This is a genomic window from Pseudomonas sp. H1_A03 (assembly GCF_054685145.1).
Genome location: NZ_CP162829.1, coordinates 115,344 through 574,704, shown reverse-complemented (window position 1 = coordinate 574,704; position 459,361 = coordinate 115,344). Strand labels below are relative to the sequence as shown.

General features: G+C 59.6%; 416 protein-coding genes, 5 tRNA genes, 3 rRNA genes, 1 other RNA gene and 6 pseudogenes (2 of these 431 only partly in view). 249 read left to right on the top strand and 182 right to left on the bottom strand.

Annotation, left to right across the window (positions count from 1 at the left end):
* A protein-coding gene (locus AB4O35_RS02675; RefSeq protein WP_460149515.1) for a mechanosensitive ion channel family protein crosses the window boundary here: on the top strand, nt 1-576 show its end. It extends 1,530 nt beyond the left edge of the window; only the last 576 of its 2,106 coding nucleotides appear in the window; its start codon lies beyond the left edge, outside the window; the stop codon is at nt 574-576.
* 125 nt (nt 577-701) lie between these two features.
* Here AB4O35_RS02675 and AB4O35_RS02670 read toward each other — a convergent pair whose 3' ends face one another.
* Complete coding sequence (locus AB4O35_RS02670; RefSeq protein WP_460149513.1) at nt 702-4,952, bottom strand: DEAD/DEAH box helicase; 4,251 nt, start codon at nt 4,950-4,952, stop codon at nt 702-704.
* Nucleotides 4,953-5,094: 142 nt separating this feature from the next.
* Between AB4O35_RS02670 and AB4O35_RS02665 the strand changes: the two genes are divergently transcribed.
* Nucleotides 5,095-5,979 (top strand): sugar nucleotide-binding protein, encoded by an 885-nt coding sequence (locus AB4O35_RS02665; RefSeq protein WP_083207053.1) that lies wholly within the window; start codon nt 5,095-5,097, stop codon nt 5,977-5,979.
* Between the two features lie 168 nt (nt 5,980-6,147).
* On the opposite strand, the gene AB4O35_RS02660 is transcribed toward AB4O35_RS02665, so the two are convergent.
* The 5 genes from AB4O35_RS02660 to AB4O35_RS02640 form a co-directional block, all read right to left on the bottom strand.
* On the bottom strand, nt 6,148-6,846 hold the full coding sequence (locus AB4O35_RS02660; protein WP_065873731.1) for an OmpW/AlkL family protein: 699 nt from the start codon (nt 6,844-6,846) through the stop codon (nt 6,148-6,150).
* Nucleotides 6,847-6,940: 94 nt separating this feature from the next.
* Complete coding sequence (locus tag AB4O35_RS02655; RefSeq protein ID WP_065873730.1) at nt 6,941-7,453, bottom strand: DUF3299 domain-containing protein; 513 nt, start codon at nt 7,451-7,453, stop codon at nt 6,941-6,943.
* A gap of 11 nt (nt 7,454-7,464) precedes the next feature.
* A complete protein-coding gene (locus AB4O35_RS02650; protein ID WP_027605183.1) occupies nt 7,465-8,730 on the bottom strand; it encodes an ABC transporter permease in 1,266 nt (421 codons plus the stop codon).
* Between the two features lies 1 nt (nt 8,731).
* Nucleotides 8,732-9,442, bottom strand: coding sequence for an ABC transporter ATP-binding protein (locus AB4O35_RS02645; protein WP_460149511.1), 711 nt, complete (start codon nt 9,440-9,442; stop codon nt 8,732-8,734).
* A gap of 149 nt (nt 9,443-9,591) precedes the next feature.
* A complete protein-coding gene (locus AB4O35_RS02640; protein ID WP_065873728.1) occupies nt 9,592-10,179 on the bottom strand; it encodes a DUF2796 domain-containing protein in 588 nt (195 codons plus the stop codon).
* A gap of 136 nt (nt 10,180-10,315) precedes the next feature.
* On the opposite strand from AB4O35_RS02640, the gene AB4O35_RS02635 reads away from it, so the two are divergent.
* On the top strand, nt 10,316-10,657 hold the full coding sequence (locus AB4O35_RS02635) for a hypothetical protein (RefSeq protein WP_065873727.1): 342 nt from the start codon (nt 10,316-10,318) through the stop codon (nt 10,655-10,657).
* Here the strand turns inward: AB4O35_RS02635 and trxA are convergent.
* Genes trxA through AB4O35_RS02620 form a run of 3 tightly spaced genes read right to left on the bottom strand, consistent with a single transcriptional unit; the run spans nt 10,654 to nt 12,691 of the window.
* On the bottom strand, nt 10,654-11,526 hold the full coding sequence (gene trxA, locus AB4O35_RS02630; protein WP_065873726.1) for a thioredoxin: 873 nt from the start codon (nt 11,524-11,526) through the stop codon (nt 10,654-10,656). The two genes, AB4O35_RS02635 and trxA, sit on opposite strands and share 4 nt — an antisense overlap.
* A gap of 32 nt (nt 11,527-11,558) precedes the next feature.
* A complete protein-coding gene (locus AB4O35_RS02625; RefSeq protein WP_065881119.1) occupies nt 11,559-12,239 on the bottom strand; it encodes a class I SAM-dependent methyltransferase in 681 nt (226 codons plus the stop codon).
* Nucleotides 12,236-12,691 carry a YbaY family lipoprotein gene (locus tag AB4O35_RS02620; RefSeq protein WP_065873724.1) on the bottom strand — a complete coding sequence of 152 codons (456 nt, stop codon included), beginning with the start codon at nt 12,689-12,691 and terminating at the stop codon, nt 12,236-12,238. Before AB4O35_RS02620 ends, AB4O35_RS02625 begins: the two co-directional genes overlap by 4 nt.
* A gap of 140 nt (nt 12,692-12,831) precedes the next feature.
* On the opposite strand from AB4O35_RS02620, the gene nrdR reads away from it, so the two are divergent.
* From nrdR to AB4O35_RS02570, 10 genes are all read left to right on the top strand, one after another.
* A complete protein-coding gene (gene nrdR, locus AB4O35_RS02615) occupies nt 12,832-13,302 on the top strand; it encodes a transcriptional regulator NrdR (RefSeq protein WP_049713467.1) in 471 nt (156 codons plus the stop codon).
* Complete coding sequence (gene ribD, locus AB4O35_RS02610) at nt 13,299-14,435, top strand: bifunctional diaminohydroxyphosphoribosylaminopyrimidine deaminase/5-amino-6-(5-phosphoribosylamino)uracil reductase RibD (protein WP_065881121.1); 1,137 nt, start codon at nt 13,299-13,301, stop codon at nt 14,433-14,435. The genes nrdR and ribD overlap by 4 nt, the downstream gene beginning before the upstream one ends.
* A gap of 48 nt (nt 14,436-14,483) precedes the next feature.
* Nucleotides 14,484-15,146 (top strand): riboflavin synthase, encoded by a 663-nt coding sequence (locus tag AB4O35_RS02605; protein ID WP_065873722.1) that lies wholly within the window; start codon nt 14,484-14,486, stop codon nt 15,144-15,146.
* 15 nt (nt 15,147-15,161) lie between these two features.
* Nucleotides 15,162-16,253: a bifunctional 3,4-dihydroxy-2-butanone-4-phosphate synthase/GTP cyclohydrolase II gene (gene ribBA, locus AB4O35_RS02600; RefSeq protein ID WP_065873721.1), complete on the top strand. Its 1,092-nt coding sequence runs from the start codon at nt 15,162-15,164 to the stop codon at nt 16,251-16,253.
* A 90-nt stretch (nt 16,254-16,343) separates the two neighbouring features.
* On the top strand, nt 16,344-16,820 hold the full coding sequence (ribH, locus tag AB4O35_RS02595) for a 6,7-dimethyl-8-ribityllumazine synthase (RefSeq protein ID WP_003194576.1): 477 nt from the start codon (nt 16,344-16,346) through the stop codon (nt 16,818-16,820).
* The gene (gene nusB, locus AB4O35_RS02590; protein ID WP_065873720.1) at nt 16,817-17,317 is read left to right on the top strand and encodes a transcription antitermination factor NusB; all 501 of its coding nucleotides are present in this window, start codon (nt 16,817-16,819) and stop codon (nt 17,315-17,317) included. The genes ribH and nusB overlap by 4 nt, the downstream gene beginning before the upstream one ends.
* Nucleotides 17,318-17,333: 16 nt before the next feature.
* Nucleotides 17,334-18,302 (top strand): thiamine-phosphate kinase, encoded by a 969-nt coding sequence (gene thiL / locus AB4O35_RS02585; protein WP_065873719.1) that lies wholly within the window; start codon nt 17,334-17,336, stop codon nt 18,300-18,302.
* Nucleotides 18,303-18,435: 133 nt separating this feature from the next.
* Nucleotides 18,436-19,053, top strand: a complete 618-nt coding sequence (ribA, locus tag AB4O35_RS02580) for a GTP cyclohydrolase II (RefSeq protein ID WP_065873737.1) — start codon at nt 18,436-18,438, stop codon at nt 19,051-19,053.
* The gene (locus AB4O35_RS02575) at nt 19,050-19,469 is read left to right on the top strand and encodes an MFS transporter (protein WP_065891191.1); all 420 of its coding nucleotides are present in this window, start codon (nt 19,050-19,052) and stop codon (nt 19,467-19,469) included. Before ribA ends, AB4O35_RS02575 begins: the two co-directional genes overlap by 4 nt.
* Nucleotides 19,466-20,254, top strand: a complete 789-nt coding sequence (locus AB4O35_RS02570; protein WP_065873717.1) for a cobalamin-binding protein — start codon at nt 19,466-19,468, stop codon at nt 20,252-20,254. Before AB4O35_RS02575 ends, AB4O35_RS02570 begins: the two co-directional genes overlap by 4 nt.
* Nucleotides 20,255-20,344: 90 nt before the next feature.
* Here the strand turns inward: AB4O35_RS02570 and AB4O35_RS02565 are convergent, their stop codons facing one another.
* The 7 genes from AB4O35_RS02565 to AB4O35_RS02535 form a co-directional block, all read right to left on the bottom strand.
* Complete coding sequence (locus AB4O35_RS02565) at nt 20,345-22,240, bottom strand: TonB-dependent receptor domain-containing protein (protein ID WP_065945949.1); 1,896 nt, start codon at nt 22,238-22,240, stop codon at nt 20,345-20,347.
* 135 nt (nt 22,241-22,375) lie between these two features.
* Nucleotides 22,376-24,274, bottom strand: coding sequence for a 1-deoxy-D-xylulose-5-phosphate synthase (gene dxs / locus AB4O35_RS02560; protein WP_065945950.1), 1,899 nt, complete (start codon nt 24,272-24,274; stop codon nt 22,376-22,378).
* 110 nt (nt 24,275-24,384) lie between these two features.
* Nucleotides 24,385-25,272 (bottom strand): (2E,6E)-farnesyl diphosphate synthase, encoded by an 888-nt coding sequence (gene ispA, locus AB4O35_RS02555; protein ID WP_065881125.1) that lies wholly within the window; start codon nt 25,270-25,272, stop codon nt 24,385-24,387.
* A complete protein-coding gene (locus AB4O35_RS02550; protein WP_003176346.1) occupies nt 25,269-25,511 on the bottom strand; it encodes an exodeoxyribonuclease VII small subunit in 243 nt (80 codons plus the stop codon). Before AB4O35_RS02550 ends, ispA begins: the two co-directional genes overlap by 4 nt.
* Before the next feature lie 75 nt (nt 25,512-25,586).
* On the bottom strand, nt 25,587-26,723 hold the full coding sequence (locus AB4O35_RS02545) for a Fic family protein (protein WP_065945951.1): 1,137 nt from the start codon (nt 26,721-26,723) through the stop codon (nt 25,587-25,589).
* A gap of 90 nt (nt 26,724-26,813) precedes the next feature.
* Nucleotides 26,814-27,194 (bottom strand): MerR family transcriptional regulator, encoded by a 381-nt coding sequence (locus AB4O35_RS02540; protein WP_065908986.1) that lies wholly within the window; start codon nt 27,192-27,194, stop codon nt 26,814-26,816.
* Nucleotides 27,133-27,777: an NAD(P)H-dependent oxidoreductase gene (locus AB4O35_RS02535; RefSeq protein WP_065908983.1), complete on the bottom strand. Its 645-nt coding sequence runs from the start codon at nt 27,775-27,777 to the stop codon at nt 27,133-27,135. Before AB4O35_RS02535 ends, AB4O35_RS02540 begins: the two co-directional genes overlap by 62 nt.
* 201 nt (nt 27,778-27,978) lie before the next feature.
* On the opposite strand from AB4O35_RS02535, the gene AB4O35_RS02530 reads away from it, so the two are divergent.
* Nucleotides 27,979-29,010 (top strand): PDDEXK nuclease domain-containing protein, encoded by a 1,032-nt coding sequence (locus tag AB4O35_RS02530; RefSeq protein ID WP_065945952.1) that lies wholly within the window; start codon nt 27,979-27,981, stop codon nt 29,008-29,010.
* Between the two features lie 21 nt (nt 29,011-29,031).
* Here the strand turns inward: AB4O35_RS02530 and AB4O35_RS02525 are convergent, their stop codons facing one another.
* The 9 genes from AB4O35_RS02525 to AB4O35_RS02485 all read right to left on the bottom strand — a co-directional run bounded on the left by AB4O35_RS02525 (nt 29,032) and on the right by AB4O35_RS02485 (nt 38,024).
* On the bottom strand, nt 29,032-29,466 hold the full coding sequence (locus AB4O35_RS02525) for a hypothetical protein (RefSeq protein ID WP_065873710.1): 435 nt from the start codon (nt 29,464-29,466) through the stop codon (nt 29,032-29,034).
* A 29-nt stretch (nt 29,467-29,495) separates the two neighbouring features.
* Nucleotides 29,496-30,062 (bottom strand): hypothetical protein, encoded by a 567-nt coding sequence (locus tag AB4O35_RS02520; protein WP_065873709.1) that lies wholly within the window; start codon nt 30,060-30,062, stop codon nt 29,496-29,498.
* Nucleotides 30,063-30,213: 151 nt separating this feature from the next.
* On the bottom strand, nt 30,214-30,846 hold the full coding sequence (gene ycaC / locus AB4O35_RS02515) for an isochorismate family cysteine hydrolase YcaC (RefSeq protein WP_049711340.1): 633 nt from the start codon (nt 30,844-30,846) through the stop codon (nt 30,214-30,216).
* A 104-nt stretch (nt 30,847-30,950) separates the two neighbouring features.
* Nucleotides 30,951-31,337, bottom strand: a complete 387-nt coding sequence (locus tag AB4O35_RS02510; protein ID WP_065908978.1) for a Zn-ribbon domain-containing OB-fold protein — start codon at nt 31,335-31,337, stop codon at nt 30,951-30,953.
* A 1-nt stretch (nt 31,338) separates the two neighbouring features.
* Complete coding sequence (locus AB4O35_RS02505) at nt 31,339-32,517, bottom strand: thiolase domain-containing protein (RefSeq protein WP_065873707.1); 1,179 nt, start codon at nt 32,515-32,517, stop codon at nt 31,339-31,341.
* Between the two features lie 2 nt (nt 32,518-32,519).
* On the bottom strand, nt 32,520-34,511 hold the full coding sequence (locus tag AB4O35_RS02500) for an acetoacetate--CoA ligase (protein ID WP_065945953.1): 1,992 nt from the start codon (nt 34,509-34,511) through the stop codon (nt 32,520-32,522).
* 119 nt (nt 34,512-34,630) lie between these two features.
* On the bottom strand, nt 34,631-35,362 hold the full coding sequence (locus tag AB4O35_RS02495; RefSeq protein ID WP_065873705.1) for a TetR/AcrR family transcriptional regulator C-terminal domain-containing protein: 732 nt from the start codon (nt 35,360-35,362) through the stop codon (nt 34,631-34,633).
* A gap of 75 nt (nt 35,363-35,437) precedes the next feature.
* Entirely contained in the window at nt 35,438-36,709 is a 1,272-nt protein-coding gene (locus tag AB4O35_RS02490; RefSeq protein WP_065945954.1) for an aspartate aminotransferase family protein, read from the bottom strand.
* Entirely contained in the window at nt 36,693-38,024 is a 1,332-nt protein-coding gene (locus tag AB4O35_RS02485; RefSeq protein ID WP_256530456.1) for an amino acid permease, read from the bottom strand. The genes AB4O35_RS02490 and AB4O35_RS02485 overlap by 17 nt, the downstream gene beginning before the upstream one ends.
* 507 nt (nt 38,025-38,531) lie before the next feature.
* Between AB4O35_RS02485 and AB4O35_RS02480 the strand changes: the two genes are divergently transcribed.
* From AB4O35_RS02480 to AB4O35_RS02440, 9 genes are all read left to right on the top strand, one after another.
* Nucleotides 38,532-39,221, top strand: coding sequence for a YjfI family protein (locus AB4O35_RS02480; RefSeq protein WP_082224410.1), 690 nt, complete (start codon nt 38,532-38,534; stop codon nt 39,219-39,221).
* 17 nt (nt 39,222-39,238) lie between these two features.
* On the top strand, nt 39,239-39,937 hold the full coding sequence (locus tag AB4O35_RS02475) for a PspA/IM30 family protein (RefSeq protein ID WP_065881133.1): 699 nt from the start codon (nt 39,239-39,241) through the stop codon (nt 39,935-39,937).
* 150 nt (nt 39,938-40,087) lie between these two features.
* On the top strand, nt 40,088-40,648 hold the full coding sequence (locus AB4O35_RS02470; RefSeq protein ID WP_065881134.1) for a rhomboid family intramembrane serine protease: 561 nt from the start codon (nt 40,088-40,090) through the stop codon (nt 40,646-40,648).
* 72 nt (nt 40,649-40,720) lie between these two features.
* A complete protein-coding gene (locus AB4O35_RS02465) occupies nt 40,721-41,755 on the top strand; it encodes an ion channel (RefSeq protein WP_065881135.1) in 1,035 nt (344 codons plus the stop codon).
* Nucleotides 41,742-42,416 (top strand): DUF2491 family protein, encoded by a 675-nt coding sequence (locus tag AB4O35_RS02460; RefSeq protein WP_065908969.1) that lies wholly within the window; start codon nt 41,742-41,744, stop codon nt 42,414-42,416. The genes AB4O35_RS02465 and AB4O35_RS02460 overlap by 14 nt, the downstream gene beginning before the upstream one ends.
* Before the next feature lie 15 nt (nt 42,417-42,431).
* The gene (locus AB4O35_RS02455) at nt 42,432-42,860 is read left to right on the top strand and encodes a DUF350 domain-containing protein (protein ID WP_065873700.1); all 429 of its coding nucleotides are present in this window, start codon (nt 42,432-42,434) and stop codon (nt 42,858-42,860) included.
* A gap of 18 nt (nt 42,861-42,878) precedes the next feature.
* Entirely contained in the window at nt 42,879-43,586 is a 708-nt protein-coding gene (locus AB4O35_RS02450; protein ID WP_049711347.1) for a DUF1190 domain-containing protein, read from the top strand.
* Nucleotides 43,587-43,598: 12 nt separating this feature from the next.
* Entirely contained in the window at nt 43,599-44,756 is a 1,158-nt protein-coding gene (locus AB4O35_RS02445) for a glutathionylspermidine synthase family protein (protein WP_065945955.1), read from the top strand.
* Between the two features lie 182 nt (nt 44,757-44,938).
* Nucleotides 44,939-45,175, top strand: a complete 237-nt coding sequence (locus AB4O35_RS02440) for a DUF6124 family protein (RefSeq protein ID WP_065873698.1) — start codon at nt 44,939-44,941, stop codon at nt 45,173-45,175.
* A gap of 299 nt (nt 45,176-45,474) precedes the next feature.
* Here AB4O35_RS02440 and AB4O35_RS02435 read toward each other — a convergent pair whose 3' ends face one another.
* The 9 genes from AB4O35_RS02435 to exaC form a co-directional block, all read right to left on the bottom strand.
* Nucleotides 45,475-46,251: a LexA family transcriptional regulator gene (locus tag AB4O35_RS02435; RefSeq protein ID WP_065873697.1), complete on the bottom strand. Its 777-nt coding sequence runs from the start codon at nt 46,249-46,251 to the stop codon at nt 45,475-45,477.
* 214 nt (nt 46,252-46,465) lie between these two features.
* A complete protein-coding gene (gene ppa / locus AB4O35_RS02430) occupies nt 46,466-46,993 on the bottom strand; it encodes an inorganic diphosphatase (RefSeq protein WP_049711351.1) in 528 nt (175 codons plus the stop codon).
* Between the two features lie 109 nt (nt 46,994-47,102).
* Entirely contained in the window at nt 47,103-47,918 is an 816-nt protein-coding gene (locus AB4O35_RS02425; RefSeq protein ID WP_065880421.1) for a M90 family metallopeptidase, read from the bottom strand.
* A 6-nt stretch (nt 47,919-47,924) separates the two neighbouring features.
* On the bottom strand, nt 47,925-48,581 hold the full coding sequence (locus AB4O35_RS02420) for a DedA family protein (RefSeq protein ID WP_049711353.1): 657 nt from the start codon (nt 48,579-48,581) through the stop codon (nt 47,925-47,927).
* A gap of 311 nt (nt 48,582-48,892) precedes the next feature.
* Nucleotides 48,893-49,351: a GNAT family N-acetyltransferase gene (locus tag AB4O35_RS02415; RefSeq protein WP_049711354.1), complete on the bottom strand. Its 459-nt coding sequence runs from the start codon at nt 49,349-49,351 to the stop codon at nt 48,893-48,895.
* Between the two features lie 92 nt (nt 49,352-49,443).
* A complete protein-coding gene (gene eutC, locus AB4O35_RS02410) occupies nt 49,444-50,277 on the bottom strand; it encodes an ethanolamine ammonia-lyase subunit EutC (protein ID WP_065945956.1) in 834 nt (277 codons plus the stop codon).
* Complete coding sequence (locus AB4O35_RS02405; RefSeq protein ID WP_065891178.1) at nt 50,274-51,668, bottom strand: ethanolamine ammonia-lyase subunit EutB; 1,395 nt, start codon at nt 51,666-51,668, stop codon at nt 50,274-50,276. Before AB4O35_RS02405 ends, eutC begins: the two co-directional genes overlap by 4 nt.
* A 63-nt stretch (nt 51,669-51,731) precedes the next feature.
* Nucleotides 51,732-53,165 (bottom strand): ethanolamine permease, encoded by a 1,434-nt coding sequence (gene eat, locus AB4O35_RS02400; RefSeq protein ID WP_049711357.1) that lies wholly within the window; start codon nt 53,163-53,165, stop codon nt 51,732-51,734.
* 209 nt (nt 53,166-53,374) lie between these two features.
* A complete protein-coding gene (gene exaC / locus AB4O35_RS02395; protein ID WP_065873693.1) occupies nt 53,375-54,895 on the bottom strand; it encodes an acetaldehyde dehydrogenase ExaC in 1,521 nt (506 codons plus the stop codon).
* Nucleotides 54,896-55,168: 273 nt separating this feature from the next.
* On the opposite strand from exaC, the gene AB4O35_RS02390 reads away from it, so the two are divergent.
* From AB4O35_RS02390 to AB4O35_RS02375, 4 genes are read left to right on the top strand one after another with little or no spacing between them, the layout of a single operon-like run.
* The gene (locus tag AB4O35_RS02390) at nt 55,169-57,076 is read left to right on the top strand and encodes a sigma-54-dependent Fis family transcriptional regulator (RefSeq protein WP_065880419.1); all 1,908 of its coding nucleotides are present in this window, start codon (nt 55,169-55,171) and stop codon (nt 57,074-57,076) included.
* A 57-nt stretch (nt 57,077-57,133) separates the two neighbouring features.
* Nucleotides 57,134-58,483: a UDP-N-acetylmuramate:L-alanyl-gamma-D-glutamyl-meso-diaminopimelate ligase gene (gene mpl, locus AB4O35_RS02385; protein WP_065873691.1), complete on the top strand. Its 1,350-nt coding sequence runs from the start codon at nt 57,134-57,136 to the stop codon at nt 58,481-58,483.
* Nucleotides 58,480-59,109 carry a flavin prenyltransferase UbiX gene (gene ubiX, locus AB4O35_RS02380; RefSeq protein WP_017735613.1) on the top strand — a complete coding sequence of 210 codons (630 nt, stop codon included), beginning with the start codon at nt 58,480-58,482 and terminating at the stop codon, nt 59,107-59,109. Before mpl ends, ubiX begins: the two co-directional genes overlap by 4 nt.
* On the top strand, nt 59,102-59,386 hold the full coding sequence (locus AB4O35_RS02375; RefSeq protein WP_065873690.1) for a YceK/YidQ family lipoprotein: 285 nt from the start codon (nt 59,102-59,104) through the stop codon (nt 59,384-59,386). Before ubiX ends, AB4O35_RS02375 begins: the two co-directional genes overlap by 8 nt.
* 290 nt (nt 59,387-59,676) lie before the next feature.
* On the opposite strand, the gene AB4O35_RS02370 is transcribed toward AB4O35_RS02375, so the two are convergent.
* From AB4O35_RS02370 to AB4O35_RS02360, 3 genes are all read right to left on the bottom strand, one after another.
* A complete protein-coding gene (locus tag AB4O35_RS02370; RefSeq protein ID WP_065945957.1) occupies nt 59,677-60,318 on the bottom strand; it encodes an oxidoreductase in 642 nt (213 codons plus the stop codon).
* Between the two features lie 29 nt (nt 60,319-60,347).
* Entirely contained in the window at nt 60,348-62,066 is a 1,719-nt protein-coding gene (locus AB4O35_RS02365; RefSeq protein WP_065880417.1) for a C13 family peptidase, read from the bottom strand.
* Between the two features lie 104 nt (nt 62,067-62,170).
* The gene (locus AB4O35_RS02360; RefSeq protein WP_049711364.1) at nt 62,171-62,626 is read right to left on the bottom strand and encodes a MaoC family dehydratase; all 456 of its coding nucleotides are present in this window, start codon (nt 62,624-62,626) and stop codon (nt 62,171-62,173) included.
* A 160-nt stretch (nt 62,627-62,786) separates the two neighbouring features.
* Between AB4O35_RS02360 and AB4O35_RS02355 the strand changes: the two genes are divergently transcribed.
* Genes AB4O35_RS02355 through AB4O35_RS02345 form a run of 3 tightly spaced genes read left to right on the top strand, consistent with a single transcriptional unit; the run spans nt 62,787 to nt 64,466 of the window.
* Nucleotides 62,787-63,140, top strand: coding sequence for a CidA/LrgA family protein (locus AB4O35_RS02355; protein ID WP_065873688.1), 354 nt, complete (start codon nt 62,787-62,789; stop codon nt 63,138-63,140).
* Complete coding sequence (locus tag AB4O35_RS02350) at nt 63,137-63,853, top strand: LrgB family protein (protein WP_065873687.1); 717 nt, start codon at nt 63,137-63,139, stop codon at nt 63,851-63,853. The genes AB4O35_RS02355 and AB4O35_RS02350 overlap by 4 nt, the downstream gene beginning before the upstream one ends.
* A gap of 22 nt (nt 63,854-63,875) precedes the next feature.
* Nucleotides 63,876-64,466 carry an LON peptidase substrate-binding domain-containing protein gene (locus AB4O35_RS02345; protein WP_065880416.1) on the top strand — a complete coding sequence of 197 codons (591 nt, stop codon included), beginning with the start codon at nt 63,876-63,878 and terminating at the stop codon, nt 64,464-64,466.
* Here AB4O35_RS02345 and AB4O35_RS02340 read toward each other — a convergent pair.
* Nucleotides 64,463-65,779, bottom strand: a complete 1,317-nt coding sequence (locus tag AB4O35_RS02340; protein WP_460149503.1) for a bifunctional DedA family/phosphatase PAP2 family protein — start codon at nt 65,777-65,779, stop codon at nt 64,463-64,465. The genes AB4O35_RS02345 and AB4O35_RS02340 overlap by 4 nt on opposite strands.
* A 171-nt stretch (nt 65,780-65,950) precedes the next feature.
* Nucleotides 65,951-66,637, bottom strand: coding sequence for a DNA-3-methyladenine glycosylase (locus AB4O35_RS02335; RefSeq protein ID WP_065873735.1), 687 nt, complete (start codon nt 66,635-66,637; stop codon nt 65,951-65,953).
* 174 nt (nt 66,638-66,811) lie between these two features.
* Between AB4O35_RS02335 and AB4O35_RS02330 the strand changes: the two genes are divergently transcribed.
* The 13 genes from AB4O35_RS02330 to AB4O35_RS02270 all read left to right on the top strand — a co-directional run bounded on the left by AB4O35_RS02330 (nt 66,812) and on the right by AB4O35_RS02270 (nt 79,284).
* Nucleotides 66,812-68,077: a glutamate-5-semialdehyde dehydrogenase gene (locus AB4O35_RS02330; RefSeq protein ID WP_065880415.1), complete on the top strand. Its 1,266-nt coding sequence runs from the start codon at nt 66,812-66,814 to the stop codon at nt 68,075-68,077.
* Complete coding sequence (gene nadD / locus AB4O35_RS02325) at nt 68,077-68,721, top strand: nicotinate-nucleotide adenylyltransferase (RefSeq protein WP_049711370.1); 645 nt, start codon at nt 68,077-68,079, stop codon at nt 68,719-68,721. The genes AB4O35_RS02330 and nadD overlap by 1 nt, the downstream gene beginning before the upstream one ends.
* Before the next feature lie 69 nt (nt 68,722-68,790).
* The gene (gene rsfS / locus AB4O35_RS02320; protein WP_003237041.1) at nt 68,791-69,285 is read left to right on the top strand and encodes a ribosome silencing factor; all 495 of its coding nucleotides are present in this window, start codon (nt 68,791-68,793) and stop codon (nt 69,283-69,285) included.
* Between the two features lie 9 nt (nt 69,286-69,294).
* Entirely contained in the window at nt 69,295-69,762 is a 468-nt protein-coding gene (gene rlmH / locus AB4O35_RS02315) for a 23S rRNA (pseudouridine(1915)-N(3))-methyltransferase RlmH (protein ID WP_003176297.1), read from the top strand.
* 15 nt (nt 69,763-69,777) lie between these two features.
* Nucleotides 69,778-71,676 (top strand): penicillin-binding protein 2, encoded by a 1,899-nt coding sequence (gene mrdA / locus AB4O35_RS02310; protein ID WP_065873683.1) that lies wholly within the window; start codon nt 69,778-69,780, stop codon nt 71,674-71,676.
* A 31-nt stretch (nt 71,677-71,707) separates the two neighbouring features.
* Nucleotides 71,708-72,811, top strand: coding sequence for a rod shape-determining protein RodA (gene rodA, locus AB4O35_RS02305; protein WP_049713470.1), 1,104 nt, complete (start codon nt 71,708-71,710; stop codon nt 72,809-72,811).
* 17 nt (nt 72,812-72,828) lie between these two features.
* Nucleotides 72,829-73,839, top strand: a complete 1,011-nt coding sequence (gene mltB / locus AB4O35_RS02300; RefSeq protein WP_065880414.1) for a lytic murein transglycosylase B — start codon at nt 72,829-72,831, stop codon at nt 73,837-73,839.
* Nucleotides 73,839-74,843, top strand: coding sequence for a septal ring lytic transglycosylase RlpA family protein (locus AB4O35_RS02295; RefSeq protein ID WP_065873681.1), 1,005 nt, complete (start codon nt 73,839-73,841; stop codon nt 74,841-74,843). The genes mltB and AB4O35_RS02295 overlap by 1 nt, the downstream gene beginning before the upstream one ends.
* Nucleotides 74,844-75,023: 180 nt before the next feature.
* A complete protein-coding gene (locus tag AB4O35_RS02290) occupies nt 75,024-76,181 on the top strand; it encodes a D-alanyl-D-alanine carboxypeptidase family protein (RefSeq protein ID WP_065873680.1) in 1,158 nt (385 codons plus the stop codon).
* A gap of 83 nt (nt 76,182-76,264) precedes the next feature.
* Nucleotides 76,265-76,540 carry a DUF493 domain-containing protein gene (locus tag AB4O35_RS02285; RefSeq protein WP_065880412.1) on the top strand — a complete coding sequence of 92 codons (276 nt, stop codon included), beginning with the start codon at nt 76,265-76,267 and terminating at the stop codon, nt 76,538-76,540.
* Nucleotides 76,540-77,187 (top strand): lipoyl(octanoyl) transferase LipB, encoded by a 648-nt coding sequence (gene lipB, locus AB4O35_RS02280; protein ID WP_065945959.1) that lies wholly within the window; start codon nt 76,540-76,542, stop codon nt 77,185-77,187. The genes AB4O35_RS02285 and lipB overlap by 1 nt, the downstream gene beginning before the upstream one ends.
* Nucleotides 77,188-77,213: 26 nt before the next feature.
* The gene (gene lipA, locus AB4O35_RS02275; RefSeq protein ID WP_162490596.1) at nt 77,214-78,215 is read left to right on the top strand and encodes a lipoyl synthase; all 1,002 of its coding nucleotides are present in this window, start codon (nt 77,214-77,216) and stop codon (nt 78,213-78,215) included.
* Nucleotides 78,216-78,366: 151 nt separating this feature from the next.
* Nucleotides 78,367-79,284, top strand: coding sequence for a S66 peptidase family protein (locus AB4O35_RS02270; RefSeq protein ID WP_065873677.1), 918 nt, complete (start codon nt 78,367-78,369; stop codon nt 79,282-79,284).
* A 125-nt stretch (nt 79,285-79,409) separates the two neighbouring features.
* On the opposite strand, the gene AB4O35_RS02265 is transcribed toward AB4O35_RS02270, so the two are convergent.
* The 5 genes from AB4O35_RS02265 to leuS form a co-directional block, all read right to left on the bottom strand.
* Nucleotides 79,410-80,735, bottom strand: a complete 1,326-nt coding sequence (locus AB4O35_RS02265) for a lytic murein transglycosylase (RefSeq protein ID WP_065945960.1) — start codon at nt 80,733-80,735, stop codon at nt 79,410-79,412.
* A gap of 61 nt (nt 80,736-80,796) precedes the next feature.
* Nucleotides 80,797-80,961 carry an alternative ribosome rescue factor ArfA gene (arfA, locus tag AB4O35_RS02260; protein ID WP_003176285.1) on the bottom strand — a complete coding sequence of 55 codons (165 nt, stop codon included), beginning with the start codon at nt 80,959-80,961 and terminating at the stop codon, nt 80,797-80,799.
* 249 nt (nt 80,962-81,210) lie between these two features.
* Nucleotides 81,211-82,248, bottom strand: coding sequence for a DNA polymerase III subunit delta (holA, locus tag AB4O35_RS02255; protein WP_065945961.1), 1,038 nt, complete (start codon nt 82,246-82,248; stop codon nt 81,211-81,213).
* A gap of 39 nt (nt 82,249-82,287) precedes the next feature.
* Complete coding sequence (locus tag AB4O35_RS02250) at nt 82,288-82,893, bottom strand: LPS-assembly lipoprotein LptE (protein ID WP_065873675.1); 606 nt, start codon at nt 82,891-82,893, stop codon at nt 82,288-82,290.
* Nucleotides 82,894-82,981: 88 nt separating this feature from the next.
* On the bottom strand, nt 82,982-85,588 hold the full coding sequence (gene leuS / locus AB4O35_RS02245; RefSeq protein ID WP_065945962.1) for a leucine--tRNA ligase: 2,607 nt from the start codon (nt 85,586-85,588) through the stop codon (nt 82,982-82,984).
* A 262-nt stretch (nt 85,589-85,850) separates the two neighbouring features.
* Here leuS and AB4O35_RS02240 point away from each other — a divergent pair, with 262 nt between their 5' ends.
* Together AB4O35_RS02240 and AB4O35_RS02235 are read left to right on the top strand one after the other, a co-directional pair.
* Nucleotides 85,851-86,168, top strand: coding sequence for a hypothetical protein (locus tag AB4O35_RS02240; protein WP_065873673.1), 318 nt, complete (start codon nt 85,851-85,853; stop codon nt 86,166-86,168).
* A 95-nt stretch (nt 86,169-86,263) separates the two neighbouring features.
* Nucleotides 86,264-87,025 (top strand): YdcF family protein, encoded by a 762-nt coding sequence (locus AB4O35_RS02235; RefSeq protein WP_065891168.1) that lies wholly within the window; start codon nt 86,264-86,266, stop codon nt 87,023-87,025.
* 67 nt (nt 87,026-87,092) lie between these two features.
* Here the strand turns inward: AB4O35_RS02235 and lnt are convergent, their stop codons facing one another.
* The 5 genes from lnt to miaB form a co-directional block, all read right to left on the bottom strand.
* The gene (gene lnt, locus AB4O35_RS02230) at nt 87,093-88,616 is read right to left on the bottom strand and encodes an apolipoprotein N-acyltransferase (protein WP_065873671.1); all 1,524 of its coding nucleotides are present in this window, start codon (nt 88,614-88,616) and stop codon (nt 87,093-87,095) included.
* An 8-nt stretch (nt 88,617-88,624) separates the two neighbouring features.
* Nucleotides 88,625-89,464 carry an HlyC/CorC family transporter gene (locus tag AB4O35_RS02225; RefSeq protein ID WP_065873670.1) on the bottom strand — a complete coding sequence of 280 codons (840 nt, stop codon included), beginning with the start codon at nt 89,462-89,464 and terminating at the stop codon, nt 88,625-88,627.
* A gap of 41 nt (nt 89,465-89,505) precedes the next feature.
* A complete protein-coding gene (gene ybeY / locus AB4O35_RS02220; protein WP_065873669.1) occupies nt 89,506-89,964 on the bottom strand; it encodes an rRNA maturation RNase YbeY in 459 nt (152 codons plus the stop codon).
* The gene (locus tag AB4O35_RS02215; RefSeq protein ID WP_065873668.1) at nt 89,957-90,961 is read right to left on the bottom strand and encodes a PhoH family protein; all 1,005 of its coding nucleotides are present in this window, start codon (nt 90,959-90,961) and stop codon (nt 89,957-89,959) included. The genes ybeY and AB4O35_RS02215 overlap by 8 nt, the downstream gene beginning before the upstream one ends.
* 231 nt (nt 90,962-91,192) lie before the next feature.
* Nucleotides 91,193-92,521: a tRNA (N6-isopentenyl adenosine(37)-C2)-methylthiotransferase MiaB gene (gene miaB / locus AB4O35_RS02210; protein WP_065873667.1), complete on the bottom strand. Its 1,329-nt coding sequence runs from the start codon at nt 92,519-92,521 to the stop codon at nt 91,193-91,195.
* 131 nt (nt 92,522-92,652) lie between these two features.
* Here miaB and AB4O35_RS02205 point away from each other — a divergent pair, with 131 nt between their 5' ends.
* Entirely contained in the window at nt 92,653-92,979 is a 327-nt protein-coding gene (locus tag AB4O35_RS02205) for a DUF1820 family protein (RefSeq protein ID WP_003236992.1), read from the top strand.
* Nucleotides 92,980-93,045: 66 nt separating this feature from the next.
* On the opposite strand, the gene AB4O35_RS02200 is transcribed toward AB4O35_RS02205, so the two are convergent.
* The 4 genes from AB4O35_RS02200 to AB4O35_RS02185 form a co-directional block, all read right to left on the bottom strand.
* Nucleotides 93,046-93,600, bottom strand: coding sequence for a tetratricopeptide repeat protein (locus AB4O35_RS02200; protein WP_049711389.1), 555 nt, complete (start codon nt 93,598-93,600; stop codon nt 93,046-93,048).
* Nucleotides 93,601-93,825: 225 nt separating this feature from the next.
* Nucleotides 93,826-95,109 carry a glutamate-1-semialdehyde 2,1-aminomutase gene (gene hemL, locus AB4O35_RS02195; protein ID WP_049711390.1) on the bottom strand — a complete coding sequence of 428 codons (1,284 nt, stop codon included), beginning with the start codon at nt 95,107-95,109 and terminating at the stop codon, nt 93,826-93,828.
* 17 nt (nt 95,110-95,126) lie between these two features.
* Nucleotides 95,127-95,750, bottom strand: a complete 624-nt coding sequence (gene thiE / locus AB4O35_RS02190) for a thiamine phosphate synthase (RefSeq protein ID WP_065873666.1) — start codon at nt 95,748-95,750, stop codon at nt 95,127-95,129.
* A gap of 18 nt (nt 95,751-95,768) precedes the next feature.
* A complete protein-coding gene (locus AB4O35_RS02185; RefSeq protein WP_065873665.1) occupies nt 95,769-96,566 on the bottom strand; it encodes a hydroxymethylpyrimidine/phosphomethylpyrimidine kinase in 798 nt (265 codons plus the stop codon).
* 287 nt (nt 96,567-96,853) lie between these two features.
* On the opposite strand from AB4O35_RS02185, the gene AB4O35_RS02180 reads away from it, so the two are divergent.
* The 4 genes from AB4O35_RS02180 to AB4O35_RS02165 all read left to right on the top strand — a co-directional run bounded on the left by AB4O35_RS02180 (nt 96,854) and on the right by AB4O35_RS02165 (nt 103,328).
* Complete coding sequence (locus AB4O35_RS02180) at nt 96,854-99,244, top strand: hybrid sensor histidine kinase/response regulator (RefSeq protein ID WP_065873664.1); 2,391 nt, start codon at nt 96,854-96,856, stop codon at nt 99,242-99,244.
* A 67-nt stretch (nt 99,245-99,311) separates the two neighbouring features.
* A complete protein-coding gene (locus AB4O35_RS02175) occupies nt 99,312-100,967 on the top strand; it encodes an acyl-CoA dehydrogenase family protein (RefSeq protein ID WP_065945963.1) in 1,656 nt (551 codons plus the stop codon).
* A 181-nt stretch (nt 100,968-101,148) separates the two neighbouring features.
* A complete protein-coding gene (amn, locus tag AB4O35_RS02170) occupies nt 101,149-102,621 on the top strand; it encodes an AMP nucleosidase (protein ID WP_175403026.1) in 1,473 nt (490 codons plus the stop codon).
* 71 nt (nt 102,622-102,692) lie between these two features.
* Complete coding sequence (locus AB4O35_RS02165) at nt 102,693-103,328, top strand: pseudouridine synthase (protein ID WP_460149500.1); 636 nt, start codon at nt 102,693-102,695, stop codon at nt 103,326-103,328.
* On the opposite strand, the gene AB4O35_RS02160 is transcribed toward AB4O35_RS02165, so the two are convergent.
* Entirely contained in the window at nt 103,323-103,532 is a 210-nt protein-coding gene (locus AB4O35_RS02160) for a DUF2788 domain-containing protein (RefSeq protein ID WP_065891203.1), read from the bottom strand. The two genes, AB4O35_RS02165 and AB4O35_RS02160, sit on opposite strands and share 6 nt — an antisense overlap.
* 108 nt (nt 103,533-103,640) lie before the next feature.
* A complete protein-coding gene (locus AB4O35_RS02155; protein WP_017735654.1) occupies nt 103,641-104,120 on the bottom strand; it encodes an Lrp/AsnC family transcriptional regulator in 480 nt (159 codons plus the stop codon).
* 397 nt (nt 104,121-104,517) lie between these two features.
* Between AB4O35_RS02155 and AB4O35_RS02150 the strand changes: the two genes are divergently transcribed.
* Complete coding sequence (locus tag AB4O35_RS02150) at nt 104,518-105,558, top strand: DUF6515 family protein (protein WP_065873661.1); 1,041 nt, start codon at nt 104,518-104,520, stop codon at nt 105,556-105,558.
* Here the strand turns inward: AB4O35_RS02150 and AB4O35_RS02145 are convergent.
* Nucleotides 105,555-106,448 (bottom strand): cation diffusion facilitator family transporter, encoded by an 894-nt coding sequence (locus AB4O35_RS02145; protein WP_065873660.1) that lies wholly within the window; start codon nt 106,446-106,448, stop codon nt 105,555-105,557. The genes AB4O35_RS02150 and AB4O35_RS02145 overlap by 4 nt on opposite strands.
* A gap of 15 nt (nt 106,449-106,463) precedes the next feature.
* On the bottom strand, nt 106,464-106,883 hold the full coding sequence (locus tag AB4O35_RS02140; RefSeq protein WP_065908926.1) for a polyribonucleotide nucleotidyltransferase: 420 nt from the start codon (nt 106,881-106,883) through the stop codon (nt 106,464-106,466).
* A 254-nt stretch (nt 106,884-107,137) separates the two neighbouring features.
* Here AB4O35_RS02140 and hrpB point away from each other — a divergent pair, with 254 nt between their 5' ends.
* Nucleotides 107,138-109,645: an ATP-dependent helicase HrpB gene (gene hrpB, locus AB4O35_RS02135; protein WP_065880400.1), complete on the top strand. Its 2,508-nt coding sequence runs from the start codon at nt 107,138-107,140 to the stop codon at nt 109,643-109,645.
* 27 nt (nt 109,646-109,672) lie between these two features.
* On the opposite strand, the gene AB4O35_RS02130 is transcribed toward hrpB, so the two are convergent.
* Both AB4O35_RS02130 and AB4O35_RS02125 read right to left on the bottom strand, forming a co-directional pair.
* Nucleotides 109,673-110,761: an endonuclease/exonuclease/phosphatase family protein gene (locus tag AB4O35_RS02130; protein WP_065873657.1), complete on the bottom strand. Its 1,089-nt coding sequence runs from the start codon at nt 110,759-110,761 to the stop codon at nt 109,673-109,675.
* Nucleotides 110,762-110,801: 40 nt separating this feature from the next.
* Entirely contained in the window at nt 110,802-111,461 is a 660-nt protein-coding gene (locus tag AB4O35_RS02125; RefSeq protein WP_065873734.1) for a YciC family protein, read from the bottom strand.
* 178 nt (nt 111,462-111,639) lie between these two features.
* On the opposite strand from AB4O35_RS02125, the gene AB4O35_RS02120 reads away from it, so the two are divergent.
* The 3 genes from AB4O35_RS02120 (at nt 111,640) to AB4O35_RS02110 (ending at nt 113,654) form a co-directional block, all read left to right on the top strand.
* A complete protein-coding gene (locus tag AB4O35_RS02120; protein WP_065945964.1) occupies nt 111,640-112,407 on the top strand; it encodes a DUF2076 domain-containing protein in 768 nt (255 codons plus the stop codon).
* Between the two features lie 117 nt (nt 112,408-112,524).
* Nucleotides 112,525-113,001 (top strand): LabA-like NYN domain-containing protein, encoded by a 477-nt coding sequence (locus AB4O35_RS02115; RefSeq protein ID WP_065873655.1) that lies wholly within the window; start codon nt 112,525-112,527, stop codon nt 112,999-113,001.
* Nucleotides 113,002-113,042: 41 nt separating this feature from the next.
* Nucleotides 113,043-113,654: a 3'-5' exonuclease gene (locus tag AB4O35_RS02110; protein ID WP_065873654.1), complete on the top strand. Its 612-nt coding sequence runs from the start codon at nt 113,043-113,045 to the stop codon at nt 113,652-113,654.
* A gap of 219 nt (nt 113,655-113,873) precedes the next feature.
* On the opposite strand, the gene AB4O35_RS02105 is transcribed toward AB4O35_RS02110, so the two are convergent.
* Nucleotides 113,874-114,335 (bottom strand): Lrp/AsnC family transcriptional regulator, encoded by a 462-nt coding sequence (locus AB4O35_RS02105; protein ID WP_065873653.1) that lies wholly within the window; start codon nt 114,333-114,335, stop codon nt 113,874-113,876.
* A gap of 160 nt (nt 114,336-114,495) precedes the next feature.
* Between AB4O35_RS02105 and yedA the strand changes: the two genes are divergently transcribed.
* Nucleotides 114,496-115,392, top strand: a complete 897-nt coding sequence (yedA, locus tag AB4O35_RS02100) for a drug/metabolite exporter YedA (RefSeq protein WP_065945965.1) — start codon at nt 114,496-114,498, stop codon at nt 115,390-115,392.
* 48 nt (nt 115,393-115,440) lie between these two features.
* Nucleotides 115,441-116,775 (top strand): DEAD/DEAH box helicase, encoded by a 1,335-nt coding sequence (locus tag AB4O35_RS02095; RefSeq protein ID WP_065873651.1) that lies wholly within the window; start codon nt 115,441-115,443, stop codon nt 116,773-116,775.
* A gap of 121 nt (nt 116,776-116,896) precedes the next feature.
* On the opposite strand, the gene AB4O35_RS02090 is transcribed toward AB4O35_RS02095, so the two are convergent.
* Nucleotides 116,897-118,123 (bottom strand): TIGR03862 family flavoprotein, encoded by a 1,227-nt coding sequence (locus AB4O35_RS02090; RefSeq protein WP_460149496.1) that lies wholly within the window; start codon nt 118,121-118,123, stop codon nt 116,897-116,899.
* Nucleotides 118,124-118,293: 170 nt separating this feature from the next.
* Complete coding sequence (locus tag AB4O35_RS02085; RefSeq protein WP_049711412.1) at nt 118,294-119,214, bottom strand: histone deacetylase family protein; 921 nt, start codon at nt 119,212-119,214, stop codon at nt 118,294-118,296.
* Nucleotides 119,215-119,289: 75 nt separating this feature from the next.
* Here AB4O35_RS02085 and AB4O35_RS02080 point away from each other — a divergent pair, with 75 nt between their 5' ends.
* The 3 genes from AB4O35_RS02080 to AB4O35_RS02070 are packed head-to-tail and all read left to right on the top strand — an operon-like array spanning nt 119,290 to nt 121,366.
* On the top strand, nt 119,290-119,859 hold the full coding sequence (locus AB4O35_RS02080; protein ID WP_065873649.1) for a GNAT family N-acetyltransferase: 570 nt from the start codon (nt 119,290-119,292) through the stop codon (nt 119,857-119,859).
* 41 nt (nt 119,860-119,900) lie between these two features.
* On the top strand, nt 119,901-120,770 hold the full coding sequence (tesB, locus tag AB4O35_RS02075; protein WP_065873648.1) for an acyl-CoA thioesterase II: 870 nt from the start codon (nt 119,901-119,903) through the stop codon (nt 120,768-120,770).
* Complete coding sequence (locus AB4O35_RS02070; RefSeq protein ID WP_065873647.1) at nt 120,767-121,366, top strand: HAD family hydrolase; 600 nt, start codon at nt 120,767-120,769, stop codon at nt 121,364-121,366. Before tesB ends, AB4O35_RS02070 begins: the two co-directional genes overlap by 4 nt.
* 29 nt (nt 121,367-121,395) lie before the next feature.
* Here the strand turns inward: AB4O35_RS02070 and AB4O35_RS02065 are convergent, their stop codons facing one another.
* From AB4O35_RS02065 to AB4O35_RS02055, 3 genes are read right to left on the bottom strand one after another with little or no spacing between them, the layout of a single operon-like run.
* Nucleotides 121,396-122,370 (bottom strand): hypothetical protein, encoded by a 975-nt coding sequence (locus tag AB4O35_RS02065; RefSeq protein WP_065873646.1) that lies wholly within the window; start codon nt 122,368-122,370, stop codon nt 121,396-121,398.
* Nucleotides 122,371-123,258: a KPN_02809 family neutral zinc metallopeptidase gene (gene ypfJ / locus AB4O35_RS02060; protein ID WP_460149495.1), complete on the bottom strand. Its 888-nt coding sequence runs from the start codon at nt 123,256-123,258 to the stop codon at nt 122,371-122,373.
* Between the two features lie 45 nt (nt 123,259-123,303).
* A complete protein-coding gene (locus AB4O35_RS02055; RefSeq protein ID WP_049711418.1) occupies nt 123,304-123,717 on the bottom strand; it encodes a membrane lipoprotein lipid attachment site-containing protein in 414 nt (137 codons plus the stop codon).
* 199 nt (nt 123,718-123,916) lie between these two features.
* Between AB4O35_RS02055 and AB4O35_RS02050 the strand changes: the two genes are divergently transcribed.
* Nucleotides 123,917-124,795, top strand: a complete 879-nt coding sequence (locus AB4O35_RS02050) for a DMT family transporter (protein WP_065880391.1) — start codon at nt 123,917-123,919, stop codon at nt 124,793-124,795.
* A gap of 1 nt (nt 124,796) precedes the next feature.
* On the opposite strand, the gene AB4O35_RS02045 is transcribed toward AB4O35_RS02050, so the two are convergent.
* The gene (locus tag AB4O35_RS02045) at nt 124,797-126,131 is read right to left on the bottom strand and encodes an MFS transporter (protein WP_065873643.1); all 1,335 of its coding nucleotides are present in this window, start codon (nt 126,129-126,131) and stop codon (nt 124,797-124,799) included.
* 210 nt (nt 126,132-126,341) lie between these two features.
* Here AB4O35_RS02045 and quiC point away from each other — a divergent pair, with 210 nt between their 5' ends.
* A complete protein-coding gene (gene quiC, locus AB4O35_RS02040; RefSeq protein WP_460149494.1) occupies nt 126,342-128,243 on the top strand; it encodes a 3-dehydroshikimate dehydratase QuiC in 1,902 nt (633 codons plus the stop codon).
* A 77-nt stretch (nt 128,244-128,320) separates the two neighbouring features.
* Nucleotides 128,321-128,962, top strand: a complete 642-nt coding sequence (locus AB4O35_RS02035; RefSeq protein ID WP_049711422.1) for a TetR/AcrR family transcriptional regulator — start codon at nt 128,321-128,323, stop codon at nt 128,960-128,962.
* A gap of 138 nt (nt 128,963-129,100) precedes the next feature.
* Here AB4O35_RS02035 and AB4O35_RS02030 read toward each other — a convergent pair whose 3' ends face one another.
* Together AB4O35_RS02030 and aroQ are read right to left on the bottom strand one after the other, a co-directional pair.
* Nucleotides 129,101-129,955: a shikimate dehydrogenase gene (locus AB4O35_RS02030; protein WP_460149492.1), complete on the bottom strand. Its 855-nt coding sequence runs from the start codon at nt 129,953-129,955 to the stop codon at nt 129,101-129,103.
* Nucleotides 129,952-130,401 (bottom strand): type II 3-dehydroquinate dehydratase, encoded by a 450-nt coding sequence (aroQ, locus tag AB4O35_RS02025; protein ID WP_065873640.1) that lies wholly within the window; start codon nt 130,399-130,401, stop codon nt 129,952-129,954. Before aroQ ends, AB4O35_RS02030 begins: the two co-directional genes overlap by 4 nt.
* Nucleotides 130,402-130,607: 206 nt before the next feature.
* Between aroQ and AB4O35_RS02020 the strand changes: the two genes are divergently transcribed.
* The 9 genes from AB4O35_RS02020 to AB4O35_RS01980 all read left to right on the top strand — a co-directional run bounded on the left by AB4O35_RS02020 (nt 130,608) and on the right by AB4O35_RS01980 (nt 141,403).
* Nucleotides 130,608-131,129 carry an RNA polymerase sigma factor gene (locus tag AB4O35_RS02020; RefSeq protein WP_049711425.1) on the top strand — a complete coding sequence of 174 codons (522 nt, stop codon included), beginning with the start codon at nt 130,608-130,610 and terminating at the stop codon, nt 131,127-131,129.
* 63 nt (nt 131,130-131,192) lie between these two features.
* The gene (locus tag AB4O35_RS02015) at nt 131,193-132,191 is read left to right on the top strand and encodes a FecR family protein (protein ID WP_460149491.1); all 999 of its coding nucleotides are present in this window, start codon (nt 131,193-131,195) and stop codon (nt 132,189-132,191) included.
* 147 nt (nt 132,192-132,338) lie between these two features.
* Entirely contained in the window at nt 132,339-135,098 is a 2,760-nt protein-coding gene (locus tag AB4O35_RS02010) for a TonB-dependent receptor (RefSeq protein WP_065945494.1), read from the top strand.
* Between the two features lie 104 nt (nt 135,099-135,202).
* The gene (locus tag AB4O35_RS02005; RefSeq protein ID WP_049711428.1) at nt 135,203-135,826 is read left to right on the top strand and encodes a heme acquisition protein HasA; all 624 of its coding nucleotides are present in this window, start codon (nt 135,203-135,205) and stop codon (nt 135,824-135,826) included.
* Between the two features lie 174 nt (nt 135,827-136,000).
* Nucleotides 136,001-137,737, top strand: coding sequence for a type I secretion system permease/ATPase (locus tag AB4O35_RS02000; protein WP_065875360.1), 1,737 nt, complete (start codon nt 136,001-136,003; stop codon nt 137,735-137,737).
* Complete coding sequence (locus tag AB4O35_RS01995) at nt 137,734-139,059, top strand: HlyD family type I secretion periplasmic adaptor subunit (RefSeq protein ID WP_065945493.1); 1,326 nt, start codon at nt 137,734-137,736, stop codon at nt 139,057-139,059. Before AB4O35_RS02000 ends, AB4O35_RS01995 begins: the two co-directional genes overlap by 4 nt.
* Nucleotides 139,056-140,372, top strand: a complete 1,317-nt coding sequence (locus tag AB4O35_RS01990) for a TolC family outer membrane protein (RefSeq protein ID WP_065945492.1) — start codon at nt 139,056-139,058, stop codon at nt 140,370-140,372. Before AB4O35_RS01995 ends, AB4O35_RS01990 begins: the two co-directional genes overlap by 4 nt.
* A 135-nt stretch (nt 140,373-140,507) precedes the next feature.
* A complete protein-coding gene (locus tag AB4O35_RS01985; RefSeq protein WP_065945491.1) occupies nt 140,508-140,936 on the top strand; it encodes a DUF4160 domain-containing protein in 429 nt (142 codons plus the stop codon).
* Complete coding sequence (locus AB4O35_RS01980) at nt 140,933-141,403, top strand: DUF2442 domain-containing protein (protein ID WP_065875356.1); 471 nt, start codon at nt 140,933-140,935, stop codon at nt 141,401-141,403. Before AB4O35_RS01985 ends, AB4O35_RS01980 begins: the two co-directional genes overlap by 4 nt.
* On the opposite strand, the gene trmA is transcribed toward AB4O35_RS01980, so the two are convergent.
* On the bottom strand, nt 141,386-142,465 hold the full coding sequence (gene trmA, locus AB4O35_RS01975; RefSeq protein ID WP_065875355.1) for a tRNA (uridine(54)-C5)-methyltransferase TrmA: 1,080 nt from the start codon (nt 142,463-142,465) through the stop codon (nt 141,386-141,388). The genes AB4O35_RS01980 and trmA overlap by 18 nt on opposite strands.
* Nucleotides 142,462-143,757, bottom strand: coding sequence for an NCS2 family permease (locus tag AB4O35_RS01970; protein ID WP_034117796.1), 1,296 nt, complete (start codon nt 143,755-143,757; stop codon nt 142,462-142,464). Before AB4O35_RS01970 ends, trmA begins: the two co-directional genes overlap by 4 nt.
* 173 nt (nt 143,758-143,930) lie before the next feature.
* Here AB4O35_RS01970 and AB4O35_RS01965 point away from each other — a divergent pair, with 173 nt between their 5' ends.
* The 4 genes from AB4O35_RS01965 (at nt 143,931) to AB4O35_RS01950 (ending at nt 148,145) form a co-directional block, all read left to right on the top strand.
* Entirely contained in the window at nt 143,931-144,377 is a 447-nt protein-coding gene (locus AB4O35_RS01965; RefSeq protein ID WP_065875354.1) for a DUF4879 domain-containing protein, read from the top strand.
* A gap of 95 nt (nt 144,378-144,472) precedes the next feature.
* Nucleotides 144,473-144,979: a (2Fe-2S)-binding protein gene (locus AB4O35_RS01960; protein WP_065875353.1), complete on the top strand. Its 507-nt coding sequence runs from the start codon at nt 144,473-144,475 to the stop codon at nt 144,977-144,979.
* Nucleotides 144,976-145,965, top strand: a complete 990-nt coding sequence (locus AB4O35_RS01955; RefSeq protein WP_065880431.1) for an FAD binding domain-containing protein — start codon at nt 144,976-144,978, stop codon at nt 145,963-145,965. The genes AB4O35_RS01960 and AB4O35_RS01955 overlap by 4 nt, the downstream gene beginning before the upstream one ends.
* On the top strand, nt 145,962-148,145 hold the full coding sequence (locus tag AB4O35_RS01950) for a xanthine dehydrogenase family protein molybdopterin-binding subunit (RefSeq protein ID WP_065945490.1): 2,184 nt from the start codon (nt 145,962-145,964) through the stop codon (nt 148,143-148,145). Before AB4O35_RS01955 ends, AB4O35_RS01950 begins: the two co-directional genes overlap by 4 nt.
* 74 nt (nt 148,146-148,219) lie before the next feature.
* Here the strand turns inward: AB4O35_RS01950 and AB4O35_RS01945 are convergent, their stop codons facing one another.
* Nucleotides 148,220-149,458 carry an MFS transporter gene (locus AB4O35_RS01945; RefSeq protein ID WP_049711440.1) on the bottom strand — a complete coding sequence of 413 codons (1,239 nt, stop codon included), beginning with the start codon at nt 149,456-149,458 and terminating at the stop codon, nt 148,220-148,222.
* A gap of 321 nt (nt 149,459-149,779) precedes the next feature.
* Between AB4O35_RS01945 and AB4O35_RS01940 the strand changes: the two genes are divergently transcribed.
* The 3 genes from AB4O35_RS01940 to AB4O35_RS01930 are packed head-to-tail and all read left to right on the top strand — an operon-like array spanning nt 149,780 to nt 152,408.
* Nucleotides 149,780-151,219 carry a cytochrome ubiquinol oxidase subunit I gene (locus AB4O35_RS01940; RefSeq protein WP_065880430.1) on the top strand — a complete coding sequence of 480 codons (1,440 nt, stop codon included), beginning with the start codon at nt 149,780-149,782 and terminating at the stop codon, nt 151,217-151,219.
* Nucleotide 151,220: 1 nt separating this feature from the next.
* Nucleotides 151,221-152,228 carry a cytochrome d ubiquinol oxidase subunit II gene (gene cydB, locus AB4O35_RS01935; RefSeq protein WP_065891144.1) on the top strand — a complete coding sequence of 336 codons (1,008 nt, stop codon included), beginning with the start codon at nt 151,221-151,223 and terminating at the stop codon, nt 152,226-152,228.
* Between the two features lie 12 nt (nt 152,229-152,240).
* Nucleotides 152,241-152,408 (top strand): DUF2474 domain-containing protein, encoded by a 168-nt coding sequence (locus AB4O35_RS01930; RefSeq protein ID WP_010562540.1) that lies wholly within the window; start codon nt 152,241-152,243, stop codon nt 152,406-152,408.
* Between the two features lie 67 nt (nt 152,409-152,475).
* Here AB4O35_RS01930 and AB4O35_RS01925 read toward each other — a convergent pair whose 3' ends face one another.
* Entirely contained in the window at nt 152,476-153,600 is a 1,125-nt protein-coding gene (locus AB4O35_RS01925; protein WP_065945489.1) for a methyltransferase, read from the bottom strand.
* 161 nt (nt 153,601-153,761) lie between these two features.
* A complete protein-coding gene (locus AB4O35_RS01920; protein ID WP_065909825.1) occupies nt 153,762-154,472 on the bottom strand; it encodes a helix-turn-helix transcriptional regulator in 711 nt (236 codons plus the stop codon).
* A gap of 383 nt (nt 154,473-154,855) precedes the next feature.
* Between AB4O35_RS01920 and AB4O35_RS01915 the strand changes: the two genes are divergently transcribed.
* Nucleotides 154,856-155,632, top strand: coding sequence for a ferredoxin--NADP reductase (locus AB4O35_RS01915; RefSeq protein ID WP_065875345.1), 777 nt, complete (start codon nt 154,856-154,858; stop codon nt 155,630-155,632).
* A 44-nt stretch (nt 155,633-155,676) separates the two neighbouring features.
* Here the strand turns inward: AB4O35_RS01915 and mscL are convergent, their stop codons facing one another.
* Nucleotides 155,677-156,096: a large-conductance mechanosensitive channel protein MscL gene (gene mscL, locus AB4O35_RS01910; RefSeq protein WP_065880427.1), complete on the bottom strand. Its 420-nt coding sequence runs from the start codon at nt 156,094-156,096 to the stop codon at nt 155,677-155,679.
* 287 nt (nt 156,097-156,383) lie between these two features.
* On the opposite strand from mscL, the gene katB reads away from it, so the two are divergent.
* From katB to AB4O35_RS01890, 4 genes are read left to right on the top strand one after another with little or no spacing between them, the layout of a single operon-like run.
* Entirely contained in the window at nt 156,384-157,925 is a 1,542-nt protein-coding gene (gene katB / locus AB4O35_RS01905; protein WP_065875343.1) for a catalase KatB, read from the top strand.
* Nucleotides 157,926-157,983: 58 nt separating this feature from the next.
* A complete protein-coding gene (locus AB4O35_RS01900) occupies nt 157,984-158,523 on the top strand; it encodes an ankyrin repeat domain-containing protein (protein ID WP_460149487.1) in 540 nt (179 codons plus the stop codon).
* A gap of 35 nt (nt 158,524-158,558) precedes the next feature.
* Nucleotides 158,559-159,926: a DNA repair protein RadA gene (gene radA, locus AB4O35_RS01895; RefSeq protein WP_049711449.1), complete on the top strand. Its 1,368-nt coding sequence runs from the start codon at nt 158,559-158,561 to the stop codon at nt 159,924-159,926.
* A gap of 16 nt (nt 159,927-159,942) precedes the next feature.
* Complete coding sequence (locus AB4O35_RS01890) at nt 159,943-160,677, top strand: hypothetical protein (protein ID WP_065891140.1); 735 nt, start codon at nt 159,943-159,945, stop codon at nt 160,675-160,677.
* A 27-nt stretch (nt 160,678-160,704) separates the two neighbouring features.
* Here AB4O35_RS01890 and AB4O35_RS01885 read toward each other — a convergent pair whose 3' ends face one another.
* Nucleotides 160,705-161,451, bottom strand: coding sequence for a sulfite exporter TauE/SafE family protein (locus AB4O35_RS01885; protein ID WP_065945488.1), 747 nt, complete (start codon nt 161,449-161,451; stop codon nt 160,705-160,707).
* A 9-nt stretch (nt 161,452-161,460) separates the two neighbouring features.
* Entirely contained in the window at nt 161,461-161,829 is a 369-nt protein-coding gene (locus AB4O35_RS01880; RefSeq protein ID WP_065875339.1) for a PilZ domain-containing protein, read from the bottom strand.
* A gap of 175 nt (nt 161,830-162,004) precedes the next feature.
* On the opposite strand from AB4O35_RS01880, the gene AB4O35_RS01875 reads away from it, so the two are divergent.
* The 3 genes from AB4O35_RS01875 to yjiA all read left to right on the top strand — a co-directional run bounded on the left by AB4O35_RS01875 (nt 162,005) and on the right by yjiA (nt 165,424).
* Nucleotides 162,005-164,071 (top strand): carbon starvation CstA family protein, encoded by a 2,067-nt coding sequence (locus tag AB4O35_RS01875; RefSeq protein WP_057024512.1) that lies wholly within the window; start codon nt 162,005-162,007, stop codon nt 164,069-164,071.
* Nucleotides 164,072-164,086: 15 nt separating this feature from the next.
* On the top strand, nt 164,087-164,284 hold the full coding sequence (locus AB4O35_RS01870) for a YbdD/YjiX family protein (protein WP_003176208.1): 198 nt from the start codon (nt 164,087-164,089) through the stop codon (nt 164,282-164,284).
* A gap of 180 nt (nt 164,285-164,464) precedes the next feature.
* Nucleotides 164,465-165,424, top strand: coding sequence for a GTPase (gene yjiA, locus AB4O35_RS01865; protein WP_065945487.1), 960 nt, complete (start codon nt 164,465-164,467; stop codon nt 165,422-165,424).
* Nucleotides 165,425-165,547: 123 nt separating this feature from the next.
* Here the strand turns inward: yjiA and glyA are convergent.
* The 3 genes and pseudogenes from glyA to AB4O35_RS01850 all read right to left on the bottom strand — a co-directional run bounded on the left by glyA (nt 165,548) and on the right by AB4O35_RS01850 (nt 171,612).
* Nucleotides 165,548-166,802 (bottom strand): annotated as a pseudogene (gene glyA / locus AB4O35_RS01860) (serine hydroxymethyltransferase).
* 231 nt (nt 166,803-167,033) lie between these two features.
* The gene (locus tag AB4O35_RS01855) at nt 167,034-170,885 is read right to left on the bottom strand and encodes a bifunctional diguanylate cyclase/phosphodiesterase (protein ID WP_065909815.1); all 3,852 of its coding nucleotides are present in this window, start codon (nt 170,883-170,885) and stop codon (nt 167,034-167,036) included.
* A gap of 121 nt (nt 170,886-171,006) precedes the next feature.
* Complete coding sequence (locus tag AB4O35_RS01850) at nt 171,007-171,612, bottom strand: LysE family translocator (protein ID WP_065875336.1); 606 nt, start codon at nt 171,610-171,612, stop codon at nt 171,007-171,009.
* 160 nt (nt 171,613-171,772) lie between these two features.
* On the opposite strand from AB4O35_RS01850, the gene ettA reads away from it, so the two are divergent.
* A complete protein-coding gene (gene ettA / locus AB4O35_RS01845) occupies nt 171,773-173,437 on the top strand; it encodes an energy-dependent translational throttle protein EttA (protein WP_049711458.1) in 1,665 nt (554 codons plus the stop codon).
* A gap of 346 nt (nt 173,438-173,783) precedes the next feature.
* A complete protein-coding gene (gene gdhA, locus AB4O35_RS01840; protein WP_065945484.1) occupies nt 173,784-175,121 on the top strand; it encodes an NADP-specific glutamate dehydrogenase in 1,338 nt (445 codons plus the stop codon).
* Here gdhA and AB4O35_RS01835 read toward each other — a convergent pair.
* From AB4O35_RS01835 to AB4O35_RS01810, 6 genes are all read right to left on the bottom strand, one after another.
* Entirely contained in the window at nt 175,118-175,615 is a 498-nt protein-coding gene (locus tag AB4O35_RS01835; protein WP_065875334.1) for a GreA/GreB family elongation factor, read from the bottom strand. The genes gdhA and AB4O35_RS01835 overlap by 4 nt on opposite strands.
* Nucleotides 175,616-175,685: 70 nt before the next feature.
* Complete coding sequence (locus tag AB4O35_RS01830) at nt 175,686-176,042, bottom strand: hypothetical protein (protein WP_065875333.1); 357 nt, start codon at nt 176,040-176,042, stop codon at nt 175,686-175,688.
* 188 nt (nt 176,043-176,230) lie between these two features.
* Entirely contained in the window at nt 176,231-177,316 is a 1,086-nt protein-coding gene (locus tag AB4O35_RS01825) for a type I restriction endonuclease (protein WP_065875332.1), read from the bottom strand.
* Between the two features lie 215 nt (nt 177,317-177,531).
* Nucleotides 177,532-177,831, bottom strand: coding sequence for a chorismate mutase (locus AB4O35_RS01820; protein WP_065875331.1), 300 nt, complete (start codon nt 177,829-177,831; stop codon nt 177,532-177,534).
* Nucleotides 177,832-177,996: 165 nt separating this feature from the next.
* Nucleotides 177,997-179,850, bottom strand: coding sequence for an Lnb N-terminal periplasmic domain-containing protein (locus AB4O35_RS01815; protein ID WP_065945483.1), 1,854 nt, complete (start codon nt 179,848-179,850; stop codon nt 177,997-177,999).
* Nucleotides 179,851-179,943: 93 nt separating this feature from the next.
* Nucleotides 179,944-180,432, bottom strand: a complete 489-nt coding sequence (locus AB4O35_RS01810) for a DUF3015 domain-containing protein (RefSeq protein ID WP_010206666.1) — start codon at nt 180,430-180,432, stop codon at nt 179,944-179,946.
* A 267-nt stretch (nt 180,433-180,699) separates the two neighbouring features.
* On the opposite strand from AB4O35_RS01810, the gene AB4O35_RS01805 reads away from it, so the two are divergent.
* Both AB4O35_RS01805 and AB4O35_RS01800 read left to right on the top strand, forming a co-directional pair.
* Entirely contained in the window at nt 180,700-183,138 is a 2,439-nt protein-coding gene (locus AB4O35_RS01805) for a Lon protease family protein (protein WP_065875329.1), read from the top strand.
* A 413-nt stretch (nt 183,139-183,551) separates the two neighbouring features.
* Nucleotides 183,552-183,860 (top strand): PA4575 family protein, encoded by a 309-nt coding sequence (locus tag AB4O35_RS01800; protein WP_049711465.1) that lies wholly within the window; start codon nt 183,552-183,554, stop codon nt 183,858-183,860.
* A gap of 3 nt (nt 183,861-183,863) precedes the next feature.
* Here AB4O35_RS01800 and AB4O35_RS01795 read toward each other — a convergent pair whose 3' ends face one another.
* Entirely contained in the window at nt 183,864-185,687 is a 1,824-nt protein-coding gene (locus AB4O35_RS01795) for a hypothetical protein (protein WP_083207074.1), read from the bottom strand.
* A 165-nt stretch (nt 185,688-185,852) separates the two neighbouring features.
* On the opposite strand from AB4O35_RS01795, the gene AB4O35_RS01790 reads away from it, so the two are divergent.
* Nucleotides 185,853-186,341: a TIGR00645 family protein gene (locus tag AB4O35_RS01790; RefSeq protein WP_049711466.1), complete on the top strand. Its 489-nt coding sequence runs from the start codon at nt 185,853-185,855 to the stop codon at nt 186,339-186,341.
* Nucleotides 186,342-186,355: 14 nt separating this feature from the next.
* On the opposite strand, the gene AB4O35_RS01785 is transcribed toward AB4O35_RS01790, so the two are convergent.
* The 8 genes from AB4O35_RS01785 to AB4O35_RS01750 form a co-directional block, all read right to left on the bottom strand.
* A complete protein-coding gene (locus AB4O35_RS01785) occupies nt 186,356-187,789 on the bottom strand; it encodes an ArnT family glycosyltransferase (RefSeq protein ID WP_065945482.1) in 1,434 nt (477 codons plus the stop codon).
* A 135-nt stretch (nt 187,790-187,924) separates the two neighbouring features.
* Complete coding sequence (locus tag AB4O35_RS01780) at nt 187,925-188,434, bottom strand: hypothetical protein (protein WP_065875327.1); 510 nt, start codon at nt 188,432-188,434, stop codon at nt 187,925-187,927.
* A gap of 347 nt (nt 188,435-188,781) precedes the next feature.
* Nucleotides 188,782-189,042, bottom strand: a complete 261-nt coding sequence (locus tag AB4O35_RS01775; protein ID WP_065909811.1) for a DUF6124 family protein — start codon at nt 189,040-189,042, stop codon at nt 188,782-188,784.
* Between the two features lie 461 nt (nt 189,043-189,503).
* Nucleotides 189,504-190,010, bottom strand: a complete 507-nt coding sequence (locus AB4O35_RS01770; protein ID WP_048377395.1) for a hypothetical protein — start codon at nt 190,008-190,010, stop codon at nt 189,504-189,506.
* Between the two features lie 8 nt (nt 190,011-190,018).
* Nucleotides 190,019-191,125, bottom strand: a complete 1,107-nt coding sequence (locus AB4O35_RS01765) for a helix-turn-helix domain-containing protein (protein ID WP_048377394.1) — start codon at nt 191,123-191,125, stop codon at nt 190,019-190,021.
* 90 nt (nt 191,126-191,215) lie between these two features.
* Nucleotides 191,216-192,367, bottom strand: a complete 1,152-nt coding sequence (locus AB4O35_RS01760) for a tyrosine-type recombinase/integrase (RefSeq protein ID WP_090513137.1) — start codon at nt 192,365-192,367, stop codon at nt 191,216-191,218.
* A 161-nt stretch (nt 192,368-192,528) separates the two neighbouring features.
* The gene (locus tag AB4O35_RS01755; protein ID WP_170860600.1) at nt 192,529-192,672 is read right to left on the bottom strand and encodes a hypothetical protein; all 144 of its coding nucleotides are present in this window, start codon (nt 192,670-192,672) and stop codon (nt 192,529-192,531) included.
* Between the two features lie 181 nt (nt 192,673-192,853).
* Nucleotides 192,854-193,219 (bottom strand): hypothetical protein, encoded by a 366-nt coding sequence (locus AB4O35_RS01750; RefSeq protein WP_090513134.1) that lies wholly within the window; start codon nt 193,217-193,219, stop codon nt 192,854-192,856.
* 141 nt (nt 193,220-193,360) lie between these two features.
* Between AB4O35_RS01750 and AB4O35_RS01745 the strand changes: the two genes are divergently transcribed.
* The 3 genes from AB4O35_RS01745 (at nt 193,361) to AB4O35_RS01735 (ending at nt 195,896) form a co-directional block, all read left to right on the top strand.
* Nucleotides 193,361-194,197: a hypothetical protein gene (locus AB4O35_RS01745; RefSeq protein ID WP_090513132.1), complete on the top strand. Its 837-nt coding sequence runs from the start codon at nt 193,361-193,363 to the stop codon at nt 194,195-194,197.
* Between the two features lie 168 nt (nt 194,198-194,365).
* Nucleotides 194,366-194,983: a recombinase family protein gene (locus AB4O35_RS01740; RefSeq protein ID WP_460149485.1), complete on the top strand. Its 618-nt coding sequence runs from the start codon at nt 194,366-194,368 to the stop codon at nt 194,981-194,983.
* A 34-nt stretch (nt 194,984-195,017) separates the two neighbouring features.
* Nucleotides 195,018-195,896 (top strand): hypothetical protein, encoded by an 879-nt coding sequence (locus tag AB4O35_RS01735; protein WP_460149483.1) that lies wholly within the window; start codon nt 195,018-195,020, stop codon nt 195,894-195,896.
* A gap of 398 nt (nt 195,897-196,294) precedes the next feature.
* Here the strand turns inward: AB4O35_RS01735 and AB4O35_RS01730 are convergent, their stop codons facing one another.
* Both AB4O35_RS01730 and AB4O35_RS01725 read right to left on the bottom strand, forming a co-directional pair.
* Entirely contained in the window at nt 196,295-196,639 is a 345-nt protein-coding gene (locus AB4O35_RS01730; RefSeq protein WP_460149482.1) for a hypothetical protein, read from the bottom strand.
* A 97-nt stretch (nt 196,640-196,736) separates the two neighbouring features.
* Nucleotides 196,737-196,997 (bottom strand): hypothetical protein, encoded by a 261-nt coding sequence (locus tag AB4O35_RS01725; RefSeq protein ID WP_460149480.1) that lies wholly within the window; start codon nt 196,995-196,997, stop codon nt 196,737-196,739.
* 952 nt (nt 196,998-197,949) lie between these two features.
* On the opposite strand from AB4O35_RS01725, the gene AB4O35_RS01720 reads away from it, so the two are divergent.
* Genes AB4O35_RS01720 through AB4O35_RS01705 form a run of 4 tightly spaced genes read left to right on the top strand, consistent with a single transcriptional unit; the run spans nt 197,950 to nt 205,411 of the window.
* Complete coding sequence (locus AB4O35_RS01720) at nt 197,950-199,926, top strand: type I restriction-modification system subunit M (RefSeq protein WP_460149479.1); 1,977 nt, start codon at nt 197,950-197,952, stop codon at nt 199,924-199,926.
* The gene (locus AB4O35_RS01715) at nt 199,923-201,281 is read left to right on the top strand and encodes a restriction endonuclease subunit S (RefSeq protein WP_460149478.1); all 1,359 of its coding nucleotides are present in this window, start codon (nt 199,923-199,925) and stop codon (nt 201,279-201,281) included. Before AB4O35_RS01720 ends, AB4O35_RS01715 begins: the two co-directional genes overlap by 4 nt.
* Nucleotides 201,281-204,490, top strand: coding sequence for a type I restriction endonuclease subunit R (locus tag AB4O35_RS01710; protein ID WP_460149477.1), 3,210 nt, complete (start codon nt 201,281-201,283; stop codon nt 204,488-204,490). The genes AB4O35_RS01715 and AB4O35_RS01710 overlap by 1 nt, the downstream gene beginning before the upstream one ends.
* Nucleotides 204,491-204,499: 9 nt before the next feature.
* Nucleotides 204,500-205,411, top strand: coding sequence for a restriction endonuclease (locus AB4O35_RS01705; protein ID WP_048377091.1), 912 nt, complete (start codon nt 204,500-204,502; stop codon nt 205,409-205,411).
* Between the two features lie 173 nt (nt 205,412-205,584).
* Here AB4O35_RS01705 and AB4O35_RS01700 read toward each other — a convergent pair whose 3' ends face one another.
* From AB4O35_RS01700 to AB4O35_RS01665, 8 genes and pseudogenes are all read right to left on the bottom strand, one after another.
* Nucleotides 205,585-207,090, bottom strand: a complete 1,506-nt coding sequence (locus AB4O35_RS01700; RefSeq protein WP_460149476.1) for a YfjI family protein — start codon at nt 207,088-207,090, stop codon at nt 205,585-205,587.
* Nucleotides 207,087-207,335, bottom strand: a complete 249-nt coding sequence (locus AB4O35_RS01695) for a helix-turn-helix transcriptional regulator (protein ID WP_460149475.1) — start codon at nt 207,333-207,335, stop codon at nt 207,087-207,089. Before AB4O35_RS01695 ends, AB4O35_RS01700 begins: the two co-directional genes overlap by 4 nt.
* 48 nt (nt 207,336-207,383) lie before the next feature.
* Nucleotides 207,384-207,640, bottom strand: a pseudogene (locus AB4O35_RS01690) (hypothetical protein).
* Nucleotides 207,641-207,684: 44 nt separating this feature from the next.
* On the bottom strand, nt 207,685-208,242 hold the full coding sequence (locus tag AB4O35_RS01685) for a pyocin activator PrtN family protein (protein ID WP_460149473.1): 558 nt from the start codon (nt 208,240-208,242) through the stop codon (nt 207,685-207,687).
* Nucleotides 208,243-208,582: 340 nt separating this feature from the next.
* Nucleotides 208,583-208,979, bottom strand: a transfer-messenger RNA (tmRNA) gene (gene ssrA, locus AB4O35_RS01680).
* A 104-nt stretch (nt 208,980-209,083) separates the two neighbouring features.
* Nucleotides 209,084-209,362: a hypothetical protein gene (locus AB4O35_RS01675; RefSeq protein ID WP_033898249.1), complete on the bottom strand. Its 279-nt coding sequence runs from the start codon at nt 209,360-209,362 to the stop codon at nt 209,084-209,086.
* A 150-nt stretch (nt 209,363-209,512) separates the two neighbouring features.
* Nucleotides 209,513-212,323 carry an FAD-binding and (Fe-S)-binding domain-containing protein gene (locus tag AB4O35_RS01670; RefSeq protein ID WP_065945468.1) on the bottom strand — a complete coding sequence of 937 codons (2,811 nt, stop codon included), beginning with the start codon at nt 212,321-212,323 and terminating at the stop codon, nt 209,513-209,515.
* A 70-nt stretch (nt 212,324-212,393) separates the two neighbouring features.
* Entirely contained in the window at nt 212,394-214,088 is a 1,695-nt protein-coding gene (locus AB4O35_RS01665; RefSeq protein ID WP_065945467.1) for a lactate permease LctP family transporter, read from the bottom strand.
* 251 nt (nt 214,089-214,339) lie between these two features.
* Here AB4O35_RS01665 and AB4O35_RS01660 point away from each other — a divergent pair, with 251 nt between their 5' ends.
* Nucleotides 214,340-215,107, top strand: coding sequence for an FCD domain-containing protein (locus AB4O35_RS01660; protein ID WP_049711475.1), 768 nt, complete (start codon nt 214,340-214,342; stop codon nt 215,105-215,107).
* Between the two features lie 36 nt (nt 215,108-215,143).
* Here the strand turns inward: AB4O35_RS01660 and smpB are convergent, their stop codons facing one another.
* Nucleotides 215,144-215,626 carry an SsrA-binding protein SmpB gene (gene smpB / locus AB4O35_RS01655; RefSeq protein WP_049711476.1) on the bottom strand — a complete coding sequence of 161 codons (483 nt, stop codon included), beginning with the start codon at nt 215,624-215,626 and terminating at the stop codon, nt 215,144-215,146.
* Nucleotides 215,627-215,794: 168 nt separating this feature from the next.
* Here smpB and AB4O35_RS01650 point away from each other — a divergent pair, with 168 nt between their 5' ends.
* Together AB4O35_RS01650 and AB4O35_RS01645 are read left to right on the top strand one after the other, a co-directional pair.
* Nucleotides 215,795-216,229 carry a type II toxin-antitoxin system RatA family toxin gene (locus tag AB4O35_RS01650; RefSeq protein ID WP_049711477.1) on the top strand — a complete coding sequence of 145 codons (435 nt, stop codon included), beginning with the start codon at nt 215,795-215,797 and terminating at the stop codon, nt 216,227-216,229.
* Nucleotides 216,222-216,524 carry an RnfH family protein gene (locus AB4O35_RS01645; protein WP_065875299.1) on the top strand — a complete coding sequence of 101 codons (303 nt, stop codon included), beginning with the start codon at nt 216,222-216,224 and terminating at the stop codon, nt 216,522-216,524. Before AB4O35_RS01650 ends, AB4O35_RS01645 begins: the two co-directional genes overlap by 8 nt.
* Nucleotides 216,525-216,584: 60 nt before the next feature.
* On the opposite strand, the gene AB4O35_RS01640 is transcribed toward AB4O35_RS01645, so the two are convergent.
* The gene (locus AB4O35_RS01640) at nt 216,585-217,112 is read right to left on the bottom strand and encodes an outer membrane protein assembly factor BamE (protein WP_016976810.1); all 528 of its coding nucleotides are present in this window, start codon (nt 217,110-217,112) and stop codon (nt 216,585-216,587) included.
* Nucleotides 217,113-217,210: 98 nt separating this feature from the next.
* Between AB4O35_RS01640 and fur the strand changes: the two genes are divergently transcribed.
* Entirely contained in the window at nt 217,211-217,615 is a 405-nt protein-coding gene (gene fur / locus AB4O35_RS01635) for a ferric iron uptake transcriptional regulator (protein WP_003194220.1), read from the top strand.
* Between the two features lie 86 nt (nt 217,616-217,701).
* Here fur and recN read toward each other — a convergent pair whose 3' ends face one another.
* Nucleotides 217,702-219,375 carry a DNA repair protein RecN gene (gene recN, locus AB4O35_RS01630; protein WP_065945466.1) on the bottom strand — a complete coding sequence of 558 codons (1,674 nt, stop codon included), beginning with the start codon at nt 219,373-219,375 and terminating at the stop codon, nt 217,702-217,704.
* A 254-nt stretch (nt 219,376-219,629) separates the two neighbouring features.
* On the opposite strand from recN, the gene grpE reads away from it, so the two are divergent.
* The 8 genes from grpE to AB4O35_RS01590 all read left to right on the top strand — a co-directional run bounded on the left by grpE (nt 219,630) and on the right by AB4O35_RS01590 (nt 230,095).
* Nucleotides 219,630-220,190 carry a nucleotide exchange factor GrpE gene (gene grpE, locus AB4O35_RS01625; protein ID WP_049711480.1) on the top strand — a complete coding sequence of 187 codons (561 nt, stop codon included), beginning with the start codon at nt 219,630-219,632 and terminating at the stop codon, nt 220,188-220,190.
* Nucleotides 220,191-220,292: 102 nt separating this feature from the next.
* Nucleotides 220,293-222,209, top strand: coding sequence for a molecular chaperone DnaK (dnaK, locus tag AB4O35_RS01620; RefSeq protein WP_065881650.1), 1,917 nt, complete (start codon nt 220,293-220,295; stop codon nt 222,207-222,209).
* A gap of 317 nt (nt 222,210-222,526) precedes the next feature.
* Complete coding sequence (dnaJ, locus tag AB4O35_RS01615; protein ID WP_049711482.1) at nt 222,527-223,651, top strand: molecular chaperone DnaJ; 1,125 nt, start codon at nt 222,527-222,529, stop codon at nt 223,649-223,651.
* A gap of 10 nt (nt 223,652-223,661) precedes the next feature.
* A complete protein-coding gene (gene dapB, locus AB4O35_RS01610) occupies nt 223,662-224,468 on the top strand; it encodes a 4-hydroxy-tetrahydrodipicolinate reductase (protein WP_065875295.1) in 807 nt (268 codons plus the stop codon).
* A 257-nt stretch (nt 224,469-224,725) separates the two neighbouring features.
* Nucleotides 224,726-225,862: a glutamine-hydrolyzing carbamoyl-phosphate synthase small subunit gene (gene carA, locus AB4O35_RS01605; RefSeq protein ID WP_065881648.1), complete on the top strand. Its 1,137-nt coding sequence runs from the start codon at nt 224,726-224,728 to the stop codon at nt 225,860-225,862.
* 105 nt (nt 225,863-225,967) lie between these two features.
* Nucleotides 225,968-229,189: a carbamoyl-phosphate synthase large subunit gene (gene carB / locus AB4O35_RS01600; protein ID WP_045060049.1), complete on the top strand. Its 3,222-nt coding sequence runs from the start codon at nt 225,968-225,970 to the stop codon at nt 229,187-229,189.
* Complete coding sequence (gene greA / locus AB4O35_RS01595) at nt 229,186-229,662, top strand: transcription elongation factor GreA (RefSeq protein WP_049711485.1); 477 nt, start codon at nt 229,186-229,188, stop codon at nt 229,660-229,662. The genes carB and greA overlap by 4 nt, the downstream gene beginning before the upstream one ends.
* A gap of 28 nt (nt 229,663-229,690) precedes the next feature.
* Complete coding sequence (locus AB4O35_RS01590) at nt 229,691-230,095, top strand: MFS transporter (RefSeq protein ID WP_065875293.1); 405 nt, start codon at nt 229,691-229,693, stop codon at nt 230,093-230,095.
* A gap of 10 nt (nt 230,096-230,105) precedes the next feature.
* On the opposite strand, the gene AB4O35_RS01585 is transcribed toward AB4O35_RS01590, so the two are convergent.
* A complete protein-coding gene (locus AB4O35_RS01585) occupies nt 230,106-230,414 on the bottom strand; it encodes a YhbY family RNA-binding protein (RefSeq protein ID WP_049711487.1) in 309 nt (102 codons plus the stop codon).
* A gap of 105 nt (nt 230,415-230,519) precedes the next feature.
* Here AB4O35_RS01585 and rlmE point away from each other — a divergent pair, with 105 nt between their 5' ends.
* From rlmE to AB4O35_RS01505, 16 genes are all read left to right on the top strand, one after another.
* Nucleotides 230,520-231,170: a 23S rRNA (uridine(2552)-2'-O)-methyltransferase RlmE gene (rlmE, locus tag AB4O35_RS01580; RefSeq protein WP_032862906.1), complete on the top strand. Its 651-nt coding sequence runs from the start codon at nt 230,520-230,522 to the stop codon at nt 231,168-231,170.
* 200 nt (nt 231,171-231,370) lie between these two features.
* The gene (ftsH, locus tag AB4O35_RS01575; RefSeq protein ID WP_065875292.1) at nt 231,371-233,281 is read left to right on the top strand and encodes an ATP-dependent zinc metalloprotease FtsH; all 1,911 of its coding nucleotides are present in this window, start codon (nt 231,371-231,373) and stop codon (nt 233,279-233,281) included.
* A gap of 8 nt (nt 233,282-233,289) precedes the next feature.
* Entirely contained in the window at nt 233,290-234,141 is an 852-nt protein-coding gene (gene folP / locus AB4O35_RS01570; RefSeq protein WP_065875291.1) for a dihydropteroate synthase, read from the top strand.
* A gap of 16 nt (nt 234,142-234,157) precedes the next feature.
* Nucleotides 234,158-235,495, top strand: coding sequence for a phosphoglucosamine mutase (gene glmM, locus AB4O35_RS01565; protein WP_065945464.1), 1,338 nt, complete (start codon nt 234,158-234,160; stop codon nt 235,493-235,495).
* A gap of 66 nt (nt 235,496-235,561) precedes the next feature.
* Nucleotides 235,562-236,317 carry a triose-phosphate isomerase gene (gene tpiA / locus AB4O35_RS01560; protein WP_003194193.1) on the top strand — a complete coding sequence of 252 codons (756 nt, stop codon included), beginning with the start codon at nt 235,562-235,564 and terminating at the stop codon, nt 236,315-236,317.
* 4 nt (nt 236,318-236,321) lie between these two features.
* Entirely contained in the window at nt 236,322-236,705 is a 384-nt protein-coding gene (gene secG / locus AB4O35_RS01555; protein ID WP_083207073.1) for a preprotein translocase subunit SecG, read from the top strand.
* 21 nt (nt 236,706-236,726) lie between these two features.
* Nucleotides 236,727-236,812, top strand: a tRNA-Leu gene (locus AB4O35_RS01550).
* Between the two features lie 96 nt (nt 236,813-236,908).
* Nucleotides 236,909-236,985 (top strand) — tRNA-Met (locus AB4O35_RS01545).
* Between the two features lie 140 nt (nt 236,986-237,125).
* Nucleotides 237,126-237,584 (top strand): ribosome maturation factor RimP, encoded by a 459-nt coding sequence (gene rimP / locus AB4O35_RS01540; protein ID WP_049713475.1) that lies wholly within the window; start codon nt 237,126-237,128, stop codon nt 237,582-237,584.
* 47 nt (nt 237,585-237,631) lie between these two features.
* Nucleotides 237,632-239,113 (top strand): transcription termination factor NusA, encoded by a 1,482-nt coding sequence (nusA, locus tag AB4O35_RS01535; RefSeq protein ID WP_049711491.1) that lies wholly within the window; start codon nt 237,632-237,634, stop codon nt 239,111-239,113.
* A gap of 27 nt (nt 239,114-239,140) precedes the next feature.
* Nucleotides 239,141-241,651 (top strand): translation initiation factor IF-2, encoded by a 2,511-nt coding sequence (gene infB, locus AB4O35_RS01530; protein ID WP_065881646.1) that lies wholly within the window; start codon nt 239,141-239,143, stop codon nt 241,649-241,651.
* Between the two features lie 159 nt (nt 241,652-241,810).
* Nucleotides 241,811-242,206: a 30S ribosome-binding factor RbfA gene (gene rbfA / locus AB4O35_RS01525; RefSeq protein WP_065875288.1), complete on the top strand. Its 396-nt coding sequence runs from the start codon at nt 241,811-241,813 to the stop codon at nt 242,204-242,206.
* Between the two features lie 3 nt (nt 242,207-242,209).
* On the top strand, nt 242,210-243,127 hold the full coding sequence (gene truB / locus AB4O35_RS01520) for a tRNA pseudouridine(55) synthase TruB (protein ID WP_016976825.1): 918 nt from the start codon (nt 242,210-242,212) through the stop codon (nt 243,125-243,127).
* Nucleotides 243,128-243,242: 115 nt separating this feature from the next.
* Nucleotides 243,243-243,512 carry a 30S ribosomal protein S15 gene (gene rpsO, locus AB4O35_RS01515; RefSeq protein WP_003176135.1) on the top strand — a complete coding sequence of 90 codons (270 nt, stop codon included), beginning with the start codon at nt 243,243-243,245 and terminating at the stop codon, nt 243,510-243,512.
* Nucleotides 243,513-243,706: 194 nt separating this feature from the next.
* Entirely contained in the window at nt 243,707-245,812 is a 2,106-nt protein-coding gene (gene pnp / locus AB4O35_RS01510) for a polyribonucleotide nucleotidyltransferase (protein ID WP_057725022.1), read from the top strand.
* Between the two features lie 295 nt (nt 245,813-246,107).
* Nucleotides 246,108-246,731 (top strand): BON domain-containing protein, encoded by a 624-nt coding sequence (locus AB4O35_RS01505; protein WP_049711496.1) that lies wholly within the window; start codon nt 246,108-246,110, stop codon nt 246,729-246,731.
* 294 nt (nt 246,732-247,025) lie between these two features.
* Here the strand turns inward: AB4O35_RS01505 and AB4O35_RS01500 are convergent, their stop codons facing one another.
* From AB4O35_RS01500 to dksA, 14 genes are all read right to left on the bottom strand, one after another.
* The gene (locus AB4O35_RS01500; protein WP_065875674.1) at nt 247,026-249,956 is read right to left on the bottom strand and encodes a DUF748 domain-containing protein; all 2,931 of its coding nucleotides are present in this window, start codon (nt 249,954-249,956) and stop codon (nt 247,026-247,028) included.
* 87 nt (nt 249,957-250,043) lie between these two features.
* The gene (locus AB4O35_RS01495) at nt 250,044-251,060 is read right to left on the bottom strand and encodes a class I SAM-dependent rRNA methyltransferase (protein ID WP_065875675.1); all 1,017 of its coding nucleotides are present in this window, start codon (nt 251,058-251,060) and stop codon (nt 250,044-250,046) included.
* A 57-nt stretch (nt 251,061-251,117) separates the two neighbouring features.
* The gene (locus AB4O35_RS01490) at nt 251,118-251,987 is read right to left on the bottom strand and encodes an oxygenase MpaB family protein (RefSeq protein WP_065875676.1); all 870 of its coding nucleotides are present in this window, start codon (nt 251,985-251,987) and stop codon (nt 251,118-251,120) included.
* 16 nt (nt 251,988-252,003) lie between these two features.
* The gene (gene acs, locus AB4O35_RS01485) at nt 252,004-253,941 is read right to left on the bottom strand and encodes an acetate--CoA ligase (protein WP_065945463.1); all 1,938 of its coding nucleotides are present in this window, start codon (nt 253,939-253,941) and stop codon (nt 252,004-252,006) included.
* Between the two features lie 105 nt (nt 253,942-254,046).
* Complete coding sequence (gene pgi / locus AB4O35_RS01480) at nt 254,047-255,711, bottom strand: glucose-6-phosphate isomerase (RefSeq protein WP_065945462.1); 1,665 nt, start codon at nt 255,709-255,711, stop codon at nt 254,047-254,049.
* 225 nt (nt 255,712-255,936) lie between these two features.
* Nucleotides 255,937-256,788, bottom strand: coding sequence for a pantoate--beta-alanine ligase (gene panC, locus AB4O35_RS01475; protein ID WP_065875679.1), 852 nt, complete (start codon nt 256,786-256,788; stop codon nt 255,937-255,939).
* Nucleotides 256,785-257,585 (bottom strand): 3-methyl-2-oxobutanoate hydroxymethyltransferase, encoded by an 801-nt coding sequence (gene panB / locus AB4O35_RS01470; RefSeq protein ID WP_049711503.1) that lies wholly within the window; start codon nt 257,583-257,585, stop codon nt 256,785-256,787. Before panB ends, panC begins: the two co-directional genes overlap by 4 nt.
* A 365-nt stretch (nt 257,586-257,950) precedes the next feature.
* The gene (folK, locus tag AB4O35_RS01465) at nt 257,951-258,436 is read right to left on the bottom strand and encodes a 2-amino-4-hydroxy-6-hydroxymethyldihydropteridine diphosphokinase (protein WP_065945460.1); all 486 of its coding nucleotides are present in this window, start codon (nt 258,434-258,436) and stop codon (nt 257,951-257,953) included.
* 2 nt (nt 258,437-258,438) lie between these two features.
* Nucleotides 258,439-259,842 (bottom strand): polynucleotide adenylyltransferase PcnB, encoded by a 1,404-nt coding sequence (locus AB4O35_RS01460; RefSeq protein ID WP_065875682.1) that lies wholly within the window; start codon nt 259,840-259,842, stop codon nt 258,439-258,441.
* 708 nt (nt 259,843-260,550) lie between these two features.
* Entirely contained in the window at nt 260,551-261,981 is a 1,431-nt protein-coding gene (locus AB4O35_RS01455) for a sigma-54-dependent transcriptional regulator (RefSeq protein ID WP_065875683.1), read from the bottom strand.
* Nucleotides 261,982-262,003: 22 nt separating this feature from the next.
* Nucleotides 262,004-264,958: a sensor histidine kinase gene (locus AB4O35_RS01450; RefSeq protein ID WP_175402993.1), complete on the bottom strand. Its 2,955-nt coding sequence runs from the start codon at nt 264,956-264,958 to the stop codon at nt 262,004-262,006.
* Entirely contained in the window at nt 264,942-265,118 is a 177-nt protein-coding gene (locus tag AB4O35_RS01445) for a hypothetical protein (RefSeq protein ID WP_003176118.1), read from the bottom strand. Before AB4O35_RS01445 ends, AB4O35_RS01450 begins: the two co-directional genes overlap by 17 nt.
* A gap of 62 nt (nt 265,119-265,180) precedes the next feature.
* The gene (gene gluQRS / locus AB4O35_RS01440) at nt 265,181-266,068 is read right to left on the bottom strand and encodes a tRNA glutamyl-Q(34) synthetase GluQRS (protein ID WP_065945459.1); all 888 of its coding nucleotides are present in this window, start codon (nt 266,066-266,068) and stop codon (nt 265,181-265,183) included.
* Between the two features lie 83 nt (nt 266,069-266,151).
* Nucleotides 266,152-266,595, bottom strand: a complete 444-nt coding sequence (gene dksA / locus AB4O35_RS01435; RefSeq protein ID WP_025857127.1) for an RNA polymerase-binding protein DksA — start codon at nt 266,593-266,595, stop codon at nt 266,152-266,154.
* A gap of 319 nt (nt 266,596-266,914) precedes the next feature.
* Here dksA and AB4O35_RS01430 point away from each other — a divergent pair, with 319 nt between their 5' ends.
* Nucleotides 266,915-268,087 carry a pyridoxal phosphate-dependent aminotransferase gene (locus AB4O35_RS01430; protein WP_065945458.1) on the top strand — a complete coding sequence of 391 codons (1,173 nt, stop codon included), beginning with the start codon at nt 266,915-266,917 and terminating at the stop codon, nt 268,085-268,087.
* Nucleotides 268,087-268,797, top strand: coding sequence for a DNA/RNA nuclease SfsA (gene sfsA / locus AB4O35_RS01425; protein WP_065891111.1), 711 nt, complete (start codon nt 268,087-268,089; stop codon nt 268,795-268,797). Before AB4O35_RS01430 ends, sfsA begins: the two co-directional genes overlap by 1 nt.
* Here the strand turns inward: sfsA and AB4O35_RS01420 are convergent.
* The gene (locus tag AB4O35_RS01420; RefSeq protein WP_065875688.1) at nt 268,794-269,111 is read right to left on the bottom strand and encodes a Rieske (2Fe-2S) protein; all 318 of its coding nucleotides are present in this window, start codon (nt 269,109-269,111) and stop codon (nt 268,794-268,796) included. The two genes, sfsA and AB4O35_RS01420, sit on opposite strands and share 4 nt — an antisense overlap.
* Nucleotides 269,112-269,267: 156 nt before the next feature.
* On the opposite strand from AB4O35_RS01420, the gene AB4O35_RS01415 reads away from it, so the two are divergent.
* Genes AB4O35_RS01415 through AB4O35_RS01405 form a run of 3 tightly spaced genes read left to right on the top strand, consistent with a single transcriptional unit; the run spans nt 269,268 to nt 271,947 of the window.
* The gene (locus AB4O35_RS01415; protein WP_065945457.1) at nt 269,268-270,146 is read left to right on the top strand and encodes a heme/hemin ABC transporter substrate-binding protein; all 879 of its coding nucleotides are present in this window, start codon (nt 269,268-269,270) and stop codon (nt 270,144-270,146) included.
* Nucleotides 270,143-271,180 (top strand): FecCD family ABC transporter permease, encoded by a 1,038-nt coding sequence (locus AB4O35_RS01410; RefSeq protein WP_065875690.1) that lies wholly within the window; start codon nt 270,143-270,145, stop codon nt 271,178-271,180. The genes AB4O35_RS01415 and AB4O35_RS01410 overlap by 4 nt, the downstream gene beginning before the upstream one ends.
* A complete protein-coding gene (locus AB4O35_RS01405) occupies nt 271,180-271,947 on the top strand; it encodes a heme ABC transporter ATP-binding protein (RefSeq protein ID WP_065945456.1) in 768 nt (255 codons plus the stop codon). The genes AB4O35_RS01410 and AB4O35_RS01405 overlap by 1 nt, the downstream gene beginning before the upstream one ends.
* Before the next feature lie 237 nt (nt 271,948-272,184).
* Here the strand turns inward: AB4O35_RS01405 and AB4O35_RS01400 are convergent, their stop codons facing one another.
* The 3 genes from AB4O35_RS01400 to AB4O35_RS01390 all read right to left on the bottom strand — a co-directional run bounded on the left by AB4O35_RS01400 (nt 272,185) and on the right by AB4O35_RS01390 (nt 274,645).
* Nucleotides 272,185-272,457 carry a TfoX/Sxy family protein gene (locus tag AB4O35_RS01400; protein ID WP_010206563.1) on the bottom strand — a complete coding sequence of 91 codons (273 nt, stop codon included), beginning with the start codon at nt 272,455-272,457 and terminating at the stop codon, nt 272,185-272,187.
* Nucleotides 272,458-272,650: 193 nt separating this feature from the next.
* Complete coding sequence (locus tag AB4O35_RS01395) at nt 272,651-272,995, bottom strand: pentapeptide repeat-containing protein (protein WP_065945455.1); 345 nt, start codon at nt 272,993-272,995, stop codon at nt 272,651-272,653.
* A gap of 93 nt (nt 272,996-273,088) precedes the next feature.
* Entirely contained in the window at nt 273,089-274,645 is a 1,557-nt protein-coding gene (locus tag AB4O35_RS01390; RefSeq protein WP_065881625.1) for a bifunctional aminoglycoside phosphotransferase/ATP-binding protein, read from the bottom strand.
* A gap of 118 nt (nt 274,646-274,763) precedes the next feature.
* Here AB4O35_RS01390 and mrcB point away from each other — a divergent pair, with 118 nt between their 5' ends.
* From mrcB to AB4O35_RS01275, 23 genes and pseudogenes are all read left to right on the top strand, one after another.
* Complete coding sequence (mrcB, locus tag AB4O35_RS01385; protein WP_065881622.1) at nt 274,764-277,088, top strand: penicillin-binding protein 1B; 2,325 nt, start codon at nt 274,764-274,766, stop codon at nt 277,086-277,088.
* Between the two features lie 16 nt (nt 277,089-277,104).
* Nucleotides 277,105-277,838 (top strand): annotated as a pseudogene (locus AB4O35_RS01380) (tetratricopeptide repeat protein).
* A complete protein-coding gene (locus AB4O35_RS01375; protein ID WP_049711520.1) occupies nt 277,838-278,167 on the top strand; it encodes a YqcC family protein in 330 nt (109 codons plus the stop codon). Before AB4O35_RS01380 ends, AB4O35_RS01375 begins: the two are co-directional and overlap by 1 nt.
* A gap of 431 nt (nt 278,168-278,598) precedes the next feature.
* Nucleotides 278,599-280,323 (top strand): acetolactate synthase 3 large subunit, encoded by a 1,725-nt coding sequence (locus AB4O35_RS01370; RefSeq protein ID WP_065945495.1) that lies wholly within the window; start codon nt 278,599-278,601, stop codon nt 280,321-280,323.
* 2 nt (nt 280,324-280,325) lie between these two features.
* A complete protein-coding gene (gene ilvN / locus AB4O35_RS01365) occupies nt 280,326-280,817 on the top strand; it encodes an acetolactate synthase small subunit (protein ID WP_003176102.1) in 492 nt (163 codons plus the stop codon).
* 47 nt (nt 280,818-280,864) lie between these two features.
* The gene (ilvC, locus tag AB4O35_RS01360; protein ID WP_007948647.1) at nt 280,865-281,881 is read left to right on the top strand and encodes a ketol-acid reductoisomerase; all 1,017 of its coding nucleotides are present in this window, start codon (nt 280,865-280,867) and stop codon (nt 281,879-281,881) included.
* 143 nt (nt 281,882-282,024) lie between these two features.
* Nucleotides 282,025-282,882 (top strand): CDP-diacylglycerol--serine O-phosphatidyltransferase, encoded by an 858-nt coding sequence (gene pssA / locus AB4O35_RS01355; RefSeq protein ID WP_049711521.1) that lies wholly within the window; start codon nt 282,025-282,027, stop codon nt 282,880-282,882.
* A gap of 63 nt (nt 282,883-282,945) precedes the next feature.
* Nucleotides 282,946-283,959: a protein-methionine-sulfoxide reductase catalytic subunit MsrP gene (msrP, locus tag AB4O35_RS01350; RefSeq protein ID WP_065875698.1), complete on the top strand. Its 1,014-nt coding sequence runs from the start codon at nt 282,946-282,948 to the stop codon at nt 283,957-283,959.
* Entirely contained in the window at nt 283,959-284,579 is a 621-nt protein-coding gene (gene msrQ / locus AB4O35_RS01345) for a protein-methionine-sulfoxide reductase heme-binding subunit MsrQ (protein ID WP_065881619.1), read from the top strand. The genes msrP and msrQ overlap by 1 nt, the downstream gene beginning before the upstream one ends.
* A gap of 545 nt (nt 284,580-285,124) precedes the next feature.
* Nucleotides 285,125-286,661, top strand: a 16S ribosomal RNA gene (locus AB4O35_RS01340).
* Nucleotides 286,662-286,743: 82 nt separating this feature from the next.
* A tRNA-Ile gene (locus AB4O35_RS01335) sits at nt 286,744-286,820 on the top strand.
* A 30-nt stretch (nt 286,821-286,850) separates the two neighbouring features.
* A tRNA-Ala gene (locus AB4O35_RS01330) sits at nt 286,851-286,926 on the top strand.
* A gap of 249 nt (nt 286,927-287,175) precedes the next feature.
* Nucleotides 287,176-290,067, top strand: a 23S ribosomal RNA gene (locus AB4O35_RS01325).
* Nucleotides 290,068-290,223: 156 nt separating this feature from the next.
* Nucleotides 290,224-290,339, top strand: a 5S ribosomal RNA gene (gene rrf / locus AB4O35_RS01320).
* Together the 16S, 23S and 5S rRNA genes with 2 tRNA genes alongside form the textbook arrangement of a ribosomal RNA operon.
* A 145-nt stretch (nt 290,340-290,484) precedes the next feature.
* Nucleotides 290,485-293,937 carry an exodeoxyribonuclease V subunit gamma gene (gene recC, locus AB4O35_RS01315; protein WP_065874649.1) on the top strand — a complete coding sequence of 1,151 codons (3,453 nt, stop codon included), beginning with the start codon at nt 290,485-290,487 and terminating at the stop codon, nt 293,935-293,937.
* Nucleotides 293,934-297,608, top strand: coding sequence for an exodeoxyribonuclease V subunit beta (gene recB, locus AB4O35_RS01310; RefSeq protein WP_065945766.1), 3,675 nt, complete (start codon nt 293,934-293,936; stop codon nt 297,606-297,608). The genes recC and recB overlap by 4 nt, the downstream gene beginning before the upstream one ends.
* Nucleotides 297,605-299,677, top strand: a complete 2,073-nt coding sequence (gene recD, locus AB4O35_RS01305) for an exodeoxyribonuclease V subunit alpha (protein WP_460149463.1) — start codon at nt 297,605-297,607, stop codon at nt 299,675-299,677. The genes recB and recD overlap by 4 nt, the downstream gene beginning before the upstream one ends.
* A 141-nt stretch (nt 299,678-299,818) precedes the next feature.
* Nucleotides 299,819-300,394: a YfiR family protein gene (locus AB4O35_RS01300; RefSeq protein WP_065874652.1), complete on the top strand. Its 576-nt coding sequence runs from the start codon at nt 299,819-299,821 to the stop codon at nt 300,392-300,394.
* The gene (locus tag AB4O35_RS01295; protein ID WP_065945768.1) at nt 300,391-301,653 is read left to right on the top strand and encodes a diguanylate cyclase domain-containing protein; all 1,263 of its coding nucleotides are present in this window, start codon (nt 300,391-300,393) and stop codon (nt 301,651-301,653) included. Before AB4O35_RS01300 ends, AB4O35_RS01295 begins: the two co-directional genes overlap by 4 nt.
* Nucleotides 301,654-301,657: 4 nt before the next feature.
* Entirely contained in the window at nt 301,658-302,149 is a 492-nt protein-coding gene (locus tag AB4O35_RS01290) for an OmpA family protein (protein WP_065874654.1), read from the top strand.
* 340 nt (nt 302,150-302,489) lie between these two features.
* Entirely contained in the window at nt 302,490-303,443 is a 954-nt protein-coding gene (locus tag AB4O35_RS01285; RefSeq protein WP_065945769.1) for a TauD/TfdA family dioxygenase, read from the top strand.
* 55 nt (nt 303,444-303,498) lie between these two features.
* Entirely contained in the window at nt 303,499-304,347 is an 849-nt protein-coding gene (locus tag AB4O35_RS01280; protein WP_065945770.1) for an EamA family transporter, read from the top strand.
* Nucleotides 304,347-305,294: a LysR substrate-binding domain-containing protein gene (locus tag AB4O35_RS01275; RefSeq protein ID WP_065945771.1), complete on the top strand. Its 948-nt coding sequence runs from the start codon at nt 304,347-304,349 to the stop codon at nt 305,292-305,294. Before AB4O35_RS01280 ends, AB4O35_RS01275 begins: the two co-directional genes overlap by 1 nt.
* A 275-nt stretch (nt 305,295-305,569) precedes the next feature.
* On the opposite strand, the gene AB4O35_RS01270 is transcribed toward AB4O35_RS01275, so the two are convergent.
* The gene (locus tag AB4O35_RS01270) at nt 305,570-306,517 is read right to left on the bottom strand and encodes a LysR family transcriptional regulator (protein ID WP_065874658.1); all 948 of its coding nucleotides are present in this window, start codon (nt 306,515-306,517) and stop codon (nt 305,570-305,572) included.
* A gap of 132 nt (nt 306,518-306,649) precedes the next feature.
* On the opposite strand from AB4O35_RS01270, the gene AB4O35_RS01265 reads away from it, so the two are divergent.
* Both AB4O35_RS01265 and mmsB read left to right on the top strand, forming a co-directional pair.
* Nucleotides 306,650-308,167 carry a CoA-acylating methylmalonate-semialdehyde dehydrogenase gene (locus AB4O35_RS01265; protein ID WP_065874659.1) on the top strand — a complete coding sequence of 506 codons (1,518 nt, stop codon included), beginning with the start codon at nt 306,650-306,652 and terminating at the stop codon, nt 308,165-308,167.
* A 14-nt stretch (nt 308,168-308,181) separates the two neighbouring features.
* Entirely contained in the window at nt 308,182-309,069 is an 888-nt protein-coding gene (gene mmsB / locus AB4O35_RS01260) for a 3-hydroxyisobutyrate dehydrogenase (protein WP_065880781.1), read from the top strand.
* 48 nt (nt 309,070-309,117) lie between these two features.
* Here mmsB and AB4O35_RS01255 read toward each other — a convergent pair whose 3' ends face one another.
* Complete coding sequence (locus tag AB4O35_RS01255; RefSeq protein WP_049711538.1) at nt 309,118-309,462, bottom strand: cupin domain-containing protein; 345 nt, start codon at nt 309,460-309,462, stop codon at nt 309,118-309,120.
* Between the two features lie 285 nt (nt 309,463-309,747).
* Here AB4O35_RS01255 and kynB point away from each other — a divergent pair, with 285 nt between their 5' ends.
* Nucleotides 309,748-310,398, top strand: coding sequence for an arylformamidase (gene kynB, locus AB4O35_RS01250; protein ID WP_065874661.1), 651 nt, complete (start codon nt 309,748-309,750; stop codon nt 310,396-310,398).
* Nucleotides 310,395-311,252: a tryptophan 2,3-dioxygenase gene (gene kynA, locus AB4O35_RS01245; protein WP_065874662.1), complete on the top strand. Its 858-nt coding sequence runs from the start codon at nt 310,395-310,397 to the stop codon at nt 311,250-311,252. The genes kynB and kynA overlap by 4 nt, the downstream gene beginning before the upstream one ends.
* A 145-nt stretch (nt 311,253-311,397) precedes the next feature.
* Here the strand turns inward: kynA and AB4O35_RS01240 are convergent, their stop codons facing one another.
* From AB4O35_RS01240 to antA, 4 genes are all read right to left on the bottom strand, one after another.
* Entirely contained in the window at nt 311,398-312,801 is a 1,404-nt protein-coding gene (locus tag AB4O35_RS01240; protein ID WP_065890048.1) for an amino acid permease, read from the bottom strand.
* 72 nt (nt 312,802-312,873) lie between these two features.
* A complete protein-coding gene (gene antC, locus AB4O35_RS01235) occupies nt 312,874-313,881 on the bottom strand; it encodes an anthranilate 1,2-dioxygenase electron transfer component AntC (RefSeq protein WP_065945772.1) in 1,008 nt (335 codons plus the stop codon).
* 74 nt (nt 313,882-313,955) lie between these two features.
* On the bottom strand, nt 313,956-314,447 hold the full coding sequence (antB, locus tag AB4O35_RS01230; RefSeq protein WP_065874665.1) for an anthranilate 1,2-dioxygenase small subunit: 492 nt from the start codon (nt 314,445-314,447) through the stop codon (nt 313,956-313,958).
* Nucleotides 314,447-315,838 carry an anthranilate 1,2-dioxygenase large subunit gene (gene antA / locus AB4O35_RS01225; RefSeq protein ID WP_065910238.1) on the bottom strand — a complete coding sequence of 464 codons (1,392 nt, stop codon included), beginning with the start codon at nt 315,836-315,838 and terminating at the stop codon, nt 314,447-314,449. The genes antB and antA overlap by 1 nt, the downstream gene beginning before the upstream one ends.
* A 312-nt stretch (nt 315,839-316,150) precedes the next feature.
* Between antA and AB4O35_RS01220 the strand changes: the two genes are divergently transcribed.
* Nucleotides 316,151-317,131, top strand: a complete 981-nt coding sequence (locus AB4O35_RS01220) for an AraC family transcriptional regulator (protein WP_065874667.1) — start codon at nt 316,151-316,153, stop codon at nt 317,129-317,131.
* Between the two features lie 133 nt (nt 317,132-317,264).
* On the opposite strand, the gene AB4O35_RS01215 is transcribed toward AB4O35_RS01220, so the two are convergent.
* Complete coding sequence (locus AB4O35_RS01215; RefSeq protein ID WP_065880717.1) at nt 317,265-318,140, bottom strand: LysR family transcriptional regulator; 876 nt, start codon at nt 318,138-318,140, stop codon at nt 317,265-317,267.
* 114 nt (nt 318,141-318,254) lie between these two features.
* On the opposite strand from AB4O35_RS01215, the gene AB4O35_RS01210 reads away from it, so the two are divergent.
* Genes AB4O35_RS01210 through catA form a run of 3 tightly spaced genes read left to right on the top strand, consistent with a single transcriptional unit; the run spans nt 318,255 to nt 320,656 of the window.
* Complete coding sequence (locus tag AB4O35_RS01210; RefSeq protein WP_065880718.1) at nt 318,255-319,382, top strand: muconate cycloisomerase family protein; 1,128 nt, start codon at nt 318,255-318,257, stop codon at nt 319,380-319,382.
* Nucleotides 319,383-319,394: 12 nt separating this feature from the next.
* Nucleotides 319,395-319,685: a muconolactone Delta-isomerase gene (gene catC / locus AB4O35_RS01205; RefSeq protein WP_065874670.1), complete on the top strand. Its 291-nt coding sequence runs from the start codon at nt 319,395-319,397 to the stop codon at nt 319,683-319,685.
* 41 nt (nt 319,686-319,726) lie between these two features.
* On the top strand, nt 319,727-320,656 hold the full coding sequence (catA, locus tag AB4O35_RS01200; protein WP_065880719.1) for a catechol 1,2-dioxygenase: 930 nt from the start codon (nt 319,727-319,729) through the stop codon (nt 320,654-320,656).
* Between the two features lie 102 nt (nt 320,657-320,758).
* On the opposite strand, the gene AB4O35_RS01195 is transcribed toward catA, so the two are convergent.
* A complete protein-coding gene (locus AB4O35_RS01195; RefSeq protein ID WP_016974903.1) occupies nt 320,759-321,232 on the bottom strand; it encodes an Lrp/AsnC family transcriptional regulator in 474 nt (157 codons plus the stop codon).
* A 144-nt stretch (nt 321,233-321,376) separates the two neighbouring features.
* Between AB4O35_RS01195 and kynU the strand changes: the two genes are divergently transcribed.
* Complete coding sequence (kynU, locus tag AB4O35_RS01190; protein WP_065945773.1) at nt 321,377-322,627, top strand: kynureninase; 1,251 nt, start codon at nt 321,377-321,379, stop codon at nt 322,625-322,627.
* A gap of 137 nt (nt 322,628-322,764) precedes the next feature.
* Nucleotides 322,765-324,171, top strand: coding sequence for an amino acid permease (locus AB4O35_RS01185; RefSeq protein ID WP_065880721.1), 1,407 nt, complete (start codon nt 322,765-322,767; stop codon nt 324,169-324,171).
* Here the strand turns inward: AB4O35_RS01185 and AB4O35_RS01180 are convergent.
* Nucleotides 324,117-325,013 carry a LysR substrate-binding domain-containing protein gene (locus AB4O35_RS01180; RefSeq protein ID WP_065880722.1) on the bottom strand — a complete coding sequence of 299 codons (897 nt, stop codon included), beginning with the start codon at nt 325,011-325,013 and terminating at the stop codon, nt 324,117-324,119. The two genes, AB4O35_RS01185 and AB4O35_RS01180, sit on opposite strands and share 55 nt — an antisense overlap.
* A gap of 187 nt (nt 325,014-325,200) precedes the next feature.
* Here AB4O35_RS01180 and AB4O35_RS01175 point away from each other — a divergent pair, with 187 nt between their 5' ends.
* From AB4O35_RS01175 to AB4O35_RS01160, 4 genes are all read left to right on the top strand, one after another.
* Complete coding sequence (locus tag AB4O35_RS01175; protein WP_065945774.1) at nt 325,201-325,965, top strand: sulfite exporter TauE/SafE family protein; 765 nt, start codon at nt 325,201-325,203, stop codon at nt 325,963-325,965.
* Between the two features lie 60 nt (nt 325,966-326,025).
* Nucleotides 326,026-326,922, top strand: coding sequence for a LysR family transcriptional regulator (locus tag AB4O35_RS01170; protein WP_065880724.1), 897 nt, complete (start codon nt 326,026-326,028; stop codon nt 326,920-326,922).
* Nucleotides 326,923-327,158: 236 nt separating this feature from the next.
* Nucleotides 327,159-328,052 carry an NAD-dependent epimerase/dehydratase family protein gene (locus AB4O35_RS01165; protein WP_065890041.1) on the top strand — a complete coding sequence of 298 codons (894 nt, stop codon included), beginning with the start codon at nt 327,159-327,161 and terminating at the stop codon, nt 328,050-328,052.
* 195 nt (nt 328,053-328,247) lie between these two features.
* Nucleotides 328,248-329,693 carry a SulP family inorganic anion transporter gene (locus tag AB4O35_RS01160; RefSeq protein WP_065880725.1) on the top strand — a complete coding sequence of 482 codons (1,446 nt, stop codon included), beginning with the start codon at nt 328,248-328,250 and terminating at the stop codon, nt 329,691-329,693.
* 4 nt (nt 329,694-329,697) lie between these two features.
* Here the strand turns inward: AB4O35_RS01160 and AB4O35_RS01155 are convergent, their stop codons facing one another.
* Nucleotides 329,698-330,078: a lysozyme inhibitor LprI family protein gene (locus tag AB4O35_RS01155; protein WP_065945775.1), complete on the bottom strand. Its 381-nt coding sequence runs from the start codon at nt 330,076-330,078 to the stop codon at nt 329,698-329,700.
* Nucleotides 330,079-330,326: 248 nt separating this feature from the next.
* Between AB4O35_RS01155 and AB4O35_RS01150 the strand changes: the two genes are divergently transcribed.
* The 4 genes from AB4O35_RS01150 (at nt 330,327) to AB4O35_RS01135 (ending at nt 334,548) form a co-directional block, all read left to right on the top strand.
* Nucleotides 330,327-331,676, top strand: coding sequence for a GntT/GntP/DsdX family permease (locus AB4O35_RS01150; protein WP_065874688.1), 1,350 nt, complete (start codon nt 330,327-330,329; stop codon nt 331,674-331,676).
* Nucleotides 331,677-331,688: 12 nt separating this feature from the next.
* Nucleotides 331,689-332,549 carry a MurR/RpiR family transcriptional regulator gene (locus AB4O35_RS01145; protein ID WP_065874680.1) on the top strand — a complete coding sequence of 287 codons (861 nt, stop codon included), beginning with the start codon at nt 331,689-331,691 and terminating at the stop codon, nt 332,547-332,549.
* A 1-nt stretch (nt 332,550) separates the two neighbouring features.
* On the top strand, nt 332,551-334,017 hold the full coding sequence (locus AB4O35_RS01140; RefSeq protein ID WP_065945776.1) for an N-acyl-D-amino-acid deacylase family protein: 1,467 nt from the start codon (nt 332,551-332,553) through the stop codon (nt 334,015-334,017).
* A gap of 162 nt (nt 334,018-334,179) precedes the next feature.
* On the top strand, nt 334,180-334,548 hold the full coding sequence (locus AB4O35_RS01135) for a glyoxalase superfamily protein (protein ID WP_065874682.1): 369 nt from the start codon (nt 334,180-334,182) through the stop codon (nt 334,546-334,548).
* A gap of 620 nt (nt 334,549-335,168) precedes the next feature.
* Here the strand turns inward: AB4O35_RS01135 and AB4O35_RS01130 are convergent.
* From AB4O35_RS01130 to AB4O35_RS01120, 3 genes and pseudogenes are all read right to left on the bottom strand, one after another.
* Nucleotides 335,169-336,032 carry a methyl-accepting chemotaxis protein gene (locus AB4O35_RS01130; RefSeq protein WP_371905354.1) on the bottom strand — a complete coding sequence of 288 codons (864 nt, stop codon included), beginning with the start codon at nt 336,030-336,032 and terminating at the stop codon, nt 335,169-335,171.
* A pseudogene (locus tag AB4O35_RS01125) lies at nt 336,024-336,953 on the bottom strand (methyl-accepting chemotaxis protein); the annotation flags it as partial. The pseudogene AB4O35_RS01125 and the gene AB4O35_RS01130, both read right to left, overlap by 9 nt.
* A gap of 312 nt (nt 336,954-337,265) precedes the next feature.
* Nucleotides 337,266-342,935 carry a membrane-targeted effector domain-containing toxin gene (locus tag AB4O35_RS01120; protein ID WP_083207106.1) on the bottom strand — a complete coding sequence of 1,890 codons (5,670 nt, stop codon included), beginning with the start codon at nt 342,933-342,935 and terminating at the stop codon, nt 337,266-337,268.
* 204 nt (nt 342,936-343,139) lie between these two features.
* Between AB4O35_RS01120 and AB4O35_RS01115 the strand changes: the two genes are divergently transcribed.
* The gene (locus AB4O35_RS01115) at nt 343,140-343,757 is read left to right on the top strand and encodes an FKBP-type peptidyl-prolyl cis-trans isomerase (RefSeq protein WP_003176055.1); all 618 of its coding nucleotides are present in this window, start codon (nt 343,140-343,142) and stop codon (nt 343,755-343,757) included.
* Between the two features lie 154 nt (nt 343,758-343,911).
* On the opposite strand, the gene AB4O35_RS01110 is transcribed toward AB4O35_RS01115, so the two are convergent.
* The 3 genes from AB4O35_RS01110 to AB4O35_RS01100 all read right to left on the bottom strand — a co-directional run bounded on the left by AB4O35_RS01110 (nt 343,912) and on the right by AB4O35_RS01100 (nt 345,844).
* The gene (locus AB4O35_RS01110; protein WP_024077374.1) at nt 343,912-344,169 is read right to left on the bottom strand and encodes a PA4570 family protein; all 258 of its coding nucleotides are present in this window, start codon (nt 344,167-344,169) and stop codon (nt 343,912-343,914) included.
* A 161-nt stretch (nt 344,170-344,330) separates the two neighbouring features.
* Nucleotides 344,331-344,672 (bottom strand): zinc ribbon domain-containing protein YjdM, encoded by a 342-nt coding sequence (locus AB4O35_RS01105; RefSeq protein ID WP_065874684.1) that lies wholly within the window; start codon nt 344,670-344,672, stop codon nt 344,331-344,333.
* 203 nt (nt 344,673-344,875) lie between these two features.
* Nucleotides 344,876-345,844: a polyprenyl synthetase family protein gene (locus AB4O35_RS01100; protein ID WP_065874685.1), complete on the bottom strand. Its 969-nt coding sequence runs from the start codon at nt 345,842-345,844 to the stop codon at nt 344,876-344,878.
* 239 nt (nt 345,845-346,083) lie between these two features.
* Between AB4O35_RS01100 and rplU the strand changes: the two genes are divergently transcribed.
* The 7 genes from rplU to AB4O35_RS01065 all read left to right on the top strand — a co-directional run bounded on the left by rplU (nt 346,084) and on the right by AB4O35_RS01065 (nt 351,669).
* Complete coding sequence (gene rplU / locus AB4O35_RS01095; RefSeq protein ID WP_003176051.1) at nt 346,084-346,398, top strand: 50S ribosomal protein L21; 315 nt, start codon at nt 346,084-346,086, stop codon at nt 346,396-346,398.
* 34 nt (nt 346,399-346,432) lie between these two features.
* A complete protein-coding gene (rpmA, locus tag AB4O35_RS01090) occupies nt 346,433-346,690 on the top strand; it encodes a 50S ribosomal protein L27 (RefSeq protein WP_003176049.1) in 258 nt (85 codons plus the stop codon).
* Nucleotides 346,691-346,883: 193 nt separating this feature from the next.
* Entirely contained in the window at nt 346,884-348,107 is a 1,224-nt protein-coding gene (gene cgtA / locus AB4O35_RS01085) for an Obg family GTPase CgtA (protein WP_065874686.1), read from the top strand.
* A gap of 111 nt (nt 348,108-348,218) precedes the next feature.
* Entirely contained in the window at nt 348,219-349,337 is a 1,119-nt protein-coding gene (proB, locus tag AB4O35_RS01080; protein ID WP_005791305.1) for a glutamate 5-kinase, read from the top strand.
* Between the two features lie 15 nt (nt 349,338-349,352).
* Nucleotides 349,353-349,817 carry a CreA family protein gene (locus tag AB4O35_RS01075; RefSeq protein ID WP_065874460.1) on the top strand — a complete coding sequence of 155 codons (465 nt, stop codon included), beginning with the start codon at nt 349,353-349,355 and terminating at the stop codon, nt 349,815-349,817.
* A 101-nt stretch (nt 349,818-349,918) separates the two neighbouring features.
* The gene (locus tag AB4O35_RS01070) at nt 349,919-350,401 is read left to right on the top strand and encodes a glutathione peroxidase (protein WP_049711568.1); all 483 of its coding nucleotides are present in this window, start codon (nt 349,919-349,921) and stop codon (nt 350,399-350,401) included.
* Nucleotides 350,402-350,565: 164 nt separating this feature from the next.
* A complete protein-coding gene (locus AB4O35_RS01065; RefSeq protein ID WP_065880726.1) occupies nt 350,566-351,669 on the top strand; it encodes an NADH:flavin oxidoreductase in 1,104 nt (367 codons plus the stop codon).
* Nucleotides 351,670-351,717: 48 nt separating this feature from the next.
* On the opposite strand, the gene AB4O35_RS01060 is transcribed toward AB4O35_RS01065, so the two are convergent.
* The 3 genes from AB4O35_RS01060 to cysZ form a co-directional block, all read right to left on the bottom strand.
* Nucleotides 351,718-351,897 (bottom strand): hypothetical protein, encoded by a 180-nt coding sequence (locus AB4O35_RS01060; protein WP_065874462.1) that lies wholly within the window; start codon nt 351,895-351,897, stop codon nt 351,718-351,720.
* 107 nt (nt 351,898-352,004) lie between these two features.
* Nucleotides 352,005-353,183 (bottom strand): glycosyltransferase family 4 protein, encoded by a 1,179-nt coding sequence (locus AB4O35_RS01055; RefSeq protein ID WP_065874463.1) that lies wholly within the window; start codon nt 353,181-353,183, stop codon nt 352,005-352,007.
* 54 nt (nt 353,184-353,237) lie between these two features.
* The gene (gene cysZ / locus AB4O35_RS01050; RefSeq protein WP_065880727.1) at nt 353,238-354,005 is read right to left on the bottom strand and encodes a sulfate transporter CysZ; all 768 of its coding nucleotides are present in this window, start codon (nt 354,003-354,005) and stop codon (nt 353,238-353,240) included.
* Nucleotides 354,006-354,288: 283 nt separating this feature from the next.
* Between cysZ and trxB the strand changes: the two genes are divergently transcribed.
* Complete coding sequence (gene trxB, locus AB4O35_RS01045) at nt 354,289-355,251, top strand: thioredoxin-disulfide reductase (protein WP_003176041.1); 963 nt, start codon at nt 354,289-354,291, stop codon at nt 355,249-355,251.
* Nucleotides 355,252-355,431: 180 nt separating this feature from the next.
* Here the strand turns inward: trxB and AB4O35_RS01040 are convergent, their stop codons facing one another.
* Nucleotides 355,432-355,773 (bottom strand): HopJ type III effector protein, encoded by a 342-nt coding sequence (locus tag AB4O35_RS01040; protein ID WP_065874465.1) that lies wholly within the window; start codon nt 355,771-355,773, stop codon nt 355,432-355,434.
* A 261-nt stretch (nt 355,774-356,034) separates the two neighbouring features.
* Here AB4O35_RS01040 and AB4O35_RS01035 point away from each other — a divergent pair, with 261 nt between their 5' ends.
* Nucleotides 356,035-356,523 carry a hypothetical protein gene (locus AB4O35_RS01035; protein ID WP_202895309.1) on the top strand — a complete coding sequence of 163 codons (489 nt, stop codon included), beginning with the start codon at nt 356,035-356,037 and terminating at the stop codon, nt 356,521-356,523.
* Nucleotides 356,524-356,566: 43 nt separating this feature from the next.
* Here AB4O35_RS01035 and AB4O35_RS01030 read toward each other — a convergent pair whose 3' ends face one another.
* From AB4O35_RS01030 to AB4O35_RS01005, 6 genes are read right to left on the bottom strand one after another with little or no spacing between them, the layout of a single operon-like run.
* Nucleotides 356,567-357,136: a hypothetical protein gene (locus tag AB4O35_RS01030; RefSeq protein ID WP_065874466.1), complete on the bottom strand. Its 570-nt coding sequence runs from the start codon at nt 357,134-357,136 to the stop codon at nt 356,567-356,569.
* A 31-nt stretch (nt 357,137-357,167) separates the two neighbouring features.
* Entirely contained in the window at nt 357,168-357,467 is a 300-nt protein-coding gene (locus AB4O35_RS01025; protein ID WP_065874467.1) for a DUF1244 domain-containing protein, read from the bottom strand.
* 23 nt (nt 357,468-357,490) lie between these two features.
* Nucleotides 357,491-357,862, bottom strand: coding sequence for a dihydroneopterin triphosphate 2'-epimerase (gene folX, locus AB4O35_RS01020; protein ID WP_065874468.1), 372 nt, complete (start codon nt 357,860-357,862; stop codon nt 357,491-357,493).
* Between the two features lie 2 nt (nt 357,863-357,864).
* Complete coding sequence (gene folE, locus AB4O35_RS01015) at nt 357,865-358,425, bottom strand: GTP cyclohydrolase I FolE (protein WP_049711572.1); 561 nt, start codon at nt 358,423-358,425, stop codon at nt 357,865-357,867.
* Nucleotides 358,426-358,445: 20 nt separating this feature from the next.
* Nucleotides 358,446-359,156 (bottom strand): dihydromonapterin reductase, encoded by a 711-nt coding sequence (gene folM, locus AB4O35_RS01010; RefSeq protein WP_065874469.1) that lies wholly within the window; start codon nt 359,154-359,156, stop codon nt 358,446-358,448.
* Nucleotides 359,157-359,213: 57 nt separating this feature from the next.
* Complete coding sequence (locus tag AB4O35_RS01005) at nt 359,214-359,771, bottom strand: antibiotic biosynthesis monooxygenase (protein WP_065874470.1); 558 nt, start codon at nt 359,769-359,771, stop codon at nt 359,214-359,216.
* A gap of 215 nt (nt 359,772-359,986) precedes the next feature.
* On the opposite strand from AB4O35_RS01005, the gene AB4O35_RS01000 reads away from it, so the two are divergent.
* The gene (locus AB4O35_RS01000) at nt 359,987-360,937 is read left to right on the top strand and encodes a MerR family transcriptional regulator (RefSeq protein WP_065874471.1); all 951 of its coding nucleotides are present in this window, start codon (nt 359,987-359,989) and stop codon (nt 360,935-360,937) included.
* 2 nt (nt 360,938-360,939) lie between these two features.
* Here AB4O35_RS01000 and AB4O35_RS00995 read toward each other — a convergent pair whose 3' ends face one another.
* Nucleotides 360,940-361,545 carry a hypothetical protein gene (locus AB4O35_RS00995; protein ID WP_065945777.1) on the bottom strand — a complete coding sequence of 202 codons (606 nt, stop codon included), beginning with the start codon at nt 361,543-361,545 and terminating at the stop codon, nt 360,940-360,942.
* A gap of 58 nt (nt 361,546-361,603) precedes the next feature.
* A complete protein-coding gene (locus tag AB4O35_RS00990; RefSeq protein WP_065874473.1) occupies nt 361,604-362,071 on the bottom strand; it encodes a PAS domain-containing protein in 468 nt (155 codons plus the stop codon).
* 136 nt (nt 362,072-362,207) lie between these two features.
* Between AB4O35_RS00990 and AB4O35_RS00985 the strand changes: the two genes are divergently transcribed.
* The 7 genes from AB4O35_RS00985 to AB4O35_RS00955 all read left to right on the top strand — a co-directional run bounded on the left by AB4O35_RS00985 (nt 362,208) and on the right by AB4O35_RS00955 (nt 372,165).
* Nucleotides 362,208-362,663, top strand: a complete 456-nt coding sequence (locus AB4O35_RS00985) for a flavodoxin (protein WP_065874474.1) — start codon at nt 362,208-362,210, stop codon at nt 362,661-362,663.
* A 206-nt stretch (nt 362,664-362,869) separates the two neighbouring features.
* A complete protein-coding gene (locus tag AB4O35_RS00980) occupies nt 362,870-363,652 on the top strand; it encodes a class II aldolase/adducin family protein (RefSeq protein WP_065874475.1) in 783 nt (260 codons plus the stop codon).
* Entirely contained in the window at nt 363,652-364,557 is a 906-nt protein-coding gene (locus tag AB4O35_RS00975; RefSeq protein WP_065945778.1) for an alpha/beta fold hydrolase, read from the top strand. Before AB4O35_RS00980 ends, AB4O35_RS00975 begins: the two co-directional genes overlap by 1 nt.
* A 295-nt stretch (nt 364,558-364,852) precedes the next feature.
* Nucleotides 364,853-365,764: an SDR family oxidoreductase gene (locus tag AB4O35_RS00970; protein WP_049711581.1), complete on the top strand. Its 912-nt coding sequence runs from the start codon at nt 364,853-364,855 to the stop codon at nt 365,762-365,764.
* Between the two features lie 483 nt (nt 365,765-366,247).
* On the top strand, nt 366,248-368,038 hold the full coding sequence (locus tag AB4O35_RS00965) for a DUF1302 domain-containing protein (protein WP_083207107.1): 1,791 nt from the start codon (nt 366,248-366,250) through the stop codon (nt 368,036-368,038).
* Nucleotides 368,039-368,064: 26 nt separating this feature from the next.
* Nucleotides 368,065-369,423: a DUF1329 domain-containing protein gene (locus AB4O35_RS00960; protein ID WP_065874478.1), complete on the top strand. Its 1,359-nt coding sequence runs from the start codon at nt 368,065-368,067 to the stop codon at nt 369,421-369,423.
* A 240-nt stretch (nt 369,424-369,663) separates the two neighbouring features.
* Nucleotides 369,664-372,165: a LuxR C-terminal-related transcriptional regulator gene (locus tag AB4O35_RS00955; protein WP_065874479.1), complete on the top strand. Its 2,502-nt coding sequence runs from the start codon at nt 369,664-369,666 to the stop codon at nt 372,163-372,165.
* Here the strand turns inward: AB4O35_RS00955 and AB4O35_RS00950 are convergent.
* Nucleotides 372,162-373,037, bottom strand: a complete 876-nt coding sequence (locus tag AB4O35_RS00950) for a helix-turn-helix domain-containing protein (RefSeq protein ID WP_065874480.1) — start codon at nt 373,035-373,037, stop codon at nt 372,162-372,164. The genes AB4O35_RS00955 and AB4O35_RS00950 overlap by 4 nt on opposite strands.
* A gap of 138 nt (nt 373,038-373,175) precedes the next feature.
* Here AB4O35_RS00950 and AB4O35_RS00945 point away from each other — a divergent pair, with 138 nt between their 5' ends.
* Nucleotides 373,176-374,078, top strand: coding sequence for a DMT family transporter (locus AB4O35_RS00945; protein WP_065874481.1), 903 nt, complete (start codon nt 373,176-373,178; stop codon nt 374,076-374,078).
* A 22-nt stretch (nt 374,079-374,100) separates the two neighbouring features.
* Here the strand turns inward: AB4O35_RS00945 and norR are convergent, their stop codons facing one another.
* On the bottom strand, nt 374,101-375,645 hold the full coding sequence (gene norR, locus AB4O35_RS00940; RefSeq protein ID WP_065874482.1) for a nitric oxide reductase transcriptional regulator NorR: 1,545 nt from the start codon (nt 375,643-375,645) through the stop codon (nt 374,101-374,103).
* A 147-nt stretch (nt 375,646-375,792) separates the two neighbouring features.
* Here norR and hmpA point away from each other — a divergent pair, with 147 nt between their 5' ends.
* From hmpA to ptaA, 8 genes are all read left to right on the top strand, one after another.
* Nucleotides 375,793-376,974 carry an NO-inducible flavohemoprotein gene (gene hmpA, locus AB4O35_RS00935; RefSeq protein ID WP_065880730.1) on the top strand — a complete coding sequence of 394 codons (1,182 nt, stop codon included), beginning with the start codon at nt 375,793-375,795 and terminating at the stop codon, nt 376,972-376,974.
* 226 nt (nt 376,975-377,200) lie between these two features.
* Nucleotides 377,201-377,707, top strand: coding sequence for a disulfide bond formation protein B (locus AB4O35_RS00930; RefSeq protein WP_065874484.1), 507 nt, complete (start codon nt 377,201-377,203; stop codon nt 377,705-377,707).
* Nucleotides 377,708-378,500: 793 nt separating this feature from the next.
* A complete protein-coding gene (gene cyoA, locus AB4O35_RS00925; protein WP_049711590.1) occupies nt 378,501-379,442 on the top strand; it encodes a ubiquinol oxidase subunit II in 942 nt (313 codons plus the stop codon).
* Between the two features lie 3 nt (nt 379,443-379,445).
* Nucleotides 379,446-381,464: a cytochrome o ubiquinol oxidase subunit I gene (gene cyoB, locus AB4O35_RS00920; RefSeq protein ID WP_049711591.1), complete on the top strand. Its 2,019-nt coding sequence runs from the start codon at nt 379,446-379,448 to the stop codon at nt 381,462-381,464.
* Nucleotides 381,465-381,467: 3 nt separating this feature from the next.
* On the top strand, nt 381,468-382,094 hold the full coding sequence (locus AB4O35_RS00915; RefSeq protein WP_017734786.1) for a cytochrome o ubiquinol oxidase subunit III: 627 nt from the start codon (nt 381,468-381,470) through the stop codon (nt 382,092-382,094).
* Nucleotides 382,094-382,435: a cytochrome o ubiquinol oxidase subunit IV gene (gene cyoD, locus AB4O35_RS00910; protein ID WP_010206434.1), complete on the top strand. Its 342-nt coding sequence runs from the start codon at nt 382,094-382,096 to the stop codon at nt 382,433-382,435. Before AB4O35_RS00915 ends, cyoD begins: the two co-directional genes overlap by 1 nt.
* Nucleotides 382,436-382,446: 11 nt before the next feature.
* Complete coding sequence (gene cyoE, locus AB4O35_RS00905) at nt 382,447-383,334, top strand: heme o synthase (protein ID WP_049711593.1); 888 nt, start codon at nt 382,447-382,449, stop codon at nt 383,332-383,334.
* Nucleotides 383,335-383,483: 149 nt separating this feature from the next.
* Entirely contained in the window at nt 383,484-384,578 is a 1,095-nt protein-coding gene (gene ptaA, locus AB4O35_RS00900; RefSeq protein ID WP_065880731.1) for a pyoverdine biosynthesis transaminase PtaA, read from the top strand.
* Between the two features lie 132 nt (nt 384,579-384,710).
* On the opposite strand, the gene AB4O35_RS00895 is transcribed toward ptaA, so the two are convergent.
* The 3 genes from AB4O35_RS00895 to AB4O35_RS00885 form a co-directional block, all read right to left on the bottom strand.
* Nucleotides 384,711-385,430, bottom strand: a complete 720-nt coding sequence (locus tag AB4O35_RS00895; protein ID WP_065880732.1) for a hypothetical protein — start codon at nt 385,428-385,430, stop codon at nt 384,711-384,713.
* Nucleotides 385,431-385,601: 171 nt separating this feature from the next.
* A complete protein-coding gene (locus AB4O35_RS00890) occupies nt 385,602-386,855 on the bottom strand; it encodes a 2-aminoadipate transaminase (RefSeq protein WP_065874487.1) in 1,254 nt (417 codons plus the stop codon).
* An 88-nt stretch (nt 386,856-386,943) separates the two neighbouring features.
* Nucleotides 386,944-387,837, bottom strand: a complete 894-nt coding sequence (locus tag AB4O35_RS00885) for a LysR substrate-binding domain-containing protein (protein ID WP_065945779.1) — start codon at nt 387,835-387,837, stop codon at nt 386,944-386,946.
* A 144-nt stretch (nt 387,838-387,981) separates the two neighbouring features.
* On the opposite strand from AB4O35_RS00885, the gene AB4O35_RS00880 reads away from it, so the two are divergent.
* On the top strand, nt 387,982-389,010 hold the full coding sequence (locus AB4O35_RS00880) for an amino acid ABC transporter substrate-binding protein (protein WP_065880735.1): 1,029 nt from the start codon (nt 387,982-387,984) through the stop codon (nt 389,008-389,010).
* 51 nt (nt 389,011-389,061) lie between these two features.
* On the opposite strand, the gene AB4O35_RS00875 is transcribed toward AB4O35_RS00880, so the two are convergent.
* The 3 genes from AB4O35_RS00875 to AB4O35_RS00865 form a co-directional block, all read right to left on the bottom strand.
* Nucleotides 389,062-390,075: a diguanylate cyclase domain-containing protein gene (locus AB4O35_RS00875; protein WP_065874490.1), complete on the bottom strand. Its 1,014-nt coding sequence runs from the start codon at nt 390,073-390,075 to the stop codon at nt 389,062-389,064.
* Between the two features lie 137 nt (nt 390,076-390,212).
* Nucleotides 390,213-392,105, bottom strand: a complete 1,893-nt coding sequence (locus AB4O35_RS00870) for an alkaline phosphatase D family protein (protein WP_065874491.1) — start codon at nt 392,103-392,105, stop codon at nt 390,213-390,215.
* Between the two features lie 450 nt (nt 392,106-392,555).
* On the bottom strand, nt 392,556-393,344 hold the full coding sequence (locus AB4O35_RS00865) for an MlaA family lipoprotein (protein ID WP_065890017.1): 789 nt from the start codon (nt 393,342-393,344) through the stop codon (nt 392,556-392,558).
* A gap of 164 nt (nt 393,345-393,508) precedes the next feature.
* On the opposite strand from AB4O35_RS00865, the gene AB4O35_RS00860 reads away from it, so the two are divergent.
* A complete protein-coding gene (locus tag AB4O35_RS00860) occupies nt 393,509-394,219 on the top strand; it encodes a response regulator (RefSeq protein WP_065945780.1) in 711 nt (236 codons plus the stop codon).
* Nucleotides 394,216-395,535, top strand: coding sequence for a sensor histidine kinase (locus tag AB4O35_RS00855; RefSeq protein ID WP_065945781.1), 1,320 nt, complete (start codon nt 394,216-394,218; stop codon nt 395,533-395,535). The genes AB4O35_RS00860 and AB4O35_RS00855 overlap by 4 nt, the downstream gene beginning before the upstream one ends.
* A 61-nt stretch (nt 395,536-395,596) precedes the next feature.
* On the opposite strand, the gene AB4O35_RS00850 is transcribed toward AB4O35_RS00855, so the two are convergent.
* The 3 genes from AB4O35_RS00850 to AB4O35_RS00840 all read right to left on the bottom strand — a co-directional run bounded on the left by AB4O35_RS00850 (nt 395,597) and on the right by AB4O35_RS00840 (nt 399,027).
* A complete protein-coding gene (locus AB4O35_RS00850; protein ID WP_065945782.1) occupies nt 395,597-397,840 on the bottom strand; it encodes an ATP-binding protein in 2,244 nt (747 codons plus the stop codon).
* Nucleotides 397,837-398,451 carry a biliverdin-producing heme oxygenase gene (locus tag AB4O35_RS00845; RefSeq protein WP_065945783.1) on the bottom strand — a complete coding sequence of 205 codons (615 nt, stop codon included), beginning with the start codon at nt 398,449-398,451 and terminating at the stop codon, nt 397,837-397,839. Before AB4O35_RS00845 ends, AB4O35_RS00850 begins: the two co-directional genes overlap by 4 nt.
* A gap of 195 nt (nt 398,452-398,646) precedes the next feature.
* Complete coding sequence (locus AB4O35_RS00840; protein ID WP_065874498.1) at nt 398,647-399,027, bottom strand: response regulator; 381 nt, start codon at nt 399,025-399,027, stop codon at nt 398,647-398,649.
* A 178-nt stretch (nt 399,028-399,205) separates the two neighbouring features.
* On the opposite strand from AB4O35_RS00840, the gene AB4O35_RS00835 reads away from it, so the two are divergent.
* Together AB4O35_RS00835 and AB4O35_RS00830 are read left to right on the top strand one after the other, a co-directional pair.
* Complete coding sequence (locus AB4O35_RS00835; protein WP_065874499.1) at nt 399,206-399,589, top strand: c-type cytochrome; 384 nt, start codon at nt 399,206-399,208, stop codon at nt 399,587-399,589.
* Nucleotides 399,590-399,668: 79 nt separating this feature from the next.
* Entirely contained in the window at nt 399,669-400,244 is a 576-nt protein-coding gene (locus tag AB4O35_RS00830) for a hypothetical protein (RefSeq protein ID WP_065945784.1), read from the top strand.
* Here AB4O35_RS00830 and AB4O35_RS00825 read toward each other — a convergent pair.
* From AB4O35_RS00825 to AB4O35_RS00805, 5 genes are all read right to left on the bottom strand, one after another.
* A complete protein-coding gene (locus AB4O35_RS00825) occupies nt 400,183-400,755 on the bottom strand; it encodes a hypothetical protein (protein ID WP_309304229.1) in 573 nt (190 codons plus the stop codon). The genes AB4O35_RS00830 and AB4O35_RS00825 overlap by 62 nt on opposite strands.
* Before the next feature lie 4 nt (nt 400,756-400,759).
* Entirely contained in the window at nt 400,760-401,047 is a 288-nt protein-coding gene (locus tag AB4O35_RS00820) for a colicin E3-like toxin immunity protein (protein ID WP_065880740.1), read from the bottom strand.
* Nucleotides 401,048-401,297: 250 nt separating this feature from the next.
* Nucleotides 401,298-401,921 (bottom strand): DUF3916 domain-containing protein, encoded by a 624-nt coding sequence (locus tag AB4O35_RS00815; protein ID WP_065945785.1) that lies wholly within the window; start codon nt 401,919-401,921, stop codon nt 401,298-401,300.
* 24 nt (nt 401,922-401,945) lie between these two features.
* The gene (locus tag AB4O35_RS00810; RefSeq protein WP_065874503.1) at nt 401,946-402,203 is read right to left on the bottom strand and encodes a colicin E3-like toxin immunity protein; all 258 of its coding nucleotides are present in this window, start codon (nt 402,201-402,203) and stop codon (nt 401,946-401,948) included.
* Between the two features lie 7 nt (nt 402,204-402,210).
* A complete protein-coding gene (locus AB4O35_RS00805) occupies nt 402,211-403,365 on the bottom strand; it encodes an S-type pyocin domain-containing protein (RefSeq protein ID WP_065945786.1) in 1,155 nt (384 codons plus the stop codon).
* Between the two features lie 194 nt (nt 403,366-403,559).
* Here AB4O35_RS00805 and AB4O35_RS00800 point away from each other — a divergent pair, with 194 nt between their 5' ends.
* A complete protein-coding gene (locus AB4O35_RS00800; RefSeq protein WP_065945787.1) occupies nt 403,560-404,030 on the top strand; it encodes a helix-turn-helix domain-containing protein in 471 nt (156 codons plus the stop codon).
* Nucleotides 404,027-404,602, top strand: a complete 576-nt coding sequence (locus tag AB4O35_RS00795; protein ID WP_065945788.1) for a PIN domain-containing protein — start codon at nt 404,027-404,029, stop codon at nt 404,600-404,602. Before AB4O35_RS00800 ends, AB4O35_RS00795 begins: the two co-directional genes overlap by 4 nt.
* Nucleotides 404,603-404,723: 121 nt before the next feature.
* Here the strand turns inward: AB4O35_RS00795 and AB4O35_RS00790 are convergent, their stop codons facing one another.
* Nucleotides 404,724-405,095 carry a PH domain-containing protein gene (locus AB4O35_RS00790; RefSeq protein ID WP_065874507.1) on the bottom strand — a complete coding sequence of 124 codons (372 nt, stop codon included), beginning with the start codon at nt 405,093-405,095 and terminating at the stop codon, nt 404,724-404,726.
* Between the two features lie 143 nt (nt 405,096-405,238).
* On the opposite strand from AB4O35_RS00790, the gene AB4O35_RS00785 reads away from it, so the two are divergent.
* Nucleotides 405,239-405,874: a LysE family translocator gene (locus tag AB4O35_RS00785; RefSeq protein ID WP_065874508.1), complete on the top strand. Its 636-nt coding sequence runs from the start codon at nt 405,239-405,241 to the stop codon at nt 405,872-405,874.
* A 6-nt stretch (nt 405,875-405,880) separates the two neighbouring features.
* Here the strand turns inward: AB4O35_RS00785 and AB4O35_RS00780 are convergent, their stop codons facing one another.
* Complete coding sequence (locus AB4O35_RS00780; RefSeq protein ID WP_065874509.1) at nt 405,881-406,210, bottom strand: hypothetical protein; 330 nt, start codon at nt 406,208-406,210, stop codon at nt 405,881-405,883.
* Nucleotides 406,211-406,378: 168 nt separating this feature from the next.
* On the opposite strand from AB4O35_RS00780, the gene AB4O35_RS00775 reads away from it, so the two are divergent.
* The 4 genes from AB4O35_RS00775 (at nt 406,379) to AB4O35_RS00760 (ending at nt 411,429) form a co-directional block, all read left to right on the top strand.
* Nucleotides 406,379-406,915, top strand: coding sequence for a sigma-70 family RNA polymerase sigma factor (locus AB4O35_RS00775; protein WP_065874510.1), 537 nt, complete (start codon nt 406,379-406,381; stop codon nt 406,913-406,915).
* A complete protein-coding gene (locus tag AB4O35_RS00770; RefSeq protein ID WP_083207108.1) occupies nt 406,912-407,877 on the top strand; it encodes a FecR domain-containing protein in 966 nt (321 codons plus the stop codon). Before AB4O35_RS00775 ends, AB4O35_RS00770 begins: the two co-directional genes overlap by 4 nt.
* Before the next feature lie 92 nt (nt 407,878-407,969).
* On the top strand, nt 407,970-410,378 hold the full coding sequence (locus AB4O35_RS00765) for a TonB-dependent siderophore receptor (RefSeq protein ID WP_065880746.1): 2,409 nt from the start codon (nt 407,970-407,972) through the stop codon (nt 410,376-410,378).
* Nucleotides 410,379-410,532: 154 nt separating this feature from the next.
* A complete protein-coding gene (locus AB4O35_RS00760; RefSeq protein ID WP_065880747.1) occupies nt 410,533-411,429 on the top strand; it encodes a hypothetical protein in 897 nt (298 codons plus the stop codon).
* A 292-nt stretch (nt 411,430-411,721) separates the two neighbouring features.
* On the opposite strand, the gene AB4O35_RS00755 is transcribed toward AB4O35_RS00760, so the two are convergent.
* The 3 genes and pseudogenes from AB4O35_RS00755 to AB4O35_RS00745 all read right to left on the bottom strand — a co-directional run bounded on the left by AB4O35_RS00755 (nt 411,722) and on the right by AB4O35_RS00745 (nt 413,341).
* Nucleotides 411,722-412,102: a cupin domain-containing protein gene (locus tag AB4O35_RS00755; RefSeq protein WP_065874513.1), complete on the bottom strand. Its 381-nt coding sequence runs from the start codon at nt 412,100-412,102 to the stop codon at nt 411,722-411,724.
* 140 nt (nt 412,103-412,242) lie between these two features.
* Nucleotides 412,243-412,635: pseudogene (locus AB4O35_RS00750) on the bottom strand (alpha/beta fold hydrolase); the annotation flags it as partial.
* 190 nt (nt 412,636-412,825) lie between these two features.
* A complete protein-coding gene (locus AB4O35_RS00745; RefSeq protein WP_065945789.1) occupies nt 412,826-413,341 on the bottom strand; it encodes a hypothetical protein in 516 nt (171 codons plus the stop codon).
* A gap of 551 nt (nt 413,342-413,892) precedes the next feature.
* Here AB4O35_RS00745 and AB4O35_RS00740 point away from each other — a divergent pair.
* On the top strand, nt 413,893-414,165 hold the full coding sequence (locus tag AB4O35_RS00740) for a DUF3077 domain-containing protein (protein ID WP_065945790.1): 273 nt from the start codon (nt 413,893-413,895) through the stop codon (nt 414,163-414,165).
* Nucleotides 414,166-414,329: 164 nt separating this feature from the next.
* On the opposite strand, the gene AB4O35_RS00735 is transcribed toward AB4O35_RS00740, so the two are convergent.
* Nucleotides 414,330-414,414: transfer RNA gene (locus AB4O35_RS00735), tRNA-Leu, on the bottom strand.
* Nucleotides 414,415-414,522: 108 nt separating this feature from the next.
* Here AB4O35_RS00735 and queA point away from each other — a divergent pair.
* From queA to AB4O35_RS00705, 6 genes are all read left to right on the top strand, one after another.
* The gene (gene queA / locus AB4O35_RS00730) at nt 414,523-415,572 is read left to right on the top strand and encodes a tRNA preQ1(34) S-adenosylmethionine ribosyltransferase-isomerase QueA (RefSeq protein ID WP_065945791.1); all 1,050 of its coding nucleotides are present in this window, start codon (nt 414,523-414,525) and stop codon (nt 415,570-415,572) included.
* A 5-nt stretch (nt 415,573-415,577) separates the two neighbouring features.
* Complete coding sequence (gene tgt / locus AB4O35_RS00725) at nt 415,578-416,693, top strand: tRNA guanosine(34) transglycosylase Tgt (RefSeq protein ID WP_175403018.1); 1,116 nt, start codon at nt 415,578-415,580, stop codon at nt 416,691-416,693.
* A 43-nt stretch (nt 416,694-416,736) separates the two neighbouring features.
* On the top strand, nt 416,737-417,075 hold the full coding sequence (yajC, locus tag AB4O35_RS00720) for a preprotein translocase subunit YajC (protein WP_003175975.1): 339 nt from the start codon (nt 416,737-416,739) through the stop codon (nt 417,073-417,075).
* Nucleotides 417,076-417,137: 62 nt separating this feature from the next.
* Nucleotides 417,138-419,006, top strand: coding sequence for a protein translocase subunit SecD (gene secD, locus AB4O35_RS00715; protein WP_065880750.1), 1,869 nt, complete (start codon nt 417,138-417,140; stop codon nt 419,004-419,006).
* A gap of 9 nt (nt 419,007-419,015) precedes the next feature.
* Nucleotides 419,016-419,930: a protein translocase subunit SecF gene (secF, locus tag AB4O35_RS00710; RefSeq protein ID WP_065874519.1), complete on the top strand. Its 915-nt coding sequence runs from the start codon at nt 419,016-419,018 to the stop codon at nt 419,928-419,930.
* A gap of 123 nt (nt 419,931-420,053) precedes the next feature.
* Nucleotides 420,054-420,596: a glycine zipper 2TM domain-containing protein gene (locus AB4O35_RS00705; protein ID WP_015885750.1), complete on the top strand. Its 543-nt coding sequence runs from the start codon at nt 420,054-420,056 to the stop codon at nt 420,594-420,596.
* 225 nt (nt 420,597-420,821) lie between these two features.
* On the opposite strand, the gene suhB is transcribed toward AB4O35_RS00705, so the two are convergent.
* Nucleotides 420,822-421,637 (bottom strand): type III secretion system regulator SuhB, encoded by an 816-nt coding sequence (gene suhB / locus AB4O35_RS00700; protein ID WP_003175971.1) that lies wholly within the window; start codon nt 421,635-421,637, stop codon nt 420,822-420,824.
* A gap of 145 nt (nt 421,638-421,782) precedes the next feature.
* Here suhB and trmJ point away from each other — a divergent pair, with 145 nt between their 5' ends.
* The 21 genes from trmJ to AB4O35_RS00595 all read left to right on the top strand — a co-directional run bounded on the left by trmJ (nt 421,783) and on the right by AB4O35_RS00595 (nt 440,602).
* Nucleotides 421,783-422,553, top strand: a complete 771-nt coding sequence (gene trmJ, locus AB4O35_RS00695) for a tRNA (cytosine(32)/uridine(32)-2'-O)-methyltransferase TrmJ (protein ID WP_065874520.1) — start codon at nt 421,783-421,785, stop codon at nt 422,551-422,553.
* Nucleotides 422,554-422,555: 2 nt separating this feature from the next.
* Nucleotides 422,556-423,341, top strand: coding sequence for a serine O-acetyltransferase (gene cysE / locus AB4O35_RS00690; protein WP_065874521.1), 786 nt, complete (start codon nt 422,556-422,558; stop codon nt 423,339-423,341).
* A 302-nt stretch (nt 423,342-423,643) separates the two neighbouring features.
* Nucleotides 423,644-424,135 (top strand): Fe-S cluster assembly transcriptional regulator IscR, encoded by a 492-nt coding sequence (gene iscR, locus AB4O35_RS00685; RefSeq protein ID WP_065874522.1) that lies wholly within the window; start codon nt 423,644-423,646, stop codon nt 424,133-424,135.
* Between the two features lie 49 nt (nt 424,136-424,184).
* Nucleotides 424,185-425,399: an IscS subfamily cysteine desulfurase gene (locus tag AB4O35_RS00680; protein ID WP_065874523.1), complete on the top strand. Its 1,215-nt coding sequence runs from the start codon at nt 424,185-424,187 to the stop codon at nt 425,397-425,399.
* Between the two features lie 99 nt (nt 425,400-425,498).
* Nucleotides 425,499-425,885 carry a Fe-S cluster assembly scaffold IscU gene (gene iscU, locus AB4O35_RS00675; protein WP_003175965.1) on the top strand — a complete coding sequence of 129 codons (387 nt, stop codon included), beginning with the start codon at nt 425,499-425,501 and terminating at the stop codon, nt 425,883-425,885.
* 28 nt (nt 425,886-425,913) lie between these two features.
* The gene (gene iscA / locus AB4O35_RS00670) at nt 425,914-426,237 is read left to right on the top strand and encodes an iron-sulfur cluster assembly protein IscA (RefSeq protein ID WP_003175963.1); all 324 of its coding nucleotides are present in this window, start codon (nt 425,914-425,916) and stop codon (nt 426,235-426,237) included.
* Nucleotides 426,238-426,245: 8 nt separating this feature from the next.
* Nucleotides 426,246-426,767, top strand: coding sequence for a co-chaperone HscB (hscB, locus tag AB4O35_RS00665; RefSeq protein WP_065889996.1), 522 nt, complete (start codon nt 426,246-426,248; stop codon nt 426,765-426,767).
* A 51-nt stretch (nt 426,768-426,818) separates the two neighbouring features.
* Nucleotides 426,819-428,681: a Fe-S protein assembly chaperone HscA gene (hscA, locus tag AB4O35_RS00660; RefSeq protein WP_065889994.1), complete on the top strand. Its 1,863-nt coding sequence runs from the start codon at nt 426,819-426,821 to the stop codon at nt 428,679-428,681.
* Between the two features lie 3 nt (nt 428,682-428,684).
* Entirely contained in the window at nt 428,685-429,026 is a 342-nt protein-coding gene (gene fdx / locus AB4O35_RS00655; protein ID WP_015885743.1) for an ISC system 2Fe-2S type ferredoxin, read from the top strand.
* A 14-nt stretch (nt 429,027-429,040) separates the two neighbouring features.
* On the top strand, nt 429,041-429,241 hold the full coding sequence (gene iscX, locus AB4O35_RS00650) for a Fe-S cluster assembly protein IscX (protein ID WP_032879605.1): 201 nt from the start codon (nt 429,041-429,043) through the stop codon (nt 429,239-429,241).
* Nucleotides 429,242-429,333: 92 nt separating this feature from the next.
* Nucleotides 429,334-429,759 carry a nucleoside-diphosphate kinase gene (gene ndk, locus AB4O35_RS00645; RefSeq protein ID WP_003175956.1) on the top strand — a complete coding sequence of 142 codons (426 nt, stop codon included), beginning with the start codon at nt 429,334-429,336 and terminating at the stop codon, nt 429,757-429,759.
* Nucleotides 429,760-429,788: 29 nt separating this feature from the next.
* A complete protein-coding gene (rlmN, locus tag AB4O35_RS00640; protein WP_049711635.1) occupies nt 429,789-430,937 on the top strand; it encodes a dual-specificity RNA methyltransferase RlmN in 1,149 nt (382 codons plus the stop codon).
* A 12-nt stretch (nt 430,938-430,949) separates the two neighbouring features.
* Nucleotides 430,950-431,708, top strand: coding sequence for a type IV pilus biogenesis/stability protein PilW (gene pilW, locus AB4O35_RS00635; protein ID WP_065874527.1), 759 nt, complete (start codon nt 430,950-430,952; stop codon nt 431,706-431,708).
* A complete protein-coding gene (locus AB4O35_RS00630; RefSeq protein ID WP_065889992.1) occupies nt 431,708-432,703 on the top strand; it encodes a RodZ domain-containing protein in 996 nt (331 codons plus the stop codon). Before pilW ends, AB4O35_RS00630 begins: the two co-directional genes overlap by 1 nt.
* Before the next feature lie 2 nt (nt 432,704-432,705).
* Nucleotides 432,706-433,815 carry a flavodoxin-dependent (E)-4-hydroxy-3-methylbut-2-enyl-diphosphate synthase gene (gene ispG, locus AB4O35_RS00625; RefSeq protein ID WP_017736818.1) on the top strand — a complete coding sequence of 370 codons (1,110 nt, stop codon included), beginning with the start codon at nt 432,706-432,708 and terminating at the stop codon, nt 433,813-433,815.
* A gap of 23 nt (nt 433,816-433,838) precedes the next feature.
* Nucleotides 433,839-435,128, top strand: a complete 1,290-nt coding sequence (gene hisS / locus AB4O35_RS00620; protein ID WP_065889990.1) for a histidine--tRNA ligase — start codon at nt 433,839-433,841, stop codon at nt 435,126-435,128.
* Nucleotides 435,129-435,169: 41 nt separating this feature from the next.
* Nucleotides 435,170-435,811 carry a YfgM family protein gene (locus AB4O35_RS00615; protein ID WP_065874529.1) on the top strand — a complete coding sequence of 214 codons (642 nt, stop codon included), beginning with the start codon at nt 435,170-435,172 and terminating at the stop codon, nt 435,809-435,811.
* A complete protein-coding gene (gene bamB / locus AB4O35_RS00610; RefSeq protein WP_049711640.1) occupies nt 435,804-436,955 on the top strand; it encodes an outer membrane protein assembly factor BamB in 1,152 nt (383 codons plus the stop codon). The genes AB4O35_RS00615 and bamB overlap by 8 nt, the downstream gene beginning before the upstream one ends.
* Nucleotides 436,956-437,089: 134 nt before the next feature.
* Nucleotides 437,090-438,559: a ribosome biogenesis GTPase Der gene (gene der / locus AB4O35_RS00605; protein WP_049711641.1), complete on the top strand. Its 1,470-nt coding sequence runs from the start codon at nt 437,090-437,092 to the stop codon at nt 438,557-438,559.
* A 115-nt stretch (nt 438,560-438,674) separates the two neighbouring features.
* Nucleotides 438,675-439,823: a pyridoxal phosphate-dependent aminotransferase gene (locus AB4O35_RS00600; RefSeq protein WP_065874530.1), complete on the top strand. Its 1,149-nt coding sequence runs from the start codon at nt 438,675-438,677 to the stop codon at nt 439,821-439,823.
* A complete protein-coding gene (locus AB4O35_RS00595) occupies nt 439,811-440,602 on the top strand; it encodes an amidohydrolase (protein WP_065880754.1) in 792 nt (263 codons plus the stop codon). The genes AB4O35_RS00600 and AB4O35_RS00595 overlap by 13 nt, the downstream gene beginning before the upstream one ends.
* A gap of 168 nt (nt 440,603-440,770) precedes the next feature.
* On the opposite strand, the gene leuA is transcribed toward AB4O35_RS00595, so the two are convergent.
* From leuA to AB4O35_RS00575, 4 genes are all read right to left on the bottom strand, one after another.
* Nucleotides 440,771-442,450 carry a 2-isopropylmalate synthase gene (gene leuA / locus AB4O35_RS00590; protein ID WP_065874532.1) on the bottom strand — a complete coding sequence of 560 codons (1,680 nt, stop codon included), beginning with the start codon at nt 442,448-442,450 and terminating at the stop codon, nt 440,771-440,773.
* Nucleotides 442,451-442,774: 324 nt separating this feature from the next.
* Nucleotides 442,775-443,596 (bottom strand): M23 family metallopeptidase, encoded by an 822-nt coding sequence (locus AB4O35_RS00585; RefSeq protein WP_065880755.1) that lies wholly within the window; start codon nt 443,594-443,596, stop codon nt 442,775-442,777.
* A gap of 3 nt (nt 443,597-443,599) precedes the next feature.
* The gene (gene xseA / locus AB4O35_RS00580; RefSeq protein WP_065874534.1) at nt 443,600-444,979 is read right to left on the bottom strand and encodes an exodeoxyribonuclease VII large subunit; all 1,380 of its coding nucleotides are present in this window, start codon (nt 444,977-444,979) and stop codon (nt 443,600-443,602) included.
* Nucleotides 444,980-444,989: 10 nt separating this feature from the next.
* Nucleotides 444,990-445,880, bottom strand: coding sequence for a LysR family transcriptional regulator (locus AB4O35_RS00575; RefSeq protein ID WP_065889987.1), 891 nt, complete (start codon nt 445,878-445,880; stop codon nt 444,990-444,992).
* 99 nt (nt 445,881-445,979) lie between these two features.
* Between AB4O35_RS00575 and AB4O35_RS00570 the strand changes: the two genes are divergently transcribed.
* From AB4O35_RS00570 to AB4O35_RS00550, 5 genes and pseudogenes are all read left to right on the top strand, one after another.
* Nucleotides 445,980-446,747: a sulfite exporter TauE/SafE family protein gene (locus tag AB4O35_RS00570; RefSeq protein WP_065889983.1), complete on the top strand. Its 768-nt coding sequence runs from the start codon at nt 445,980-445,982 to the stop codon at nt 446,745-446,747.
* Nucleotides 446,748-446,884: 137 nt separating this feature from the next.
* Nucleotides 446,885-447,433: a sugar ABC transporter ATPase gene (locus AB4O35_RS00565; RefSeq protein ID WP_065889981.1), complete on the top strand. Its 549-nt coding sequence runs from the start codon at nt 446,885-446,887 to the stop codon at nt 447,431-447,433.
* 104 nt (nt 447,434-447,537) lie between these two features.
* Nucleotides 447,538-449,007, top strand: a complete 1,470-nt coding sequence (guaB, locus tag AB4O35_RS00560) for an IMP dehydrogenase (RefSeq protein WP_065874538.1) — start codon at nt 447,538-447,540, stop codon at nt 449,005-449,007.
* Nucleotides 449,008-449,088: 81 nt separating this feature from the next.
* Entirely contained in the window at nt 449,089-450,666 is a 1,578-nt protein-coding gene (guaA, locus tag AB4O35_RS00555; RefSeq protein WP_064053754.1) for a glutamine-hydrolyzing GMP synthase, read from the top strand.
* A gap of 185 nt (nt 450,667-450,851) precedes the next feature.
* Nucleotides 450,852-451,094, top strand: a pseudogene (locus tag AB4O35_RS00550) (helix-turn-helix domain-containing protein); the annotation flags it as partial.
* Nucleotides 451,095-451,227: 133 nt separating this feature from the next.
* Here the strand turns inward: AB4O35_RS00550 and treR are convergent.
* The gene (treR, locus tag AB4O35_RS00545; RefSeq protein ID WP_460149454.1) at nt 451,228-451,932 is read right to left on the bottom strand and encodes a trehalose operon repressor; all 705 of its coding nucleotides are present in this window, start codon (nt 451,930-451,932) and stop codon (nt 451,228-451,230) included.
* A gap of 239 nt (nt 451,933-452,171) precedes the next feature.
* On the opposite strand from treR, the gene treP reads away from it, so the two are divergent.
* The 4 genes from treP to ptsP form a co-directional block, all read left to right on the top strand.
* Nucleotides 452,172-453,614, top strand: a complete 1,443-nt coding sequence (gene treP / locus AB4O35_RS00540) for a PTS system trehalose-specific EIIBC component (RefSeq protein ID WP_065874540.1) — start codon at nt 452,172-452,174, stop codon at nt 453,612-453,614.
* 120 nt (nt 453,615-453,734) lie between these two features.
* Nucleotides 453,735-455,381: an alpha,alpha-phosphotrehalase gene (gene treC / locus AB4O35_RS00535; RefSeq protein ID WP_065889979.1), complete on the top strand. Its 1,647-nt coding sequence runs from the start codon at nt 453,735-453,737 to the stop codon at nt 455,379-455,381.
* A 70-nt stretch (nt 455,382-455,451) separates the two neighbouring features.
* Nucleotides 455,452-456,672 (top strand): maltoporin, encoded by a 1,221-nt coding sequence (locus tag AB4O35_RS00530; RefSeq protein ID WP_065880760.1) that lies wholly within the window; start codon nt 455,452-455,454, stop codon nt 456,670-456,672.
* Nucleotides 456,673-456,854: 182 nt separating this feature from the next.
* Nucleotides 456,855-459,361 carry the 5' portion of a phosphoenolpyruvate--protein phosphotransferase gene (gene ptsP, locus AB4O35_RS00525; protein ID WP_065945792.1) on the top strand. 10 nt of this gene lie beyond the right edge of the window, so the window shows 2,507 of its 2,517 coding nt (coding positions 1-2,507); it begins with the start codon at nt 456,855-456,857; the stop codon falls past the right edge of the window.

The window sequence follows — 459,361 nt, the reverse complement described above, 5'->3', positions numbered from 1 at the left end:
ACCGGGCTGTTCATCATCATTGAAGACACCCTGTCCATCGGCGACTGGGTGGTGCTCGACTCTGGCCACGCCGGCACGGTCGAAGGCCTGACTATCCGTACCCTGCGCCTGCGCGACGGCAAGGGGTTTGTGCATTCGGTGCCGTTCGGGCAGATCAAGGCGGTTACCAACCAGTCGCGGCAGTTTGCCTATGCATTCTTCTCAGTGCAGTTCACCTACGACACGGACGTGGACAAGGCGGTGGAATTGATCCGAGAGGCCGGGCAATCGATTCGCGACGATGTGTTCCTCAAGTACAACCTGCAAGGCCCGCTGGAGGTGTTTGGCGTCGACAAGATGGACCTCAACGGCGTGGTGCTGACGGCGCAGTTCCGTACGGTCTCGGGCGGGCAATACGCGGTAAGTCGCGCGTTTAACCAGCGGCTGAAAAAGCTAGTGGATAATTGTGACGAGGTGCACTTCGCGCAGACTTATCCACAGCAGGTGTTGTTGCCCAAGCGTGCGCCGCAGGGGGATGAACCGGATGCAGAGGTGCCGGCTTCGGTGGTGCTGACGGAGCAGCCTCGGACTCAGTAACCTTCACAACCCGTAGCAGCTGTCGAGCGCCAGCGAGGCTGCGTCGGACGCGACTCGATAATATGCCTGACACGAATTTGGCGGTGCTGCCGACGCAGCCTCGCTGGCGCTCGACAGCTGCTACGTTACGGACGGTTAATCAGTTTATTCCGCACCGCCAACTGATCCACCTCCATCAACACCTGCTGCTTGCCCGCCACCATCACCGCCGCCGGCAACCCGTCCCGATATACGATCCGATTGCCACTCACCGCGGGCACCTTGGTACCCGGCAACAACGTACCCACCAAGTTCAACGGATCAGCCCCACACACAACAATCAAACTGCCGTCATGGGCCCGACGTCGCACTTCACGCAGCAACGGGATCGCCTCCGGCAACGCAAACTGTTCTCCCGCCAACCCACTGACAAACCGCCCCCCGCGAATCTCCCCGCGTGCTTCCAGCCGATGAAAAGTGCGCAGCAACTCGCGCCAGCTTGGTAGCCAATCCGCCTCACGCTCGAGCAACCGCCAGAACACCACGCCATAGCGGCGCAGCAAGGTCATTGCCACATGCTCCAGCGTCTCGGCCGAATGCGCGCCAGCGGCGGTGGGTGAACGCCGCACCAAGGCCCAGCGCCCGGCGTCGTCCATGCCGCCGATAAACGCGCCGCGCCCACGCCGACTGCTGCGCGCCTGGCGTTTGCTGGCGGGTGTGGTCAGGGCGCGCAGGCCGGCGAAGCTGTCGGCGTTTACCAGCCCGGCGCCGACCAGTTCCTGCAAGGCGCTTTCCAGTTCGCTGCGCAGCAAGTGGGCCTCGTGCACCAACTCATCAAAAAACAGCGCGCCGTGGTCGCGCAGGGCTTGATGCACCTTCTGCGCCTTGGGCGACAGTGTGGTGGCGTCGGTGAGGTCGGTCAGTCCGCTCCACAGTCCCACCTGGCTGCGCGGCAGTAACACCACTGGCGTACTGCGTAATGCCATGGCGCCGGCCTTGTTGCTCAAACGCGTCCACACCAGTTTGCCGCTGCGGCACAGGTCGTCGAGCCAGGTGGAGGCGTAATCCTTGAGCCGTGCGCTGAGCAGGTCGCTGTCCCAGGCGAACGTGGCGGCGGCATACCCTTCAAACTGCGCGACGATCTGCGGCAACATCGCGCTGCCCTGACCGCGTGTGCCGTCGGACAAGTGCTGCCAATCGAACAGAAACCGCATGAAGTCCTGCAGCGCCACCGGCTCGATTTCCCGGCGCAGGCGCTTGACCGTATAGCGATGAATACGCGCCAGCAGGTGGCGTTCGCACCATTGCTCCTCAGTGGCAGCAGGGCTGAAATGGCCGCGTAACACATAGCCTTCCTGCTCCAGGCGGGCCAGCGCCTGGAGCACGTCAGTTTCTGGCAAGGCCAATGGCGCGGCGATCTCGCTCAGGCTCAGCGGGCCTAACCCACCGAGGCGTGCGCGCAGCACTTCCACCACGGCCTCATCAAAGGTCCAGGGCTCATCGAAACCAGGTAACAGCGGCAAGTCGTTGGGGTAGATCGCCTGCAAGCAACTCAAGCGTTCAACGGCAACCCATATGCCATTGTGCAATTGAAAGGCACGACCGCTCTTGGCCAAGGCGTGCAGCCATTGCGCCCATGGCGGGGAGACTTCGGCAGCGGCGATACACGCCAGGCTCATCAACGCCTCATGCATTTCATCCGGCCCGTTGGGTGCCGGCCAGGCTTCTTCGCGCACGCCGGCAATAGCGTCAGCATCCAGCGCGCCGAGTTCGTCGGTGCTTTGCGGGTCGCTCCAGCGTCGGTTGAGCACGGCCTGGGTGCGGCGCTCTTCCAGCGGCGCATCGTCAAGAAAAGTATAGGGGCGCGCACTGAGTATTTCGGCGGCCATCGGCGAGGGCGCCGGCAGGTCGCGGCTGATCAGGCGCACGTCGCCGCGCTCCATGCGCCGCAGCAGGGCCAGCCAGGCCTCGCTGTCCATGGCGTCGTGCAGGCAGTCGTCGAGGGTTTGCTCGACCAGCGGGTGTTCAGGCACTTCGCGCTCGCCGGCGAGGTTTTCCAGGCAGGCGATCTGGTCGGGAAACACACTGGCGATCAGGTCTTCGCTTTTCATGCGCTGGATCTGCGGCGCCACCTTGCGCCCGCCGGTAAAGCGCGGCAATGCCAGGGCCACACCGGCATTCCAGCGCCAGCGCACGCCGAACAGCGGCGCCTCCAGCACGGCCTGGATCAGGATATGTTCGGCGCTGTGGCTGTTGAGGTAACGCCACACCTCGTCCAGCTCGAAACTGTGGCTGGTGGACAGCGACAGCACGATCGCATTTTCGCTGGCGGCGGCCTGCAATTCGAAATTGAAGGTGCGGCAAAAACGCTTGCGCAAGGCCAGGCCCCAGGCGCGGTTGACGCGGCTGCCGAACGGCGTGTGGATGATCAGTTGGGTGCCGCCGGACGCGTCGAAGAAACGCTCCATGATCAACGTGTCCTGGGACGGCAGGGCGCTCAGGGCCAAGCGTGTGCGCGCCAGGTAATCGAGGATTTGTTCGGCGCTGGCGCGGTTCAGGCCGAGGGTTTCGATGAGCCAGTCCTGCGCGGCTTGCAGGTTGCCGGGCGTGGCGCTGAGCAGCGCGTCCAATTGGCCCTGCAAGCGCGCCACCGCCGCCGATAATTCGTTGCTGCGCCCCGGCGCTTCGCCGAGCCAGAACGGAATGGTCGGCGGCTGGCCATGGGCATCCTCGACGCGCACCTTGCCGGCGTCGACCCGCAGGATTCGGTAGGACGTATTGCCGAGCTGGAAGATATCCCCAGCGATGCTTTCCACTGCAAAGTCTTCGTTGACGCTGCCGATGTTCAGGCTCTGGGGTTCGAGCAACACGCTGTAGTCGGCATTATCGGGAATGGTGCCGCCGCTGGTCACGGCAGTGAGTTTGGCGCCGCGCCGACCGCGCAGGGTGCGGGTCAGGGCGTCGCGGTGCAGGTAGGCGCTGCGGATGCCCTGGCGGCCGTTGTAGCCGTCGCTGAGCATCTGCAGCAGCGCTTGGTAATGGCGTTCATCCAGCTCGGCGTAGGGCGCGGCGCGGCGGATCAGGTCGAGCAAGGCCTGCTCCGACCATTCTTGGGCGCTGACCTCGGCGATGATCTGTTGGGCCAGCACGTCCAACGGCGCGACCGGTATGTGCAAGGTGTCCAGCTCACCCCGACGTACGCAATCGAGCAGCGCGGCGCATTCGATCAAGTCGTCGCGCGTGGTGGCGAACAAGCGCCCTTTGGGCGTGCCGCCGACCTGGTGGCCGGAGCGTCCCACTCTTTGCAGAAAACCGTTGATGGAGCCGGGCGAGCCGATCTGACAGACCAAATCCACGTCGCCGATATCAATCCCCAGCTCCAGGGACGCGGTGGCGATCAGCACTTGCAGCTCACCGGCCTTGAGCCGTTGTTCGGCGTCCAGGCGCATTTCCTTGGCCAGGCTGCCGTGGTGAGCGGCCACGGCGGTTTTGCCCAGGCGTTCGCTCAAATGCCGGGCCAGGCGTTCGGCCAGGCGGCGGGTGTTGACGAACACCAGCGTGGTGCGGTGCTCGCGGGCCAATTCGGCGAGACGGTCGTAGACCAACTCCCACACATCGTTGGCCATTACTGCCGAGAGCGGGACCGGCGGCACCTCGATATTCAGGTCGCGCGGGCGCGCGTGGCCAATGTCCACAATCGCGCAGGGGCGACCCGTACCCACCAGAAAACGTGACACCGCATCGATGGGCTTTTGCGTGGCCGACAAGCCAATGCGCGTCAGCGGCTCGGCACACAGCGCTTGTAGGCGCTCCAGGCTCAACGCCAAATGGCTGCCACGTTTGCCGGCCGCGATGGCGTGGATTTCATCGACGATCACCGTGCGCGTGCTGGCGAGCATTTGCCGACCGGAGTCCGAGCCCAGCAGCACGTAGAGCGATTCCGGGGTGGTCACCAGAATGTGCGGCGGGCGCTTGCGCATTTGCACGCGGTCTTTTTGCGGGGTGTCGCCCGTGCGCACGGCGGTGCGGATCACCAGCGGCGGCAGGCCATGGTTCTGTAAGTGTTGAGTGATCCCGGCAAGCGGATTCTGCAGGTTGATCTGGATGTCGTTGGACAGCGCCTTCAGCGGCGACACGTAGACCACCAGGGTTTCATCCGGCAGTTGCCCGCCGTTCGCCAATCCTTGCTGGACCAAGTCATCCAGCACCGCCAAAAAGGCTGTGAGTGTCTTGCCGGAGCCGGTGGGCGCGGCGATCAGCGTCGATTGGCGTTGGCGGATCAGCGGCCATGCCTGGGCCTGGGCGCTTGTCACCGAAGGGAAGGTGCTGCGGAACCAGGCACTGACGGCGGGGTGGAAGCCGTTCAATGCGCTGTCGGTGGATTCAGGAAGGTTCATGGAGTGATTGATACCGCCCGCTCCAACAAGTTGCAATCGCGCAGTTTGTCCGTGACGGTTGCGCTACAAACCCGCAAAATGCAACGATTCTGACAAATACCTGAATAACCATCGTTCTAAACAGACCGGGCCTGCACACTCTATGCGAATGCGCCTTATGTTACTGGGCGGCGGGAATGCCCTCGGGCAGGCGCTGATTCGCCTCGGTGCAGAGGAAGACATTGGTTTCCTCGCACCCAAACCGCCCCAAGACGGCTGGGATGCCGCGAGCCTCACCCAATTGCTCGACGACACCCGTCCCGATGCGTTGATCAACCTCGCCTACTATTTCGACTGGTTCCAGGCCGAAGCGGTCAGCGAAACGCGCCTGGCCTCCCAGGAGTTCGCCATTGAGCGTCTGGCCGAGCTGTGCCAGCACCACAACATCACCTTGCTGCAACCGTCCAGCTACCGCGTGTTCGATGGCTCTCGCGCCACCGCCTACAGCGAAAAAGACGAGCCGGTGCCCCTGGGCCTGCGCGGCCAGGCGTTGTGGCGTATCGAACAAAGTGTGCGCGCCACTTGCCCGCAACATGTGTTGCTGCGGTTTGGCTGGCTGCTGGATGACAGCGTCGACGGCACCCTCGGGCGCTTCCTGGCCCGGGCCGAAAAACCCGATGAATTACTGATGGCTGACGACCGGCGCGGCAACCCGACGCCAGTGGACGATGCGGCGCGGGTGATCATTTCGGTGCTCAAGCAACTCGATTGCGCGGCGCCGTTGTGGGGCACTTACCACTACGCGGGCCATGAGGCGACCACGCCGTTGGCGCTGGGCCAGGCGATCCTCACAGAAGCGCGCAACTTTCATCCGTTGGCGATCGAATCCCCCACCGCCCAGGCCCATGCGGCCCGGCCGGATGCAAGTGAAGAACCGCAACACGCGGTGCTCGCCTGCAAGAAAATCCTCCATACCTTTGGCATCAAGCCACGGGCATGGCGGGCGGGGCTGCCGGCGTTGCTGGATCGGTTCTACCGGCACAGCTGACTACACGCAAAACCAAAATGTGGGAGGGGGCTTGTGTGGGAGCCGGGCTTGCCTGCGATAGCATCACCTCGGTATCACTGATACACCGAGGTGTCTGCATCGCGGGCAAGCCCGGCTCCCACACAACCCCCTCCCACATTAGGTTATGCAGTGTTGCTTAGGTCGGGATTAGAACTTGTAACCAATACCCACCATGTAAACCATCGGGTCCACATCTACGTTCACCTTGGCGCGAGTGCCAGGTGCCACGGCGTTGTTTTCCACGGTGGCCTTGGTGCTGATGTCGATGTAGCGCGCCTGGGCGTTGATCATCCACTTGTCGTTGATCATGTAGTCCGCGCCGATCTGTGCAGCCCAGCCCCAGGAGTTTTCAGCCTTGAAGTTGCTGAAACCTGCGCCTTGGGCACGGCTGCCGACGTGCTCGTCGTAGATCCAGGTGTAGTTGATACCGGCGCCTACGTAAGGTTGGAAGGCCGATTTGTTATCCAACGGGTAGTACACGACGCTCAGTGTTGGCGGCAGGTGTTTCAGGGTGCCGAGCTTGCCGTTGGCGGCGCCTAGGGCGGTGCCTTTGATCTTCACGTCGTGCTCGAACGGTGTGGCGGCCAGCAGTTCGATACCAACGTGGTTGGTCAGCATGTAGGCAAAGTTCAAGCCCAGTTGGGTATCGCTGCTCATGGTCGCCTTGCCGCCCAGGTTGGCGCCGGCCAATGGGCCTTGGTCAACTTTGACGGTGCTGCTGTCAGCTTTCGGATTCACGGTGATTGCACCGGCGCGAACCAGAATGTCGCCCGCTTCGTGAGCGTGTGCGACAGGGGCAGCGAGGGCGAGCGCGAAGAGGGACGCGCCGAGCAGAGACTTGTTCATGGGAGCTCCAAAAGGACGTTAAAAGTTGTACGTCCAATGGTAAAGATCGTTCCGCTCGATCTTTTGACTCAGCTCAATGAAAGGGCGATCAGCGCTATTCCGGCAGCTCGTAGATGTAAATCTTCTCGGCATCCATCTGGTAACCGGCGTCGGCCAGTTCGCTGGTGGACGGTTTGACCCGCATCGCGCCTTCGATCCAGTACGGTTGATACAGCTCATCGAGCTTCACGCCGACTTCACTTTTAACGTGCACGATCTGGTTCGATGGCGGTGGCGGAACGTGGATGCACGCGCCGAAATACGGCACCAGCAAGAATTCAGTGGTGCGGCCGTTTTCGCCGACTTCCAGCGGCACGATATAACCGGGCAGGCGGATGCGCTTGCCATCAAGGCTTTGCACCACAGGCGCGTGGGGCATTTCCTGCTTGGCCGCCGGTGCCGACTCCAGTGCATCCGCCATGCCGGACAGGTTGTGCAGCGGCTGCATATTGGGCACTTCGGGCATGGCATCCGGCGGGATCAGCTCCGACCAGGTCAGTTCCTTGGGCTCGGCGGCCCAGGCGGGCAGGGCCACCAGCAAAAACAGTGCAGCGAGGGCGCGACGCATCAAGGCCTTCCTCATAAACGTATGGACAGGCCGTCGGCCAGGGATTGTCGATAGGCGCGCCACGCGGGCACGCTGCCCATCAACAGCGCGGCGGCCAGGATACCGGCGAGCAGCGTCCATTCATATTCGCTGGGCCACGACATGGGCAGGTCCAGGCCGTAATTGGCCTGTAGGTAACCGCGCGAGGCGGCGATGCACACGTACAGCAGGCCCACGCCCGCGATCACGCCGGACAGCGCCAGGGCAAAGGCTTCAAAGATCAGCAAGGTCGCAATATGCCATGGCCGTGCGCCCACCGAGCGCAGGATCGCCATTTCGCGACGGCGCTCGTTGAGGCTGGTGAGGATCGCAGTGAGCATGCCGATCAGGCCCGTGAGCACCACGAACAGTGAGATCACAAACAGCGCTTTTTCAGCGGTGCCCATCATGCTCCACAGTTCTTGCAGCGCCACGCCCGGCAGGATCGCCAGCATCGGCTCACCACGGAATTCGTTGATCTCCCGTTGCAGGGCGAAGGTGGAAATCTTGTTGTTCAGCCCAAGCATGAACGCGGTAATGGCCTGCGGCGTGAGGTCCATGTTGCGCGCTTGATCGGCGCTGATGCGGCCTTTGCCTTGAGCCGGCACGCCGTTGTGCCAGTCGATATGGATCGCCTCCATGCCGCCGAGGCTGATGTGCAAGGTACGGTCCACCGGCGTGCCGGTGCGCTTGAGGATGCCGACCACGGTGAAGGGTTTGTCATCGTGCTTGACCAGGCTGACCACCGCCACGCCATGGGCCAGCACCAGTTTGTCGCCGAGTTTGTAGTGCAGTGCGTCAGCCACTTCGGCGCCGAGCACCACTTCGAACGGGTCGGTGGCGAAGGCGCGGCCGCTGGCCAGTTCAAGGTTTTGCTTGCGACCGTATTGGTAGTGCTCGAAGTAGGACTCGTTGGTGCCCATCACGCGGTAGCCGCGGTGGGAATCACCCAAGGAAATCGGGATCGCCCATTTCACCTGGGGGCTGGCGGCGAAGTGCTCGTAGCTGTCCCAGCGGATATTGTTGGTGGCATTGCCGATGCGAAACACCGAATACAGCAGCAGGTTCACCGAGCCGGAGCGGGCGCCGACGATCAGGTCGGTGCCGCTGATGGTGCTGGCGAAACTGTTGCGCGCCTCGACACGCACGCGTTCCACGGCCAGCAGCAGGCACACAGACAGGGCGATGGCGAATGCGGTGAGGATCGCGGTAAAGCGGCGGTTAGCCAGGCTGGCCATGGCTAGTCGGAACAGATACATCTCAAACCTCTGCGGGCGTGGCGGCGCGATTGAGTTCGGCCAGCGACAGGTGGCGGTCGAACAGCGCGGCCAGGCTTTGGTCATGGCTGACAAACAACAGGCTGGCGCCGGCTTCGCGGCATTCAGCGAACAACAGCTGAAGGAACGCTTCGCGGGCGTCGTAGTCCAGGGCCGAGGTGGGCTCGTCGGCGATCACCAACTCGGGTTGACCGATCAGCGCGCGAGCGGCGGCCACCCGTTGTTGCTGGCCGATGGACAGCGAGTCGGCGCGGCGTTCCAGCAGGTCTTTGTCTTTCAAACCCAGGTGCGCCAGCAAGGTCGCGGCGGCGCGGTCGACACTGCCGTGACGTTGTTTCGCCCGCTGCGCGCGCAGCGTGGAAAAGTGGCAGGGCAACTCGACGTTCTCGCGCACCGACAGGAACGGCAGCAGGTTGAACTGCTGGAAGATGTAGCCGGTGTGGTCGACACGGAAGCGGTCGCGGGCGCCGGTCGACAGTTCGGTCAGCTCCTGGCCGAGCAATCGGATGCTGCCCTGGCTGGGTTTCTGTACGCCGCCGAGTAGGCCCAGTAGCGTGGTTTTGCCACTGCCGCTCGGGCCCTTCAGAAACAGGGTTTCACCTGCTTCCAGGCGGAAAGCGGGGATGTCCAGCAACTGTGGGTGCCCGGGCCAGTTAAAGCCCAGGTCAGACAGTTCAATCAATGCTTGGGTCATGTTAAATCAGTAGTGCCTGGTTGTAGAAAATGGCGCCGATCCGTTGTGGGAGCTGGCTTGCCTGCGATGCGGGCGACTCGGTTTTTCCAGACATACCGAGGCGATCCGTTCGCAGGCAAGCCAGCTCCCACAGTGACCGCATTTTCAAATCAGAATTTAACGGTGGCTGCTGTGGCCGTCGCTTCAACACCTTGCTGACCGCTCGGGCCGATCAGTTGTACCTGAATTTTCTGGGTGGCGGGGAAGGTCTTGAACACTTGGCTCAGGTCGAGATTGCTCAAGGCTGTCGGCGTGGCGCAGGTGAACTGGTAATGGGCGTGGATCTCGCTGTGGTCGTGATGGTGCTCGTGGGCGCCGTCTTTGGCGTCATCGTCATCGTCATGGTCGGCTTCGGGCTTGTCGCCGAACAACGGGCTGTTGAGTTCCTGGGTGCTGACGACGCAGCCGGCGGCCTTGGGCAAATTGAACAGGGCGACAGGGCTTTCCAGCTGTTTACGTGCAGCGGCGACTTTGGCTTTGTCCGCCGCGCTGGTGGCCACGTGTTCGAAACCCACCAGGTTCATCGCCGGGCTGTCCAACTCTAGTTCAAGGGCTTGGCCGTCGAGCACCGCATTGAGGCGACCAACGCCGTGTTCATGGGCGCCGAGGCTGCCGTGTTCATGGTCGTGATCGTCGTGAGCATGGGCGACCGCCAGTGGCAGCAGGGCAAACGGCAAAGCAAGCAACAGACGGCGCATGGTGAAACTCCCGAGCGAAGATGAAAGTTTTGTTATGTGATCTTATAACAATAGTGCCGGGAGTTTGACCGTCTGCTTGGCGTTGCGCAAGCCGCATGGGAGCATGCCTGTCGGAAAATGTGCAGGAGTAACGACGATGTTGCGAATTCGTGGAACGGTCGGCGACCTGCCGGTGGACTTGACCCTGGAGCTGGACGACGCTGATTGGGCACGCCTGGGCGCGCAATTGCAGGCCGTCCCAGCACCGAGTACGCCGACAGTTGCGCCGATAAAGCAGAATGATGACCTGTGGCAGAACGCTCAGGATCTGTTGCGCGAGGCCGGGCAACTCAGTGGCCTCGAACTGCTCGACCAGTTGGAAGGCTTGGCGGGGGACGCCTCGGCGGGCAAGCGCCTGTTGGTGCGCCTGCGCCATAGCGCCAAGGTGAAAGTGGCCAGCGGCGGTGATACGCCGCTGTACAGTTGGGTCGGCGATTAATACAGCGCGGCAAACAGCTTGCGGCGGTACACGGTCACCAGCGGGTGATCATTGCCCAGCAGTTCGAACACCTGCAGCAAGGTCTTGTGCGGCAGGCCTTCGCTGTAGCTGCGGTTGCGGATAAACAGTTTGAGTAAACCTTCCAGCGCCGCGTCGTACTGCTGGCGCGCCAGTTGCTGGATCGCCAGCTGGTAAGCCGCTTCATCGTCCTGCGGGTTTTGCGCCAGGCGGCTTTTCAAGTCGGCAGCGTCCGGCAGGTCGGCAGCCTGGCGCAGGAAAGTGATCTGCGCCTTGGCCCCAGCGAGCGCGGCTTTATGGTCATCGCTTTTCACAGCGTCCAGCACGGCCTGGGCTTCGCCCAACTCACCGCGCTCTGCCAGGCAGCGCGCGTACAGGATCAGCGCTGCAGCGTTGGTGTTGTCCTCGCCCAACAGCGCGACCAGCACCGCTTCGGCATCGCTGATGCGACCTTCGGCAAACAACGCCTGAGCCTGCTCCAACGGATCCGCCGCAGCCGGTGGTGGCATCTGCACATGCGGCTCCAACAGCGCCCGCACAGCCGATTCCGGCTGTGCCCCGGCAAACCCGTCCACCGGCTGGCCGTCCTTGAACAGCACCACCGTCGGCAGGCTTTGAATGCCAAAACGCGCGACGATGTCCTGCTCGGCCTCGCAATCAACCTTGGCCAGCAGCAGCTCGCCCTGATAACTCTCGGCAACTTTCGCGAGCATCGGCATCAACGCCTTGCACGGCGCGCACCACTCGGCCCAGAAATCCACCAGCACGGGTTTTTCGAAGGAGTTCTGGATCACCGCCTGGTCGAAGGTGGCAGTAGTAACGTCGAAGATGTACGGCGTGGGCTCACTCATGGGGCGTCTCGAATAAAGCGGGAATGGGGCAACTATAAGGGCTGGCGAGCCTGGCTGAAAGTGCGCCGCGAATGGTACAGGCTCACCTTGCGAAACTCCCAAGGCTCCGCCAAGTCCGGCAACGTCAGCGCATCCAGAGTCTCCAGCCGTTGATAATCCGGGTGCTGAAAGTCCCGCACCCGCGAATCCGCCACCAACGCTTCGCGGCCACGGGTCAGGAACTGGTCCAGCAGCGGCAGGTTCGCCCGGTCGTAGAGCACGTCAGCCACCAGGATCAGGTCGAAGCGGTCCGCTTCCGCGAAAAAGTCCGCTGAATAACCCAGTTCCACGCCATTAAGCTCGGCATTCGCCCGGCAGGATGCCAAGGCCAGCGGGTCCAGGTCGCAGGCGACTACTTCCAGCGCGCCCGCTTTAGTCGCCGCAATCCCGGCCACACCGGAACCCGCGCCAAAATCCAGCACGCGCTTGCCGGCGACCCACTCAGGATTCGCCGCCAGATACCGCGCCAGCGCCAAACCACTGGCCCAGCAAAAACTCCAGTAAGGCGGTTCATGCAGGATGCGCCGGGTTTCCTCGGGGCTGAAGGCGCGATCCATGTTGTCTGCATCCAGCAGCCACAAAGACAGCTCGGTACCCGGCAGTGGGCAGGGCACCAGTTGCGCGTCGCCGATCAGTTCGCTCAGCGCCGCTTGCAAGTCCAGCGGTGGCGTCATGGTGCCTTGACGAGTTGCAGGGGGCCGGTGGTCTGGGTGATTGCCTGGGTGATCAGTACGGCAGGCAGGTGCAGGATCAACTGGCCGGACTGGCTGGCGCGGCCACGCAGTTCAACCCGCGCACCGGCTGGGAAGGCTTCGGGGTTGTAGCGCAGGCGGAAGGCCAAGGGCTTGCCGTTGCCGCTCAATACACTGCTGGCGAGCAGTTGTTGCGGGCGCGAACGGTCGTCGATGACCAACAAGGCCATCTCGACTTCGGCACCCGCCGGCACGTTGGTCAGGCTGCCGCTGATTTCCCGCTGATAGGCAGGCAGGGGGCCCATGTCTTCAATCCCTGGGACTTTTTTCTCTTGCGCTGGTGTCGGTTGAGGTGCGGCCGGCTTGGGGGCTTCGCTGCTGCAGGCGACCAGAAAACTGAAAAGGGTGAGCAAAACAAGTGGTCGTAACTGCATGTACGGCTCCAGAAAGGACAAAATCCGTGGCTTAAAAGATATGAAACATAATAGTCAGCCTATATACCGTAAAGGCTATGGCTTGTCTTGCCACGGGGATGCGCTACCATGGCCCTCCCTTTATTTGTTGCCTGCCAACCATGCACTGTCCCTTCTGCGGTGCCAACGACACCAAGGTCATTGACTCGCGTCTGGTCGCCGAGGGCGATCAAGTGCGTCGCCGGCGCGAATGCCTGGCCTCTGGCTGCGGTGAACGTTTCACCACCTTCGAAACCGCCGAACTGGTATTGCCACGTCTGATCAAGTCCGACGGCAGCCGCCAGCCTTTCGACGAAGATAAATTACGCGCCGGTATGCAGCGCGCCCTGGAAAAACGCCCGGTGAGTGTCGAGCGGCTGGAAGCGGCGCTGGTGCACATCAAGCACAAGCTGCGGGCGACCGGCGAACGCGAGGTCAAGAGCCTGGTAGTTGGAGAGCTGGTAATGGGCGAGCTGCAAAAGCTCGACGAAGTTGCCTATATCCGTTTCGCCTCGGTGTATCGACGCTTCCAGGACCTCAATGAGTTCCGTGAAGAGATCGACCGCCTGGCCCGTGAGCCTGCCAAAGAATGAACCCACCTTCTGCTGAACAGGCAGTGCTCGACGCCCATTACATGGCCCGCGCCCTGGAACTTGCACGCAATGGCTTGTACACCACCCATCCCAACCCACGGGTAGGTTGCGTGATTGTGCGTGATGGGCAGATTGTCGGCGAAGGCTGGCATGTGCGTACCGGCGAGCCCCATGCCGAAGTGCATGCCCTGCGCGCAGCGGGTAACAAGGCTCGCGGTGCCACGGCCTACGTAACCCTTGAACCTTGCAGCCACTATGGTCACACCCCGCCGTGCGCCGATGCGTTGGTGAGCGCCGGGTTGGCGCGGGTGGTTGCGGCGATGCAGGACCCTAACCCGGAAGTCGCCGGGCGCGGCATGCAGCGCCTGGCCCAGGCTGGGATCGAGGTGCGCAGCGGTGTGTTGGAAGGTGAAGCCAGGGCCCTCAACAAGGGTTTCCTCAAGCGCATGGAACACGGCCTGCCTTTCGTGCGGGTCAAATTGGCGATGAGCCTGGACGGTCGCACCGCGATGGCCAGCGGCGAAAGCCAATGGATCACCGGCCCCGCCGCCCGCGCCGCGGTACAGCGCCTGCGCGCCGAGGTCAGCGTGGTGCTGACGGGCGCCGACACAGTGTTGGCGGACGGTGCGCGCTTGACCGTACGCGCCGCCGAGCTCGGCCTGGACGAAGCCACGACTGCCCTGGCGATGTCGCGCCCGCCGTTGCGCGTGCTGATCGATGGCCGCTTGCGCGTGCCGCTCAATGCGCCGTTCTTCAAGGCCGGCCCGGCGTTGGTCATCACGTGCGTGACCGCGGAAAACCAGTTCCCCCGTGGCCCCGAGTGCCTGGTGGTGCCGGGCGTCGAGGGCCAGGTCGACCTGCGCTCAGCACTGGTTGCGCTGGCTGCCCGCGGCGTCAATGACGTGCTGGTAGAAGCCGGCCCAAGCCTGGCGGGCGCGTTCGCCCAGCAAGGCCTGGTGGATGAATACGTGATATTCGTCGCCGGCAAGTTCCTTGGCTCCGCCGCCCGGCCTTTGCTGGACTGGCCGCTTGAGAAACTCGCCGACGCCCCCCAACTCAAGATCACTGAAATGCGCGCTGTTGGCGACGACTGGCGAGTCACTGCCATCCCGCTCCCCGCAGCGAGCGTATAATTCCCGGCCTGCGCTTGAGCGTCAGCCCCCCGTTTTCAGGAGAACGAAATGTTCACCGGCATTATCGAATCCATCGGCAGCATCCGTGCAATGACCCCCAAAGGCGGCGATGTACGCCTGCTGGTTGAAACCGGCAAGCTCGACCTGGGCGACGTCAAGCTGGGCGACAGTATCGCCGTCAGTGGCGTGTGCCTGACCGTCATCGAGCTGCCGGGCAATGGCTTCGCCGCCGACGTCAGCCGGGAAACCCTGGACTGCACCGCGATGAATGACCTTAAGGCCGGCAGCCCGGTCAACCTGGAAAAAGCCCTGACGCCGACCACCCGCCTTGGCGGCCACCTGGTCAGCGGCCACGTCGACGGCGTCGGCGAAGTCGTGGCGCGCAGCGAAAACGCGCGGGCCGTGGAATTCCGCATCCGCGCGCCCAAAGAGTTGGCCAAATACATTGCCCACAAAGGCTCGATCACCGTCGACGGTACCAGCCTGACCGTGAACGCCGTGAACGGCGCCGAATTTGAACTGACCATTATTCCCCACACCCTGAGCGAAACCATCATGGCGTCGTACCAGCCGGGTCGCCGGGTTAACCTTGAAGTCGACTTGCTTGCCCGTTATCTGGAGCGCCTATTGCTGGGCGACAAGGCCGCAGAGCCTGCTGCCAGTAACATCACCGAAAGTTTTCTGGCCGCTAATGGCTACCTGAAATCCTGACCAAGGGGGTGCCACGTGGCGCTCAATAGCATCGAAGAACTGGTTGAAGACATCCGCCAAGGCAAGATGGTCATCCTGATGGATGACGAAGACCGCGAGAACGAAGGCGACATCATCATGGCCGCCGAGGCCTGCCAGGCTGAGCACATCAACTTCATGGCCAAGCACGCCCGTGGGCTGATCTGCATGCCTATGAGCCGTGAGCGCTGCGAATTGCTCAAGCTGCCATTGATGGCGCCGCGCAATGGCTCGGGTTTTGGCACCAAGTTCACCGTATCGATTGAAGCCACCACCGGCGTCACCACCGGTATCTCTGCTGCTGACCGTGCGCGCACCGTGCAAGCCGCCGCCGCCAAAGACGCCAAGGCCGAAGACATCGTCAGCCCAGGCCACATCTTCCCGCTGATGGCCCAGCCGGGCGGCACCCTGGCTCGCGCCGGCCATACTGAAGCCGCCTGCGACCTGGCGCGCATGGCCGGTTTCGAACCGAGCGGGGTGATCTGCGAAGTGATGAACGACGACGGCACCATGGCTCGCCGTGCTGAACTGGAAGCCTTTGCCGCCGAACACAACATCAAGGTCGGCACCATTGCCGACCTGATTCACTACCGGATGATCCACGAACGTACCGTTCAGCGGATTGCCGAGCAGCCACTGGACAGCGAACTGGGCCAATTCAATTTGGTGACCTACCGTGATTCAGTGGAAGGCGACGTGCACATGGCCCTGACCCTGGGCACCATCTGTGCAGACGAACCAACCTTGGTGCGCGTGCACAACATGGACCCGCTGCGTGACCTGCTGATGGTCAAGCAACCGGGCCGTTGGAGCCTGCGCGCCGCCATGGCTGCGGTCTCCGAGGCGGGTAGCGGTGTGGTGTTGTTGCTGGGTAATCCGGTCGACGGCGATGTATTGCTGGCGCATATCCGCGAAACGGCTGACCACGTGGCGGTGAAAAAACCGACCACCTATAGCATCGTCGGTGCCGGTTCGCAGATCCTGCGTGACCTGGGCGTGCGCAAAATGCGCTTGATGAGTGCACCCATGAAATTTAATGCGATATCCGGTTTCGACCTGGAAGTAGTAGAATACGTGCCCTCCGAATAAAGGCCGGCGATTGTCGCCCCTTGTTTGCGGTTCAAATATCACTAAGGGGCGCGTCATACACGCGTCCCGGCTCTTTAAGAGATTTGTCGAATGACCCTGAAGACCATCGAAGGTACCTTCATCGCCCCCAAAGGCCGCTACGCCCTGGTAGTTGGCCGCTTCAACAGCTTCGTGGTTGAAAGCCTGGTGAGCGGTGCCGTGGACGCCCTGGTTCGCCACGGTGTGAGCGAAAGCGATATCACCCTTATCCGTGCCCCTGGCGCCTTCGAAATTCCACTGGTTGCGCAAAAAGTTGCTCAACAGGGTGAATACGCGGCCATCATCGCCCTGGGCGCGGTCATTCGTGGCGGTACTCCGCACTTCGAATACGTGGCTGGCGAATGCACCAAGGGCCTGGCCCAGGTGTCCATGGAGTTCGGCGTGCCGGTCGCCTTCGGCGTACTGACCGTTGATTCCATCGAGCAAGCCATCGAGCGTTCCGGCACCAAGGCCGGTAACAAAGGCGCTGAAGCTGCCCTGTCCGCCCTGGAAATGGTCAGCCTGCTGTCGCAGTTGGAGGCCAAGTGATTTCCGACGAGAGCGATCGTTTCAACCCACGCGACGAGCGTCCAGCCGACGCCGGTAAGCCGTCCAAGAACGAGAAGCGTCGCGCTGCTCGTCAACTGGCCACCCAGGCGCTGTATCAGCGTCAGATGGCGGGCGCCTCGCTGAACGAAATCGAAGCGCAGTTTCGCGTCGACAACGATTTCACCTTCGCCGACCTGCCGTACTTCCACGACATCCTGCACGGTGTGTATGCGCACCTGAGCGAGATCGACACGGCCCTGGCACCTTGCCTGGACCTGACCATCGAAGAACTGGACCCGGTTGAACTGTGCGTGATGCGCCTGTCCACCTGGGAACTGCTGTATCGCGTCGATGTGCCGTACCGCGTAGTGATCAACGAAGGCATCGAACTGGCGAAAGTCTACGGTTCGACCGACGGCCACAAGTTCGTCAACGGCGTGCTCGACAAGCTGGCCCCGCGCCTGCGTGAAGCCGAAGTGAAGGCGTACAAGCGCTAACCGGCGCTTGAGTCCTGTGGGCGAGTTTGAGCTGATCCGCAACTACTTCGCCGCCGCGCCTTGTGCGCAAGGCGGCGAAGGCATTGCCTTGGGGATCGGCGACGACTGCGCTTTGCTGGCGCTCCCTGCCGGGGAGCAACTGGCAATTTCTACCGATACATTGGTGGCCGGGGTGCACTTTTCGGACCCCTGCGACCCCTTCCTGCTCGGCCAACGCTCGTTGGCGGTGGCGGTGAGCGACCTGGCTGCCATGGGCGCCAACCCCCTCGCGTTTACCCTTGCCCTTACCACGCCGACGGTTGATGCCGATTGGCTGCAACGCTATGCCCTGGGTTTGAACCTCATGGCGCAACGCTGCGGCGTGGGCCTGGTGGGCGGCGATACCACACGCGGGCCCCTCAGCCTGACCCTGACCGTGTTTGGTCGTGTGCCGGCCGGGCAAGCCTTGACCCGCAGCGGTGCGCGGCCGGGTGACCTGCTGTGTGTCGGCGGCGAGCTGGGTAATGCCGCCGGGGCCTTGCCGCTGGTGTTGGGGCAGCGCAGCGCTGACGCGGCCATCGCCGAGCCGTTGCTGGCGCATTACTGGTCGCCACAACCGCAGTTGGCCTTGGGCCTGGCACTGCGCGGCAAGGCGACGTCCGCGATGGATATTTCCGACGGGCTTCTGGCCGATTGCGGGCATATCGCCAAGGCTTCGTCTGTCAGCCTGCTGATCGAGCGTCAACAGTTGCCCTTGTCCGGGGCGCTGCTGGCGTTTGTCGGCGATGACCAGGCACGCGTGGCGGCGTTGAGCGGGGGCGACGACTACGTGCTGGCGTTTACCCTGCCATCCGCCGAATTGGCGCCGCTGCAGGCCGCCGGCTGGCCGATCCATGTGATCGGCCGAGTCGAGGCGGGACAGGGCGTGACGCTGCTCGACGCTAACGGACAGGACATCACCCCCGCCATCCGTGGCTATCAACACTTTCGCGAGACGCGTGAATAGCAGCGCTGCATAGAAGCTGAACAAAGGCCAATCAAACCGATTGATCTTTATCAGCGATAATTCAGCTTAAGCGTCTGTAGGAACGTGCTGTTACAATGGCCGCCTCTGTAAAAACTGAAATCAGGAGCACATGGTGCCCATCGTTTTCGTCGCCGCTTCCAAGCTGCCTACCCCTTTTGCCACGTTCACCATGAGCGGCTTTCTTGAAGAAGCCACCGGGCGCGAGCACGTTGTGCTTAGCCTGGGCGATATCGCGGATGGCGCGCCGGTGCTTGGGCGTGTGCACTCCGAATGCCTGACCGGCGATGCACTGTTCAGCCAGCGTTGCGACTGCGGTTCGCAACTTGAAGCGGCTATGCGAGCTATCGCGCGCGAAGGCCGTGGCGTGCTGCTGTACTTGCGTCAGGAAGGCCGCGGCATTGGCCTGATGAACAAGATCCGCGCCTACGAGCTGCAAGATGGCGGTGCCGATACCGTGGAGGCCAACGAGCGCCTGGGCTTCGCCGCCGATCAGCGTGACTACGCGATCTGCCTGCCGATGTTGGAGTATCTGGGCGTCAAATCCCTGCGCCTGATGACCAATAACCCGCGCAAGGTCAAAGCCTTGACCGAAATGGGCATCACCGTTGCCGAGCGCGTGCCGTTGCACACCGGGCACAACCCGCATAACAAGCTCTACCTGGCCACCAAGGCCAGCAAGCTCGACCACATGATGGGCAACGAGCACCAGGGCGAGGTCGACCGCGCGTGACTCGTGGCCAGGTGAAACGGCGACTGTCCTTCAATTGGTGGCAGTACCTGGCGCTGGCGCTGCTCCCTTTGTTCGTGATCAACCTGGTATTTGGCAAGGCCCAGTCCTTGCTGCCGGTGCTCGCCATGCCGTTCTTTATTGCCGGCGTGGCCTCGATGTTCCTCAGCCTGCGCTACTTCAACGGCTATAAACATGCGTTGATCGCGACCTCCAAAGCCCTCGATACCCCCGAAGAACCGGCTGCCTGGATTACCTTGGCGGCGCGTCGGCGCGCGGCGTTGCTGGTTGCCGCCGTGCCAGCCTGGATCGGTGCGTTGGCGGTGTTTGTCGGCCTTGAAGCCGTGCCGCTGTTCCTGCTGGTGCTATCGACACTCGTGCTGTTTTACCTCTACCGCATCCCCCGTCAATTGGGATGAGGTGTCACTGGCTGGCGTTCCTGCTGCTGGCATTGAGTGCCCAGGCGTTGGCTGCCGAACGCGTGATCAGCCTGGCGCCATCGCTGTCTGAAATCGTCGCTGAACTGGGCGCTGCCGACCTGCTGGTGGGCGTGCTCGACGGCGGCGATCGCCCGGCAGCCTTGGCGCAAGTACCGTCGGTGGGGCGTTACGGCCAACTGGACATGGAGCGCCTGCTCAGTCTCAAGCCCGACCTGATCCTGCTGTGGCCCGGCAGTGTCGGCCCGGCCCAGCGTGAGCAGTTGCAGCGCCTGAACATTCCGGTGTACGTCGCCGAACCCCACAGCCTTGAACAACTCACCACCCAAGTGCAGGCCATCGCCGAACAATTAGGTCGGCCTGAAGCCGGTCGGCAGTTGGCTGCACAGTTGCGCCAGCGCCTGGCCGAACTGCGTCAGCGTTATCAGCGGGCCGAACCGTTGCGGGTGTTCTACCAAGTGTGGAACCAGCCGCTGTACACCGTGGGCGGCGGGCAGATCATCAGTGATGCCTTGAGTGTGTGCGGCACGCGCAATGTGTTTGACGACCTCACGCTGCCCGCGCCGCAGGTGAATATCGAGTCGGTGTTGCAGCGTGATCCCGAGTTGATTCTGGTGGGGGATCAGGCGCAGAAGGAGGCCTGGAAGGTCTGGCCGTCGATGGCGACGCGGGTGCGGGTGGTTCCGGACAAAGGCCTGGAGCGGCCCAGTGGGCAGATGTTGGAGGCGGTGGCGAGGTTGTGTCAGGTGATTGCACCTGACCTGTGACACCGCTATCGCAGGCAAGCCAGCTCCCACAGGGAAACGCATTCCAAATGTGGGAGCTGGCTTGCCTGCGATGAGGCCTGTACGGCCCACTCAGATCTCAGGTGTCCAGGTAACCCCAACCATCCACACCCGGCCTTCTTCACGGTAATCCTGATTGTTCAAGAACCCCGGGTCGTTATAGCTGTAACGCGCCCGTGCATACGACTTGTCCAACAGATTATCGACCTTCAGCGACAACGCCACTTCCCGATTCAACGCCCAACTGCTGCGCAATCCCAGCAAGGCATACCCGCCAAGGCGGTGTGTGTTGTCTTCATCGTCATAGCTGCTGCTGATGGCCTGCCAACTGGCACCTACCCCCAGTTTGTCGAACTGCCGATCCAGATCCAGGCTCAACGTACGCCGCGCCCGTCGGGCCAGGGTGTGGCCGCTGTCACGGTCGCGCGGGTCGATGACCGCAAGCCCCATGTTGCCCTGCCACCCAAACAGCTCTTGCTTCAGCGCGGCCTCAACGCCATCGATGCGCGCCGACGCCACGTTTTGGGGCTTGCTGTTACTGTCGAGAATGATCGCGTCGCTCAAGTCGGTGCGGTACAGCGAGGCCTCCAGGCGCGTGCTGTCGCTCAACTGGCTGCGCCATTGCAGCTCGTAGCTTTTCGAGGTTTCGGGCTGCAGGTTGGGGTTGCTGTACTTCGTATCCGGGTAATACAGGTCGTTGAAGGTCGGCGCACGAAAGCCTTCGCTGTAGCTCAGCAGCACGTCGTTGTCGGGGTTGACCGGCACGGTGACGGTGCCGCTCCAGCTGTTCTGCCCGCCAAATTGCTGGTTCTGGTCGCGCCGTATCCCCAACTCGGTGGAAAACCATTGGCCGTGGAACCGATGTTGCACAAAAGCTGCACGGTTCCAGCGGCTGTTTTCGGTAAAGGTGGTGGAGCCGTGGAAGCGGTCTTCGTACCAGTCGCCGCCGAGAATCAGGCTGTTCTGGTCATTCAGCGTCAGGTCGTTCTGCCAGTTGACCGAGTCGCGGTACGTGTTGAACACGCTGAAGTCATCGCTGAGGGTGTCGCGCTTGGTGTCGCGGTTCTCGCTATGGCCCAGCTCCAGGCGCGATTGCCAGCGCTCGTTGAGCCTGGCATCGACATAGCCGCTGGCGCTGCTCACCGCGTAGTCGGTGTAGGGCTTTTGCCCAAGCGTTTGCCCGGTGGCGACGTCGTAGCGGCCGAAGCTGTTGTCGTACTCCGATTTGCCACGGTTATCCAACAGGTTGAAACCGGCCTCTAGCTCATCGCTGAAGGAATGGCTCAGGTTCAGGCTGAGTGACTGGTTGCGGTAGGCGTCGTGGTCGCCATCGCTTGGGAATGACGTGTGCGTCGAGTTGATGCCCGCGGTTTCATCCAGGCTCGCGCCGAGGTTGAAACGCGTGTGCTCATCACCGCCGGACAGGCCAAGGCTACGCTCCCAGGTCTGGTTGCTGCCGAAACCGAGCTTGAGGCGTGGTTGCAGGCCTTGCTCGGTATTACGCCGGGTAAACACCTGGATCACCCCGCCAATGGCATCGCTGCCGTAGATCACTGAGCGTGAACCGCGCAGCACTTCCACCCGTTCAATCTGGTCGACGTTCAGGTACTGCAAGCCGCTGTCACCGGAGGTGGTATTGGCGATGCGCTGACCGTCCACCAGCACCAGGCTCTGGGCGGATTTGGTGCCACGCATATAGATGCCGGGCAGGCTGCCGCGGCCGCCAGTCGGTGCTATTTGCACGCCAGGAACGCGGCTGAGCAGGTCGGTGAGGCTGGTGGGTTGCAGGCGATCGATGTCATCGCGGGTAAACACGCTGTTGGCGGCGCTGCTGTCGTTGCGCGCCTGCACCTGGCGGTTGGCGCTGATGACGACGTTGGGGAGTTTCAGGGCGTCGTCGCGGCTGTCTGCGAGCAGGTCGGTGGCAGGCAGAAGGAAAAGGGGCAAGGCATAGCGAAGGCGTTTCATTGGCTGTCCATGGCATTTAAAAACAATGCAAACCAATGTGGGAGCTGGCTTGCCTGCGATGCAGGCACCTCGGTCTGTCAGCGTAACCGAGGTGATGCTATCGCAGGCAAGCCAGCTCCCACATTTGAATGTTGTTTACAGGTTCAAGAGTGCCATGCGCTTGCGCACCGAAGCCTCAATCCCGGCCTCATCCAACCCGCACTCCGCCAGCATCTGCGCCGGCTTGGCGTGTTCGACGTACACATCCGGCAAGCCCAGGTGGAGCACTGACTTGAGGATATTCTCCCGTGCCAGGAACTCGCTGACCGCCGCACCAGCGCCACCCATGATGGCGTTTTCTTCGACGGTCACCAGCAGCTCGTGGCTACCGGCGATCTCGCGCACCAAGGCTTCATCCAGTGGTTTGACGAAACGCATGTCGACCACGGTCGCGTCGATCTTCTCGGCGACTTTCAGGGCTTCGGCCAGTTGCACGCCGAACACCAGGAATGCGGTCTTGCTGCCCTGGCGACGCACGATGCCTTTGCCGATCTCGATCGGCTCCAGGTCTTTTTCGATCACGGCATTCGGGCCATTGCCGCGAGGGTAGCGCACGGCCGCCGGGCCGTTGTACAGATGGCCGGTGCTGAGCATCTTGCGCAATTCGTTTTCGTCGCTCGGCGTCATCACCAGCATGCCGGGGATGCAGCGCAAGTAGGACAAGTCGAAGCTGCCCGCGTGGGTCGGGCCGTCTTCGCCGACCAAACCGGCGCGGTCGATGGCAAACAGCACGTCTAGGTTTTGCACCGCTACGTCATGCACCAACTGGTCGTAACCGCGTTGCAGGAACGTCGAGTAGATCGCTACTACCGGCTTGGCGCCTTCACAGGCCATGCCGGCGGCGAATGTAACTGCGTGCTGCTCGGCAATCGCCACGTCAAAGTAGCGCAGCGGGAAACGTTCGCTGAACGCCACCAGGTCGGAGCCTTCCTTCATCGCCGGAGTAATGCCCACCAGGCGCGGGTCGGCGGCGGCCATGTCGCACAGCCATTCGCCAAACACACCGGAATACTTAGGCCCGCTGGCTTTTTTCGGCGCAGCGGCGGGGGCGTCCAGCGGTTCCAGCTTGGTAATTGCGTGATAGCCGATCGGGTCGACTTCTGCCGGGGCAAAGCCTTTGCCTTTCTTGGTGACGATGTGCAGGAACTGCGGGCCCTTGAGGTCACGCATGTTGCGCAGGGTGGCAATCAGGGTCGGCAGGTCGTGGCCGTCGATAGGGCCGATGTAGTTCCAGCCCAGCTCTTCAAACAGGGTGCCAGGCACCAGCATGCCCTTGGCGTATTCTTCGGTGCGCCGGGCAATTTCCCACGCGCCGGGCAGGCGCGAGAGCACCTTCTTGCTGCCTTCGCGCATGCTGGCGTAAGTGCGGCTGGAGAGGATTTTTGCCAGGTAGTTGGACAGGCCACCGACATTGCGCGAGATCGACATGTCGTTGTCGTTGAGGATCACCAGCATGTTGGCGTCCACTTCCGGCGCATGGTTCAGCGCTTCGAAGGCCATGCCGGCAGTCAGCGCGCCATCACCAATCACGGCAATCGCCTTGCGATCGCTGCCTTGCAGACGGGCGGCAATCGCCATGCCCAGCGCTGCACTGATGGAGGTGCTGGAATGGCCGACGCCAAAGGTGTCGTACTCGCTCTCGGAGCGACGCGGGAAGGCAGCAACGCCGTCCTTCTGGCGCAGGGTGCCCATTTGCTCGCGGCGACCCGTAAGGATTTTATGCGGATACGCCTGATGGCCCACGTCCCACACCAGCCGGTCGTCCGGGGTGTCGAACACGTAGTGCAGGGCGATGGTCAGCTCGATGACGCCCAGGCCAGCACCAAAATGCCCACCGGTCTGGCCGACCGTGTAGAGCAATTCCAGGCGCAACTCATCGGCCAGGGTTTCCAGCTCGGCTTCACCCAACCGACGCAGGCCGTCCGGCGTGGCAGCACGGTCGAGCAGGGGCGTGGACGGGCGCTTGCGGGGAATCTCTTGAAACGTCGTGGGCATCAGGCGAATCGTTATAGGTATAGAAGAGGCGGCAGTTTACCTCAAGCATCGCAAACTGCCCACGCAGAGCGCCGAACTTGGCCGATATGCGGCTGAAATGGCCGCTGTAATCAGTGCCGGCGTTCGACGATATACCGCGCCAAGTCACGCAGTGGCTCGGCCGCCGCGTCGAAAGGTCGCAGGGCGTCCAGGGCCTGGTCGCGCAGTTCCAGGGCATAAGCCTTGGCCGATTCCAGCCCAAGCAGCGCAGGATAAGTCGGTTTGTCCCGTGCGATATCGGCGCCTTGGCGCTTGCCCAGGGTGGCGGTGTCACTTTCTACGTCGAGAATGTCGTCCTGCACCTGGAACGCCAGGCCAACGGCCAGCGCGTAGGTCTTCAGCGCCGCCAATTGAGGGGCTTCGGCCCGCCCACTGGCAAGGGCGCCCAAGTGCACGGCGGCTTCGATCAAGGCGCCGGTCTTGTGCCGGTGCATGTATTCCAGGGCGTGTTGATCAAGCTTCTGGCCCACCGAACCGAGGTCGATGGCTTGGCCACCGACCATACCGGCGGGCCCTGCAGCCACGGCCAGGGCGGTAACCATACGCAGACGGATGTCGGCGTTGACGCTGCTCAGCGCCGGGTCCAGCAGTGCGCTGAACGCCAGGCTTTGCAGGCCGTCACCGGCGAGGATCGCGCACGCTTCATCAAACGCTTTGTGGGTGGTCGGCTGGCCGCGACGCAAATCATCGTCGTCCATCGCCGGCAAATCGTCATGCACCAACGAATAGGCGTGAATCAACTCCACCGCACACGCCGCGCCATTCGCCTGTTCGGCCGGCGCGCCCAAGGCTTCACAGGCCGCATAGGCCAGCAACGGGCGCACGCGCTTGCCGCCATTCATCACGCTGTAGCGCATGGCTTCGTAGAGACGCTTGAGTTCGGGGCTTGGCGCGACAAACAAGGGTTCCAACGCCGCATTGACCCGGGCTTGGCTACTGGCCTGATACGCGTCGATCATTCGGGCTGTTCCGCATCGAAAGGTTCTTCGGCCAACTCCCCGTCGCGCTCCAGCAACACCTGGACCTTCTGTTCCGCCTGCGCCAAGGCGCTCTGGCAGTCACGGGTCAGGCCGATGCCTTGCTCAAACGCTGTCAACGAGTCTTCCAGCGACAACTCGCCGTTCTCCAGACGCTCGACCAGGGTTTGCAGGTCGGCGAGGGATTGTTCGAAATCGAGTGCAACTTTTTTGCGGGCCATGGCGGCTATTCCGGTAGACGGTAAACCGGCGCGACACTAGCAGACATGGGGATTCTGGGCAAATGAGCGGGGGTGTCATTCTCCCTCTGTACTGACCTGATACCGCGTGCTGCGGCCGCCTCCGGGGAGTCGGACCAGGCAGTTCTTTTCCAGCAGGTCAGCCAGATGCCTCGTGGCCGTGGCCTTGGATACCTTAGCCACCGCCTGGTACTGCGCGGCGCTGATGCCGTGCTCAAAACCTTTCTCGCCACCGTCGAGCAGACGGTTGAGCACCTTGATCTGTTGGGCAGACAAGGCGAGGTCACGGCGCTGCTGCCAAAACCGGCTCTTGTCCAATACCCGGTCAATCCGCGCCATGGCTTGTTGCACGCTGCGGAGCAATGTCTTGAGGAACCACGCCAACCAGTCGGTGATATCCAGCGTAGCTTTCTGACTGGACGCTAGCGCGTTGTAGTAACCGGCGCGGTCTTCGAGGATGCTGGCCGACATTGCATAAAAACGGATGGCCTGATGCTCGCCTTGGGCCAGCGCCAGGTCAGTGATTGCGCGGGTCAGGCGACCATTGCCGTCATCGAACGGGTGCAGCGTGACAAACCAGAAGTGCGCCACGCCGGCGCGTACCAAAGGGTCCAGCTCTGGTTGATGGCGGCTGGTTTCGAACCACGCCAGGAAGTCATCCAGCGCTTGCTCCAGGCCCAGGCGCGGCGGTGCTTCGAAATGAACCGTTGGTCGATCAAGTCGACCCGGCATCACTTGCATCGGCTCATCCCCCCTCAACGTCCCGACATTCAGCGCACGCGCGGCAAGGCCAGTTTCCGCATCCGGGAACAATAAATGGTGCCAATTCAGTAAGCGGGCAAGGGTGAAGGGTTGGTCGAATGGCTGTGTGGCATCCATCATCAGCTCGGCAAGGCCTTCGCTGCGGCGGCTTACCTGGCCGTTCAAGGGTTCCAAACCCAAACGGCGCGCCAGTGACGAGCGCACTGAGCCAACGTTCAGTTGTTCCCCCTCGATTGCCGAAGAGGTCAGGACATTTTGCAGCAACGCATCCAGCTCATTCTGCGCACTGACTGGCTGGCTGACGGCACCGAGCTTGCCCAGCAGCTTGCCTTGGGCTTGCCCGCACTCGCGCAACAACACCGCAAGGCGCCCAGGTTGCCAATGAAAGTGCGGCCAGTCGATGTGTTGCCAGATCCAGAACGGGCGATCCATGGAGGAGTACCTGAGAAGGTGAGCCGAATAGAAAAGCTATTCGGCTCATTTAGTGAGCCGATTATGTGTCCTATTCGGCTCACCTTCCATTCAGGTGGGCGCTGTTGTCGGTAAAAAGCATCGCCCCTGCGCGTCCTTTAATTGGGCTTCGAACTCAAGTAACCCTGTTTGCATCGTCTGCAGCGCAGCGATCTGTGTGGCTAATTGGTGTTTCTTTCCAGCGATAGCCTGGTCCGCCCGGTCCCAAGGCAGCGCGTCGCCTTGATGGCCTCGGAGAATGTCCTGCAACTCCTTGAGCTTGAAGCCCAGTTGCTGCGCGCACTTGATAAACATCAGCAACTCAACGCTTTGCTCCGAATAGACCCGGTACTGGCCCTGACGCTGCGGCGCAGGTAATAGCCCGATCGCCTCATAGTGACGAATTGCCTTGATGGTCGTGCCCGACAACTGCGCGGCTTTGCCGATGTACATGAAAATTCCCTTTTCCCAATAAAGCGCCGGTTTGTTTCAGCCACCTGGCCCGCTGCGCCGCAGTAGAGCCCAGTACCGGCCCGAACAGCAACGTCTTGATCGGCTTGATGCCACACAACCCCAGCGTGGTCTTGCGCATCTGATGGATGCCTGGCATGCGATAGAACCAGCGGTAGTACCACGGAGGGGTGTCCAGGGTCACCAACAGGTGCGCGGTCCGGCCTTTCAACAGTTTGTCAGGGAATGCCTTGCCAGCACGGTATTTGAAGGCAAAGCCGGGTAGGAACGTTCGATCGATGAAACCTTTCATCAAGGCAGGGATGCCGCCCCACCAGATCGGGAAAATGAACGTCAGATGGGTGGCCCATAAGATGTCGGATTGTGCGCGGAGCAGGTCGGGTTCCAGGGCTTGGACCTCGGAGTAGCCGGTGTGCAAGACGGGGTCGAAAGCCAGATCACCCAAGCGTAGGACGCGCACCTCATGGCCGGCGTCTTTTGCGGCGTGGACGTACGTTTCGGCCAGGGCTGAACAAAAGCTGGTAGCGGAGGGGTGGCCGAGGATAACTAGGGTGCGTGGGGTCATGGGAAAGATCCTGAACAGGGCGTTTCAGGGTAAGGGTTGCCGTATAGGGGAGAGTCAAGCGTGGGGCTGCAATACGCCAATCTGCAATTGCCAGCAGGACGTTTCTGTAACCGTTGAAAGGCCTTTCCTGAACCGCTTCTGGCCCCTTGTGACAGCACATGCCCCTGACTAGCCTCCCTTCAAACACAAGAGTGCAACGGCATGAGCGAAACCGTTATCGGTTTGACCCAACCGCCCGAGGGCTACAGCGACTGGCTGACTGACCTGAAAGGCCGCATCCATTCGGCGCAACAGCGCGCAACGCTGGCGGTAAACCGAGAGCTGGTGCTGCTTTACTGGCAGATCGGCCACGACATTTTGACCCGCCAGGCTGAGCAGGGCTGGGGCAGTAAAGTCATTGATCGTCTTGCCCAGGATTTGCGGGCGGCCTTTCCCAAAATGAAGGGTTTTTCACCACGTAATCTTAAGTACATGCGTGCTTTTGCGCAGGCATGGCCAGACTCGGAATTTGTGCAACAGGCTGCTGCACAATTGCCCTGGGGACACAATGTGGTGTTGCTGGACAAACTCCCTGGCCCCGAAACCCGCCGCTGGTACATCGCCCAGGCGATAGAACACAACTGGTCGCGCAATACGTTAGTCATGCAAATCGAAAATCGATTGCTGGAGCGCAGTGGCAAGGCCGTCAGCTATTTCGACAGCCATCTGCCCAAACCTCAATCCGATTTAGCGCGTGAATCGCTGAAAGACCCTTACCGTTTTGATTTCCTCAGCCTGGGCTTGGACGCGCAGGAGCGCGACATAGAAAACGCCTTGATCAAACACGTGACTGACTTTCTGTTGGAGCTGGGCGCGGGTTTTGCCTTCGTCGGCCAGCAAGTGCTGATCGACGTTGGGGGTGATGAATTCTTTGTCGACCTGTTGTTCTATCACCTGAAGCTGCGCTGCTACGTGGTGATCGAACTGAAGGCGGGCAAGTTCAAGCCCGAGCACCTGGGGCAGTTGAGTTTTTATCTCGCGGCCGTCGATGCCCAGCTCAAACACCCGCAAGATGGGCCAACGATTGGCCTGCTGCTGTGCAAGAGCAAAAACGAAGTCGTCGCCGAATATGCATTGCGCGACAACAACCGACCGATGGGTGTGGCTGAATATCAACTGGTTGAGTCGCTGCCCGCTGAGCTGCAAACGGTTTTGCCTAGCATTGAGCAGATCGAGCGGGAGCTGGCGGATTAGAGTGCGAGAGGGCTGCGAGCCCTAGAACCCTGGCGGAATATACCCCGGCACATACGGTATGTTGATGCACTTGCCATGGAGGATGCGGCCATCCTCAATCCTGAACAGCACGATCTTCTTGGCCTTGTTTACGGTGGCCTCAAGCTTGCAATCCGAACTGTGTCCAACGCTCTGGTAATACTCCGTATAAACCATGCCGTTTCCGGTGTGGTTCATTGAAGTTCCCGCGGCTTCGGTGGTGTTCCAGGAAGACGACTTGTACCAAGTCATCACCACCTGCGTTTCGCCACTGGGCCCGTTCTGCTTTTTCATCGAGTCGGGTTTGCCGAATAAATTCAGCGCTTCCTGAGCATCCCTGCCTTCCCAGCGCGATTGTGCAATCAGGTGGCAGCCGTTAATAAAAAGCGTGGCAGGTAACAAGAGTCCTGCCAGCAACAGCCTTGTCCATGTAGGCATAGTGAATCCTTCGTGTAGGTGCGTGCTGTTCAGGGCTTGTTGCCCAACATATCGTCGAGGTCATCGATCATCTGACTCTTCTCCTGAGTCGGCCCCAACTGCTGGAACATGGCCTTGGTGGTCTGGATCATCTGCAGGTGGGTCATCTTGCCCATGGCGATCGTGTCTTTGCTCTTGCCCGGTTCACAGACAAACGCGAGCGTGCGATCGAGCCAGAACTCCTTGGGCGTTTGCCAGGTTTTGGAGACCTTCAAGTGCTTGAGCGTGTAGGAAAATTGCGCGACCGACTGCCCGTTGAGGAAGCGCACTTTGCGCGTGGGGCACTGCACCTCGATGTTGTACACATCGATCATCGGCTTGCCCGGGTCCTCATACACCAGAGTGACGGCCACCAACTGGGCGCCCTTGGTATGGTTCGAACGCACCACGGAAGTACGGTCGGCCACATACATCACGTTTTGATGCGCCCGGCCGTTGCCGTAGATGATCCACCAGTCGCCGACAGGTTCTTGCTCGTCGGCGAGCGCCCACGTGGCACTGGCCAGTAAGGCTGTCAGGAGTGCCAGGTAGTGTCCGGCCTTGGTTAGCGTATTCAACTGAGTTCTTCCTTGAGGCTTCAAACACCTGAAGGACTTTAGTGTTGCGCCTGCACAGTAACAATTAGGGCAAGTGTGCTAATGGCGTACTGCTAGCTCCACGAAAAAAGCCTGCTTTTTCAGGGCAGGCTGATTGAATGAAACGGTTGGCTTAGTCCTTACGTGCCGTCAGCGCCGAGTAACCATTCATCAAGTTGCGGTAGTTCGGAATACGCTGGGACAACAGATTGCCCAGGCCTTCGATATCGTTGCGCCAGTCGCGATGCAGCTCACAGGCCACCGAGAACCAGTTCATCATTTGCGCACCGGCTTGGGTCATCCGGCTCCACGCCGCCTGCTGCACGGTGGTGTTGAACGTGCCCGAGGCATCGGTTACCACAAACACATCAAAGCCTTCCGCCAGTGCCGACAAGGTAGGGAACGCGACGCACACATCCGTGACCACACCGGCAATGATGATCTGCTTGCGGCCGGTAGCCTTGATCGCCTTGACGAAGTCTTCGTTGTCCCACGCATTGATCTGGCCAGGGCGAGCGATGTACGGCGCGTCCGGGAACATTTCTTTCAGCTCCGGCACCAGCGGGCCGTTGGGACCTTGTTCGAAGCTGGTGGTGAGGATGGTCGGCAGGTTGAAGAACTTGGCCAGGTCCGCCAGGGCGAGCACGTTGTTCTTGAACTCGTTAGGGGAGAAGTCTTGCACCAGGGAGATCAGGCCGGTCTGGTGGTCGACCAGTAGAACTACGGCGTCGTCTTTGTTCAAGCGATTGTAGGTTGGCGTGCTCATGGTTGAATCCTTTTTTGTTTAAGTGGGTTTGGCGTTGCGTTCAGCATGGGCACAGATTAATGGGTGGTTGGCGGGTGATAAATCGGCTGTGGCGTGTCTTACCGTCAACCTGTAAGAGACAATCGAAAGGCAGGTATTTTTTGCCCATTGGGCGTCGGCGCGAAGGTCACCTCAAGCCGTTGCCCGATCTGCAGCTGTTGCCTGTCCTCGCACTCGATGACGGACAACATTGTCGGTCCCTCGTCGAGCGTTACGTAAGCGATGCAATACGCTTCATCGTCTCGCCCGCTGTAGCTGAAGCTGTACAAGGTGGCGTTGCCGCTGGCGACGATCCAGTCGGTGGCTGCACTGCCGGTAAAAGGGCTGTGGTCGCGGGGGTAGAAAAAGGCCTTGCCAGTGTCGAGGCAGCGGCGCAGCAGCAGTTGCTCCCGGTTGGCCGCTTCCCAGAACGGCGCGCTTTCGGGGGTGATGTGCGGTGAGGTCAGGTGCATATCAGAGTCGCTCCAGAATGAGAGTAGCGCTGCCATGCCGTGAGCCCAGCAATCCACCGGTGCCGTGGGCCAGGGCCAGCGCGCAGTCAGGCCTTTGCACCGCTGGGTGTGCCTCGCCACGTAACTGACGCACAGCCTCTATCAGCCTGGCCATGCCGCCGCGATTGCCGGGGTGGTTGTTGCACAGCCCGCCACCGTCGGTATTGATCGCCAACGGGCCCACGCCGCTGATCAATTTACCGTCGGCAACGAAAGCACCGCCCTCGCCGGGGGGGCAGAAGCCTAGGTTTTCCAGCTGGATCAATACGGTGATGGTGAAGCTGTCGTACAGCGAGGCGTAGCGGATGTCGCTGGGTTTGAGCCGTGCCTCGGCGAAGGCATCGGCGCCAGACTTCACCGCGCCCGAAGCCAGCAGGTCGAAGTAGCCGCCGTTCAGATGACTGAGTGAATAACCTGCACCGATGGGTGTAATCAGCGGCCGCTTGAGTGCCTGCGCAATGGACGGATGAACCACCACCAACGCGCCACCGCCGTCGCTGATCACACAACAATCCAAGCGTCGCAACGGGGCGGCGATCAGCGGTGAGTTCAGCACATCGTCCACCGTCACTATGTTGCGCAACATCGCCAGGGGGTTGTGCTGTGCATGGTGCGACGCTGCGACTTTGATCCAGGCCAGTTGCTCGGCGGTGGTGCCGTGCTCGTACTGATGGCGCATCGCGCACATCGCGTACAGGTTGGTCACGGCGGCGCCGTAGGGCATTTCAAAGGGGCCTTCGCAGGTGGTTTGGGGCTGATCGAGGTGGCTGGCGTCCGGCCGTTGGCGCCTGGCACGCGGGCGTCCGGCTTGGGTGATCAGGGCGACGGTGCAGCGCCCGTCGGCAATCGCGCGTGTAGCTTGGGCGACGTGATGCAGGTAGGACGAACCCCAGCTTTCTGTGGTCTCCAAGTGCCGAGGATGAATGCCCAGGTACTCGACCATGGAAAAAGGCCCTACACCCGGAGCATCCCAACCGGGTACGTCGCCGGCGCAAAAGTAGCCGTCCACGTCGCTGAGGCTCAGCCCCGCATCCGCCAGGGCGCCGCGGGCCACGTCCGCGTGCAATTGCGCGAGGGAGCGGTCCACCGCATGCCGTGTGGGATGTTCGTAGGCGCCGACGATAAATGCGTTGCCCTTCATGGTTAACGACTCCGGCGGGCGTATTCGATGAAAAACGCCAGCGCCTGCGGATCGCGCATGGCGCTGAGGTTGGCGACGTTTTGCGGCTCGTGCCCCATCAGGATTCGGCGCACCGGCACTTCCATTTTTTTACCGGTCAGCGTCAGGGGAATCAGCGGCACCGCGAGGATCTGGTCCGGTACATGCCGGGGCGTACACGCCTGGCGCAGGCATTCACGCACGCGCTGCTGCAAGGCATCGTCCAGCACCGCGCCGTGACGCAGTTGGACAAACAGCGGCATGAAAAAACCGCCTTCGGGCAGGTCCAGATTCACGATCAGCGCATCGTCGATTTCTGCGATGGGCTCCAATGCCCGGTAGATTTCTGCTGTACCGATCCGCACCCCAAAGCGGTTCAGCGTGGCGTCCGAACGCCCCAGCACCTGGCAACCGCCACGGGCATTGAGCAAGAAAAAATCCCCATGGCGCCACACCCCTGGCCAGGGTTGGAAATAGCTTTCGCGGTAGCGCTCGCCCCCAGTGTCATCCCAAAAGTACACCGGCATCGACGGCATGGGCGACGTCACCACCAACTCGCCAACCTGTTCAACCACCGGCCGACCATTTTCATCAAACGCATGAACCGCCACACCCAGGGCGCGCGCCTGGATTTCACCGGCATACACCGGCAGCGTCGGCACGCCGCTTACCAGGCCCGTGCAAATGTCCGTGCCCCCGCTGCCCGTGGTCACCCAGATATCCGTTTTGAGGTTGCGGTAAAACCAGGCATTGCACTGCGGCGAAACCGGCGAGCCAACCGGCATCACGGTGCGCAGCGCGCCCAGGTCAAAGCGCTCACGGGGCACTACGTCGTAGCGTTTCATCAACTCGATATAAGTGGGGCTGGTGCCGAAAAAGCTGGCGCGGCTGTCCTGCACGATCTGCCACAGCGTATCGATGTTCGGCCAGGTCGGATGGCCGTCATAGAGCACTGGCCGTACTCCGCAGAGCAGGGCGCTGAACAAGGTGTTCCACATCATCCAGCCGGTGGTGGTGAAGATGAATGCTGTATCACCGGGGCGAAAATCCAGGTGTAGATGCAGTGCCTTCAGTTGCTCCAGAAGTATCCCGCCATGGCTGTGTACGATGGCTTTGGGCAAGCCAGTCGTGCCGGAAGAAAACAGCACCCATAACGGATGATCGAAGGGCAATTGTTCGCAGTGGAAATCGGCAGCGGGCACCGTAGGCCGCCGGAGCAAGGCGCGCCAATCGATGGCGTTGGCAACCGTCAGCGGTTCATCGGGAAACAGCGCTGGCAGCACGATGACGTGTTCGATACTGCCCAGCTCGCGGGCAATGTGCCGGACCTGTTCGCGTCGATCAAACGCCTTGCCGCCATAGCGATAACCGTCCACCGCCAACAGCACCTTCGGCGACAATTGCCGCACCCGGTCCAGCACGCCCTCCGCACCGAAATCCGGCGAGCAACTGGCCCAGACCGCACCGATGGCCGCACAGGCACACAGCGCGATCATCGCCTCGGGAACATTTGGCAAATAAGCCACCACTCGATCACCCGGCATCACGCCCACTTCCCGTAGGTAGGTCGCCAGGGTGCGAACCTGACGGGCGAAGTCACTCCACGGCAGGCCTTGCAAGGCAACCGTTTCACTCTGGTAGAGCAGTGCGTCGCCTTCGCGTTCATTGCGCAGAATGTGTTCGGCAAAATTCAGTCGCGCACCGGGAAACCACTGCGCACCGGGCATCGCACGGTCACCCAGCACCGCTTGGTGAGGGCTACTGGCCTGAATGTGAAAATGATCCCAGATCGATTGCCAGAACGCTTCCGGCTCATCGACGGACCACTGCCATAGCGGGTGGTAATCGGCGAATCTGAGCTTGCGTTCGTGCCTCAGCCAACTCAGGTAGTGAGTGAGGCAAGCGTGTTGAAGAAGCTCAGGGGAGGGCTGCCAGAGCAGTTGCCCCTGGGCCACGTCGTTGAATGCAGTCGCCACGATAAAAGACCTCTGACGTTGTTGTTATTCGGGTCATGGGGTGCTCTTGCGTGGCGGACTGTAGCGACAAATTGTACGACGTACAATTGGTGGTGTGTCTGGTTTTGCTGTGCGAATTTTCAGCGGCGGGCAGCCAGGGTTTCCAGGCCGCAGAGGAGGGTGTCGACGTAGAACGTGAAGCTCTCATCCAGCGCCGCGTGCACGCCATTTTGCCAGCGCAGGCTGAAACCGCGATTGCTCAGTTGGTCCATATTCTGCGCGAGCGTGGGGTGCTGTTCTGCATCGATGGCCCGCAGCTTCTCCTGCACTTGGCATTGCCATGCCTCGGTATTATCCGGCAATGGCGCGTACTCCAGCGTCGTGAAACCGGTAAGAGCAGCGATAAACGTATTGTAGGCGGCGGCCAGGGAAGGGCCGCTGAAACCCGCTTGTTGCAGTGCTGCCAACACACCCTCGACCAACGTGAAGTCGGTGCTGGCGTTGGACACCAATTGCGAACCCAACAACGGCGCGATGTTCGGATGCTGGTGCACGGCATCATGGCAGTTGACCATCGCCGCACGCAGGTAGTCCTGCCAGCGCCGCTCCTGAGGCTCTGGCGCAACGTGTTCCAGGACTTTGGCCAGCACTTCACTCAACAACAACTCGCGTGATGAGACGTACCAATAGATGGCCGTCGGGTACACACCCAGGCTGCTGGCCAGGTTGCGCAGGCTGCATTTGTCCAGGCCTTCGCGATCGATCAACGCCAGGGCGGCGGTGATGATGGCGTCTTTGTTCAGTGGGCTCTTTGCATCTTCGCCAGCGGTTTTTTTACGCCTGCCTCGTGGGTTTGCGGTTTTGCTGGTCATTATTGTGGGTTCCGGTTGAGCGACGGCGAAAGGATAGCGGTTCACCGATTCGCTGTCGCTCTTGCGCAATAGCCGTCAACCCCCTCCGTAGCGCTCGACGAACGCTTGCGTGGCCGTGACCAGTCGGCTCAGCTCGCGGTCAGTCAGCGGCAAACTCAGCGCAAACAACCCGCGCCGCGCGCTGTAGATCCCACATTCGAGCAGGTGAAAGAAGAACAGGTCGCGCAGGTCGTTTCGGTCCGTTGGGATATCTGACGGACGACGAATCGGTAAGCCCGTGGGATGCAGATTCATCACCGATCCTTGCCCGGTAAATTGCATCGACATGGGCGCCAGCACCTCATTGAGCTGGCCGCGCAACCTGTCGCCACGGGCATTGAGTTCCAACGCTGCTTCGCGGGTGTACACCTGCTCCAGTCCGGCGATGCCCGCCGCCATGGTCAGCACATTGTTATTGAACGTGCCCGCATGGGACAGGCATCCATGGCGCGGGTCAAACTGCGCCAGGATGTCCCGCCGCCCACCGAGCACGCCGCACGGCATGCCACCGCCGAGGTATTTGCCCAGGGTGATCAGGTCCGGGGTGATGCCGAGCTTTTCCTGCAGGCCGCCGGGGGCTAGGCGCGAGGTCATTACTTCATCGAAGATCAGCAGCGTGCCATGGGCGTGGCTCCTTTCGCGCAACCCTTCGAGAAAACCCGGCTCGGCACAGATACACCCGCCCGCACCCAGCATCGGCTCCACCAGGATGGCCGCAATGTCGACATGCTCATGCAATAAACGCTCGACGTTCTCAAGGTCGTTGTAGTCGGCCAGGTACACCCGATGCGGCACATTCATCGCCGTGCTTGCCCCGGCAAAACTCAACACACCGCCGTGATAGCCGCCGTTGAACGCGATGACTCCGCTGCGCCCGGTGTAGGCCTTTGCCGCCGCCAACGCGAGCAGATTCGCCTCGGTGCCGGAGTTAGTAAACCGCACCTGCTCGATACAACCGAAGCGCTCCACGATCAGCGTCGCCAGCCGCGCTTCCCATTCTGTGTGGGCGCTCAGGTTCAGCCCGTTCGCCATTGCCTTTGTCAGCGCATCGGTGATTACCGGATGGGAGTGTCCATACAGCGCTGCTGTGTATTCCGCGAGAAAATCGACGTAGCGGTGCCCATCCAGGTCATCGAGAAAACACCCGCTGCCGCCTGTCATCACCAACGGAAACGGCTCATAGAACAGCACCGAGCGCGTGTTGCCGCCGGGCATCACCTGCGCAGCCCAATCCAGCTGGCGCGCACTGTTGGGATTGGCCCGGATGTACCGTTGAATGCAACGCTCCAACTCAAGCATGCCAGGCATCGCTCACCCCCTTCGACGCGGCACGTTTCGGATACACCAGCATCAACAAGCCAAACCACGCCGCCGCCACATAAAACGCCGCGCGCGTTTCCGGGTCGCGAATCACCAGCACTGTCAGCACGCCCAGGTAACCCAGAACCAGCACACTGCTGACCTTGGGCCAAGGCAGGCGGTAATCCACTTCTGCCAATTCGCTGCGCTGCACCTTGCGGCGATAGGCCATATGCGCCGTGATGATCACCACCCACACCCAGATCAACAGGCCCAGGATCCCCGTGATCAACAGGCTGAAAATGCTCTCCGGAATCAAATAATTCAGCAGCACCCCCATCAGCAAAATGGCGGTCGACACCATCAAGCAACGGGCCGGCACCTGTTGCGGGCTCAACACCTGCAACTGACGCGGCGCCTGCCTGATATGCGACAGCGCAAACAACATGCGGCTGGTGGCAAACAGCCCGGTATTGCACGAAGACGCCAGCGCGCTGATCACCACAAAATTGATAAACCCGGCCGCCACACTCATCCCGATGCTGTCGAACACCATCACAAACGGGCTTTGCGACGTATCGATCTGATTCCACGGGTACAGCGCCATGATCACTGCCGTCGACCCCAGGTAAAAAATCGCCATGCGCCACAGGATGCTATTGATCGCTCGTGGCAAGGTGCGCTGCGGCTCGGCCGTTTCCGCCGCCACCAAACCAATCACCTCGACACCCGCAAAGGTAAACGCGGCGACAGGCACCGCGAACCAAAAGCCACTCCAGCCATTCGGAAAAAAACCGCCGTGCTGCCAGAGATTCGCCGCCGAGGGTGTCGTTTGCTCCGATGTCTCCAGCCCAAACACCAAAATCACCAACCCCGCCCCGATCAGGCCGACAATCGTCAACACCTTGATCAACGCCAGCCAGAACTCCACCTCACCAAACGTCTTCACCGCAAACAGATTGATCACCATCAACACGCCGACAGTGACCAACGCCGGAATCCACTGCGGCAACTCCGGGTACCAATACTTCATCAGCAAACCAATCCCGGTCACCTCCAGCACCCCGACCAGGATCCAGATCATCCAATACGACCACCCCGTGATAAACGCCACCCGCGGTCCCAAAAACTCCTCCGCATACGTCGCAAACGAACCACTGCTGGGCCGATACAACGACAACTCCCCCAGCGCCCGCGCAATCAGATAAACCATCCCCCCACACAACGCATACGCCAGCAACAACGCCGGCCCCGCCGTGGCAATCGCCTTGCCCGATCCTAAAAACAACCCGGCCCCGATAATGCCGCCGATAGCGATCAACATGACGTGGCGCTCCTTGAGCGACCGCGCCAAGCCATGGTTGGAAGAGTGAAGCGGTGTTGTAGACATCAGCATTCCCCAGGCTGCATTACGCAGCAGTGGTTGAGGGTGAGCCCGGCTTGAACCGGTTTTATTGTACGGTGTGCAATAAGCAGGTTTTGGGCCAGCGGAGAGGGGAGTCGGGGAATTGGCGCTTAAACGGTTTGTTTAGATATGTGTGTAGGACGTTTCATTTGATGTTTATGCGATGGGGGTAAGGTCGGGGGGTGTCACCTGGGAACACAGGTGGGTGGGGGGAACACGGGAGTGAGTGGGGTGTGATTTTCAAAGGCCAGCAGGACTGATCCTTTTTGCTTGCAGGGCGTTTCCCAGGGAGCGCCTATCGCTTGCCCAGCTATTTTTGATGGCCGAAAAACGCACCGAAAAAATCTCACGCGTGAGCTATTGAGCACGATCGAAATTGCCTGTAGTGTTTCTCACGCGTGAGTTTTTCACAACGAGGTCAGTACCATGAAAAGCAGCTCTCCATCGAGCCCGCCAGCAGGGCCCGATACAGATTCAGCAAGCCGCAAGGGAGAGCGCTTGAAATCGCCCGCAAAGAAGCCATCGAGCTTTTATATGAAGCAGATGCGCGCGGGTCTGGCGGCCGCCGGTTATGTGAAACACGAGACTTGGGTGCTTCCCGAAAACCGAAGCCTGCTCAAGCAGATGGAGAAACAGCTTCGCCAGCCGATTCTGGCTGGCTCATTCATGTCGGAGAATTACATGAGCGCAGGTACCAACTGGAACATCGATCGCCTCTTCAGTGCGCTTCAGGCCCTGGACGACGTGGTCTCCAACGACATTACGCTTTCTCTGGTTCAAGGCTCCGAGTCCAGCATCAAGCTGGAAATGAACGACTTCGGTGGCCTGCCGATTTACATCGCGGTGGTCGGCGAGCAGATCATCGTCGACACCGTTCTGGTCGACGTCGAGTCCATCAACGATGTACCTGCCTTCAATGACGCCGTGTTGCGCAGCCGGGAAATGTTCCCGCTGTCTTCGATCGGCATCGAGTCCATGCCGAACGGGCAAGTTGTTTACAACATGTTCGGCGCGTTGAGCTCCGACTCCAGCCTGACGAACATCGTGACCGAGGTAAAAACCCTCGTCGATAACGTGCAGCGCGCCAGCGAAGCCTTTGAACGCTTCTTCAACTAATCAGTAGGGAATATCCAATGACTCAGTCCATCTGGAGCAAATTGTTCACCGCGCTGCGTGGCGGTGCCAACGAAGTCGGCGAATCCATCGTCGACCAACAAGCCCTGCGCATCCTCGACCAGGAAATTCGCGATGCCGACAGCGCGCTGGCCAACGCCAAGCGTGAGCTGGTCAGCATCATGGCCAAGCACAAACTGGCGAATGATCGCGTCGGCGAGTACAACGCCAAGATCAAGGACCTGGAGTCCAAGGCGATGGCCGCTATCCAGGCCAACCGTGAAGACCTGGCGCTGGAAGTGGCAGAGGCCATTTCGACCCTGACCAACGAACTGGATGTCGAGCAAAAGCAGGCCGCCGAGTTCGGTGGGTACGCTGAAAGCATGCGCAAGGACATCACCAAGGCTGAAAGCCGGATTAAAAGCCTGCGTCAGCAAGTGGACATGGCCAAGGCGCGCGACAGCGTACAGAAGGCCCAGGTCAGCGCGTCCATCGCCAGTGGCGGTGCCAACGGCAAGCTGGAAACCGCCGTCGGTACGCTGAATCGCTTGCAAGCCAAACAGCAGCAACGCGCCGCTGAGCTGCAAGCCCAGGACGAACTGGCTGACGCCTCGACGGGTACCGACCTGGAGCGCAAATTGCGCGACGCCGGCATCACGCCGAACGAAGGCAGCGCCAATGCGATTCTGGAACGTCTGAAGCAAAAGTCGGCCGAGTAAGCGAAGGGCGAACACTGTACCTGTGGCGAGGGAGCTTGCTCCCGTTGGGCTGCGCAGCAGTCCCATTTTCAGGGCCGCTACGCAGCCCAGCGGGAGCAAGCTCCCTCGCCACGGTTCATTAGCGGGCCGGCATTTAACGTCGAGGTCAGGATGGATGCCCTGAAGGGGTTCAAGACAATCGCAGGCCTCGCCCTCTTGATGGTCGCGCTGCAATTGCTCAATGCAGTCACCGGTTACAGCCTGATTGCATTCGGCCTTGTGCCAAGAACGCTGTACGGGCTGCCGGGCATTCTCACCTCACCCTTTTTGCACGCGTCCTTTGCTCACCTGAGTGCGAACCTGATCGCCTTTTTGATACTGGGCACCCTGGTCATCATCGAAGGGTTCAATCGGTTCATCAGCGTCAGCGCAATCATTATCCTGCTGGGCGGCTTGTTGGTCTGGCTGTTCGGTTTTGCAGGCGTGCACGTGGGGGCCAGCGGCTGGGTATTCGGGCTGTGGGCCTACCTGTTGTCTCGTGCCTGGTTTCATCGGAGCTGGAGCAACCTGATAACCGCCGGTGTTGTCGCTCTGCTCTATGGCGGGCTGATTTTTGGCTTCCTGCCGCGTCAGGGGGTGTCCTTCGAAGGTCACCTGTTTGGTGCGTTCGCTGGATTTATTGCTGCCAAGGTACTTCTCTCTGCGCCGCGCAGCAGGTTTAATGCGCGGTGAACGCACTTGAGCCTCCAGACGCCGAGGCGCTGACCTCATCCGGAATCAAGTACCCAGGGAATCAGGGACGACATGTCGATATTTCTATTGTTGCGCCTGTACGCGTCCTCCCTCTTTCACCGCTTCGGCTGGGCAGGTCTGGTCATTGCCCTGGGTGTCCACCTGAGCACGGCCTATCTGGGCCTGGTGTTTCTGGGCGAACAGCACCTTACTGCTCCCGCCACGTTTATCTACTTCTACCTCACCACCACACTCACCGTCGGCTATGGCGACCTCGCGCCACAGACCTCGGCGGGGCGAATTTTCGTGGCCACCTGGGTCATGCTCGGGGGCATTGCGCTGTTGACGGCAGCCATCGGCAAAACCACCAGCAGTGTCATCGATGCATGGAGAAAAGGCATGAAGGGCAAAGGCGATTTCACCGGAAAAGTCGGCCATACGGTGCTCATTGGCTGGGAAGGTACGTCCAGCGAGCGGGTCATTGAGTTGTTGCTGCAAGACGAAACCTCAAACGACAACCTGATCGTCATCTGCGATTGCACCCTCGAAGAAAACCCGATGCCCGGCAAAGCGGCATTCATCCGCGGCGAAAGCCTGTCCTCCACCGCGTTACTGTTGCGTGCAGGTGTTCCCGGTGCCGAGCGTGTGCTGGTGCGAACCCCGTCTGACGACTTGACGCTGGCCACCGTGCTGGCGGTGAATCAACTGAAACCTGTTGGGCATGTGGTCGCGCACTTCAACGAAAGTGAAATTGCCGCACTCGCCAGCTCCTACGCCCCCAGCCTGGAGTGCACCTCCAGCATGGCGATCGAGATGTTGGTGCGCGCCTCCCAGGACCCGGGCTCGTCAGTGGTCATTAATGAGCTGTTGTGCGTGGGCCAAGGCGCCACCCAATACCTGATGAAATTGCCCGAGGCCTTTGAAGCAACGTTCGGTGATCTGTACACGCAGATGAAGGAACGCCACAACGCCACGCTCATCGGCTACCGCGCCAAGGGTGCTCAGCAACCGTCGATCAACCCGCCAAGCGCCACGCGCGTTGAAGGCGGTGAACTCTTTTACATCGCCTCTACACGCCTCAAGGAAATCTCCAATGGGATGGCTTAAACAGTTGATGGGGCTTGAGGCCCCGAACGCGAATACCGATTCGAACCGCACAGCCAGCGTAGCCCTGCCGACCACTGGCCCGTTGGGCCTGGCGCCGGGCAAAGGCGTGATCTTCGACGCAAGCCTGCGATTGTTGCTTGATGATAAAACCAGCGTGGTTATCCCCGGCTCCCAGGAAATCTGGAGCAACGGCACCGTGGACCTCGGGCAGTCGACCTGGCTGTCGCGCTATTACATGAACGACGAAGATTACTGGCTGCAGGTGCACACCACGGGTGACATCGCCGGGCAGGTCGAGTCGGTGATCCTGTTCAACTACCTGAGTTACGTCACCCTCAGCAGTGAGGCGGAACTGCGTCGTCTCGCCGGTCCACAGAGCCTGATCGGGCTGCCGACCTACACGCACAACGGCGTTGAATACAGCCGCGTGTGGGGCAGTGAGGAGGGCCAGACAGAATTAGTGGCAATGAGCGAACAGGTGATCAATCCGGAGAGTGCCTACACCGTCGAGCACCGTTCGATGCTGTACGCCCGTGACACCGGCCTGACCGACCGCCGGGAGTTCCTGCTGTTTTCCGTCGAGGAAGACGCTGAAGGCACCGTCAGCCTGAGCACCTCGCTGGGCATTTCGCTGTACACAACCGACCTGAATACGCTCTGAAAAAGGAAGAAGTCCATGCTAGAAGCTCTCTCCATCTCGCTGAATAAACCCGCCGTGTTCGGGTTTGTCACCTATATCCTGGGCGCTGCCGTGCTGTTCGCGCTGTTCCAGTTCATCTACACCCGCGTCACACCGCACAAGGAATTCGAATTGATCCGTGCGGGCAACGTGTCGGCTGCGGTGGCGCTGGGCGGCGCCATCATTGGTTTCGCGATTCCGGCCAGCAATGTGATTGCTTTCTCGATCAGCCTCCTCGACTTCGTCGTCTGGGCCGTGATCGCCGCCCTCGTCCAACTGTTGGCGTTTCTGGTGACCAGCCTGGTGCTCAAAGGCACTTCCGAACGCATCAAGAAAGGCGAACTCGCGGCCGGTATCTACGTGGCAGCCGTGGCCATCAGCGTCGGCATGTTGAACGCCGCCTGCATGACGCCTTCCCAGAACTGATTGCGCACGGAGCTCCCGATGAAACGAAGCAAGTACGTCCAGCTTTCGCTGGCAGCGTCGGTCGCCATGGCGATATCCGGCTGCGGGCCGACGGAAAAAACCTACGAGTTGCAGAAGAAGTACAACTTCCAGTCTGTTCAGCAGTGCGCCGATGAAAAGCTTCCGGTGGACGTCTGCTCGGACGCCTACATGACGGCCATGGCCGAGCATCGCCGCATCGCCCCGGTATACGCCAGCCAGGCCGATTGCGATGCCGACTTTGTCGCCGGCTGGTGCCAGTTGGACTCCAATGGCCAGTTCATCCCCAAGCTGGGCGGTTTCGAACTGACCGCCGAAGGCCAGGTCACGCAATCCCAGGTCGACGCGGCCAAGGCGCAAACGGGCGAATCGCAAGCAAGCGGCTCAGGCTTCTCCACCAGCAGCCTGCTGACGGGGCTGTTGATCGGCAACATGCTGAGCAACAACCGCAACAGCTACCGCTCCGAGCCGGTGTATCGCTACCGCGACGATCGCGGCAGCTATGGCTCCTCGACGCTGAGTCAGCGGGCCTCCAGCGGGGCGACATTCGACCGCTCGAACCAGGCGCGGTACGGCAGCAGCAATTACTCGAACACGCTGCGCTCCTCCAGCGCGTCCAGCGCCGTATCGTCGGCCACCTCCCGTGGCGGCTTCGGCAGCAAGGCCAGCGCACGCAGCGGCTGGGGCGGCGGCGGGTCGAGCAGTTAAGGAAACCGGGCCATGAAGAAGATCCATTGCGCAGAGCGTCATGACTGGAAACAGACTGCCGACAGCCTCGGCTTCCTGTTCCACACCATCGACGACGAACACTACTGGGACGAGAGCGCGTACTACCAGTTCACGCTCAAGCAAATCGAGCAAGATCTCGAAGACCCGACCACCGAGATCCATGACATGTGCATGGACCTCGTGGCCCGCGTGGTCCACAGCGAGGAACTGCTGGACCGCCTGAGCATCCCCGCGCCGTTCTACGACATGATTCGAACCTCATGGCTCGAAGGTCACCCGCACCTGTACGGGCGCATGGACTTTTCCTACAACGGCACCGGGCCCGCCAAGCTGCTCGAACTCAACTACGACACCCCCACCAGCCTGTACGAAGCGGCCGCGTTCCAGTGGGGCTGGCTGGAACAATGCATCGAACGCGGCCTGCTGCCCAAGCACGCCGACCAGTTCAACAGCATCGACACCAAACTGCACCAGGCCTTCGCCCAATTGCAGATCAACCAACCGTTCTACTTCGCCTCGATGAAAGAATCGATCGAAGACAAAGGCACCACCGACTACCTGCGCCTCGTCGCGGAAAAAGTCGGTATCGAATCACGCCACATCGACATCGAAGACATCGGCCTGACCGCCGAAGGCCGCTTCGTCGACCTCGAGGACCGCTGGATCCCCCACCTGTTCAAACTGCACGCCTGGGAGTTCATCTTCCACGAGCCCTTCGGCTCGGCGATTGCCCAAAGTGATACGCAGTTTTTCGAGCCTGCGTGGAAATCCATAATCTCCAATAAAGGCATCCTGCCGCTGTTGTGGGAATTCAACAAAGGCCACCCGAATTTGCTCGCGTCCCACCTGGATACCGACCCGGGGAAAGCCGTGCCAAAGGGCTGGGTGCGCAAGCCGTTCTTCTCGCGGGAGGGGGCCAATATCGAGCTGCAAACGGCTGATGGGGTGATTGTGAAAGAGGACGGGCCCTATACGGATGCGCCGTTTATTCTTCAGGAATTTGCGCCGCTGCCGAAGTTTGGGGACAGCTATACGTTGATTGGGTCTTGGGTGATTGGTGATCAGGCAGCGGGAATTGGAGTGCGGGAGGACAATAGTTTGATTACCAAGGATTCGAGCCGGTTTTTGCCGCATTTGATATTGGATTGAGGCCCGAGCTTAAAGGGCCAGCAGGGTTGATCTCTTTCATTTGCAGGACGTTTCCGAGAGAGTTCCAGCGGTTTGCGCCAGCGAAATTCCGTGACTAGGCTGCAACCCGTCACTGCACATTCAGTGATCGGGTTTAGTCGCCTGTGTTCGATTGGTACACACTTTTTGATTGGAGTTGTGCCATGGAAAACGTTGTTTCAGATATGCCTTCTTCGTGTGGGCCTAATCCGTTTACCGTTAATGAAGAACTTAGCTTTGAGGACGCCTGGGTGCGTGTGGCTGAGTTACTGCAGTGCGCGGTGGCCACGTCGCAAGCGCTCGGTGAACCGTTGGGTGCGCCGCATAGAGCGGTGATGCATCTGGTGGAGATGGCGAAGATGGTGGCGGATCGGGCGGTGGAGTGTATGCAGCCCAAATGATGCGGCTTGATAGTCGGTCTGGGCGCCAGGCGGCCCGCCTTCGCTTATCCAATTGTCCAACAGCTGTTGGATAATTGGTTTGTAATTTTACAGGCATTAAAAAGCCGGCTTGTGGCCGGCTTCTCGGGGACTGCCTCAGCTTGTTTTTGACAAGCCTCACCAGCCTTCAAATCGCTCAGCCCACATTGCGTCAGGCTGAATAGTAGGGCATCCGCGGGAACTCCTCCGCATCGCCGAGCAGGTGGATAGCGCAAAGCTACCCCCTGCGAAATGTGCGGCGCATGATACCCACATTCATTTCAAATGCCCACCTCCGGCTCCGATTTAGAGCCTTCCCAGCCTAAAAGATGTTCATCCAGCGGCACCGGGGGCCGGCGGTTGTTCAGGGTGGACCACCAGAACACCCATCCCAGAATCTGGAAGTTCTGTTCAAAGCGTTGTTCGTGTGTGAGGTATTCGTCGGGATGCTCGCCGGCATTGTGGCTACGCATGCGCAAACCACCCCCAGGTCGGTTGTAGAGGTATTTGATGCGCAGCATGCCGTCGTGTTCTACGGCGTAGATTTCGCCGTCGATGATTTGCGTGCGGCCTCGGTCGATGGCGAGGGTGGCGCCTTGTTGGATGATGTCGATCATGCTGTTGTCGACCATGTAGGCGCCCAGGGCGCGGTCGGGGTTTACGGTGAGGGTTTGGAGGGTGTGCAGGGAGACGCGGATGCGTTCGGTGGAGGCGAATGAGGGGTGGAGGTCGATCTCCACGTCGATTTTTTCTGGAGGACAGGCGGGGCCTGTGAGGTATTTGCCGCTTCCTTCGCGGGTAGAGGGCAGTCCTTTTCGGGTGTCCGGGCCTTCCAGCAGGAAGTTGGCCGGTGGGTGTTTGGGGCCTTCGCCGGTACGCAGCCAGCGGCTAGAGATGCACAACAGTTCTGCGATCTCGTTGAGTCGGCCCATGGGTACACCGCGCTTGAACCAGTTGTTCACGTGTTGAGGCGTGACGCCACGGTTCTTGGCGAAGTCGGAGGCGGAAAGATGAACTTCCCGCAGTAGCGCTTTTAAACGATCACCTGATGTATTCATAAACGCAGAGTTTACTGGCGGGATTTACAGATCAAATAAACCATGCGTTGAGTTGCGCTTGTAGGCTTTTGCTTAGTTGTAGCTTAATACTTCGGATTCGGTCGCTAGTTAAACATTGCTTATAAAGAATTGAACTTGTCGTTTAGTTTTTCCCACAAAAAAAGCCCCGAATGATCGGGGCTTTTTCAATTGCCTAGGCAATGAGTAGCAGGTATCAGCCTTTGTAGGCCGCGACCGACTTCATGATTTCGGCGCGAGCGGCTTCTGCATCGCCCCAACCGTCGATCTTCACCCATTTGCCTTTTTCGAGGTCTTTGTAGTTCTCGAAGAAGTGTTTGATCTGCTCCAGCAACAGGGGCGGCAGGTCGGTGTATTCCTTCACGTCCACGTACAGCTGGGACAGCTTGTCGTGTGGCACTGCGATGACTTTGGCGTCGCCGCCGCCGTCGTCGGTCATGTTCAGGATGCCGACTGGGCGTGCGCGGATAACCGAGCCTGGGGTAACCGGGTAAGGGGTTACAACCAGCACGTCGAGGGGGTCACCGTCGTCAGCCAGGGTGTTCGGGATGAAACCGTAGTTGGCCGGGTAGAACATCGGGGTGGCCATGAAACGGTCAACGAACAGGCAGTCGCTGTCTTTGTCGATTTCGTATTTGATCGGCGCGTGGTTGGCCGGAATCTCGATGGCGACGTAGATGTCGTTCGGCAGGTCTTTGCCAGCCGGAATCTTGCTGTAGCTCATTGGGCGTTGCCCCCGTTAATTGGCCAAGAAACTTGGCCGGATTGGCCTAAAAGTGGCGGCGATTATAGGCACATTCTGACGCCGATGCCATGCGCCAGACGTCGTACGGTCATTCGCCTTGTGGCTGATAACGTGGGTCGCTGGCCTGCAGTTCGGTGAGGCGGGCCAAGGGATCCTGGCGATAAAAGCGGCTGAGTTGCGCGTACACCTGTGGATAACTGCTCACCAGCAAATCCGGGGCGCTGAAAAAATATTCGCTGGTGACGGCAAAGAATTCCGCCGGGTTTTCGGCGGCGTAGGGGTCAATCTCGGTATCGGCGTCCGGGTTGGCGTCCAGTTGGCGATTGAGGTCGTCGTAGGCGCTTTGCATCACGCTGGCCCATTCCTGCACGCGCATGTCGTTGTGCAGCGGTGGCAGGCCGTTGGCGTCGCCGTTGAGCATGTCGAGCTTGTGCGCCAGTTCGTGGATGACCAGGTTGTAGCCTTCCCAGTTACCGCTGGCGAGTACGCCGGGCCAGGCGAGGATCACTGGGCCTTGTTGCCAGGCTTCGCCGCTGTGTTCGCCGTCCCATTCGTGTTCGATGCCGCTGCTGTCGCGATGGCGCTGGGGGCTGACGAAGTCGTCGGGGTACAGCACGATTTCGTGGAAGCCTTGGTACCAATCCAGGTCGCCGAGGTTCATCAGCGGCAGTTGCGCCTGGGCGGCGAGCAGCAGGCGTTGTTCCTGATGCAGTTCGACGCCGGGCAGGGCGGTGAGGTGTTTTTCGGCAAGGAACACCACGCAGGCTTCACGCAGCCACTGGTCCTGATCGGCAGTGATGCCGTCGAGGAAGCTCAGGTGCTGGCGTACCCGCTGCCAGGTGTCATCGGCAATCGGGTGCCTGGCCAGCAAGCGCTGGCGACGCCAGGCGCTGAGGGACCACATCGGCGCTTACTGCGACTTGGCTTCGGAGGAGGAGCGGCCAAAACGGCTGCGGAATACACCAATGATCATCGGCACCAGCGACAGCAGGATGATAAACACCACCAGCAGCGACAGGTTTTTCTTGATGAACGGCACGTTGCCAAAGAAGTAGCCCAAGGTGACCAAGCCGCCCACCCAGAGGATAGTGCCCAGCACGCTGAAACCAAAGAAGCGTGCGTAGGGCATTTTCGCGATGCCGGCGACGAACGGCGCGAAGGTGCGCAGGATTGGCAGGAAGCGCGCCAGGGTCACGGTTTTGCCGCCGTGCTTGTCGTAGAAGTCGTGGGTTTTTTGCAGGTAATCGCGACGGAAGATTTTCGAGTTGGGGTTGTTGAACAAGCGTTCGCCCACCGTTCGCCCGATTACGTAGTTGGTGCTGTCGCCAAGGATCGCCGCCAGCATCAACAGGCCGCCCAACAAGACCGGGTCCATACCACCACCTGCGGCCACGGCGCCGGCGATAAACAGCAACGAATCACCCGGCAGGAACGGCATGACCACCAAGCCGGTTTCGCAAAAAATGACCAGAAACAGAATGGCGTAGATCCACGGACCGTAATTGGTTACCAGCAGGTCGAGGTAAACATCGAGATGCAGGATAAGGTCGAGCGGGTTGAAATCCATGGATGGCACCTGTGTGAATGGCCCGGCTCTGCAGGCCTGTGCGGAAGCTCGGGTAATAAGGCTACAAGTGTATGCCGCATTTCTTACAACCCTGAAAGGTCCGCATTATACGGATAGAGCGGTGAAAAGCGTGTTGGTTTTGTAGCGGGGGATGTCGTGGCACGCGGTCCGCAGATCACCACAAATCCAAATGTGGGAGCGGGCTTGCTCGCGAAAGCGGCGGGTCAGTTATAAATAGTCTGACTGAACCAACGCTTTCGCGAGCAAGCCCGCTCCCACAGGGGAATTGTAGTGTTTGAAGTATTCAGGTTTCAGTCTTCGCTGATCGGCAACGTGTAGTTCTTGAATTCAGTGTCCTCACGGAATCCGATCGACTCATAGGTCTTCTGCGCCACTTCATTGTCACTGCTGGTCGAGACTCGCAGCCGCACCGCATGTGTCTCCTTGGCCATCTTCTTCGCCGTACGCATCAGGTTGTCCGCCACTAATTGTCGGCGCGCGTCTTCCGCCACGTAGATGTCATTAAGAATCCACACCCGCTTCAGCGACAGCGACGAATAGCTGGGGTACAGCTGGCAAAATCCAAGCAGCTTCTTGTCGTCATCGTCCGCCAGGGCCAGGTAAATCACCGACTCCTTGCGGCGCAGGCGTTTTTCCAGAAAGGCCCGCGAGGAGTCCGGGAAGGGCAAGGCGCCATAAAACTCGCGGTATTTGACGAACAACGGGGTCAACAGGTCCAGGTGTTCCAGGGTCGCTTGAGTAATCCGCATGCCAGGCCTCAACTTCCAGATTGGGTATGACCACACAAGCGGCCGTGACTCGATGCTGCCTAATGGCGTGAAAAAGCGCAATCGCCCATCAATCAGTCATCCGGTGAACTGAGCAGGAAGTTACCTTTCATCAGGTCCGGATCGTCGGATTCGATTGTCTGAACCTGCGCTTCGTCCTTGAGATTGACCCCCGACAACTGCCGACGACACGCCTCTCGCATCAGATACAGCAGGCGATGGGCCGCCATGCCGTAACTCAGCCCTTCCAGGCGTACGTTGGAGATGCAATTGCGATAGGCGTCGGTAAGGCCCACTTTGGGGTTGTAGGTGAAATACAGCCCCAGGCTGTCCGGCGAGCTGAGGCCTGGCCGTTCGCCGATCAGGATCACCACCATCCTGGCACCGAGCAATTGCCCGATTTCGTCCGCCACCGCGACGCGGCCTTGTTCCACCAATATCACGGGCGACAAAGACCAGCCTTCAGCTTGGGTTTGTTCTTCCATGCGTGTCAGAAACGGCAGGGTATGTTTATGCACCGCCAGCGCCGATAAACCATCGGCCACTACCACCGCCAGATCCACACCGCCGGGATTGGCTGCGGCATGATCGCGCAGGGCCTGGGCCGAATCATCACTGAGGCGCCGCCCCAAATCCGGGCGTTGCAGGTAGCTGTGCCGGTCGGCAGCGGCGCTGTGAAGCAGCAGGCTGTCACGGCCGCGCTCGGCCAATTGGCTGCTCAGGCCCGCATGGTCAAAGGGCAAATGCACCGCGTCCCGTGCTTGGGCGTGGGCAAATTGGAAATCAAGCTGCGCGTTGGTCGGGATGCTGGTACCGGTTCGGCCCAGGGCAATGCGCGCTGGCGTCAGGCGGCGCAGTTCCAACCATGGGTTGTCAGGCAGGTCTAGTTGCACGGGCGGCTCCTTCATCCCAGTTGCGCCAAGGCTTGGCGAAACGCCGGTGGCAGGCTGTTGCCGAAGCGTACCTTGCCGTCGGCTTGCGTGAAGATGCCCATCTTCGCCAGCCACTGTTCAAACTCCGGCGCCGGTTTTAAACCCAGGGTCTGGCGGGCGTACAAGGCGTCGTGGAACGAGGTGGTCTGGTAGTTGAGCATGATGTCGTCGGAACCGGGTATGCCCATGATGAAGTTGATCCCGGCCACACCCAGCAGGGTCAGCAGGGTGTCCATGTCATCCTGGTCGGCTTCGGCGTGGTTGGTGTAGCAGATGTCGCAACCCATCGGCACGCCCAGCAGCTTGCCGCAGAAGTGGTCTTCCAGACCGGCGCGAATGATTTGCTTGCCGTTGTACAGGTACTCGGGGCCGATAAAACCGACCACAGTATTCACAAGGAATGGCTTGAAGTGCCGCGCCACCGCGTAGGCACGGGTTTCGCAGGTTTGCTGGTCGACGCCAAAGTGCGCGTTAGCCGACAAGGCACTGCCCTGGCCGGTTTCGAAATACATCAGGTTCTGGCCCAGCGTGCCGCGATTGAGGCTCAAGCCCGCGTCGTAACCTTCCTGCAGCACACTCAAGCTGATGCCGAAACTGGCGTTGGCCGCCTCGGTGCCGGCAATCGACTGGAACACCAGGTCCAACGGCACGCCGCGGTTGATCGCTTCGATGGAGGTGGTGACGTGGGTCAGCACGCAGGCCTGGGTCGGGATCTCATAGCGCTGGATAATCGCGTCGAGCATTTCCAGCATGGCGCAGATCGAGGCGATGCTGTCGGTGGCCGGGTTGATGCCGATCATGGCGTCGCCGTTGCCGTAGAGCAGGCCATCAAGGATGCTCGCCGCGATACCTGCTGGTTCGTCCGTCGGATGGTTGGGTTGCAGCCGTGTGGATAACCGCCCGCGCAGGCCCATGGTGCCGCGAAACTGCGTGACCACGCGGATCTTCTGTGCCACCAGCACCAGGTCCTGCACGCGCATGATCTTGGACACAGCGGCCGCCATTTCCGGTGTCAGCCCTGGCGCCAATGCGCGTAGGGATTGTTCATCGGCGGCGTCGCTGAGCAGCCAGTCGCGCAGGCCGCCGACGGTCAGGTGGCTGACCGCCGCAAACGCCTGTTTATCGTGGGTGTCGATGATCAGTCGGGTGACTTCGTCGCTTTCATACGGAATCAGCACTTCTTCCAGGAAGTGTTTCAGCGGGATATTCGCCAACGCCATCTGCGCGGCCACCCGTTCGCCGTCGTTCTGTGCGGCGACGCCGGCGAGAAAGTCCCCGGAGCGTGCGGGGCTGGCCTTGGCCATCACGTCCTTGAGGCTGTCGAAGCGGTAGGTTTGTGCACCTACCGCGTGGGAAAAGCTTGCCATACAGTGTCTCCTTGATGACGCGGGCCCCTGTGAACAAGGTCCCCGCGTCGAGGTTTACGGCATTTAGTGCAAGGCGGCCTCTGCGGCCTGGATCGCCGCGAATTCCTCTTCGGGCGTGCCTGCTACCAAGTGATGCCGGCTGTAGAAAGCAAAGTAAGCAATTAATACTCCATAGATGATCGCGGCGCCAATCACCACCCGTGGATCCACCAGAAAGCCCGCCACCACGGCCACGCAGGCCAGTACCAGCGCAACGCCTGACGTGAAGATGCCACCCGGCGTGCGGTACGGACGGTCCATTTTGGGGCGACGGATGCGCAGGGTGATGTGCGCGGCCATCATCAGCACGTAGGAAATCGTCGCGCCAAACACCGCCACCAGGATCAGCAAATCCCCCTGGCCGGTCAGCGACAGGCCAAAACCGATAATGCCGGGGATGACCAGCGCCAGCACCGGCGCCTTGCTTTTATTGGTCTGGGACAGTTTGCGTGGCAGGTAACCGGCGCGAGACAACGCGAAGATCTGCCGCGAATAGGCGTAGATGATCGAGAAAAAGCTCGCAATCAGGCCGGCCAGGCCAACCAGGTTGACGAAGCTGCCCATCCAGGTGGAACCGCCGTAGGCCAAGGCCAGCGCTTCAACCAGCGGGTTGCCGGATTTGATCAGCGCGTAAGTGCCGGCGCCGCCCGGTGCGATCACCAGGATCAGCAGGGCAAAGCTGGTCAGCACCACGATGGCGCCGATCAGGCCGCGCGGCAGGTCGCGTTTCGGGTTTTTGGTTTCTTCGGCGGCCAGCGGCACGCCCTCGACCGCGAGGAAAAACCAGATGGCATAGGGGATTGCCGCCCACACACCCACATAGCCGAATGGCAGGAAGGTGCTGGCGCCTTTGGCTTCGGTGACCGGGATATCCAACAGGTTGGCGACGTTGAAGTGCGGCACCATCGCCACCAGGAACACGCCCAGGGCAATCGCGGCGACGGCAGTAATCACAAACATCAGCTTCAGGGCTTCACCGACACCAAAGATGTGGATGCCGATAAAGATGATGTAGAACGCCAGGTAAATCATCCAGCCGCCGATGCCGAACAGTGACTCGCAATACGCGCCGATAAACACCGCAATGGCGGCGGGGGCGATGGCGTATTCGATCAGGATCGCGGTGCCTGTGAGGAACCCGCCCCAAGGGCCAAAGGCACTGCGGGCAAAGCCGTAGCCACCGCCGGCGGTAGGGATCATCGAAGACAGCTCGGCCAGGGAGAAACACATGCACAGGTACATGGTGGCCATCAGCAAGGTGGCGAGGAACATCCCGCCCCAGCCACCCTGGGCCAGGCCGAAGTTCCAGCCGGCGTAGTCGCCGGAGATGACGTAGGCAACGCCGAGGCCGACCAGCAGCACCCAGCCGGCGGCGCCTTTTTTAAGTTCGCGTTGTTGGAAGTAGTCGGTGCCGACTTTTTCGAAGTCGACGGAGGATCCAGTGGGTTCGCTAGGCATAAGAAGTACCTTTCGTTGTTATTGTTTTTAACCCGGCCTCTTTGTGCCGAATGCAGTTCGCAAGTACTTGTGAAGTTCTAAAACTGTGGGAGCTGGCTTGCCTCCGATAGCGGAGTGTCAGCCAATGCATGGCCAACTGGCTCACCGTTATCGCAGGCAAGCCAGCTCCCACACTTGATTGCATTTCAAATGTGGGAGTGGGTTGTCAGTTAGAAGAAGCCAAGTGGATTAATGTCGTAACTCACCAGCAAGTTTTTAGTCTGCTGGTAATGATCCAACATCATCTTGTGCGTCTCACGCCCCACGCCGGACTTCTTGTAACCGCCGAAAGCCGCATGCGCCGGATACAGGTGGTAGCAGTTGGTCCACACGCGGCCCGCCTTGATCGCGCGGCCCATGCGGTAGGCGCGGTTGATGTCGCGGGTCCACACGCCGGCACCCAGGCCGAACTCGGTGTCGTTGGCAATCGCCAGGGCTTCGGCTTCGTCCTTGAAGGTGGTGATGCTCACCACTGGGCCGAAGATTTCTTCCTGGAACACGCGCATTTCGTTGGTGCCCTTGAGCAGGGTCGGCTGGATGTAATAACCGCCAGCCATATCGCCTTCGAGCTTCTCGACTTTACCGCCAGTCAGCAGTTGTGCGCCTTCGCCCTTGGCGATTTCCAGGTAGGACAGGATCTTGTCGAATTGCTGCTCGGACGCCTGGGCGCCGACCATGGTGTCGGTGTCGAGCGGGTCGCCGCGTTTGATCTGCTCGACTTTCTTCATGACCACTTTCATGAAGTCGTCGTAGATCGACTCTTCCACCAGCGCGCGCGATGGGCAGGTACACACTTCGCCCTGGTTGAAGAACGCCAGCACCAGACCTTCAGCGGCCTTCTCAATAAAGGATGGCTCGGCTTTCATGATGTCGGCAAAGAAGATGTTCGGCGACTTGCCGCCCAGCTCAACAGTCGACGGAATGATGTTTTCCGCAGCACATTTCATGATGTGCGAGCCCACTGGCGTAGAGCCAGTGAAGGCAATCTTGGCAATGCGCTTGCTGGTGGCCAGGGCTTCGCCGGCTTCTTTACCGAAGCCGTGCACCACGTTCAGCACGCCCGGTGGCAGCAGGTCGCCGATCAATTCCATCAGCACGTTGATGCCCAGCGGCGTTTGCTCGGCAGGCTTGAGCACCACGCAGTTGCCGGCGGCCAAGGCCGGGGCGAGTTTCCACGCGGCCATCAGCAGCGGGAAGTTCCACGGGATGATCTGACCGACCACGCCCAGCGGCTCATGGAAGTGATAGGACGCGGTGTGTTCGTTGATCTCGGCGCTGCTGCCTTCCTGGGCGCGGATGCAGCCGGCGAAGTAGCGGAAGTGGTCGGCGGCCAGCGGGATGTCGGCGTTGAGGGTTTCACGCACGGCCTTGCCGTTGTCCCAGGTTTCGGTGATGGCCAGCAGTTCGAGGTTCTGTTCGATGCGGTCGGCGATTTTCAGCAGGACCAGCGAGCGGTCCTGGGCCGAGGTCTTGCCCCAGGCGTCGGCGGCGGCATGGGCAGCGTCCAGCGCCTTGTCGATGTCTTTGGCAGTGGAGCGCGGGAATTCGGCGATAGGCTTGCCGTTGACCGGCGAGGTGTTGGTGAAATAGTTGCCGTCGACCGGCGCAACAAATTCGCCACCGATGTAGTTGCCGTACTTGGCCTTGAACGAAACGACGGCGCCTTCAGTACCGGGGTGTGCATAACGCATGGTGGGTATCTCCTGGCTTTTATGTTTATTCGGAGTGCAGCGCAGCAAGCGCGTAATAAAGCGTAGAGCAAAGGTCGGGCCACCGCTTTGCACGCCAGGTAAATCAAAGGGTTGGGCATTGTTGCAAGGCGTTGCTGTAGCAGGGTTGATACAGGTGATGTGACAGTTTGTGCCACAAACGGTACAGCCTGTGACCGGTGGGTCGGCCCGGGATTGCAATGCCTGGATGGCTGGGGGATGCTGGGCGTTCTCACGCAGGGAGAATAATAAGAAATGCACAACGATCAATTCAGTCGCCATGCCCAACAAGTTTTGACCGTGGCGCATGGCCGCGACCCGTCCAGCGATCCTTCCATCGCTCGCTCCTGGCTGCGTTGCCTGGAGGACTACCACCTTGACCCTGCGCAAACCATTGCCCCCACTGTGCTCGAACACGGCCGCTTGCTGGAAAGCCGCGAACGCCTGCAGCAGGTGCTGCACATCGCCGGCAGCGAGATGAACAGCCTGCACCAGCAACTCTCCGGTGCCGGGCATGCGGTGTTACTGACTGACGCGCGCGGGGTGATCCTCAACTGCGTCACTGCGCCGTCGGAGCGCAAGATTTTCGAGCGCGCCGGGCTGTGGCTGGGCGCCGATTGGAGCGAAGCCTGCGAAGGCACCAATGGCATCGGCACCTGCCTGGTGGAGCGCCAGTCCCTGACCATTCACCGCGATGAGCATTTTCGTGGGCGCCACACGGGCCTGACCTGTTCGGCCAGCCCGGTGTTCGACCCACATGGCGATCTGCTAGCCGTGTTGGACGTGTCCTCGGCGCGGGAAGCGGTGTCGCGCCAGAGCCAGTTCCACACCATGGCGCTGGTAAACCTGTCGGCGAAGATGATCGAGAGTTGCTACTTCCTGCGTCACTTTGAACACCACTGGCTGCTGCGCTTCCACTTGCAGGCGGAGTCGGTCGGGTTGTTCAGCGAAGGCCTGCTGGCGTTCGATGGCGAGGGGCGGATTTGTGCGGTCAACCAGAGTGCGCTGAACCTGTTGGGGCAACTGCGTGGCCATTTGCTCGGGCAGCCGGTGGAGGCGTTTTTCGAGTGCTCCCTGGATCAGTTGCTCGGTCGCGCCAGCGCGAATGCCACCGCCAGTTGGCCGTTGCGTACCCGTGATGGTCGGCATTTGTTCGCGGCGTTGCGCGGCCAGGCGCGCAGCGCGCCGTCGCCCGTTGCCAAACCTGTTGTGGTGGCGCGGCCGCAACTGCCTGGTATCTGCCTGGGCGACCCGGCGCTGCAACAGGATTTCAGCAAGGCGCTGCGCGTGTTTGAGCGCGATGTGCCGTTGCTGATCAATGGCGAAACCGGCTCCGGCAAAGAGGCCTTCGCCAAGGCTGTGCACCTGGCCAGCCAGCGTGCCGACAAAGCGTTTGTTGCGCTCAACTGTGCGGCGATTCCGGAAAGCCTGATTGAAAGCGAGCTGTTCGGCTATCGCGGTGGCAGCTTTACCGGCGCGCGCAAAGAGGGCATGCAAGGCAAGCTGCAGCAAGCCGACGGCGGCACGTTGTTCCTGGATGAAATCGGCGATATGCCCCTGGCGTTGCAAACCCGGCTATTAAGGGTGCTGGAGGATCGGCTGGTGGTGCCGCTCGGCGGTGAGCCCTTGGCGGTGAACGTCAGAATCATCAGCGCGACCCACCGCAATCTCCTGGAACGTGTGCAGGAAGGTAGTTTCCGCGAGGACTTGTACTACCGGCTCAATGGTCTGGAAGTTGGGTTGCCGCCTTTGCGCGAGCGCAGTGACACATCCCAGTTGCTCGATTTTCTGCTGGCGCAGGAAGCCAACGGTGAGGCCGTATCGCTCGACCCGGCGGCGCGTGGGGCGCTGCTGGCATTCGCCTGGCCAGGAAACGTGCGCCAACTGCGCACGGTATTGCGCACGTTGGTGGCGTTGTGCGACGAGGGGCGTGTCGGCCTTGAGGACTTGCCCGCGCAGATTCGCCAGGGCCGTCCCGTGGCAGCCGCGCAGGCCAAGCTTGTGGAATCGCCACTGGAAGACGCCGAACGCCTCGCACTGCTTACGGCGTTGCAGCAACAGCGCTGGCACATGACGCACACAGCGGAGCAGTTGGGTGTGAGCCGCAACACGCTGTATAGAAAGCTGCGCCGGCACGGCATCGCGCGCCACGCCCTCAGCTAAAAGGTGCGATTTTCGCCCCCCTGCGCTAACCTGCCTCGATGTTTTACGAGGTCGACTATGCACATTCATATTCTCGGTATTTGCGGCACGTTCATGGGCTCGATGGCAGTACTGGCCAAAGAGCTGGGCCATCACGTGACAGGCTCCGATGCCAACGTTTACCCGCCCATGAGCACGCAACTCGAGGCCCAGGGCATCGAGCTGACCCAAGGCTACGACCCGTCGCAATTCGACCCGGTCCCGGACCTGGTGGTGATCGGTAACGCCATGTCCCGTGGCAACCCGGCGGTCGAATACGTACTCAATAAAGGTTTGCCCTATGTGTCTGGCCCGCAATGGCTGGCGGACCATGTGCTGCAAGGCCGTTGGGTGCTCGCGGTTGCCGGCACCCACGGCAAAACCACCACCAGCAGCATGCTGGCCTGGGTGCTGGAGCATGCGGGCATGAGCCCGGGGTTCCTGATCGGCGGCGTGCCGCAGAACTTCTCGGTGTCGGCGCGCCTGGGCGATACGCCGTTCTTCGTGATCGAGGCGGATGAATACGACAGCGCCTTCTTCGACAAGCGCTCCAAGTTCGTTCACTACCGCCCGCGCACGGCGATCCTGAACAACCTGGAGTTCGATCACGCCGACATCTTCCCCGATCTGCTAGCCATCGAGCGTCAGTTCCACCATTTGGTGCGCACCATTCCGAGCGAAGGCCTGGTGATCCACCCGACCACGGAACCTGCGTTGCAGCGCGTGATCGACATGGGCTGCTGGACCCCGGTGCAAACCACTGGCGTGGGCGGGCAATGGCAGGTCAAGCTGCTCAGCGAAGACGGTTCCCGATTTGAAGTGCTGTTCGACGGCGAAGCCCAGGGCATTGTCGATTGGGACATGACCGGCCAGCACAACGTCGCCAACGCCTTGGTTACCCTGGCTGCCGCGCGGCATGTGGGCGTGGTGCCTTCCATGGGCATTGCCGCGTTGAGTGCTTTCAAAAGCGTGAAGCGCCGTATGGAAAAAGTCGCCGACGTGAATGGCATTACCATCTACGACGACTTTGCCCACCACCCAACGGCCATTGCTACTACGTTGGACGGCCTGCGCAAGCGTGTCGGTGATGCGCCGATCATTGCGATTATCGAACCGCGTTCCAATTCCATGAAGCTCGGCGCGCACCGCGATGGCCTGCCGGAAAGCGTCAACGATGCCGACGAGGCCGTCTGGTACGCGCCGGCCAATCTCGGCTGGGACCTGCCGGCGATTGCCGCGCTGTGCACGGTGCCCTCCACCGTGTGTGATTCCATCGAAGGCATCATTGAGCACGTCAAGCAACAGGCCAAACCCGGCACGCATGTGGTGGTCATGAGCAACGGCGGCTTCGGTGGCCTGCACGGTAAGCTGGCCGAGGCGCTGAAATGAGCGGGCCGGAACGCGTCACCCTGGCGATGACCGGTGCGTCCGGCGCGCCCTATGGTTTGCGCCTGCTGGATTGCCTGGTGCGCGAAGACCGTGAGGTGCACTTCCTGATCTCCAAGGCCGCGCAGTTGGTGATGGCCACCGAGACCGACGTGGCGCTGCCACCCAAGGTGCAGATGATGCAGGCCTTCCTCACCGAGTACACCGGTGCGGCGGCGGGGCAGATCAAGGTTTACGGTAAAGAGGACTGGATGTCGCCCGTGGCCTCCGGCTCCGGTGCGCCGGCGGCCATGGTGGTGGTGCCGTGTTCTACGGGCACCTTGTCTGCGATTGCCACGGGTGCCTGCAACAACTTGATTGAACGCGCGGCAGACGTGACGTTGAAGGAGCGCAGGCAGTTGATCCTAGTGCCCCGTGAAGCGCCGTATTCGAGCATTCACCTGGAGCACATGCTCAAGTTGTCGAACATGGGCGTGACGATTTTGCCGGCCTCGCCCGGTTTTTATCACCAGCCGCAGACCATCGATGACTTGGTGGATTTTGTGGTGGCGCGCATTCTCAACCTGCTGAATATCCCTCAGGACATGCTGCCGCGTTGGGGTGAGCATCATTTGAGCAGTGATGAATAAGGCGCTGCTGATCGTACTGGCGTTGCATCTGACGGGCTGCGCCACTGCCCGCACGCTGGATGCGGCAAAGCCAGGCGCGCCGGTGGTGTATGCCGGTACGCGTCTGGATTTGTATGCGATGAATGGGGGTTGCTGCGCCAAGGATAGGTTTGGTGCCGAGGCGCCGAGCTACCCCGGTGTGGATCTGCCGGCGAGTGCGTTGCTCGATACGCTGTTGTTGCCGCTGTCGGTGTTGACGGTGTTGGGCGTTGGCTTCAATGCCACAGGCGGCCTATAGAGGTGTATTGCTTGTGCTGGCCTCATCGCAGGCAAGCCAGCTCCCACATTTAGAACTGTGTGAACCCGATCAAATGTGGGAGCGGGCTTGCCCGCGATGAGCATAAGTATCTACACATCTTCAAAGTGAAATTGCGTAGCAGCTGTCGAGCCCTGGCGAGGCTGCGTCAGCGGTGTGTCAGACAGCCCGCAAACGCAGCCTCGCCGGGGCTCGACAGCTGCTACGCAGAGGGCTCCCTCAAGATGTGTAGATACCTATGCCGCGATGAGGCCCTTGTGTTCACCACAGAACTACTTGCCCAGCTTGCGCAACTCATCCGACTCCACCACTCGCACCCCATCCTGCTCTTCCAGCGCCAGGCGCCACATGGCGCGGGCCAGTTCGCACACTTCAATGCCGCGGTATTTGCCCGGAATCAATCGCGACAACGGTCCGGCCAGTTGTTCGGCCAAGCGCGGCTCCAGCCTTTCCCCGAGTAACAGCGAAGGGCGCACGATGGTCAGTTGTGGCCAATCCTGGGCCTTCAGCACCTCTTCCATTTCACCTTTGACGCGGTTGTAGAAGATCGAGGACGTCGGGTCGGCGCCAATCGCGCTGATCACGATCAGGTGCCGCGCGCCCAGTTCCCGCGCGCGTTTGGCGAAAGCCACGACCATGTCCAGGTCGACCGCGCGGAAGGCGGCTTCGGAGCCCGCTTGTTTGATGGTGGTGCCCAGGCAGCAGAAGGCGATATCCACCTGGCCGCTCAGTTGCGGCAGGAACACCGCCGGGTCGCCCACCGGGTTTTCCAGGTGCGGGTGTTCGGCCAGTGGCTTGCGGGTGGGTGCCAGCACGCGGGTCACGGTGGGTTCGTTGAGCAGGCGGTCGAGCAGGTGTTCGCCGGTGAGGCCAGAGGCGCCAGCGAGCAAGATATGCTGCGGAGTCAGGTACATGGTGTTTCCCCCTTGTTACACGTTACAGCTTAGTTGCCTTTGGCTTCCTTGCTATTCATTGAGACGCTTTCGAGCGCCTTTCGTGCCTGCTGCTTACGTAATAATTGCCAATGGGCGATGACGCCCTTGGGAGCCCAGATCTGCGGTTCGGAGGCTTCGAAGCTGTCCGCCTGCTCGCGCTCGGCCACATGCAGTTGCGCCAGCTTGAAGGCTTGCTGCAGGTCGTCGGTCTGGTTGAAGGCTTGGGCGAAGAGGGCGTCGCCGAAGTAGGTGAAGTCGGCTTCCTCGGAACAACCGAAGGACACACGGTCGGCCCGCGAGGCGGTCATGATCAGCGTGCGCTCATCTTTCAGTGCCGGGATGAAGCCGCCGGAGTAGCAGGCGGAAATCACCACGATCTTGTCGCGGTTCTTCAACGGCGCCATCACGGCGGCCAGTTCATCGGCAGGCAGGTCCGCCAGCTCCATGCGCGGTTGGTCCAGCACCAGTTCGTGTTCGTGGGTGCCGTGGCTGGTCATGTAGATAAACACCAAGTCTTCCGGCCCGGTGCGTTCGGCCAGGGTTTGCACGGCGCGACGCAGGCTTTCGCGGGTGGCCAGTGGGCGGTCGGCGATGTGGTCGCGGTGATTGACCAGGCGAATCTGCCCACGCGCGCCGAAACGCGTTGCGAGCAGGTTGCTGACGTAATCGGCCTCGCGCAGGAACACGCTCTGTTTGCCGTCACCGGCCACAGCCAGGGTGTACAGCTCCACGGCGGGCGTGGAGGCGGGCACTTCGGCGAGGGCGGTATCCAGCAGGCGGCCCTGGGCCAGCACACCGATTTCCAGTGGGTCGGGCAATAATTTGCCGTCGGCATCACGCACGCGCATGCCATTGACCCACGTGCCGGCCTGTACGGTGCCATCGGTGAGGACGAGGGTGCCTTTGCCTTGATAGCTGTCGCTGTCGAAGCCGCCGATATAGAAGCTGCCGTCGGTGAGGTTCAGGCGCCCTTCACCGGTAAAGCGCCAGTCGCTGAACTGACCCACATAGTGGCTGCCATCGACGCCAATCAATTCGCCCTTGCCGCTGAGCGCACCTTCCTTGAACTGGCCGATCCACACGTCGCCGTCGGCGTTCTCATAGCGGCCCTTGCCGTTGAGCTGGTTCTGTTTGAACTGGCCGACATAGATGTCGCCGTCGGCGCTGTTGAACGTGCCGTTGCCTTCCAGTTGGCCATCGACGAAATGGCCGCTGAACTGGTTGCCACTGTCATCGTTGCGCTGGCCTTCGCCATTCGGCTTGCCGTGGGCAAACTGGCCCTGGTACTGGCTGCCGTCGGCCAGTTCCAGGCGACCGAGGCCGGAATACTGGTCGTCCTTGAATTCACCGCGATAGGTCATCTGCCCCTCTTTGAGGGTGCCTTCGCCGTTGCGTCGCCCGTTTTTGAAACCGCCCACATAGTGGCTGCCCGCCGTGGTCAGGCTGCCCTGGCCGTCGAACAGACCCTGTTTGAACTGACCTTTATAGACTTCGCCATTGCTGCCATGCCATTCGCCCTGGCCGTGCCATTGACCTTTGTCGAACTGGCCGGCGTACCAGCTGCCATTGGGGTAGTCCACACGGCCCTGGCCTTGCAGCAAACCATTGACCACATCGCCCCGATAGCGGCCGCCGTCGGGCAGGCGCGCATCGGGCGGCAACAGCGATTCGCCGTCTCCGCAAGCGGTGAGCAACAGGGCAAGGGCAAGGGGAGCGAGTGGGCGCATAGCGGGATCCGGGTAATTGAACGCCGAGTATGCCGCAGCCGCGAGTTTCATACATAAATTTACATACACTGTGGTGAGGTTTTACCCCCCACCACAGGCAAGGCTTACACGAAGCAGAGTGACAGCGACTCGGCAATGTAGGCGGGTTTTTCCTGGCCTTCGATTTCCAGGGTGGCCGTGGCCTTGAACAGCCATTGGCCAGGCTTTTTCTCGGTGACGTCGGTCAGGGTCACGTTCAGGCGCACCTTGGAATTAACCTTCACCGGCTGGATAAAGCGCACGCTGTCCAGGCCATAGTTGACTGCCATCTTCAGGCCTTCAGGCATGATCAGGATGTCTTCCATCAGCTTGGGCATCAGCGACAACGACAGGAAACCGTGGGCGATGGTGCTGCCGAACGGTGTTTGCGCGGCCTTGACCGGGTCGACGTGGATGAACTGATGATCGCCAGTGGCCTCTGCGAACAGGTTGATGCGCGCCTGGTCGATGGTGAGCCATTCGGAACGTCCCAGTTCCTTGCCGACATAATCGTTGAGCTGCGCTACGGGTACATAGGGCATTGCGTCTCTCCTTGGTTCATCGGTTTTTATCAGTAGGCGAACTTCAATGTAGATCATCATGGGCAACAGGTCGGGTCAACCCACCATGCTTTTGGCGAATGCCTGAGCATACGGCGGGCATGCTTATAATGCCGATACGTTTTGAGGGGGGAGAAAACGGATGCTGTTACGCGGTCTGACATGGCTGGTGCTGTTTCAATTGATCGGCACGGCACTCAATCATTTGCTGCTGCCGGTACTGCCGGGGCCGATCATCGGCCTGTTGCTGATGCTGGGTTACCTGGTGTGGCGCGGCGAAGTCGGCGAGCCCCTGAGCCTGGCGGCCAGCAGCCTGTTGCGTTACCTGCCGTTACTGCTGGTGCCGCCGGCGGTGGGGGTAATGGTGTATGCCAAGGACATTGCCGCTGATTTCTGGGCGATTGTCGGCGCGCTGGTATTGTCGCTGGTGACCGCCATGGCGTTTGTCGGCGTGCTGATGCAGCAGATGGTCAAGCGCAAGGAGAAGGACCAATGACCTTCGACTGGCAGGGCGCGTGGACGGCGGTGATTCATCACCCCTTGTTCGGCATTGGCATCACCCTCGGTGCCTATCAACTGGTGTTGGCAGGGTTCGAGAAAACCCGCTGGGTCTTCCTGCAACCGGTGCTGGTCTCCATGCTGTTGGTGATCGGCGTGTTGCTCTCCTGTGGCCTGAGCTACGCCGAATACCGCAAGAGCACCGAGATCATGGGCATCCTGCTCGGCCCGGCGACGGTGGCGCTGGCCGTGCCGCTGTATTTGAACCTGCGACGGATTCGCCAATTGTTCTGGCCGATTTTTACTACGCTGGTGGTAGGCGGGGTGTTGGCCACCGGCCTGTGTGTGCTGCTGGGCTGGTGGTTTGGCGCCGAGCACATGATGTTGATGACCATGGCGCCCAAGTCGGTGACCTCGCCGATTGCCATGCTGGTGGCCGAGCAGATCGGCGGCGTGGCGGCGTTGGCGGCGGTGTTTGTGCTGATCACCGGGGTGGTGGGGGCGATGGTCGGCCCGTCACTGCTTTCACGCTTGGGCGTGTACAGCCCCGAAGCGCGTGGCATGGCCCTGGGCATGACTGCCCACGCCGTCGGCACTTCGGTGGCCCTGCAGGAAAGCGAAGAGTGCGGCGCCTTTGCGGCGCTGGCCATGAGTCTGATGGGCGTAGCCACGGCGGTGTTCCTGCCGCTGGCTGTGTCGGTGATCGTTTAAATCGGGTTTAAGGAAACCTTTTATGAGTCTGGCGCTGTTCCCGCTCAATACCGTGCTGTTCCCTGGCTGCACCCTCGACCTGCAACTGTTCGAGGCGCGCTACTTGGACATGATCAGCCGCTGCATGAAAAAGGGCGAAAGCTTCGGCGTGGTGTGCATCCTCGACGGCAGGGAAGTGGGCATGGCGCCGGACGGCTACGCGCTGATCGGCTGTGAAGCGCTGATTCGCGACTTCAAGCAGCAGGACAACGGCCTGCTGGGGATTCGAGTTGAAGGCGGCCGCAGGTTCCGCGTACGGGATGCGGGCGTGCAGAGGGACCAATTGCTGGTGGCCGACGTGCAATGGCTCGAAGAACTGCCAGACCAACCGCTGGAAGAAGAGGACGCCGACCTGCTGGCGCTGCTGCAGGCGTTGGCCGAGCACCCCTTGGTTGCTTCGCTGGACATGGATGCGCACGCCGAGGGGCAGCAAGCCTTGGGCAATCAGTTGGCGTATCTGCTGCCCTTCACCGACGCCGACAAGATCGACCTGCTGCAACTCGACGACCCGCAGCAGCGCCTGGATGCGATCCAGATGCTGCTCGATGAGTTGCAGGGTGAGCTGTTCACTTAATAGGCGTAGCGCAGCAGAGCATGCGGCGTGCCGGTGAGTGCGATGAAACTCAGCACCGCAATCAGCGCCGGCAACAGCAGCCACCAGGTTTTTTGTGACATGGCGGGCAGCGGGCTTCGGTACTCGCTGATGCCCAGGCTGAACGCACACACCGTCATCGCCAGCAGTGTGCCGGCCAGGATGTCCGTGGGCCAATGGGCGCCGAGGTAGACCCGCGACAGCGCGATAAATGCAGCCGGAATACAGCCCAGCAGCATCCAGGTCAGGCGCAGCCGTGTGGGTTGCCCGCGACCGGCCAGGATCGCCAGGGCCAGGAAAAACGCGAACGCGCCGGACGCATGGCCGCTGGGCATGCTGAAGCTGGTCAAAGGGTCTGTCAGGATTTCTGGCCGTCCGCGAGCGAAAAACAGCTTGGTCCCGGTGTTGATCACCGCCGCTCCGGCCAGCGTTACGCCGACAAACACCGCATGGCGCCATTGGCGTGCCAATAGCAGCAGGCCGGTGAACACGGCGCTGGCGAAAAACATCTTCTTGAATTCACCCAGTTGGGTGATGCGCACCATCACTTCATCCAGCCAAGGGCTGCGATGCTCCTGCACCAGGGCGGTCAGGCCATGGTCGAAGTTGTCCAGAGAGTGGTAGCCGATAAACAGCGCGATCAACAGCACCAGGCTGGCGCAACCAATCCACAAGGTAGCGCGACGATGGCCGCGCAAGCTGCTGTTCAAGCTCAGCCCGATCAGTACGGCCAGGCATCCTGCGACCACTGCGGCCTCAGGCCAGAACCCCTCGGGCAGAGGCAAGCGGAAGGCGGCGCCGGTCGCCCATCCCGGCAGCAGATAGGCCACCGACCAGCCCGCTGCCGCCACGATGCTCACCACCGCAAAGCGCGGAAATGGCATGTCGCACATGCCCGCCACCATCGGCAGCATAGGGCGCAATGGGCCGATGAAGCGTCCGACCAGCAGGCTGGCAATGCCGTACTTGTGGAAGTAGGTTTCAGCGCCGTTCATCCATTCAGGGTGGTGACGCAAGCCGGGCAAGCGCCGGATGTTCTGGTGGAAATGTCGACCCAGAAAGTAGGAAACCCCGTCACCGAGCAGACCGCCCAGGAAACCCAGCAGCAAGGTTTCACTCAGGGACAGCGCGCCGCTGCCGGCGAGTGCGGCAATAGCAAACAACAATACCGTGCCAGGCACGATCAGCCCGGCGATGGCCAGACACTCCACGCAGGCGACGATAAACACCGCCACCGCCAGCCATTCGGGGTTGAGGGTCAACCAGCCGGTAATGCTATCGAGCCATTGGCCCATACAATCCACTCCATCTATGTAATCCATAACCCCAAACACTAGAGATCAAACTGTGGGAGCAGGCTTGCCTGCGATGACGGTGTTTAGGCAAACATTTCAGTTGCCTGATCCGCCGCGATCGCAGGCAAGCCAGCTCCCACATGGGATCTGCTGTGCTGCCGGTTTTTGTGTTCAATCAATCAAAAAATAATCGCGACCTTCGACCTGGCCCCGGCGCAGCGGGTTCCGTGTGCAATAAGGCGCATAGCCGGCATCCACAAAGCGGTACATCAAGTGTTCATCACGGCCGCTGGGAATGCCCAGGCGGGTGGTTTGGATGATCTGAGTCGGCGCCTGGCCCACATCCTCGACGTAGAGCAACTCCTGATCGAAGCGCTTGGCATCCCACATCGGCACTTTCAGCCCCAAGGCTTTACACAGTAAGGTCTGGCCAGCGCACAGCTTTTGAGCGGCGCGCGGGCTGCCGTCGGCATTCGGGTTGTTCAACAGCATCTGCGCCAGGCTTTCAGGGCCGGACAACGCGTCGACCCACGGATACGCCGATTTGATCAACACGGCATTGCCCGGTCCATGAGCGCTGAAGTTCAGGGAATCGCCACCACGGGCGTAGTACATGTAGATATGACCACCATCCAGAAACAATGCCTTACGCTTTTCTGTGTAGCCCAATGAAGCGTGACTGCCTTTTTCGGCCACGTAATAGGCTTCGGTTTCAATAATTCGTGCCGAAAGCCAGGTTTCGCCGACACGATGGCGGATGACTTTTCCGAGCAATGCTTGCGCAAGAATTTGCGCATCGCGGTCGAAGAAGCTGTCGGGCAGGGGGCTGGCGGGGAGTAGGGGTGATGAGCTGGGCATGGCAGTCAGGGTAAATACGGCTAAATGTGACGGAATCATAACAACTCCCACCTTAATTACCGCTGAACCCCAGATTTTTACAGTTCATTTCGACCATCCGCCCCTCACCGCTGTCAGTCGGGCGGCGTCACAGCTATAATCTGCCGCTTTCCTCCCTGCCAAGACTCCCTGACCATGACTGAGTCCGTTCTTGACTACATGACCCGCCTGGGTCGCGCTGCCCGTCAGGCCTCGCGGTTGATCGCCCGTGCGAGCACTGCGCAGAAGAACCGTGCCCTGTTGGCTGCCGCCGACGCTCTGGATGCTTCGCGCTCCGAGCTCGCCACTGCCAACGAACTGGACCTGGCCAACGGCCGCGCCAATGGCCTGGAGCCAGCCCTGCTGGACCGCCTGGCGCTGACCCCGGCACGTATCGACGACATGATCGAAGGTTTGCGTCAGGTGGCCAAGCTGCCTGACCCCATCGGCGAAATCCGCGACATGCGTTACCTGCCGTCCGGCATCCAGGTCGGCAAGATGCGCGTGCCGCTGGGCGTGATCGGCATCATTTATGAGTCGCGTCCGAACGTGACCATCGACGCCGCGAGCCTGTGCCTCAAGTCCGGCAACGCCACCATCCTGCGTGGCGGTTCCGAGGCGATCAATTCCAACCGTGCCATTGCAGCGTGCATTCAGCAGGGCTTGGCCGTGGCCGAGTTGCCTGCCGAAGTGGTGCAAGTGGTGGAAACCACCGACCGTGCCGCCGTGGGCGCGCTGATCACCATGCCGGAATTTGTCGACGTGATCGTGCCACGTGGTGGCAAAAGCCTGATCGAGCGCGTCAGCCGCGATGCCAAGGTGCCAGTCATCAAGCACCTGGACGGCGTGTGCCACGTGTACATCGACATCGCCGCCGACATCGACAAGGCGATCCGCATCGCCGACAACGCCAAGACTCACCGCTACGCCCCGTGCAACACCATGGAAACCCTGCTGGTGCACGTCGGCATTGCCGAGCGCGTGCTGCCGCCGCTGGCTGCCATCTACCGCGACAAGGGCGTGGAACTGCGTGGTTGTGTGCGTACCCGTGCGCTGTTGGGCGCGGACGTGATCGAAGCGACCGAGCTGGATTGGTACACCGAATACACGGCGCCGATCCTGTCGATCAAGATCGTTGATGACCTGGATGAGGCCATCGAGCACATCAACACCTACGGCTCCAAGCACACCGACGCCATTGTTTCCGAGCATTTCAGCGATGCCCGGCGTTTCCTCAACGAAGTGGATTCCGCCTCGGTAATGATCAACGCCTCGACGCGTTTTGCCGACGGCTTCGAGTATGGCCTGGGGGCGGAGATCGGTATTTCCACTGATAAGCTGCATGCCCGTGGCCCGGTTGGGCTGGAAGGCCTGACCAGCGAGAAGTACGTGGTGTTCGGCGACGGTCATGTGCGCACTTGATGGCTAAACGCATCGGGCTGCTCGGCGGTACCTTCGACCCCGTGCACATCGGCCATTTGCGCAGCGCCCTGGAAGTCGCGGATGCCCTCGCGCTGGACGAGCTGCGGGTGATGCCCAACGCCCGGCCGCCGCATCGCGATACGCCGCAGGTGTCACCCCAGCAGCGCCTGGAAATGGTGCGCCTGGCCGTGGAAGGTATCTCGCCGCTGGTGGTGGACGACCATGAGCTGAAGCGCGATAAACCGTCCTACACTGTTGACACCCTGGAGCTGATGCGCGCCGAGTTGGCCGCAGATGACCAGTTGTTTCTGCTTTTGGGCTGGGACGCTTTTTGCGGCCTGCCCTCTTGGCATCGCTGGGAGGAACTCCTCCAGCATTGCCACATCCTGGTTTTGCAACGCCCGGATGCCGACAGCGAACCGCCGGATGCCTTGCGCAACCTGCTGGCCGCGCGGTCGGTAAGTGACCCCTTGGCCCTGACCGGGCCGAACGGGAATATTGCATTCGTCTGGCAGACCCCGCTTGCGGTGTCCGCCACCCAGATCCGTCAACTGCTGGCCAGCGGGAAGTCGGTACGTTTCCTGGTGCCTGACGCGGTCCTGGCCTACATCGATGCGCACGGGCTTTACCGTGCGTCGAACTGAAAAGGCGCGCTTGAACGTACGCACAGTCGTACAGCGAGCGCCCGTACATACGAGCAAAACGAGTTTTATATGACGAACAAAGACGTAAGCAAAGTTAAGCGCAAAGGCACCTTCAAAAGCGCCCCGCTGCCAGTAGAAGCCCACGTTGGCCCTGAGCTGGCTGGCGAAGAGCTGGTAAAAGTCGCCGTAGCGGCCCTGGAAGACGTTAAGGCCCAGGACATCCAAGTGCTGGACGTGCGCGACAAGCAGAGCATCACCGACTACATGATCATCGCCACCGGTACCTCCAACCGCCAGATCGGCGCGATGCTGGACAAGGTTCGCGAAGCCGTCAAAGCCCAAGGCGTCAAGCCGCTGGGTGAAGAAGGCAAGGGCGACAGCGACTGGGTGCTGTTGGACATGGACGACGTGATCGTACACATGATGACCTCCAACGCTCGCCAGTTCTACGACCTGGAACGTCTGTGGAAAGGCGCCGAGCAGAGCCGTGCCGCCGATGGCAAGCACCACAGCCCGGAAGTGGGCCACGCGCACTTCGACAAGCTGAACAAAGACCAGGAATAAGGAACGGCTGTGCGCCTGCGTCTGATCGCTGTCGGTTCACGCATGCCCAAGTGGGTGGAAGAAGGCTGGCACGAGTATGCCAAGCGTCTGCCCGCTGAGCTGTCGCTTGAACTGGTGGAAATACCGCTGAATACCCGGGGCAAGAATGCCGACGTGGCGCGCTTTATCCGTCAGGAAGGCGAAGCCATGTTGGCCAAGGTCGGCCCCAACGAGCGCATCGTCACCCTCGAAGTGCACGGCAAACCCTGGAGCACCGAGCAATTGGCGGTGGAACTGGATCGCTGGCGCCTGGATTCGCGTACGGTCAACTTCATGGTGGGCGGCCCCGAAGGGCTGGCGCCGGAAGTCTGTGCGCGTGCGGACCAGCGTTGGTCGTTGTCAGCGCTGACGCTGCCGCACCCGTTGGTAAGAATCCTGATCGGTGAACAGCTGTATCGCGCCTGGACAGTTCTGTCCGGGCACCCTTATCACAAATAATCTGCGCCTCTTTCGATGACCCAGCCGATCCGCATCAAGGACCACGAGAAAGACGCACGTCTCGTACGCGCTCGGGTCGTGTTCGGCGCTTTTATGGTGGTGGGGCTGATCGGGGTGCTGATTGCGCGCCTGTATTTCCTGCAGGTGATCCAGTACGACTATCACTCCACGCTGTCGGAAAACAACCGGGTGCATGTGCAGCCGATTCCGCCGACCCGTGGGCTGATTTTCGACCGCAATGGCGTGGTGGTCGCGGATAACCGGCCCAGCTTCAGCCTGAGCATGACCCGCGAACGTTCCGGTGATTGGCAGCAGATCCTCGATGTGATCGTCGAGGTGCTGCAGTTGACCCCGGAAGACCGCGTGATCTTCGAAAAGCGCATGAAGCAGGGGCGCCGGCCATTCGAGCCGGTGCCGATCCTGTTTGAGCTGACCGAAGAGCAGATCGCCCGGATCGCGGTGAACCAGTTCCGTCTGCCGGGTGTGGAAGTGGTGGCGCAGTTAGTGCGGCACTACCCGCAGGGGCCGCATTTTGCGCACTCTGTCGGCTACATGGGGCGAATCAACGAGAAAGAGCTGAAAAGCCTCGACCCGGTCAATTACAGCGGCACCCACCATATCGGCAAGACAGGCATCGAGCGTTTCTACGAGCCAGAACTGCACGGCCAGGTGGGTTACGAAGAAGTCGAGACCAACGCTCGCGGCCGTGTGCTGCGGGTACTCAAGCGCACCGACCCGGTGCCGGGCAAGGACATCGTCCTGAGCCTGGACATCAAGTTGCAGGAAGCCGCCGAGATGGCCCTGGGCGGTCGCCGTGGCGCGGTAGTCGCGCTGGACCCGAAAACCGGTGAAGTGCTGGCGATGGTCAGCCAGCCAAGCTTCGACCCCAACTTGTTTGTGACGGGCATCAGCTTCAAGGCTTACGCCGAGTTGCGCGATTCCATTGACCGGCCGCTGTTCAACCGCGTATTGCGCGGCCTGTACCCGCCGGGTTCGACAATCAAGCCGGCGGTGGCGATTGCGGGTCTGGACGCGGGCGTGGTCACGGCCTCCAGCCGAGTCTATGACCCTGGCTACTACATGCTGCCCAACTACGATCACAAATACCGTAACTGGAACCGCACCGGTGACGGCTATGTCGACTTGGACACCGCGATCATGCGCTCCAACGACACCTATTTTTACGACCTGGCCCACAAGCTGGGGATTGATCGCCTATCCACCTATATGGGCAAGTTCGGCCTCGGTCAGAAAGTCTCCCTGGACATGTTCGAAGAGTCCCCGGGCTTGATGCCGTCGCGCGAGTGGAAGCGCGCAACCCGCCGCCAGGCGTGGTTCCCGGGCGAGACGTTGATCCTCGGCATCGGCCAGGGCTACATGCAGGCCACGCCGCTGCAGCTGGCGCAGGCCACGGCGCTGGTGGCCAACAAAGGCATCTGGAACCGTCCGCACCTAGCCCGGACCATCGAAGGCGAAAAGCCGGTGGATGACAACCCGATCCCCGACATTGTGCTGCGTGACCCGTCGGACTGGACCAAGGTCAATCACGGCATGCAGCAAGTGATGCACGGCGCCCGCGGTACTGCGCGCAAAGCGGCCATTGGCGCGCAATACCGCATTGCCGGCAAGAGCGGTACCGCGCAGGTGGTGGCGATCAAGCAAGGCGAGAAATATGACCGCTCCAAGGTTCAGGAGCGCCACCGTGACCACGCCTTGTTTGTCGGCTTCGCGCCGGCGGACGATCCGAAAATCGTGGTGGCGGTGATGGTCGAAAACGGCGAATCCGGCTCCGGCGTCGCGGCCCCGGTGGTGCGCCAGATCATGGACGCCTGGCTGTTGGCCGACGACGGCAGGCTCAAGCCCGAATATGGCGGCCCCCCTTCAAGCACCGAGGTTACGGCCCGTGAAGAGTAATTTTGACCGCATCCTCTCCAGCGAGGACGTGATGCGTCGCCGTGCGACGTTGCTGCAACGCATGCACATTGATGGCCCGTTGTTGATCCTCCTCTTGACCCTGGCTGCCGGCAGCCTGTTCGTCCTGTACTCGGCCAGCGGCAAGAACTGGGACCTGCTGATCAAGCAAGCATCGTCGTTCGGCCTGGGCCTGTTGTCGATGGTCGTGATCGCCCAGCTTGAGCCACGGTTCATGGCGCGGTGGGTGCCGCTGGGCTACGTCGCCGGGGTGCTGCTGCTGGTGGTAGTGGACGTGATGGGGCACAACGCCATGGGCGCGACGCGCTGGATCAACATTCCGGGGGTGATTCGCTTCCAGCCGTCGGAATTCATGAAGATTCTGATGCCCGCGACCATCGCCTGGTACTTGTCCAAGCGCACCTTGCCGCCGCAGCTCAAACACGTGGGGATCAGCCTGATCCTGATTGGCGTGCCGTTTGTGCTGATCGTGCGCCAGCCCGACCTCGGCACCTCGCTGCTGATCCTGGCGGGCGGTGCCTTCGTGCTGTTCATGGGCGGCTTGCGCTGGCGCTGGATCCTCAGCGTGCTGGCTGCCGCCGTGCCCGTGGCCGTGGCCATGTGGTTCTTCTTTATGCATGACTACCAGAAGCAGCGAATCCTGACCTTCCTCGACCCTGAAAGCGACCCGCTCGGCACCGGTTGGAACATCATCCAGTCGAAGGCCGCCATCGGTTCCGGCGGCGTATTTGGTAAGGGGTGGTTGCTGGGCACCCAATCGCACTTGGACTTTTTGCCCGAGAGCCACACCGACTTCATCATTGCGGTAATGGGCGAAGAGTTCGGCCTGGTGGGCATTTGCGCGCTGCTGCTGATCTATTTGCTGTTGATTGGTCGCGGCCTGGTGATCACCGCGCAGGCGCAGACGTTGTTCGGCAAATTGCTGGCCGGCGCCCTGACCATGACTTTTTTTGTTTACGTTTTCGTCAACATCGGTATGGTCAGTGGCCTGTTGCCGGTGGTTGGGGTGCCGTTGCCGTTCATTAGCTACGGCGGAACTTCGCTGGTGACATTGATGTCAGCGTTTGGGGTTTTGATGTCGATTCATACGCATCGCAAATGGATCGCACAAGTTTGAATAAGGTGAAGATGTCAATGCAAGTAATGCGCGGCTGGGCGACTCGGCATGCGTCCTGGATGGGCCTGATTGGGCTGCTGGGCGCAACGCAAGAGGCGCAGGCCGGTGACTACGATGGTTCACCCCAGGTCGCCGAGTTTGTCGGTGAAATGACCCGCGACTATGGTTTCGCCGGTGAGCAACTGATGGGCGTGTTCCGCGAGGCCCAGAAAAAACAGGCGATCCTCGACGCCATTTCTCGCCCTGCCGAACGCGTGAAGCAGTGGAAGGAATATCGCCCGATGTTCCTCACCGACGCCCGCGTGGCGCGGGGTGTGGACTTCTGGCGTCAGCATGAGGCAGTGCTGGCCCGCGCCGAGCAGGAATACGGTGTGCCGGCCCAGGTCATTGTCGCGATCATTGGCATCGAAACCTTTTACGGGCGCAATACCGGCAGTTACCGGGTGATCGACGCCTTGTCGACCCTGGGCTTCGATTACCCGCCGCGCGCCGACTTCTTCCGCAAGGAGCTGCGCGAATTCCTGCTGCTGGCCCGCGAAGAGCAGGTCGACCCGCTGAGCCTCAAAGGTTCCTACGCGGGGGCGATGGGCTTGCCGCAGTTCATGCCGAGCAGCTTCCGCGCCTATGCCGTGGACTTTGACGGCGATGGGCATATCAATATCTGGAGCAATCCGGACGATGCCATCGGCAGTGTGGCCAGCTACTTCAAGCGTCATGGCTGGGTGGGCGGCGAACCGGTGGTGATCCGCGCCGATGTCACGGGGGACCGCGCCGACGAAGGCCTGACCCAAGGCATTGAGCCGGCCAAGACGGTCGGGGAGTTGCAGGCGCTGGGCTGGTCGAGTCAGAATGCGCTGCCTGCTGATATGCCGGTCACGGCGTTCCGCCTTGAAGGCGAAAACGGTCCGGAATACTGGATGGGCCTGAAGAATTTCTACGCAATCACGCGTTATAACCGCAGTGTGATGTACGCCATGGCCGTGCATCAGCTGTCAGACATGCTGGTCCAAGCACGGGGCAACAAGTAATGCGGGCATCGCCGTTCAATCAACCGCTCAAGCTGGTGGCGTTCGCCGCGTTGTCCCTGCTGGTCGTCAGTTGTTCCACCACCAACAGCCGCGCGCCGGCGCAAAAGTCCGGCGGCGCAGTCGTCCGTGCCCAGCCGGGCCTGGACATCAACCGCGCACACAAAGACGGCGCGCCGTGGTGGGACGTCGATGTATCGAAGATCCCGGACGCCACGCCGACCCTGCACACCGGGCCTTACAAGGCCAACCCGTATACCGTGCTGGGCAAGAATTACTTCCCGCTGCAGGAATCCAAGACGTACGTCCAATCGGGTACAGCGTCCTGGTATGGCACCAAATTCCATGGCCAGAACACCGCCAACGGCGAAGTGTATGACCTGTACGGCATGAGCGCGGCCCACAAGACCCTGCCGCTGCCCAGCTATGTACGCGTGACCAACCTGGACAACAACCGCACGGTGATCCTGCGGGTCAACGACCGCGGCCCGTTCTATTCGGACCGCATCATCGACTTGTCCTACGCCGCCGCGAAGAAACTCGGCTACGCCGAAACCGGTACCGCGCGTGTGAAAGTCGAAGGTATCGACCCTGCGCAGTATTGGGCCCAGCGTGGCAAGCCAGCGCCGTTGATGCTCAATGAACCGCAAACCCAGCAACCGCAAGTGACTGCCTCAACGGGCAAGATCGAGCAGTGGACGCCGCCGCCGCAGCAGCATGCTCCGGACACCGTCGTCGTACCCAGGGCTGCGCCAGGCGCTGCCGCAGCGGGCGGGCAATACCTGCAGGTCGGCGCTTTCGCCAACCCGGATGCGGCAGAACTGTTAAGGTCCAAGCTGAGCGGCATGGTCAACGCGCCGGTGTTCATCAGCTCCATCGTGCGTAACCAGCAGACCCTGCATCGCGTACGGATGGGGCCGATAGGCTCGCCGAGCGAAGTCGCGCAAGTGCAGAACAGCGTGCGCATGGCCAACCTGGGGCAACCCAGCGTGGTTACCGCCGAATAATAGAGAATTGATGGTTCTGGCTCGTGCGCGGGTCAGGGCTGTGGTTGTTGGCTCGTTTGACAATAAAAACCCAGGGGCAAGGGGTGAGCGGGCAACCGAATACGCGACAGTCTGGCAACGGGCTGTCTGAATAAGTTTTGCCCGCGAGGGCAAGTTTCCATAAGCAATTTCGAGAGACGGATGAACATCACCACCTTAGCCAAACGCACGTGCCTGCTTCTTTCGCTGATCATCACCCCGGCCGCCTGGGCCGTTGAAATGGTGCCGGCTTCCCCGCAACTGGCCGCCAAGTCCTGGGTTCTCATGGATGCCGCCAGTGGCAACGTGCTGGTCGAGAGCAACGGTGACCAGCGCCTGCCACCGGCCAGCCTGACCAAACTGATGACCGCCTACATCGCGACCCTGGAAATCCGTCGCGGCCAGATCGGCGAGAACGATCCGGTGACCGTCAGCGAAAACGCCTGGCGTACCGGCGGCTCGCGGATGTTCATCAAGGTCGGTTCGCAGGTGACTGTGAGCGACCTGCTGCACGGCATCATCATCCAGTCCGGTAACGACGCCAGCGTCGCCCTGGCCGAGCACATCGCCGGCAGCGAAGACGCGTTCGCCGACATGATGAACAAGACGGTGACTGACCTGGGCATGACCAACAGCCACTTCATGAACCCGACCGGCCTGCCGAACCCAGAGCACTACTCGTCGGCCCACGACATGGCGATCCTGGCGCGCGCGATCATTCGTGTCGACCCGGTGCACTACGCGATCTACTCCCAGAAAGAGTTCTACTGGAACAACATCAAGCAACCTAACCGCAACCTGCTGCTGTGGCGCGACAAGACCGTTGACGGTCTGAAAACCGGCCACACTGACGAAGCCGGCTACTGCATGGTGTCGTCTGCTGTACGTGACGGCCAACGCCTGATCGCCGTGGTCTTCGGCACCAACAGCGAGCAGGCCCGTGCGGCCGAGACGCAAAAACTGCTGACCTACGGTTTCCGCTTCTTCGAAACCCAGACCTTCTACCAGAAGGGTGCTGAGCTGGCGACCGCGCCGGTTTGGAAGGGCGCTACCTCCCAAGTCAAGGCCGGCCTGGCTGAAGACCTGACCCTGACCATGCCTAAAGGCCAGCTGAAAAAGCTCGCTGCCAGCATGACTATGAACCCGCAATTGGTTGCGCCAATCGCCAAGGGCGATGTGATCGGTAAAGTCGAAGTGAAGCTGGACGATAAGGTGGTGCACAGCGCCGACCTGATCGCCCTGGACGCCGTCGACGAAGGTGGTATCTTCCGCCGCGTGTGGGATAGCATCCGTCTATTCTTCTACGGCTTGTTCAACTGATAGTGTGCATCCGCAAAGCCCCGCGTTGATCCGACGCGGGGCTTTGTTGTCGCCAAGGCTTACGCTTACGAGGCCGTTACGCCATGACCGATACCGAAGTAAAGGCGCCAAAGATCGAATTCCCGGTGGTGGACTATCCCATCAAGATCATCAGCGACACCGGCGTAGGCCGCAAAGACTTGATCCTCGAGATTGTGCGCAAGCACGCGACGATCAATGACCAGCGTGTGGACGAGCGTTCCAGCTCCACAGGCAAATACACCACGATCCAGTTGCACATCGTTGCGACCGGTCAAGACCAGCTCTACGACATCAACAGTGAACTGCGGGCCACTGGCTTCGTGCACATGGTGTTGTGATGTCACATGTCCTGGGCTTTCGCGAGCTCGGCCGGATGGACTACGAGCCCGTCTGGCACGCCATGCAGCGCTTCACCAATGAGCGCGGCAGCTCGGCCCCGGATGAAATCTGGCTGGTGGAGCACCCGCCGGTGTTCACCCAGGGCCAAGCCGGCAAGGGCGAGCACTTGCTGCTGCCGGGGGATATTCCGGTGGTGCAGGTCGACCGAGGTGGCCAAGTGACTTACCATGGTCCCGGTCAGCTGGTGGCTTATCTGCTGCTGGACGTACGCAAGCTTGGCTTTGGCGTACGCGACCTGGTGAGCCGCATGGAGGCTTGCCTGATCGAGCTGTTGGCCAGTTACGGCGTGACCGCTGCGGCCAAGCCCGATGCACCCGGTGTGTATGTGGATGGCGCGAAAATCGCGTCCCTCGGTTTGCGAATTCGCCACGGTTGCTCCTTTCATGGCCTGGCCCTGAATGTGGACATGGACCTGGCGCCGTTTCGACGGATCAACCCGTGCGGCTACGCCGGGCTGGCGATGACCCAATTGAGCGACCACGCCACACCGATTAAATTTGCCGAGGTAAGTGCCCGGCTGCGTGAGCAGCTCGTCAAACACCTCGACTATGCTGAGCAGACGACCCTTACGGGCGGAATCGACTGATTATGACTACTGATGCAGTGCAAACCATGATCCCGACGGTGGACGTTACCGACCGTGCGGCCCCGGCCCCGCGTGCCAAGGTGGAAGCCGGCGTCAAGCTGCGCGGCGCCGAGAAGGTTGCACGCATCCCGGTGAAGATCATTCCGACCACCGAACTGCCGAAGAAGCCTGACTGGATCCGCGTGCGCATCCCGGTTTCGCCGGAAGTCGACCGTATCAAGGCCCTGCTGCGCAAACACAAGCTGCACAGCGTGTGCGAAGAAGCCTCCTGCCCGAACCTGGGCGAGTGCTTCTCTGGCGGCACCGCCACCTTCATGATCATGGGTGACATCTGCACCCGTCGTTGCCCGTTCTGCGACGTGGGCCACGGCCGTCCGAAGCCACTGGACGTCAACGAGCCGGAAAGCCTGGCCATTGCCATTGCCGACCTTAAGCTCAAGTACGTGGTGATCACCTCGGTTGACCGCGACGACCTGCGTGACGGCGGTGCCCAGCACTTTGCCGACTGCATCCGCGAAATCCGCAAGTTGTCGCCAAACGTCATGCTCGAAACCCTGGTGCCGGACTACCGTGGCCGTATGGACGTGGCGCTGGAAATCACCGCTGCCGAGCCGCCGGATGTGTTCAACCACAACCTGGAAACCGTGCCGCGCCTGTACAAGGCCGCGCGCCCGGGTTCGGACTACCAGTGGTCGCTGACCCTGCTGCAGAAATTCAAGCAAATGATGCCGCACATCCCGACCAAATCCGGCCTGATGCTGGGCCTGGGCGAGACTGACGAAGAAGTGATCGAAGTCATGCAGCGCATGCGCGAACACGACATCGACATGCTGACCCTGGGCCAGTACCTGCAACCGTCCCGCAGCCACTTGCCGGTGCAGCGTTTCGTGCACCCGGACACCTTCGCCTGGTTCGCCGAGGAAGGTTACAAGATGGGCTTCAAGAACGTCGCGTCGGGGCCGCTGGTGCGTTCGTCGTACCATGCGGACGAGCAAGCCAAGCTGGTCAAGGCTAGCCTGGTTTCGTAATACAGATTTGGGCAACACCGCTGATCCAATGTGGGAGCGGGCTTGCTCGCGAAGGCGGTGTTTCAGTCACCTGATTTATTGACTGACACTGCGCTTTCGCGAGCAAGCCCGCTCCCACATTTCGTTTCGCGTCAGCCAAGGAGAATTGTGGATGAGCATTGCCGTACCTGCCTTGCGCCCAGAGGGCACCATCGCCCTGATCGCCCCCGCCGGCCCCGCCACGCTGGACGTCGAAAAGGCCGGCCAATGGATGCGCGCCCGCGGCTACGACCTGCGAATCCTTCCTGGCGTCTATGAGCGCGACGGCTACCTGGCCGGCAGCGATACAGTCCGCCTCAACGATCTCCATAAAGCCTTCGCCGACCCTGAAATCGACGCCATCTTCTGCCTGCGCGGCGGCTACGGCACGCCGCGTCTGCTTGATAGCCTGGATTTCGACCTGCTACGCGCCAATCCCAAGCCGTTCGTAGGTTATAGCGACATCACCGCTCTACACCTGGCGATCAGCCGCTACGCCGGCTTCGTGACCTTCCACGGGCCGATGCTCAATGCCGATCTGCTGGGCGATAAGCAACAGCCCACCGAATCCTCGCTGTTCAGCCTGCTGCGCGGCCAACTGAGTACTGGTAGCGAGTTGATGCACCCGGTGGCTTACCCGCTGACGACGATTGAACCGGGCATCGCCTGTGGGCGTTTGCTCGGCGGCAACCTGTCGATGATCGCGGCTGTCATGGGCACGCCCTACGAGATGGATGCCGAGGGCATCATCTTGTTTATCGAAGACGTCAACGAGCCGATCTACCGCATCGACCGTCTGCTCACGCACCTGCGCCTGGCGGGCAAGCTGGCCCAGGTTGCGGGTGTGCTGGTGGGGGATGTGGCGGGTGTGGACAAGGATGCGTTGGAGCGGCTGCTCAAGCAGACCTTTGAACCGCTGTGCATTCCGGTATTGTCCGGCTGGCGCAGTGGGCATTGTGATCCGAACCTGACGTTGCCGATGGGCGCGTTGGTCAGGCTGGATGCGGGGGAGAAGAGGGTGGTGTTGGAGCAGGATGTAGTCGTTAGATAGTTGTTGCCTGTGAAGCCGTCTTCGCAGGCAAGCCAGCTCCCACATTCGACCGTATTCCAAAGGGTGTACGCGGTTAAATGTGGGAGCGGGCTTGCTCGCGAAAGCGGTAGTAGCCATAAGCAGATCTACCGGTTCTGCAACGATTCCAGCAGCTTCACCGTCGGATACCCATCCGCCGGCCAGCCCAGCGCTTGCTGCGCCGCACGAATCGCCTTGCGCGTATTGGCGCCAATGATCCCGTCCGGGTTGCCCGCGTCATAACCGTTGGCACTCAGCGCTGTCTGCAAATCGATACGCTGGGAGCGGCTCAACGGCAGCTCATCCTTCGGCCAGTCACCACGAATCACACCACCGCCACCGAACCTTTCCGACAACAGGCCAACCGCCAGCGCGTAGGACGACGAGTTGTTGTACTTGAGGATTGCGCGGAAGTTATCCAGCACCAGGAACGCCGGGCCACGGTAGCCCGCCGGCAGCAGCAGGGCGGCGGACAGTTGGTCGACGTTGGGCGGCATGCTGGCGCCCGGCGGCAGTTGGATACCGAGTTTCAGCCATTCGGCGACCGTCTTGCGAATGCCGCCATCGGCCAGGGCGTAATCGAAGTTCGCCGGCAGTTGTTTCACCTCAAAGCCCCACGGCTGGCCTTTCTGCCAGCCGGAGCTTTGCAGGTAGTGTGCGGTGGAGGCGAGGGCGTCCGATGGGCTGTTCCAGATGTCGCGGCGACCGTCGCCATCGAAGTCGACGGCGTGGGTGTTGTAGGTGGTCGGGATAAATTGGGTCTGGCCCATGGCGCCGGCCCAGGAGCCTTTCATCTGGTCGGCCTGGATGTCGCCGTGCTGGATGATCTGCAGCGCCGCCAGCAGTTGCGCCTGGGCGAATGCTGGGCGACGGCCTTCATAGGCCAGCGTCGCCAGGGAGCGAATCACCGAGTTATTGCCCTGGAACTGGCCGAAATTGCTTTCCATGCCCCACACCGACACCAACGCCTGGCGGTCGACACCATAACGTTGCTCGATGCTTTGCAGGATATCGGCGTACTTGATCAACAATGCCTGGCCATTACGCACGCGTACCGGCGAAAGGGCGCCGTCGAGGTATTCCCACACGGGGCGGGAAAATTCCGGCTGGCTGCGGTCGGCGCGGATTACCGCCATATCAGGGGTGACGTTGGCGAATGCGTTGTCAAACACGGCTTCGGTGATGCCGGTCTGCAGGGCTTGCACGCGAAAGCCAGCCTGCCATTCGGCAAAGGTCTGGGTCGGTTGGATATCAAGATTGTCCACAGCCAGCGGGGCCACGACAGCGGGCGCTACCACGGGGGCGGTCTGTAACTTTGGCAGTGGTTGAGCGTCGGCGGCGGTCGGTTTCTCCGCGCAGGCGACTAGCAGAATGAGGCTGGAGGCAGCGATCAGTTGGCGAAGGTGCCAACGACGGGGAAGACTAGAGGGCATGCACAGGTCCAGAGATTACAAATCAGGTGCAGACCTTATCATGCCAGAGGGGCGCTTGCCTTCAGGCAGCCAGAAAGTAAGAAGCCTCCCAGCTATTAGACTGGAAGGCTTCGCGGCGGTAGCTGCCTTTGCCCTTGCCGGCGCGTTCCTGACGGCTGCGGAACAGTGGCTGGGCGATGATGGATTTGGCCTTGTTGGGGCCATGCTTGGATGGCTTTTTGCTCATGGTTTGTACTCTTGATAGGTGGGATGAAGCGGTGCAGATCATCTGCCGAAGTTGTGCTGCTGTAAAGCCCGGCGATGTGTAGGAAACCTCGAAATCTGAAGGTGTGCACAGTCAAACTGTGGGAGCGGGCTTGCTCGCGAATGCGGTGTACCAGTCAATAAATCAGGTGACTGATACACCGCATTCGCGAGCAAGTCGAACCGTCGAACCGCCGCTCCCACATTGGTTTTGCGTTGTTCTTAAAAATGGTTACTCAGCAGGCAGTGTCAGGCGCTGGCCGGCCATCAACAACGACAACCGGCTCAAGCTCATCCACGGCGAGCCGGCCGCCTGGCCCTTGATCTGCGCATCAATGCGCTGCGCTTCCAGCAAAAGCTGCGCCCAGCGTTGTGCCGAGTGTCGTTGCAGGGCCTTGCTCATCAAGGGTTTGCGCTTGTCCCAGACCGGTGGCCGGGCTTGGCTGAACGCTTTGTCCAACGGCGTGCCCTGGCTGTATTGCAGGGCGATGTTGGCCAGCACCCGCAGTTCCCGGGCCAGGGCCCAGAGAATCACCGGCGGCTCCACACCTTCGCCGCGCAAGCCTTCAAGCATGCGCAGGGCATGGGCGGGTTCGCCATTGAGGATGGCATCCACCATCCCGAACACATCAAAGCGTGCACTGTCGGCCACGGCGCCCTGGACGGTCTCAACGGTGATTTGCCCGTCTTCGGCCATCAGCTTGAGCTTTTCGATCTCTTGGGCGGCGGCAAGCAAGTTGCCTTCGACCCGGGCGGCGATCAGTTCCACCGCATCCTGGGTCGCCGACAGCCCCGATTGGGACAGGCGTTGGCGAATCCATTGCGGCAACTGGTTGCTGTCCACTGGCCAGATCTGGATGAACTGGGTCTGAGCCCCTTCAACCAGAGCCTTGCCCCACTTGGTTTTCTGCGCGCTGCCGTCAAGCTTGGGCAGGCTGATCAACAAGACCGTGTCTTCGGCAGGTCGTGAACAGTACTCAATGAAGGCGGCGGCACCCTTATCCCCTGGCTTGCCCGAAGGCAGGCGCAGTTCCAGCAGGCGCTTTTCGGCAAACAGCGACATGCTCGCGCCGGCTTGCAGCAACGTGCCCCAGTCGAAACTGGCGTCGGCGCTGAAGACCTGGCGTTCATCGAAACCTTGCTGGCGTGCAGCGGTGCGGATGGCGTCGGCGGCTTCCTGGCACAGCAGCGGGTCATCACCGCTGACGATGTAGACAGGCGCAAGGCCACCTTGCAGGTGTTTGGCGAGTTGAGCGGGGGCGAGTTTCATAGGCAGGGTAAACGGGGCGCCTGGGGCGCCCCGTCTGGCTTACTCGACAGGTACTTCAACAGGCGATTGTTTCGGCGTGTTGTCTTCGTACTCTTTGGCGGCTTTCAGCGCGTCGGCGTCGGCCTTGGCCTTGTTGTCAGCTTGTTGCTGCAAGGTCTCAAGTTGTTCCGGGGTGATCATCGACAGGCGCAGCACCATGCGCTGGACCAACTCGCGACGCATCTCCTTGCGCACCTGGTTGATTTCGGAGTCCGAACCCACCAGGTTGTTGCCGTCGTGGCTGACGATTTTCTGGATCTGGATGTCGTCACCCATCAATGGCAGGTGGTCGCGGCCCTGGACCTCAAAGCTGAGCACGGTGCTCAGTTCGATATCGGAGGCACGCCCGGCGCTGGCATAGCTGAGGTTGCGCTGGGTTTGTTTTTCATTGGCCAGGAACAGCTTGTAGGTCGCGCCGGTGTAGACGTGAACGCCACTGTTTTCCAGGACCTGACGCAGCTGGGTCACTGTTTCGCTGTAGGCGTCGCGGGCACTGACGTCCAGTTCCTTGATCGCCATTTCGTGGGTGCCGGTACCGCGCAGCTGGAAGCCGCAAGCGCTCAGCAGCACGGCAAGGCCCATAACCAGCAAATTGCGTTTGATCATTTTGTTGCTCCCCTTGAAACCATGTGGGCCTTATCGAGGCCCTGAAGGCTTTGTTCGGCGCAGGGCTCAAGCCCTGCGCCCGATCCGATTAGCTAGCGACGATATTGACCAGTTTGCCAGGCACTACGATCACTTTGCGGATCGTCAGGCCTTCGGTAAAACGCAGCACGTTCTCGTTGATGCGGGCAGCCGCTTCGACGTCTTCGCGGCTGGCACTGGCCGGCATGTCGATCTGGCCACGCAGTTTACCGTTGACCTGGATCACCAGTTGCAGCGTGTCCTGTACCAGGGCGCTTTCATCCTGTACCGGCCAGCGCGCGTCGATGACGGCACCGTTGTGGCCCAGGCGGCTCCACAAGTCGTGGCTGATGTGCGGCGTGATCGGGGCCAGCAGCAGTGTGACCGTTTCCAGGCCTTCCTGTACCAGCGCGCGATCCTGTTCAGTGGCTTGCGGCGCTTTTTCCAGCACGTTCATCAGCGTCATCACCTGGGCGATGGCGGTGTTGAATTTGTGGTGCTGGCCCACGTCCTGGCTGGCTTGCTTGATGGCCAGGTGGGTGCTGCGGCGAATGAGTTTCTGCTCGTCGCTCAACGCCGCTACGTCCAGTTTGCCCGGCAAGCCCTGGCTGATGTGGGCATGCGCCAGGCGCCAGACGCGCTTGAGGAAACGGTGCGAGCCTTCGACGCCAGAGTCGGACCATTCGGCGCTCATGTCAGGCGGCGAGGCGAACATCATGAACAGGCGGCAGGTGTCGGCGCCGAACTGGTCGATCATTGACTGTGGGTCAACGCCGTTGTTTTTCGACTTGGCCATCTTCTCGGTGCCACCGATTTCCACCGGCAGGCCGTCGGCGATCAGCTTGGCGCTGATGACCTTGGCTTTGCTGTCGCGCTCAAGCTCGACGTCGGCCGGGTTGAACCAGGTGTAGGCGCCGTTGGCTTCACGGCGGTAGTAAGTCTCGGCGACCACCATGCCTTGGGTCAGCAGGTTCTTGAACGGCTCATCCGAACTCACCAGGCCTTCGTCGCGCATCAGCTTGTGGAAGAACCGCGCGTACAGCAGGTGAAGGATGGCGTGTTCGATACCGCCGATGTACTGGTCCACCGGCAGCCAATGGTCGGCCGCGGATTTTTCGACCAGGCCGCCTTCATAGTGCGGCGAGGCGTAGCGGGCGTAGTACCACGAGGACTCGACGAAGGTGTCCATGGTGTCGGTTTCACGCTTGGCAGGCTGGCCGCATTTCGGGCAGCTGCACTCGTAGAACTCGGGCATGCGCGCCAATGGCGAGCCGGCGCCATCCGGCACCACGTCTTCCGGCAACACGACCGGCAGTTGGTCTTCCGGTACTGGCACGTCGCCACAGCTTTCACAGTGGATGATCGGGATCGGGCAGCCCCAGTAGCGCTGGCGGCTGATGCCCCAGTCGCGCAGGCGGAACTGGGTGCGCGAGGCGCCGAGGTTCTTCTTGATCAGCGCGACTTCGATCGCGTCGAACGCGCCCTGGAAGTCCAGGCCATCAAATTCGCCGGAGTTGATCAGTTCACCGTGCTCGCCGTAGGCGTCTTGCCACGGGGCCGGGTTGGTGTCGCCCGAGCTGGTGCGCACCACGGATTTGATCGGCAGGCTGTACTTGGTGGCGAATTCGAAATCGCGCTCGTCGTGAGCCGGCACAGCCATTACGGCGCCATCGCCATAGTGCATCAGCACGTAGTTGGCGACCCAGACCGGCAGCTTTTCACCGGTGAGTGGGTGCTCGACGAACAGGCCGGTTGGCAGGCCTTTTTTCTCCTGGGTGGCGACGTCGGCTTCGGCCACGCTGCCGCCTTTGCATTCGGCGATGAACGCCTGCAGCTCAGGGTTGTTCTGGGCTGCCTGGGTGGCCAGCGGGTGTTCGGCGGCCACGGCGACGTAAGTCGCGCCCATCAGGGTATCCGGACGGGTAGTAAACACTTTGAGCGCGCCCGCTACGCCGATCGAATCGACGTTGTACGGGAACTGCACTTCCATGCCCTTGGACTTGCCGATCCAGTTGCGTTGCATGGTCTTGACCTGTTCAGGCCAGCCCGGCAGGTCGTCGAGGCTCGACAAGAGTTCATCCGCGTAGGCGGTGATCTTGAAGTAGTACATCGGGATTTCGCGCTTTTCGATCAGCGCGCCGGAGCGCCAGCCGCGACCGTCGATCACCTGTTCGTTGGCCAACACGGTCTGGTCGATCGGGTCCCAGTTCACGGTGCCGCTCTTTTTGTAGATCACGCCTTTTTCGAACAGGCGAGTGAACAGCCATTGTTCCCAGCGGTAGTAGTCCGGCTTGCAGGTGGTCACTTCGCGGGACCAATCCACCGCCAAGCCCAGGCTGCGCAGCTGGTTCTTCATGTAGGCGATGTTTTCGTAGGTCCACTTGGCAGGGGCCACGTTGTTTTTCATCGCGGCGTTTTCCGCCGGCATGCCGAAGGCGTCCCAACCCATGGGTTGCAGGACGTTCTTGCCTTGCATGCGCTGGTAGCGGGAAATCACGTCACCGATGGTGTAGTTGCGCACGTGCCCCATGTGTAGCTTGCCGCTGGGGTAAGGGAACATCGATAGGCAATAGAAAGTCTCCTTGCCTGGCTGTTCACTGACTTCAAAGGACTTTTGCTCGTCCCAGAAGGTTTGGGCGGCGTTTTCTATTTCACGGGGCTGATATTGTTCGTGCATGGCTACTTTTGAACTGAATAGGGGTGGCCTAATCCTCTTCGGTGCAACGTTCAGGTTGATCGACACCAAAAAGCGGCGCGTCCGTGCCCAAACCCTGCGGGAAGTGGAGTTACAGGAAGCGCCGTAGCATACATGACCCCACTCTATCGAGGGAAACCCTGATTGCGCACGCAGGGCCGTCTGTCGCGGCGGCAGGCAGGGGCAGCCATGGGGGCTACGCTGTTTATTGGGGAGTGAGTCATATCTTCAATGAGGTGAGGGGATGGTTGAATCGCAGCGAATCGTATCGAAACCGGATATCTACGAAGGACTGATCGACCGATTGGGTCGTGCATTGGATGCGGCGAGAACAGCAGGCCGATTGCGTGATGAGCGGCCTGTTGAGTTGGAACTGCGTGGTTTGAGCCGCGCAGAGCTGGAACTGATCGAGGCCTATTTGGAACGCAATGGGCGCAGTGCGCCTCCCTGGGTGGCAAACCCGCCAGCAGGGGAGCCTACGCACCCAGCCAAGGTGGTGTGGCTCAAGGACTTGTCGGCCGGTCGTGGCCCGGAAAAGCTCCGGTCCGCCCGCTACAAGTAGTTCATTCCCCCCTGAACGCATCATCGCGCTGCACTGTAAGGATTGTCGCTAAACCCCGTTACACCTTAGGCTTCGGGCATCTATGGAGATGCCCGATGCCTATTCGTTATTTCATTAAACAATTGCTCCTGCCGCCCGGCATTCTCTTGCTGCTGCTGGCGCTTGCCTGGTGGTTTCGTCGCAGCCGGCCACGCTTGGCGGGTTGCTGCTTTGCCCTGGGTTTTGGCGGCATGTGGCTGATCAGCCTGCCGGTGATGGTGGAGTGGGGCGCACGGGCCCTGGAAACCGAGCCGCCGCTGGCGCGGGAAGACTGGTCGACACTGGCTCAGCGCGCCGACGCTATTGTGGTGTTGGGTTCAGGGCGCGAGCGCGGCGACCCGGCCTGGGGCGCCGACCAGCCAACCGGTATCGGCCTGGAGCGTCAGCGGTATGCCGCACGATTGGCCAAGGCCTCCGGGTTGCCGGTGTTGACCGCTGGCGGCCTGCATTATGGCACCCCGCCCAGCGAGGCAGAGTTGATGTCGGTGTCGATGAGGGATGACTTCGGTGTGACGGTGCACTGGAAGGAAGAGCACAGCCGCACTACGTGGGAAAATGCGCAGATGAGTGCTGAGATTCTGCTACCCGAGGGCGTCAAGCGCGTAGTGGTTGTAACTCAGGCCTGGCACATGCCGCGTGCGGTGTGGAGTTTTGAGAAGGCTGGCTTCACGGTAGTGCCTGCGCCAGTGGGGTTCCTGGGCGTAGACAATGCCAGGCCGCTGGGTGGTTGGATGCCGGAGTTCAAGTCGGTGTGGCAGAGCGGGCAGTTGATCAATGAAGCGGTGGGGCAGGTAGGTTACCGGTTGTTTTATCGGTAACTCGCCACACCGCAGGTCAATCATGGGAGCTGGCAAGCCAGCTCCCACACTGCTTTACGTTTGTCTGTTAGACGGTTTTGGACATGCGACCGGCCAGCAGCGCCCAGCCAAACAGCCCAAGGCACACAATAATCAACGGCCACGAGCGCCATTGCAGGTACGGCGTGAGGTTGTGCATCGGCACTACTTCACCGTAGAGAATGCCGCGCTCGAATTGCGGGATCTGCACGGTGATCTGCCCATACGGGTTGATCAGGCCGGTCACGCCATTGTTGGTGGCACGGATCATCCAGCGGCCGGCTTCAAGCGCACGCATCTGCGCCATTTGCAGGTGTTGTAAAGGGCCGATGGAGCGACCGAACCAGGTGTCGTTGCTGATGGTCAGCAGCAGATCACTCTGAGCCGAGAGGCCGGCGGCGAACTCCGGGTACACCACTTCGTAGCAAATGAAGGGCGCAATCTGATAGCCCTTGGCCTGTAGCATCGCCTGATCGGCAGGACCACGGGCGAAGTCCGACATCGGCAGGTCAAAGAAGGCGATCAGGCCGCGCAGCATGTCCTGCAGCGGGACGTATTCGCCAAACGGCACGAGCTTCTGCTTGAGGTAGGTGCCGTCACCTTCGCCCACCACGGTGATGCCGTTGAAGTAGCGCTTCTGGTGGTGCACTTCCTGGCGGATCGGTACACCGGTAATCAGCGCAGTGTGCCGGTCAGCGGCGAACTTGCCCATCATGCCCAGGTAGCCTTCGACAGACTCCTTGAGCACCGGCACCGCCGTCTCCGGCCATACCAGCAGGTCCACACGCTTTGAGCTCAAACTCATGTCGCGGTACAGCGCAAGCTGCGCATTGAGCTGTTCCGGGTCCCACTTCATGCTTTGTTCGACATTGCCCTGAATGGCTGCGACGCTCAGTGGCGCCCCAGACGGGCTGGTCCAGGCGTGATGCTTGAGGGCCAGGCCGATCACCCACGGCGCTACCAGCAGCACCAAGCCAGCGCCGATAAAGGCATTGCGCTTGCCGGCCAGCAGGCGCGGCAGGTTGCACAGCAGGGCTGCCGTCAGTGCCAGGGCAAAGGAAATCAGCCACATGCCGCCCACGGGTGCCAAGCCAGTCAGGGGGCCGTCGAGTTGGCTGTAACCGGAGTACAACCACGGGAAACCGGTGAGGAACCAGCCGCGAAATGCTTCCTGGCCGACCCACAACGCCGCGAACGTGAGCGCATCCGCCAACGGCGCTTCATTGCGGCGCAACCAGCGCGCCCACAGCCAGGCGGGCAGGGCGAAGAACCAGGCGATGGCCGCGGTAAACAGCAGCATCAAGAAGCCAGCCAGCAACACCGAAGCGCCGCCGAAATGGTGGATGCTGTAGTAAATCCAACTGGTGCCAGCGCCAAACAGGCCAAAGCCGAAGCACCAGCCACGGCCAAGCGCCTGGCGGGGGCTCAGATCCCGCAGCCCTACATAGAACAACCCGACCGCTACCAGTGCAAATGGCCACAGATCGAACGGCGCCAGCGCCAGGGTGGTGATGGCGCCGGCCACCACGGCCAGCAAATTACCGGGCCAGCCGGGTGCGATCAAACGGCGCATGTCAGTCCTTAGCGGGCAATAGGTGTCAGGCGGATCAGGTGGATACGACGGCTGTCCGCATTCAGGATACGGAAGCGATAAGCGCCGATCTCGGTGGTTTCGTTACGTTTTGGCAGATGCCCGAACGCACTCATCACCAGGCCACCCACGGTGTCGAACTCATCGTCGGAGAATTCGCTGTCGAAGAACTCGTTGAAATTCTCGATCGGCGTCAGCGCCTTGATCAGGAAATCACCGCTGGGCAGCGGCTTGATGTAGCTGTCTTCTTCAACGTCGTGTTCGTCTTCGATGTCGCCGACGATCTGTTCCAGCACGTCTTCAATGGTGACCAGGCCAGCGACGCCGCCGTATTCGTCGATCACAATGGCCATGTGATTGTGGTTGGCGCGGAATTCCCGCAGCAGCACGTTCAGGCGCTTGGATTCAGGCACAAAGGTGGCCGGACGCAGCAGGTCCTTGATGTTGAAGCTGTCACCGTTCTCCTTGAGGATCAACGGCAGCAGGTCCTTGGCCAGCAGGACACCCATGACGTCGTCATGGCTTTCACCGATCACCGGGTAGCGCGAGTGCGCCGAGTCGATCACGGCCGGGAGGAATTCCCGTGGGGTCTGGGTTGCCTTGATGCTGATCATCTGCGAGCGCGGGACCATGATGTCGCGTACTTGCAGGTCAGCCACCTGAATGGCGCCCTCGACGATAGCCAGCGCTTCGCTGTCCAGCAACTTGTTCTGATGGGCCTCGCGCAGCAGCTCAAGCAGCTCCTGGCGGTTTTTCGGCTCGTGGGCAAAAGCCTGGGTAATTTTACCCAGCCATGACTTCTGCCCGTTGCTCGATCGGTCTTCGCTCATAGCGATTACTCTGAATCCTTTAGTGTGACAATTGAGTGTTTTTAAACTTCGTCGTCTGCATACGGGTCTGGATGACCCAGTTCTGCAAGCAACGTTTGTTCCAGTGTTTCCATCTCGCAGGCTTCGTCATCGTCTATATGGTCGTAACCCAAGAGATGCAAGCAGCCGTGGATGACTAGATGGGCCCAATGGGCTTCAAGTTCCTTGCCTTGTTCCTTGGCCTCGCGCTCCACCACCTCGACACAGATGACCAGGTCGCCCAGTAACGGGATATCCAGCAGTTCATCAGGTACGTCGGCGGGGAAGGACAGTACGTTGGTCGCGTAATCCTTCTGGCGCCAGGTGTGGTTCAGTTCGCGGCCTTCGGGCTCGTCGACCAGGCGAATGGTCAGTTCCGAATCAGCGGTGCGCTGGCGCAGGGCCAGCGCACACCATTGGCGGAACTGTTCTTCGCTGGGCGCGGGCGCTTCGGTAGCCAGCTGCAGGTCTAGCTCAAGCATCGCGGCGAGTGTCCTTGGACAAACCATCGTCACGGTGTTCGAAGCGCTCGTAGGCTTCGACAATGCGCTGCACCAGCGGGTGGCGCACTACGTCCTTGGGCGAGAAATGCGTGAAACTGATGCCCGGCACGTCTTTGAGCACTTCAATCACATGGCTCAGGCCCGACTTGGTGCCCTTGGGCAGGTCAACCTGGGTAATGTCGCCGGTGATAATGGCCGTGGAACCGAACCCGATGCGGGTCAGGAACATCTTCATTTGCTCGACCGTGGTGTTCTGGCTTTCGTCGAGGATGATGAAGCTGTTGCTCAAGGTGCGGCCGCGCATGTAGGCCAGCGGGGCGATCTCAATCACTTGGCGTTCGATCAGCTTGGCCACGTATTCAAAGCCGAGCATCTCGTAAAGCGCGTCGTAGAGCGGGCGCAGGTACGGGTCGATCTTCTGCGCCAGGTCGCCGGGCAGGAAACCGAGCTTCTCGCCAGCCTCGACCGCCGGGCGCACCAGCAGGATGCGGCGCACTTGCTCGCGCTCCAGTGCGTCGACCGCGCAGGCCACGGCCAGGTAGGTCTTGCCGGTACCCGCAGGGCCGATGCCGAAGTTGATGTCGTTACCGAGGATTGCCTTGACGTACTTCTGCTGATTCAGGCCCTTTGGGCGAATCATGCCTTTTTTGGTACGCAGGGCCACGCTGGCTTCGGCCACGGGGTTGTTGGCCAAATCTTCCACAGCCGATTCCTGCAAATACAGGTGCACGGTTTCCGGCGACAGCTCGCTACCCTTGGTTTCGCGGTAGAGCCGACGCAGCAGGTTTTCTGCAGACTTGGTGTAGTGGGCCTCGCCAATGAGCTCGAACTGATTGCCGCGGTTGCGGATCTCGATGCCCAGGCGTTGTTCGATCAGGCGCAGGTGCTCGTCGAACTGTCCGCACAGGTTGGCGAAACGGCGAGCCTCAAAGGGCTCGAGGAGAAAACGATGGGGTTCTGCTATGGGTGCGTTCAAGGTCGCTTTTAGCCGCCCTTTGGCTGTTGAGGTGAAATAGAGAATAACGCCAGCCGCCTGTGTGCGAAAGCACTTAAATGGACTGGCCTCACTCTCAAGAACTACAAATAACTACTGTGGGAGCTGGCTTGCCTGCGATGGGGCCTGCACATTCAAAAGAGATGTCGCCTGTTACATCGCTATCGCAGGCAAGCCAGCTCCCACATTTGATCTTCATTTATCCTGGGATTGTCAGTTGATCAAAGAACCACGCAACGAATGGGGCTGCGCCGCATCAATGTGCACCTCGGCAAACTGGCCGATCAAGGTCGGATTGTCGCAACGGAAATTTACGATTCGGTTGTTCTCAGTACGCCCTTGCAGCTCACCCGGGTCTTTTTTCGAGTAGTCGGTGACCAGGATCCGCTGGGTCGAACCGACCATTTGTCGGCTGATCTCGAAACCCTGTTGGTTCAAGCGGTGTTGCAGCGCGTTCAAGCGCTCTTTTTTCAGCGCTTCCGGGGTTTCGTCCAGCAAGTCGGCCGCCGGGGTGCCGGGGCGCTGGCTATAGACGAACGAGTAGGAGAAGTCGAAACCGACATCCTCGATCAGCTTCATGGTCTGCTCGAAGTCTTTCTCGGTTTCACCGGGGAAGCCAACGATAAAGTCCGAACTGATGCAGATACCCGGCACCGCCGCGCGCAATTTGCGCAGTTTGGATTTGTATTCCAGCGCCGTATGGTTGCGCTTCATCGCCGACAGGATGCGGTCCGAGCCCGATTGCACCGGCAGGTGCAGGTGTTTGACCAGCTCCGGCACCTCGGCGTGAGCCTGGATCAGGCTGTCGGAAAACTCCAGCGGGTGCGAGGTGGTGTAGCGAATACGCTCGATTCCGTCCACGGCGGCGACCACGCGGATCAACTCTGCCAGGTCGGCCAGGCGGCCGTCGTGGGTCAGGCCGCGATAGCCGTTGACGTTCTGGCCCAGCAGCGTCACTTCGCGCACGCCGTTTTCGGCCAGGTGGATGATTTCCGACATGACATCGTCAAACGGCCGGCTGACTTCTTCACCTCGGGTGTAGGGCACTACGCAGAACGTACAGTACTTGCTGCAGCCTTCCATCACCGACACGTAGGCGCTTGGCCCATCGATACGGGGCTCGGGCAAATGGTCGAATTTTTCGATCTCCGGGAAGGATACGTCGACCTGCGGCAGCTTGGTGATGCGCGCCGCGTCGATCATTTCCGGCAGGCGGTGCAGGGTCTGTGGGCCGAAGACCACGTCGACATAGGGCGCGCGGTCGCGGATCGCGGCGCCTTCCTGGCTGGCCACGCAACCGCCGACGGCGATCACCATGTCCGGGTTGGCCAGTTTCAATTCACGCCAGCGGCCCAGTTGTGAGTACACACGGTCCTGGGCCCGTTCGCGGATCGAGCAGGTATTAAGCAGGATCACGTCGGCATCTTCGGCGCGGGCGGTGACTTCCAGGGCCTGGTGTTCGCCCAGCAGGTCGACCATGCGCGAGCTGTCGTACTCGTTCATCTGGCAACCGTGGGTTTCGATATAAAGCTTCTTGGCCATGGTAATCGTCAACTGGTGGTAAAGAACCGCGCATTATAGGGGGCATGCCCATTGGTTCCTAGCGTTGTGCATCGGGTGCCATGCTATAGTTCGCGCCCTCTTTTATATCCCCGATGTGTTGTTCGCCCACCATGACCAAACGTGAAGCTCCAATCTATAAGGTGATTTTCCTCAACCAGGGCCAGGTGTTCGAAATGTACGCCAAGCAGATCTATCAGAGCGATCTGTGGGGTTTCCTGGAGGTGGAAGAGTTCGTCTTTGGCGAGCGCACCCAGTTGGTCGTCGACCCGGGCGAAGAAAAGCTCAAGGCTCAGTTCGAAGGCGTGGTGCGCAGTTTTGTGCCGATGCATTCGATTGTGCGCATCGATGAAGTCGAGCGCCTGGGCACGCCGAAAATCAGCGAAGCGCGGGGCGTGAGCAATGTCATGCCGTTTCCGATGCCGATGCCTGAGAAATAAGTCTTCAGACCGCGTCGCGCCCATCGCTGGCTTGCCTGCGATAGCGATAGAAGGGTTTAGATGAATTCAGGGCAGGGGTGAAAAGGGCGAACGCCCATCCGCGCTCTGCAATTCCTGCAGGTAATTGCGGAAAATCTGCCCCAGCACCTGGGTCGCCACTTCCAATTCATCACGCTGCATGTGCTCGGCGACTTCGTCGGCCGTATCCAGCGCATCTTCCGCACCGTTGACCGCCGCCATTTTCAGCACGATATACGCCTGGACGTTATTGGCCGGCACACCTTCGCCTTTGAAGAACATGTTGCCCAGTTGGAACTGCGCCTGGGCGTGGCCCTGCAACGAGGCTTTCTCGAAGTAGCTCAAGGCCTTGTTGAGGTCGCGGGCTGGGTTTTTGCTGTCGTGGAAGTACTCACCCAACTCGTATTGCGCCTGCGCATCCCCGTCCTCGGCCTGTTTCTGGCACGCGCTCAGCGCTTCGGCCTGGCTGTCTGGCTGGGTATTGAGGGTGCAACGACCCATCGCTGGGATTAACAACGAGTTGCCGCCTGCTTGTGCATGTGCCAGCAGCGGCTGAAGGAGCAACAGGCAGCCCAGAACCAGGGTGCGGCCGGTGCGTTTCATGGGAATCGACTTACCTCTGACGGGGCACGCGGACCCTCGGGGGATCCAATAAGCGCGCATTATGAAATAAGCAGGCCTCTGCTTACAAAGTCTTTACTCGTTTTTCTGCTGGTTGGGCAAGTTATCTGCCGGATTGCAGGTGATTTCTCGAAAAAACTCGGAAATCTCTGTAAGCAAAGTAGCAAATCAGACACCGTTTGTGCGGTGCCTGATTTTTACGGCCAATTATTTCAGTGCGGCGAAGGCGCGTTCAGCGGCGTCGAGGGTCAGCTTCAGTTCGGCTTCGCCATGGGCGATCGAGGTGAAGCCGGCTTCGAACGCGCTCGGCGCCAGGTACACGCCGCCTTCCAGCATCAGGTGGAAGAAGCGCTTGAACAGATCTGCGTCGCTGCCCATCACGTCATCAAACGTGACGATATCGTCGGCGCCGCTGAAGTACAGGCCGAACATGCCGCCCGCTTGCGTTGTTACAAACGGGATACCGGCGGCGTCGGCGCGTTGTTGCAGGCCGTCGAGCAGGCGGGTGGTGTAGTCGGTCAGCTCGGCGTGGAAACCCGGGCGGCTGATCAGGCGCAAGGTGGTCAGGCCGGCGGCCATGGCCAGTGGGTTACCTGACAAGGTGCCTGCCTGGTACACCGGGCCCAGCGGCGCGATGTGCTGCATGATTTCGCGCTTGCCGCCAAAGCAGCCCACTGGCATGCCGCCACCGATGATCTTGCCGAAGGTGCTCAGGTCTGGCGTTACGCCGTAGTGCGCCTGCGCGCCACCAAGGGCCACACGGAAACCGGTCATCACTTCGTCGAAAATCAGCACCACGCCGTGCTTGTCGCACTGCTCGCGCAGGCCTTCAAGGAAGCCTGGCGCAGGCGGTACGCAGTTCATGTTGCCGGCCACCGGTTCGACGATGATGCAGGCCACGTCCTGGCCCACTTCATTGAGCATCTGCTCGACGGCGGCGATGTCGTTGAACGGCAGGGTCAGGGTGTGTTTGGCAAAGGCTGCCGGTACGCCGGCCGAGCTTGGCACGCCTTGGGTCAGCAGGCCGGAACCGGCTTTCACCAGCAGGCTGTCGGAGTGGCCGTGGTAGCAGCCTTCGAACTTGATGATGCTGTCGCGGCCGGTGAAACCACGGGCCAGGCGGATCGCGCTCATGGTGGCTTCGGTGCCGGAGCTGACCATGCGCACCATTTCCATCGACGGCACGATGGCGCACACCAGATCGGCCATCTCGGTTTCCATGGCGGTCGGTGCGCCGTAGGACAGGCCGTGTTCCAGTTGCTTGCGCACCGCGTCCAGTACGTCCGGGTGGCTGTGGCCGAGGATCATCGGGCCCCAGGAGCCGACGTAGTCAACGTAGCGCTTGTCATCTTCGTCGGTGACGTAGGCGCCTTCGGCATGCTTGAAGAACAACGGCGTGCCGCCCACGCTTTTGAACGCACGCACGGGGGAGTTCACACCGCCGGGGATATGTTTCTGGGCATTGGCAAACAGCGTTTCGGAACGGGACATGGTTGGGCTCTCTGAAATCAAATCTTAAGAAGGGCGTTGAACGCGCGGGCGCGACGCGTGACTTCCTGGGTGCTGTCGGCGCCAAACAGGCCGTGCACCACCGCCAGCAGGTCGGCCCCGTGGGCCACCAGCGGTTCGGCGTTCTCCAGGGTGATACCGCCGATCACGCAGATTGGCACGTGCAAGCGTGCGCGCGCCTGGGCCAGCATCTCGACGGTGGCCGCCGGCGCGCCGGGCTTGGTGTTGGAGTTGAAGAAGCGGCCGAAGGCGACGTAGCTGGCGCCTTCCTTGGCGGCCTGCTCGGCCAGTTCGATCTGGCTGTGACAGGTCGAGCCGATGATGGCCTTGGAACCGAGCAGCGCACGGGCCGGGGTCAGTGGGCCGTCGGTCTGGCCCAGGTGCACGCCGACGCCGAGGCGCGCGGCCAATTCAGCGTCATCGTTGATGATCAGTTGGGTCTTGTAGCGCGAGCACAGCTCCCGCAGCTTTTCCGCTTCACGCAGGCGCCGGGCTTCGTCGCTGCTTTTGTCGCGGTACTGCAGCAGGGTCACGCCACCGTCCAACGCCGCTTCGACGTAGGCGAGGAATTTGCCGGCCAACAGTTGGCTGTCGGTAATGGCGTAAAGGCCACGTAGTTTCATCGGGCATGCCCCTTGGTGTTAAGAGCAGAAATCCAGCGGCAACCGGCGCGGTACAAACTGGCCCTGGCCGAGTTGTTCGGCGTCACGCAGTGTGCGCCAAGTGTAGCTGAGGGCCGATTGCACGGCGCTGACCAAGCCTTCGCCCTGGGCGATCCGGCCGGCCAATGCACTGGCCAGCGTGCAGCCCGAACCATGGTAACTGCCGGGCAGGCGCTGGCAGGTAAAGGTCTGGCGCGTGCCTTCACGGCTATAGAGACGGTTGTGCACTTCGTGCTCATCGCCATGGCCGCCAGTGATCAGCAGGTGCTTGATGTACGGCAGCAGCTTCTCGGCGCATTCGTCCGCCGTGCCTTCAGGCAATTCTGCAAGGATGCGCGCTTCGGGCAAGTTTGGCGTGGCGATCAGCGACAACGGCAGCAGCCGCTCGCGCATCGCGTAACCGACCTCGTCCTTGCCCAGGCTGCCACCGCCACCGGCGCGCAGCACCGGGTCGCACACTACCGGCAGGTGCGGGTGCGCCTGCAGCAGTTCGACCACGGTGTCGACCATCGCAGTGGAACCGAGCATGCCCAGCTTGACCGCTGCCACCTCGGAATCGCCGAGCACGGCATTGGCCTGGGCCAGCACCCACTCGCGGTCGAGCACGCGGAAATCGCTGACGTTGACGGTGTTCTGCACGGTCAGGGCGGTGACGGCCGGGGCCGCATGGCAGCCCTGGGCGAGCAGGGCTTCAATATCTGCCTGCAAGCCGGCGCCACCACTGGGATCATGGCCGGAGAGACAGAGGACAACGGGGCGAGAGCTGTAGATATTCATGGTGCGCGAGCTTACCACCAAACGCTTTTGCCGGGGCCGTCTGGCGATGGCTGAATTTTGTACGCAATCATCAGCGTTTATGGCTGTTTGCTAGTATCCGCTACTTACGGTGAAACGCGCTAAAACCCTTGTTCTAGAGCCTTTCAAAATTTTATTTCAATGGTGTCCAATGGCCTTTAGCGGCTATGCTAGAGTGGATCCAAACGACTAACTGTATTGCCGGTGTACGTCTTCTCAAAAGGATGGGGGGCTTTTTGACATAACCGGACAGGCCACGCTGGGGCACTATGCGCTATTTGCTGATTTTACTGTTGTGCGGGCTGCCGCTGCTCGCCAACGCCGTCGAGTTCAACCAAGACACGCGAAGCCTGCCGCTGGGCCGGGCCATGCAAGTGCTCGAAGACCCGACCGATGCCCTGACCATTGCTGATGTGAGCGCGCCTTCCGCCGCCACGCTATTCAAGCCCCACGATAAAGACACACTCAACGCCGGCTACTCACGCTCGGTATTCTGGCTCAAGGTCAATCTGCATTACCTGCCCACCCATCCCGAAGCGCAACGCACCTGGTTGCTGGAGCTGGCGTACCCGCCGCTCGACCATCTTGAGCTGTATTTGCCCGACAGCACCGGCACCTATCGCCTGGCCGGGCGCACGGGGGACGCGCTGCCCTATTCTTCCCGTGAAATTCGCCAGAACAATTACCTGTTCAACGTCGACTTCACCCCTGGGCAGGCGAAAACTGTCTACCTGCGCCTGCAAAGCGAGGGCTCGATCCAGGCGCCATTGACGCTCTGGTCCAGCACCGCCTACCTGGAACAACAGCCGCTGCGCTTGTATGTGTTAGGCCTGATCTATGGCGTGTTGTTGGGGATGCTGGTCTACAACCTGTTCATCTACCTCAGCGTGCGCGACACCAGCTACCTCTATTACATCTTCTATATTGCTTCGTTCGGCATGTACCAACTGTCGGTCAACGGCGCGGCGGTGGAGTATTTCTGGCCAAACAACCCTTGGTGGGCGAATGCGGCGACGCCGTTCCTGATTGGCTCGGCGGCGCTCTTCGGCAGCCTGTTTGCGCGCAGCTTCTTGCACACCGCCCAGCACAGTCGCTGGATCAACCGCCTGCTGCTGGCGCTGGTGGCCTGCGGCGCAGTGGTGATGCTGCTGTCGTTGATGACCAGCTACGCCCTGGCGCTGCGCCTGGCCACTGGTCTGGCGCTGGTATTTACCGTGACCATCTTTGTTGCCGCCATCAAGGCCTGGTATTGCGGCCAGCGAGTGGCGCGCTATTTCATCATTGCCTGGTCGGCGTTCCTGCTGGGCGGGGTGGTGAATACGCTGATGGTGCTGGGCTACCTGCCCAATGTGTTCCTGACCATGTACGCCAGCCAGATCGGCTCGGCGATTGAAGTGGCGTTGTTGTCCCTGGCCCTGGCCGACCGTATCAACTCCATGCGTGAGCAACAGGCGCAGATCCTGTTCGATGCCAGCCAGAAGCTCGAAGTGCTCAACCAGCAATTGGCCCGCAGTAACCGACTCAAGGATGAGTTCCTCGCTACCCTCACTCACGAACTGCGCACGCCCATGAACGGCGTGATCGGCTCCCTTGAACTGATGCAAACCGTGCCGTTGGACGCTGACCTGGCGCAGTACCAGCAAACGGCCGCCGGTTCGGCGCGGGACATGATGCGCATGGTCAACGGCATCCTCACCCTGACTGAATTGCAGGCCGGGCGCCTGAGTGCCCAGCCGCAGGTGTTCAGCCTGCGCGGGACGCTCGAGACCTTGCGCCAGCAGTTCAACGCCAGCGCCCAGAGCAAAGGCCTGGCGTTTTCCATCGACGTGGCGGATGAGCTGCCGGACCGCGTGGTGGGCGACGCCGACAAACTGCTGCAGTGCCTGGATTGCCTGCTGGACAACGCCTTCAAATTCACCCACGAAGGCTCGGTCCGCCTGCGTGTGGTCGGCGTGCCGCACAGTGAGGGCGCTTTGCGCCTGAGCTTTATCGTCACCGACACCGGCATCGGCTTTGCCTTCCTAGATGAGGCCACGCTGTACCAGCGGTTCTTCCAGCTCGATGGCTCCACCACCCGCGAATATGGCGGCATGGGTATCGGCTTGGCGATCTGTCGGCAACTGATCGAGCTGCTGGGCGGGCGCCTCACTCATCATTCCGAACCGAGCAAAGGCAGCCGCTTCCAGCTGGAGGTGGAGGTCAGCCCAGTGCCGCCTGAGTTCAAACCAATGCCAGGCCGGCAACGCGCGCCTCAGGAGTGCGCGGTGCTGCTGGTGGATGACAACAGCGTCGGCCAATTAGTGGTGCGCGGCATGCTGCTTAAGCTCGGCTACCGGGTGAAAAACGTGGACAGCGGCCCGAACGCGTTGGCGGCTTTGCAGGCCGGGGATTTCGACGCGGTACTGTTGGACCTTCCCGAAGGTGGTTTCTCTTTGTGCTGTCAGATTCGTGCACTGCCTGGCTGCGGTGAATTGCCGGTGATCGCCTTGAGTGCGTCGCTGAATGTGTCTGAGCGCGAGCATTGCCATGGCATCGGTATCTCCGATCGGCTGGTCAAGCCGGTGCGTTTCGAGGCATTGCAAGCGGTGTTGGAGCGTCGGTTGTTGTGTCCGGTCGAGGGCGAAAGCGCCGGGCTTTCGGCGGGTATGCCCCTTTTTTAAGGCGGATGACGGTGCTTAACTGAAATTCAGGCCCCAACTGGACGTGGCCTTTTTCAGGAGGCCCGTCATGAACCTGCATCAGTTTGCCGAGACCCACGACGTCACCAACCAACCGCCGTCCCTGGACGGCACTAACCTGTATCGCATCGACTTGCCACTGCAAGAATGGTCACGCCGCTGTGGCGCTGGCTGGGCGCAGGCGCGCATCGATGCCTACGGCGCGCTAGCCGGTGGGCCGCTGATGGAAGCCGGGTTCCTGGCCAATCAGAACAAACCGGTATTCAACAGCCATGACCGCTATGGTCATCGCATCGACCTGGTGGAATTTCACCCGGCTTATCACGAACTGATGCGCACCGCCGTCGAGCACGGCCTGCCGTCGCTGCCTTGGGCGCACCCGCAGTCCGGTGCCCATGTGGCCCGCGCTGCCATGACCTACCTGCACAGCCAGGCCGAAGCCGGTACCGGCTGCCCGCTGACCATGACCTTCGCCTGTGTGCCGGCGCTGCGTATGCAGCCAGAATTGGCTGACCTTTGGCTGCCGAAAATTCTCAGCACTCAATACGACCCACGCAATGTCGGCATCGCCCACAAGGCCGGGGCCACCATTGGCATGGCCATGACCGAGAAACAGGGCGGCACCGACGTGCGCGCCAATACCACCCGCGCTTACCCGGTCGGCGCGGGCGGCCCGGGGCAAGCCTATGAACTGGTGGGCCACAAATGGTTCTGTTCGGCGCCGATGTGTGATGCCTTCCTTACGCTGGCGCAAACCGACAAGGGCCTGTCCTGCTTCCTACTGCCTCGACATCGCCCGGATGACACGCGCAACGAGTTCTACATCCAACGCCTGAAAAACAAACTCGGCAACTGCTCCAACGCCTCCAGCGAAGTGGAGTTCCGTGGCGCCCTGGCCTGGATGATCGGCGAGGAGGGACGCGGCGTGCCGACCATCATCGAGATGGTCGCCATGACCCGCTTCGATTGCATGGTCGGCTCCAGCGCCCTGATGCGCCAGGCGCTGACCCAGGCCAGCCATCACTGTGCCCATCGCTCGGTGGGCGGCCGTGTACTCAGCGAGCAACCGCTGATGCAAAACGTGCTGGCTGACCTGGCACTGGAAAGTGAATCCGCGTTGGCCCTGAGCATGCGCATGGGCAAGGCCCTGGATAACCTGGGTGATGAGCAGGAAGCCAAGTTCGCCCGGCTGGTGACGGCGGTGGGCAAGTATTGGATCTGCAAGCGCGCCCCGGCCATGATCAACGAAGCCGCCGAGTGCATGGGCGGCGCCGGGTATGTGGAGGACAGCATCCTGCCGCGCCTGTACCGTGAGGCCCCGGTGAATTCGACGTGGGAAGGTTCCGGCAATGTGCAGTGCCTGGACGTGCTGCGCGCGTTGTCAAAAGAACCGGGTGTGCTGGAGGCGTTGTTTGTCGAACTCGGGGACGGGCACGGGGATAAGCCATTGGCGCGACATATTGAACAGCTGAAGTCAGCGTTTATGGACACTCAGGATATCCAGTACCGTGCGCGGCAGTTGACCGAGGATATCGCCGTGGCGTTGCAGGCCAAATTGTTGCAGGAGGCGGGGAATGCGGCGGTGAGTGATGGGTTTATTGCCAGCCGGTTGGGTGCGTCGTCCGGTCGGGTCTACGGGACTTTGCCGCGTGGTGTGGACGTGGAAGCGATTGTTGCCCGCTCGACACCTAACCCCTCTGACTAGACACGGTCAAAATGTGGGAGCGGGCTTGCTCGCGAATGCGGTGTATCAGTCACCTATTCAGTAGCTGACCCGCCGCATTCGCGAGCAAGCCCGCTCCCACATTATTGATCCCATTCCAATTCCGGTGTTTCAGTGAGCCTGGGATACAGGCAAGATAAAGGCCTGCAAGTCAGAACACAGGATGCTTACCGTGACCGAAGCTTTTGTTGTCGTTCAAACCGCTGAAGAAGCCGTGGATCGTCTGGCGGCCCTGCATGAGCGCGCTACCGGCGCGCTCAATCAAGCCCTCAAGCAGTACCTCAAAGACCGCGTCGAACCCGATGCCGAACAACGTGCGCTGTTTCGTTACCCGGAACTGCGCCTGACCTACCACTGCCACGGCGAAGTCCCACAGACCACTCGGGCGTACGCCAAGGTCCAGTTGCCGGGGACCTACAGTGTTACCGTCACCCATCCTGCGGCCTTCCGTAAGTACCTCCTGGAGCAACTGGTGCCGCTGATGCACGACTTCACCGTGACGGTGGAAGTGGGCGTCAGCCAGCAGAACATCCCGTACCCGTACGTGGTGGAGCAGGGCGACGAACTGGCCGGCTCCGGCGTGACCGCCGCGACCCTGGCCCGCGTGTTCCCCAGCACTGACCTGTCGGCTGCCACCGATGGCATCGCCGATGGCCTGTACGACTGGGAAAATACCGACCCGCTGCCGCTGGCGCTGTTCGATGCGGCCCGCGTTGACTTTTCCCTGCGCCGCCTGGTGCATTACACCGGTAGCGACTGGCGCCATGTGCAACCGTGGATCCTGCTGACCAACTACCACCGTTATGTCGACCAGTTCATCGTGCATGGCCTGGAGCAACTGCGCAGCGACCCACGGTTTATCCGGATGGTGCTGCCGGGCAACGTGGTTATCGACAAGAGCATGGACCACGGTGAAGCGTCGGCGATTGCCGCAGGCGTTGTGTGGCATCGTTATCAAATGCCGGCCTATCACTTGCAGGCCAGCGACGGCCACGGCGTGACCTTGGTGAACATCGGCGTCGGCCCGTCCAACGCCAAGAACATCACCGACCATTTGGCCGTGCTGCGCCCGCATTGCTGGCTGATGATCGGCCACTGCGGCGGCCTGCGCCAATCCCAGACCATCGGCGATTACGTACTGGCCCACGCCTATATGCGCCGCGACGGGATTCTCGACCGCGTAGTGCCGCCGAATATTCCGATCCCGGCCCTGGCCGAAGTGCAGATGGCCTTGCAGCAAGCGGCGGCCAACGTCACCGGCGAAAAAGGCGAAGAGCTGAAAAAACGCCTGCGCACCGGCACCGTGTTGACCTATGACGACCGTAACTGGGAGCTGCGCTGGGCCCAGGAACGCCCATTGATCAACCTGTCTCGCGCGGTGGCCGTGGACATGGAAAGCGGTACCATCGCGGCGCAAGGCTACCGCTTGCGTGTGCCTTACGGCACCTTGCTGTGCGTGTCCGATAAGCCGCTGCACAGCGAGATCAAACTGCCGGGTTCGGCCAACGCGTTCTATGAGCGCGCGGTCAGCCAGCACTTGAAGATCGGCATCGAAGCCGTGGACCTGCTGCGCACCGAGCTCAACTCGCTGCACTCGCGCAAACTGCGCAGCTTCGACGAACCGCCGTTTCGCTAAGCGGTTGGGATGGTCATTTAACGGTCAGGCCACTAGCATTGTCGGTCCTGACCGTTAGATGTTCCTTTGCCATGTCCCGTCCCACCCGTCCCGATTCGCGCCGCTCCGGCGTGAAGCCTCCGCATTCCGCAGCCCGTCGTGTCGCCAAGGCACCGCCGGCCGAGCCGAAGTTGATCCTGTTCAATAAACCGTTCGACGTGCTGACCCAGTTCAGCGACGAAGGCGGGCGCGCGACCCTCAAGGACTTTATCGACATTCCCGGCATCTACCCGGCCGGTCGCCTGGACCGTGACAGTGAAGGCCTGTTGCTGCTGACCAACGATGGCCAACTCCAGGCGCGGATTGCCGACCCCAGGCACAAACTGGCGAAAACCTACTGGGTACAAGTGGAAGGCGAGCCAACCGAAGAACAACTGCAACGGCTGCGTGACGGCGTCGAGCTGAACGACGGCAAGACCTTGCCCGCCGAAGCACGGCAGTTGGACGAGCCCGAGTTATGGCCGCGCAACCCGCCGGTGCGCTTTCGTAAAAGCGTGCCGACCCATTGGTTGGAGTTGGTGATTCGAGAAGGGCGCAACCGTCAGGTGCGGCGCATGACCGCCGCCGTGGGGTTGCCCACCTTGCGGCTGGTACGTGTGCGAATTGGCGATTGGACAATTGAAGGCCTGGATCAAGGCCAGTGGAAGGAAGTGCCGGCGCGCTTATAAGGCGCCGGACTCGATCAGGCCGATGACCACGCTCTTGATGATGAACGCGGCCACGCCCAGGCCCAGTACGAAGAACAGGATGAACGAGCCAAAGCGCCCGGCCTTGGATTTCTTCGCCAGGTCCCAGACGATAAAGCCCATGAAAATGATCAGGAGGGTGACCAGGCCGGTCATCATCCATTCTTCAAACAGGACGGGGTCGATGTTGTTCATTAGGGCTTTTCCAGCAGGGCAGGCGGGAAGTATACGGCAGCGTTACAGACGCAACATTGACCTGAGTCGGTCGCGGTCAATGTGGGAGCTTCATTGGTCTCAGGTACGCAGGTGGGTCAGCGGCAGTTCGGTGCTGTTGAGCACCTGGTTCAGCACAAAGCTCGACCGCACGCTGGTCACCCCATCAATGCGCGTCAGATGCCCCAGCAGCAACTTCTGGTAGTGATCCATATCCGGTACCACCACCTTCAACTGATAGTCAGCATCCATCCCCGTCACCAAACTGCATTCCAATACTTGGGGCAATGTGCGAATGGCCGCTTCGAAATTCTCGAAACGCTCGGGGGTGTGGCGGTCCATGCCGATCAGCACATAGGCCGTCAGGCTCAGGCCGAGCATCTTGCGGTCGAGCAAAGCGACCTGGCGGGCGATGTAGCCGTCGTCTTCCAACTGCTTGACCCGGCGCGAGCACGGCGAAGGCGACAAGCCGATACGTTCGGCCAACTCCTGGTTGGAGATCCTCGCATCGCGCTGCAATTCCGCCAAAATACTCAGGTCGTATCGGTCAAGCTTGCTCATTGGGTTGGCCTTTGTCGTAACTATTGCGGTGAATTATCTATGAAGGGTTAAAAATTGCGCAAGCACTGTTTATTGACGCAATCTTCGCAATCATCTGTCGGGCGCTCGCCTGTATCTTTATCAACAGAATCACCGCCTGGACAACAGTCCACAGCAGCGCGCCCAATCAGGCCCGTTGCGGCCGCCACCCCAGCAGGGTTGAGCCGGCCTCCAGGCTGCACACTGTCCACAAGACGGCGTGAGGTGAGCCAACGCCAAAAGCGTTGAGCCAGGACGAAGTTCTCAAGGGGTGGCCGACGGGTCACCCCTTTTCTTTTGCCTGCTGATAACCTGTCCAAGAACCGGGCCTCGCTTTTCCAGTCTCATGGACAGGCCCTAATCCGCAGTGAGGAATAGCATGAAGCGCATCTGGCGTTTGGCAGGTGTTGGTTTGCTGATGGTCACCGTTGGCGCCCAGGCAGTGGCCGACGAGCGTGATAACGCGCCGCGCGGTGAAGGCGGTGGTCAGCATGAAAGAGGGCCGGAGGGCGGACGGCCTGGGGGTAATGAACAGCCGCGGCCGCAGAATAACCCACCGCGTCCGCAGAACAATCAGCCTCGGCCGGAAAACAATCAGCCACGCCCGCAGAATCAGCATTTTGATCGCGGTGGTCAGAACGGTAGCGGCCAATGGCAGGGGCGTCCCCAGGGTAACGAGCAGGGGCGGCCGGTGCCGCAGCCCTCGAATAACCTGCCGATCCAGAGTCGCCCGGACACCGTGCGCCAGACCCAGGAGCCGCGCCAGGGCTACTACCGCGACATCCCTCGACGCAATGACGGTAACCAGCACTGGGAGGCCGGCGGCCCAGGCTCACGTCCGGGCGATAACCGCTGGCCCGGTCGCCCCGACGGCCATGGCAACGGCTGGGGCCCAGGGCCGCAGCATCGCCCTGGCTACGTGATCGACCGCTTCCCCGACCGCAACTACCGCGTGCCTTACCGTGGTCAGGATTACTTCTATTCCGGTGGCTACTGGTACCGCCCGCAAGGCCCGCGCTATGTGGTGGTGACGCCGCCGTACGGTATCCGGGTGCATTACCTGCCCGACTATGCACGTGAAGTGTGGATAGGCAGTGCGCTGTTCTTTCTTGCGGCGGGCTCTTATTACACCTACGAAAGCAGCTCCCAGCAGTATGTGGTGGTGCAACCGCCGACTGCCGTGCCGGCGCCGCAGCCCACGCCGCAAGGCAATGGCTATGACGTGGTGGCGTATCCCACCAACGGCCAGTCACCGGCCCAGGTGCAGCAGGACGGTTATGACTGTTATCGCTGGGCCGTGCAGCAAAGCGGTTTCGATCCGCAGCAAGTGACCTACGCCCCCGACCCGGCGGTGGTGCAAACCTACCGCCAGGCCCAGGGCAACTGCCTGAGCAGTCGCGGCTATCAGGTGCAGTACTAGGTTTTATTGCCCGTGACTACTTCCCGCGGGTCGGCGTGCACCAGCACTTCGGCGCGCGGGTAAGCCTTGTGAATGGCATCGGCGGCCTGATCGCTGATCCCGTGGGCGACTGACAGCGTCAACTCCCCCGGCAGCTCCAGGTGCAACTGCACAAACCAGTGGCTGCCGGAAATCCGCGTGCGCAGATCATGTGCACCCAACACCCCCGGTACGCCACGGGCCAGTTCCAACATGTGCTGGCTGACGTCCGGCGGCAGCTCTTCATCCATCAACACCGCAAAACTTTCCCGAGCGATCTGGATTGCGCTCCACAAGATGTAGGCAGCGATGCCCAGGCCGAACCAGGCGTCCACTTGATGGTAGCCAAAACCCGCCAGCACCAGCGCCACCAGGATGCTCCCATTGAGCATCAGGTCTGAGCGGTAGTGCAGCGAATCCGCGCGCACGGCGTTGGAGCCGGTTTCGCGGATCACCCGGTGTTGCAGCATTAATAAGGCGACGGTCAACGCCAGGGAAAACACGATCACACCAATGCTCAACCATGGCGCGCCCACCGGTTCCGGGTGCTGCAGCCGCTCGTAGGCCTGGAACGCGATCAGCACCGCACTGCCGCCGATAAACAGCGCTTGCGCCATGCCCGCCAGCGATTCTGCCTTGCCATGCCCATAACGGTGATCGTCATCGGCCGGGCGCAGCGCGTAATGCACCGCGAGCAAATTCAACAGCGAGGTCACGCCGTCCAGCAGCGAGTCGGTCAACCCGGCGAGCATGCTCACCGAGCCGCTGAACCACCAGGCGATGGCCTTGGTGATAATCAACGCACAGGCCACACCCACCGAAGCGCGGGTGGCCAGGCGCAAGAGCCTGGCGTGTTCGGGACTGCTGGTCATAGACGGCTCGACTCCTTACGCAGCGGATTGCAGGCCCAGGCTGGCGAGCTGTTGCACGCTGCCTTTGAACTGGATCATGCGCGGGTCGTCCAGCGGCAGGGTGCGGCCGGTTTCTTTCTGAATGATGCTTTGCAGCTTGGCATTGTCGACCTTGCCGTCGGCGCCGATGGCTTCGTGGAGTTTTTCCGGGGCGACTTGGGCGGTCTTGCCCGGTTCGAAGTAGATGGCGCCGGTGGCGAAGTCCACACCAAAGGCGATCAGGCCTGGGATTACGTAGAACAGCAGGCCCACGGCATCGAGCACGGCAATCGTCGGGTCGATCTTGCCGTCGATCTGGCCGCGGCGGTCCGGGTAGAAGATCGATCCGCAAGCCGTCAGTTGGCTCAGCAGGGTGACGGCGAGGACACCGCCAATGACACGGGAAGCGATACGCATAAAAAATCTCCTGAACACGATTGAAAGGTGACTATAAGCCAGATCTACCAGGCGACGATGTTCAAATGTGGGAGCGGGCTTGCTCGCGAATGCGGTCTTTCAGTTAATACATCTGCTGACTGATCCACCGCATTCGCGAGCAAGCCCGCTCCCACATTCAACCGTGTTCCCATTAGGATCGGGTTGTGTCTTTGAGACCAGCGTCGGCATCCGGCAGTTCGCCGTTATACTCGCCGCTCTGCTTTGGAGCCAGTATGAATTCGTTGCCGATTGATGATGTTTTACCCGCCCTGCGTGACGCCTTGGCGAATCGCCATGAAGCCGTGCTGGAAGCGCCGCCCGGCGCCGGTAAAACCACCCGCGTGCCCTTGGCCTTGTTGAATGAGCCATGGCTGGCCGGGCAAACCATCCTGATGCTCGAACCGCGTCGCCTGGCCGCCCGCGCCGCTGCCGAGCGCTTGGCCAGCGAGCTGGGTGAAAAAGTCGGTGAAACCGTCGGTTATCGCATTCGGCTGGACAGCAAAGTCGGCCCCAACACGCGCATCGAAGTGGTCACCGAAGGCATTCTCACTCGCCGCCTGCAGGACGACCCGGCGTTGGACGGCGTGGGCCTGCTGATTTTCGACGAGTTCCACGAGCGCAGTCTCGACGCCGACCTGGCGTTGGCCCTGAGCCTGAACGGCCGCGACCTGTTTCGCGATGAGCAGCCGCTGAAAATCCTGCTGATGTCCGCCACCCTCGAAGGCGAACGCCTCGCCAGCCTACTGGACAACGCGCCGATCCTGCGCAGTGAAGGGCGCATGTTCCCGGTGCAGATGCGTTGGGGGCGGCCGTATCAGGCGGGTGAATTTATCGAGCCGCGCCTGGTGCAGACCATCCTTGAAGCCCTGCATGACGAAACCGGCAGCGTGCTGGTGTTCTTGCCGGGGCAGGCGGAGATTCGGCGGGTCAATCAACAACTGGCCGACGCCCTGGGTGATCGTACCGATGTGCTGCTGTGCCCACTGCATGGCGAACTGGATTTGAACGCCCAGCGCGCTGCTATCGATCCCGCGCCCGCTGGCAAACGCAAGGTCGTGCTGGCGACCAACATCGCCGAGACCAGCCTGACCATCAATGGCGTGCGCGTGGTGATCGACGCCGGCTTGGCCCGCGTGCCGCGCTTCGACCCGGGCAGCGGCATGACCCGCCTCGACACCCAGCGCATCTCCCGCGCCAGCGCCACGCAACGGGCTGGCCGGGCAGGGCGCCTGGAACCTGGTGTGTGTTATCGCTTGTGGTCCGAGGACCAGCATGAAGGCCTGGCTGCTTACGGCAGCGCGGAGATCCTCGCCGCCGACCTGGCGGGTTTGGCCTTGCAGTTGGCGCGTTGGGGTGTGACGCCTACACAACTGGTGTGGCTGGATGTACCGCCGACCGCTGCGTATGCCCAGGCGCAGGACTTGCTGATGCGCCTCGGCGCCATGAATGAAGGCACACTCACCGCGCACGGCCAGAAGATGGCCGAGTTGCCTGCTCATCCACGTATTGCCCATTTACTCTTGCGCGGGCAGGACTTGGGGCTCGCGGCGACGGCGTGTGATGTTGCCGCCCTGCTGGGTGAGCGCGACATCTTGCGCGGTGGCGGCGCGGATTTGCACAGCCGCCTGGCGCTGTTGTCCGGCGAAGAACGTGCGCGTGGCACGCAAGGCGGCGTACAGCGCGCCAAGCAACTGGCCCGGCAATATCGCGGCTACCTGAGAGGCAAGGCCACGCAACCGGTGGTCGATCCCGATCACCCGCGCTGGCTCGGCGCCTTGCTCGCCCTGGCCTACCCGGACCGCGTCGCCCAGCAACGCCGTCCCGGTGGCGCCGAATACCGTCTGGCCAATGGCCGTGCCGCGTTGTTCGCCGAGGCCGACAGCCTGATGAAGCAACCCTGGCTGGTGATCGCCGACCTGGGCAGCCGCCAGGGCCAGCGTGAAGAACGCATCTACCTGGCAGCGGATTTTGATCCGGCGCTGTTCGACACGGTGCTGGCCGAGCAAGTGCGCAATGTCGACCAATTGGATTGGGACGAGCGCGAAGGCGTCCTGCGCGCCGAACGCCAACGCAAAGTCGGCGAACTGGTGCTCAGCCGCGAACCACTGACCGGCCTCGACGAATCCGCGCGCAGCCAGGCGCTGGTCAACCTGGTGCGCCGCAAAGGCCTTGAACTGCTGCCGTGGACGCCTGAGCTACGGCAATGGCAGGCTCGCGTCATGCTGCTGCGCCAACTCGACGCCGGCAAAACCAGCGAATGGCCCGACATCAGTGACAGCGCCTTGCTCGCCAGCCTTGAACACTGGCTGATGCCGTACTTGGGCAAAGTCTCGCGCCTGAGTCATTTCGCCAACCTGGATATCGCCAGCTACCTGCACAACCTGCTGCCGTGGCCGCTGCCACAGCGCCTCGATGAACTGGCTCCGCAGCATGTGAAAGTGCCGTCGGGTTCGTCAGTGCGCTTGGACTACAGCGAACACCCGCCGATTCTGGCAGTGCGTTTGCAGGAATTGTTCGGGCTGGCGGACACCCCGCGCATTGCCGGCGGGCGTCAGGTGGTGAAGTTGCACCTGCTGTCCCCGGCGCGGCGGCCGGTACAGGTGACCCAGGACCTGGCGAACTTCTGGCGCAGTACCTACGCCGACGTGAAGAAGGATTTGAAGGGGCGGTATCCGAAACATTACTGGCCGGATGATCCGTTGGTGGCCGAGGCGACGGCACGGATCAAACCGCGAAAGTAGGCGCAACAGCTATCTATGTGGTGTGGGTTATTGCGCGGCGGGCAGCAGGAAGCGTGCGATCACCGGCAAATGATTGGAGATGCGCAGCGTGTCTTCCTGGCGCACCTTGGCTTCCACCCGCTTGATCCGTGGGCTGTAGAACAGGTAATCCAACGTGCGATCTGGGCCGTCCACGCTCGGGTCATTCGGGAAGTGCGTCAGCCATTTCTCACGGTCGATGCCGCTGGATTGGCTGTTGCTGGGGATCATCGGGTATTTGTCCCACAGCATATGCAGCTCGCTGTCCGGCGAATATTGCCCGCGCTTACCGGCGTCCAAACGCAGGAATTGACCCAGGGGCAGCAGGTTGAAATCCCCGCCGATCAGCCAGGGTGTGCCACGGCCTTCGAGTCTGTCCAGCAGTTTGACCGTGGTGTTTACTTGCTCCTGCACCGCGCTGCGTCCGGGGGCATCGCCGTCCAGGCGCGTGTTGATCACTGCCAGTTGGCCGCCGTCGCTGAGCGGCAGGTAGGTCAGCAGCAAGGCCGGCTTGGGTTGGAACTGGCGGCTGAGGATATTGGCCTCGGATGCCGGCAATTGCAGGCGTTCGGCGTGTTCGATCTGGTAGCGGCTGAGGGTCGCCAATTTGCGGCCGACACTGCCGAAGATATGCAGGTTTGGCACAAAGTCGGCTTTCCAGTCGAACGTCTGGGCACTGCACGGGTAGAGGTCGACCAGGCGTTCCTGCAAAAGGGCGAGCTGGTCTTGGTAGTGGGAAGGCTTGGCGTTTTCGTCGAGTTCCTGCAGCAGCAGGATGTCGGGTTGTTCGTCGCGAATCACCCGCGCCACTTCGTCGAGGCTGGCGGCCATGTCTTCAACCGTGGGGCGATCATCGGGGCCGCTGCCGTCGGCGGTGTCGTACCAGAACACGTAGTTCTTGCCGGCCAGGTATTGCACGTTCCAGGTCATGACCTTGAGCGCCTGCCCCGGCAGCAAGGTCGGCGCACGCGGGGCGACGCAGCTCACCGGCAGGGTTTCCTTGGCCTCGGGGCGCCAGGTCAAGCTGTAGATCAAGGCCGTCAGCAGGCCCGCGACGATCAGCAGGCCCAGCAGGGTGATGCGCAATAAACGGGTCATCGGCTCGGCTTATAGCGTTTCAAGAGTGGTGCGGAGCATATCACCGCGCGTCGGCATCGCCACCGATCAACATGAATAAACGGAACAGCACCACGCTGGTAAACAGTTGAAGGAAGCTGTGGGCGCTGTCCATCAATAGGCCCAGCAGCGGCGCCGGTTCTGGATAGGCTGCCACGCTGGCGCCTTTGAGCAGCCACAACGGTGTCATCACGCACAGCAGGCACACCAGGATTCGCCAGAAATGCCCACGGGTCAGGCGGAAGCTTTCCTTCATGGCCTCCAGCGCCGGCATGCCGCGCAGCACCAGCAAGTATTCGGCGAACGCCAGCACCACCATCAGCCACAGGCCCGGCAGGAAATACAGCGACAGCCCCAGCAGAATCAGCAGCGTGCTCATGGCCGTCAGCAGGGCGAAGCGCGGCCACAGGGTCAGGGCCATGGCCCATACGTCCTGGGTGCGCGGCGACTCGCCACGGGTGCGGGCATCCAGGAACAGAATCAACGCGCCGGTGTACAGCGGGTAGACCAGCAACCCCACCACCACGCTGTAACCGGGGAACGCGTCCGGGCCGACCATGTGGTTGAGCACCTGTTGCAGCAGGGCTTCGAGAATCACCAGCGGCAAACATAGCTGGACGATGGCGCCCAAGTTGTGTCGGGTGAAACGCAAGGAGTCGCGCAATACGTCTAACGGATTCATCAAGTTCATCGCAGGCCTGAAAGCAAGGGCAACACTTTAACCGATCAAGGCTGGCGGTACGCAAACGTAAACCTTGAGTAAAGACCATTGAAACAACTCGTAACACCCCCATAACTGAGACAGCGCCTGATTAAAGGCGAGACCACGATTTTTCTACCGGCAATCTAACGAGGTCGCCATGAACAGCGAAGAGCAAACCCTGATCGATGGACTGTTTTCACGGTTGCAGCAAGCCGAAACGGACTCAGCCCCCCGCGACGCCCAGGCCGAAGCGCGGATCAAGGAGCACATGACTCGCCAACCGGCGGCCGGGTATTACATGACCCAGTCGATCCTGGTGCAGGAACACGCGCTCAAGACACTCGACGCGCAGAACAAACAACAGGCGCAGCAAATCCAGCAATTGCAGGAGGAGTTGCAACGGGCCAAATCCGCGCAACCCACCGCTTCGGGTGGCGGTGGTTTCTTGTCGAGCATCTTTGGCGGAGGCGGTTCACGTGATTCGCAACCGGCACAGAGCGCGCCGGCCTCTTCCGGCGGCGGCTGGCGTGAACCGGCGCGGCCTTTCTTTGGCCAGCCTGCGCCGCAGCAAAACTACGGCGCCCCGCAGCAGAATTATCAACAGCCACAGCAAGCGCCAGCCGCTCCAATGGGCAGTGGTTTCCTCGGTGGCGCGTTGAAAACTGCTGCCGGTGTGGCCGGTGGTGTGATGTTGGCAGAGGGCATCAGCAGCCTGTTCAACCACAACTCGCAACAGCCGCAAGTCGTCGAGGAAATCATCCGCGAAGAGCCCGCGCCTGCCAGTGACAGCGGCAACTGGGGCAACGATGACCAGAAGTTTGCCGGCAATGACAACTGGGGCAACGACAACGCCTCGGACAGCTTTGCCGACAGCGATTACTCCGACGATTCTTCTTCCTTCGGCGACGACGATTCCTTCGTCTGACGCACCTTGACCGGGGTGCTTCGTCGCCCCGGTCTGATTTTTCCCGGAAACGTTCTCGCGGCTGGCATACTGGCAGCCTTTCCGGGCGCTGGCGCCTGGCTGTCATGAGGAAGTGCGGTGAAGAAAATTGCAGTGTTCGCCGATGTGCAAAACCTCTACTACACCGTCCGCCAGGCCTATGGTTGCCACTTCAACTACGCCGCCCTGTGGGCTGACATCAGCTCGCGGGGGCAGATTGTCGAGGCCTATGCGTACGCCATCGACCGCGGCGACAGCAAGCAGCAGCAATTCCAGCAGATCCTGCGCAACCTGGGCTTTACGGTAAAACTCAAACCCTACATCCAGCGCAGCGACGGCTCGGCCAAGGGCGACTGGGACGTGGGCATCACCCTCGACATCATGGACGCCGCCGACCACGTCGACGAAATCGTGCTGGCCTCCGGCGACGGTGATTTCGACATGCTGCTCGACCGCATCATCCACAAGCACGGCGTTGAAGCCGTGGCTTACGGCGTGCCGGGGCTGACGGCCAACTCACTGATCCGCGCTGCCAGTCGCTACGTACCCATCGAAGGCGCGTTGCTGCTCAAATAAGCGCTGCGGCTTAATACATTGTTAGACGGAGTTGGAACAGGTTGGAACGTATAGCGGTCATCGACTTTGAAACCACCGGCATCACCCCGAGCAGCCACTGCCGCGCTACGGAAATCGCCGTGGTTATCCTGGAACGCGGCCAGATCGTGGACCGCTACCAGAGCCTGATGAACGCCGGGGTACGCGTCCCCGGTTTTATCGAACAACTCACCGGCATCAGCAACGCCATGCTGCGCAGCGCACCGCCGGCTGAGCGGGTTATGAATGAAGTCAATGAATTCGTCGGCACCACGCCCTTGATGGCGCACAATGCCGCGTTCGACCAGAAGTTCTGGGACTACGAACTGGGCTTGATCCGCCGCACCCGCCTGCAGAAATTTGCTTGTTCGCTACTGCTGGCTCGCCGGTTGATGCCCACCGCGCCCAACCACAAACTCGGCACGCTCAACGCCTTCGCCCAACTGCCCCACACCGGCAAGGCTCACCGGGCGATGGCGGATGCGGAGATGGCCGCCAACCTGACCGCGCACCTGGCCCAGCAACTGCGCGGCACCCACGGCCTGCGCGAACTGTCCCATGAGTTGCTGTGCACCTTGCAAAAAGTGCCGGCGGCGAAGATCAATGAGCACCTGAAGAAACATCGCGGGTTCTGATCCGCCTTTGTAGTGAGCGGGCTTGCCCCGCGCTGGGCCCCAAAACCTGGCACCGAGTGCTAACTGAAAAATCGCGGCGGCCTTATTGGGGCTGCTTCGCAGCCCAGCGCGGGGCAAGCCCGCTCACTACAACGCCCGATCCACACCCATAGTTGACCGCGTGCAGTCCAGGTAACTCGGTTCATTGTGGGAGCCGGGCTTGCCCGCGATGGCGGTGGGTCAGCCGCCACTCTTCCCGATCCCCTCCAACTGCCCCAACGGCACCCGCCGCTCTATCGCGCTCGACAAAATGATCGAGGTCTTGCTGAACCCGAACTTCGCCACCCGATTAATCAGGTTTTCCAGCTCCGGCATGGTGCCCACTGCCGCTTGCATGATCACGCACGGATCACCCGTTACCCGATGGCACTCGGTCAGCTCAGGGATCTGCGCCAAGGCGTCGTAGGTCTTTTGGCTGCCGTGGTTAGTCAGCCGCAACTCCATCACGCATTGAATTGGCAAGCCGACTTTGGACAGGTCCACCTTGGCCTGATAACCGGTGATCACGCCACTGGCCTCAAGCTTCGCCACTCGCTCAGCGACGGCGGGGGCGGAGAGGTTTACCTTGCGGGCGAGTTGCGCGTAGGAGGCGCGGCCGTCTTCGAGCAGGGCGCTGAGGAGCAGGCGGTCGTATTTGTCCATGATAAGGCTCCGGTAACGCGTGGCTTTCGAAAGCATGGCTTATAGCGCTGATTACCATGCTTTGAAAAGTGTATGGGCGGTTTAAACAGGTTTTGTAACTTATGTTTATCGACCTGCTTTTTTAGAATAAGCCTCCCTACATCTGCCATAGAGCTGCCCAATGCCTGGCCCACGTCGCTTTCCCTTACCGTTGATCGCCGCCTTTTTTGCGTTGTATGTGATCTGGGGGTCTACCTACCTAGTGATCCGGATTGGTGTGGAGTACTGGCCGCCGTTGATGTTGGGTGGGATTCGCTTTTTGCTGGCGGGCGCGGCGATGTATGGCTATTTACGCTGGAGCGGGGCGCCGGCGCCGACTTGGGAGCAGTGGAAGGCCGCCGCCAAAATCGGCATTTTGCTGCTGACTTTCGGCAACGGCGCGGTGACGTTGGCCGAACACTCGGGTGTGTCGTCCGGCGTTGCCGCACTGGCCGTGGCAACGGTGCCGTTGTTCACCTTGCTCTGTGGCTATTTCTGGGGCGCGCGTAATACCCGACTGGAATGGGCCGGGGTGGTCCTGGGGATTATCGGCATCGCCATGCTCAACATGGGCAGCACGTTGCAATCGAGCCCAACGGGCGCTGCCTTGTTGTTATTTGCTGCCGCTTCGTGGGCATTTGGTTCGGTGTGGAGCCGGCGCTTGCCGCTGCCTCAAGGGGCCATGGCCAGTGCCGCAGAAATGTTGGTGGCCGGCGTCACGTTGTTGATCGGCAGCGCGTTGACCGGTGAACGCCTGCAGGCTATGCCACCGCTGGAAGGTTGGCTGGCCCTGGCTTATCTGGCTGTATTCGGTTCGATCATCGCCTTTAACGCTTATATGTACCTGCTCAAGCATGTACGCCCGGCGGCGGCTACCAGCTATGCCTACGTCAACCCGGCGGTGGCGGTGTTGTTGGGGATCGTATTCGTGGGCGAGACCATCGGCATGGAAGAAGCCCTGGCCATGTTGGTGATTATCAGCGCGGTGCTATTGATCAGCCTGCCCCAGTGGCGCAAGCCGAGGCCGGAAATAAGGTAAACTGCGGCGCATTACGCCCTTGCGCTGAATTTTTCCTACGGTAAATACATGACTTTCGCCACCCTTGGCCTGATCGAACCCTTGCTGCGCGCCCTTGAGACGCTTGGCTACCAGACCCCGACGCCGGTGCAGGCGCAAGCCATTCCGGCGGTGCTGGCCGGTCGCGACCTGATGGCCGCGGCCCAGACCGGCACCGGCAAGACCGCCGGTTTCGCCGTGCCGCTGCTGCAACTGTTGACGATGGAAGGGCCGAAAGTCGCTGCCAACTCGGCGCGTGCGCTGATCCTGTGCCCAACCCGCGAGCTCGCCGAACAGGTTCACGCCAGCGTTGCCGAGTACGCGCAAAACCTGCCGCTGACCACTTACGCCGTGTACGGCGGCGTGAGCATCAACCCGCAGATGATGAAGCTGCGCAAAGGCGTCGACATCCTGGTCGCTACGCCTGGCCGCCTGATTGACCTGTTCCGCCAGAACGCGCTGAAACTCAACCAGCTGCAAACCCTGGTGCTGGATGAAGCCGACCGCATGCTCGACCTGGGCTTCTCCGAAGAGCTTGCCAACATTTATCGCATGCTGCCGAAAAAGCGCCAGACCCTGCTGTTCTCCGCCACCTTTTCCGACGAGATCCGCACGCTGGCCGGTCAGATGCTCAACGACCCGCTGACCATCGAAGTCAGCCCGCGCAACGTCGCCGCCAACACCGTGAAGCAATGGGTGGTGCCGGTGGACAAGAAGCGTAAGGCTGAGCTGTTTGTGCACCTGATGCGCAAAGGCCGTTGGAAGCAGGTGCTGGTGTTCGCCAAGACCCGTAACGGCGTGGATGCGCTGGTGGATAAGTTGCAAGGCCTGGGCATCAATGCCGACGGCATCCATGGCGACAAGCCGCAAGCCACCCGTCAACGTGCGCTGGACCGTTTTAAATCGAGTGATGTGCAGATCCTGGTGGCTACCGATGTGGCGGCCCGTGGCCTGGACATCGAAGACCTGCCGCTGGTGGTCAACTTTGACCTGCCGATTGTGGCCGAGGATTACATCCACCGCATCGGCCGCACCGGGCGTGCGGGCAATACCGGTGAAGCGATTTCCCTGGTGTGCGCCGATGAGGTGAACATGCTATCGGCCATTGAGATGCTGACGCGTCAGACGCTGAGCCGGCATATGGAGCAGGATTTCGAACCGGAGCATCGCGTGCCGGACACCGATGCCAGCGGGCAAGTGGTGAAGAAGCCGAAAAAACCGAAGAAGCCTAAAACGTCGGGTGGTGGCGGTAAGCGCAACCTGGGTAAGTGGGTGGACAGTGGGGATGCGGCACCGGTGGAGCCTTCGATCAAACCGGTGCGCAAGGTGCCTGTGTTTAATACTGGGCCGCGTAAGAAGAAGTGATTGTGCGGCGTTGCTGATGGCCTCATCGCAGGCAAGCCAGCTCCCACATTTGACGGTGTTCACACATCAAAATGTGGGCGCTGGCTTGCCTGCGATGGCGGCTCTAGATTCACCACACATCTCAGCGGTTAAGCCATTCCAGCATGCCACGCCCAGCCGCCCGTCCGCTGGCAAAGCATCCCGTCAGTAGGTAGCCCCCCGTCGGCGCTTCCCAATCCAGCATCTCCCCCGCACAAAACACCCCCGGCAATTGCTTGAGCATCAAGCGCTCATCCAACGCCTCAAACGGCACGCCGCCTGCCGTGCTGATCGCCTCATCCATCGGTCGCGTCTTCACCAGCGTCAACGGCAGCGCCTTGATAGCCACCGCCAGTTGCGCCGGATCGTTGAAGTGCTCTGCCGGTGCCAACTCACGCAACAGCGCCGCTTTCACCCCATCCAACCCCAACTGACTGTGCAAATGCTTGCTCATCGAGCGCGAGCCACGTGGCTTGGCCAAGGCAGCCTGGACCTTATCCAGCGGTTTGCTCGGCAACAGGTCGATGTGCACCGTGGCCGAACCGTCGCGGTTGATCGCTTCGCGAATCGGCGCCGACAGTGCGTAGATCAAACTGCCCTCAATGCCGGTGGCAGTGACCACACATTCCCCTAACCGAGGCTTGTCATCCCCCAAGCCGATGGCGACGTTTTTCAACGGCGCACCGGCGAATTTACTGACCATCAATTCGCTCCAGGCCGACACCTCGAAGCCACAATTACTGGGTTGCAATGGGATGTAAGGCACGCCTTTGTCTTCCAGCAACTTGAGCCAGGCACCGTCAGACCCCAGCCGCGACCAACTGCCGCCGCCAAGGGCCAGCAACGCTGCATCGCTGTGGACAGTTTTCTCGCCATCCGGGCTGTGGATAAGTAAGTCGCCCTCGGTATTCCAGCCCACCCAGCGATGGCGAGTGTGGATAACCACGCCTTGATCGCGCAGGCGCTTGAGCCACGCACGCAGTAGGGGAGCGGCTTTCATGTCCGTAGGAAATACGCGGCCGGAGGTGCCGACAAAGGTTTCGATGCCCAAGCCATGAATCCATTCGCACAACGCTTCGGCACCAAACCCACGCAACAAGGGCGCCATATGCGGCGCGCGCTCGGCGTAACGTGACAGGAACGCCGGGTACGCCTCGGAATGGGTGATGTTCATGCCGCCCACGCCGGCCAGCAGGAACTTGCGCCCCACCGAGGGCATGCCGTCGTACAGGTCCACGCGCACGCCCGCCTGGCTCAAGACTTCAGCAGCCATCAGTCCGGCAGGGCCGCCGCCGATAATGGCAACGTGAGGAGGAGGGGTCTGAGGCATGGGCAAGGCTACGGTCGCTGAATAGGCCGAGCATTCTACCCGAGGACGGCACAACTGCCTGATCAAAAAATGTACAACTTCCTACAGGCCATACTGCTTCTGGCTTTCAGGCGCTTACGCTCAACTTATCCACAGGTGGTTCCACAGGCATTGTGGGTAACGCCCACGGTTCAATGACAACCTGATGACGTCCACACCCGTTGCGCACTGTGGTGGAGGATGCCGTGGCGGCGGGCGAGGGCCGGGCGGTCCTTGCTGTAGCCGCCGCCGATCACGCCCATCACCGGGATGTCGCGGCCCAGGCAGTGGCGCATGACGCTTTCGTCGCGGGCGGCGACGCCTTGGTCTGTCAGCTTGAGGTAACCGAGGGCGTCGTCTTTATGTACATCGACGCCCGCGTCGTACAACACCAAGTCCGGTTGATAGAGCGGCAACAGGTAGTTAAGGGCGTCGTCCACCACCTTGAGGTAATCGGCATCGCCCATGCCCATCGGCAGCGGAATGTCCCAGTCGCTCTGGGCTTTGCGCGCCGGGAAGTTCTTTTCACAGTGCAGCGACACGGTGATGGCGTCCGGCGTGTCGTGGAGGATGCGCGCGGTGCCGTCACCCTGGTGCACGTCGCAGTCGAAGATCAGCACGCGGTTGACCCGGCCGCTGGCCAGCAGGTAATGGCTGATCACGGCCAGGTCATTGAAGATGCAAAAACCGGCCGGGTAATCGTAATGCGCGTGATGGGTGCCACCGGCCAGGTGGCAGGCCAGGCCGTGTTCCAACGCCTGTTCCGCCGCCAGGATAGAGCCGCCGACTGCACGCACGGTGCGCCGGGCCAAGGCTTCGCTCCAAGGCAGGCCGAGGCGCCGTTGGTCTTCGCGGGACAACTCGCCGCTCATATAGCGCTCGATATACCCAGCGTCATGGGCCAGGGCCAGAATCTGCGGTGGGCACAGTGGCGGGCGCAGCAGTTGGCTGTCCTCGGTCAGGCCGCTGTCTACCAGGTGGTCGCGCAACAGGCGGAATTTGTCCATGGGGAAGCGATGGTCCGCCGGGAACTCGGGGCTGTAGTCATCGTGGTAGATCAATGGCAAAGGCATGGGATTTTCTGACGGGAACCTGCGACGGATCTTACCAGCGCTGTACACTCAAGCACATGGCAAGGGAGGGGACCCATGGAGCCGATACTCGAATTGGAAAGCGCACGGCTGGTGCTGCGCCAATGGCGCGACAGCGACCTGCTGGAGTTTGCGCGCATGTGCGCCGACTCGCAGGTGATGCGCTATTTCCCGGCTAAATTGAGCCACCTGGAAAGCGCCGCGCTGATTGGCCGTATTCGCGGTCACTTTGCCGAATATGGCTTCGGTTTCTGGGCCTTGGAGCGCAAAGACACCGGCGAATTCATCGGCTTGACCGGGCTGCAGCATGTCAGCTTTGAGGCAGGGTTCACCCCGGCTGTGGAGATCGGCTGGCGCCTGGCCCGCGAACACTGGGGCCTGGGTTACGCCAGCGAGGCGGCGTGGACAGCACTGCGCTGCGGTTTCGACCGCTTGCAGCTGGACGAAATCATTGCCTTCACCACGGAATCCAATCTGCCATCACAAAAAGTCATGCAGGCCATCGGTATGCATTACGATCCCCAGGCAGATTTTGAACACCCCAAGGTCGCAGCCGATGACCCGCTGCGCCATCATGTTTTGTATCGCATCACCCGCGCCCAATGGTTGGACACGCTGCACGGATAAGCAGCCCGGAATGCCCTATCGATTGTTGTAGGAGTTGCTCTATGAGCCAAGTATTGGAAGATCTGGTGGACTTGCTGACCCTGGAGCCGATCGAGGAAAACCTCTTTCGCGGCCGCAGCCAGGACCTGGGTTTTCGCCAACTGTTCGGCGGCCAGGTGCTCGGCCAATCGCTGTCGGCCGCGAGCCAGACCGTAGAAGAAGCGCGGCACGTGCATTCCCTGCATGGTTACTTCCTGCGTCCTGGTGATGCGGCGTTGCCGGTGGTGTATTCGGTGGACCGCGTGCGCGACGGCGGCAGTTTCAGCACACGCCGGGTGACGGCGATTCAGAAGGGCCACCCGATCTTCACCTGTACCACCTCGTTCCAGTACGACGAACAAGGCTTCGACCATCAGACCACCATGCCCGTAGTGGTCGGCCCGGAAAACTTGCCGTCCGAGCTTGAGCTGACCAAACAGCGTGCGCACTTGATCCCCGAGCATATGCGCGACAAGTTGCTGTGCCCCAAGCCGATCGAAGTGCGCCCGGTCACCGAAAAAGACCCGTTCAACCCGCAGCCATCCGACCCGGTCAAGTACGTGTGGTTTCGTGCCGACGGCGCGTTGGCCGACGCGCCGGCGCTGCATAAGTACCTGCTGGCCTACGCCTCTGACTTCGGCCTGTTGACCACCTCGTTGCTGCCCCATGGCAAGACCGTGTGGCAGAAAGACATGCAGGTCGCCAGCCTCGACCATGCGCTGTGGTTTCACGCTGACCTGCGCGCCGATGACTGGTTGCTGTACGCCATGGACAGCCCGTGGGCCGGCAATTCCCGTGGGTTCTCCCGGGGCAGCGTGTACAACCGCGCCGGGCAACTGGTGGCCTCGGTGACCCAGGAAGGCTTGATTCGCCATCGCAAGGACTGGGCATGAGCCTGGCGGACGTTAAGCACTGGGTGTTCGACATGGATGGCACGCTGACGGTGGCCGTGCATGATTTTGCGGCCATTCGGGTGGCCCTGGAGATCCCGCCCGAGGACGATATTCTCACGCATCTGGCGGCGTTGCCCGCGGATGAGGCGGCGGCCAAGCATGCCTGGCTGCTGGAGCATGAGCGCGAGTTGGCGCTGGGTTCGGTCGCCGCAGATGGCGCGGTTGAGTTGGTGCGCGAACTGGCCGGGCGGGGCTATCGGCTGGGCATCCTGACCCGCAATGCGCAGGAGTTGGCCCACGTTACGTTGGAGGCGATCGGCCTGGCGGACTGTTTTGCCATCGAGGATGTGCTGGGGCGTGATGATGCGCCGCCGAAGCCGGACCCGGGTGGTTTGCTGAAACTGGCGGTAGCCTGGGATGTCGCGCCGAGCGAGATGGTGATGGTCGGCGATTACCGCTTCGACCTGGATTGTGGCCGAGCGGCAGGTGCGCGGACGGTGTTGGTTAACGTGCCGGAAAACCCGTGGCCGGAGTTGGCGGATTGGCATGCCGAGGATTGTGCGGCGCTGCGCCGGATGATCCAGCCCAGACAATAGAGATCAAATGTGGGCTTCTTCAGGGGGGGTTATTGGAACAGTACCTTCTGGCCCTCCGGCGACGTAAACATCCCATCCCCGTTATGCCCCACTCCAGGCACTTCCACCAACCTGTGGCCCAACTGCGGATGCCGCTGCTGGAGGTAGTCAAAATAGTTGTGCCCGCGAATCAGGCGATACGCGCCTTGGGTCTCGGCTTCACAGCTTTTATCCAGTGCCGGGTGGTTTGGGTCGGTGTCCTGCTGGCCCAGTAGATAGGTAACGTTGCGTGACACATAAACCCGCTCAAGCTGTTCGGCACTCTGGCCCTTGGCGTAGGCCGGCAAGTGTTGCATGCCATATTTCCAGTCGTCGAAGCCTGGGCAGTTGGCCGCGTCGAACTTCAGCGGGCGCTGTGGGCTGAAGTAGGCGTAGGAAGACGGATTGGCCACCACATAGCGCAAGCGGATGCCTTCGGTCAGGAGGGTAGGGTGTTCGTGCCCGGTGAGGGCGAAACGCTGCACCACTTGGCCGCCGCCGGAGTGGCCAGCCACCACAATTTCTTTCAGCGCCGGGAACAGCGTGCGATTGCCCAGGTGCTTGATGATCTGGTCGAGGGCGCCGTACGAGCTGACCTGGCCAGGGCCGGTCGAGGACTCGCCGGCCATCCAATCATTGCCCTTCCAGCGCAGTACCTGGTTGTCCAAGTGGTTGCGCTTCACGTCGAACTCATTCAGAAACTGCGGCGCTATCACCAGCGTATGGGCAGCTTGGCCTGCGTGTTCGGCGGCGTCTTCACCGCTTTGCAGGTAAGTCTGCGCGTTACGCAGGCGACCATGCACGATGATCAACGCACGGGTGACCTGGGGCAGCGGCTGGCGCCAGTCCTGGCTCACGCCGACGCTGAGGTCACCGGCATCCAGGTGAAAACGATCGGGACTCACGACGTTGACGCCATGTTCCGCGGCCAAGGTGGTAGAGCAGGCCAGCATCAAACCCAACAGCAATCCCAATCGTTTAGTCATCTAGAGACTCTTGGCCGTAAACGTATCGCATTGATTGATCTGGCCCTGGGCGAAGCCAGTCTTGAACCAGCGTACCCGCTGTGCCGAGGTGCCGTGGGTAAACGAGTCCGGTACTACACGGCCCTGACCCTGTTGCTGCAAGCGGTCGTCGCCAATCGCGTTGGCCGCATTCAGCGCTTCTTCAATGTCGCCGGGCTCCAGCCAGTTCAAGCGCTTTTGCGCACGGTTGGCCCACACCCCGGCGAAGCAGTCGGCTTGCAGTTCCTGACGGACCAGCAGGCCTCCGTCGCCTTCCATTTGCCGGCCCAGTTGGCGCGCGGCCTGGATTTTCGACGAGATGCCGAGCAACGTCTGCACGTGGTGCCCGACTTCGTGGGCGATCACATACGCCTGGGCAAAGTCGCCGGCGGCCTGGAAACGTTGCGACATTTCCCGGAAAAACTCCAGGTCCAGGTACACCTGCTGGTCAGCCGGGCAATAAAACGGACCGCTGGCCGAGGTGGCGCCACCGCAGGCCGAATTCACCCGGCCACGGAACAGGATCAGTTTCGGATTCTTGTAGGCCAACCCGTTTTCCTGGAACACCTGGCCCCAGGTGTCTTCGGTATCGCCCAGGACGGCCCGCACAAAATCGGCTTGCTCATCGTTGGCCGGCGGCGCCTGGCGCGATTGGGTGCTCACTGACGGTGCCTGTTCCATCTGGCCGGTCAACTGACCGAGGATCTGCATCGGGTCCTGGCCGGTCAGCCAGCCGATGCCGACGATCAGCACAATCGCCGTCAGGCTCAGGCCTTTGCCGCCACCAAAGCGCATGCCGCCCCCACCGCCGCCGCCGTCACTGCGGGCATCCACCACGTTGTCGCTGCGTCGGCCTTTTTTCCATAGCATGTGGGCAATCCTCTGGGTGATGACAGTGTTTGATTATGGTCGTTATTAGCGGCAATAGCCTTCGCCGGTATCGACAATCAGGCAGTCCTTTTTATCCGCGAGCCATTTCAGCCCGGTGGCGGCACCGTCGCCAGCCCGCAATAGCTGTGGACCGTCGGGGCGGGTGAAGGCGATGCCGTCTTCGGCGGCTTCACCCTTGAAGGTGCCCGAGTCATCGGCGTCCAGGCCGTATTGCATGGTGAGGATGTAATGACCACGGCCAATGCTGTCGTCCTTGGCGATGGTCAGGTTGAGGCCTTCGACGCCGATCCACTTGCCGACCCATTTGTCGGTGGGCGGGGTCTCTGGCACCAGGGTGGCCTGCACCGAAGCCGGGGCAGGTTTGGGTGCTTCCTTCGCTTCCTGATTGCAAGCGGTGAGCAGGGCAAGGGCAGACAGAACAAAGAGGGTTTTTTTCATAGCGGCAGGGCCTTGGTTAAAAAGTGTGCAACACGGCAATCAACGTGCAGCGTTGGACTCGAATCCCGTGATTTAGTGCGCTGTTCGCACGGTGTTTGGTTATGCTCTTGGGGCAGACTCCGGCCCGGCTGCTAGATTACCGGGTTGAGCGCTATTTCATTCAGTGCTCCGTGTTCAGCCCGTCACGCAAGAGAATTCAATGACCGTCAGTACTCCTCTATCCGGCGTCAACCATCCTTTCAAGGGCATCCTGCTGATTGTGCTGGCGACGTTCCTGTTCTCCAGCCACGACGCCTTGTCCAAATACTTGGCGGGGTTCTACCCCGTCGTGATGGTGGTGTGGGCGCGTTACCTGGTGCATACCTTGTTGATGGCCGGCATCTTCCTGCCGCAATCAGGCCTGCGTGTATTGCGCAGTAAACGACCGGGGATGCAGGTGGTGCGGGCGCTGTGCCTGCTGGGCACCAGCCTGTTTTTCACTGCGGCGCTGCATTACATCCCGCTGGCGGAAGCCACGGCGGTGAACTTCCTCGCGCCGATCCTGGTGACGGCGCTCTCGGTGCCTCTGCTCGGCGAGCACGTGACGCGCGGCCAGTGGCTGGCGGTCATCTGCGGGTTTGTCGGCGTGCTGATCATTATCCACCCCGGCGGCGAGCTGTTTACCCCGGCCGTATTGCTGCCGCTGTGTTCGGCGCTGTTCTTCTGCTTCTACCAACTGCTCACGCGCATCCTGAGTAAATTCGACACCCCCACCACCAGCAACTTTTTCGCCGGCCTGTGCAATACCTTGGTGATGAGTGCGATGGTGCCGTTCTTCTGGCAGGTCCCGACGCTGTGGCATGGCGTGTTGATGCTGGCCCTGGGTACCTGCGGGATGACTGCGCACTTGATGCTGACCCAGGCGTTCCGCTTCGCGGCGCCGGCCTTGTTGGCGCCGTTCGGCTATTGCCAGATCGTATTCGCGGGGTTGTTGGGCTGGCTGGTGTTCAACCATACCCCCGACTTGACCACGGTGGTCGGCATCGGGGTGATCTGCATGAGCGGGCTGGCCGCTGCCTGGCAGCAGCGGCGCAGGTAGATCAGACGTCTACGGTAGGAATCTTGCGCGGCGCCATGAAGTACATCCAGGTCAGCGCAATGAAGTACATCGCCGGGATCAGCGTGAACAACACGGTGTAGTTATTGTTGGTCACGGTAAGGATGTGGCCGACGATCTGAGTCATGAACATGCCGCCGATGGCCGCGCACATGCCGCCGAAACCAAACACCGTGCTCATCATGTGCTTGGGCGTGTAGTCCATCACCAGGCTCCAGATGTTGGCAGTCCAGGCCTGATGCGCGCCAATCGCCAGGGAGATGGCAAACACGGCGACCCACAGCTGGCTGGAGCCGGCAGCCATGATCACGCCGACGATGCAGCAGGCAAACAGCAGCATCGACAGCAGCCGCGCCTTGATCGAGTTCATGCCACGGCCGATCAGGAACGACGACAGAATCCCGCCTCCCACGCTGCCGAAGTCGGCAGTCAGGTAAATGATGATCAGCGGGATGCCCATCTGGGTGACGTTGATGCCCAGGTTGTATTGCTGGTTCAGGAACGGCGGCAGCCAGTACAGGTAGAACCAGAACACTGGCGCGGTCAGCGCATAGGCGATGGCGAAGGCCCAGGTGCCGCGCATGCGCAGGATACGGCTGAAGGGTACGCCGGGTTGTTCCGGTTCGACTTCCCGTTGCACGTAGTCCAATTCGGATTGTTTAACCGTCGGATGGTCTTCCGGGTTGTAGTACTTCAAGCCCCAGAACACCAGCCAGATCGCGCCCAGTGACGCCATGCACAGGAACGCTGCCTGCCAGCCCCACACGTGCAGGATCAACGGCAACAGCATCGGTGTCATCATCGCGCCCACGTTGGTGCCGGCGTTGAAGATACCGGTCGCCACCGCACGCTCACCGGCCGGGAACCACAGGCGCGTGGTTTTGACGCACGCGGGGTAGTTGGCGGCTTCGGTCAGCCCGAGGATAAAGCGGCACACCATAAAGCCGACCGCCGAAGTGGCCAGGCCGTGGGCGCCCGTCGCCAGGCTCCACAGCAATACCGCGCAGAAGAACACGCGTTTCACGCCCACGCGGTCGATCAGTCGGCCCTGCAGCACAAAGCCGATGGCGTAGCCGACCTGGAACCAGAAGTTGATGTTGGCGTAGTCCATCGCCGTCCAGCTCATCTCTTTGGCGAGGATCGGCTGCATGACGCCCAGCGCGGCGCGGTCGATGTAGTTCAGGGTGGTGGCGAAAAACACCAGGGCCAGCATGCCCCAGCGCGTTTTGCCCACGGCCAGGGCGCCGCGGATCTTGTCGCCGATGCCGGCGTGCGGGGTGCCTGGGCGCGCGGCCAGGGCGGAATTTTGCAGAGGCATGAGGTCGTACCCGTTTTTTGAAATTTTTATGGTGTGTTCTGGGTCTGTTGCGTCATCGATGGTGCGCAGTGGCTAAAAAATCGTCAATTCGCCAAACCGGCATAGTGTTCGATAATCGCACCAAAAACTAACCGGTTCGTACATTTTAATTGCTGCGTGTAGGCTGGGGGCGAATAATTTGCTGCAAACAACAATTGCCGGGAGTCGCCCATGCAACGTTCCATCGCCACTGTTTCCTTGAGCGGCACCCTGCCGGAAAAGCTCGAAGCCATTGCCGCCGCCGGGTTTGATGGGGTCGAAATCTTCGAGAACGACTTGTTGTACTACGACGGCAGCCCCCGTGAAGTCAGGCAGATGTGCGCCGACCTCGGCATTGCCATCACCTTGTTCCAGCCGTTTCGCGACTTTGAAGGCTGCCGCCGTGACCGGCTGGCGCGCAACCTGGAACGGGCCGAACGTAAGTTCGACTTGATGCAGGAGCTGGGCACCGACCTGGTGCTAGTGTGCAGCAATGCGTCGGCTGATTGCGTGGGGGATGAGCGCATTTTGCTCGATGACCTGAGCCTGTTGGCCGAACACGCCGGCCGCCGTGGCCTGCGCATCGGCTATGAAGCACTGGCCTGGGGCAAGCATGTGAACACGTGGCAACAGGTGTGGAACCTGGTGCGCCAGGTTGATCACCCAAACTTGGGCGTGCTGCTCGACAGCTTCCACACCTTGTCCCTGAAAGGCGACCCGAGTGGCATCGCCGAGATCCCCGGCGACAAGATCTTCTTTGTGCAGATGGCCGACGCGCCGATCCTGGCCATGGACGTATTGGAATGGAGCCGACATTTCCGCTGCTTCCCCGGCCAGGGCGAGTTCGACCTGGCGGGGTTCCTCGCGCCGATCATCAAGAGTGGCTACACCGGGCCACTCTCCCTGGAAATCTTCAACGATGGCTTCCGCGCTGCGCCCACCCGTGCTAATGCGGCGGATGGCCTGCGCTCCTTGCTGTACCTGGAGGAGAAAACCCGCGAACGCCTGAAGCAGGAAGCACCGGCGCAACCGGTCGAGATTTTGTTTGATACCCCGGCCGCCAGCGAATACGACGGTATCGAATTCCTTGAATTCGCTGTCGATGAAAGCCTCGGCGCCAAGCTGACGCACTGGCTGGAACGCCTGGGCTTCGTCAAGGCCGGGCAGCATCGCTCCAAGAGCGTGAGCCTGCTGCGCCAGGGTGATATCAACCTGATCCTCAACTGCGAACCCTATTCTTTTGCCCACAACTTTTTCGAGGCCCACGGGCCGTCGTTGTGTGCCACCGCGATCCGGGTCAAGGACAGCGCCAAGGCGCTGGAGCGCGCGGTGGCCTACAAGGGCCAGCCGTATCGCGGCCTGGTCGGGCCTAACGAGTTGGAATTGGCCGCGGTGCGCGCACCGGATGGCAGCCTGATTTACCTGGTGGACCCAAGTGAAGGCACGCTGTACGACACCGACTTCAACCTGCAAACCGCTTCGACCACCAGCGGCGGCCTGTTGCGCATTGACCATATGGCGATGGCCCTGCCGGCCGACAGCCTCGACAGTTGGGTGCTGTTCTACAAGAGCCTGCTGGATTTCGAGGCCGATGATGAAGTGGTGCTGCCCGATCCTTACGGCCTGGTGAAAAGCCGCGCATTGCGCAGCCGGTGCAGCTCGATTCGCCTGCCGCTGAACATCTCCGAGAACCGCAATACCGCCATTTCCCATGCCCTGTCGAGCTATCGCGGCTCGGGAGTGCACCACATTGCCTTCGATTGCGCAGATATTTTCGCCGAAGTGAGCCGCGCCAAGGAGGCGGGGGTGCCGCTGCTGGATATCCCGCTCAACTATTACGATGACCTGGCGGCACGTTTCGACTTTGACGAGGAGTTCCTCAGCGAGCTGGCGTATTACAACGTGCTGTACGACCGCGACGCTCAGGGCGGTGAGTTGTTTCACGTGTACACCGAACCCTTTGAAGGGCGGTTTTTCTTCGAGATCATCCAACGCAAGAACGGCTATGCCGGCTACGGTGCGGCCAATGTGGCGGTGCGCTTGGCGGCAATGGCCAAATCGCGCAGCGGTGCGGTTCGCCAGGCGCGTTTATAACGGCAGGCCGGCGCTTTCTTTCAGGCAGCATCGCGGCCCATAATCACGGCCTGCACAACACTGGCCGTGAGCGCACCATGACCTCCGAGGCACCCCGCAAGAGTCGTAAGAACAACCCGGAAAAGACCCGCGAGAACATACTCCAGGAAGCCATTGTGGAGTTTGTCCAGCAGGGCCTTTCCGGCGCTCGCGTGGATGCAATCGCCGAGCGCATCCACACCTCCAAGCGCATGATCTATTACTACTTCGGCAGCAAGGAGCAGTTGTACGTCGAGGTGCTGGAAAAGCTCTACGGCGACATTCGCACCACCGAAACCCAGATGAACCTCACCGCGCTGGAACCGCGCGAAGCGATCCGTCGGCTGGTGGAATTTACCTTTGATCACCACGACCAGAACGTGGATTTCGTGCGCATTGTCAGCATCGAAAATATCCACAATGCCGAATACGTGAAGCGCTCGGATGCGATCAAGGCGATGAACAGCAACATTCTCGAAGCGCTGGGCGCGACGTTGCGTCGCGGGGCTGAGATGGGGGTGTTTCGCGAAGGGCTGGAGCCGCTGGATGTGCATTTGCTGATCAACTCGTTCAGCTTTTACCGTGTGTCCAACCGCCATACGTTCAGCGAGATCTTTCAGATTGAGTTGTCGGATGAAGCGATTAAACAGCGGCATCGGGACATGATTTGTGACTCGGTGATGCGCTATTTGCAGGCTTGAGAGCGCGCGACTCTCAAGGCTGAAATGCAATCCCTGTGGGAGCGGGCTTGCTCGCGAATGCGGTGGATCAGTTAACACATTGAGTGACTGACACACCGCCTTCGCGAGCAAGCCCGCTCCCACATTTGGATTCGGTTACTACAGTGAAATGTTCATGCTCTGGAAGTGCGCCAACATCCGGTCTGCATCCGGCACCTCCCCACTGAACAACTCAAACGCCTTCACCGCCTGAAACACCGCCATGTTGCCGCCATCCAGCGTGCGGCAGCCCAAGGCGCGGGCGTCGCGCAGCAGCTCGGTCTCGAGTGGGAAATACACGATTTCCGCGACCCATAACTCAGTGCGCAACAGAGCGACCGGCACCGGTGTGCCGGGCAGCTTGGCCATGCCCATCGGCGTGGTATTGACCACGCCGTCGGCCTCGGCCATCGCGTTCTCCAAGTGGTTGCCGACCTGGGCCCGGCCAGCACCGAAACGTTGCGTGAGGTTATCCACAAGGTCGCGGGCGCGATTGGCGTCCACGTCGAAAATGCTCAACTGTTCCACACCTTCCGCCAACAGCGCGTGGGCCACCGCCGCACCCGCACCGCCAGCGCCCATCTGCACCACACGTTGGCGCGCGACATCATTCAAGTTGCGCCGAAACCCTTCGGCGAACCCCAGGCAATCAGTGTTGTGGCCGATGCGTTTGCCGTTCTTGAACACCACCGTGTTGACCGCTCCGATGCCGCGAGCCTCGTCGGACAGTTCATCGAGCAGCGGCAGGATCGCCTGCTTGCAGGGGTAAGTAATGTTCAGCCCGGTGAAGTGCATCAGCTCGGCGGCGTGCAGCAGGTCGGGCAGGGCGTTGATGTCCAAGTGCAAGGGCTCAAGGTCGATCAAGCGATACAGGTAGCGCAGGCCTTGGGCATCACCTTCCTGTTCGTGCAGGGCCGGTGTGCGGGAAGCCTGGATGCCGGCGCCGATCAGGCCAGCGAGGATGCGCGGTTTCATCGGGCCGACCCTTTGAGCAGATGGCTGAAATGTTCCAGGGCCAGGTGGTAGCCATGGCTGCCGAACCCCGCCAGCACCGCCTTGGCGATGGGCGACACAAAGGAGTGATGGCGGAACGCTTCACGGGCATGCACGTTGGACAAGTGCACCTCGATCACCGGCACTTCACTGGCTACCAGCGCGTCGCGAATGGCTACGGAGGTGTGGGTCCAGGCCGCCGGGTTGATCACGATACCGGCGCAACGGGCGCGGGCGCCGTGGATCCACTCGAGCAGTTCGCCTTCGTGGTTGGTCTGGCGAAATTCGATTTTCAGCCCGAGCTGTTCGGCGCTGCGGCCACACAGCGCGGCGACGTCGGCGAGGGTTTCATGGCCGTAAGTGGCGGGCTCGCGGGTGCCGAGCAAGTTGAGGTTGGGGCCGTTGAGCACCAGCACGATGGGCGGCATTGAGGGTTTCTCCACAGTTCTTGTTAGTTGTGTGGATAAAATGTACTGGTTAGTTAATTTGGTCAATTGATGGCGGCGGATGTGTTCGATAATCGAACCGTTAATCAGACCTTTCGTACAGTTGAATCAGATTAGATATCAATTGAAAATCATTCTCGACAACGCTTAAGATGCCGCCTGTTTCCTTAACATTCCAGGGAGTCGGTTTGTCGGACGTGGATCTCAAAGGCCTGTTTCTCAAGCACGCCGATACCCTGCGCGGGTATCTGGCACGCAAGGTACGGGACCCGCAGTTGGCCGCAGACCTGGTGCAGGAGAGCTTCCTGCGCCTGGCGGAAAAACCGGCCGGCGAGCGCATCGACAATTCCCAGGGCTATCTCTATCGGACGGCGAGCAATCTGCTGATCGACCATATTCGCCAGGAAGCGCGGCGCAAGACAGACTCCGTGCCCCATGAGGCGTTGGCCGAGATTGAAGATGAAGTGGCCGGGTTGGAGGCTCAGGCAATGGCGCAGCAACAGCGACAGGCATTGAAGCAGGCACTGGCGGAGTTGCCGGAGCGCACCCAGCAGATTTTCCGTCTCAACCGCATCGAAGGCATGACCCACGCCCAGGTCGCGCGGCACCTGGACATCTCTGACAGCTCCGTGCAAAAGCACCTGGCCAAGGCCTTGGCCTACGTGATGCAGCGTTTGCAGGACGGCGAGGGGGTGCCATCCGACGAATGAGTTACTGAAATACGCTAGGTCAGACGTCACAGCGTTATATAACGAAAAATTCGAGATTCACACGTGAATAGCCAGGGTCCGCAACAGCACAGCATTACCGAGGCGGCCGCCGAGTGGGCGGTGCGCTTGCACGCCGGTGCCCTGACCGACCAGGAGCAAGCCGAGCTGCGGCATTGGATCGCCTGCGACAGTCGCCACGAAGCGGCACTGCGTTTTGCCGAACAGACGTGGGCGGCATTGGGCGAGGTGCATAAGGAAGAACCGGTGCATCGCCAGCGGCCCTCCGCAGCCACGCTGCCGGTGCGCCGCTCCACGCGGCGCAGGCCATGGCACCGCGCGGCGGCCGTCGCGCTGGTTGTGGTGGCGGCGGGCGTCGGCTGGGTGCGCGGCCCGGACATGTTGCTGCGCATGCAAGCCGATTACATCACCCAGAAAGGCGAAATGCGCACCGTGCACCTGGCCGATGGCAGCAAGGTCGAGTTGGATTCCGCCAGTGCCATCCGCCTGGACTATGACGGCGTACAACGGCGCATCAGCCTGATCCAGGGCGCGGCGATTTTTGACGTGGCGCCGATGGTGGGCGGGGAAAACCGGCCCTTCGTGGTGCAGAGCGCCGGGGGGCAAACCCGGGCCCTGGGCACGCGGTTTGTGGTGGGGCGCGAGGGCGATAGCCAGGCCTGGGTCGGCATGCTGCAGCACAGTGTCGAGGTTTCCCTGCAAGCCACGCCGAAAAAGGGTGCGGCCGACAGGGTGCTCAAGGAAGGCCAGGCCGCACGCTACAGCCCTCAGGAAGGCATCGTGCCCCTGGATCAATTCGATGTAGAGCGCGCCACCAGTTGGCGACGCGGCGTATTGATTTTTGATCGCCAGCCCCTGGCCAACGTCATCGAGCAACTTAATCGCTACCGCCCTGGGCGCATCGTGCTGACAGACGCGCAACTGGGCGAACGCGAAGTCAGCGGCGTGTTTCGCCTCGACATGCTCGACACCGCCCTCGCCACCCTCACCCAGGAACTGCACGTGCAACGCTTGGACCTGGCAGGCCTCAGCCTGATCTATTGAATACCCGGTGGGAGGCCTTCTCCCACCCGCCGAACACCCCTTCTTAAAAACTTTCGAAAAAACTTACTGACTTCCTGCGCGCCGCACGTCTTGCTAGGTGAGAAGCATTCTCACAAACAAAAACGCTTAGCGCAGGGAACAACAGAAATGTCAGCACTCAACAAGGGGCGCGCAACCGGTAGCCGGTTAGCCCTGGCCATCCACTTGGGACTGTTCGCGATAACGGCACCCGTGTATGCCGCGCAGCCTCAGGCAGGTAACGCCGCCCAGCCCGCCGTGTTGATGTTCGATGTTCCTGCGCAACCTCTGGGCGTCGCCGTACTGGCCTTTGCCGACCAAGCCGGCCTGCAAGTGCTGTTTGACAGCCAGCGCCTGCGCGGCTTGAGCAGCACCGCACTCAAGGGCCGCTTCAGCGTGCAGGAAGGGCTGGGCCGTTTGCTGGGCGCTGCGCCAGTGGAGTATCGCTTTACCAGCGACCGCCAGGTCACCCTTAGCCGCGTCAGCGACGACCATGACGGCGCCATGACGGTGGGCACCACCACCATTACTGGCAACACCCACGGCCAGGCCAGCGACTGGGTGTACCAGAGCCCAAAGTCCGTGGCCGTGATCAGCCGTGACATGATCGATAAACGCCCGCCCCGTCACGCCGCCGACATGCTTGAAGAAACCGCCGGGGTCTACACCGCCGTCAACCAGCGCGACCCTGGGTTGTCGGTGAATATTCGCGGCGTGCAGGACTACGGCCGCGTCAACATGAACATCGACGGCATGCGCCAGAACTTCAACGTCAACGGCCACCAGCAACGCAACGGCACAATGCTGATCGATCCGGAGTTCGTCTCCAGCATCCAGATCGACAAGGGCAGCCAGTCGGGGCAGGGCGGTGCGGCGGTGTTGGGCGGTATTGCGTCGTTCAAGACGTTGCACGCCAGCGAGTTTCTCAAGGACGGCAAAGAATACGGCGGGCGAGTTCGCGCTGGCAGCGGCATCGGTGAACTGGGCAACGGCACCGACTTCAACGGCAGTGGCGTGTTTGCCTTCGGTGATGAGCGCGGCGATGTCATGCTGGGGTACAGCGAGCGCCACTTCGGTAACTACCGTGGCGGCAAGCGCAACGCGGATAACCTGGGCACTAACATGCGGGCCAGAAAGTACGCCCCGGTAGCCTTTGACGACTGGTTGAACAGCGAGGTCGGCGACACCGGCAGCGTGACCCGCTCGCAGATCGTCAAGCTTGGCCTGAACCTGCCCAACGATCAGCGCGTGCAGTTGAGCTACCTGGAAAGCGACGCCGACAGTAACGATGCCTGGGGCTACATCGCCGATGACCTTCAGAGCACCTACTACCTGCGTACCAGCAAAAACAACCTCAACGCGAAAAATGTCGCGCTGGACTACAGCTACAGCCCGGATAACCCGCTGATAGATTTCAAGGCCAAGCTGTATTTCGTCACCACCCAACTGGATCGCGCCAACGCACCCAATACGGCGTCCGTGAGTTCCGGCAACTACACCCCGGGCTACACCGACCATTTCCAGACCGACACCTGGGGCCTGCAAGGCGAAAACACGTCGCGCTTTGACCTGGGCCGCGTGGGGCACGTGAGTTGGAGCTATGGCCTGGAGATGTATCAAGACAGGTTCAAGCCCAGCACCAACAAGGTTGAATCGAGCAATACGGTCGCCAGCGGTTCATTGCCCTACACCCCCAGTGCAGACCCGGAAGGCAAGCGCACCATCGCCAGCCTGTTCAACACCCTCCAATACGACTATGACGATTGGCTGACCGTGGATGCCGGCCTGCGTTACGACCGCTATCGGCTGGAAGGCGTTACGGGGATGACGCTCTGGAAGCGCGACCGTTTTTACTCAAGCTCGGTAGGCGCCAAGCGCGTCGAGGACATTTTCGATATTGATCGTGAGCAGGGGCAGTTCTCTCCGACCTTTGGTATCGGCATCAAGCCCGGGCTCGACTGGCTGCAACTGTATGCCCGCTGGGGCAAAGGCTGGCGCCCGCCGGCCGTGACGGAAACCTTCATGAGCGGCCGCCCGCACGGTGGCGGTTCGGGTGAGCGCGTGTTTCCCAACCCCTACCTCAAGCCCGAAGAGTCCCGCGATTGGGAAGTGGGGATGAACGTGTTCAAGGAGTCGTTGTTTTTCAATGACGACCGACTGGGCATCAAGGTGGCGTACTTCGACACCAAGATTAAGAACTTCACCTTCCTCAATACCAGCGTGAGTTTGCCGGAAACCTCCGTGGGCGGTTTCAACGGGATCATGGCGTACACCAATAACCTCAATGACACCCGGTTCAGAGGCCTTGAGTACCAATTCAACTACGACATGGGCCGGGCTTACACCAACCTCAGCTACACCCACATGATCGGCACGAATGAGTTCTGCTCGAAGAACTATTACATGGGCGGTGCGAAGAAGAACGGGCCGTCAACCACCGTGATCGAGACGTACGTGCGCCCCAACGGCACGATTGGGCGAAGGCCTGTCACTAGATATGAAGTGCTGGATGACGACGTCGCCAACAGCAAGGAAAGCTGCGGCCGAATCATGGGCAACGCCACGTATACGCCGGCGGATCGGGGTTCAGTGACGGTGGGGGCACGCTTCCTGGAGAAGCGCCTGGATACCGGCGTTCGTGTTCGCTACAGCTCCGGTAATGGGGAAAACCTGAATAACCAGGGTTACCAGTTCATCGACCAGGCCATGTGGCCCAAGTACACCGTGTATGACCTCTACGCCAGTTACTGGATGACCGATCAATTAAATATCGCGCTGGCGTTGGAGAACGCCACGGACGAGGCGTATTTCGTCGCCATGGGCGATGCCAACAACCTGAGCCTGGCGCGCGGGCGCACGCTGAGCGGAATGCTCGAATACACATTCTGATCCGGTGCGCAGGCACTGGATCCACCCACGGTTTTGCCCAGGGTTGGGCAAAAAGTGCGCACCTGCGTACTGATCAATAGCGCTGTTTATAACGAGGTTTAGTGATGACTATTTCTGTTAGTTACGAGTCGTACCTGGGCACTACGTCGCTGTCCGACTACCTGACGGACTGGGCCATAGGTTTCGCCACCGCAGGTCATGGCACCGGTAACACCGGCGGTTTCAGCAACGGCACCTTCAGTGGCGATCAGTATTCGACGCATGGCGCCAACAACTCCGACTACGCGTTTATCGCCGACAGCAACACCAGCAACGGCCTGCACTATGTGTTCAACCCGGCCTTGCCGGCCAGCAGCAACCTGAACCACTACCTGTGGGGCAACCTGGATAACGTCGAACTGGGCACGGGCCTGACCGGCGGCGCAGGCAGCGATTTTGACCTGAGTGCCTACAAGGTGGCGTTCAACGGTCTCGACCTGTTTGCCGCCGAAGGTGCAGGCCGCACCGGCAACGAAGTGCAGAGCGTGATCTACGGCTTGATGCAAGGCAACACGTCGGCATTGGAAACCGTGCTCAACGACCTGCTGGACGATTTCGGTCTGTCCACCGCCAGCACCTTTGACGAAGTCAGCGCTGGGCTGGCTGCACACGCGGCCACCGCTGCCACCACCGACGTCGCGCTGGTGGGCGTGCAAGACGTTGCGCAGGACTGGGCCCTCGCGGCCTGAACCTCTGCTGCATGAAAAAAGCGAATGGAAGATCGCTCTCCCATTCGTCGCATTACACCGCTGTCGCCTAAGCCTTCTAATTCTTCGGGCGGCGGCGGTGCCGGAATTCTGCGCAGCGTCGTATCGCCTGTCAACGCGGCGACGCTGCGCGCCCAACCCCATGAGAATCCCCAGATGCGCCACGCCGGCAACGAAACCCTGGCCGCCCTCGCGGCCTATAAAAGTGGCTTCTTCAACATCGGCCTGTTCTCGGCGGTGATCAACCTGCTGATGCTCGCCCCGGCGCTTTACATGCTGCAGGTGTACGACCGGGTGTTGGCCTCGGGCAATCAGATGACCCTGTTGATGCTGACGCTGATGATCCTCGGCCTGTTCGGCCTGATGGGCGCGTTGGAATGGGTGCGCAGCCAGGTGGTGATCCGCCTCGGCACGCAGATGGACATGCGCTTGAACCAGCGGGTGTACGACGCTGCGTTCGAAGCGCAACTCAAGGGCGGCACCCAGGCGGCGGGGCAGGCGCTGCATGACCTGACCACCCTGCGCCAGTTCGCTACCGGCCAGGCGTTGTTCGCGTTTTTTGATGCGCCGTGGTTTCCGGTGTACCTGTTGGTGATCTTCCTGTTTCACCCCTGGCTCGGCCTGCTGGCGCTGGTAGGGGCGGTGGTGTTGATTGTGCTGGCGTGGGTCAACCATCACGTCAGCCAGGCGCCGATGGCCCTGGCCAGCCAACTGTCCATCAGTGCCAGCCAGCAGGCCACGGCCAACCTGCGCAATGCCGACACCATCGAAGCCATGGGCATGCTCGCTACGTTGCGCGGGCGTTGGTTCGGCCAGCATCAGGCGTTCCTGGCGCAGCAGAACCTGGCCAGCGAAAAGACCGCGACCGTCACCGCCTGGTCCAAGGGCGTGCGCCTGGCATTGCAGTCTTTGGTGCTGGGCCTGGGCGCCTTGCTGGCGGTGCAGGGCGATATCACGCCGGGGATGATGATTGCCGGCTCGATTCTGATGGGCCGCGTGCTCAGCCCGATCGACCAGTTGATTGGCGTGTGGAAACAGTGGGGCTCGGCGCGCCTGGCGTTTGATCGGCTGTCACAGATGCTGGAGGCGAATCCCGCACGGCCGGAACGCATGAGCCTGCCGGTGCCCAAAGGCCAACTGAGCGTGGAGCAAATCAGCGCCTGCGCGCCCGGCAGCCGTCGGCCGGCGCTGGCCAACCTGGGTTTTAACTTGGCGGCGGGCGACGTGCTGGGGGTGATCGGGCCGTCGGGCTGCGGTAAATCCACCTTGGCCCGAATACTGGTGGGCGCCTGGGCACCCTTGGCCGGCAAGGTGCGGCTGGACGGCGCCGACCTGGCTTTGTGGGACAAACAGCAGTTGGGGCCGCACATCGGTTACCTGCCGCAAGACATCCAATTGTTTGCCGGCAGCCTCGCGGAAAACATCGCGCGGTTTGCCGAGGTTGACGCGGAGAAGGTTCTGGCTGCCGCGCAAATGGCCGGCGTGCATGAGCTGATCCTGCAACTGCCCCAAGGCTACGAGACGCAACTGGGCGAGGGCGGCGCGGGCTTGTCCGGTGGCCAGAAGCAACGCGTCGCGCTGGCCCGTGCGCTGTACGGTCTGCCCGCGCTGATCGTGCTGGACGAACCCAACGCGAACCTCGACGAAGTGGGCGAGCAGGCCTTGCTCCAGGCCATCGCCCAGCTCAAGCAACAGCGCCGCACTGTGGTCCTGATCACCCACAAGCCCAATGTGCTGAGCCTGACTGATCAATTGCTGATCCTCAAGGAAGGCCAATTGCAGGCCTACGGGCCGACGGCGCGGGTGTTGGAGGCACGGCAGAAACCGGCAGCGAACAAGCCGGTGTCGACCATGAGCATGAGCTACCGCCTCGGTGAAGGAAAACAGGCATGAGCCAGAGCAAACCTGTGTTGATCGGCGACGCCCCAAACAACGTGCTGGCGCTGGATGACAAAAAATACTCACGCCTGGGCTGGCTGTTGGTACTCGGCGGTTTTGCCGGGTTCCTCGGTTGGGCGGCATTGGCGCCACTCGATAAAGGCGTGGCGGTCCCGGGCAAGGTCATGGTCTCAGGCCATCGCAAGACCGTGCAGCACCCGGCCGGTGGCATCGTTGAACGTATCGAGGTGCGCGACGGTGATGTGGTCAACGCGGGCCAAGTGCTGCTGCGCTTGAAGGAAACCCCGTTGCGCGGACAGATGCAGTCCCTGCGCAGCCAGTATTTGGCGTCCCTGGCCAGCGAAGCGCGCTTGAGTGCCGAAAGCGAAGGGTTGTCGGCGATCACCTTCGGCCTTGAACTGCTCAACGATCCTGAGGCGGCGAGCACCCTGAACCTGCAACGGCAGCTGTTCAATAGCCGCGCCCAGGCCTTGGCAACCGAGCAACAAGGCCTGCGCGAAACCATCGCCGGGGCCGAGGCGCAGTTGCGCGGTACGCGGGATTCGCAAGCGAGCAAGGTCCAGCAGCGCGCGGCGTTGAATGAGCAACTGCAAGGCCTGCGCGAGTTGGCACGTGACGGCTACATTCCGCGCAACCGCCTGCTCGACAGCGAACGCCTGTACTCACAAATCGATGGCGCCATCGCCGAGGACTACGGCCGTATCGGCCAATTGCAACGCCAGGTCCTCGAGCTGCGCTTGCGCATTCGCCAGCTCGGCGAAGACTTCCAGAAAGACCTGCGCGGCCAGTTGGCCGAGACCCGCACCCGCAGCGACGACCTGCGCAATCGCCTGGCCTCGGCCGAGTTCGAACTGGCCAACAGCCTGGTACGCGCCCCCGCCTCTGGTGTGGTGGTGGGGTTGGACGTGTACACCGAAGGCGGCGTGATCAAGCCCGGCCAGGCACTGATGGACATCGTGCCGCAAGGCGAACCGTTGCTGGTCGAAGCGCGGGTGCCAGTGCAGATGGTCGACAAGGTGCATCCGGGCTTGCCGGTGGAGTTGCTGTTCTCGGCATTCAACCAGTCCACCACGCCACGGGTGGCCGGCGAGGTGACGCTGGTTTCTGCCGACCGCCAGGTCGATGAGCGCACCGACGAACCGTATTACACACTGCGCGCCCAGGTCAGCGCGGCCGGCATGCAGCAGCTCGACGGTGCACGGATACGCCCTGGCATGCCGGTGGAAACCTTCGTCAAGACCGGTGAGCGCTCGATGCTCAACTACCTGTTCAAACCCCTGCTGGACCGGACCCATATGGCCCTGGTGGAAGAATGAAGGCGCTGCTGTTTACCTTGTGTTTCGGTTGTACCTCGGCGGCACATGCCTTGGGTTTACTGGATGCCTACGACTTGGCCCTGCGCAATGATCCGACTTTTCAGGCGGCCATACAGGAACGTGAAGCCGGTGAAGAGAATCGCGTGATCGGCCGTGCGGCGTTGTTGCCCAACTTGTCGTGGAGCTATAACAACTCGCGCAATGAGTCTGAAGTGACGGCGGGTGATGTCACCAGCGACCGTGACTACCGCAGCTATGCATCGACCCTGACCTTGCAGCAGCCATTACTGGATTACGAGGCCTATGCGCGTTTTCGCCAGGGCACCGCCCAGGCGTTGATGGCTGACGAGCGCTTTCGCGGAAAGAGCCAGGAACTGGCCGTGCGCGTGCTCAGCGCTTACAGCCAGGCGTTGCTGGCGCAGGAGCGCATTGAGTTGAGCCGGGCGCAGAAACGCGCGTTTGCCGAGCGCTTGCAACTCAATGATCGCCTGCTCAAGGGCGGCGAAGGCACACGCACGGATGTGCTGGAAACCCAGGCGCGCCTGAGCCTGGCGCAGGCTGAAGAAATCGAAGCCCAGGACGCTCAGGACAGCGCCTTGCGCGAGCTGGAAGCCATCGTCGGCCAACCTTTACAGATCGAACAGCTGGCGCCGCTGACCCGCCAATTCGATATCCCGCCCCTGGAGCCGAACCGTTTCGAAACCTGGCGCGAAATGGCCATGGCTAATAACCCTGAGCTTAAATCCCAGCACCACGCCCTGGACGTGGCGTCCTATGAAGTGGAGCGCAAACGTGCAGGCCACCTGCCCAAGGTCAGCCTGTACGCCACCAGTCGCCAGACCAGCTCTGACTCGGAAAGCAGCTACAACCAAAAGTACGACACCAACAGTGTCGGCATTCAGGTCAGCCTGCCACTGTTTGCCGGCGGCGGGGTGTCGGCTTCCACCCGCCAGGCGGCGAACCAGCTGTCCCAGGCCCAGTATGAGCTGGACGCGCAAACCTCGGCGACACTGGTGGAGTTGCGTAAGCAGTTCAACCTCAATACCAGCGGCGCGGCCAAAGTGCGTGCCTATGAAATGGCCGTCAGCTCCGCCACCGCCCTGGTTACCGCGACTAAAAAGAGCGTCACCGGCGGTGAGCGGGTCAACCTTGATGTACTCGACGCCGAGCAACAACTCTTCACCGCCCGTCGCGATTTGGCGAATGCGCGGCATGCGTATCTGCTGGCGAGGATTCAGCTGAAGTATTACGCGGGGTTGCTGAGTGAGCAGGATTTGCGCGCGCTGGCGGGGTATTTCCAGCCGTCGGCATGAGTGGTTACAACCCGGTATTCGCCGGGTTTTTTGTGGTTACTAATCTGTGAAACAGCTTCGGGAATATGAAGCCGGTTGTCGGGTGGCACGGGAAAATTGTTACCTGGCGGAAAATAACCTAACGGATGGGTTACGATGAAAGTAGGCGCTTACAAGGGATATGTGATTTCGGTGTTTATCAGGGATGAGCATTGCCCGCCCCATGTGCATGTGAGGGGGAACGGATGGGATGCGCGTTTTAGTTTCAGTTTTCTGGATGGGGATGTTGAGTTGTGGGATGTCGAGCCTGAGCGGCGGCAGCCACCCCTGGCGGTTTTGAAAGAAATACGCGAGGCGATCATGCAGCGGCATTACCTGGCGCGGGCACGCAGGATCTGGTGGGAATACCTGCAAACGGTCTGCCTGGAGAATCACTCCTGGGATTGGGAGGCCCGCGAGGTGTTGCCTGGGCTGATCATTCAGCCGGGTGTTTATGTGATCGCGCGTGCCCGGCACGATGTCGTTGGGCAGAAAACAATTTTGAATCTGGTCAGGGCACCGGGTTTTGTGGAGATTGAACTATGAAGCAAATCGTAAAAGCCAAAGTTGTCCCCTATAAACCGCTCACTGAGGCCGATGTCGAAAAGGCGATAGCCCGAGGGCGTAAGACACGGCACCTTTATGCCCGCGCCAGCTCTGTGCGTTATGAGGACAACTGCATTTCCATCGGCTTCAGCGACGGCAGTCGCGTTGTACTGCCGGTGGCTGGCCTGCCCGAGTTCGCGGGGTTTTCCTTGGAGGACTTTGAGCAACTTGAAGTCGGCTTTGGCGGAAAGGCGCTGTGCTGTGAGGCCCAGGACTTGGATGTTTCGGTCACGGGCCTGATCGCCACCAGCAAACCGCTGATGGACCTAGCCACCAGTTTGGTTGCCTCGCGCAACGGTCGCAAAAGCAGCGCCGCCAAATCTGCCGCCGCCCGAGCCAATGGCAAGAAGGGCGGGCGGCCACGCAAGAAGGAACCTGAGGACGTTGAACTACCGCCGAGTCAGTAACACCCCGGATTCCATATGGTGCGTCCACGGGAACTGGTCAAACAGCGCGCATTGGGTAATGCGGTGCGTGTCATGCAGTTGCGCGATGTTCGCCGCCAACGTCTCCGGGTTGCAGGAGATGTACAGGATATTGTCGAAGCGTCGGGTCAGTTCGCAGGTGTCCGGGTCCATGCCGGCGCGCGGTGGGTCGACGAACACGCTGCCGAACTCATAGCTCTTCAGGTCGATGCCGTGCAGGCGGCGGAACGGGCGCACTTCGTTAAGGGCTTCGGTGAGTTCCTCAGCGGAGAGTCGCACCAGGGTGACGTTATCCACTGCGTTTTCATCGAGGTTGCTCAGGGCTGCATTCACTGAGGTCTTGCTGATCTCGGTGGCCAGCACTTTGCGCACGCGGGTTGCCAAGGGCAGGGTGAAGTTGCCGTTGCCGCAGTACAGCTCAAGCAAATCATCCGGGCGGTCACCCAAGGCTTCGTATGCCCAGTTGAGCATCTTCTGGTTCACCGTGCCGTTGGGTTGGGTGAAGGCACCTTCGGGTTGGCGGTAGCTGAAGGTGCGCCCGCCAACGTCGAGTTTTTCCACCACGTAATCATGGCCGATCACATCGCGCTTGCCCTTCGAGCGGCCGATGATGCTGACGTTCAAGTCGGCAGCCAGCTGGTTCGCGGCAGCGTGCCAATGCTCGTCCAGCGGGCGGTGATAGCACAGAGTAATCATCGCGTCGCCGGCCAGGGTGGTGAGGAACTCCACCTGGAACAGCTTGTGGCTCAGGGCGGCGCTGGCTTGCCAGGCGGCCTTGAGTTGCGGCATCAACTGGTTGATACGCAGGCTTGCGATAGGGAATTCTTCGATCAGGATCGGCGTGCGCTTGTCGTCCTGGGAAAACATCGCGTAGTGGCGCTCACCGCCTTCGCGCCACAGGCGGAACTCCGCGCGCAGGCGGAAGTTCTGCAGGGGCGAGTCGAAGACCTGTGGCTGCGGTGCATCGAACGGTGCCAGCAGGTCACGCAAGCGCGTGACCTTGTCTTGTAGTTGAGCGGTGTAGCGTGCGGCGTCAAAAGTCATGCGTTGAACCAGCCCAGCTTGATCACAAACAGAATCGACAGAATCACCAGCGCCGGGTTCAGCTCACGGTAGCGGCCCGAAAGCAGCTTGATGGCGGTCCAGGCGATGAAACCGAAGGCGATGCCGTTGGCAATGGAGTAAGTGAAGGGCATCGCCAGGGCGGTGATCACCACCGGCGCTGCAACGGTAATGTCGTCCCAGTCGATTTCGGCCAGGCCGGAGGTCATCAGCACGGCCACGAACAGCAACGCGGGTGCGGTGGCAAAGGCGGGAACGCTGGCGGCCAGTGGCGAGAAGAACAGCGCCAGCAGGAACAGGATCGCTACTACGATGGCGGTCAAACCGGTGCGGCCACCCGCGCTCACGCCGGCAGCCGATTCGATGTAGCTGGTAGTCGTCGACGTACCCAGCAGCGAACCGGCCATGGCGGCGGTGCTGTCGGCGATCAGTGCGCGACCCATTTTCGGCATGTGGCCGTCCTTGCCCATCAGGCCCGCGCGCTTGGCGACGCCGATCAGGGTGCCGGAGTTATCGAACAGGTCGACGAACAGGAACGCGAAGATCACGCTCACCAGGCCGATATCCAGCGCGCCTTTAATATCCAACTGAAGGAAAGTCGGGGCCAGGGACGGCGGCATTGAGGTCACGCCGCCGAACGGGGTGACGCCCAGCAGGATCGACACGATGGTCACTGCCAGGATGCCAATCAGCACGGCTCCGCGTACCGCCAGGGCCTCCAGCGCAACGATCAGCACGAAACCCAGGGTGGCGAGGATTGGAGCCGGTTGCTTCAAGTCACCCAGGCCAACCAGCGTGGCCGGGTTGGCAACCACAATCCCGGCGTTGTGCAGCGCAATCAGCGCCAGGAACAGGCCGATACCCGCGGCAATCGCCGAGCGCAGGGGCAGGGGAATACTGTTGATGATCCACTCACGGATACGAAAGATCGACAGCAGGAAGAACAGCACCGCCGAGATAAACACCGCACCCAGCGCAACCTGCCAGGTATGGCCCATGTGCAGGACCACGGTGTAGGTAAAGAAGGCGTTGAGGCCCATGCCCGGCGCGAGTGCGATCGGGTAGTTGGCGATCAGGCCCATCACGGTCGAACCGATGGCCGCCGCCAGGCAGGTCGCAACGAACACCGCGCCCTTGTCCATGCCGGTCTCGCCGAGGATGCTCGGGTTCACGAACAGGATGTAGGCCATGGCCAGGAATGTCGTGATGCCCGCGAGGATCTCGGTGCGCACGTTGGTGTTGTGTGCCTTGAGTTGAAACAGCTTTTCCAGCATGCCTGCTCCCTGTGACGCTCTGTGGCGTCGTGATTTGTTGACCTCTAAGTCAAAGCACAAACTGCGCCAAGCGCCTTTGGTTTCAGAGAGGATCGGAAAAAGCGGCGCATCATACCAGCAGCCGAGGCCTTGAGGCATACTGCGCCGACGTTTAAACGAAGGTCACCCGCAGCATGAAAAACGCTAACCCGTGGAGTCTAGCCCTGATCCCCTGTATCAGCCTGTTGCTCGGCGCAGCACCGGCGTGGGGCGCGACTGCACCGCCCTTGAGCGAAGTGCGTGTGTTCAAGGTCGAGTCGGCAAAGTGCAGCGAGACCATTCCGGAACGTGTAAGCACTACCCAAATGTGTGAACACCGCGGGCCCACCAGGGTTTCTGTGATGGAAGTCGGCCTGGGCAATAACCCGGTTGGCCTCTTTAATGGCGCGGTGTTGAACGGCCAGCGCACGCCGGTATGCCAGGTCGGCAACATCAGCGAGGCCTGCAGCGGGGCTGGCACTTTGATGGGCTACATCTATGTGTTTGACCTGAATGTCCAAGCCCAAGGCTGGTTCGAATACAGCAACGCCTCGATCAACCCCCCGCGAAATACCCTGAAAACCCTGCTCAATATCCGCTGATCAATCTTCTTGAACGCTCAAAACCACGAGAAGTCGTACCCCTGAGACGGCGACTTTTCTAACGCCGCGGATGTACACCAACCCGTGAGGTGTTTATGAGCGCGACCCCCAATGGCGCGGCGGCCCAGCCGTTCGTCAGCCACCCGATACGCCTGCGCCTCAACGGCCAGGACCGCCAGCTGGACGTGTTGCCTTGGACCACGCTGTTGGACCTGCTGCGCGAGCAACTGGACCTGGTCGGCAGCAAAAAAGGCTGCGACCACGGCCAATGCGGCGCCTGCACCGTCTTGCGCGATGGCAAACGGATCAATGCCTGCCTGACGCTGGCGGTGATGTGCGACGGTGCCGAACTCACCACCATCGAAGGCCTGGCCAACGGCGACCAACTGCACCCGATGCAGCAGGCGTTTATCAAACACGATGCCTTCCAATGCGGTTACTGCACCCCTGGCCAGATCTGCTCGGCCGTCGGCCTGGCCAATGAAGGCCGCGCCCACGACACGGCGCAAATCCAAGAGCTGATGAGCGGTAACCTGTGCCGCTGTGGGGCCTACAGCAATATTCGCGATGCCATTGAAGACGTAGTGGGAGGTGAACAATGAATCCCTTCCACTACAGCAAGCCTGCGGATGTGAAAGAAGCGGTTCATCTGAGCAGCGCCGCGTCGCGCTTTATTGCCGGTGGCACCAACCTGCTGGACCTGATGAAAGAAAACATCAGCCGCCCCGAGCATCTCATCGATATCACCGGATTGCCCCTGAATGACATTCAGGAGACTGCCGGTGGCGGTCTGCTGATCGGCGCGTTGGTGAGCAACGCCGACCTGGCCTGGCACCCGCTGATCGAACAGCGTTACCCGCTGCTGTCCCAGGCCATCCTGGCCGGCGCCTCTCCGCAACTGCGCAACATGGCCAGTACCGGCGGCAACCTGTTGCAGCGCACCCGTTGCTACTACTTCTATGACGCGACCGTGCCGTGCAATAAGCGTGAGCCCGGCAGTGGCTGCCCGGCACGCACCGGTTTGAACCGTATTCACGCGATCCTCGGCGCCAGTGAACAGTGCGTCGCGACCCATCCCTCCGACATGTGCGTCGCTTTGGCAGCGCTGGAGGCGAGGGTGCATGTAGAGGGGCGCGGCGGTTCGCGGGTCATTGAGTTCGCCGACTTTCATCGCCTGCCGGGTGATGCGCCGCAACGGGACAACCAATTGGCCGACGATGAGCTGATCACCGCCATCGAACTGCCCGCCGATCATCTGGCAAACCATAGCAATTACCTGAAAATCCGCGACCGTGCCTCCTATGCGTTCGCCCTGGTGTCTGTGGCTGCCGCGCTTGAGCTGGACGGCGACACCATCATCGACGCGCGCCTGGCCCTGGGTGGCGTGGCCCACAAACCCTGGCGTGACCGCGCGGTGGAAGCCGCACTGATCGGCCAGGTTGTTAGCCGCGAAACCTTCAGTCACGCCGCCGATGCCCTGTTGCAAGACGCCGAGCCGCTGCAACACAACGGCTTCAAGATCAAGCTGGCACGCCGGGGGATTATTCGCGCCCTGAGCGACGCCGCTGTCGCAGGAGAACGCCCATGAGTGCTATCGGCAAACCCTTGGACCGCGTTGACGGTCTGCTCAAGGTCACAGGCAAGGCGCGGTATGCCGGTGAGTTTCCCGAAGAAGGCCTGCTGCATGGCAGCGTAGTGTCGAGCACCGTGGCCAAGGGCCGGGTGCTGCGTATCGACGCGACCAAGGCGCTGGCGCTGCCGGGTGTGGTGGAGGTTCTCCATCACCTCAATCGGCCAAAAATCGCCAGCTACGATGATGCTTTCCAGGACGATGATGCCGCCGACGGCTCGCCGTTTCGCCCGCTGTACAACGATCGGGTACTGTACAGCGGCCAGCCACTGGCGCTGGTGATCGCCGATAACCTCGAGCTGGCGCGACATGCCGGCTCCCTGGTGGAGATCGAGTACGAAACCGAAGCCTTTGAAACCGACTTGCTGGCCTTGCAGGAACAGGCGTACGCGTCGCCGCAGACGCCGCCCAAGCCGCGCGGCAACTTCCAGGCCGAATGGACCGGCGCTGCCGTCAGCCTGGATCTGCACTACAGCACCCCTATCGAACACCACAACCCGATGGAGCCCCACGCCAGCACCGTGCTGTTTCAGCCGGACGGCACGCTGCACATCCACGACAAGACCCAAGGCCCGCAGAACTGCCAGGCCTATGTGCAAAAAGTCTTCGGCCTGGATAAAAGCCAGGTGCGTATCTTCGCGGCATTTGTCGGCGGCGCCTTTGGCTCCGGCCTGCGCCCGCAGTACCAATTGCCGCTGGCGGTGATGGCGTCCCTGGCACTCAAGCGCTCGGTGCGGGTCACGCTGACGCGTCAGCAGATGTTCACCTTCGGCTACCGCCCACGCACCTTGCAGCGTTTGCAGCTGGGCGCCGCCGCCAACGGCCGCCTGCTGGCACTGGGGCACACCGCGATTGGCCAGACGTCGCGCTTCGAGGATTTCAGTGAGCACGTGGTGGAATGGAGCGGCATGCTCTACCACTGCGATAACGTGCAGCTGACTTATAAGTTGGTGCCACTGGATGTATTCACGCCGCTGGACATGCGTGCACCTGGGGCGGCCCTCGGGGTGATCGGCCTGGAGTGCGCCATGGACGAATTGGCCAGCGCATTGGGGATGGACCCGGTGCAACTGCGGCTGATCAACTATGCCGAACGCAATCAGAACGAAGACAAGCCCTGGTCGAGCAAAGCCCTGCGCGAGTGTTACGGCGAAGGTGCCGAGCGTTTCGGCTGGCACCAACGCAACCCGGAACCGCGCAGCATGCGCGACGGCCGCCAGTTGATCGGCTGGGGCATGGCCGGCGGCGTGTGGGAGGCGATGCAGATGAAGGCCAGCGCCAAGGCGCGTATTGATGCCAAGGGCAAACTGACCGTCAGCAGCGCCACCACCGATATCGGCACGGGCACCTACACGGTGATGACCCAGATCGCGGCCCAGGCCAGTGGCGTGGCGGTTGAGGACGTGGACTTTCTGTTGGGGGATTCATCGTTGCCCACTGCGCCGCTGCAGGGCGGGTCGTTTACGGTGTCCTCCGTCGGCACGGCTGTGCAGCAGGCCTGCGAAGCGTTGAACGCCAAGCTGTTGGCCGTTGCCCGGCAGACGTATCCGGTATTCAAGGAGGCCGAGGCCGTACGCTTTGAAGACGGCCAACTGCATACGGGTGACGTCAGTGTGTCGTTGGCGCAGTTGGTCAAGGACAGTGGCGAAGACGTGTTGGAGGTGCAGGTCGACAGCGAGCCCGACAAGCAGCGCGAGGGGTTTGCTACTGCCACCCATTCGGCAGTATTTGTCGAGGTGCGCGTGGACGAAGACCTGGGCACGATCAACGTCAGCCGGGTGGTCAGCGCGATTGCCGCCGGGCGCGTGGTCAACCCGAAGATGGCGCGCAGCCAGATCCTCGGCGGGGTGGTATGGGGTATTGGCATGGCCCTGCACGAAGAAACCCAGATCGACCATCAATTGGGGCGTTACATGAACCATAGCCTGGCGGAGTACCACATCCCGGTCAACGCTGATATCGGCGAGATTGACGTGGTGTTTGTCGAAGAACACGACGAGATCGTCAATGCCCTCGGGTCCAAGGGGGTTGGTGAGATCGGTATTGTGGGTGTGGCGGCGGCGGTGGCGAATGCGATTTATCACGCTACGGGGAAGCGAGTGCGGGAGTTTCCGATCACCTTGGACAAAGTGCTTTGACGCCAATCTCCAAGCCACTGAAGATCAAGTGTGGGAGCTGGCGGGCCAGCTCCCACAGTGTTTTGCGGTGTGGCTTAAACCTTGGGCTCTTCCACCGGCACATGCATCCGATCCCGATTCGCCAGGGTCGGGAACAGCTTGATCCACACCCCCGTCACCACCAGCGTACCGATCCCGCCCATGACCACGGCAGGCACGGTGCCGAACCAGTGGGCGGTGATGCCCGATTCAAACTCGCCCAACTGATTCGACGCGCCGATAAACAACCCGTTGACCGCACTGACCCGCCCGCGCATTTCATCCGGTGTCTCCAGTTGCACGAACGAGGCGCGGATCACCATGCTGATCATGTCCGCCGCACCCAGCACCACCAGCACCGCCAGGGAAAACCAGAACGAGGTAGACAGGCCGAACGCGATGGTCGCCACGCCGAATACGCCGACGGCGGTGAACATCACTCGCCCCACATGCCGGTCCACCGCGAACCGCGCCAACCATAACGACATCAATAACGCGCCCACCGCCGGTGCCGAACGCAACAGGCCCAGGCCCCAGGCGCCGGTCAGCAAGATGTCCTTGGCGAACACTGGCAGCAGCGCGGTGGCACCGCCCAGCAGCACGGCGAACAAGTCGAGGGAGATGGCACCGAGAATATCCGGGCGGCTGCGGATAAAGCGGATGCCGGCAAGCAGAGAGTCCATGGTCGCCTTGGCTTTGTTTAGCGGCGTTTGGCGCGCGGGCAAATTCAGGGTCAGCACGCACGCGATCAGGTACAGCACCACCGTGGGGCCATACACCCACACGCTGCCGAAGGCGTAGAGCAAACCGCCAAGGGCCGGGGCGACAATGGTCGCCAACTGCTGGGCCGACTGCGATGAGGCCACGGCCCGTGGGAACAGTGCGGCGGGCACAAGGCTCGGGAGCATCGCCTGGGTGGTGGGCATTTCAAATGAGCGCGCGGCGCCGAGCAGGAAGGCGAGGATAAAGATCATCTCGCGGGTTACGTTGCCGGTCAGGCCACCGATGGCCAGGGACAGCGCAATCAGCGCCTGCACGGTCTGGCAGATGGCGGCGACCTTGCGTCGCTCATAGCGGTCGGCCACATGCCCGGTGTGCAGCATGAACAGCACGCGCGGCACGAATTCCACCAAGCCGACCAAACCCAGGTCCAGCACATTGCCCGTCAGTTGGTAGAGGTTCCAGCCGATGGCCACGGTGAGCATCTGGAAGCCGCTGGCGGTGAAGATCCGTGCCAGCCAGAACGCGATGAAAGGGCGGTGGTGACGTAACAGCAACGCAGGTTCGCTAGGCATCGGGAATTCGGGTCAAGGCCGGAGGAAGCGCCGAGATTATCATTAAGTTGTAACAGATAGTTGCAAGAACTGAGCTGAGGCAGTCTGTCACGCGGCAAAAGACCACACAGGCCAACCGCAAAAATGGGACTACTCTTTTAGCAATGCTTGATCCAGGTCAATGCCTTCGCAGCGTCAGTGCAAGGCGGCAGGCCAGGCAAGCATCCCAGCGTGATTGGACAAAAAAAGAAACGAATTGAAATTCGGCGTACTCCATATCGATGGGGGCAGTGATTGCAGGCCGCCGGCCGGCATTCGGTATTACCTGAAAGAGGAAAACTTATGTTCGGTTTGGAGGCGCTAGATCTCGCCCGAATCCAGTTCGCGTTCACCATCTCATTCCATATCCTGTTCCCGGCGATCACCATCGGCCTGGCCAGTTACCTTGCGGTGCTGGAAGGCTTGTGGCTCAAGACCCACAACGACACTTACCGTGACCTCTACCACTTCTGGTCGAAGATCTTTGCCGTCAACTTCGGCATGGGCGTGGTGTCCGGCTTGGTGATGGCCTACCAGTTCGGCACCAACTGGAGCCGCTTCTCGGACTTTGCCGGCGCCGTTACCGGGCCGCTTCTGACCTACGAAGTGCTCACGGCCTTCTTCCTCGAGGCCGGTTTCCTCGGCGTGATGTTATTCGGTTGGAACAAGGTCGGGCGCAACCTGCACTTTTTCTCCACCGTGATGGTGGCCGTGGGTACGTTGATTTCGACCTTCTGGATCCTGTCGTCCAACAGCTGGATGCAGACGCCCCAGGGCTTTGAAATCATTGACGGCCGCGTGATCCCAACTGATTGGTTCGCCGTGGTCTTCAACCCGTCGTTCCCTTATCGCCTGGCGCACATGGCCACGGCGGCCTTCGTGGCCACCGCGTTTTTTGTCGGCTCCTCGGCGGCCTGGCACTTGTTGCGCGGCAAGGACAATCCGGCGATCCGCAAAATGCTCTCGATGGCGATGTGGATGGCCCTGATCGTTGCGCCGATCCAGGCGGTGATCGGCGACTTCCATGGCCTCAATACCTTGAAGCACCAGCCGGCGAAAATCGCCGCGATTGAAGGCCACTGGGAAAACAAAGGCAACGAACCGACACCGCTGATCCTGTTTGGCTGGCCCGACATGAAGGCCGAAAAAACCAAATACGCGGTGGAAATTCCGTACCTGGGCAGCCTGATCCTGACCCACTCTCTGGATAAACAGGTGCCTGCACTCAAGGACTTCCCTCCGGAAGATCGTCCTAATTCGACCATCGTGTTCTGGTCGTTCCGGGTCATGGTCGGCCTGGGCTTCCTGATGATCTTCACCGGCCTGTTCAGCCTATGGCTGCGCCGGGGCGACAAGATGTACACGTCCAAACCGTTCCTGTACCTGGCGTTGTGGATGGGCCCATCCGGCCTGATTGCGATCCTTGCGGGTTGGTTCACCACCGAGATCGGCCGCCAGCCGTGGGTGGTCTACGGCTTGATGCGCACAGCGGATGCTTCGTCCGGGCATAGCCTGGCGCAGATGACCATTACCCTGGTGTTGTTCGTGGTGGTGTACTTCGCGCTGTTTGGTGCGGGCCTTGGCTACATGATGCGTTTGGTGCGCAAAGGCCCTGTGGCCCATGACGTGACCGAGCCAACCCACGGCGGCCCTGGCCAGAAACGTACGCCGGCACGTCCTTTGTCTGCTGCCGATGACGGCACCGACAATGAGCACGACGACATCCAGCACAAGGGGAATTGAGATGGGTATTGATCTTCCGCTGATCTGGGCCGTGATCATCATCTTCGGCATCATGATGTACGTGGTCATGGACGGCTTCGACCTGGGTATCGGCATCCTGTTTCCGTTTATCCCAGGCAAGACCGACCGTGATGTGATGATGAACACCGTGGCGCCGGTCTGGGACGGTAACGAAACCTGGTTGGTATTGGGCGGCGCGGCACTGTTCGGCGCGTTCCCGTTGGCCTATTCGGTGGTGTTGTCGGCGCTGTACCTGCCGCTGATCCTGATGCTGATCGGGCTGATCTTTCGCGGGGTCGCGTTCGAGTTCCGCTTCAAGGCCAAAGACCAAAAGCGTCACCTGTGGGACAAGGCGTTTATCGGCGGCTCGTTGGCTGCAACGTTCTTCCAAGGCGTGGCGCTGGGGGCGTTTATCGATGGCATCCCGGTGGTGAATCGCCAGTTCGCCGGCGGTTCGCTGGACTGGGCCACGCCGTTCACGATGTTCTGCGGTGTGGCGTTGATCGTGGCCTATGCGTTGCTCGGTTGCACCTGGCTGATCATGAAGACCGAAGGCCCGTTGCAGGAGAAGATGCACAACCTGGCGCGGCCCCTGGCGTTCGTGGTGCTGGCCGTGATCGGCATCGTGAGTATCTGGACGCCGCTGACGCACCCGGAAATTGCCTCGCGCTGGTTCACCCTGCCAAACCTGTTCTGGTTCCTGCCAGTGCCGATCCTGGTGCTGGTGACCATGTACGGTCTGTTCCGCGCCGTGGCACGCAACGCGCACTACACGCCGTTCCTGCTGACACTGGTGCTGATCTTCCTGGGATACAGCGGCCTGGGTATCAGCCTGTGGCCGAACATCATTCCGCCATCGGTGTCGATCTGGGACGCTGCCGCGCCGCCGCAAAGCCAGGGCTTCATGCTGGTGGGCACGTTATTCATCATCCCGTTCATCCTGGGCTACACCTTCTGGAGCTACTACGTGTTCCGCGGCAAGGTCACCCACGAAGACGGTTATCACTAGGAGGGTCGTCTCATGTCTGGCAAGCCTACGTTGCACGAGATTGAACAGGCCGAGAAACAGCCGTTGTGGCGGCGCCTGGGGTGGCTGGCGATGATCTGGACTGGCAGCGTGCTGGCCTTGTTCGTCGTGGCGAGCCTTATGCGCATGTTCATGAACGCGGCTGGCTTGACCACCCACTGACATCCCATCCCGTTGCCTTGCGGCACGGTTTTTGGCCCCGCCTCTGCTCGCAGTGGCGGGGCCTTTTTTATTTGCGCGCTTTGAGGATCACGAATTTCGGCGTGGTGGCGATTTGCTCGACGCCCCGGAACAAGCGTGCCAGCTTGGTGTGATAACCCAGGTGGCGGTTGCCGACTATATAGAGGGCGCCGCCGACTACCAGTGCTTCACGCGCCTGCTGGAACATACGCCAGGCGAGGAAGTCACCGACCACCTGTTGCTGGTGGAACGGCGGGTTGCACAGCACCACGTCCAGCGAATCGGGCGCCTGGCCGGCCAAGCCATCGGCGGCGCGTACGATGACGTCGCGCTCACCGAGCGCTGCTTGCCAGTTATCGGCCGCCGACTGCACGGCCATATAGGACTCGTCCACCAGGGTGTATTGCGCCTCGGGGTTTTGCAGCGCGCTGGCAATCGCCAGTACGCCGTTGCCACACCCCAGGTCTGCCACCCGCGCGCTGCCCAGGTTTTTCGGCAGGTGCGGCAGGAACGCACGGGTGCCGATGTCTAGGCTTTCGCGGCAGAACACGTTGGCGTGGTTCAGCAACTCGATGGCTGGCGCGTCCAGGGTGTAGCGGGTCGGATACGGCGAGACAGCCGCGGGACGATCTTCAACAGTGGCGATCAGCAATCGCGCTTTCTTGACCGCCAGCGATGCGTGCATCGGCCCGATGTAGCGCTCCAGCAACTCGCCCGCCGCCCGTGGCAAGTGCTTGATCATCGCCCCGGCAATCACTTCGGCGCCTGGCGCAAGTTGGCCTTGCAGGCGGATCAGTTGCTCTTCGAGCAGGGCCAGGGTTTTCGGCACGCGGATCAGTACGCGGTCAAAAGGCCCGGCCGGGGCCTGGCTGGCCGGGATGAACGGCACAGCGTCAAACGCCTTGCTGTTGCGCACCAGGTTTTTCTCCAGGCCCTGGGCTGCCAGGAATGAGTCGCCGCTGGAGGTTACCTGCACGTGGCCTTGTAGGCTGGCGGCCAGGGCGCCGAAGCTGTCATTGAGCACCAATACGCGTGTATCAGTCGTCGGCTGCTGTTCGGCCAGATGATTGAGCAGGTGCTCGTCTGCCGCATCGAAGGCTTGCAGCGGATCATTATGTTGCTCTGGCTGGCGGATCAGATCGAGCTGGGCGAAGGGGCTTTCGAGCAGGGGCATGGCGGGGGAGGCTCTGGGTAAACGATAAGTGTTCGGCAGTGGCCAGCCGAGACGTCTGAGTGAACCACGGGCGGCCTCCCGGGGGGGCTGCTCAACACTCAGAATTGGCCGCAAATGTTACTTTTTTTTCAGCGGGATTACATGCGGTGATTGTTGGCGGGTTAAATAATCCCGTCTTGCGCGGCGCGGAGCACGGCGGCGATCTTGTTGTTGACCCCCAGTTTTTTCAGGCAACTGCAGACATGAAAGCCTACAGTGCGTTCTGATAAACAAAGGATGGCGGCGATGTCCGCTGCGGTCTTGCCCTTGCCGGACCACATGAGCACTTCCGTTTCACGCGGGGTCAATAGGCTGGCGGGGTGGGTGCTGGGTTTGTCGGCGTATTTATGCGCCAGAACTGTATGCATCGCGTGACATAACCACAGCATCAGCCCGGATTTTTCGTAGAGCTCTTCCGGCGTGATTGCGCCTTTACCACGGCTCAGGGTCAACATGCTGAACATGCCCCGGAAATCATGGACGGTTATGGTCAGCGCCATGTGCACGCCTAACGTCTGCGCCAATGACCAAAGGCTGGGTACGTCTTTAAAGGTTTCTTCCTTCCAGACAATGGGCAGCGGGTTCTCCCTGCAATGCTTCACCACCGGGTCTACGCCAAAGAAGCTCGCCTGGTCATAGACTGTTTTCCATTCATTTGGGTAGTTGGTGAATTCAATCGGATTGACTTGGTTTTTTGGCAGGTTAGCGCTCATCTTGAAGGAACAGTGTTGGAAGCCGAGCTCTAGCGTTCTGATGCCCACCATTTCAAACACGCTGGTGACCTCATCTTCGCCTTCCAGTTTGGGAAGCCGTGTGTTGCGCCAGTTAATCATTGGTATTACTCCATGGAATTCTCCGTGCCTTGAGGTACGTCCTGGACCCCCAACGCTGCACGAAAATGAGTGTAGGACAACGGCTACATATCGAGAGGAAAATTTCGTTTTGGCGCGCAGGTCTTTAAGAATTTTTCTGCAAAGGAACCTGCTGGCGTTGGCCGCGGGCCGTCTGAATGTCACGGTTTATTAGGCGTTTAAAGGCGGTGTAACGATCAGCTAACAACGTGTTTATAGACAGGGTTGAAAGGCTAATAGCAAATTGATTGGCGGTGCAATTGGATAGCCACTACTGCACGCATCGCGCGATACCACTACCAACCATAGGTGTTTCCATGCGCCACTTTGAGGGACACTAGGGCACCTGTTGAACGGAGGCCCCCATGACGGCCAGCGCTGAGAAATTCACCCGCCAGACCTTGCTCGATGTGCAATCGCTGACCCCCAGCCTGTTTACCCTGCGCACCACCCGCGATCCCGGTTTCCGGTTCACTGCCGGCCAATTCGTACGCGTGGGGGTGACCAAGGCGGATGGCAGCACCGTCTGGCGCGCCTATTCCTTAGTGTCCTCGCCGTTTGATGAGCACTTGGATTTTTTCTCGATCGTTGTCCCGGGCGGTGAGTTCACCAGTGAGCTGAGTCGCCTGCGGGTGGGCGACACCTTGATGGTGGAACGCCAGGCCACCGGATTCCTGACGTTGAACCGTTTCGTCGATGGCCGCGATTTGTGGATGCTGGGCACTGGCACCGGGGTGGCGCCGTTTTTGTCGATCCTGCAGGACTTCGAGGTGTGGGAGAAATTCGAGCGCATCCTCCTCGTGTACAGCGCCCGCGAAGCGAAGGAGCTGGCCTATCAGGCGCTGATCAAGGAACTGGGCGAGCGCGAGTACCTGGCCGAATACGCGCACAAGCTCACCTACATTCCTATCGTGACCCGTGAACAACACCCAGGCGCGCTGAATGGGCGCATCACGACGCTGATTGAAAATGGCGAACTGGAACGCGCGGCCGGCGTCGAGCTGGCCCCGGAGCACTCCCGTGTGCTGATCTGCGGCAACCCGCAGATGGTTGATGACACGCGGCAGTTGCTCAAGCAGCGCGATATGAATCTGAGCCTGAGCCGTCGCCCTGGTCAGGTGGCGGTAGAAAACTACTGGTAATAAAAAAGGCGCCTCAAGCAGGCGCCTTTTTTTCAAACCGGTATTTACTGAAGCGGCTTGTCGTTCTGTGCCTTGAGCAGATCACGGATCTCACCCAGCAACACTTCTTCCTTGGTCGGCGTCGGTGGCAGGCTTGGCGCCACGGCTTCTTCACGTTTCAGGCGGTTGATCGCCTTCACACCCATGAAGATCGCAAACGCGACGATGACAAAGTCGATCACGCTCTGGATGAACTTGCCATACGCCAGGACGACCGCAGGCACATCGCCCTGTGCGGCCTTGAGCGTTATTGCCAGGTCACCAAAGTCCACGCCACCAATCAACAGACCAATGGGTGGCATCACCACGTCGCCTACAAAGGAGGAAACAATTTTGCCGAAGGCGGCGCCGATGATGATACCGACGGCCATGTCGACCACATTACCTTTGACCGCGAAGGCCTTGAACTCACTGATCACGCCCATAGGTTATTCCTTGTTACAGATGAGAAGGGTGGGGCTCAGTGTAAGTCAGTCATAGCGGGCTTGCCTGACACAACCGTTAACACTGTTAGTTTTTATCGACACATTAAATCGCAAATAGTTTGCAAAGTGCCATCAATTGCGCGCGAAATACGCGCCAAATCAGGTGCTTACCAGATTATTTTATCAATCGGGTTGGTACGTCTTTTCTATTTATCTTCTGACGCTCGGGTCACTAGCCTCTGGCAAGCACAACTGAATGTGCATTAAAAAAACCAGAGGAAACCTTGATGAAAACCCCAATGAGCCGCGGGCCTGTTACAGCGCGAACCGCGCTGGTACTGGTGACCGCCAGCCTGCTGTCCCTCTCTGTGCAAGCCGCCAACTTGACCCGCGATAACGGTGCGGCGGTGGGTGACAACCAGAACTCGCAGACCGCCGGCGCCAACGGCCCGGTACTGCTGCAAGACGTGCAACTGATCCAGAAGCTGCAACGCTTCGACCGCGAACGCATCCCGGAGCGCGTGGTACACGCCCGTGGCACCGGCGCCCACGGTACCTTCACGGTCACCGATAACCTCAGCGACTTGACCAAGGCCAAGGTATTCGCGGCGGGCGAAACCACACCGGTATTCGTGCGCTTCTCCGCCGTGGTACACGGCAACCATTCCCCGGAAACCCTGCGCGACCCGCGCGGTTTCGCCACCAAGTTCTACACCGCCGACGGCAACTGGGACCTGGTGGGCAACAACTTCCCGACGTTCTTTATCCGCGATGCCATCAAGTTCCCGGACATGGTCCACGCGTTCAAACCTGACCCGCGCACCAACCTCGATGACGACTCCCGTCGCTTTGACTTCTTCTCCCACGTGCCCGAGTCCACGCGCACGCTGACCGAGCTGTACTCCGACTCCGGCACCCCGGCCAGCTATCGGGAAATGGATGGCAACGGCGTGCACGCCTACAAGCTGATCAACGCCAAGGGCGAAGTGCACTACGTCAAATTCCACTGGAAGAGCCTGCAAGGCATCAAGAACCTTGATCCCAAGCAAGTCACCGAAGTGCAGGGCCGTGACTACAGCCACATGACCAACGACCTGGTCACGCATATCAACAAGGGCGACTTCCCCAAGTGGGACCTGTACGTGCAGGTGCTCAAGCCTGAAGACCTGGCCAAGTTCGACTTCGACCCACTGGACGCCACCAAGATCTGGCCGAATGTGCCCGAGCGCAAAGTCGGGCAGATGGTACTCAACCGCAACCCGGCCAACGTCTTCCAGGAAACCGAGCAGGTGGCTATGGCCCCGGCCAACCTGGTTCCGGGCATCGAACCGTCGGAAGACCGCCTGCTGCAAGGCCGGGTGTTTTCCTATGCTGACACCCAGATGTACCGCCTGGGCGCCAATGCCCTGCAACTGCCGATCAACGCGCCACGCGTGACCGTCAACAATGGCAATCAGGACGGCGCACTGAATTTCGGCAAAACCACCAGCGGCGTGAACTACCAGCCAAGCCGCCTGGAGCCTCGGGAAGAGCCGCAAACCGCGCGCTACAGCCAATCGGCCCTGTCGGGCAGCACCCAGCAGACGAAGATCCAGCGTGAGCAGAACTTCAAGCAGGCCGGTGATCTGTACCGCTCCTTCAATAAAAAAGAGCGTCAGGACCTGATCGAGAACTTCGGCGGCTCGCTGGCAACCACCGATGATGAAAGCAAGCACATCATCCTGTCGTTCCTTTACAAAGCCGACCCGGAGTACGGCACTGGCGTAGCCAAGGTTGCCAAGGGGGACCTGGCGCGCGTGAAGGCGCTGGCGGAAAAACTGACTGACTGATCCGTTGGTTATGGTCGGCGCCCAGAGACGGGCGTCGACCCTTGGCAGGAGAACACCCATGCGAATTTCTATCGGTCTGCTGATGGCCATGCTGGCCTTTGTCGCCCACGCCGAGTCGCCCGACCCGGTCGCGCTCAAGGCCCAGTTGCAGGATTACTACTTCGACGCCTCGCGTCGTGGCGACCTCGACATGCTCAATACCTTTATCGACTCCGGCTATAGCCTCAACACCCAGGATGACAAGGGCTACACCGCGTTGATCCTCGCCGCGTACCACGGTCAGGGCCCGTTCGTGGAGCGCTTGCTCAACGCCGGTGCCGACGCCTGCGTGCAGGACAAACGCGGCAACACAGCGCTGATGGGCGCGATCTTCAAGGGCGAACTGAAAATTGCCCAACGCCTGCTGGCCACCGACTGCAACCCCGACCAGCGCAATGGCGCCGGGCAGACGGCGGCCATGTATGCCGGGCTGTTCAAGCGCGTCGAGCTGTTGGATGAGCTGAAAGCCAAAGGCGCCGACCTCAATGCCGAAGACCCGATCGGCAACAGTGCTTCACGATTGGCCAGCGGTGAAATCCGGACCCCGGCGCCGCGCTGAGCTATCATCGCGGTTTTTCGGTTGGAGGTTCTCAAATGGCAAAGGCCAAGCGCATGTACGGCTGCACGGAGTGCGGCGCGACCTTTCCCAAGTGGGCCGGCCAGTGCAGCGAATGCGGTGCGTGGAACACCCTGACTGAAACCATGATCGAAAGCGGCGGCGCGGCGGCCCCCACCGGCCGTGCCGGCTGGACCGGGCAACAGGCGCAGATCAAGACGTTGGCCGAAGTCAGCGTTGAAGAAATTCCGCGTTTCTCCACCGCTTCCGGCGAGCTCGACCGGGTATTGGGTGGTGGTCTTGTGGACGGCTCGGTGGTGCTGATCGGCGGCGATCCGGGTATCGGTAAATCGACGATCCTGCTGCAAACCCTGTGCAGCATCGCCAGTCGCATGCCGGCGCTGTACGTCACTGGCGAAGAATCCCAGCAGCAAGTGGCCATGCGCGCCCGTCGCCTGGGTTTGCCCCAGGATCAACTGCGGGTCATGACCGAAACCTGCATCGAAAGCATCATTGCCACGGCGCGTATCGAAAAGCCCAAGGTCATGGTGATCGACTCGATCCAGACGATTTTCACCGAGCAACTGCAATCAGCGCCGGGCGGTGTGTCCCAGGTGCGCGAGAGCGCGGCGCTGCTGGTGCGTTATGCCAAGCAAAGCGGCACGGCGATCTTCCTCGTGGGCCATGTGACCAAAGAAGGCGCGCTGGCCGGGCCACGGGTGTTGGAGCATATGGTCGACACTGTGCTGTATTTCGAAGGCGAATCCGACGGCCGCCTGCGTTTGCTGCGGGCGGTGAAGAACCGTTTTGGTGCGGTAAACGAGTTGGGCGTGTTCGCCATGACAGACCGGGGGCTGAAAGAAGTCTCCAACCCGTCGGCGATTTTTCTGACTCGCGCTCAGGAAGAAGTCCCAGGCAGTGTGGTAATGGCAACGTGGGAAGGCACTCGCCCGATGCTGGTGGAAGTGCAAGCGCTGGTGGATGACAGTCATCTGGCCAACCCGCGCCGTGTGACCTTGGGTCTGGATCAAAACCGCCTGGCCATGCTGCTCGCGGTGTTGCACCGACACGGCGGCATTCCGACCCATGACCAGGATGTATTCCTGAACGTCGTGGGTGGGGTCAAGGTGCTGGAGACCGCGTCTGACCTGGCGTTGATGGCGGCGGTGATGTCCAGCCTGCGTAATCGGCCGTTGCCGCATGACTTGCTGGTGTTTGGTGAAGTCGGCCTATCGGGCGAAGTACGCCCGGTGCCCAGCGGCCAGGAGCGCCTCAAGGAAGCAGCCAAGCACGGCTTCAAGCGCGCCATCGTGCCCAAGGGTAATGCGCCGAAGGAGTCGCCGCCGGGGATACAGATTATTGGGGTGACGCGCTTGGAGCAGGCGTTGGATGCACTTTTCGAATAGATCAAGGATGGATGCAATGCAACGATCGAGTAGGTGGGGTGTTATCGCCTTGTTTATCGCCTTGGCCGGGTTGCCTGCGATGGCGTGGGCCGACACGGCCAAGCTGCCGGCCGGTTACCGCCTGGCCCAAAAACTGGTGACACAAGACGGCAGCGTCTTGCAGGTACTCGAAGATCAACGCATCAGCGCCCAGATGCACAAGGACAGTTGGGGCAGTGGCCTGGATGAGGATTCGTTCGACGAACCCGGTGACCTGGTAGAAAACCCGCTGCTCGGAGCCCAGGTGCGATTGCTGTCGGCGTCGGGGGATTTAGTCGCGCACGACGACCTCGGTTATCCCTTGGCCGAGGTCAAGAAAGCCCCGCTCAAAGGCCTACCGGACGCGGTGTATTTTCTGATCATTGATCAGACCGCGCCAATGGGGAGTTACAGTGGCCCGGCAACTCAAGTGCTGCTGCCGGCCAAGCAAAAACTTGAGCCTATGAGTTACAAGGACGCTGACGGCAAGTTCAAGACGCTGACCTTGGCCCAGACCGGCAAGGCCGCGTGGCGGGTTGCATCGCCGGTCAAAGGTGGCGCGGATGAGCTGCTGCAAGTTTCTTCATTTATGGACGGTGATGGCGAGGATGATTTTGCCACCCGCTACCAAACCTATCGTTTTGTGGATGGGCAGTGGCAGGTCGCGGTGAGCCAGAAAGCGGGTTACTGGGACACGGAAAGCGACTTCCCCACGCGTACGGCATTTCCCTGAACTGTCGTTTTTCCCGTGAGAGAACCGCTACCAGAAGAGCATTTTCAACGCCAAGGCAACGACGACGACATTGAAAGCGCTCTCCATCCACTTATCGCCTTTCTGTAGAGCAAACTTGGCGCCCGCATTGGCGCCCACCAGCGTGCCTATGATCAGGCAACATCCGTACTGCCAATTAATGATGCCGCTGATACCGAATATTATTAACGAGCCAACTGAGAGGATGAGACCTCCGACTTTCCGAGTACCAATTGATTCACTGATCGTTTTTTTAAAAAAAATAATATACAAATAAGTTGATAACTTGGCTTGTCCGCCAAATAAACCGCCAATCATGCCCACGGGAACAAACAGTACATAGCCGCAAAAGCGTCTGAGCGATGAGGGGGTGGCCTTCGGTGAATGAGGCTTCCTGATGAGTGAAAGTGCCACCAATAGTAGCGTCAGGCCGCCAATGATTTTATGCAGCAGCGCGGGGTCTATTTGCACGAGCAGGCTTGCACCGATCAAGGCGCCGGCCAACCCAAGTGCCGCCGCGGGGGCCGCTAGCCTGAAATCCACTTTTCCACTGTTATGAAAGTGCCTCAAGCCGGCGAACATAGTGCCTACCGAAGCCAGGCGAGCGGTTGCTATCGAAGACTGAGGGGGTATCCCAAGCCAGATCATCACTGGAACGGTTAGAAATACGCTGCCTCCCGTATTGGTTCCGATAAAACCCGTTATAACACCCAGCAGCACCAATCCAGCGCCTGTCAGCCATTCATGCTCAACCATAATGGCGGTTCATACCTCCAGCAAAGCACCCAGCTCTCGCTCCAACTCTTCCTGGTCGCCCAGATTCAACTCGATCAGCCGCCGCAAGTGGCTGATCGACTCCAGATCGATGTCTTTGCACACAAAGCCCAGTTGCCCATGATCCTCATGGGTCAGTCGCACTTGCATTTTTATATGCGCCTTGGGATCCAGGCGTATGTCGACATCGAACGGCAGCGCCTTATTGCCCTTCCAGTCTTCGGGCCGTTGCACCAACAGGCCCTTTAGCGACAAATCTACTAATTGCACTGGCCATTCGCGCCCGTTTTGCCGAAGTTCGGTCTTGGCATCAAAGGCGATCCGGCGAAAACGACGGCGGTCAGACGGCTGCTCGGTCATGGTGAGAACCCTCTGTGGTTAGAAGGATTGTAGCCCTGCGCCATCATCGGGCCGTTATTTCTGCTTTTTTTACCCTTAGAAGGCTCTAGACCAACGTAGGGGGGTGGCCTTTAAGGCCAGTAGCGCTAAACTCCGGATGGCTGTCCTTTCTGTCCACCCTGGCTGGAATATAAAAATGAAAAATAATAATAGCCTGCTACGCCATCTACCCTGGCTGGTGCTGGCAATTGTAGGAGCGTGCGCCCTGGGCGTAGTGGCCTTGCGCCGCGGCGAGGCGATCAACGCCTTGTGGATTGTGGTCGCTGCGGTGGCCATCTATCTGGTTGCGTACCGTTACTACAGCCTGTTCATCGCTAATAACGTGATGCAACTCGATCCACGGCGGGCCACCCCCGCAGTGGTCAATAATGATGGTCTGGACTATGTGCCGACCAACAAACACATCCTTTTCGGTCACCACTTTGCGGCGATTGCCGGTGCAGGCCCATTGGTCGGCCCGGTACTGGCGGCGCAAATGGGCTACCTGCCTGGCACGCTCTGGCTGATTGCCGGCGTGGTGCTGGCCGGTGCCGTGCAGGACTTCATGATCCTGTTCCTGTCCACTCGTCGCAACGGCCGCTCCCTGGGGGACATGGTCCGCGAAGAGATGGGCCGCATCCCTGGGACCATCGCGCTGTTCGGCTGCTTCCTGATCATGATCATCATCCTTGCGGTGCTGGCGCTGATCGTGGTCAAGGCCCTGGCCGAGAGCCCGTGGGGCATCTTCACGGTGATGGCGACCATCCCGATCGCGATGTTCATGGGCATCTACATGCGCTACATCCGCCCGGGCCGCATTGGTGAAATTTCGATCATCGGCGTGCTGTTGCTGCTGGGCTCGATCTGGCTGGGCGGGCAGATTGCCGCTGACCCGGTCTGGGCCAAGGCCTTCACCTTCACCGGTATACAGATCACCTGGATGCTGATCGGCTACGGCTTCGTCGCGGCGGTACTGCCGGTGTGGCTGATCCTCGCGCCACGCGACTACCTGTCGACCTTCTTGAAAATCGGCACCATCATTGCCTTGGCAATTGGCATCCTGGTGACCATGCCCGACCTGAAAATGCCGGCGTTGACCCAGTTCATCGATGGCACCGGTCCGGTATGGAAGGGCGGTCTGTTCCCATTCCTGTTCATTACCATTGCCTGCGGCGCGGTATCGGGTTTCCACGCACTGATCTCGTCGGGCACTACGCCCAAACTGTTGGCCAGTGAAAGCCATGCCCGCTACATCGGTTACGGCGGCATGCTGATGGAGTCGTTCGTGGCCATCATGGCCATGGTTGCCGCGTCGGTGATCGAACCTGGCGTGTACTTCGCCATGAACAGCCCGGCCGCGATTGTCGGCACGGACGTGGTCACCGTGGCGCAGACCGTCAGCAGCTGGGGCTTTGCGATCACGCCTGAGGCGCTGTCTGCCGTCGCCCATGACATCGGTGAAACCACCATCCTGGCGCGTGCCGGTGGTGCACCGACGCTAGCGGTGGGGATCGCGCAGATCCTGCACAGTGTGCTGCCGGGTGAAAACACCATGGCGTTCTGGTACCACTTTGCGATCCTGTTCGAAGCGCTGTTCATCCTGACGGCGGTGGACGCCGGTACCCGTGCCGGTCGCTTCATGCTGCAAGACCTGTTGGGTTCCTTCGTGCCGGCGCTGAAACGCACCGAGTCCTGGACGGCCAACCTGATCGCGACCGCTGGTTGCGTGGCCATGTGGGGTTACCTGCTGTACCAAGGCGTGATCGATCCATTGGGCGGCATCAACACCTTGTGGCCGCTGTTCGGTATCTCCAACCAGATGCTGGCGGGTATCGCGCTGATGCTGGCAACCGTTGTGCTGATCAAAATGAAACGCCAACGCTACATCTGGGTGACCATGCTGCCAGCCGTCTGGCTGCTGATCTGCACCACCACGGCGGGCTTCATCAAGCTGTTCGACGCGAACCCTGCGATCGGCTTCCTGTCGCTGGCCAAGAAGTACAGCGATGCGTTGGCCAACGGCCAGATCCTGGCTCCGGCCAAGAACATCGACCAGATGCAGCACGTGATCTGGAACGCCTACACCAACGCAACGCTGACGGCGCTGTTCCTGTTCGTGGTGTTCAGCATCCTGTTCTATGCGCTCAAAGTCGGCGTCGCCGCCTGGGGCAACAAAGAACGTACGGATAAAGAAGCCCCGTTCCAGGCTGTACCGGACGCGTAATAGAGGATTGCAGCCATGTTCAATGACATCAGTCGCCTCGGTAAATACCTCGGTCAGGCCGCGCGCCTGATGGTCGGCATGCCCGACTACGACACGTACGTCGAGCATATGCAAACCAAGCACCCGGACAAACCGATGATGGACTACAAGGCGTTCTTTCGGGAGCGCCAGGAAGCCCGTTACGGTGGCAAGGGTGGGCCTAAGTGCTGCTGACCTGATAATTCGGGCTGGCGGTGATCCCCTGTGGGAGCCGGTTTGTGTGGGAGCTGGCTTGCCTGCGATAGCATCACTGCGGTGTAACTGATACACCGAGGTGTTTGCATCGCAGGCAAGCCAGCTCCCACATAAGCCCGCTCCCACATTTGTTTTTGTGTTCCTTCAGGAGAATTTTCTTTGTCCTCTCCCATCCCCGTCACCATCCTCAGCGGCTTCCTCGGCGCAGGCAAGACCACCCTGCTGCGCCACCTGCTCAAGGCCGAGCACGGGTTGAAAATCGCCGTGATTGAAAACGAATTCAGCGATGCCGGTATCGACACCCTGCTCTTGGGCGCAGAACCGGTGCAAGTCATGACCCTGTCCAATGGCTGCGTGTGCTGCACCATCCACACCGACCTGACCAAAGCCCTCTACTTGCTGCTCGAACGTCTGGACAGCGGCGAGATCGCGTTTGATCGCCTGGTGATCGAGACGACCGGCCTGGCCGATCCGGCGCCGGTGGCCCAGACGTTTTTCATCGACGAGGAACTGCGCGAGCGCTACATCCTCGACGGCATCATCACCCTGGTGGACGCCGCCCACGCCGAGCACCACCTGACCCAGACCATCGCCCAGGCCCAGATCGGTTTTGCCGACCGCCTGCTGGTCAGCAAGCGCGACCTGGTGGATGACGCCACCTTCGACGCGCTCAGCGAACGCCTCACCCGCATCAACCGCCGTGCGCCGATCCGCGTGGTGGACCATGGCAATATCGACTTGGCTGAACTGCTCGACGTGCGTGGCTTCAACCTCAATGCTGGCATGAGCCTGCGCCCGGTGAGCGCCGCGCCGTCCATCGACCGCATTTCCAGCCTGGTGCTGCGCACTGACCAGCCGCTGGATATCGACCGCCTCAGTGAGTTCATGAACGAACTGTTGGAAGACCACGGCAAGCAATTGCTGCGCTACAAGGGCGTGCTGAACATTGCCGGGGAAGATCGACGTATGGTGTTCCAGGGCGTGTTGAAGCTCTACGGTTTCGACTGGGATACCGAGTGGGCCGAAGGCGAGGCACGGGAGAGTGTGATTGTGTTTATTGCCGATGAGTTGCCGGAACAGAAGATTCGCGACGGTTTTGCCAAGGTCTACCAACCCTGACTTGAAACGCAGCCCAACTGTGGGAGCAGGCAAGCCAGCTCCCACAATTGACCGTATTTCACATTTGAATTGGCATAAAAAAGCCCGGCTCTTCAGCCGGGCTTCTTATTCAAGCAACTGCTATCAAGCGCCGTACACCGGCAGCTTTTTGCAGATGGCCTTGACCTTCTCACGTACCGCGTCGATCACGGCTTCGTTGTTCAGGTCAGCCAGGATGTCGCAGATCCAGCCAGCCAGTTCCTTGCACTCTGCTTCCTTGGAAGCCGCGAGTGGTCACCGCCGGAGTGCCGAAGCGCAGGCCGGAGGTGACGAACGGCGAACGTGGGTCGTTCGGTACGGAGTTCTTGTTCACGGTGATGAAGGCTTTGCCGAGGGCAGCGTCAGCATCTTTACCGGAAATGTCCTGCTTGATCAGCGACAGCAGGAACAGGTGGTTTTCAGTACCGCCGGACACCACGTCAAAGCCGCGCGTGATAAACACTTCAGCCATGGCCTTGGCGTTCTTCACGACTTGTTGTTGATAGGTCTTGAACTCAGGCTGCAGCGCTTCCTTGAAGCAGATTGCCTTGGCGGCGATCACGTGCTCCAGCGGGCCACCTTGGGCGCCAGGGAATACGGCAGAGTTCAGCTTCTTTTCGATCTCGGCGTTAGCGCGCGCCAGGATCAGGCCGCCACGTGGACCGCGCAGGGTCTTGTGGGTGGTGGTGGTGACCACGTCAGCGTAAGGCACTGGGTTCGGGTAGACGCCCGCGGCGACCAGACCGGCTACGTGAGCCATGTCAACGAACAGGTACGCGCCCACTTTGTCAGCGATTTCGCGGAAGCGCGGGAAATCCAGGATCTGCGAGTAGGCAGAGAAACCGGCCACGATCATTTTTGGCTTGTGCTCGACCGCCAGGCGCTCGACTTCGTCGTAGTCGATCAGGCCGTTGGCATCGATACCGTATTGAACGGCGTTGTACAGCTTGCCGGAGGACGAAACGCTGGCGCCGTGGGTCAGGTGACCGCCGTGGGCCAGGCTCATGCCCAGGATGGTGTCGCCACCTTGCAGCAGGGCCAGGTACACGGCGCTGTTGGCTTGGGAACCGGCGTGCGGCTGGACGTTGGCGTAATCGGCGCCGAACAGTTCTTTTGCACGGTCGATGGCCAACTGCTCAACCACGTCAACGTACTCGCAACCACCGTAGTAGCGCTTGCCTGGGTAGCCTTCGGCGTACTTGTTGGTCAGAACCGAACCTTGAGCCTCCATCACCGCAGGGCTGGTGTAGTTTTCCGAAGCGATCAGCTCAATGTGCTCTTCCTGGCGCACGGCTTCTTGCTCCATGGCGGCAAAGAGATCGGCGTCGTACTTGGCAATAGTCAAATCACGGCTGAACATGGCGGTCCTCAAGGATCGGGGGCAGAAAAGGAGGGCATTCTAACCCAATGGGTTTTAGATGGCATATGAAAGGACATCATGTCGCGGACAAGCGGGATTCACTTAGGGATAAGCGGTGCCAGTGCCGGCCCTATCGCGGGCAAGCCCGACTCCCACATTTTGATGTGTGAACCCATTCAAAGGTGGGAGCTGGCTTGCCTGCGATGAGGCCATCAGCCCCACCACACAAACTCAGTCGAACATGAAGAGGGCGTCGTTACTGAACTGCGCCTCAAACCGATGCGCCGGCATCGGCCTCCCAAACAGGTAGCCCTGCACTTCATCGCAGCCATGCTCACGCAGGAAGTCCAGTTGCTCATGGGTTTCCACGCCTTCAGCGATCACCGCCAGGTTCAGGCTGTGGGCCATGGCGATAATGGCCCGGGCGATCTGTGCATCCTGCTCGCCTGACGGCAGGCCGTCGACAAAGGTGCGGTCGATCTTCAGCACGTCGATAGGGAATTGCTTGAGGTAGTTGAGTGACGAATAACCCGTTCCGAAGTCGTCCACCGCAATGCTCAGGCCCAGGTTTTTCAGGCTGTCGAGAATATGCATGGCCTCGTTGACTTCGCGCATCAGGATACTTTCGGTCAGCTCCAGCTCCAGGCACGCCGGCGGCAAGCCAGTGTCCTTGAGGATTGTGGCAATGCGCGTGCCCAACTGGCCGTCGGAGAACTGCCGCGCGGAGATATTCACCGAGACTTTCGGCACGCGCACCTTGTTCTGGTGCCAGGTCTTGAGTTGGCGACAGGCTTCGCTGATCACCCAGTCGCCGACGTCCACCACCAGGCCCAACTCTTCCAGCACCGGGATGAAGTCCCCCGGCGGCACCAGCCCGCGACGCGGGTGGCGCCAGCGCAGCAGGGCCTCGGCGCCCGTCAGGCGCTTGCCGTCGCCGCTGAACTGCGGCTGGTAATAGAGCACGAATTCGTCCTGTTCCAGGGCGTGGCGCAAATCGCTTTCCAGCTCCAGGCGCTCCAGGGCGCTGGCGTTCATGTCCGACTGGTAGAACTGGAAATTGTTCTTGCCGCGCTCCTTGGCGTGATACATCGCGGTGTCGGCGTTTTTCATCAACTGGCTCAGCTCGTTACCGTCCTGCGGGCTGAGGGCGATGCCGATACTGGCGGTCACAAAGAATTCTCGGCCTTCCAATACAAAGGGTTTTACCAGGCTGGCGAGGATCTGCTCGGCCACATGGATCGCGCGGTTCAGCGCCATTTCACGGTTGACCCGTGGCTGCAGGAGCAGCGTGAACTCGTCGCCACCCATGCGCGCCACGGTGTCGTCTTCGGCCACGCAACCCAGCAGGCGCGTAGCCATTTCCTTAAGCATGCGGTCGCCGGCGGCGTGACCCAGGGAGTCGTTGATCGGTTTGAAGCGGTCGAGGTCGAGGAACATCAGCACCACCCACGACTTCTGCCGTTCGGCCGACTGCAACGCGGTGTGCAGGCGATCCTGGAACAGCGTGCGGTTGGGCAGGTGGGTCAGGGCGTCATAGTAGGCCAGGCGGTGGATGCGCTGTTCGCTGGCCTTGCGCTCGCTGATATCACTGAAAAAGCACACGTAGCTGGCTAGGTCGCCCTCATCGTCAAACACGGCAGTGATGCCGACCCACGCCGGGTAATGCTCGCCATTGCGGCGCTTGAGCCACACTTCGCCTTCCCAGGTGCTGTGCTGATGCAGTTGCTTGAGCACGTAGCGCAAGTGGGCTTCCTGCTGTTCGTCGACGGTGAGCATGTTGGGCAATTGATCGAGCACATCGCTGACCGCATAGCCGCTGACCCGGCTGAACGCCTCGTTGGCCTGCACGATATACCCCGCCGGGTCGGTGATCAGGATCGCCGACGTGGAGTGCTCGAATACCGTGGCCGCCATGCGCAGGTCTTTCTCGGCGCGGCGCTGCTGGCTGATGTCGCGACCCACGCCAAGGATGCCTTCAAAGGCGCCGTGTTCGTCCCACACCAGCACCAGGCGCAACTCAATCGGCACTTTGCGACCGTCGGCGCGCAGGCAGTCGAACAGGAACAACTGGGTTTGAATGTCATCACGCAGCTTGTTCAACGCCTCGGGATCGCCCAGCGCGCGGCTGACCTGCTCCATCAGGCTATAAATGCCGGTCAGTTGCTGCGGGTTGGCAATGATCGACTGCCAGCCGTTCTTGAACACCCAATCCACGTCATAGCCCAGCACGGCATTGACCGATGGGCTGACATAGTTGAGGGCCAATTGGCTGTCGGTGGAGCAGATCACGTCGCTGATGCTTTCGGCCAGCATGCGGTAGCGCTGTTCGCTGTCGCGCAGGGATTCACTGGCTTCGATCTGGTCGGTGATGTCCTTGGCCACGCCGATGATCCGGCTGATCTGCGCGGTCTCTTCGCGGGCTAGGGCTTGTTCACGGATATCAAAACGGCGCCACTGGTTATCGCGATGACGGAAGCGCAGTTGGCAGTGCAACTGCGTGGTGTAGCCGACATTGCGCTGCTGCTGGCGCAAATCATGGTAATGCTCGGCGTCCTCGGGGTGCAGCAGGATTTCCCAGAAGTACTCGCCCATTTGCTGCAGTTCGGCCTTGTTGTAGCCGAGAGTGTGGCCCAAATGGTGGTTGCTGAAAATCATGCGCTGGCTGATCACATCCTGCACATACAGGTGGTCGGGCACGGTGCGGACCACGTCTGACCAGAAGCTTTCCCGTTCGACCAGCGACAGCTCGATCAGCTTGCGGCTGGTGATATCGCTGATACTGAGGATCACTGCCTTGAAGTCGTCTTGTTGCTCGGGCAGGCGCATCACCAGCCACAGGTATTGCTCGTTGCCGGCCACGTCTTTGAGCTGGATTTCCAGCTCCAACTGGCTCTGTTGGGTCAGGACAGCATCAAGTATCTGGCAACCGATGGACGTGGCATTGCGCGGGCAGTCATCGATCAGGCGTCCCCAGGCCTCCTCGCAGGAGCCCACGTTCAACAGGCGCACCGCCACCTGGTTGACCTCGGTGATGCGCAACTCCTTGAGCAGTCGCTGGCGCTCGTCGGGGTTGGCCTGCAGCCAGTCGTGCAATTGCTCACGGGTCTGCAATCGGGTCTTGTCGAAGAAACCGTTCAGGCCCGATAAGTCAAGCACGCACAGGGCCACGCCGGTGCCTTCGAAAATGTCCTGGTAGCGCCGCCGACCTTCATGCACTTGGCGCTGGCGGCGACGCATGTTCAACAGCACGATCACCGGGATCAGGGAGAACGCCAGGCCCAACAGGCATTTGCCGATAAACGCCGGCAACAGTTGCTCCAACACGGCGGTGCGGTCGAACAGCCCACGCAATTGCCAGTCGCTCTTGCTCAGGGGCGTGACCAGTACGCTTTTATTCAGTTCGTCCGGTGTGAGGGCGCTGGCCCACTGGGCCGGCATGCCGCTGTCACGGCTGATGACGCGGTGGTTGACGCGATTCTCGATGACCCACATCGGGCGTTGGCCCTGGCCGTCCTGGGGGGTGAGGTTGGCCAGGTAGTTGGGCGCCAGGCGCAATGCCCAGTACATCCTTGAACCGCCGCTGGGCTGGTGCAATAGCAGATAGATGAGGGTGCCGTCGTTGCTGTTGCTCAGGTAATAGGACTGGGAGTGGCTGCGCTGCACCAGCTCTTCAAGCCAGGCGCCGTCCTGGCTGTCGGTGGCGCTGTCACTGATCATCGCGCCGCTGGGGGCGAGCAGGGCGACGCTGCGCAGCTCCGGCAGCGAGCGCTGCAAGGTGCGCATCAAGGCCTGTTGCTGTTCGCTGTCGCGCGGTGGCTCGACCATCGGGAGTAGGTTAAGAGCGATTTTTGCGCTCAGGGCCATGTTCAGGCTGATCTGTTCGGCCAGGTCGGCACTGTAGTCGATGGTGTATTGCTGCTGGTTCTTCTGGTTTTGCTGCAACTGGTCAAGCAGTTGCCAGAACAATAAGGCGAGCAGCATGAGGACGAGCGTCGCCAATGCGCCTTTGAGGGTGCCGTGCAGGGGCGCTCCCGGCGCTATATGAGCGGCGCGCAGGGGAGTAGGCGGCGTGACTTTGGACAAGCTGTGATCCTGCGGTTTGGCTGGACTGGCGCGCGACGTGCACTATAAGCCGGACGCCCGGAGGGCGGCTAGCATGCCCTGACTTGTGGCAAAGTGCCAGCCCCGCCTGGCAGGACTCAAGTCAGGCACCTGTGTGGATCAGGCTGTCGGCCAGGCGGGTCAGGATGGCGAGCGTGAAGACGCCGATAACCACAGAGGCCGTGCGGTTGATGGCGTGCGGCGTCAGCCAGGCGTATCCGCCATGTCTGATGCGGGCGCCGAACAGTACCCATGCGCACCCCACCGGTACCACCACGGCTGTGAACTGTGCGACGAACTGCACATATAACGTCAGGTCGATAAACGTCTGCACGGGGACGATGAACGAAACGATCAGCAAACCCTTGGGGTTGATCAGCGTCAGCAGAAAGAAATGCAGTCTGGATACGCGTGCTTCAGGTGCAGACTTGAGTGTTTCGTCGGGGTGGCACCACAGCAGGTAGGAAGTCCTGATCAGGTAACAGACCGAAGCGAACTGCACGAGCTTCAGCCCCCAAGGCACGCTGTCGCCTATATGGCTGAGCAGGTAGCCCCAGAAGGATATCTGCGTCAGGTACGCCAGGCACTCCAGCAGGCTCAGCGGCCAGGCGCGCCTGAACCCCGTGAGTATTCCCGAGCGCAATAGCAGTGTGTTGGTGGGGCCCGGCATTAATAGCAGCAAGCCGAGTGCAGAAATGACGCCAAGCATGAAGGGGGTCTCCTGGAACCTCTGAGGGGTTGGGCGGCTAATCTAACAGATAGATTTCGATACGCTCGGCCACTTAGGTTAACCTTGAGGATTCGCAATGCTATGTACAGCGCCATGACGCTACGTAGGCCTGTTCTCACTTTTTCATGAGGTCCACATTTTGGCTCAATACGTCTTCACCATGCATCGGCTGGGGAAAGTTGTCCCTCCGAAGCGGGAAATCCTGAAAAATATTTCGCTGTCCTTTTTCCCTGGCGCCAAGATCGGCGTGCTCGGCCTCAACGGTTCGGGTAAGTCCACGCTGTTGAAAATCATGGCCGGCGTCGACACCGAGTTCGAAGGCGAAGCCCGCCCGATGCCCGATCTGAACATCGGCTACCTGCCGCAAGAGCCGATCCTGGACCCGACCAAGACCGTTCGCGAAGTGGTTGAAGAAGCCGTCAGCGTGATCAAAAACGCCCAGGCGCGCCTCGACGAGGTTTACGCCGCGTACGCTGAAGAAGACGCCGACTTCGACAAACTGGCGGCCGAACAAGCCAAGCTCGAAGCCATCCTGCAGGCCAGCGACGGTCACAACCTGGAGCGTCAGCTGGAAGTTGCCGCCGACGCGTTGCGTCTGCCGGCATGGGACGCCAAGGTCGAATTCCTGTCCGGTGGTGAAAAGCGCCGTGTGGCCCTGTGCCGCCTGCTGCTGTCGGCCCCTGACATGCTGCTGCTCGACGAACCGACCAACCACTTGGACGCCGATTCCGTCGCCTGGCTGGAGCATTTCCTTCATGATTTCCCGGGCACCGTGGTTGCGATCACGCACGACCGGTACTTCCTGGACAACGTGGCCGGCTGGATCCTCGAGCTCGACCGTGGCGCCGGTATCCCTTACGAGGGCAACTACTCCGGTTGGCTGGAAGCCAAGTCCGACCGTCTGGCTGCCGAATCCAAGCAGCAATCGGCCCATGAAAAAGCCATGAAGGAAGAACTGGAGTGGGTGCGTAAAGGCGCCAAGGCGCGTCAGTCCAAATCCAAGGCGCGTCTGCAACGCTTCGAAGAAATGCAATCGCAGGAATTCCAGAAGCGCAGCGAAACCAACGAGATCTACATCCCGGCCGGCCCGCGCCTGGGTGACAAGGTCATCGAGTTCAAGAACGTATCCAAAGGCTATGGCGACCGTGTGCTGATCGACAACCTGTCGTTCTCCATGCCAAAAGGCGCGATCGTCGGTGTTATTGGTGGTAACGGTGCGGGTAAGTCCACGCTGTTCCGCATGCTGATGGGCAAGGAAACGCCGGATTCTGGCACTATCGAAGTCGGTGAAACCGTGCAGTTGGCCTGCGTGGACCAGAGCCGCGAAGACCTCGACGGCAGCAAGACGGTGTTCCAGCAGATTTCCGACGGTTCCGACCAGATCCGTATCGGCAACTATGAAATCCCGTCGCGTACCTACGTGGGCCGTTTCAACTTTAAGGGCGGCGATCAGCAGAAGTTCGTCAAGGACCTGTCCGGCGGTGAGCGCGGTCGCTTGCACTTGGCCCTGACCCTGAAAGAGGGCGGCAACGTGCTGTTGCTCGACGAACCGTCCAACGACCTCGACGTTGAAACCTTGCGTTCCCTGGAAGAAGCGCTGTTGGACTTCCCTGGCGCCGCCATTGTGATCTCTCACGATCGGTGGTTCCTTGACCGCGTCGCGACTCACATCCTGGCGTACGAAGATGACTCCCAGGCGGTGTTCTTCGAAGGTAACTACACCGAGTACGAAGCGGACCGTAAGAAGCGTTTGGGCGATGCTGCTGCCCAGCCGCACCGTGTGCGCCACAAGAAACTGGCCTGATTCGGGTTGGTATGAAAAAAGCGGAGCCTTAGGGCTCCGTTTTTTTTGCGTGCTTTTCAGGGTGACCGAGGTGATCTCATCGCAGGCAAGCCTGCTCCCACACTTGACCGCGCTGATGCGGATGTACTCGATCAATGTGGGAGCTGGCTTACCTGCGATGCCCGACTACCTATTGGTGCATGGTTTGAGCTGAAATCCCCATTTGGGGGCGAAATAATGTAGTTATTTATATCAAATGCACCATTTAAATTCATAAAGGCGACATTTTGCCCTGTCGCAGTGCGAAACGAATTGATAAAGTCCGGCTCAATCTCTGTTAACAACTAAAAATCTGCCGAGACTTTTCATGATCGAATCCGTCGAATCCTTCCTCGCTCGCCTCAAGAAACGCGACCCAGACCAGCCCGAATTCCACCAGGCAGTAGAAGAAGTCCTACGCAGCCTGTGGCCGTTTCTTGAAGCCGACCCTCACTACCTGGCATCGGGCATCCTGGAGCGCATCTGCGAGCCGGAACGCGCGATTACCTTCCGGGTGTCGTGGGTGGATGATCATGGCAAGGTCCAGGTCAATCGCGGTTTCCGTATCCAGATGAACAGCGCCATTGGCCCCTATAAAGGTGGCCTGCGCTTCCACCCGTCGGTGAACCTGGGTGTGCTGAAATTCCTCGCCTTCGAGCAGACCTTCAAGAACTCGCTGACCTCGCTGCCTATGGGCGGCGGCAAGGGCGGCTCGGACTTTGATCCCAAGGGCAAGAGCGATGCTGAGGTCATGCGCTTCTGCCAATCCTTCATGAGCGAGCTGTACCGCCATATCGGCGCAGACGTGGACGTGCCGGCCGGCGATATCGGCGTGGGCGCCCGTGAAATCGGCTTCCTGTTTGGTCAGTACAAGCGCCTGAGCAACCAATTCACTTCGGTGCTGACCGGCAAGGGCATGACCTACGGCGGCAGCCTGATTCGCCCGGAAGCCACCGGCTTCGGTTGCGTGTACTTCGCCGAAGAAATGCTCAAGCGCAATAACCAGCGTGTCGAGGGCAAGCGTGTGGCGGTGTCCGGTTCCGGCAACGTGGCGCAATACGCGGCGCGCAAGGTGATGGACCTGGGCGGCAAGGTGATTTCCCTGTCCGATTCCGAAGGCACCCTGTACGCCGAAAGCGGTTTGACCGAGGAGCAATGGTCGGCCTTGCTTGAGCTGAAAAACGTGCAACGCGGCCGCATCAGCGAACTGGCCGAGCGTTTTGGCCTGGAGTTTCGCAAGGGTCAAACCCCGTGGGAATTGGCCTGCGACATCGCGCTGCCGTGCGCCACTCAGAACGAACTCAATGCCGATGCTGCGCGCACCCTGCTGCGCAACGGCTGCCTCTGCGTGGCCGAAGGCGCCAATATGCCGACCACGCTGGAGGCTGTGGATATCTTTATCGAGGCGGGCATTCTGTTCGCACCGGGCAAAGCCTCCAACGCCGGCGGTGTCGCGGTCAGTGGCCTGGAAATGTCGCAGAACGCCATCCGCCTGCTATGGACGGCGGGCGAAGTGGACAGCAAGCTGCACGCCATCATGCAGTCGATCCACCATGCCTGCGTGCATTACGGCGAAGAAAACGGTCGGGTCAACTACGTGAAAGGCGCGAATATCGCGGGTTTCGTCAAAGTCGCCGACGCGATGCTGGCTCAAGGCATCGTCTAAGCCTCGGGCTCAATCAGCAGCACTTCGATCAACTGATCGCCGACGGGGCGCAGCCACAGCACCTCGTCACCCACCTGGGCGCCCAGCAATGCGCGGCCCAGAGGCGAACCCCAGTTGATCAAGCCCGCGTTGGCGTCCGCCTGATCTTCACCGACCAACTGAATGCGCTGCTGCTCGTCCTGCTCATTGGCGAACGTCACCCAACTGCCGATCTGCACCTTATCGCTGGAAGTGGCTGGTGCGACCACTTGGGCGCTCTGCACCCGTTGATTGAAGTAACGCAAATCCCGTTCAAGGTCGGCCTGGCGTTGTTTGTCAGCGCGCTCGCCCTTGGCGGATTCAGCGCTGTGTTCCTGCTGCAACTGCGCAACCTTGGCCTGCAATTGCGCCAAACCCTGCGCAGTCAGACGGTTGGGCTGCTCACTAACCTGACGCTCCACCGGCTGATCAGCCTGGGCGGCAGCGTTATCCTCGTTTACAAAAGCTCGGCTCATGGTGTTCTCCCTCTATGGAGTTTGGGCCATGTTCGCCGCGCAATAGTTTCGATGGATGTCTGAAAGCGACCTATTGCGAGCGATAGGCCCTGGCGGCGTCGCGGTCTTTCTCATGCTGCCAAGCCCGCTCGCGGTCATCCCAGTGGTTGTCCCTGTAGTCGCGCAACTCTTCGTTTTCACGCATGGCCTTGCACTGTCGAAAGCCATCCTCCCAGCCTTCGGCGTATTGCCGATCCTTCAGGTAACGCGGCACATTTTTGCGAAACTCCCCGGTGATCACCCCGGCAGCCTGGCGACCACTGCTGCAGCCATCGTCAAAACCGTCGGCAAAGGCCGGTGGATAACCCTTGGCCAGTAAATCCTGATGGGTCGTTTGGCAACCCGCCAGCCACACCACCGCACACAGCAATAACGCAGACCGCCACATGGCGTACTCCCTGGCCGTTTCACGGCTGATAGGGAGAGTCTAGAAGGGGATTTGTCAGGGAGGTGTGAAAGGGAAGTGAGAAAGGTGTTGGGCGGTGAGCGCGGCACTTGTAGTGAGCGGGGCAAGCCCGCTCACTACACGGTTATCGACGATTCCGCGAGAGTATTCTAACTAACGCTCTGCGGCCTTTAGTCGTAATAACCCACCGTCTTTTTCAACTGATCGGCGTACTCGTAAATTTCATCAATGGATGAAATCGCGTGCCGTGTTTCATTTTTTTCCTCGTCGAATATTCCGAGGTATTTCTGACTGCGATTGAAGTGAAGACGGCAAATCGGCTTGCGATTATTGTCGTCCAGTAATATCCCAAAATAGCTTTGTGTATCTCTTTGAACAATCCGCTTGGCATCGACCACCGATCGAACAACGGCTCGGACGATGTGATAACCCTCTAGCTCTTCAAGCGTCGTCAGAATTTTATCTTCTGACTCGTCTCTTTCCTGCGCATCTGAATTGGCACTGTTCGCGACGGGCATTGATGCCATTGTTGGTTGGATGGCTCCGCTCATCGCTGACTTGAGTCGATCATTGATCTGATCGTTCAAAAACTGAGCTAACGCTTTTCGTGTCAGTTCGAAAAACTGCTCGCGCACTTTCTGTGTGATTACACCTTCGTAAACTCGGGATGCGAAAAATTTAACGAAGTCATCTTCCGGTTTGCTGACCTGTAAGCCAATGAGCTTTTTGAGTTGACTGACGTATTTCAGCTCTCCAGCGGCATTGATTATTGAGTCAACGTCGAATGCCGACTTGGTGAGTTTGATCAACTCTGGTACGGAGTACTCATCAATGTCTAATAAATCCAACTCTAGAAATGGCTTTTCATCCATTTTATTTGGAGCGTCCAAGTCGGTAAAAAATCTGTAGACCTGGCCGTTTGTGAGGATTGAGATTCTTGCGCTCGTGACATGAAAGTATCGAAAAAGCTGCGATGCATGATTGATGCTCAATGACTCACCGATTTTTTTGCATTCGATCAGTATTTGGACCTCACCATCTTTCATGATCGCATAGTCGATTTTTTCGCCTTTCTTCGTCCCTACATCACAGACAAATTCAGGCATCACTTCTTGTGGATCAAACACGTCGTAACCCAACACCGTATTGATAAAAGGCATTACGAAAGCATTTTTTGTCGCTTCTTCTGTTTGAATGGCGGGGCCCTGCAGCCGAACCTTTGCTGCCAAGCTGGTGAGCTTTTCAAAAAAATCCATAGTTAGCCTCTACCTATTCAGATCCGTGGATAGACGTGGTGGCGATTTGATTGCTACCCGAGACTAGACACAAATCCTCATAAAGCGAGGCTTCGTCGAAGCAAATTTGTGAATGCTAAAAAAAGCTAAAAAATCTTCTGATTATTCTTGCTTGCAAATCAACAGGTTGAATATGGGCGAGGAATTTCTGTAGAGATAAATATATTTGGTAATTCTTAACTGTCTTGTATGAGAACAGCGTGCTCAGCCAACTCCTGCTGGATAAACGCCGCAATCATTGCCCGATACACCTGCTCAGTGACCTCTGGATTGGCGCCTACTGTCTGCGACAAGTCCCGTACTTTGGAGATCACCTGTTCAACCCGTTGAGGGGCCTTTACGCCATCGGCATCTTTTTTGAAGCGCGCTGCCTGGGAGACGTAGCGACCGCGCTCTGCCAGCAGGGTGACAATTTGCTGGTCGAGGCGGTCGATGTTGGTTCGGATTTCTTCCAGCGTTGTGCAGGTAACGGCCATGTCGTTTGAACTCCTTGAGATGTATCTGAATAAACTCGGGCCAAATGTGGGAGGGGGCTTGCTCCCGAAGGCGGTGTGTCAGTCACTGGAGATGTCGACTGATCCACCGTCTTCGGGAGCAAGCCCCCTCCCACATTTGATCTGTGTTGAGCTTTAGGGGCAGGTTCAGTAGTGATACCACTTCACTTCAAGCATCACTTCGTTGACCGGCGTGGAAAGGTGGCTGTACTCGCGCTGTGCACTCAACCGCAGCCCCAGGTTGCGTGACAGCTCCCACTGCTGGTTCAAGCTGATGCTGCGCCGCACTTCGCCATTGGTGAAGAAATCACCCTTGGCTTCCAAACTCAAATTACCCAGCGGATTCCTCCACAACATCCCGGTATTGAAACCGGCTGCGGGGGAGATGGCTTCGTTGAAGTCGTTGTTGTGTTCCACGCGTACGGTGCCAAGGGCGAAGCCGAGCATGTCGTCGCGCAGTTGCCAGGTGCCGCCGGCGCCGCCGTTGACGTGGGCGACCAGGGTTTCGTCGTCGTGTTTGCCAGGCACGCGCTCCAGACCGCCGGTGACTTGCCATGACCAGGGTTGCAACAGCGCGTTGCGCGGGGTCAGGGAGCGGATGGTGGCCAGGTCCAGTTGCTGCAGTTGCCAGTGGTTGCCCTCGTACTGGCGCAGTTTCATTTGCAGGATTTCGATCTGCGCGCCGAGGGGGAAGCCTTCAGCGTTGTCGTTGAGGTCGTGGTAGGCCATGCGCAGGCCGTATTCGCCAAAGGCTTTGTCGCCACGGGTGCCGATGCCGGCTTGCCAGGTGCGCGATTCATGGCCGTTTTCCGGCAGGCCGGGCGGTACGATTTTAAGGTCGGGCGCAGGGTTCTGATTGATCGCGCGCAGCAGTTCGAAGCTGCGCTGGGAGCGGGCGGTGTCGCGCTCCAGGCCATTGGCGCGGTAGCGGCCCAGGCGGTAAGCGGCGTCGATGATCAGGGCCTGGCGCTCGCGGGGCAGGGCTTTGAAGGCAGGCTCCTGCAATTGTTTCTGGTCGTCGCTGACCTTCAATACCCATTGCTGCTCGTCGCTGTCGAGTGGCTTGGCGCGCTCCAGCAGTTCGCGTTCGCGGGAAGGGCGGTAGTCGATCTTTTCTACCAGACCGGCCTCTTTCACGGCCTTGACCGTGTCGGTCGGGATGGCGGTCAGCGGAAATTGCTCGGTCAGGCGTAGGCCAGGGCGCGCCACTTGCAGCAGTTCCAGCAGGCGATAGGAGCAGTTTTCGTCAAAGAAGAAGTAGTCGAACTGGATCTGCTTGAGCTCCCACACGTGCTCGACCATGCGTTCGGTCTCGACCTGGGTGAGGTTGAGGCGGTATTCCCACAGGTCGCGGTTCTCGAGACTACGGTACTCGGAGAGTTTTTCCTGGTAGGGCACCAGGGCGAACAGGCCGGGGTAACCCCCCATCAAGCCTTTCCAGGCGTAGAGAATGCTGTTGTCGGAGCCCTCGATATAGGCGCCGAAGTTGATCGCGTAGCTGAGCAGGGCAGTGTTGTTGCTTTGCACGTCGGCCTGGTCGATGCGCAGCAGGGTGTGGCCGAACATCGACGAGGGGCTGTTGAGGTAGGCCGCCGGGAAGATCATCACCGCACTATGGGGGGCGACGTCCTTGAACCACTGCTTGAATTCTTTGCAGTCCACGGCAGGCAGGTCAGTAAGTTGCAACTGATCCTTGAGCCAGCGGGTTCGTGCGGGGTACACGCACTGGGCATGTTTTTCACCCAGGCTGGCCGGCGCGTAAAGGGCGTCGACGGTGGCCTTGAGTTCCGCATCCGGGTGATGGGCGCCGTCAGGTGCGAGGAAAAACTTTTTCTCGCTGACATAACTGCGCCAGCCGCTGATCTTGCCGGCTTCGTAGTGGCCCAGGGATAACCAGAAGGGGTCATTGGCCAATTGCTGCAAACGTTGATCATCGAGGTGCGGTGCCGCGTGCAGCGGGGCGCAGGCGAAGAGAGCCAGGCAAGCGAGGCGTTTGAGCATGGGGGCTACTTAAGTCGAAATAAAAAAAAGACCCAAGGGGGGACAGGTCGAAAAAATAAAACCCGCGCCTCGAAAGGCGCGGGCAGGTCGAGCTTAAGCCTGGGTAGCGTATTTCGCCAGACGGGCATCACTTTTCAGTACAGCAATGGTGTTGTTGTGCACGTCATCAGCAGTCACGTCAGCCTTGCTGAAGATTTGCTGGAAGTGCTCGTGAGTCACGGCAGCAAAGTGCTCGCGATCTTCCGGTGCAACACCCAGTACCACAGCGTAGGTAGTCAGCGCTTCGCCGTTACCCTTGGCCATGTCTTCGGACAGCTCGTTCATCATGCCATTCATGGCAATCCAGGACTTGCCGCCATAGCTCAGGGCGCTGTTGGTGCTGCAACCGTTGGTGCCCGAGGTCATGCCGAAGGTGGCGTTACCCGAAGTACCGTTGGTGGTGGAGGCCAGGAAGTGAGCTGGAGTACCGCGCTGGCCTTCAAACAACATGTTGCCCCAACCGCAGTTCGGGCCACCTGGTGCTTCTGCCATTGCATTGAGGGAGACGACGGTGAAGAGAGTACCGAGAAGGATCCGTTTCATAGCTTTGTTCTCTTTGTGTGCAAACCAATGGACAAGGGTTCAGGCACGTCAACGCGCCCTAGGGGTCGGTTATTAGTCCAACCCGCGCAGTTTGGAGTTTAGGCACGTTCTAAGGGTTCCGTGTATTTTTATAAAACAATTCGCGATGTCGCACTATTTTTGCGGGACGCATCCCGCGTCTATGCTTTCCCTCAAGCGCGCCTTGCCAGAGCGCGTAACCGGGAGCCAGAATGCCGTTATCTGCCCCGCCTGATGTAAGGAAGCCCGATGCCTGATCCTGTTGCTGCCAGCTTGCGTCTAGCGCCCGAAGCGCTGACTCGCCCTTTCTCCGCTGAACAGTTCAGCTTCTCGACCACCAATGATCTGGAGCCCTTTCGCGGTGTGCTTGGCCAGGAACGTGCGGTTGAAGCACTGCAGTTCGGTGTGGCCATGCCACGCCCCGGTTACAACGTGTTTGTCATGGGCGAGCCCGGCACCGGCCGCTTTTCGTTCGTCAAACGTTACCTGAAAGCCGAAGGCAAACGCCTGCAGACCCCGGCAGATTGGGTCTATGTGAATAATTTCGATGAGCCTCGCGAACCCCGCGCCCTGGAACTACCAGGCGGCGGGGCGGCGGCGTTTATTGCCGATATCAACGGCTTGGTCGACAACCTGGTCGCCACCTTCCCGGCGGTTTTCGAGCATCCGACGTATCAACAGCGCAAGAGTGCCATCGACCGCGCCTTCAACCAGCGCTACGACAAGGCCCTGGACGTAATCGAACGCCTGGCCCTGGAAAAAGACGTCGCGCTATACCGCGACAGCTCCAATATCGCCTTTACCCCGATGCTCGACGGCAAGGCGCTGGACGAGGCCGAGTTCTCGCAGCTACCGGAAGCCGATCGCGAGCGTTTCCACACGGATATTTCCGAGCTGGAAGAACGTCTCAATGAGGAACTGGCCAGCCTGCCGCAGTGGAAACGTGAGTCCAATAACCAACTGCGCCAGTTCAACGAAGAAACCATCACGCTGGCCCTGCAGCCTTTGCTCGCACCGCTGTCGGAAAAGTACGCGGAAAACGCCGCTGTCTGCGGTTATCTGCAAGCCATGCAGGTGTACCTGCTCAAGACCGTAGTCGAGCAACTGGTGGACGACGCCAAGACCGACGCCCAGGCGCGCAAGCTGCTTGAAGAGCAGTACTGCCCAAGCCTGGTGGTGGGCCATCCGGTCAACGGTGGCGCACCGGTGGTATTTGAACCGCACCCGACTTACGACAACCTGTTCGGCCGTATCGAATACAGCACCGACCAGGGCGCGCTCTACACCACCTATCGGCAATTACGTCCGGGCGCCTTGCACCGCGCCAATGGCGGTTTCCTGATTCTTGAAGCCGAAAAAATGCTCAGCGAACCGTTTGTCTGGGACGCCCTCAAGCGCTCCCTGCAGTCGCGCAAGCTGAAGATGGAATCGCCGTTGGGCGAGTTGGGCCGCCTGGCTACGGTGACCCTCAACCCGCAGATGATCCCACTGCAGGTCAAGGTCATCATCATTGGTTCCCGCCAGCTGTACTACGCGTTGCAGGACGCCGATCCGGATTTCCAGGAGATGTTCCGGGTGCTGGTGGATTTCGACGAAGACATCCCGATGGTCGATGAGAGCCTGGAGCAGTTCGCCCAATTGCTCAAAACCCGCACATCGGAAGAAGGCATGGCGCCGCTGACCTCGGATGCGGTGGCACGGCTGGCCACTTACAGCGCACGCTTGGCGGAACACCAGGGGCGCTTGTCGGCGCGCATTGGTGATTTGTTCCAACTGGTCAGCGAAGCGGATTTCATTCGCCACCTGGCGGGCGACGAAATGACCGACGCCGGTCATATCGAGCGCGCACTCAAGGCCAAGGCCACGCGCACCGGGCGCGTGTCGGCACGGATTCTCGACGACATGCTGGCCGGGGTCATCCTGATCGACACCGCAGGCGCGGCCGTCGGCAAGTGCAACGGGCTGACGGTGCTGGAGGTCGGTGACTCGGCGTTCGGCGTGCCGGCGCGGATTTCCGCCACGGTGTACCCGGGCGGCAGCGGCATTGTAGACATCGAGCGTGAGGTTAACCTCGGCCAGCCGATTCACTCCAAGGGGGTGATGATCCTCACCGGTTACCTGGGTAGCCGTTATGCCCAGGAATTCCCGCTGGCGATCTCGGCCAGCATCGCGCTGGAGCAATCCTACGGCTACGTGGACGGCGACAGTGCGTCCCTGGGCGAGGCGTGCACCTTGATCTCGGCCTTGTCGAAGACGCCGCTCAAACAGTGCTTTGCCATCACCGGTTCGATCAATCAGTTTGGTGAAGTGCAGGCGGTGGGCGGGGTCAACGAGAAGATCGAAGGTTTCTTCCGCCTCTGTGAAGCACGCGGGCTGACCGGCGAGCAAGGGGCGATCATTCCGCAAGCCAACGTCGCCACGCTGATGCTTGATGAGAAGGTGCTGCAGGCGGTGCGCGCCGGGCAGTTCCACATCTATGCCGTGCGCCAGGCGGATGAGGCCTTGAGCCTACTGGTGGGTGAGGATGCCGGTGAGCCGGATGCGGAAGGGCAGTTCCCTGAAGGCACGGTCAATGCGCGTGTGGTAGAGCGCTTGCGCGCGATTGCCGAGATGATCAGCGAGGAAGACTTGAAGGAGGCGGAGAAGGAGTTGGCACAGCAGGCGTTGGCGGAAGCCAAACCCACCTGATTTTTTTGTCGTGATGCGGTCAAGTGTGGGAGCTGGCTTGTCGGGTCGCCGCACCGCTGCGATAGCCATAGGTATCTACACATCTTGAGGGTGCCCTCTGCTACGCAATTTCACTTTGAAGATGTGTAGATACTTATGCTGCGATAGCGGTCTTCCCGTTAACGGAGATGTTGCCTGGACGTCAGTCATCGCAGGCAAGCCAGCTCCCAGATTGACGGTGGTGTATTCGGAGAAATCACGAAACCGCCATAAATTTGACTTAGGTTGAGGGGCCAGCGCCGTTGGTCCCTACAGCCTTGGTTTGTCGCGGTTTTCTTCTATTCTGTGTTCAAGGGATATCCACAGGAGTCGCTGGATAGAGACAGCCTCGCCCCAGGCGCAGGTTGAACACCGATCTAACGAGGGTCGCCGCCATGCCGCGCAACCTTTGCCTCACCCGCCAGTGCTTTGGCCTAGTCACCCGTATCGAATGTTCCATTCGCCCTCTCGCGGGCGATAACGGCATGTGGACGTTGTTGTTTGCCGCCGGAATGACCGGCGAACAACCCTCCACTATCAAGTCCCAGGGCCCGTTTCACGGCCCCTTCGTGGCGGAGAACATTCTGGAATCCATCGTTGATAGCCTGACCCTGCATGGCTATGAGCAGGCGGGCGATCCGCAGATCTGGAGCCTGCACATGCAGGCCCATCTGCGACAGCTCAATGGTGATACCCAGCACTGAGTGCTATTTGCTCTCGGGCTTGTCCAGCTTGACTTCAAAGCCGTACTGCACGGTGCTGAGGTCGGTGCGTTGGTAGCTTTCCAGGGACGTAGGCTGGCCGTAGAAATAATGCACGTCAAACAGCGCCGTGCCGTATTCCTCGGCGCGGTGGCTCACACCCAGGATTTCCTTGAGGTAGTTGCCGCTGGCGTCCTTGGCGTAGAAGCGCCAGCTGTCGGCAGGGAATTCCTTCTGGTCCACGACCAGCGCGTTGTCCTTGAGCGACAGCCCTTTGGGGAGCTTGCCTACCTCAATGTCGGCTTTTTCGATGGTCGCCAGGAACAGTGGAATCGAGCCCACCACAAACGCCGGGTTTTCCGGAAACAGGTTGAGGTCATAGGTGAGGGTGCCGCGCGCCGGGTTCAGTTCGAAGGCCTCAGTCGGCAATTCGATCGGCTCCCCGCGTTCGCCCTTTTCGTCGGCGGTAAAGAAGGTCACCGGCGATTCGCTGCTGTTGCGCTCACTGCCCACCAGGTCGTCATTGAAGGTGAACGGGTGGTCAAACACGATGTGTGCGGCACTGGCGTCCTCGACCGACTGGCTGATGGTGACGCTGTTTTTCAGCTGCTCTTCGGTCATGCTCGCGTCTTTGAGCCAACTGGCGGCGCCGTCGTCGTACACGGTGACCGGCATTGGCAAGGCCTGTACGGTTTGCTGCAGGCTGTTCTTGTCAAAGCGCAACACGGGCAGGTCGAGGTCTTTGCGGGTAAGCGTAGCGGTGGAGAAATCCAGTACGTTGACCTGCAGGTTGTCGATCACGCCATTGAAATACACCTTGGCGTAATGGCTGCTCTGCTTGTGTTCGAAGGCTTTTTGTTCATCGGTGAGCTGTTTTTCGAATGCCTCCGACCAGACTTTCTGCTTTCGCATTTCGGCCAGTTGCTTCTCGTAGAACGCCACCTGCGCGCTGCTTTCGTTGATCGAGCCCGAGCGTGTAAGGAATTGCCCAGTGCTGTCCCGTGCCTGTACCAGCAGTGGGTTGGGCGACTCGTCACCCACTTCCGGTGCCAGTGGTTGGCTGTTGATCAGCTCGATCTCGGCGTAGTTTTTCTCCAGGAGCAGCAGGTTGAGGGTGATATTGCCTTCGGTACGCTTGTGGCCGACGTCCTTTTTCGACAAATCAAACGTCAACACCTTGCCCGGCGCAACCACTTCAATGGTGCCCTTTAGGTTGACGGGTTGCGGCTGGCTCTTGTTTTCGGTTTCGATGCCGTCGATAAACGGGTAGGTCACCGTCAAGTCGTCGGGGTTGGTCAGGTTGGAACTGCTGGGGCTCAGTTGGATGCCCGGATCGGTTTCCGACCATTCCGGCTGAAAGGGGATGACCTTGTTGTTGCTCAAGGTCACGGACTTCCATTCCAGGCCATGGGGAAAGGGGAATGGGTCCGGGACACTGAAATTAAACGGGAAGACCGGCTGCAAGTCCGTCAAATAGTCGGAGTGTGAGGTTTTACGCAGCACGAACAGGCTATTGATGTAGGTGTCCACCAGCGCCTGGGGCGTGGGGTAGTGCCTGAGCAGGGCCAGGCTGTCTTCGCCGTATTCGGCTTCGATGGGCTTGGTGGCAAGCTTGGCCCGTGCCCGTTCCAGTAACAGCAGTGAACCGCCAAGTTCGGCAACGGCGTCGCGCAGCTTGGGGTCTTGGATGCTGTCGAGGGAGTGTTCGAATTGTGCGGTTTTCTCTTCGAGGGTGGCCTGCTTCTGCTCGTCGCTGGGGGAGCAGCCGCCGGCCAGCAGCAATGCCGCGCACAGGCCGAGATTGGCCAAAGGGGATCGCACATCCATCATCTGAGTTTTTCCTGTCCGACATCATCGAGCCGATTTTTATTGGGCTCGACACTAGCAGAAAAATTCTCTTACAGATGCCGCCCAGGTCAGTTTTCTCGTGGTTACAGGTGTTTTGTAACCGCTGGTATACTCGCCACCATTTTTAGCCACGCTGTGTGAGATCCCATGGAACGCTTTATCGAAAATACTATGTACGCCTCACGCTGGCTGTTGGCGCCCATCTACCTGGGGTTGTCCCTGGGCTTGCTGATCCTGGCGCTGAAGTTCTTCCAGGAAATCATCCACGTCATTCCCACGGTTTTTACCATGCTGGAATCTGAGGTGATCCTGCTGCTGTTGTCGTTGATCGACATGGCGCTGGTCGGTGGCTTGCTGGTGATGGTGATGATTTCCGGCTACGAGAACTTCGTCTCGCAGCTGGATATCGATGAAAACAAAGAAAAGCTCAACTGGCTCGGCACCATGGACTCTTCGTCGCTGAAGATGAAAGTCGCGGCCTCCATCGTGGCGATCTCGTCCATCCACCTGCTGCGCATCTTCATGGACGCCAAGAACGTCGATCCGGAGCATTTGATGTGGTACGTGATCATCCACATGACCTTTGTCGTGTCGGCGTTCGCCATGGGCTACCTGGACAAACTCACCAAGCACTGATGTGTGCGCCGGCCTTACTGTTCCACGAAATAGTAAGGCTGGCGATTGATCGACATCTCCTTGGCGACCCTCACCGGCGTGCTCAAACCGTTGGTATGGTCCAGCAACGCAATGTTGCCGGGCTTGGCGGCGAGGTAATCGTGCAACTCGGCCTCGGTTTGCAGGATGGGCAGGTAGCCCCGCAGATAGAACACGCTGGCCCCGGCGATGCGTTCATTGGGCTGAAACAGCACAACTTCTTTGCCTTCGTCTTTGAGCGCCTGGATCTGGCTGATCACCGGCACGAACGATTGGCGCACGTCGGCCTTGGGCGCGAACCAGAAGGCGGCTGCCAGGTAGCAGGCCACGGCCAGGGTGAAAACGCTGCTGACTAGTGGTCTATGGTGTTTGTACAGCGCGGGCTTGTGGTCTTTCAGCCAGCCCAGCAGCACCCGCGCATATTCTGCCGCCAACACGGCGGCGGCCGGCGTCAGTGCCATCAGGTACACCGTGCGCTTGCTGGACGCCAGCGTCAGCAGGGTGAACTGCGCCACCAGCCAGACACTGAAAAACAGCCGGTAGCGGTTGCGCACCAGGCTTTTGCGGAAATGCCACAGGCCCAGGTACACCAGGATGTTCCAGGGCAAGAACGCTTGAGGTAGTTTTGCGATGTAGTAATACATCGGCTCATAGTGCCCCGCCTCGACGAACGAACCGCTGAAGCGCCCGACACTGTTGGTCCACAGCACTTCGCCCACCGCTTGCATACCGCCGCGTTGGAACAGAAAGCCCAGCCAGATCAGCAGCGGCACAAGCGCCAACAAGGTAAACAGCGCCGGCTTGAGCCAGTCGCCGATGCGTAGGCGCTTGTCCATCAGGCTGGTGCTGGCCAGGTACACAAAAATCACAATGCCCGGCATCGCCAGGCCCAGCACGCCTTTACTCAGGGTGGCGATCACCATCCCGGCCGTGAAGAGCGCCCATGCGCCCGCGCTTGAACCTTGGCGATCGGGCCGCACGGCTTGGTAAAACGCCAGCAGCGCTGTGGTCACGCCCAGGCTGAGCAACGAATCCTCACCCACGCCGCGCACATTGCTCCAGTAACTGGCCATGGTTGCCAGGATCAACGCCGCGCTGAACGCCAGCGTCTGCGGCCGTCCGAACCGGCGCAGCATTGCGTAGAGCAGCATCACGCTGAACAACCCGGCAAATGCCGAGGCCAGGCGCACGGCCCAGGTGGTGCCGCCAAACAGGCGAATGGCCCCGGCATCGATCCACAGGCTCAGGGGCGGTTTTTCCAGGAAGGGCTCACGAAACAACTGGGGCACCACCCAGTTATTGTCCAGGTGCATGGCCATGGCGATGCCGGCGACGCGCGCTTCGGTGGAGCCTTGCAGCTCATGGTTACCCAGGGCGAAGAAGAACAACAGACCAGCAAGCAGGAGTAATAGGGGAGCGGGACGCGTCATGGGTTGTGGCTACCAAGGCAGGAGGACCGTCCGGGGGAACGGTCATTGCAGTTGGCTAGTATCCGTCTGTGTTTCTGAACGTTTCGTGAACAGATGGGAGAATAGTGAGGGGCGCCTATTGGGCGGTATAGGAAGTCACAGGCGCGTGGTGTCTATTACAACAATTCCCAACGGTCCACTACGTTTTTCCACCCTTACCCAACCCTGTTCACCGTAGTAGCTGGTACGGCAAATTTTAATCTGTTTGTTCACTTCCGTATCGAATACCCGGATGCCTGCGCAATTATGCCTGCCTCCCGCTGCATATTCGTACGAAGTCACATAGCTGCTGAATACCGTGCTCGTAAGCAGAATAACCACCGATAGCAGCGCATCCATCACCAAGCCACTGGCGATGAGCAAGCCGAAAAAGACTTTTAATCGATCCAGCGGTTTTTTGCGCAGGAACCTGGAGTTCCCGGTATGCCACCCCCACACCATCAAGATGATTGCCAGCGCTGGCGATGAGATCAGGGCGATCTTTTCAGCTATCGGGTTGAAATGTGCAGACGGCCAGATAATGAATGTCCAGACCAGAATCAGCGCGATGAGGAGTAGCAGGCCAATGGTGGTTGGTATCAGGTAGGCATAGGAGTTTTTGTTCAATGCGACGTTCGTCCTTGTAGTCGGAGCCTGCCGCTGGTGTCTCTCGGAGACAGGGCAGTAGTGCAGCATTGAATTGTAAAGGATGTGCCCCTTGGGTGGTGCGCTGAGAGCGTGAGCCGGGGAAATTAGACGATGGCAAATCGCAGACAAAGAAAAGCCCGCGATGGGGAGAAGCGGGCTTGAAAGGGATATTCACAAGGAGCTGGTATAACCATAGACGCTCAAGTGTGAAAGGGGCGTGAAAGCCTGAGCTCAGTGTGAAGTGGTGATTGCCAGGGTGAGTTGTTGGACCGTTTTCAGCGGCGTCAGCCTGCACGTGACTCGGCTTTTTTGATTTGCTACTGAGGTTACGTCGGGAACGGTTGCGCGTCAGCGGTGGAGGCCAGCGTGACGAGCACACGCTCGATGAGTAATCCGCCCAGCACCACCAGTTGCTGGCTACCCAAGAGTTTTTGACGGGTTAATCCGTCGAGTTCGAAGGCCAGGTCTGTGATGATTGCGTCCAGCGATGCAAGGGTTTCGCTGGCTTGGATCAGCAGTGTTTCGGGATCGATGTTCTCATTGACCGTGAAGAGAGTCGCTGGAGGATTGGGCGTGATTTTTTTCATGATGAAGCTCCTACACTGTTAAAGGAGCTGCCGCCCCCTGCTGTCAAACAGGATTGGGTGGCAGCTGTACGCGGGTTGACAGACCGGAAGTGTAGGAACCCGGCGCACCCGAAGATGCCCCACGCACAGCCGCCATGAACGAGACGGAATGCGCGAAGCATGCCGCTAAGTCACGGGGTGTGAAAGGTTACACTTTTCGGCCTGTCAAAGCCGGACGCTGATGAGCAGCGACTGAGGGAAATTAGCGTTGTGCCCGAGCTTGCGCCAGTTCATGAATGGCGCGACATCTTGAAGGAAAAATCCGAAGCGCCGTTTTGCGGTGATTTCCGAACCCCAGAAACAACAAAACCCGCACTAGGCGGGTTTTGTCGATGCTTTGAATTGGGGCCGGGGGGATTTGAACCCGCAGCCAAGCAAGCAATTACGTGCCCTCCAGCGAAGAGGCTGGCATAAGGCTGTCATTACATCCCGAGCAGCAGTTTGGTCTTGCGTACGCTCAGCCAATTTTCCGAGAAGTTATCTCGAAGGTTACTGGTTGTATGGGCGCTAATGTGCTTGTTCATGGCCTCCAGAGACACTAGTCGATCCAGCCATTTGCTGTGATGGCAGTAGCGGACTGCGGCCATATCCGGGCTATTCAGGAACCACGTCGTCTTAGGATCAAGCGACCGGGCGTAAATTATCAAGTCGCGCTCACCTGGATCGAGCAACACGTTAGGGTTGTCCAGTGCGAACTGAGCCCTTGCCTCATTCGTGATATTTTCGATGTGATGGAATGAGCCACGAAGAGGTGCCAATTGAATCGTCTGAGCTGGGCTTCTGTTCTGAAAGCCCGTTTGAGTTTCTTCCACGACAGTCTCAACCGTCGCAAGCCTGAAATAGCTCGCTAACGTGTTCCAGCAAGTGACCCTGTGAGCCTCTAGGATCACATTGGTATCGACAAGTACGATTTGATCCTTCTCGAACATCGTTATCCTCAAAGGTCGTACGGAGTCGGGAGATTATGATTCTCGAAGAGCTTCGCAAGCTCATCTACGGTCACGCCCAGAAGCGAGGCTCCTCTGCGCACCGAGACATAACCCTCGTCAATGCCCCAGCCCAGGGCCGCCATAAATCGCTTACCGTACTTGGCTGGTGGCTTGGTGCGCTGAGCCTCACCAAGGTTTCGAATAAATTCTTCGCTAACAATGGCACTCTTATTGAGCTTGCCCATGTTAACCAACCGCCATTGAAGAGCAACCGCACTAACTCCAAGAATCTGCGCATTTGAGGTAAGCCAGGTTGCGAGTTCTGAACCTTTTTTTAGCTCAGACTTCTCAATTAGCCTCTCAATTAGACTGCCCGGCATGAGCAAGCCTGCCGCAAAATTGTCAGCGAGCTGCTCTACTCGTTTCGATTTCTTATCAGTTGGAGTTTCAATATCCAGCCTAGGAGGCGGCATTGTGTCCCAAGTTATTAGGTGAAAAAGCTCGTGGGCCATATCGTAATTGCGCCGAGCCAGAGTTTCATTCCGGTTGATCACAATTGCGTTCAGCTGGTTCAGCCGGCATGCTGCCCCGGAGATGCCTTGCTCGGTGTCAACTTCAAGTACAAGAGTGTCAAGCTTTTCCTCGAGCGCATCAGCTAGCCTCTGAGATGGAATATTACCAAGCTCAAGAGCCTTTCCCATAGCCTCGCCTTCGGCGACAGCCTCTTCGAAGGTAGATTGGTGATTCAGCGCCACTCGCCGAGTTGACGAGTTAATCACCTCTCCTTTCAACTTCGATAGGTGGCGATAGGCCGCTATCCACCGGCCTGCTCGCAGCTCGAAATCATCCAGCAGTTCGGGCTTAGTGCCGTTTTGCCGCCAAGAGAAATGGCCTTCCCCTGCTAGTTCAAAAGGATCGGTAAAGTAGTCTAGGGAAACGCCAAACACTTCCGCTGCTCGAACCATTTCCTCGGAGCTGAGTTTGCGCTCTCCGGTCTCGATCTGAGACAGAGTCTGGCGATCCTTGAAGCCAAGTGCTTCGGCGAGAGCCTCTTGCGTCAGGCCGTGCTTGCGACGCAGATGCTGTAGGCGGAAGGTAATATTTGGGGTGGTCATGGCTCCTCCATTCGGTTGCGGAGCATAGTCATCAGTATTGGTCCATGCAAGGAAATCTTGCAATATATGCTTTTGCAAGATTTTATGGGTTTACACTTCGGGTGGTTCCCACATTGCTTCTGCCCTGTTCCCAGCGTCTAGATCGGCCGTCGGCATCCAACGGCCGTACACTCTGGCAATCATCGTCCAGTCGCTATGCCCCATCTGCTTGGCCACCCACATTGGATGCTCCCCAGAAGACAGCATCATTGAGGCGTAGGTGTGGCGCGTTTGGTAGGGGCGTCTGTACCGAACCCTGGCCTTCTTCATCGCATGCACCCACATGGTTTTTCGAATCGGCTGATCACCGGCCCATCGCTCGCCAGTCCGAGGGTTCTGGAACACCTCATTACCTGCGTGGAAAGTGTGAGCCTTTTGCGCGGTCAGCGCGGCAAGGGCGGGCATCAACAGTTTGATGCTGCGTTTCCCCGCCACGGTCTTGGTCACTTCAGCCTTTCCTCCTGCCGCTTGGGTCATTGCCCGGGACACATAAGCCTCTCCCTTCAGCCAGTCGATATCCCCCCAGTCCAGCGCCACGAGTTCGCTTGTGCGCATTCCGGTCCAGAGTGCGAACTGCACTAGGTTGCGAGCCTGCCCATCAATAGAAGCCAGGATTGCTCGCTGCTCCTCTGGTGAGAACGGATCCACGTCATCCTCCTTTACCTGATCCTTCCGGGTATACGTCCAGCCGGCCAGAGGGTTCACCTCCACCAGCTCTTCATCGACAGCATCGTTCAGGGCTGAGCGCAGGCAGCTCTGGATGTTTCTCAAGGTTTTGTTACTGACCTGTAAGGTTGCAAGCCAGTCACGCACTGCCTTGCGCTTCAGGTCGACCACCATGGCATGGCCGAGGGCTGGTACCAGACGAAGCTCTACGATCTTTCGGTAACCCTCATAAGTGCTGTTGGAGACATGCTTCTGTTTTCCAGCCAGCCAGCGGGTCAGAAAACCGGCAACCGTCTCCCTACTAGACTCGGGCGCGAACTGCACCGCCCTAGGCGAGCGGGGGAAGGTGATGGCGTAATCGAAGGTGCCTGCAGCAATGGCGTGCTCAATAGCTGCTTTGTGCCGCTCGGCAAGCTTTAGGTTAGTGGCGGTGGGCTTGAGTGAGAGGCGCTCACGGCACCGAACCCCGCGGTACATGAACGTGATTTCGATACTCGAGTCCGAGACCGCCCGAACTCCCCGCCCATCTCTACCCATGATTCATATCCCTCTACATCGATTAAAACCCGGCCATCTGGGGCCTTGATCCATATTTCTCCGAGCCGCCAAATTCCGTCGCGAAGCTTCGAGCGGATAGCGTCTTCGGAGTAGCCAGACGCGCTGGCAAACTTTCTGATGGTTACGTAGCGCATACGTCGTTATTCCTGACTGATCAGGATTTGTGATTGCGCGCAAGGTGGCGTATCTGCCCGTTGACTCCGGCTTGCTGGAAAAGTGTTGGCTTCCGGATTTTTCGCGAGTTCCTGCTTGTGCAGGCAGCGGTTAACTTTGGTTTTGGTCATTTCCGAGTCCCCTTCAACTACACGGCTAGCCTACGGGTGGCTGCCCCGCGTGTGTTTCGCTTTCAAGCAACAAAAGCGACGGAAATTAAAAGTCTGGTAATTCCCTGCCAGGTGGATGGACGAGGCCACGTGGGCTGACGCAGTCAGATTGCTGCTTGCTCTCTGAAACCCAAGGACAACCTCAGGTTTGATGTAGCCTTTTCTGCTCGTAGGCGATGCGGTTCATTACGCAGATTGGAATTGCGAACCCTTGAATATTTGTTTTGAAGGTTTCGCAACCGTCTTCGACGATTCCACAGGGCACACCCCGGCGGAAACGCATTCCCCTGCCGATGTAGTTGCGCAGGATGATTTCCCAGGACTCATCGTCGTAGTAGAAACCTGTGATGTCAGCCCAGTTGGCCTTGACTCCGCTTCCAATGACTCCTTCAGGTGTCAGGCAGAAAATTTCTACCTGGTTTTCCTGGGTGACTGGTACGGCGTAAATCCGGCCATTCGGTGCTACTGGTGGGAAAGTTCGCCCGTTCCCAAGGTCACGAAATTCCATGGTAGTGCTCCGTGTGCATGACGTTGCATGACACGCTATGCCAGGTCTTGGAAATCCCAAGCCGGCCCTGTCGAAGGGTTATGCCGTTGGGTTTTCTGCAAGCCGCCGTAAGCTGTGTTGATCACAACAGGGATTAGCGCCATGGGTAGTACATCAACAGCGATTCGAGCTAGCTTGCTGGCTGCGGCAGTAGCTTTTCTGGTTGGGTGTTCTGCCACTCAATCGCCGAAGACAGTTCAGCTTCCTGAGCCAAAGGATGTCCCGAAGGAAAAATGGTCGGATGCAATGCACGTTCTGACTGCCATGGGAATTTCCGGGCAGCGTGACGTTCCAATCGAGATGGTAGGGGGAGTTGATAGAGTGAGCCCCGCCAACAGCTCAGGGGCAGGGCTAGGGGACGCTGGATTAAGTGCGATTGGATATGTGTCACCGCCTTCAGGCATGAGCGGTGGCGCAGCCGCAGGTGTTGGCTTGGGTTTGATGCTACTGGGTGGATCAAGTGATCCGGCTCGTGCAACTCAGGTTGTTGCCTGGGTGCCTTCCGATCAGGCCGGCTCACCACAGGAGGCATCGGCTCTGGCCCTGCAGAAGGTGGAGGAGGCCCGCAGAAAGAGTTTTTCAGGTGGTATGTCAAAGCTGGGTATGCAGACCGGCCGATACCCTGATGGTCATTCGCGCTCGTACGCAACGCCAGCAGATATTTTTGCGGAGCGTCCTATCCCATTCGCGGATACACCCGCAGCCTCACCAAGCTTCTTGGCGTCGCCTCGCAGCTACGGGCCAATCTTTATCCGGCACAACCAGTTCACGCTTGATGCCTACAAGAATGACATGACGACCTCGGAAGCCATGCTGCTCGCATCGAAGCGCTTACCCGACTGGATCTACATTTACCATCCAGGCCAACGGTTGAGAAAGAATTCGATCCCTGCGGCAATCTTCAATCAGGGCCGCGCTCTCTATTTCGTCGGTAAGTAATTCTGCTGGGCTTTATCGCCGCGGGTTTCTCAAAGCTCTCGGCGATATTTTTGGGTGTGCCTATCCAGATACAGGCTTATTTTGCCTTTTACGTGCTTTTCGCTTGATAAGTAACACCCATAGTGCAACGTTATTAGTGGAACGCCCTAACTGATACAGGCACCCGTCATGTTCATCCGCGCATACCTCCGAGCCTCCACCGAAGAGCAAGACGCCGGCCGTGCCCGGGCGTCGCTCGAGCAGTTCGCCAGCGATAATAACAAGGTCATTGCAAGCGTGTACCTGGAGAACGCCAGCGGCGCCACAGCCGACCGGCCTGAGCTAATGCGCCTGCTCAAGGATGCCCGCAAGGGTGACGTATTGCTGGTGGAGTCGATAGACCGTCTCTCCCGCCTCCCGGTGGAGGACTGGCAAAAGCTCAAGGCTGCGATCGATTCCAAGGGCCTGCGCATCGTTGCACTCGACCTGCCGACCAGCTATCAGGGAATGCAGGACACCAAAGGCGACGAGTTCACCGGGCGGATGCTGGGAGCGATCAACTCGATGCTGGTGGAGATGATGGCCGCGATCGCACGCAAGGACTATGAGCAGCGCCGCGAGCGCCAGGCCCAGGGCATTGAAAAGGCCAAAGCCTCTGGTAAGTATCAAGGCCGCCCGGTTGACGCTGACCTGCACAAGCGCGTGACCGAGCTGCTTGGCGCGGGTCTGGGCATCCGCGCCACAGCAAGGCACGCGAACTGCTCCACCACCACCGTACTTCGCATTCGCGACATCGCCAGCTCGTAGCCGCAAAAACATCATGAAAAAGGACGGTTTGTCGATGGACGCAGAGCTGAACGCTGCAGAAAAGATTGAACTCAATAAGCAGTACAACGATTCCCTGAAGAAGTTTGACCTCGCGACGTGTGAAGCCGTTGCTGTCAGCCAGTCGATTGGCGTGCAAATGGCAGAACCACATTTAGGCCACTCAACCTATGTCTTCGCCAGGCTGTGTAACCATGCGATCGCAATAATTTCGGCCGTGCCCCGCTCAAGATGGGTGCGAGCAGATTTTGAGCAATGGGATTTTGGGGTTGCGGCTGGTCATAGCCGAGCAATTATTGAAGGGTATCTCCTATTTCTATACATCGTAGAGGAACCAGAGAGCCGGGAGGAATGGTCGGTACGAATTAACGTCATGTATCTCAACGACTGCATGAGAAGAGTAAAAATGCTGAGCAATATCGGAGCCGATGAAGGAGTCGGAGGCTTGCAACAGCAAGCAGAGGAGTTGAGAGAAAGATTAAACAGTAATCCGTGGTTCCAAACCCTGCCCCAACAGGTTAAGAAACGGTGCTTGTCAGGTGACAACCTAATGATTCCAACCAGAGACGAAATGCTCGTACGTGCTGGCTGGGAAAAGAAGACGTTTTACGCATATTGGGATCTCTTATCTCAATACGCACACGTACTACCAATTTCTTTCTTCCGAATGGAACCGAATGGACGAGGTACGGGATTAGAAAACGACACGGATAAAGGATATTTGTCGACGATGCTAGACCTGTGCGCAGATACCCTAGAGAAAGCCACGGACCTAATGACGGCAGCGTTCCCCGATACTGCAGCGGCAAGACAAGGCCTTAAATCAAAATTTGATCCTGGCCCAAGGAGTAACCGCCCAGCCCCGCCGAAACCGAAACGAAAAAAGCGTCGATAAACGCCCAAGCCCCTAGCACTTACACCCGCCCTGCACCCATGAGTGCTAAGCGAGAGAAACAGAAATTGCTGGAGGCCTTGATTTATATGGTGTCACAGGGCCGGTTCGAACGGCCAACCTTCCCCTTAGGTGGGGCAAAGTTTACGGTGTTTAAACGGTCCGCCTGAAACGGGGTTACATCAGCGCATTGGTGAACTGCTTGGTGCTGGCCAGGGCATTCGGGGCAACCGTTCTCCATGCAGGGTTCAGTACCACCACAGCGCTTAAACCCGATGAAGTGACCAAGTAACGACGCAGTTTTGCGCACTGTCGAGCAGCAGTGACATCCTTTACGAATTCTAACCAGGCGGTATTCGCCGCCAGGTAGCATTCCGGTCGCCTGGAATGTGCTGGCTCGTCTAACGGCCCAGATGCCATAGCAATACCCTGATAATTCTGGCGCGCAGGAGAAAGCTTGCGACTGACACCGCAAGAGTCATACCGCCCGCCAGTTCGCCGAAACGGGCGAACGCAACGATGTTCACCATGGCGAGAACCATGATGCCGTAGAACTCGGCATTGGCCCTACCGGCAGCCAGAGCCTGATGTTCGGTGAGCATCCACTTCTGCGACAGGCAGAAGGGGCATACGGACGACTCCGGGTCACGGCCGCCCACGGGTATTCCATTGATGTAGAACGGCACGCTAATGACCACCTTTGGAACCATCATCTTCTTGCAGCACTGGCACTTAACTTTGCTCATGACGTGAACCTGCTGGACTTGGCACATTCCTGAACGTTACCCGAGCACTGGCGAATCCCAAGCCACCACCATGCGCATCTGCCGATGTGCTGCAAAATCAGTCAGTGTGATGCTTCTTATCGAGATGATCTGCGACCTTGTAGCCAATCACCGCAGCCACTCCCAGCGTGCCGACCACGCCGATGACCGCATAAACCAGTAGCTCAATCGAGTCCATGTCTTGCTCCTTCTGGGCTGAAAATTTGCACTGAATACAGCTTCTCATCTGCCATGCCAATCCCAAGGACTTTATCCTCCTGAAATGCGTTCCGTCGGTTCTTGGGTGACTAAATTCCAAAGCGACCAGCGCACCGCTCATATCGCGCTCCGCGACACGTTTCAAAAAAACATGCTCACTTCCCATCTATTACTTATGGGAGTCTGACGGTTCACCTCCCATAGAGTGATCTGCCGATCTGAGCGAAGGGGTGTCGTGAAGGGGTGTTGTCTCTGTAACCCGCATGAATACTGGGTTTCAGGTCTTTCACGAGCTTTGTACAAGATAATTGGCGTTGTGAAGGGGTGTCGTGAAGGGGTGTTGTCTCTGTAACCCGCATGAATACTGGTTTCAGGTCTTTCACGAGCTTTGTACAAGATAATTGGCGTTGTGAAGGGGTGTCGTGAAGGGGTGTTGTCTCTGTAACCCGCATGAATACTGGATTTCAGGTCTCTCACGAGCTTTGTACAAGATAGTTGACGTTGTGAAGGGGTGTCGTCTCTGTAAGCCTTATGAATGCTGGGCATCGGGTACTTAATGGGCCTTGTACAAGTCGATTGGCGTTTTAAAGGGGGGGGGCGTGAGTAGGTGTCGTCGCTGCCGCTCTATGGATATAGGGTCTCCACAGTTCGCAATGTGCCATGGCGGCAGCGGGAGAACGACAGGAGATGACAACTGAGCATCAAAAGGTATATCCGCCAGGAGCGCACTGTGACAACACATGGTGGGCAAATGACGACTCTCCGGGCCAGCGAAAGGGCGCGAGCAATGGATGTGCAACAAATGACGACGATGAGTTGCTTTAGAAATCCCGCTACTCAAATGGTTAGGCTGGCTGATCGGTTTTTTGCCGGGAAACCACTGCATAGGCTGCTAAAACCCCCTTTCGAGAACACATTGCAGCAGACATATCGTTGCTGGCTATACGTTCGAGTGCGGCCTTAGCACCTTTGAGTATTCGGAGCAGAGTGAAAATAGGCCGTCGGTTCTGTGACAGGGTGCCAGCTCTAAGGGGTAAACTTGCGTTTTTGCCCGTACTCCAAGGAGTTATTGCGTGAACACGGAAAATCATTCCCAGACGGCCGCGTTTCTATGGTCCATTGCCGATCTGCTGCGCGGTGACTTCAAACAATCGCAATACGGTCGCATCATCCTGCCATTCACCCTGTTACGGCGCATGGAGTGCGTGCTCGCACCGACCAAAGGTGAGGTGATCAAACAAACCTTCGCTCAGGAAGGCCGTCCAGACCAAGTGCGTGAGATGATTCTGCTGCGCGCTGCCGGCCAGCAGTTCTTCAACGGCTCGCCACTGACCCTTGGCACGCTGTCAGACACCCAAACCGCCGCCGACCTGATGAGCTACGTGCAGGCGTTCAGCAAGGATGCCCGCGAGATCTTCGAGCACTTTCACTTTGAAGATTTCGTTCAGCAGCTGGAAACCGCCAACCTGCTGTATCAGGTGGTGCAGCGTTTCGCGGCAACCGATCTGAGCCCCGAGTTCATCAGCAACTTCGGCATGGGCATCATCTTCGAAGAGCTGATCCGCAAGTTCGCGGAAAGCTCCAACGAAACCGCCGGGGAGCACTTCACCCCGCGCGATATCGTGCACCTCACCACCTCGCTGGTGATCACCGATCAGGATCACAAGCTCGCGCCCAACAGCATCGTCACCATCTATGACCCAACCGCCGGCACGGGCGGTTTTCTGTCCGAGGGTGATGAGTACATCCAGTCCATCAGCGAGAAGGTCAGCGTGTCGCTGCACGGCCAGGAGCTCAACCCCGAGTCCTACGCCATCTGCAAGGCGGACATGCTGATCAAGGGCCAGGACGTGGCCAGCATCAAGCTCGGCAACACCCTGTCCAACGATCAGCTGGCCGACAAGCGCTTCGACTTTATGCTCAGCAACCCGCCGTTCGGCGTGGAATGGAAGAAGGTACAGAAGCAGATCACCGACGAGCACAGCCACAAGGGTTTCGACGGCCGCTTCGGGCCCGGCCTGCCGCGTGTGTCCGATGGCTCGCTGTTGTTCCTGCTGCACCTGGTCAGCAAGATGCGCGACCCTCGCGACGGTGGCTCGCGCATCGGCATCATCCTCAACGGTTCGCCGCTGTTCACCGGCGGCGCGGGTTCGGGTGAGTCGGAGATTCGCCGCTACCTGCTGCAAAACGACCTAGTCGAAGCCATCGTCGCGCTGCCGACCGACATGTTCTACAACACCGGCATCGCCACCTATGTGTGGATTCTCTCCAACCACAAGGCCGCTGCGCGCCAGGGCAAGGTGCAGTTGATCGACGGCAGCCAGCACTACGCCAAAATGCGTAAGTCGCTGGGCAGCAAGCGCCAGTACATCACCGAAGAGCAAATCAGCGAGCTGGTGCGCCTGTATGGTAGCTTCGAGCACAGCGCGCAGAGCAAAATCTTCCCCATCGACGCCTTCGGCTACCGGCGTATTACCGTCGAGCGCCCGCTGCGCCTGAACTTCCAAACTAGTGCCGAGCGCATCGCTAAGGTGCTGGAAGAAAAAGCCCTGCAGAAACTCGACAGCGCCGCTCAGCAACAGCTGCTGGCCGCTCTGCAAGCGATGGACGTCAGCCAACTGCACCGTAACCGCGAGCAGTTCAGCAAGCTGCTGAAAAAAGCCCTCGCCGCGCACAGCGTCAGCCTCAGCACGCCGGAACTCAAAGCCCTGATGAGCGCCCTGAGCGAGCGCGACCCTGAGGCGGATATCTGCATGACCAAGGGCCAGCCTGAAGCCGACGCCGGCCTGCGCGACAACGAGAACGTGCCGTTGGGCGAGTCGGTGTACGACTACTTTCAGCGCGAAGTCATCCCCCATGTGCCAGATGCCTGGATCGACGAAAGCAAGACCGATGCACTGGACGGCGAGGTCGGCATTGTCGGTTTCGAGATTCCCTTTAACCGGCACTTCTATGTATTCCAGCCGCCGCGCCCGCTGGCCGAAATCGATAGCGACCTGAAAGCTTGTACTGACCGGATCAAGCAGATGATTGAGGGGCTGTCGGCATGAGTTTCCGAGCCTATCCGGAATACAAACCATCTGGTTTTGATTGGTTGCCAGAAGTCCCCGCACATTGGGTGGATAGGAAGATCGCGAGGGATATCCCATTTGTGGTTGGTTGGACGCCGCCATCAGGCAAGGATGAATACTACGACGGTGATTTGCCTTGGGTCACGATTGCTGACATGACGCAGATGTCCGTCGAGGATACGAAGTCAAAAATCAGCCACCTCGCGGTTCAAGACAAAGGTGCGAAGGTAGTTCCTGCGGGCAGCATGCTCTTTTCGTTCAAGCTGTCTGTTGGAAAGATCGCCTTTCTAACAATTGATTCGTATACAAACGAAGCGATAGCAGGGTTTCTCCCTTGCGGGCCGCTTGATCTTGAATACTGGAAATACGCCGCACCAGAATTTATTCCTAGGTATGGCCGAGAGAATATCTACGGCGCGACTCTGCTGAATCAGGAACTCATTAGCTCTGTGCGATTTTCTGCCCCAGCGCGGGCTGAACAAACCCAAATCGCCCGCTTCCTCGACCACGAAACCGCCCGCATCGACGCGCTGATCGAAGAGCAGCAGCGCCTGATCGAACTGCTCAAGGAAAAGCGCCAGGCCGTGATCTCCCACGCCGTCACCAAAGGCCTCGACCCCACGGTGCCGATGAAAGATTCTGGCGTGGAATGGCTAGGCGAAGTGCCAGCGCATTGGGAAGTAAAACAACTTAAACATGTAGTAGATCCTAATACGTCGATCACCTACGGAATCGTTCAAGCTGGCCCAGAGTTTGAAGGTGGCATCCCATATATCCGGACCAGCGATATGAGCGGAGAAGAGCTTCCTGTCTCAGGTTATCCGCTCACCTCTCCTGATATTGATGAGTCTTATGCAAGATCGCGTGTGCGACCGGGGGACATTGTCATGTCTATACGCGCATCTGTTGGAAAGTGCTTGCCCGTCCCTGACGAATTGAAAGTGGCCAATCTCACGCAAGGTACTGCAAAGATCTCGGCTGGCCAGGACATTACTCGAAACTTTCTTCTAGCGTTCCTCAACGCAGGAGCCACTCAAAACTACTTCGATTTAATGGCCAAAGGTGCAACATTCAAAGAAATCACTCTAGATGCATTGAGGCGAACGCCTGTGCTCTTACCTCCTGTAAATGAGCAGATCTATATCGACCAGTTAGTGGCTAAGCACACCGGTTTATTGGATGAAATTTGTAAGCAAGCGATCCAGAGTGTTTCGCTGCTCAAACAACGCCGCTCCGCCCTTATCTCCGCCGCCGTCACCGGCAAAATCGACGTACGCGGATGGCAGCCACCGGCCAGCGCGCGAACTCCCGAACTAGTAGAAGAGGCCGTGTGATGGCGGACAGCAAGGAAGCTCAGTTTCAGCAGGACATTATCGACGCCCTGGCTGCCCAAGGCTGGCTAGTCGGCACAGCCAGCGGCTATGACCGGCGCACGGCGCTGTATACCGAGGATGTGCTGGGTTACTTCAAGGACGCCTGGCCAGAGCGCTGGGACAAGTTCGCCAAGGCCAACCCGAATGACCCGGACGATGTGCTGGTGCAAAAGCTGGTGCGCGAGCTGGAGCAGAGCGGCACCCTGGATGTGCTGCGCCACGGCTTTAAGCTGCCGGCGGTAAAGGTCGAGCTGTGCAGCTTCCAGCCCGACCACGGGATGAACCCGGACACCCTTAAGCGCTACCATTGCAACCGCCTGCGCGTGGTGCCAGAGGTATCTTACTCGCCGCATGCGCGTGAGGCTGGCAGCAGTGGGCAGAGCTACAACCCACGGCTGGATCTGGTGCTGTTCGTCAACGGCATCCCCACCGCCACGCTGGAGCTGAAAAGCGAGTTCAAGCAGTCGGTGGAAAACGCCAAGCGCCAGTACCGCTACGATCGCCCGGTCAAAGACCCGCTGACGCGCAAGCCCGAGCCGCTTTTGAGCTTCAAGCGCGGCGCACTGGTGCACTTTGCCGTGGGCCAGAACGAAGTGGCGATGACCACCAAGCTGGCCGGCAAGGACACCTTCTTCCTGCCGTTCAACCTCGGCAGCGAGGAAGGCGGCGCCGGCAACCCGCTGCCGGCGGACGATAGCCAGTACGCCACCAGTTACCTGTGGCAGCGGTTGTTCCAGCCCGATGCCTGGCTCAAGGTGCTGGGGCGTTTTCTGCACCTGGACAAAAAAATCAGCGAAGGCTTCCACGGCACGCCGGTAACCAAGGAAACGATGATCTTCCCGCGTTACCACCAGTGGGAAGTGGTCAACCAGCTGATCAACACCACCCGCGCCGAAGGGCCGGGCAAGCGCTATTTGATCCAGCACAGCGCTGGCTCGGGCAAGTCCAACTCCATTGGCTGGACGGCCCATCAACTGGCCTCGCTGTACGACGATGCCGGCCAGCGCCTGTTCAACTCGGTGATCGTGATTACCGACCGCACCGTGTTGGATAAGCAGCTGCAGGACACCATCTACCAGTTCGAGCATGCCCAGGGCGTGGTCAAACAAATCAACCGTGAAACTAGCAGCCAGAGCAAATCCGAGCAGTTGGCTGAGGCACTGGCTGAGCAGACGCGCATCATCATCGTCACCATCCAGACCTTCCCGGCGCTGTTCGATGCCCTGGACAAGTACCCCAAGCTGGCCAGCGGGCGCTATGCGGTGATCGCCGACGAAGCGCACTCCTCGCAGACCGGCTCATCGGCCGGCAAGCTGAAACAGATTCTCTGCAGCGATGCCCTGGAAGGGGAAGAAATCAGCGCCGAAGAGCTGCTCGACGCCGCCGTGCAGGCGCGCCAACCGAATGAGCGCATCAGCTACTACGCCTTTACCGCCACGCCTAAGGCCAAGACCCTGGAGCTGTTCGGTCGCCCGGCCGACCCGACGCTGCCGGCCAGCTCCAGCAACAAGCCCGAGGCGTTTCACCTGTATTCCATGCGCCAGGCCATCGAGGAGGGTTTTATCCTCGACGTGCTGCGCAACTACACCACCTACAGCACCGCCTGGAAGATCGCCCACCCGGATGGCGAAGACGACGAGGTGGACAGCAAGAAGGCGCGCATCAAGTTGGCCCGCTGGGTGCGTTTGCACCCTTACAACATTAGCCAGAAGGTCGAGGTGATCGTCGAGCACTTCCGCGCCAATATCCGTGGCCTGCTGAATGGCCAGGCCAAGGCCATGGTGGTGACCAGCAGTCGTCAGGAGGCGGTGCGTTACCAGTTGGCAGTGAAGGCCTATGTGCAGCAGATGGGTTACAGCGATGTGCACCCGCTGGTGGCGTTCTCCGGCAGCGTGTTGCCGGATGAGGTGATCCCCGAAGAGGTGACGGAAAGCAGCAGCCTGCTCAACACCGGCCTGAATGGCCGCGACCTGGCGCAAGCGTTCGACACCCAAGACTTCAATGTGATGATCGCGGCCAACAAGTACCAGACCGGCTTCGATCAGCCCAAGCTGTGCGCCATGTACGTGGACAAAAAGCTGCAAGGCGTGGACTGTGTGCAAACCCTGTCGCGGCTGAACCGCACCTTTGGTGACAGCAAGCAAACCTTCATCCTCGACTTCTTCAACGAGCCGCAGGACATTCTCGACGCCTTCTTGCCGTACTACACCAAGGCCGAACTGACCGACGTGACCGACCCGCAGATCATCTATGACCTGCAGAAGAAGCTGGATGCCGAGGGCATCTATCACTGGCAGGAGGTCGAGGCGTTCGCCATGGCCTTCTTCGACCCCAAGGCGGCGGCCAGCAAGCTCAGTTACTACTGCACGCCGGCCAAGGAGCGCTTTGCCAAGCGGTATGCCTTCTCCGTGGAGTCGCGCCAGCAGGCGCTGGACTTCAAGCGCACCGCCGAAGCCAACGGCGACAGCGCCGGCCTGAAAAAAGCCGAGCACGCGCTGAAAGAGGCTGGCGAGCAGGTGGACCAGCTCGACCTGTTCCGCAAGAACCTGCAGAGCTTTGTGCGCCTGTACGAGTTCCTCTCGCAGATCGTGCCCTATGAGGATCGCGAACTGGAGCAGCTGTGCGTGTACGCCAAGCACCTACACCCGCTGCTGCGCGTGGATCGCCTGCAGCAAGACGACGTGGACGTGGGCGAACTGCAACTGAGCCACTACCGCCTGAGCAAGCGCGCCGAGCACCAACTGCGCTTGAGCGAAGAAGACGGCGACTACACCCTCAAACCTGGCAGCGACGTGGGCAGCGGCAAGCCGCATGACCCGGAGAAAAAGCGCCTGTCAGAAATCATCGAAGCGCTGAACGATATCTTCGGTGCCGAGGTGAGCGACGACGACCAACTGCAGTTCCTCACCGGTATCGCCCAGCGCATCAGCCGCCAAGAGGATGTGATGGCCCAGGTGAACAACCACTCGGTTGACCAAGTGATGCACGGCCTGTTCCCCAAGCGCGTGCTGGACACCGTGCTCGATGCCATGACCGACCACGAAAAGCTGTCACTGCAAGTGCTGGATAACGAAACTAAGAGCCGGGCGTTTGCGCTGGTGATTTTGAAGATGCTGAAGACGGCAGCCGGGCTCGATGAGAGTGGCTTGCGCGGCGGCCAACAAGGTTAAGGAGTACTGATGGCAATTCCGGATTTTCAAAGCGTGATGCGGCCGGTGCTGGTCACTGTGCAGAACGGTGTGCCGTTACCGCTCAATGAGTTGCGCGAGCGGGTGGCCGATCAGTTCCAGCTAAGCGAGGATGAGCGCAAGGAACGCCTGCCATCCGGCCATCAGACGGTGATCAACAACCGTGTGGGCTGGGCTCGCACCTACCTGAATAAGGCCGGGCTGCTTTGCATTCCCGCCAAGGGCATGGTGCAGATCACGCCGCGCGGGCTCGATGCCCTGGCCAATGGGCCGGAGCGCATCACGGTGAGCTGGTTAAAGCAGTTCCCCGAGTTCGCTAACTTCCATGCCGCCAAGCCTCAAGTAGCTGATTTACCTGCTGCACTGGACATTGAGATTTCCGAGACCACGCCGGATGAGCAGTTGGCCGAAGCGCATCAGGCATTAGTGCAGTCACTGGCAGACGAGCTGCTGGCGCAAGTGCGGGCAGCGACACCTAGCTTCTTTGAACAGCTGGTGGTCGATCTGATGATCGCCATGGGCTACGGCGGTTCGCGCAACGAAGCCGGCAAGGCGACTCAAGCGACCAATGATGGCGGTATCGATGGCATCATCAAAGAAGACAAGCTCGGTCTTGACGTGATCTACCTGCAGGCCAAGCGCTGGACCAACACGGTGCATCGCCCGGAGATCGACAAGTTCATCGGAGCCTTAACCCGCCAGCGAGCACGAAAGGGCGTGTTTATCACCACTTCGGACTTTTCCGATGGTGCCCGTACTGCAGCGCTGGGGCTGGATATCAAGGTGGTGCTGATCGACGGTGTTGAGCTGGCGCGTCTGATGGTGGAGAACAACCTGGGGGTGAGCGTTAAGCAGGTGTACGAGGTGAAGCAGCTCGACAGCGACTACTTCACAGAGGAGTAAGTCACAACCCAGGTAGCCGGCTCACCCAAGTAAGTATGAACTCGGAGATCACTGTTGTTGTGGCAGTTTTATCCCTGCCAGGGGTAAGAGCTACCTACGAAACCTACAGAACTAGGTTTCGTAGGTTTCGTAGGTCGCCCTACCGGTCTTTTTAGTGAACAGGTTGGGGTGAGCTACGTTTTTCGCCAGACATAGCGAATCGATGGGCGGCCACCTTTTTCTCCGGCCACCTCGTAGCCAACGATGAAGTCATGTTCAGCTAGAACGGCGAGCGCATTATTTACCGCGTCCTGCGTGCCTAATCCTGTCCAATCCTTCTGGCGCACCTCTCGGGCAGTAAATGGCTCGGGCAATTTCCGCTGGCGCTCCAGAATCAGCCGCGCAGCGATTAGTGCTGCGTTAATTGCCGCCCCGTACATCCGCTGGGCGTGGCTCATCAGGTAGTTTGCCCAGTTGATGGCGCGGTCAGTGGACTTAGCGCCCACGGCTTCCCGTCCGCCTTCAATCAGCTCAAATAGGAGGGCCAAGCCTGCAATGGTTTTCGGCATTTTCAGGTAATGGGATTGCAATGCGGGGTGAAGATGATCGCTCCGGCTTGCTTGCATGTGGGAGGTATACCAGGCGATAAACTTCTCCTGGGCTTCTGGAGTAAATCTGAGGGCAGAGTGAGGCTCATCAGGTATCTGATCGAGCTGTTCGATAACCTCCGAGACGCGCTCAGCGGCGATTTTGTTCGGCCAACGGTCGATATAACGCCACTCTCGAACATCGTCGGGATATACCGCCAGCTGCATGCGCTGAATCAGGCCGTCATCCAGTTCGCCGCTGATGGCAGCGTTTACAAGGGACGCAATTCGTGAGGGTTGAATCCCACCGATCAACGATAAACAACATGATTTGATATAAATGGTTCCTCGGCCTATACGGTCATAGGTGAATGAGCCGTTGCCGTCGAAACATTCCAAATAAAATGCTCGCGCAACCGAACCGTCTTCGCTCTGCATCGTTGCCAGCCAGCCCCCCAGCTCGTCACGCTCAACTACTAGGCCGTTTGGATTCTCGTTGAGCAGCTCGCCGAGTTTTTCGACCGTTGCGTCGTTGACGATGTAGCGCCGCTGAATTGGGGGCGGGTTCTCGCTTGAGTGACGTTTCAGTTCTTCCTGAGCTGCATTCTCGTCACCCCCACTGTAAAGCTTTCTGGCTTTTACCCTGGCTGCATTGCGCTTCATGTCGTAAAGCTCGCTAGCGGCCTTGTGCTCGGCTTGAGCTTGGCTATAGCGTTCTCGCGCTTTGGCATCCAAGGCGCGCAATGGAAGCAGGGCCTGTTTGAGTGCCGGCGTTTTCATCGCAGACGGGCGCCCGATGATGAGGCCCCACTGGTTTGGAACGACCATCCAGTCATCGTTCTGTTTCGGGTAGACGCTGAATTTGCGCCCGACTACTGTGCTGACTGCCACGATAAGCGCGACCCCAACAAAATCAGGTGGGCACTGGGTACGCTCAGCAACATCTCGCACGTACTCCTGAAGAGCAGTAGGCAATAGTTCATCAAACCAGGGCATGACCCTGGCCAACCCGCTCGGTAGTGGCTTTGGCGCAATGTTAGGATTCATGTATGCGGCAAATGCCGGCGCGGGCATCTCTGCTAAGAACGACGGTATCTGCTCGTGTGTAGTCATTGCTCTTCTCGCCCGGCGAGATCCAGAGTGATACCATCACGCTCGCTGATCTTGCTCTCCAGCCAGGCTTCCACCTCTGAGACAACGAAGTACACCCCAGCCTGTTTGCTCGGGCCAAATTTGATGGGGCGTGGGAAGCTGGCATCGGTTTCGCGCAGCTTTTCTAGTCCGGAGCGGCTCTTGTCGAAGCAGTGCTGAAGAGAGGTGTGACTGATCAGGTATTTCTTGGGGGCATGTGTCGACATGTATGGGGCTCTGTGTGTAAGTCGACTCCTATTAAATATCCTGTCCGGTCAGTGGGGGGGCGATTTCAAACCAAAAAAGCGCCGGAAAACGTCCTGTCGATTGTTGAAGTAAAGGCGACAGCCGCGGATGGGCTTTGCGGTTAGACAGTCCAGGGCGCCGCGCACATTGTCGGAGACTTCTGACGATCCTTGCTGCTCCGCCCATTTGGACAATCCATAATGGCTGCCTCGAGCGCGAGCTGATTTTCGTTGATCTTGTAAAGCAAAGTGGGGAGCAGGGCTGAGTTGGGCGTGGGAGGTCCGATTTTTGAGATGAGAAATGCGATTTATTGGCTGTTCTGCTACATCCCTAGTTCTGACTCTTTAGCATTCTAGACTTTTTGATTCGTAGATCGCACCACTCGATTACCTCTACCCTAACCCAGGCCACAGCTCGACCACCTAGTTTAATTTGTCGTGGAAATGTGCTCTGACTTACCATTTTGTAGATCGTACTAGTCGACATACCAGTAATTCGCTTTACTTCAGCCAGCCTAATGAAAAGGATCGGTTGCCGACTAAGATCATTTGACTCTCCAGGTCGAGAAAATGTATCAGCCTCAGGTTTTTCGACTTCGCGCGGCTCTTGGCTCAAGGTTTTGGTAGCCTGCTTTCTCGTCCGATCAAGCTCAAGCTTGGCTCTATCTCGCTGTCGATCAATGTAATCAGCAAGATCCGACAGATGAACGCCTCGTGCAGTTTTTTCGTTCAGCTCCATGGAGACAATCAGTAGGTCAATCTCGCCTGAGGAGACCTTTGTTCGTAGATTTGCTGGTGTCAGATGAGTGAAATAGTCGGCGCATACCCGACTCAAGGACACAATCGTCTGGCCATGATATTGAGCCATTAAGAGAAAAAGAGTGTTCATCGCTCGACTCCTTCGCATAACGGCGACATTAATCTACCGGTGCGGTTTGTTCCATCCTTCGGGTCCAAGCATTTTGCCAGTCTCTCTGCTCAAGTCGACTCACGAAAAATCGTCACGAAAGCCTCGTCTTCCTTCCCGCGCGAATGATAGCTGTCAGGTCCTTCTGCGTTTTCATTCATCTTTGCACCGCTCCTGGTTATCGCCTGAGCTTAGCGGGAATGCAGCAGATAATCATCGCAGATGCTGTCATTAAGCTGGCATAACCGAGCCAAAACCACCCATTCAGGCACAAAAAAGGCACTTGCGATAAACGCTAAGTGCCTGATTTTTATAGCTAATTTGGTGGAGCCGGGGGGATTTGAACCCCCGTCCGCCAGTACTCCGCTGTCGGTACTACATGCGTAGCCGTTTCTATTAAGTTAACCCTCAGCGACCCGAAGGGCAGGGTGCTTTGGGCGAGTTGTGTAAGTTTTAGCCGCTTCGTCCACAACGTACTGCACGGCGATTCTGTTCTATATGACAATCACTTTGGGTTTACAGACATCCCCTGGTGATTGCTGGACCCGAAGGTACCAGAAGCTCAGGGCTAAGGCTGCTTACGCAGCGAGAGCGAATTCCTGGCCGTAGTTTTCGTCATTGGCAACTATAAGAAGTTGCAACAGTGGATTTACGAGTTCTGTTACCAACTCGGCATGCACCTAAAGTTTCGCGACCGGCGTCGAATCCTAAACGGCCCCGTGCTTGTAACTCGTTGTTTCTTAGTGAGTGACAAGCCTGTGCAGTGTACGCCAAACCGTCACGGAAGGCCAACCCGAAGGTTGGTCGTCCCTGACGGTGCTGCCTATTGGCCGCCTTTTTCGCTGTTCTGCAGGTCTTGCAGGGCCTTGGAGGTGATTTCGATGCACTTCTTGTCATCACCTGCGGCGTGGGCGGCTTTGGCCGAGGACACGGCAGTGTCTATTTCGCCGCTTTTGCCACTGGTGTCGGTGGCGAGCAGCGCTTTACCGTTGTTGATTTTGTCCAGGTTGATCTGGCACAGGTCTTTATCACCTGCCGCGAAAGCAGGGGACGCCAGCATCGCAGCGGTAATGAACAAGCCAGCAAGAGCGGAACGCTTCATAGGGTATCTCCTTGCGCAAAAGGGCTCGACGCTGCTGGCGTTGAACGGCTGCCAGCGACATCAGTGATGAGCCTCGTTTGTCGAGGCCTATGCAGATGACTACGCTGGCGCGCCAGGGTTCTGTTTTTTTGCAGGCTCATTTTTGCAGGATCAGTGGGCGCGGGCCTGTGTAACACGGTCCACCAGGTAGACCAGCCCGTGATAATCAATGCCGCCATGCTGGCTTAGGCCGATCTCGCAGGTGCGGCTGGTGGAAATGCCTTCGCTGCAATATTGCACCGCGTCCTTGAGGGTGCGCAGTGAGTGGGCGTTGAGTTCCGGCGTGGTGAAACCCTTATCGCCAGCAAACCCGCAGCAATGAATGCCTTCCGGGATGACCACGGTGTTGGAGCAACGCCGGGCTAGGTCGATCAGCGCCTGGCTCTCGCCCAGATGCTGGGTGCTGCAGGTGACGTGCACGGCGATGGGGGCTGCCTGTGGTGTGAAATCGAGGCGATCCATCAAGTGAGTGCGGATAAAACGCACAGGATCGTAAAGATCCAGCCGTGTTTCAGCCAGATCCTGCACCAGGCGCAAGGTGCACGGACTGGTGTCGCAGTAAATCGGGTCGAGCCCGCCGCGGCTGGCGTGGAGCAGGGCGCCGATCAATTCCTGGCGCTTGTGTTCGGCCTGTTCAACGTAGCCTTTGGAGGCAAAGGGCTGGCCGCAGCACAGGTTGTCCTGATTGTCGGGGAAGACGACTTGGTAACCGGCCTTTTCCAAGAGGCTGCGGGTTTTGTCGTACAACGACATCTGTTCTTTATCTCCCGCCGCCGGGCCCATGGCGCGTGAGACGCAGGCGGCCAAGTAGACCACCCGTGGCCGCTCGTCAGTGACCGCCGGGCTGAAGCGGATGGCTTTCTCCGGCTGCGGCATGGCGTTTGTCCACTGCGGAATCTGTCCCTTGGACAGCTTGGTCACGCTGGCCGACAGCTTCGCCAGGCGAGGTGCGCCCAGCAGCATGCGCGCGCCATTGGCCACATGCAGGGTAAAGCGCACGCCCTGCAGCGCAGTGGCGAAATGAGTGGCGAGCCATTCGGCCGTTTTCGTACGGTCGGCGTCACGGCTGCGCAGTTTTTTCACCAAGTCGCCGGTATTGATTCCCACGGGGCAGCGTTGAGCGCAAAGGCCGGTGGCGGCGCACGTGTCGATGCCTTGATAGTGGTAGGCGGCTTCCAGCTCGGTGGTGTCAACGCCAGCTCGTTTCTTCGCCTGGATATCGCGCCAGATCACGATGCGTTGGCGTGGACTCAAGGTCAGGCCTCTCGACGGGCACACCGGCTCGCAGAAGCCGCACTCGATGCACTTATCCACAAGCTCGTCGGCGGCGGGTAGCGGCTTGAGGTGTTTGAGGTGGATTTGCGGGTCTTCGCTGAGCACCACGTCCGGGTTGAGGATGCCGTTGGGGTCGAGTAGCCGCTTGAGTTGCCACATCAATTGATAGGCGTCGCTGCCCCACTCCAACTCAACGAACGGCGCCATGTTGCGGCCGGTACCGTGTTCAGCTTTCAACGAACCACCAAACTCCACCGCCACCAGTTGCGCCACGTCGTCCATGAACGCTTGGTAGCGTGTGATTTCTTCCGCGCTGTTGAAGCCTTGAGTGAACACGAAGTGCAGATTGCCTTCCAGTGCGTGTCCGAAAAGTATCGCTTCGTCGTAGTGATGTTTGTCGAACAGTTCGATCAAGCGGTTGACGCCGATTGCCAGTTGCTCGACCGGAAAGGTGACGTCTTCGATGATCACCGTGGTGCCGGTTTTGCGTACGGCGCCGACAGCGGGAAAGGTGTCTTTGCGAATGGCCCACAGGCGCGCATTTTCTACCGGGTCTTCGGTGAAATCGACCTGTTTCTCCACAGGGAAATCGGCCAGTGAGGCCATGATCAGCGCCAATTGCTCATGCAACAAAGACGGCGACGCTGCGCGAGATTCGATCAACAGTGCGCAGGCATTTTCCGATAGGTATTGTACGAAGGCGGGCATGCCCGGCTTGTCTTGTACCGAGCGCATGCTGCGTCGATCCAATAGCTCGACGGCCGAGACCGGTTGGGTCTTGAGGGCGGTCACCGCGTTGCAGCAGGTCTCGACATCCGGAAACACAATCAATGCCGAGGCTTTGTTCGGATGATCAACCACCGTGTCATAGGTGACCGCACTGATAAATCCAAGCGTACCCTCGGAGCCCACGAGCAGATGGCTGAGGATATCCAACGGCTCATCGAAATCCACCAGGGCATTAAGTGACAGCCCGGTGGTATTTTTCAGACGGTATTTGTGGCGGATTTTTGCCGCCAATTCAGCGTTTGCCCGCGTCTCGCGCCCCAATGCAGCCAGGCGTTCCAGCAGCCTGCCGTGTTGTTCGCGAAACGCCGCCACGCTGGCCGCGTCTTCGGTGTCCAGTCGGCTGCCGTCAGCCAGTACCAAGCGGATGCCTGCCAGGGTGTGATAGGTGTTCTGCGCCGTGCCGCAGCACATACCGCTGGCGTTGTTGGCGACGATGCCGCCGATCTTGCAGGCATTGATCGACGCCGGATCCGGCCCGATCTTGCGTCCAAAAGGCGCCAGCCACGCATTGGCCTGGGCGCCGATCACGCCAGGTTGCAGGCGAATTTGCGTGCCCTGCCCACGAACTTCGCGGCCGTTCCAATTGTCCCCCAGCACGATCAGCACTGAGTCGCTGATGGCTTGGCCCGAAAGGCTGGTGCCGGCTGCGCGGAAGGTGACGGCCACACGGTCGCGTTGGGCGAATTGCAACAGCGCCACCACCTCGTCTTCCGACTCCACGCGGATCACCAGCTGTGGGATCAGTCGGTAAAAACTCGCGTCGGTGCCGAAAGCAAGGGTGGAAAGTGGATCGTCGAAACGCCGATCTTTCGGGATCAGTTGTGCGACGTCGCTCAGAAAAGCAGCAGGCAGGCTCATCGGTCCTCCAGAAATAGCAGACGCCGGAATGGGTGTCCGGCGTCGATTCTTACCCTATTACGTACCGGCCTTAATGCACCAGCATACCGGTGAGCCAGTAGGCCTGCGCCAGGGTGATCAGCCCGACGATCGTCGCAAAAAACAGGCTGTGCTTGAGGGTAAAGCGGAACAAGTCGGACTCCTTACCCACCAAACCTGTGGCGGCGCAGGCCACGGCAATCGATTGTGGCGAGATCATTTTGCCGGTCACACCGCCACTGGTATTCGCGGCGACCAACAGTGTGTCGTTGACCCCGATCTGATGCGCGGTGGTGGCTTGCAGCGAGCTGAACAAAGCATTGGACGACGTGTCGGAGCCTGTCAGGAAAACGCCCAGCCACCCGAGGAATGGCGAGAAGAATGGGAAGGCTGCACCTGTGCCCGCCAATACCAGCGCCATGGTTGAAGACATGCCGGAGTAGTTGGTGACAAAAGCGAAGGCCAGCACCATGCCAATGGACAGGATTGGCCAGCGCAGTTCGTAGAAGGTCTCTTTTAAAGTGGTAAGACCAGTTTTTAGATTGATCTTCAGCACCAGCATCGAGATCAGCGCAGAGAAGAAAATCGCTGTGCCGGTCGCCGAGATGGGGTCCAGCTTGAACACCGCCGGAATTGCAGTGGGGTTGGTCACAATCGGCGCAACTTTGATCACCAGTTGGTCCAGGTGCGGGATCGCGAAGTTGAACACCCAGCTATACATCGAGCCGCCAGCGGCGAACATGGCTTTGAACGGCTTGAGGGTCCAGATAGTGACCAGCACGGTCAGAATAAGGAACGGTGACCAGGCCTTGAAAATTTGCCCCAGGCTGTAGGGCGAGACAACCGTGTTGCGTGGCAGGCCAAAACCGCCGGCGCTGGCGGTGACCGCTGCGCTTGAAGTCGCACCGGCAATCTGTGCACCTGCTGTGCGCTTGGGTTGCCAGACTTTCAGGAACAGGGTCAGGGAGATCAGGCTGGCGAGCGCGGAGGTGATGTCCGGCAGTTCCGGGCCGATGAAGTTGGAAGTGAAGTACTGGGTGATGGCAAAGCTCAAGCCCGCTACCAGTGCGGCCGGCCAGGTTTCACGCACGCCGCGCAAGCCGTCCATCATGAACACCAGCCAGAACGGCACGAACAGCGACAGCAGGGGCAACTGACGGCCAGTCATGGCGCCGATTTTGAACGCATCGATGCCAGTCACTTGACCTGCAACGATGATCGGGATGCCGAGTGCACCGAAGGCCACGGGGGCGGTGTTGGCAATCAGGCACAGGCCAGCGGCGTACAGTGGATTGAAGCCCAGGCCGACGAGCAGTGCCGCAGTGATTGCCACGGGAGCGCCGAAACCGGCGGCACCTTCCAGAAATGCGCCGAAGCAAAAGCCGATCAGCAGCACTTGCAGGCGTTGGTCGTCGGTGATCGATAGGACTGAGCTGCGAATGACTTCGAACTGGCCGCTCTTGACGGTCAGTTTGTACAGGAACACGGCCGCGACAATGATCCACGCGATAGGCCAAAGGCCATAGGCAAAACCGTAACCGGCGGCGGCCAGTGCCATATCCACCGGCATCTGGAAGGCAAAGATTGCCACCAGGATCGACAGCGCCAAGGTAATGCTGCCGGCTACGTGACCTTTGAGGCGGAACACGGCCAGGGCCAGAAAGAAGAATACGATCGGAATAACCGCCGCCAGTGCGGACAGGCCGAGGCTGCCGAGTGGGCTGTAGAGCTGTTGCCAGGTTTGCATATGGGGTGGCCCCTGATTGTTGTTGTTTGGTCAGCTTGGATAATTGGTAATACCAATTTACAATCGCTGTTGGCTAGAGTAAAAGCCTTGGCAGGGGTGTGTCAATTTGCCGCTCGCGAAACTTTGGTCGTAGGTCCGCGGGCAGGTCGTTCTGATCGGTTGAAACGAGGGCGTTCTGATAGGTGCTGCAAGCGCTTCGATAGGCCAGAATAGAGGCCCCGGCGAGTGGTCGGGATGGTGGAGAATGAGTTATGGGGTTTGATCAGGTGCGTCAGCGCCGTTTGTCTGACGATATCGTCGAGCAGCTTGAGGGCATGATCCTCGAGGGCACGCTAAAGTCCGGCGAGCGCTTGCCGGCCGAACGGGCGTTGGCTGAGCAATTTGGCGTCTCGCGCCCTTCCTTGCGGGAGGCGATCCAGAAATTGTCTGCCAAAGGTTTGCTCGTCAGCCGTCAGGGCGGGGGTAACTACGTGGCCGAGTCATTGGGCTCGACTTTCAGTGATCCGCTGCTGCACCTGCTGGAAAACAATCCCGAAGCTCAGCGTGATCTGTTGGAGTTTCGCCAGACCCTTGAAGCCTCTTGTGCCTATTACGCAGCGCTGCGCGCCACCGAAGTCGACCGCGAACGTCTTACCGCAGCTTTCGAAGCGCTGCAGGATTGCTACACCCGCTCTGATGAAGCGAGTCGAGTGGAGGAGGGCGCGGCGGATGCGCGGTTTCACCTGGCTATCGCTGAGGCCAGCCACAACGCCGTGCTACTGCACACCATTCGCGGGCTGTTCGACTTGCTCAAGCGTAACGTGGTGACCAACATTGGTGGCATGTACCAGCAGCGTACGGAAACCCGTGACATGTTGATCAGTCAGCATCGGGATCTGTACCTGGCAATCATCGAGGGGCGGGCCGAGCAGGCGCGAGAAGTTTCCACACGTCACCTGCTGTATGTGCAGGAAGTGTTGGAGGAGGTGCGTCAGGAGGTTCAGCGTGTGGCGCGTGCGGAGCGGCGCAAGGGAATGTAGCCGAGGGAAGTTCCCAGGGCTACACCGCAGCAAGGATCAGTCTTCCTTGCCCTTGTTACGCACAGCACGATGCAATTCGCGATTGGAATCGCGCTCGCGCTCGGTATCACGCTTGTCGTATTCCTTCTTGCCTTTGCCCAAGGCGATCTCGCACTTGACCAGGTGCTTGCTCCAGTACCAGGACAGGCAGATGCAGGCGTAGCCCTTCTGCTGTACGGCGGAGGCGAGCTTTTCCAGTTCGCGAGCGTTGAGCAACAATTTGCGCGTGCGTACCGGGTCGGCAATCACGTGGGTGCTCGCGGTGGTCAGCGGGGTGATATGACTGCCGAGCAGCCACGCCTCGCCATCCTTGAGCAGCACATAACTGTCGACCAGTTGCAGCTTGCTGGCACGCAGACTCTTTACTTCCCAGCCGGCCAGGACCAGACCAGCCTCGAACCGATGTTCGATGAAGTAATCGTGTCGCGCCTTTTTATTTTGCGCGATGGTCCCTGTGGGGTGTTTCTTTTGTTTAGCCATAGGGGCGGCATTATAGGGAGTTGCGAGCGTGTCGGCTACGGTCAACCTGCGTGCTTGAGCGTGTTGGACGAATCCCGGACAATGCGGGCAGTTCTCTGGTTTTTTTCTTTCGCGGATCGGGCTGTTCCTTCGCGATGTTTGCCGCTCAGCTGTGGAAATAACGCACACATGACGACGCATATTCAACGTTCGGCGCTGCTGCCTTATCCGGCTCAAGCGCTTTATGACCTGGTCAACGACGTGGCGCGTTACCCGGAATTCTTGCCCTGGTGCTCGACGGCCGAAGTGCTGGAGGGCAGCGATGAGCACATGGTCGCCAGCGTTGGGGTCGCGAAGGGCGGCCTCAGCCAGCACTTTGTAACGCGCAATGTGCTGGTGCCCGGGAAATCCATCGAAATGAATTTGCAGGAAGGGCCTTTCACCCAGTTGCATGGCGTCTGGGTATTCAAGGCGCTGACCGATAAGGCCTGCAAAATCAGCCTGGATCTTTCCTTTGATTACGCCGGGCCTATCGTGCGGGCGACGTTGGGGCCTCTATTCAACCAAGCGGCCAATACCTTGGTGGATGCATTCTGTCAGCGAGCCAAGCAACTGCATGGTTGAGATTGAAGTGGTGTATGCCGCCGTGGATCGCCAGGTTTTGCTGTTGGTGACAGTGCCGGAGGGCACCAGCGTGCGCTCGGCGGTGCAGGCGTCAGGTATTGCCGTGCACTTTCCAGAGCTGGATCTGGCTGATTGCCCTTTGGGGATATTCGGCAAGGTGGTCGCGGACGCGCAAGTGCGTGCCGTGCAGGCGGGTGATCGTATTGAGATTTACCGGTCGCTGCTGGCGGACCCGAAAGAGGTGCGCCGGCTGCGCGCAGCCAAGGCTGCTTTGGCCAAGCAGCAGAACTCGTAAGCCCTCCAAATGGCAGGCAGCAAAAAGCCCGGCATGCCGGGCTTTTTGTTGGGCGCAAACTTACTGCGGGCTGGTGTCCAGAGGCTGCGGCGTCGGGACGGGAACAGTTTCCACGCCGTCGACGTCTTTCTGGATCTTGTCGAGCAAAGATCCAGGCTTAGCCGGTACTTCAGACTTCGGCTTCTCGCCTTCCTGTGCAGGTGCGGTCACGTTAGTGCCGTTATCCTTGCCGAGCAGGGCTTCATCACGGCTTACGCCGGGCATGAAGTCACCGGACAGGCTGACAAGCTGGTCATTGCCATTGAAGATGACACTGACACGCTCCTGCTGGCGTTCACCGCCACCTGGTTGCAGGCTGTAGAGATAATCCCAGCGATCGGCGTGGAAAGTGTCGGTCAGCAGGGGGTTACCCATGATAAACCGTACTTGCCGTCGGGTCATTCCGGGGCGTAACTGGTCTATCATGTCCTGCGTGACGACATTGCCCTGCTGGATGTCGATTTTGTAAACCCCGGGGAATGAACAACCGGCGAGTGCGAGCAGTCCCACAAAGGTGAAACTGGTTAGCAAGAGCTTGGTGTTTTGCATCGGTGGGCGACTTCCACTATCTTGGCTGGGACAACGTAAACGCCGATCATACCCGTATTAAGAGAAGCTGCGAAGCAGCATCCGCGAGAAAGCTAACCATGGTTGAAAATAGCGAACTACGCAAAGCCGGTCTTAAAGTGACTCTGCCACGAGTCAAGATTCTACAAATGCTCGATTCTGCTGAGCAGCGCCACATGAGTGCCGAGGATGTCTACAAGGCGCTGATGGAGTCTAACGAGGACGTTGGCCTGGCCACGGTTTACCGTGTGCTGACCCAGTTTGAAGCCGCAGGGCTGGTGGTTCGTCATAATTTCGACGGCGGTCATGCAGTGTTCGAATTGGCTGACGGTGGTCATCACGACCACATGGTTGACCTGGATACCAATGAGGTTATCGAGTTCACCAGCCCGGAGATCGAAGCCCTGCAGCATAAGATTGCTGAGGAGCATGGCTTCGATTTGGTTGACCATAATCTGGTCCTGTACATCCGTAAGAAAAAGTAACAAGCGCTGCAGATTGACGCTGCAAAACGATCGAAGGCGACCTCAGGGTCGCCTTCGTGCTTTCTATAATAGAGAAAATTGTCCGATTAGGCCTTCGCCGCCACGACCATCTTCTTCGCGTGCGCCAAAGACTCCTTGGTCAAATCGATACCACCGAGCATGCGCGCGACTTCTTCCACGCGCTCCGACTTATTCAGCTTGGACACTGCTGTGTGTGTTGCATCACTGCCGCGTACCTTATGCACAAACAAATGCTGGTGCCCTTGGGCCGCGACTTGCGGCAAGTGAGTGACCGTTAGCACTTGGCCTCGATCCCCCAGGCGCCGCAACAACTGGCCAACAATTTCCGCCGTCGGCCCGCCAATGCCCACATCGACTTCATCGAATACCAGGGTTGGCACCCGAGAGGTTTGCGCGGTAATTACCTGAATCGCCAGGCTGATCCGCGACAGCTCGCCACCAGATGCCACTTTTGCCAGTGCTTTGAGCGGCTGTCCAGGGTTGGCGCTGACCAGTAGTTCCACCTGTTCCAGGCCGTGGGGCTGCAGTTCGTTGCTGGCGTTGGTGCGCAATTCAATAGTGAAGCGTCCGCCGGGCATACCCAGGCGCTGGATTTCCAACTCCACTGCGCTGGCCAGGCCAGTGGCTGCTTGTTGGCGCAGGTCGCTCAGTTCGCGCGCTTTCTCTTGGTAATGACGGGCGAAAGAAGCGAGCTCGTCACCCAGGCGCTCGATAGATTCATCGTTGGCGTTCAGGGTCTCGATTTCATCCAGTAGCTTCTGCTGCATCGTCGCTACTTCGGTGGGCTGGATTCGATGTTTGCGCGCCAGGGTATAAATGGTGTCCAGGCGTTCTTCTATTTCCTGCAGGCGTGCCGGGTCGGCATCGAAATGATCCAGGAAACGGTTCAGTTCGCCTACCGCTTCTTCTACTTGAATCTGTGCACTGGTGAGCAGGGTAGTGGCCTCACTCAGCGACCCGGACGCGTTGTTCACGCTCGACAAGCGATTGAGGCTGGCAGTCAGTGCATTGAGCACATTGCCGGAATCGCTCTCGCTACATTGTTCCACCACCTGCCGGCAGATACCCAGCAGGGTTTCTGCGTTGGTGAGGTTCTTATGTTCTTGCTCAAGCTGCTCTAGTTCGTTCTCGCCCAGGCCCAGGCTTTCCAGCTCTTCGAGTTGGTAACTGAGCAACTGATGACGAGCGCGTTGTTCATCGCCGGAATTGGAGAGCCGCTCCAGCTCTTGGCGAGTCTGGCGCCAGCGTTGAGCGGCAAGTTGCACCTGGCGGGCAAGGTCTGTCGCGCCAGCGTATTCGTCGAGCAGGCGGCGATGGGTGTCGGTTTTCAGCAGGGACTGGTGTTCGTGTTGGCTGTGGATATCTATCAGCAACTCGCCCAGGGCTTTCAAGTCGCCCAACGGGCAAGGTGTGCCGTTGATATAGCCACGTGAACGGCCTTCCGCCGTGATGACCCGGCGCAGGATGCACGGACCTTCATTATTAAGGTCGCGCTCGGCCAGCCAGGCTTCCGCCTCGGGTATGTCTGCCAGGTCGAAGGTGGCAAGGATGTCGGCCTTGTCCGCACCGGGGCGAACCACGCCGCTGTCGGCGCGATCACCCAGGGTAAGGCCCAGGGCGTCTAGCATGATCGACTTGCCGGCGCCGGTTTCGCCTGTGATTACGCTCATCCCGCGATCCAATTCGAGATCCAGGTGTTCAACGATGGCGTAGTTATGTACGGACAGGTGCACGAGCATGTTGGCCGCTCCCAGGCTTTAGGTCTGGTTATTTATACAGTGTTTTGTTTGGCGCTGACAATCCTGACGCTTAGCTCGATTTGCTTGAGTCAGCGTCTTTTTAAGCGCTGCCAGGAATTAGTGAGCAGGAATTGATGAAGGTCAGTCGAAAGACTTTTGGTAACGCCTTCGCCCTTGAACCTGGAAATTGTGACCCCATATACCGGAACAGAAGCGCGAGTTGAGTTCGCGCATGATTTTGAAAGGAGAAAACTATGGCTGACGAACAGACGCAGGATACGCAAACTCCAGACGCCAATTCGGCTGTCGGCGATGAGCTGGCAACTCGCGTGCAAGTGCTCGAAGAGCAATTGGCTGCTGCGCAGGACCAGTCTTTGCGTGTTGCCGCCGATCTGCAGAACGTCCGCCGCCGTGCCGAGCAGGATGTAGAAAAGGCTCACAAATTCGCACTGGAGAAGTTCGCCAGTGATTTGCTGCCGATCATTGACAGCCTGGAGCGTGGCCTTGAGTTGTCCAACCCGGACGACGAAAACATCCGCCCGATGCGCGAAGGGATCGAGCTGACCCTGAAAATGTTCCAGGACACCCTGAAGCGTTATCAGTTGGAAGCCATCGATCCAATGGGCGGTGAACCGTTCAACGCTGAACATCACCAAGCCATGGCCATGCAGGAAAGCCATGACCTGGAGCCTAATAGCGTGTTGAAAGTGTTCCAGAAGGGCTATCAGCTCAACGGTCGCCTGCTGCGCCCGGCGATGGTTGTGGTGAGCAAGGCGCCTGCACCGGTTTCGCCTTCTATTGATGAGCAGGCTTGAAATACGCCGTAAGGCCCCCATCTATAAGTCAAGCGTTTAAGTGCTACCGCAGTTAGCCACCACTGCTGCGGCAACCAAATTCAAGTTTCGGGAGAGTAAATCATGGGCAAAATTATCGGTATCGACCTGGGGACCACCAACTCCTGTGTCTCCGTCATGGAAAACGGCAAAGCTAAAGTTATCGAAAACGCCGAAGGCGCGCGTACTACGCCGTCGATCATTGCTTATGCAAATGATGGCGAGATCCTGGTTGGTCAGTCGGCCAAGCGCCAGGCTGTGACCAACCCGCACAACACGCTGTACGCGGTGAAGCGTCTGATCGGTCGTAAGTTCGACGAAGAAGTCGTACAGAAAGACATCAAGATGGTGCCTTACAAAATCGCCAAGGCTGACAACGGTGACGCCTGGGTTGAAGTAAATGGCAACAAGATGTCTGCACCGCAGATCTCGGCTGAAGTCTTGAAAAAGATGAAAAAGACTGCCGAAGATTACCTCGGTGAAGCAGTGACTGAGGCGGTGATCACCGTTCCGGCCTACTTCAACGACAGCCAGCGTCAGGCGACCAAAGACGCCGGCCGCATCGCGGGCCTGGACGTAAAACGCATCATCAACGAACCTACCGCAGCGGCTCTCGCTTACGGTATGGACAAGGCCAAAGGCGATCACACCGTGATCGTTTATGACCTGGGTGGCGGTACTTTTGACGTTTCGGTCATCGAGATCGCTGAAGTTGACGGCGAGCACCAGTTTGAAGTGTTGGCCACCAATGGTGACACTTTCCTGGGCGGTGAAGACTTCGATATTCGTCTGATCGACTACCTCGTTGACGAATTCAAGAAAGAAAGCGGCATGAACCTCAAGGGTGACCCGCTGGCCATGCAGCGCCTGAAAGAAGCTGCTGAGAAGGCCAAGATCGAGCTGTCCTCGAGCATGTCGACTGACGTGAACCTGCCGTACATCACTGCAGATGCCACCGGTCCTAAGCACTTGAACGTGAAGATCTCTCGCGCCAAGTTGGAAGCACTGGTTGAAGACCTGGTTCAGCGCACCATCGAACCTTGCCGCATCGCCTTGAAAGATGCTGGTATCGACGTTGGCTCCATCAACGACGTGATCCTGGTCGGTGGCCAGACCCGTATGCCGTTGGTGCAGCAGAAAGTTACTGAGTTCTTCGGTAAAGAAGCACGTAAAGACGTGAACCCGGACGAAGCAGTTGCCATGGGTGCTGCTATCCAAGGCGCGGTATTGGCCGGTGACGTGAAAGACGTGCTGCTGCTGGACGTCAGCCCGCTGACCCTGGGTATCGAAACCATGGGCGGCGTGATGACCGCGCTGATCGAGAAAAACACCACGATTCCTACCAAGAAATCCCAAGTGTTCTCGACTGCCGACGACAATCAAGGTGCTGTGACCATTCACGTGCTGCAAGGTGAGCGTAAGCAAGCGGCTCAGAACAAGTCCCTGGGCAAGTTCGACCTGGCTGAGATTCCACCAGCACCCCGTGGCGTGCCACAGATCGAAGTGACCTTCGACATCGATGCCAACGGTATCCTGCACGTTGGCGCGAAAGACAAGGCGACCGGCAAAGAGCAGAAGATCACCATCAAGGCCAACTCCGGTCTGTCTGATGAAGAAATTCAACAGATGATTCGTGATGCTGAAGCCAACGCTGATGCGGATGCCAAGTTTGCTGAACTGGCTGGTGCACGCAACCAAGGTGATGCACTGGTTCACTCGACACGCAAAATGGTCGCTGATGCTGGCGATAAAGTGACGGCTGAAGAGAAGGCCGCAATCGAAGCTGCCGTAGTTGCCCTGGAAGCCGCCGTTAAAGGCGACGACAAGGCTGCTATCGAAGCCAAGATCGAAGAGCTGTCCAAAGTCTCCGCGCCAGTGGCTCAGAAAATGTATGCCGAACAAGGTCAGCCAGCTGACGGTGCAGCGCAACAGGCAGAGCCTGAAGCCAAGCACGACGATGTTGTCGATGCCGAGTTTGAAGAAGTTAAAGACCAGAAGTAACTTGGTCGCCCGGTTGACCGCTTTTAAGCGGTGACTGGTAGGATGTCGCCGCGCGGGAGCTTGCTCCCGCGTTGGCGTGTCTGGGGTAGGCGAATTTTTACAGCATGCGACAGCGTTCGGATGCTGGCGGTGTGATCGGGAATGCTCCTGCTTTCCGAGCAATAACTACCGCATTTTTGGCCGGGTCCCTGGCTAAAAGTAGTAATGACCAGGATCGTTGAATTGACGTGAGTTGGGTCCGGGCCTGTATTGGGGCTCAACGAGTTTGGCGGGGCTCAGGAGGGTCTGGCCGAACGTCCTTAAGAGTGCAAAGACTTATGGCAAAGCGTGACTATTACGAAGTGTTGGGTGTGGAGCGCGGCTCCAGCGAGGCGGACCTGAAGAAGGCCTACCGTCGCCTGGCGATGAAGCATCACCCGGACCGTAATCCGGATAGCAAAGAATCCGAAGAGATGTTCAAAGAGGCCAATGAGGCCTACGAATGCCTGTCTGACCCCAACAAGCGTGCGGCCTACGATCAGTATGGCCATGCCGGTGTCGACCCGAGCATGGGTGGCGGCGGTGCTGGTTTTGGCGGTCAGAACTTCTCCGACATTTTCGGCGATGTATTCAGCGACTTCTTCGGCGGTGGTCGGGGTGGTCAGCGTGGCGGCGCCCAGCGTGGCAGCGATTTGCGCTACACGCTGGAATTGAACCTGGAAGAAGCCGTGCGCGGCACCAGCGTCAATATTCGCGTGCCGACGCTGGTCAACTGCAAGCCGTGCGATGGTTCGGGTGCCAAGAAGGGCTCCTCGCCGATCACCTGCCCGACGTGTGGTGGTATCGGCCAGGTTCGTATGCAGCAGGGCTTCTTTTCGGTGCAGCAGACCTGCCCGCGCTGCCATGGCCAGGGCAAGATCATTTCTGATCCGTGCGATTCCTGCCACGGCGAAGGGCGTGTCGAAGAGTACAAGACACTGTCGGTAAAGGTGCCGGCTGGCGTGGATACCGGTGACCGCATTCGCCTGTCGGGCGAAGGCGAGGCGGGTGCTCAAGGCGGACCTACGGGCGACCTGTACGTGGTAATCAACGTGCGCGAGCACTCGATTTTCCAGCGCGACGGCAAGCACCTGTTCTGTGAAGTGCCGATCAGCTTTGTCGACGCAGCCTTGGGTGGCGAGCTGGAAATCCCGACGCTGGACGGTCGGGTCAAGCTCAAGATTCCTGAGGGCACGCAGACCGGCAAGCAGTTCCGTATTCGTGGCAAAGGCGTTGCGCCGGTGCGCGGTGGTGGAGCGGGCGACCTGATGTGTCGTGTGGCGGTTGAAACGCCGGTCAATCTGGGGCGTCGTCAGCGCGAATTGCTTGAAGAGTTCCGCAGCTCGCTGGAAGGCGATGACTCACACTCGCCGAAAACCACGGGCTTTTTCGATGGCGTGAAGCGCTTCTTCGGCGACCTGTAAGGAATTGAATATGCGACGTATAGCCGTAATGGGCGCTGCCGGGCGCATGGGCAAGACGCTGGTTGAAGCGGTGCAACAGCGCTCGCCGGCCTCCGGGCTGACCGCGGCGATTGTGCGCCCGGGCAGCACGTTGATCGGTGCGGATGCCGGTGAGTTGGCTTCTCTGGGGCGTATCGGTGTTTCGCTGTCCGGCCATTTGGAGCAGGTGGCTGATGAGTTCGACGTACTGATCGACTTTACGCTGCCGGACGTGATGCTGAAAAACCTGGCGTTCTGCCGCAAGGCGGGCAAGGCCATGGTGATTGGCACCACCGGTTTGACGGCTGAGCAGAAGCAGTTACTGGTGGAGGCGGGGAAGGATATTCCGGTCGTCTTCGCGGCGAACTTCAGTGTCGGTGTGAATCTGTCGCTCAAGTTGCTGGACCTGGCGGCGCGCGTGCTGGGTGATGAAGCGGATATCGAGATCATCGAGACCCATCACCGCCACAAGATCGACGCGCCTTCGGGTACTGCATTGCGCATGGGTGAAGCGATCGCCGATGCGCTGGGCCGAGACTTGTCGAAAGTGGCGGTGTACGGGCGTGAAGGCCACACCGGTGCGCGTGCGCGTGACACCATCGGCTTTGCGACTGTGCGCGGGGGCGACGTGGTCGGTGATCACACTGTGTTGTTCGCCACTGAAGGCGAGCGCCTGGAAATCACGCACAAGGCATCCAGTCGGATGACCTTTGCCAAGGGCGCGGTACGTGCTGCGCTGTGGTTGGAAGGGCGCGAGCCAGGTCTCTACGACATGCGCGATGTGCTGGATCTGCACTAATAGTCGCTAAAATAGGGCCTCAAGCTTATGCTTGGGCCCCGTTTTTACCCGCTAGGCGACGTGCTGTCGCATTCCCCTGCCTTTAAGGCTCATTAGCGGTGGACCAAAAAAGCCTTTTTCTGTAAGCTACAGCTTTAGTGTGTTCACTAAAAGCGCGCAGAATAATTCAGTGAATGAGCGGGGTGACGTGTCCATACGTCACTCCGCTTTTTTACACCTGCGATCGCCCTTTCAGGCTTTATTTACGGGAGGTCTTCTTGACTAAGCCAGCCATACTCGCCCTTGCTGATGGCAGCATTTTTCGCGGCGAAGCCATTGGAGCCGACGGTCAGACCGTTGGAGAGGTGGTGTTTAACACTGCCATGACCGGCTATCAGGAAATCCTTACCGATCCTTCCTACGCCCAACAGATCGTTACCCTGACCTATCCGCACGTCGGCAACACCGGTACTACACCGGAAGATGTCGAGTCTGATCGTGTCTGGTCGGCCGGTCTGGTGATTCGTGACCTGCCACTGGTTGCGAGCAACTGGCGTAACACGATGTCGCTGTCCGACTACCTGAAAGCCAACAACGTTGTGGCGATCGCTGGTATCGATACGCGCCGCCTGACACGCATCCTGCGTGAAAAAGGCTCGCAGAACGGCTGCATCATGGTCGGTGACAATATCTCCGAAGAGGCGGCGATTGCCGCAGCGCAAGGTTTCCCTGGCCTGAAAGGCATGGACCTGGCGAAAGTCGTCAGCGTTAAAGAGAAGTACGAGTGGCGCTCTACTGTCTGGGACTTGAAGACCGACAGTCACGCGACTATCGATGCCGCTGAGCTGCCATATCACGTTGTCGCCTATGATTACGGCGTCAAGTACAACATCCTGCGCATGTTGGTCGAGCGTGGTTGCCGCGTGACAGTGGTGCCGGCGCAAACTCCGGCCAGCGACGTATTGGCTCTGCAGCCAGACGGCGTGTTCTTGTCCAACGGCCCGGGTGACCCTGAGCCATGCGACTACGCCATCCAGGCCATCAAGGAAGTGCTGGAGACCGAAATTCCGGTGTTCGGCATCTGCCTCGGCCACCAGCTGCTGGCACTGGCCTCCGGCGCCAAGACCCTGAAAATGGGCCACGGCCACCACGGTGCCAACCACCCCGTTCAAGACCTGGACACTGGGGTCGTGATGATCACCAGCCAGAACCACGGCTTTGCGGTGGATGAAGCGACCTTGCCGGCTAATGTCCGCGCCATTCACAAGTCGCTGTTCGACGGTTCCCTGCAAGGCATCGAGCGCACCGACAAGAGCGCGTTCAGCTTCCAGGGCCACCCTGAAGCCAGCCCGGGCCCGAACGACGTAGCGCCGCTGTTCGACCGTTTCATCAATGAGATGGCCAAGCGACGCTGACTGAGCGGTCTGCGGGCGGCCCCTAACTCCGGCGGCCCCCGCAGCCTCTCTAAAGATTGTTCAAGACGGCTTGCCGACTGACCTGCGGATTTGAGTGACAAACCCATGCCAAAACGTACAGACATAAAAAGCATCCTGATTCTCGGCGCTGGCCCGATCGTGATCGGCCAGGCCTGCGAATTCGACTACTCCGGCGCCCAGGCCTGTAAAGCCCTGCGCGAGGAGGGCTACCGCGTCATCCTGGTGAACTCCAACCCGGCCACCATCATGACCGACCCGGACATGGCCGACGCCACCTACATCGAGCCGATCAAGTGGCAGACCGTTGCCAAGATCATCGAGAAGGAGCGTCCGGACGCGCTGCTGCCGACCATGGGCGGCCAGACTGCTCTGAACTGCGCACTGGACCTGGAGCGCGAAGGCGTCCTGGAAAAGTTCGGCGTAGAGATGATCGGCGCGAATGCCGACACCATCGACAAAGCAGAAGACCGTTCGCGCTTTGACAAGGCAATGAAATCCATCGGCTTGGACTGCCCGCGCTCGGGCATCGCCCACAGCATGGAAGAAGCTAACGCAGTGCTCGAGAAGCTGGGCTTTCCGTGCATCATCCGTCCGTCCTTCACCATGGGCGGCACTGGTGGCGGTATCGCTTACAACCGCGAAGAATTCGAAGAAATCTGCGCCCGTGGCCTGGACCTGTCGCCGACCAAAGAGCTGCTGATCGACGAATCCCTGATCGGTTGGAAAGAGTACGAGATGGAGGTTGTCCGCGATAAGAAGGACAACTGCATCATCGTCTGCTCCATTGAAAACTTTGACCCGATGGGCGTGCACACCGGTGACTCGATCACTGTTGCGCCGGCACAGACCCTGACGGACAAGGAATACCAGATCATGCGTAACGCCTCCTTGGCGGTATTGCGCGAGATCGGCGTGGAAACCGGTGGCTCCAACGTCCAGTTCGGCATCTGCCCGGACACGGGTCGCATGGTCGTCATCGAGATGAACCCGCGGGTATCCCGTTCCTCGGCGCTGGCCTCGAAAGCCACCGGTTTCCCGATCGCGCGTATCGCCGCCAAGCTGGCGATCGGCTACACCCTGGACGAGCTGCAGAACGAAATCACCGGTGGCGCTACCCCGGCTTCCTTCGAGCCGTCGATCGACTACGTCGTGACCAAGCTGCCACGCTTCGCCTTCGAGAAGTTCCCGAAAGCCGACGCGCGCCTGACCACTCAAATGAAGTCGGTGGGTGAAGTCATGGCCATCGGCCGGACTTTCCAGGAATCCCTGCAGAAAGCTCTGCGCGGCCTGGAAGTGGGCGTTTGCGGCCTGGACGAGAAGCTCGACCTGAGCAATCCGGAAAGCATGAGCATCCTCAAGCGCGAACTGACCGTGCCGGGCGCCGAGCGCATCTGGTATGTGGCTGACGCCTTCCGCGCCGGTCTGTCGGTCGAAGACATCTTCGGCATGAACATGATCGACCCGTGGTTCCTGGTGCAGATCGAAGATCTGATCAAGGAGGAAGAGAAGGTCAAGACCCTGGGTCTGGCCAGCATCGACCGCGACTTGATGTTCAAGCTCAAGCGCAAAGGCTTCTCCGACATGCGTCTGGCCAAGCTGCTGGGCGTAACCGAGAAAGCGCTGCGTCGTCACCGTCACAAGTTGGAGATCTTCCCGGTCTATAAGCGCGTTGATACCTGCGCAGCCGAGTTCGCCACCGACACCGCCTACATGTACTCGACTTACGAGGAAGAGTGCGAAGCCGCGCCTTCGGGCCGCGACAAGATCATGATCCTGGGCGGCGGTCCAAACCGTATCGGTCAGGGCATCGAGTTCGACTACTGCTGCGTACACGCGGCACTGGCCCTGCGCGAAGACGGTTACGAGACCATCATGGTCAACTGCAACCCGGAAACTGTTTCCACCGACTACGACACTTCCGATCGCTTGTACTTCGAACCAGTGACCTTGGAAGACGTGCTGGAAATCTGCCGGGTTGAGAAGCCTAAGGGTGTAATCGTCCAGTACGGCGGCCAGACCCCGCTGAAACTGGCGCGTGCCCTGGAAGAAGCCGGCGTGCCAATCATCGGCACCAGCCCGGACGCCATCGACCGTGCCGAAGACCGCGAGCGCTTCCAGCAAATGGTTGAGCGCCTGAACCTGCGTCAGCCGCCAAACGCCACCGTGCGCAGCGAAGACGAAGCCATTCGCGCAGCCAGCAAGATCGGCTACCCGCTGGTGGTGCGTCCGTCCTACGTGTTGGGCGGTCGTGCGATGGAAATTGTCTACGAAGAAGAAGAGCTCAAGCGCTACCTGCGTGATGCGGTGAAAGTGTCCAATGACAGCCCGGTGCTGCTCGACCACTTCCTCAACTGCGCCATCGAAATGGACGTGGACGCAGTCTGCGACGGCACTGACGTAGTGATCGGCGCGATCATGCAGCACATCGAACAGGCTGGCGTTCACTCCGGTGACTCCGCTTGCTCGCTGCCTCCGTACTCGCTGCCTGCGCACATCCAGGACGAGATGCGCGAACAGGTCAAGAAAATGGCCCTGGAACTGGGCGTGGTCGGCCTGATGAACGTACAGTTGGCGCTGCAAGGCGAAGACATCTACGTGATCGAAGTCAACCCGCGCGCTTCGCGTACCGTACCGTTTGTTTCCAAGTGCATCGGTGTGTCCCTGGCTATGATCGCTGCCCGCGTGATGGCCGGTAAGACCCTGAAGGAAATCGGCTTCACCAAGGAAATCATTCCGAACTTCTACAGCGTGAAAGAGGCGGTGTTCCCATTCGCCAAATTCCCTGGTGTGGACCCGATCCTGGGCCCAGAGATGAAGTCCACCGGTGAAGTGATGGGCGTGGGCGATACCTTCGGCGAGGCGTTTGCTAAAGCCCAAATGGGTGCCAGCGAAGTGCTGCCGACCGGCGGTACTGCGTTCATCAGCGTGCGCGATGACGATAAGCCGCTGGTTGCGGGCGTGGCCCGTGATTTGATCAACTTGGGCTTCGAAGTCGTGGCCACCGCCGGGACCGCCAAGCTGATCGAAGCTGCCGGCCTGAAAGTGCGTCGCGTGAACAAGGTGACGGAAGGCCGTCCGCACGTGGTCGACATGATCAAGAATGACGAAGTCACCCTGATCATCAACACCACCGAAGGTCGCCAGTCGATCGCGGACTCCTATTCCATTCGTCGTAACGCTTTGCAGCACAAGATCTACTGCACCACCACCATTGCTGCTGGCGAAGCCATCTGTGAAGCGCTCAAGTTCGGTCCGGAAAAGACCGTGCGTCGCTTGCAAGATCTACACGCAGGATTGAAGGCATGACCAAATACCCAATGACCGTCCAGGGCGCCAAGGCCCTGGAAGAGGAACACGCCCATCTGACCAAAGTCGTCCGCCCGAAGCTGAGCCAGGATATCGGCACCGCTCGCGAGCTGGGTGACTTGAAGGAAAATGCCGAATACCACGCTGCTCGCGAGCAGCAAGGTATGGTCGAGGCACGGATCCGTGACATCGAAGGCCGTATGCAGAATGCGGTAATCATCGACGTGACGACCATTCCACATACCGGCAAGGTGATTTTCGGCACCACCGTGGAAATCGCCAATGTCGAGACGGATGAGCGCGTTGTCTACCACATCGTGGGTGAAGACGAAGCTGACTTCAAACTCGGCAAGATCTCCGTTGGTTCTCCGCTCGCCCGCGCCTTGATTGCCAAGGAAGAGGGTGATGTGGTGGCTGTGAAAACGCCAAGCGGCGTGATCGAGTACGAGATTGTTGAAGTTCGTCACATCTGAAAGACGGCGCCCGCTCTATGCGGGCGCCATGCTTTGGCAGCTCTCCCAGATGCTTTGGGTAGGCGGCCTGTGGTTGTTGCACATCGGTGTGTTACCGGCGCTGGGCCTGATTGGCCTGGCACCGTTGCTGATCGATGAAATCGATGGATTGCTCAGTGCGTTGCTGGTGGGTTTCGCGGCGGCGTGCGTGACGCTCCAGGCGTTGGTGCTGGTCAAGGCCGAAGGCTTGGGGAGTTTGTGGCGGGATATTCGCGGGCAACTGCTGTTGATGGCGCTGTATGCGTGTGCAATGTATTGCATTGTGCATGTCTGGCTGCCGGAAGCGTTGCGCTGGCAGCTGTTCAGCTATCTCGTGCTAGGGTTCTCCGGCCTGGTGCTGGTTATACAGCCTGCACCAGGATGGAGTGGCGGGGCGCGCGAAGCACGCCCGTGACCCTTGTTGTTTACTTGAAGCGATGAACGTTCGACAGTTGCTTGTTGGCGCTGAAGTTCTTGCGATACAGCAGCGCCATCTTGCCGATGACCTGGACCAGGTCCGCTTTGCCCACCTTGCACAGTTCTGCAATGGCGGCCAGGCGCGCTTCGCGATCAAGGATGTTGACCTTGATCTTGATCAGTTCGTGATCGTTCAGTGCGCGTTCGAATTCGGCTAACACACCCTCAGTCAAACCGTTATCTGCCACAATCAAAACTGGTTTCAGATGGTGGCCAATGGATTTGTACTGTTTCTTCTGCTCTTGAGTGAGCGGCATAATCTGACCCCTGCGTCTGATCTTGTAAAAAGCGGCGGCCAGTTTACCCGAGCGAGTCCGGGACCGCCCAGTTAATCACGACCCGTTTTATTTTCGAGGTGGCCCGTGGCCCGTTCCAAAACCAGTCTTAAGTGGCTACAAGAACATTTCAACGATCCTTACGTCAAAAAGGCGCAAAAGGACGGCTACCGTTCCCGGGCCAGCTACAAGCTGTTGGAGATCCAGGACAAGGATAAGTTGATACGTCCCGGCATGAGCGTTATTGATCTGGGTGCAGCCCCTGGCGGGTGGTCCCAGGTGACCAGTCGTCTGATTGGTGGGCAGGGTCGCTTGATCGCTTCCGATATCCTGGAAATGGACAGTATCCCGGACGTGACCTTTGTTCATGGGGACTTCACCCAGGACGCCGTGCTCGCACAGATCCTTGAGGCTGTGGGAAATTCGCAGGTAGACCTTGTGATTTCCGACATGGCCCCCAATATGAGTGGATTACCGGCCGTTGATATGCCGCGCGCGATGTTCCTTTGTGAGCTCGCGCTGGATTTGGCGGGTCGGGTTCTGCGGCCTGGTGGTGATTTTCTGGTGAAGGTCTTCCAGGGCGAAGGTTTTGACGAGTACCACAAGAACATCCGCAAGTTGTTCGACAAGGTGCAAACGCGTAAGCCTGACTCTTCCCGCGACAGGTCGAGGGAGCAGTATTTGCTGTGCCGCGGCTTCCGCGGTGTTGAAGGTGCTGCGAGTGAAGAGCGTTTTTGAGAAATTCGAGGAGGGCGATAGGTTTTTTTATATCGCTTTCGTCACGAAGCTTTACGAATATTGTGTAGTCAAAGTTTCACAAAGGGTTACAGACGGCGCCTGCAAGAGTTGTAGGTAATGTAGTAAGTTAGGCCGGTGAATATCATGCGAAGCGCGCGCCAGTAGCGGAGCTTGCTTCAGAGGGTAGTTAATTGAACGATATGGCAAAGAATCTGATCCTGTGGTTGATCATCGCGGCTGTCCTTGTGACGGTGATGAACAACTTCTCCAGCCCTAACGAGCCGCAGACCCTCAACTATTCCGACTTCATCCAGCAAGTTAAGGATGGCAAGGTCGAGCGCGTAGCGGTTGATGGCTACGTGATTACCGGTAAGCGCGTCGATGGCGACAGCTTCAAGACCATTCGTCCGGCCATTCAGGACAACGGTCTGATCGGCGATCTGGTGGATAACAAGGTCGTTGTTGAGGGCAAGCAGCCTGAGCAGCAAAGCATCTGGACCCAACTTCTGGTGGCGAGCTTCCCGATTCTGGTGATCATCGCTGTGTTCATGTTCTTCATGCGCCAGATGCAAGGCGGTGCGGGAGGCAAGGGCGGGCCGATGAGCTTCGGCAAGAGCAAGGCGCGCCTGCTCTCCGAAGACCAGGTGAAAACCACCCTGGCTGACGTTGCCGGTTGCGACGAGGCCAAGGAGGAAGTGGGTGAGCTGGTCGAGTTCCTGCGCGATCCAGGCAAGTTCCAGCGCCTGGGTGGTCGTATTCCGCGCGGCGTGCTGATGGTCGGTCCTCCGGGTACTGGTAAAACCTTGCTGGCCAAGGCGATTGCCGGCGAAGCCAAGGTGCCGTTCTTCACTATTTCCGGTTCTGACTTCGTAGAGATGTTTGTTGGTGTCGGTGCAAGCCGTGTTCGCGACATGTTCGAACAAGCCAAGAAGCACGCGCCTTGCATCATCTTCATCGATGAAATCGACGCCGTTGGTCGCCATCGTGGTGCCGGCATGGGCGGTGGTCATGATGAGCGTGAGCAGACCCTCAACCAGTTGCTGGTTGAGATGGACGGCTTTGAAATGAATGACGGCATCATCGTCATCGCTGCAACCAACCGGCCTGACGTGCTGGACCCTGCGCTGCTGCGTCCTGGTCGTTTCGACCGTCAAGTCGTGGTCGGCTTGCCGGATATCCGTGGCCGCGAACAGATCCTGAAAGTACACATGCGCAAAGTGCCAATGGGTGATGATGTGGCTCCGGCCGTGATTGCCCGTGGTACTCCAGGTTTCTCCGGTGCTGACTTGGCTAACCTGGTCAACGAGGCTTCGCTGTTCGCTGCCCGTACCGGCAAGCGCATCGTTGAAATGAAAGAGTTCGAACTGGCGAAAGACAAGATCATGATGGGTGCCGAGCGCAAATCCATGGTCATGTCGGAAAAAGAGAAGCAGAACACTGCTTATCACGAAGCCGGTCACGCCATTGTCGGTCGCGTTGTGCCTGAGCACGACCCGGTCTACAAAGTGTCGATCATTCCTCGTGGTCGGGCGCTGGGTGTCACCATGTTCCTGCCGGAAGAGGATCGTTACAGCCTTTCCAAGCGCGCACTGATCAGCCAGATCTGCTCGCTGTACGGTGGCCGAATTGCTGAAGAGATGACGCTGGGCTTCGACGGTGTGACCACTGGCGCATCCAACGACATCATGCGTGCCAGCCAGATTGCACGGAACATGGTCACCAAGTGGGGCCTCTCTGAAAAACTCGGTCCTTTGATGTATGCCGAGGAAGAGGGCGAGGTATTCCTGGGGCGTGGCGGTGGTGGTCAAAGCGCCAGCTTCTCCGGTGAGACGGCTAAGCTGATCGACTCCGAGGTGCGCAGTATCATTGACCAATGCTACGGCACGGCCAAGCAGATCCTGACCGACAATCGCGACAAGCTGGATGCAATGGCTGATGCGCTGATGAAGTACGAGACCATTGATGCCGACCAGATTGACGACATCATGGCGGGTCGCGCACCGCGCGAGCCTCGCGATTGGGAAGGTGGTTCGGGTACTTCAGGCACTCCGCCTGTGGTTCAGAATGAGCGCCCTGAAACACCAATCGGCGGCCCGGCAGCTGACGTCTAAGGTTTGAAATGACTTCTGTTGTGTCCTCCACCCGGTTGCCTTGCGGCAGCCGGGTTCTTGATTTGGCCCATACACACGTTATGGGCATTCTTAATGTAACCCCCGACTCTTTTTCCGATGGTGGCCGCTTCAGCCAGCTTGATGCCGCGCTGCGTCACGCAGAGGCAATGGTGGCGGCAGGGGCAACCCTTATTGATGTCGGCGGTGAGTCTACTCGCCCCGGTGCTCGCGTAGTTTCTCCCCTGGAGGAGCTGGAGAGGGTGGCGCCCATCGTTGAGCGCATTTCCCGAGAGTTGGATGTGATCATCTCGGTTGATACGTCGACCCCTGCCGTGATGCGCGAGACTGCGCGCCTGGGCGCCGGGCTGATCAACGATGTACGCTCTCTTCAGCGAGATGGCGCATTGGATGCTGCCGCGGCTAGCGGTTTGCCGGTGTGTCTGATGCATATGCTGGGTGAGCCCGGCAATATGCAGGACAGTCCTCACTATGATGATCTTGTTGGTGAAGTGAGTGGTTTTCTCGCTGAGCGGATTGCTCAATGCGCTGCCGTAGGGATTGCGGCTGAAAAGATCATCCTCGATCCCGGCTTTGGCTTCGCTAAGACCCTGCAACACAATTTAAGCCTGTTCAAGCATATGGAATCCCTGCACGCACTTGGTCGGCCGCTGTTGGTCGGTGTTTCGCGCAAGAGCATGATCGGGCTGGCGCTGAATCGTCCGGTGGGCGAGCGGTTGTACGGTGGTCTTGCACTGGCAGCGCTCGCGATAACCAAGGGTGCACGCATCTTGCGCGTGCATGATGTCGCCCAGACCGTGGATGTGGTGCGTATGATTGCTGCGGTAGAATCAGCCGAATAAGAATGATGGAGCACTTATGACTAAAAAATACTTTGGCACCGACGGTATCCGTGGTCGGGTCGGCGAATTTCCAATTACCCCTGACTTCATGCTCAAGCTGGGTTGGGCGGCGGGTATGGCGTTCCGCAGTATGGGCGCGTGCCGCATCCTGGTCGGCAAGGACACCCGTATTTCGGGTTACATGTTTGAGTCCGCATTGGAAGCAGGTCTGTCCGCCGCGGGTGCCGATGTAATGCTGCTGGGGCCTATGCCGACGCCAGCGATCGCCTACCTGACGCGTACCTTTCACGCTGAAGCCGGTATCGTGATCAGTGCCTCGCACAACCCCCATGATGATAACGGCATCAAGTTCTTCTCGGGCCAGGGCACCAAGCTGCCGGACGAGATCGAGTTGATGATTGAAGAGCTGCTGGACGCGCCGATGACGGTGGTTGATTCCAGCAAGCTGGGCAAGGTGTCGCGAATCAACGACGCCTCTGGCCGCTATATCGAATTCTGCAAGAGCAGTGTGCCGAGCAGTACCAATTTCGCCGGCCTCAAAATTGTGGTCGACTGCGCTCATGGTGCTACCTACAAAGTAGCGCCCAGCGTATTCAAGGAATTGGGTGCGGACGTGACGGTTCTGTCGGCCCAGCCGAACGGCTTGAACATCAACGATAACTGCGGCTCTACTCATATGGGGCAGTTGCAGGCGGCCGTCCTTGCCGAGCATGCCGACTTGGGTATTGCCTTCGATGGTGATGGCGACCGCGTTCTGATGGTGGATCACACGGGTGCCATTGTTGACGGTGATGATCTGTTGTTCATCATTGCACGCGACCTGCATGAGCGTAACAAGCTGCAAGGCGGCGTTGTCGGCACACTGATGAGTAATTTGGGGCTTGAGCTGGCCTTGGCAGACCTGGGGATTCCATTCGTGCGCGCCAATGTCGGTGACCGCTATGTGATCGCCGAACTGCTTGAGCGTAATTGGCTGGTGGGTGGCGAGAATTCCGGGCACGTTGTCTGCTTCCAGCACACCACCACAGGCGATGCGATTATTGCTGCGCTGCAGGTACTGCTGTCATTGCGTCGTCGCGAAGAGAGCCTCGCCCAAGCGCGTCAGGCGCTGCGTAAATGTCCGCAAGTGCTGCTCAATGTGCGTTTTGCCGGTGGCGAAAATCCGATCGATCACCCTGCTGTCAAGGAGGCGTGCGAGCGCGTGACTCTGGCGATGGCGGGGCGTGGCCGTGTGTTGTTGCGCAAGTCCGGCACAGAGCCTCTGGTGCGCGTCATGGTCGAAGGTGACGACGAAACACAGGTTCGCGACCATGCCGAAGACCTGGCAAAACTGGTAACTGAAGTTTGCGCCTGAATTCGGCTTGCCAGTGATGATGTGGTTGGGTAACATCTGCGCCCACTTTGACCGACGAGGTACAGCATGCGTCGCACTATGGTAGCTGGTAACTGGAAGATGCACGGTACCCGCGCCAGTGTCGCTGAGCTGATCAACGGCCTTCGTCACCTGGCCTTGCCTAGCGGTGTTGATGTTGCGGTTTTTCCACCTTGCCTGCATATCAACCAAGTGGTTGATGGCTTGAAAGGTAAGTCGATTCAGGTCGGCGCGCAGAACTCTGCGGTGGAACCGATGCAAGGTGCGTTGACCGGTGAGATTTCGCCGAGTCAGTTGGTCGATGCGGGTTGTTCCTATGTGCTTGTTGGGCACTCCGAACGCCGTCAGATGATGGGCGAGCGTGATGGGACACTCAACCGCAAGTTCGCCGCAGCACAGGCTTGTGGCTTGATTCCAGTGTTGTGCATAGGGGAAACCCTGGAGCAGCGCGAATCGGGCAAGACTCTTGAAGTTGTCTCGCGTCAGCTGGGCAGCATCATCGAGGAGCTGGGTGTTGGTGCGTTTGCAAAAGCGGTAATTGCTTACGAGCCGGTCTGGGCCATTGGTACCGGGCTGACTGCTACACCGCAACAGGCGCAGGATGTGCACGCAGCCATCCGCGCGCAGTTGGCGGCAGAGAATTCTGAAGTCGCACAAGGTGTGCGTCTTCTATACGGCGGCAGCGTGAAGGCGGCCAATGCGGTCGAACTGTTCGGCATGCCGGATATCGATGGGGGGCTCATTGGTGGGGCTTCCCTGAATGCAGATGAGTTCGGTGCGATTTGTCGCGCCGCGGGAAACTGAAAAAATGCTGGAAACAGTCGTAGTCGTTTTTCATCTGTTGGCTGCCTTGGGCGTAGTTGCCCTGGTTTTGCTGCAACAGGGTAAAGGTGCAGATGCTGGTGCGTCTTTCGGTGCAGGTGCTTCAAATACTGTATTCGGAAGCCAAGGTACCTCTACCTTTCTTAGTAAGTTTACTGCTATACTTGCCGCCGGTTTCTTCATAACCAGCTTAGGGTTAGGTTACTTTGCTAAAGAGAAAGCTCATGTGCTGACTCAAGTAGGTTTGCCAAACCCAGCAGTGTTGGAAGTACCAAAAGCAAAACCGGCTTCTGATGATGTCCCGGTGCTTCAAGAGCAAAAGTCGGCTACTCCAGCGACTGACGTGCCTCCAGCTCAAGAGCAGAAGTAAGAAGGTTGTAAACGCTGTATTGCCGAGGTGGTGGAATTGGTAGACACGCAACCTTGAGGTGGTTGTGCCCATAGGGTGTAGGGGTTCGAGTCCCCTTCTCGGTACCAATTATCAGGAAAGCCCGCTGTTGCGGGCTTTCTTGTAGGTGGAAGGTTACATTGACCCTATTGGGGATCAGTCGTATACTTCCGCCCCAGCTTTGTCGCGGGGTGGAGCAGTCTGGTAGCTCGTCGGGCTCATAACCCGAAGGTCGTCGGTTCAAATCCGGCCCCCGCAACCAGTTTTAGCGGAGCCCCTTTTAAGGGGCTTTTTGTTAGCTGGACACTTTCAACGCCGCTGTTCGACGGCGTTTCAAGGATGGGCGTTTCGCCCATTTTTTTATTTTGCACAGCATGCACATACATGCACGAGGGGGTTCAGGTGTCGAGCAAGCTAGAAGAGTTGCAGGCCTTGCTGGCCCCGGTGGTCGTGGCCCTAGGCTATGAATGCTGGGGTATTGAGTTTTCGGCTCAAGGTCGCCACTCAATGTTGCGCGTTTATATCGATAAAGAGGGCGGCGTGCTGGTGGACGATTGTGCCATTGTCAGCCGTCAGATCAGCGGTGTGCTGGATGTTGAAGATCCAATTGCCGTTGAATACACCCTCGAAGTTTCCTCGCCAGGCATGGAACGCCCACTGTTCACTATTGATCAGTTTGCAAAATTTGCCGGTGAACAAGTGAAGATCAAGCTGCGATCCCCATTCGAAGGGCGACGCAATTTTCAGGGCCTTCTGCGCGGTGTAGAAGAGCAGGACGTTGTGGTGCAAGTGGAAGACCATGAGTTCCTGTTGCCGATCGATATGATCGACAAGGCCAACATTATTCCCAGTTTTGGCTGAGACGCGGATCCCGCGGATCCAATGGCTTGCGAAAGGCGAGGCGTACGATGAGCAAAGAAGTACTGCTGGTTGTTGAGTCGGTATCCAATGAAAAGGGCGTACCGGCAAACGTGATTTTTGAAGCGCTGGAGCTGGCCCTGGCCACTGCTACCAAAAAGCGTTTTGAAGACGAAGTAGATCTGCGTGTGGAAATCAACCGCCACACCGGTGCCTATGAGACTTTCCGTCGCTGGACGGTCGTCGAAGAAGCCGATCTTGATGATCCGGCCATCGAAACCTGGCCGAGCAAGGTTGCCGAAACGCACCCTGGCGCCAATGTCGGTGATGTCGTAGAAGAAAAGATCGAATCGATCGAGTTCGGCCGTATTGCTGCACAGACCGCCAAGCAGGTCATCGTGCAGAAGGTTCGCGAAGCCGAGCGCGCTCAAGTTGTTGACGCTTATCGCGAGCGCCTGGGTGAAATCATCTCCGGTACCGTGAAGAAAGTCACCCGCGACAACGTGATCGTTGACCTGGGCAACAACGCTGAAGCGTTGCTGGCCCGTGAAGACATCATCTCTCGCGAAACCTTCCGTGTCGGCGTGCGTCTGCGTGCGCTGCTCAAGGAAATCCGCACCGAGAACCGCGGCCCTCAGTTGATCCTGTCGCGTACCGCGCCGGAAATGCTGATCGAGCTGTTCCGTATCGAGGTGCCGGAAATTGCCGAAGGCCTGATCGAAGTCATGGCTGCGTCCCGCGACCCGGGTTCGCGCGCCAAGATCGCGGTCCGTTCCAAGGACAAGCGTATTGATCCGCAAGGTGCTTGCATTGGTATGCGCGGTTCGCGCGTCCAGGCAGTGTCTGGCGAATTGGGCGGTGAGCGTGTGGATATCGTGCTGTGGGACGATAACCCGGCTCAGTTCGTGATCAACGCAATGTCGCCGGCTGAAGTGGCGGCAATTATCGTTGACGAGGATGCCCATGCAATGGACATCGCCGTCGGCGCAGACAACCTGGCTCAGGCCATTGGTCGTGGTGGTCAGAACGTGCGTCTGGCCAGCCAACTGACCGGTTGGACCCTGAATGTGATGACCGAATCGGACATCCAGGCTAAGCAGCAAGCAGAAACCGGTGACATCCTGCGCAACTTTATCGAAGAGCTCGAAGTCGATGAAGACCTGGCACAGGTGCTGGTAGATGAAGGCTTCACCAGCCTGGAAGAGATTGCCTACGTACCGTTGGAAGAAATGCTCAACATCGACGGCTTTGACGAAGACACCGTCAACGAGCTTCGCGCTCGGGCCAAGGATCGTTTGTTGACTAAAGCCATCGCTACTGAGGAAAAGCTGGCAGACGCCCATCCGGCCGAAGACCTGCTCTCGCTTGAGGGTATGGACAAGGATTTGGCGATGGAACTGGCGGTGCGCGGCGTAATTACCCGCGAAGACCTGGCCGAGCAGTCTATTGACGATCTGCTCGACATCGACGGCATTGACGAAGATCGTGCCGGCAAGTTGATCATGGCCGCCCGAGCCCATTGGTTCGAGTAACTAGGCGCGGCCTGAGGAGAGAAGTGCATGACGCAAGTCACGGTGAAACAACTGGCCGATGAGGTCAAAACACCGGTAGAGCGCCTGTTGCAGCAGATGCGTGAGGCAGGTCTGCCGCACACCGCCGCCGATGAAGGTGTGAGCGATAGTGAGAAGCAGTCTTTGCTGACTCACTTGAAGAGCAGCCACAAGGCGAAAGTGGAAGAACCGCGCAAGATTACATTGCAGCGCAAAACCACCAGCACACTGCGTGTTGCGGGTAGCAAGAGCATCAGCGTTGAAGTACGCAAGAAGAAAGTCTTCGTACAACGCAGCCCGGAAGAAATCGAAGCCGAGCGCAAACGCGATCTGGAAGAACGTCGCGCAGTAGAAAATGCTGCTCGTCAGAAGGCTGAAGAAGAAGCCAAGCGTCGCACCGAAGAAGAAGCGCGTCGCCAGCCTGCGACTACTGAAGCGGTCTCCGCGCCTAGCGCGCCAGTAGAAGCTGTGCGTGAAGCCGCTCCGGTTGCCGCGGCACCAGCACCTGCTGCTGATGCCCGCAAGCGCGAAGAGCCTCGCCGTCCGGACAAGCCACGTGCTGACGATAACAATCGTCGCGGCGGCGGCGGTGATGGCGAGCGCAAAAATGCTCCGCATCGTGCCTCGGTCAAAGAGAAAGCGCCTGCGCCACGCGTTGCCCCACGTACTACCGACGAGGAAAGCGATAGCTTCCGTCGTGGTGGTCGCGGCAAGGCCAAGCTGAAAAAACGCAACGCTCACGGTTTCCAGAGCCCAACCGGCCCTGTCGTGCGTGATGTGCAGATCGGCGAGACCATCTCTGTTGGCGATCTCGCCAATCAGATGTCGGTCAAGGCTGCTGAAATCATCAAGTTCATGTTCAAACTGGGCACCCCAGCGACCATCAACCAGGTGCTTGATCAGGAAACTGCTCAACTGGTAGCCGAAGAACTGGGCCACAAAGTGACCCTGGTCAGCGACACCGCCCTGGAAGATTCCCTGGCCGAGTCCCTGAAGTTTGAAGGTGAGACGTTCTCCCGTGCGCCAGTTGTGACCGTAATGGGCCACGTTGACCATGGTAAAACTTCCCTGCTCGACTATATCCGTCGTGCCAAGGTAGCTGCTGGCGAAGCCGGTGGTATCACCCAGCACATCGGTGCGTACCACGTTGAAACCGAACGCGGCATGGTCACTTTCCTCGACACCCCTGGTCACGCCGCGTTTACCGCAATGCGTGCCCGTGGTGCCAAGGCGACTGACATCGTGATCCTGGTAGTTGCAGCGGACGACGGCGTGATGCCGCAGACCATTGAAGCTGTCCAGCACGCCAAGGCTGCGGGTGTTCCACTGGTTGTTGCCGTGAACAAAATCGACAAGCCGGGCGCCGATCTCGATCGCATCCGTAGCGAACTGTCGGTTCACGGTGTGACTTCCGAAGAGTGGGGCGGTGATACGCCGTTCGTTTCAGTCTCGGCGAAAGTCGGTACCGGTGTAGACGAGCTGCTCGAAGCTGTTCTGCTGCAAGCTGAAGTACTCGAACTGAAAGCAACCCCATCGGCCCCAGGTCGCGGTGTTGTGGTTGAATCGCGTCTCGACAAAGGTCGTGGCCCGGTTGCAACTGTTCTGGTTCAAGACGGTACCCTGCGCCAAGGCGACATGGTGCTGGTCGGTTCGAACTATGGCCGTGTACGTGCCATGCTCGATGAGAACGGCAAGCCAATCAAAGAGGCCGGTCCTTCCATCCCTGTCGAGATCCTCGGCCTGGACGGTACTCCGGACGCTGGCGACGAGATGAGCGTGCTGTCGGACGAGAAGAAAGCCCGTGAAGTGGCTCTGTTCCGTCAAGGCAAGTTCCGCGAAGTCAAACTGGCTCGTGCTCACGCCGGCAAGCTGGAAAACATCTTCGAAAACATGGGCCAGGCAGAGAAGAAGACGCTCAACATCGTCCTCAAATCTGACGTCCGTGGCTCTCTCGAAGCGTTGAACGGCGCCTTGAACGGCCTGGGTAACGACGAAGTGCAAGTGCGCGTTGTCGGTGGCGGTGTTGGTGGTATCACCGAATCCGACGCCAACCTGGCACTGGCTTCCAACGCTGTACTGTTCGGTTTCAACGTGCGTGCCGATGCTGGCGCTCGCAAGATCGTCGAACAGGAAGGCCTGGACATGCGTTACTACAACGTCATCTACGACATCATCGAAGACGTCAAGAAGGCCCTCACCGGCATGCTTGGCAGCGATGTCCGGGAGAACATCCTGGGTGTGGCCGAGGTGCGTGATGTGTTCCGCTCGCCGAAATTCGGCGCGATCGCCGGTTGCATGGTTATCGAAGGTGTTGTGCACCGTAACCGTCCAATCCGTGTACTGCGTGAAGACATCGTTATCTTTGAAGGCGAGCTGGAATCCCTGCGCCGCTTCAAGGATGACGCTTCCGAAGTGCGTGCTGGCATGGAATGCGGTATCGGCGTCAAGAGCTACAACGACGTTAAGCCTGGCGACAAGATCGAAGTTTACGAGAAGGTCCAGGTTGCTCGCAGCCTCTAACTCGCGCACTTCAGGAGCCACGCGGCGTGTGGGCATGCAAATGTCCCGCGCTGTGTCCGGACTCTAAACGCAACGCCCGGTCTGGCTTTTGTCAGGCCGGGCGTTTGCCGCTTTCAGACCCCACGGGTTTCACCGTGTGGCAGTAACAGGTAACAAGACATGGCAAAAGAATACAGCCGTACCCAGCGTATCGGCGATCAGATGCAGCGCGAGCTGGCCCAGCTGATCCGTCGCGAAGTCAAAGACCCTCGCGTTGGTCTGGTCACCATCACCGCCGTTGAAGTGAGCCGTGACGTGGGTCACGCCAAGATCTTCATCACTGTGATGGGGCAGGACAACAGCGAAGAAATCGCACAAAGCATCAAGGTGCTCAACTCGGCAGCGGGTTTCCTGCGCATGCAGTTGGCCCGTGAGATGAAGCTGCGCAGCGTTCCTCAGTTGCACTTCCACTACGACGAAAGTGTCGTGCGTGGTGCGCACCTGTCGGCTCTGATCGAGCGCGCCGTGGCTGAAGACAGCCAGCGCCCCTCCACACCTGAAGACGCCAAGGAGTAAGCGGTGGCTCAGGTCAAACGTATACGTCGCAATGTCAGCGGCATCATTCTGCTCGACAAACCCATTGGCTTTACCTCCAATGCCGCGTTGCAGAAGGTCCGCTGGCTGCTCAATGCCGAGAAGGCCGGGCACACCGGCAGCCTAGATCCCTTGGCCACCGGCGTGTTGCCGCTGTGCTTTGGCGAGGCGACGAAGTTCTCGCAATACCTGCTCGATTCCGACAAGGGTTATGAAACCCTGATGCAACTGGGCAAGACCACCACCACGGCCGACGCCGAAGGTGATGTTTTGCAGGTTCGCGACGTGACCGTTGGTCGTGCTGATATTGAAGCTGCTCTACCCGGTTTTCGTGGGCAAATCAGTCAGATACCGCCGATGTACTCGGCGCTCAAGCGCGATGGGCAGCCTCTTTACAAGCTGGCACGTGCCGGCGAAGTAGTGGAGCGAGAACCGCGTTCTGTTACTATTGCGCGCTTGGAATTGCTCGCCTGTGAAGGCGACACCGCCCGCTTGGCCGTGGACTGCAGCAAAGGCACCTATATCCGTACCCTGGTGGAAGATATTGGTGAAAAGCTCGGTTGCGGCGCGTACGTTGCAGAATTGCGACGCACCCAGGCCGGTCCTTTCAGCCTGGCCCAGACGGTCACGCTGGAAGAGTTGGAAGCGGTGCATGCTGAAGGTGGCAACGAAGCGGTTGATCGCTTCCTGATGCCTTCAGACAGCGGCCTGCTGGATTGGCCATTGCTGCACTTCTCGGAGCACAGCGCGTTTTACTGGCTCAACGGCCAACCGGTACGTGCCCCGGATGCCCCGAAGTTCGGTATGGTGCGGGTGCAGGATCATAACGGTCGCTTTATCGGTATCGGTGAAGTGAGCGAAGACGGGCGCATCGCGCCGCGTCGACTGATTCGGTCAGAATGACCGAACGAGTGTGGCTGTTAACAGGCATGGTCAACACTCATTTTTAGATACAGGGATTTGTCCCTGGCCTGTTGAAACTGCCCTTTGGGTGGTTTCCTGAAAAAAGGATTGCCTCATGGCTCTCGACGTTCAAGAAAAAGCACAAATCGTAGCTGACTATCAGCAAGCTGTTGGTGACACTGGTTCGCCAGAAGTGCAAGTTGCACTGCTGACCCACAACATCAACAAGCTGCAAGGTCACTTCAAGGCCAACGGTAAAGACCACCACTCCCGTCGTGGTCTGATCCGCATGGTAAACCAGCGCCGTAAGCTGCTGGACTACCTGAAAGGCAAGGATCTGGGTCGCTATCAGGCTCTGATCGGTCGCCTGGGTCTGCGTCGCTAATAAGCGATTGCGCTAGAGGTTGGTTGTCTGCCGTGTGTCAGTGGGATTCCCGCTGGCCCATGGCAGGCTCCCAGCCTCAAGTTTTATCTGGATACACGTTTTACCCTGGACGAGGGTCGGGCCGATTCCCGACATTGCCCAAGAATTTCGCAAGAAGACAAGTTCCCCAAGAGCCACAAAGAAGGTAGGACACCGTGAACCCGGTTATCAAAAAATTCCAGTTCGGTCAGTCGACCGTTACCCTCGAGACAGGCCGTATCGCCCGTCAAGCCTCCGGCGCAGTGCTGGTTACCGTTGACGACGACGTTACCGTTCTGGTGACCGTTGTTGGCGCCAAGACCGCTGACCCGAGCAAAGGCTTCTTCCCTCTTTCCGTTCACTACCAGGAAAAGACTTACGCTGCCGGTAAGATCCCTGGCGGTTTCTTCAAGCGTGAAGGCCGTCCTTCCGAGAAAGAAACCCTGACTTCCCGACTGATCGACCGTCCGATCCGTCCGCTGTTCCCAGAAGGCTTCATGAACGAAGTGCAGGTTGTCTGCACCGTCGTTTCCACCAGCAAGAAGACCGATCCGGACATCGCTGCGATGATCGGTACCTCGGCTGCCCTGGCTATTTCGGGTATTCCTTTCGATGGCCCGATCGGCGCTGCCCGCGTTGCCTTCCACGAAAGCACCGGTTACCTGCTGAACCCGACTTACGAGCAACAGAAAGCTTCGAGCCTGGACATGGTCGTAGCCGGTACCTCGGAAGCCGTGTTGATGGTTGAATCGGAAGCCAAAGAGCTGACCGAAGACCAGATGCTGGGCGCCGTGCTGTTTGCTCACGACGAGTTCCAGGTTGTGATCAACGCTGTTAAAGAATTGGCTGCCGAAGCTGCCAAACCAACCTGGGCTTGGGCTCCACAGCCTGAAGCTACCGCATTGTTGGGCGCTATCCGTGCCGAGTTCGGCGACGCGATCTCCCAGGCATACGCCATCACCGTCAAGGCCGACCGTTACGCTCGCCTGGGTGAGTTGAAGGATCAGGTTGTTGCCAAGCTGTCCGGTGAAGAAGGCCAGCCTTCTTCCAGCGAAGTCAAAGCTGCCTTCGGTGAAATCGAATACCGCACCGTTCGCGAAAACATCGTTAACGGCAAGCCACGTATCGACGGTCGCGACACCCGCACTGTACGTCCGCTGAACATCGAAGTCGGCGTTCTGCCTAAGACTCACGGTTCGGCCCTGTTCACCCGTGGTGAAACTCAGGCTCTGGTCGTTGCGACCCTGGGTACTGCCCGTGACGCGCAGCTGCTGGACACCCTGGAAGGCGAGAAAAAAGACCCGTTCATGCTGCACTACAACTTCCCTCCGTTTTCGGTGGGCGAGTGTGGTCGCATGGGTGGCGCTGGTCGTCGCGAAATCGGTCACGGCCGTCTGGCTCGTCGTTCGATCGCCGCCATGCTGCCTGCTGCTGACGTGTTCCCGTATACCATCCGCGTTGTGTCGGAAATTACTGAGTCCAACGGTTCCAGCTCCATGGCTTCGGTCTGCGGTGCTTCCCTGGCGCTGATGGACGCTGGTGTGCCGATGAAGGCACCGGTTGCCGGTATCGCCATGGGCCTGGTTAAAGAAGGCGAGAAGTTCGCCATCCTGACCGACATCCTGGGTGACGAAGACCACCTGGGCGACATGGACTTCAAAGTGGCCGGTACCGCCAAAGGTGTTACCGCGCTGCAGATGGACATCAAGATCAAAGGCATCACCGAAGAGATCATGGAAATCGCTCTGGGCCAAGCCCTGGAAGCGCGCCTGAACATCCTCGGCCAGATGAACCAGATCATTGGTCAGTCCCGTACCGAACTGTCGGAAAATGCTCCGACCATGATCGCGATGAAAATCGACACCGACAAAATCCGTGATGTTATCGGTAAAGGTGGCGCGACCATTCGTGCGATCTGCGAAGAGACCAAGGCTTCGATCGACATCGAAGACGACGGCTCGATCAAGATCTTCGGCGAAACCAAGGAAGCTGCAGAAGCGGCGCGTCAGCGCGTTCTGGGCATCACTGCGGAAGCCGAGATCGGCAAGATCTACGTCGGTAAGGTTGAGCGCATCGTCGACTTCGGCGCATTCGTTAACATCCTGCCGGGCAAAGACGGTCTGGTTCACATCTCCATGCTGAGCGACGCCCGCGTTGAGAAAGTGACCGACATTCTGAAAGAAGGCCAGGAAGTGGAAGTACTGGTACTGGACGTGGACAACCGCGGCCGTATCAAGCTCTCCATCAAGGACGTAGCAGCAGCCAAGGCTTCGGGCGTTTAATTACCCCAAAGCTGTACGCTGAAAAAGGGACTCCTCGGAGTCCTTTTTTTATGCCTATAAGAAAATGTCTAAAAATCAGTCGCTTAGTTATATCTAAAACCCGCAACTTGCATGCAGGCAAGCTCATGTTCATGCAAGTTGCACGATTCCGAAAATTAGTAATTTTATTAAGCTATTGATTTATAAGGGTTTAATTTGATGCGGAGAGTTGGCACAGTGCCTGCAATAACCCTGTTAGCGCTGCAGCATCAAGGTTCACACACTGCAGTCTTTTAATAAAACAGGAGTTACTCGTATGAAGAAGTTCGCTCTCGCTACCGCAACTGCTACCGCTCTGACCCTGGCCATGGCTAACGCTGCCTTCGCCCAACCTTCCCAGGCCCCTATGACTCTGGCGGCCGGTGAAGTGACCCAGGCCAAGGAAGCTACTTCGGACACTTGGATCACCACCAAAGTGAAAGCCGACCTGCTGACAGAAAAAGGTATTCCTGGTTCGGACATCAAAGTTGAAACCAACAACGGCGTGGTTACCCTGTCCTCCGACGTGAAGATCTCTGCCTCGCAAAAAGCGACCGCAGTCGCCATCACCAAGAAAATCAAAGGTGTGAAAGCTGTTTCTGCTGACAGCCTGCACGCAGGTGGCGCATACAAAGCTGACAACGTCGACAAAACCAAGGTCGCCGCTGCTGATGCTAAAGGTGCAACCTCCGATACTTGGATCACCACCAAAGTGAAAGCTGATCTGGTCACCGAGAAAGGCATTCCTGGTACCGACATCAAAGTCGAAACCAACCAAGGTGTGGTCTCGCTGTCGTCGACTACTGCTGTGACTGAAGCGCAGAAAGACACAGCTGTAGCGATCACCAAGAAAATCAAAGGCGTTAAAGCTGTATCGGCTGATGGCCTGAAAGCAGAGTAACGCTCCAGAATTCGCCTGAACTAGGCGCCGGCGGCGACGAGTGAGCTAGATATACACTCAACGCACCTTCACAAGTTCATGCGACCGACCACACGGATGTGGTCATTACAGGCCCCGGCACTTGTGTCGGGGCCTGTTCTATTCTGGCTCGGAATACATTCTGTAGGCTTATGAAGAACAAATGTGGGAGCGGGCTTGCTCGCGAATACGGAGTGTCAGTCAACTTATAAGCTGCTGATACACCGTATTCGCGAGCAAGCCCGCTTTCACTTTCAGATGTGTATGGCTGCCCGGTTACTCAGCATCCAGATGCATCGGTGTCACCACTCGACCATCCTTCTCGGCCTGCCCCAGGTTGGCATCGATGAAGTACACCCGGTCATCTTCCAACTGTCCTTTGTCTACCAGGTAATCCTTGATAGTGCTTGCGCGGTCTTGGCCCAACTGGCGCAGCAACACATCACTGCCACTCCAGAATTTGATCACGCCGTCCTTCAGCTTGGCGGTACGTTCATCGCGGCTGAGGTCTTTCCACTCCGCCGGCGGCTGCTGTTTCAGACGGGTGCGGTAGATGCCTTCCAGCAACGGTGCTTTTTCACTTTCCGGTACTTCCAGCAAGGACGCCTGGGCCGGAACCTTGTCACCGCGGCGTTGCAGCATCTTGTAGTAGTTGTATTGGTATTCGCGTTCCAGGCGCTGCGCGGCGAGGAGCGGCCCGTCGCTGCTGGCAGCGGCCGTGCCTTCGATTTCCAGGCGCAGGGCAGGTCGCTCTTTAAGCGCCTTGGCCAGCGTGTTCAAGGCGCCTTCGGCGTCTTTGTTCAGCTCGCTGGAACCCGGGCCGAACGAGACATTACCGAGGTCTTCCGAGCCCCCACCGGTCACCAGCCCACCGATAAACTTGAAGGGCGCCGTCGCCGCGCGGACCACGAGATTGCGCAGGGTTTGCCAAACGATCGGCATTACGCTGAATTGTGGATTGTTCAAATCGCCCGTCACCGGCAACTCAATGGTGATTTTGCCGTCACTGTCCTTGAGTAGCGCAATCGCCAGGCGAATCGGCAAGTCCACCGCATCAGTGCTGTCGACCTTCTCGCCCAGTTGCAATTGCTCGACCACCACTTTGTTTTCGGCCTTCAATTGGCCCTTGGTGATCACGTAGTGCAGGTCAAGGTTGAGTCGGCCCTTGCGGATACGGAAGCCGGCGAACTTGCCGGAGTAGGGCGTCAGGTTAGTCAGTTCGACGCGCTTGAAGCTGGTGGCGATGTCCAGCGCTGCCATTGGATCAAACGGATTCACGCTGCCTTTGATGGTAACGGGCGCGTAGCGGTCCACCTTACCCTTGATGTCGACGCTGGCCGGTTTGGCCTGTCGGCTGTCGATAGTGCCGATTTGTCCGTTGAGTTGTTGAATCGCCGTGGCGAAGTTAGGTGTGAGGCTGAAGTCGGCAAAGTTGGCGGAGCCGTCGTTGATCGCAATCTGGCCGATACGAATGCCAAGGGGCTTATCTTTGCTGGCCGGTTTGGCTGCCGACTTGGCACCACTGTCGGCCGGCTGTGGAATCAGCAGGTCGTCGATGTTGGTGGTGCGGTCATCATTGATCATGAAGCGCGCATACGGTTGCAGCAGGTTGACCTTGTCGATCGACAGGCTGTCGCCGTGCTGATAGTTCACGCCTTCGAGTACCAGACGCTGCCATTTGAGGAAATCGCGCGTTTTGAGTGTGTCGAGGGTGTGCAGTTGGTCGACCTGCGCCCGACCGGTGACCTGCAACTTCAGAGGGGCGGTGCCTTTCAGGTTCACATCGAGATTGCTGCCGAGCATGCCGCTACGCAGTTCCAGGCGGATGAACGGACTGATGTAAGACTGGGCGACCCGCAGGTCGATGTCCTGGGTATTGACCTTCAGCTTGGCGCTGACTGGGTTGAGGTTGACCTCGCCGGTCGCCTGGATTTTGCCTTGCTTGCCCAGCCCCGTGTCGAGCTTCAAGGTGAACGGGTTCTGGTTGAGGCTATCGAAGTTCTGCACATCGACGTTCAACGGCCCCAGTTCCAGCGCTACCGCCGGTTTGGCCTGACGGTCGGCCAGGTGCACTTGATAGTTGCGTAGTTGCACATCCTTGAGCAGCACCTGCCACGGTTTGCTCGGCGCCGCAGGTTCGGCTTTTGGCGAGTCGGCAGTGGCCGGAGCGCTGGCAGGCTCCGGCGCCTTGGCGGGTTTACTGGGTTGGCTGGCGAACAGTTTCTGCCAGTCCAGTTGCCCATCGGCCTCAAGGGCCGCCCAGGTTTCCAGCTTGTTGCTGCGGATCTTACCGACGATTACCTGCTGCTTGGCCAGGTCCACCGTGGTCTCGCTGACGTCCAAGCGCTCCAGGCGCACCAACGGGCGGCCGTCCGGTGCCTTGATGGCAAATGGCGCGATGCTGGCCGCGGTGTTGGTCAGGTTCAGTTCAGTCTCTTTGGCCAGGCTGAACGTGTATTCGGTGCTGAAGTTGAGCACACCGTCTTCCAGCACCAGGGGCAACGCATCACGTACATAGGGCCACCAGGCTTTCATCTTGCCATCGGTGACCTTCAGCGTACCTTCGGAGGTAATCGGCACCAGGCTGAAATTACCTTTCCAATCGATTCTCCCACCGTCAGGCCCCGCCGCGACCAGCGTCATGTCGGCATTGTCTTCCGGCAGGGTGCTGAGGTTTTTTAGCTCGAAGTCGAGTGAGTCGTATAGAAATTCGATAGGTTCGCTGGGGCGCAAGTCTTGAAAGTGCACATAGCCGCCCGACAATTTGATGCCGTCGACACGCAGCGGGAAAGGCTTGGCATCCGGATCGGCCGGGGCGGGCTCGCTGGCGGGCAGCTTGAACAACTGCGCCAGATTCAACTTGCCGGACTTGTCGAACAGCAACTCGGTCTTGGGCTTGTCCAATTGCACATCAGCCAGATGCAGGGCTCGGGTCCATAGACTGTCGATTTGCAGGTTGGCGTAGAGGCGTTCGAAACCCACTTGTTCTTTGCCAGGCTCGCCTATTTTGAGCCCCCATGCCGTCACTTCCAGGCTGAACGGGTTGAGCTCTATTCGCTCGAGCCGTGCTGGCACCGTGGCGTAATTGGCCAGTTGCTGGTTGGCAATGCGAAGCGCGATACCGGGGAGAATCAAAAAGCCCAGCAAGCTGTAAAGGGCAAGGGCGGTCAACAAAGCGCCAGCGGCGCGAATCAATCCTTTGGGCATGGGGCGGCGCCATCTATATCAAACAAGAGTGCCTTGGAGTATGGCACGGGTTTTCGGTTCCGAAGCGCAGGGCCTTTGGGAAACGTCTTACAGTTGGAGTATCAGGGTTTTCAGCGGTGGCTGTTGATCCTGTGAGGGAAAGTCCGCACCGGGCGTCATGATTGTCCAGTCACGCACCGGGCGCCCGGCCTTTTCCGCACAACGCAGCACCTGTTCGCGCCAATCCTCCATGCTGACCTTTGCCAGGTTGTTGCAGCAGATCAGCACGCCGTTGTCAGCGGTGGCAAGCAACGCGGGTTTGAGCAGGCTTTGATAGTCGCGCAGCAGGTCGACGGTGCCGAACGCGCTCTTGGCCCAGGCGGGAGGGTCCAGCAATACCAAGTCGTATTGACGTTGCTCCAGGCGCGGATAGCTCGGCAGTTTCTGCCCGCGACGCTGGGTGATCGGCAGGCCCGCCAGTTGGCGGATCGCCGGGAAGTAGTCGGATTGCACGAATTGCATGGTCGGCAATTGTGGGTTCAGCAGGCCATTTTCGCGCCCGACTGCGAGGTTGCCCTCGGCGAAGTCCAGGTTACACACCTCGCGGGCACCACCGGCGGCCGCGCTCAGGCCGACGCCGCAGGTGTAGGCGAACAGGTTCAGCACGCTTTTACCGGCACTGTGTTCCTTGACCCAGCCCCGGGTGTTGCGCAGGTCGAGGAACAGCAGCGGATCCTGCCCGGCATGCCGCCCGCGTACGCGGTAATTGAGCCCCCACTCGTGACCCACCAGGTCTTCCAGTGCAGCAGGTTCGGCACGATACACCGTGTCTTCGCGGTCAATGCGCGAATTGCCACGGGAGCGGTCGTTGTAGACCAGTAGCAATTCCAGGCCCAAGTACTGGTTGATCTGTTGATGCAGGTCCAGCAGGTCTGCCGTTTCCAGGGATTGGTGAAAGCTCTGCACCAGCAGCTGAGGGCCGTAGCGGTCGATGGTCAGGCCGCCGGCGCCTTCCTGGCTGCCGTGGAACAGCCGGTAGCAGTCGGTGTCTTGGGCGTGCAGTTCGCTGATCAGGTCTTGGCGATGATCGAGGGCGGCGCGCAGCGCCTGATTCAAGGAAGACATGGAGCGCGCCTTGCTGGGGAAATGAGGGCGCGAAGTTTAACAGTTATGCGCCGTCGCCTACATCAACCCCATCCGCCGATGGGCCCGTTGCACCGAACCATTGCGCATCGCCCAACGCAGCATCGGCGCACTGCGTTTGACCCCGGCACGGATCATTTGGCGTTGCAGCGGACTCTGGTGCTGACCGAGCATGGCGCTGGCCCAGTCTGGCAGCAGGTCGATCCCGGCCCGCATCATCAAGGCGCCAAAGGGCTTGGCAAGCGTACTGGGGGAGGGCGCATTCAGCAGCAGGCGCAACACTTCCCGGCTGCGGTCATCGCACAGCAACTGCGGACGGATGCGTGCCAGATAATCCGACACTTCCTGCCGGGAATGCGGAACATCCTGCGCGCCCAGACGCTCGGCCACCAAGGCAATTTCACTGTAGTAACGGTCCTGGTCTCGACCTGAAAGGTGCGGGTTGCGGTAGCGAAGGTGGGCGGCCAAGAAGTTACTGACCTCCGCGACATGCACCCAAGTCAGCAGCTCCGGGTCGCTGGCCGCATAAGGTCGCCCGTCCGGCGCATGGCCGACCACCTGCAGGTGAATGGTGCGGACTTTCTCGATCAGCCATTCGGCATCTTTTCGCGAGCCAAAGGTGGTGCCCGAGATGAACTGCGAGGTACGCCGCAACCGCCCGAGCATGTCCTGGCGAAAATTAGAATGGTCCCACACGCCCGCCAGGGCCAGTGGGTGCAAAGCTTGCAGCATCAAGGCACTGATGCCGCCGATAAGCATGCTGCTGAAATCGCCATGTACGTGCCAACTCACCGAGTCGGGCCCGAACAGACCGGGGTCGCCCTTGGGGTTTTCCAGGTCCAACTGGCCCAGTGACAAGCCGGTCAGGCTCATCAGCTGGTTTTCGATACGGCTGCGGATAAATTCCATGGCGACTCGGGGCTTCCTATCGGTTCAGGCGTTTGTCGATCAAACCGTCTACGACGCTCGGGTCGGCCAGGGTCGAGGTATCACCGAGGCTGTCGAGTTCGTTGCAGGCGATCTTGCGCAAAATCCTGCGCATGATCTTGCCGGAACGGGTTTTCGGCAAGGCCGGTGCCCATTGGATCAGTTCGGGCTTGGCAAAGCTGCCGATTTCCTTGCTGACCAAATCCAGCAGGTGCTTTTTCAGCGCATCGTCGGGTTCCACGCCGTTCATGGGCGTGACAAACGCATAAATGCCCTGGCCTTTGACGTCGTGGGGGTAACCCACCACGGCGGCTTCGGCCACCAGGTCATGCAGGACCAGCGCGCTCTCCACCTCGGCGGTGCCGATGCGGTGGCCAGACACGTTGATCACGTCATCGATACGCCCGGTGATCCAGTAATCGCCGTCTTCATCGCGCCGCGCGCCGTCGCCGGTGAAGTAATAACCGGGGTAGGGGTTGAAATAGGTGTCGATCATGCGCTGCGGATCGCCGTACACACTGCGGATCTGCCCGGGCCAGCTGGCTTTGATCGCCAGCACACCGCTGCCGGCGCCGCTGAATTCCTTGCCGTGCTCGTCAAGCAATACGGGTTGTACACCGAACATCGGCTGGGTCGCACAGCCGGGTTTGATCCGCTGGGCGCTGACCAAGGGGCTGAGCATGATGCCGCCGGTCTCGGTCTGCCACCAGGTATCCACAATCGGGCAGCGCTGTTCGCCCACCGCGTTGAAGTACCAATCCCAGGCTTCCGGGTTGATCGGTTCGCCGACGCTGCCCAGTAAGCGCAGGCTGGCGCGCGACGTGTTTTCCAGCGGGCCGTGGCCTTCGCGCATCAACGCGCGCACGGCAGTGGGCGCGGTGTAGAAGATGTTGACCTTGTGTTTGTCGATGACCTGCCAGAAGCGCGAGCTGTCCGGGTAGCTTGGCACGCCTTCGAACATCAGCGAGGTCGCGCCATTGGCCAGCGGGCCATACACGATGTAACTGTGGCCGGTGACCCAGCCCACATCGGCGGTGCACCAGAACACTTCTCCATCGCGGTAGTCGAGCACGTATTTGAAGGTCATCGCCGCTTGCAGCAGGTAACCGCCCGTGGTGTGCAGGACGCCCTTGGGTTTACCGGTGCTGCCGGAGGTGTAAAGGATGAACAGCGGGTCTTCGGCGTCCATCGGCTCGGGCGGGCAGTCGCCGCTTGCGGCATCCAGAGCCTGTTGATACTTGAGGTCGCGGCCTTCGGTCCAGTTAACGGTCGCACCCGTGCGTTCCACCACCAGCACCGTACTGACGTTCGGGCAGTTGGCCAGGGCTTTGTCGACATTCTGTTTCAGCGCCACTGGCTTACCGCCGCGCACGCCTTCGTCAGCGGTGATCACGGTGCGGCAGTCTGCGTCGAGAATACGGTCGCGCAGGGCGTCCGGCGAGAAGCCACCAAACACCACGGAATGCACCGCGCCAATCCGCGTGCAGGCGAGCATGGCGTAGGCTGCTTCCGGGATCATCGGCATGTAGATGCACACCCGGTCGCCTTTCTTCACGCCGCGGCTTTTCAGCACATTGGCCAGGCGGCTGACGTTCTGGTGCAGTTGGCGGTACGTGATTTTGGAAGATTTTGTCGGATCATCGCCTTCCCAGATGAAGGCCGGCTGATCGGCGCGTTGCGCCAGGTGGCGGTCGATGCAGTTGTAGCTGACGTTCAACTGGCCGCCGGCAAACCATTGCGCAGCACCGGTCTTGATGTCTGAGCGTTGAACGGTGTGCCAAGGGGTTATCCAGTCGAGAAAGCCGTTGGCCTGTTCAGCCCAGAACGTGTCCGGTTGATCGATGGATTGGCGATAGAGGCGCTGATAGTCCTCTTGACTGAGTTGCGCAGCCCGGCGGACGGCATCGGCGGTGGGGAACGTGCTGATATCGAACATGAGCGATCCTTATTCTTGTTTTAGCCACAAGTCATAAAGATGCACCCTGCAGGAGGAGGGTTCAAGGCCAACCTCCAAACGGACGTTGGCCCTGCAATACCTGAATCAGCCGCGGTGACGACCACGGAAGTAGTTGATCAGGCCCTGAGTCGACGCATCGTCAGCCAGGGTTTCCTCGGCACCGGTCAGGCGGTTGTAGACGCCCTTGCCCAGCTCTTTGCCAAGTTCCACACCCCATTGGTCGAAGGCGTTGATACCCCAGATCACGCTCTGCACGAACACTTTGTGCTCATACATGGCAACCAGCGCGCCCAAGCGACGCGGGCTGATGCGCTCGACCACAAGGGTGTTGCTCGGACGGTTGCCCGGGATCACCTTGTGCGGGGCAAGCTTCTGCACGTCTTCTTCCGAGATGCCCTTGTCGCGCAACTCGGCTTCGGCTTCGCTGCGGGTCTTGCCGAGCATCAGCGCCTGGCTCTGGGACAAGCAGTTGGCATACAGCCACTGATGGTGGTCGGACACCGGGTTGAAGCTGACGATCGGCACGATGAAGTCGGCCGGGATCAGTTGGGTCCCTTGGTGCAGCAACTGGTGGTAAGCATGCTGACCGTTGCAGCCCACGCCGCCCCAGATCACCGGGCCGGTATCGGTAGACACTGGCGTGCCATCCTGCCGCACGCTTTTGCCGTTGGATTCCATGTCCAACTGCTGCAAGTGTTTGGTGATGTTACGCAGGTAGTGGTCGTATGGCAGGATCGCATGGCTTTGCGCACCCCAGAAGTTGCCATACCACACGCCCAGTAAGCCCAGCAGCACCGGCATGTTGGCTTCGAATGGCGCGTTCTGGAAATGCTGGTCCATGGTGTAGGCACCGGACAGCAGTTCCTTGAAGTTGGACATGCCGATGGCCAGGGCAATGGGCAAACCGATGGCCGACCACAGCGAATAACGGCCGCCGACCCAGTCCCACATCGGGAAGATGTTTTCTTCGCGAATACCGAAAGCCACGGCGGCCGCATTGTTGCTCGACACGGCGATGAAGTGGCGATACAGCTCGGCTTCCGAGCCACCCTGGGCCAGGTACCAGGCGCGGGCGGCCTGGGCGTTTTTCAGGGTTTCCAGGGTGTTGAAGGATTTCGACGAAACGATAAACAGCGTGGTCTCGGCGCGCAGCTTCATGGTCAGCTCGTGGAACTCGCTGCCGTCGATGTTTGCCAGGTAGTGGCAGCGCACGCCTTTATGGGCGTAGGACAACAGCGCCTCGGAAACCAGCTCCGGGCCGAGGAACGAGCCACCGATACCGATGTTCACGACGTCGGTGATCGGCTTCTCGGTGTAGCCACGCCACAAACCGTCGTGGATGCGGCCGACCAGGTCAGTGATCTGGTTCAGCACCTTGTGCACGTCCGGCATGATGTTCACGCCGTTGACCGACAGCTTGTCACCCACTGGGCGGCGCAGGGCGGTGTGCAGGGCAGGGCGGCCTTCGGAGGAATTGACTGGCTCGCCCGCGTACAGGGCATCGATCGCGCCTTTGAGATTCACTTCCTTCGCCAGGGACACCAGCAGGTCGCGGGTTTCGCTGGTGATCAGGTTTTTCGAGTAATCGAGGAAAAGTCCGCAGCTGCTCAAGGTGAACTGGGAAAAACGCTGAGGATCGGCATTGAACGCTTCGCGCATGCTGAAATCCTGCATGGCTTGGCGGTGTTGATTGAGCGCTTGCCAGGCGGGCAGAGCGGTAACGTCATGAGGAGTGCGGTAGTACGCCATCGCTGCGGGTTTCCTTTTATTACGGGGACTGCCTTTAGGACACTGCTGAGCCCGGAACGTCCAGTCTTTCATCAAGGAATGGGTTCGGGACAGCGCTAACCATAGCGCAGGTCGATTACATTAAACCTAGCGTGTCGATATGTCTTGGCTTTGTCTGCGCTTATGCCGGTACTTTTTTGCACCGGCACTTTTTATTGACGCAGGGAGAAGGGCAACTGCAAGGGGTCAGTCGAGGGTCAGATGCAGGTTGTCGATGAGGCGAGTGGCGCCCAGGTAGGCGGCCACCAGAATGACGATATCCCGATCCTCGGCAGTGGCCGGGCGCAGATGCACACCTTGGCGTACTTCGAGGTAGTCCAGGCGCAACCCGGCGGTTTCGATGTGCTGGACCTGTTCGGCGCGCAACGTCGCGAAGTCGTGGTCACCGGCTTTGATCGCAGCAGCGATCTGGCTGAGGCAGCGATACAGCACCGGCGCAATAGCGCGTTGCTCGTCGGTGAGGTAGCCATTGCGTGACGACAGCGCAAGGCCGTCGTCGGCGCGCACGGTGGGTTCGCCGATGATCTGGATCGGCATGTTCAGGTCATGGACCATGGCGCGGATTACGGCCAGTTGCTGGTAATCCTTCTGGCCAAATACGGCCATGTCCGGCTGGACCATGTTGAACAGTTTGCTGACCACCGTCGCCACACCTTCGAAATGCCCCGGGCGGCTGGCGCCGCAAAGGCCTTCGGACAGTTGCGGCACGCTGACGCGGGTCTGGCCGGTCATGCCGCCGGGGTACATTTCTTCGACGGTAGGTGCGAACAATAGATTGCAGCCAGCTTGCAGCAGCTTTTCCTGGTCGGCAGCCAAGGTGCGCGGGTATTTGTCCAGGTCTTCACCGGCGCCGAATTGCAGCGGGTTGACGAAGATGCTGGCGACCACGAAGTCCGCCTGCTGGGCTGCCTTGGTCACCAGGGTGGCGTGACCGCTGTGCAAGTTGCCCATGGTCGGCACGAAGCCTATGCGCTTGCCGGCGCTGCGTGCGTGAGTCACGGCAGCACGCAATTCGCGTACGGTTTTTACGGTGTTCATGCAGAGAATCCGTGTTCGGCGCCAGGGAACGTCACGCCTTTGACTTCAGCAACATAGGCGCTCAACGCGTCGTGGATACTGGCCTGGCCAATCATGAAATTCTTAACGAATTTCGGCACGCGGCCGGTGATCGACAGGCCGAGCATGTCGTGTAACACCAGCACCTGGCCATCGGTTGCGGAGCCCGCGCCGATACCGATGACTGGCACTTTGACGGCCTGGGTGATTTCGGCGGCCAGTTCGCTCGGCACGCACTCGAGCAGGATCATTGCCGCGCCTGCTTGTTCCAGGGCGATTGCATCGGCACGCATCTGCCGTGCCTGCGCCTCATTGCGGCCCTGTACCTTGTAACCGCCGAGGAGGTTCACCGACTGTGGGGTCAGGCCCATGTGTGCGCACACCGGCACACCACGCTCTGCCAGTAGGCGGATCGATTCGGCAAGCCACACCGCACCTTCAACTTTGATCATGTGCGCACCGGCTTGCATCAACTTGCCGGCATTCTGGAAAGTCTGTTCGAGCGTCGCGTAACCCATGAACGGCAGGTCGGCGATGATAAACGCGCCGTCGTTGCCGCGCTTGACGCTGGCCGTGTGGTACGCCAATTCATCGGTGGTGACGGGCAGGGTGCTGTCATTCCCTTGAAGAACCATGCCCAGGGAGTCGCCCACCAGCAACACTTCAACCCCGGCCTGGCAGCTGGCGTGGGCGAATGTGGCGTCATAGCAGGTCAGCATGGTGATTTTTTCACCCTTGAGCTTGAGGCTCTGCAAGGTGGTCAGGGTAATGTCTGGCATGAAAAGGGTCCTCGTTCAGGCGCTTGGAAACAGCGAGTAACGCGCGTGAGTCTTCGTTTATTCAGGCGCACTGTCTTGAGAGCAGTGCTTATAAGGCCTGGATTGCGCCCTTTAGCGCCGGGTTGGCGGCAGCGGGACGCCTATAGTCGTGAGGAGGGCACGGGAAGTCAATTGGATGTGTTACCGCATTGTTACGATGGCTGTGTTACCGCTGTTACTGACGCGATTCAGCAAGTGGAGAGACGTTTTCAAGCTACATGAGATCAAAATGTGGGAGCTGGCTTGCCTGCGATGCAGACGCCTCGTTCTTTCAGTGAAACCGAGGTGATGCTATCGCAGGCAAGCCAGCTCCCACATTGACCGCGTCAGTCTTGGGGCAGGCGTTCCAGGCCGACAAACGGGCAGGCTGCCAGCAAGTCGCTGAGCGTCTGGCCGTTGGGTAACTGCAATTCGGCGGGCGCGAGTTCGGCCAGTGGATACAGCACAAACGCCCGCAGGTGCATTTGATAGTGCGGCACCTTGAGGCGCGGCTCGTCGATCAGGCGATCGCCAAACAGCAGGATGTCCAGGTCGAGCGTGCGCGGGCCCCAACGCTCACGGCGTTCGCGGCCTTGATCGTTCTCGATGGCTTGCAGCGCATCCAGCAGTTCGAGGGGCGCAAGGCTGCTGTCCAAGGCAGCAACGGCATTGGTGTAGCGCGGTTGGCCTGTGAGCAGGGAGTCACTTTGATAAAAGGCGGAGACGCCAGCAACGGTGGTGCCTGGCAATTGTGCCAGCGCTTCGATAGCGCTGCGCAATTGCTGATCCGGGGCAGCCAGATTGCTGCCCATGCCGATGTAGATACGTTCCACGTTTATTCGCCCGCAGCGCCCGAGGCGTCAGCCGAACTGCGCTTGCGTTTGGTACTGCTGCGGCGACGCTTCTTAGGGCCAGCGCCTTCGCCATCGCCTTTGCTGCCGAGGTCACGAATCATGTCGCGGCGCTCGCTGTCATTGGCGTCCTGGTAGTCGGTCCACCATTCGCCCAGGCCGTCGGTCTGCTCGCCGGCGCTTTCGCGCAGCAGCAGGAAGTCGTAGCCGGCGCGGAAGCGCGGGTTATCCAGCAACAGATCGGCGCGTTTGCCGCTGCGACGTGGCAGGCGCTCCTGCATGTCCCAGATCTCGCGGATCGGCAGGGTGAAGCGTTTGGGGATGGCGATGCGTTGGCACTGCTCGACGATCAACTCATGCGCGGCTTCCTGCATGGCTGGAATCGGCGGCATGCCACGGTCCTGCAGGCGCAGTACGCGTTTTGGCAGGGCTGGCCACAGCAAGGCGGCAAACAGGAACGCCGGTGTGACCGGCTTGTTCTGTTTGATACGCAGGTCGGTGTTGATCAGCGCTTCGCTGATCAACGTGTGGGTGTACGTCGGGTTGTGTTCCAAAGCCTCGGCGCTGGCCGGGAACAATGGGTCGAACAACTGCAGGTCCACCAGCATTTCAAAGGTGTCGGCGGCGTAGCCCGAGAGGAACAGCTTGAGCACTTCCTCGAACAGGCGTGCCGAGGGAATCTCCCGCAGCATCGGTGCCAGTTCGCGAATCGGCGCGGCGGTGTGTTTCTCGATGCCGAAGTTCAGCTTGGCGGCGAAACGCACGGCCCGCAGCATGCGCACCGGGTCTTCCTGGTAGCGTTGCACCGGGTCGCCGATCAGGCGGATCAGGTTATTGCGAATATCGTGTACGCCATTGGCGTAATCGAGGATGCGCTCGCTGACCGGGTCGTAATACAAGGCGTTGATGGTGAAGTCGCGGCGCTGCGCGTCTTCTTCCAGGGTGCCATAGACGTTGTCGCGCAAGATGCGCCCGCTTTCGTTGCGGGAAGATTGATTGGTGTCTTCCTCTTCATCGTTTTGCGGGTGGCCTGCACGGAACGTCGCCACTTCGATGATTTCGCGACCGAAGTGGATATGCACCAGCTTGAAGCGCCGGCCGATGATCCGCGCGTTGCGGAATTCGGCACGCACTTGCTCAGGCGTGGCGCTGGTGGCGACGTCGAAGTCTTTCGGCGTGATATTGAGCAGCATGTCACGTACGCAGCCACCCACCAGATAAGCCTGGTAGCCGGCGTTCTGCAAACGTTCGACGATGTTCACTGCATAACGGCTGAATTGAGCGCGCTGCAATGAATGCTGATTGCTGTTAAGCACTTCAGGCGTGCTGCGAATGTGTTGCGTACGACGCAAGGGAGAACGGAATGACTGGAACAACTTCTTCAGCATGGGATGCACTGTTTGAAGGAATGTTCGGCCATAACGAAGAATGACCGCATGATGGGCCGGGATTCTAGCATTTAGTCAGGGGATGGTGTAGGAACAAGCTGCAAGCCCCAAGCCAAAAGCTTCAAGAGGTTGCTGGAAGGCCAATTCGCAGAAACTACAAGGGGAGCCGAAGCTCCCCCAGAAGTAGTTGCGTGCTCTATTTTTATTATTGGTTGCGGGCTTCTTGTTTTTGTTGATCGCCCTCGCCATGAAGCTTCACCTTCATGACACTCCCAATCGGGAGTCAAGAGCAAACGGATTGCTTTGGTCGCTGTGTTGCTGATCTACGATCCAACCAGTTCAGGCTCTGCCTTAGGGCAGTTTTTGTTGTTCTCGGCCTGGTTGCGGGGCAAGCCCCAAATGCAACGCCTCTCCAAAAGAATCAGTTAGCTGCGCCTCCGCCGTGTTGTTTTTGTTATGCGTGAGTCGATTCGTCTTATTTTTATTGTCTTGTACTAAGCTTGTTATTGTTTTTGTACTAAGCATATAGCAGGGTGCGTGCCAACTTTTGCGCCGCCTAGCAAAACCGGGGGGTTGAGGTGGTTTCGGGCTTTTGACGGACCAAAAAAAGCCGGGGCTTCGTTACCGTAAGCCCCGGCTTTTGTTACGGGAAATATCCGCGGTAACAGTTTTTTCACATCTGAGGGTGTTACCTGTGGGGGCGCACCCTCAACTCTCGCTGGCCACACCGGTCTTGCGCCGTGGAATGCCCAGGCGCTGGCGGCGTTCCCACAGGCACTTGCGGCTCACGCCCAGTTTGCGTGCCAGCTCGGTCTCGGTCATATGGTCCTGATGCTCGAGGACAAAATGCTGGAAGTAATCTTCCAGTGACAAATCTTCCGTCGGCTCATGGCTGGTATTGCTACCGCCGCCCTGTTGCGGGGCCAGGCCGATGAAATCGTCGTCTTCCAAGTCGCTCAGCTCGATATCGATGCCCAGCAGCTCAGCGGAAATTTCCGGGCTTTCCGACAGAATAACCGCGCGCTCGACCGCATTTTCCAGTTCCCGCACGTTACCCGGCCACGAGTAATGCCGAATCGCCTGCTCGGCATCCGGCGCAAACTTCAGGTCGGTACGGTTGATGCGTGCGCTCTGGCGCAGCAGGAACGCGCTGGCGATCTCGTTGACGTCGGCGCCGCGTTCACGCAGGGCCGGCAGCTTGAGGGCGATCACGTGCAGGCGGTAATACAGGTCTTCACGGAACTGGCCGATCTTGGCCAGGCTTTTCAGGTCACGGTGGGTGGCCGCAATCAGGCGCACGTCGACCTTTTGCGATTGCACCGAACCAACACGGCGAATCTCACCTTCCTGTAGCACGCGCAGCAAACGCGCCTGGGCTTCCAATGGCAGTTCGCCGATTTCATCGAGGAACAAGGTGCCACCGTCCGCCGCTTCCACCAGGCCCGCACGCCCGGCGCTGGCGCCGGTGAACGCGCCTTTCTCGTGACCGAACAGTTCGGACTCGATCAGGGATTCGGGGATCGCCGCGCAGTTCACCGAAATCATCGGCGCCTTGGCACGCTTGGACAGATTGTGCAGGGCGCGGGCCACCAGTTCTTTACCGGTGCCTGATTCGCCTTGGATCAATACATTGGAGTCAGTCGGCGCGACTTTGCGGATCTTGCTGTACAGATCCTGCATGGGCGGGCACGAACCGATGATGCCGATTTCGCCATTGCTGTTATCAACCCCTGGCTTGTCGGCAGCTTTGCCGGCGGGACGCTGTTCGGCAGGCGCGCTGCTGACCGACTGACGGTCGCGCAAGATACGCGCCACCGCCTGAAGCATTTCGTCATGGTCGAACGGCTTGGCGATGTAGTCCACCGCGCCCATCTTCATGGAGTCCACCGCCGAACGCAGGCTGGCGTAGCTGGTCATGATCAGCACCGGGGTGCCTTGGCCGAGCTTGATCAACTCGGTGCCAGGTGCGCCAGGCAGGCGCAGGTCACTGACAATCAGGTCGAACGTGGGAATGCTGAATCGCTCCTGGGCTTCCTGCACCGAGCCGGCTTCGCTGACCTGGTACTGATTTCGTTCAAGCAGGCGACGCAAGGCAGAGCGGATAATGGTTTCGTCTTCGACGATCAAAATGTGCGGCATTGATTCAATTCTCTCGACGGTCTCAGTTCACAGCGGACGTCGCTTCGACATGACGCGGCAAGGTCACCCGAATACGGGTGCCGCGTTGGCTTTCTGTGTCAGCCGGGCTGTCGATGGTGATTTGTCCATAATGCTCTTCAACGATGGAATAGACCAGTGCAAGGCCCAGACCGGTACCTTCACCTGGGTCCTTGGTGGTGAAGAAGGGTTCGAACAATCGGTCCATGATGTTCTGTGGAATACCGCTACCTTCATCTTCGACGATCAGATCGACCGTATGTTCGAAAGCCTCGGTCTTGACGCGTACCGCGCTGCCGGCTGGGGTCGCATCGCGGGCGTTGGACAGCAGGTTGATCAGCACTTGGGCTAGGCGTTGTGAGTCGCCGTCTACCCAGTGGTCCGGGTCGCACAAGTTGAAAAACTGTACTTCGAAATTACGCCGGTTCAAGGCGAGCAAGCCTATGGCATCCTGCGCCACCTCGGCCAGGCACACGGCTTCGTCCTGGTTCTGATGGCCGCCCGCGTGGGCGAAGCTCATCAGCGACTGCACGATCCGCGAGACGCGCTTGGTCTGTTCGAGGATTTGCCCGCTGATCTCGGTAATTTCGCCGTCTTCTTCGCGCTCTTCCCGCAGGTTCTGCGCCAGGCACGCGATACCGGTGATCGGATTACCGATTTCATGGGCCACCCCCGCTGCCAGTCGACCAATACTGGCCAGGCGCTCGGAGTGCACCAGCTTGTCTTCGAGCATCTGGGTTTCGGTCAGGTCTTCCACCAGCAACACCAGGCCGCTGTTACCGGGGGCGAGGGGTTCGTCGATGGCGGCCTTGTGCAGGTTGAGCCAGCGTGTCTGGCCGTCGAGGGCCAAGTGCTGCTTGTGCAAGTGTTCGTCGGGCAGATTGATGAAGCCTTGCAGCAGTTCTTTCCAGGGCTCGCCCAGGGTATTGAGGCGTGAACCGACGACGCGTTGTGCAGGGATGCCCGTGAGCTCTTCCATGGCCTTGTTCCACATCAGGATCTCTTGATCCTTGGCCAGGGAACACACGCCCATCGGCAGTTCCTGCAGGGTCTGGCGGTGGTAGCGGCGCAGGGCGTCGAGTTCGGCGGCGAGACCGGTGAGGCGGGAGTGGTAATCCTCCAGTCGGCTCTCGATGAAATGGATGTCTTCGGTGACATAGTTTTCGCCGCCAGCCTTATAGGGCAGGAAGGTTTCCACCATGTCCTGAGCCACGCTCGGCCCCATCAGCCCCGACAGGTTGGCTTCGATGCGATCACGTAAACGACGCAGCGCGTAGGGGCGGCGTTCGTCGAACGGCAGGTAGAGATCGCGCAGCGCCTGTTCGACTTCCTTTTGCGCCGCCTTGGCGCCCAACGGCTTGGCCAGTTGCGTGGCGAACTCCTGGGGCGAGGCCGCATGCAATTCACGCCGTTGCGGGCGACGCACGTTATCCACCGCACAGGCTTCGGCGGCGCTGGTTTCTTCCGGGCTGGCGTTGGTGAACAGCGAGATCAGGGTGAACATCAAGACGTTGGCGGCCAAGGACGCAATCGCCGCCATGTGCCAACTGGTGTCATCCAGCACGTAAATCATGTTGAGCAGCGGGATGTAGAAGCCCTGCAGGTTGCCGACCAGCGGTAGCAGCATGGTCACGACCCACACCAGGATCCCCGCCAACAAGCCGGCGATAAACCCACGGCGATTGGCGGTCGGCCAGTACAGTACCGACAGCACACCCGGCAGGAACTGCAAGGTGGCGACAAATGCAACGATACCCAGGTTGGCCAGGTCTTGCCCGGCGCCCAGCAGCAGGTAGAAACCGTATCCGGCCATGATGATCGCAACAATCAGCGCGCGGCGCGTCCATTTCAGCCAGCGGTAGATGTTGCCTTCGGCCGGCGGCTGGTAAAGCGGCAATACCAAATGGTTGAGTGCCATGCCCGAAAGCGCCAGGGTCGTGACGATGATCAACCCGCTGGCCGCTGACAAACCGCCGACATAAGCCAACAGTGCCAACGCCGGGCTGTTGGCGGCAATGCCGATGCCGAGGGTGAAGTATTCCGGGTTGGTAGTTGCCCCCAGTTTCAGACCCGCCCACAGGATCAGCGGCACTGCCAGGCTCATCAACAGCAGGAACAGCGGCAAACCCCAGCTGGCGCTGACCAGCGAGCGCGGGTTGAGGTTTTCGGTGAAGGTCATGTGGTACATGTGCGGCATCACGATCGCCGAGGCGAAGAACACCAGCAGCAGCGTGCGCCATGGGCCTTCCTGCAGGGGCGTGTGCAGGGCGGCGAGGGCGGTCTGGTTTTGCAGCAGCCACAACTCCAACTGTTGCGGGCCGTCGAACACACCGTACAGCGCATAGAGGCCTACGCCGCCAATGGCGATCAGCTTGATCACCGACTCGAAGGCAATCGCAAACACAAGGCCTTCGTGTTTCTCACGGGTGGCAATATGGCGCGAGCCGAAGAAAATCGTGAACAGGCTGATCAGCGCGCAGAACGCCAGGGCGACTCTATGTTGCACAGGCTCGCGGGTGAGGATGCTGATGGAGTCGGCCACGGCCTGGATTTGCAGGGCCAGCAACGGCAATACACCGATCAACATGAAGATGGTGGTCAGCGCGCCGGCCCAGGTGCTGCGAAAGCGGAAGGCGAACAGGTCGGCCAGGGATGACAACTGATAAGTGCGGGTGATCTTCAGGATCGGGTACAGCAACACCGGCGCCAGCAGAAACGCGCCGGACACCCCGAGATAGCTGGAAAGAAAGCCATAACCGTATTGATAAGCCAGGCCGACGGTGCCGTAAAACGCCCAGGCACTGGCATACACGCCCAGGGACAAGGTGTAGGTCAATGGATGGCGAATGATCGCCCGCGGAATCATTCCGCGCTCACTGATCCAGGCGACGCCGAACAACGCGGCCAGATAGGCGGCGCTGATCAGCAGCATCTGGGTGAGGCTAAAGCTCATCGGCATCTTTTTGGCTCTGCAGGATGAAAGTCACGACGATCAGAATCAGCCACAGCAAATAAGGGCGATACCAGGCGCCCGTGGCGTCGATCCACCAATCCATGATGGCGGGAGAAAACAGGTAGATCCCGACGACCAGCAGCAGGACCAATCGATAGATGTACATGTTGGCCTCTGATTGAAAAACTGCGGCGATGGTAACGGATGCTTGGCAAGCTGCAAGCGCCTTCAGCTCAATTGCGCTTCGGCCAGCGTGAGTGTGCGCGGGATCTTTGTCGCATCCCAGTGTGAAATGCCCCAATCCAGCAGTTCCCGTGGGCTGGCGTGCAGCAGTTCGGCGCCGGGTTGCTGGCCGAGGGCGCGCAGGGCTCTCAGTAGCAAAGGCGTGGCCTGGTCGGGCGTCAACGGTGGGGAACGATAGGATTTGCCCAGCTTGTTACCGTCCGGCTGGATGATCAGCGGCACGTGCAGGTAGCGCGGTTGGCGCAGGCCGAGCAACTCTTGCAAGTAGAGTTGGCGTGGCGTGGAGTCGAGCAGGTCAGCGCCGCGCACGATGTCGGTAACACCTTGCCATGCATCGTCGAGCACTACAGCCAGTTGATAGGCATAAAGGCCATCTCGGCGACGGATGACGAAATCGCCTACATCGCGTCCCAGGTGCTGTCGGAATTCGCCCTGAACGCGGTCGGTAAAGTGGTACGCAAGCTCAGGGACACGCAAGCGGATGGCGGCGTCCTGCTGATCGTGGCCGGCATTGCGACACAGGCCTGGGTAGATCCCGTTGTAGGGTTCCAGTTGTTTGCGTGAGCAGGTGCAGGCGTAGGCCAGGCCGTGGTTGAACATGTCGTTCAGCACTTTGGCGTAGGCTTCGTGCCGCTCGCTTTGCCGGACCTGTTCACCGTCCCATTCAAAGCCGTAGCTTTCCAGGGCGCGCAGGATCGCGGCTTGGGCGCCGGGCTCTTCACGGGGAGGGTCGAGGTCTTCCATACGCATCAACCAGCGGCCGTTATTGGCGCGGGCATCAAGGTAGGAGGCGAGAGCAGCGACCAGCGAGCCGAAATGCAAATGGCCACTGGGCGTGGGGGCGAAACGCCCGATATAAGTAGAGGCTGTCATGGGCCGGATACTACTGGAAATTCGGTAAACGCCAGAAACAAAAATGGGGCGTTTGCACGCCCCATTCGTTCAGCTCGGCGGGATTACTTGCCGACCTGTTTTTCCTTGATTTCGGCCAAGGTCTTGCAGTCTACGCAGAGGTCCGCGGTTGGGCGGGCTTCCAGGCGACGGATACCGATCTCGACACCGCAGGATTCGCACCAGCCGTATTCTTCGTCCTTGATCAGCTGCAGCGTCTTGTCGATCTTCTTGATCAATTTGCGCTCGCGATCACGGGCGCGCAGTTCAAGGGCGAATTCTTCTTCCTGGCTCGCACGGTCGGCCGGATCAGGGAAGTTGGCTGCTTCGTCCTTCATATGGTCAACGGTGCGGTCGACCTCCTGCATCAAGTCCTGTTTCCACTTGTTCAGGATTTTGGTGAAGTGCTCGCGCATGGGCTCGCCCATGTACTCCTCACCTTTCTTCTCTACGTAAGGTTCGAAGCCGTTGAGGCCTTGAGTCTGCTGTTGCTTTGCTTGGGTGGACATGAATAGACCGCCTCTCACTCTTCTAATCCATTGCGCAGGATTGCAACGTCACCGACACCTGCCGGCCCTGCGGCTGCAAGCGGGCGAACTTACCAGATAGATTCGGGGTGCGCCACTCCCGGTTGTCGAGGCCCATGGCAAAGGGGTTGCAAACTACATCAGCCCGCCATTGCTGGGCATGGGTTGCCTCGAATGTTGATTTTAGTCGTTTTGCAGGCGCTTGCCCGATCCGTACAGGCCGCCGGGCAGGCAATAGAACATGTTTTACGGCGTGGGTTCGGTAGAATCCAGATTTTGTCCCTACCGTTAAGGAAGGCTAATGGCTCAGCCCTACAGTGCGCGCAGTCGCGCCATCGAACCTTTTCATGTCATGGCATTGCTGGCGCGGGCCAATGAGCTGCAAGCCGCCGGGCATGACGTGATTCACTTGGAAATCGGCGAGCCGGACTTCACCACCGCCGAGCCGATCATCCAGGCCGGCCAGGCAGCATTGGCCAATGGCAAGACCCGCTACACCGCGGCACGCGGCCTGCCGGAACTGCGCGAAGCCATCAGCGGTTTCTATCAGCTGCGCTATGGGCTGAACGTTGACCCCCAGCGCATTTTGATCACCCCTGGTGGTTCCGGCGCCTTGTTGCTGGCCAGCAGCCTTTTGGTGGACCCGGGCAAGCATTGGTTGCTCGCAGACCCAGGCTACCCCTGCAATCGCCACTTCCTGCGATTGGTGGAGGGCGCGGCGCAACTGGTGCCGGTTGGCCCCGAGGTGCGCTATCAGTTGACCGCCGACTTGGTAGCCAAGCACTGGGACCAGGACAGTGTGGGCGCGCTGGTAGCGTCGCCAGCCAACCCGACCGGCACGATCCTGACCCGCGACGAATTGGCCGGCCTTTCCGGCGCAATCAAAGCGCGCAACGGCCATCTGGTGGTGGATGAGATTTACCATGGCCTGACCTACGGCACGGACGCAGCCAGCGTGCTGGAAGTCGACGATGATGCTTTCGTCCTGAATAGTTTTTCGAAGTATTTCGGCATGACCGGCTGGCGCCTGGGTTGGTTGGTTGCGCCGCCCGACGCTGTGGGTGAATTGGAGAAACTGGCGCAAAACCTCTACATCAGTGCGCCAAGCATGGCGCAGCACGCGGCGCTGGCCTGCTTCACCCCACAAACCCTGAACATTCTGGAAGAGCGCCGGGCCGAATTTGGTCGCCGTCGCGACTTCTTGCTGCCAGCGTTACGCGAGCTGGGATTTGGTATTGCCGTCGAGCCGGAAGGCGCATTCTATTTGTATGCCGATATCAGCGCGTTCGGCGGTGATGCCTTCGCATTCTGTCGCCACTTCCTCGAAACCGAGCATGTGGCGTTTACGCCAGGCTTGGATTTTGGCCGCTACCAGGCCGGCCACCATGTGCGCTTTGCCTACACGCAAAACCTCGATCGGCTACAGGAAGCAGTGGAACGGATCGCACGTGGCTTGCGGAGTTGGCAAGGCTGATGCGCTTTAATCCTCCCCTCGAAGAAGCGCGGCTGATTCGCCGCTACAAGCGTTTTCTCACCGATATCGAAACCGTTAGCGGCGAGTTGCTGACCATTCACTGCCCTAACACCGGCTCGATGCTCAATTGCATGGTCGAAGGCGGGCAGGTCTGGTTCAGTCGCTCCAATGACCCTAAACGCAAGTTGCCCGGCACCTGGGAAATCGCCGAGACACCCCAGGGCCGTCTGGCGTGCGTGAACACGGCACGCGCTAATCAGTTGGTCGAGGAGGCATTGCGTGCAGGGGTAATTACCGAACTCAATGGCTTCACCGCCTTGAAGCGCGAAGTACCCTACGGTCAGGAGAAAAGCCGTATCGACTTTCGCCTGGAGTATGCCGACGGCGCGGCCTACGTTGAAGTCAAAAGCGTGACCCTGGGCTTTGATGGTTCCTCGGTTGCCGCCTTCCCCGATGCGGTGACCCAGCGCGGCGCCAAGCATTTGCGCGAACTGGCCCATCTGGCGCGCGAGGGCGTGCGGGCAGTGCAGTTGTATTGCGTCAATCTCTCGGGGATTGATGCAGTGCGCCCGGCCGTGGAGATCGACGCCGGTTACGCCTCTGCGCTACGTGAAGCCAAGGCGGCGGGGGTGGAAGTGCTGGCCTATGGCGTGCGGGTTACATCAGAAGAAATCTGTGTAGACCGACGGTTGGACGTGCTGCTCGACTAGAGTTCCACCCAAAGGCCCTGGGCGTCTTCGCGGCCAGGCAGGGGGGTGAGGCTTTGGCCGGCGCAAGGGCCGGCGATGCACTCGCCGCTTTCGATCAGGAACAGAGCGCCGTGGGTGGCGCATTGGATCAGGCTGGCGCTGGAGTCGAGAAACTGATCGGGTTGCCATTCCAGTGGAACGCCGCGATGGGGGCAGCGGTTGATATAGAAGTAGGGCACGCCGTCTCGGCGCACGGCCAACAGCTTGCAGCCGTCGATGTCAAAACCGAGGCTGCTGTCTGGCGCGAGGGTGTCGGAGGAGCAGAGAAACTTCATTTCAGTCCTTAAGTGCCTTGACGTTCAAATGCAAACAATTATCAAATGCCGGTTTCGCCCGTTTGCTGTACGGGCGCTCATTACGATGGTGGGCAAGCGTTTTCTGTCACATTGATGAGTGCTTGAGCGGCCCTGCCCCTGGAAGGAAACCCTGTTATGCGCCTGAGTGCCAGCGCTATCGCGCTTGTTGTCGGACTGCTGGTCAACCATGGGGCCCAAGCCTCTGAACTGCCACAACGCTGGGTAAGTGCCGGTGGGGCGCTGTCGGAATGGGTGACGGCCCTGGGCGGTGAGGCAAAACTGGTGGGGGTCGATACCACCAGTCAACATCCCGAGTCCCTCAGGGCGTTGCCGAGCATTGGCTACCAGCGACAGTTGTCGGCTGAAGGCATCCTGAGTTTGCGCCCGCAGGTGCTGGTGGGGACTGAAGAAATGGGCCCACCGCCCGTGCTGGCGCAGATTCGTAGCGCGGGCGTGCAGGTGGAGATGTTCTCGGCGCAGCCTGACTTGCTTGCGTTAAAAGGCAATCTTCAGCAGTTGGGCACGTTGTTGGGTAATGACGCCAAGGCCTCCGAATTGTTTGCCGGATATGAGCAGGCGCTGAACCAGCAAAAGCGTTGGGTCGCCAAGGCTCAGTCCACCCAAAACGCGCCAGGTGTATTGCTGCTGCTCGGGCATGCAGGCGGCAAGCCGCTGATCGCGGGCAAAGACACGGCGGCTGATTGGATGTTGCAACAGGCGGGCGGGCGCAATCTGGCGACCCATAGTGGTTACAAACCTTTTTCGGTGGAGTCGTTGGCGGGGTTGAGCCCGGATGTGCTGGTATTTGCTGACCGTGCCCTGAGTGGTGATGCGGCGCGTGCGGCGCTATTCAAAGAGAATCCGATCCTGGCTTCCACTCCGGCGGCTAAGAGTGGGCGGGTGTTTGAGGTGGACACCACCTTGCTGGTCGGCGGGCTTGGGCCGCGCCTGCCGAAAAGCCTGGCAGAGCTGTCTGCCGGGTTTTATCCGTCCCATGCTAAGCCTGCCCCATGACCACGTTGGTTAAACCGAAGACGCTCTTTATTGGGCTGGCGCTGTTGTGTGTATTGGCTATCTGGCTCTCGCTGGCATTGGGGCCGGTCAGCTTGCCATTGCTGGATACGCTCAACGCCGCGTTGCGACTGATGGGGCTGCCTATTGAGGCACAGGGGCTGGAGCAGGCTGAGCTGATCCTGGGGCAGATCCGTTTGCCGCGTACGCTGCTGGGGTTGGCGGTCGGCGGCGTGTTGGCTTTGTCGGGAGTGGCGATGCAGGGATTGTTCCGCAACCCTCTGGCTGATCCTGGATTAGTCGGGGTTTCCAGCGGTGCGGCGTTGGGGGCTGCAGTGGCGATTGTCGGTGCTTCGTTTTTTGGCGGTTTGCCGGATGCATTCGGGCCGTACTTGTTATCGCTGTGCGCATTCCTCGGCGGGCTGGGCGTCACCGCATTGGTCTATCGACTGGGGCGGCGCAACGGCCAAACCAATGTCGCGACGATGCTGCTTGCCGGCATTGCCCTTACAGCCCTCGCCGGCTCTGCGGTGGGCCTGTTTACCTACCTGGCCGATGACGCCACCTTGCGCACCCTGACATTCTGGAACCTAGGGAGCCTTAACGGCGCCAGCTATTCCAGGTTATGGCCGCTGTTGCTGGTGAGCGCGGGTGTGGCGCTGTGGTTGCCGCGCCGAGCGAAGGCGCTGAATGCATTGCTGCTCGGCGAGTCAGAAGCCAATCACCTTGGGATTGATGTGGAAAGGCTTAAGCGTGAGCTGGTCTTCTGCACGGCTTTGGGGGTGGGCGCTGCGGTGGCCGCAGCAGGCATGATTGGCTTCGTGGGCCTGGTGGTGCCGCATTTGGTGCGATTGCTGGCGGGGCCGGATCATCGGGTGCTGTTGCCAGCTTCCGTATTGGCGGGTGCAAGCTTGCTGCTGTTTGCCGATCTGGTAGCGCGCCTTGCCTTGGCGCCGGCTGAACTGCCGATCGGCATCGTCACTGCGTTTATCGGCGCTCCGTTTTTTCTTTACCTGTTGTTGCGGGGGCGTGCCTGATGCTGCGTGTGGAAGACTTGCAGATCTGTCGCGGGCGTAAAATTGTGTTGGCGGATGTCACCCTCGATTTATTGCCGGGCGAGGTGCTTGGCGTATTGGGCCCAAATGGCGCGGGTAAAAGCACGTTGCTAGGCGCGTTGTGCGGTGAACTGCATCCCGATCAAGGCACGGTGTGGCTGGATCAACGACCGTTGAGCGAATGGAGTGGTGCGCAGCGGGCGCAGCGCCTTGCGGTTTTGCCCCAGGCTTCGACGCTGGACTTTGCATTCCGCGTCGAAGAGGTTGTCGGCATGGGGCGTTTGCCACATCAAACTGGGCGAGTACGCGACGACGAGATTATAAAGGCAGCCTTGCAGGCGGCAGATGTCGGTCACTTGAGCGGTCGCAGCTACCTGGCGTTGTCTGGCGGGGAGCGTCAACGCGTTCACCTGGCGCGCGTGCTTGCGCAGTTATGGCCAGGTGAAGCAGGGCAGACGTTACTGCTGGATGAGCCGACGTCAATGCTGGACCCCTTGCACCAACATACAACCTTGCAGGCCATCCGGACCTTTGCCGATCGAGGAGCGGCAGTGCTGGTGATCCTTCATGACCTGAACCTGGCGGCGCGTTACTGTGATCGAATTATGTTGCTTCAGGCGGGGCGTCCCCATGCCCTGGATACACCGGCGCAGGTAATGCAGCCTGAGCCGCTGAAAGCGGTGTTTGGTCTGGATGTGCTCGTGCAACCCCATCCGGAACGTGGGCATCCGTTGATTATTGCGCGCTAGGTTTTGACAGGCAAAAAAAGACCCGGCAAGAGCCGGGTCAAATAACCGTGATTAGCCTGATGAGGAGATAATCTGAGAGTCCGAACCAATGGTCTTTCAGTTATCGGCTGATCTCGCGACCAGTTGTGATAATCATAACGATTCTCATTTGAGAGTCAACATTTGTTTTTGCATGTCTTCCGCGTTTTCTCAAACGTATGTTCGCAATGCCTGTAAATGTTGGGTTTTATAGTCGAGCTAATTTTTCTGGCGTGCCGACAGAGCGTCCAATTGACGGTTCAACGCTTCCTTGCGCTCAGCAGGAATGTCGTTCCAGTGCACATCCATCAATGCCCCTTCGATGGCATACAGCAGCACTTTTGACGCGCGGAACCCGCGCGTCCGCACGGCTCGGTAAGCATCGACCGCGCCCAGGCGACGCAAGTCCGACGCACTGTGGATGCCCACTGCGTGCAGCCACTGTGCTGACGTCTTGCCGAGGTTTTTCAGGTGTTGCAGCTCATCGTTCATCAAGCCTCCTTGCGACGGCCGAATGGTTCGGTGGGTATCGTGACCAGGCAAGCCTGAGCAGGAGTGTAGCGCTCAGTAGGAAAAGCGTAGTTCTTTAGTCGGAAACGGCCTAAAGACGTATGAGAATGACTAGATCATGCAGGCGGGAAGTCCCCGGTTCGACTATGCGAAACCGGGGTAGAGGCAGCGGCTTTTAGCGGGTGCGGTAGCGTAGGCGGGTGCCGAAATTGACCGACATGAGGATCTCATCGGCAGTGAGTTCTGGCGGGAAGTAAGTACCGGAAATCTGCGCATGGGCCAGGCTCGCTCCTTCCATTGGGCAGTCACGCAAGTCCAGGCCACGCAAATCGGCGGAGCGGAAATACGCGTCGGTAAAATCCACGCCAGCGGCGTTAAGCTCACGCAGGTCCAACCCACGGAAGTCGCCACCGCGCATATCGATGACCCCGTCTTTTGGGCGTTCCTCGTTAAATCCTCGGACATCATCTTTATGCAGGAGCGAGTAAAGCGGAGTATCAAGAAGCTTGGGCTGACTCATGAAGGCGACTCCTGTTGGATTTATGACGCCATTATAGTGCCACTATTGCTTGGTCGTGCGACTTGGCAGACGACACGACCAAGAAATTTTTCTTTACAAGCCTGGCAAGTGTTGGCGAATATGCGCGACCAAGGCATCCAGGGTCCCGCTTTCGTTGGTTTCGACGCGTTTGCTGAGGAGCAGTTCCTCGGCTGTCAGCGGGTCGCGATTGGCGTGCTGTTCTTCGATAACCGTCAATGTCGCGTCGGAAGGATCGTTTTTATCTGCCTGACGTTGCGCCAACCAGCTTGAGATAACGGCCTGAGGCGCATTGCAATCCAGGATCAGGAAGGGTGCACCGGTGGCTTCAGCAATCTTGGCAGCTGCATCACGTTGTTCGCGCTTAAGGAAGGTCGCATCCAGCACCACTGGGTAACCTGCGCGAAGGACGGTGTCGGCGATTTCATTCAAGCGCGCGTAGGTCGCCGCGCTGGCATCGGCTGCATAGATGCCGGCCTGAGGCGTGTTTTCCACATGTTGCTCGCCGAACAGGCGCTTGCGCTCCACATCCGAACGCAGGCGCACAGCGCCCAAGGCTTCGACCAGGCGCATGGCAACATGGCTTTTGCCTACGGCCGAAACACCATGGGTAATTGCCAGGAAGCGCGACGGAATGGTGCTGTAGCTTTCCGCCAGGTTGGCATAGTTGCGGTATTGGCGCAGGGTCGTCGCGCGCTGCACCGGGCTGGCTTCGCTCGGCATGCTGAACAGTGAAACCTTGGCGCGTACCAGCGCTCGGTAGGCTTTATAGAAGTTCAGGACTTCCAGGCCGTGATAATCACCGGTCAGCTCCAGGTACTGGCTGATGAAGCGACGCGCCAGGGACTTGAGGCCACGGTCTTCCAAGTCCATGGCCAGGAAGGCGGTGTCGGCGTACACGTCGGTAAAGCGGAAAGGCTCGTTGAACTCGATGCAGTCGAAGATCACCACGTGGCCATCGATCAGGGTTGCGTTACCCAAGTGAATATCACCGTGGCATTCGCGGGTAAAACCCTCCAGCTTGCGCTGGGCGAACAGCGGCTTGAGGCGCTCGAAGCTGCTTTCGGCCCAGGCGTGCAGCGCGTCCAGTTGAGCCAGGTCAGCCTTGTCGCTGAGGAACGGGCGGATCTGATCGAAGTTCTGGCGAACCGGTGCCATCACTTCGTCCGGGGTGCCGGCAGGGTGTTCTTGCGGGACTGTCGGCGCGGTGAGGTGGAAGTGCGCGATCTGCTTGGCCATCTCATCAATGTGCGCGCTGGTCAGTTCGCCGTTGGCTTGCAGGGTACTGAGCAATTGGCTTTGTGGGAACTGACGCATTTTCAGCGCGTACTCGATCACCGGGCCATCGCCACCCAGTTGCGGGGCTTCGGCAGTGCCGGTGATCGGCAACACTTCAAGATACAAATCGTCTGTCAGGCGCTGGTTGAGGCGCAGTTCTTCCCGGCAGAAGTGGCCGCGCTTTTCCAGGTCGGTGAAATCCAGAAAGCCGAAGTTCATCGGCTTCTTCAGTTTATAAGCGTAGGAACCGGTCAGTACGACCCAGGAAATATGGGTCTCGATGACTTGGAACGCTTCAACCGGATGGGGGTATAAAGCCGGGTTTTGCAGGGCGGCGATCAGGGACTGGCTCACGGGCGATCCTTCAGAGTCTGGGGAAAAACATGGCGGGCATTATGGCTGCTGCGGCCGGTCGTGCAAACCGCTGTCCGGCTCATGTTGATCCTCAATAAAGTGCGTATAATCCGCCGCCATGACTCGAACCCGATCTCCCCGTTCCCGTAAAAAACCTCCCTCCCGTGGCCTTCGCCCTTGGCTGGGCTGGGCGCTCAAGCTTGGCTTGGTGGGCCTCGTCGTGCTCGCCGGCTTTGCGGTGTACCTCGACGCTGTGGTCCAGGAGAAATTCTCCGGCAAGCGCTGGACCATTCCGGCCAAGGTGTACGCGCGCCCACTGGAACTGTTCACCGGCCAGAAGCTGAGCAAGGATGACTTCCTGACCGAGCTCGATGCCTTGGGCTACCGCCGCGAACCCGTGAGCAACGGTCCGGGTGCGGCCGCCGTCACGGGTAACACCGTCGACCTGAATACCCGCGGCTTCCAGTTCTACGAAGGCCTGGAAAAAGCCCAGCCGGTGCGCGTGCGCTTTTCCGGCGATTACGTTGCCGAGTTGTCGTCGCTCAATGGCTCGAAGCTGCCCGTGGTTCGACTGGAACCGCTGATGATCGGCGGCATTTACCCGAAAAACCTTGAAGATCGCATCCTGATCAAGCTTGATCAGGTGCCGCCGTACCTGCTGGAAACCCTGGTCGCCGTCGAAGACCGCGATTTTTACCACCACTGGGGCGTCTCGCCGAAGTCGATTGCCCGCGCGGTTTGGGTGAACACCTCTGGCGGTAAGATGACCCAGGGCGGCAGCACGCTCACGCAACAATTGGTCAAGAACTTCTACCTGACCAATGAGCGCAGCCTGACGCGCAAGCTCACCGAAGCCATGATGGCGATGCTGCTGGAGCTGCACTACAGCAAGCAGGAAATCCTCGAGGCCTACCTCAACGAGGTGTTCGTCGGCCAGGACGGCCAGCGCGCCGTGCATGGTTTTGGCTTGGCCAGCCAGTTCTTCTTTGGCCAGCCGCTGTCTGAATTGAAGCTGCATCAGGTCGCGTTGCTGGTGGGCATGGTCAAGGGGCCTTCCTACTACAACCCGCGTCGTAACCCTGAGCGCGCACTGGAACGTCGAAACCTGGTGCTCGATGTGCTTGAGCAACAGGGCGTTGCGACGGCGGACCAAGTCGCCGCGGCGAAGAAAATGCCACTGGGTGTAACCACCCGCGGCAAGCTGGCGGACAGCTCCTTCCCAGGCTTTATCGATCTGGTCAAACGTCAACTGCGTGAAGACTACCGCGACGAAGACTTGACCGAAGAAGGCCTGCGGATCTTCACCAGTTTCGACCCGATCCTGCAGATGAAAGCCGAAGCGTCCGTCAATGACACCTTCAAGCGCCTCACGGGGCGTAAAGGCTCCGATGAAGTCGAAGCGGCAATGGTCGTGACCAACCCGGAAACCGGTGAAGTGCAGGCCATGATCGGCAGTCGCCAGGCCAGCTTCGCCGGTTTCAACCGCGCGCTGGATGCGGTACGGCCAATCGGTTCGCTGGTCAAGCCTGCGGTTTACCTGACCGCCTTGGAAAAGCCGAGCAAATACACGCTGACCAGTTGGCTGTCGGATGATCCATTGTCGGTCAAGGGGGCTGATGGCCAGGTGTGGACGCCGCAGAACTTCGACCGTCGCTCCCACGGTACGGTGTTCCTATACCAAGGGATCGCTCACTCCTACAACATCTCCACTTCCCGCCTCGGCCTTGAAGTCGGCGTGCCGAACGTCCTCAAGACGATCGCGCGACTGGGTGTCACCCGTGAATTCCCGGCCTTTCCGTCGATCCTGCTGGGCGCTGGCGCGATGACCCCGATGGAAGTCGCAACCATGTACCAGACCCTAGCCAACGGTGGTTTCAATACACCGATGCGCGGGATCCGCAGCGTGTTGACTGCCGAAGGCGAGCCGCTCAAGCGTTACCCGTTCCAGATTCAGCAACGTTTTGATGCGGGCTCCATCTATCTGATTCAGAACGCCATGCAGCGCGTGATGCGTGAAGGTACCGGTAGTTCTGTCTATAAGGTCCTGCCATCGAACCTGACGCTGGCGGGCAAGACCGGTACCAGTAACGATTCGCGCGACAGTTGGTTCGCCGGCTTCGGCCAGGACGTGCTGGCGGTGGTGTGGCTGGGGCGTGACGATAACGGCAAGACCCCGTTCACCGGTGCTACCGGTGCGCTGCAGGTCTGGACCAGCTTCATGCGCAAAGCCGACCCACTGCCGTTGAACATGCCGCAGCCAGATAACATCGTGCAGGCCTGGATTGATCCGCACACGGGTCAAGGCTCTGATGCCAACTGTCCGGGCGCGGTGCAGATGCCGTATATTCGCGGCAGCGAACCGCCACCCGGTGCCGCGTGCGGTGGCAGTGCCCCTGCTGACGCGGAATCGGTGATGGATTGGGTCAAGGGCTGGATGAATTAAGCAAAGAGGGTTTCAAGTGAACAAATGGTTGTTTCCAGCTATTACAGCTCTGGCTTTGCTCAGCGGTTGCTCCAGCGTCCAACGCGGCTCCATTCCCGTGGTGGACTCCAGCACAGCCGTCTCCAATAACGACCGGATTTCGGCCAATGGCGGGTTCCGTCAAACCGTGACCCAGCGCCCTGCGCAGGCAACGACCCAGGCAATGCCACAGGATTCCGGCGTGGTGGTGATGGTGCCAGGCGGCGGCGCAGCGGCATCGGCGCCGATCAGTGCTGAGCCCTGGACGCCGGGCCCAAGCACCTCGGGCCCGATTGACTCCACGCCGGTTCAAGCGGCGCCGATCAATCAAGGCACCTACAACATGCCGTCGACGCCAAGTGGTATTCCGTCATCCTCCAGCGGTGGCGGCCTGTCGGCTGATGAGCAATTGGACGGCCCGGTGCTGGCGCTGCTGACCACTGCCCAGCAACAGCAGGCAGGGGGGATTTGAACGGCGCTTCGTCCAGCCTTGAGCGTGCCCAGCGTGTTGCACCTCGCGAGCCTCAAGTGTTGTACCGCTTGGCGCAAGTACGCATGGCCCAGGGCGACGCGCCGCAAGCCGAGCAGTTTGCCCGTCGGGGCCTGAGCCTGGCTAACGGTCGTCCAGACCTGCAAGCCAGTCTGTGGGCCTTGATTGGTGACGCGCGTGCCGCACAAGGTGACGCAGCCGGCGCGGCCCAGGCTCGCCAGAAAGCCAAGGTCAGCCTCTGATGGATGCACGCTTTCCCGCAATTGCCGAACAGTTATTGCTGATTGAGCGCGAATTGCGCGTGCAGGGCTGGTGGGACGAGGTGTCCCCCAGCGTCGAGGCACTCAGCAGCGTTGAGCCCTTTTCGGTAGACACCCTGGACTTTCACCAGTGGCTGCAATGGATCTTCCTGGTGCGCATGAAGCAGATCCTCGAGCAGGACCTGCCATTGCCAAATGCTTCGGGGATCATGGAGATGGCGGAGATGGTCTACGCTGACCGCCCGCTGGAAAGCCTCGGCTTGCGCAATGCGCTGAAAAAGTTCGACCAACTGATCGCCGACGCTCGTTAATTGCCTGACTGCCGGGTTTTCCGGCAGTCTTGCGCACATTTCTACCGCTTGACGACATTCAGGCGAGTTTTATCCCTCCTCAAACCCCTTTCTTCTACGTTCTCATGCGCTTAGTTGGAAAAAAGCGCAATTATTGCTTGACTTGAAGGGGCTGAAACAGAAGAATCCAAAGTCCGCTGTATCGGGACTGCCAGAAGCAGGCCCGCTCAGCAGATCATGAGGCGCACATCCGCGCCGACCTGTTACACCCGCAACGCGTTACCTCGCGCTGGGTGGGAAAAGCCCGCAACACTTGGGACGATCCCAATACTTGCTCAGTCAGTGCTGACGTAGTCGGCGACCACCGTCGCTCATGCTCTGTTGAGAAGTAAACCTATTAAGACCCGTCGGTTTTCAACGGACGGTATTCTGGCGTTTTAGAGGTGAACAACGTGGAGCTTTTATCTGGCGGTGAGATGCTCGTCCGCTTTTTGCGTGACGAAGGCGTCGACTATATCTACGGGTACCCAGGTGGTGCTCTGCTGCATGTCTACGACGCACTGTTCAAGGAACCGGCTGTTACCCACATCCTGGTTCGCCACGAACAGGCCGCGACCCATATGGCTGACGGTTATGCCCGTGCCACCGGTAAAGCCGGTGTGGTACTGGTAACATCCGGCCCAGGCGCAACCAATGCCATTACCGGCATCGCGACTGCCTATATGGACTCCATCCCGATGGTGATCATTTCTGGCCAGGTGGCAAGCACCATGGTCGGTACCGATGCATTCCAGGAAACCGACATGATCGGTATCTCCCGGCCGATCGTGAAACACAGCTTCATGATCAAGCATGCCTCGGAAATCCCGGAAATCATGAAGAAGGCCTTCTACCTCGCACAGTCCGGTCGCCCGGGCCCTGTGGTGGTTGATATCCCGAAAGACATGACCAACCCGGCGGAAAAATTCGAATACGTCTTCCCGAAAAAAGCCAAGCTGCGTTCCTACAGCCCGGCCGTTCGTGGGCACTCGGGGCAAATTCGCAAGGCAGCAGAAATGCTCCTGGCGGCCAAGCGTCCCGTGTTGTATTCGGGTGGTGGTGTGATTCTGGGCGGCGGTTCCGCACCGCTGACCGAACTGGCCAAGCTGCTCAACCTGCCGGTGACCAACACCTTGATGGGCCTCGGCGCATTCCCGGGTACGGATCGCCAGTTTGTCGGCATGCTCGGCATGCACGGCAGCTACACCGCCAACCTGGCGATGCACCATGCCGACGTGATCCTGGCAGTGGGTGCACGTTTCGATGACCGGGTAATCAACGGCGCGAGCAAATTCTGCCCGAACGCCAAGATCATCCATATCGACATCGACCCTGCGTCCATCTCCAAGACCATCAAGGCCGATGTGCCGATCGTAGGTCCGGTTGAAAGCGTATTGACCGAGATGGTTGCCGCGCTCAAGGACATCGGCGAAGCGCCGAACAAGGAATCCGTCGCCAGTTGGTGGAAGCAGATTGACGAATGGCGCGGTGATCGTGGCCTGTTCCCTTACGATAAGGGCGACGGCAGCATCATCAAGCCACAAACCGTGATCGAGACCCTGTGCGAAGTGACCAAGGGCGACGCCTTTGTGACCTCCGACGTGGGCCAGCACCAGATGTTCGCCGCGCAGTACTACAAGTTCGACAAGCCTAATCGCTGGATCAATTCCGGTGGCCTGGGCACGATGGGCTTTGGTTTTCCTGCGGCCATGGGCGTGAAACTGAGCTTCCCGGACACCGACGTCGCGTGCGTCACCGGTGAGGGCAGCATCCAGATGAACATCCAGGAACTGTCGACGTGCCTGCAGTACGGCCTTCCGGTGAAGATCGTCTGCTTGAACAACGGCGTGCTGGGCATGGTTCGTCAGTGGCAGGACATGAGCTACAACAGCCGTCACTCCCATTCCTACATGGAGTCGCTGCCAGATTTCGTCAAATTGGTTGAAGCCTATGGCCACGTCGGCATTCGCATCACCGACTTGAAAGATCTGAAGCCGAAGATGGAAGAAGCGTTCGCCATGAAGGACCGCCTGGTGTTCATCGATATTCAGGTGGATACCAGCGAGCACGTCTACCCGATGCAGATCAAGGACGGCTCTATGCGCGACATGTGGCTGAACAAGACGGAGCGTACTTAATCATGCGGCATATTATCTCCCTGCTTCTGGAGAACGAACCCGGCGCTCTGTCTCGTGTTGTCGGCCTGTTTTCGCAACGCAACTACAACATCGAAAGCCTGACCGTGGCCCCGACCGAAGACCCGACCCTGTCGCGCCTGACGTTGACCACCGTGGGCCACGATGAGGTGATCGAGCAGATCACCAAGAACCTCAACAAGCTGATCGAAGTGGTCAAGCTGGTCGACCTGTCGGAGAGTGCCCACATCGAGCGCGAGCTGATGCTGGTCAAGGTCAAGGCCACCGGCGCCCAGCGTGCCGAGATCAAGCGCACTACCGATATTTATCGCGGGCAGATCGTCGATGTGAGCGCCAGCGTTTATACCGTTCAACTGACCGGTACAAGCGACAAGCTGGACAGCTTCATCCAATCGATCGGGACGGCCTCGATTCTGGAAACAGTACGCAGTGGTGTCACCGGGATTGCCCGTGGCGACAAAGTACTCAGCATCTAACCCAAATTAGTGAATGGCCTTACGGCCTGGATATATAGAGGAACCTCATGAAAGTTTATTACGAAAAAGATTGTGACCTGTCGATCATCCAGGGCAAGAAAGTCGCCATCATCGGCTACGGCTCCCAGGGTCACGCACAAGCGTGCAATCTGAAAGATTCCGGCGTTGACGTGACTGTTGGCCTGCGCAAAGGCTCGGCCACTGTTGCCAAGGCTGAAGCCCATGGCCTGAAAGTGACTGACGTTGCTTCCGCCGTTGCTGCTGCCGACCTGGTCATGATCCTGACCCCGGACGAGTTCCAGTCCGCGCTGTACAAGAACGAAATCGAGCCGAACATCAAGAAGGGCGCCACCCTGGCCTTCTCCCACGGCTTCGCGATTCACTACAACCAGGTAGTGCCACGCGCTGACCTCGACGTGATCATGATCGCGCCGAAAGCCCCGGGCCATACCGTGCGCTCCGAGTTCGTCAAAGGCGGCGGTATCCCTGACCTGATCGCGATCTACCAGGACGCTTCGGGCAATGCCAAGAACGTTGCGCTGTCCTACGCTGCGGGTGTTGGCGGTGGTCGTACCGGCATCATCGAAACCACCTTCAAGGACGAGACTGAAACCGACCTGTTCGGCGAACAAGCCGTTCTGTGCGGCGGTACCGTTGAACTGGTAAAAGCCGGTTTCGAAACCCTGGTTGAAGCTGGCTACGCGCCGGAAATGGCCTACTTCGAATGCCTGCACGAACTGAAGCTGATCGTCGACCTCATGTACGAAGGCGGTATCGCCAACATGAACTACTCGATCTCCAACAACGCCGAGTACGGCGAGTACGTGACGGGCCCGGAAGTGATCAACGCCGAGTCCCGCCAGGCAATGCGCAACGCCCTGAAACGTATTCAGGACGGCGAATACGCCAAAATGTTCATCAGCGAAGGCGCGACCGGCTACCCTTCGATGACCGCCAAGCGTCGTAACAACGCCGCTCACGGTATCGAAATCATCGGCGAGCAACTGCGCTCCATGATGCCGTGGATCGGTGCCAACAAGATCGTCGACAAAGCCAAAAACTAAGTCGTACGCATCAACGGAAAACGCGGCCTAGGCCGCGTTTTTTCGTTTGTGGGCTGGTTCTGGTATAAAGCTGCATCGTTTGCGGGCGAACACTCGCCGCAAGTATTTGTCGAATTTTTTCACACCGTTGCAAGGTAAAGTCCATGAGCGAACGTCCCGAAGAGCCACACCAGGCTTCTGACGCCGAAAGCCTGCTGCCGATCGATGAGCATGTCGAAGAAGGGCATGACGCCGAAGGTCGCAAGGTCCGGCATCGTGGCATCTATCTTTTGCCGAACCTGTTCACTACGGCAAACCTGTTTGCCGGCTTCTATTCCATCATCAACTCCATGAGCGCCCAAAGTGCGCTGGCGGCGGGTGATGCGGTGAGTGCCAGTAAGTATTTCGGTTTTGCTGCCATTGCCATTTTCGTTGCCATGGTGCTCGACGGCCTTGATGGTCGTGTGGCACGCATGACTAACACGCAAAGCGCCTTCGGTGCCGAGTACGACTCGTTGTCGGATATGGTCGCGTTTGGTGTAGCCCCCGCGTTGCTGGCATTTGCCTGGGCGCTGGGTGATATGGGTAAGGTTGGCTGGATGGTCGCCTTCATCTATGTTGCGGGCGCTGCTTTGCGTCTGGCGCGCTTCAATACTCAGGTGGGGACTGCTGACAAGCGGTATTTCATCGGTCTTGCCAGCCCGGCGGCTGCGGGGGTGGTGGCAGGTATTGTCTGGGCGTTCAGTGATTACGGCATTCAGGGTTCGAAAATGTCGTTCCTGGTGGCGTTGATGGTAGCTGCTGCCGGCATGCTGATGGTCAGCAACATCAAGTACAACAGCTTCAAGGAGCTGGACCTCAAGGGGCGCGTGCCTTTCGTGGCAATCCTGGCAGTGGTGCTGGTGTTCGCCGTGGTGTTCAGTGATCCTCCGCGTATTCTGTTGCTGGCGTTCCTGGTCTACGCCGCTTCGGGCCCGGTTCAGTATCTGTTGCATCTGCGCCGCGACAAAACATTGCCTTAATGTAATTTCCCCCATACTCCGCAGTCTATTGGTGCATCAGTTCTCCAACGCTGCGGAGTTGCCATGTTAATCAAGTTGCCTAAAGCGTCCGATTGCCATGAATCGGATGTCACTCCTGAATCTTTCTATCTTTCTCGCCGCAGCTTGCTTGGTGGTGCGCTTGCCGGCATCGCAGCCAGCAGTTTGCCGCGTTGGGCCAATGCTGAGGAAGCCTCACGTTATGCTGATGTTGAAGCGGGCAGGGCGCCGAGCTGGTTTGCCGAGAAGCTGCCGAGTACCCAATGGCAGGCAGTTACGGTAAAGGACGAAGCGATCACGCCGTTCAAGGATGCGACTCACTACAACAACTTCTATGAGTTTGGTACGGACAAGGGTGATCCCGCAGCGAATGCGGGCTCGCTCAAGACCGAGCCCTGGAGTGTGGTGATTGATGGCGAAGTCGCCAAGCCGGGGCGATATGCCCTGGAAGACTTTATGAAGCCGTATCAATTGGAAGAACGGATCTACCGTCTGCGCTGCGTCGAGGCGTGGTCGATGGTCATCCCCTGGATCGGCTTTCCGATCTCGGCCTTGCTCAAGCAGGTTGAGCCAACCTCCAAGGCCAAGTACATCCGCTTTGAAACTCTTCAGGATTCCAAGAGTATGCCGGGCCAGCGTTCGAGTTTCGGCTTGATCGATTGGCCTTATATAGAAGGGTTGCGCCTGGATGAGGCGATGAACCCGCTGGCGATCCTGGCTGTTGGCATGTATGGGCGTGAATTGCCCAACCAGAACGGCGCGCCGCTACGCTTGGTTGTGCCTTGGAAGTATGGCTTCAAGAGTGTGAAGTCCATTGTGCGGATCAGTCTCGTGAGCGAGCAACCGAAAACCACTTGGCAGAGCATCGCTGCGGATGAGTATGGGTTCTATGCGAATGTGAACCCAACGGTCGACCACCCTCGCTGGACTCAGGCGCGGGAGCGTCGTCTGCCGAGCGGCCTGTTCAGTCCGAATGTGCGTGAAACGCAGATGTTCAACGGCTACTCCGATGAGGTGGCTTCTCTTTATACCGGTCTGGATTTGCGGAAGAACTACTGATGCGCTATCCAGTTTGGCGCATTGGCGTCTTTATAGCTGCGGCGATATGGCCGTTGTATTGGCTGTATGAGGCGTGGGGTTTCGCCCTCGGGCCTGATCCGGGCAAGGTTCTGGTCGATCGACTGGGGCTGGGTACGTTGATCTTGTTGCTGATCACGCTGGGGATGACCCCGCTGCAGAAGCTTAGCGGTTGGGCGGGGTGGATAGCAGTGCGGAGGCAGTTGGGTTTGTGGTGCTTTGCCTATGTGGTGCTCCATCTGGCTGCTTATTGTGTGTTTGTACTGGGGTTGGATTGGACGCAGTTGGGCGTGGAATTGCGCAAGCGGCCTTACATCATTGTGGGGGCGTTGGGGTTCCTGTTGCTGTTGGTATTGGCGGTGACGTCGAATCGTTATAGTCAGCGTCGGCTGGGGAGTCGTTGGAAGAAGCTGCATCGCCTGGTGTATGTGATTCTTGGCCTCGGCTTGCTGCATATGCTGTGGATTGTGCGGGCTGATCTGAAGGAGTGGGCTATCTATGCTTCTATAGGTGTGTTGCTCTTAGTGCTGCGAATACCGCCTGTAATGCGCCGGATCCCCCGCCTTATTGCGAAAAAACCATTTTCTGCAACAAAAGCGTAATTAAGGGTTGACGGCAGATTCTGGAAGTCTATAATTCGCCCCACTTCCGGCGCAGTCGAAACGGAAAACTCCTTGGTAAACAAAGAGTTATGCGAGATTCGACAGCGAGTTGCTTCAGTTGATCGAAGCCCAGAAGGAGTTGGTAGGGCAGCGTTGTTTGGCTCTATTAACGTTTCGATCCTCTCGGTCGAAAGCGGAGAAAAAGAGGTGTTGACAGCAGCGTGTAACGCTGTAGAATTCGCCTCCCGCTAACGAGAGATCGGAAGCGCAAGTGGTTGAAGTTGTTGAAGAATTCTTCGAAAACTTCTGAAAATAATCACTTGACAGCAAATGAGGCTGCTGTAGAATGCGCGCCTCGGTTGAGATGAAAGATCTTAACCAACCGCTCTTTAACAACTGAATCAAGCAATTCGTGTGGGTGCTTGTGGAGTCAGACTGATAGTCAACAAGATTATCAGCATCACAAGTTACTCCGCGAGAAATCAAAGATGTAACCAACGATTGCTGAGCCAAGTTTAGGGTTTCTTAAAAACCCAAAGATGTTTGAACTGAAGAGTTTGATCATGGCTCAGATTGAACGCTGGCGGCAGGCCTAACACATGCAAGTCGAGCGGTAGAGAGAAGCTTGCTTCTCTTGAGAGCGGCGGACGGGTGAGTAATGCCTAGGAATCTGCCTGGTAGTGGGGGATAACGTTCGGAAACGGACGCTAATACCGCATACGTCCTACGGGAGAAAGCAGGGGACCTTCGGGCCTTGCGCTATCAGATGAGCCTAGGTCGGATTAGCTAGTTGGTGAGGTAATGGCTCACCAAGGCGACGATCCGTAACTGGTCTGAGAGGATGATCAGTCACACTGGAACTGAGACACGGTCCAGACTCCTACGGGAGGCAGCAGTGGGGAATATTGGACAATGGGCGAAAGCCTGATCCAGCCATGCCGCGTGTGTGAAGAAGGTCTTCGGATTGTAAAGCACTTTAAGTTGGGAGGAAGGGCAGTTACCTAATACGTGATTGTTTTGACGTTACCGACAGAATAAGCACCGGCTAACTCTGTGCCAGCAGCCGCGGTAATACAGAGGGTGCAAGCGTTAATCGGAATTACTGGGCGTAAAGCGCGCGTAGGTGGTTTGTTAAGTTGGATGTGAAATCCCCGGGCTCAACCTGGGAACTGCATTCAAAACTGACTGACTAGAGTATGGTAGAGGGTGGTGGAATTTCCTGTGTAGCGGTGAAATGCGTAGATATAGGAAGGAACACCAGTGGCGAAGGCGACCACCTGGACTAATACTGACACTGAGGTGCGAAAGCGTGGGGAGCAAACAGGATTAGATACCCTGGTAGTCCACGCCGTAAACGATGTCAACTAGCCGTTGGAAGCCTTGAGCTTTTAGTGGCGCAGCTAACGCATTAAGTTGACCGCCTGGGGAGTACGGCCGCAAGGTTAAAACTCAAATGAATTGACGGGGGCCCGCACAAGCGGTGGAGCATGTGGTTTAATTCGAAGCAACGCGAAGAACCTTACCAGGCCTTGACATCCAATGAACTTTCTAGAGATAGATTGGTGCCTTCGGGAACATTGAGACAGGTGCTGCATGGCTGTCGTCAGCTCGTGTCGTGAGATGTTGGGTTAAGTCCCGTAACGAGCGCAACCCTTGTCCTTAGTTACCAGCACATAATGGTGGGCACTCTAAGGAGACTGCCGGTGACAAACCGGAGGAAGGTGGGGATGACGTCAAGTCATCATGGCCCTTACGGCCTGGGCTACACACGTGCTACAATGGTCGGTACAGAGGGTTGCCAAGCCGCGAGGTGGAGCTAATCCCAGAAAACCGATCGTAGTCCGGATCGCAGTCTGCAACTCGACTGCGTGAAGTCGGAATCGCTAGTAATCGCGAATCAGAATGTCGCGGTGAATACGTTCCCGGGCCTTGTACACACCGCCCGTCACACCATGGGAGTGGGTTGCACCAGAAGTAGCTAGTCTAACCTTCGGGAGGACGGTTACCACGGTGTGATTCATGACTGGGGTGAAGTCGTAACAAGGTAGCCGTAGGGGAACCTGCGGCTGGATCACCTCCTTAATCGACGACATCAGCTGCTCCATAAGTTCCCACACGAATTGCTTGATTCATTGAAGAAGACGATAAGAAGCAGCCCGAAATTGGGTCTGTAGCTCAGTTGGTTAGAGCGCACCCCTGATAAGGGTGAGGTCGGCAGTTCGAATCTGCCCAGACCCACCAATTTTGTGTGGGAAACGCCTGTAGAAATACGGGGCCATAGCTCAGCTGGGAGAGCGCCTGCCTTGCACGCAGGAGGTCAACGGTTCGATCCCGTTTGGCTCCACCACTACTGCTTCTACGTTATGAAAGCTTAGAAATGAGCATTCCATCGTTATGATGGTGAATGTTGATTTCTAGTCTTTGATTAGATCGTTCTTTAAAAATTTGGGTATGTGATAGAAAGATAGACTGAGCGTTACTTTCACTGGTAACGGATCAGGCTAAGGTAAAATTTGTGAGTTACTCAGTTTTGAGTATTATCGAATTTTCGGCGAATGTTGTCTTCACAGTATAACCAGATTGCTTGGGGTTATATGGTCAAGTGAAGAAGCGCATACGGTGGATGCCTTGGCAGTCAGAGGCGATGAAAGACGTGGTAGCCTGCGAAAAGCTTCGGGGAGTCGGCAAACAGACTTTGATCCGGAGATGTCTGAATGGGGGAACCCAGCCATCATAAGATGGTTACCTTACACTGAATACATAGGTGTATGGAGCGAACCAGGGGAACTGAAACATCTAAGTACCCTGAGGAAAAGAAATCAACCGAGATTCCCTTAGTAGTGGCGAGCGAACGGGGACTAGCCCTTAAGTGGCTTTGAGATTAGCGGAACGCTCTGGAAAGTGCGGCCATAGTGGGTGATAGCCCTGTACGCGAAAATCTCTTAGTCATGAAATCGAGTAGGACGGAGCACGAGAAACTTTGTCTGAATATGGGGGGACCATCCTCCAAGGCTAAATACTACTGACTGACCGATAGTGAACTAGTACCGTGAGGGAAAGGCGAAAAGAACCCCGGAGAGGGGAGTGAAATAGATCCTGAAACCGTATGCGTACAAGCAGTGGGAGCCCACTTTGTTGGGTGACTGCGTACCTTTTGTATAATGGGTCAGCGACTTATTTTCAGTGGCGAGCTTAACCGAATAGGGGAGGCGTAGCGAAAGCGAGTCTTAATAGGGCGTCTAGTCGCTGGGAATAGACCCGAAACCGGGCGATCTATCCATGGGCAGGTTGAAGGTTGGGTAACACTAACTGGAGGACCGAACCGACTACCGTTGAAAAGTTAGCGGATGACCTGTGGATCGGAGTGAAAGGCTAATCAAGCTCGGAGATAGCTGGTTCTCCTCGAAAGCTATTTAGGTAGCGCCTCATGTATCACTGTAGGGGGTAGAGCACTGTTTCGGCTAGGGGGTCATCCCGACTTACCAAACCGATGCAAACTCCGAATACCTACAAGTGCCGAGCATGGGAGACACACGGCGGGTGCTAACGTCCGTCGTGAAAAGGGAAACAACCCAGACCGTCAGCTAAGGTCCCAAAGTTATGGTTAAGTGGGAAACGATGTGGGAAGGCTTAGACAGCTAGGAGGTTGGCTTAGAAGCAGCCACCCTTTAAAGAAAGCGTAATAGCTCACTAGTCGAGTCGGCCTGCGCGGAAGATGTAACGGGGCTCAAACCATACACCGAAGCTACGGGTATCACGTAAGTGATGCGGTAGAGGAGCGTTCTGTAAGCCTGTGAAGGTGAGTTGAGAAGCTTGCTGGAGGTATCAGAAGTGCGAATGCTGACATGAGTAACGACAATGGGTGTGAAAAACACCCACGCCGAAAGACCAAGGTTTCCTGCGCAACGTTAATCGACGCAGGGTTAGTCGGTCCCTAAGGCGAGGCTGAAAAGCGTAGTCGATGGAAAACAGGTTAATATTCCTGTACTTCTGGTTATTGCGATGGAGGGACGGAGAAGGCTAGGCCAGCTTGGCGTTGGTTGTCCAAGTTTAAGGTGGTAGGCTGAGATCTTAGGTAAATCCGGGATCTTAAGGCCGAGAGCTGATGACGAGTTAACTTTTAGTTAACGAAGTGGTTGATGCCATGCTTCCAAGAAAAGCTTCTAAGCTTCAGGTAACCAGGAACCGTACCCCAAACCGACACAGGTGGTTGGGTAGAGAATACCAAGGCGCTTGAGAGAACTCGGGTGAAGGAACTAGGCAAAATGGCACCGTAACTTCGGGAGAAGGTGCGCCGGTGAGGGTGAAGGACTTGCTCCGTAAGCTCATGCCGGTCGAAGATACCAGGCCGCTGCGACTGTTTATTAAAAACACAGCACTCTGCAAACACGAAAGTGGACGTATAGGGTGTGACGCCTGCCCGGTGCCGGAAGGTTAATTGATGGGGTTAGCTAACGCGAAGCTCTTGATCGAAGCCCCGGTAAACGGCGGCCGTAACTATAACGGTCCTAAGGTAGCGAAATTCCTTGTCGGGTAAGTTCCGACCTGCACGAATGGCGTAACGATGGCGGCGCTGTCTCCACCCGAGACTCAGTGAAATTGAAATCGCTGTGAAGATGCAGTGTATCCGCGGCTAGACGGAAAGACCCCGTGAACCTTTACTATAGCTTTGCACTGGACTTTGAATTTGCTTGTGTAGGATAGGTGGGAGGCTTTGAAGCGTGGACGCCAGTCTGCGTGGAGCCAACCTTGAAATACCACCCTGGCAACTTTGAGGTTCTAACTCAGGTCCGTTATCCGGATCGAGGACAGTGTATGGTGGGTAGTTTGACTGGGGCGGTCTCCTCCTAAAGAGTAACGGAGGAGTACGAAGGTGCGCTCAGACCGGTCGGAAATCGGTCGTAGAGTATAAAGGCAAAAGCGCGCTTGACTGCGAGACAGACACGTCGAGCAGGTACGAAAGTAGGTCTTAGTGATCCGGTGGTTCTGTATGGAAGGGCCATCGCTCAACGGATAAAAGGTACTCCGGGGATAACAGGCTGATACCGCCCAAGAGTTCATATCGACGGCGGTGTTTGGCACCTCGATGTCGGCTCATCACATCCTGGGGCTGAAGCCGGTCCCAAGGGTATGGCTGTTCGCCATTTAAAGTGGTACGCGAGCTGGGTTTAGAACGTCGTGAGACAGTTCGGTCCCTATCTGCCGTGGACGTTTGAGATTTGAGAGGGGCTGCTCCTAGTACGAGAGGACCGGAGTGGACGAACCTCTGGTGTTCCGGTTGTCACGCCAGTGGCATTGCCGGGTAGCTATGTTCGGAATAGATAACCGCTGAAAGCATCTAAGCGGGAAACTAGCCTCAAGATGAGATCTCACTGGGACCTTGAGTCCCCTGAAGGGCCGTCGAAGACTACGACGTTGATAGGTTGGGTGTGTAAGCGCTGTGAGGCGTTGAGCTAACCAATACTAATTGCCCGTGAGGCTTGACCATATAACACCCAAGCAATTTGACTACTCGAAAGAGCATCAGATTGCGGTGTGTGAAGACGATAGAACCGAAAGTTCGATCTCACGAAAACACCGAAAGCTGTCACATACCCAATTTGCTGAAGCGAGGCCATCTGGCCACGACTCAGTACCCGAATTTCTTGACGACCATAGAGCATTGGAACCACCTGATCCCATCCCGAACTCAGTAGTGAAACGATGCATCGCCGATGGTAGTGTGGGGTTTCCCCATGTGAGAGTAGGTCATCGTCAAGATTAAATTCCGAAACCCCTGTTTGCTAACGCGAACAGGGGTTTTGTTTTGGGCGGTCGAAAAGACATCTAACATCCCAATTCCGCCAATAACTGTCCACAGTGCTAAAGTCGCACCCTCGATTTTGCTTTTCCCAAGGAAGCCGTTATGCCGGATGCGACGTCCCTCAGCGCTGGATTCATGGTGGTTCACGGCAATCGCCTGGATGAACTGCGCAGCCTGGTGGTCAGCTGGATGCGACGCTACCCCCTGGCGCCCCTGGAAAACGAAATCGCCCTGGTGCAAAGCAACGGCATCGCTCAATGGCTCAAGTTGGCCCTGGCTGAAGATCCGGAAGAGGATGACATGGGCGGCTGCGGTATTGCTGCCGCAATTGACGTGCAACTGCCCGGCAGCTTCATGTGGCAGCTCTACCGAATGGTGCTTGGCCGTGACGAAATCCCGCCCAAGTCCCTGCTGGACAAGGCCCCCCTGACCTGGCGCCTGATGCGCCTGCTCCCAGAGCTTATCGATCAGCCGCACTTCGAACCGTTGCAGCGCTTCCTCACCCACGACACCGACCTGCGTAAACGCTACCAACTCGCCGAGCGCCTGGCTGACTTGTTCGACCAATACCAGGTCTACCGCGCCGACTGGCTGGAAGACTGGGCTGCCGGCCGCCACCAACTGCGTAACGGCCGGGGCGACGCCAAACCGCTCAATCCTGCTAACTGCTGGCAAGCCGAACTGTGGCGCGCACTGCTGTTGGATGTCGGTGAAGAAGGCATGGCCGAAAGCCGTGCAGGCGTCCACCAACGCTTCATCGAACGCATCAATACGCTCGAGAGCGCCCCACCAGGGCTGCCATCCCGAGTCATTGTTTTCGGAATCTCCTCGTTGCCAGCACAGGCGCTGGAAGCCCTTGCCGGGCTCGCACGATTCAGCCAAGTCCTGCTTTGCGTACACAACCCGTGTCGCCATCACTGGTCCGACATCGTCGCCGACAAAGACCTGCTGCGTAACGAATACAAACGCCAAGCGCGTAAATCCGGCATGCCGGTCACTATCGATCCACAAACCCTGCACCAGCACGCCCACCCGCTACTGGCTGCCTGGGGCAAACAAGGCCGTGACTACATCAGCTTGCTGGACAGCTACGATGACCCCAACAGCTACCGTGCAGCGTTCCGCGATGGTCGTATCGACCTATTCAGTGACAGCGATCCCACCACGCTGCTCAATCAGCTCCAGGACGATATCCTCGAACTGCGCCCACTCAATGAAACCCGCGAACTATGGCCTGCCGTCGATCTGGAGCGAGATACCTCAATCCGCTTCCACATCGCCCACAGCGCTCAACGCGAAGTAGAAATCCTCCACGACCAACTGCTCCAACGTTTTAGCGCCGACCCCACGCTGCGTCCCAGGGACATCATCGTCATGGTCCCCGACGTCGACAGTTACGCGCCGCATATCCGCGCCGTGTTCGGCCAGCTTGAGCGCAACGACCCGCGCTTCATCCCGTTCACCCTGACTGACCAAGGCCAGCGCGGCCGCGACCCTCTGCTGATCGCCGTCGAACATCTGCTGAAACTCCCCGACAGCCGCTTCCCTGTCAGCGAAATCCTCGATCTGCTTGACGTTCCTGCCCTGCGCGAACGCTTCGCCATCAAGGAACGCGACCTGCCCACACTGCACCGCTGGATTGAAGGCGCCGGCATCCGCTGGGGCCTCAACGCCGAACAGCGCGCAGGCCTGGGCCTGCCCACGGAACTGGAACAAAACAGTTGGCGTTTCGGCCTGCGCCGCATGTTGCTCGGTTACGCCGTAGGCACCGGCGCCGCGTGGGACGGCATCGAGCCCTACGACGAAATCGGTGGTCTCGACGCCGCCCTGATCGGCCCGCTGGTCGCCTTGCTCGACGCACTCAGTGACGCCCATCAAGCCCTGTCGCACCCCGCGCCTCCGCAGACGTGGGGCGAACGCCTGCAACGCCTGATGCAACTGTTCTTCCTACCGAGCAGCGAACACGACGACTACCTGTTGGGCCAACTCGAACAACTCCGAGAGACCTGGCTGGAAACCTGCGAGTCCGTGGGCCTACAAGACGAGTTACCTCTCACCGTAGTCCGTGAAGCCTGGCTGGCTGGCCTGGACCAAGGGCGCCTGTCCCAGCGCTTTCTCGCCGGGGCTGTTAATTTCTGCACCCTGATGCCCATGCGTGCGATCCCGTTCAAGCTCGTTTGCCTGCTCGGCATGAACGACGGCGATTACCCCCGCGCCCAACCACCGCTGGACTTCGACCTGATGGGCAGTGATTACCGCCCCGGCGACCGTTCACGCCGTGAAGACGATCGGTACCTGCTGCTCGAAGCCCTGCTTTCAGCGCGTGACCAGCTTTACATCAGTTGGGTGGGCCGCAGCATCCGCGACAACAGCGACCGCCCTGCCTCGGTACTGATCGGCCAACTACGCGACCATCTCGCCAGCGGCTGGCGTCACGCAAACAGCGATGAAGCGCTTATCGAAGCCATGACCCAAGAGCATCCACTGCAACCGTTCAGCGCCCGCTACTTCCATGAGGGCGACGCGCTATTCAGCTACGCCCGCGAATGGCAATTGCTCCACGAAGCCTGCGACGCCACCCCAACAGAACACGACCTGGCACCGCACAAACAGGACGAGCCCCTGAGCCTCGGCCAGTTACAAGACTTCCTACGCAACCCAGTCAAACACTTCTTCAGCCAACGTCTGAAAGTATTCTTCGAAGCCGCCGAAGTGCCGTTGGCCGACGAAGAACCCTTCGTCCTCGACGCACTGCAACGCTACAGTCTAAGCGACAGCCTGCTGAACGCCGCACTCACTGAACCCGATCATCTTGAGCAGGCCCTACACGCCCAGGCCTTGCGACTGCAAGGCAGTGGCCTGTTGCCTATGGTCGGTTTCGGCGAATGCCTGCGCAACGAATTGATCGAGCCGTTGCCCGACCTGCTGCAACGCTATCAACAATTGTTGGCCCTTTGGCCCACCCGGCATACTGGCGCAGAACCTGTCAGTTTTGAGTATCGAGGTGTTCAATTGGAAGGCTGGATCAGCGGTCTGCATCGACGCAGTGATGGCGGCCTGCTAAGCGTCACCACCATCCCCAACAGCATTGGCTCGATCAAGACACGCAAGTGGCATCGCCTCATTCGCCCTTGGGTCAATCACGTGGTTGCCTGCGCTTGCGGCCTGCCGTTAAGCACCGGCTTGGTGGCCAGTGACGACACCTTGCTCCTGCCGCCTCTGGATAAGTCCATCGCACAGGAAATCCTCGGCAACCTGCTGCTCGCCTGGCACACAGGCATGAGCAAACCGCTGCCCGTGGCCGTCAAAACCGCCTTCGCCTGGCTCGGTCAAACCGACCCCGTCAAGGCCCAGGCGGCCGCCAGTAAAGCCTACGAAGGCGACGCCCTGACCTCCGACGGCGAACGTCGCGAAACCCCAGCGCTCACCCGGCAATTCCCCGACTACGCCGCGCTCATCGCCAGCGAAGAATTCGAAGGTTGGTGCGAAACCCTGTATCGCCCCCTGATCAACGCTCCATGGCGCTCACTCACAGGTGAGGAGGCCGGCGCATGACCCGCAAACCTTTGTCCCTTGCCTTCCCGCTCAAGGGCAGCCAGCTGATTGAAGCCAGCGCCGGTACCGGCAAGACGTTCACTATCTCCGCCCTTTACCTGCGTCTGGTCCTCGGCCACGGTGGCGACGACTCCGGTTTTGGTCGCGAGCTGTTGCCGCCGCAAATCCTGGTAGTGACCTTCACCGACGCCGCCACCAAAGAACTGCGCGAACGCATCCGCATTCGTCTTGCCGAGGCCGCGCGGTTCTTCCGCGAAGAAATTGAACAGCCTGACGCCCTGATCGCTGATCTGCGCGACGAGTACCCACCCGAACAGTGGCCCGCCTGCGCCAACCGCCTGGACATCGCCGCGCAATGGATGGACGAAGCTGCTGTCTCGACTATCCACAGTTGGTGCCAGCGCATGCTGCGCGAACACGCCTTCGACAGCGGTAGCCTGTTCACCCAGACCCTGGAGACCGACCACAGCGACCTGCTCGGCGAAGTGCTGCGCGACTACTGGCGGCTGTTCTGCTACCCGATGCACGACGACGCCCTCAACTGGGTGCGCAATAACTGGGGTGGCCCTGCCGCGTTGATGCCACGGGTGCGCGCGCTGTTCGGCAGCGAACGGCCCACCGATGAAGCCCGCGAACCCGCCGAACTGATCACGGCTTGCCTGCAAGAGCGTCGCGAAGCGCTGACAACCATCAAGGCGCCCTGGCAACAATGGGCCGCCGAGCTACGCGACATCTGCCTGCAAGCCGTGGCCGCCAAAGCCGTCGACGGCCGCAAGATGCAAGCGCGTTATTTCGAGCCGTGGTTCGAAAAGATCGGCGCCTGGGCTGCTGACGACACTCTCGAACAACTCGATATCGGTACTGGCTTCACCCGCCTCACGCCCGACGGTATGGCCGAAGCCTGGAAGGGCGAGCCGCCCCAGCATCCTGGCATCGACGCCATGGCCGGTCTCAAGTCGGCCCTCGATGCGTTGCCAACGCCCGAGGCCGCTGTGTTGCAGCACGCCGCCGGCTGGGTGGGGCAACGCTTCGAAGAAGAAAAACGCCGCCGCGCCGAAATGGGCTTCGACGACATGCTCATCCGCCTCAACGCCGCGCTGAAAGCTGACGGCGGCGAGCGCCTTGCCAGTGTCATCCGCGAGCAATTCCCGGTGGCCCTGATCGACGAGTTCCAGGACACCGACCCAGTGCAGTACAGCATCTTCGACAGCATCTACCGCATCGAAGAAAACCACCTCGACAGTGGCCTGTTTCTGATCGGCGACCCCAAGCAAGCGATCTACGCCTTCCGTGGCGCTGACATTTACACTTACTTGCGCGCCCGCCAGTCCACCACCGGCCGCCACCACACGCTGGGCACCAACTTCCGCTCCAGCCATGCGATGGTCGAGGCAGTGAACCACGTGTTCCAGCGCGCAGAAAAAGGCCGTGGCGCGTTCCTGTTCCGCGAACCGGATGGTCAGAATCCGGTGCCGTTCCACTCGGTGCTGTCCCAAGGCCGCAAGGAACGATTGCACGTTAATGGCCAAACGCTGCCGGCGATGAACCTCTGGCATTTGTCCACAGAACAGCCGGTTTCCAACGTGGTTTACCGTCAGCAATTGGCTGCCGCCTGTGCCACGCAGATTGTTGAATTGCTCAACGGCGGACAGCAAGGCACAGCCGGTTTCCTACAACCGGACGCGAGCTTCAACGGCGTGCTTCCGTCAGATATCGCCATCCTCGTTCGCGACGGCAAGGAAGCTCAAGCCGTGCGGGCTGAACTGGCTGCGCGTGGCGTGCGCAGTGTGTACCTGTCCGACAAAGACTCGGTCTTCGCCGCCCAGGAAGCCCACGACCTGCTGGCCTGGCTCAAGGCCTGCGCCGAGCCGGATGTTGAGCGCCCGCTGCGCGCTGCCCTGGCTTGCGTCACCCTGAACCTGTCACTTCCGGAACTGGAGCGCCTGAACCAGGACGAACTCGCATGGGAAGGCCGCGTCATGCAGTTCCGTGGCTATCGCGTGATCTGGCGCACCCAAGGTGTGCTGCCAATGCTGCGTCGCCTGCTCCACGATTTTAAACTGCCGCAAACCCTGATCGCGCGCAGTGACGGCGAACGTGTGCTGACCAACCTGCTGCACCTCAGCGAACTGCTGCAACAGGCCGCATCGGAACTGGACGGCGAACAGGCGCTGATCCGCCACTTGGCCGAACACCTGGCGCTGTCGGGCCAGGCGGGTGAGGAACAAATCCTGCGCCTGGAAAGTGATGAACAATTGGTCAAGGTGGTGACTATCCACAAATCCAAGGGCCTGGAATACGACTTGGTCTTCCTGCCTTTCATCTGCTCAGCCAAACCAGTCGATGGCAGCCGTTTGCCCCTTCACTACCATGATGAACACGGCAAGTCGCAGGTCAGTCTGCGTCCGACCGCCGAGTTGATCGACCAGGCCGACAACGAGCGCTTGGCCGAAGATCTGCGCCTGCTCTATGTAGCCCTGACCCGTGCCAAACATGCGTGCTGGCTCGGCATCGCCGACCTCAAGCGTGGCAACAGCAATAGCTCCGTGTTGCAATTGTCGGCGTTGGGCTATTTGCTTGGCGCGGGTGCATCGCTGGGAGAGTCCACGGGTCTGGCGCGCTGGTTGTTGGATCTGCAAGAAGGTTGCACCGCAATCCACTATGCCCACGTCCCCGACGCGCAAGACATCATCTTCCACCCGCCGCGCGACGAAGCCCTGCTTAGAGCGCCCTTGCTGCCCAAACGCAAGGCGGCCGAAAACTGGTGGATCGCCTCCTACAGCGCCTTGCGCATTGGCGACAGCATGAGTGCCGCCAGTCTCGAAGCGCCGGAAAGCCCACAAGCCCAAAAGCTGTTCGATGACGAACGCCTCGACCCCGACGCTCCCCGCGAGTTAGCGGCGTCCGGCGGCGACATTCACCGGTTCCCACGCGGTCCGAACCCTGGGACCTTTCTCCACGGTCTGCTGGAGTGGGCGGGGGAGGAGGGCTTCAACGTCACCCCCGAGGCTATCGAAAAAGCCGTAGGGGCTCGTTGCAATCGCCGCAACTGGGAAGGTTGGATCGTCACCCTCAGCAGTTGGCTGGGCCACTTGCTGCAAGCGGCGCTGCCTGTGGACAACGATCACGTCAGCCTGAAAAGCCTGCAGCATTACCAGATCGAAATGGAGTTCTGGTTCGCCAGCCATAAAGTCGACGTACTCGCCCTCGACAAACTGGTGTGCCAGTACACCCACAACGGCGTTTCCCGCGTCGCCGCCGAACCCGTGTTGCTCAACGGTATGTTCAAGGGCTTTATCGATTTGACGTTCGAACATGACGGCCGCTATTACGTGGCCGACTACAAATCCAACTGGCTCGGCCCCGACGATTCGGCCTATACACAGGACGCCATGGAACAGTCGATCCTCGAGCATCGGTACGACCTGCAATACGTACTTTACCTGCTGGCCCTGCACCGCCAACTCAAGGCGCGCCTGCCGGACTACGACTACGACCGCCATGTCGGCGGTGCGCTTTACCTATTCCTGCGCGGCACCCAGTCCGTGAGCCAGGGCGCGTATTTCACCCGGCCACCACGGGAACTGATCGAAGGCCTGGACCTGCTGTTCCAGGGCAAGACCCTCCCGCCCAAGGTTGAGCCCGCCTGGGAACAAGGAGTGCTGCTATGAACCTGTCGCCGTTACCGCTCGAGGACCTGATGCCTCTCAGCCGTGCCACTGACCTGGTGCAGCTGCTGGAGCGTTGGGTGGATCGCGGTTGGTTGCGCGCCCTGGACAAAGCCTTCGTCGGCTTCCTGCACGAACTTGATCCGCACGCTGACCCGCTGGTGCTGCTGGCTGCTGCGCTGACCAGCCATCAACTGGGCCATGGCCACGTCTGCCTCGACTTGTTCGAAACGCTCAAAGCCCCGGACTTCGCCCTGTCGTTGCCGCCTGAGGGCGACCTGCAAACCGGCGCCATGCTGCTGCCGTCGCAGTTGCTCGACGGCCTCGACGGCGCCCACTGGTGCCACACGCTGGCCGCCAGCCATCTAGTCGCGTTGGCAGTTGATGGCAGCGAAGCCGCCCAGAGTCGCCCATTGGTCCTGTCCGGCAAACGCCTGTACCTGCGCCGCTACTGGACCTACGAGCGACGTATCGACACCGCCTTGCGCCTGCGGCTCGCCACCCAGGAAAGCGTCGCCGCCGATTTGTCGCAGCGCCTTGACAGCCTGTTCGACCAGCCGCCGCCTGACGGCGTGATCGATTGGCAAAAGCTCGCCTGCGCCCTGGCCACTCGCGGAGCATTCAGCATCGTCACCGGCGGCCCCGGCACCGGTAAGACCACCACCGTGGTGCGCCTGCTCGCGCTGTTGCAGGCGCCGGCGGTGGAAACCGGCAGCCCATTGCGCATTCGCCTGGCTGCGCCCACCGGCAAGGCCGCTGCACGCCTCACCGAGTCCATCAGCCAGCAAGTGCTGTCGCTGAAAGTGCCGGACAACGTGAAGGAAAAGATCCCGACTCAGGTCACCACTGTCCACCGCTTGCTCGGCAGTCGCCCGGGCACGCGGCATTTCCGTCATCACATCGGCAACCCATTGCCCTTGGATGTGCTGGTGGTGGACGAAGCCTCGATGATTGACCTGGAAATGATGGCCAACCTGCTCGACGCCTTGCCGCCCCATGCACGGCTTGTGCTACTGGGCGACAAGGACCAACTCGCTTCGGTAGAAGCGGGTGCCGTGCTCGGTGATTTGTGCCGCGACGCGGAAGCCGGCTTCTACAGCGCCGAGACCCGCCAATGGCTGCAAGCCGTCAGTGGCGAAGACCTCAGCACCAGTGGCCTGCAGGCAGACCTCGACGGCAGCCATCCCCTGGCCCAGCAAGTGGTGATGCTGCGTTACTCACGCCGTTTCGGCGAAGGCAGTGGCATCGGCCAACTGGCGCGTTGGGTCAACCAGCAAAATGCTGAAGAAGCCCGTAAGCTGCTGACGGCACGCAGCCACAGTGACCTGTTCTGCGTCAGCCTGAAGGGCGAGCACGACCACGCCCTCGAGCGCCTGGTCCTGGACGGGCAGGGCAGCGACGGCGCCCAAGGTTATCGCTACTACCTCAACCTGCTGCAAAGCGCGCGTCCATCTCCCGACACCCCACGCGAAGCCCCCGCCTGGACCCGTTGGGCGCAACAACTGCTGCAAGCCTTCGATGCCTTCCAACTGCTCTGCGCGGTACGCAAAGGCCCTTGGGGTGTGGAAGGCCTGAATCTGCGCATCACCGCAGCCTTGCGCAAGGTGCGGCTGGTCGAGGGCGACGAGCAATGGTACGAAGGCCGCCCGGTGCTCATGACCCGCAACGATTACGGCCTGGGCTTGATGAACGGCGACATCGGCATCGCCCTCAAATTGCCCGAAAGCGATGGCGGCCCGCAGGTACTGCGTGTCGCCTTCCCACGTAACGATGGCCAGGGCGGCGTGCGTTTTGTGCTGCCCAGCCGCCTGAATGATGTGGAAACCGTGTACGCGATGACCGTGCATAAATCCCAGGGATCGGAGTTCATCCACACGGCATTGATCCTGCCGGATGCGCTCAACCCGGTGCTCACCAAAGAACTGATCTACACCGGCATCACCCGGGCCAAGCGCTGGTTCAGCCTGATCGAACCGCGTGGCGGCGTGTTTGAAGAAGCGGTAAGGCGCAAGGTCAAGCGCTTGAGTGGGCTGATGCTTGAGCTGGGGCACGAATCAGAAAAAACTGAGTGACAGGTCATGTAATATTTCTTATTCAGGCGTCTGATTTTTCTGAAAAAATAGCGGGCCACGTGAAGACCCATTCCGCTGAGGGGTTCCACCACTGTGCTATCGTTGCGGCATCATCTGAAAAAAAACTGAGAGTATCGCTGCATGAACGTGGCTGTCTCGCCCACAGAGCGCAGTTTGAGCTGGAGACGCATGTTGCTGGTGGCGGCCCTGTGCGTGCTCGCACCACGCGTCTTCGCCCAGGCGCCCGAGCCCATTGACCTTGCCGCCCACCGTGCCCAAGCGGTCACCCAAGTGGTGCTCGGTATCCTCAGTTATGCGCGCTGGCCGGTAGAGCCTGCGCAATTGCGCCTGTGTATCGTCGGCCCGACCCAATACACCGACGACCTGGTCAAAGGCACGACCCAGGCCACCGGCCGTCCGGTCGTTGTGCAACGCCTGCTGGCCAGCCATCCCGATATCGTCGACGCCTGCGATGCGGTGTACATCGGCAAACTCAGTGCCGATGAGCGCAGCCAGCTGTTTACCTCATTGATCGGCCACCCGGTGCTCAGCATCAGCGAAGGCGGCGACCAGTGCACCGTGGGCAGCCTGTTCTGCCTGCGGGTGAGTGATGAGCAAGTGTCATTCGAAGTCAATCTCGACTCCGTCGCCCGCAGTGGCGTACGTATTCACCCCAGCGTGTTGCAGTTGTCACGTCGCCGAGCGCCCGCACCATGAAGGCCGATAAAGTGCGACCGACGCTACGCTCGGTCATCGGCCGGGGGCACCTGATCCTGGCGCTGGTGGCGGTGATTCTGGCCAGTGTTTCCCTGACGCTGCTCGGCGTGCTGGCGCTGAGGGTCTATGCCGAACACAACTTGCACCTGATCGCGCGCTCTATCAGCTATACCGTTGAGGCAGCGGTGGTGTTCAACGACAGTGCGGCGGCCACCGAGGCCCTCAGCGTGATTGCCTCCACCGAAGAGGTGGCCCAGGCTGAAGTCCTTGATGCCAATGGCAAGTTGCTGGCTCAGTGGGTGCGCCCGGAAACCGGCATGCTGTCGCGGGTTGAGCTGGAGTTGGCGCATACCCTGCTCGAGCAACCCATCAGCCAGCCGATCCTCCACCAAGGGCGAGCCGTCGGCAGCATTCTTCTCACTGGCCACGGCGGTAGCTTGCTGCGCTTCCTGCTCAGTGGTCTGGCTGGCATCCTGATCTGCACCGCCCTCAGCGCGTGGGTTGCCCTGCATTTGGCGCGACGCTTGTTGCGGGGCATCACCGGCCCGCTGCAAAGCCTTGCCGCCGTGGCCCACGCCGCTCGTAGCGAGCGTGACTTCGATCGCCGCGTACCGCCGGCGCAAATCGCCGAGCTCGACAGCCTGGGCAGTGACTTCAATGCCTTGCTCGGCGAGATGGAAGCCTGGCAAAGCCACCTGCAGAGCGAAAACGAATTCCTCGCCCACCAGGCCAATCACGACAGCCTCACCGGTTTGCCCAACCGGGCGTTCTTCGAAGGCCGCCTGATTCGCGCCCTGCGCAGCGCCGCCAAAGTCAAAGAACAGGTGGCGGTGCTCTATCTCGACAGCGACCGCTTCAAAGAGATCAATGACAGTTTTGGCCATGCCGCCGGCGATGCCGTCCTTGTGGCCGTCGCCCAGCGTGTGCGTGCGCAATTGCGTGAAGATGACCTGGTGGCGCGCCTGGGGGGAGACGAGTTCGCCATCCTGCTGGCGCCGTTGCACACGGTGGCAGACGCCGAGCGTATCGCCGACAAAATCATTGCCAGCATGGACCTGCCGATCCCCGTGCCCGGCAATACCGAGGTATTGACCTCCCTGAGTATCGGCATCGCCATCTACCCCGATCATGGTGCCACCCCCGGCACCCTGCTCAATGCGGCCGACGCGGCGATGTACCAGGCCAAGCGCCTGTCTTCGGGCGGCCAGCACACGGCGGAGTCGGAGCACGCCGCCGTCAATCTTCAACACAGGAGTTGACCCCTTGTTCACCACCGCACGTTTCATGTTGATCACCCTGCTGATGGCACTGCTCGCCCTCGGCGGCTGTCAGACGCCCCCACCCAAAGGCCTGACCCCAGCGCAGGTCGCGGTCCTCAAGCAGCAAGGCTTTGAAATGACCGACGAAGGCTGGTCATTCGGCCTGTCCGGCAAAGTGCTGTTTGGCAGCGATGTCGAGACCCTCAACCAACCCAGCACCGACATCGTCCAGCGTATCGGCAAGGCCCTGCTTGGCGTAGGTATCGAACGCGTTCGCGTCGATGGCCACACCGATGCGTCTGGCAAGGAAACCTACAATCAGCAGCTGTCCCTGCGCCGTGCCAAAAGCGTGGCCACGGTGCTGACCGGCGTGGGTATGAAAGAAGAAAACATCCAGCTGCGCGGCTTGGGCAGTAGCAAACCGGTGGTCTCCAATGACACCGCTGAAGGGCGCACCGAGAATCGGCGAGTGTCGATCGTGGTGAGTGCGGGCTGAGCGAATTCAATTTGAAATGCAGTCAAAATGTGGGAGCTGGCTTGCCTGCGAACGCGGTGTATCAGTACGCGATGTACTGACTGACACACTGCCATCGCAGGCAAGCCAGCTCCCACAGTGGGTTTTGCGGTGCCTTGCTACAGTGTTCGCTTAGCTGCCCGGTGTCATCGCCTGCGTTGAGGCACCATCACCGTATCTCAGCAAAGACCGTCAAGTATGTTTCCTGTAGGAGAAGTCTGTCATGACGAATCTTGATGGCTAGGCTGACGAGGTTTCGCTTTTTCGCAAAGGGTGGGCTTAGTTAAATGGCCGCGCCAACTAACCACCGTAAAGGACTGCGATGAGCATAAACGTCAGTAATTTCCGCCAGGAAGTTTCTAAAGCTAGACTTTCAAACATTGCTTTTGACGAGCTGTTGAGCGCAAGAGAGTTGTTCGAGTCTGAGCGTAAGGGAGTTCGATTCGATACCAAAGCCGCGCACATCAATCCTCTACAATTACCCGTCCTGAATAAGGAGCTAGATAGAATCCGAACCATGGTCGATCATGAAAGCCATGTCTTGATTCTTGATGGTTTTAAGGTCGACAAACTTGCAAGTTTCAAATCGCTGATATGGACATTTGGATCTCTACTCGGTGTGCCAATGGTGCAAAACCATCTCGGTCACAAGGTGATTGAGGTTTATGACAGAGGCGGTAAGAGCATTGAGGAAGGTGCGAGATACCATCAAACCCGCCAAGGTGCCTATGTGCACAACGATGGAGTGAGCGACCCGTTGCCTATCGATTACTTGATCTTGGCTTGCGGACAAAAAGCGCTTTTGCTTTTGGGAGGTGAGAGCATTCTGATTGATGCAAGCGCGGTATACGCAGAGCTGATGGCGTTTCCAGAAATATTGGAAGAGCTTAAGTGCGACTTCTTTTTTGAAAACCGCGGTATGTCAGATGAGGAACAGTTGTTCAAAGCACCTATTCTGAGCTTTTCCAATGAGGGTATCCCGCTGATCAGATATTTTCGCGTCTACATTGAGTCCGCTCACCTTAAGGCGGGAGTGCCGTTAACAGTGGCCCAATCCCAAGCGCTAGACTTTCTGGACACCGTTCTCGATCAGTCATCGGTTCAGCATCGAGTGTTGCTGGAACCAGGGCAGGTACTCATTTCAGCCGATAACAAGTTTCTCCACACCCGTACGCACTTTATAGATATGAATACTCCACGTTGCGTGATTGATGATGCGGAATCCTTGAACGATCTAAATCGCTACATGCTACGGATGTGGTTACGCAAACAATGATGCACCGATGCTCATAACTTACATCCCCCCCACTATCCGCCATAAGCCGAACCCCATGGACAACTCCGATATCGCGATCACGCTGGTCCTGATCTCTGCCTTTATGCACGCCACTTGGAACGCCGTAGTCCGCGCCGGTAGCAGTCGCTTCATGACCTTGGCCATGGTGGATGGCTCCGCGCTGGTGATATGCCTGCTGGCGTTGCCTCTTGTCAGTGTGCCGAGCCTGGAGGTAGGGGGTTATATCCTCGTCTCGGTGATACTCAATACGGTCTATCGGTTATTTCTGGTCAAAGCGTACGAAACGGGTGACTTCGGTCAGGTTTACCCGGTGATGCGTGGGGTACCGCCGGTATTGGTCGCGCTGTTTTCCTACTTTCTGCTGCATGAACAGTTGTCACTTCAGGCGCTGGTGGGGGTGTCGCTGATATGTGTGGGAATTATCAGCCTGACCTTCGTGCGCAGGATGACGGCGCAGATGTTCAAGCCGATCCTGATGGCGGTGTGCGCTGGAGCGTTTATCGCGTCTTACACGGTAGTGGACGCCAAAGGTGTAAGAGCCAGCGAGACGGTGCTGCAGTACATCATCTACCTGACGGTGTTCCAGAGTATTCCGATCCCACTGCTGGCATTTTCCAAAGAGCGCTCGGCTTTGGCTCAAGCCATACGTGGGCATTGGCGAGTCGGCCTATTAGGCGGCGTTTTTTACTTGGCGTCCTACGCACTGGTGTTGTTTGCGTTGTCGCTGGACGCGGTGGCCAAGGTCTCAGCGCTGCGGGAAACCAGTGTTATTATCGGCGCCATTATTGCCGCGCTGTTTTTTCATGAACGGTTCGGCTGGCGACGGATGCTGTCGGCATTCGTCATTGTTAGCGGGATCATCTTGATCAAAGTGAGCACCTGATGGCTCAGCGTCCGCCTCCCACACCGATGCTTCAAGCGTTCGTCAGCGCTGCGCAAACCGGTAGTTTTGCGCGTGCGGCGTCTGAGCTTAACCTCACTGCCAGCGCCATTAGTCATCAAATTGCGGGCCTGGAGGAATGGTGGGGCGTGCAGTTGTTTGAGCGGCATTCACGCGGCGTCAAGCTGACGCCGGCGGGGCAAGCCTTGTTGCCGGTTACCGATGGTTTTTTCAAGGCGCTGGATGGGGTACTGCAATCTCTCAACCCCGGCAAATCCCGACCGTTGTACCTCTCATGCACGTCTTCTCTCTGTTCGACGTGGCTAATCCCCAGGATGCATGGGTCGCACACAGAGGCCTCGTTCAACCTTGATCTGGTGTTGACTAGCGCCGATATGAACAGCACCAGCCTGGAAGCTCATCAATACGATGTCGCGGTGGTGATGGGGTACGGCGATTATCCGGATCATCATGTTGAACTGCTGATGTGCGACGCAGTATTTCCCGTTTGCTCGCCGGAATTTCTACGGTTGAAGGGGGATATTTCACTGGAGGATGTCTCCCGGTACCCGCTGATTCATCGGGTGGACGATCAGGTGTGTCCGGGGTGGGAAAGCTGGTTTGCGTTTCAGGGGCTGGCGGCGCCGCCTTATCACCATGGGCCGCGATTTCCGGATTCGAGCCTGGCGATCAGCCTGGCGGTGAAGGGCACAGGCATCGCACTGGGCAGGACTGCGTTGGTATACGACCAATTGGAAGACGGCGCGTTGGTTGCGTTGAAAAGCCCCGCGATGATATCGCCAGCGGCGTACTACATCATTTGTCGAAACGGGCGGCAATTAGAGCCGGATATCGCTCGGCTGATTGAATGGCTCAAGACCAGTGCGAGTAAGTTTCTGCGCGAAGTTCGGGCTCGGTATCCGCAAATTGCCGGGGCTGGTGCGGTTTAAATGTAGGAAGGAGCAAGGCTCCTCCCGCATTCGAACGGTGTTCGCTTATCGGCAGACCCGAAGGTCTCCCGCATACAGCCGCCATAAAACGGTAAAGACAGATAAAAAGCCTGGCAATACTTGGGCATCACATCCCAACTAATCAGAGTCGCTAAACCCGATCGCTGATGAGCAGCGAAGTCAGGAGGCTAGTGACCCAAACGGTAAGGCGCAATGGGGTAGAGAGCCTCTAGGAAACGTCCTGCTATTTAAAGCGAATCATCGTTGATGGCCCTTTAATCCGCGAACCTGATCTCCCGCGTCTCCCCCATCAACAACCCCTGATTCTGCTCCGTCACTTCCCTGATGTAATCCCACAACAACGTGATCCGCTTCAACTTCCTCAAATCCTCCCGGCAATACATCCAGAACTGCCGCGTAATCGCAATCTGCGCCCCCAGCACCGGCAGCAACCGCGGATCCTGCGCCGCCAGAAAGCACGGCAATATCGCCATTGATCGTCCCTGCTGCGCCGCCACGTACTGCGCGATCACGCTGGTACTGCGCAGGCTGGCGCTGGCGCCGGGCACCACGTTCGCCAGGTACAGCAGCTCCGAGCTGAACGCCAGGTCATCCACATAACTGATGAACGGATGCTCAGCCAAATCCGCCGGGCGTTGTATCGGCGGGTGCTGGTCCAGATATTCCTGGGTCGCATACAGCTGCAATTTGTAGTCGCACAATTTGCAGCACACATACGGGCCATGCTCCGGGCGCTCTAGGGCGATGACGATATCGGCTTCGCGCTTGGACAGACTGATGAAGTGGGGCAGGGGCAGGATGTCCACTGAGATCGCCGGGTAGGTGTCGACGAAGTGGCTCAATTGCGGGGTGACGAAAAAGCTGCCGAAGCCTTCGGTGCAGCCCATGCGCACATGGCCGGACAGTGCCACGCCGGAGCCGGACACCTGTTCGCAAGCCATGTGCAGGGTGCTTTCGATGGACTCGGCGTAGCCCAGCAAACGCTGGCCCTCGGGGGTGAGGACGAAGCCGTTGGTCCGGGATTTTTCGAAGAGCAGGGTGCCCAAAGACGCTTCCAGTGAACTGATGCGCCGCGACACGGTGGTGTAGTCCACCGCCAGGCGCTTGGCGGCCACGCTGGCCTTGCGGGTGCGGGCCACTTCGAGGAAAAACTTCAGGTCATCCCAGTTCAGGGAGCCCAGCGACGTGATGTTTTTTTGCATATTGGTCCGGCTTTTATGTGCGTTCTTATTAGAGATTTGCACATCTATACTCCAAAAACAGTCCGAACGCCTCATTCTTCAAGGCCATTCAACGCCTTGGTTCTCTGCATAACTATAAGATTTGGAGACCACATGAACGCATCTGCCGATATTTCCGTGCAACAGGTCAAGTTGCTGATCAACGGCGAGTGGGTCGAGTCCAAGACCACCGAATGGCAAGACATCGTCAACCCGGCCACCCAGCAGGTGCTGGCCAAAGTCCCGTTCGCCACGGCCGATGAAGTGAACGCCGCCATCGACGCCGCCCATCGCGCCTTCCAGACCTGGAAGCTGACGCCGATCGGCGCGCGCATGCGCATCATGCTCAAGCTGCAAGCCTTGATCCGCGAACATTCCAAGCGCATCGCCGTGGTGCTCAGCAACGAGCAGGGCAAGACCATTGCCGATGCCGAAGGCGATATTTTCCGTGGCCTGGAAGTGGTGGAGCACGCGTGTTCCATCGGCACCCTGCAAATGGGCGAATTCGCTGAAAACGTCGCCGGTGGCGTCGATACCTACACGCTGCGCCAACCCATCGGCGTGTGCGCCGGTATCACCCCGTTCAACTTCCCGGCGATGATTCCGCTGTGGATGTTCCCGATGGCGATTGCCTGCGGTAACACGTTCGTCCTTAAACCGTCCGAGCAGGACCCGCTGTCGACCATGCTGCTGGTGGAGCTGGCGCTGGAAGCTGGTGTGCCGGCCGGTGTACTCAACGTGGTGCACGGCGGCAAGGACGTGGTGGATGCGCTGTGCACCCACAAAGACATCAAGGCCGTGTCCTTTGTTGGCTCGACTGCCGTGGGTACTCACGTCTACGACCTGGCCGGCAAACACGGCAAGCGCGTGCAATCGATGATGGGTGCCAAGAACCACGCGGTGGTGCTGCCGGATGCCAACCGCGAACACACCCTCAATGCCCTGGTCGGCGCCGGTTTCGGCGCGGCAGGCCAGCGTTGCATGGCCACCTCGGTGGTGGTGCTGGTGGGCGCGTCCAAGCAATGGCTGCCGGATCTCAAGGCGCTGGCGCAAAAGCTCAAGGTCAACGCGGGCAGCGAAGCGGGCACGGATGTGGGCCCGGTGATCTCCAAGCGCGCCAAGGCACGTATCCTGGAATTGATCGAAAGCGGCGTGAAAGAAGGCGCCAAGCTGGAGCTGGACGGCCGCGACATCAAGGTGCCGGGCTACGAGCAAGGCAACTTTGTCGGCCCGACCCTGTTCTCGGGCGTGACCCCCTCCATGCAAATCTACACCCAGGAAATTTTCGGGCCGGTGCTTGTGGTGCTGGAAGTCGACACCCTGGATGAGGCCATCGCACTGGTCAACGCCAACCCGTTCGGCAACGGCACCGGCCTGTTCACCCAGAGCGGCGCGGCGGCGCGTAAGTTCCAGAGCGAAATCGATGTAGGCCAGGTCGGCATCAACATCCCGATTCCGGTGCCGGTGCCGTTCTTCAGTTTCACCGGTTCCCGCGGTTCCAAGCTCGGCGACCTCGGCCCGTACGGCAAGCAAGTGGTGCAGTTCTACACCCAGACCAAAACCGTCACCAGCCGCTGGTTCGATGACGACACAGTCAACGATGGCGTCAACACCACCATCAACCTGCGCTGATTCGGGAGACGACCATGAAGATTGCATTTATCGGCTTGGGCAACATGGGCGCGCCCATGGCTCGCAACCTGATCAAGGCCGGCCACGCGCTGAACCTGTTCGACTTGAACCAGACGGTGCTCAAGGAACTGGCCGAGTTGGGCGGCACTATCAGCGACTCACCGCGTGATGCGTCCAACGGCGCGGAGCTGGTGATCACCATGCTGCCGGCTGCAGCCCACGTGCGCAGCGTCTGGCTGAATGAAGACGGCGTACTCGCTGGCATCGGCAAGGGCGTACCCGCAGTGGATTGCAGCACCATCGACCCGCAAACCATCCGCGATGTGGCGGCTGCAGCGGCCAAGCAAGGCGTGGCCGTGGCTGACGCGCCAGTCTCTGGCGGCACGGGTGGCGCCCAGGCGGGTACGCTGACCTTCATGGTCGGCGCCAACCCGGAACTGTTCGCCACCCTGCAACCGGTGCTGGCGCAGATGGGCCGCAATATCGTGCATTGCGGCGACGTGGGCACCGGGCAAATCGCCAAAATCTGCAACAACCTGTTGCTGGGCATCAGCATGGTCGGCGTCAGCGAAGCCATGGCCCTGGGCGATGCGTTGGGTATCGACACGCAAGTGCTGGCGGGCATTATCAACAGCTCCACCGGGCGTTGCTGGAGTTCCGACACCTACAACCCATGGCCGGGCGTGATTGAAACCGCGCCGTCGTCCCGTGGCTACACCGGCGGGTTTGGTGCCGACTTGATGCTCAAGGATTTGGGCCTGGCCACTGAAGCGGCGCGCCAGGCCAAGCAGCCGGTGATCCTCGGCGCCGTGGCCCAGCAGTTGTATCAATCAATGAGCCAGCGTGGGGAAGGGGGCAAGGACTTCTCGGCGATTATCAACAGCTATCGCAAGCCCAAATAGGGCGTTTTCCGGGGGCCTGCCTGTGGCGGGCTCCCGGTTTTTTGCGGCTCAAGCAAACACAAAATACTTACGCACCGTCTCGACCACTTCCCACGTCCCCTTCATCCCTGGTTCCACCACAAAGATATCCCCAGCCCGCAAGTGAATCGGCTCCAGGCCTTCTGGCGTGATGATGCAGTAGCCTTCCTGGAAGTGGCAGTATTCCCACTTCACGTAGTCCACGTACCACTTGCCCGGTGTGCAGATCCAGGTGCCCATGATCTTGCTGCCGTCTTCGCTGGTGTAGGCGTTGAGGTTGACGGTGTGTGGGTCGCCTTCGAGCTTTTCCCATTTGCACGCGTCCAGGACCGGCAGGGGGTGGGTGTCGCGCAGTACGGTGATGGGCGTGGACATGATGACTCCAGGGCAGTGAATGGAAAGATCCACCCTAAGGCCTTGGGCGTTGCGCCAGTGGTCTGGACTCGACATTGGGATGCCCAGAAGCGCAGCTACCTGATGATCGTTGAATCACCGGCTCCCACAGGGGGGATGCTGTAAGGCTGAGCGATAGCTTTATGCGCCAATCCACCCATTCCTCGCAGTAAGTGCGAAAGATTTCCCGCTTCGCGCCAGAATTCGCAAGAAAATTCGCAGCAGGCCCTCGTATCATTCACCCCAGTACCCGTCGAGAGCCTTCAAATGAACCCAATAAAAACGTGGTGGGACATCAGCCCACCCTTGAGTACGGCGACCCCGACCTGGCCGGGCGATACGCCGTTCCAGGAAGAGCGCGTGTGGCAGTTCGGCCCGGAGTGCCCGGTGAATGTCGGGCGCATTACCTTGTCGCCGCACACCGGCGCCCATGTGGATGCACCGCTGCATTACAGCGCCGACGGTGCACCGATCGGTGAAGTGTCGCTGGACGTGTACATGGGGCCGTGCCGGGTGCTGCATTGCCTGGACAGCGGCGCACTGGTGCAGCCGCATCAGTTGGAAGGCCGTGTGGATAAGTTGCCCGAGCGTGTGTTGCTGCGCACTTATCCACAAGCGCCACTGACCCAATGGGATTCGAATTTCACCGCCATCGCCCCGCAAACCATCGAGCTGCTGGCCAGCCTGGGTGTGCGTTTGATCGGTATCGACACCCCGTCCCTGGACCCGCAGCAGTCCAAGACCATGGATTCCCACAACGCCGTGTTCCGCCATGGCATGGCGATTCTGGAAGGCATCGTGCTCGATGACGTGCCGGAGGGCGACTATGAACTGATCGCGCTGCCGCTGCGTTTTGCCAACCTCGACGCCAGCCCGGTTCGCGCCATTCTCCGCCCGCTCAAGGAGCCCACGCGATGAGCCAATGTCCTTTCTCGCCTGATTACCAACCCCCGGAAGAATGGCATAACGCCGAACTGAATTTTTCCGAGTCCATGAGCTACGGCGATTACCTGGACCTGGGCAAAGTCCTCAGCGCCCAGCACCCGCTGTCGCCGGACCATAACGAAATGCTCTTCATCATCCAGCACCAGACTTCTGAGTTGTGGATGAAACTGATGCTCCACGAGCTCAAGGCCGCCCGCGAACACGTGCGCCTGGGCGAGTTGCCGCCGGCGTTCAAGATGCTGGCGCGGGTCTCGCGGATCTTTGATCAATTGGTGCACGCCTGGGCGGTGCTGGCGACGATGACGCCGTCGGAGTACAAGGCCATTCGGCCGTTCCTCGGGCAGTCGTCTGGGTTCCAGTCGTTCCAGTACCGTGAGATCGAATTTATCCTCGGCAATAAAAGCGCGGCGCTGTTGCGGCCCCACGCCCATCGGCCGGAGCTGTTGAATGAGTTGAAAGTGGCGATTGCTACGCCATCGCTGTATGACGAGGCGATCAACCTGATGGTAAAGGCGGGTTTGGCGATTGACCCGAAACGTGCCGAGCGCGACCCGACGGCGGCGACGGTTCACGATGAATCCGTGGAGACGGCGTGGCGCGAGGTGTATCGCGATCCAAGCCGGTACTGGGATTTGTATCAGTTGGCCGAGAAATTCATCGACCTGGAGGATTCGTTCCGTCAGTGGCGCTTCCGCCATGTGACCACGGTGGAGCGGATTATCGGCTTCCAGCCGGGTACTGGCGGCACCGAAGGCGTGGGCTATTTGCGCAAGATGCTCGACACGGTGTTGTTCCCCGAGTTGTGGCGAGTACGCTCAACGCTCTAAACAAAAAGCCCCGGATTACCGGGGCTTTTCATTTGGAATGCAATCAAACCTGTGGGAGCTGGCTCGCCTGCGATAGCGGTATATCAGCTCGCACATTCAGCGACTGATACACCGCTATCGCGGGCAAGCCCGGCTTCCACAGGGATCACTGTGCGTTGACTACCGCGTTACTCCTGCGAACCCGCAACCGATAGGCCACATAGATAATCCCCACCCACACCGGCATCGCATACACCGACTTGTTAATCCCTGGAATCGCCAGCATCACGCTGATGATCATCACCATGAACGCCAGGCACAGGTAGTTGCTGAACGGGAACCAGAAGGTCTTGAACGACGGTGTCACGCCTTGCTCGCCCATGGCCTTACGGAACTTGATATGGGTGATGCTGATCAGCGCCCAGTTGATCATCAGCGAGGCAACCACCAGCGCAAACAGCAACTCCAGCGCACTCTGCGGCGCGACGTAGTTGACCACCACGCACAGCATCGTCACCAGTGCCGAAATCGCCAGCGCCCGCAGCGGCACGCCTTGCTTGTTGAGTTTCATCAACGCTTTTGGCGCATCGCCCTGCTCGGCCAGGCCGAACAGCATGCGGCTGTTGCAGTACACGCCGCTGTTGTACACCGACAGCGCCGCGGTCAGCACCACGAAGTTGAGGATGTGCGCAGCGGTGTCGTTGCCGATCAGCGAGAAGATCTGCACAAACGGGCTGCCGCTGTAGGCATCGCCCGACGCGCCGAGGGTTTGCAACAGTTGGTCCCATGGGTACAGCGACAGCAGCACGGTGAGCGCGCCGACGTAGAAGATCAGGATCCGGTAGACGACCTGGTTGATCGCTTTCGGGATCACTTTGCGCGGCTCGCTGGCCTCGGCGGCGGTGATACCCACCAGCTCCAGGCCACCAAACGAGAACATGATGAATGCCATGGACATCAACAGCCCCATGCCGCCATTCGGGAAGAACCCGCCGTGGCTCCACAGGTTGCTGACCGAGGCTTGCGGGCCGCCGGTGCCGCTGAACAGCAGGTAGCAGCCAAGCACGATCATGCCGACAATCGCCACCACCTTGATGATCGCAAACCAGAACTCGGTCTCACCAAAGAACTTCACGTTCAGGGTGTTTATCAGGTTCACCGCGACGAAGAACACCAAGGCGCTGACCCAGGTCGGGATCTCTGGCCACCAGAACTGGATGTACTTGCCCACGGCCGTCAGTTCGGCCATGCCCACCAGCACGTAGAGCACCCAGTAGTTCCAGCCCGCCAGGAAGCCTGCGTAGCCGCCCCAGTATTTGTGGGCGAAGTGGCTGAAGGAGCCGGCCACCGGCTCTTCGACGATCATCTCGCCGAGCTGGCGCATGATCAGGAACGCGATAAAACCGGCAATCGCGTAACCGAGGATCATCGACGGTCCCGCCGACTTGAGTACCCCGGCCGAGCCGAGGAACAACCCCGTGCCGATTGCCCCGCCCAAGGCGATCAACTGAATATGCCGGTTCTTCAGGCCACGCTTGAGGCCTACCGGGTTAACCATGTCATCCGCCATTAACATTCCCTTCTACTTGTTTTTCTCAGGGTTGATTGCACGCAGCACCAACCCCTCAGAAGTGCTGAGGGGTCAGATATTACTCTGCGTAAACTTTTCGTAATACAGCTGAACGCCATCAAGTGCCTGATCCGCCAGCCATTGTTGGATGGATTCGACCATTGGAGGAGGGCCGCACAGGTACATATCCGCCGATCTGTCCCGCCATTCGGCCAAGTCGAAATGCTCGGTCAGGTAGCCGCGCTTGCCGGGCCAATCCTCTGAGGGGGCGCTGAGGACTTCGGTGTAGCAGAAGTCCGCGATGCTTGAGGCGTAGGCCTGGATGCGCGCCGCTTCGCACAAGTCCTCGGCACCGCGCACGCCATAGTAGAGGTGCACGGGTTGGTCGCAGCCATTGGCGGCCAGTTCGTCGAGCATGCCCAGCAAAGCCGATAACCCGGTTCCGCCTGCCACCAGCACCAGCGGTTGGGTGACGTGGCGCAGGTAGAAGGCACCGAGTGGCGCCTCCATCAACAGCTCATCGCCAACCTGGCAGCGCTCGCGGATGTAGTTGCTCATCACCCCATCGGGCAACAGGCGGATCAGGAATTGCAGTTGATTGCCCGGAAGGTTGGCGAAGGAATACGACCGCCAACTGTCCGTGCCTGGCACCGACAGGCGTGCGTATTGGCCCGGCAGAAAATCCAGCGCTTGATCCAACTGCACCTGCAGGATCGCCGTACTCGCCGACACCTGCTGCACCGCGCTCACCGTGCCTCGCACCTGCACCGGACCGGGCGCATTGCACAGGCTTGAATCAAAGTCGAAATAGAACGTTGCGTCGGACTTCACCCGCGTCTGGCAACTGAGCATCTTGCGCTGTTGCAGATCGAGGCTCGACAGCGCTTCTTCGTCCACATAATCCTGGCTGTAATCGCCTGACTCGCAACGACCCTGGCAGGTGCCGCATACGCCTTCGCGACAGTCCAGAGGGATTTTGATGCCGTTGCGCAGCGCCGCGTCCAGCAGGACTTCATGGGCGCCCACGGGGAAAAACAAGGTCTTGCCATCGGCAAAACTGAAGGCCACTTTGTGATTCATCTGATTGTGCTCCAAACACCCCGTAGCAGCTGTCGAGCCTTGGCGAGGCTCGACAGCTGCTACGTGGGAGGTGTTCACAAGTGATAGAAGTCCAGCACCGAGTTGATGCTGTCGTTGAGCAGCAACGCGTGCTTGCGCGTAATCAACCAACTGTCGCCATGGGGCTTGAGGCTGTAAGTGGCCTGCCCGTAAAACTGCTCCGAAGTGGCCATCCGATAAAACAACGTGTGCCAGTTCAATCGCACTTCCAGCGCCCCACCCGCCTGCTCGGCAATCCGCACGTTATTGATCAGGTGCAGTGTGCGCGGCATGGGTGTCGCCGACGCCGCCTTACCCGTGCGCAACCGAAACACGCGGTCTTCCAGGCCCGAACGGTTGGCGTAATAGATCAACGACATCTCGCGCTTGGGGTCACGGGTGTAGACGTGTTCCGAGTCCCATTGCGGCAGGTGGAATTCACTCTGCGGATCGAACAGTTGCACATAGGCATCCCAGTCCTGGGCGTCGCACAGCTCGGATTTGCGGTAGAAAAACTGCTCTATCTGGTATTGCAGGTGCGCGTTCATCATTCCACCTCCCGCAGTTTCAGCGCTTGTCGGTCCAGGCCATCGAGCAGGAATTGCTGCCAGTTGCGATGCTGGTTCACGTAGAGGCCTTCGTGGGTGAACTCGGTGCCGGTCATGGCCGGTTGGATGCCGATGGCTTCGCTGTTGGGCGTGGGCCCGGTTGCCCAGCGATGGCTGCCGCGCGAGATATCGCTCCAGCGCTCCAGCCGGCCCTGGAAACCACGCTGGGCTTCGCGAAACTCCACCAGGTCGTCCGGCGTGCCCATGCCCGAAACGTTGAAAAAATCTTCAAACTGGCGAATACGGTTTTCGCGGTCGGCGTCCGACTCGTTTTTCACCCCCAGGCACTGGCTGATGATTTCGGTCTTGTTCCACGCCATCGGCCGGATAATGCGCAGTTGCGAGCTGATCTGGTCGAGGAAGAACAGGCTCGGGTAGATGTTCAGGTTGCGCAGGCGGTGCATCATCCACTCGGCCTTTTGCTGGCCGTGCTCTTCGACCAGGCGCGGCATGATGGTGGCGTAGCCGGAACGCACGCTGGGGTTGGGCATGTCGCTGAACAACAGGCTGTGGCCGTTGTTGAAGGCAAACCAACCGTCATCGGTGTTCGCGTCGCCGGCGCCGAGTTTGCTGTAGTCCAGAGTGGTGCCGGACGCGCTGCCGTTCTCGGTATTCACCTGTTGGCGGTGCTGCACCGTGGCCACGTAGTTGTAGTGCACGGTGCTGACGTGATAACCGTCCAGGCCGTTTTCGTTCTGCAATTTCCAGTTGCCATCGTAGGTGTAGGCGGACTTGCCCGGCAGCACTTCCAGCTCGCCGGTGGCGGACTGGGCGACCATCATGTCGAAAAACACTTTCGCATCGCCGAGGAAGTCTTCCAGGCTGTCCGTGCCCTTCACGTCCAGGCTGATAAACACGAACCCTTTGTAGCTTTCGATGCGGGCTTTTTTCAGGCCGCGTGTGGCTTTGTCGAAACCTTCCGGGTATTCCCCCGGCGCCTTGACCTTCACCAGCCGGCCATCGCTCTTGTAGCACCAGGCGTGGAATGGGCACGTGAAGGTCGACTGATTACCTTTGCCGACTCGCGTCAATGTGGTGCCGCGATGCTGACAGGCGTTGATCAGCGCGTTGAGCTGGCCGTCGCCATCGCGGGTGATGATCATTGGCTGGCGCCCGGCACGCATCGTCACGAAGTCGTGGTTGTTCGCCAGTTCGCTTTCGTGGCAGGCGTAGATCCAGTTCTTTTCGAAGATCAGTTCCATCTCCAGGTCGAACAGTTCCGGTTCGGTGAACATGTCGCGGGCGATGCGGAACACTTCATCTGCGGGGCGAAAATCCAGGCAGCTTTCGATAAAGCTTTTCCATTGCTCGACGCTTCTTGCACCACTCATGGGAGGCACCTTTTTGATTGGGGCTAAACGGTGGTTCATTAGAGGCAGCGGGGCAGGGCGCGGGCTATCCGCTTAATGGGGGAACCTGCGCCGGATAATTGGGCAGCAAATACCCAACCCGGTGCAGGCCGGTGACGGAATGCGCTACTGTCTTGCTGGACAATGGTCGGAAAAGTCGGTGTCTTATCCACTTAATCGACCATTGCTATCCACTCGCTGGCCATTGCGCTGGCGTGGCGCATTATTTGCTGTCGAACAACAACGACGCGCCGCCAGAGCGCGCAACAGCCTAACCGCCGTGGGTGCACCCTGATGAGCAGCCAAACGATTCAACGCTTCGACCTGGAAGGCGCCCGCAGCTGGATGTCCGGCATCTGCGGGCCCCATCGCCTGGCCACCGCCACGCCCGAACGCCTGCGTTTTCATCACAGCGCCAACGTGTTCAAGTCGCGCGCCACTACCTTGGGCGTGATCGAATACGGCACCGACGTGACCATCGACATCGAAGACGCCGAGCATTTCAGCAGCTATAGCCTGAGCCTGCCGCTGGTGGGCGAGCAGGAATTGAGCAAGAACGGCGAGCGCCTGAGTTCCAACCGTGACCAAGGGGTGATCATCTCGCCTAACGAGCACCAGGTGCTGGCGATTTCCGGTGACTGTCGCAAGTTGCAGGTGGTGATCACGCGCGCAGCGATGAGCGAGTCCCTGGAAGGGTTGCTGCATCGGCCGATTGAGGCGCCGTTGCGCTTTGAGTCGGTGATGGACGCGGTGGACGGCGCTTCAGCGTCGTGGTGGCGCATGGCGCGTTACTTCATTGCGGAGCTGGAACACGGCAGCGAGTTGTATGAGCAGGCTGCGTTCACCCGCGACCTGGAAAGTTCGTTGATTAAGGGCCTGATCCTGGCCCAGCCGAACAATTACTCCGAAGAACTGCGCGACGTATTGGGCGTGAAACTGCCGCACTACCTGATCCGTGCGCGCCAGTACATCCACGACAACGCTCGCGAAGTCGTGCACCTTGAAGACCTCGAAGCAGCTGCGGGGGTGTCGCGGTTCAAGCTGTTCGATGCGTTTCGTAAGTACTTCGCGCTGTCGCCGATGGCTTATTTGAAGAAATACCGGCTTTCTGCCGTGCGCCAAGAAATCCTCGAGCATGGCCCCACCCGTACGATCTCCGAGATCGCCTTGGGCTGGGGCTTTACCCACCTGGGGCGATTTTCGGCCGAATACCGAAAGCTGTTCGACGAATCCCCCAGCCAGACCCAGCAGCGCAAGCGCATGCGCAGTATCTGAAGACAATGAAGATCAAACTGTGGGAGCTGGCTTGCCTGCGATAGCGGTGGGCCAGCCGATAGATGTGCCAACTGACCAAGCGCTATCGCAGGCAAGCCAGCTCCCACATTGGATCCTCAGTGTTTGGGAGGGCTCAGATCAATTCTTCCACCAGTTGCAGGCAATGATTCAGTCCCGGCGACTGATCATTCACCCGTCGGCTGAGGATGATCGGCGACGTCGCCGTGGCTTCCACAATCGGCGTATAGCCGATATCCGCCCGGTGCAGCACCTGCACCGAAGCCGGCACCAACGTCACCCCCATCCCGGCGCCGACCAGCCCGATAGCGGTCTGCAATTCGTTGGTCCACTGCGCCACCTTGAGGCTCAAGCCATGGGCGTCGAACAGCGCAATCACGTGGTCGGCATAGCTGGGGCGCGGGTTGCCGGGGTAAAGCACAAACGGCTCGGCGGCCAGCTGAGTGAGGGTGGCGGGCGCGCCCAGCAAGGGGTGACCGGCGGGCAACACGGCGACCAGCCGATCCTCCACCAGCACACGCTGGACGATGGCCGGATCGTCGATACGAATCCGTCCGAACCCCACATCAATCCGCCCGGCCTTGAGCGCCTCGACCTGCTGCAAGGTGGTCATCTCCGACAGCCCCAATTCCAGCTCCAGCGCCTCATGACTGCGCAATCGCCGAATCAATTCAGGCAGCACGCCGTACAAGGTCGAGGGTGCAAAACCGATACCCAGCCAGGTCTTTTCACCCTGGCCGATGCGACGCGTGTTGTCGCAGACTTTGTTCAGTTGCTCCAGCAGCACATTGGCGTGCTCATAGAAGAACCGCCCGGCCTCGGTCAGCCGCAGCGGCCGGCCACGCTCCAGCAAAATCACGCCCAACTCATCCTCCAATTGCTGGATCTGCCGACTCAGCGGCGGCTGGGCGATGTGCAGGCGTTCGGCGGCGCGGGTGAAGTTCAAGGTTTCTCCCAGCACCTGGAAATAGCGCAAGTGACGCAGTTCCATGACGGCTCCTTTCATACCTTTAGGGTATTGGTCGAGACTAATTCTATATTGGAAGCCTCGAAAGATGCGGAACAGAATCGGCGCAACTCTAAAAAGAACCCAACGGGTATAGCCATGCCGATTTGCGCCATTGAGTCGATCGACACCGTCATCGTCGACCTCCCCACCATTCGCCCGCACAAGTTGGCGATGCACACGATGCAAAATCAGACGCTGGTGATCATCCGCCTGCGCTGCGCCGACGGTATCGAAGGCATCGGCGAAGCCACTACCATTGGCGGCCTGAGCTACGGCAATGAAAGCCCCGACAGCATCAAGGTCAACATCGACCGCCACTTCGCACCGCTGTTGATTGGCCAAGACGCGAGCAATATCAACGCGGCCATGTTGCGCCTGGAACGCAGCATTCGCGGCAACACCTTTGCCAAGTCCGGTATCGAAAGCGCCTTGCTCGACGCGCTGGGCAAACGCCTGAACCTGCCGGTCAGCGAGTTGCTCGGCGGCCGTGTGCGTGACGCGTTGCCGGTGGCCTGGACCCTGGCCAGCGGCAACACCGAAAAGGACATTGCCGAGGCAGAAAAGATGCTCGACCTGCGCCGCCACCGCATCTTCAAATTGAAGATTGGTGCGGGCGAAGTCAGCCATGACCTGGCCCATGTGATCGCGATCAAAAAGGCCCTGGGCGACCGTGCCAGTGTGCGTGTCGACGTCAACCAGGCGTGGGATGAAGCCGTGGCACTGCGGGCGTGCAAGGTGCTCGGCGACAACGGGGTCGACCTGATCGAACAACCGATCTCACGCAATAACCGTGGCGGCATGGCCCGGCTCAACCTGTCGAGCCCGGCGCCGATCATGGCCGATGAGTCCATTGAGTGTGTCGAGGATGCCTTCAACCTGGCCCGCGAAGGCGCGGCGTCGGTGTTCGCCCTTAAAATCGCCAAGAACGGCGGCCCCCGCGCAGTGTTGCGCACGGCTGCGATTGCCGAGGCGGCGGGTATTGGCCTGTACGGCGGCACCATGCTCGAGGGCGGTATCGGCACGCTGGCTTCTGCGCATGCCTTTCTCACGCTGAACAAACTGGCGTGGGACACCGAACTGTTCGGTCCGTTGCTGCTGACCGAAGACATCCTCACCGAGCCGCTGGTTTATCGCGATTTTCGGCTGCATGTCTCCAACGCACCGGGCCTGGGCCTGGCCATCGATGAGGAGCGCCTGGCGTTCTTCCGTCGTGACAAACACTAAGAGGCGTCTTCCATGTTGTTCCACGTAAAAATGACCGTGAACCTGCCCGTCGACATGAACCCCGAACGTGCAGCCAGCCTCAAGGCCGATGAGAAAGCCTTGGCGCAACGCCTGCAACAAGACGGCAAATGGCGCCACCTGTGGCGCATTGCCGGGCACTACGCCAACTACAGCGTGTTTGACGTCGACAGTGTGCAGGAACTGCACGACCTGCTGATGCAGCTGCCGCTTTACCCCTACATGGCTATCGAAGTGAATGCCTTGTGCCGTCACCCTTCGTCGATCCATGAGGATGACCGCTAGGCCGATGTTCAAACCAATAACTACAAGATGAGGAATGCACCATGTCCACCCGACTATCCCAGACTGCCCATGCCCAACAGTTTCTCGAAGAAGCCAGCGGCAACCTTAACGACGGCGGCAATCCACGCACTAAAGCGCTGATCTACCGGATCCTGCGTGACACCGTGAACATCATCGAAGACCTGGAGGTGACCCCGGAAGAGTTCTGGAAAGCGGTCAACTACCTCAACGAGCTGGGCAAAAACCAGGAAGCCGGTTTACTCGCCGCCGGGTTGGGCCTGGAGCATTACCTGGACCTGTTGATGGACGCCGCCGATGAAGAGGCCGGCAAGTCCGGCGGCACCCCGCGCACCATCGAAGGCCCGTTGTACGTGGCCGGGGCACCGTTGTCGAAGTACGAGGCACGGCTGGATGATGGCAAGGATGATGCGGTGCCGCTGTTCATGCGCGGGCAGGTGCGTGACATCGATGGCAAGCCGTTGGCGGGGGCGATTGTGGATGTGTGGCAGGCCAACACCGGGGGTACGTATTCGTGGTTCGACCCGACGCAATCCGAATTCAACCTGCGCCGTCGCATCGAGACCGATGCCCAGGGCAACTACCGTTTTCGCAGCATCGTGCCGTCGGGGTACGGTTGCCCGCCGAGCGGGCCGACCCAGCAACTGCTCGATCAACTCGGGCGTCACGGACAGCGGCCGGCGCATATCCACTTCTTTATCTCGGCGCCGGGGCATCGGCACCTGACCACGCAGATCAACCTGTCGGATGACCCGTACCTGCATGATGATTTTGCCTACGCCACGCGGGATGAATTGATTGCGCAGATTCGCTTCAGTGACGACCCGCAACTGGCGCAGGAGTTTGGCGTGGAGGGGCGGTTTGCGCAGATTGATTTTGACTTTGAATTGCAGGTGGCTGAGGCGCCGTTAGAGCAAAAGCGCATGCAACGCGTACGCGCCCTCGAAGACTAAACGCGGTTAAAAATGTGGGCGCTGGCTTGCCTGCGATAGCGGTGGCGAATGCACCATCGCTATCGCAGGCAAGCCAGCTTCCACAGGGTTTTGTGGTTGGCGCTATTTGCGGATGACCAGATCCAGCACCTCATCCCGATCCTTGATCTTCTGCAACACAATCTCCGAACGGATATCCATCACCCCCGCCGTGCGGTTCAAGTGGTTCACGATAAAGTCGGAAAAGTGCTTCAGATTCCTCGCCTGCACGCGCAGCACATAGTTGCTGGCGCCCGTGATCACATAGGCACTGGCGACTTCCGGCCAGCCCTGCACCTTCTTGATAAACGTCTCATGCCAATCCTCCACGTCCTGGCGTAACGACAGGTGGACGATGGCTTCCAGCTCGATTCCCAATTGCTCGGCATTCAGCACTGCGCGGTAGCCGCTGATGATTCCCTCACTCTCCAACAGGCGCAAACGGCGCAGGCAGGCGGAAGGCGACAAGGCAACTTTTTCCGCCAGCTCCTGGTTGCTGATACGGCCATCCTGTTGCAGGAAATGCAGGAGGCGCAGGTCGGTGGCGTCGAGAATCATGGTTAGAATAAATCCGCGTGTTTGGGGGTTAAATTCGAATTTCCTACAGCTTAATTAGCCTGTTACCTACCACTTTGCACGAAAATTCTCTAAAACTTCGTTCATTATTTGGTCCATTCTCACTTATAAAAACCAGGACAACCCATGACCACCCGAAGCCATTGCCAAGCCCTCGATGCGCAGGACCCGTTGGCGCCGTTGCGCCGTCAGTTCGCCTTGCCTGAGGGCGTGATCTACCTCGACGGCAACTCCCTCGGCGCGCGTCCGGTGGCGGCGCTGGCGCGGGCGCAGGCGGTGATTGCCGAAGAATGGGGCAATGGCCTGATTCGCAGCTGGAACAGCGCCGGTTGGGCGGAGTTGTCCCAGCGCCTGGGCAACCGCCTGGCGCCGCTGATTGGTGCGCATGACGGCGAAGTGGTGATCACCGATACCACCTCGATCAACCTGTTCAAGGTGCTCAGCGCGGCGTTGACTGTGCAACGTCAACGCCAGCCTCATCGCAAAGTGATCGTCAGCGAAGCGAGCAACTTTCCTACCGATTTGTACATCGCCGAGGGCCTGGCCGAGCTGCTGCAGCAAGGTTATTCCCTGCGCCTGGTAAACAGCCCGGACGAATTGCCCCAGGCCATCGACGAGGACGTGGCGGTGGTGATGCTCACCCACGTCAACTACAAGACCGGCCACATGTACGACATGCAGTCGCTGACCGCCCTGAGCCATGAATGTGGCGCGTTGAGTATCTGGGACCTGGCGCATTCGGCAGGTGCCGTGCCCATCGACCTGCATCAGGCCGGTGCCGACTATGCGATTGGCTGCACCTACAAATACCTTAACGGTGGCCCGGGCTCCCAGGCGTTTGTATGGGTCAACCCGGCGTTGGTGGATGAGGTGCGCCAGCCGTTGTCCGGCTGGTTCGGGCACAACCGCCAGTTCGCCATGGAGACGACTTACGCACCGAGCGCAGGCATCGCGCGTTACTTGTGCGGCACCCAGCCGATTACCTCGCTGGCCATGGTGGAATGCGGCCTGGAAATTTTTGCCCAAACCGACATGGCGAGTCTGCGCAGCAAATCCCTGGCCCTGACTGACCTGTTTATCGCCCTGGTCGAGGCCCGCTGCGGCGCCCATGGTCTGGCACTGATCACCCCGCGTGAGCACGCCAGGCGCGGCAGCCATGTGAGCTTTGAACACCCCGAAGGCTACGCAGTGATCCAGGCCTTGATCGCCCGTGGAGTGATCGGCGATTACCGTGAGCCGCGCATCATGCGCTTTGGTTTTACCCCGCTGTACACCCGCTTTACCGAGGTATTCGATGCGGTGGAAATCCTCGGCGACATCCTCGACAACCACACCTGGGACCAGCCGCAATACAAAGTCCGAAACAGCGTCACTTAAGCACAACCCAAATCCAATGTGGGAGCTGGCTTGCCTGCGATGACGGCAGTGAATTCACCATCGCCATCGCAGGCAAGCCAGCTCCCACAGGGTTCAGCGCCAGCAACAACCCTCACAATAATAAAGGGGCACACCACGTGACTACGCCAGACAACGGCTTTGCAGAGATCACCCACCGCGAACTGGGCCTGCGGCGCCAGCTCACTTCCGGCCAGATGAGCATGATCGCCATCGGTGGCGCCATCGGCACCGGGCTGTTCATGGGCAGCGCCTACGCCATCGGTTATGCCGGGCCCAGCGTGCTGGTGAGCTACGCCATCGGCGCGCTGATCACCTTGCTGTTGATGGGCTGTCTGGCGGAAATGACCGTGGCGCATTCCACCTCGGGCTCCTTTGGCGCCTACGCCGAGTTCTATATCAGCCCGCTGGCGGGCTTTCTGGTGCGGTATGCCTACTGGGCAGCGATTGTGCTGGCGGTGGGGGCCGAGGTCACGGCGGTGGCGATGTACATGAAGTACTGGTTCGCCAACGTACCGGAATGGGTGTGGATCGTGTCGTTTTCCAGCGTGCTGATTGTGCTCAACGCGATCAGCGTGAAGACCTTCGGCAACTTCGAATACTGGTTCTCGACAATCAAGATCAGCGCCATCGTCGGCTTTATTATTCTCGCGGTGTACGTGGTGTTCGGCTCCGGCAACCCGGACTACGGCGTGCAGCACTACACGGCCCATGACGGCTTTTTCCCCCATGGCTTGAGCGGCATGTGGATCGCGGTGATCGTGTCGATCTTCAGCTACTTGAGCGTGGAGATGATCGCGGTGGCTGCCGGTGAAGCGGCGGACCCGGAACAAGCAGTGAAGAAAGCCTTCCGCGCCACCATCGTGCGCCTGGTGGTGTTTTATCTGCTGACCCTGGCGCTGATGCTGGCCATCGTGCCGTGGAACCAGGCCGGGCAAACCCAAAGCCCATTCGTCACAGTGATGCAGACCATCGGCATTCCCGGCGCCACCGGGGTGATGAATTTTGTAATTCTGATTGCGGCGCTGTCGGCCATGAACAGCCAGCTCTACATCACCACGCGCATGATGTTCAGCTTGTCCCGCGCCGGCTTTGCGCCCACGTCCATGGGCGCCTTGAGTAAGAGCGGCATTCCGTTGAACGCGTTGTTGCTGTCCAGCTCGGGCATCGCCCTGGCGACGCTGCTCAATGTGGTGTACCCGGAAAGTTCGTTCACCTTGATGATGGCGATTTCGATGTTTGGCGCGATCTTCACCTGGTTCATGATCTTCCTCACGCACCTGTTTTTCCGGCGCTATCGCAAGCGTCACGGCGGGCCGAAGTTATCCTTCCAGCTGCGGCTGTTCCCGTACAGCACCCTGCTGGGACTGGTGCTGATGGGCGCGGTGATGATCACCACCTATTTCACCGAGGCGTTCAAGATGACGCTGGTGTTTGGTGTGCCGTTTCTATTGATTCTGTCGGCGGTGTATTACGTGTTTTTCCGCAAAGGCAGGGCCAAGGCCTCGAACAAGGCTTTGGCGTAGCCCGGCAGGTGTTCGAACGAGCGCGCACATAGCAGCAGCTTTCGGCAGGCCCAATCCTCTTGCAACGGTTGGGCCTTGAAGCGACGTTCTTGCTGCCCACGCTCCAGTGCGGCCTGGGGCACGATACCCAGGCCGGCGCCACGGGCGACCATGCGAATGACGCCATCAAAACCCTCGGCACGGATGCGGGTCTGCAAGCGAAAGCCTGCGTGCAGCGCCTGTTCTTCCAAGTACACCGACAGCGCGCTGTTGGCGGCGAGGCCTACGAAGTCGTGTTGCAGGCTGGCGATGAAGCTCACGTGTTGCGTCGTCAGCGGATGATCCAGCGGCATGATCAGCACCAGCGGATCGTCACGAAACGCCAGGGTCTGCAGGCCGTGGGTGTCTACGGCGTCGGAAATGATCCCAAGGTCCGCCGTGCCCTGACGCAAGGCCTGGGTGATGCGCAGGCTCGGAAGCTCTTGCAGGTCAATATCGAGGTTGGGGTGCTCGCGCAAAAAGTCCGCCAGCAGCTCGGGCAGGTATTCGCTGAGGGCGGTGGTGTTGCACAGCAGGCGCAGCTGGCCTTTGATGCCGTTGGCGTATTCCGCCAGGTCCTGTTGCAGGTGCTCGGCCTGTTGCAAGAGCAGGCGGGCGTGGCGGGCCAATGCTTTGCCGGCAGGTGTTGGCGTTACGCCTCGGCGGCCACGTTCAAGGAATTCGATGCCCAGTGAGGCCTCCATTGCGCGAATGCGAGCGCTGGCGGCGGCCAATGATAGATGGCTGCGGGCGGCGCCGGCGGTAATGTTGCCGGTGTCGAGGATGTGCAGGTAGAGGCGCAGGTCGATCAGGTCAAAGTGCATGGCGGGGTTTCCCTGTGATTGGACTGGCCTCATCGCAGGCAAGCCAGCTCCCACATTTGATTTGTGAGCACATTCAACGGTGGGAGCTGGCTTGCCTGCGATGACGGCATCAGCCTCACACAAAACAAGAGGCTGCCTCAGTATATGGCGAATTTCACCCCTCATCGAAAAGCCGCACAATCCCTCCATGAATACCTTCCTCGCCTTCTACCAAAATATCGGCCCGGCGCTGACCCTGCTGGTGATCGGCACCTTCCTGCTGGCCGGCACCTTCAAAGGCGTGATCGGCCTCGGACTTCCCACCGTCGCCATGGGCCTGCTCGGCCTGGCTATGTTGCCGGCGCAGGCTGCGGCATTACTGATCATTCCATCGACGGTCACCAACCTCTGGCAATTGGCGGTCGGCGGCCACTTGAGCGGGTTGACCAAACGTTTATGGCCGATGCTTCTGCTGATATTTCTCGGCACTGGGTTTGGTACTTTGTGGTTGGGCATGGACGGTGGTGGCTGGGTGGTTCATGCATTGGGCGGGGCGTTGCTACTTTACGCACTCAGCGGATTGTTCCTGCCCACGTTCAAGGTCAAGCCCCAGACCGAACGCTGGCTCGGCCCTCTGTGCGGAGTGATCACAGGCGTCATTACCTCGGCGACTGGCGTATTCGTGATTCCTGCGGTGCCGTATCTGCAAGCCCTGGGCTTGAACCGCGACCCGTTGGTGCAGGCGCTGGGGCTGTCGTTCACCGTATCGACCCTGGCACTGGCCACCGGTTTAGCCTGGCGCGGCACCCTGGGCGGTGGCGAAATCAACGCGTCGCTGCTGGCGCTGGTGCCGGCGCTGCTGGGCATGTGGCTCGGCCAGGCGCTGCGCCAGCGCATCAGTGCGGTGCTGTTCAAACGCGTATTTTTCATCGGCATGGCGCTATTGGGCGCTCACCTGCTGATCAGTGGTTGAGGGCGCGGCAGTTCAATCTCTCGGTGTAAGCTGCTGCGAACCGATGAGAGAGGACAGCGTGTGAAAGCCCGATCCGATGAGCTACAGATCTTCGTCAGCGTGATTGAGTGCGGTTCGATTTCCGCCGCCGCCGAACAGGTCGGGCAGACGCCCTCGGCGGTCAGCCGCACCTTGTCGCGCCTGGAAGCCAAGCTCGACACCACGCTGATCAACCGCACCACGCGGCGCATGGACCTGACCGAGGAGGGCAAGTACTTCTTCGAGCAGGCCAAGGTGATCCTGGCGCAGATGGATGAGCTGGAGGAACGCCTGTCGTCGCGCCAGAAAAAGCCCGCCGGGCGTCTGCGCATCAATGCCGCCGTGCCGTTCATGCTGCATGGCATCGTGCCGTACATCGCCGAGTTTCGCAGCCTCTACCCGCAGATCCAGCTGGAGCTGAACAGCGATGATCTGATTATCGATTTGCTTGAGCAAAGCACCGACATCGCTATTCGCATCGGCGCCCTGGCCGATTCCACCCTGCATGCACGGGCCCTTGGCAGTACGCCGCTGCATATCCTCGCCAGCCCCGACTACCTCAAGCAATACGGCGTGCCGAGCACGGTCGCTGAGTTGGCGGACCACACCTTGCTGGGGTTCACCCAGACTGAAACCCTCAACCACTGGCCGCTGCGCCATGCAGACGGTGACCGCTGGCTGATCCAACCCAGCGTGGCCGCCTCCAGCGGCGAGACCGTGCGCCAGTTGGCGCTGGAGGGCCAGGGTATTTGCTGCCTGTCGAACTTCATGACCGTCGCCGACATCGACGCCGGGCGCCTGGTGCCGGTGCTGGAAGCGTTCAACAGTGGCTATCGCCAACCGATCCACGCGGTGTTCTACCGCAACTCGCAACTGGCGTTGCGTATCCAGTGTTTCCTCGACTTTATCCAGGCCAAGCTGGCGCGGTATGCCTGCTAAGTAGTGCACAAAGGCAACCGTAGCAGCTGTCGAGCGCCAGCGAGGCTGCGTCAGGCGCGACTCGATTATGTGCCAGGCTCAAACGGCGGTGCTGCAAACGCAGCCTCGCTGGCGCTTGGCAGCTGCTACGGGATTCTTGACCTCCACGCAAGAATGAATTGGGTGAATGGGGCTTATTCGACAGGTCGGGTGCCGTAACAATGCGGCCATTACTTACCCAGTCAGGAGCACTCTCCATGAACGTATTCGTTACCGGCGCAGCAGGTTTTATCGGTGGTTCCATCGCCACTGGCCTGGTCAAGGCCGGCCACACCGTTACCGGCCTGGTACGCAGCGCCGAACAAGCCGCCGAGCTGACCGCCCTGGGCATCACCCCGGTAATCGGCACCCTGGATGACAGCGCGGTGTTGACCGAGCAGGCGCAAAAGGCCGATGCGGTGATCAATGCCGCGAGCAGCGACCATCGTGTGGCCGTTGAAACCCTGCTGGCGGCATTGAAGGGCTCGAACAAGCCGTTCCTGCACACCAGCGGTTCGAGCATCGTCGGTGATGCGTCGGGCGGCAAAGAAAGTGATGTCATTTACTTCGAAGACAACCTTCCTGAACCGACTGTCGATAAAGCTGCCCGTGTCGCCATCGATAACCTGATCCTGGCCGCCGCTCAGGACGGTGTGAATTCGGCAGTGATCTGCAACACGTTGATCTACGGCCACAGCCTGGGCGTGAAGCGCGACAGCGTGCAATTGCCGCGTCTGCTCAAGCAAGCCCGCAAGAGCGGGGTGGTGCGTCATGTGGGCAGCGGGCAGAACATTTGGTCCAATGTGCATATTGAAGACGTGGTTGCGCTGTACGTGCTGGCGCTGGCCAAGAATGTGCCAGGCACTTTTTACTTCGTGGAAAGCGGCGAGGCGTCGTTTATCGACATGACCACGGCCATTGCCGAAGCCTTGAAACTGGGTAAACCGCAGGATTGGCCACTGGCCGACGCCGAGGCCGAGTGGGGCTATGAAATGGCGAATTATGGTTTGGGCTCCAACAGCCGCGTGCGGGGCAAGCATGCCCGTGAACTGTTGGGCTGGGCGCCGAAGCGGACTTGCGTTGTGGAGTGGATTCGCCACGAGATGGTGTGATGGTCACTTGAGACCGAGGTGCTGCCTTCGCAGGCAAGCCAGCTCCACATTTTGATTTGTGAATACATTCAAATGTGGGAGCTGGCTTGCCTGCGGTAGGGGCCACTCGGTCTGACGGGCTCACCCGACACTGGCCCCACCGCGCTCAATTCCGTACCATTCCCCGCCTTATCCCCCGCATTACCCTGGTACCTCATGAACCTCATCCGTCTGCGCGCCGATGCCCTGGCCGGCCTCACCACGTCTTTTGCGTTGCTGCCCGAATGCATCGCCTTTGCCCTGGTGGCCCATCTCAACCCGTTGATGGGGCTCTACGGCGCTTTTATCATCTGCACCCTCACGGCGTTGTTTGGTGGTCGCCCCGGCATGGTGTCCGGTGCGGCAGGCTCGATGGCCGTCGTGATTGTTGCGTTGGTGGTGCAACACGGCGTGGAGTATCTGCTGGCCACGGTATTGCTGGGCGGGTTAATCATGGTTGCTTTCGGCCTGCTGCGCCTGGGCAAGCTGGTGCGCATGGTGCCGCACCCGGTGATGCTCGGCTTCGTCAACGGCCTGGCGATTATCATCGCCCTGGCACAGTTGGAGCATTTCAAAAGTGGTGAGACCTGGCTCAGCGGTACGCCGCTGTACGTGATGGCCGGCCTGGTGCTGGTGACCATGGCCATCGTCTACCTGCTGCCGCGCATCACCCGTGCCGTGCCGCCCGCGTTGGTGGCGATCCTCGGCGTCGGCCTGGCGGTCTACCTCCTTGGCCTGCCGACCCGCACCCTTGGCGACATGGCCCACATCGCCGGCGGCCTGCCAACGTTTGCGCTGCCGCAAATCCCCTGGACCCTGGAAACCCTCGGCATCATCGCGCCCTACGCGTTCCTGATGGCGATGGTTGGTCTGTTGGAAACCCTGCTCACCCTCAACCTCACCGACGAAATCACTGAGACCCGTGGCTACCCCGACCGCGAAAGCGTGGCCCTGGGTGCAGCGAATATGGTCTCGGGCCTGTTCGGCGGCATGGGCGGTTGCGCGATGATCGGGCAAACCGTGATTAACCTCAGCTCCGGCGGGCGCGGGCGTTTCTCCGGGGTGTTTGCCGGGGTGATGATCTTGCTGTTCATTCTGTTTCTGTCGCCGTTTATCGAGCGGATTCCGCTGGCGGCGCTGGTGGGGGTGATGTTTGTGGTGTCGCAACAGACTTTCGCCTGGGCGTCGTTGCGCGTGATCAACAAAGTGCCGCTCAATGACGTGCTGGTGATTATCGCGGTGACGGTGATCACGGTGTTCACCGATCTGGCCACGGCGGTGCTGTGCGGCATTGTGATCGCGGCGTTGAATTTCGCCTGGCAACAAGCGCGCGAGTTGTATGCCGATGAACATCTGGAGGCCGATGGCAGCAAGCTCTATCGCCTGCACGGCACGCTGTTCTTTGCCTCGACCACGCCGTTCCTGAATCAATTCGATCCGGCCAATGATCCGGACCAGGTGACGCTGGATTGCCGCCACCTGAGCTTTGTCGATTACTCGGCGATTGCTGCACTGATGACCCTGCGCGAGCGCTACACCAAGGCTGGCAAGCATCTGCGGGTGCTGCATTTGTCCGAGCGCTGCAAGAAGTTGCTCAAGCGCGCCCGGGTACATCATGAGTAAGTGATCACGGCCCGACCAGGTTTTCCAGTTCCTGGGCGCGGGTCTGGGTCATGTCTAGCATGCAGCCGGTACCGTTGACCTGGTCGATGGTGCCGCCGGTGGCGGACCCTGCGAAGGCGCAATTGGCGTCACGGTACTTTATCCACAGGCGCTGCACGTCTTGCAGTTGTTGCTTGCGCGAGCCTTTCTGGGCGGCGAGGGCGGTTTTGTAGGCCTTGTTCAGGCGCGTGTCCTGGACCTTGGCTTCCTTGACGTTGCAACTGACCATTTCTACGGTCGTGTTGGCGCCGTCCATGCATTTTTTCAAGGCCGCGTTGTCGGCGGCTGAAGCAGTGCCACACAGGGCGAGAAGCACGGTACTGGCAGCAAGGGATGTGCGAATCATGGTCGATTTTCCTGGGCTTCGAGGGATGTGCATTCTATGACTCAAGCGCTCGCGTTGAGTTTCCAGTCTTTTCTGAACCTCATGTAAGAACACCCCCCGAATTTTCATGCACGGCTGTCGCGCATACCCCAATGCGACAGCGCTTACCTGTGGGCGAAAATTACTTTCATAGAATTTGAAAGTGCCTTTCGGTAATGATTTATGAGTTTCACAACCAACTCGATGTGACCCTTTCCGAGGAGTACCGCATGGCCGCATCACCGGGCTTCGGGCTATTGGCATACGCTGCCATCGCCATCATTGCTTTGATCGTGCTGATTGCACGTTACCGGCTCAACCCGTTTATCGTCATCACCCTGGTGTCCATCGGCCTGGCGCTGATGGCCGGGATGCCGGCGGATACCATCATGGGTTCCTACGAGGCAGGCGTCGGCAAGACCCTGGGGCATATTGCTTTGGTGGTGGCGCTGGGCACCATGCTGGGCAAGATGATGGCCGAGTCTGGCGGTGCCGAGCAGGTGGCGCGCACGCTGATCAACCGGTTTGGCGAACGCAACGCGCACTGGGCGATGGTGTGCATCGCGTTCCTGGTGGGGCTGCCGCTGTTTTTCGAAGTCGGTTTTGTGTTGCTGGTGCCGATCGCCTTTACCGTGGCGCGGCGCGTGGGCGTGTCGATCCTGATGGTCGGCTTGCCGATGGTCGCCGGTTTATCGGTGGTGCATGCGCTGGTGCCGCCGCACCCGGCGGCGATGATGGCGGTACTGGCGTACAACGCCTCGGTAGGGCAGACCGTGCTGTATGCGATTTTGATCGGCATTCCCACGGCAATCATTGCCGGCCCGGTCTATGCCAAATTCATCGTGCCGCGTATTCACCTGCCGGCGGAAAACCCGCTGGAACGCCAGTTCATCGACCGCGAACCGCGTACGCGCCTGCCGAGCTTCGCGCTGACCATGGGCACTATCCTGTTGCCGGTGGTGTTGATGATGATTGGCGGCTGGGCCAACGTGATTTCCACGCCGGGCACGGGCTTTAATCAATTCCTGCTGTTTATCGGTAACTCGGTGATCGCGTTGTTGGTGGCGACTTTGGTCAGTTTCTGGACCTTGGGCCTGGCCCAGGGCTTCAACCGCGAGTCGATCCTCAGGTTTACCAATGAGTGCCTGGCGCCGACCGCCAGTATCACTTTGCTGGTGGGCGCGGGCGGCGGGTTGAATCGAATCCTTGTGGACGCTGGCGTCACCAACGAAATCCTCGGGTTGGCCCATGCCTTCCATCTGTCGCCGCTGGTGATGGGTTGGCTGTTCGCTGCACTGATGCGTATTGCTACAGGCTCTGCCACTGTCGCTATGACCACCGCCTCCGGCGTGGTGGCGCCGGTCGCCATGGGCCTGGGTTATCCACACCCCGAATTGCTGGTGCTGGCCACCGGCGCGGGTTCGGTGATCTTTTCCCACGTGAACGACGGCGGCTTCTGGCTGATCAAGGAATACTTCAATATGACGGTGATCCAGACCTTCAAGACCTGGACTGTGCTGGAGACATTGATCTCTCTTGTCGCCTTTGGTCTGACGTACGGTCTGTCCTGCATTTTGTAACCCGGAGACCCCATGGACATCCTCTACCAGATCCGCGCCCGCCAGGATTCCTTCAGCGCCGGTGAAGGGCGTATCGCCAGGCTGATGCTGGAGGACGTAGGCTTTGCCGCTTCGGCCAGCCTGGAAGCGTTGTCCCAGCGGGCCGAGGTCAGCACGGCGACCTTGTCGCGGTTTGCGCGCAGTGTGGGCTGCCGGGATTTACGCGACTTGCGCCTGCAATTGGCCCAAGCCAGTGGCGTCGGCAGCCGCTTCCTGGACCCTGCCGGGTTGCCGGAACAGTCGGCGTTTCATCGGCAGATTCTGGGTGATATCGAGGCGACGTTGCGTCAGCACTTGTCGGGCTTCAACCAGGCGAGTTTCGTTGACGCGGTCAGCCTGCTGGGCAAGGCACGGATGATCCACGCGTTCGGCATGGGCGGCCCGTCGAGCTTGTGCAGCGATGAATTACAGGTGCGCTTGGTGCGCCTGGGCTATCCGATTGCGGCTTGTCATGACCCAGTGATGATGCGCGTCACGGCAGCGACCTTGGGCCCGGAGCATGCATTGATTGTGTGTTCCCTGACCGGCCTCACCCCTGAGTTACTGGACGTGGTGGAACTGGCGCGCAACTACGACGCGCGTATCGTCGCCATCACCCTGGCCGATTCGCCCTTGGCCCAGTTGGCGGATGTGCTGCTGCCGTTACAACCGGCCGAAACCAGTTTTATCTACAAGCCCACCGCCGCGCGCTACGGCATGCTGCTGGCCATCGACCTGCTCGCCACCGAGCTGGCGCTGGCCATGCCCGACGACAACCAGGAACGCCTGCGCCGGATCAAGCTGGCCCTGGACGATTACCGCGGCGGCCCCGACAGCCTGCCGCTTGGAGACTGATATGAAGTACGACACGTTGATACGCCAGGCGCTGATCATCGATGGTCGCAATACGCCCGGCTACGTTGCTGATGTGGGGTTGCGCGACGGGCGCATCGAGACGATCGGTGACTTGTCGGCGGCCGTGGCCGAGCATGAAATCGACGCCATGGGACGCGTGCTGGCGCCGGGTTTTATCGACGTGCACACCCACGATGACACCGTGGTGATTCGCCATCCGCAAATGCTGCCCAAGCTCAGCCAGGGTGTGACCACGGTGATCGTCGGCAATTGTGGCATCAGCGCCTCGCCGGTGAGTTTGCGCAGCGATCCACCGGACCCGATGAATTTGTTGGGCACGCGCGAGGCGTTCATTTACCCACGGTTTGCCGACTACCGCGCGGCGGTGGACGGGGCGCATCCGGCGGTGAACGTCGCCGCACTGATCGGCCACACAGCATTGCGCAGCAACCATATGGACGACCTGCACCGCAGCGCCTCGCTGGATGAGATCGCCGCCATGCGCGTGCAGTTGCAGGAAAGCCTCGAGGCCGGCGCCCTTGGTTTATCCACAGGCCTGGCCTATGCCAGTGCGTTCAATGCCGAGACTGATGAAGTGCTGCAACTGAGTGAAGAACTCACCGCGTTTGGCGCGGTGTACACCACCCATTTGCGCAGTGAATTCGAGCCGGTGCTGGAGGCGATGGACGAGGCGTTTTTGATTGGCCGGCATGCCAAGGCGCCGGTGATTATTTCCCACCTCAAATGCGCCGGCGCGGGGAATTGGGGGCGTAGCCCGCAGCTGCTGGCATCGCTGGAAGCGGCTGCGAAAACCCATCCAGTGGGGTGTGATTGTTATCCCTATGCGGCGAGTTCTTCGACCCTGGACCTCAAGCAGGTGACTGACGCGTTTCGGATCACCATCACCTGGTCGACACCGCACCCCGAATTGGGCGGGCGCGACTTGCAGGACATCGCCGCCGAGTGGGGCGTTTCGTTGATGGATGCAGCGCGCCGCCTGCAACCGGCAGGGGCTGTGTATTACGGGATGGATGAAGAAGATGTGCGCAAGATCCTGGCGCATCCATTGTCGATGGTCGGGTCGGATGGGCTGCCGGAAGACCCGTTTCCACATCCGCGTTTATGGGGGGCGTTTCCACGGGTATTGGGGCATTTCAGCCGGGATGTCGGGTTGTTTCCGCTGCACACGGCGGTGCACAAAATGACCGGCTTGTCGGCGGCGCGGTTTGGTTTGGCCGGGCGCGGTGAAATCCGTGAAGGGCACTGGGCCGACCTGGTGTTGTTCGATCCGCTGCGCGTGCGCGATGTGGCGGATTTCAAAGAGCCACAGCGGGCGGCGGAAGGCATCGATGGTGTGTGGGTCAATGGCGTGTTGAGCTACAGCGACGGGCATGCGAAAGGCCTGCGCGCAGGTCGCTTCCTGGCGCGCAGTGGGGATTTGCGCCGTGGATTCGTGGTGGGTCGATAGACCGGGTTATCGTTCATCGCAGGCAAGCCAGCGCCCACAGTTGACCGAATGTGGCTGGATAAATGCGATCAACAGTGAGAGCTGGCTTGCCTGCGATTGCGATCTGTCATTCAACACGGGAAACCCTCTATAGTTGTGGTTTTCAGACACGGAGGCGGATACATGCACTTAGGAAAAGTCACCCCCATTTTGCGGATTTTCGACGAGGCCAAGGCATTGGAGTTCTACGTCGACTTCCTGGGATTCAAGGTGGATTGGCAGCATCGTTTCGAGGCGAATTATCCGTTGTACCTGCAGGTGTCGCTGGGTGAGTGCGTGCTGCATTTGACTGAGCATCATGGCGACGCCTCGCCTGGTTCGGCGGTACGCATTCAGGCGCAGGGCGTGGACGCCTATCAGCAGCAATTGGCGGGCAAGGATTACCGGTATGCCAAGCCTGAGGTTGAGGACACGCCTTGGGGCTCGCGCGAGATGAGCATCAAGGACCCGTTTGGGAATCGGGTGGTGTTTGCCGAGGAAGGTGAGGGCTGAGGGGTAAATCGCAGGCAGTAAAAAACCGCCTTAGTAGGGCGGTTTTTTATTGCAATCCCAGTTTGCGGCTGGGGTTGCGGCTTCAAAGGAGCAATGACGTGCATCGCGATATTAAGGCCCCTGAAGTCTGTCATGCAAGGTTTGATACTGAGCGGTTACATTTTTTGATGTATCAGTATTATCTGTAAAAAGTAGCAACAGATTTGAAGGGGGTATTCGGGCGCCGACCGTCACACCTTCAGCTGGAAGGTCGGGTTAGTATCGGCTCGGTTTCACGTTCGTCGTTTTACAGGTTGGCTGGGTTAACGCGAAGATTTCGACCGACCGCCACGGACTTGCACTCCGTGCCGGATACATGTGGAAGGATCATAAACCCGGCCGCCTCAAAGGAAGCATTGACGTGTATCTGAAGGCTCACGTGTTCCGGTAAGTGCGCTGGAGGTAAGGCCCAACTTACGGAGGGCCGAGTATGTTTAAGTTTGCACGACGTACATGGAACCTCGTAGTGAACTGCCTGCGTGCTTATCACGTATGGAAGTTCCTGCGGGACAGCTTTGATGACCGTTAAGGTCTGAGAAGTGGAGCCGCTTCGGTCTAGTCCGAGGCGGCTTTTTGGTTTCTTAAACCCGGAAGTGGCTGACCATCTGCTGCAACTGGCTACCCAACCGCGCCAGTTCCACACTCGACTTGGCCGTCTCATCACTCGCCGTCGCCGTCTGCTCCGACACATCGCGCACATTCACAATGCTGCGGCTGATTTCTTCAGCCACGGCGCTTTGCTGCTCGGCCGCTGCGGCAATCTGCTGGTTCATCGACTGGATGTTCGACACCGTCCGGGTGATGTTTTCCAGGGACACACCGGCCTTGCGTGTCAGCTCGACGCTGCTGTCGGTGAGGTTGCGGCTGTTGTTCATCACCGCGGCGACTTGCTGAGTACCGTTCTGCAAGCCGGCGACCAGGCCTTCGATTTCTTCAGTGGATTTCTGGGTGCGCTGGGCCAGGCCGCGCACTTCATCGGCCACCACGGCAAACCCACGACCGGCTTCACCGGCACGCGCCGCTTCAATCGCCGCGTTGAGGGCCAGCAGGTTGGTCTGTTCGGCCACGGCCTTGATCACGTCCATCACGCTGCCGATCTTGTTGCTCTCTTGTTGCAGATGGGTCATGGCGTCGGTGGAGCGCGCCACTTCAGCGGCCAGGCGCTCGATCTGGGCAATGGCCTCGGCGACCACTTTGTCGCCGGCACGGGCTTGGCCGTCGGCATCGGCCGCGGCCAGGGAGGCTTGCTCGGCGTTGCGTGCCACTTCCTGCACGGTGGCGGTCATTTCGTGCATCGCGGTGGCGACCTGGTCGGTCTCGATTTTCTGGCTGTTCACACCGGCGCTGGTCTGCTCGGTCACGGCCGACAGTTCCTCGGCGGCGCTGGCGATCTGCGTCACGCCGTCGCGAATGCCGCTGATCAACTCACGCAAGGTGGTGCCCATGCGCTGGATGCCTTGTTGCAGCACACCCAGTTCATCGCGACGGGTCACTTGGATGTTGTGGCTCAGGTCGCCGGAGGCAATGCGTTCCACCACGGCCAGGGTGTCCTGGATCGGGCGAGTGATCTGGCGAGTGATGACCCACGCGGCGATAACGCCGACCAGCAGCGCCAGCAGTGTGCTGATCAACTGCAGGCTGCGGGCCTGGGCGCTTTCGGCGTCGCGACGGGTCAGTTGGATCTCATACAATTTGTCGCTGATCGTAACGATATCGGCGCCCTGGGTGGTCATCTCGGCACGGGCGGACACGATGTTGGCGTTGGCGGCCTTGTAGTTTTGCACGGCGCTGCGATAGGCACCCAAGGCTGTTTCCAATGCGGTCAATGCGCTTTGCTGGCTGGTGCCAAAGGCAGTATTCAGGCCTTTCAAGCCTGCAATGGCTTTTTCGATTTGCTCGGCGGCGCGGGCTTCGGTGTCCGGGTTGACGTTGCCGGTGTAGCCGCGCACTTCGTAGCGGGCCAACTGGAATTGCATCTTGGCATCGGCGACGGCCTGGAACTGTGCGAAGCGCTCCGAACTGTCAGGCATCTGCTTCACGCTGGACTCCAGCGCATTGATTTGTGCATTGGCAATGTCGGCCTTGTCGCCCATCAACTGGCGCGAGGCGTTGCCGTTACGGTAAGCCTCACGCATTTTGTTCAGCGATTGCTGATAAGCGGTGATGATGGATTTCTGCTCGTTGAGCAGCTTGAGGTTTTCCGGGCTCTTGAAGCTGTCCAGCAGTTTCTGTTGCTGGGCAACGAAGGTGTCCAGGTTGGTCTGTACGTTCTGCGCCACGGCTTCGTCGCCGTTGGCGAGCATGTACTGCAGGCGCACGATTCGCAGTTTGGTCAGGGAGGCGTTGAGCTGGGTGATGTCGCTCATCCAGTTGCTGCGGTCGATCAGGCCGCCCAGGCTGGTCCAGCCGGTGAGGGCCAGGATCGAGGTGAGAACCAGCACCAGGCCAAAGCCCAGGCCGAGTTTGAGGTTGACGCTGATGTTGCCGAACCAGCTGTTCATCGAATACTCCGCAAGAATGATTTCGGTGTGCTGGACGGTGTTGTTGTTGGGGCCAGCCGAGTTATGTAGGCCTGTATCGGCGGCAATGTGTGAACCTGAAATACTTTTGTCGCCCGAATGACTCGGCGGTCGAAAACGGCCCCGCCCCTGGCATTGGGCGGGGCCGTGTGGCGTGGCTCAGGTGACCGCGCGCAAACCCGGCCCGATGCCCAGCGGCGGATGGCTCTTGAGTGCCTCGATCAATTGCGCCAAGTACAGAAAACGTTGTTCCTTGAGCCGGTCCCAACGGTCAATGAAGTAGCGCCCACGGTCGTCGATTTGAATGGCGGTGGTTACGACACCTTCATTTCTGGAACGATGCACCAGGTAGATTTCAGTCGCCGAGGGCCGCTCGATCAGGAACTCGCCGGCCAGTTTGAGTGTGCTGCGATCAGCCCGTGGTACTGGCGGTGGCAGCGGTTTTCCGGGCAGTCCTACGCTCAGCTTGAAGTCACTGCGCAGGGCCATTCCACCCGCTTCGTCAGCCGTTTCCCAAGCGCCGAGATGCAGCGCTTTCGCAAGGCTTGGCGCTACATCGTGGATATGCAGGCTGATGGCGTCCTGCAATTGCGCGATGCCCGGCACAAGAAAATAGGTGTCGGTATGCGCCGTGCCCATCAGCGCCACCCACTTGTGCGCGCCTTGTGCTGCCTGGTCGGCCTTGATCACTTCGTTGGCGAAATAACTGAACAAGGTATTGCGCTCGCTGGCGTCGCCAATGCCCTTGGTGTGGTAGCTGGCAGTGCAGTCCAGCGCCCGAATGCGGAGCCCGTACTTATTGGCGGCGGCCAGTACATTGGTGTAGGTGTTGGGGCCGGTGTAGCGCCACATATGGCCCTGGTCCTGTGCCTTCAGGTAGCGTTGCAAACGATCAGGCATCTTCAAGGTGCTATGGAAACTCTCCAATTGCGCCTGGTGCATGTCCGTCAGCAGGTGTTCCACATAGAGGGTCTTGACGCCCTGCTTCTTCAGCCACTTCATGTGTTTGATCAGAAATTGCTTGGGCGATACCGTCGAATGCACTTCGCCGATCACCAGGCCCAGCTTGAATTTGTACACCTGCTCGATGAAATCCGTCTCGGTGTTTGCGGTGGTCAGATGAGCCAAGGATGGCCGCGCCGCGGGGGTATACGTGTCGAGAAAACTGCTGGCACGGTCATGCAGTTTTTTGCGTATCTGAGTAAAGCTTCGCAGTGCCTCTTTTTGCGGTGCGGCCAGGTTCAGCGACGTGTAGCGAGGGTCCAACCCGCGAGGCTCGCCGGCTATTTGCATGATGTCCGCGTGGAAATGCTGCGGGATATCGAACTCATTGAAATGCGTCGCCACCATCCCGACCTGCGACAATCGCGATGTACCTTGTTGTGCGAGGACGTGATGAGCGGTGGGCAGCGCCAGCCGGTAGTCACCGCGCGCCTGGGTGGCGACATTTGCATCGGGCCAGATGCCCGTCGGTTGGCCCGGAGCTGCGTCCGCGATGCGCAGGGCCAGGGTGTTCTGCAGGTCGGCCAGGCCTGCCACCTGCTCATAGGTGCCAAGGCGATTTTGCTCGACCAACGCGATCCACCCATCCGCCGCGTCGCGCTCCATGACTTTGTGGGAATAGAAGTTCCTGAGCTTGCTGGCGCGGGGGATAAGGCGCTCGCCTTCCCCCAGGGCCAATACCTGTTCCAGATGATATGACGCCGAACCATCTAACCCCTCCACTGCGACGTTGTGGCGGTGGGCGCTGAGCATCAGTTGGCGGTAACTGAAGGGCGCTTGGCGGTGCAGCCCGAGCGCCACGTCGACGTTGGCCAGGTGCGCCTCCACCTGTTTGAGTGCGCGGGCGATATCGCCTTTGACCTGCTTATTCAGGACCTGCAATTTGCTGCGGAAAATATCCGCTGGCAGGTTTTCGATGTATAGGCGCTTCAAGCCTTTCTCCGCCAGGGCTGGCATGTTCTCGATAAGCAATTGCTTGCTGGCGATGGAGTTGTTGTGGGCGCCGATAATCAGGCGTTTTTGCGGCGTGAACAGGTTTTGCAAAATGTCAGCGTGGGCGGCGTCGGGTGCGAATGTCGGCTCGGCGGGCCGTGCAGGACGCGGGCCAAGCGCCTGGAAGAAGGCTTCGGCATCCGCGCTCAACCGCTGTACCTGCGCGGGGTAGGCCTCTTTGAGTGGCGCCAGTGCTGTGCTGGCATTGGCACGGGCGGCGAAGTCCAGGCCGGAACCCCAATCGGTCTGTTCCTTGAGGAAGTCCGGCGCCAGCACGGTGCGCAAATTCTTGCTTTGGTCGCGGGCGATCTCATACGGGGCAAGCGGGTTTTCGGCGTCTTCCGGCAGCTTTTCATATCTCGTGCGTCCGCCGCCGGCCATGCCTGAGCGCGTCCAACGGCCCTTGGCGTCCTGACTGACCAAACGCGCTGTCGAGCGATACTCGCCCGTCGAAGCGTCCAGGCGGTAAAGCAAATGCCGTCCCAGCGCATCCGGCTTTTGCGCGGCCCATAGCGTCTGGCCGTCAAACAGCACGGGTTGCAGGCCGGGTGGCACGGTGCTTTTGAGTGGTTTGAGTGCCGCGGTTTTCAGGGCCTGCTTGCTGGCGGGAATCAACGGACGCAGGGGCGACAGCAAATTGAACGTCCCCTTTAGAACCTGGCGGTAATCAAACAGCAAGGCACCGCCGCTGCTAAGCAAGTAACCGAGAAAGTGCTGCAGCGCCATGCCTTTGTCGCGCTGCTGATAGGCGTTGAGCGCCAGCATGGCGTCCTTGAATGCCAGCAGGCCGCCCAGGCTCAGGCTCAGGGGCGGGAATGGGATCGTGGCGACGGCGGTCAGCCATTCCACGCAGGTCCAGAGAATGCCGGTGATCATCTGCGTGCGGTTGCCCGTCGTGGCGTTGACGTCGTCGATCTTGCGTTGCAGCGCCATGTTGTAGAACTCATGGCGCAGATCGGCCAGGGGGGCCGCGTGGGCGATCGCGTCATAGCGGGCCGGGCTTGGCGTCGTGCGGTTGATATCACTGGGCAGGCCGTTGCGCACGCTCTCCAGAAATCCGCTGACCCGCGATCGGGACTGCGTCGGCACGCGCCCACAGAAGTAGGCCGGCATGCCGTCGACCTGCTTGAGCAGATAGTTGAACAGCCTGGCCTCGCGAAAACTGATGCCATCTGGAGCGTTCGGGGTATAGAGCAGCGTAGGGTTGTCGGCGTGACTGAACAGGTAGTTGCCGATCACCCATTCACCGTCGATGAATACGCGGTGCACGCGGTAGCTGTTGCGTTGGCTGACGGCCGTGTCGCCCAGGCCATCGATGGCGCGCTCCAGCCAGGCGAGGTCGACACTGGCGATATGGCCTTGCAGGCGCGACTCAAGGGCCGCGCCTTTCATCTGCAGTTGGTTGATCTTCAGGATGGCGTTGCGCCGTTCGGCATAGCCCTGGCTATCGACTTGCAGTTGCAGACGGACCTGATCGGTGTAGCGCTGGCCGATCCACACCCCAGTCACTGAGCGGGCCACGTTCTGCGCGGTCAGCGGGCTCAGGTCCACGCCAGCCAGGCCGCGGAAAGTGGCGCTGGCGGAGAATTTTTCGTCGAGGAACCCCACGCCGTCTTCGTAACCGTCGCGGTACAACTGCGTGTAGGGCATTTCGGTTTTCGGCCCCAGCAGCGGCTTGGGCGAGTAGACGAAAACCGTGTCTGGATCGACATCATTCTGCTTACGCCCCAACAGCCGATTGAGGCTGGCTTTGGCGTGTTCATGCACATACGCCTCAAAGGTCGGCAGGCGCGCCTCCGAATCGGGCCGGGCATCGTAGGCGCGTTGTGCGCCCTGGGCATCTTCGGCCAGGCTGGTGAGTTTGATTCGGTCGGCTGCCGACGCCGCTCGATACCAGGGTGGGCTGCTGTGCTGGTAGTCGTCCAGCGCCTGGGATTCGAGCCAATGGGCGACCATCGCGTCCAGGCAGTCCGCATGGTTACACGCCGGGCCGAAGGTGACTTCCTGATACTCGTCGTCCCCTGGCTTAAAGCTCAGGTTGTTCAGGAAGGTCGCCATCTTGGGACGAAAGCGCACGGGGACTTGCTGGATCACATAGTCACGCATCGCCCCGGACGCTTCATCCGCCCAGCCGATGATGTGGGCCTGGCATTCCCGCAGGCTGTCGAAGGCCATGAACTGCCGAGCGCGCGGGGCTTCGGGTGTGCATAGCAGCAGGCGCTTGACCTGGCCGCTGGCATCTTCGTCGCGCAGTACCCACAGGTCTTTGAGTTGCGCGCCATGGACCAGCACCGGTTGCGCCCGCAGGTGCGGATGAAGATTGGCGCGCAGTTGTTCGAAGCGCCGGTAATCGGCCGGGTCCAGATGGCCCTGGAGCCTGGCGAGGCTCGCCAGCGTGAGCAGGCGTTGATCGAGCAGCGTCCTTGTCGCCTGTTTGATTTCAGGCGTACCGAGCATGCTTTTTTGCTCGGCGGCAAAGTCCAGGCGCGGATGCAGGTCTTGTAACAGGAGGGCCAGCACGTGCGGAGTCAGTTGGGCATGATCCCCCTGCAACGGCGCGTCGGCGTAGGTGAGTTGGCTGCGATGCAGGAAGTCGGAGCCAGGCAACCCGTCGTCGGTGTGCAGGCCTGCCAATGACAACGCCACCAGGTTATGGCGTTGTGCATAGTCGCCGGCGAGGGCGACCTTGCGCTGGGTGGTGATGTGCAGTTGATGCGGATCGAGGTCGTGGATATCCAGGTCGTCTGCCAGCCGCTCTACCAGTTGGTAGTGCGCCAGGGCCTGTGGTGTGGCGGCGGGGCCGAACAGGTCGAGGAATAACTGGCGGGCCTGATTGTAGTCCGCCAGTTTCGCGATCAACGCGTGTTGGTCAGTCGCTGCGGCATTGCGGAACCAGACGGGCAAACGGTTGTAGAGGGCTTGTTCCAGCAGGCGTTGGGCGCGAAATTCCAGGCGTTCGGAGAGGTCGGGCAGCGCCGCCTGAATGGCGGCGTCCAGCAATGGAACCCGCGTGGCAGGCGTGTGGTTCGCCAGGGCGGCCTCGATGTCGAGGCTGCGTTTGTCCAGCAGCGCCTGGTAGCTGAATTCGAACAGCGGCTGGTCGGTGATCGGTTGCAGTTCCAGGGGCCAGATACCGGCGCTGTCCAAATGTTGATAAGCCACAGGCAAGTGGCGAGTGAGCACGTCCCGGTCGGTGGCGGTTGCCATGATTGTCAGCAGGCCCTGGTCGAGGTCGTGCAACGAGTCGAAGGGTTCCAGGCCACGGGATGGCATGAAAAGCAGCACCGGACCGACCGGCTCGCCGGAGGTCAAGTCGTTCACCACGGGGCTGGCCTGGCGCGTGAGCACGAAGGCGCCGGCAAAGGCCACGGTCTGTTCCTGATAGGTGAACGTCAGGGCATACATGCCTGGACGGAACGCCGGGCCGCGGGAGCAGTCTTCCACCATGCGCTGGTCGGACGGTGTGAGCAGGTAGTCCTTGGCGTTGAGGCGCGCTTCCTGTTCCAGCGCGGTGCTGCCGGCGGTATAGGTCATGTAGGCCTTGCGGCCCTGGCCATCCACGCGGCTGGTTTCATCCAGGGTTTGCAGTTGCTGGTCTAGATTGGTTTTCAGGCGCGCGAGCGAGGTGTCGTCTTCGGCAAGGCCGTTGTAGAGCGCGCGGGCCTGGGTGAAGAAAGCCGCGTTGGCTTGCTTGAGCGTGGCGTTCACTTTTTCCAACGCCTGGAGCGTGTGTGGTAATTGGACGGGGCGCAGCGTCTGGCCGCGCAGTGTCGGGTCGATCTCGAGCAGTTGGGTCTCGAGCTGCTCAAGGGTGGGTTCGGTCAGGGTGCTCATCGGCACAGTCCTCATGATGATGAAGTGAATCCTCAGCATGAGGTGACGCCCGGGCGGCGCAGCGGTAGATAGCTAGGGGGCAGGGGTGGGCTCATCAGGGGCAGGTTTTCTGTGCTAGTCTGCTGGCCCTTTTAGTTCTGGAGGACACGGGAAGCGCAGCGCTCATGCAGCTTTTTCGGTGTCTTCCTACAGCGGAGCCTCTTCATGTCCGAAGTTAATCTGTCCACCGACGAAACCCGCGTCAGCTACGGTATTGGCCGTCAGTTGGGTGACCAACTGCGCGACAACCCGCCGCCGGGCGTGAGCCTGGACGCGATCCTGGCCGGCCTGACCGACGCCTTCGCTGGCAAGCCAAGCCGTGTGGACCAAGAGCAGATGGCCGCCAGCTTCAAAGTGATCCGCGAAATCATGCAAGCCGAAGCGGCTGCCAAGGCTGAAGCTGCAGCGGGCGCCGGCCTGGCGTTCCTGGCTGAAAACGCCAAGCGTGATGGCATCACCACCCTGGCTTCCGGCCTGCAATTCGAAGTGCTGACCGCAGGTGATGGCGCCAAGCCAACCCGTGAAGACCAAGTGCGTACTCACTACCACGGCACCCTGATCGACGGCACTGTGTTCGACAGCTCCTACGAGCGCGGCCAGCCTGCAGAATTCCCGGTTGGCGGCGTGATCGCTGGCTGGACTGAAGCCCTGCAACTGATGAATGCCGGCAGCAAATGGCGCCTGTACGTGCCAAGCGAACTGGCTTACGGCGCTCAAGGCGTTGGCAGCATCCCGCCGCACAGCGTTCTGGTGTTCGACGTCGAACTGCTCGACGTTCTGTAAGACTGGGCAGCATTGACGCCAGCTTGATATGGGAGCTGGCTTGCCTGCGATAGCATCACCTCGGTAGCAAGGTTGACCGAGTCGTCTGCATCGCGGGCAAGTCGAAGCGTCGACTCCCACATCAGGCCGGTGCATTCATGGCTTGTAGTGTCGCTCATGGATGAAACTTGCCATTGAGCTCCGTGGTCGGGCGCAACGCTCGGGCATAGCAGAACAGAAACAGATTGCGCACCACTTCCTTCAACACGCCAGGTTCACTTGAACTCAGCCCGTTGACGTCCAGATCACCCTGATCCTGCAGTTCATTCAGGGCTTCTTCTTCCAGTACCGCACAGACTTCGCCGGTTTCCCGATGCAGGATCCGCAGGTAAGGGTGTGGGCGGTCCAGCCAGGCATCTATCAAATAAGTCATGGGTTGCATCTCCTTGATGGGTTTCAATGAGAATAATTCTTATTCGTAGAATAGCAAGTGTCTATTGGCGGTTTCTGGTTTTTTCTGTGTGGATATTGCGTGGGGTCAACGCAGAGGGCGAAACGCCATCCCGCGGCGGGCGCGGGATGGAGGTAGCACATTCAGACTTTGCGCACGAACTCGGACTTGAGCTTCATTGGGCCGATACCGTCGATCTTGCAATCGATATCGTGGTCGCCGTCGCACAGGCGGATGTTCTTGACCTTGGTGCCGACCTTGACCACCAGGGAGGTACCCTTGACCTTGAGGTCCTTGATCACGGTGATGGTGTCGCCGTCCTGCAGGACGTTGCCTACAGAGTCTTTCTTCACGGCGTCGTCGCTGGCCGCTTCGACTTCGCCATTGGCGGACCACTCATGGGCGCATTCCGGGCAGATCAGCTGGGCGCCGTCTTCGTAGGTGTATTCGGAGTTGCATTTCGGGCAGGGTGGCAACGTGCTCACTAAAGCTCCTTAAAAGTCAGGATGGCTAAAAGTCGCACATTATATAGGGATTTGCAGCGAGAGCGGGGCAGTGGGTGGTAATGAGGTCCAAATGTGGGAGCGGGCTTGCTCGCGAAGGCGGTGGGTCAGCTAGAAGCTTCTCACTGATATACCGCCTTCGCGAGCAAGCCCGCTCCCACACAAGCCCATTCCGCCAATAGTCTTTAGTGCGTACGCGCGACCGCAAACTCACTCAGCTCAACCAGGGCGTCCCGGTATTCACTGGCCGGCAGGGCGTCCAGGCATTTGATCGCACGGGCGACATAATCACGCGCCAACTGTGCGGTGTACTCCAGCGAGCCTGACGCCTCGACGGCGGCACGGATGGCCTCCAGGTCTTCGATCCCGCCTTTCTGGATCGCCTTGCGCACCAGGGCGGCTTGTTCCGGCGTGCCTTCGCGCATGGTGTAGATCAGCGGCAAGGTCGGCTTGCCTTCGGCCAGGTCGTCGCCGACGTTCTTGCCCAGGGTCTCTGCGTCGCCACGGTAGTCGAGCAAGTCATCTACCAATTGGAAGGCTACGCCCAGGTGGTCGCCAAAGGTGCGCAGGGCTTCGGACTGTTCGGCCGTCGCGCCACACAGTGCAGCCGCGCTATGGGTGGAGGCTTCGAAGAGCATCGCGGTTTTGCCGCGAATCACTTCCATGTAGGTTTCTTCGGTGGTGCTGGCGTCGCGGACCTTCGACAGTTGCAGCACTTCGCCTTCGGCGATGATGCGTGTGGCCTGTGAAAGAATCTTCATCACCGGCATCGAGCCAAGTTCAACCATCATTTCGAACGATCGCGAGTACAGGAAGTCGCCCACCAGTACGCTAGGGGCATTGCCCCACATGGCATTGGCGGTTTCGCGGCCACGGCGCATGCCGGACATGTCGACCACGTCGTCATGCAGCAGGGTGGCGGTGTGCAGGAACTCGATAGTGGCCGCCAGCAGGCGCAGGTCATCGCCTTCGCGACCCAGGGCCTTGCCGCACAGCAACACTAATAAAGGACGCAGGCGTTTACCGCCCGCCGACGTAATATAGTCGCCAATTTTGGAGACCAGCGGCACTTTAGAAGTCAGCTGCTTCTTGATGATGCCGTCGACGGCGCTAAAATCGTCCGCGACCGCGCGGTAGAAAGCTTGGGGTTGCATCAGCGACAGTCGCTCCAGAAGGGTTGCGCGGCATGCTAGGACCCAGGCCCCCGGGTGTCAAGGCGCGATAGACGGCCACTTGCAACGCGTCAAAGCCTTGCGTACAATCGCGCACCCTGAACTTCCTGGGCAGCACCTGCCTTACGCAATTGCATTCGGGACGTCCATCCCATGCAGCCATGCCAGCCAATACCTCTTCTTATAAAGCGCTGGGTGAGCAGGATTATCGGAGAAATACCATGTCGTACGCAGTAATTGTTACTGGTGGCAAGCAATACAAGGTCGCCCCAGGTGAATACCTGAAGATCGAAAAACTGGAAATCGCTACCGGCGAATCCGTTACTTTTGATCGCGTTCTGTTGGTCGCCAATGGCGATGACGTGAACATCGGCGCTCCAGTTGTTGCTGGCGCTACCGTTGTGGCTGAAGTGATCTCCCAAGGTCGTCACGATAAAGTCCGCATCATCAAGTTCCGTCGTCGTAAGCACCACATGAAGCGTATGGGCCACCGCCAGTGGTACACCGAGATCAAAATCACCGGTATTCAGGCTTAATTTCAGCCTAATTCCTCACTAGGAGAATTGACTCATGGCACACAAAAAAGCTGGTGGTAGTACCCGTAACGGTCGCGACTCAGAAGCCAAACGCCTTGGCGTTAAGATGTATGGCGGCCAGAAAATCATTCCGGGCAACATCATCGTGCGTCAGCGCGGCACCCAATTCCACGCCGGTTACGGTGTTGGCATGGGTAAAGATCACACCCTCTTCGCTAAAATCGAAGGCGTGATCAAGTTTGAAGTAAAAGGCGCGTTCAACCGCCGTTACGTGAGCGTTGTCGCAGCTTAACTGCGAGATCGCTGGAAAAGCCCTGTCTCGCGACGGGGCTTTTTCGTTTGTGGGGTGAGTCTCTTGCAAAGCTGTTTGTAATGGGCTCAAGCGCGGGATGTGCGGTCGTTGATTGAGGTCGCTGCGCTCATTTTTGCAAGAGTCTTATGTCTTGGTTTCTTAAGCTCGTCCGTGCGGCGAGAGGCGTTTTGTTATGAAGTTCGTTGATGAAGTTTCCATCCGAGTAAAAGCAGGCGACGGCGGTAACGGTTGCATGAGTTTCCGTCGCGAAAAATTCATCGAAAACGGTGGTCCTAACGGCGGTGATGGCGGTGACGGCGGTTCCATCTACATGATGGCCGACGAAAACCTCAACACCCTGGTCGACTACCGTTACACCCGGCACTTTGATGCCGAGCGTGGCTCCAACGGCGGCAGCACCGACTGCACCGGTAAAAAAGGCGAAGACCTGGTACTGCGCGTACCGGTTGGCACCACGATCATCGACTCGGCCACCCAGGAAGTGATTGGCGACCTGACCAAGGCCGGCCAGAAGCTGATGGTTGTGCAGGGCGGCTGGCACGGTCTGGGTAACACCCGATTCAAGTCCAGTACCAACCGCGCGCCACGCCAGACCACGCCAGGCAAGCCGGGCGAGCAGCGTGACCTCAAGCTGGAAATGAAAGTCCTCGCCGACGTAGGCCTGTTGGGCCTGCCGAACGCCGGTAAAAGTACCTTCATCCGTTCGGTATCGGCCGCCAAGCCGAAAGTCGCCGACTACCCGTTCACCACCCTGGTACCCAACCTGGGCGTGGTCAGCGTCGACCGTTGGAAAAGCTTCGTGGTCGCCGACATTCCTGGCCTGATCGAAGGTGCTTCCGACGGTGCTGGCCTGGGGATTCGCTTCCTCAAGCACTTGTCGCGTACCCGTTTGCTGCTGCACCTCGTCGATATGGCGCCGCTGGATGACACCAGTGCACCGGACGCCGCCGAAGTGATCGTCAGCGAGCTGACCAAGTTCAGCCCGGCCCTGGCCGAGCGTGATCGCTGGTTGGTGCTGAACAAGTGCGACCAGATCCTCGAAGAAGAGCACGAAGAGCGCGTCAAGGAAATCGTTGACCGCCTGGAATGGACTGGCCCGGTCTACGTGATCTCGGCCATCGCCAAAGAAGGCACCGAGCGCCTGACCCGCGACATCATGCGCTACCTCGAAGACCGTGCCGACCGCCTCGCGGCCGACCCGGTGTTCAAGGCCGAATTGGCTGAGCTCGATCAGCAGATCGAAGACGAGGCCCGTGCCCAGTTGCAAGCCCTGGACGACCAGCGTGCCCTGCGCCGCAGCGGCGTGAAGTCGGTCCATGACATCGGCGACGATGATTGGGACGAAGAAGACGTGGATGATGAAGACGGTCCGGAAATCATTTACGTGCGCGACTGATCTGTTGCGATAAACTTGAACGCCGCTCCTTTTAGAGCGGCGTTTTGGTATCTGGGTATAACGTTATGGGCGGCGCTGGGTCGCGCAGCCATCACTTTAAGGTTGAAGATGATGCGGAGCAAAGTGACAGGTGCGCAGCGCTGGGTCGTAAAGATCGGAAGTGCGCTGCTGACGGCGGATGGCAAAGGTCTGGATCGCGCAGCCATGAGCGTCTGGGTCGAGCAGATGGTGGCCTTGCATGAAGCAGGCGTCGAGTTGGTGCTGGTGTCGTCCGGGGCAGTTGCTGCCGGGATGAGCCGCCTCGGCTGGACCGCGCGACCCAGCGCGATGCACGAGCTGCAAGCCGCCGCCGCCATCGGCCAGATGGGCCTGGTGCAAGCCTGGGAATCCAGCTTTGCCGAGCACGGTCGCCACACGGCGCAGATCCTGCTGACCCACGACGACCTGTCCGACCGCAAGCGCTACCTCAACGCCCGCAGCACCCTGCGTGCGCTGGTGGAGCTCAAGGTCATCCCGGTCATCAACGAAAACGACACGGTGGTCACCGACGAAATCCGCTTCGGCGACAACGACACCCTGGCCGCCCTGGTGGCCAACCTGGTGGAAGCCGACCTGCTGGTGATTCTTACCGACCGCGACGGCATGTTCGACGCCGACCCGCGCAACAACCCTGATGCCCAGCTCATCTACGAAGCGCGCGCCGATGACCCGGCGCTGGACGCCGTGGCCGGCAGTGTCGGCGGCGCCCTGGGCCGTGGCGGCATGCAGACCAAACTGCGTGCCGCACGCCTGGCCGCACGTTCCGGCGCGCACACCATCATCGTCGGCGGGCGCCTGGAGCGCGTGCTGGACCGCCTCAAGGCCGGTGAGCGCATCGGCACCCTGTTGTCGCCGGAGCGCGGCATGCTGGCGGCGCGCAAACAGTGGCTGGCCGGTCATCTGCAAACCCGAGGCACACTGGTGCTGGACGAGGGTGCCGTGTCAGCGTTGTCCCAGGGCAACAAGAGCCTGCTGCCGGTGGGCGTCAAATTGGTGCAGGGCAGCTTCCGCCGTGGCGAGATGGTGGTCTGCGTTGCGCCGGACGGTCGTGAAATTGCTCGTGGCCTGGCCAACTACAGCGCCCTTGAAGCGCAGAAAATCATTGGACAATCGTCTGATGCGATTGTCGGACTATTGGGTTACATGGCGGAACCTGAACTGGTGCACCGCGACAACCTGATCCTGGTCTAACCAAAGGAATACACGATGCGTTTAATGAAGGGAATGCTCGGCCTGCTGTTGGCCATGCCGCTGCTGGCGTCCGCCGAGGAAGTCGGCCAGGTGTCGACGGTGTTCAAGTTTGTCGGCCCCAACGACCGGATCGTGGTCGAAGCGTTTGATGACCCCAAGGTCGACGGCGTGACGTGCTACCTGTCGCGCGCCAAGACCGGCGGCGTCAAAGGCGGCCTGGGCCTGGCTGAAGACCGCGCCGAAGCCTCGATCGCCTGCCGTCAGGTGGGGCCGATCCGCTTCAAGGGCGAGCTCAAGGATGGCGACGAAGTGTTCAAGGAGCGCACCTCACTGGTGTTCAAGACCATGCAGGTGGTGCGTTTCCTCGACAAGAAGCGCAACACCCTGGTGTATCTGGTGTACAGCGACCGACTGATCGAAGGCAGCCCGCAGAACGCCGTGACGGCGATTCCGATTTTGCCCTGGCCGACCGCTCAGTAACCCGCAGGCGAGTTTTGCAATCGGCGTCTATGATTGCAGGCTTGCGAGCTGTAATCTCGAAGCGCTGCAATGCGAAGAATATGGGATATCTGGAGTTCGTCATGAGTGCTTTCCACGACCTGAAACTCAAAGCGTTGGACGGACAAGAGCTGCCGCTGGCGCCCTTCAAGGGGCAAGTGGTGCTGGTGGTCAACGTAGCCTCCAAATGTGGTTTGACCCCGCAATACGCCGCGTTGGAAAAACTCTACCAGCAGTACAAGGACCAGGGTTTTACCGTACTTGGCTTGCCGTGCAATCAGTTTGCCGGCCAGGAGCCGGGTACTGAGGAAGAGATCCAGGCGTTCTGCAGCCTCAACTACGGGGTAACGTTCCCGCTGGGCAGCAAGCTCGAGGTCAACGGCCCTGATCGGCATCAACTGTACCGCCTGCTGGCAGGCGAGGGCGCCGAGTTCCCCGGGGATATCACCTGGAATTTCGAAAAATTCCTGTTGGGTAAAGACGGCCGGGTGCTCGCGCGCTTTTCGCCACGTACAGCGCCGGATGATCCGACGATCGTCCAGGCCATCGAAAAAGCCCTGAGCTAAACTTCCCCCCTGTGGCGAGTGAGCTTGCTCCCGTTGGGCTGCGCAGCAGCCCTGAAAGCCTTGCCACTTTTACCCCTTAATCACTCAGATCAATAGTGCTACTCAGCGCTGCGCACTCCCCATATTATCCACATCATAAATCCAGTCTCCCGTGGAGTGCCCCCATGCCTGTCCAAGCCTTGTTCAAACCGTTCCAGCTCGGTGCATTGCAACTGTCGACGCGCGTGGTCATGGCGCCGATGACCCGCTCGTTCTCCCCGGGTGGCGTCCCCAATTCCAACGTCATCGAGTACTACCGTCGCCGCGCCGCCGCGGGCGTGGGCCTGATCATCACCGAAGGTACGGTGGTCGGCCATCAAGCCTCAAACGGCTACCCCAATGTTCCGCATTTCTACGGTGAAGCCGCCCTGGCTGGCTGGAAGAAGGTAGTCGACGCGGTGCACGCTGAAGGCGGCAAGATCGTTCCGCAATTGTGGCACGTAGGCAGCGTGCGTCGTATTGGCACCGAGCCAGATGCCAGCGTGCCAGCCTATGGCCCGATGGAAAAACTCAAGGATGGCAACGTGGTCGTCCACGGCATGACCCCTCAGGACATCAAAGAAGTGATCAACGCCTTCGCCCAGGCCGCCAGGGATGCCCAGAGCATCGGCATGGACGGTGTAGAGATCCACGGCGCCCACGGCTACCTGGTGGACCAGTTCTTCTGGGAAGGCAGCAACCAGCGCACCGACGAATACGGCGGCAGTCTGGCCAACCGTTCGCGCTTTGCGATCGAGCTGATCGAGGCCACCCGCGCCGTAGTTGGCCCGGACTTTCCGATCATCTTCCGTTTCTCCCAGTGGAAACAGCAGGACTACACCGCTCGCCTGGTGCAAACCCCGGAAGCGTTGGGCGAGTTCCTCAAGCCGTTGTCTGACGCCGGTGTGGATATTTTCCACTGCTCCACCCGTCGCTTCTGGGAGCCTGAATTCGAAGGCTCCACCCTCAACCTGGCCGGCTGGACCCGCAAGCTCACCGGTAAGCCGACCATTACCGTGGGCAGCGTGGGCCTGGATGGCGAGTTCCTGCAGTTCATGGTCAACACTGACAAGGTCGCGCAACCGGCCAGCCTTGAGAAACTGCTGGAACGCTTGAACAACGATGAGTTCGACCTGGTCGCCGTGGGCCGTGCCCTGCTGGTGGACCCGGATTGGGCCGTGAAGGTGCGCGAGGGCCGGGAGAGCGACATCCTGCCATTCAGTCGTGAGGCGTTGACGACCCTGGTTTGAGTGGTTGGACTCCCTGTGGCCGCACAGGGAGCTTTATGGTTTTAGTGACTAGTACTGCGGCCCCTTGTACAGCTCTTTACTGTGGTCGGTTTTGTTTGGGTCTTTATGCCCGGTCTGACCGTAGACAGGGGGGGCTGCCCGGGATTTATCCAGCCATTGTTGCTGACGCGTCCATTCGGCGTTTGGCATGTTGACGCCATTGCGTGCACCCATTCCGTAAGCAGACATTTTTCGTATCTCCAATAATTGAAAGCCCTGCTTGCATAGCAGGTATCAATAATTGGCGTTCAGCATTAAGGAGTTCCCAGCTTAAATATAAGGAAAGACTTAAGGGTTTATCGCACGTAAGGCTGTGTAGGAAGCGCAGGGTTTTCATCGCATGCACCCCGTAGCTGATGCTCAAACTGCTCGATAATCGCCGGCCAACCCTGGCGGCTCGCATGCTGACGGGCATTCAGGCGCATGCGGCGCAAGCTTTCTGCGTCCTCCAGCAACCAGTTCGCGGCCTCACAAAACGCATTCTCATCTCCCGGCATCGCCAGCACACCGTTGTAGCCATGGCGAATATGCTGGGTCGCAGCCGCCTGATCGTAGGCCACCACACCCAAGCCCGATGCCATCGCCTCCAACACCACGTTGCCAAAGGTTTCGGTCAGGCTGGGGAACAGGAACACATCGCCTGACGCGTAATGCCGCGCCAGTTCCTCGCCTCGCAAGGTGCCGCAGAAGATCGCTTCCGGCAGTTCCTTTTCCATCATCGCCCGTTGTGGGCCATCGCCGACGATGATCAGCCTCATCTGACGCTGTGGATAAGTGTCCTGCAACGTCTCAAAGCAACGCTTGAGCACTCCCAGGTTCTTCTCCTGCGCAAGTCTGCCTACGTAGAGCACGGCAGTTTGCTCACTGTTCAATGCCCAGCTTTCCCGCAGCGCGTTGTCGCGTCTGGCTGGGTGGAACAACTGGCTGTCCACCCCGCGTGACAACATCCCCAGACGCTCGAAATGCCTGCGCTCCAACTCCAGGCGCTGGCTGGCGCTGGGCACCAGGGTCAAGGTCGAACGGTTATGAAACCAGCGCAGGTAGTGAGTGACCATTCGGCTCAGCATGCTCAAGCCGTATTGGTTCGAGTACTGCTGGAAATTGGTATGAAAGCCACTGACCACGCTGATCCCCAGGCGCCGCGCAGCGCGCAGGGCAGAGAGACCCAATGGCCCCTCGGTGGCGATGTACAGCACGTCCGGACGCTGACGGGTCCAGCGTCGCAGCAATTTGTGCATCGACGACTGTCCCCATTGCAGGCCCGGGTACCCGGGTAGCGGCCAGCCACGGCACAGCAGCAACTCATCGTCGCTGGGGCGGCTCTGGTCGACGCCCTGGCGTGGGCGCACCAGCTCGACTTGATGGCCGCGCGCGCGCAAACCCTCGCACAAGCGGCCAAGGGTATTGGCCACCCCGTTGATCTCTGGCGGGAAGGTTTCGGTAATCAGGGTGATGTGAAGCGAGGCTGTCGTCATGACCCACAGTGTCGCCGTGGGCCATGTCGTCATTGTGTCATCGGCATGATGGATTTATGACGGGGTCACTTTTTTCGGCTGCGCCATCGCTTCGGCACCTTGCTCGCGCACCCAGAACAACGTCGCCCCGGCCACCGCCGCCGGCATCATCAGCAGGTTGACCACCGGCACCAGCAGCACCAGGTAGACGATGCCGCCGAAACTCATGCTCTGCCAACGTTTCTGGCGCAGCCAGGCAAGCATCTCGTTCCAGCCCAGCTTGTGGTTGTCCGCCGGGTAGTCGATGTACTGGATCGCCATCATCCACACGCCAAACAACAGCCATAGTGGCGCGGCGATCAGGTTGACCACCGGAATGAACGACAGGATAAACAAGCCGATGGCCCGTGGCAGGAAGTAGCCCAGCTTGCGCATTTCCCGGGCCAGCGTGCGCGGGACCATGGCGACCAACTCGCCCCAGCTGAAGGCCGGAAAGTCGTCGGTGCCACGTACCACCACTTCAACCTTCTCCGAGAGAAAGCCGTTAAAGGGCGCGGCGATGATGTTGGCCAGCATGGTGAAGGTGAAAAACACCATCAGCACCACTAGCACCACGAACAGAGGCCAGATGAGGTAATTCAGAAAACTCAGCCAGCTCGGCAGCGTCGGCATCAAATGGTCGACCCACACACTGAACTCGTGACCGGCGAAATAGATCAAGCCGACGAACAGCATCAGGTTGATCGCCAGCGGCAGCAAAACAAACAGTCGCAGGCCAGGGCTCAACACCAGTTTGAGGCCTTCACGCAGGTATTGCGGGCCAGAAAGAGCAGGGGCGGGCATGGAGAACTCCGAGCAAAGGGGCGAACGCGCCGACCTTACCGACTTTGCACCTTAGGCGAAAGCGGCGACATCAGCGGTAACAAACGTGTCGATGAACCAACCCGACTGCATAGAGACCACCTATGAGCTGGATTGTTATTCCGTATTTCCTTAATCTTGCCCCCCTCGATACGCTGCACCCATTATTTTTCAGGGCCTGCGAGTTCAAGCCTTCCCCAAGTGCTTCGTAGTCCCTTTTTTATTCCAGCCGCCTTGTAGTCCGGGCGGTCGATAGGAGTGAGTCATGTCTGATACCCGTCATTCGCGAGTGATTATTCTCGGTTCCGGCCCTGCCGGTTACAGCGCTGCGGTCTACGCTGCCCGGGCCAACCTCAAGCCGCTGCTGATCACCGGCATGCAGGCGGGCGGTCAGTTGACCACCACCACTGAAGTCGACAACTGGCCGGGCGACGTCCACGGCCTCACCGGCCCGGTGCTGATGGAGCGTATGAAAGAACACGCCGAGCGCTTTGAAACCGAAATCGTGTTTGATCACATCAACAAAGTCGATTTCTCGAAAAAGCCTTACAGCCTGACCGGCGACAGCGGCGTATACACCTGTGACGCGCTTATCATCGCCACGGGCGCCAGCGCCCGCTACCTGGGCCTGCCATCGGAAGAAGCGTTCATGGGCAAGGGCGTATCCGCCTGCGCGACCTGCGATGGTTTCTTTTATCGCAACAAACCGGTTGCCGTGGTCGGCGGCGGCAACACGGCCGTGGAAGAGGCGCTGTACCTGGCGAACATCGCCAGCACCGTGACCCTGGTTCACCGCCGCGAGACCTTCCGCGCCGAGAAGATCCTGATCGACAAGCTGCACGCCCGTGTCGCTGAAGGCAAGATCATCCTCAAGCTCAACGCCACCCTGGACGAAGTCCTGGGCGACAACATGGGCGTGACCGGTGCTCGCCTGAAAAACAACGACGGCAGCTTTGACGAACTGAAAGTCGACGGCGTGTTCATCGCCATCGGCCATACCCCGAACACCTCGCTGTTCGAAGGCGTGCTGGAAGCCAAAGACGGTTACCTGGTGGTGCAGGGCGGCCGTGAAGGCAACGCCACCGCCACCAACATCGAAGGTATCTTCGCTGCCGGTGACGTGGCTGACCACGTGTATCGTCAGGCGATCACCTCGGCCGGTGCTGGCTGCATGGCGGCACTGGATGCCGAGCGTTACCTCGACGGCCTGCAGAACGCTTCGTTCTGAACCCGTTGAACTAAAAAACCGGCTGTGAGGCCGGTTTTTTATGTCTGAGATTTGATTAACGCCTCAGTTCAAATGTGGGAGCGGGCTTGCTCGTGAACGCGGTGTATCAAATACACATTAAGTGACTGACACTCCGCTTTCGCGAGCAAGCCCGCTCCCACATTTTGATCTGTGTTTGACTCAGGACTTGCGAGTCAGGGGCTGTGCGGTGAACTTTACGCCGGCCAGGCCATGCGCGATCAAGGCGCGGATGTTGGCGTGGTCGCTGCCCTCAGGCGTCGCCACTACCGAACGGTAATGCTCGCCAAAAGCCAACAGCGCTTCCTGATCGCTCAGACCTTCCAGCAGGGCCAGACCCAATGTCTTGCACGAACCCTCGTTCTGCCCGGCCGCATTTTCTACAGCGCCATTGGTGAAAGCTTGTGGCTGGTAATCGTAACCGGCAGCGACAAAAGCCAAGGTGTCGGAAAAAACGTGTTCGCCGCTGTTGAGGCTGGCGCGAAGGGTGGTCAGGTCGGTCATGGGTATGGAGCCTTTTAACGTCGGGGTCAATATGTACACGCGTATGTGCACGCGCGCGCATGGTAGCTTTTTTGAGTGTCGAGATCATTCGGCGCAGGGATATTTTAAAAGGTTTGCGTTTTCGTGGTGGTGCTTCCTAGAATTCGCGCAACCATCCCGCTCGATTGAACGAGTAACAGGGTTTGAATAACTGTAGGAGTTGCTGTGTTAAGGATAATGTTGTGTGCGACGGTTGCGGGAGTCTTGTTAAGTGGTTGTTCGGTGGCTACCTACAGCCACAAATTGGAAGATGTTCAGGGCGGCGAACGGGTCGGTGTCAGTTTTGATAACCGTAATATTGACTATATCCGTGTCTACCCTAATACCGGTACGTGTATAAATCTGGATGACCCGCAAAATGGCTATACCAATAATGCGGTGGGTTTTCAGACAGCAATGAACAATAAGATCGAAGGGTTTCCCGACATTCCAGAAACCCCGCCGCTGCGCCGCGAGTTTTGGGTGAGTGCACAAAAAAATATCGCAGTGCGTATGATTTCAGCTAATGGTTCATACAGTACTGTCACGTTCAAACCGGTCGTAGGGTCTTACTATTATGTGACCGGGCTCTTCGTTAATCAGTATGCCCCGCGCACGCTCACTGTTTATGAAGTCTACAAAACCGAGAAGGGCTACTACGATAAAAAGCCTGTCACCGACTTGGCTCTGGAAAACTGTGAGGATGGCACGTTCAGGCTGCAGAAGTTCTGATTCCGTATTGGCAGGCAGCCGTTGCGGCTGCCTGCCCGCCGGATCAGGTCAGCTTGTAGCCTACAGAACGATTGTCGTACCAGGCATCCAGCGTGCTGAGTAGTTTTTTAGCCTGTTCTACCGTCAGCCCGAAGTAGCGATCCTTGCCGTCGATGTGAATCACCAGCATCGGCACGCCCGCGCGGGTTTGAGTAAAGTCAAACTGATACTCGACTTCTCTGTTTTCAAAAAGATAACCATAGGTGTTCCCCGCAGGCCGTTTCATCGTTAAACGCTTGGCGGTGTGCGTGTCGGCCTGTGCCCATGCTAGGAAGTCACGTATGGGTTTGACTTGTGCCTGATAGTCGTTTCGGATAAATCCAAAATAGCTGACACTGTCACTTGGGTTGATGAACTTTGCTAACGCAACTTTTTCTTTGTTGTCCGATATTTTTACGTCGAAAACGCGTTGTTCGGCACAGTCGTTAAAGGCCGGTTTAAACTCGCAGCCACCCAGACCGCTCACAGAATAAATTTCGTAATAGCGTCCGCTGGCATATTTGTCAGCGGTGGAGCAAGCGCCTAACGACAATAGGCCTAGCATTAAGGCGAATTTATATACTGAGTGCTTCACTTGACCTTCCTTTGGTTGCTTCCATGTTTAATCAGTTATTACCGTTGCCGTTTTTAGCGAACGCTGCCTGTTGGTCGGCGCTGGCTTCTTTCTGATACTGAGCTTTCCACTCGGCGTATGGCATGCCGTACACCACTTCACGGGCGTCATCGAGGCTCAGCTCGATCTGGCGCTCGTCAGCTTCGGCCTTGTACCACTTGGACAAGCAGTTGCGGCAGAAGCCCGAGAGGTTCATCAGGTCGATGTTCTGCACATCCTTACGGCTGTCTAGGTGGGCTACCAGCCGGCGAAAGGCGGCGGCTTCGAGTTCGAGGCGTTGTTGATCGTTCATAAGGCTCACTGGCAATTCAGGGGTTAGCGGCTGGCCGCCAGGGTAATCGAAACCGATTCGGCAAAGCGCAGCGCGTGGGGCTTGTCGACTTCGACTTCGGCGTACAGCACTGATTCATTACTCATCACCAGGTCCAGCAATTCCTGGGTCAAGCGCTCTAGCAGCGCAAAGCGGTTGCCTTCCACATGGGCGATGATCGCCTTGGTGATGGTGCGGTAGTTCAGCGCATGGTCGATGTCATTGTCGCGCACGGCTTCCTGGGCGGCATACAGGATGGTCAGGTTGATCAGCACATCCTGCTTGTTGAGGATTTCCTCCTCGTTGATACCGATGTAGGTGCGCAGGCACAGGTCCTTGACCCGGATACGCGCCATGCCTGGTTGAAGTTGTGGCATTGCTACTTGCTCCGTCCGATCAGTTGCAGGAACTCCATGCGCGTGGTGTTCGACTCGCGGAACGCGCCGAGCATCACCGAGGTGTTCATGGTTGAATTCTGTTTTTCTACGCCACGCATCATCATGCACATGTGCTTGGCTTCGATCACCACGGCCACGCCGGCCGCCTGGGTCACGTCCTGGATGGCGTCGGCAATTTGCCGCGTGAGGTTTTCCTGGATCTGCAGGCGCCGGGCGAACATGTCGACGATACGCGCCAGTTTCGACAGGCCCAGCACCTTGCCGGTCGGAATATAGGCCACATGGGCCTTGCCGATAAAGGGCAGCAGGTGGTGTTCGCACAGCGAGTACAACTCGATGTCCTTGAGGATCACCATCTCGTCATTGTCAGAAGCGAACAGCGCGCCGTTGACGATCTCCTCCAGGTTCTGCGCGTAGCCATGACACAGGTATTGCATGGCCTTGGCGGCGCGCTTGGGGGTATCGAGCAAGCCTTCGCGCTCGGGGTCTTCGCCCAGACCTTTAAGGATCTCGCGGTAGTGTTGGGGCAGGGATAAGGTCATACAACATCCTCACAAACGGCTTACTTGATATGCCGCCCGCCGTTGACGGTCAGGGTGGTTCCGGTGACATAAGGGTTGTCCAGCAGGTAGCGCACGCTCTGGTAGATCACCTCGGGCCCAGGCTCGATGCCCAGTGCCGACTTGGCCAGTACCTTGGCGCGGTAGGCAGCATCGTCGCCCTCGTTGAACATCACCATCGCCGGTGCGATGCCGTTGACCTTGATCAGCGGCGCGAACTGCGCGGCAAATGACAGCGTAAGGCTGTCGAGCCCGGCCTTGGTGGCGCAGTAGGCGATGTGCTGGCGGCTGCCCTTGCGCACCACGTCATCGCTGATATGCACGATGTCGGCCGGTGTCGAGCGTTGCAGCAGGGGTGAACAATGCAGGTTGATCAGGTACGGCGCAAGCATGTGCACGCTGAACATGTCGGTAAAAGCGCGGCTTTCGTCGCCAGGCGTTTCCGCGACCCAGGCCGAGGCGTTATGGATGATCGCGCGCAGGCTCTGGGTGTGGGTGTGCAGCTCGGCGATAAACGCGAGAATTCCGGTTTCGTCAGAGAAATCGGCATATACACCGGTGGCCCCACGCTCGCGCAACGCCTGCACGCCGGGCCGCTCGCTGCGGTAGCTGAAAATCACCGAGTGGCCTTCGTCCAGCAGGCGCTGGGCGCAATGCAGGCCGACACGCTGGCCGGCGCCGGTGATCAGGATCGGGGCGTTCGTTGCAGTCATGAGGGGCTCGCGTCGCTGGCAGATTGAAACTATACCAGCGACCGCACGCCCCTGTACTCAAGCGGCAGCTTCAGTGACCTTGCGCGGTGGGGAAGGATGTAGCCAATTCGCCAGCAGGTGGGTCGACAGTGGGATAAACAGATAAACCATCAAGGGCGTGAGCGCCAGGGTGCTGACCAGCACACGTGGCACCAGCTCCAGTTCATTGAGCAGCGGGCCCAATACAAAGTTGAACAACAGCGATACCGGGAAGAACGCCAGCCAGATCGCCACGGCCTGCTTCCAGCGTGGCGGGCGAGCACCCACCGCACCGAACCAGCCGTCGATGCCGCGTACGCGGTGCTCGGACGGGTCGGCAAACAATTCGCTGCCACGGCTCAACCAGGCACTGCGGGAGGCAGAAAACTCCCAGGCATGCAGGGTGTGCTCATCGGCGAAGCGGAAAATGATCTGGAACTCATCATCATTGGGCGGCGGCGCAAGGACGCCTGAGCCCAGGTAGCCGGGGAAGTCCGTGGCCAATTGCTCGCCTTCGCGCAGCCAGGCCATCAGTTCTTCATAGCGACCCTTGGCCACGCGACGCGCAACCATCAGGGTGACGGGAGAGGTAGACATTGTGTATCTCCAAGTGTGCGGGTGTGCTGGGCCGGGTAGGCGGCACACAAACGAGGCTGCGGGGTGTTGCAGCGACGTAGAAAAAACAGGCAAGGATTATTCCTGTTTTATCGAAATACGCCAGGTACTTTGGTCGGGTCGCCCTGTAACTTGTGTCGCACCGCCGAATAAGCGTTAAATAGTGTTCAAACTGACGCGGATGTTTTTCATCTCTGATGCCCGAAATTACTGCTCCCCAGCGCGAAAAGACGCCTAGCAATGTCACTGATTGCGACGACCTTTTCCCTATTCGTGAAGTCGCCCGGCTGACCGGCGTCAACCCGGTCACCTTGCGCGCCTGGGAGCGTCGCTACGGCCTGATCCAGCCAACCCGCACCGAAAGCGGGCATCGGTTGTACTCACGCGACGATATCGACACCGTGCACCGGGTGCTGGACTGGATCGAACGTGGCGTCGCGGTGAGCAAAGTCGGCAAAATCCTCGCACGAGACGAGCTGCTCAGCGAACCTGGCACCGCGCCTGAAACGCAGGTGGAGTGGGTCCAGTGGCATGGGCGTCTGCGCCTTGCAATCAGCGCATTCGATGACCGTGAGTTGGACCGGCTGTACGGCCAGATCTTTTCCGCCTACCCGATTACCGTAGTGTTTCAAGACATTCTCATGCCGCTGTGGCAGGCATTGCTGCGTCACCAAGGGCGCTTCGGCCAAGCCAGCGAGTGGCTGTTCTTCGACAATTTCCTGCGCTCGCGCACTGCGCAACGTCTGCAAGTGGCAGCGGCCACGTCGGTACCTCGGGTATTGCTCGCGGCCGTTGCCGGGGAATGCCGCGAGTTGGAGTTGCTGGTCGCGGGCCTGCTGATGTCGGGGGAAAAGCTCGCAGTGAAGGTCATGGGCGTAGGCCAGCCATTCGATGAACTGACGCTGATCTGCGAAAAGACCCAGCCGCAAGCCTTGGTGCTGTTTTCCAATCGAGCGCCCGGCAGTGAACTGCCGCTGCGACTCAAGCGTCTGGCTATGACCCTGGATTGCCCGTTGTTGCTGGCGGGTGATGCTGCGGAGTTGGCGCAGGAGCGTCTTGCGGACTCGTCAATTGGTTGTCTCGGTAATGAGGGGCGGCTGATGCAGCGCCGCTTGCAGCAATTCTTGAGCGGTAGCCTGGATACCTGATTTCAGGCATGCACTTCAGGATGGGCCAGGCGGTGCTGGTGCAGGATGAACTGACGCAGACGCTCGGTTTCATCGGCGTCGCCTTGGCTCAGCCGATAGGCGAACAGCCCGCGTGCCGTTTCTCGTTCGAACGTTCCGCGCACCGCAATGCGCTCATAGCCCGATGGGCTGAACCACAGTGAAAAGGTTTTGGGCGGCTTGATCCGGCCCCGAATTTCCACCAGTACGCCTTTGAACGACACCTCATGCACCCACATTGCCCCCGGGTTGCCCTTGATGTTCTCCAGGGCCACTGGCGTTTCAAGCGCCAGGCGCCACGGACGAATCATCGGGCCGTCTTCGAAAATACTCGGCACGCCCAAGCGCAGGTGAACCGCATGAAACTCATCTTCGACCAAGTGCAGTGGGAACGTGAGTTGCTGGTTGTCGAACTGCGCCTGGATGATGACATGGTCGTGGGCGGCCAGGCGAGTGAGCAGGTCGCGAATCTGCGCCCCTCCGTTGACCGTCAGGCTCGACGATGCATCCCGCAGGTTCAACTGTGGGTTGTGCTGCATGGTCTGGATAAAATCCAGTTCGTCCTGCGTCAGGAGTGCGTCGCGTTGCATGAGGCCTGCTCAACGGGTAGGTGTTAAAACGCCATTATCCTCTTAATCACCGTTTTATCTAATTTTTGTTAGATCCACTCGTCGTCTTGAGTGCGGCCAGTTCTGCTTTGAGTTCGGCGACCTGCGCTTCCAATTGGGCCACGCGCTGCAGGGCTTTGACCTGGACGGTGACGTCCTTTTGAACGCCGATGAAGTACGTCTGTTTGTCTGCGGCGTTGTAAACGGTGGATATCGACAGCTCGTTCCAGAAATGCGTGCCGTCCTTGCGGTAGTTGCGCAGGGTTTCGCGACAATTGCCATCATTGCCCAGCGCGTCTCGAATGGCGATCAGGCCCGGTTGGTCCCGGTCTCCCGATTGCAGGAAGCGGCAGTCCTGATAGAGCACTTCGTCTTGGGTGTAGCCAGTCATCCGCTCGAAGGCGGGATTGACGTAGATCAGTGGCAAATCCTCGCCTTCCCGTTCAGCGATAACGATGCCTTCGTTCGAGGCATCAATGATCATTTGCATCAATTGAGCGTTAATCATGCGGGGCTTCATCTATGTAAGGTGTCGCAAGTCTAAGACACCCCGGTATTCTTTCCATCCGAGCACGACGTTTTTTTGAAGGGGTGGGTCGAGCTGCTAATATCCCACGCTTTCGCTCAACTACAGGATTAGATTGATGAAAGTCGCCATCCTTTCCGGCTCGGTCTACGGCACAGCCGAAGAAGTCGCTCGTCATGCTGCCAGTATCCTCAATGCCGCAGGTTTCGAGGCCTGGCACAACCCTCGCGCCAGTCTGGCGGATGTGCAGGCATTTGCGCCGGACGCTTTTCTGGCGGTGACGTCCACCACCGGCATGGGTGAGTTGCCCGACAACCTGCAACCCCTGTATTCGACCATTCGCGACCAACTGCCCGCCGCCTGGCGCGGCCTGCCTGGTGCAGTCATCGGCTTGGGCGACGCCAGCTATGGCGATACCTTCTGCGGTGGCGGCGAGCAAATGCGTGAGCTGTTTGCTGAGTTGGGCGTGCGCGAGGTGCTGCCGATGTTGCGCCTGGACGCCAGCGAAAGTGTCACCCCGGAAACTGACGCCGAACCGTGGCTGGCCGAGCTGGTCATTGCGCTGCGCGGTTGAGCGCTCATTCGCGCACCAATGCCTGTGCCGCCCCTTTATTGGCGGCACTTCTCTGACGTTGTACTCACGTATTTAAACTATTCTCAACACTGACTCGTACGGTCATCAAGCTGGCTGCCAAGGCAACTACGGCGCCCACGACGTCTGGCTAGACTGCCCCATCACTCAAAAAAATAATAAGAACGTACGCCAAGGAGGTCGTTACCGTGAGCCTAGCCCCCGTTCTATCGCCACAGAATGTCCACGATCAGGTCAGCGCTGCCGAATGGCAAACCCGCGTCGACCTGGCAGCCTGTTATCGCTTGGTGGCGCTGCATGGTTGGGATGACCTGATCTTTACGCATATCTCGGCCAAGGTGCCGGGGACCGATGATTTCCTGATCAACCCCTATGGGCTGATGTTCGACGAGATCACCGCGTCGAGCCTGGTCAAGGTCGATCAGGCCGGCCACAAGCTGATGGACAGCCCCTACGAGATCAACCCCGCGGGCTACACCATCCACAGCGCCATCCATGAAGTTCGCCACGACGTGACCTGTGTGCTGCACACCCACACCGCTTCGGGTGTTGCGGTGGCGGCGCAGAAACAAGGCGTGTTGCCGATCAGCCAGCAGTCCCTATTCGTGCTGTCGAGCCTGGCCTATCACGCCTACGAAGGGGTGGCGTTGAACCACGAAGAGAAGGCCCGCTTGCAGGCCGATCTTGGCGAAAACAATTTCCTGATGCTGCACAACCACGGGCTGCTGACGTGCGGCAGCACCATCGCCGACACTTTTTTGATGATGTTTACCTTCCAGCGCGCCTGCGATATCCAGGTGCTGGCGCAAAGCGGCGGCGCTGAATTGATCGCCATCGGGCCGCAGATACTCATCGGTGCCAAGGCAATGGTGGCGGCGGTCACAAAGAGCGCACAAGGTATGGGGGGCGCGCTGGCCTGGCCGGCGTTGCTGCGCAAGTTGGACCGCGTCGATCCTGGGTATAAAACCTGATGCCACTCGCCGAGATTCCGCTCAGTGTCTGGCGCAAACGCAGCCAGACATTCGAATTCCACGGCCGCAGCATCCGTTACTGGGTGGCGGGGCAGGGCGAGCCGTTGCTGCTGATCCATGGCTTTCCCACTGCCAGTTGGGACTGGCACTACGTGTGGCAGCCCCTGGCCCACCGCAACTTGGTGATCGCCTGCGACATGCTCGGTTTTGGCGGCTCGGCCAAGCCGCTGGACCACGGTTATTGCCTACTGGAACAGGCGGATTTGCAGCAGGCACTGCTCGAGCACCTGCGAGTCGAGCAGCCGGTGCATGTGCTGGCCCATGACTACGGCGACAGCGTCGCCCAGGAATTACTGGCGCGGCACTATGAAGGTCGCTTTCAGATGGCCAGTTGTGTGTTTCTCAACGGGGGGTTGTTTCCTGAGACCCATCGCCCGGCGCTGGTACAAAAGCTCTTGCTCAGCCCCCTGGGCTGGATGATCGGCCGTGCGTTTGGGCGCAATGCCCTGGCGAACAGCTTCAGCCAGATATTCGGCCCCAATACCCGCCCCAGCGAAAGCGCCCTGGATGATTTTTGGAGCCTGATCGAGTGTCACGATGGCACGCGCATCCTGCACAAGCTCATCGCCTACATTCCTCAGCGTCGGCGCCTGCGTGATCGTTGGGTCGCGGCAATGCAGCAGGCTGAAGTCCCACTGCGGGTGATTGATGGCGAGATAGACCCGATCTCCGGCGCCCACATGGTGGAGCGTTACCACGAGTTGGTGCCCCACGCCGACACGGTCTTGCTGGCCAATATCGGCCACTATCCGCAGATCGAGGCGCCGGTGCAGGTGCTCAAGCACTACCTCGCGTTTCGCGAGCGAATTGCTGGCCCAGTGCGGGAGCTGGCTTGCCTGCGATAGCCATTAAAGCCTCAAGAACACTTGTAGTGAGCGGGCTTGCCCCGCGCTGGGCTGCGAAGCGGCCCTAAACCAGGCAAATGGGTTCTATCTGGAACTCGGCGGTGTCTTTATTGGGGCGGCTTCGCCACCCAGCGCGGGGCAAGCCCGCTCACTACACACATTTAGATTTTCGTTAGTCCATCACAATCATCCCTCAGCCTTATCGAGCACCATTCAGCCCCTGCCGTATCTATTGTGACCAGAGCCCCCGTGCCTGACACTCGACCCATTCCCATTGTCGCCATTGGAGTTCGGTATGAGTGAGTCAGTGCAGTTCCAGGATAAGGTCGTGATCGTCACCGGTGCCGGCGGCGGATTGGGCCGGGCCCATGCGCTGTTGTTCGCTAAACATGGCGCGAAAGTGTTGGTCAACGATCTCGGTGGTTCTACCCAGGGTGAAGGCGCGAATGCCTCGGCCGCCGACCGGGTCGTGGCCGAGATTCGTGAAGCGGGCGGTATTGCCGAGGCCAACCATGACTCTGTCACCGACGGTGACAAGATCGTGCAGAACGCCCTCGATGCCTTCGGCCGTATCGATGTGGTGGTCAATAACGCTGGTATTCTGCGTGACAAGACTTTCCACAAAATGGACGACAGCGATTGGGACCTGGTTTACCGGGTGCATGTCGAAGGCGCCTACAAAGTCACCCGCGCTGCCTGGCCCCATCTGCGTGAGCAAGCTTACGGCCGGGTGATTTTCACTGCGTCCACCTCGGGCATCTATGGCAACTTCGGCCAGTCCAACTACGGCATGGCCAAGCTTGGCCTCTATGGGCTGACCCGCACGCTGGCGCTGGAAGGGCGCAAGAACAACATTCTGGTGAACGCCATTGCCCCCACCGGCGGCACGCGCATGACCGAAGGCTTGATCCCACCGCAAGTGTTCGAGCGCCTCAAGCCGGAGCTGGTCAGCCCGCTGGTGGTGTACCTGGGCAGTGAGGCGTGTCAGGAAACCTCGGGGCTGTTTGAAGTAGGCGGCGGCTGGATCGGCAAGACCCGCTGGGAACGCAGCTTGGGCGTGGGCTTTGACCCTGAAGCCGGCTTCTCGCCCGACGATGTGGCCGCACACTGGCAGCAGATCTGCGACTTCGACGGTGCGGCCCACCCCAAGGACAATATCGAGGCGTTGAAGGAGATGATGGCCAATCTGCAGAAATACAGCCTGTGATCGTTGCTTGAAAAAGAGTGAATCCTACGGGGCGCTGATGGCGCCCCGTTTTATTCAAGGCATAAAAAAGGCCGCTGCATAGGCAGCGGCCGAAGTAAGACGTTGGATCAAGGAGCGACAAATCAACGTCAGTGAACACGGGTAACGGATTGAAAACAGTCATCAATCCATTTGAATCTGGCTTTTCTTCCGGTCGGGGAAGTGGGCCGTTTGCCCTGAAAGCCCGGCAAGAATAGCCGTTAGTAACAAAATGAGTAATGCCGATTCATGACAAGGACTGTTGCTGAATCAGCAACAGTTCTAACGTGCTCCATCCATCTTCCTGATAACCCGCCATCCACACGGTGCATGCCCGCGCGCAGACCCACGCCAGAGCGCCCGGTAATCCTTTCGAGCGACAACACGAATCCCTCCTTGGTGCGCTTATCCCTCCTGATGGGCGGCAGTAGGGTGGGGCCTTCTGTCACTCACCGGGGAAGACGCATGACAAGAACAACAATGCGCGCCATCTTCAGGCCACAGGCGCTGGCCGCTGCGGTTGCGTTGGGTTGCTGTGCGCAGGCACAGGCTGTTTCATTCAACATTGGCGAGATCGAAGGGCAATTCGACTCCTCGCTGTCGGTGGGCGCGAGTTGGGGCATGCGCGATGCGGACAAAAAACTGGTGGGCACCGTCAATGGCGGCACCGGCCAGGCTTCCACCGGGGATGACGGGCGCCTGAACTTCAAGAAGGGCGAGACCTTCTCGAAAATCTTCAAAGGCCTGCACGACCTTGAATTGAAGTACGGCGACACGGGCGTGTTTGTCCGTGGCAAATACTGGTACGACTTCGAACTCAAGGACGAAGATCGCGAGTTCAAGCAGATCAGCGACCACAACCGCAAGGAAGGCGCCAAGTCCAGCGGTGCGCAGATCCTCGATGCCTTCGTTTATCACAACTACTCACTGGGCGATCTGCCGGGCACCGTGCGCGCGGGTAAGCAAGTGGTGAGCTGGGGTGAAAGTACTTTCATCGGCAACTCCATCAACAGCATCAACCCTATTGACGTGTCTGCCTTCCGTCGCCCGGGTGCCGAGATCAAGGAAGGGCTGATCCCGGTCAACATGCTGTTCGCTTCACAAAGCCTGACCAGCCAACTGACCGTAGAAGGGTTCTACCAGCTGGAATGGGACCAGACGGTGCTGGATAACTGCGGCACTTTTTTTGGCAGCGATGTGGCGGCGGATGGTTGCACCAACAACTACACCGTCGGGAACCCGGCGATCAGGCCGTTGCAACCTGTGGCGGCGGCGTTCGGCCAAGGGTTTGGCGCGACCAATGAAGGCGTGATCGTACGTCGCGCCGGTGACCGCGATGCGCGGGATTCCGGCCAGTTCGGTACGGCCTTGCGTTGGCTGGGGGATGACACCGAGTACGGCCTGTACTTCATGAACTACCACAGCCGTTCACCGATCGTGGGCACCATCACCAACAACACCAACTTGGCGACACTCGGCGCGATCTCCGGCACCGCCAACGCCATTGCGCCGGGCTCCGGTGCGGGCCTGGTGCAGAGCCTGATGCTCGGCCGCGGCCAGTACTACCTCGACTACCCGGAAGATATTCGCCTGTTCGGGGCCAGTTTTTCCACCACCTTGCCCACCGGCACGGCGTGGACCGGCGAGATCAGCTACCGCCCCAATGCGCCGGTGCAACTCAACACCACCGACCTGACCCTGGCCCTGGTCAACCCGACCTCCGGCCAACTGGCCTCGCCGATCCGCAGCAACTTCGGCGACGACAACAAAGGCTACCGCCGCAAGGAAATCACCCAGATCCAAAGCAGCATGACCCAATTCTTCGACCAGGTACTCGGCGCTGAACGCCTGACGCTGGTGGGCGAAGCGGCCATCGTGCACGTCGGCGGCCTGGAGGATAAATCCAAACTGCGTTACGGCCGCGACTCGGTGTACGGCGCTTATGGTTTCCAAGGCGACACCGATGGTTTTGTCACGTCTACCTCCTGGGGTTACCGCGCGCGGGCGATCCTTGACTACAACAACGTGATCGCCGGGATCAACCTCAAGCCCAATCTGTCCTGGTCCCATGACGTCGCCGGCTACGGTCCCAACGGCCTGTTCAACAAAGGCGCCAAGGCGATCAGTGCGGGGGTCGATGCGGACTACCGCAACACCTACACCGCCAGCCTCAGCTACACCGACTTCTTTGGTGGCGACTACAACACCCTGACCGACCGTGACTTCCTCGCCCTCAGCTTCGGCGTGAACTTCTGATTTGGCTTAAAGAAGGACAAGACTCTATGCGTAAAATAATTGCGGTAATGGCCCTCAGCCTGTTGGCCGCCAACGTGATGGCGGCGGTGTCGCCGGACGAGGCGGCCAAGCTGGGCACCACCCTGACCCCGGTGGGCGCCGAAAAAGCCGGCAACGCCGATGGCTCGATCCCGGCCTGGACGGGCGGCATTCCCAAAAACGCCGGTGCGGTGGACAGCAAGGGCTTCCTCGCCGACCCGTTCGCCAGTGAAAAACCATTGTTCGTGATCACCGCCGCCACCGTCGACAAATATAAAGACAAGCTGTCTGACGGCCAGGTAGCGATGTTCAAGCGCTATCCCGAGACCTATAAAATTCCGGTGTATCCAAGCCACCGCACGGTCAATCTGCCGCCGGAGATTTACGAGTCGATCAAGCGCAGCGCGCTGAACGTCAAGGCCATCAACGACGGTAATGGCCTGGAAAATTTCACCGGCAACCGCTACTACGCGTTCCCGATTCCGAAGAATGGCGTGGAAGTGCTGTGGAACCACATCACCCGATACCACGGTGGCAACCTGCGCCGCATTATCACCCAGGCCACCCCGCAGACCAACGGCGGGTACACGCCGATCCGCTTCGAAGAAGAAGTGGCGGTGCCGCAAGCGATCCCGGACATGGACCAGGCCAAGGCCGCCAACGTGCTGAGCTTTTTCAAGCAATCGGTGACGGCGCCGGCGCGGCTGGCGGGCAACGTGCTGTTGGTACACGAAACCCTCGACCAGGTGAAGGAGCCGCGCCTGGCCTGGATCTACAACGCCGGCCAGCGCCGCGTGCGGCGCGCGCCGCAGGTGTCGTATGACGGTCCGGGTACTGCATCCGATGGGCTGCGCACTACGGATAACTTCGATATGTTCTCCGGCGCGCCTGACCGTTATGACTGGAAGCTGGTGGGCAAGAAGGAGATGTACATCCCCTACAACAGCTACAAGCTGGACCAGCCGACGCTCAAGTACGACGACATCATCAAGGCCGGCCACATCAACCAGGACCTGACGCGCTATGAGCTGCACCGCGTGTGGGAAGTGGTTGGCACGGTCAAGCCGAGCGAGCGGCACATCTACGCCAAGCGCCACATGTACATCGACGAAGACAGCTGGCAGGTGGCACTGGTGGATCACTATGACGGCCGTGGCCAACTGTGGCGGGTTGCCGAGGGGCATGCGCAGTTCTACTACAACCACCAGGTGCCCGCCTACACGGTGGAGACGCTGTACGACATCATCGCCGGGCGCTACATCGCCTTGGGGATGAAGAACGAGGAGAAGAGCAGTTTTGTGTTTGGGTTCAATGCCAAGGCGGCGGATTACACGCCGGCGGCGTTGAGGGCAGAGGGGGTTCGCTGATCTCCATTTGAAACATAATCCAAATGTGGGAGCGGGCTTGCTCGCGAATGCGGAGTGTCAGTCACTGGATTCTTAGACTGATCCACCGCATTCGCGAGCAAGCCCGCTCCCACATTGGTTTGTGTATGCCTTGAATTTTATGCCCTTCAATCACCCCGCTGAATACTTCTTCAACAACCGCCGACCACAGGACTAGGGTAGTCGCCACGTTGCATAACAATAAAAACGCAGGATGCAGCAATGACCGCCATGACACGCTGCCTGGACCGTCCTGGATTCATGCCTCGGCTGTCCGCCCACCATCTGCTGCGCCCGCGCTTGGCGGTGCCTTTGCTGGCGGCGCAGGTCAGGGTGAAGCTGTTGTGCGCGCCGGGTGGCAGTGGCAAAAGTGCGTTGCTCGCCGAGTGCGCATTGCAGGCACCCCAGGATTGCCAGGTGTACTGGTTGCCGCTCAATGGTGTTGCCCTCAGCCCTCTCGATCTGTGCCTGCGCCTGGCACAAAGCCTCGGCTTGCCATTCACCGATGAAGCCACGTTGCTGCTGGACCTTGGCCGCTGGCACACCTCGGCGTGGGTGTTCCTCGATGACTTCTGCCGCTTACCCGCGCCCGACACCGACGCCTTGCTCGACCGCCTGCTCACTGCCAGCAGCCCGGCGTTGAGCTGGTGGCTTGGGGCGCGGCGCCGTCCGGCGTGCAATTGGCCACGGCTGTTGCTCGACGATGAGTTGCTGGAGTGTGGCGCCGAGTTGGCGTTTGATCCTGAGGAAATCAAGCAACTGCTCAGCCATGCGCCAGGGCAGTCCGTCGACCGTGTGTTGCAGTTCAGCGCCGGCTGGTGCGCCGGTGTGCGCATCGCGCTGCTCGGCGATGGTCACCCGGACAAAACCTTGCTCGACTATTTGCAACACGAGCTGTTCAGCACCTTGCCGGCCGAGCTGGCCGAAGCCTGGCGCGTGTTGGCCCATCTGCCGCGCTTTAATACGGGGTTGTGCGAGCACCTGTTCGGCTTTGGCGACGGCGTCCAATACCTGCGGGACTTGCAGGCCCTCGGCGCGTTTATCCAGCCTTGGGAAGACACGGATTGGCTACAGGTTTTCCCGCCGCTGGCACAGCTGATGCGTGATGAGCCCTGGCCGGCCAAGCGCTCCTGGCACCGGCGCGCCTGCCAATGGTTCACCGCCGAACAGGACTGGCAGGCGGCATTTGAGCACGCCTTGCTGGCCGAAGAATATGAAGTCGCGGTGAGCCTGTTGCAGTACTTCAGTTTCGAGGACCTGTTCCGCCAGCAGAACGCGGTGTTGCTGTTGCGCTTGCACGAGCAGCATGGCGATGAATTGATGCTCGGCTCGGCGCAACTGGTCGGGCTGGTGACGGCGGCATTGCTGTTCGCCGGGCGTTTCGACAGGGCCGCGCAATGCATCGACCAGCTTGCGCGGTTCGCCCCGCAACCGACGGCGGCGCAACAACGCTACCTGCTGGCGCGCTGGCAGGCGCAATGGGGCTGGCTGCTGCATTTGGGCGGCGATGCAGAGCGCTCTCGCGAACATTTCCTGGAGGCGCTGCAAGCCTTGCCCGACAGTGCCTGGACGTCGCGGCTGATGTGCTTGTCGGGCCTGACCCAGCAAGCCTTGCTGCGTGGCGAGTTGGACGTGGCCCAGAGCCTGAGCCGTGAAGCGTTGTGCCTGGCCCGGGCCCATGGTTCGTTGCTGCTCGAGGCCTTGCTCGAACTGGATCACGCGCAATTGCTGGAGCAGCGCGGCGCGCCGTATCGGGCGCAAAGCCTGCTGGAAAATGTGCAGGCGATGTTACTCAAGCAGCGGCTCAAGGCCGGGCCCTTGGTCGGGCGCATTGCCCTGCGGCGCGGGCATCTGGCGTTGCGCCAGGGGCAAGACAGCCTGGCGGTCGAATGCTTCGAAACAGGCTTGAAGGTGTGCCTGCACAGCCAGGACAAGCGCGTGCTCTACGGGTTTCTCGGCTTGGCGCTGATGGCGGCCAATCGTGGCGACTACGCCCAAGCCTTTGACCAACTGCGCGAAGCCGAACGGCTGATGCAACAACGCCAGGTGCCCGACAGGGTGTATCGCGCGGTGCTGCTGTTGGTCAGCGGGCATTTCTGGTTGCAACAGGGGCGCGCCGACCTGACCGTAGAAGCAGTGCGCCGCGTACTGCGCCATTTCCGTGGGCCCGAGGCCAAGCAGGCGCCGCCGGCCACCCTGGAACTGATCCCGCGTCTGGAATACCTGCTGGTACTGGCGGAAGTGAAACTGGGCTGTGCCGAGCAACCCGTAGCGCGGCTTACGGCCTTGCTGGGCATCGCCCACCAACGCGGCATGCTCTGCCTGGAGACCGAGCTGCACTTGGTGCTCGGCGAAGTGGCTTGGCAAGTCGGCGACGCCTCACTGGCGCGCCGTTCGCTGCAAACCGGGCTGGAGCTGGCGGAGCGTTGCCAGGTGCAGCAGGCGATTCGCGAGCTGCGGCTGCGCTCGCCGGGGTTGTTGAGCGAGCTGGGCATGGAGCCCCAAGCCTCAACGTCAGGAGCGGTCGAGAACCCACTCAGCCAGCGCGAGCTGGAAGTGCTGCAGTTGATCGCCCTGGGTAACTCCAACCTGGAAATCGCCGACCGCCTGTTTATCTCCCTGCACACCGTCAAGACCCACGCGCGGCGCATCCACAGCAAACTCGGCGTGGAGCGGCGTACGCAAGCGGTGGCCAAGGCCAAGACCCTGGGGTTGATGATCTAAGCGCAGAACGCCTGGCGATACTCGCCGGGTGTGGCGCCCATGGCCTGGCGAAAGCGATGGGTGAAGTGGCTGGCGCTGGAGAAACCGCACATCAAGGCGATCTCGCCCAAGGGCAGGGCGCCGCTGCGCAGCAGCGCCTGGGCACGGGTCAATCGCCGCGCCAACAAATATTGATGGGGCGGCAGGCCGAACGTCTGGCGGAACATCCTCGCGAAATGGTACTCCGACAGCGCGCACATCCCGGCCAATTGGCCCAGGCTGATCGGGTCTTCCAGGTGGTGATCGATGTAGTCCACCAACAGTCGTCGCTGGTACGCCGCCAACCCGCCTTTCAGGCGCAGCCCTTCACGCGCGCCCACCTGGCTGAGCAGGGTGTGGCTGAGCATTTCATGGGCCAGGCTGCTGGTCAGCAAGCGCTCGGCGGGTTCGTGCCAGTTCAGCGCGATCAATTGATGAAAGCGCCGGGCCTGGCTGGCATCTTCCAGGAAGGTGCTTTCGCGCAGGTGCAAGGTGCGGGGCTCGCGGTCGAGCAGGGTGATGCAGCCCAACGCAAACTGCTCCGGGCTGAAATACACGTGGGCCAGGCGAATCTCGCCGTTGATCACCCACGCCGACTGATGCTCGGCGGGCAGGATGCACAGCTTGTCGGGCCCGCCCTTGGTGCCCGGCTGGTCACGCCGAAAGGTGCCGGTGCCGCCGCCGATGTAGCACGACAACGTGTGATGGCTCGGCGCCTGGTAATCCTGCGAGTCATGGTGGTTGCTCCACAACGCCGCAGACAAGCCGTCACCGAGCTCGGCGCAGGCCTCAAGGCGTGCGTTGGGCGAGCGATTAAGGGCTTGAAAGACTTGCAGGGATTCCAGATCAGGCATGGTGAGTACTCTCCGACGCTTTGCATCCTACTCCCCGCGGTTGGCGCTGTGATCCCGTCGTCCGACAAAAGCGCAAGATTGTGCAAGAGCGCGCCACGAAGGGAGGGCCAGACTGTGGCTCAACCGATGGAGCCCGCTATGAACCTTTCCCTGTATTTACTCACCGTGCTGATCTGGGGCACCACCTGGATCGCCCTCAAGTGGCAGCTGGGCGTGGTGGCAATTCCCGTGTCCATCGTCTATCGCTTTGGCTTGGCGGCGCTGGTGTTGTTTGCGCTGTTGGTGCTCAGCCGCAAGTTGCAGGTGATGAACCGGCGTGGGCACTTGATCTGCCTGGCCCAAGGGCTGTGCCTGTTCTGCGTCAACTTCATGTGCTTTCTTACGGCCAGCCAGTGGATTCCCAGTGGGTTGGTGGCGGTGGTGTTCTCCACGGCTACGCTGTGGAACGCGCTGAATGCGCGGGTATTTTTCGGCCAGCGGGTGGCGCGCAATGTGTTGATGGGCGGCGGCCTTGGCTTGCTGGGACTGGGCTTGCTGTTCTGGCCAGAACTGGTGGGGCATACCGCCAGTCCGCAGACCTTGCTTGGCTTGGGGTTGGCGTTGCTGGGGACAATGTGTTTCTCGGCGGGCAATATGCTCTCGAGTTTGCAGCAGAAGGCCGGGCTCAGGCCGTTGACCACCAATGCCTGGGGCATGGCGTATGGCGCGGCGATGTTGGCGACGTATTGCGTGGTGCGTGGGATTCCGTTCGAGATGGACTGGAGCGCGCGGTATGTCGGCGCGTTGTGGTACCTGGTGATTCCGGGGTCGGTGATTGGGTTTACGGCTTATCTGACGTTGGTGGGGCGGATGGGGCCGGAGCGTGCGGCGTATTGCACGGTGTTGTTTCCGGTGGTGGCGCTGAATGTGTCGGCGTTTGTTGAGGGGTATCAGTGGACGGCGCCGGCGTTGGTGGGGTTGGTGCTGGTGATGGTGGGGAATGTGTTGGTGTTTCGGAGGGTGAAGCGTGTGAACCCAGTCTTTAAGGCACAACAAATCTAAATGTGGGAGCGGGTTGTTTGGGTTATTTCATTCCAAGGCGTTTGGCCATTCGGCCGAGGTTGGCGCGGTCCAGGCCGAGTTCGCGGGCGGCGCTGGCCCAGTTGTGCTGGTGGCGCTCCAGGCAAGCGCTGATGATTTGGCGCTGGTAGTGCTCGGTGGCCTGACGCAGGTCGCCGGTGACGGCGGTCGCCATGTCAGTCTGTTCTTCGATCTGCGGCGCGCTGACATCGGGCAGGTCGAGGTCCTGGGCACTCAAGCTTAAAATCCTCGGACGTTCGCGACAGTTTCCCAAGGCTTTCAGCGCGCTGCGTCCGATCAAATGTTCCAGCTCTCGCACGTTGCCCGGCCAGTTATAGGCCAGCAGCGCCGCCTGGGCATCGCTGGTCAGGCGCAAGCTGCCCAGGCCCATGCGCGAGCGGTTCTGTTCGAGGAAGTAGCCGGCCAGCAGCAGTACATCGCGCCCGCGTTCGCGCAGCGCCGGTACTTGCAGGGGGTACACGCTGAGGCGGTGGTAAAAATCGGCGCGGTAGCGGCCGTTGCGCACCTCAAAGGCCAGGTCGCGGTTGGTGGCGGCGATCAGGCGAACGTCCACTTGGTGTTCCTTGTCCGAGCCCAGCCGCTGCAACTGGCCGCTTTGCAGTACCCGCAGCAGCTTGGCTTGCACTGTCAGTGACAGCTCACCCACTTCATCCAGGAACAACGTACCGCCATTGGCCAGTTCGAATTTGCCGCGGCGCTCATTCAACGCGCCGGTGAAGGCGCCGCGCACATGGCCGAACAGCTCGCTTTCCACCAGGGTTTCCGGCAGGGCGGCGCAATTGAGGCTGATCAGCGGTTTGTCCGCGCGTGTTGATGCGGCGTGGATGGCCTGGGCCACCAGTTCCTTGCCCACTCCGGTTTCGCCAGTGATCAGTACGGTCAGGTCGCTGCCACCGACCAATTTGATCTCCTCGACCAGGCGCTTGTGGCTTTTACTTTGGCCGATCATTTCCTTGTGCTGCTGGCCGCTGGCCTGGCGGTAAATCTCGGCACGCTGGTGTTCGTCTTCGGCGCGCAAGGCCAGGCGCTCGATGCGCTCGGCTACATTGACGGTGGCGGCGGCGAGGCTGGCGAAGGCTTGCAGGGCATCGAGTTCCACGCGTTCGAAACGCTCGGTGTCGAGGGCATCCAGGGTCAGCAGGCCCCAGGGCTGGTCGTCGACGAACAGCGGGCAGCCCATGCAGTCGTGCACTTCCAAGTGGCCATGCAGGCCATCCACCAAGCCGTCATAGGGGTCGGGCAATTCGCTGTCACTGTCAAAGCGCGTGGGGCCGGGGCTGCTCAGCAGCACGGCAAAGCGCGGATGCTCGCTGACCTTGAAGCGTCGACCCAAGGTGTCGGCGCTCAAGCCATCGACGGCCAGTGGCACCAGCCATTCGCCGTCCAGGCGCAACAACGCGGCGGCATCGCAAGGGAGCAGGGCGCGCATCGCTTGCAGCAGGCGGCGGTAACGCTCGCCTTCAGGCAGCTCGCGGGACAGGTCGGCGACCAGAGGCAGCAGGGTGGTGAGCAATGAGTGCGCAGTCATAAAGACTCCTTGTAGTCCTTATGACTATAAGGTGTAGGAAGTCATACTGACTACATGTAATTTAAGTGCTTGAAAAGTAAAGATTAATAAGTTGGCACGAATACTGAGTAAGTCAGGGTAATCAGTGAAGAAGCCCAGGAGGCTCCCATGCTTAGTGCCCAAGACCGTGCCATCGTCAAGTCCACCGTGCCCCTGCTGGAAAGTGGTGGCGAAGCATTGATCACCCATTTCTACCGCATGATGCTCTCCGAGTACCCAGAAGTTCGTCCGCTGTTCAATCAGGCGCACCAGGCCAGCGGCGACCAGCCCCGCGCCCTGGCCAACGGTGTGTTGATGTATGCGCGACATATCGACCAGTTGGATCAACTGGGTGATTTGGTGGCCAAGATCATCAACAAGCACGTGGCCCTGCAGATCCTGCCGGAGCATTACCCGATCGTCGGTGCCTGCCTGCTGCGGGCGATTTCCGAAGTGCTGGGCAGCGAGATCGCGACCCCCGAAGTGATGAGTGCCTGGGGCGCGGCGTACGGCCAACTGGCGGATATCCTGATCGGCGCTGAGGCGGCGATCTATGAAGAGAAAGCCCAGGCACCCGGTGGCTGGCGTGGTGCGCGGCCGTTCCTGCTGGTCAAGCGGGTGGAGGAGAGCGACGAGATCATCTCCTTCTACTTTGCCCCGGTGGACAACGGCCCGATCCTCAATGCCGCGCCGGGCCAGTACATCGGCATGAAGCTGGTGCTGGATGGCGAGGAAGTGCGCCGCAACTATTCCCTGTCGGCCCTGACTGACACGGGCCTGTACCGTATCAGCGTCAAGCGCGAAGCCGGTGGGCGGGTATCCAACTACCTGCATGACCAATTGCACGTCGGCGCGACCATCGACCTGTTCCCACCGTCGGGTGAGTTCACCCTGGCGGCCAGCGATAAACCGCTGGTGCTGATCAGCGGCGGGGTCGGCATCACGCCCACCTTGCCGATGCTCGAAGCCGCCCTGGCCACCGAGCGTCCGGTGCACTTCATTCACTGCGCGCGCAATGGCGGCGTGCATGCATTCCGTGACTGGGTGGATGCCCTGGCCGCCAAGCACCCGCAGCTCAAGCGCTTCTATTGCTACGCCGAAGATGATGGTGTGAGCCCAGCGGCGGACAAGGTGGGGTTGCTCAGCCTGGAACAGCTTGCGGCGTGGTTGCCCGAGCAGCGCGACATCGACGCCTATTTCCTTGGCCCCAAAGGCTTCATGGCCGCGATCAAGCGCCACCTCAAAGCCTTGGGTGTCCCCGAAAAACAAAGCCGCTACGAATTCTTCGGCCCAGCGGCGGCCCTGGAATAAGGCCTGAAGGTCCACACTGTCCAAAAATGTGGGAGCGGGCTTGCTCGCGAATGAGGTAGATCAGTCATACATAAGTTGACTGACACACCGCATTCGCGAGCAAGCCCGCTCCCACATTGGGTTCTCTATTTCTCCAGATTAATCCCCCGTTAACCCCCCTCTGTTTAAACCACTCCCTGTGTGTAAACTTGCGGCCATTGGCACAACCAAACAAAGGGAACCGGAAATGAGTGACGAATTGCGTTTAGGCAGGGAGCGGCGCTTTCTGGTGTTGCTGGGCATCATCTGCCTGGCGCTGATCGGCGGTGCGCTCTACATGCAGGTGGTGCTGGGCGAGGCGCCATGCCCACTGTGCATCCTGCAACGCTATGCCTTATTGCTGATCGCGATCTTCGCGTTCATCGGCGCGGCCATGCGCACCAAAGGGGCGCTCACCTTTTTCGAGGGGCTGGTGATCCTCAGCGCCCTCGGTGGTGTCGCCGCAGCCGGTCACCATGTGTACACCCAGTTCTATCCCCAGGTCAGCTGCGGCATTGATGTGCTGCAACCGATCGTCGATGACCTGCCCCTGGCCAAGGTGTTTCCCTTGGGCTTCCAGGTCGATGGTTTCTGCAGCACCCCGTACCCACCGGTGCTGGGCCTGTCCCTGGCGCAATGGGCTCTGGTCGCGTTCGTGCTGACGGTAATCCTGGTGCCCCTGGGCATTTACCGTAATCGCCAGCGCAAAGCCTGAGCCATTTACTGAAACGCCCCGGTCCTCCTTAAAGGAAGGCCGGGGCGTTTTTTGTTTGTGGGGATTTGTGAACAGAGCGTGACGCAGGACAACGGCGAGTGCGCGCAGCATGCGACATGTTGTCACACGGAAGCAGCCGCAAGACGTTTCTGATCCGCCAAACGGTCGCTTAAATTTGCATCATGCGGCCAAGATGTGCTGTCACTTCGTGGCTCCGCCAGTGGCGTGCACCTCACGCTGCTCCCGCGATTTCGTGATGTCTGAATGCCTTGTTTTATGGGGGGTTGCATCGGTTTGGCGTGCCCTTACAGACCGTAAGGACTGCGGCAGGTTGCCCTATAACACGGCAATTTTTGTGGTTTTTGTTGAGAATCGAACACGATAAGATCGCGAACCTTTGCAATAAAGGTGAAGGATTATTGCTGTAATCGATAAAAATTATTTCTTTATAAGACATGGTTTATACATCGCTAGCTAACTACAATCGCCCGCACTGAATGTCCGGTGCTGTTCAATCTTTGAGCACTGGAGCGGTCGAGGGGCAGATGGATGGCTCTGTGCGACCCCAAGGTTCCGGCAGCCTTTCAACTACCCGCACCAAATGGAATTGGTCTGTAACAAGGCCTTTAGCCACGAAATCGAATAAGAACTCACCGCAGGTCCGTGAAACGTAGATTTATGGCGTGACGGGCAGGCTCTTATTCAATCGAAGAGAAATGCCAACCCTTGGCAGGGTGAAGTGTTGGCGATCAAAACCCAACTGCATTGCGCAAGCTGCTTTAGAGGTCGTGAGATGAGTAAAAACAGGTACCCCCGATTACTAGGCTTTTTGCCGCTGCTTGGCATGATGTTAATGCTGGGAGGCTGTAAGTGGACCTTGATGGACCCAAAAGGACAGATCGGTCTGGATCAACGAAACCTGATCATCACCGCCACCCTGCTGATGCTGCTGGTCGTGGTGCCTGTGATCATCATGACCTTCGCCTTCGCCTGGAAATACCGCGCGTCGAACACCAGCGCGACCTACGCGCCGAAGTGGTCGCACTCCACCAAGATTGAAATCGCGGTGTGGCTGGTTCCGATCCTCATCATCATCGCCCTGGGTTACATCACCTATAAGTCGACCCATGAACTGGACCCGTACCGTCCGCTGGAATCCGACGTCAAGCCGATCAATATCGAAGTGGTTGCGCTGGACTGGAAGTGGCTGTTCATCTACCCGGACCTGGGTATCGCCACTGTCAACGAGATCCAGTTCCCGGAGAACACTCCGCTTAATTTCCGGATTACCTCCGACGCCGTGATGAACTCGTTCTTCATCCCAGCCCTGGGCGGTCAGATCTACGCGATGGCAGGCATGCAGACCCGACTGCACCTGATCGCCAACGAAAAAGCTGAAATGGAAGGCATCTCCGCGAACTACAGCGGCGCTGGCTTCACCGGCATGAAATTCAAAGCGATCTCGACGAGCCAGGAAGATTTCAACGCCTGGGTCGCCAAAGTCAAGGCCGCACCTAAACAGCTTGATCAAGCTGAATACGACGCCCTGACCAAACCAAGCCAGAACAACCCAGTCGCGCTGTACTCCGCGTTTGAGCCGAACCTGTTTCAGAAAATCGTCGACAAGTACGAAGGTATGAAGCCAGGCAAGCCGGTCAAGCACGAGAAGAAAGAAGTGGCCGCGGTTGAAGGTTCTGACGCGGGCTCGCATTCAACTGCTGGGGCAGAGGAGTAAACGATGTTTGGTAAATTAAGTTGGGATGCGGTCCCGTTCCACGAGCCGATTGTGATGATTACCATCGCCATGATCGCGTTGGGTGGTCTGGCACTGTTTGCGGCAATCACTTATTTCAAGAAGTGGACCTACCTGTGGACCGAGTGGCTGACGTCGGTCGACCACAAGAAAATCGGCGTGATGTATATCATCGTCGCCATGGTCATGTTGCTGCGTGGTTTTGCCGACGCCATCATGATGCGTACCCAGTTGGCCATGGCCACCGAGGGTTCGCCTGGCTACCTGCCGCCTGAACACTATGACCAGATCTTCACCGCCCACGGTGTGATCATGATCATCTTCATGGCGATGCCTTTCTTCACCGGCCTGATGAACCTTGCAGTGCCGCTGCAGATCGGCGCGCGTGACGTGGCTTACCCGTTCCTGAACTCCCTGAGCTTCTGGCTGCTGGTTTCCGGCGTTGTGCTGATCAACGTTTCCCTGGGCGTCGGCGAATTCGCCAAGACCGGTTGGGTTGCGTATCCGCCATTGTCGGGCCTGCAATACAGCCCTGGCGTGGGTGTGGACTACTACATCTGGGCGCTACAGTTATCAGGACTCGGGACGACGCTGACGGGGGTCAACTTCCTGGCCACCGTGCTGAAAATGCGCGCCCCTGGCATGAAACTGATGGACATGCCGATCTTCACCTGGACCTGCACCTGGGCCAACGTCCTGATCGTGGCTTCGTTCCCGATCCTGGCCGCTACCATGGCGCTGCTGTCGCTTGACCGTTACCTGGATTTCCACATTTTCACCAATGAACTTGGTGGCAATCCAATGATGTACGTGAACCTGTTCTGGGCATGGGGTCACCCTGAGGTGTACATCCTGATCCTGCCAGCGTTCGGTATCTTCTCCGAAGTGATCTCGACCTTTACCGGCAAGCGCCTGTTCGGTCACCACTCGATGGTTTACGCATCGGGCGCAATCTCTGTACTGGGCTTCATGGTGTGGCTGCACCACTTCTTCACCATGGGTTCGGGGGCCAGCGTCAACGCCTTCTTCGGCCTGGCAACGATGCTGATTTCCATCCCGACGGGGGTGAAGCTATTCAACTGGCTGTTCACCATCTACCACGGTCGTCTGCGCATGACCAGCCAGGTCCTGTGGACCCTGGGCTTCATGGTGACCTTCGCCATTGGCGGCATGACCGGCGTACTGCTGGCCATCCCGGGTGCTGACTTCGTCCTGCACAACAGCCTGTTCGTGATCGCTCACTTCCACAACGTGATCATCGGTGGTGCTGTATTCGGCTACATCGCGGGTTTCAGCTTCTACTTCCCGAAAGCGTTCGGCTTCAAGCTGCACGAAGGCTGGGGCAAGGCTGCATTCTGGTTCTGGATCTCGGGCTTCTTCGTCGCGTTCATGCCGCTCTATGCACTGGGCTTCATGGGCATGACCCGTCGTCTGAACGCTACCACCAACCCTGAGTGGGTACCGTACCTGTACGTTGCCATGTTCGGTGCAATCATGATCGCTGTGGGTATTGCCTGCCAGTTGATCCAGTTGTACGTGAGCATCCGTGACCGTAAGCAGAACGCTTGCGACTCCGGCGACCCATGGAACGGCCACACCCTGGAATGGTCGACTTCGTCGCCACCTCCGTTCTACAACTTCGCCGTGATCCCTACTGCGAACACCATCGATGCGTTCACCGAAGCCAAGGAAGACGGTACTGCGTACCAGAAGCCCAAGCACTACGAACCGATCCACATGCCAAGCAACACCGCCACTGGCGTGGTGATGGGTGCGCTGTTGACCGTGTTCGGTTTCGCGATGATCTGGCACATCTGGTGGCTGGCAATCGTTAGCCTGGTGGGCACCATCGGCTACTTCATTGTCCACGCTGCACGTGATGATCAAGGCTACATGGTGCCGGTCGAAACGATCGAGCGCATCGAAGCCGAGCAGCACGCTCGCCTGGTCGCCGAGAAGAAAATCCCGGCCAACCGTGTAGAAACCTCGTTGGAACAGGCTTAAACCATGTCGAACTTAGTGACCAATGCTGGACACGCCCATGTCGATGACCATGGGCACGATGACCATCACCACGACTCGGGGCCGATGACCGTTTTCGGTTTCTGGCTCTACCTGATGACCGACTGCATCTTGTTTGCGTCGATCTTCGCGGTGTACGCGGTACTGGTAAACAACGTAGCGGGTGGCCCGTCGGGCCACGACATCTTCGAACTGCCTTACGTGCTCGGCGAAACCGCCTTGCTGTTGTTCAGTTCGATCACCTACGGCTTCGCCATGTTGGCCTTCTACAAGGGCAACAAAAAAGGCGTACTGAGCTGGTTGGGCCTGACCTTCCTGTTCGGCCTGGGCTTCATCGGCATGGAGATCAACGAGTTCCACCTGCTGATCTCCGAAGGCTACGGCCCGCACCGTTCCGGTTTCCTGTCGGCGTTCTTCACGCTGGTCGGCACCCACGGTCTGCACGTAACGGCAGGCCTGCTGTGGATGGCGGTGATGATGTATCAGGTCAATAAACACGGCCTGACCAACACCAACAAGACTCGCCTGAGCTGCCTGAGCCTGTTCTGGCACTTCCTGGACGTGGTCTGGATCTGCGTCTTCACCGTTGTTTACCTGATGGGGACTCTGTAATGGCTAATGCACACTCCCATGACCATGACAGCCACGATGCGAGCCACGGCAGCGTTAAGTCGTACGCCATCGGCTTCATCCTGTCGGTAATCCTGACCCTGATCCCGTTCGGCCTGGTGATGTACCCAACCCTGCCGAAGTCGATCACGTTGATGATCGTGCTGGCGTTCGCGGTGATTCAGGTGCTGGTTCACCTGGTGTACTTCCTGCACTTGGATCGCTCGAAAGAGCAGCGCGATAACGTGATTGCGTTCGTGTTCGCAGGCCTAGTAATCCTGCTGCTGGTTGGCCTGTCGATATGGATCATGTTCAGCATCCATACGTTCATGATGGCGAAGTGAGGTAAGACCCGATGTCGCTTAAGCACTTTATCCAAATCACCAAACCGGGGATCATTTTCGGTAACGTGCTTTCTGTGGCGGGCGGTTTCTTCCTGGCCTCCAAGGGGCATGTCGATCTGGCCATCTTCCTGGCTGCAATGATCGGCACCTCCCTGGTGGTAGCTTCCGGATGTGTGTTCAACAACTGCATCGACCGCGACATCGACATCAAGATGGAGCGCACCAAGAACCGCGCGCTGGTACAGGGGCTGGTTTCCCTGAAGCTGGCGCTGCTGTTCGCGACCGTCCTGGGTGTTGCCGGTGTGGTGCTGTTGTACAAGGTGGCTAACCCGCTGGCGGCGCTGTTTGCCGTGATCGGCTTTGTCATCTACGTCGGCCTCTACAGCCTGTACCTCAAGCGCAAGTCGGTTCACGGCACGCTGGTGGGCAGTCTGTCGGGGGCGATGCCGCCGGTCATTGGTTATGTGGCTGTGACCAATAGCTTCGACATGGCCGCGCTGGTGCTACTGGTGATGTTCAGCCTGTGGCAGATGCCGCATTCCTACGCCATCGCGATTTTCCGCTTCAATGACTACCTGGCTGCGTCGATTCCGGTTTTGCCGGTTAAACGTGGCATCCAGGTCGCCAAGAAACACATCCTGCTGTACATCCTGGCCTTCCTTGTGGCGACCTTGATGTTGACCTTCAGTGGCTACGCCGGCATGAGCTACCTCGCCGTCGCCGCCGCCATGGGCATGTACTGGTTGTACATGGCCTGGACCGGCTACAAAGCGGTGGATGACACCGTCTGGGCGCGCAAGCTGTTCGTGTTCTCGATCTTCACCATCACCGCGCTCAGCGTGATGATGTCCCTGGATTTCCAAGTGCCGAAAGAGCTGTTGCTGACCTACGCTCACTGAGTGGTCCCGCAGTGAAAAAGCCCCGCCTTCGAGAGAAGCGCGGGGCTTTTTCTTGGGCGTTCGGTTAAATCGGCCGACGCCTTTCTCGTCATACACTTTTGTACGAGCTGTGCGAATCCATCACCCGCCCTACAACAAGGAGTTGTCATATGGTCAGCGTTAGTCGTCGGTCCCTTCTCGCCGTGGGCGCCGCCCTGCCATTACTGGGGCGCCTGGATTGGGCGGTTGCGGCGCCGTCGCCGGCAGCGTCTGACAAGGTACGGCTCAACTACAACGAAAGCCCCTATGGCCCTTCAGGGGCTGCGCGGGAGGCGATGCAGCGGGGCATCGCCACCTCCGGACGTTATCCTTACGGCCATATGTATGCTTTAGCCGGGCTGTTTGCCCAACAGCAGGAAATTGCCGAGGAGCAGGTGGCGGTATTTGCAGGCTCGATGGCGGCCTTGCGCTATGCCGTATTGGCATTCACCAGCGAAACCCGTGGCCTGGTGATGGCCACGCCGTCCTACGAAGTGCCGCGCCAGGCGGCCGAGTCGAACAAGGCGCCGGTGAAGGAAGTCAGTCTGAGCGCCGACCACGCCCACGACATCCCGGCGATGCTCGCCGCCGATCCCCAGGCGGGCATGCTCTACCTGTGCAACCCCAATAACCCCACTGGCACTGTCACGTCTACCGAGGCCATCCGCCAGGCACTGGCAAACAAACCCAAAGGCAGTGTGCTGGTGGTGGACGAGGCCTATATCGATTTCGCCGACGTCCCCAGCGTTGTCAGTTGGGTCAAGGACCATCACGACCTGCTGGTGCTGCGCACGTTCTCGAAAATCTACGGCATGGCCGGCGCCCGTCTGGGTCTGGCAATCGGCCACCCTGCGCTACTGGAGCGGCTGGCCGTGTTTGGCGGCGACAACGTACCGGCAGGTTCCACCCTGCTCGGCGGCATTGCCAGCCTGGAAGACGTGAAACTGCTGCCGCAACGCAAGGCGCTCAATAACCAGCTGCGTGACGAGACCGTGGCCTGGCTGAAAGACCGTGGTTTCACCTGCACCGCCTCCCAGGCCAACTGCTTCATGATCGACGTGAAGCAACCGGCGGAGCAGGTGATCGAGCAGTTGGCGGCGCAGGGCGTGCTGATCGGCCGGGTGTTTAAAGGCTGGCCGCAGTGGGTGCGGGTGACGGTGGGGGACAAGCGTGAGATGGCGCGGTTTCGGGAAGTGTTTGCAGCACACGTCGAACGGGTCAGTTGACACAGCACAGATCAAATGTGGGAGCTGGCTTGCCTGCGATTGCATCATCTCGGTTTCACTGATGTACCGAGACGTCTGCATCGCAGGCAAGCCAGCTCCCACACTTGATTCTGCGGTGTAGCTTGCTACGAGTTACTGCTGCGCGATGCTGTACCCATCAAACGCCGTCTGCTGTTGCAGCGCAGTAATCACGCTTTTGCGGCTCAACGGCTGTTCAGCACCGGTGTTGTCCACAAAGCTTTCAACCGTAAGCTCCGCTTCATCGCCTTCACCCACAAAGCTGAAGCCAAGGAACTCAAACGCCTCACGGTCAACGTTCAGCTTCGAGCGTGGTGTGCGCAGTGGCAGGGTGACGCTGATGCCATCCTTGCTGATCACAAACACTTCGGCTTCTTTCTTGGGCCGTGAAGCCTTGCTCTTGCCGGCGCTTGGGTTGCTGATGGCCTGGTGGCTCTGGTTCAGCACCTTCAACGCCAGGCCGTAGACCAGCTCCTGGAACTCGGGGTCGTCCTTGAAGCTCGACAGGATGCGGCTGATCGAGAACTGGCTGCTCAGGTTCTCCAGGGCTGCATTGTCGGCCGCCTCGGCGTCTTTCAATTGCTTGAGCTGGCCCATCAGGTCGTAGGCCTTGTCGTCGTCGAAGGCATCGTGGGCCTGGCGGATAGCCACGCGCAGTTCGCGGATCTGGTCGCTTTCCTTGGACGTGTGGAAAGCGTCCAGCACCATCTCGCTGATGATCTTGGCCGCTGGCAGATGCTGTGAAAGATTGATGGCGTTTTCGTACTCGGCTTTGGCGTGCAAGGCGACTACGGTTTCTTCGGCGGATTCTTCGATGGTGTAGGAATCGGGCATTGAAATTTCACTACTTCAGTAAACGAGGACAAAAAAGCGTCGGGCATTTTCAGGGGGAGGGGGATCAGGTCAAGGCAGCACAATGCCCTTATCCCGACGTTACCCCGGCAGCGCCCGTTGCAGCCGGACTGCCCGCCTGCAAAACAGACCTACGGTAAACCCCGGCCTTCCTTACTGGGACAAGTGTCTCAGGCACGCTTGGAGGATATCCAAGCCCTCCTCCAACACTGCCGGTTCAATCGTCAGCGGTGCCAGTAAACGGATGATATGCCGCGACTTGCCGCTGGGCATTAGCAACAACCCGGCATCCCGTGCCAGGCCCAACAGTTGAGCAAGCTGTTTCGGTGCGGGTGTGCCATCGGCGTTCGCCAGCTCGATGCCGCGCATGGCGCCGACGCCGGTCAGGCGGCCGAGGTAGGGCGTGAGGCCTTGTGCGCACCAGGCTTCATAGCGGCGAACGATGGCTTCTTGCTGTTGCGCTCCCCAAGTGTTCAGGTGCTCATCTGTCATTGCGTCAAGGGTGGCTAATGCTGCGGCACACGCAATAGGGTTGCCGGAATACGTGCCGCCCAGGCCGCCCTTCGGCAGGTTGTCCATCAACGCCTTGCGCCCCACTACGGCGCCCAGCGGTACACCCCCGGCGATGCTTTTACCCAGCAGGATCAAGTCCGGTTCGATCCCCAGGCGTGAGAACGCAAAACGTTGGCCGGTACGGCCAAAGCCGGATTGGATTTCATCGGCAATCAGCAGGATGTTCTTCTCATCGCAAAAGCGCCGAAGAGCCTGGGCGAACTGGATATCCAGTGCGAGGAACCCCCCTTCGCCCTGCACCGGTTCGATAATGAAACAGGCCACATCGTTGACGTCGATTTCTACGCTGAACAAGCGGTCCATGGCCTTCAGTGCCTCAGCGCAGGTCACGTCGTTATCAGCGCTGGGGTAGGGCAGGTGGTACACCGGGCCGGGCAGTACACCGACCTTTTGTTTGTAGGGCGCGACCTTGCCGTTGAGGTTGAGCGTGGCCAGGGTGCGGCCGTGGAAGGCACCGTCAAATGCAATCACCGCCGTACGGCCGGTGGCGCCGCGCACGATCTTCAGCGCGTTTTCCGCCGCCTCCGCGCCGCTGTTGGTGAGCATGCCGCTGACTGGGTAGCCCACCGGGATAAATGCGCTCAGGCGCTCCATCAGTTCGATGTAGGGCGCGTGCGGGGCGGCGTTGAACGCGTAGTGGGTCAGTTTGGTCGCTTGTTCACGAATTGCCTCGACCACGCCCGGGTGGCAGTGGCCGAGGTTGAGCACACCGATGCCGCCAACAAAGTCGATATAGCGTTTGCCCGAGGTGTCCCAGACTTCGGCGTTTTTCCCGTGGCTGAGGCTGATGGGATGAACGATGGAAATCGATTGGCTGATGGTTTCGTGGCTCATGAATCGGGGACTCGGCAGTGACGGGCGTCTTTTATCTAAGCTGGGCGCCCGCCCTTGTCGCAAACGAAATAAAGTCGCCGGGTCATTATTAAAAGTCGGGATGTGAGCGGACGTAGTCCACCATCCAGTCCAGGAAGGCCTTCACTTTGGGGACCTCGCCGGCATGCTCGGCATGAGCGATAAAGTGCGCGCCGCTGCTGGGCATTGCGTAGTCCCACGCAATCATCAGGCTGCCCTGGGCCAACTCTTCGGCCACCAGGTACTGCGGCACCAACGCTACGCCGTAGCCCGATTGTGCTGCGCGAATGCACATGTAGAACGTGTCGAAACGCGGCCCGTGGTAGCTGTTCTGCGAGTGCAGCCCCTGTTCGAGGAACCATTCGTGCCAGGCTTCCGGGCGCGAGGTGCATTGCAGCAACGTGTGGCGCGACGAAGCATCGCTGCCTTCGGCGACAAAGCCCGGTGCGCACACCGGCACCACGGCTTCACGGAACAGCTCAATGCACGTCGCGCCCGGCCATGAGCCCTGCCCATAGAAAAACGCGATATCGGCCTTGGCCTGCAACACATCGAAAGGCTCCAGCTCGTTGCGCACATCCAAGTGGATATTCGGATGTTTCGCCGCGAAATCCTTAAGCTTGGGCACCAGCCAGCGATCGCCGAAGGTCGGCTGGGTGGCGATGCGCAGCACTTCGGTCTCGCCGCCGTAGGTGAGGATGTAGCGGCTGGAGATGTCCACCTGGGTCAGGATTTTGTGCACTTCGGCCAGGTACAGCGACCCCGCTGGCGACAGGTACAAGCGCTGGCGAACCCGTTCGAACAGGTTGTGGCAGAGCATTTCTTCCAGCTGCGCCACCTGCTTGCTGACGGCACTCTGGGTCAGGTGCAGCTCTTCGGCGGCACGGGTGAAACTCAGGTGGCGGGCGGCGGCTTCGAAGCATTGCAAGGCCGTCATCGAAGGGGTCAAGCGTTTTGAAATCATGCAGTTCATTCCAAATCGGAAGGAGCCTTTGCCTAAAGGTCGTTTGTGGCAGCGGCGTAAAGCCGTGGATACTGCCCGGCAGCACTATAAACCGGCGCGGGCGATACGGCGCCGAATAATAAGGAATGACAGGGAGAGCCTTGCATGAACTCATTCAAAATTACGTTGGCCGCGATTGGCGCCAGCGCCGTGCTTGGCCTGGCAGGCACCGCCCACGCGGGCGCAACCCTGGACGCCATCCAGAAAAAAGGCTTTATCCAATGTGGTGTCAGCGATGGGCTACCGGGCTTCGGCGTGCCCGACAGCCAGGGCAAGATGACCGGTATCGATGTGGACGTATGCCACGCGGTGGCGGCAGCCGTATTCGGCGACGCGTCGAAAGTGAAGTTCACGCAGTTGACCGCCAAGGAGCGTTTCACGGCGCTGCAGTCCGGTGAGATCGACCTGATCTCACGCAACACCACCTGGACCAGCTCCCGTGATTCGGGCATGGGCTTAGTGTTCACCGGCGTGACCTACTACGACGGCATTGGCTTTCTGGTGAACAACAAGCTGGGCGTTACTGGCGCCAAGCAATTGGACGGCGCCACCGTGTGCATCCAGGCCGGTACTACGACTGAACTCAATGTTTCCGATTACTTCCGCACCAACGGGATGAAGTACACACCGATCACCTTTGACACCGCCGACGAAAGCGCCAAGGGCCTGGAAGCCGGGCGATGCGACGTACTCACCACCGACCAATCGGGCTTGTATGCCCAGCGAATCAAGATGGCCCACCCGGACGAGTTTGTGGTGTTGCCGGAAGTGATCTCCAAGGAACCGTTGGGACCGCTGGTGCGTAAAGGCGATGACGAGTGGTTCAGTATCGTCAAATGGACCTTGTTCGCGATGCTCAACGCCGAGGAAATGGGCATCACCTCGCAGAATGTCGAAGAGCAGGCCAAGACCACCAAGAATCCGGACATTGCGCGGTTGCTGGGGGTTGATGGCGAATACGGCAAGGACTTGAAACTGCGCAAGGATTGGGTGGTACAGATCGTCAAGCAAGTGGGCAACTATGGCGAAGTGTTCGAGCGCAACATCGGCCAGGGCAGCGTGCTGAAAATCAAGCGCGGGCTCAATGCGCTGTGGAACAACGGCGGCATCCAATACGCGCCGCCAGTCAGATAAACGCGGTGCCGCTGCAGGCGCTGGCAAGCCCGCGCCTGCAGTGAACATTGCTCATTCGGACACGCCGTCCTTCCCCGCCGCCTTGGCGCGATACAACGCCTGATCAGCGCGCGCCATCAGGGCCGCGGGGTATTCATCCGTTAGACGCACAGCAACACCCAGGCTCAGGGTTACCTTGAAGTCGTCCCTTTGCGGGCGATTCCTGAACGTCTGGCGGATGTGTTCTGCCAGCGCCTTTGCGATGTCCAGCGAGGTTTTGGGCAGGACCAGCACAAACTCATCGCCGCCCCATCGAGCCAGCAGGTCATTAGGGCGGATACAACTTTCCAGGCATTCCACCACCCGCACCAAGGTCTGGTCGCCCACACCATGACCGTAGCGGTCATTGATCAGCTTGAAGTTATCGATGTCTATGGCAATCAATGCCAGCGGCAGGCGAAAGCGCTGGGCACGGTCGCATTCTTCGAGCAGCACTTTCTCCAGGCGATAGCGATTGGCGACCAGGGTCAGCGCATCCCTTTCGGCCAGGGAGCGATTTTCATCCAGTTGCAGCTGCAGCTGCTGATTGACCCGCGACAGCTCGCGCGTGCGTTCGGCCACCAGTGCCTCAAGCGATTGATTGCGCTTTTCCAGCTGTTCGACGGAGCATTTGCGCAGATGAATATCGCGATGGGCGCCCACCATTCGCGCCACCGAGCCGTCGGCGTTACGTGCAATCACGTAGCCGCGGTCTTCGATCCACAGGTAACTGCCCTCTTTTTTGCGGCAGCGATATTCGGCTTGGTAATGGGGGGCGCGACGGTGGATGTAGTCGTCGAACAGCTTCATCACCTTGGGGTAGTCGTCCGGGTGAATCACGTTCTCCCAGGTGAACACAGTGTTCTCTAGTGCATGGCGGTGATAGCCAAGCATTTCGTACCAGCCTGGATTGCGGTAGACGAAACCTGTGTTGGCATTCCAATCCCAGATCCCGTCACTGACCAGCTCCAGAATGGTGTGCAGCATGTCGGCGTTGAAGTGAGAGAAATCTTGCTCTAACGGATTAGTGTCGGAGGTATCGTTCATCTGCGCATTCCTTGCGTGGGCAGGCATTCAACGCCTACCACTGTTGTCGCCGATACTCCGTGGCTGGAGCCACTGTACAACGGGGCCTGGATGCTTTGAATAGGGCAGATGTACGGCGAAAGATTGATGGCAAATAGCTATTGCTTCGGCGCCACCATCCTAGTCGGCACCTTCCCATCCGCGTTGTGCTGATAAATCGCTTCAGGCTGCCCTTGTTCGTTAAAAAATACCTGGCCAATCCCCGCCGAATTCCATAACCGCTCGCCGGCTTCGGCGTGCTCCGGAATATGGGGCACCACCTGCATGGTGCGGCGGCGGGTGAACCAGTTGAGCGGCGAGCGCGGCGAGTAGAGCCAGCGATTAAGGCGGTCGAACCACTCCAGCAGGCGGGGTGGGAATTCGTTCTTGATACCGCTGCTGGTGATTTGCCAGATCCTGGGGCCGGCGTTGCGATGGCGGATCAGCACTTCGTAGACGAACGAGTAGTGCACGTCACCGGAGAGGATCACGTAGTTACCCGGCGTGCGGGAATGACGGAAGATATTGAGGATCACTTGGGCGGCTCCGCGATGGGCCATCCAGTTTTCAGCATCCACCAGCAGGGGGTGGCCGCACCAACTGAACACCTTCTGCACTGTCTCGATCAGCTTGACGCCGAAGATTGGCGCGGGCGAGACGATGATGGCCGAGGGGTGATCCAGCAGTTCCTGTTGCAGTTCGCTCAAGGCCTCCCAGTCCAGCAGGCCGGAAGGTTGTTTGAGGGTGAACTCGCTGCGCCAACGGCGAGTGCGAGTGTCGAGCACCACCAGGGCGGGGGTGGTGGGCAGTACGTAATGCCAGCGCTGGAATTTCAGCAACGTTTCGAGCAGTTCATCCTGCGCGCCCGCGTCCAAATGATTGGCTTTGGGCTGAGCCGTGAGGGCTTGGGTTTGGCTGACCAGTTCGCCAAACGCGTCCGGTTGGTTGCCCCAGCCCTGGCACAGCAAATAGGCAAGCAGGGCGTTGCCGATGATGCGCTTGGAGAAAGGGTGGCCGTAGGCAGTCTCCTCCCATTGGGCGCTAAGGTTCCAGTCGTCGGTGATGTCGTGATCGTCAAAGATCATCAAGGTCGACAGGTGGGCGAATACCCGTGCGACGCCCGGTAGGCCGTCGCGAAATTTATTGATCTGTACCTGTTCGCGCGCGTAGCGCTGGTGTCTTTCTACGTTCAGCTGCGGAGGTTGAGGCGCAATCAACGTCCAGGGCGTGGGCGACCATACCAGCAAGTACATGGCGATGACTTCAGCGAATGTCACCAGATGATTGTCGGCGGTGCTGCTGGTGAAGATGGGCTTTTTTACACCCCCAAAGAAGCGTTCGCGCAGGGTTTCGTTGCTGTCCAGTGCGGGCAGCAAGTCGGCGCGATGGTAGTAGCTGGCGCTGTGCCCGTAGAGGCTGGCGCTGTCATCGACCACGGCGCCCTCCAGGTATTCATCGAACAGGCCCAGGCGTGCGATCAATGAATGTATCGCCCGCAGCATCGGCCCGGCCACATCATCGGCGTAGACCTGATCGCCGCTCATCATCAGCAGGGCTGGGCGATCGGTTGGGGTGTGGGTGTCTGCCAACAGGCGGTCGACACACAGCAAACCCTCGTCGGCACTGTGATGGGGTTTGCGGCATGAGCCGTGCACCAACTGGTGGATACGGCTGTGCAATACGAAACTCGGAAGTTGGGCGTTGGCGTACAGCAGGTGCGGTGCCCAGTCGGCAATGCCGGTGTTATCGAACAACAGGTCGTAGCTGATCGCCACGTCCAGGGGCAGTGCGTCGTCCAGTGACACGTCGATCAAATGGATAAACGCCTGGCGCCCTACGGCCACAACCTGGCACGGGTCCAGGGTGATCTCCAGTGTCTGAGTTGGCAGATGCAATTTCAGCGTCAATTCAAGTGCGCGGCTTCCCACCAGCCACAACACCAGGCGCCGAGGTTCGAGGCGCCGCAGCAGTGGGCCGGCCAGTACGGCGGGCAGTGTGTCGGGGTGCGGCATGCAGTCAAGGATTCCGGGCAGGGTTGAACCGGCAAGATTAACCCAGTGAATGTCATTGTTTTGTTAAGGGCGAGGGTACGAAGGGCCGTGCACTGCCCTCCGTATAAGGCCGATTAAAGCAGGTGGCCTTGACCCAGGCTGTCTAGCCCACCGCTGTTTTTGCCTCCGCGGTCATTGGCTGCCGTACTTCCAGGGGCAGCGGCATGCAGTTGCGTTTGTGTGTCGTCAATGCTGCGCTTCCTGCGCTGGGGCTCTGCATCATCCTTCTGCAGCGGTGGGTAGTGAAAGTGGCCCAGTGAGTGGTTGATAGCGTTAAGCATGGATGTTTCCTTCTAGTGGGTAGAGGATTACTCCGCTTGTGAAAGCGAAGTCAGGCCAAACTTATAGAGGGCGAAGCGGGGCTGCTATAAACGCGCTGCTGCAAGATATGACTGTCGTGGGGAACGCGCTTCAGAAGTCATCAGAGGCGCTGTTCGCGCAACTGTTTAGCCCGGGAGACGTCGCGCCTTCCTTGCCCTCCCGCACAAAAGTCGCGCGATTTTCCGCCACCACATTACGCAATGCGCTGTAGTAATCCGGCAGTTTTTGCAGGCTATCGGTGAGCGGCAACAGTGACGCACGGGTATCGATCGTGCCGCCGACGAGGCTGATAGTACCCAGGGTCTGCACTGTGTCGCTGTCCCCCAGCGGCGCAACCAGGAAGCTCAAGACTTTGCCTGCCGCATCCCGGCTGTTACTGGTACCCAGCAATGGCAGCTCGACGATGGGCCCGTTGCCCACACCCCACACGCCGAATGTCTGGCCGAAATCGGCTGTGTGGCGCGGGATGCCCAGGCGGTCCGACACATCGAACAGCCCCACCACGCCCACCGTGGTGTTCACTGCGAAACGCCCCAGGGTATTGACTGAACGCCCTGGGTTACCTTGCAGCAGGTCGTTGATAAACACCTTTGGCTCGCTGAAGTTGCTCGCGAAGTTATGCACACCCTGTTGGAAAAAATTCGGCAGGTAACGGTAACCGCGAGCCACAGGTGCCAGGGCGTAGTTATCCACAACACGGTTGAACGCGAACACGCCCCGGTTGACCGGTTCGGCTGGGTCATACACCGGGTAGTTCACCTGTGCGCAACGAGTGGTAGGCGCTACGGGTGCCGGGCTGGCGCAGCCCGTCAGGTAAGTCACTGTCAGCAACAGCACGGCCTGGCGGGCCAGTTGCCGGGAATAGGTCAGCGAACGCATGGGCACAGTCTCCGCAAAAAGGAGGCCGATGCTGGCATTCGAGCCTTGCGCAAAGATGTCGGGTTTATTGCGCCTTTGACGCTTTATTGCACGATTGAAATATATGACGGGCCGCGCCGAATGGTTTTAGATGGCACCTTGACCCAGCCCAGTGAAGCCTGCCGGTGAGCAACCTGTTAATCGTCGACGATGACCTTGAAGTCCTCGCCCTGCTGAAGAAGTTTTTCCTGCAACACGGCTACGTGGTCGAGACCGTGGCCAGTGGCACCGAATTGTGGGCGGCGATGGAGCGCGGCCCCGCCGACCTGATCATCCTCGACCTGATGCTTCCCGGCGATAACGGCTTGCTGCTGTGCCAGCGCCTACGCCAGCAATACACCACGCCGGTGATCATGCTCACCGCCATGGGCGAACTCAGCGACCGCGTGGTAGGCCTGGAAATGGGCGCCGATGACTACCTGAGCAAACCCTTCGACGCCCGCGAATTGTTGGCACGGGTGCGCGCGGTTTTGCGCCGGGCGGGTGAAAGCCGACCCGCGATGGGGCAGGTCGCGCGCCCGTTGATCTGTTTTGCCGGCTGGCAACTGGACGTCACGCGTCGCGAACTGCGCTCGCCCGACCACGTGATGATCCCGCTGTCTTCCGGAGAGTTCGACCTGCTGTTGGTGTTTGCCGAACACCCGCAACGGGTGCTCACTCGCGAGCAGTTGTTGAACCTGGCGCGCGGGCACAGCCATGATGCGTTCGACCGCAGCATCGACGTGCAAGTGAGTCGACTGCGTCGCAAGCTGGAATTCGATACCAAGCGCCCGGCGATGATCCGCACGGTGCGCAACGGCGGCTACCAGTTCACCGCCAGTGTGACCCGCTCATGAGCCGCCGCCCACGCGACACCGTGGCCCGCTGGATCGCCCTGACCATCCTGATCGCAATGTTTACCGCGCTGGCGTTCAACGCGTTGTTCGTGCAATTGGCGGGCGTGTGGGCCAGGCCACCGCTGACCGAAACCGGGTTGCTGGAGAAGATCGCGGTGGTGGTGCGCGCAGTCGAGGCGTCCGATCCGGCGCAGCGACCGCGTCTTGCTCAGGTGATGGGCGATGGTTCTTTCAGCGTGATGTGGGCAGCGCAGCGCGCAGCGTTTGATTTGCCGGTGCTCGACGACCCGGATTTTCAATCGGGCGAACAGGCACTCAAGCATCTGCTTGAGGGGCCGACCCGGCCGATGGAGGCTTATCAACCGTCCGACTGGCCGGACGGCGATGGGCACTATGTGCTGTTGATACAGCTGGCGGATAAGTCCTGGCTGATGTTCAGCGCGGGTACTCGCAGTTGGGGACTGGACGACGGCGCGCGCAGTCTGATTGTGGTGTTGCTCGTGTTGATCTCCACTGCGCTGGTCACCCTGGTCGCGACCCGGCGCCTGGCCCGTCCTCTACAACACTTCGCCCAGGGCGCGCGACGCTTTGGTGCGGACTTTCGCGCGCCGCCCATTGAGCCAGTGGGGCCCCACGAAATACGCCAGGCAATCCTCGCTTTCAACAGCATGCAGGCGCAGTTGCGGCACTTTATCCAGGACCGTACCCAAATGCTCGCCGCCATCTCCCACGACCTGCGCGCGCCGTTGACCCGGTTGCGTCTGCGCGGTGAGTTCATTGAGGACGCTGACCAGCAACAAAAGTTGTTTCGCGACGTGGATGAAATGCAGGCCATGATCAACACCGCCCTGGAATTCTTCCGCGACGACGCCCGCCTGGAACAAGCCACCCAACTGGACCTGGCGGAATTGCTGCAAACCCTGATCGATGACTACCGCGACCAGGCCATCGACCTGACCTTTCGCGGCCCGCCGCGCCTGGTGTATTTCGGACGCCCGCTGGGCCTCAAGCGAGTGATGACCAACCTGATGGACAACGCGATCCACTACGGCGTGGCGCCGGAAATTGAGTTGCAGCAGAAGAATGATGAGGTGGTGATTCGCGTATCGGATCGCGGGCCGGGCATTCCCGTGGAGCATCGGGAGCAGGTGTTTCTGCCGTTCTATCGCCTTGAAGGGTCACGCAACAAAAGCACGGGAGGCGTCGGGCTGGGGCTTTCTACCGCACGGGCAATTGTGCTGGAGCACGGTGGCACCCTGACCCTGGCCGAGCGCCAGGGTGGTGGGTTGGAGGCAGTAGTGGTGCTGCCGGTGTGAGATTTACCAGGCAGTGCAAAACAAATGTGGGAGCGGCGGTGCTCCCACATTTTTAACCGTGTCAGGTACGCAAGTCTTCAATCACCTTCGGCAACGTAAACCGGAATTCACTGCCCCGACCCAGCTCGCTCTCAGCGACGATCTTGCCGCCATGGGCCTGCACGATACCTTGCGTGATGTAGAGCCCCAGGCCGCTTCCGGTCGGGTTGTTATCCGCCTGGGTCCAGTAGCGATCGAACACGTGAGGCAAGTGCTCGGGTGCAATGCCTTCACCGGAATCGCGCACCGAGAAGACGATGTCTTCGTCGGTGCTCATGGCGCTGACACCGATATTGCCCTGGCGCGGAGTAAACTTGATGGCGTTGCCGATCAGGTTCGACAGCACCTGAAACAGACGCTCGGGGTCGCCGTTGATCTGCAGGCCGGGCTCGGCGTTGAACGTCAGGTCGATACCTTTTTCCATCGCCAGCGGTGCGAGCAAGGCGTAGGCCTCTTCGAACATCTGGCTCACGTCGAGTACCACTGGCTTTACCACGTAGCGTCCGGCCTCGATTTTCGAGGTGTCGAGCAAATCTTCCAGCAGCACGTTCATGCGCCCGGCGGCTTGTTGCATGGTGTCGATGGCCGAGGAAATCCGCCGTGAGGTGTGTGGGCCTTCGGAGCTGAAGGTCTTCTGCATCATGCCGCACAGCATGGAAATCACCGTCATCGGGTTGCGCAGGTCGTGGGACACCACTGCCACCAGGTCATCGCGGGCGCGCACGGCTTGTTGTTCGCGCAGTACCTGGCGGGCCAGGTCGTTTTCCAGGGCCGAGCGACGCAGGTCGTTGGCGGCGAACAGGTCGCCATGGCTCCACTTGGTGGAGATGCCTGCCATCTCGACTTTCCAGATTTCAAACGAGGTGCGTGGGCGAAGGCGTAGGCCCGCGTCGGAATTTTCCAGGTTCAGTGGCTTTTTCGGGTCGCCGCTCCAGTGGATGTTCTCTTTGACTTCCGGGCGAAACCACAGCACACCGTTGTCCACTGGCTTCGGCAGGCTCATGGCCAGGACACCGCTGGCCACCTGCTGGAAATCCGTTGCCGGCGGGTACACCGATGCCAGGTTGTGGCTGGAAAAGACAGTCTCTTCGCTCCCTTGCAACCACGCGTGCAACGCACGGATCTGCGTGGGCTCCGGGCAGTTGCCGTAGCAGCGCAGTTGCTTGTCTTCGATGATCGCCACGCCACCGGACACGGTCAGGTCCATCAGCAACTGAGGTTGCTGGGCCAGGCCGTCGAACACGCTTACGTGCGACGCTTTCATCGCTTGATCCAGCCGCGTCAGGGTCTCGACTTTCTCTTCACGCTGACGGGTCAGGTCCAAGGCCTCCATGGCGCTGATCTGCAACGACAACACCTGGCCGATAGTCTGGCAAGCGGTGCGCAGGTCATTCGGCACCAGCAGCGGTTCGCGGTTGCCGCAACTGATCAGACCCCAAAGCTTGTCGCCTTTCATCAGTGAGATGCTCATGGACGACAGCACGCCCATGTTCTGCATGTACTGGCAGTGAATTGGCGACACGCTGCGCAGGGTGGCGAAACTCAGGTCCAAGGGCTGGTCGGAGTCAGGGCGCAGCTTGGGCAACAGCGGCACCGGCTCGTAGGCGGCGTTCGGGATGATACGCAGCCAATTGGTGCGATACAGCTCACGGGCCTGCTCCGGGATGTCGGAAGCCGGGAAGAACAACCCGTTGAAAAGCTCCATGGACGGCGCCGACGCTTCGGCGATCACCTGGCCGTGGCCTTCATCTTCGAAGCGGTAGATCAATACACGGTCGTAACCGGTCATGGCCTGGATTTCGGTCACGCTGATTTCGTACAGCGCTTGCAGCGTTTTCGCCGACTGCAAACGCTGCAGCATTTTGCCCAGGTCACTGGTGCGACCATTCAGCACCCGCGGGCGAAAGTCCTTGAGCCGTGGTTCGAACTCCAGCACCAGCACATGCTGATGGCGGTGCAGCAGGCCTTCGAACTCCGCGCCGTTGAGCGTGACGTGCAGCGGTGCCGCGTCGAAAAACGTATTGTTTTCGGCCATGGCGCCGACGGCATTGGCGTGCTCGGTGCCTATCAGCGTGTGCAGCGGCTGGCCCAATAACGCCTCGGGTGCGCGCCCGAACAACGTGCCGACGTTGGCGCTGACCTGGATGATATTCAGCCCCGGCTCCGATAACGTCAGCAGCACACCGTGGGGTTGGATCGCCCCCGGAAAGCGGATGGGCTCGTCGGCACAGTTGGCAAGCAGCTCTTCAAAATCTTCGGTTTTCATAGCAGTACCTTCTGGCTGTCGAGCCATTGCTCAAAGCAGCTGAATGTCGAACAGGCAGCGTCTACTGCGTGTTGCTTCGCCGGTGTGTCCAATGTCTGATGGCCCAGGTACTCAAGAAAATCTTTCCAGCGTCGACCGGTTTCGACGCCGTATACATTGAGAAATGCGCCGCCATTGTCCGCATCCAAGTCCAGACGCTTGGCCATTTCCCGACGCAGTACCTGGCCTCCCAGCGTCGCGCCTTCCAGTACATACAGGGCGCCGAGACAGGCAGCGGGCTGGGCAAGAATCGGGAGCTCGCAGCAGCGAGGCAGGGCATCGATGGCGCGCTTATCCAGGCCGAGAGCGTGAAGATCGCTAACAAGCGTGGGCGTTTTGACACGCAGTGCTGTGTCAAAGCCTTCGGGGATCAGATCACTGTCATACAGCGCCGCTTCCATTGGCTTATAAAAGCCGTAATACGCTTGGAGCAAGCGACGGTACCCCTTGGCATCCAAGTACTCGGAAAAAAACGGCAGGCGCTTTTCCAGCGCGACATGCAGCAGTGCTGTGCCTGTGCGCAGCGCTTCCAATAAAGAGGGCGCACCAACGTCATGGGCCTGTGACTGCATTCAGTAAGCTCGAACTGTAGGCCTTTCGGCGATGAGTGACGTGCGCAAATGGATGACGATTCTACACACCTCAAGGTCATCAGCCGCACGTAATGGGCGAAAATGCTGACAAACAAATCCGAAAAGTCGCTGCTTGCTCATTCAGAGACCATAGCGCACGCCGTGAAGTTCGGCTGAGATGATGTCGCGACGCTATCAATGCATGGACAGCCCCTGCTGGGACAGCGCCGCTTGCACACAGTCGATCAGGTGCTCAGTGCTCCAGGGTTTGGGCAAGAAACGCACCGACCCACCTAGTTGTGCTGCAATCCTGGTGTTTCCGGACGTCAGCACCACCGGCACCGTTGGCCACCGATGCGCGACCACTCGGCTTAAGTCATAACCGTTAAGCAAACCTGGCATCTGCACATCGCTGACGATCAGGTGCACCGGATCAGCCTCGCGCTCCAGGTAAATCATTCCCTCATCCGCCGAAGGAAATGACGTCACTACCGCCCCACAATCTTCCAGTACATCCACCATCAACGCCCGAATGATTTCGTCGTCTTCCAATACTAATATCGATGGCTGAGCCATTTTCGTTACTCCACCATCAGGGTTCATAAGGTGGAGTGGGTCAGGAATGTAAGAGTTTCGATGCGAAGTTTTTTTGCCGATGGATGGTCATGTTGCCGCACGGTTTGGTGTATTGGGCTGGCTAGCAGGCATAATTGCACCACCGTTGCTGCCAGCAGCACTCGATGTGGAGCCCCCCATGAAATACACCGCCTCACTGGCGCTGATTCTCGCCGCTGGTATGTCCAGCCCCCTGACCTATGCGGCGGGCGACGCCGAAGCGGGCGGCAAACTCTTCACCAAGACCTGCGGCGGCTGCCACAGTGTCGGCGAGGGCGCACGCGGTGGTTTCGGCCCTGAACTCAACGGCATCATCGGCCGACCTGCGGGGATTACCCCTGACTATCAGTATTCCGATGCGATGAAAAACTCCGGTGTGGTCTGGACCCGGGACAAACTCGCCGCCTACATCGAGGCGCCGAAGAAGGTGGTGAGTGGTACGCGGATGATCTTCTGGGGGATCAGTGACCAGGAGAAGATTGAAAACATCCTCGCGTATCTTGAGACGTTTCAGCCCAAGTGACGGCGTTGTCGGAGCGGAACATTTTGTTTAAATGCAGGTCCGTTCCTCACACCTATTTCACCGATAAGGACATCTCCCTGTGAAACGGATTGCACTGCTCTCCCTCATCACCCTGGCCCTTTGCGCCTGCCAATCCAACCAACGTGACTCATCGCCCAGCTTGTTTAAAGACGGCATTCAACTGCGCCAGAAAACCGTAGCTGTGGATGCGGAACACGCGAAAGTCATCATGAAGGCTTACGGTGGCACCAACCCCGTCCAGTTCGCCATCCGCCGCGAAGGTGACCCCGATCAACGCCTGGAAACCCTCGGTACCGTCGTGGACAACGGTGAAGGCCGGGTTTTCAACTGGATCGCCAAAGTCAACCAGACCGCGTCCAGTGCGGTGTTTAAACGCTTTCCGCAGTTGGAGATCCAGGCGGACCCCGGCAAGAAACTAACTGTATTCGGCAGGGCAGGAAGCGTGGGCAATGGGGCTTATTACAGCTGCGTGCCGCCGGAGAGCACGTTCATCCCGGAGAAGGCGAAGGTGTATCTGGTGGAGTTCCAGTTCACGCCTAGTCGTTCGGCGTGTGCGCAGCAGGTGTTTGATATTACGGATCCGGCGAATCGGGTGTTGATTGAGGGGGAGGGGAGTGAGGTGACGGCGAGTTAAAAGGGGTTGATTGAACGGTGGGCGTTGTCCACCGTTTGCGTGGTAGTGGTTGGGCGAAAACCACTCCGTTGAAGGTGTGGGTGCAGCAGTCGCAAAAGGGTTTCATCTGTTCGGGCGTCAGCTGTGCGTTGACCTTTTGCAGCAGGCCGGCTTCGTCGACCCATAAGCCGCTGTAGTAGCTATTTTCATCCGCTCTCACGTAATCCTGCTTGTCGCATTCATGCAGCGCAACCATCCAAAACACCGGTTCTGGACGATCCAGGCGGGCGTTGGCTTCGCTGAAAACCTGATCCCAACGGTGGCCGACTTTGGAGAGAAGAAACCGGAAGAGCGGGGTGTAATCAAAGCCATGCCGTTGATGGCTATGCATCGAACCGCGGTTTGATTGTTTGTCTTTTTCGCCCTTGGTGTGACGCTCATACTGATAGGCGCGACAACTGCCGTGGCGCACGCCGTGGGTTCGGGTGTTGACTGAGCGGTAGAGGAGGGGCTTTTGCAGTGTAGGTCTCATTGCATCAAGACTCCTTTTTGGGTTGCTTTGGAGGCGGTGGCCAGGCGCCTTGGTAGCGGAAGGAAATTTGGTAGTCGAGGTAGTCGGGTTCAATCATGTGCTGGAAATACGGCTGAATAATCGTTATCCAGTTAGGCAGCATGTTGAATACATCGGCATATATCGCGGTCTCCTCGCCTAAACCCAATGCTTCAGAAACACTGTCTGGATCTGCGATATCCGCTGAATACTCATCCGCCTTCAAGTCATTGCTGTGCTTTTGGTACCACCGCAATCTGATTTTCATCAGCATTATGGAAACCTCTCTCAATCGGTAATTGCGACGGTTTTGGTGAAGACGTAACGGGGAGGCGTGGCGCTCTGTGGTGTCTTATTACAGCTGTGTGCTGGTGATGAGCACGGTTTGCTCCGTAGAAGGCAAAGGTGTCTGGGGGAGTTCATGTTCAAACTCGATTCCTCGGCATATGTGCGGCAGGTGTCTGATATTACTGATCCGGTGAATCGGGTGTTGATTGGGGGTAGGGGCGCGAGGCGAAAGAAGGTTAAGCGGACAGACCGAACAAATGCGTATGCTGCGCTTGGAAGGACCGGAAGGTTTGATACTTCCAGCGCTCTCCGCCAGTGGCCTCATCGGCCGTGCTGACTTCGCCGAAGTACCAATGCTCTGACTCGAAGACGTTTCCTTTTTCGTCCTCATGGACAAAATGAAAGCCAACCTCGTGAAGCCCCGGCGGAACTGTCAGTCCCCATTTGCTGGCAAGGCTTCGGCCGGTAATGCGGGTTTGGCGGAAGTACTCATAGTCGAAGGGTTGGGTGTGTCCGAGATAGCGGGCTTTGTCGGTATAGATACAAACACGGCTTGAGAACATGTCCGGGACCATAATGCAGGCGACAATCCAGCATTCGGGGTCATCGTCTGATCGCGCTTCAACCAGATGGCCTGCTACTTTGATCAACTGTTGAGCGCAATGCGCCAGAATTCCCGGTGTGGTTTGATAACCTTCAACAAGATTTTCGATAACGGGGATTCTTACGTTTACGTAGTCGGGTTGCGACGGTAACTTTTCGTAAAAGCAGCCTTCGAAGCTATCTGCCCAGCGGGTCAGGGCTCTGAGATGCCTGGGAATGTTGCGGATTTTTTTGTTTGTCAGTGACAGTTTGCGCATGAAGCTGAACTCTTTAAGTTTGTGTTATTCGTTTGCATTTTCGTAATCAAACGCGATGAAGTAATCGTTTTCTGAAAGAGTAATTTCATGAGAGAAATGTGCCTGTATGAGGGGTAGCCACTCCCTCCGCAGTTCAAGCATGCCATTATTGACGTCTTCATCTGCCGACAGCCCAAGCTTAGAAATCACGGAGTAGTCATCTCCTAAGTCTGCTGAGTTCTCCGTTCCGCTCAGCCGTTCTGTGGTTCTGTCGAACCATTCCAATCTCACTTTTAGTCCCATGTAGCCCTCATAGGTATTTTCTGATATTTCGTTTTTTCTTCGGTCCTTTTAGCTGCTCGCCGGTTACGTGGCTGAACGCACCTAGATGACTCCCATCACTTGCTAGATAAACTTCCAACTCCCCATGTTGAGAGTCCCATTCATAGATTCTCCGGCCTTTTTCCTCAATCCAACGCTCTCTCAACCCGGTACCACCCTGTCTGGGAGTCATGGGTTTTGCTTTTATCAGGTTTTCAAAGCCAGTTATTTGTTCAGTATTAGGCGCCTTGTGGTACTTGTGATCACCTGCCTTAACACTCACCACCACATACAGCGGCCGAACCCCCGACTCCACCGGGAACACCAGAATAAAATCCCGATACTCCGGCGGATAAATCGGGTTCACCAGAATCTGCGTGGCCTTCTCCGTCGGCGGGTAAATCCAGATCACCGGCGCTTGCGGTGCAGCCTCCAAGGCTGGAATACCTAACGTTTCACTAGGATCAATAGCGGGCGTCCAGATCAGCTCCACCCCTTCACCCAAATCCGCCACAAACTGATCGGCACGGCGTTGAAACTGCACCACATCAATCATTTGCCAATCGGCATTGTTGCCCGTGTAAAATCCATACCCCTTGAGCGTGCCGTCCTCGCGTTGCTCGATATGCAATCGCATCTGCGAACGCGCCCGTTGCATTGAACGCAATTGCTCCTCGCTGTAGAGCGCGCTATCACCCAGATCCGACGGCCAAGCCAGCGCTACCAACCCCGTCAACAAGCCACCGGCTACTGAGCCGACGGCGGTGGCTGCTGGCTCCAATACCGCCGAACGCAACGCCAACTGCCCTAAGCCAACGGGCAGTGCGCTGCCGCTGATCTTGCGCAAGGCAACCACGCCCTTACCGTCCACTTCGCGGCCACCCAACAGGCTTAAATGGCCGTACTCCTTGATCAGCTCCAACGGGACGTACCCGGCGGGATTGAAGTAATGGGTGATGCCGTCAGGCAGTTGGCAGGGCTTGATAAAAACGCAGCCGGGAGGTTTGGCTAGCGTAGGTGCTGGGGCGGGGAATGGCTCGAAATAATCAACAGACGGCGAATACGGCACACGCGACGGCTGCGGAGTCAGGATCCGTCGTTTGAGTAACTCTTCTTCAGTGGGGGGATAAAAGCGTTCTGACATGACCGGCTCACTTCCTTGTGCGAGGGAGTGAGCCTACGAGGGGTAATCAGAAGCCGATGTCGGCTTAATTCGGTGGTCGGTGTGGGAAAAGTAGACTGGTGCGTGAGTCAGTAGATCTGTTTCGAATATTGCGATTTTCGTTTGTTTCGTTTAGCGTTGGTCTCAACTGAATTGCGTAACGCCGGAGTTGCATCATGATCACCAACCACCTCCCCAAAACGATTCTTCCACTGGAAAAAGAAGTCGAAGCCGCCGTGCAAGGCCAGCGCGAATTGGCGTCGCTGCTGTCGACCAAATTTGAAACCCAGCGCATCGACATCTTCGACAAGGAAGACAAACCCCACACGCTCGTACTTCCAACCTCAGCGTTGCGCCTGCTGGTCGATATCCTGGGCGAGTTGGCTATCGGCAATGCCGTCAAGGTAGTGTCGGTGCATGCCGAATTGACCTCGCAGGAGGCTGCCGACCTGCTTAACGTTTCACGCCCGCATCTGGTCAAGATGCTGGAGGAGGGCGCTATTCCTTTTACAAAAACGGGTCGGCATCGGCGAATTCGGTTTTCGGATTTGATGGCGTTCAAGCAGCGGCGAGATCAGGAAAGTCAGGACGCAATGGAGGAACTGGTGCGGCAGACTCGGGAGTTGGGATTGGGGTATGACGAATGAGGTGTTCGCCTTTCACGGCCGTATACGACGCTTGTGTTCTTTACCCGGCAGCACTGCGGGATTTGCTGATGTGGCTTGGTTTATCTGGCCTGTACCGAGCGCGGTGGACCCGTCAGATACATGAGGAGTGGAAACGTAATGTGCTTAAGAACCGACCAGACCTCACTCCGGATCGGGTGAATAATATCTGTGCGTTGATGGACAAGGCCATACCGGACGCGTTGGTAACTGGGTATGAAGATCTGTGTTCAAGCTTGGACTTACCTGATCCGGATGATCGTCATGTGCTGGCTGCAGCCATTCGGAGTAAGGCTGAAGTCATCGTGACCTTTAATTTGAAGGACTTCCCCGCACATGTGTTGGCAGGTTATGACATAGAACCGATGCATCCGGATGACTTTATATCGGACCTTTGGCATTTGGATCAGGCAGCGGTATTAGCTGCGGCGCAGAAACAGAGGCGGGCGTTGGCGCGTCCTTCGATGGATGGGGAAGGTTATCTTGAGATGCTGATGCGGCAAGGGTTGGTGCAGACCAGTAAGGTGCTTGGGCCTTATGAGATCATGCTGTAGGTTTCATGCGGGTAGGTGCTATCGGGGGCAAGTCGAATCGTCGTACCGCCCCCTCCGATATTTTAATCCGGAAACATCTGTTGAATTGTTTAAGCAGCGAAAAGGCCTTGGGACGCCAAGGTCAGCTCAGCAGATGCTTGGAGATCAGCCTGGAGATCTCGACTATGGAAGTTTTCCCCGTGAACTCAAACTTCACCTTCCCCAGCGACGAAAAGTAAATCTCCAACTCCGAATCCAGATCAAATGTCCCGGACGTCTCCACCGAATACGCCACGATGTTCTTGTACGGCAGCGACGTGAAGTCCTTCTTACTGCCAGTAATCCCCTGCACATTCACCGCGATAATCCGCTTGGTGGTAAACACCACGCCATCGCGCATGGCCTTGTACGCGTCGACTACTTCTTCGCCGTCCAGCAGCAGGGCGGTGACGCGTTCGGCGTATTCGTTGTTTTGCTTGAGCTTGAAGAAGCCTTTGTTGTTGAAGTCGATCATGTGCCTGCCCTCTTGGGTGTATGCCGTTTTGCTCGCGGATCTGTATCTAACGCACGCATTTTGAACGCCCTACCATAGCGTCCAACCCTACAACGTTGACCAAATGTTTCGCGTCGACAGCACAACCGTCCAGGAGCCAAACCATGCCTGAAGTGTCCAGCTGGCTAGCCTATGCGCTGATCTCCCTCGGCATGGTGCTGACGCCCGGCCCGAACATGATTTACCTCATTTCCCGTTCGATCTGCCAGGGCCGCACCGCCGGGTATATTTCCCTGGCTGGCGTGGCGTTGGGTTTCCTGGTTTACATGCTGTGCGCGGCGTTGGGGATCACGGCTTTGGTCATGGCGGTGCCGTTTGCCTACGACGCGCTGCGCTTCGGCGGGGCGTTGTACCTGGCCTACATGGCTTGGCAGGCGGTCAGGCCGGGTGGGCGCTCACCGTTCCAGGTGCGGGAGTTGCCCGTGGACAGCCCGCGCAAGTTGTTCACGATGGGCCTGGTGACCAATCTGCTGAACCCCAAGGTGGCGGTGATGTATTTATCGTTGCTGCCCCAGTTCATCGACCCGAATGGCCACGGCGGTGTGCTGGCGCAATCGCTGGTGCTGGGCTTTACGCAGATTTTTATCAGCGTGAGCGTCAACGCGGTGATCGCCACCCTGGCGGGTTCTATTGCGGTGTTTTTCGTCACCCGGCCGGGCTGGCAGGTAGTGCAGCGCTGGTTGATGGGGTCGGTGTTGATGGGGTTGGCGGTGCGTATGGCGGTGGAAGGGCGGCGGTAAGTTCGCCTACTGGATGTCTTTAAGGTAATCCCTGAGGTTGGTTAGCGGTGCACGCAGTTCATCGAGCTGATCTGCGTTTTGCACATCAGTCGCCAGCCTCTGCAATTCGCGACCCATTACCGTGTCAGCCCCGCCCAATGCGTTAAGCGCTTGATCAATACACTCGGCAAGTTTGGATTGAATAACCGCCAAACTCTCCTGCCGCACCAACAACCCAAACACCTCCCGCTCATACCCATCCATCACCAGATCATCGCGCAAAAGCGGGCTGCCGCCGTCCGTCTCGTGCACCAGTTTCAGTGCAAAGAGCGCAACCGCTTCCAGCGTCAATTCCATGGTCTCGGTTCCTGGGGCTTTGGGGGGACGGCGATGATCCCTGTTCTGTGGCTGAAAAAAAAGACCCGGGGCTGTATGCCGTCTGTTGCGGTGCGGTCGCTTTTGCTCGTTGTGGTGGCCACTTTTTCTCATTACCATTGGGAACAATTCTTATTCGTAGGGCTTTGTATGCCCCCGCTTCCCGAGTCCGTCGCCGCACCTTTCAGCGTTGGCAGCCTGTATTCGGCCCATCACGGCTGGATTCAACGCTGGCTGGCCAGAAAACTCGGCAATGTCAGTGATGCCGCCGAGCTGGCTCACGATGTCTTTGTCAGGCTGTTGAGCCATCCGCGCGAATTTGGCAGCGAGGGGCACGCGCGTGCGTACCTCAGCACCTTGTCACGCAATGTGTGCGTGGATTTTTTCCGACGCAAGCAGGTGGAGCAAGCCTGGCTTGAGGTGTTGGCGAGCCGACCTGAGGAATGCGCGCCGTCGGAAGAACACCGCGCGTTGGTGTTGGAGGCTCTGGTGCATTTGCAGGCGATGCTCGATCGCTTGCCGGCCAAGGTGTCCGAGGCGTTCTGCCTGGCCCAGATCGAGGGCTTGAGCTATCGCGAAATCGCGGCGCGCATTGGCGTGAGTGAGCGCACCGTCACCAAATACATCGGCCAGGCCATGTTCCAGTGCATGGTGCTGGAGGCCGAGTTGGACGGTGCCTTGTCATGAACACCCACCCCGGCGGCCTCGACCATGCCACCCTGCAACAAGCCGCTGACTGGTTCGCCCGCCTGAGTGCCGAGCCCAACGCCTTGCCACTGCATGAGGCCTGGCGCCAATGGCATGGACACAGTGAAACCAATCGCCTGGCCTGGAGCTATGTCGCACGCGTAGGGCAACGATTTGCGCCGTTGCAGGAAGATGTCGCGGGGGCCAATAAGACGCTGGAGAATTTGCGCCATTCCCAGCGTTCGCGGCGTCAGGTGTTGCGTGGGTTGTCGGTGGTCATGGGTGGCGCGTTGCTGGGGTGGGGCAGTTGGCAGCAGCGTTGGTTACCGGGGGCCTGGAATACGGATTTCCATACGAGCACCACAGTGCTGGGCGAGCAGCTTTTAGCCGACGGTACGCGCATCTGGCTCAACAGCGGCACGGCGTTGGATGTGAACTTCAACGCCGGCCAGCGCGAGTTGAAGCTCTACAGCGGCGAAATCCTGATCAACACCGGCAAGGACAGCCGGCCTTTTGTTGTCGACACGCCCCACGGCCGCTTGCGTCCGCTGGGTACACGATTCAGCGTGCGTGAACAGGACGGCCGCACCTTGCTCAATGTCTTTGAAGGCAGCGTGGAGGCGACCTGCGTTGATACCCATCAAACCCGCATCGTGCCGGCCGGGCAGGGCGTTACCTTCGACCGACAGCGTCTGGCCGCAACGCAACGCGCGCAGCCGGGGCGTGAGGCTTGGGCAAAGGGCGTGTTGATGGCGAACGATATGCGTCTGGAGGACTTTATCGGTGAACTGGCCAGTTATCGCCATGGCCATCTGGGAATCGATCCACAGGTCGCCAATCTCCGGGTGATGGGCACCTACCCGCTGCAAGACACCGATCAGGTCCTGGCCATGCTTGAGCAGGTACTGCCCGTGCGCATCGAGCGTCGATTTGCCTGGTGGACCACGGTGGTTCCGCGCTGACGGTTTTTTTGCATTCAGGCTTCCGGTTTTGATTTTTCATTCGAATTAGAGAAGGACAACGGCTTGATGCCTCCTTCGACCGGAACTGTTTTATGTCCTCATTCCTGCGTAACTCACCACAACCTTTAACGCTGGCTATCGCTTTCGCCTTGGCGATTCCCGCCTACCTGAGCATGGCGCCACAGGCGGTAGCCGCTGAACAGTCGAGCGTCCAGACCTACGATCTGCCCGCCGGCGCCCTGGCCGATCAACTCAACCAGCTCGCCGCGCAGGCCGGTATCTACCTGGCCGGTAATGCTGCGCTGACCGCCGGCAAGTCTGGCCCGGCGCTGCGTGGCAGCTACACGGTTGAGCAGGCACTCCAAACGTTATTGGCGGGCAGTGAACTGACGGTGGTGCAGACCGGCGAAGGGCGCTATCAACTACAGCCTGGCGCAGGCGGCGCCTTGCAACTGGGCGCGGTGTCGATTTCCGGCATGGCGCCGGGCTCCACCACCGAAGGTACCGGGCTGTACACCACCTACTCGTCCAGCAGTTCGACGCGGCTGAACCTGACCCAGAAAGAAACCCCGCAATCGCTCACCGTCATCACCCGCCAGCGCCTCGACGACCAGAAGCTCACCAACCTCACCGAAGTGCTGGAAGCCACGCCGGGCATCACCGTACTGCGCGTCGGTGTGGGTGCAGAGAACGATACGTACTGGTCCCGTGGATTCCAGATCAACAACTTCGAAATCGACGGCGTACCCACCTCGGCGCGCCTGGACAACACCACGCAAAACACCGCAATGTACGACCGCGTTGAAGTGGTGCGCGGCGCCACCGGCCTGATCAGCGGCTCGGGCACGCCCTCGGCGACCATCAACCTGATCCGCAAGCGTCCTACCGCCGAGGCCCAAGCCAGCATCACCGGCGAGGCCGGCAGTTGGGATCGCTACGGCACCGGTTTTGATGTGTCCGGGCCGCTGAACGACAGCGGCAATATCCGCGGGCGCCTGGTGGTGGACTACAAGAAACAGAACTCCTGGGTCGACCGCGTCAACACCGACTCCCAACTGGTCTACGGCATTTCCGAGTTCGACCTCAGCGAAGCGACCATGCTCACGGTGGGTTTCAGCTACATCAACAACCAGGTCAACGACCCGCTGCGTACTGGTTTCCAGATGTTCTACAGCAACGGCAACCGCACCCACTTCAGCCGCTCTGCCAACAGCGCACCGGACTGGGCCTACAACGACCGCAAGCAGACCAATGTCTTCACCTCCATCGAGCATCAGTTCGATAACGGCTGGAGCGGCAAGGTGGAAGTCAGCCATACCCAGAATGAGTTCGATGAGCTGATCAACTACATGAACGGTGATATCGACCAAGCCACCGGGCAGGGCGCCTACCTGTATCCCAACCGCTGGTCCGGCACGCCACGGCAGAACAACCTCGACGCCTACCTCACCGGGCCGTTCAACCTGTTCGGGCGCGAGCATGAGTTGATCGCCGGCGTCACGATGTCGCGCTACGAGGAAAACACCCCAAGCCACGGCGGCTGGTTTGGCCCCTGGACCGGCTATAACGGCACCGTGCCGAACATCTTCAATTGGAACGGCAGCGGCGCCAACCGCCCGGACACCACACCCGTGGGCAAAACCCACATCGAAGAAAACCAGTACGCGGCCTACCTGACCTCACGCTTCCACGTTACCGACAACACCGCCGTCATCCTCGGCGGTCGCGTCACCGACTGGAAGCGCAACAACCAAGTCACGGTATACGCCGATCCGACCCAGAACACCGAAAGCAAGGAAACCCGTAACGGTGTGTTCCTGCCCTATGCCGGCATCGTCTACGACCTGAGCAACACGTGGTCGGTATATGCCAGCTACACCAAGATTTTCAATCCGCAGGCCTACGGCATCCACGACGAAAACAACAAAGCCCTGGAGCCGCAGGAAGGCACCGGTTACGAAGTGGGGCTCAAGGGGAGCTTCAACGACGACAAACTCAACGCCAGCCTGGCACTCTTCAAGATCGACCAGGACAACCTCGCGGTCTACGTGCGCAGCCCGGACATCTACCGCCTGGAGCAAGGAACGACCACCCAAGGCGTCGAGCTGGAACTCAACGGCGAACTGAGCGAAGGCTGGCAAGCGTCGGCGGGTTACGCCTACAGCGTAAGTACCAACCAGGATGACGAACGCATCGTCACCACCAGCCCGCGGCATAGCCTCAAGACGTTTACCACATATCGCCTGCCGGGCGTGTTCGACAAAGTGACCGTGGGCGGCGGGGTCAACTGGCAAAGCAAGACAGGGCAGGATCTGCATACGTTTGAGCAAGGCAGTTATGCGCTGACCAACCTGATGGCGCGGTATGAAATCAGTAAAAACCTCAGTGCGACGTTGAACGTCAACAACGTGTTTGATCGCAGTTATTACGCCTACGCCGATAGCTGGAGCGTCTACGGTGCGCCGCGTAACTTCATGACGAGCTTCAAATACACGTTTTGAGGATTAAGTTGCGGCGACCAAGGAACGATATTAATTAGCCATGTTCCTACGCGCAGTGCCAGGCTTCCCGGTCACACAGATGACCGGGTACAAGGCTCATTTGGCGCTGCGTTGACAGCCCGCACTTTACCCACTGACAAGGACGCAAACACCCATGCAACCATCTCCCACTCATGCCCCAGCCACCACGGGCGAACTGATCGCGACGTTCCGCCAAGGCAAAGCTTTCCTGATTTTCAGCCTGATATTGGCCGCTGCGCTTTTGGGCCTCGCCGTATTCGTCTTCTACCTGAGCACGATTGTGCCGATGGGCAATGACGGCCCGGTTAGCCTTCACACGTCCCGAGGCATGACCCTGAATTTCGCCAGCCAACACAGCGTGTTTTATTTCACCAGCGGTTTGTTGGCCGTTGTGGGGCTGTGCATAGTAGGTATCTACGTTTGGCAAAAAAAACTGCGCAACACCCACTACGAAGTGTATGAACACGGCCTCGTGCGCATCACCAAAGAGCAGCGCGACTACACGCCGTTTGCTGAGATAGAAGACCTGTACCTGTTCAGCTCCGGGCAAACCGTATTGACCGGACTGATCACAAACCTGGCCTATCGCCGCAATGCCGCAGAGCCGTTTCATCGGGTGATCGAAACCCTCAAAGGCTTTCAGAAGTTTCAGGAACTGGTCCGTGACCTACACGTGCGCGCGCGCCTGCCGGCCGTGGCAGAAGCGCTGGAGGCGGGCCGTTCGATCACCTTCAATTGCATCAACTCCAAGCAGGTCTGGGGCAAGCGAGTGACCGGCAACTTCCTGAAAATCACCACGTCGCCCATTGTTGTGAACCGGGATTTCCTCGAGTACCAGGGCAACACAGTGCCGATGTCGTCGCTGCGCACGGTAGACCTCAACGCCTGGACCGAAAACGTAGTGATCAAGGACGAGAACGGCAAGCCCGTCTTGTCGACCATCGCCACCGGTATTCTGAGCCATGACCTCTTCCTCAATACGCTTGACGTCGTGTTGGCGGTAGAAGAGCAAACACGCGAGCCAGCTTGAGCCTACGCCGGCGATCACAGTTATCTGCGCGCTGATTGCCGTACTGAAATAAACCTACCGACCGCTCGGCAAGGGCGGTCGGGTCTCGACCTGTTCGAGGCTTACACGGTAGGCGGTGTAAGTGTCGCTGTCTTCCAGGTAGAGGTTGCTCTGGTAATCCGACCGAGACGGCGCCCTTGACTGTGATGTGCAGGCCGTTGGCGACGCGGCGGCATGATCGGGTTCTTCCTTGAAGGATGGCGCTAGATCATAACGGTTTGAAAGGACTGGCGACCTCAAGGAATGCCAACCCTCAGACCCACTGATCATTCACGGCGGTACGGTCCCCGCCTTCATGCCCGGTGTTCAAGATGCCCCGTGGCTCGATCATCATCAACTTGGCTTCGCCTTCGGCGGCGGTTCGGTGCTCTATGCCGCGAGGGACTACGTAGAGTTCACCTGGCGCTACATAGACCGTGCCGTTTGGGAGGTCGATACGTAGCGTGCCCTCCAGCACCAGGAAGGCCTCGTCGGTTTCGGGGTGGGAGTGCCAGATGAATTCGCCTTCGATGCGTACTACCTTGAATTGGTAGTCGTTCATCTCGGCGACGACGCGTGGGCTCCAGTGTTGGTCGATGAGGGAGGCTTTTTGGGTGAGGTTTATGGGATTTGTTGGAGGCTGTGGCTGGACCATGACGGGGACTCGGGTGGGTGAGGGTGGTCAGGTTAGCGGAGGAGGGGGAAGGAGAGCTTGTACGATCCTGCAAGTTGGTGAGGGGCGGGGACGATCACTTGTAAGGATGTGCTTGTCCGCTCTGGGCCAAAAGCTATCGCTCAGGGGTTCAGATACTTGATGACAGCACCGGCAAACAGATCTGGCTGATCAAGCATGATGAAGTGAAAACTGCCGTCAATGCGCCTGAAGCTGATGTTTGGGGTTGAGGCATAGGCGTTACGGAACATTGCATCAACTTGGGACGCCTCTATGCCGTAATGCGAGTCGTAGGCATAAACGACCTCGACAGGCACCTTGATGCGTCCAAGCTCAGGCCGCAAATCGGTAACCATCAGTTCATACATGGCATCGGCCATAGTCTTTCGGTCCGAGTTTATCCCCGCTGCCACCAGGCCTGGTCTGGCCGCTTCGGTTTTGGCAAGACGGGCGATGGAGGCATGCTGCATAGCTTCCACCTGCTCAGGCGTAGCCGCTAACATTGCATCCTGCACGCATGGCGCTTCCCTTTTCGTGCAATGCGAAGTGGTATTTACGATGTCGAAATCGCCAATTGCACCGATGGGTAAGCCGCTTAACGGGGTCATAGCCATTCCTTTGACCGAAAAATTATTGCCACTATACGGCGTACAAAAGCGTGTCCGATCCTCTCTATTAGCGTGCATCGAGTATCAACGAGCGAGTTCAAATAGTGCGTTTGCCTTCATGGACATCTCGAAGTGCAAGCCACGCCAAGTAGAAGACACCCGTGCGTCCGCAGAACAAGCCGACGGTAAATCCTGATGCGGCACCAGCAAGGACGAGCATTTCCACAGTGGCCGAGAATTCTGGATGTACGGCAGCTTGATAACCGATGAAGTATTTCACGGCAAAAAAGAGAAGCGAGATACCAAGAACTTTCCATGTCCCAGGCACGATCAGATGCTTGCCCTCCTCGTCCAAAGCCAGTCCGCGTCGAGGAAATAGTGCAAATGCGACTAAGCCACCTAAAAGCATTCCCGTGAACCAACTGCCAACGGTCAACTCAACGCGGTCCGCATAGCTAAGAGAAAGGAGTGACCAGATCACCAAAACAACCGGTGTGATGACCAGCGACCGCTGACTTTCACGACTGGTTTTCCTGGCACTCAAACCGTAGTAGCAGACCAAGAGAAATGCGCCGTAAACCCAGAGTGGCGTGCCTTCCAGAGCATCGAGCATTGTTCAACTTCCTTGCCAACGTTTGTAGCCGGATGCTGGCACAGCCTCGTAAATGTTGCCAATTATTTGAAACAAGACGAGCGCCCTCAAGAGGCTGCATCGGAATGTCGACGGGCTGATCCGTATGCCTATCTCAAAGATGTGCTGACAACGGGCCAATGAGATCTGCCAACTGCTACCGCATCAGTGGGTGCCGGCCTGAATTACGCAAGGTGAGTTGGCGTGCGCTTACGGAACACCCCTTTCTTATCGTGTCGGGTCATACGCGTTGACTATCGCACCCCACTGCATTTCATGGTCTTCGACCGCAACATTTCATTCGCAACCAGACACCGCGATACGAATGTCCCATAAGCACTTACACCAATGTTGTATGCCAACCCATGATGCGTCTTCTTGGTTATCAGGGCGCTTAGTGGCGCCCGAAAACACGAGGCCCTTCTTTAAAAAACGACTCGGCTCCAGGTTTGTTGAGAAATCGAATGACTCCCAATTTAGGCCAGAGCCGAGGAGAAGAATCGTTCGATTTGAGCGTCTAACGCCTCGGCGTCATCACCTTCTTCACCTGCGGCAAACAACCCAACCTTCGCCACCTATTCCGCGTGAATTCCGGCGTACCCATTCGCGATGCCCTGGAGCATGCCTCCGAGCTTCTCCATTGTTCAAAAATGCTGGCATTGGATGCCGCCATGGATAACAGCGCAGATCGCTACGCCTGGGCGGCGCATTATTTGGGGGAGATGGCGAAGGCGGTGGTGGATGATTTGGCGAATGGGATGTTGCCGAATGGGGTGGTGGAGGAGGGGGAAGGGGTTGGTGTGTAGGCAGGGGATTTGAGGTGTTGGGGCTGGCGTCATCGCAGGCAAGCCAGCTCCCACAGTAGATCGTGTTGCAGACAGATAGTGGGTGGTGAGCAGTGAATCAGCTGGCCGCCCACTTTTCTACAGGCGAAAAAAAAGACCTTGAATTTCAAGGTCTTTCTTTAAGATGGTGCCCCGAGGGAGAATCGAACTCCCACTTCTTTCGAAAACGGATTTTGAATCCGCCGCGTCTACCAATTCCGCCATCAGGGCTCAATGGCGGCGAAGTATAGAGATGAGATTACCGTTGGTCAATCACGTTTCATGGTCAATTTTCACTATTTCCGCTAGACTTCCCGGCCCTGCTAGACGAACCCCATCATGCGCGTTGCTGACTTTACTTTTGAGCTCCCTGATTCGCTGATCGCTCGCCACCCTTTGGCCGAGCGTCGCGCCAGTCGACTGCTGACCCTGGACGGGGTGAGCGGTGCCCTCGCACACCGTCAATTCACTGATTTGCTTGAGCATTTGCGCCCAGGCGATCTGATGGTGTTCAACAATACCCGGGTGATTCCGGCGCGGCTGTTTGGCCAGAAAGCTTCCGGCGGCAAGCTGGAAATTCTGGTGGAGCGGGTGCTGGACAGCCATCGTGTGCTGGCCCATGTGCGCTCCAGCAAGTCGCCGAAACCGGGCTCTTCCATCCTGATCGATGGCGGTGGCGAAGCCGAGATGGTGGCGCGTCATGATGCGCTGTTCGAGCTCCGGTTCGCCGAAGAGGTGTTGCCGCTGTTGGAGCATGTCGGCCATATGCCGTTGCCTCCTTATATAGACCGCCCCGACGAAGAGGCGGACCGCGAGCGCTATCAGACGGTGTACTCCCAGCGCCCCGGTGCCGTCGCTGCGCCGACGGCCGGGCTGCATTTTGACCAGCCGCTGCTGGATGCGATTGCCGCCAAGGGCGTCGAGACCGCTTATGTGACCCTGCACGTGGGGGCCGGTACGTTTCAGCCGGTGCGTGTGGATAACATTGAAGACCACCATATGCACAGTGAGTGGCTGGAAGTCGGCCAGGACGTCGTGGATGCGGTTAACGCGTGCAAGGCGCGTGGCGGGCGAGTGGTGGCGGTGGGGACGACCAGCGTGCGCTCGCTGGAGAGTGCGGCGCGTGATGGCGTGCTCAAGCCGTTCAGTGGCGACACCGATATCTTTATTTACCCAGGCCGGCCGTTCCATGTGGTCGATTGCCTGGTGACCAACTTCCATTTGCCGGAATCCACACTGTTGATGCTGGTGTCGGCATTTGCCGGTTACCCGGAAACCATGGCCGCTTATCAAGCCGCCATCGCTAACGAGTACCGTTTTTTCAGCTACGGTGATGCGATGTTTATCACCCGCAATCCGGCGCCGCGCGGCCCAGAGGAACAATCATGAGTCGTATGTCGTTTGAATTGCTGGCCACGGATGGTAAAGCTCGCCGCGGCCGTTTGACCTTTCCACGCGGAACCGTGGAGACCCCGGCCTTTATGCCAGTGGGTACCTACGGCACCGTTAAAGGCATGATGCCGCGCGACATCGTCGCCACCGGTGCCGAGATTATCCTCGGCAACACCTTCCACCTGTGGCTGCGCCCGGGCACGGAAGTGATCAAGAAGCATGGCGACCTGCATGACTTCATGAAGTGGCAAGGCCCGATCCTCACTGACTCCGGTGGTTTCCAGGTGTTCAGCCTGGGCGCCATGCGCAAGATCAAGGAGGAGGGCGTGACCTTCGCCTCGCCGGTCGACGGTTCCAAGGTGTTCATGGGCCCGGAAGAGTCGATGCAGGTGCAGCGCGACCTGGGCTCCGACATCGTGATGATTTTTGACGAGTGCACGCCGTACCCGGCTGACGAAGACGTCGCGCGGATTTCCATGGAGTTGTCCCTGCGTTGGGCCCAGCGTTCGAAGAATGCCCACGGCGACAACACGGCGGCGTTGTTCGGTATCGTCCAGGGCGGCATGCATGAAAGCCTGCGTAAACGCTCGCTGGAGGGCCTCGACAAGATCGGCTTTGACGGCCTGGCCATCGGCGGTTTGTCGGTGGGCGAGCCCAAGCACGAGATGATCAAGGTGCTGGATTACCTGCCGGGCCTGATGCCCGCTGAAAAACCTCGTTACCTTATGGGCGTTGGCAAACCGGAAGATCTCGTAGAGGGTGTGCGCCGCGGTGTGGACATGTTCGATTGCGTGATGCCAACCCGTAATGCCCGCAATGGGCATCTGTTCATTGATACAGGCGTGCTGAAGATCCGTAACGCGTTCCATCGCCATGATGATTCGCCGCTGGATCCCACCTGTGATTGCTACACCTGCCAGAACTTCTCCCGTGCTTATCTGCACCATCTGGACAAGTGCGGGGAAATGCTGGGTAGCATGTTGAATACCATCCACAATTTGCGTCATTACCAAGTCCTGATGGCTGGTTTGCGCGAGGCTATTCAACAGGGTACATTGGCCGCCTTCGTCGATGCCTTCTATGCCAAGCGCGGGCTCCCTGTGCCGCCCTTGGACTGAGTTTTCCGACCCTAAGATTCACTATTTGCAACTGGAGTGCTAAATGAGCTTTTTTATCTCTAACGCCATGGCTGACGCCGCTGCGCCTGCTGCTGCCGGCCCTATGGGCGGGGGTTTCGAGTGGATTTTCCTGGTCGGCTTCCTGGTCATCTTCTACCTGATGATCTGGCGCCCACAGGCCAAGCGCGCCAAAGAGCAGAAAAACCTGCTGGGCAGCCTGCAGAAAGGCGACGAAGTTGTGACCACCGGCGGCATCGCTGGCAAGATCACCAAGGTTTCCGATGCTTTCGTGGTGCTGGAAGTCTCCGACACCGTAGAAATGAAGTTCCAGAAGGGCGCCATCGCTGCCACGCTGCCAAAAGGCACGCTCAAAGCGATCTAAGTAACAACCTTTACCAATCGACGGGGCGCGCAAGGCGCCCCGCGTTATAAGCGGGCGGCGTGATGCTGAACAAATACCCTCTGTGGAAATACGTACTGATCCTGGCGGTGCTGGCGATCGGTTTTATTTATTCCGCTCCCAATCTCTATCCTGATGACCCTGCGATCCAGATCTCTGGCGCCAGCACTTCGCTGCAGGTCAATCAGGCTGATCTGGACCGTGCGAGCAAAGCGCTCACTGACGCGGGCATTCAGGTTAAAGCGGCAACTTTGGCGGCTGGTTCGAAAGGCGGCTTGTTGCGCCTGACCAAGCAAGAAGACCAATTGCCGGCTAAAGATGTCGTGCGCAAGGCCATGGGTGACGACTACGTCGTTGCATTAAACCTGGCACAGACCACGCCACAATGGCTGCGCAGCATTGGCGCGCACCCGATGAAGCTGGGTCTGGACTTGTCCGGTGGTGTGCACTTCCTGCTGGAAGTCGATATGGACAAAGCCCTCGACGCCCGTCTGAAAGTCTACGAAGGCGACGTGAAGAGCCTGTTGCGTAAAGAGCGCCTGCGTTATCGCAGCCTGCCGCAGCTCAACGGTGCCATCCAGCTGGGCTTCTCTGACGAAGCTTCCCGCGAACAGGCCCGTGCGCTGATCCGCAAGAACTTCAACGATTTCGATATCGTACCGGCTGACCTCAATGGCCAGGCTGTACTGCGTCTGGCGATGAGCCCGGCCAAGATCGCGGAAATCCGTGAATACTCCATCAAGCAGAACTTGACCACGGTACGTAACCGCGTCAACGAGCTGGGTGTGGCCGAGCCGATCGTTCAGCGCCAGGGTGCCAACCGCATCGTGGTTGAGCTGCCGGGCGTACAGGACACCGCTGAAGCCAAGCGTATCCTGGGTAAAACCGCCAACCTGGAATTCCGCCTCGCGGCTGAGCCGGGTGCTACCCGCGCCACTTCCGAAGAGTTCGAGTTCCGCGAAGGTAACCGTCCTCCAGCGCTGATCGAGCGTGGCTTGATCATCACCGGTGACCAGGTGACTGACGCCAAGGCGGGTTTTGGCGAGCACGGTACCCCTGAAGTGAACATCCGCCTGGATGGCCACGGCGGCGAACTGATGAGCCGCGCCACGCGCAGCAACGTCGGTCGCAGCATGGCGGTGATCTTCATCGAGCAACGCCCGGTGACCACCTACACCAAGCAAATGGTCAACGGCGTCGAGAAAGACGTGCCGGTACAGACCTTCAAGGAAGAGAAGAAGATCATCAGCCTGGCGACCATCCAGTCGCCGCTGGGTGCTCAATTCCGCATCACCGGCCTGAACGGTCAGGGTGAGTCCTCGGAACTGGCCCTGTTGCTGCGTGCCGGTGGCCTGGCTGCGCCGATGTACTTCGCTGAAGAACGTACCATCGGCCCGAGCCTGGGTGCCGACAACATCACCAAGGGTGTCGACGCAGCCTTGTGGGGCATGCTGTTTGTGTCGCTGTTCATCATCGCCATCTACCGTTTCTTCGGCGTCATCGCCACTGTGGCCCTGGCGGGCAACATGGTGATGTTGCTGGCCTTGATGTCGCTGCTGGGCGCTACGCTGACCCTGCCAGGTATCGCCGGTATCGTACTCACCATGGGTATGGCGGTGGACGCCAACGTGCTGATCTTCTCGCGGATTCGTGAAGAGATCGCCAATGGCATGACCGTACAGCGTGCAATCAACGAAGGCTTCGGCCGGGCATTTACCGCGATTCTCGACTCCAACCTGACCACATTGCTGGTCGGCGGGATTCTCTTTGCCATGGGCACCGGCCCGGTCAAAGGTTTTGCGGTGACCATGTCCCTCGGTATCTTTACCTCGATGTTCACGGCCATCATGGTGACCCGCGCAATGGTCAACCTGATCTATGGCGGGCGTGACTTCAAGAAGTTGTGGATTTAAGGGGCTGCCATGTTACGTACAATCAACTTCATGGGCGTTCGCAACATTGCGTTCGGCGCCACTGTGCTCCTTACCGTTCTGGCGTTGTTCAGCTGGTTCCATAAGGGCCTGAACTACGGGCTGGACTTCACCGGCGGTACGCTCATTGAGCTGACCTACGAGAAGCCGGCCGACGTTACCGTGGTGCGCAACGAGCTGGTCAAGGCCGGCTATCACGAAGCCATCGTGCAGAACTTCGGGGCGACCACCGATCTGCTGGTGCGTATGCCGGGCGAAGACCCGCAACTGGGTCACCAGGTCGCCGAAGCCTTGCAGAAGGTCGGCGGCGACAACCCGGCATCGGTCAAGCGCGTCGAATTCGTCGGCCCACAAGTCGGTGAAGAACTGCGCGACCAGGGCGGCCTCGGCATGCTGATGGCGCTGGCGGGTATCATGATTTACCTGGCGTTCCGCTTTCAGTGGAAGTTCGGTGTCGGCGCCATTGTTTCGCTGATCCACGACGTGATCGTGACCGTTGGCATCCTGGCTTACTTCCAGATCACCTTCGACCTGACCGTTTTGGCGGCCGTGCTGGCGATCATTGGTTATTCGCTCAACGACACCATCGTGGTATTCGACCGGGTTCGTGAGAACTTCCGGGTACTGCGCAAAGCGACGCTGATTGAGAACATCAATATCTCCACCACGCAGACCCTGCTGCGGACCATGGCGACGTCAATCTCCACCTTACTGGCGATTGCGGCACTGATGATCTTTGGCGGCGACAACCTGTGGGGCTTCTCCCTGGCGCTGTTCATCGGCGTGCTGGCGGGTACCTACTCGTCGATCTACATTGCCAACGTGGTGCTGATCTGGCTGAACCTCAACAGCGAAGACTTGATCCCTCCTGCCGCTACCGGCAAGGAGGTTGACGACCGCCCTTGATGGGGTGTCGTTGACTTGCTGTTACAAAGAAGGCACGAGTATTGAACTCGTGCCTTTTTTTTGCTCCAAGGCTGGGTATAGCGCGGATCGTTCGGTCCGTTTGTGATGGTCAGGAGGTTCAACGTGAACAAGTCGTTACTGGTTGGTGCGGTATTGGGTGCTGTCGGTGTGACTGCCGGGGGTGCTGTCGCCACCTACAGCCTGGTAAAAAGCGGCCCTGAGTATGCGCAAGTGCTGGCGGTGCAGCCGGTGAAAACCCAGATCAAAACCCCGCGAGAGGTCTGCAAGGACGTCGCGGTAACCCGGCAGAAGCCGGTGCAGGATCAGCATCAGATCGTTGGTACCGTGGTCGGTGCGCTGGCCGGTGGCCTGCTGGGCAACCAGGTCGGTGGCGGCAATGGTAAGAAGCTGGCAACCGTAGCCGGTGCGGTCGGCGGTGGTTATGCCGGTAACAAGGTTCAGGAAGGCATGCAGAACCGCGATACCTACACCACTACCCAGACTCGCTGTAACACCGTCAACGATATCAGCGACAAGGTTGTCGGCTATGACGTGCGTTACACCTTGGATGGCAAGGAAGGCTCGGTGCGTATGGATCGTGATCCAGGCGGCCAGATTCCAGTCGACAAGGAAGGGCGCTTGGTGCTGGGCCAGAACCAGCAGTAATCCCAAGCCTGGTACAGATGCAAAAAATTGTGTGAGTTCAAAAATGTGGGAGGGGGCTTGCAGCCGATAGTGGTGGGTCAGTCAGCTTATTAGGTGCTGACCCACTGCAATCGGGGGGCAAGCCCCCTCCCACAATTGATTTGTGTTGTTGCTGGAGTTGCGGCAAACCTCAAATCCCAGGCATAAAAAAAGCACCCCTAAGGGTGCTTTTTTGTGCCTGCTCGCTTAGCGCTTCAGCGAAGCCGGCAGGTGCGGCTGGATCGCCGTCAGCACTGCCTTGAAGCATTTGGTGTTGCCGGCAACCACGTGGCCTTTCTCCAGGAAGTCATGACCACCGGTGAAGTCGCTCACCAGGCCGCCAGCTTCTTGAATGAGTAGTGCGCCTGCCGCCATGTCCCACTCGGACAGGCCCGACTCCCAGAATGCATCAAAACGACCAGCAGCCACATAAGCCAAGTCCAGGCTCGCTGCGCCAGCGCGACGGATACCAGCGGTCTGGCCAACCAGGGCGCGGAACATACCCAGGTAGTTTTCCAGGTTGTCCATCTGGTCGTCACGGAACGGGAAGCCGGTACCCAGCAGGGCGCCGTCGAGGCTGGTGCGACCGCTGACGCGCAGGCGACGACCGTTCAGTTGGGCGCCACGGCCACGGCTGGCGGTGAATTCTTCCTGGCGGACCGGGTCCAGCACAACAGCGTGTTCCAGGCGGCCACGGTATTTGCACGCGATGCTCACGGCAAAGTGCGGGATGCCGCGCAGGAAGTTCGTGGTGCCATCCAGTGGGTCGATGATCCACAGGTAGTCTTCGCCTTCGCCGCTACCTTTGTGCAGGCCGGTTTCTTCGCCGAGAATGCCGTGGGTAGGGTAGGCCTTGCGCAGGGCGTCGATGATTTTCTGTTCGGCGGCGCGATCCACCTCGGATACATAATCCTTGGCGTCTTTTTCGTCGACCTTGATGGTATCCAGGCGCTCGATGGAGCGGAAGATCAATTCACTGGCGCTGCGGGCGGCGCGCAGCGCGATATTCAGCATGGGCTGCATGGATAGGTCACCTAAGGTTGTTAAAGAAAGCCGAGCAGTTTAGCAGAAACTTTCTTCAGGTGAAGGACGACGTTAGCTTTCATGGCATAACCTTAGGCTGTTCTGTAAGATTTGCTCCCCTTTCCCGTGTCCGAGAGCGCCTCCCTTGCTGCAAAACATTCGTGTCGTCTTGGTCAATACCAGTCATCCCGGCAACATCGGTGGGGTGGCGCGAGCCATGAAAAACATGGGGCTGACGCGCCTGGTGCTGGTCGAGCCGCGCCTGTTTCCGCACCACGAAGCCGATGCTCGCGCGTCCGGCGCCAATGACCTCCTGGAAAAAGCTCAGGTCGTCGCCACTCTGGAAGACGCGCTGGTCGGCTGCAACCTGGTGCTTGGCACCAGCGCCCGCGACCGTCGCATCCCTTGGCCTCTGCTGGATCCGCGCGAGTGCGGCACCAAAGTGGTGGAAGAGGCCGCCGGCGGCGCGGAAATCGCCTTGGTATTCGGCCGTGAAGACTCCGGCCTGACCAATGAAGAGCTGCAGCGATGTCATTACCACGTGCACATTCCATCAGACCCTGAGTTCAGCTCGCTGAATCTCGGGGCAGCGGTGCAGGTGTTGACTTACGAAGTGCGCATGGCTTGGCTGGCCGCCGAAGGTCAGCCGAGTAAAGTGGAAAAGGATGAAGTTGCATCGACCAAAAGTGGCGAGTTGGCCACCATGGACGAGTTGGAGCGATTCTATGAGCACTTGGAGCAAACCCTCGTGGCCATCGAATTCCTCGATCCGGACAAGCCCCGGCACTTGATGGCGCGCCTGCGTCGCCTGTACGGGCGTAGCTCGGTGAGCCGAGCGGAAATGAATATATTGCGTGGCATCCTCACGGAAACCCAGAAAGCGGCCCGTGGCGAGCTTCTTAAGCGGAAGGATTAAAAATGTTCGAGCGTTTGCGAGAAGATATCCAGAGTGTTTTCCACCGTGACCCGGCGGCGCGCAACGCCTTTGAAGTGCTGACCTGCTACCCCGGCATGCACGCGATCTGGATTCACCGCCTGTCCGGCGCCTTGTGGGGCATGGGTTGGAAATGGCTGGCGCGGTTGGTGTCGAACTTTGGCCGCTGGTTGACCGGGATCGAGATTCATCCCGGCGCCAAAGTCGGGCGTCGCTTCTTCATCGACCATGGCATGGGGATCGTCATCGGCGAAACCGCTGAGATTGGCGATGACGTGACGCTGTACCAGGGCGTGACCCTCGGTGGCACCAGTTGGAACAAGGGCAAGCGCCACCCGACGCTGGGCGATGGCGTAGTGGTAGGGGCGGGCGCGAAGGTGCTCGGCCCGTTCACCGTCGGTGCCGGGGCCAAGGTGGGTTCCAATGCCGTGGTGACCAAGGCCGTGCCGCCTGGCGCTACCGTTGTCGGTATCCCTGGCCGAATCATCGTCAAGCCGGAAGCCGGTGATGAGCAAGAAGCCAAGCGCAAGGCCATGGCCGAGAAGATCGGTTTCGATGCCTATGGTGTCAGCGAAGACATGCCTGACCCGGTCGCGCGCGCCATTGGCCAGTTGCTCGACCACCTGCAAGCGGTGGACGGCAAGCTGGAGGGTATGTGCGGTGCGTTGAAAGACCTTGGCAGCCCTTACTGCGCCAAAGATCTGCCCGAATTGCGCGAAGAGGATTTTGCCGAGATCAAGGACGAAGCCGCCACCACCAAGGCCAGCTAAGGTCTAAAGACCGCTGCAAAACCCATGTGGGAGCGGGCTTGCTCGCGAATACGGAGTGTCAGTCACCAGGGATATCGACTGATTCACCGCTTTCGCGAGCAAGCCCGCTCCCACATTTGATGTCCTCTGGTCTCGCAATTTCCGTTCGACCTTGTTGCCGCTGTTCGTCCCCACCCCATCCTGCTATGATTCGCGCGCCCTTTTTACGGGTAATCCTGACTAAAGTACTAGGTCTTATAGTTGACTTAAATACTCGGGAATCGCATACTTGCTCCCATTCTGAAACACCTTGGTACTTGTCCATGAGACTGACTACAAAAGGCCGATACGCGGTGACCGCCATGCTTGACCTGGCTTTGCACGCGCAAACTGGGCCTGTGTCCCTGGCCGATATCTCCGAGCGCCAAGGCATTTCCCTGTCCTACCTCGAGCAGCTGTTCGCCAAGTTGCGCCGTAGCAATCTGGTTTCCAGTGTGCGTGGTCCAGGTGGCGGCTATCAACTGTCCCGCGACATGCAGGGCATCCAGGTGGCTCAGGTGATCGACGCGGTCAACGAATCCGTCGATGCGACCAAATGCCAGGGCCAGGGTGATTGCCACGCCGGCGACACCTGCCTGACGCACCACTTGTGGTGCGATCTGAGCCTGCAGATCCATGAGTTTTTGAGTGGTATCAGCTTGGCTGATCTTGTGACTCGCCGTGAGGTGCAAGAAGTAGCCCAGCGTCAGGACCAGCGCCGTTGCAACACCAAGGCGCCGCGTCTGGACAAGATTGAAGCGTCCGCCGTCGAGTGACAGCCGAAGAGCTAACGGCACGCCAGCCAGCCTGATTAGGAGAAAGTCCATGAAATTGCCGATTTACCTTGATTACTCAGCGACCACCCCGGTTGATCCGCGTGTCGCGCAAAAGATGAGCGAATGCCTGCTGGTTGACGGAAACTTCGGCAACCCTGCCTCCCGTTCCCACGTATTCGGCTGGAAAGCCGAGGAAGCGGTCGAGAACGCCCGTCGCCAGGTCGCCGACCTGGTTGGCGCAGACCCGCGTGAAATCGTCTGGACCTCCGGTGCCACCGAGTCCGACAACTTGGCAATCAAGGGCGCGGCGCATTTCTACGCGACCAAAGGCAAGCACCTGATCACCACCAAGATTGAGCACAAGGCTGTCCTCGACACCATGCGCCAACTGGAGCGTGAAGGTTTCGAGGTGACCTACCTCGAGCCAACCACCGACGGTATCGTCACCCCGGCCATGATCGAAGCCGCGCTGCGTGAAGACACCATCCTGGTTTCCGTGATCCACGTGAACAACGAAATCGGCACCATCAACGACATCGCGGCCATCGGCGAGCTGACCCGTTCCAAGGGCATCCTGCTGCACGTCGACGCTGCTCAGTCCACCGGCAAGGTCGATATCGACCTGTCGAAACTGAAAGTCGACCTGATGTCGTTTTCTGCCCACAAGACCTACGGTCCTAAAGGCATCGGCGCGCTGTACGTGAGCCGCAAGCCTCGCGTGCGCATTGAAGCGACCATGCACGGCGGCGGTCACGAGCGCGGCATGCGTTCGGGCACCCTGGCGACCCACCAGATCGTCGGCATGGGCGAAGCCTTCCGCGTAGCCAAGGAAGACATGGCTGCCGAAAACGTGCGCATCAAGGCACTCAGCGATCGCTTCTATAAGCAGGTCGAGAACCTTGAAGAGCTGTACATCAACGGCAGCATGACCGCCCGTGTACCGCACAACCTGAATTTGAGCTTCAACTATGTCGAAGGCGAGTCGCTGATCATGGCGCTCAAGGACCTGGCGGTTTCGTCCGGCTCGGCCTGCACCTCGGCCTCGCTTGAGCCTTCGTATGTTTTGCGCGCCCTGGGCCGCAACGACGAACTGGCACACAGCTCGATCCGCTTTACGTTCGGCCGCTTCACCACCGAAGAGCAAATCGACTACGCCGCGCAAAAAGTTTGCGAAGCTGTCAACAAGCTGCGCGTTCTGTCGCCGCTGTGGGACATGTACAAAGACGGTGTCGATATTTCCAAGATCGAGTGGGCGGCACACTAACTATAGAAGCCGCCACCCCAGCTCTGTAGCAACGTGGCGGAAAACGCAGGCGTTTCTACAGGGTTCCAGAGCGGCCCTGATGAGTGAGGATTCAGTACCATGGCTTACAGCGAAAAGGTCATCGACCACTACGAAAACCCGCGCAACGTCGGCAAGATGAACGCGGAAGACCCTGATGTCGGCACCGGCATGGTCGGCGCTCCGGCGTGCGGCGATGTGATGCGCCTGCAGATCAAGGTCAACGACGCTGGCGTTATCGAAGACGCCAAGTTCAAGACCTACGGCTGCGGTTCGGCCATCGCCTCCAGCTCCCTGGCGACAGAATGGATGAAAGGCAAGACCCTGGATGAGGCTGTCACTATCAGCAACACCCAGCTGGCCGAAGAACTGGCCCTGCCGCCAGTGAAAATCCACTGCTCGGTACTCGCTGAAGACGCCATCAAGGCGGCCGTTCGCGACTACAAGCAGAAGAAAGGCTTGATCTAAGCATTTGGCGACAGGTAAGGAGTCAACGATGGCTATCAGCATGACAGAAGCGGCTGCGCAGCACATTCGCCGCTCCCTGAATGGGCGCGGTAAAGGTGAGGGGATTCGTCTGGGTGTTCGCACCACGGGCTGTTCCGGCCTTGCCTACGTGCTGGAGTTTGTCGACGAGGTGGTTGCGGAAGACCAGGTGTTCGAAAGTCACGGCGAGAAAGTGATCATCGACCCTAAAAGCCTGACCTACCTGGACGGCACCGAACTCGATTTCGTCAAGGAAGGGTTGAACGAAGGCTTCAAGTTCAACAACCCCAACGTACGCGGTGAATGTGGCTGCGGCGAAAGCTTCAACATCTGAGGCTATTCGTGGGCACTCCTTGTCATTTCGCTTTATTCGAGCTGCAGCCGAGCTTTCGGCTGGACCTCGAGCAGCTTGCCACGCGCTACCGAGAACTGGCGCGTGGAGTGCATCCGGACCGCTTCGCTGACGCTTCCGAGCGTGAGCAACGCCTGGCGCTGGAGCAATCGGCCAGCCTCAACGAAGCCTATCAGACGCTGAAAAACCCACCCAAGCGTGCGCGTTACCTGCTCGCGATGAACGGTGGCGAGTTGCCGCTTGAAGTCACGGTGCACGACCCCGACTTCCTGATGCAGCAGATGCAGTGGCGCGAAGAACTCGAAGACTTGCAGGACGAAGCCGATGTGGCGGGTGTCGCAGTCTTCAAACGTCGTCTGAAAGCGGCCCAGGATGAGCTCAACGAAAGCTTCGCAGCTTGTTGGAATGATGCAGCGCAACGCGAACAGGCCGAACGCCTGATGCGGCGCATGCAGTTCCTCGACAAGCTCTCCTACGAAGTGCGCCAGCTAGAAGAGCGCCTCGACGATTAACCCAGTGCTGCCCGTGATGCACGCCTGATAGACAGATAAGACCTGATTACCATGGCCCTACTGCAAATCGCCGAACCCGGCCAAAGCCCCCAACCGCACCAGCGTCGCCTGGCGGTCGGTATTGACCTGGGCACTACCAATTCTCTGGTTGCTGCCTTGCGCAGCGGCCTGTCCGAACCGCTGCCCGACGCCGATGGCCAGGTGATCCTGCCGTCTGCCGTGCGTTACCACGCTGATCGCACCGAAGTCGGTGAGTCGGCCAGATTGGCAGCGTCTACCGATCCTTTGAACACTGTGCTGTCGGTCAAGCGCTTGATGGGTCGTGGGCTGTCCGACGTCAAGCAACTGGGCGACCAACTGCCGTACCGCTTTATCGGCGGCGAATCCCATATGCCGTTTATCGATACCGTCCAGGGCCCGAAAAGCCCGGTGGAAGTGTCGGCCGATATTCTCAAGGTGCTGCGCCAGCGTGCAGAAACCACCTTGGGCGGCGAACTGGTAGGGGCTGTGATCACCGTGCCGGCGTATTTCGATGACGCCCAGCGCCAGGCGACCAAGGACGCGGCGAAACTCGCCGGCCTGAACGTGTTGCGCCTGCTCAACGAGCCGACCGCAGCCGCTGTGGCTTACGGTTTGGACCAGCATGCCGAAGGCCTGGTCGCGATTTACGATCTGGGCGGCGGTACCTTTGATATTTCGATCCTGCGCCTGACCGGCGGTGTTTTTGAAGTGCTGGCCACCGGTGGTGACACCGCCTTGGGTGGCGATGACTTCGATCACGCCATCGCGGGCTGGATCATCAGCAGTGCCGGCTTGTCTGCCGACCTCGACCCGGGCGAACAGCGCAACCTGTTGCAAACTGCCTGTGCCGCCAAGGAAGCGCTGACGGAGGCTGTATCCGTTGAAGTGTCCTACGGCACTTGGTCGGCCCAGCTGACGCGCGAAGCCTTCGATTCGTTGATCGAGCCGATGGTCGCTCGTAGCCTCAAGGCCTGCCGCCGCGCTGTGCGTGATTCCGGTGTCGAGCTGGAAGATGTCGGTGCCGTGGTCATGGTTGGCGGTTCTACCCGCGTGCCACGTGTTCGCGACGCTGTCGCCGAGGCCTTTGGTCGCCAACCGCTGACCGAAATCGATCCGGATCAAGTGGTCGCCATTGGCGCTGCAATCCAGGCCGATACCCTGGCCGGCAACAAACGTGATGGTGGCGAACTGCTTCTGCTTGACGTGATTCCACTGTCCCTGGGGCTGGAAACCATGGGCGGCCTGATGGAGAAGGTGATCCCACGCAACACCACCATCCCCGTCGCCCGCGCCCAAGACTTCACTACTTACAAAGATGGCCAGACGGCCATGATGATTCATGTGCTGCAAGGCGAACGCGAGCTGATCAGCGATTGCCGCTCCCTGGCGCGCTTTGAGTTGCGCGGCATTCCGGCGATGGTGGCCGGTGCCGCGAAGATCCGCGTGACCTACCAGGTCGACGCCGATGGCCTGCTCAGTGTCGCTGCGCGCGAATTGGCTTCGGGCGTTGAAGCCAGCATCCAGGTCAAGCCGTCCTACGGCCTCACCGACGGCGAAATCGCCAAGATGCTCAAGGATTCGTTCCAATACGCCGGTGACGACAAGGTCGCCCGCGTACTGCGTGAGCAGCAAGTCGATGCCCAGCGCCTGCTCGAAGCCGTGCAGGGTGCCCTGGATGCGGACGGCGAGCGCCTGCTGGACGCCGAAGAGCGCATGGTTATCGACCTGCAGATGCAGGAGCTGGCCGAACTGATGAAAGGCACCGATGGCTACGCCATCGAGCAACAGACCAAGCGTCTGTCGCAAGTGACCGATGCCTTTGCCGCCCGCCGTATGGACCAGTCGGTAAAAGCCGCCCTGGCGGGGCGCAACCTGAATGAACTCGAGGAATAATTAATGCCGCAGGTCATTTTTCTGCCACACGCCGAGCATTGCCCGGACGGTATGGTCGTGGAGGCTGAGACCGGCAAGTCCATCCTCGAAGTTGCCCATGACAACCACATCGAAATCGAAAGCGCCTGCGGCGGTGTGTGCGCCTGCACCACTTGTCATTGCGTCATTCGCGAGGGCTTCAACAGCCTTGAAGAGGCTGATGAGCTGGAAGAGGACTTTCTTGATCGTGCGTGGGGCCTGGAAGCGACTTCGCGTCTAAGCTGTCAGGCAAAGGTCGGGACGGAAGACATCACCGTCGAAATTCCGAAGTATTCCCTCAACCATGCAGCCGAAGCGCCGCATTGATTCAAGGAAATGTCATGAGCCTGAAATGGGTTGATGTACAAGAAATCGCTATACAACTTGCTGAAGCTCATCCTGAGGTCAATCCTCTTACGGTCAACTTCGTCAAGCTGCGCAATCTGGTAATGGCGCTGCCGGACTTCGACGACATCCCTGACCGGGGTGGCGAAAAGGTCCTGGAGGCGATTCAAGGCCTGTGGATCGAAGAAGCAGACTGAGCCGCCTTTTTACGCAGTTAGGCAATACCCAATAACCCGCGTATAATTCGCGGGTTTAATTTTTCGTAAATTACCGTTTCTGGAGTTACACCATGGCTGTTCAACGTACTTTCTCCATCATCAAGCCTGACGCTGTTGCAAAAAACGTCATCGGCGAGATCACCACTCGTTTCGAAAAAGCCGGCCTGAAGGTTGTAGCTTCGAAACTCAAGCAACTGTCCAAAGCTGAAGCTGAAGGCTTCTACGCTGAGCACAGCGCTCGTGGCTTCTTCGGCGACCTGGTTGCCTTCATGATCTCCGGTCCTGTTGTTGTTCAGGTTCTGGAAGGCGAAAACGCTATCGCTCTGAACCGCGAGCTGATGGGCGCTACCAACCCTAAAGAAGCTGCTGCCGGCACCATCCGCGCTGACTTCGCTGAATCCATCGACGCCAACGCTGTACACGGTTCGGACTCCGAAGCCGCTGCTGCCCGCGAAATCTCGTACTTTTTCGCTGCTACTGAAGTAACCGCTCGCTAAGCATTGGCTTAAAGAGTGAGGGTGAATCCATGACGACATCGACTGTTAAAACCAACCTGCTGGGTCTGACTCAGCCGGAAATGGAGAAATTCTTCGACTCAATCGGGGAGAAGCGCTTCCGTGCCGGTCAGGTAATGAAATGGATTCACCACTTTGGCGTCGACGATTTCGACGCCATGACGAACGTCAGCAAGGCCCTGCGCGACAAGCTCAAAGCCATCGCTGAGGTCCGTGGTCCCGAGGTTGTCAGCGAGGACATCTCCACCGACGGCACCCGTAAATGGGTGGTGCGTGTGGCGTCCGGCAGTTGCGTCGAGACCGTGTACATTCCCCAGGGCAAACGTGGCACTTTGTGCGTTTCGTCCCAGGCAGGCTGTGCCCTGGACTGCAGTTTCTGCTCCACCGGCAAGCAAGGCTTCAATAGCAACCTCACCGCCGCCGAAGTCATCGGCCAGGTGTGGATTGCCAACAAATCCTTTGGCAGCGTCCCGGCGACCGTCGACCGTGCCATCACCAACGTGGTGATGATGGGCATGGGTGAGCCGCTGCTGAACTTCGACAACGTGATCGCGGCCATGCACCTGATGATGGACGACCTGGGCTACGGCATCTCCAAGCGCCGTGTGACCCTGTCGACCTCCGGCGTGGTGCCGATGATCGATGAGTTGGCCAAGCACATCGACGTCTCCCTGGCGTTGTCGCTGCACGCACCGAATGACGCATTGCGTAACCAATTGGTGCCAATCAACAAGAAGTATCCGCTTAAGATGCTGCTCGAATCTTGCCAGCGCTACATGGCAACTTTGGGCGAGAAGCGCGTGTTGACTATTGAGTACACCATGCTCAAGGACATCAACGACAAGGTTGAACACGCGGTCGAGATGATCGAACTGCTCAAGAACACCCCGTGCAAGATCAACCTGATTCCGTTTAACCCGTTTCCCCATTCTGGCTACGAGCGGCCGAGCAACAACGCCATCCGCCGTTTCCAGGATCAACTGCACCAGGCCGGTTACAACGTCACCGTGCGCACCACCCGTGGTGAAGACATCGACGCCGCCTGTGGCCAATTGGTAGGGCAGGTGATGGACCGCACCCGCCGCAGCGAACGTTATATCGCCGGACGCGAACTGAACGCCGCCGACGATTTGCCGCTGATTGCTGTGAATCGAATCTGAGAGAGGATCTCTATGCCCTTGCGCCTTGCGCTGCTTTTGCTGGTTACCGGTCTCGCGGCCGGTTGTGTTTCATCGGGTTATGACAGCCCTATGCACACGGGTAAAGGCCGTGATGAGGCGCGAGTTGCCTATGTGCAATTGGGCTTGGGTTACCTGCAGCAAGGCATGAGCGAGCAGGCCAAGGTGCCGTTGAAGAAGGCCCTTGAGCTGGACAGCGACGATGCTGACGCCAATGGCGCGCTGGCACTGGTGTTCCAGGCCCAGGCCGAGCCTGAACTGGCTGAGCAGTATTTCCTCAAGGCACTCGCCTCAAAACCTGCAGGCCCGCGGCTGCTGAACAATTACGGCAGCTTTCTGTTTGCGCAGAAACGTTATGACCAGGCCGCTCGTTATTTTCAGCAAGCCAGCGCCGATACCCTTTATCCTGAGCGTTCGCGGGTGTTCGAGAACCTCGGGGTGACCTCCATGCGTCTCGGTCAACGCGACAGCGCCCGCCAACAACTGGAAAAAGCCCTGCATTTGAACGGTCGCCAGCCTCGGGCATTGCTCGAAATGGCTGAGTTGTCCTACGAAGACAGGCATTATGTGCCGGCACGTGACTATTACGAGCGTTTTAGCCTGCTCAGCGGGCAAAATGCACGTAGTCTATTGCTCGGTGTGCGCCTGGCGACGGTTCATGAAGAACGCGACACAGCCGCACGTTTTGGCCAGCAACTCGAACGACTCTATCCCGGTACGCCGGAATATCAGCAATACCTGTCGGAGCAATGATGAAAGCGGCGCACCCGGAAGTTGTAGCAGCTAATCGCGTAAACCCAGGCGACACCTTGCGTCAGGCCCGCGAAAGCAATGGTTGGTCGCTGGCGGAAGTGGCCCTCAAGCTCAATTTGACCACCACGTCCCTTGGCAACCTGGAAGCCGGCGCGTTCGATAAGCTGCCTGGGCATACCTTTGCCCGTGGCTATATCCGTGCCTATGCCAAATTGCTGGGTATTGACCAGGCCATATTGGTCCAGCAATTCGATCAATTCACCGGTACCGACTCCCAAGGCAGCAATGTGCATGGCTTGGGTCGAATCGAAGAGCCAGTGCGGGTTTCCCACACTATTTTGCGAATTGTCAGCCTGTTGTTGCTGGTTGCTGTCATTGGCGGCGGTTTCGTCTGGTGGCAAGACCAGGCCTCCCAGCGCACCAAGGACATGACCAGCAACGCCATGGAGCACGTCGAAGTCGAAAGCGCCGACGGCACCACTCAGATTCATCCGCTGGACGAGCCGGAAGACCAGGCCGTTGTCGAAGGCCAGGCCGCGCCTGAAGCGCCAACTGCCACTGAGCAGCCAGCACCGGAAACCGCGCCTGACGCGACCGCTGCCCTACCGACTCCCGCGACACCGGCTGCACCGGCTCACACGCCGACCGCCCCTGTTGCCCAGGCCCATACCCCGGCCGCTCCTGCGCAGGCGCCAGCGACTCCAGCTCCAGCCGCTACGATTTCGCCGCCCACCACCCCAGCGTTGATCGCCGGTGATGGCCGCGTACAGATCACCTTTGTCGCTGACTGCTGGACGCAACTCACCGATGGTAATGGCAAAGTGCTGTTCAGCGGTCTGAAGCGTAAGGGAGATACGCTTGATCAGGGCGGCAAGTCTCCTTTGACGCTGCGTCTGGGCTTTGCCCGCGGCGCGCAAGTGGCCTATAACGGCCAGCCTGTAGACGTGGCGCCGTTCACCAGTGGCGAGACAGCTCGCCTGAAGTTGGGACAATAGTCATGCACGGCGAATCTCCAATCAAACGTCGCGTATCGCGCAAGATCTGGGTCGGCTCGGTGCCGGTGGGTGGCGATGCCCCCATCGCGGTACAAAGCATGACCAACAGCGACACCAATGACGTGGCCGCCACCGTTGCCCAGATTAACCGCCTGGAAGCCGCTGGCGTGGACATTGTGCGGGTGTCCGTGCCGGACATGGACGCTGCCGAAGCTTTCGGTCGCATCAAGCAACTGGTCAAGGTGCCGTTGGTTGCCGACATTCACTTCGACTACAAGATCGCATTGCGCGTAGCCGAGTTGGGTGTGGATTGCCTGCGTATCAACCCGGGCAACATCGGTCGTGAAGACCGTGTTCGCGCTGTGGTTGATGCTGCTCGTGACCGTGGCATTCCGATCCGCATCGGCGTCAACGCCGGTTCCCTGGAAAAAGACCTGCAAAAGAAATACGGCGAGCCCACCCCGGCAGCGCTGGTTGAATCGGCACTGCGCCACGTCGAACACCTTGAACGCCTGAATTTCCAGGACTTCAAGGTCAGCGTAAAGGCCTCCGACGTGTTCATGGCGGTCGAAGCCTACCGCTTGCTGGCTAAGGAAATCGTACAGCCACTGCACTTGGGTATCACTGAAGCGGGCGGTTTACGTTCAGGCACAGTGAAATCTGCGGTGGGTCTCGGTATGCTGCTCGCCGAAGGGATTGGCGATACTATCCGCATCTCCCTGGCGGCAGACCCCGTAGAGGAAGTGAAAGTCGGTTACGACATTCTCAAATCCCTGCGTTTGCGTTCCCGTGGCATCAATTTCATTGCCTGCCCGAGCTGCTCGCGGCAGAACTTCGACGTGGTGAAAACCATGAACGATCTGGAATTGCGCCTCGAAGACCTGCTGGTGCCGCTGGATGTTGCAGTGATCGGTTGCGTGGTGAACGGGCCAGGCGAAGCCAAGGAAGCCCATGTGGGCCTGACTGGCGGTACCCCGAACCTGATCTACATCGACGGCAAGCCGGCGCAGAAGTTAACGAATGACAATCTGGTGGATGAGCTCGAAAGGCTGATCCGCCAGAAAGCGGCCGAAAAGGTTGCAGCTGACGCAGCGCTGATAGCGCGCGGCTGATTGAACGAATTTAAGGATTTGATGTGAGCAAGTCTCTGCAAGCCATTCGTGGCATGAACGACATCCTGCCGGAGCAGACGCCGCTGTGGCGCTACTTCGAAAGCACTGTCGCGCGCCTGCTGGATAACTACGGTTACAAGCAGATCCGCATGCCGATCGTCGAGTTCACCGAGCTGTTCAAGCGCTCCATCGGTGAAGTGACTGACATCGTCGAAAAAGAGATGTACACCTTCGAAGACCGCAACGGTGACTCCCTGACCTTGCGTCCGGAAGGTACTGCCGCGTGCGTGCGCGCCGTGCTTGAGCATGGTCTCACCGGTGCTGGCCAGCCGCAGAAGTTGTGGTACATCGGCCCGATGTTCCGCCACGAGCGTCCGCAAAAAGGCCGTTATCGCCAGTTCCACCAGATCGGCCTGGAAGTGTTCAACATCGATGGCCCAGACATTGATGCCGAGCTGATCGTATTGACCTGGCGCCTGTGGGGCCTGCTGGGCATCCGCGACGCGGTCAAGCTTGAGCTCAACAGCCTGGGCACCAGCGAATCCCGCGGCCGCTACAAGGTGGCCCTGGTCGAGTACCTGTCAGCCCACCTGGACAAGTTGGACGAAGACAGCCAGCGCCGTCTGAAGACCAACCCGCTGCGCGTACTGGACACCAAGAACGCCGATACCCAGGCCGTATTGATCAATGCGCCGAAAATGGCCGATTACCTGGACGACGAATCCCGTATCCACTTCGAGGGCCTCAAGGCTCGCCTGGATGCGGCCGGTATTCCGTTCGTGATCAACACCAAGCTGGTGCGCGGCCTCGACTACTACAGCAAGACTGTGTTCGAGTGGGTCACCGACAAGCTCGGCGCCCAGGGCACCGTGTGTGCCGGTGGCCGCTACGACGGCCTGGTCGAGCAGATGGGCGGCAAGCCGACCACGGGTGTGGGCTTCGCCATGGGCATCGAGCGGCTGATCCTGCTGCTGGAAACCCTGGAGCAAGTCCCTGAAGAAATTTCCCGTCAGGTGGACGTGTACCTCTGCGCCTTTGGCGAGGCTGCCGAACTGGCGGCCCTGGCCCTGAGCGAAAAAGTGCGCGACCAACTGCCGAACCTGCGCCTGCAGGTCAATGCCGGCGCTGGTAGCTTCAAGAGCCAGTTCAAAAAGGCCGACAAGAGCGGTGCGCTGTATGCACTGATCCTCGGCGATGACGAATTGGCCCAGCAAGTGATAGGTTTTAAACCCCTGCGTGGCCAGGGCGAGCAACAGAACATTGCCTTTGATGCGCTCGCTGCGCACTTGGCCACCTGCGTCGTGCAGGGTTGAAGCTGTCGAACAGCCGAATTTAGCGATTAAGGAGTATTGGGGTGTCGAGTTCTGATGATGATCAACTGGCCGAGTTCAAGGACTGGTGGCAGCGTAATGGCAAGCCCCTGGTTACTGGCGGTCTGCTGGCTTTAGTAGTGGTGTTCGGCTGGCAAGCCTGGACCAAATATCAGGCCAACCAGTCCCAAGGCGCCTCGATCCTCTATCAGCAATTGCTGGAAACCACGCTGACGCCAGATGGCAAGCCGGACCCCGCGCAGGTCGCTGACCTGGCCGGCAAGCTGAAGAACGAATTCGGCGGTAGCACCTACGCCCAATACGGCAGCCTGTTCGTCGCGAAAGTTGCGGTCGACACCGGCAAGCTGGACGACGCCGCCGCAGAACTGAAGGCTGTCGCCGACAAGCCGACCAACCCGACCCTGGGTGAAATCGCACGTCAGCGCCTGGCTCAGGTACTCGCGGCACAGAATAAGGCTGACGAAGCACTCAAACTGCTCGACGGCGATGCTGACAAGGCATTTGTAGCCACTCGCGAAGAGCTCAAGGGCGACCTGTTGGTCCAATTGGGTCGTACCGACGAAGCCAATGCTGCGTACAAAAAAGCCAAGGCGGCGCTGTCTGATGAAGCGGCGGTCGGTGGCTTACAAATCAAGCTGGACGACTTGGCCAAAGGGGATGCGTGACGTGATCCGTTGGAAACATGCAGCATTGCTGGCTCTGGCCGTTCTGGCCGCGGGTTGCAGCAGCAACAGTAAAAAAGAACTGCCTCCTGCCGAGCTGACCAGCTTCAAGGAAGAAGTGGTCCTGCAAAAGCAGTGGAGCCGCTCCATTGGTGACGGTCAGGGCGACACCTACAACATGTTGGTACCGGCAATCGACGGTGACAACATTGTGGCCGCTGACGTGACTGGCGTTGTGACCTCCATGGACCGCATGAACGGCGACGTGAAGTGGTCCAAGGATCTCGAATTGCCTGTCTCCGGCGCCGTAGGCGTGGGTTATGGCATGGTGATGCTCGGCACGCTCAAGGGCGAAGTCGTGGCGCTGGATTCCAGCACCGGTGAAGAGAAATGGCGCGCTCGCGTGACCAGTGAAGTACTCGCACCGCCTGCTACCAACGGCGATATCGTCGTGGTACAGACGCAGGACGACCGCGTCATCGGCCTCGACGCCAGCACTGGCGAACAGCGTTGGTTGTACGACAGCACCCCTGCGGTACTGACGTTGCGTGGTACCAGTGGTCCGATTGTGACCAACAATCTGGCCGTTGCGGGCCTGTCGACCGGTAAAGTGGTCGCCCTGAACACTCAGAACGGCGTGCCGGCCTGGGAAACCCGTGTGGCCATTCCGCAAGGTCGTTCCGAGCTGGACCGCGTAGTGGACATCGACGGCGGCTTGCTGTTGTCCGGTGAAACCCTCTATGTCGCCACTTACCAGGGCCGCGTTGCCGCACTGGACCTGCAGAGCGGCCGCGTTAACTGGCAGCGTGATGCTTCCAGCTACGCAGGTGTCGCCCAAGGGTTTGGCAGCGTCTACGTAAGCCTTGCGTCCGGCACCGTTGAAAGTGTCGACGAGCGTTCCACCACTGCACTGTGGAGCAACGACTCCCTGGCTCGCCGCCAACTGTCGGCACCGGAAGTGTTCTCCAGCTACGTCGCGGTCGGTGACTTCGAAGGCTACCTGCACCTGCTGAGCCAGGTAGACGGTCGCTTCGTAGGTCGCGAGCGTATCGACAGCGACGGCCTGCGTGCGCGTCCGCTGGTGGTGGGTAACATGCTTTATGTGTATGGCAACAGCGGCAAGCTGGAAGCCCTGACCATCAAGTAAGAACTATGCTTGGGGTAACACCCAGGCGGCCTCGCTTCGGCGAGGCATGCGGCATCTGATGATGCTGCCCCGAGCACCAGCCGCTGCCTTGCAGCGGCTTTTGTATTTTCTGAAATAACGAAGTGGAGAGCCGCATGGTTCCCGTAATCGCCCTGGTGGGCCGACCTAACGTCGGCAAGTCCACCTTGTTCAATCGCCTGACCAGGACTCGCGACGCCATCGTCGGCGACTTGTCCGGTCTGACCCGTGATCGCCAATACGGTGAGGCAAAGTGGCAAGGGCGCTCCTACATTATTGTCGACACCGGTGGTATCTCCGGTGACGAACATGGCATGGACGAAAAGATGGCCGAGCAGTCGCTGCTGGCCATTGAAGAAGCTGATGTCGTGTTGTTCCTGGTGGACGCCCGTGCGGGCTACACCGCTGCTGACCAGATGATTGGCGAGCACCTGCGCAAGCGCAACAAGCGTTCCTATCTGGTCGCTAACAAGATCGACAACATCGATCCTGAGCAGGCCCGTGCCGAATTCAGCCCGATGGGCCTGGGCGACGCGATCCCGGTCGCCGGTGCTCACGGTCGCGGCATCACCCAGATGCTGGAAATTGCCCTTAGCACTTTCCCAAAGGATGACGCTGAGGAAGAAGAGGGTGAAGAAGAGATCGTCGCCGAAGGTGAGGAAGCCAAGCGCATTCCTGGCCCGAGTGAAAAAGACGGTATCAAGATCGCCATCATCGGTCGCCCTAACGTCGGCAAGTCGACCCTGGTCAACCGCATGCTCGGTGAAGACCGGGTAATCGTCTATGACGAGCCCGGCACCACCCGCGACAGCATCTACATCCCGTTCGAACGTAACGAAGAAAAATACACGCTGATCGACACCGCTGGTGTGCGCAAGCGCGGCAAAATCCACGAGGAAGTTGAAAAGTTCTCGGTGGTGAAAACCCTGCAGGCGATCAAAGACGCCAACGTGGTGATCTTCGTGATGGACGCCCGCGAAGGCGTGGTCGACCACGACCTCAACCTGCTGGGCTTTGCCCTTGAGGCTGGTCGGGCACTGGTGATCGCGATCAACAAGTGGGACGGCATGACGCCGAGCGAGCGCGATTTCGTCAAGATCGAGCTGCAGCGTCGCCTGTTCTTCGTCGAGTTCGCCGATATCCACTTTATCTCGGCACTGCACGGCACCGGCGTGGGTAACCTCTACGCGTCCGTACAGAACTCGTTCAAGTCCGCGGTCACCCGCTGGCCGACCAACCGCCTCACCCAGATCCTGGAAGATGCGGTGGGCGAGCATGCACCGCCGATGGTCAACAACCGCCGGATCAAACTGCGTTACGCCCACTTGGGTGGTGCCAACCCGCCGATTATCGTGATCCACGGTAACCAGATCGAGAAGGTGCCGAAGTCCTATGTGCGTTACCTGGAAAACACCTATCGCCGTGTCTTGAAGCTGGTCGGTACGCCGATCCGTATCGAGTTCAAGGGTGGCGAAAACCCGTACGAAGGTAACAAGAACAGCCTCACCGACCGCCAAGTGAACAAAAAGCGCCGGATGATGACGCACCACAAGAAAGCCGACAAAAAGCGCCGCGACAAGCGCTGACATCGACTTATCAAAAAAGGGCTCTTTACGAGCCCTTTTTTGTGCGCGACGGTTTGTGCCTTGACCCGCTTCAATTGGCAGCTTAAAACTTGGGGCTCACCTGCAGGGGCCTCCGATGATCACCAGCAAGCTGCCAAATGTCGGCACCACCATTTTCACCACCATGTCGCAACTCGCTGCCGAAACCGGTGCGCTCAACCTGTCCCAGGGCTTCCCGGACTTCAACGGTCCCCAAGGTTTGCTCGATGCCGTGGGCAAGCACGTTGCCAGCGGACACAACCAATATTCACCGATGACCGGCCTGCCAGCCTTGCGTCAACAAGTGGCGGCCAAGATCGCCCGCAGCTATGGCGCCACGGTGGATGCCGACAGCGAAGTGACCATCACCCCTGGTGCTACCGCTGCGATCTTCTGCGCAATCCAGGCGGTGATTCGCAGTGGTGATGAAGTCATCGTGTTCGACCCATGCTATGACAGCTATGAGCCCTCGGTCGAACTGGCCGGTGGCCGTTGCGTGCATGTGCAACTGAGCCTGCAAGGCTTTGCTCTCGACGTCGAAAAGATCAAGGCTGCGCTGTCGCCGCGCACGCGCATGATCATCCTCAACACTCCGCACAACCCCACTGGCGCCTTGATCAGCCGCGCCGAGTTGGACCAACTGGCGGCGTTGATCCGCGACCGCGATATCTACCTGGTCAGCGACGAGGTCTACGAACACCTGGTATTCGACGGTGTGCCCCATGTCAGCGTGCTGGCCCACGAAGAGCTGTACCAGCGCGCCTTTGTGGTCAGTTCCTTTGGCAAAACCTACCACGTCACCGGCTGGAAAACCGGCTACGTCGTCGCGCCACCGGCCCTTACCGCCGAACTGCGCAAAGTGCACCAATACGTTAACTTCTGCGGCGTGACGCCGTTGCAGTTCGCATTGGCCGATTTTATGGCCGACCACCCAGAGCACGTCGATGAACTGCCGGCCTTCTACCAGGCCAAGCGCGACCTGTTCTGTGACCTGCTGGCACCGTCGCGTTTCAGCTTTACTCGCGTCACCGGCACCTACTTCCAGTTGGTCGATTACTCACAGATCCGCCCGGACCTGGACGACGTCGCCATGTCCCTCTGGATGACCCGCGAACACGGCGTGGCAACCATCCCTGTCTCGGTGTTCTACCAGACCCCACCCCAAGGCCAGCGCCTGGTGCGCCTGTGCTTTGCCAAACGCGAGGAAACGCTGCAACAAGCAGCCGAGAAACTATGCGTGATTTGACTGCGTTACCAAACCTGAACATCGCTCTGGTCCAGACTACCCTGGTGTGGCACGACCGCCAGGCCAATCTCGAGCACTTCGAACGGCTGCTGGAGCAGGCCAAGGGCGCCGACCTGATCGTGCTGCCGGAGATGTTCACCACCGGTTTTTCCATGGAGTCGGCCACTCAGGCCGAACCGGAAAACGGCCCCACCCATCGCTGGCTCCAGGCCCAGGCGGCGAAGTACAACGCGGTGATCACCGGCAGTTTGATCATCCAGGCCGCCGACGGCAGCCATCGCAACCGCCTGCTGTGGGCGCGGCCGGATGGCGAAGTGCTGCATTACGACAAGCGCCACCTGTTCCGCATGGCCGGCGAGCATGATCACTACACCCCCGGCGAGCGGCAGGTGCAATTTGAGTTGAAGGGTTGGCGTATTCGCCCGTTGATTTGCTATGACCTGCGCTTTCCGGTGTGGAGCCGCGATGCCCAGGACACCGACCTGCTGCTGTACACGGCCAACTGGCCGGGCGCGCGGCGCCAGCATTGGAATCGGCTGTTGCCGGCGCGGGCGATTGAAAACCTGTGCTATGTGGCGGCGGTCAATCGGGTGGGGACGGACGGGAAGGGGTTTGCCTACACCGGGGATAGCCAGGTGCTGGACTTCCAGGGTGAGACCTTGCTGAGTGCCGGGGAGGCGGATGGTGTGTTTGAGGTGTGTCTGGAGGCGGCCGAGCTGGCGGCGTATCGTACGCGGTTTCCGGCGAACCTGGATGCCGACAACTTTCTGTTTGTCTGAAAGACCGCCATCGCGGGCGAGCCCGCTCCCACAGTTTGATGTGTGAACCCAGTCAAGTGTGGGAGCCGGGCTTGCCCGCGATGAGGCCTTCACAAACAGCACAAAATCCAAGTCCAACAAAAAGGCCCCTGAGTTCTCACCCAGGGGCCTTTCGCATTCAGCGGTCAGTTACGCCGCTTTCGCTTCCAACTGGCTCAACGACCGGTTCAGCGCACTGAACAGCGCTTTAAAGCTGGCAGTGGTGATGTTTTCATCAATCCCCACACCATGCACGGGACGCTCACCGTTCACACGCAGCTCAATGTAGGCCGCCGCCTTGGCGTTGGTCCCCGCGCCAATCGCATGTTCGTTGTAGTCCATGATCTCCACGCCAATCGGCAAGCCCGCCACCAGCGCTTCCAGCGCGCCGTTGCCCTTGCCTTTCCAGTGCAGGTTGGTTTCTCCCTGGCCTTTGCCCGAAACTTCCACTTCGACAAAGCTGTTGCCGTTCTCTTCCTGCAGACGATGGCTGACCAGCGCGTACGGGGTGTTGGCTTGCAGGTATTCACGCTGCAGCAACGCGTAGATCTGCGGCGCGGTCATCTCCAGGCCGACGCGGTCGGTCTCGGCCTGTACCACTTGGCTGAACTCGATCTGCATGCGGCGCGGCAAGCTGATGTCGTATTCCTGCTCCAGCAGGTAGGCGATGCCGCCTTTGCCCGACTGGCTGTTTACACGGATCACCGCTTCGTAGCTGCGACCAATGTCCGCTGGGTCGATCGGCAAGTACGGCACTTCCCACAGCGCATCGTCTTTCTGCTGGGAGAAACCTTTGCGGATCGCATCCTGGTGGGAGCCGGAGAACGCGGTGTGCACCAGGTCGCCAACGTACGGGTGACGTGGGTGCACCTGGATCTGGTTGCACTCTTCGACGACTTTGCGCACGCCGTCGATGTCGGAGAAATCCAGCTGCGGGTCGAGGCCCTGGGTGTACATGTTCAAGGCCACGGTGACCAGGTCGACGTTACCGGTACGCTCGCCGTTGCCGAACAGGCAGCCTTCGACACGGTCGGCGCCGGCCATCAGGCCCAGCTCGGTGGCGGCCACGCCGGTGCCACGGTCGTTGTGGGTGTGCAGGCTGATGATCACGCTGTCACGACGGTTGATATGGCGACCGAACCACTCGATCTGGTCGGCATAGATGTTTGGCGTGGCGCATTCCACGGTGGCCGGCAGGTTGAGGATCATCTTGTGCTCAGGCGTCGGGTTCCACACCTCGATCACCGCGTCACACACTTCCTTGGCGAACTCCAGCTCAGTCGCGCTGAAGGTCTCCGGGGAGTATTCGAAGGTCCATTGGGTCTCCGGCTGCTGGGCGGCGTATTTGACGAACAGCTTGGCGGCGTTGACCGCGATGGCCTTGATGCCGTCCTTGTCCTGGTTGAACACGATGCGACGGAACGACGGCGATGTGGCGTTGTACAAGTGAACGATGGCTTTCTTGGCGCCGCGCAGGGATTCGAACGTGCGCGCGATCAAGTCTTCACGGCCCTGGGTCAGCACCTGGATGGTGGTGTCCTCGGGGATGTGGTTGTCTTCGATCAGGGTGCGTACGAAGTCGAAGTCGGTTTGCGACGCAGCCGGGAACGAGGCTTCGATTTCTTTAACGCCTACCGCTACCAGGGTCTTCCAGAAGCGCAGCTTTTTTGCGGCGTCCATTGGCTCGATCAGCGACTGGTTGCCATCACGCAGGTCGGAGCTGCACCAGATCGGCGCTTCGGTGATGGTCTTCGATGGCCAGGTGCGGTCCGGGATATCGATGGTCGGAAACGCGCGGTACTTCGAAGACGGGTCTTTGAGCATGCTCATCGGGAAATCCTTTGTAGTAGGGGCCGAGAAAAGGCGGCCTGCCGTAGAACTGTTTTTAGGGATAAAACGTATAGACGAGGCAGATCGATTCAGCTTGGCAGTCGTGCGCTGACGAGGCACAAACTGCGGTGCTGGCGGAGCTGAATGAGGGTGTGAGAGGTTTTCATAAGCTCAACCCTAACCGCCGGGGTGAAAGATGGCAAGCAGTCGAGAAAAATTGAGAGAAGTTCTGTTATCTGCGTAGGAAACGAGATTTTGTGCTTGGTTATAAGGTGATGGCTGGTTTTAATTGCGCGCCCATTATCGAGCGCGCAATCGGACGGTTCAGGGTTGGAACGCGCCGATAAAGATTGCCGGGTCGACCCGTGCATCGTTCAGGCTGACATTCCAGTGCATGTGCGGTCCGGTCGCACGGCCCGTTGAACCGACCTTGCCGACCACTGCGCCGCGCGTGAGTTGATCGCCCACTTTCACGTCGATCTTCGACATGTGGCAGAACATGCTGATAAAGCCCTGGCCGTGGTCGACGAACACCGTATTGCCGTTGAAGAAGTAGTTACCGGTGAGAATCACCTTGCCGTTCGCCGGGGTCTTGATTGGAGTGCCCGCGGGTACGGCGAAATCCAGGCCGGAATGCGGATTGCGTTCTTCACCGTTGAAGAAACGGCGTACGCCAAACTTGCTCGACAGCGGCCCGTTCACCGGTTTATCCAGCACCAGGTTGCTCGGCAGGTTCGGGCTGAAACTGCGGTAGGCCTTGAGCTGCACCGCCAGTTCGCCTTCGATGCGCTTGAGTTGCGCCGGTTCAGGGTTTACCTGGCTTTTGTTTTTCAGGGTGATGCGCTGTTCCGGGTACTTCTTGTAACCGACGATAAACGGCAGGCTGCGCCCGCCGCTGCTGAGGCGCTCGTTGCCCGGTTTAACGGTCAACGGGATGCCGACAATCGCCAGCCAGTTGTCCGCCTCCTTCACTACCAGTACCGGTTTGCCTTGATAGGTGGCTTTCGGCGCTGCCGCCGAGGGGCCGAGTTCTACGACTGCAACGCCACCCGGCACGGGTTTGTTCAAGGTGCGCGTGATATAGCTGTCGGCCTGGGCATTTACGGCGAGGCACAGCAGCATCAACAGACTAAAGAGACGTGGCATTAATCAATCCAATAACGAAAGGGTGACGGGTGTCAGGTGGTTGTCTTCCACCCGTACTTGCAATTGGCCCTCACCGAGACGCGCGGTGAGGCGCTGGCCGGTGTGGGTCTGCGCGGCGTTGCGAATGGCCTGGCCGCGTTCGTCCAGCAGGATGCTGTAACCACGGCCCAGGGTCGCCAGCGGGCTGACCACCTGCAGCGTCTGCACCTGGCTTTGCAGTTGCAGGCGCCGCGCCTTGAGGCCTTCGCGCATGGCGCGGGGCAGGCGTTCGGCGAGGCTGTCCAGGCGCTGACGCAGCAGGGCCAGTTGGCGGCCGGGGTGTTGGCCGGCAAGACGGGTTTCCAGGCGGATCAAGCGTTCGCGCCGGGTATTGAGGCTGCGCTCGAACGCACGGCGCAGGCGCATGTCCAGGTCATCCAGGCGCTGGGCCTGTTGGCGCAGACGCTCGCCAGGGTGACGCAGACGTCGGGCCATGCCTTCCAGGCGCAGGCGGTCATGGCTCAGGCGATTGCGCATCAGCATCACCAGGCGACGGTGCAGGTTTTCGACTTGGCGTACCAAGTGGCTGGCGTCCGGCGCGAGCAATTCCGCTGCGGCGGATGGGGTAGGGGCGCGGACATCGGCGACGAAATCGCTGATGGACACATCGGTCTCATGGCCAACGGCGCTGACGATGGGCGTAACGCAGGCGTCCACCGCGCGTGCCACGGCCTCTTCGTTAAAGCACCAGAGGTCTTCCAGCGAACCGCCACCACGCGCCAGGATCAGCGCATCAAAGCCCCGTGCGTCGGCGAGTTTCAGCGCACGTACGATCTGCGGGATGGCTTCGCGGCCTTGCACGGCTGTCGGGATCAATGTCAGCTCAACGTTCGGTGCCCTGCGGCGGAACACGCTGATGATGTCGCGGATCACCGCGCCGGTTGGCGAGCTGATAATGCCGATGCGCCGAGGATGCGCCGGCAGCGGCACTTTACGTTCAGCGCTGAACAGACCTTCGGCACTGAGCTTTTCTTTCAGCGCATCGAACGCCAGGCGCAACGCGCCATCACCGGCCGGTTCCACGGTATCGAGGATCAGTTGGTAATCACCCCGGCCTTCGAACAGCGAGACCTTGCCACGCACTTTCACCGCCAGGCCATCCTTCAGCGCCTGGCGAACCCGCGCGGCGTTGTTGCGAAACAGCGCGCAACGCACCTGGGCGCCGCTGTCCTTGAGGGTGAAATACACATGGCCGGAGGCCGGGCGGGCGAGGTTGGAGATCTCGCCTTCGACCCAGATATTGGTGAACACGTCTTCCAGCAACACCCGCGCGCGGCCGTTGAGCTGGCTGACAGTCAGGACTTCGCGGTCCAGGCCCAGTCGGGCAAAAGGATCTTTAATCATGGGCGGCAGTTTATAGGCATTCGCGCAGTGTTTGACAGAATTGCTCCACCAGCGCACTTGGCGCCTGCGCGCAGGCGAGGGCCACGGTGCTGAGGCAGTCCGGGTCGGCCAGGGGCAGAAAGTGCACGTTGACCGGGGCGATGTCCCGCATGGACTTTGGTAACAAGGCAATACCGAAGCCCGCCTGGATCAGCTGCAACTGGGTGGTCTTGCGGGACATCACCCGCGCGGCCTTGGGGAAAAATCCCGCGCGCATGCACAACTCGGCTGACAGATAACTCAGGCCGCCGCGTTGGGGATGGGGGATCGAGATAAACGCTTCGTCCTTCAATTGCTCCAGTTCGATAGGCGCATTGCTGCGCGCCAGCCCATGATTCGGCGGCACCGCCAGCAACAGTTGCTCGCTATATAAAGGCACGACTCGCACGCCTTCGCGCTGGCGCAACACGGGCAGGCGCAAGAGCCCGACGTCCAGGCGTCCGTCGGCGATCTCTTCCAACTGCGCTTCGGAAGACAGTTTAACGATGTCCATCGACACCCCTGGGCAGCGTTCCAGCCATGTGCTGATACCTTGCAGCAATGGGCCGCTCATCGGCACGGTGCTCGAATGGCTCAGGCGCAGCGTGCCCAATTCGCCATTACCCACTTGGGTTGCCATCTCGCTGGCCTTGAGTAATTCGCTCAGCAGGTTGCGGGCTCGAGGATAGAAGGCTTCACCCGCAGCCGTGAGTCGCGGCTGGCGCGCCGTGCGTTCGAATAACGGGGTTTGCAGGTGGGTCTCCAGCTCCTTAATCTGCCGGCTCAGCGCTGACTGCGCCACAAACAGACGCTCGGCGGCGGCAGTGAAGCTGCCGCTGTCGGCGATTTCAACGAAGTAGCGCAGTTGGCGGGTGGAAATCACGCGTCATGCCTTTTCGAGATGGGTGGATGGCTTTGAAGATATTAGTCGCATCGCTCACCGCTGGCTAAAGTGATTGCCATCTCTAATAAGGAATTACCCATGAGCCCGGTCGAGTTGATGAGCCAGTGGTCGTTTGATGGTATGGATTGGTTGGTCATCGGCCTGGGCATCGTTGTGGCCTATATCGTATTTGGCATCGCCGGCTTTGGTACGGCGTTGGTGGCGGGGCCACTGCTGATCCTGTTTATGCCACTGTCGAAAATCATCCCGCTGCTGGTGCTGCTGGATTTTGTCGCGGCCTTTGGCAACCTGCTGCAAGCGCGGCGTGATGTGAACAAGCCGGAACTGCTGCGGTTACTGCCGTGCATGGCGATGGGTTGCACACTGGGCATGGTGTTTTTGCTAAACCTGCATTCGGACCTGTTATTGCTGCTGATGGGCCTGTTCATCAGTGCCTACGCTCTCTACAGCCTGGCGGTAAAGGCGCGGCCGGCTCAGCTGGCGGCGGGATGGTCGATTCCGATGGGCACCGTGGGCGGGTTATTTGGTGCGTTGTTCGGCAGTGGCGGCTTTCTCTACGCGATCTATCTGAATAGCCGCCTTCCAAAGGACGCGGCGCGCGCCACCCAGAGTGCGTTGATCAGTTGCAGCACGGTGGTGCGCCTGAGCTTGTTCCTGATTGCCGGGGTGTATGCGGATTTGCCGTTGTTGATGTTGGCGGTGTGCCTGTTGCCGGCGATGGCGCTTGGGCTGTGGTGTGGGCGCAGGTTGACGATGCGCATGTCCCGTGAAGCGTTTGTAAGATTGGTGACCTGGCTGGTGCTGGCGAGCGGTATTGCCTTGATCGGGCGCTACCTGAGCACTTGACCTCATTTCTTCAGGGATTAAGCTGCCAGCCTTCAGGGCCTCATCGCGGACAAGCCCGGCTCCCACAGTTGATTGCGATTAAATGTGGGAGCCGGGCTTGCCCGCGATGGCGCCAGTAGCCACACCGCAGGACTCTCATGAATTCCCAAAGCATCCTTGTCCCCAAAATCTCCACCTTGCCCGTCCACGAACCCCGCGCCCGGGCGATCGTGCGCTGGCTGGTGCGCAAGAACATCATCAAGGAAGAGCTGACCACCTGTGGCCGCACCGGCAACCGCATGGCCTACGCCCTGGCCGGTGGTGCCCGCGCCGTGGTGCTGCACCCCGAGGCGCTGCCGTTCAACGAGCCGATCAACGGCCTGGAAATCATCTACAAGCGCTGCATCTACACGCCGGCCAAGGGCTTTCTCGAAGAAGCCGGCTGCCCGGAATGCCGCAAGGAAGTCGGCGAAGCCTTGTTCGACAGCCTGGAAGATTGGATGCCCGGCCACACCGATAACTTCACCTGCCCGCTGTGTGGGCATGAAGACGACATCAATGGGTTCCTGTTCCTACAGGAATGCGGGTTTTCCAACCTGGGATTCATTTTCAACAACTGGGCGGAGGCAGGGTTCAAGCAGAGCTTTATCGACGAATTTGCCGATTGGCTGGACCAGAAGATGAGTTGGGTCAAAGTCGAGCTTTAACCCTTCTATCAGTATTACCAAGTTTGTCAGAGTTTTACATTGAGCCCGACAGGGTGCATGTATATAATGGCGCGCTTCCATTTTCCCGCTCGGGAGCCCCCGCGATGCTGCGTATCAGCCAAGAAGCTCTGACATTCGACGACATTCTCCTAGTGCCCGGTTATTCCGAGGTGCTTCCTAACGAAGTCAGTCTCAAGACCCGCCTAACCCGTGGCATCGAGCTGAATATTCCCCTGGTTTCCGCTGCCATGGACACCGTCACTGAAGCCCGTTTGGCAATCGCCATGGCTCAGGAAGGCGGCATCGGCATCATCCACAAGAACATGACCATCGAGCAGCAAGCTGCCGAAGTGCGCAAGGTCAAGCGTTACGAAGCTGGTGTGGTGAAAGATCCCATCACCATCGAAGCCGACGCTACCGTGCGTGACCTGTTCGAACTGACCCGCATGCACAACATCTCCGGCGTTCCGGTGTTGCACGATGGCGACCTGGTCGGCATCGTCACTTCCCGTGACGTGCGTTTCGAGAACCGCATGGAAGTCACTGTACGCGATGTGATGACGCCTAAAGAGCGCCTGGTCACTGTCCGCGAAGGTGCCGACAAGAATGATGTGCGCGAATTGCTGCATAAAAACCGCATCGAGCGCGTGCTGATCGTCGACGACAAATTCGCCCTCAAGGGCATGATGACCGTCAACGACATCGAAAAAGCCAAGGCTTACCCGCTGGCCAGCAAGGATGACCAAGGTCGTCTGCGCGTTGGCGCCGCCGTCGGTACCGGTAAAGACACCGGTGACCGCGTTTCGGCCCTGGTCGCTGCCGGCGTTGACGTGGTGGTGGTCGACACCGCCCACGGTCACTCCAAAGGCGTGATCGACCGCGTGCGTTGGGTCAAACAGAACTTCCCTGATGTACAAGTGATCGGCGGCAACATCGCCACCGGCGCAGCGGCCAAGGCCCTGGCTGAAGCGGGCGCCGATGCAGTCAAGGTCGGTATCGGCCCTGGCTCGATCTGCACCACCCGTATCGTTGCCGGTGTGGGCGTGCCGCAAATCAGCGCCATCGCCAACGTCGCCGCTGCCCTTGAAGGCACCGGCGTTCCGTTGATCGCCGACGGCGGCATCCGTTTCTCCGGTGACCTGTCCAAGGCCATCGTTGCCGGTGCTTCCTGCGTGATGATGGGCTCGATGTTCGCCGGTACTGAAGAAGCGCCAGGCGAGATCGAACTGTTCCAGGGCCGTTCCTACAAGGCTTACCGCGGCATGGGTTCGCTGGGCGCCATGTCCCAGGCGCAAGGTTCTTCCGACCGTTACTTCCAGGACTCCTCGGCAGGCGCCGAGAAACTCGTCCCGGAAGGCATCGAAGGCCGTGTGCCGTACAAAGGCACACTGAGCGCGATCATCCATCAACTGATGGGCGGCCTGCGTTCCTCGATGGGCTACACCGGCAGCGCCGACATCGAAGAAATGCGCACCAAGCCAGAGTTCGTGCGGATCACCGGCGCCGGCATGGCTGAATCCCATGTCCACGACGTGCAGATCACCAAGGAAGCGCCAAACTACCGAGTAGGTTGAGGCTTCCAGCAAAACGTTAAGTAACCGGGGCTGTTCTTTCAGCCCCGAGTTGTTTCTGATTCATTAGACGAGACTGACTTCATGGCCCTCGACATTCACGCCCACCGCATCCTGATCCTCGACTTCGGTTCCCAGTACACCCAGCTGATTGCCCGCCGCGTGCGTGAAATCGGCGTGTACTGCGAACTGCATCCGTTCGACATGGACGACGAAGCGATCCGCGAATTCGCACCTAAAGGCGTCATCCTCGCCGGTGGCCCCGAGTCCGTGCACGAAGCCAACAGCCCGCGTTGCCCGCAGGCTGTATTCGATCTGGGCGTGCCGGTCTTCGGTATTTGCTACGGCATGCAGACCATGGCCGAGCAACTGGGCGGCAAGGTCGAAGGGTCCGAGCTGCGTGAATTCGGTTATGCCCGTGTCGACGTGGTCGGCAAGAGCCGCCTGCTGGACGGCATTGAAGACCACATCGACGCCGACGGCCTGTTCGGCCTCGACGTGTGGATGAGCCACGGTGACAAAGTCACCAAGATGCCGGAAGACTTCCATATCCTGGCCAGCACGCCGAGCTGCCCGATCGCCGGCATGTTCAGCGACGAGCGCCGTTACTACGGCGTGCAGTTCCACCCGGAAGTGACCCACACCAAACAAGGCGGCCGCATCCTGTCGCGCTTCATCCTCGACATCTGCGAGTGTGAAGCCCTGTGGACGCCGTCGAAGATCGCTGAAGACGCCATCGCCAACGTGCGCGCCCAAGTCGGTACCGACAACGTACTGCTCGGCCTGTCCGGCGGTGTTGACTCCTCCGTGGTTGCTGCGCTGCTGCACAAAGCCATCGGCGACCAGCTGACCTGCGTCTTCGTCGACAACGGCCTGCTGCGCCTGCACGAAGGCGAGCAAGTGATGGCCATGTTCGCCGAGAACATGGGCGTCAAGGTGATCCGCGCCAACGCCGAGGACCAGTTCCTCAACAACCTGGCCGGCGAGTCCGACCCAGAGAAGAAGCGCAAGATCATCGGTCGCACCTTCATCGACGTCTTCGATGCCCAGGCCAAACACCTGGACAACATCAAGTACCTCGCCCAGGGCACCATCTACCCCGACGTGATCGAGTCGGCCGGCGCCAAGAGCGGCAAGGCCCACGTTATCAAGTCCCACCACAACGTGGGTGGCCTGCCTGAGGAAATGAACCTCAAGCTGGTAGAACCGCTGCGCGAACTGTTCAAGGACGAAGTCCGCCGTCTGGGCCTGGAACTCGGCCTGCCGTACGACATGGTCTACCGCCACCCATTCCCAGGCCCGGGCCTGGGTGTGCGTATCCTGGGTGAAGTGAAAAAGGAATACGCCGACCTGCTGCGTCGCGCCGACCACATCTTCATCGAAGAACTGCGCAAGGCCGACTGGTACCACAAAGTCAGCCAGGCGTTCGTGGTGTTCCAGCCGGTGAAATCCGTTGGTGTTGTAGGCGATGGTCGTCGTTACGCGTGGGTAGTTGCACTGCGCGCCGTAGAAACCATCGACTTCATGACCGCCCGTTGGGCACACCTGCCGTACGAACTGCTGGAAACCGTCAGCGGTCGTATCATCAATGAGATCGAAGGTATTTCGCGCGTGACGTATGACGTGTCGAGCAAGCCGCCGGCGACGATTGAGTGGGAGTGATCCTGCGTTAGCAGGTAAATGCTGAACAACAAAACCCCGGCCATGTGCCGGGGTTTTGTGTTTATGGCATGTAAGTCTTTGGTCAAAAACCGTATCAGATAAACAATACTCAGAATGAAATGCATCATATAGGGTGCATAAATTCAGATTTATCTATTCATGCAGTATATGGGGGGCATTTTGATATGGAAGAGTTAGGCAAATTGATCCGCAGCCTCCGTAAAACAGCGGGCCTTTCACAAAGCCAGCTTGCGCACCGTCATGGCATGAGCCGCTCCACTATTTCGGGGGTCGAGAACAACACGATCTCCGAAGTGGGAATTCGCAAAGTCGAAGCGATCCTCGAGGGCTTGGGGTACGAATTGACCGCCATACCAAAACGTCGGCGCAAAACCCTCGATGAATTGAAATCAGTAAGCTTCCATGATGAGTCAAAGGGATCGGTTGTATATCGGCGAAGCACTCACCCAGAGTTCGCGGCGGTAGGAGAGAAGATGACTGCTGCATGGACGGCAGGGCTGGCAAAAAGTATCGCAGTGCAATGATCTTCCCGGTTGATGCTTACCGCCGCGCAATATCCGAAAAGTAAAACTTATCCAACGTATGCCGCGACTCGGTGTACTCGAACTGCCGACCATCTTGCAAAAACGTCTGGTTGCTCACCACGATCACATGGCTCTGCCCTTCGAGGTCGAGGTGTGCCTGGTCGTCCTTGCCGCGTGGCAGGGCTTCGATGGTGCGTTGGGCGTAGGCAATTTGCAGCTGCAAAGTCTGTTCGATAAACGCGTAGATCGACTGTTCGGCAATCGAGCGGTCCAGGCCGGGGATCACATCAGCGACGAAGTGGTTGATGTCGAGGATCGCGCGTTTACCGTCGATGCGCCGTACCCGTTTGATGCGGGTGATCAGCGTACCGGGCTCTGCTTCGATGTGCTGCAGCAGTGAACCCTCCAGTGGGAATTGGGTGAACTCGACCACTTCAGTGCGTACGTCGTCGCCCAAGTCGGCGTGGGTTTCGTGGAAGCTGACGATGCCGCCGAGTTGGAACTCAATCGGGTTAGGCGACAACACGAATGTGCCCTTGCCATGGATTTTTTGCGCGAACCCACGCTCCTGCAACTGCTCGATGGCGCGGCGCACGGTGCCTCGGCTGGCCTGGTAGCTGTCCATCAGTTCGGTTTCGGAGGGAAGGCGCGTGCCGCGCTGCAGGCGTTCGGTGGTGATGCTGGCAAGCAGATCCGTGTAGATCTGGTTGTATTTGCTCATGGGGATGGCTCTTTGCCGGGGTTGCGGTCAAGGCAGGAACCTTAGTGGCAGAGAGGGGGTTTGTCCATTAGACCCTTGGATTTATGCGGCTTGCAGCGATGCGGTGGCCTACAGGAAATAAACAAAATCAAACTCGTACAGACGAGTTGTTGCTTTAACTCGTACAGACGAGTACTTTTGCCCTCGGCGTGCTGCCAATGACTGCCCCTCAAATAAAAAAATCAAAGTGGAAAACAAGCATGAGCCACGACTATTCGAACATTGCCCGCGAGATCCTCGAAAACCTCGGGGGCCGTGACAACCTTGAGCAAGCTGCCCACTGCGTGACCCGCCTGCGCCTGGCGCTCAAGGACCCGAGCCTGGTCAATAGCGGCGCGCTGAACCAGGTCGATCTGGTCAAGGGTTCGTTCTTCACCGGCGGCCTGTTCCAGGTGGTGATCGGTCCCGGCGAAGTGGAAAAGGTCTACGCCGCCCTGCGCGAACAGACCGGTCTCGCCGCCGCCACCATCGCCGATGTGAAGAAGAAGGGCGCCGACAAGACCAACGCTATGCAGCGCCTGGTGCGGGTGTTTTCCGATGTGTTCATGCCGATCCTGCCCGCGCTGATCATCGCCGGCCTGTTGATGGGCGTGAACAACCTGATGGGCGCCAAGGGCATGTTCATCGAGGGCAAGACGCTGCTGGAGGCCTATCCGAACCTGGATGGGCTGTGGAGCTTGATCAACCTGATGGCCAACACCTCGTTCGTGTTCCTGCCGGCGCTGGTCGGCTGGTCGGCGGCCAAGCGCTTCGGCGGCAGTGAAATCCTTGGCATTGTGCTTGGCCTGATGCTGGTGCACCCGGACCTGCTCAACGCTTGGAACTACGGCAAAGCCGTGGCCGGGCTCGACGGCCAGAGCCTGCCGTACTTCGATATTTTCGGCTGGTTCCAGATCGAAAAAGTCGGCTACCAAGGGCAAATCCTGCCGATCCTGATGGCGGCGTATGTGATGAGCGTGATCGAGAAATGGTTGCGGGCGCGGGTGCCCAATGCGATTCAACTGCTCGTCGTGCCGATCACCACCATCGTCGTTACCGGTGTGCTGGCCCTGGCGATTATCGGCCCGGTGACCCGTCACCTCGGCATCCTGATCACCGAAGGCGTGGTCACCCTGTTTGACCTGGCGCCGATGGTCGGCGGGGCGATTTTCGGCCTGCTGTATGCGCCGCTGGTGATCACCGGCATGCACCACATGTTCCTTGCCGTGGACCTGCAACTGATCTCCACCCAGGGCGGCACCTTTATCTGGCCGATGATCGTCATGTCCAACCTGGCCCAGGGCAGCGCCGCGCTCGCGGTGTTCTACATGAGCCGCAATGCGCGGGACAAAAGCATGGCTTCGACTTCGGCAATTTCGGCGTATTTCGGCATCACTGAACCGGCGATGTTCGGGGTGAATTTGCGCTTCAAGTTTCCGTTTTATGCGGCCCTTGTTGGCTCGGCGCTGGGCAGCATTTTCCTCGCGCTGAACAAGGTGCAGGCCTCGGCCATTGGGGTGGGGGGCTTGCCTGGATTTATCTCGATCGTGCCGCAATCCATCGCGGTGTTTGTGATCGGCATGGTCATCGCGATGGTGGTGCCGTTTGTTTTGACCTGTGCGTTGAGCATGAAGATTGTTCGGCCCGGATACAGGGTCGCCTGAACTACCGCCTTCGCGAGCAAGCCCGCTCCCACATTTGAAATGCGTTCCCCCTTGTGGGAGCGGGCTTGCTCGCGAAGAGGCCCTCAAGGCCAGCACAAAAATCAACTGAAGGAACCCACCATGCAAAACTGGCAACACTCGGTGATCTACCAGATCTACCCCAAAAGCTTCCACAGCCACGCGGGTAACGCCACCGGTGACCTGCTGGGCATCGTGGACAAACTCGATTACCTGAAATGGCTGGGCGTGGACTGCCTGTGGATCACCCCGTTCCTGCGCTCGCCGCAACGCGACAACGGCTATGACATCAGCGACTACTACGCCATCGACCCGAGCTACGGGACCATGGCCGACTGCGACCTGCTGATCAGCGAAGCGGCCAAACGTGGCATCAAGCTGATGCTGGATATCGTGGTCAACCACACCTCCATCGAGCACGAGTGGTTCCAGCAAGCGCGCAGCAGCCTCGACAACCCGTACCGGGACTTCTACATCTGGCGCGACCAGCCGAACAACTGGGAATCCAAGTTCGGCGGCTCGGCCTGGGAATACGAGGCGCAAACCGGCCAGTACTTCCTGCACCTGTTCGACCACACCCAGGCCGACCTCAATTGGGACAACCCGCAGGTGCGCGCCGAGGTGTTCAAGCTGATGCGCTTCTGGCGTGACAAGGGCGTGGGCGGTTTCCGCCTGGACGTGATCAACCTTATCTCAAAGCCCGTCGACTTTCCCGAAGACAACAGCGACGGCCGCCGTTTCTACACCGACGGCCCGAATGTGCACGAATACCTGCAGGAAATGCACCGCGAAGTCTTCGAAGGGCATGACCTGATCAATGTCGGCGAGATGTCATCCACCAGCCTCGAACACTGCATTCGCTACTCGCGGCCGGAGTCGAAAGAACTGTCGATGACCTTCAACTTTCATCACCTGAAAGTGGATTACCCGAACCTGCAGAAGTGGGTGAAAGCTGACTTCGATTTCCTGCAACTCAAGCAGATCCTCTCCGACTGGCAAATGGGCATGCAAGCCGGTGGCGGCTGGAACGCGCTGTTCTGGTGTAACCACGACCAGCCACGGGTGGTTTCGCGTTTTGGCGATGACGGCGAGCATCGCGTGGTCTCTGCCAAGATGCTCGCCACCGCGCTGCACTTCCTCCAGGGCACGCCGTTCGTGTACCAGGGCGAAGAGCTGGGCATGACCAATCCGGGCTTCGACAGGATCGAGCAGTACCGCGATGTGGAGACGCTGAATATCTTCCGCCTCAAGCGCGATGCCGGCGAGTCCGAGGCGTCGAGCATGGCGGCGATTATGCAGAAGTCGCGGGACAACGGTCGCACGCCGATGCAATGGAATGCCGAGGAAAATGCGGGTTTCAGCGCCGGCGAGCCCTGGATCGGTATTCCGGCAAATGCTTCAACGATCAATGTCGAAAGCCAGCAGGATGACCCGGATTCAGTGCTGCATCACTACCGTGCGCTGATTGCCTTGCGGCGGCATGAGCCTCTGATCCAGGAAGGTGTTTACCGTCAACTGCTGCAAGACCACTTGCACGTCTGGGCGTACCTGCGCGAAGGCCATGGCGAGCGCCTGCTGGTGCTGAATAACTTCTACGGCACGCCCTGCGAAATCCAACTGCCGGACACCGTGATCAATCCGGCAAGTGAGCAACGCCTGCTGATCAGCAACTACCCCGACTGCCCGCAACGTACCGCCACGGTGACGCTGCGCCCTTACGAATCGTTTGTGCTGCACCTCAAGGACTGAGACCCGTTGTAACCCCGTGTGGGAGCACGGGGCGCTTTGAAAAAACATAATAAAAATATCGGAGTGCTTTATGAAAACAACAATAAAGCTGGGCCTCGTTGCGTCCTGTTTAAGCCTGCCTATTGGCGCTCAAGCTTTGGAATTTGCCGGTTACGTGCGCAGTGGCGCGGGGACTTCAACGGGCAGCGGCCCACAGCAGTGTTTCCAACTGCCGGGGGCGCAAACCAAATACCGCCTGGGTAACGAATGCGAGCAGTATGGCGAACTGGAGTTGCGCCAGGATCTGGTCACCCTCGACGACGGCTCGGTGCTCAGCGTCGATGCCATGGCGTCGCTCTACAACAAGTACGACCGTGAACTGAAGTTCCAGGGCGAGAACAACGGCACCGCGCGCATGCCGCAGATGTATGCGCAATGGTCCAACCTGCCCAGCCTCAATGGCGGCTCGCTGTGGGCCGGTCGGCGTTACTACAAGCGTAACGACATCCATATCTCCGACTTCTACTACTGGAACCAGAGCGCCACGGGCGGGGGCATCGAGGACGTGCTGATCGGCGACCTCAAGTACAGCTACGCGATTTCCCGCAAGGACAACCTGTACCAGAAGGAATACGCCACCCGTCACGACTTCAACGTCGCGGGCTTCAAGACCAACCCCGGCGGCGAGCTGGAACTGGGCTTGAGCTACATCGAAAAAGCGGGCGGGCGTGACACCAACAGCGGCTGGGCGATCACCGCGCAGCACGTGCAAAAGCCTTTCCTGGGCGGCAAGAACAAGTTTGCCTTGCAGTACGGCGAAGGCCCCGGTACTGGCTTGGGTTACACCGGCAATACCTTCCTGGATAAGAGCAGCAAAAGTTACCGCGCCGTCGAGTTTTTCGACTGGCAGGTGACTCCGCGTTTCGGTGGGCAGATCGAGGCGGTGTACCAGAAGGACATTCGTCCCGGCAGCCAGGATCAGACTTGGATGTCCCTCGGTGTGCGCCCGGCGTACGCCATCAGCGAGCAGTTCAAGCTGGTCACCGAGCTTGGGCATGATCAGGTCGACGCCAGCGGCGGCACGCGCAAGCTGAGCAAATTTACCTTCGCCCCAACCTGGTCGCCCAAAGGCCCGGATTTCTGGGCGCGGCCGGAAGTGCGCTTGTACTACACCTATGCAACGTGGAACGAAGCGGCCAAGCGCGCGGCGAATGAATGGGCGGCGGGGTCGGCGTTGTCCGATACCGGCTCCTACGGCACGGCACGGCATGGGTCGAACGTTGGTGTGCAAGTTGAATACTGGTGGAAATAGCGCGAACTCATGTGAATGCGCTTTGTGTGGGAGCTGGCTTGCCTGCGATGCGGGCGACTCGGTCTTTCAGGAAAACTGAGGCGATGCTAGCGCAGGCAAGCCAGCTCCCACATTGGAACGTCGTCGTCCTGGGGTTTGCATTAATCCAATGATTTTTACAGAACAAAACAGCAGGTGAAGCCATGACCACAACTCAACCCCTGGAACTGCTGGCGCCCTTGTCGGGTGTGCTGCTGGCGTTGGACAAGGTGCCCGACCCGGTATTCTCCAGTCGCCTGATCGGCGATGGCCTGTGCATCGACCCCACGTCGCAGACCCTCTGCGCGCCACTGGCCGGGGTGATCAGCAATATCCAAGACAGTGGGCATGCCATCAGCGTCACCGACGACAACGGCGTCCAGGTGCTGATGCATATCGGCCTGGACACCGTGAACCTGGCGGGCCAGGGCTTCACCCGGCGGGTGCAGGAAGGCCAGCGGGTGGAGGCCGGGCAAGCGCTGATCGAATTCGATGCCGATTATGTGGCGCTCAATGCGCGCAGTTTGCTGACCTTGATGCTGGTGGTCAGCGGCGAGCCGTTTACCCTGTTGGCGAACGGTCTTGTGGAGGTCGGCCAGCCGTTGTTGCAGTTATCCCCAAGTGAAACGGTTGAAGCGCTGGACGAGGAGGCGGGCGATGCGCTGTTCTCCAAACCGCTGACCTTGCCCAACGCCAACGGTTTGCACGCCCGCCCTGCGGCGGTGTTCGCCCAGGCGGCGAAGGGGTTCAATGCGAGCATCTACCTGCACAAGCAAACCCAGAGCGCCAATGCGAAGTCGCTGGTGGCGATCATGGCGTTGCAAACCGTGCAGGGCGACACCTTACAAGTGAGCGCGGCAGGGGAGGAGGCCGAGGCGGCGATCAACGCGCTGGTGGCCTTGTTGGCTGAAGGCTGTGGCGAGGCGGTTGCGACCGTTGCTGAGCCGGTTGCGGCGGAATTGTCGGCAACGTTGTTGCTGGGCGTGTGTGCATCACCGGGTTCGGCGTTTGGCCAGGTCGTTCAAGTGACCGAGCCTGAGCTGGCTATCACTGAACAAGGCACGGGGGAAACGGCTGAGCATGCCGCTTTGGCGCGCGGCCTCCAGGCTGCAAACGAAGCGCTGCAAGCTCTGCAAGACAAGGCCGCCGGCAGTGCCCAGGCAGAGATCTTCCGCGCTCATCAGGAACTGCTCGAAGACCCGACCTTGCTGGAACAAGCCCACAGCCTGTTGGCTGACGGCAAGAGCGCCGCATTTGCCTGGAACAGTGCCACCGTCGCGACGGCCCAACTGTTCCAGGGCTCAGGCAATGCCCTGCTTGCCGAACGTGCGGCAGACCTGGCCGACGTCGGCCAGCGCGTGCTGAAACTGATCCTCGGCATTCAAGACAGCGCGTGGGACTTGCCGGAACGCGCGATCCTGATCGCTGAACAACTGACGCCGTCGCAGACCGCCAGCCTGGATACACGCAAGGTGTTGGGTTTTGTCACGGTCGGCGGCGGCGCGACCAGCCACGTCGCCATCCTCGCCCGCGCCCTGGATATACCGGCGATTTGCGGCGTGTCGGCCCAAGTGCTGGCGTTGGCCAATGGCAAACAGGTCCTGCTCGACGCCGACAAAGGCGAGCTGCACCTGAACCCCAACCCGGCCGAGATCGAACACCTGGAAGTAACGCGCAAACAACAGGCTCTGCGCCATCAGCGCGACGTGGCGCACGCGTCTCTACCGGCAACCACTCGCGATGGCCATCACGTCGAAGTCACCGCTAACGTGGCTTCGTTGACGGAGGTGGAACAGTCCTTGAGCCTCGGCGGGGAAGGCGTCGGCCTGTTGCGCTCGGAATTTCTCTACCTGGGCCGCAACCGCGCACCGAGCCCCGACGAACAAGCGGCGACCTACACCGCGATCGCCCGTGCCCTGGGCCCCGAGCGCAACCTGGTGGTGCGCACCCTCGACGTTGGTGGCGACAAACCGTTGGCCTATGTGCCCATGGACGCCGAGACCAACCCATTCCTCGGTTTGCGCGGCATCCGCCTGTGCCTGGAGCGCCCGGAGCTGCTGCGCGAACAGTTCCGCGCGATCCTCGCCAGTGCCGGTTTTGCGCGGCTGCATATCATGTTGCCGATGGTCAGCCTGCTGTCGGAACTGCACCTGGCGCGCACAATCCTTAAAGAGGAAGCGCTGGCGCTCGGGCTCACTGAACTGCCGAAGCTGGGGATCATGATTGAAGTACCGTCCGCCGCGCTGATGGCGGATGTCTTCGCGCCCCATGTGGATTTTTTCTCCATTGGCACCAACGACCTGACTCAATACACCCTCGCCATGGACCGCGACCACCCGCGCCTGGCCAGTCAGGCCGACAGTCTCCACCCGGCGGTATTGCGCTTGATCGTCACCACGGTCAAGGCCGCGCATGCCCATGGCAAGTGGGTCGGCGTGTGCGGTGCGTTGGCGTCCGAAGCGCTGGCGGTGCCGGTGCTGATCGGGCTGGGTGTGGATGAGTTGTCGGTCAGCGTGCCGTTGATCCCCACCATCAAGGCCACCGTGCGTGAGCTGGACCTGGCTGACTGTCAGGCCATCGCCCGCCAGGTGTTGGGGCTGGAGGACGCCGTCCAAGTGCGTGAGGCCCTGCGCCAGTATCACGCGGCTACCGTTGAAACCTCACCTGTCGT

Bases quoted from the DNA above. Each gene is read 5' to 3' on its own strand.
- AB4O35_RS02670 (WP_460149513.1), bottom strand. From the start codon at position 4,952: ATGAACCTTCCTGAATCCACCGACAGCGCATTGAACGGCTTCCACCCC.
- AB4O35_RS02665 (WP_083207053.1), top strand. From the start codon at position 5,095: ATGCGAATGCGCCTTATGTTACTGGGCGGCGGGAATGCCCTCGGGCAG.
- AB4O35_RS02660 (WP_065873731.1), bottom strand. From the start codon at position 6,846: ATGAACAAGTCTCTGCTCGGCGCGTCCCTCTTCGCGCTCGCCCTCGCT.
- AB4O35_RS02655 (WP_065873730.1), bottom strand. From the start codon at position 7,453: ATGCGTCGCGCCCTCGCTGCACTGTTTTTGCTGGTGGCCCTGCCCGCC.
- AB4O35_RS02650 (WP_027605183.1), bottom strand. From the start codon at position 8,730: ATGTATCTGTTCCGACTAGCCATGGCCAGCCTGGCTAACCGCCGCTTT.
- AB4O35_RS02645 (WP_460149511.1), bottom strand. From the start codon at position 9,442: ATGACCCAAGCATTGATTGAACTGTCTGACCTGGGCTTTAACTGGCCC.
- AB4O35_RS02640 (WP_065873728.1), bottom strand. From the start codon at position 10,179: ATGCGCCGTCTGTTGCTTGCTTTGCCGTTTGCCCTGCTGCCACTGGCG.
- AB4O35_RS02635 (WP_065873727.1), top strand. From the start codon at position 10,316: ATGTTGCGAATTCGTGGAACGGTCGGCGACCTGCCGGTGGACTTGACC.
- trxA (WP_065873726.1), bottom strand. From the start codon at position 11,526: ATGAGTGAGCCCACGCCGTACATCTTCGACGTTACTACTGCCACCTTC.
- AB4O35_RS02625 (WP_065881119.1), bottom strand. From the start codon at position 12,239: ATGACGCCACCGCTGGACTTGCAAGCGGCGCTGAGCGAACTGATCGGC.
- AB4O35_RS02620 (WP_065873724.1), bottom strand. From the start codon at position 12,691: ATGCAGTTACGACCACTTGTTTTGCTCACCCTTTTCAGTTTTCTGGTC.
- nrdR (WP_049713467.1), top strand. From the start codon at position 12,832: ATGCACTGTCCCTTCTGCGGTGCCAACGACACCAAGGTCATTGACTCG.
- ribD (WP_065881121.1), top strand. From the start codon at position 13,299: ATGAACCCACCTTCTGCTGAACAGGCAGTGCTCGACGCCCATTACATG.
- AB4O35_RS02605 (WP_065873722.1), top strand. From the start codon at position 14,484: ATGTTCACCGGCATTATCGAATCCATCGGCAGCATCCGTGCAATGACC.
- ribH (WP_003194576.1), top strand. From the start codon at position 16,344: ATGACCCTGAAGACCATCGAAGGTACCTTCATCGCCCCCAAAGGCCGC.
- AB4O35_RS02570 (WP_065873717.1), top strand. From the start codon at position 19,466: ATGAGGTGTCACTGGCTGGCGTTCCTGCTGCTGGCATTGAGTGCCCAG.
- AB4O35_RS02565 (WP_065945949.1), bottom strand. From the start codon at position 22,240: ATGAAACGCCTTCGCTATGCCTTGCCCCTTTTCCTTCTGCCTGCCACC.
- dxs (WP_065945950.1), bottom strand. From the start codon at position 24,274: ATGCCCACGACGTTTCAAGAGATTCCCCGCAAGCGCCCGTCCACGCCC.
- ispA (WP_065881125.1), bottom strand. From the start codon at position 25,272: ATGATCGACGCGTATCAGGCCAGTAGCCAAGCCCGGGTCAATGCGGCG.
- AB4O35_RS02550 (WP_003176346.1), bottom strand. From the start codon at position 25,511: ATGGCCCGCAAAAAAGTTGCACTCGATTTCGAACAATCCCTCGCCGAC.
- AB4O35_RS02545 (WP_065945951.1), bottom strand. From the start codon at position 26,723: ATGGATCGCCCGTTCTGGATCTGGCAACACATCGACTGGCCGCACTTT.
- AB4O35_RS02540 (WP_065908986.1), bottom strand. From the start codon at position 27,194: ATGTACATCGGCAAAGCCGCGCAGTTGTCGGGCACGACCATCAAGGCA.
- AB4O35_RS02535 (WP_065908983.1), bottom strand. From the start codon at position 27,777: ATGACCCCACGCACCCTAGTTATCCTCGGCCACCCCTCCGCTACCAGC.
- AB4O35_RS02530 (WP_065945952.1), top strand. From the start codon at position 27,979: ATGAGCGAAACCGTTATCGGTTTGACCCAACCGCCCGAGGGCTACAGC.
- AB4O35_RS02525 (WP_065873710.1), bottom strand. From the start codon at position 29,466: ATGCCTACATGGACAAGGCTGTTGCTGGCAGGACTCTTGTTACCTGCC.
- ycaC (WP_049711340.1), bottom strand. From the start codon at position 30,846: ATGAGCACGCCAACCTACAATCGCTTGAACAAAGACGACGCCGTAGTT.
- AB4O35_RS02510 (WP_065908978.1), bottom strand. From the start codon at position 31,337: ATGCACCTGACCTCACCGCACATCACCCCCGAAAGCGCGCCGTTCTGG.
- AB4O35_RS02505 (WP_065873707.1), bottom strand. From the start codon at position 32,517: ATGAAGGGCAACGCATTTATCGTCGGCGCCTACGAACATCCCACACGG.
- AB4O35_RS02495 (WP_065873705.1), bottom strand. From the start codon at position 35,362: ATGACCAGCAAAACCGCAAACCCACGAGGCAGGCGTAAAAAAACCGCT.
- AB4O35_RS02490 (WP_065945954.1), bottom strand. From the start codon at position 36,709: ATGCCTGGCATGCTTGAGTTGGAGCGTTGCATTCAACGGTACATCCGG.
- AB4O35_RS02485 (WP_256530456.1), bottom strand. From the start codon at position 38,024: ATGTTGATCGCTATCGGCGGCATTATCGGGGCCGGGTTGTTTTTAGGA.
- AB4O35_RS02480 (WP_082224410.1), top strand. From the start codon at position 38,532: ATGAAAAGCAGCTCTCCATCGAGCCCGCCAGCAGGGCCCGATACAGAT.
- AB4O35_RS02475 (WP_065881133.1), top strand. From the start codon at position 39,239: ATGACTCAGTCCATCTGGAGCAAATTGTTCACCGCGCTGCGTGGCGGT.
- AB4O35_RS02470 (WP_065881134.1), top strand. From the start codon at position 40,088: ATGGATGCCCTGAAGGGGTTCAAGACAATCGCAGGCCTCGCCCTCTTG.
- AB4O35_RS02465 (WP_065881135.1), top strand. From the start codon at position 40,721: ATGTCGATATTTCTATTGTTGCGCCTGTACGCGTCCTCCCTCTTTCAC.
- AB4O35_RS02460 (WP_065908969.1), top strand. From the start codon at position 41,742: ATGGGATGGCTTAAACAGTTGATGGGGCTTGAGGCCCCGAACGCGAAT.
- AB4O35_RS02455 (WP_065873700.1), top strand. From the start codon at position 42,432: ATGCTAGAAGCTCTCTCCATCTCGCTGAATAAACCCGCCGTGTTCGGG.
- AB4O35_RS02450 (WP_049711347.1), top strand. From the start codon at position 42,879: ATGAAACGAAGCAAGTACGTCCAGCTTTCGCTGGCAGCGTCGGTCGCC.
- AB4O35_RS02445 (WP_065945955.1), top strand. From the start codon at position 43,599: ATGAAGAAGATCCATTGCGCAGAGCGTCATGACTGGAAACAGACTGCC.
- AB4O35_RS02440 (WP_065873698.1), top strand. From the start codon at position 44,939: ATGGAAAACGTTGTTTCAGATATGCCTTCTTCGTGTGGGCCTAATCCG.
- AB4O35_RS02435 (WP_065873697.1), bottom strand. From the start codon at position 46,251: ATGAATACATCAGGTGATCGTTTAAAAGCGCTACTGCGGGAAGTTCAT.
- ppa (WP_049711351.1), bottom strand. From the start codon at position 46,993: ATGAGCTACAGCAAGATTCCGGCTGGCAAAGACCTGCCGAACGACATC.
- AB4O35_RS02425 (WP_065880421.1), bottom strand. From the start codon at position 47,918: ATGTGGTCCCTCAGCGCCTGGCGTCGCCAGCGCTTGCTGGCCAGGCAC.
- AB4O35_RS02420 (WP_049711353.1), bottom strand. From the start codon at position 48,581: ATGGATTTCAACCCGCTCGACCTTATCCTGCATCTCGATGTTTACCTC.
- AB4O35_RS02415 (WP_049711354.1), bottom strand. From the start codon at position 49,351: ATGCGGATTACTCAAGCGACCCTGGAACACCTGGACCTGTTGACCCCG.
- eutC (WP_065945956.1), bottom strand. From the start codon at position 50,277: ATGAAGGAGCCGCCCGTGCAACTAGACCTGCCTGACAACCCATGGTTG.
- AB4O35_RS02405 (WP_065891178.1), bottom strand. From the start codon at position 51,668: ATGGCAAGCTTTTCCCACGCGGTAGGTGCACAAACCTACCGCTTCGAC.
- eat (WP_049711357.1), bottom strand. From the start codon at position 53,165: ATGCCTAGCGAACCCACTGGATCCTCCGTCGACTTCGAAAAAGTCGGC.
- exaC (WP_065873693.1), bottom strand. From the start codon at position 54,895: ATGCGTTATGCACACCCCGGTACTGAAGGCGCCGTCGTTTCGTTCAAG.
- AB4O35_RS02390 (WP_065880419.1), top strand. From the start codon at position 55,169: ATGCACAACGATCAATTCAGTCGCCATGCCCAACAAGTTTTGACCGTG.
- mpl (WP_065873691.1), top strand. From the start codon at position 57,134: ATGCACATTCATATTCTCGGTATTTGCGGCACGTTCATGGGCTCGATG.
- ubiX (WP_017735613.1), top strand. From the start codon at position 58,480: ATGAGCGGGCCGGAACGCGTCACCCTGGCGATGACCGGTGCGTCCGGC.
- AB4O35_RS02375 (WP_065873690.1), top strand. From the start codon at position 59,102: ATGAATAAGGCGCTGCTGATCGTACTGGCGTTGCATCTGACGGGCTGC.
- AB4O35_RS02370 (WP_065945957.1), bottom strand. From the start codon at position 60,318: ATGTACCTGACTCCGCAGCATATCTTGCTCGCTGGCGCCTCTGGCCTC.
- AB4O35_RS02365 (WP_065880417.1), bottom strand. From the start codon at position 62,066: ATGCGCCCACTCGCTCCCCTTGCCCTTGCCCTGTTGCTCACCGCTTGC.
- AB4O35_RS02360 (WP_049711364.1), bottom strand. From the start codon at position 62,626: ATGCCCTATGTACCCGTAGCGCAGCTCAACGATTATGTCGGCAAGGAA.
- AB4O35_RS02355 (WP_065873688.1), top strand. From the start codon at position 62,787: ATGCTGTTACGCGGTCTGACATGGCTGGTGCTGTTTCAATTGATCGGC.
- AB4O35_RS02350 (WP_065873687.1), top strand. From the start codon at position 63,137: ATGACCTTCGACTGGCAGGGCGCGTGGACGGCGGTGATTCATCACCCC.
- AB4O35_RS02345 (WP_065880416.1), top strand. From the start codon at position 63,876: ATGAGTCTGGCGCTGTTCCCGCTCAATACCGTGCTGTTCCCTGGCTGC.
- AB4O35_RS02340 (WP_460149503.1), bottom strand. From the start codon at position 65,779: ATGGGCCAATGGCTCGATAGCATTACCGGCTGGTTGACCCTCAACCCC.
- AB4O35_RS02335 (WP_065873735.1), bottom strand. From the start codon at position 66,637: ATGCCCAGCTCATCACCCCTACTCCCCGCCAGCCCCCTGCCCGACAGC.
- AB4O35_RS02330 (WP_065880415.1), top strand. From the start codon at position 66,812: ATGACTGAGTCCGTTCTTGACTACATGACCCGCCTGGGTCGCGCTGCC.
- nadD (WP_049711370.1), top strand. From the start codon at position 68,077: ATGGCTAAACGCATCGGGCTGCTCGGCGGTACCTTCGACCCCGTGCAC.
- rsfS (WP_003237041.1), top strand. From the start codon at position 68,791: ATGACGAACAAAGACGTAAGCAAAGTTAAGCGCAAAGGCACCTTCAAA.
- mrdA (WP_065873683.1), top strand. From the start codon at position 69,778: ATGACCCAGCCGATCCGCATCAAGGACCACGAGAAAGACGCACGTCTC.
- rodA (WP_049713470.1), top strand. From the start codon at position 71,708: ATGCGTCGCCGTGCGACGTTGCTGCAACGCATGCACATTGATGGCCCG.
- mltB (WP_065880414.1), top strand. From the start codon at position 72,829: ATGCAAGTAATGCGCGGCTGGGCGACTCGGCATGCGTCCTGGATGGGC.
- AB4O35_RS02295 (WP_065873681.1), top strand. From the start codon at position 73,839: ATGCGGGCATCGCCGTTCAATCAACCGCTCAAGCTGGTGGCGTTCGCC.
- AB4O35_RS02290 (WP_065873680.1), top strand. From the start codon at position 75,024: ATGAACATCACCACCTTAGCCAAACGCACGTGCCTGCTTCTTTCGCTG.
- AB4O35_RS02285 (WP_065880412.1), top strand. From the start codon at position 76,265: ATGACCGATACCGAAGTAAAGGCGCCAAAGATCGAATTCCCGGTGGTG.
- lipB (WP_065945959.1), top strand. From the start codon at position 76,540: ATGTCACATGTCCTGGGCTTTCGCGAGCTCGGCCGGATGGACTACGAG.
- lipA (WP_162490596.1), top strand. From the start codon at position 77,214: ATGATCCCGACGGTGGACGTTACCGACCGTGCGGCCCCGGCCCCGCGT.
- AB4O35_RS02270 (WP_065873677.1), top strand. From the start codon at position 78,367: ATGAGCATTGCCGTACCTGCCTTGCGCCCAGAGGGCACCATCGCCCTG.
- AB4O35_RS02265 (WP_065945960.1), bottom strand. From the start codon at position 80,735: ATGCCCTCTAGTCTTCCCCGTCGTTGGCACCTTCGCCAACTGATCGCT.
- arfA (WP_003176285.1), bottom strand. From the start codon at position 80,961: ATGAGCAAAAAGCCATCCAAGCATGGCCCCAACAAGGCCAAATCCATC.
- holA (WP_065945961.1), bottom strand. From the start codon at position 82,248: ATGAAACTCGCCCCCGCTCAACTCGCCAAACACCTGCAAGGTGGCCTT.
- AB4O35_RS02250 (WP_065873675.1), bottom strand. From the start codon at position 82,893: ATGATCAAACGCAATTTGCTGGTTATGGGCCTTGCCGTGCTGCTGAGC.
- leuS (WP_065945962.1), bottom strand. From the start codon at position 85,588: ATGCACGAACAATATCAGCCCCGTGAAATAGAAAACGCCGCCCAAACC.
- AB4O35_RS02240 (WP_065873673.1), top strand. From the start codon at position 85,851: ATGGTTGAATCGCAGCGAATCGTATCGAAACCGGATATCTACGAAGGA.
- AB4O35_RS02235 (WP_065891168.1), top strand. From the start codon at position 86,264: ATGCCTATTCGTTATTTCATTAAACAATTGCTCCTGCCGCCCGGCATT.
- lnt (WP_065873671.1), bottom strand. From the start codon at position 88,616: ATGCGCCGTTTGATCGCACCCGGCTGGCCCGGTAATTTGCTGGCCGTG.
- AB4O35_RS02225 (WP_065873670.1), bottom strand. From the start codon at position 89,464: ATGAGCGAAGACCGATCGAGCAACGGGCAGAAGTCATGGCTGGGTAAA.
- ybeY (WP_065873669.1), bottom strand. From the start codon at position 89,964: ATGCTTGAGCTAGACCTGCAGCTGGCTACCGAAGCGCCCGCGCCCAGC.
- miaB (WP_065873667.1), bottom strand. From the start codon at position 92,521: ATGGCCAAGAAGCTTTATATCGAAACCCACGGTTGCCAGATGAACGAG.
- AB4O35_RS02205 (WP_003236992.1), top strand. From the start codon at position 92,653: ATGACCAAACGTGAAGCTCCAATCTATAAGGTGATTTTCCTCAACCAG.
- AB4O35_RS02200 (WP_049711389.1), bottom strand. From the start codon at position 93,600: ATGAAACGCACCGGCCGCACCCTGGTTCTGGGCTGCCTGTTGCTCCTT.
- hemL (WP_049711390.1), bottom strand. From the start codon at position 95,109: ATGTCCCGTTCCGAAACGCTGTTTGCCAATGCCCAGAAACATATCCCC.
- thiE (WP_065873666.1), bottom strand. From the start codon at position 95,750: ATGAAACTACGTGGCCTTTACGCCATTACCGACAGCCAACTGTTGGCC.
- AB4O35_RS02185 (WP_065873665.1), bottom strand. From the start codon at position 96,566: ATGAATATCTACAGCTCTCGCCCCGTTGTCCTCTGTCTCTCCGGCCAT.
- AB4O35_RS02180 (WP_065873664.1), top strand. From the start codon at position 96,854: ATGCGCTATTTGCTGATTTTACTGTTGTGCGGGCTGCCGCTGCTCGCC.
- AB4O35_RS02175 (WP_065945963.1), top strand. From the start codon at position 99,312: ATGAACCTGCATCAGTTTGCCGAGACCCACGACGTCACCAACCAACCG.
- amn (WP_175403026.1), top strand. From the start codon at position 101,149: ATGCTTACCGTGACCGAAGCTTTTGTTGTCGTTCAAACCGCTGAAGAA.
- AB4O35_RS02165 (WP_460149500.1), top strand. From the start codon at position 102,693: ATGTCCCGTCCCACCCGTCCCGATTCGCGCCGCTCCGGCGTGAAGCCT.
- AB4O35_RS02155 (WP_017735654.1), bottom strand. From the start codon at position 104,120: ATGAGCAAGCTTGACCGATACGACCTGAGTATTTTGGCGGAATTGCAG.
- AB4O35_RS02150 (WP_065873661.1), top strand. From the start codon at position 104,518: ATGAAGCGCATCTGGCGTTTGGCAGGTGTTGGTTTGCTGATGGTCACC.
- AB4O35_RS02145 (WP_065873660.1), bottom strand. From the start codon at position 106,448: ATGACCAGCAGTCCCGAACACGCCAGGCTCTTGCGCCTGGCCACCCGC.
- AB4O35_RS02140 (WP_065908926.1), bottom strand. From the start codon at position 106,883: ATGCGTATCGCTTCCCGTGTCATTGGCGGTGTCCTCGCCGTCACCCTG.
- hrpB (WP_065880400.1), top strand. From the start codon at position 107,138: ATGAATTCGTTGCCGATTGATGATGTTTTACCCGCCCTGCGTGACGCC.
- AB4O35_RS02130 (WP_065873657.1), bottom strand. From the start codon at position 110,761: ATGACCCGTTTATTGCGCATCACCCTGCTGGGCCTGCTGATCGTCGCG.
- AB4O35_RS02125 (WP_065873734.1), bottom strand. From the start codon at position 111,461: ATGAATCCGTTAGACGTATTGCGCGACTCCTTGCGTTTCACCCGACAC.
- AB4O35_RS02120 (WP_065945964.1), top strand. From the start codon at position 111,640: ATGAACAGCGAAGAGCAAACCCTGATCGATGGACTGTTTTCACGGTTG.
- AB4O35_RS02105 (WP_065873653.1), bottom strand. From the start codon at position 114,335: ATGGACAAATACGACCGCCTGCTCCTCAGCGCCCTGCTCGAAGACGGC.
- yedA (WP_065945965.1), top strand. From the start codon at position 114,496: ATGCCTGGCCCACGTCGCTTTCCCTTACCGTTGATCGCCGCCTTTTTT.
- AB4O35_RS02095 (WP_065873651.1), top strand. From the start codon at position 115,441: ATGACTTTCGCCACCCTTGGCCTGATCGAACCCTTGCTGCGCGCCCTT.
- AB4O35_RS02090 (WP_460149496.1), bottom strand. From the start codon at position 118,123: ATGCCTCAGACCCCTCCTCCTCACGTTGCCATTATCGGCGGCGGCCCT.
- AB4O35_RS02085 (WP_049711412.1), bottom strand. From the start codon at position 119,214: ATGCCTTTGCCATTGATCTACCACGATGACTACAGCCCCGAGTTCCCG.
- AB4O35_RS02080 (WP_065873649.1), top strand. From the start codon at position 119,290: ATGGAGCCGATACTCGAATTGGAAAGCGCACGGCTGGTGCTGCGCCAA.
- tesB (WP_065873648.1), top strand. From the start codon at position 119,901: ATGAGCCAAGTATTGGAAGATCTGGTGGACTTGCTGACCCTGGAGCCG.
- AB4O35_RS02070 (WP_065873647.1), top strand. From the start codon at position 120,767: ATGAGCCTGGCGGACGTTAAGCACTGGGTGTTCGACATGGATGGCACG.
- AB4O35_RS02065 (WP_065873646.1), bottom strand. From the start codon at position 122,370: ATGACTAAACGATTGGGATTGCTGTTGGGTTTGATGCTGGCCTGCTCT.
- ypfJ (WP_460149495.1), bottom strand. From the start codon at position 123,258: ATGCTATGGAAAAAAGGCCGACGCAGCGACAACGTGGTGGATGCCCGC.
- AB4O35_RS02055 (WP_049711418.1), bottom strand. From the start codon at position 123,717: ATGAAAAAAACCCTCTTTGTTCTGTCTGCCCTTGCCCTGCTCACCGCT.
- AB4O35_RS02050 (WP_065880391.1), top strand. From the start codon at position 123,917: ATGACCGTCAGTACTCCTCTATCCGGCGTCAACCATCCTTTCAAGGGC.
- AB4O35_RS02045 (WP_065873643.1), bottom strand. From the start codon at position 126,131: ATGCCTCTGCAAAATTCCGCCCTGGCCGCGCGCCCAGGCACCCCGCAC.
- quiC (WP_460149494.1), top strand. From the start codon at position 126,342: ATGCAACGTTCCATCGCCACTGTTTCCTTGAGCGGCACCCTGCCGGAA.
- AB4O35_RS02035 (WP_049711422.1), top strand. From the start codon at position 128,321: ATGACCTCCGAGGCACCCCGCAAGAGTCGTAAGAACAACCCGGAAAAG.
- AB4O35_RS02030 (WP_460149492.1), bottom strand. From the start codon at position 129,955: ATGAAACCGCGCATCCTCGCTGGCCTGATCGGCGCCGGCATCCAGGCT.
- aroQ (WP_065873640.1), bottom strand. From the start codon at position 130,401: ATGCCGCCCATCGTGCTGGTGCTCAACGGCCCCAACCTCAACTTGCTC.
- AB4O35_RS02010 (WP_065945494.1), top strand. From the start codon at position 132,339: ATGTCAGCACTCAACAAGGGGCGCGCAACCGGTAGCCGGTTAGCCCTG.
- AB4O35_RS02005 (WP_049711428.1), top strand. From the start codon at position 135,203: ATGACTATTTCTGTTAGTTACGAGTCGTACCTGGGCACTACGTCGCTG.
- AB4O35_RS02000 (WP_065875360.1), top strand. From the start codon at position 136,001: ATGCGCCACGCCGGCAACGAAACCCTGGCCGCCCTCGCGGCCTATAAA.
- AB4O35_RS01995 (WP_065945493.1), top strand. From the start codon at position 137,734: ATGAGCCAGAGCAAACCTGTGTTGATCGGCGACGCCCCAAACAACGTG.
- AB4O35_RS01990 (WP_065945492.1), top strand. From the start codon at position 139,056: ATGAAGGCGCTGCTGTTTACCTTGTGTTTCGGTTGTACCTCGGCGGCA.
- AB4O35_RS01985 (WP_065945491.1), top strand. From the start codon at position 140,508: ATGAAAGTAGGCGCTTACAAGGGATATGTGATTTCGGTGTTTATCAGG.
- AB4O35_RS01980 (WP_065875356.1), top strand. From the start codon at position 140,933: ATGAAGCAAATCGTAAAAGCCAAAGTTGTCCCCTATAAACCGCTCACT.
- trmA (WP_065875355.1), bottom strand. From the start codon at position 142,465: ATGACTTTTGACGCCGCACGCTACACCGCTCAACTACAAGACAAGGTC.
- AB4O35_RS01970 (WP_034117796.1), bottom strand. From the start codon at position 143,757: ATGCTGGAAAAGCTGTTTCAACTCAAGGCACACAACACCAACGTGCGC.
- AB4O35_RS01965 (WP_065875354.1), top strand. From the start codon at position 143,931: ATGAAAAACGCTAACCCGTGGAGTCTAGCCCTGATCCCCTGTATCAGC.
- AB4O35_RS01960 (WP_065875353.1), top strand. From the start codon at position 144,473: ATGAGCGCGACCCCCAATGGCGCGGCGGCCCAGCCGTTCGTCAGCCAC.
- AB4O35_RS01955 (WP_065880431.1), top strand. From the start codon at position 144,976: ATGAATCCCTTCCACTACAGCAAGCCTGCGGATGTGAAAGAAGCGGTT.
- AB4O35_RS01950 (WP_065945490.1), top strand. From the start codon at position 145,962: ATGAGTGCTATCGGCAAACCCTTGGACCGCGTTGACGGTCTGCTCAAG.
- AB4O35_RS01945 (WP_049711440.1), bottom strand. From the start codon at position 149,458: ATGCCTAGCGAACCTGCGTTGCTGTTACGTCACCACCGCCCTTTCATC.
- AB4O35_RS01940 (WP_065880430.1), top strand. From the start codon at position 149,780: ATGTTCGGTTTGGAGGCGCTAGATCTCGCCCGAATCCAGTTCGCGTTC.
- cydB (WP_065891144.1), top strand. From the start codon at position 151,221: ATGGGTATTGATCTTCCGCTGATCTGGGCCGTGATCATCATCTTCGGC.
- AB4O35_RS01930 (WP_010562540.1), top strand. From the start codon at position 152,241: ATGTCTGGCAAGCCTACGTTGCACGAGATTGAACAGGCCGAGAAACAG.
- AB4O35_RS01925 (WP_065945489.1), bottom strand. From the start codon at position 153,600: ATGCCCCTGCTCGAAAGCCCCTTCGCCCAGCTCGATCTGATCCGCCAG.
- AB4O35_RS01920 (WP_065909825.1), bottom strand. From the start codon at position 154,472: ATGATTAACTGGCGCAACACACGGCTTCCCAAACTGGAAGGCGAAGAT.
- AB4O35_RS01915 (WP_065875345.1), top strand. From the start codon at position 154,856: ATGACGGCCAGCGCTGAGAAATTCACCCGCCAGACCTTGCTCGATGTG.
- mscL (WP_065880427.1), bottom strand. From the start codon at position 156,096: ATGGGCGTGATCAGTGAGTTCAAGGCCTTCGCGGTCAAAGGTAATGTG.
- katB (WP_065875343.1), top strand. From the start codon at position 156,384: ATGAAAACCCCAATGAGCCGCGGGCCTGTTACAGCGCGAACCGCGCTG.
- AB4O35_RS01900 (WP_460149487.1), top strand. From the start codon at position 157,984: ATGCGAATTTCTATCGGTCTGCTGATGGCCATGCTGGCCTTTGTCGCC.
- radA (WP_049711449.1), top strand. From the start codon at position 158,559: ATGGCAAAGGCCAAGCGCATGTACGGCTGCACGGAGTGCGGCGCGACC.
- AB4O35_RS01890 (WP_065891140.1), top strand. From the start codon at position 159,943: ATGCAACGATCGAGTAGGTGGGGTGTTATCGCCTTGTTTATCGCCTTG.
- AB4O35_RS01885 (WP_065945488.1), bottom strand. From the start codon at position 161,451: ATGGTTGAGCATGAATGGCTGACAGGCGCTGGATTGGTGCTGCTGGGT.
- AB4O35_RS01880 (WP_065875339.1), bottom strand. From the start codon at position 161,829: ATGACCGAGCAGCCGTCTGACCGCCGTCGTTTTCGCCGGATCGCCTTT.
- AB4O35_RS01875 (WP_057024512.1), top strand. From the start codon at position 162,005: ATGAAAAATAATAATAGCCTGCTACGCCATCTACCCTGGCTGGTGCTG.
- AB4O35_RS01870 (WP_003176208.1), top strand. From the start codon at position 164,087: ATGTTCAATGACATCAGTCGCCTCGGTAAATACCTCGGTCAGGCCGCG.
- AB4O35_RS01850 (WP_065875336.1), bottom strand. From the start codon at position 171,612: ATGCTTGGCGTCATTTCTGCACTCGGCTTGCTGCTATTAATGCCGGGC.
- gdhA (WP_065945484.1), top strand. From the start codon at position 173,784: ATGATCGAATCCGTCGAATCCTTCCTCGCTCGCCTCAAGAAACGCGAC.
- AB4O35_RS01835 (WP_065875334.1), bottom strand. From the start codon at position 175,615: ATGAGCCGAGCTTTTGTAAACGAGGATAACGCTGCCGCCCAGGCTGAT.
- AB4O35_RS01830 (WP_065875333.1), bottom strand. From the start codon at position 176,042: ATGTGGCGGTCTGCGTTATTGCTGTGTGCGGTGGTGTGGCTGGCGGGT.
- AB4O35_RS01825 (WP_065875332.1), bottom strand. From the start codon at position 177,316: ATGGATTTTTTTGAAAAGCTCACCAGCTTGGCAGCAAAGGTTCGGCTG.
- AB4O35_RS01820 (WP_065875331.1), bottom strand. From the start codon at position 177,831: ATGGCCGTTACCTGCACAACGCTGGAAGAAATCCGAACCAACATCGAC.
- AB4O35_RS01815 (WP_065945483.1), bottom strand. From the start codon at position 179,850: ATGCTCAAACGCCTCGCTTGCCTGGCTCTCTTCGCCTGCGCCCCGCTG.
- AB4O35_RS01810 (WP_010206666.1), bottom strand. From the start codon at position 180,432: ATGAAACGGATCCTTCTCGGTACTCTCTTCACCGTCGTCTCCCTCAAT.
- AB4O35_RS01805 (WP_065875329.1), top strand. From the start codon at position 180,700: ATGCCTGATCCTGTTGCTGCCAGCTTGCGTCTAGCGCCCGAAGCGCTG.
- AB4O35_RS01800 (WP_049711465.1), top strand. From the start codon at position 183,552: ATGCCGCGCAACCTTTGCCTCACCCGCCAGTGCTTTGGCCTAGTCACC.
- AB4O35_RS01795 (WP_083207074.1), bottom strand. From the start codon at position 185,687: ATGATGGATGTGCGATCCCCTTTGGCCAATCTCGGCCTGTGCGCGGCA.
- AB4O35_RS01790 (WP_049711466.1), top strand. From the start codon at position 185,853: ATGGAACGCTTTATCGAAAATACTATGTACGCCTCACGCTGGCTGTTG.
- AB4O35_RS01785 (WP_065945482.1), bottom strand. From the start codon at position 187,789: ATGACGCGTCCCGCTCCCCTATTACTCCTGCTTGCTGGTCTGTTGTTC.
- AB4O35_RS01775 (WP_065909811.1), bottom strand. From the start codon at position 189,042: ATGAAAAAAATCACGCCCAATCCTCCAGCGACTCTCTTCACGGTCAAT.
- AB4O35_RS01770 (WP_048377395.1), bottom strand. From the start codon at position 190,010: ATGTTCGAGAAGGATCAAATCGTACTTGTCGATACCAATGTGATCCTA.
- AB4O35_RS01765 (WP_048377394.1), bottom strand. From the start codon at position 191,125: ATGACCACCCCAAATATTACCTTCCGCCTACAGCATCTGCGTCGCAAG.
- AB4O35_RS01760 (WP_090513137.1), bottom strand. From the start codon at position 192,367: ATGGGTAGAGATGGGCGGGGAGTTCGGGCGGTCTCGGACTCGAGTATC.
- AB4O35_RS01755 (WP_170860600.1), bottom strand. From the start codon at position 192,672: ATGACCAAAACCAAAGTTAACCGCTGCCTGCACAAGCAGGAACTCGCG.
- AB4O35_RS01750 (WP_090513134.1), bottom strand. From the start codon at position 193,219: ATGGAATTTCGTGACCTTGGGAACGGGCGAACTTTCCCACCAGTAGCA.
- AB4O35_RS01745 (WP_090513132.1), top strand. From the start codon at position 193,361: ATGGGTAGTACATCAACAGCGATTCGAGCTAGCTTGCTGGCTGCGGCA.
- AB4O35_RS01740 (WP_460149485.1), top strand. From the start codon at position 194,366: ATGTTCATCCGCGCATACCTCCGAGCCTCCACCGAAGAGCAAGACGCC.
- AB4O35_RS01735 (WP_460149483.1), top strand. From the start codon at position 195,018: ATGGACGCAGAGCTGAACGCTGCAGAAAAGATTGAACTCAATAAGCAG.
- AB4O35_RS01730 (WP_460149482.1), bottom strand. From the start codon at position 196,639: ATGAGCAAAGTTAAGTGCCAGTGCTGCAAGAAGATGATGGTTCCAAAG.
- AB4O35_RS01725 (WP_460149480.1), bottom strand. From the start codon at position 196,997: ATGAGCGGTGCGCTGGTCGCTTTGGAATTTAGTCACCCAAGAACCGAC.
- AB4O35_RS01715 (WP_460149478.1), top strand. From the start codon at position 199,923: ATGAGTTTCCGAGCCTATCCGGAATACAAACCATCTGGTTTTGATTGG.
- AB4O35_RS01710 (WP_460149477.1), top strand. From the start codon at position 201,281: ATGGCGGACAGCAAGGAAGCTCAGTTTCAGCAGGACATTATCGACGCC.
- AB4O35_RS01705 (WP_048377091.1), top strand. From the start codon at position 204,500: ATGGCAATTCCGGATTTTCAAAGCGTGATGCGGCCGGTGCTGGTCACT.
- AB4O35_RS01700 (WP_460149476.1), bottom strand. From the start codon at position 207,090: ATGACTACACACGAGCAGATACCGTCGTTCTTAGCAGAGATGCCCGCG.
- AB4O35_RS01695 (WP_460149475.1), bottom strand. From the start codon at position 207,335: ATGTCGACACATGCCCCCAAGAAATACCTGATCAGTCACACCTCTCTT.
- AB4O35_RS01685 (WP_460149473.1), bottom strand. From the start codon at position 208,242: ATGAACACTCTTTTTCTCTTAATGGCTCAATATCATGGCCAGACGATT.
- AB4O35_RS01675 (WP_033898249.1), bottom strand. From the start codon at position 209,362: ATGAAGCGTTCCGCTCTTGCTGGCTTGTTCATTACCGCTGCGATGCTG.
- AB4O35_RS01670 (WP_065945468.1), bottom strand. From the start codon at position 212,323: ATGAGCCTGCCTGCTGCTTTTCTGAGCGACGTCGCACAACTGATCCCG.
- AB4O35_RS01665 (WP_065945467.1), bottom strand. From the start codon at position 214,088: ATGCAAACCTGGCAACAGCTCTACAGCCCACTCGGCAGCCTCGGCCTG.
- AB4O35_RS01660 (WP_049711475.1), top strand. From the start codon at position 214,340: ATGGGGTTTGATCAGGTGCGTCAGCGCCGTTTGTCTGACGATATCGTC.
- smpB (WP_049711476.1), bottom strand. From the start codon at position 215,626: ATGGCTAAACAAAAGAAACACCCCACAGGGACCATCGCGCAAAATAAA.
- AB4O35_RS01650 (WP_049711477.1), top strand. From the start codon at position 215,795: ATGACGACGCATATTCAACGTTCGGCGCTGCTGCCTTATCCGGCTCAA.
- AB4O35_RS01645 (WP_065875299.1), top strand. From the start codon at position 216,222: ATGGTTGAGATTGAAGTGGTGTATGCCGCCGTGGATCGCCAGGTTTTG.
- AB4O35_RS01640 (WP_016976810.1), bottom strand. From the start codon at position 217,112: ATGCAAAACACCAAGCTCTTGCTAACCAGTTTCACCTTTGTGGGACTG.
- fur (WP_003194220.1), top strand. From the start codon at position 217,211: ATGGTTGAAAATAGCGAACTACGCAAAGCCGGTCTTAAAGTGACTCTG.
- recN (WP_065945466.1), bottom strand. From the start codon at position 219,375: ATGCTCGTGCACCTGTCCGTACATAACTACGCCATCGTTGAACACCTG.
- grpE (WP_049711480.1), top strand. From the start codon at position 219,630: ATGGCTGACGAACAGACGCAGGATACGCAAACTCCAGACGCCAATTCG.
- dnaK (WP_065881650.1), top strand. From the start codon at position 220,293: ATGGGCAAAATTATCGGTATCGACCTGGGGACCACCAACTCCTGTGTC.
- dnaJ (WP_049711482.1), top strand. From the start codon at position 222,527: ATGGCAAAGCGTGACTATTACGAAGTGTTGGGTGTGGAGCGCGGCTCC.
- dapB (WP_065875295.1), top strand. From the start codon at position 223,662: ATGCGACGTATAGCCGTAATGGGCGCTGCCGGGCGCATGGGCAAGACG.
- carB (WP_045060049.1), top strand. From the start codon at position 225,968: ATGCCAAAACGTACAGACATAAAAAGCATCCTGATTCTCGGCGCTGGC.
- greA (WP_049711485.1), top strand. From the start codon at position 229,186: ATGACCAAATACCCAATGACCGTCCAGGGCGCCAAGGCCCTGGAAGAG.
- AB4O35_RS01590 (WP_065875293.1), top strand. From the start codon at position 229,691: ATGCTTTGGCAGCTCTCCCAGATGCTTTGGGTAGGCGGCCTGTGGTTG.
- AB4O35_RS01585 (WP_049711487.1), bottom strand. From the start codon at position 230,414: ATGCCGCTCACTCAAGAGCAGAAGAAACAGTACAAATCCATTGGCCAC.
- ftsH (WP_065875292.1), top strand. From the start codon at position 231,371: ATGGCAAAGAATCTGATCCTGTGGTTGATCATCGCGGCTGTCCTTGTG.
- folP (WP_065875291.1), top strand. From the start codon at position 233,290: ATGACTTCTGTTGTGTCCTCCACCCGGTTGCCTTGCGGCAGCCGGGTT.
- glmM (WP_065945464.1), top strand. From the start codon at position 234,158: ATGACTAAAAAATACTTTGGCACCGACGGTATCCGTGGTCGGGTCGGC.
- tpiA (WP_003194193.1), top strand. From the start codon at position 235,562: ATGCGTCGCACTATGGTAGCTGGTAACTGGAAGATGCACGGTACCCGC.
- secG (WP_083207073.1), top strand. From the start codon at position 236,322: ATGCTGGAAACAGTCGTAGTCGTTTTTCATCTGTTGGCTGCCTTGGGC.
- nusA (WP_049711491.1), top strand. From the start codon at position 237,632: ATGAGCAAAGAAGTACTGCTGGTTGTTGAGTCGGTATCCAATGAAAAG.
- infB (WP_065881646.1), top strand. From the start codon at position 239,141: ATGACGCAAGTCACGGTGAAACAACTGGCCGATGAGGTCAAAACACCG.
- rbfA (WP_065875288.1), top strand. From the start codon at position 241,811: ATGGCAAAAGAATACAGCCGTACCCAGCGTATCGGCGATCAGATGCAG.
- rpsO (WP_003176135.1), top strand. From the start codon at position 243,243: ATGGCTCTCGACGTTCAAGAAAAAGCACAAATCGTAGCTGACTATCAG.
- AB4O35_RS01505 (WP_049711496.1), top strand. From the start codon at position 246,108: ATGAAGAAGTTCGCTCTCGCTACCGCAACTGCTACCGCTCTGACCCTG.
- AB4O35_RS01500 (WP_065875674.1), bottom strand. From the start codon at position 249,956: ATGCCCAAAGGATTGATTCGCGCCGCTGGCGCTTTGTTGACCGCCCTT.
- AB4O35_RS01495 (WP_065875675.1), bottom strand. From the start codon at position 251,060: ATGTCTTCCTTGAATCAGGCGCTGCGCGCCGCCCTCGATCATCGCCAA.
- AB4O35_RS01490 (WP_065875676.1), bottom strand. From the start codon at position 251,987: ATGGAATTTATCCGCAGCCGTATCGAAAACCAGCTGATGAGCCTGACC.
- acs (WP_065945463.1), bottom strand. From the start codon at position 253,941: ATGTTCGATATCAGCACGTTCCCCACCGCCGATGCCGTCCGCCGGGCT.
- pgi (WP_065945462.1), bottom strand. From the start codon at position 255,711: ATGGCGTACTACCGCACTCCTCATGACGTTACCGCTCTGCCCGCCTGG.
- panC (WP_065875679.1), bottom strand. From the start codon at position 256,788: ATGAACACCGTAAAAACCGTACGCGAATTGCGTGCTGCCGTGACTCAC.
- panB (WP_049711503.1), bottom strand. From the start codon at position 257,585: ATGCCAGACATTACCCTGACCACCTTGCAGAGCCTCAAGCTCAAGGGT.
- AB4O35_RS01460 (WP_065875682.1), bottom strand. From the start codon at position 259,842: ATGCTGAAGAAGTTGTTCCAGTCATTCCGTTCTCCCTTGCGTCGTACG.
- AB4O35_RS01455 (WP_065875683.1), bottom strand. From the start codon at position 261,981: ATGCCGCACATTTTGATCGTCGAAGACGAAACCATTATCCGCTCTGCC.
- AB4O35_RS01450 (WP_175402993.1), bottom strand. From the start codon at position 264,958: ATGCCGATGAGCTTTAGCCTCACCCAGATGCTGCTGATCAGCGCCGCC.
- AB4O35_RS01445 (WP_003176118.1), bottom strand. From the start codon at position 265,118: ATGTACATCTATCGATTGGTCCTGCTGCTGGTCGTCGGGATCTACCTG.
- gluQRS (WP_065945459.1), bottom strand. From the start codon at position 266,068: ATGACAGCCTCTACTTATATCGGGCGTTTCGCCCCCACGCCCAGTGGC.
- dksA (WP_025857127.1), bottom strand. From the start codon at position 266,595: ATGTCCACCCAAGCAAAGCAACAGCAGACTCAAGGCCTCAACGGCTTC.
- AB4O35_RS01430 (WP_065945458.1), top strand. From the start codon at position 266,915: ATGGCTCAGCCCTACAGTGCGCGCAGTCGCGCCATCGAACCTTTTCAT.
- sfsA (WP_065891111.1), top strand. From the start codon at position 268,087: ATGCGCTTTAATCCTCCCCTCGAAGAAGCGCGGCTGATTCGCCGCTAC.
- AB4O35_RS01420 (WP_065875688.1), bottom strand. From the start codon at position 269,111: ATGAAGTTTCTCTGCTCCTCCGACACCCTCGCGCCAGACAGCAGCCTC.
- AB4O35_RS01415 (WP_065945457.1), top strand. From the start codon at position 269,268: ATGCGCCTGAGTGCCAGCGCTATCGCGCTTGTTGTCGGACTGCTGGTC.
- AB4O35_RS01410 (WP_065875690.1), top strand. From the start codon at position 270,143: ATGACCACGTTGGTTAAACCGAAGACGCTCTTTATTGGGCTGGCGCTG.
- AB4O35_RS01405 (WP_065945456.1), top strand. From the start codon at position 271,180: ATGCTGCGTGTGGAAGACTTGCAGATCTGTCGCGGGCGTAAAATTGTG.
- AB4O35_RS01400 (WP_010206563.1), bottom strand. From the start codon at position 272,457: ATGAACGATGAGCTGCAACACCTGAAAAACCTCGGCAAGACGTCAGCA.
- AB4O35_RS01395 (WP_065945455.1), bottom strand. From the start codon at position 272,995: ATGAGTCAGCCCAAGCTTCTTGATACTCCGCTTTACTCGCTCCTGCAT.
- mrcB (WP_065881622.1), top strand. From the start codon at position 274,764: ATGACTCGAACCCGATCTCCCCGTTCCCGTAAAAAACCTCCCTCCCGT.
- AB4O35_RS01375 (WP_049711520.1), top strand. From the start codon at position 277,838: ATGGATGCACGCTTTCCCGCAATTGCCGAACAGTTATTGCTGATTGAG.
- ilvN (WP_003176102.1), top strand. From the start codon at position 280,326: ATGCGGCATATTATCTCCCTGCTTCTGGAGAACGAACCCGGCGCTCTG.
- ilvC (WP_007948647.1), top strand. From the start codon at position 280,865: ATGAAAGTTTATTACGAAAAAGATTGTGACCTGTCGATCATCCAGGGC.
- pssA (WP_049711521.1), top strand. From the start codon at position 282,025: ATGAGCGAACGTCCCGAAGAGCCACACCAGGCTTCTGACGCCGAAAGC.
- msrP (WP_065875698.1), top strand. From the start codon at position 282,946: ATGTTAATCAAGTTGCCTAAAGCGTCCGATTGCCATGAATCGGATGTC.
- msrQ (WP_065881619.1), top strand. From the start codon at position 283,959: ATGCGCTATCCAGTTTGGCGCATTGGCGTCTTTATAGCTGCGGCGATA.
- recC (WP_065874649.1), top strand. From the start codon at position 290,485: ATGCCGGATGCGACGTCCCTCAGCGCTGGATTCATGGTGGTTCACGGC.
- recB (WP_065945766.1), top strand. From the start codon at position 293,934: ATGACCCGCAAACCTTTGTCCCTTGCCTTCCCGCTCAAGGGCAGCCAG.
- recD (WP_460149463.1), top strand. From the start codon at position 297,605: ATGAACCTGTCGCCGTTACCGCTCGAGGACCTGATGCCTCTCAGCCGT.
- AB4O35_RS01300 (WP_065874652.1), top strand. From the start codon at position 299,819: ATGAACGTGGCTGTCTCGCCCACAGAGCGCAGTTTGAGCTGGAGACGC.
- AB4O35_RS01295 (WP_065945768.1), top strand. From the start codon at position 300,391: ATGAAGGCCGATAAAGTGCGACCGACGCTACGCTCGGTCATCGGCCGG.
- AB4O35_RS01285 (WP_065945769.1), top strand. From the start codon at position 302,490: ATGAGCATAAACGTCAGTAATTTCCGCCAGGAAGTTTCTAAAGCTAGA.
- AB4O35_RS01280 (WP_065945770.1), top strand. From the start codon at position 303,499: ATGGACAACTCCGATATCGCGATCACGCTGGTCCTGATCTCTGCCTTT.
- AB4O35_RS01275 (WP_065945771.1), top strand. From the start codon at position 304,347: ATGGCTCAGCGTCCGCCTCCCACACCGATGCTTCAAGCGTTCGTCAGC.
- AB4O35_RS01270 (WP_065874658.1), bottom strand. From the start codon at position 306,517: ATGCAAAAAAACATCACGTCGCTGGGCTCCCTGAACTGGGATGACCTG.
- AB4O35_RS01265 (WP_065874659.1), top strand. From the start codon at position 306,650: ATGAACGCATCTGCCGATATTTCCGTGCAACAGGTCAAGTTGCTGATC.
- mmsB (WP_065880781.1), top strand. From the start codon at position 308,182: ATGAAGATTGCATTTATCGGCTTGGGCAACATGGGCGCGCCCATGGCT.
- AB4O35_RS01255 (WP_049711538.1), bottom strand. From the start codon at position 309,462: ATGTCCACGCCCATCACCGTACTGCGCGACACCCACCCCCTGCCGGTC.
- kynB (WP_065874661.1), top strand. From the start codon at position 309,748: ATGAACCCAATAAAAACGTGGTGGGACATCAGCCCACCCTTGAGTACG.
- kynA (WP_065874662.1), top strand. From the start codon at position 310,395: ATGAGCCAATGTCCTTTCTCGCCTGATTACCAACCCCCGGAAGAATGG.
- AB4O35_RS01240 (WP_065890048.1), bottom strand. From the start codon at position 312,801: ATGGCGGATGACATGGTTAACCCGGTAGGCCTCAAGCGTGGCCTGAAG.
- antC (WP_065945772.1), bottom strand. From the start codon at position 313,881: ATGAATCACAAAGTGGCCTTCAGTTTTGCCGATGGCAAGACCTTGTTT.
- antB (WP_065874665.1), bottom strand. From the start codon at position 314,447: ATGAACGCGCACCTGCAATACCAGATAGAGCAGTTTTTCTACCGCAAA.
- antA (WP_065910238.1), bottom strand. From the start codon at position 315,838: ATGAGTGGTGCAAGAAGCGTCGAGCAATGGAAAAGCTTTATCGAAAGC.
- AB4O35_RS01220 (WP_065874667.1), top strand. From the start codon at position 316,151: ATGAGCAGCCAAACGATTCAACGCTTCGACCTGGAAGGCGCCCGCAGC.
- AB4O35_RS01215 (WP_065880717.1), bottom strand. From the start codon at position 318,140: ATGGAACTGCGTCACTTGCGCTATTTCCAGGTGCTGGGAGAAACCTTG.
- AB4O35_RS01210 (WP_065880718.1), top strand. From the start codon at position 318,255: ATGCCGATTTGCGCCATTGAGTCGATCGACACCGTCATCGTCGACCTC.
- catC (WP_065874670.1), top strand. From the start codon at position 319,395: ATGTTGTTCCACGTAAAAATGACCGTGAACCTGCCCGTCGACATGAAC.
- catA (WP_065880719.1), top strand. From the start codon at position 319,727: ATGTCCACCCGACTATCCCAGACTGCCCATGCCCAACAGTTTCTCGAA.
- AB4O35_RS01195 (WP_016974903.1), bottom strand. From the start codon at position 321,232: ATGATTCTCGACGCCACCGACCTGCGCCTCCTGCATTTCCTGCAACAG.
- kynU (WP_065945773.1), top strand. From the start codon at position 321,377: ATGACCACCCGAAGCCATTGCCAAGCCCTCGATGCGCAGGACCCGTTG.
- AB4O35_RS01180 (WP_065880722.1), bottom strand. From the start codon at position 325,013: ATGCACTTTGACCTGATCGACCTGCGCCTCTACCTGCACATCCTCGAC.
- AB4O35_RS01175 (WP_065945774.1), top strand. From the start codon at position 325,201: ATGAATACCTTCCTCGCCTTCTACCAAAATATCGGCCCGGCGCTGACC.
- AB4O35_RS01165 (WP_065890041.1), top strand. From the start codon at position 327,159: ATGAACGTATTCGTTACCGGCGCAGCAGGTTTTATCGGTGGTTCCATC.
- AB4O35_RS01160 (WP_065880725.1), top strand. From the start codon at position 328,248: ATGAACCTCATCCGTCTGCGCGCCGATGCCCTGGCCGGCCTCACCACG.
- AB4O35_RS01155 (WP_065945775.1), bottom strand. From the start codon at position 330,078: ATGATTCGCACATCCCTTGCTGCCAGTACCGTGCTTCTCGCCCTGTGT.
- AB4O35_RS01150 (WP_065874688.1), top strand. From the start codon at position 330,327: ATGGCCGCATCACCGGGCTTCGGGCTATTGGCATACGCTGCCATCGCC.
- AB4O35_RS01145 (WP_065874680.1), top strand. From the start codon at position 331,689: ATGGACATCCTCTACCAGATCCGCGCCCGCCAGGATTCCTTCAGCGCC.
- AB4O35_RS01140 (WP_065945776.1), top strand. From the start codon at position 332,551: ATGAAGTACGACACGTTGATACGCCAGGCGCTGATCATCGATGGTCGC.
- AB4O35_RS01135 (WP_065874682.1), top strand. From the start codon at position 334,180: ATGCACTTAGGAAAAGTCACCCCCATTTTGCGGATTTTCGACGAGGCC.
- AB4O35_RS01130 (WP_371905354.1), bottom strand. From the start codon at position 336,032: ATGGGCACCACCTTGCGTGAGTTGATCAGCGGCATTCGCGACGGCGTG.
- AB4O35_RS01120 (WP_083207106.1), bottom strand. From the start codon at position 342,935: ATGAGCACCCTGACCGAACCCACCCTTGAGCAGCTCGAGACCCAACTG.
- AB4O35_RS01115 (WP_003176055.1), top strand. From the start codon at position 343,140: ATGTCCGAAGTTAATCTGTCCACCGACGAAACCCGCGTCAGCTACGGT.
- AB4O35_RS01110 (WP_024077374.1), bottom strand. From the start codon at position 344,169: ATGACTTATTTGATAGATGCCTGGCTGGACCGCCCACACCCTTACCTG.
- AB4O35_RS01100 (WP_065874685.1), bottom strand. From the start codon at position 345,844: ATGCAACCCCAAGCTTTCTACCGCGCGGTCGCGGACGATTTTAGCGCC.
- rplU (WP_003176051.1), top strand. From the start codon at position 346,084: ATGTCGTACGCAGTAATTGTTACTGGTGGCAAGCAATACAAGGTCGCC.
- rpmA (WP_003176049.1), top strand. From the start codon at position 346,433: ATGGCACACAAAAAAGCTGGTGGTAGTACCCGTAACGGTCGCGACTCA.
- cgtA (WP_065874686.1), top strand. From the start codon at position 346,884: ATGAAGTTCGTTGATGAAGTTTCCATCCGAGTAAAAGCAGGCGACGGC.
- proB (WP_005791305.1), top strand. From the start codon at position 348,219: ATGCGGAGCAAAGTGACAGGTGCGCAGCGCTGGGTCGTAAAGATCGGA.
- AB4O35_RS01075 (WP_065874460.1), top strand. From the start codon at position 349,353: ATGCGTTTAATGAAGGGAATGCTCGGCCTGCTGTTGGCCATGCCGCTG.
- AB4O35_RS01070 (WP_049711568.1), top strand. From the start codon at position 349,919: ATGAGTGCTTTCCACGACCTGAAACTCAAAGCGTTGGACGGACAAGAG.
- AB4O35_RS01065 (WP_065880726.1), top strand. From the start codon at position 350,566: ATGCCTGTCCAAGCCTTGTTCAAACCGTTCCAGCTCGGTGCATTGCAA.
- AB4O35_RS01060 (WP_065874462.1), bottom strand. From the start codon at position 351,897: ATGTCTGCTTACGGAATGGGTGCACGCAATGGCGTCAACATGCCAAAC.
- AB4O35_RS01055 (WP_065874463.1), bottom strand. From the start codon at position 353,183: ATGACGACAGCCTCGCTTCACATCACCCTGATTACCGAAACCTTCCCG.
- cysZ (WP_065880727.1), bottom strand. From the start codon at position 354,005: ATGCCCGCCCCTGCTCTTTCTGGCCCGCAATACCTGCGTGAAGGCCTC.
- trxB (WP_003176041.1), top strand. From the start codon at position 354,289: ATGTCTGATACCCGTCATTCGCGAGTGATTATTCTCGGTTCCGGCCCT.
- AB4O35_RS01040 (WP_065874465.1), bottom strand. From the start codon at position 355,773: ATGACCGACCTGACCACCCTTCGCGCCAGCCTCAACAGCGGCGAACAC.
- AB4O35_RS01025 (WP_065874467.1), bottom strand. From the start codon at position 357,467: ATGAACGATCAACAACGCCTCGAACTCGAAGCCGCCGCCTTTCGCCGG.
- folX (WP_065874468.1), bottom strand. From the start codon at position 357,862: ATGCCACAACTTCAACCAGGCATGGCGCGTATCCGGGTCAAGGACCTG.
- folE (WP_049711572.1), bottom strand. From the start codon at position 358,425: ATGACCTTATCCCTGCCCCAACACTACCGCGAGATCCTTAAAGGTCTG.
- folM (WP_065874469.1), bottom strand. From the start codon at position 359,156: ATGACTGCAACGAACGCCCCGATCCTGATCACCGGCGCCGGCCAGCGT.
- AB4O35_RS01005 (WP_065874470.1), bottom strand. From the start codon at position 359,771: ATGTCTACCTCTCCCGTCACCCTGATGGTTGCGCGTCGCGTGGCCAAG.
- AB4O35_RS01000 (WP_065874471.1), top strand. From the start codon at position 359,987: ATGCCCGAAATTACTGCTCCCCAGCGCGAAAAGACGCCTAGCAATGTC.
- AB4O35_RS00995 (WP_065945777.1), bottom strand. From the start codon at position 361,545: ATGCAACGCGACGCACTCCTGACGCAGGACGAACTGGATTTTATCCAG.
- AB4O35_RS00990 (WP_065874473.1), bottom strand. From the start codon at position 362,071: ATGATTAACGCTCAATTGATGCAAATGATCATTGATGCCTCGAACGAA.
- AB4O35_RS00985 (WP_065874474.1), top strand. From the start codon at position 362,208: ATGAAAGTCGCCATCCTTTCCGGCTCGGTCTACGGCACAGCCGAAGAA.
- AB4O35_RS00975 (WP_065945778.1), top strand. From the start codon at position 363,652: ATGCCACTCGCCGAGATTCCGCTCAGTGTCTGGCGCAAACGCAGCCAG.
- AB4O35_RS00970 (WP_049711581.1), top strand. From the start codon at position 364,853: ATGAGTGAGTCAGTGCAGTTCCAGGATAAGGTCGTGATCGTCACCGGT.
- AB4O35_RS00965 (WP_083207107.1), top strand. From the start codon at position 366,248: ATGACAAGAACAACAATGCGCGCCATCTTCAGGCCACAGGCGCTGGCC.
- AB4O35_RS00960 (WP_065874478.1), top strand. From the start codon at position 368,065: ATGCGTAAAATAATTGCGGTAATGGCCCTCAGCCTGTTGGCCGCCAAC.
- AB4O35_RS00955 (WP_065874479.1), top strand. From the start codon at position 369,664: ATGACCGCCATGACACGCTGCCTGGACCGTCCTGGATTCATGCCTCGG.
- AB4O35_RS00950 (WP_065874480.1), bottom strand. From the start codon at position 373,037: ATGCCTGATCTGGAATCCCTGCAAGTCTTTCAAGCCCTTAATCGCTCG.
- AB4O35_RS00945 (WP_065874481.1), top strand. From the start codon at position 373,176: ATGAACCTTTCCCTGTATTTACTCACCGTGCTGATCTGGGGCACCACC.
- norR (WP_065874482.1), bottom strand. From the start codon at position 375,645: ATGACTGCGCACTCATTGCTCACCACCCTGCTGCCTCTGGTCGCCGAC.
- hmpA (WP_065880730.1), top strand. From the start codon at position 375,793: ATGCTTAGTGCCCAAGACCGTGCCATCGTCAAGTCCACCGTGCCCCTG.
- AB4O35_RS00930 (WP_065874484.1), top strand. From the start codon at position 377,201: ATGAGTGACGAATTGCGTTTAGGCAGGGAGCGGCGCTTTCTGGTGTTG.
- cyoA (WP_049711590.1), top strand. From the start codon at position 378,501: ATGAGTAAAAACAGGTACCCCCGATTACTAGGCTTTTTGCCGCTGCTT.
- cyoB (WP_049711591.1), top strand. From the start codon at position 379,446: ATGTTTGGTAAATTAAGTTGGGATGCGGTCCCGTTCCACGAGCCGATT.
- AB4O35_RS00915 (WP_017734786.1), top strand. From the start codon at position 381,468: ATGTCGAACTTAGTGACCAATGCTGGACACGCCCATGTCGATGACCAT.
- cyoD (WP_010206434.1), top strand. From the start codon at position 382,094: ATGGCTAATGCACACTCCCATGACCATGACAGCCACGATGCGAGCCAC.
- cyoE (WP_049711593.1), top strand. From the start codon at position 382,447: ATGTCGCTTAAGCACTTTATCCAAATCACCAAACCGGGGATCATTTTC.
- ptaA (WP_065880731.1), top strand. From the start codon at position 383,484: ATGGTCAGCGTTAGTCGTCGGTCCCTTCTCGCCGTGGGCGCCGCCCTG.
- AB4O35_RS00895 (WP_065880732.1), bottom strand. From the start codon at position 385,430: ATGCCCGATTCCTACACCATCGAAGAATCCGCCGAAGAAACCGTAGTC.
- AB4O35_RS00890 (WP_065874487.1), bottom strand. From the start codon at position 386,855: ATGAGCCACGAAACCATCAGCCAATCGATTTCCATCGTTCATCCCATC.
- AB4O35_RS00885 (WP_065945779.1), bottom strand. From the start codon at position 387,837: ATGATTTCAAAACGCTTGACCCCTTCGATGACGGCCTTGCAATGCTTC.
- AB4O35_RS00880 (WP_065880735.1), top strand. From the start codon at position 387,982: ATGAACTCATTCAAAATTACGTTGGCCGCGATTGGCGCCAGCGCCGTG.
- AB4O35_RS00875 (WP_065874490.1), bottom strand. From the start codon at position 390,075: ATGAACGATACCTCCGACACTAATCCGTTAGAGCAAGATTTCTCTCAC.
- AB4O35_RS00870 (WP_065874491.1), bottom strand. From the start codon at position 392,105: ATGCCGCACCCCGACACACTGCCCGCCGTACTGGCCGGCCCACTGCTG.
- AB4O35_RS00865 (WP_065890017.1), bottom strand. From the start codon at position 393,344: ATGCGTTCGCTGACCTATTCCCGGCAACTGGCCCGCCAGGCCGTGCTG.
- AB4O35_RS00855 (WP_065945781.1), top strand. From the start codon at position 394,216: ATGAGCCGCCGCCCACGCGACACCGTGGCCCGCTGGATCGCCCTGACC.
- AB4O35_RS00850 (WP_065945782.1), bottom strand. From the start codon at position 397,840: ATGAAAACCGAAGATTTTGAAGAGCTGCTTGCCAACTGTGCCGACGAG.
- AB4O35_RS00845 (WP_065945783.1), bottom strand. From the start codon at position 398,451: ATGCAGTCACAGGCCCATGACGTTGGTGCGCCCTCTTTATTGGAAGCG.
- AB4O35_RS00840 (WP_065874498.1), bottom strand. From the start codon at position 399,027: ATGGCTCAGCCATCGATATTAGTATTGGAAGACGACGAAATCATTCGG.
- AB4O35_RS00835 (WP_065874499.1), top strand. From the start codon at position 399,206: ATGAAATACACCGCCTCACTGGCGCTGATTCTCGCCGCTGGTATGTCC.
- AB4O35_RS00825 (WP_309304229.1), bottom strand. From the start codon at position 400,755: ATGAGACCTACACTGCAAAAGCCCCTCCTCTACCGCTCAGTCAACACC.
- AB4O35_RS00820 (WP_065880740.1), bottom strand. From the start codon at position 401,047: ATGCTGATGAAAATCAGATTGCGGTGGTACCAAAAGCACAGCAATGAC.
- AB4O35_RS00815 (WP_065945785.1), bottom strand. From the start codon at position 401,921: ATGCGCAAACTGTCACTGACAAACAAAAAAATCCGCAACATTCCCAGG.
- AB4O35_RS00810 (WP_065874503.1), bottom strand. From the start codon at position 402,203: ATGGGACTAAAAGTGAGATTGGAATGGTTCGACAGAACCACAGAACGG.
- AB4O35_RS00805 (WP_065945786.1), bottom strand. From the start codon at position 403,365: ATGTCAGAACGCTTTTATCCCCCCACTGAAGAAGAGTTACTCAAACGA.
- AB4O35_RS00800 (WP_065945787.1), top strand. From the start codon at position 403,560: ATGATCACCAACCACCTCCCCAAAACGATTCTTCCACTGGAAAAAGAA.
- AB4O35_RS00795 (WP_065945788.1), top strand. From the start codon at position 404,027: ATGAGGTGTTCGCCTTTCACGGCCGTATACGACGCTTGTGTTCTTTAC.
- AB4O35_RS00790 (WP_065874507.1), bottom strand. From the start codon at position 405,095: ATGATCGACTTCAACAACAAAGGCTTCTTCAAGCTCAAGCAAAACAAC.
- AB4O35_RS00785 (WP_065874508.1), top strand. From the start codon at position 405,239: ATGCCTGAAGTGTCCAGCTGGCTAGCCTATGCGCTGATCTCCCTCGGC.
- AB4O35_RS00780 (WP_065874509.1), bottom strand. From the start codon at position 406,210: ATGGAATTGACGCTGGAAGCGGTTGCGCTCTTTGCACTGAAACTGGTG.
- AB4O35_RS00775 (WP_065874510.1), top strand. From the start codon at position 406,379: ATGCCCCCGCTTCCCGAGTCCGTCGCCGCACCTTTCAGCGTTGGCAGC.
- AB4O35_RS00770 (WP_083207108.1), top strand. From the start codon at position 406,912: ATGAACACCCACCCCGGCGGCCTCGACCATGCCACCCTGCAACAAGCC.
- AB4O35_RS00765 (WP_065880746.1), top strand. From the start codon at position 407,970: ATGTCCTCATTCCTGCGTAACTCACCACAACCTTTAACGCTGGCTATC.
- AB4O35_RS00760 (WP_065880747.1), top strand. From the start codon at position 410,533: ATGCAACCATCTCCCACTCATGCCCCAGCCACCACGGGCGAACTGATC.
- AB4O35_RS00755 (WP_065874513.1), bottom strand. From the start codon at position 412,102: ATGGTCCAGCCACAGCCTCCAACAAATCCCATAAACCTCACCCAAAAA.
- AB4O35_RS00745 (WP_065945789.1), bottom strand. From the start codon at position 413,341: ATGCTCGATGCTCTGGAAGGCACGCCACTCTGGGTTTACGGCGCATTT.
- queA (WP_065945791.1), top strand. From the start codon at position 414,523: ATGCGCGTTGCTGACTTTACTTTTGAGCTCCCTGATTCGCTGATCGCT.
- tgt (WP_175403018.1), top strand. From the start codon at position 415,578: ATGTCGTTTGAATTGCTGGCCACGGATGGTAAAGCTCGCCGCGGCCGT.
- yajC (WP_003175975.1), top strand. From the start codon at position 416,737: ATGAGCTTTTTTATCTCTAACGCCATGGCTGACGCCGCTGCGCCTGCT.
- secD (WP_065880750.1), top strand. From the start codon at position 417,138: ATGCTGAACAAATACCCTCTGTGGAAATACGTACTGATCCTGGCGGTG.
- secF (WP_065874519.1), top strand. From the start codon at position 419,016: ATGTTACGTACAATCAACTTCATGGGCGTTCGCAACATTGCGTTCGGC.
- suhB (WP_003175971.1), bottom strand. From the start codon at position 421,637: ATGCAGCCCATGCTGAATATCGCGCTGCGCGCCGCCCGCAGCGCCAGT.
- cysE (WP_065874521.1), top strand. From the start codon at position 422,556: ATGTTCGAGCGTTTGCGAGAAGATATCCAGAGTGTTTTCCACCGTGAC.
- iscR (WP_065874522.1), top strand. From the start codon at position 423,644: ATGAGACTGACTACAAAAGGCCGATACGCGGTGACCGCCATGCTTGAC.
- AB4O35_RS00680 (WP_065874523.1), top strand. From the start codon at position 424,185: ATGAAATTGCCGATTTACCTTGATTACTCAGCGACCACCCCGGTTGAT.
- iscU (WP_003175965.1), top strand. From the start codon at position 425,499: ATGGCTTACAGCGAAAAGGTCATCGACCACTACGAAAACCCGCGCAAC.
- iscA (WP_003175963.1), top strand. From the start codon at position 425,914: ATGGCTATCAGCATGACAGAAGCGGCTGCGCAGCACATTCGCCGCTCC.
- hscA (WP_065889994.1), top strand. From the start codon at position 426,819: ATGGCCCTACTGCAAATCGCCGAACCCGGCCAAAGCCCCCAACCGCAC.
- fdx (WP_015885743.1), top strand. From the start codon at position 428,685: ATGCCGCAGGTCATTTTTCTGCCACACGCCGAGCATTGCCCGGACGGT.
- iscX (WP_032879605.1), top strand. From the start codon at position 429,041: ATGAGCCTGAAATGGGTTGATGTACAAGAAATCGCTATACAACTTGCT.
- ndk (WP_003175956.1), top strand. From the start codon at position 429,334: ATGGCTGTTCAACGTACTTTCTCCATCATCAAGCCTGACGCTGTTGCA.
- rlmN (WP_049711635.1), top strand. From the start codon at position 429,789: ATGACGACATCGACTGTTAAAACCAACCTGCTGGGTCTGACTCAGCCG.
- pilW (WP_065874527.1), top strand. From the start codon at position 430,950: ATGCCCTTGCGCCTTGCGCTGCTTTTGCTGGTTACCGGTCTCGCGGCC.
- AB4O35_RS00630 (WP_065889992.1), top strand. From the start codon at position 431,708: ATGAAAGCGGCGCACCCGGAAGTTGTAGCAGCTAATCGCGTAAACCCA.
- ispG (WP_017736818.1), top strand. From the start codon at position 432,706: ATGCACGGCGAATCTCCAATCAAACGTCGCGTATCGCGCAAGATCTGG.
- bamB (WP_049711640.1), top strand. From the start codon at position 435,804: ATGCGTGACGTGATCCGTTGGAAACATGCAGCATTGCTGGCTCTGGCC.
- der (WP_049711641.1), top strand. From the start codon at position 437,090: ATGGTTCCCGTAATCGCCCTGGTGGGCCGACCTAACGTCGGCAAGTCC.
- AB4O35_RS00600 (WP_065874530.1), top strand. From the start codon at position 438,675: ATGATCACCAGCAAGCTGCCAAATGTCGGCACCACCATTTTCACCACC.
- AB4O35_RS00595 (WP_065880754.1), top strand. From the start codon at position 439,811: ATGCGTGATTTGACTGCGTTACCAAACCTGAACATCGCTCTGGTCCAG.
- leuA (WP_065874532.1), bottom strand. From the start codon at position 442,450: ATGAGCATGCTCAAAGACCCGTCTTCGAAGTACCGCGCGTTTCCGACC.
- AB4O35_RS00585 (WP_065880755.1), bottom strand. From the start codon at position 443,596: ATGCCACGTCTCTTTAGTCTGTTGATGCTGCTGTGCCTCGCCGTAAAT.
- xseA (WP_065874534.1), bottom strand. From the start codon at position 444,979: ATGATTAAAGATCCTTTTGCCCGACTGGGCCTGGACCGCGAAGTCCTG.
- AB4O35_RS00570 (WP_065889983.1), top strand. From the start codon at position 445,980: ATGAGCCCGGTCGAGTTGATGAGCCAGTGGTCGTTTGATGGTATGGAT.
- AB4O35_RS00565 (WP_065889981.1), top strand. From the start codon at position 446,885: ATGAATTCCCAAAGCATCCTTGTCCCCAAAATCTCCACCTTGCCCGTC.
- guaB (WP_065874538.1), top strand. From the start codon at position 447,538: ATGCTGCGTATCAGCCAAGAAGCTCTGACATTCGACGACATTCTCCTA.
- guaA (WP_064053754.1), top strand. From the start codon at position 449,089: ATGGCCCTCGACATTCACGCCCACCGCATCCTGATCCTCGACTTCGGT.
- treR (WP_460149454.1), bottom strand. From the start codon at position 451,932: ATGAGCAAATACAACCAGATCTACACGGATCTGCTTGCCAGCATCACC.
- treP (WP_065874540.1), top strand. From the start codon at position 452,172: ATGAGCCACGACTATTCGAACATTGCCCGCGAGATCCTCGAAAACCTC.
- treC (WP_065889979.1), top strand. From the start codon at position 453,735: ATGCAAAACTGGCAACACTCGGTGATCTACCAGATCTACCCCAAAAGC.
- AB4O35_RS00530 (WP_065880760.1), top strand. From the start codon at position 455,452: ATGAAAACAACAATAAAGCTGGGCCTCGTTGCGTCCTGTTTAAGCCTG.